The organism is Nonomuraea sp. NBC_00507 (assembly GCF_036013525.1).
Lineage (GTDB): Bacteria > Actinomycetota > Actinomycetes > Streptosporangiales > Streptosporangiaceae > Nonomuraea.
Map to the genome: position 1 here is coordinate 11,496,425 of NZ_CP107853.1, position 454,380 is coordinate 11,950,804.

General features: G+C 69.1%; 426 protein-coding genes, 1 tRNA gene, 2 pseudogenes and 2 riboswitches (2 of these 431 only partly in view). Of the genes and pseudogenes, 187 read left to right on the forward strand and 242 right to left on the reverse strand.

Going from position 1 to position 454,380, the window contains the following annotated elements:
• The 3 genes from OHA25_RS54710 to OHA25_RS54720 form a co-directional block, all read right to left on the reverse strand.
• On the reverse strand, positions 1–576 hold the 5' portion of the coding sequence (locus tag OHA25_RS54710; protein ID WP_327584733.1) for a chitinase. The gene continues 993 nt to the left of window position 1, outside the view; only the first 576 of its 1,569 coding nucleotides appear in the window; the start codon lies at positions 574–576; the stop codon falls past the left edge of the window.
• Between the two features lie 255 nt (positions 577–831).
• Positions 832–2,658, reverse strand: coding sequence for a M14 family zinc carboxypeptidase (locus OHA25_RS54715; protein ID WP_327584734.1), 1,827 nt, complete (start codon positions 2,656–2,658; stop codon positions 832–834).
• A 291-nt stretch (positions 2,659–2,949) separates the two neighbouring features.
• The gene (locus tag OHA25_RS54720) at positions 2,950–5,316 is read right to left on the reverse strand and encodes an ATP-binding protein (RefSeq protein ID WP_327584735.1); all 2,367 of its coding nucleotides are present in this window, start codon (positions 5,314–5,316) and stop codon (positions 2,950–2,952) included.
• Between the two features lie 436 nt (positions 5,317–5,752).
• Here OHA25_RS54720 and OHA25_RS54725 point away from each other — a divergent pair, with 436 nt between their 5' ends.
• Positions 5,753–6,331, forward strand: a complete 579-nt coding sequence (locus tag OHA25_RS54725) for a fascin domain-containing protein (protein ID WP_327584736.1) — start codon at positions 5,753–5,755, stop codon at positions 6,329–6,331.
• An 86-nt stretch (positions 6,332–6,417) separates the two neighbouring features.
• Here OHA25_RS54725 and OHA25_RS54730 read toward each other — a convergent pair whose 3' ends face one another.
• The 4 genes from OHA25_RS54730 to OHA25_RS54745 all read right to left on the reverse strand — a co-directional run bounded on the left by OHA25_RS54730 (position 6,418) and on the right by OHA25_RS54745 (position 10,795).
• On the reverse strand, positions 6,418–7,809 hold the full coding sequence (locus OHA25_RS54730) for a cellulase family glycosylhydrolase (RefSeq protein ID WP_327584737.1): 1,392 nt from the start codon (positions 7,807–7,809) through the stop codon (positions 6,418–6,420).
• Between the two features lie 103 nt (positions 7,810–7,912).
• On the reverse strand, positions 7,913–8,512 hold the full coding sequence (locus tag OHA25_RS54735) for a hypothetical protein (protein WP_327584738.1): 600 nt from the start codon (positions 8,510–8,512) through the stop codon (positions 7,913–7,915).
• The gene (locus tag OHA25_RS54740; protein WP_327584739.1) at positions 8,509–9,900 is read right to left on the reverse strand and encodes a selenium-binding protein SBP56-related protein; all 1,392 of its coding nucleotides are present in this window, start codon (positions 9,898–9,900) and stop codon (positions 8,509–8,511) included. The genes OHA25_RS54735 and OHA25_RS54740 overlap by 4 nt, the downstream gene beginning before the upstream one ends.
• A gap of 31 nt (positions 9,901–9,931) precedes the next feature.
• Positions 9,932–10,795, reverse strand: a complete 864-nt coding sequence (locus OHA25_RS54745) for a TIGR03619 family F420-dependent LLM class oxidoreductase (protein WP_327584740.1) — start codon at positions 10,793–10,795, stop codon at positions 9,932–9,934.
• 90 nt (positions 10,796–10,885) lie between these two features.
• Here OHA25_RS54745 and OHA25_RS54750 point away from each other — a divergent pair, with 90 nt between their 5' ends.
• The 3 genes from OHA25_RS54750 to OHA25_RS54760 all read left to right on the forward strand — a co-directional run bounded on the left by OHA25_RS54750 (position 10,886) and on the right by OHA25_RS54760 (position 13,588).
• Positions 10,886–12,079: a serine hydrolase domain-containing protein gene (locus OHA25_RS54750; RefSeq protein ID WP_327584741.1), complete on the forward strand. Its 1,194-nt coding sequence runs from the start codon at positions 10,886–10,888 to the stop codon at positions 12,077–12,079.
• Between the two features lie 4 nt (positions 12,080–12,083).
• Positions 12,084–12,731, forward strand: coding sequence for a leucine efflux protein LeuE (gene leuE, locus OHA25_RS54755; protein ID WP_327584742.1), 648 nt, complete (start codon positions 12,084–12,086; stop codon positions 12,729–12,731).
• 215 nt (positions 12,732–12,946) lie between these two features.
• Positions 12,947–13,588 (forward strand): VC0807 family protein, encoded by a 642-nt coding sequence (locus OHA25_RS54760; protein WP_327584743.1) that lies wholly within the window; start codon positions 12,947–12,949, stop codon positions 13,586–13,588.
• Here the strand turns inward: OHA25_RS54760 and OHA25_RS54765 are convergent.
• A complete protein-coding gene (locus OHA25_RS54765) occupies positions 13,548–14,744 on the reverse strand; it encodes a sensor histidine kinase (RefSeq protein ID WP_327584744.1) in 1,197 nt (398 codons plus the stop codon). The two genes, OHA25_RS54760 and OHA25_RS54765, sit on opposite strands and share 41 nt — an antisense overlap.
• A 391-nt stretch (positions 14,745–15,135) precedes the next feature.
• Here OHA25_RS54765 and OHA25_RS54770 point away from each other — a divergent pair, with 391 nt between their 5' ends.
• From OHA25_RS54770 to OHA25_RS54805, 8 genes are all read left to right on the forward strand, one after another.
• The gene (locus OHA25_RS54770) at positions 15,136–15,753 is read left to right on the forward strand and encodes a DedA family protein (RefSeq protein WP_327584745.1); all 618 of its coding nucleotides are present in this window, start codon (positions 15,136–15,138) and stop codon (positions 15,751–15,753) included.
• Between the two features lie 36 nt (positions 15,754–15,789).
• The gene (locus tag OHA25_RS54775; protein ID WP_327584746.1) at positions 15,790–16,602 is read left to right on the forward strand and encodes a DMT family transporter; all 813 of its coding nucleotides are present in this window, start codon (positions 15,790–15,792) and stop codon (positions 16,600–16,602) included.
• 96 nt (positions 16,603–16,698) lie between these two features.
• The gene (locus OHA25_RS54780; RefSeq protein WP_327584747.1) at positions 16,699–17,904 is read left to right on the forward strand and encodes a glycosyltransferase; all 1,206 of its coding nucleotides are present in this window, start codon (positions 16,699–16,701) and stop codon (positions 17,902–17,904) included.
• Complete coding sequence (locus OHA25_RS54785) at positions 17,901–18,581, forward strand: DUF998 domain-containing protein (protein WP_327584748.1); 681 nt, start codon at positions 17,901–17,903, stop codon at positions 18,579–18,581. Before OHA25_RS54780 ends, OHA25_RS54785 begins: the two co-directional genes overlap by 4 nt.
• Before the next feature lie 57 nt (positions 18,582–18,638).
• Positions 18,639–19,445 (forward strand): cytochrome P450, encoded by an 807-nt coding sequence (locus tag OHA25_RS54790; protein ID WP_327584749.1) that lies wholly within the window; start codon positions 18,639–18,641, stop codon positions 19,443–19,445.
• Positions 19,442–20,188 (forward strand): isocitrate lyase/PEP mutase family protein, encoded by a 747-nt coding sequence (locus OHA25_RS54795; RefSeq protein WP_327584750.1) that lies wholly within the window; start codon positions 19,442–19,444, stop codon positions 20,186–20,188. Before OHA25_RS54790 ends, OHA25_RS54795 begins: the two co-directional genes overlap by 4 nt.
• A 16-nt stretch (positions 20,189–20,204) precedes the next feature.
• Positions 20,205–23,024, forward strand: coding sequence for a BTAD domain-containing putative transcriptional regulator (locus tag OHA25_RS54800; RefSeq protein ID WP_327584751.1), 2,820 nt, complete (start codon positions 20,205–20,207; stop codon positions 23,022–23,024).
• A gap of 34 nt (positions 23,025–23,058) precedes the next feature.
• Positions 23,059–24,564: a DHA2 family efflux MFS transporter permease subunit gene (locus OHA25_RS54805; RefSeq protein ID WP_327584752.1), complete on the forward strand. Its 1,506-nt coding sequence runs from the start codon at positions 23,059–23,061 to the stop codon at positions 24,562–24,564.
• A gap of 1 nt (position 24,565) precedes the next feature.
• Here OHA25_RS54805 and OHA25_RS54810 read toward each other — a convergent pair whose 3' ends face one another.
• The 7 genes from OHA25_RS54810 to OHA25_RS54840 are packed head-to-tail and all read right to left on the reverse strand — an operon-like array spanning position 24,566 to position 32,292.
• Positions 24,566–25,465 carry a serine hydrolase gene (locus tag OHA25_RS54810; protein WP_327591188.1) on the reverse strand — a complete coding sequence of 300 codons (900 nt, stop codon included), beginning with the start codon at positions 25,463–25,465 and terminating at the stop codon, positions 24,566–24,568.
• Positions 25,466–25,524: 59 nt separating this feature from the next.
• Positions 25,525–26,919 (reverse strand): NAD(P)/FAD-dependent oxidoreductase, encoded by a 1,395-nt coding sequence (locus OHA25_RS54815; protein WP_327584753.1) that lies wholly within the window; start codon positions 26,917–26,919, stop codon positions 25,525–25,527.
• 25 nt (positions 26,920–26,944) lie between these two features.
• Positions 26,945–27,730: an ABC transporter permease gene (locus OHA25_RS54820; RefSeq protein WP_327584754.1), complete on the reverse strand. Its 786-nt coding sequence runs from the start codon at positions 27,728–27,730 to the stop codon at positions 26,945–26,947.
• Positions 27,727–28,578, reverse strand: a complete 852-nt coding sequence (locus OHA25_RS54825) for an ABC transporter permease (protein ID WP_305918182.1) — start codon at positions 28,576–28,578, stop codon at positions 27,727–27,729. Before OHA25_RS54825 ends, OHA25_RS54820 begins: the two co-directional genes overlap by 4 nt.
• Before the next feature lie 3 nt (positions 28,579–28,581).
• On the reverse strand, positions 28,582–29,778 hold the full coding sequence (locus OHA25_RS54830) for a polyamine ABC transporter substrate-binding protein (RefSeq protein WP_327584755.1): 1,197 nt from the start codon (positions 29,776–29,778) through the stop codon (positions 28,582–28,584).
• Positions 29,779–29,787: 9 nt separating this feature from the next.
• Positions 29,788–30,852: an ABC transporter ATP-binding protein gene (locus OHA25_RS54835; RefSeq protein ID WP_327584756.1), complete on the reverse strand. Its 1,065-nt coding sequence runs from the start codon at positions 30,850–30,852 to the stop codon at positions 29,788–29,790.
• Between the two features lie 6 nt (positions 30,853–30,858).
• Entirely contained in the window at positions 30,859–32,292 is a 1,434-nt protein-coding gene (locus OHA25_RS54840; protein ID WP_327584757.1) for a gamma-aminobutyraldehyde dehydrogenase, read from the reverse strand.
• Positions 32,293–32,561: 269 nt separating this feature from the next.
• On the opposite strand from OHA25_RS54840, the gene OHA25_RS54845 reads away from it, so the two are divergent.
• The gene (locus OHA25_RS54845; protein WP_327584758.1) at positions 32,562–33,053 is read left to right on the forward strand and encodes an Lrp/AsnC family transcriptional regulator; all 492 of its coding nucleotides are present in this window, start codon (positions 32,562–32,564) and stop codon (positions 33,051–33,053) included.
• On the opposite strand, the gene OHA25_RS54850 is transcribed toward OHA25_RS54845, so the two are convergent.
• The 11 genes from OHA25_RS54850 to OHA25_RS54900 all read right to left on the reverse strand — a co-directional run bounded on the left by OHA25_RS54850 (position 33,050) and on the right by OHA25_RS54900 (position 46,336).
• Positions 33,050–33,688: a cyclase family protein gene (locus OHA25_RS54850; protein WP_327584759.1), complete on the reverse strand. Its 639-nt coding sequence runs from the start codon at positions 33,686–33,688 to the stop codon at positions 33,050–33,052. The genes OHA25_RS54845 and OHA25_RS54850 overlap by 4 nt on opposite strands.
• Positions 33,688–35,199, reverse strand: coding sequence for a purine-cytosine permease family protein (locus tag OHA25_RS54855; RefSeq protein WP_327584760.1), 1,512 nt, complete (start codon positions 35,197–35,199; stop codon positions 33,688–33,690). The genes OHA25_RS54850 and OHA25_RS54855 overlap by 1 nt, the downstream gene beginning before the upstream one ends.
• Positions 35,196–36,134, reverse strand: a complete 939-nt coding sequence (speB, locus tag OHA25_RS54860) for an agmatinase (RefSeq protein WP_327584761.1) — start codon at positions 36,132–36,134, stop codon at positions 35,196–35,198. Before speB ends, OHA25_RS54855 begins: the two co-directional genes overlap by 4 nt.
• 162 nt (positions 36,135–36,296) lie before the next feature.
• Positions 36,297–39,035, reverse strand: a complete 2,739-nt coding sequence (locus OHA25_RS54865) for a glycoside hydrolase family 38 C-terminal domain-containing protein (RefSeq protein ID WP_327584762.1) — start codon at positions 39,033–39,035, stop codon at positions 36,297–36,299.
• Positions 39,032–40,105, reverse strand: a complete 1,074-nt coding sequence (locus OHA25_RS54870; protein ID WP_327584763.1) for a Gfo/Idh/MocA family protein — start codon at positions 40,103–40,105, stop codon at positions 39,032–39,034. The genes OHA25_RS54865 and OHA25_RS54870 overlap by 4 nt, the downstream gene beginning before the upstream one ends.
• The gene (locus OHA25_RS54875; protein ID WP_327584764.1) at positions 40,102–41,001 is read right to left on the reverse strand and encodes a TIM barrel protein; all 900 of its coding nucleotides are present in this window, start codon (positions 40,999–41,001) and stop codon (positions 40,102–40,104) included. Before OHA25_RS54875 ends, OHA25_RS54870 begins: the two co-directional genes overlap by 4 nt.
• On the reverse strand, positions 40,992–42,170 hold the full coding sequence (locus OHA25_RS54880) for a CehA/McbA family metallohydrolase (RefSeq protein ID WP_327584765.1): 1,179 nt from the start codon (positions 42,168–42,170) through the stop codon (positions 40,992–40,994). Before OHA25_RS54880 ends, OHA25_RS54875 begins: the two co-directional genes overlap by 10 nt.
• Entirely contained in the window at positions 42,167–43,231 is a 1,065-nt protein-coding gene (locus OHA25_RS54885; protein ID WP_327584766.1) for an ABC transporter ATP-binding protein, read from the reverse strand. The genes OHA25_RS54880 and OHA25_RS54885 overlap by 4 nt, the downstream gene beginning before the upstream one ends.
• Positions 43,232–44,053 carry a carbohydrate ABC transporter permease gene (locus tag OHA25_RS54890; RefSeq protein WP_327584767.1) on the reverse strand — a complete coding sequence of 274 codons (822 nt, stop codon included), beginning with the start codon at positions 44,051–44,053 and terminating at the stop codon, positions 43,232–43,234.
• Entirely contained in the window at positions 44,050–44,985 is a 936-nt protein-coding gene (locus tag OHA25_RS54895; protein WP_305918195.1) for a carbohydrate ABC transporter permease, read from the reverse strand. Before OHA25_RS54895 ends, OHA25_RS54890 begins: the two co-directional genes overlap by 4 nt.
• On the reverse strand, positions 44,957–46,336 hold the full coding sequence (locus OHA25_RS54900) for an extracellular solute-binding protein (RefSeq protein WP_327584768.1): 1,380 nt from the start codon (positions 46,334–46,336) through the stop codon (positions 44,957–44,959). Before OHA25_RS54900 ends, OHA25_RS54895 begins: the two co-directional genes overlap by 29 nt.
• Positions 46,337–46,592: 256 nt before the next feature.
• Here OHA25_RS54900 and iolD point away from each other — a divergent pair, with 256 nt between their 5' ends.
• Positions 46,593–48,452, forward strand: coding sequence for a 3D-(3,5/4)-trihydroxycyclohexane-1,2-dione acylhydrolase (decyclizing) (iolD, locus tag OHA25_RS54905; RefSeq protein ID WP_327584769.1), 1,860 nt, complete (start codon positions 46,593–46,595; stop codon positions 48,450–48,452).
• A 46-nt stretch (positions 48,453–48,498) separates the two neighbouring features.
• A complete protein-coding gene (locus OHA25_RS54910) occupies positions 48,499–49,146 on the forward strand; it encodes an HAD-IA family hydrolase (protein WP_327584770.1) in 648 nt (215 codons plus the stop codon).
• On the opposite strand, the gene OHA25_RS54915 is transcribed toward OHA25_RS54910, so the two are convergent.
• Positions 49,143–49,691 (reverse strand): DivIVA domain-containing protein, encoded by a 549-nt coding sequence (locus tag OHA25_RS54915; RefSeq protein ID WP_327584771.1) that lies wholly within the window; start codon positions 49,689–49,691, stop codon positions 49,143–49,145. The two genes, OHA25_RS54910 and OHA25_RS54915, sit on opposite strands and share 4 nt — an antisense overlap.
• A 63-nt stretch (positions 49,692–49,754) precedes the next feature.
• On the opposite strand from OHA25_RS54915, the gene OHA25_RS54920 reads away from it, so the two are divergent.
• Both OHA25_RS54920 and OHA25_RS54925 read left to right on the forward strand, forming a co-directional pair.
• A complete protein-coding gene (locus OHA25_RS54920) occupies positions 49,755–50,510 on the forward strand; it encodes an ABC transporter ATP-binding protein (protein WP_327584772.1) in 756 nt (251 codons plus the stop codon).
• A complete protein-coding gene (locus tag OHA25_RS54925) occupies positions 50,507–51,178 on the forward strand; it encodes a hypothetical protein (protein ID WP_327584773.1) in 672 nt (223 codons plus the stop codon). The genes OHA25_RS54920 and OHA25_RS54925 overlap by 4 nt, the downstream gene beginning before the upstream one ends.
• 1 nt (position 51,179) lies before the next feature.
• On the opposite strand, the gene rlmN is transcribed toward OHA25_RS54925, so the two are convergent.
• The gene (gene rlmN / locus OHA25_RS54930) at positions 51,180–52,280 is read right to left on the reverse strand and encodes a 23S rRNA (adenine(2503)-C(2))-methyltransferase RlmN (RefSeq protein WP_327584774.1); all 1,101 of its coding nucleotides are present in this window, start codon (positions 52,278–52,280) and stop codon (positions 51,180–51,182) included.
• A gap of 117 nt (positions 52,281–52,397) precedes the next feature.
• On the opposite strand from rlmN, the gene OHA25_RS54935 reads away from it, so the two are divergent.
• A complete protein-coding gene (locus OHA25_RS54935; RefSeq protein WP_305918203.1) occupies positions 52,398–53,420 on the forward strand; it encodes a suppressor of fused domain protein in 1,023 nt (340 codons plus the stop codon).
• On the opposite strand, the gene OHA25_RS54940 is transcribed toward OHA25_RS54935, so the two are convergent.
• The 6 genes from OHA25_RS54940 to OHA25_RS54965 form a co-directional block, all read right to left on the reverse strand.
• Complete coding sequence (locus OHA25_RS54940; RefSeq protein ID WP_327584775.1) at positions 53,417–54,256, reverse strand: phosphatidate cytidylyltransferase; 840 nt, start codon at positions 54,254–54,256, stop codon at positions 53,417–53,419. The genes OHA25_RS54935 and OHA25_RS54940 overlap by 4 nt on opposite strands.
• A gap of 80 nt (positions 54,257–54,336) precedes the next feature.
• Complete coding sequence (frr, locus tag OHA25_RS54945) at positions 54,337–54,894, reverse strand: ribosome recycling factor (RefSeq protein WP_305918205.1); 558 nt, start codon at positions 54,892–54,894, stop codon at positions 54,337–54,339.
• 46 nt (positions 54,895–54,940) lie between these two features.
• Positions 54,941–55,639, reverse strand: a complete 699-nt coding sequence (pyrH, locus tag OHA25_RS54950) for a UMP kinase (RefSeq protein ID WP_241563775.1) — start codon at positions 55,637–55,639, stop codon at positions 54,941–54,943.
• 146 nt (positions 55,640–55,785) lie between these two features.
• Positions 55,786–56,619 carry a translation elongation factor Ts gene (tsf, locus tag OHA25_RS54955; RefSeq protein WP_327584776.1) on the reverse strand — a complete coding sequence of 278 codons (834 nt, stop codon included), beginning with the start codon at positions 56,617–56,619 and terminating at the stop codon, positions 55,786–55,788.
• A 530-nt stretch (positions 56,620–57,149) separates the two neighbouring features.
• A complete protein-coding gene (gene rpsB / locus OHA25_RS54960; protein ID WP_327584777.1) occupies positions 57,150–58,139 on the reverse strand; it encodes a 30S ribosomal protein S2 in 990 nt (329 codons plus the stop codon).
• Between the two features lie 497 nt (positions 58,140–58,636).
• A complete protein-coding gene (locus OHA25_RS54965; protein WP_327584778.1) occupies positions 58,637–59,251 on the reverse strand; it encodes an ArsR/SmtB family transcription factor in 615 nt (204 codons plus the stop codon).
• Between the two features lie 69 nt (positions 59,252–59,320).
• On the opposite strand from OHA25_RS54965, the gene OHA25_RS54970 reads away from it, so the two are divergent.
• A complete protein-coding gene (locus tag OHA25_RS54970) occupies positions 59,321–60,619 on the forward strand; it encodes an MFS transporter (protein WP_327584779.1) in 1,299 nt (432 codons plus the stop codon).
• A gap of 98 nt (positions 60,620–60,717) precedes the next feature.
• Complete coding sequence (locus OHA25_RS54975) at positions 60,718–61,632, forward strand: M23 family metallopeptidase (protein ID WP_327584780.1); 915 nt, start codon at positions 60,718–60,720, stop codon at positions 61,630–61,632.
• 82 nt (positions 61,633–61,714) lie between these two features.
• Here the strand turns inward: OHA25_RS54975 and OHA25_RS54980 are convergent, their stop codons facing one another.
• On the reverse strand, positions 61,715–62,581 hold the full coding sequence (locus OHA25_RS54980) for a tyrosine recombinase XerC (protein ID WP_442942249.1): 867 nt from the start codon (positions 62,579–62,581) through the stop codon (positions 61,715–61,717).
• A gap of 500 nt (positions 62,582–63,081) precedes the next feature.
• Positions 63,082–64,359 (reverse strand): DNA-processing protein DprA, encoded by a 1,278-nt coding sequence (dprA, locus tag OHA25_RS54985; RefSeq protein WP_327591189.1) that lies wholly within the window; start codon positions 64,357–64,359, stop codon positions 63,082–63,084.
• Between the two features lie 75 nt (positions 64,360–64,434).
• Here dprA and OHA25_RS54990 point away from each other — a divergent pair, with 75 nt between their 5' ends.
• Positions 64,435–64,848, forward strand: a complete 414-nt coding sequence (locus tag OHA25_RS54990; RefSeq protein ID WP_327584782.1) for a hypothetical protein — start codon at positions 64,435–64,437, stop codon at positions 64,846–64,848.
• Positions 64,849–65,275: 427 nt separating this feature from the next.
• Here the strand turns inward: OHA25_RS54990 and OHA25_RS54995 are convergent, their stop codons facing one another.
• From OHA25_RS54995 to OHA25_RS55070, 16 genes are all read right to left on the reverse strand, one after another.
• A complete protein-coding gene (locus OHA25_RS54995; RefSeq protein WP_327584783.1) occupies positions 65,276–66,814 on the reverse strand; it encodes a YifB family Mg chelatase-like AAA ATPase in 1,539 nt (512 codons plus the stop codon).
• Positions 66,815–67,174, reverse strand: a complete 360-nt coding sequence (locus OHA25_RS55000) for a YraN family protein (protein WP_327584784.1) — start codon at positions 67,172–67,174, stop codon at positions 66,815–66,817.
• A 1,042-nt stretch (positions 67,175–68,216) separates the two neighbouring features.
• Positions 68,217–68,540 (reverse strand): DUF2469 domain-containing protein, encoded by a 324-nt coding sequence (locus OHA25_RS55005; RefSeq protein ID WP_026215037.1) that lies wholly within the window; start codon positions 68,538–68,540, stop codon positions 68,217–68,219.
• Between the two features lie 39 nt (positions 68,541–68,579).
• A complete protein-coding gene (locus tag OHA25_RS55010) occupies positions 68,580–69,248 on the reverse strand; it encodes a ribonuclease HII (RefSeq protein WP_305918217.1) in 669 nt (222 codons plus the stop codon).
• 52 nt (positions 69,249–69,300) lie between these two features.
• Entirely contained in the window at positions 69,301–69,894 is a 594-nt protein-coding gene (lepB, locus tag OHA25_RS55015; protein ID WP_327584785.1) for a signal peptidase I, read from the reverse strand.
• Positions 69,894–70,760, reverse strand: a complete 867-nt coding sequence (lepB, locus tag OHA25_RS55020; RefSeq protein ID WP_327584786.1) for a signal peptidase I — start codon at positions 70,758–70,760, stop codon at positions 69,894–69,896. The genes lepB (OHA25_RS55015) and lepB (OHA25_RS55020) overlap by 1 nt, the downstream gene beginning before the upstream one ends.
• A 144-nt stretch (positions 70,761–70,904) precedes the next feature.
• Positions 70,905–71,267, reverse strand: a complete 363-nt coding sequence (rplS, locus tag OHA25_RS55025) for a 50S ribosomal protein L19 (protein ID WP_305918220.1) — start codon at positions 71,265–71,267, stop codon at positions 70,905–70,907.
• Positions 71,268–71,404: 137 nt separating this feature from the next.
• The gene (gene trmD / locus OHA25_RS55030; protein WP_327584787.1) at positions 71,405–72,184 is read right to left on the reverse strand and encodes a tRNA (guanosine(37)-N1)-methyltransferase TrmD; all 780 of its coding nucleotides are present in this window, start codon (positions 72,182–72,184) and stop codon (positions 71,405–71,407) included.
• Entirely contained in the window at positions 72,184–72,684 is a 501-nt protein-coding gene (rimM, locus tag OHA25_RS55035; RefSeq protein WP_327584788.1) for a ribosome maturation factor RimM, read from the reverse strand. The genes trmD and rimM overlap by 1 nt, the downstream gene beginning before the upstream one ends.
• A gap of 70 nt (positions 72,685–72,754) precedes the next feature.
• Complete coding sequence (locus tag OHA25_RS55040) at positions 72,755–73,000, reverse strand: RNA-binding protein (protein ID WP_043634919.1); 246 nt, start codon at positions 72,998–73,000, stop codon at positions 72,755–72,757.
• 1 nt (position 73,001) lies between these two features.
• A complete protein-coding gene (gene rpsP, locus OHA25_RS55045) occupies positions 73,002–73,442 on the reverse strand; it encodes a 30S ribosomal protein S16 (RefSeq protein ID WP_138667078.1) in 441 nt (146 codons plus the stop codon).
• Positions 73,443–73,660: 218 nt separating this feature from the next.
• Positions 73,661–75,208: a signal recognition particle protein gene (gene ffh, locus OHA25_RS55050; RefSeq protein ID WP_327584789.1), complete on the reverse strand. Its 1,548-nt coding sequence runs from the start codon at positions 75,206–75,208 to the stop codon at positions 73,661–73,663.
• A gap of 57 nt (positions 75,209–75,265) precedes the next feature.
• Complete coding sequence (locus OHA25_RS55055; RefSeq protein ID WP_305918519.1) at positions 75,266–75,826, reverse strand: GTP-binding protein; 561 nt, start codon at positions 75,824–75,826, stop codon at positions 75,266–75,268.
• 7 nt (positions 75,827–75,833) lie between these two features.
• The gene (locus OHA25_RS55060) at positions 75,834–76,250 is read right to left on the reverse strand and encodes a DUF742 domain-containing protein (RefSeq protein WP_371825804.1); all 417 of its coding nucleotides are present in this window, start codon (positions 76,248–76,250) and stop codon (positions 75,834–75,836) included.
• Between the two features lie 5 nt (positions 76,251–76,255).
• Complete coding sequence (locus OHA25_RS55065; RefSeq protein WP_305918225.1) at positions 76,256–76,678, reverse strand: roadblock/LC7 domain-containing protein; 423 nt, start codon at positions 76,676–76,678, stop codon at positions 76,256–76,258.
• Between the two features lie 141 nt (positions 76,679–76,819).
• On the reverse strand, positions 76,820–79,654 hold the full coding sequence (locus tag OHA25_RS55070; RefSeq protein WP_327584790.1) for a sensor histidine kinase: 2,835 nt from the start codon (positions 79,652–79,654) through the stop codon (positions 76,820–76,822).
• Positions 79,655–80,087: 433 nt separating this feature from the next.
• Here OHA25_RS55070 and OHA25_RS55075 point away from each other — a divergent pair, with 433 nt between their 5' ends.
• The 4 genes from OHA25_RS55075 to OHA25_RS55090 are packed head-to-tail and all read left to right on the forward strand — an operon-like array spanning position 80,088 to position 83,660.
• Positions 80,088–81,077 (forward strand): ABC transporter substrate-binding protein, encoded by a 990-nt coding sequence (locus tag OHA25_RS55075; protein ID WP_327584791.1) that lies wholly within the window; start codon positions 80,088–80,090, stop codon positions 81,075–81,077.
• A complete protein-coding gene (locus tag OHA25_RS55080; protein WP_327584792.1) occupies positions 81,074–81,850 on the forward strand; it encodes an ABC transporter permease in 777 nt (258 codons plus the stop codon). Before OHA25_RS55075 ends, OHA25_RS55080 begins: the two co-directional genes overlap by 4 nt.
• Entirely contained in the window at positions 81,847–82,638 is a 792-nt protein-coding gene (locus OHA25_RS55085) for an ABC transporter permease (protein ID WP_327584793.1), read from the forward strand. The genes OHA25_RS55080 and OHA25_RS55085 overlap by 4 nt, the downstream gene beginning before the upstream one ends.
• A gap of 17 nt (positions 82,639–82,655) precedes the next feature.
• Positions 82,656–83,660 (forward strand): methyltransferase, encoded by a 1,005-nt coding sequence (locus OHA25_RS55090; RefSeq protein ID WP_327584794.1) that lies wholly within the window; start codon positions 82,656–82,658, stop codon positions 83,658–83,660.
• 48 nt (positions 83,661–83,708) lie between these two features.
• On the opposite strand, the gene OHA25_RS55095 is transcribed toward OHA25_RS55090, so the two are convergent.
• The 4 genes from OHA25_RS55095 to OHA25_RS55110 form a co-directional block, all read right to left on the reverse strand.
• Positions 83,709–84,296: a GTP-binding protein gene (locus OHA25_RS55095; RefSeq protein WP_327584795.1), complete on the reverse strand. Its 588-nt coding sequence runs from the start codon at positions 84,294–84,296 to the stop codon at positions 83,709–83,711.
• Entirely contained in the window at positions 84,277–84,624 is a 348-nt protein-coding gene (locus tag OHA25_RS55100) for a DUF742 domain-containing protein (protein ID WP_305918521.1), read from the reverse strand. Before OHA25_RS55100 ends, OHA25_RS55095 begins: the two co-directional genes overlap by 20 nt.
• A 73-nt stretch (positions 84,625–84,697) precedes the next feature.
• A complete protein-coding gene (locus tag OHA25_RS55105; protein ID WP_020546542.1) occupies positions 84,698–85,120 on the reverse strand; it encodes a roadblock/LC7 domain-containing protein in 423 nt (140 codons plus the stop codon).
• Entirely contained in the window at positions 85,117–88,041 is a 2,925-nt protein-coding gene (locus OHA25_RS55110; RefSeq protein WP_327584796.1) for a sensor histidine kinase, read from the reverse strand. Before OHA25_RS55110 ends, OHA25_RS55105 begins: the two co-directional genes overlap by 4 nt.
• Positions 88,042–88,559: 518 nt before the next feature.
• Here OHA25_RS55110 and OHA25_RS55115 point away from each other — a divergent pair.
• From OHA25_RS55115 to OHA25_RS55135, 5 genes are all read left to right on the forward strand, one after another.
• Positions 88,560–89,558, forward strand: coding sequence for an ABC transporter substrate-binding protein (locus OHA25_RS55115; RefSeq protein WP_327584797.1), 999 nt, complete (start codon positions 88,560–88,562; stop codon positions 89,556–89,558).
• Complete coding sequence (locus OHA25_RS55120) at positions 89,555–90,370, forward strand: ABC transporter permease (RefSeq protein WP_305918234.1); 816 nt, start codon at positions 89,555–89,557, stop codon at positions 90,368–90,370. Before OHA25_RS55115 ends, OHA25_RS55120 begins: the two co-directional genes overlap by 4 nt.
• On the forward strand, positions 90,367–91,215 hold the full coding sequence (locus OHA25_RS55125; protein ID WP_327584798.1) for an ABC transporter permease: 849 nt from the start codon (positions 90,367–90,369) through the stop codon (positions 91,213–91,215). The genes OHA25_RS55120 and OHA25_RS55125 overlap by 4 nt, the downstream gene beginning before the upstream one ends.
• 99 nt (positions 91,216–91,314) lie before the next feature.
• The gene (locus OHA25_RS55130) at positions 91,315–92,088 is read left to right on the forward strand and encodes an ABC transporter ATP-binding protein (protein ID WP_327584799.1); all 774 of its coding nucleotides are present in this window, start codon (positions 91,315–91,317) and stop codon (positions 92,086–92,088) included.
• Between the two features lie 11 nt (positions 92,089–92,099).
• The gene (locus tag OHA25_RS55135) at positions 92,100–92,828 is read left to right on the forward strand and encodes an SAM-dependent methyltransferase (protein ID WP_327584800.1); all 729 of its coding nucleotides are present in this window, start codon (positions 92,100–92,102) and stop codon (positions 92,826–92,828) included.
• A gap of 5 nt (positions 92,829–92,833) precedes the next feature.
• On the opposite strand, the gene OHA25_RS55140 is transcribed toward OHA25_RS55135, so the two are convergent.
• Positions 92,834–93,154, reverse strand: a complete 321-nt coding sequence (locus OHA25_RS55140; protein ID WP_305918238.1) for a tetratricopeptide repeat protein — start codon at positions 93,152–93,154, stop codon at positions 92,834–92,836.
• A gap of 1 nt (position 93,155) precedes the next feature.
• Positions 93,156–94,145 (reverse strand): pirin family protein, encoded by a 990-nt coding sequence (locus tag OHA25_RS55145; RefSeq protein ID WP_327584801.1) that lies wholly within the window; start codon positions 94,143–94,145, stop codon positions 93,156–93,158.
• Between the two features lie 116 nt (positions 94,146–94,261).
• Here OHA25_RS55145 and OHA25_RS55150 point away from each other — a divergent pair, with 116 nt between their 5' ends.
• Complete coding sequence (locus OHA25_RS55150) at positions 94,262–94,894, forward strand: TetR/AcrR family transcriptional regulator (RefSeq protein WP_327584802.1); 633 nt, start codon at positions 94,262–94,264, stop codon at positions 94,892–94,894.
• 34 nt (positions 94,895–94,928) lie between these two features.
• Positions 94,929–95,339, forward strand: coding sequence for an acyl-CoA thioesterase (locus OHA25_RS55155; protein ID WP_327584803.1), 411 nt, complete (start codon positions 94,929–94,931; stop codon positions 95,337–95,339).
• Here OHA25_RS55155 and OHA25_RS55160 read toward each other — a convergent pair.
• Positions 95,336–96,127 carry an SDR family oxidoreductase gene (locus tag OHA25_RS55160; RefSeq protein ID WP_327584804.1) on the reverse strand — a complete coding sequence of 264 codons (792 nt, stop codon included), beginning with the start codon at positions 96,125–96,127 and terminating at the stop codon, positions 95,336–95,338. The genes OHA25_RS55155 and OHA25_RS55160 overlap by 4 nt on opposite strands.
• 287 nt (positions 96,128–96,414) lie before the next feature.
• On the opposite strand from OHA25_RS55160, the gene OHA25_RS55165 reads away from it, so the two are divergent.
• Both OHA25_RS55165 and OHA25_RS55170 read left to right on the forward strand, forming a co-directional pair.
• Positions 96,415–100,218, forward strand: coding sequence for a Pls/PosA family non-ribosomal peptide synthetase (locus OHA25_RS55165; RefSeq protein WP_327584805.1), 3,804 nt, complete (start codon positions 96,415–96,417; stop codon positions 100,216–100,218).
• On the forward strand, positions 100,215–101,501 hold the full coding sequence (locus OHA25_RS55170) for a M1 family metallopeptidase (protein ID WP_327591190.1): 1,287 nt from the start codon (positions 100,215–100,217) through the stop codon (positions 101,499–101,501). The genes OHA25_RS55165 and OHA25_RS55170 overlap by 4 nt, the downstream gene beginning before the upstream one ends.
• A gap of 51 nt (positions 101,502–101,552) precedes the next feature.
• Here the strand turns inward: OHA25_RS55170 and OHA25_RS55175 are convergent, their stop codons facing one another.
• From OHA25_RS55175 to OHA25_RS55200, 6 genes are all read right to left on the reverse strand, one after another.
• A complete protein-coding gene (locus OHA25_RS55175) occupies positions 101,553–102,131 on the reverse strand; it encodes a GTP-binding protein (protein WP_305918244.1) in 579 nt (192 codons plus the stop codon).
• Entirely contained in the window at positions 102,112–102,438 is a 327-nt protein-coding gene (locus tag OHA25_RS55180; RefSeq protein WP_049565056.1) for a DUF742 domain-containing protein, read from the reverse strand. Before OHA25_RS55180 ends, OHA25_RS55175 begins: the two co-directional genes overlap by 20 nt.
• A gap of 102 nt (positions 102,439–102,540) precedes the next feature.
• Positions 102,541–102,963: a roadblock/LC7 domain-containing protein gene (locus tag OHA25_RS55185; RefSeq protein ID WP_090935862.1), complete on the reverse strand. Its 423-nt coding sequence runs from the start codon at positions 102,961–102,963 to the stop codon at positions 102,541–102,543.
• The gene (locus OHA25_RS55190) at positions 102,960–106,196 is read right to left on the reverse strand and encodes a nitrate- and nitrite sensing domain-containing protein (RefSeq protein ID WP_327584806.1); all 3,237 of its coding nucleotides are present in this window, start codon (positions 106,194–106,196) and stop codon (positions 102,960–102,962) included. The genes OHA25_RS55185 and OHA25_RS55190 overlap by 4 nt, the downstream gene beginning before the upstream one ends.
• Positions 106,197–106,448: 252 nt before the next feature.
• Positions 106,449–107,846 (reverse strand): aminobutyraldehyde dehydrogenase, encoded by a 1,398-nt coding sequence (locus OHA25_RS55195; RefSeq protein WP_327584807.1) that lies wholly within the window; start codon positions 107,844–107,846, stop codon positions 106,449–106,451.
• A gap of 14 nt (positions 107,847–107,860) precedes the next feature.
• Positions 107,861–109,204, reverse strand: a complete 1,344-nt coding sequence (locus OHA25_RS55200; RefSeq protein WP_327584808.1) for a glycosyltransferase — start codon at positions 109,202–109,204, stop codon at positions 107,861–107,863.
• Between the two features lie 126 nt (positions 109,205–109,330).
• Between OHA25_RS55200 and OHA25_RS55205 the strand changes: the two genes are divergently transcribed.
• Entirely contained in the window at positions 109,331–109,936 is a 606-nt protein-coding gene (locus tag OHA25_RS55205) for a TetR/AcrR family transcriptional regulator (protein ID WP_305918248.1), read from the forward strand.
• Positions 109,937–109,941: 5 nt separating this feature from the next.
• On the opposite strand, the gene OHA25_RS55210 is transcribed toward OHA25_RS55205, so the two are convergent.
• From OHA25_RS55210 to OHA25_RS55225, 4 genes are read right to left on the reverse strand one after another with little or no spacing between them, the layout of a single operon-like run.
• Positions 109,942–110,991 carry an ABC transporter ATP-binding protein gene (locus OHA25_RS55210; protein ID WP_327584809.1) on the reverse strand — a complete coding sequence of 350 codons (1,050 nt, stop codon included), beginning with the start codon at positions 110,989–110,991 and terminating at the stop codon, positions 109,942–109,944.
• On the reverse strand, positions 110,978–111,760 hold the full coding sequence (locus OHA25_RS55215; RefSeq protein WP_327584810.1) for an ABC transporter permease: 783 nt from the start codon (positions 111,758–111,760) through the stop codon (positions 110,978–110,980). The genes OHA25_RS55210 and OHA25_RS55215 overlap by 14 nt, the downstream gene beginning before the upstream one ends.
• The gene (locus tag OHA25_RS55220; protein ID WP_327584811.1) at positions 111,753–112,619 is read right to left on the reverse strand and encodes an ABC transporter permease; all 867 of its coding nucleotides are present in this window, start codon (positions 112,617–112,619) and stop codon (positions 111,753–111,755) included. Before OHA25_RS55220 ends, OHA25_RS55215 begins: the two co-directional genes overlap by 8 nt.
• A 5-nt stretch (positions 112,620–112,624) precedes the next feature.
• Entirely contained in the window at positions 112,625–113,743 is a 1,119-nt protein-coding gene (locus tag OHA25_RS55225; RefSeq protein WP_327584812.1) for a polyamine ABC transporter substrate-binding protein, read from the reverse strand.
• 237 nt (positions 113,744–113,980) lie between these two features.
• Here OHA25_RS55225 and OHA25_RS55230 point away from each other — a divergent pair, with 237 nt between their 5' ends.
• Both OHA25_RS55230 and OHA25_RS55235 read left to right on the forward strand, forming a co-directional pair.
• Entirely contained in the window at positions 113,981–115,045 is a 1,065-nt protein-coding gene (locus OHA25_RS55230; protein WP_327584813.1) for a hypothetical protein, read from the forward strand.
• Entirely contained in the window at positions 115,042–116,001 is a 960-nt protein-coding gene (locus tag OHA25_RS55235) for an SIS domain-containing protein (RefSeq protein ID WP_327584814.1), read from the forward strand. The genes OHA25_RS55230 and OHA25_RS55235 overlap by 4 nt, the downstream gene beginning before the upstream one ends.
• Here the strand turns inward: OHA25_RS55235 and OHA25_RS55240 are convergent.
• The 4 genes from OHA25_RS55240 to OHA25_RS55255 all read right to left on the reverse strand — a co-directional run bounded on the left by OHA25_RS55240 (position 115,995) and on the right by OHA25_RS55255 (position 120,158).
• Entirely contained in the window at positions 115,995–116,561 is a 567-nt protein-coding gene (locus OHA25_RS55240) for a GTP-binding protein (RefSeq protein WP_327584815.1), read from the reverse strand. The two genes, OHA25_RS55235 and OHA25_RS55240, sit on opposite strands and share 7 nt — an antisense overlap.
• On the reverse strand, positions 116,542–116,856 hold the full coding sequence (locus tag OHA25_RS55245; protein ID WP_327591191.1) for a DUF742 domain-containing protein: 315 nt from the start codon (positions 116,854–116,856) through the stop codon (positions 116,542–116,544). Before OHA25_RS55245 ends, OHA25_RS55240 begins: the two co-directional genes overlap by 20 nt.
• A gap of 135 nt (positions 116,857–116,991) precedes the next feature.
• On the reverse strand, positions 116,992–117,411 hold the full coding sequence (locus tag OHA25_RS55250) for a roadblock/LC7 domain-containing protein (protein WP_442942003.1): 420 nt from the start codon (positions 117,409–117,411) through the stop codon (positions 116,992–116,994).
• Positions 117,408–120,158: a nitrate- and nitrite sensing domain-containing protein gene (locus tag OHA25_RS55255; protein ID WP_327584816.1), complete on the reverse strand. Its 2,751-nt coding sequence runs from the start codon at positions 120,156–120,158 to the stop codon at positions 117,408–117,410. The genes OHA25_RS55250 and OHA25_RS55255 overlap by 4 nt, the downstream gene beginning before the upstream one ends.
• Positions 120,159–120,500: 342 nt before the next feature.
• On the opposite strand from OHA25_RS55255, the gene OHA25_RS55260 reads away from it, so the two are divergent.
• The 4 genes from OHA25_RS55260 (at position 120,501) to OHA25_RS55275 (ending at position 125,455) form a co-directional block, all read left to right on the forward strand.
• Positions 120,501–121,556, forward strand: coding sequence for a quaternary amine ABC transporter ATP-binding protein (locus tag OHA25_RS55260; protein ID WP_327584817.1), 1,056 nt, complete (start codon positions 120,501–120,503; stop codon positions 121,554–121,556).
• Positions 121,553–123,469 (forward strand): ABC transporter permease, encoded by a 1,917-nt coding sequence (locus OHA25_RS55265; protein ID WP_327584818.1) that lies wholly within the window; start codon positions 121,553–121,555, stop codon positions 123,467–123,469. Before OHA25_RS55260 ends, OHA25_RS55265 begins: the two co-directional genes overlap by 4 nt.
• Positions 123,466–124,434, forward strand: a complete 969-nt coding sequence (locus OHA25_RS55270; protein ID WP_327584819.1) for an ABC transporter substrate-binding protein — start codon at positions 123,466–123,468, stop codon at positions 124,432–124,434. Before OHA25_RS55265 ends, OHA25_RS55270 begins: the two co-directional genes overlap by 4 nt.
• Before the next feature lie 85 nt (positions 124,435–124,519).
• Positions 124,520–125,455 (forward strand): ABC transporter substrate-binding protein, encoded by a 936-nt coding sequence (locus OHA25_RS55275; RefSeq protein ID WP_327584820.1) that lies wholly within the window; start codon positions 124,520–124,522, stop codon positions 125,453–125,455.
• A 39-nt stretch (positions 125,456–125,494) separates the two neighbouring features.
• On the opposite strand, the gene OHA25_RS55280 is transcribed toward OHA25_RS55275, so the two are convergent.
• The 8 genes from OHA25_RS55280 to OHA25_RS55315 form a co-directional block, all read right to left on the reverse strand.
• Positions 125,495–126,271 (reverse strand): TetR/AcrR family transcriptional regulator, encoded by a 777-nt coding sequence (locus tag OHA25_RS55280; RefSeq protein ID WP_327584821.1) that lies wholly within the window; start codon positions 126,269–126,271, stop codon positions 125,495–125,497.
• Between the two features lie 179 nt (positions 126,272–126,450).
• Complete coding sequence (locus OHA25_RS55285; protein WP_327584822.1) at positions 126,451–126,981, reverse strand: GTP-binding protein; 531 nt, start codon at positions 126,979–126,981, stop codon at positions 126,451–126,453.
• Between the two features lie 28 nt (positions 126,982–127,009).
• On the reverse strand, positions 127,010–127,372 hold the full coding sequence (locus OHA25_RS55290; protein ID WP_138665684.1) for a DUF742 domain-containing protein: 363 nt from the start codon (positions 127,370–127,372) through the stop codon (positions 127,010–127,012).
• Between the two features lie 26 nt (positions 127,373–127,398).
• Positions 127,399–127,821 carry a roadblock/LC7 domain-containing protein gene (locus OHA25_RS55295; protein ID WP_305918264.1) on the reverse strand — a complete coding sequence of 141 codons (423 nt, stop codon included), beginning with the start codon at positions 127,819–127,821 and terminating at the stop codon, positions 127,399–127,401.
• A 21-nt stretch (positions 127,822–127,842) separates the two neighbouring features.
• Positions 127,843–130,665 carry a sensor histidine kinase gene (locus OHA25_RS55300; protein WP_327584823.1) on the reverse strand — a complete coding sequence of 941 codons (2,823 nt, stop codon included), beginning with the start codon at positions 130,663–130,665 and terminating at the stop codon, positions 127,843–127,845.
• A 132-nt stretch (positions 130,666–130,797) separates the two neighbouring features.
• Entirely contained in the window at positions 130,798–133,023 is a 2,226-nt protein-coding gene (locus tag OHA25_RS55305; RefSeq protein WP_327584824.1) for a [protein-PII] uridylyltransferase, read from the reverse strand.
• Positions 133,024–133,111: 88 nt separating this feature from the next.
• Positions 133,112–133,450 carry a P-II family nitrogen regulator gene (locus tag OHA25_RS55310; protein WP_103955876.1) on the reverse strand — a complete coding sequence of 113 codons (339 nt, stop codon included), beginning with the start codon at positions 133,448–133,450 and terminating at the stop codon, positions 133,112–133,114.
• Positions 133,447–134,799 carry an ammonium transporter gene (locus OHA25_RS55315; RefSeq protein ID WP_327584825.1) on the reverse strand — a complete coding sequence of 451 codons (1,353 nt, stop codon included), beginning with the start codon at positions 134,797–134,799 and terminating at the stop codon, positions 133,447–133,449. The genes OHA25_RS55310 and OHA25_RS55315 overlap by 4 nt, the downstream gene beginning before the upstream one ends.
• Positions 134,800–135,005: 206 nt before the next feature.
• Between OHA25_RS55315 and OHA25_RS55320 the strand changes: the two genes are divergently transcribed.
• Complete coding sequence (locus OHA25_RS55320) at positions 135,006–135,932, forward strand: ABC transporter substrate-binding protein (RefSeq protein WP_327584826.1); 927 nt, start codon at positions 135,006–135,008, stop codon at positions 135,930–135,932.
• 43 nt (positions 135,933–135,975) lie between these two features.
• Here the strand turns inward: OHA25_RS55320 and OHA25_RS55325 are convergent, their stop codons facing one another.
• Together OHA25_RS55325 and OHA25_RS55330 are read right to left on the reverse strand one after the other, a co-directional pair.
• Positions 135,976–136,737 carry an MOSC domain-containing protein gene (locus OHA25_RS55325; protein WP_327584827.1) on the reverse strand — a complete coding sequence of 254 codons (762 nt, stop codon included), beginning with the start codon at positions 136,735–136,737 and terminating at the stop codon, positions 135,976–135,978.
• Positions 136,738–136,747: 10 nt separating this feature from the next.
• Positions 136,748–137,557: an alpha/beta fold hydrolase gene (locus OHA25_RS55330; RefSeq protein ID WP_327584828.1), complete on the reverse strand. Its 810-nt coding sequence runs from the start codon at positions 137,555–137,557 to the stop codon at positions 136,748–136,750.
• A gap of 82 nt (positions 137,558–137,639) precedes the next feature.
• Between OHA25_RS55330 and OHA25_RS55335 the strand changes: the two genes are divergently transcribed.
• On the forward strand, positions 137,640–138,215 hold the full coding sequence (locus OHA25_RS55335) for a TetR/AcrR family transcriptional regulator (RefSeq protein WP_327584829.1): 576 nt from the start codon (positions 137,640–137,642) through the stop codon (positions 138,213–138,215).
• Positions 138,216–138,587: 372 nt separating this feature from the next.
• Here the strand turns inward: OHA25_RS55335 and OHA25_RS55340 are convergent, their stop codons facing one another.
• The 5 genes from OHA25_RS55340 to OHA25_RS55360 form a co-directional block, all read right to left on the reverse strand.
• The gene (locus OHA25_RS55340; protein WP_305918272.1) at positions 138,588–139,529 is read right to left on the reverse strand and encodes a sigma-70 family RNA polymerase sigma factor; all 942 of its coding nucleotides are present in this window, start codon (positions 139,527–139,529) and stop codon (positions 138,588–138,590) included.
• Positions 139,530–139,596: 67 nt separating this feature from the next.
• Positions 139,597–140,781 carry an imidazolonepropionase gene (gene hutI, locus OHA25_RS55345; protein ID WP_327584830.1) on the reverse strand — a complete coding sequence of 395 codons (1,185 nt, stop codon included), beginning with the start codon at positions 140,779–140,781 and terminating at the stop codon, positions 139,597–139,599.
• The gene (locus OHA25_RS55350; RefSeq protein ID WP_327584831.1) at positions 140,778–142,103 is read right to left on the reverse strand and encodes a formimidoylglutamate deiminase; all 1,326 of its coding nucleotides are present in this window, start codon (positions 142,101–142,103) and stop codon (positions 140,778–140,780) included. The genes hutI and OHA25_RS55350 overlap by 4 nt, the downstream gene beginning before the upstream one ends.
• The gene (locus OHA25_RS55355; RefSeq protein WP_327584832.1) at positions 142,094–143,257 is read right to left on the reverse strand and encodes an allantoate amidohydrolase; all 1,164 of its coding nucleotides are present in this window, start codon (positions 143,255–143,257) and stop codon (positions 142,094–142,096) included. The genes OHA25_RS55350 and OHA25_RS55355 overlap by 10 nt, the downstream gene beginning before the upstream one ends.
• An 84-nt stretch (positions 143,258–143,341) precedes the next feature.
• Positions 143,342–144,028 carry an SDR family oxidoreductase gene (locus OHA25_RS55360; protein ID WP_327584833.1) on the reverse strand — a complete coding sequence of 229 codons (687 nt, stop codon included), beginning with the start codon at positions 144,026–144,028 and terminating at the stop codon, positions 143,342–143,344.
• Positions 144,029–144,084: 56 nt separating this feature from the next.
• On the opposite strand from OHA25_RS55360, the gene OHA25_RS55365 reads away from it, so the two are divergent.
• The 3 genes from OHA25_RS55365 to OHA25_RS55375 are packed head-to-tail and all read left to right on the forward strand — an operon-like array spanning position 144,085 to position 146,334.
• Positions 144,085–144,615: a PadR family transcriptional regulator gene (locus OHA25_RS55365; protein WP_327584834.1), complete on the forward strand. Its 531-nt coding sequence runs from the start codon at positions 144,085–144,087 to the stop codon at positions 144,613–144,615.
• A 19-nt stretch (positions 144,616–144,634) separates the two neighbouring features.
• On the forward strand, positions 144,635–145,588 hold the full coding sequence (locus OHA25_RS55370) for an ATP-binding cassette domain-containing protein (protein WP_327584835.1): 954 nt from the start codon (positions 144,635–144,637) through the stop codon (positions 145,586–145,588).
• Positions 145,585–146,334, forward strand: a complete 750-nt coding sequence (locus tag OHA25_RS55375) for an ABC transporter permease (protein WP_327584836.1) — start codon at positions 145,585–145,587, stop codon at positions 146,332–146,334. The genes OHA25_RS55370 and OHA25_RS55375 overlap by 4 nt, the downstream gene beginning before the upstream one ends.
• Here the strand turns inward: OHA25_RS55375 and OHA25_RS55380 are convergent.
• From OHA25_RS55380 to OHA25_RS55390, 3 genes are all read right to left on the reverse strand, one after another.
• Positions 146,314–147,147, reverse strand: coding sequence for a MurR/RpiR family transcriptional regulator (locus OHA25_RS55380; RefSeq protein ID WP_327584837.1), 834 nt, complete (start codon positions 147,145–147,147; stop codon positions 146,314–146,316). The genes OHA25_RS55375 and OHA25_RS55380 overlap by 21 nt on opposite strands.
• A 156-nt stretch (positions 147,148–147,303) precedes the next feature.
• Positions 147,304–148,953: a urocanate hydratase gene (gene hutU, locus OHA25_RS55385; protein ID WP_327584838.1), complete on the reverse strand. Its 1,650-nt coding sequence runs from the start codon at positions 148,951–148,953 to the stop codon at positions 147,304–147,306.
• Positions 148,954–149,006: 53 nt separating this feature from the next.
• On the reverse strand, positions 149,007–150,716 hold the full coding sequence (locus OHA25_RS55390) for an ABC transporter ATP-binding protein (protein ID WP_327584839.1): 1,710 nt from the start codon (positions 150,714–150,716) through the stop codon (positions 149,007–149,009).
• A gap of 219 nt (positions 150,717–150,935) precedes the next feature.
• Here OHA25_RS55390 and OHA25_RS55395 point away from each other — a divergent pair, with 219 nt between their 5' ends.
• From OHA25_RS55395 to OHA25_RS55415, 5 genes are all read left to right on the forward strand, one after another.
• Positions 150,936–152,312: a DUF4331 domain-containing protein gene (locus OHA25_RS55395; RefSeq protein WP_327584840.1), complete on the forward strand. Its 1,377-nt coding sequence runs from the start codon at positions 150,936–150,938 to the stop codon at positions 152,310–152,312.
• A gap of 151 nt (positions 152,313–152,463) precedes the next feature.
• Positions 152,464–153,666, forward strand: a complete 1,203-nt coding sequence (locus OHA25_RS55400) for a tetratricopeptide repeat protein (RefSeq protein WP_327584841.1) — start codon at positions 152,464–152,466, stop codon at positions 153,664–153,666.
• Positions 153,663–155,216 carry a nickel/cobalt transporter gene (locus OHA25_RS55405; protein ID WP_327584842.1) on the forward strand — a complete coding sequence of 518 codons (1,554 nt, stop codon included), beginning with the start codon at positions 153,663–153,665 and terminating at the stop codon, positions 155,214–155,216. Before OHA25_RS55400 ends, OHA25_RS55405 begins: the two co-directional genes overlap by 4 nt.
• A gap of 61 nt (positions 155,217–155,277) precedes the next feature.
• Positions 155,278–155,853, forward strand: coding sequence for a PadR family transcriptional regulator (locus OHA25_RS55410; protein WP_327584843.1), 576 nt, complete (start codon positions 155,278–155,280; stop codon positions 155,851–155,853).
• A complete protein-coding gene (locus tag OHA25_RS55415; protein WP_327584844.1) occupies positions 155,850–156,647 on the forward strand; it encodes an SGNH/GDSL hydrolase family protein in 798 nt (265 codons plus the stop codon). Before OHA25_RS55410 ends, OHA25_RS55415 begins: the two co-directional genes overlap by 4 nt.
• Here OHA25_RS55415 and OHA25_RS55420 read toward each other — a convergent pair.
• The 3 genes from OHA25_RS55420 to OHA25_RS55430 form a co-directional block, all read right to left on the reverse strand.
• Positions 156,620–157,306: a nucleotidyl transferase AbiEii/AbiGii toxin family protein gene (locus OHA25_RS55420; RefSeq protein ID WP_327584845.1), complete on the reverse strand. Its 687-nt coding sequence runs from the start codon at positions 157,304–157,306 to the stop codon at positions 156,620–156,622. The two genes, OHA25_RS55415 and OHA25_RS55420, sit on opposite strands and share 28 nt — an antisense overlap.
• Positions 157,307–157,531: 225 nt before the next feature.
• Positions 157,532–158,287 carry a hypothetical protein gene (locus OHA25_RS55425; RefSeq protein ID WP_305918290.1) on the reverse strand — a complete coding sequence of 252 codons (756 nt, stop codon included), beginning with the start codon at positions 158,285–158,287 and terminating at the stop codon, positions 157,532–157,534.
• A gap of 40 nt (positions 158,288–158,327) precedes the next feature.
• A complete protein-coding gene (locus OHA25_RS55430; protein WP_327584846.1) occupies positions 158,328–159,032 on the reverse strand; it encodes a FadR/GntR family transcriptional regulator in 705 nt (234 codons plus the stop codon).
• A gap of 123 nt (positions 159,033–159,155) precedes the next feature.
• Here OHA25_RS55430 and OHA25_RS55435 point away from each other — a divergent pair, with 123 nt between their 5' ends.
• The 4 genes from OHA25_RS55435 to OHA25_RS55450 are packed head-to-tail and all read left to right on the forward strand — an operon-like array spanning position 159,156 to position 163,332.
• A complete protein-coding gene (locus OHA25_RS55435) occupies positions 159,156–160,517 on the forward strand; it encodes a glutamine synthetase family protein (protein WP_327584847.1) in 1,362 nt (453 codons plus the stop codon).
• Between the two features lie 2 nt (positions 160,518–160,519).
• The gene (locus OHA25_RS55440; protein ID WP_327584848.1) at positions 160,520–161,860 is read left to right on the forward strand and encodes an aldehyde dehydrogenase family protein; all 1,341 of its coding nucleotides are present in this window, start codon (positions 160,520–160,522) and stop codon (positions 161,858–161,860) included.
• 5 nt (positions 161,861–161,865) lie between these two features.
• On the forward strand, positions 161,866–162,630 hold the full coding sequence (locus OHA25_RS55445) for a 3-oxoacyl-ACP reductase (RefSeq protein ID WP_327584849.1): 765 nt from the start codon (positions 161,866–161,868) through the stop codon (positions 162,628–162,630).
• A 9-nt stretch (positions 162,631–162,639) separates the two neighbouring features.
• On the forward strand, positions 162,640–163,332 hold the full coding sequence (locus tag OHA25_RS55450; RefSeq protein ID WP_327584850.1) for a gamma-glutamyl-gamma-aminobutyrate hydrolase family protein: 693 nt from the start codon (positions 162,640–162,642) through the stop codon (positions 163,330–163,332).
• On the opposite strand, the gene OHA25_RS55455 is transcribed toward OHA25_RS55450, so the two are convergent.
• On the reverse strand, positions 163,329–164,162 hold the full coding sequence (locus tag OHA25_RS55455) for a hypothetical protein (protein WP_327584851.1): 834 nt from the start codon (positions 164,160–164,162) through the stop codon (positions 163,329–163,331). The two genes, OHA25_RS55450 and OHA25_RS55455, sit on opposite strands and share 4 nt — an antisense overlap.
• Before the next feature lie 93 nt (positions 164,163–164,255).
• Positions 164,256–164,353: riboswitch (glycine riboswitch) on the forward strand.
• Positions 164,354–164,449, forward strand: a riboswitch (glycine riboswitch).
• A 34-nt stretch (positions 164,450–164,483) separates the two neighbouring features.
• Between OHA25_RS55455 and gcvT the strand changes: the two genes are divergently transcribed.
• From gcvT to OHA25_RS55470, 3 genes are read left to right on the forward strand one after another with little or no spacing between them, the layout of a single operon-like run.
• Entirely contained in the window at positions 164,484–165,569 is a 1,086-nt protein-coding gene (gene gcvT, locus OHA25_RS55460; protein ID WP_327584852.1) for a glycine cleavage system aminomethyltransferase GcvT, read from the forward strand.
• Positions 165,566–165,955, forward strand: a complete 390-nt coding sequence (gene gcvH, locus OHA25_RS55465) for a glycine cleavage system protein GcvH (RefSeq protein ID WP_305918297.1) — start codon at positions 165,566–165,568, stop codon at positions 165,953–165,955. The genes gcvT and gcvH overlap by 4 nt, the downstream gene beginning before the upstream one ends.
• A gap of 57 nt (positions 165,956–166,012) precedes the next feature.
• Positions 166,013–167,389, forward strand: a complete 1,377-nt coding sequence (locus tag OHA25_RS55470) for an L-serine ammonia-lyase (protein WP_327584853.1) — start codon at positions 166,013–166,015, stop codon at positions 167,387–167,389.
• A 24-nt stretch (positions 167,390–167,413) separates the two neighbouring features.
• Here OHA25_RS55470 and OHA25_RS55475 read toward each other — a convergent pair whose 3' ends face one another.
• On the reverse strand, positions 167,414–168,013 hold the full coding sequence (locus OHA25_RS55475; protein ID WP_327584854.1) for a hypothetical protein: 600 nt from the start codon (positions 168,011–168,013) through the stop codon (positions 167,414–167,416).
• Between the two features lie 103 nt (positions 168,014–168,116).
• On the reverse strand, positions 168,117–168,284 hold the full coding sequence (locus tag OHA25_RS55480) for a hypothetical protein (RefSeq protein WP_327584855.1): 168 nt from the start codon (positions 168,282–168,284) through the stop codon (positions 168,117–168,119).
• Positions 168,285–169,524: 1,240 nt separating this feature from the next.
• Here OHA25_RS55480 and OHA25_RS55485 point away from each other — a divergent pair.
• Together OHA25_RS55485 and OHA25_RS55490 are read left to right on the forward strand one after the other, a co-directional pair.
• Positions 169,525–170,232, forward strand: coding sequence for a toxin glutamine deamidase domain-containing protein (locus tag OHA25_RS55485; RefSeq protein ID WP_327584856.1), 708 nt, complete (start codon positions 169,525–169,527; stop codon positions 170,230–170,232).
• Positions 170,229–170,498, forward strand: a complete 270-nt coding sequence (locus OHA25_RS55490) for a hypothetical protein (protein WP_305918302.1) — start codon at positions 170,229–170,231, stop codon at positions 170,496–170,498. Before OHA25_RS55485 ends, OHA25_RS55490 begins: the two co-directional genes overlap by 4 nt.
• A 156-nt stretch (positions 170,499–170,654) precedes the next feature.
• Here the strand turns inward: OHA25_RS55490 and OHA25_RS55495 are convergent, their stop codons facing one another.
• From OHA25_RS55495 to OHA25_RS55510, 4 genes are all read right to left on the reverse strand, one after another.
• Entirely contained in the window at positions 170,655–173,144 is a 2,490-nt protein-coding gene (locus tag OHA25_RS55495; protein ID WP_327584857.1) for an ABC transporter permease, read from the reverse strand.
• Position 173,145: 1 nt separating this feature from the next.
• Complete coding sequence (locus tag OHA25_RS55500) at positions 173,146–173,886, reverse strand: ABC transporter ATP-binding protein (protein WP_327584858.1); 741 nt, start codon at positions 173,884–173,886, stop codon at positions 173,146–173,148.
• Positions 173,887–173,995: 109 nt separating this feature from the next.
• Complete coding sequence (locus OHA25_RS55505) at positions 173,996–174,646, reverse strand: response regulator transcription factor (protein ID WP_327584859.1); 651 nt, start codon at positions 174,644–174,646, stop codon at positions 173,996–173,998.
• Positions 174,647–174,660: 14 nt separating this feature from the next.
• Complete coding sequence (locus OHA25_RS55510; RefSeq protein ID WP_327584860.1) at positions 174,661–175,905, reverse strand: sensor histidine kinase; 1,245 nt, start codon at positions 175,903–175,905, stop codon at positions 174,661–174,663.
• Between the two features lie 91 nt (positions 175,906–175,996).
• On the opposite strand from OHA25_RS55510, the gene OHA25_RS55515 reads away from it, so the two are divergent.
• Both OHA25_RS55515 and OHA25_RS55520 read left to right on the forward strand, forming a co-directional pair.
• Complete coding sequence (locus OHA25_RS55515) at positions 175,997–176,527, forward strand: hypothetical protein (RefSeq protein ID WP_327584861.1); 531 nt, start codon at positions 175,997–175,999, stop codon at positions 176,525–176,527.
• Positions 176,528–177,031: 504 nt separating this feature from the next.
• The gene (locus tag OHA25_RS55520; protein ID WP_327584862.1) at positions 177,032–177,613 is read left to right on the forward strand and encodes an HNH endonuclease signature motif containing protein; all 582 of its coding nucleotides are present in this window, start codon (positions 177,032–177,034) and stop codon (positions 177,611–177,613) included.
• Positions 177,614–177,616: 3 nt separating this feature from the next.
• Here the strand turns inward: OHA25_RS55520 and OHA25_RS55525 are convergent.
• Positions 177,617–177,699, reverse strand: a tRNA-Leu gene (locus OHA25_RS55525).
• Between the two features lie 117 nt (positions 177,700–177,816).
• Positions 177,817–178,305, reverse strand: a complete 489-nt coding sequence (bcp, locus tag OHA25_RS55530; RefSeq protein WP_327584863.1) for a thioredoxin-dependent thiol peroxidase — start codon at positions 178,303–178,305, stop codon at positions 177,817–177,819.
• A gap of 158 nt (positions 178,306–178,463) precedes the next feature.
• Here bcp and OHA25_RS55535 point away from each other — a divergent pair, with 158 nt between their 5' ends.
• Positions 178,464–178,796 carry a DUF3618 domain-containing protein gene (locus tag OHA25_RS55535; RefSeq protein ID WP_327584864.1) on the forward strand — a complete coding sequence of 111 codons (333 nt, stop codon included), beginning with the start codon at positions 178,464–178,466 and terminating at the stop codon, positions 178,794–178,796.
• A gap of 75 nt (positions 178,797–178,871) precedes the next feature.
• On the opposite strand, the gene OHA25_RS55540 is transcribed toward OHA25_RS55535, so the two are convergent.
• Positions 178,872–180,065, reverse strand: coding sequence for an amino acid deaminase/aldolase (locus OHA25_RS55540; protein WP_327584865.1), 1,194 nt, complete (start codon positions 180,063–180,065; stop codon positions 178,872–178,874).
• 136 nt (positions 180,066–180,201) lie between these two features.
• Between OHA25_RS55540 and OHA25_RS55545 the strand changes: the two genes are divergently transcribed.
• The gene (locus tag OHA25_RS55545) at positions 180,202–180,801 is read left to right on the forward strand and encodes a DUF6286 domain-containing protein (RefSeq protein WP_327584866.1); all 600 of its coding nucleotides are present in this window, start codon (positions 180,202–180,204) and stop codon (positions 180,799–180,801) included.
• The gene (locus tag OHA25_RS55550; RefSeq protein WP_327584867.1) at positions 180,801–181,328 is read left to right on the forward strand and encodes a hypothetical protein; all 528 of its coding nucleotides are present in this window, start codon (positions 180,801–180,803) and stop codon (positions 181,326–181,328) included. The genes OHA25_RS55545 and OHA25_RS55550 overlap by 1 nt, the downstream gene beginning before the upstream one ends.
• On the opposite strand, the gene OHA25_RS55555 is transcribed toward OHA25_RS55550, so the two are convergent.
• From OHA25_RS55555 to rph, 3 genes are read right to left on the reverse strand one after another with little or no spacing between them, the layout of a single operon-like run.
• Complete coding sequence (locus OHA25_RS55555) at positions 181,309–182,895, reverse strand: molybdopterin-dependent oxidoreductase (protein ID WP_327584868.1); 1,587 nt, start codon at positions 182,893–182,895, stop codon at positions 181,309–181,311. The genes OHA25_RS55550 and OHA25_RS55555 overlap by 20 nt on opposite strands.
• 35 nt (positions 182,896–182,930) lie before the next feature.
• Complete coding sequence (locus OHA25_RS55560; protein ID WP_327584869.1) at positions 182,931–183,524, reverse strand: XTP/dITP diphosphatase; 594 nt, start codon at positions 183,522–183,524, stop codon at positions 182,931–182,933.
• Positions 183,521–184,240: a ribonuclease PH gene (gene rph, locus OHA25_RS55565; RefSeq protein WP_327591193.1), complete on the reverse strand. Its 720-nt coding sequence runs from the start codon at positions 184,238–184,240 to the stop codon at positions 183,521–183,523. The genes OHA25_RS55560 and rph overlap by 4 nt, the downstream gene beginning before the upstream one ends.
• 68 nt (positions 184,241–184,308) lie before the next feature.
• Here rph and OHA25_RS55570 point away from each other — a divergent pair, with 68 nt between their 5' ends.
• Positions 184,309–185,547: an MFS transporter gene (locus OHA25_RS55570; RefSeq protein ID WP_327591194.1), complete on the forward strand. Its 1,239-nt coding sequence runs from the start codon at positions 184,309–184,311 to the stop codon at positions 185,545–185,547.
• Here the strand turns inward: OHA25_RS55570 and OHA25_RS55575 are convergent.
• The 3 genes from OHA25_RS55575 to OHA25_RS55585 all read right to left on the reverse strand — a co-directional run bounded on the left by OHA25_RS55575 (position 185,532) and on the right by OHA25_RS55585 (position 187,991).
• Positions 185,532–186,284 carry an MBL fold metallo-hydrolase gene (locus tag OHA25_RS55575; RefSeq protein ID WP_327584870.1) on the reverse strand — a complete coding sequence of 251 codons (753 nt, stop codon included), beginning with the start codon at positions 186,282–186,284 and terminating at the stop codon, positions 185,532–185,534. The genes OHA25_RS55570 and OHA25_RS55575 overlap by 16 nt on opposite strands.
• Positions 186,281–187,105 carry a glutamate racemase gene (gene murI, locus OHA25_RS55580; protein WP_327584871.1) on the reverse strand — a complete coding sequence of 275 codons (825 nt, stop codon included), beginning with the start codon at positions 187,103–187,105 and terminating at the stop codon, positions 186,281–186,283. The genes OHA25_RS55575 and murI overlap by 4 nt, the downstream gene beginning before the upstream one ends.
• 94 nt (positions 187,106–187,199) lie before the next feature.
• On the reverse strand, positions 187,200–187,991 hold the full coding sequence (locus OHA25_RS55585) for a thioesterase family protein (RefSeq protein ID WP_327584872.1): 792 nt from the start codon (positions 187,989–187,991) through the stop codon (positions 187,200–187,202).
• Between the two features lie 109 nt (positions 187,992–188,100).
• On the opposite strand from OHA25_RS55585, the gene OHA25_RS55590 reads away from it, so the two are divergent.
• Together OHA25_RS55590 and OHA25_RS55595 are read left to right on the forward strand one after the other, a co-directional pair.
• Positions 188,101–188,427 carry a hypothetical protein gene (locus tag OHA25_RS55590; RefSeq protein ID WP_327584873.1) on the forward strand — a complete coding sequence of 109 codons (327 nt, stop codon included), beginning with the start codon at positions 188,101–188,103 and terminating at the stop codon, positions 188,425–188,427.
• A gap of 85 nt (positions 188,428–188,512) precedes the next feature.
• Positions 188,513–190,357, forward strand: coding sequence for a DUF3352 domain-containing protein (locus OHA25_RS55595; RefSeq protein ID WP_327591195.1), 1,845 nt, complete (start codon positions 188,513–188,515; stop codon positions 190,355–190,357).
• Positions 190,358–190,415: 58 nt separating this feature from the next.
• Here OHA25_RS55595 and OHA25_RS55600 read toward each other — a convergent pair whose 3' ends face one another.
• The 5 genes from OHA25_RS55600 to clpS form a co-directional block, all read right to left on the reverse strand.
• Positions 190,416–191,363, reverse strand: a complete 948-nt coding sequence (locus OHA25_RS55600) for a PLP-dependent cysteine synthase family protein (protein WP_327584874.1) — start codon at positions 191,361–191,363, stop codon at positions 190,416–190,418.
• A 1-nt stretch (position 191,364) separates the two neighbouring features.
• On the reverse strand, positions 191,365–191,637 hold the full coding sequence (locus OHA25_RS55605; protein WP_327584875.1) for a MoaD/ThiS family protein: 273 nt from the start codon (positions 191,635–191,637) through the stop codon (positions 191,365–191,367).
• A gap of 154 nt (positions 191,638–191,791) precedes the next feature.
• The gene (locus OHA25_RS55610) at positions 191,792–192,193 is read right to left on the reverse strand and encodes a M67 family metallopeptidase (protein ID WP_305918321.1); all 402 of its coding nucleotides are present in this window, start codon (positions 192,191–192,193) and stop codon (positions 191,792–191,794) included.
• A gap of 9 nt (positions 192,194–192,202) precedes the next feature.
• Positions 192,203–192,727, reverse strand: coding sequence for a DUF2017 domain-containing protein (locus OHA25_RS55615; protein ID WP_305918322.1), 525 nt, complete (start codon positions 192,725–192,727; stop codon positions 192,203–192,205).
• A gap of 19 nt (positions 192,728–192,746) precedes the next feature.
• A complete protein-coding gene (gene clpS, locus OHA25_RS55620) occupies positions 192,747–193,040 on the reverse strand; it encodes an ATP-dependent Clp protease adapter ClpS (RefSeq protein ID WP_305918323.1) in 294 nt (97 codons plus the stop codon).
• 46 nt (positions 193,041–193,086) lie between these two features.
• Here clpS and OHA25_RS55625 point away from each other — a divergent pair, with 46 nt between their 5' ends.
• The 5 genes from OHA25_RS55625 to OHA25_RS55645 all read left to right on the forward strand — a co-directional run bounded on the left by OHA25_RS55625 (position 193,087) and on the right by OHA25_RS55645 (position 197,110).
• A complete protein-coding gene (locus OHA25_RS55625) occupies positions 193,087–194,370 on the forward strand; it encodes a nicotinate phosphoribosyltransferase (protein WP_327584876.1) in 1,284 nt (427 codons plus the stop codon).
• Positions 194,371–194,384: 14 nt separating this feature from the next.
• Positions 194,385–194,954 carry an isochorismatase family protein gene (locus OHA25_RS55630; protein WP_327584877.1) on the forward strand — a complete coding sequence of 190 codons (570 nt, stop codon included), beginning with the start codon at positions 194,385–194,387 and terminating at the stop codon, positions 194,952–194,954.
• A gap of 120 nt (positions 194,955–195,074) precedes the next feature.
• Entirely contained in the window at positions 195,075–195,572 is a 498-nt protein-coding gene (locus OHA25_RS55635; RefSeq protein WP_327584878.1) for a hypothetical protein, read from the forward strand.
• A 21-nt stretch (positions 195,573–195,593) separates the two neighbouring features.
• The gene (locus tag OHA25_RS55640) at positions 195,594–196,415 is read left to right on the forward strand and encodes an alpha/beta fold hydrolase (RefSeq protein WP_327584879.1); all 822 of its coding nucleotides are present in this window, start codon (positions 195,594–195,596) and stop codon (positions 196,413–196,415) included.
• A 38-nt stretch (positions 196,416–196,453) separates the two neighbouring features.
• The gene (locus tag OHA25_RS55645) at positions 196,454–197,110 is read left to right on the forward strand and encodes a class I SAM-dependent methyltransferase (protein WP_327584880.1); all 657 of its coding nucleotides are present in this window, start codon (positions 196,454–196,456) and stop codon (positions 197,108–197,110) included.
• 4 nt (positions 197,111–197,114) lie between these two features.
• Here OHA25_RS55645 and OHA25_RS55650 read toward each other — a convergent pair whose 3' ends face one another.
• Complete coding sequence (locus tag OHA25_RS55650; RefSeq protein WP_327584881.1) at positions 197,115–197,492, reverse strand: STAS domain-containing protein; 378 nt, start codon at positions 197,490–197,492, stop codon at positions 197,115–197,117.
• A 171-nt stretch (positions 197,493–197,663) separates the two neighbouring features.
• The gene (locus OHA25_RS55655; RefSeq protein ID WP_327584882.1) at positions 197,664–197,882 is read right to left on the reverse strand and encodes a hypothetical protein; all 219 of its coding nucleotides are present in this window, start codon (positions 197,880–197,882) and stop codon (positions 197,664–197,666) included.
• 281 nt (positions 197,883–198,163) lie between these two features.
• Between OHA25_RS55655 and OHA25_RS55660 the strand changes: the two genes are divergently transcribed.
• From OHA25_RS55660 to OHA25_RS55670, 3 genes are read left to right on the forward strand one after another with little or no spacing between them, the layout of a single operon-like run.
• Positions 198,164–199,270 carry a helix-turn-helix domain-containing protein gene (locus OHA25_RS55660; RefSeq protein ID WP_327584883.1) on the forward strand — a complete coding sequence of 369 codons (1,107 nt, stop codon included), beginning with the start codon at positions 198,164–198,166 and terminating at the stop codon, positions 199,268–199,270.
• A 49-nt stretch (positions 199,271–199,319) separates the two neighbouring features.
• Positions 199,320–200,423, forward strand: coding sequence for a hypothetical protein (locus OHA25_RS55665; RefSeq protein WP_327584884.1), 1,104 nt, complete (start codon positions 199,320–199,322; stop codon positions 200,421–200,423).
• A 44-nt stretch (positions 200,424–200,467) separates the two neighbouring features.
• The gene (locus tag OHA25_RS55670; RefSeq protein WP_327584885.1) at positions 200,468–200,983 is read left to right on the forward strand and encodes a GNAT family N-acetyltransferase; all 516 of its coding nucleotides are present in this window, start codon (positions 200,468–200,470) and stop codon (positions 200,981–200,983) included.
• Between the two features lie 62 nt (positions 200,984–201,045).
• On the opposite strand, the gene OHA25_RS55675 is transcribed toward OHA25_RS55670, so the two are convergent.
• The 6 genes from OHA25_RS55675 to OHA25_RS55700 all read right to left on the reverse strand — a co-directional run bounded on the left by OHA25_RS55675 (position 201,046) and on the right by OHA25_RS55700 (position 208,246).
• On the reverse strand, positions 201,046–202,800 hold the full coding sequence (locus OHA25_RS55675) for a DEAD/DEAH box helicase (protein WP_327584886.1): 1,755 nt from the start codon (positions 202,798–202,800) through the stop codon (positions 201,046–201,048).
• Between the two features lie 115 nt (positions 202,801–202,915).
• Positions 202,916–203,899 (reverse strand): hypothetical protein, encoded by a 984-nt coding sequence (locus OHA25_RS55680; RefSeq protein ID WP_327584887.1) that lies wholly within the window; start codon positions 203,897–203,899, stop codon positions 202,916–202,918.
• Positions 203,900–203,982: 83 nt separating this feature from the next.
• Positions 203,983–205,368: an MFS transporter gene (locus tag OHA25_RS55685; protein WP_327584888.1), complete on the reverse strand. Its 1,386-nt coding sequence runs from the start codon at positions 205,366–205,368 to the stop codon at positions 203,983–203,985.
• A 26-nt stretch (positions 205,369–205,394) separates the two neighbouring features.
• The gene (locus OHA25_RS55690; protein WP_327584889.1) at positions 205,395–206,273 is read right to left on the reverse strand and encodes a zinc metalloprotease; all 879 of its coding nucleotides are present in this window, start codon (positions 206,271–206,273) and stop codon (positions 205,395–205,397) included.
• A 78-nt stretch (positions 206,274–206,351) separates the two neighbouring features.
• Positions 206,352–206,612: a DUF3039 domain-containing protein gene (locus OHA25_RS55695; protein ID WP_327584890.1), complete on the reverse strand. Its 261-nt coding sequence runs from the start codon at positions 206,610–206,612 to the stop codon at positions 206,352–206,354.
• Positions 206,613–206,695: 83 nt separating this feature from the next.
• Positions 206,696–208,246, reverse strand: a complete 1,551-nt coding sequence (locus OHA25_RS55700) for an MFS transporter (protein WP_327584891.1) — start codon at positions 208,244–208,246, stop codon at positions 206,696–206,698.
• A 201-nt stretch (positions 208,247–208,447) separates the two neighbouring features.
• Between OHA25_RS55700 and OHA25_RS55705 the strand changes: the two genes are divergently transcribed.
• Complete coding sequence (locus OHA25_RS55705; RefSeq protein WP_327584892.1) at positions 208,448–209,068, forward strand: TetR/AcrR family transcriptional regulator; 621 nt, start codon at positions 208,448–208,450, stop codon at positions 209,066–209,068.
• Here the strand turns inward: OHA25_RS55705 and OHA25_RS55710 are convergent.
• On the reverse strand, positions 209,065–209,643 hold the full coding sequence (locus tag OHA25_RS55710) for a YqgE/AlgH family protein (protein WP_327584893.1): 579 nt from the start codon (positions 209,641–209,643) through the stop codon (positions 209,065–209,067). The two genes, OHA25_RS55705 and OHA25_RS55710, sit on opposite strands and share 4 nt — an antisense overlap.
• A gap of 118 nt (positions 209,644–209,761) precedes the next feature.
• Entirely contained in the window at positions 209,762–210,373 is a 612-nt protein-coding gene (locus OHA25_RS55715) for a TetR/AcrR family transcriptional regulator (protein ID WP_327584894.1), read from the reverse strand.
• 235 nt (positions 210,374–210,608) lie between these two features.
• On the opposite strand from OHA25_RS55715, the gene OHA25_RS55720 reads away from it, so the two are divergent.
• The 3 genes from OHA25_RS55720 (at position 210,609) to OHA25_RS55730 (ending at position 214,497) form a co-directional block, all read left to right on the forward strand.
• The gene (locus OHA25_RS55720) at positions 210,609–211,367 is read left to right on the forward strand and encodes an IclR family transcriptional regulator (protein WP_442942251.1); all 759 of its coding nucleotides are present in this window, start codon (positions 210,609–210,611) and stop codon (positions 211,365–211,367) included.
• Between the two features lie 87 nt (positions 211,368–211,454).
• A complete protein-coding gene (gene glpK / locus OHA25_RS55725; protein WP_305918344.1) occupies positions 211,455–212,921 on the forward strand; it encodes a glycerol kinase GlpK in 1,467 nt (488 codons plus the stop codon).
• Positions 212,922–212,931: 10 nt separating this feature from the next.
• A complete protein-coding gene (locus OHA25_RS55730; RefSeq protein WP_327584896.1) occupies positions 212,932–214,497 on the forward strand; it encodes a glycerol-3-phosphate dehydrogenase/oxidase in 1,566 nt (521 codons plus the stop codon).
• A 107-nt stretch (positions 214,498–214,604) separates the two neighbouring features.
• On the opposite strand, the gene OHA25_RS55735 is transcribed toward OHA25_RS55730, so the two are convergent.
• Entirely contained in the window at positions 214,605–214,727 is a 123-nt protein-coding gene (locus OHA25_RS55735; protein ID WP_305918346.1) for a hypothetical protein, read from the reverse strand.
• A 325-nt stretch (positions 214,728–215,052) separates the two neighbouring features.
• Here OHA25_RS55735 and OHA25_RS55740 point away from each other — a divergent pair, with 325 nt between their 5' ends.
• A complete protein-coding gene (locus tag OHA25_RS55740; RefSeq protein ID WP_327584897.1) occupies positions 215,053–215,541 on the forward strand; it encodes a hypothetical protein in 489 nt (162 codons plus the stop codon).
• Between the two features lie 62 nt (positions 215,542–215,603).
• Here the strand turns inward: OHA25_RS55740 and OHA25_RS55745 are convergent, their stop codons facing one another.
• Genes OHA25_RS55745 through OHA25_RS55755 form a run of 3 tightly spaced genes read right to left on the reverse strand, consistent with a single transcriptional unit; the run spans position 215,604 to position 217,811 of the window.
• Positions 215,604–216,086: a DUF6463 family protein gene (locus OHA25_RS55745; RefSeq protein WP_327584898.1), complete on the reverse strand. Its 483-nt coding sequence runs from the start codon at positions 216,084–216,086 to the stop codon at positions 215,604–215,606.
• A 55-nt stretch (positions 216,087–216,141) separates the two neighbouring features.
• Positions 216,142–216,588, reverse strand: a complete 447-nt coding sequence (locus tag OHA25_RS55750; RefSeq protein ID WP_327584899.1) for a DUF2867 domain-containing protein — start codon at positions 216,586–216,588, stop codon at positions 216,142–216,144.
• Positions 216,585–217,811, reverse strand: a complete 1,227-nt coding sequence (locus tag OHA25_RS55755; RefSeq protein ID WP_327584900.1) for an MBL fold metallo-hydrolase — start codon at positions 217,809–217,811, stop codon at positions 216,585–216,587. Before OHA25_RS55755 ends, OHA25_RS55750 begins: the two co-directional genes overlap by 4 nt.
• 90 nt (positions 217,812–217,901) lie before the next feature.
• On the opposite strand from OHA25_RS55755, the gene OHA25_RS55760 reads away from it, so the two are divergent.
• Positions 217,902–218,468 (forward strand): TetR/AcrR family transcriptional regulator, encoded by a 567-nt coding sequence (locus tag OHA25_RS55760; RefSeq protein ID WP_327584901.1) that lies wholly within the window; start codon positions 217,902–217,904, stop codon positions 218,466–218,468.
• A 414-nt stretch (positions 218,469–218,882) separates the two neighbouring features.
• On the opposite strand, the gene OHA25_RS55765 is transcribed toward OHA25_RS55760, so the two are convergent.
• Genes OHA25_RS55765 through OHA25_RS55780 form a run of 4 tightly spaced genes read right to left on the reverse strand, consistent with a single transcriptional unit; the run spans position 218,883 to position 222,455 of the window.
• Positions 218,883–220,292, reverse strand: coding sequence for an NAD-dependent malic enzyme (locus OHA25_RS55765; protein ID WP_327584902.1), 1,410 nt, complete (start codon positions 220,290–220,292; stop codon positions 218,883–218,885).
• 56 nt (positions 220,293–220,348) lie between these two features.
• On the reverse strand, positions 220,349–220,978 hold the full coding sequence (locus OHA25_RS55770) for a cytidylate kinase-like family protein (protein WP_327584903.1): 630 nt from the start codon (positions 220,976–220,978) through the stop codon (positions 220,349–220,351).
• 9 nt (positions 220,979–220,987) lie between these two features.
• On the reverse strand, positions 220,988–221,920 hold the full coding sequence (locus tag OHA25_RS55775; RefSeq protein ID WP_327584904.1) for a tetratricopeptide repeat protein: 933 nt from the start codon (positions 221,918–221,920) through the stop codon (positions 220,988–220,990).
• Positions 221,904–222,455, reverse strand: coding sequence for a MarR family winged helix-turn-helix transcriptional regulator (locus OHA25_RS55780; RefSeq protein ID WP_327584905.1), 552 nt, complete (start codon positions 222,453–222,455; stop codon positions 221,904–221,906). Before OHA25_RS55780 ends, OHA25_RS55775 begins: the two co-directional genes overlap by 17 nt.
• A 230-nt stretch (positions 222,456–222,685) precedes the next feature.
• Between OHA25_RS55780 and OHA25_RS55785 the strand changes: the two genes are divergently transcribed.
• The 3 genes from OHA25_RS55785 (at position 222,686) to OHA25_RS55795 (ending at position 225,806) form a co-directional block, all read left to right on the forward strand.
• The gene (locus OHA25_RS55785) at positions 222,686–224,770 is read left to right on the forward strand and encodes a hypothetical protein (RefSeq protein ID WP_327584906.1); all 2,085 of its coding nucleotides are present in this window, start codon (positions 222,686–222,688) and stop codon (positions 224,768–224,770) included.
• A gap of 28 nt (positions 224,771–224,798) precedes the next feature.
• Positions 224,799–225,470: a DUF4230 domain-containing protein gene (locus OHA25_RS55790; RefSeq protein ID WP_305918353.1), complete on the forward strand. Its 672-nt coding sequence runs from the start codon at positions 224,799–224,801 to the stop codon at positions 225,468–225,470.
• A gap of 183 nt (positions 225,471–225,653) precedes the next feature.
• Positions 225,654–225,806: a hypothetical protein gene (locus OHA25_RS55795; RefSeq protein ID WP_305918354.1), complete on the forward strand. Its 153-nt coding sequence runs from the start codon at positions 225,654–225,656 to the stop codon at positions 225,804–225,806.
• 152 nt (positions 225,807–225,958) lie between these two features.
• Here the strand turns inward: OHA25_RS55795 and OHA25_RS55800 are convergent, their stop codons facing one another.
• The 5 genes from OHA25_RS55800 to OHA25_RS55820 form a co-directional block, all read right to left on the reverse strand.
• Positions 225,959–226,315 (reverse strand): zinc-binding dehydrogenase, encoded by a 357-nt coding sequence (locus OHA25_RS55800; protein ID WP_327584907.1) that lies wholly within the window; start codon positions 226,313–226,315, stop codon positions 225,959–225,961.
• Between the two features lie 16 nt (positions 226,316–226,331).
• Positions 226,332–226,712: a quinone oxidoreductase family protein gene (locus OHA25_RS55805; protein ID WP_327584908.1), complete on the reverse strand. Its 381-nt coding sequence runs from the start codon at positions 226,710–226,712 to the stop codon at positions 226,332–226,334.
• Between the two features lies 1 nt (position 226,713).
• Entirely contained in the window at positions 226,714–226,944 is a 231-nt protein-coding gene (locus OHA25_RS55810; RefSeq protein ID WP_327584909.1) for a helix-turn-helix transcriptional regulator, read from the reverse strand.
• Positions 226,938–227,366, reverse strand: a complete 429-nt coding sequence (locus OHA25_RS55815) for a hypothetical protein (RefSeq protein ID WP_327584910.1) — start codon at positions 227,364–227,366, stop codon at positions 226,938–226,940. The genes OHA25_RS55810 and OHA25_RS55815 overlap by 7 nt, the downstream gene beginning before the upstream one ends.
• A gap of 88 nt (positions 227,367–227,454) precedes the next feature.
• Positions 227,455–228,642: an acetyl-CoA C-acetyltransferase gene (locus tag OHA25_RS55820; protein WP_327584911.1), complete on the reverse strand. Its 1,188-nt coding sequence runs from the start codon at positions 228,640–228,642 to the stop codon at positions 227,455–227,457.
• A gap of 86 nt (positions 228,643–228,728) precedes the next feature.
• Here OHA25_RS55820 and mce point away from each other — a divergent pair, with 86 nt between their 5' ends.
• The 3 genes from mce (at position 228,729) to OHA25_RS55835 (ending at position 231,970) form a co-directional block, all read left to right on the forward strand.
• Positions 228,729–229,154 (forward strand): methylmalonyl-CoA epimerase, encoded by a 426-nt coding sequence (gene mce / locus OHA25_RS55825; RefSeq protein WP_327584912.1) that lies wholly within the window; start codon positions 228,729–228,731, stop codon positions 229,152–229,154.
• 189 nt (positions 229,155–229,343) lie between these two features.
• Positions 229,344–230,645, forward strand: a complete 1,302-nt coding sequence (locus tag OHA25_RS55830; RefSeq protein ID WP_327584913.1) for a DivIVA domain-containing protein — start codon at positions 229,344–229,346, stop codon at positions 230,643–230,645.
• A gap of 134 nt (positions 230,646–230,779) precedes the next feature.
• Positions 230,780–231,970 carry an AI-2E family transporter gene (locus OHA25_RS55835; RefSeq protein WP_327584914.1) on the forward strand — a complete coding sequence of 397 codons (1,191 nt, stop codon included), beginning with the start codon at positions 230,780–230,782 and terminating at the stop codon, positions 231,968–231,970.
• 20 nt (positions 231,971–231,990) lie between these two features.
• Here OHA25_RS55835 and OHA25_RS55840 read toward each other — a convergent pair whose 3' ends face one another.
• The 6 genes from OHA25_RS55840 to OHA25_RS55865 form a co-directional block, all read right to left on the reverse strand.
• Positions 231,991–232,779, reverse strand: a complete 789-nt coding sequence (locus OHA25_RS55840) for an alpha/beta fold hydrolase (RefSeq protein ID WP_327584915.1) — start codon at positions 232,777–232,779, stop codon at positions 231,991–231,993.
• A gap of 92 nt (positions 232,780–232,871) precedes the next feature.
• Positions 232,872–233,630, reverse strand: coding sequence for an SDR family NAD(P)-dependent oxidoreductase (locus tag OHA25_RS55845; protein ID WP_327584916.1), 759 nt, complete (start codon positions 233,628–233,630; stop codon positions 232,872–232,874).
• A 101-nt stretch (positions 233,631–233,731) separates the two neighbouring features.
• Positions 233,732–239,989: an RHS repeat domain-containing protein gene (locus tag OHA25_RS55850; RefSeq protein ID WP_327584917.1), complete on the reverse strand. Its 6,258-nt coding sequence runs from the start codon at positions 239,987–239,989 to the stop codon at positions 233,732–233,734.
• A 33-nt stretch (positions 239,990–240,022) separates the two neighbouring features.
• Positions 240,023–243,277: a LamG-like jellyroll fold domain-containing protein gene (locus OHA25_RS55855; RefSeq protein ID WP_327584918.1), complete on the reverse strand. Its 3,255-nt coding sequence runs from the start codon at positions 243,275–243,277 to the stop codon at positions 240,023–240,025.
• 171 nt (positions 243,278–243,448) lie between these two features.
• Positions 243,449–244,153, reverse strand: a complete 705-nt coding sequence (locus OHA25_RS55860; RefSeq protein WP_327584919.1) for an alpha/beta hydrolase — start codon at positions 244,151–244,153, stop codon at positions 243,449–243,451.
• Positions 244,154–244,169: 16 nt separating this feature from the next.
• A complete protein-coding gene (locus tag OHA25_RS55865) occupies positions 244,170–244,460 on the reverse strand; it encodes an ATP/GTP-binding protein (protein WP_327584920.1) in 291 nt (96 codons plus the stop codon).
• Between the two features lie 68 nt (positions 244,461–244,528).
• Between OHA25_RS55865 and nucS the strand changes: the two genes are divergently transcribed.
• From nucS to OHA25_RS55880, 3 genes are all read left to right on the forward strand, one after another.
• A complete protein-coding gene (gene nucS / locus OHA25_RS55870) occupies positions 244,529–245,191 on the forward strand; it encodes an endonuclease NucS (RefSeq protein WP_327584921.1) in 663 nt (220 codons plus the stop codon).
• A 177-nt stretch (positions 245,192–245,368) separates the two neighbouring features.
• Positions 245,369–246,841, forward strand: a complete 1,473-nt coding sequence (locus tag OHA25_RS55875) for an aldehyde dehydrogenase family protein (RefSeq protein ID WP_327584922.1) — start codon at positions 245,369–245,371, stop codon at positions 246,839–246,841.
• A 145-nt stretch (positions 246,842–246,986) separates the two neighbouring features.
• Positions 246,987–247,541: a TetR/AcrR family transcriptional regulator gene (locus tag OHA25_RS55880; protein WP_327584923.1), complete on the forward strand. Its 555-nt coding sequence runs from the start codon at positions 246,987–246,989 to the stop codon at positions 247,539–247,541.
• A 160-nt stretch (positions 247,542–247,701) separates the two neighbouring features.
• On the opposite strand, the gene OHA25_RS55885 is transcribed toward OHA25_RS55880, so the two are convergent.
• The 4 genes from OHA25_RS55885 to OHA25_RS55900 form a co-directional block, all read right to left on the reverse strand.
• On the reverse strand, positions 247,702–248,019 hold the full coding sequence (locus OHA25_RS55885; RefSeq protein ID WP_327584924.1) for an STAS domain-containing protein: 318 nt from the start codon (positions 248,017–248,019) through the stop codon (positions 247,702–247,704).
• An 81-nt stretch (positions 248,020–248,100) separates the two neighbouring features.
• Positions 248,101–249,267, reverse strand: a complete 1,167-nt coding sequence (locus tag OHA25_RS55890; protein ID WP_327584925.1) for a sensor histidine kinase — start codon at positions 249,265–249,267, stop codon at positions 248,101–248,103.
• Positions 249,268–250,377: an ABC transporter permease gene (locus OHA25_RS55895; protein WP_327584926.1), complete on the reverse strand. Its 1,110-nt coding sequence runs from the start codon at positions 250,375–250,377 to the stop codon at positions 249,268–249,270.
• Complete coding sequence (locus tag OHA25_RS55900; protein ID WP_327584927.1) at positions 250,374–251,270, reverse strand: ABC transporter ATP-binding protein; 897 nt, start codon at positions 251,268–251,270, stop codon at positions 250,374–250,376. The genes OHA25_RS55895 and OHA25_RS55900 overlap by 4 nt, the downstream gene beginning before the upstream one ends.
• A 130-nt stretch (positions 251,271–251,400) precedes the next feature.
• Here OHA25_RS55900 and OHA25_RS55905 point away from each other — a divergent pair, with 130 nt between their 5' ends.
• Entirely contained in the window at positions 251,401–251,991 is a 591-nt protein-coding gene (locus OHA25_RS55905; RefSeq protein ID WP_327584928.1) for a cob(I)yrinic acid a,c-diamide adenosyltransferase, read from the forward strand.
• Here OHA25_RS55905 and OHA25_RS55910 read toward each other — a convergent pair.
• From OHA25_RS55910 to rpmE, 19 genes are all read right to left on the reverse strand, one after another.
• A complete protein-coding gene (locus OHA25_RS55910; RefSeq protein ID WP_305918376.1) occupies positions 251,988–252,368 on the reverse strand; it encodes a DUF2550 domain-containing protein in 381 nt (126 codons plus the stop codon). The two genes, OHA25_RS55905 and OHA25_RS55910, sit on opposite strands and share 4 nt — an antisense overlap.
• A gap of 23 nt (positions 252,369–252,391) precedes the next feature.
• A complete protein-coding gene (locus tag OHA25_RS55915) occupies positions 252,392–252,793 on the reverse strand; it encodes a F0F1 ATP synthase subunit epsilon (protein ID WP_138666580.1) in 402 nt (133 codons plus the stop codon).
• Between the two features lie 67 nt (positions 252,794–252,860).
• Positions 252,861–254,309 (reverse strand): F0F1 ATP synthase subunit beta, encoded by a 1,449-nt coding sequence (atpD, locus tag OHA25_RS55920; RefSeq protein ID WP_327584929.1) that lies wholly within the window; start codon positions 254,307–254,309, stop codon positions 252,861–252,863.
• Between the two features lies 1 nt (position 254,310).
• Positions 254,311–255,213: a F0F1 ATP synthase subunit gamma gene (locus OHA25_RS55925; RefSeq protein WP_327584930.1), complete on the reverse strand. Its 903-nt coding sequence runs from the start codon at positions 255,211–255,213 to the stop codon at positions 254,311–254,313.
• Between the two features lie 3 nt (positions 255,214–255,216).
• A complete protein-coding gene (atpA, locus tag OHA25_RS55930) occupies positions 255,217–256,866 on the reverse strand; it encodes a F0F1 ATP synthase subunit alpha (RefSeq protein WP_327584931.1) in 1,650 nt (549 codons plus the stop codon).
• A gap of 24 nt (positions 256,867–256,890) precedes the next feature.
• A complete protein-coding gene (locus OHA25_RS55935) occupies positions 256,891–257,700 on the reverse strand; it encodes a F0F1 ATP synthase subunit delta (protein WP_327584932.1) in 810 nt (269 codons plus the stop codon).
• On the reverse strand, positions 257,700–258,251 hold the full coding sequence (locus OHA25_RS55940; protein ID WP_442942009.1) for a F0F1 ATP synthase subunit B: 552 nt from the start codon (positions 258,249–258,251) through the stop codon (positions 257,700–257,702). The genes OHA25_RS55935 and OHA25_RS55940 overlap by 1 nt, the downstream gene beginning before the upstream one ends.
• Positions 258,252–258,288: 37 nt before the next feature.
• Complete coding sequence (atpE, locus tag OHA25_RS55945; RefSeq protein WP_327584934.1) at positions 258,289–258,522, reverse strand: ATP synthase F0 subunit C; 234 nt, start codon at positions 258,520–258,522, stop codon at positions 258,289–258,291.
• 71 nt (positions 258,523–258,593) lie between these two features.
• Entirely contained in the window at positions 258,594–259,391 is a 798-nt protein-coding gene (gene atpB / locus OHA25_RS55950) for a F0F1 ATP synthase subunit A (protein WP_327584935.1), read from the reverse strand.
• Between the two features lie 66 nt (positions 259,392–259,457).
• The gene (locus OHA25_RS55955; protein WP_305918384.1) at positions 259,458–259,673 is read right to left on the reverse strand and encodes an AtpZ/AtpI family protein; all 216 of its coding nucleotides are present in this window, start codon (positions 259,671–259,673) and stop codon (positions 259,458–259,460) included.
• Between the two features lie 65 nt (positions 259,674–259,738).
• Positions 259,739–260,161 carry a hypothetical protein gene (locus OHA25_RS55960; protein ID WP_327584936.1) on the reverse strand — a complete coding sequence of 141 codons (423 nt, stop codon included), beginning with the start codon at positions 260,159–260,161 and terminating at the stop codon, positions 259,739–259,741.
• 131 nt (positions 260,162–260,292) lie between these two features.
• The gene (locus OHA25_RS55965) at positions 260,293–261,579 is read right to left on the reverse strand and encodes a glycosyltransferase family 4 protein (protein ID WP_305918386.1); all 1,287 of its coding nucleotides are present in this window, start codon (positions 261,577–261,579) and stop codon (positions 260,293–260,295) included.
• Positions 261,580–261,636: 57 nt separating this feature from the next.
• On the reverse strand, positions 261,637–262,902 hold the full coding sequence (gene glyA / locus OHA25_RS55970; RefSeq protein WP_327584937.1) for a serine hydroxymethyltransferase: 1,266 nt from the start codon (positions 262,900–262,902) through the stop codon (positions 261,637–261,639).
• Between the two features lie 45 nt (positions 262,903–262,947).
• Positions 262,948–263,322, reverse strand: a complete 375-nt coding sequence (locus OHA25_RS55975) for a hypothetical protein (RefSeq protein ID WP_327584938.1) — start codon at positions 263,320–263,322, stop codon at positions 262,948–262,950.
• Positions 263,322–265,580 carry a hypothetical protein gene (locus tag OHA25_RS55980; protein WP_327584939.1) on the reverse strand — a complete coding sequence of 753 codons (2,259 nt, stop codon included), beginning with the start codon at positions 265,578–265,580 and terminating at the stop codon, positions 263,322–263,324. The genes OHA25_RS55975 and OHA25_RS55980 overlap by 1 nt, the downstream gene beginning before the upstream one ends.
• Positions 265,581–265,690: 110 nt before the next feature.
• Positions 265,691–266,338 (reverse strand): L-threonylcarbamoyladenylate synthase, encoded by a 648-nt coding sequence (locus tag OHA25_RS55985; protein WP_305918390.1) that lies wholly within the window; start codon positions 266,336–266,338, stop codon positions 265,691–265,693.
• Between the two features lie 10 nt (positions 266,339–266,348).
• Positions 266,349–267,203 carry a peptide chain release factor N(5)-glutamine methyltransferase gene (gene prmC, locus OHA25_RS55990; RefSeq protein WP_305918391.1) on the reverse strand — a complete coding sequence of 285 codons (855 nt, stop codon included), beginning with the start codon at positions 267,201–267,203 and terminating at the stop codon, positions 266,349–266,351.
• Positions 267,200–268,252, reverse strand: coding sequence for a peptide chain release factor 1 (gene prfA / locus OHA25_RS55995; protein ID WP_305918392.1), 1,053 nt, complete (start codon positions 268,250–268,252; stop codon positions 267,200–267,202). Before prfA ends, prmC begins: the two co-directional genes overlap by 4 nt.
• A gap of 84 nt (positions 268,253–268,336) precedes the next feature.
• Complete coding sequence (rpmE, locus tag OHA25_RS56000; RefSeq protein WP_327584940.1) at positions 268,337–268,555, reverse strand: 50S ribosomal protein L31; 219 nt, start codon at positions 268,553–268,555, stop codon at positions 268,337–268,339.
• A 199-nt stretch (positions 268,556–268,754) separates the two neighbouring features.
• Here rpmE and OHA25_RS56005 point away from each other — a divergent pair, with 199 nt between their 5' ends.
• Positions 268,755–269,777, forward strand: a complete 1,023-nt coding sequence (locus OHA25_RS56005; protein ID WP_327584941.1) for a hypothetical protein — start codon at positions 268,755–268,757, stop codon at positions 269,775–269,777.
• Here OHA25_RS56005 and OHA25_RS56010 read toward each other — a convergent pair whose 3' ends face one another.
• The 5 genes from OHA25_RS56010 to thrC form a co-directional block, all read right to left on the reverse strand.
• Positions 269,778–270,413: a response regulator transcription factor gene (locus OHA25_RS56010; RefSeq protein WP_327584942.1), complete on the reverse strand. Its 636-nt coding sequence runs from the start codon at positions 270,411–270,413 to the stop codon at positions 269,778–269,780.
• 10 nt (positions 270,414–270,423) lie between these two features.
• The gene (locus OHA25_RS56015; protein ID WP_327584943.1) at positions 270,424–271,686 is read right to left on the reverse strand and encodes a sensor histidine kinase; all 1,263 of its coding nucleotides are present in this window, start codon (positions 271,684–271,686) and stop codon (positions 270,424–270,426) included.
• Between the two features lie 172 nt (positions 271,687–271,858).
• Complete coding sequence (gene rho, locus OHA25_RS56020) at positions 271,859–273,952, reverse strand: transcription termination factor Rho (protein WP_327584944.1); 2,094 nt, start codon at positions 273,950–273,952, stop codon at positions 271,859–271,861.
• Between the two features lie 457 nt (positions 273,953–274,409).
• Positions 274,410–275,315, reverse strand: a complete 906-nt coding sequence (gene thrB / locus OHA25_RS56025; RefSeq protein ID WP_327584945.1) for a homoserine kinase — start codon at positions 275,313–275,315, stop codon at positions 274,410–274,412.
• Between the two features lie 25 nt (positions 275,316–275,340).
• Positions 275,341–276,399, reverse strand: coding sequence for a threonine synthase (gene thrC, locus OHA25_RS56030; RefSeq protein ID WP_327584946.1), 1,059 nt, complete (start codon positions 276,397–276,399; stop codon positions 275,341–275,343).
• Positions 276,400–276,558: 159 nt separating this feature from the next.
• Between thrC and OHA25_RS56035 the strand changes: the two genes are divergently transcribed.
• A complete protein-coding gene (locus OHA25_RS56035) occupies positions 276,559–278,031 on the forward strand; it encodes a glycosyltransferase (protein ID WP_327584947.1) in 1,473 nt (490 codons plus the stop codon).
• A gap of 20 nt (positions 278,032–278,051) precedes the next feature.
• On the opposite strand, the gene OHA25_RS56040 is transcribed toward OHA25_RS56035, so the two are convergent.
• Positions 278,052–279,752, reverse strand: coding sequence for a glycosyltransferase family 2 protein (locus OHA25_RS56040; protein ID WP_327584948.1), 1,701 nt, complete (start codon positions 279,750–279,752; stop codon positions 278,052–278,054).
• Positions 279,753–279,771: 19 nt separating this feature from the next.
• Complete coding sequence (locus OHA25_RS56045; protein ID WP_327584949.1) at positions 279,772–280,854, reverse strand: glycosyltransferase family 2 protein; 1,083 nt, start codon at positions 280,852–280,854, stop codon at positions 279,772–279,774.
• Positions 280,855–281,111: 257 nt separating this feature from the next.
• On the opposite strand from OHA25_RS56045, the gene OHA25_RS56050 reads away from it, so the two are divergent.
• Genes OHA25_RS56050 through OHA25_RS56065 form a run of 4 tightly spaced genes read left to right on the forward strand, consistent with a single transcriptional unit; the run spans position 281,112 to position 287,381 of the window.
• On the forward strand, positions 281,112–281,552 hold the full coding sequence (locus OHA25_RS56050; RefSeq protein WP_327584950.1) for a hypothetical protein: 441 nt from the start codon (positions 281,112–281,114) through the stop codon (positions 281,550–281,552).
• Positions 281,549–283,057: a glycosyltransferase gene (locus OHA25_RS56055; RefSeq protein ID WP_327584951.1), complete on the forward strand. Its 1,509-nt coding sequence runs from the start codon at positions 281,549–281,551 to the stop codon at positions 283,055–283,057. Before OHA25_RS56050 ends, OHA25_RS56055 begins: the two co-directional genes overlap by 4 nt.
• The gene (locus OHA25_RS56060; protein WP_327584952.1) at positions 283,054–285,714 is read left to right on the forward strand and encodes a glycosyltransferase; all 2,661 of its coding nucleotides are present in this window, start codon (positions 283,054–283,056) and stop codon (positions 285,712–285,714) included. The genes OHA25_RS56055 and OHA25_RS56060 overlap by 4 nt, the downstream gene beginning before the upstream one ends.
• Positions 285,711–287,381, forward strand: a complete 1,671-nt coding sequence (locus OHA25_RS56065; RefSeq protein WP_327584953.1) for a glycosyltransferase — start codon at positions 285,711–285,713, stop codon at positions 287,379–287,381. The genes OHA25_RS56060 and OHA25_RS56065 overlap by 4 nt, the downstream gene beginning before the upstream one ends.
• 107 nt (positions 287,382–287,488) lie before the next feature.
• On the opposite strand, the gene OHA25_RS56070 is transcribed toward OHA25_RS56065, so the two are convergent.
• The 4 genes from OHA25_RS56070 to OHA25_RS56085 form a co-directional block, all read right to left on the reverse strand.
• Entirely contained in the window at positions 287,489–288,778 is a 1,290-nt protein-coding gene (locus OHA25_RS56070; RefSeq protein ID WP_327584954.1) for a homoserine dehydrogenase, read from the reverse strand.
• Positions 288,775–290,157 (reverse strand): diaminopimelate decarboxylase, encoded by a 1,383-nt coding sequence (gene lysA, locus OHA25_RS56075; RefSeq protein ID WP_327584955.1) that lies wholly within the window; start codon positions 290,155–290,157, stop codon positions 288,775–288,777. Before lysA ends, OHA25_RS56070 begins: the two co-directional genes overlap by 4 nt.
• A 125-nt stretch (positions 290,158–290,282) precedes the next feature.
• A complete protein-coding gene (locus tag OHA25_RS56080; RefSeq protein WP_327584956.1) occupies positions 290,283–290,906 on the reverse strand; it encodes an anticodon-binding protein in 624 nt (207 codons plus the stop codon).
• Between the two features lie 10 nt (positions 290,907–290,916).
• A complete protein-coding gene (locus tag OHA25_RS56085) occupies positions 290,917–292,761 on the reverse strand; it encodes a hypothetical protein (protein WP_327584957.1) in 1,845 nt (614 codons plus the stop codon).
• 136 nt (positions 292,762–292,897) lie between these two features.
• Between OHA25_RS56085 and OHA25_RS56090 the strand changes: the two genes are divergently transcribed.
• Together OHA25_RS56090 and treS are read left to right on the forward strand one after the other, a co-directional pair.
• Entirely contained in the window at positions 292,898–294,532 is a 1,635-nt protein-coding gene (locus tag OHA25_RS56090; RefSeq protein WP_327584958.1) for an asparagine synthetase B family protein, read from the forward strand.
• A 282-nt stretch (positions 294,533–294,814) separates the two neighbouring features.
• Positions 294,815–296,530: a maltose alpha-D-glucosyltransferase gene (gene treS, locus OHA25_RS56095; protein WP_305918412.1), complete on the forward strand. Its 1,716-nt coding sequence runs from the start codon at positions 294,815–294,817 to the stop codon at positions 296,528–296,530.
• On the opposite strand, the gene OHA25_RS56100 is transcribed toward treS, so the two are convergent.
• The 3 genes from OHA25_RS56100 to OHA25_RS56110 form a co-directional block, all read right to left on the reverse strand.
• The gene (locus tag OHA25_RS56100; RefSeq protein WP_327584959.1) at positions 296,517–298,784 is read right to left on the reverse strand and encodes an ABC transporter permease; all 2,268 of its coding nucleotides are present in this window, start codon (positions 298,782–298,784) and stop codon (positions 296,517–296,519) included. The genes treS and OHA25_RS56100 overlap by 14 nt on opposite strands.
• Positions 298,785–298,863: 79 nt before the next feature.
• Positions 298,864–299,592 carry an ABC transporter ATP-binding protein gene (locus OHA25_RS56105; protein ID WP_327584960.1) on the reverse strand — a complete coding sequence of 243 codons (729 nt, stop codon included), beginning with the start codon at positions 299,590–299,592 and terminating at the stop codon, positions 298,864–298,866.
• A complete protein-coding gene (locus OHA25_RS56110; RefSeq protein WP_327584961.1) occupies positions 299,589–300,095 on the reverse strand; it encodes a PadR family transcriptional regulator in 507 nt (168 codons plus the stop codon). The genes OHA25_RS56105 and OHA25_RS56110 overlap by 4 nt, the downstream gene beginning before the upstream one ends.
• A 127-nt stretch (positions 300,096–300,222) precedes the next feature.
• On the opposite strand from OHA25_RS56110, the gene OHA25_RS56115 reads away from it, so the two are divergent.
• The 6 genes from OHA25_RS56115 (at position 300,223) to OHA25_RS56140 (ending at position 307,275) form a co-directional block, all read left to right on the forward strand.
• Entirely contained in the window at positions 300,223–301,473 is a 1,251-nt protein-coding gene (locus OHA25_RS56115; RefSeq protein WP_327584962.1) for an ABC transporter substrate-binding protein, read from the forward strand.
• Between the two features lie 7 nt (positions 301,474–301,480).
• Complete coding sequence (locus tag OHA25_RS56120) at positions 301,481–302,803, forward strand: ABC transporter substrate-binding protein (RefSeq protein ID WP_327584963.1); 1,323 nt, start codon at positions 301,481–301,483, stop codon at positions 302,801–302,803.
• Between the two features lie 12 nt (positions 302,804–302,815).
• Positions 302,816–304,192 carry an ABC transporter permease gene (locus tag OHA25_RS56125; RefSeq protein ID WP_327584964.1) on the forward strand — a complete coding sequence of 459 codons (1,377 nt, stop codon included), beginning with the start codon at positions 302,816–302,818 and terminating at the stop codon, positions 304,190–304,192.
• Positions 304,189–305,088, forward strand: coding sequence for a carbohydrate ABC transporter permease (locus tag OHA25_RS56130; protein ID WP_327584965.1), 900 nt, complete (start codon positions 304,189–304,191; stop codon positions 305,086–305,088). The genes OHA25_RS56125 and OHA25_RS56130 overlap by 4 nt, the downstream gene beginning before the upstream one ends.
• A gap of 65 nt (positions 305,089–305,153) precedes the next feature.
• Positions 305,154–306,527 (forward strand): M1 family metallopeptidase, encoded by a 1,374-nt coding sequence (locus OHA25_RS56135; protein WP_327584966.1) that lies wholly within the window; start codon positions 305,154–305,156, stop codon positions 306,525–306,527.
• Positions 306,528–306,597: 70 nt separating this feature from the next.
• The gene (locus OHA25_RS56140) at positions 306,598–307,275 is read left to right on the forward strand and encodes a uracil-DNA glycosylase (RefSeq protein ID WP_305918421.1); all 678 of its coding nucleotides are present in this window, start codon (positions 306,598–306,600) and stop codon (positions 307,273–307,275) included.
• A 1-nt stretch (position 307,276) separates the two neighbouring features.
• Here OHA25_RS56140 and OHA25_RS56145 read toward each other — a convergent pair whose 3' ends face one another.
• The 5 genes from OHA25_RS56145 to OHA25_RS56165 form a co-directional block, all read right to left on the reverse strand.
• Positions 307,277–308,872, reverse strand: a complete 1,596-nt coding sequence (locus tag OHA25_RS56145; RefSeq protein WP_327584967.1) for an FAD-dependent monooxygenase — start codon at positions 308,870–308,872, stop codon at positions 307,277–307,279.
• A gap of 131 nt (positions 308,873–309,003) precedes the next feature.
• Positions 309,004–309,297: an MTH1187 family thiamine-binding protein gene (locus tag OHA25_RS56150; protein ID WP_327584968.1), complete on the reverse strand. Its 294-nt coding sequence runs from the start codon at positions 309,295–309,297 to the stop codon at positions 309,004–309,006.
• 105 nt (positions 309,298–309,402) lie between these two features.
• Positions 309,403–309,720: a hypothetical protein gene (locus OHA25_RS56155; protein WP_305918424.1), complete on the reverse strand. Its 318-nt coding sequence runs from the start codon at positions 309,718–309,720 to the stop codon at positions 309,403–309,405.
• Positions 309,721–309,758: 38 nt separating this feature from the next.
• A complete protein-coding gene (locus OHA25_RS56160; protein ID WP_327584969.1) occupies positions 309,759–310,334 on the reverse strand; it encodes a hypothetical protein in 576 nt (191 codons plus the stop codon).
• Positions 310,335–310,394: 60 nt separating this feature from the next.
• Positions 310,395–310,703 (reverse strand): MscL family protein, encoded by a 309-nt coding sequence (locus OHA25_RS56165; RefSeq protein ID WP_327584970.1) that lies wholly within the window; start codon positions 310,701–310,703, stop codon positions 310,395–310,397.
• A gap of 184 nt (positions 310,704–310,887) precedes the next feature.
• Here OHA25_RS56165 and glgX point away from each other — a divergent pair, with 184 nt between their 5' ends.
• The 3 genes from glgX to treZ are packed head-to-tail and all read left to right on the forward strand — an operon-like array spanning position 310,888 to position 316,814.
• On the forward strand, positions 310,888–312,981 hold the full coding sequence (gene glgX, locus OHA25_RS56170) for a glycogen debranching protein GlgX (RefSeq protein ID WP_327584971.1): 2,094 nt from the start codon (positions 310,888–310,890) through the stop codon (positions 312,979–312,981).
• Positions 312,974–315,109: a malto-oligosyltrehalose synthase gene (gene treY, locus OHA25_RS56175; RefSeq protein ID WP_327584972.1), complete on the forward strand. Its 2,136-nt coding sequence runs from the start codon at positions 312,974–312,976 to the stop codon at positions 315,107–315,109. The genes glgX and treY overlap by 8 nt, the downstream gene beginning before the upstream one ends.
• Positions 315,099–316,814: a malto-oligosyltrehalose trehalohydrolase gene (treZ, locus tag OHA25_RS56180; RefSeq protein ID WP_327584973.1), complete on the forward strand. Its 1,716-nt coding sequence runs from the start codon at positions 315,099–315,101 to the stop codon at positions 316,812–316,814. Before treY ends, treZ begins: the two co-directional genes overlap by 11 nt.
• Before the next feature lie 15 nt (positions 316,815–316,829).
• On the opposite strand, the gene OHA25_RS56185 is transcribed toward treZ, so the two are convergent.
• Entirely contained in the window at positions 316,830–317,462 is a 633-nt protein-coding gene (locus OHA25_RS56185) for a phosphotransferase family protein (RefSeq protein ID WP_327584974.1), read from the reverse strand.
• A gap of 394 nt (positions 317,463–317,856) precedes the next feature.
• Between OHA25_RS56185 and OHA25_RS56190 the strand changes: the two genes are divergently transcribed.
• Complete coding sequence (locus OHA25_RS56190; RefSeq protein ID WP_327584975.1) at positions 317,857–318,840, forward strand: hypothetical protein; 984 nt, start codon at positions 317,857–317,859, stop codon at positions 318,838–318,840.
• A 67-nt stretch (positions 318,841–318,907) separates the two neighbouring features.
• Positions 318,908–319,909, forward strand: a complete 1,002-nt coding sequence (gene pip, locus OHA25_RS56195) for a prolyl aminopeptidase (protein ID WP_327584976.1) — start codon at positions 318,908–318,910, stop codon at positions 319,907–319,909.
• Between the two features lie 6 nt (positions 319,910–319,915).
• On the opposite strand, the gene OHA25_RS56200 is transcribed toward pip, so the two are convergent.
• Positions 319,916–320,218 (reverse strand): hypothetical protein, encoded by a 303-nt coding sequence (locus OHA25_RS56200; RefSeq protein WP_327584977.1) that lies wholly within the window; start codon positions 320,216–320,218, stop codon positions 319,916–319,918.
• A gap of 78 nt (positions 320,219–320,296) precedes the next feature.
• Between OHA25_RS56200 and OHA25_RS56205 the strand changes: the two genes are divergently transcribed.
• Positions 320,297–321,091 (forward strand): universal stress protein, encoded by a 795-nt coding sequence (locus OHA25_RS56205; RefSeq protein WP_327584978.1) that lies wholly within the window; start codon positions 320,297–320,299, stop codon positions 321,089–321,091.
• Positions 321,092–321,173: 82 nt separating this feature from the next.
• On the opposite strand, the gene OHA25_RS56210 is transcribed toward OHA25_RS56205, so the two are convergent.
• Together OHA25_RS56210 and OHA25_RS56215 are read right to left on the reverse strand one after the other, a co-directional pair.
• Positions 321,174–322,289 carry a glycosyltransferase gene (locus tag OHA25_RS56210; protein ID WP_327584979.1) on the reverse strand — a complete coding sequence of 372 codons (1,116 nt, stop codon included), beginning with the start codon at positions 322,287–322,289 and terminating at the stop codon, positions 321,174–321,176.
• Positions 322,286–323,239: a glucosyl-3-phosphoglycerate synthase gene (locus tag OHA25_RS56215; protein ID WP_327584980.1), complete on the reverse strand. Its 954-nt coding sequence runs from the start codon at positions 323,237–323,239 to the stop codon at positions 322,286–322,288. The genes OHA25_RS56210 and OHA25_RS56215 overlap by 4 nt, the downstream gene beginning before the upstream one ends.
• 129 nt (positions 323,240–323,368) lie before the next feature.
• Here OHA25_RS56215 and OHA25_RS56220 point away from each other — a divergent pair, with 129 nt between their 5' ends.
• Together OHA25_RS56220 and OHA25_RS56225 are read left to right on the forward strand one after the other, a co-directional pair.
• Positions 323,369–324,310 carry a Gfo/Idh/MocA family protein gene (locus tag OHA25_RS56220; RefSeq protein ID WP_327584981.1) on the forward strand — a complete coding sequence of 314 codons (942 nt, stop codon included), beginning with the start codon at positions 323,369–323,371 and terminating at the stop codon, positions 324,308–324,310.
• Positions 324,303–325,406, forward strand: a complete 1,104-nt coding sequence (locus OHA25_RS56225; RefSeq protein ID WP_305918437.1) for a zinc-binding dehydrogenase — start codon at positions 324,303–324,305, stop codon at positions 325,404–325,406. The genes OHA25_RS56220 and OHA25_RS56225 overlap by 8 nt, the downstream gene beginning before the upstream one ends.
• A gap of 9 nt (positions 325,407–325,415) precedes the next feature.
• On the opposite strand, the pseudogene OHA25_RS61730 reads toward OHA25_RS56225, so the two are convergent.
• The 3 genes and pseudogenes from OHA25_RS61730 to OHA25_RS56235 all read right to left on the reverse strand — a co-directional run.
• Positions 325,416–326,660 (reverse strand): annotated as a pseudogene (locus OHA25_RS61730) (MGH1-like glycoside hydrolase domain-containing protein); the annotation flags it as partial.
• Positions 326,591–327,376, reverse strand: a complete 786-nt coding sequence (locus tag OHA25_RS56230) for a sugar phosphate isomerase/epimerase family protein (RefSeq protein WP_305918438.1) — start codon at positions 327,374–327,376, stop codon at positions 326,591–326,593. The pseudogene OHA25_RS61730 and the gene OHA25_RS56230, both read right to left, overlap by 70 nt.
• A gap of 3 nt (positions 327,377–327,379) precedes the next feature.
• Positions 327,380–328,408, reverse strand: coding sequence for a zinc-binding dehydrogenase (locus tag OHA25_RS56235; RefSeq protein WP_327584982.1), 1,029 nt, complete (start codon positions 328,406–328,408; stop codon positions 327,380–327,382).
• Between the two features lie 588 nt (positions 328,409–328,996).
• On the opposite strand from OHA25_RS56235, the gene OHA25_RS56240 reads away from it, so the two are divergent.
• From OHA25_RS56240 to OHA25_RS56255, 4 genes are read left to right on the forward strand one after another with little or no spacing between them, the layout of a single operon-like run.
• Complete coding sequence (locus OHA25_RS56240) at positions 328,997–330,370, forward strand: ABC transporter substrate-binding protein (RefSeq protein ID WP_327584983.1); 1,374 nt, start codon at positions 328,997–328,999, stop codon at positions 330,368–330,370.
• Complete coding sequence (locus tag OHA25_RS56245) at positions 330,367–331,323, forward strand: carbohydrate ABC transporter permease (protein WP_327584984.1); 957 nt, start codon at positions 330,367–330,369, stop codon at positions 331,321–331,323. Before OHA25_RS56240 ends, OHA25_RS56245 begins: the two co-directional genes overlap by 4 nt.
• Positions 331,310–332,155, forward strand: a complete 846-nt coding sequence (locus tag OHA25_RS56250) for a carbohydrate ABC transporter permease (protein ID WP_327584985.1) — start codon at positions 331,310–331,312, stop codon at positions 332,153–332,155. Before OHA25_RS56245 ends, OHA25_RS56250 begins: the two co-directional genes overlap by 14 nt.
• A 3-nt stretch (positions 332,156–332,158) precedes the next feature.
• Positions 332,159–333,307, forward strand: coding sequence for an ROK family transcriptional regulator (locus OHA25_RS56255; RefSeq protein ID WP_327584986.1), 1,149 nt, complete (start codon positions 332,159–332,161; stop codon positions 333,305–333,307).
• 4 nt (positions 333,308–333,311) lie between these two features.
• Here OHA25_RS56255 and OHA25_RS56260 read toward each other — a convergent pair whose 3' ends face one another.
• Positions 333,312–334,064, reverse strand: a complete 753-nt coding sequence (locus OHA25_RS56260; protein WP_327584987.1) for a helical backbone metal receptor — start codon at positions 334,062–334,064, stop codon at positions 333,312–333,314.
• 98 nt (positions 334,065–334,162) lie between these two features.
• Here OHA25_RS56260 and OHA25_RS56265 point away from each other — a divergent pair, with 98 nt between their 5' ends.
• Positions 334,163–334,957, forward strand: a complete 795-nt coding sequence (locus tag OHA25_RS56265) for an SAM-dependent methyltransferase (protein WP_327584988.1) — start codon at positions 334,163–334,165, stop codon at positions 334,955–334,957.
• Between the two features lie 3 nt (positions 334,958–334,960).
• Positions 334,961–335,848 (forward strand): TIGR03619 family F420-dependent LLM class oxidoreductase, encoded by an 888-nt coding sequence (locus OHA25_RS56270; protein WP_327584989.1) that lies wholly within the window; start codon positions 334,961–334,963, stop codon positions 335,846–335,848.
• Between the two features lie 14 nt (positions 335,849–335,862).
• Here the strand turns inward: OHA25_RS56270 and tpx are convergent, their stop codons facing one another.
• Together tpx and icmF are read right to left on the reverse strand one after the other, a co-directional pair.
• Entirely contained in the window at positions 335,863–336,363 is a 501-nt protein-coding gene (tpx, locus tag OHA25_RS56275) for a thiol peroxidase (RefSeq protein ID WP_327584990.1), read from the reverse strand.
• Positions 336,364–336,485: 122 nt separating this feature from the next.
• On the reverse strand, positions 336,486–339,659 hold the full coding sequence (gene icmF / locus OHA25_RS56280) for a fused isobutyryl-CoA mutase/GTPase IcmF (RefSeq protein ID WP_327584991.1): 3,174 nt from the start codon (positions 339,657–339,659) through the stop codon (positions 336,486–336,488).
• Positions 339,660–339,764: 105 nt separating this feature from the next.
• Here icmF and OHA25_RS56285 point away from each other — a divergent pair, with 105 nt between their 5' ends.
• Positions 339,765–340,817 carry a glucose 1-dehydrogenase gene (locus tag OHA25_RS56285; RefSeq protein ID WP_327584992.1) on the forward strand — a complete coding sequence of 351 codons (1,053 nt, stop codon included), beginning with the start codon at positions 339,765–339,767 and terminating at the stop codon, positions 340,815–340,817.
• Between the two features lie 48 nt (positions 340,818–340,865).
• On the opposite strand, the gene OHA25_RS56290 is transcribed toward OHA25_RS56285, so the two are convergent.
• Both OHA25_RS56290 and OHA25_RS56295 read right to left on the reverse strand, forming a co-directional pair.
• Positions 340,866–341,819, reverse strand: a complete 954-nt coding sequence (locus OHA25_RS56290; protein ID WP_327591196.1) for a CHAP domain-containing protein — start codon at positions 341,817–341,819, stop codon at positions 340,866–340,868.
• Between the two features lie 133 nt (positions 341,820–341,952).
• Complete coding sequence (locus tag OHA25_RS56295) at positions 341,953–342,723, reverse strand: PP2C family protein-serine/threonine phosphatase (RefSeq protein ID WP_305918459.1); 771 nt, start codon at positions 342,721–342,723, stop codon at positions 341,953–341,955.
• Positions 342,724–342,799: 76 nt separating this feature from the next.
• Here OHA25_RS56295 and OHA25_RS56300 point away from each other — a divergent pair, with 76 nt between their 5' ends.
• The 9 genes from OHA25_RS56300 to OHA25_RS56340 all read left to right on the forward strand — a co-directional run bounded on the left by OHA25_RS56300 (position 342,800) and on the right by OHA25_RS56340 (position 353,349).
• Positions 342,800–344,653 carry an HsdM family class I SAM-dependent methyltransferase gene (locus OHA25_RS56300; protein WP_327584993.1) on the forward strand — a complete coding sequence of 618 codons (1,854 nt, stop codon included), beginning with the start codon at positions 342,800–342,802 and terminating at the stop codon, positions 344,651–344,653.
• A gap of 38 nt (positions 344,654–344,691) precedes the next feature.
• Positions 344,692–345,582, forward strand: coding sequence for a serine/threonine-protein kinase (locus OHA25_RS56305; protein WP_327584994.1), 891 nt, complete (start codon positions 344,692–344,694; stop codon positions 345,580–345,582).
• A gap of 171 nt (positions 345,583–345,753) precedes the next feature.
• The gene (locus OHA25_RS56310; protein WP_305918462.1) at positions 345,754–347,037 is read left to right on the forward strand and encodes an ABC transporter substrate-binding protein; all 1,284 of its coding nucleotides are present in this window, start codon (positions 345,754–345,756) and stop codon (positions 347,035–347,037) included.
• Entirely contained in the window at positions 347,034–347,996 is a 963-nt protein-coding gene (locus OHA25_RS56315) for a carbohydrate ABC transporter permease (RefSeq protein WP_327584995.1), read from the forward strand. Before OHA25_RS56310 ends, OHA25_RS56315 begins: the two co-directional genes overlap by 4 nt.
• Entirely contained in the window at positions 347,993–348,796 is an 804-nt protein-coding gene (locus OHA25_RS56320) for a carbohydrate ABC transporter permease (protein ID WP_305918464.1), read from the forward strand. The genes OHA25_RS56315 and OHA25_RS56320 overlap by 4 nt, the downstream gene beginning before the upstream one ends.
• Positions 348,793–350,154, forward strand: a complete 1,362-nt coding sequence (locus OHA25_RS56325) for a GH1 family beta-glucosidase (RefSeq protein ID WP_327584996.1) — start codon at positions 348,793–348,795, stop codon at positions 350,152–350,154. The genes OHA25_RS56320 and OHA25_RS56325 overlap by 4 nt, the downstream gene beginning before the upstream one ends.
• A 21-nt stretch (positions 350,155–350,175) precedes the next feature.
• Entirely contained in the window at positions 350,176–351,171 is a 996-nt protein-coding gene (locus tag OHA25_RS56330) for a LacI family DNA-binding transcriptional regulator (protein WP_327584997.1), read from the forward strand.
• A gap of 70 nt (positions 351,172–351,241) precedes the next feature.
• A complete protein-coding gene (locus OHA25_RS56335; protein ID WP_327584998.1) occupies positions 351,242–352,486 on the forward strand; it encodes a phospholipase D-like domain-containing protein in 1,245 nt (414 codons plus the stop codon).
• On the forward strand, positions 352,483–353,349 hold the full coding sequence (locus OHA25_RS56340) for a phosphotransferase family protein (protein WP_327584999.1): 867 nt from the start codon (positions 352,483–352,485) through the stop codon (positions 353,347–353,349). Before OHA25_RS56335 ends, OHA25_RS56340 begins: the two co-directional genes overlap by 4 nt.
• On the opposite strand, the gene OHA25_RS56345 is transcribed toward OHA25_RS56340, so the two are convergent.
• Positions 353,350–354,111 carry an SDR family NAD(P)-dependent oxidoreductase gene (locus OHA25_RS56345; RefSeq protein ID WP_327585000.1) on the reverse strand — a complete coding sequence of 254 codons (762 nt, stop codon included), beginning with the start codon at positions 354,109–354,111 and terminating at the stop codon, positions 353,350–353,352.
• Between the two features lie 61 nt (positions 354,112–354,172).
• On the opposite strand from OHA25_RS56345, the gene OHA25_RS56350 reads away from it, so the two are divergent.
• Complete coding sequence (locus OHA25_RS56350; protein WP_327585001.1) at positions 354,173–355,051, forward strand: LysR family transcriptional regulator; 879 nt, start codon at positions 354,173–354,175, stop codon at positions 355,049–355,051.
• Here OHA25_RS56350 and OHA25_RS56355 read toward each other — a convergent pair.
• From OHA25_RS56355 to OHA25_RS56375, 5 genes are all read right to left on the reverse strand, one after another.
• On the reverse strand, positions 355,048–356,571 hold the full coding sequence (locus OHA25_RS56355) for a glycoside hydrolase family 13 protein (RefSeq protein ID WP_327585002.1): 1,524 nt from the start codon (positions 356,569–356,571) through the stop codon (positions 355,048–355,050). The genes OHA25_RS56350 and OHA25_RS56355 overlap by 4 nt on opposite strands.
• A gap of 4 nt (positions 356,572–356,575) precedes the next feature.
• Positions 356,576–357,502, reverse strand: a complete 927-nt coding sequence (locus tag OHA25_RS56360; RefSeq protein WP_327585003.1) for a carbohydrate ABC transporter permease — start codon at positions 357,500–357,502, stop codon at positions 356,576–356,578.
• A complete protein-coding gene (locus tag OHA25_RS56365) occupies positions 357,499–358,365 on the reverse strand; it encodes a carbohydrate ABC transporter permease (protein ID WP_327585004.1) in 867 nt (288 codons plus the stop codon). The genes OHA25_RS56360 and OHA25_RS56365 overlap by 4 nt, the downstream gene beginning before the upstream one ends.
• Positions 358,366–358,370: 5 nt before the next feature.
• Positions 358,371–359,714 carry an ABC transporter substrate-binding protein gene (locus tag OHA25_RS56370; RefSeq protein ID WP_327585005.1) on the reverse strand — a complete coding sequence of 448 codons (1,344 nt, stop codon included), beginning with the start codon at positions 359,712–359,714 and terminating at the stop codon, positions 358,371–358,373.
• 116 nt (positions 359,715–359,830) lie between these two features.
• Complete coding sequence (locus OHA25_RS56375) at positions 359,831–360,820, reverse strand: LacI family DNA-binding transcriptional regulator (protein WP_327585006.1); 990 nt, start codon at positions 360,818–360,820, stop codon at positions 359,831–359,833.
• Between the two features lie 280 nt (positions 360,821–361,100).
• Between OHA25_RS56375 and OHA25_RS56380 the strand changes: the two genes are divergently transcribed.
• The 3 genes from OHA25_RS56380 (at position 361,101) to OHA25_RS56390 (ending at position 368,005) form a co-directional block, all read left to right on the forward strand.
• Positions 361,101–364,334, forward strand: a complete 3,234-nt coding sequence (locus OHA25_RS56380) for a discoidin domain-containing protein (protein ID WP_327585007.1) — start codon at positions 361,101–361,103, stop codon at positions 364,332–364,334.
• A gap of 165 nt (positions 364,335–364,499) precedes the next feature.
• Positions 364,500–365,345 carry an FAD binding domain-containing protein gene (locus tag OHA25_RS56385; protein WP_327585008.1) on the forward strand — a complete coding sequence of 282 codons (846 nt, stop codon included), beginning with the start codon at positions 364,500–364,502 and terminating at the stop codon, positions 365,343–365,345.
• Between the two features lie 5 nt (positions 365,346–365,350).
• Positions 365,351–368,005: a molybdopterin-dependent oxidoreductase gene (locus OHA25_RS56390; protein ID WP_327585009.1), complete on the forward strand. Its 2,655-nt coding sequence runs from the start codon at positions 365,351–365,353 to the stop codon at positions 368,003–368,005.
• A gap of 14 nt (positions 368,006–368,019) precedes the next feature.
• On the opposite strand, the gene OHA25_RS56395 is transcribed toward OHA25_RS56390, so the two are convergent.
• Positions 368,020–368,892: a sugar kinase gene (locus OHA25_RS56395; protein WP_327585010.1), complete on the reverse strand. Its 873-nt coding sequence runs from the start codon at positions 368,890–368,892 to the stop codon at positions 368,020–368,022.
• Between the two features lie 191 nt (positions 368,893–369,083).
• On the opposite strand from OHA25_RS56395, the gene OHA25_RS56400 reads away from it, so the two are divergent.
• The 4 genes from OHA25_RS56400 (at position 369,084) to OHA25_RS56415 (ending at position 371,642) form a co-directional block, all read left to right on the forward strand.
• Positions 369,084–369,821, forward strand: coding sequence for a hypothetical protein (locus OHA25_RS56400; RefSeq protein WP_305918480.1), 738 nt, complete (start codon positions 369,084–369,086; stop codon positions 369,819–369,821).
• Between the two features lie 144 nt (positions 369,822–369,965).
• Complete coding sequence (locus tag OHA25_RS56405) at positions 369,966–370,640, forward strand: DUF4344 domain-containing metallopeptidase (RefSeq protein WP_327585011.1); 675 nt, start codon at positions 369,966–369,968, stop codon at positions 370,638–370,640.
• Positions 370,641–370,669: 29 nt separating this feature from the next.
• Positions 370,670–371,374 carry a maleylpyruvate isomerase N-terminal domain-containing protein gene (locus OHA25_RS56410; protein ID WP_327585012.1) on the forward strand — a complete coding sequence of 235 codons (705 nt, stop codon included), beginning with the start codon at positions 370,670–370,672 and terminating at the stop codon, positions 371,372–371,374.
• A gap of 13 nt (positions 371,375–371,387) precedes the next feature.
• On the forward strand, positions 371,388–371,642 hold the full coding sequence (locus tag OHA25_RS56415) for a DUF6343 family protein (protein ID WP_305918483.1): 255 nt from the start codon (positions 371,388–371,390) through the stop codon (positions 371,640–371,642).
• Here OHA25_RS56415 and OHA25_RS56420 read toward each other — a convergent pair.
• The 4 genes from OHA25_RS56420 to OHA25_RS56435 all read right to left on the reverse strand — a co-directional run bounded on the left by OHA25_RS56420 (position 371,616) and on the right by OHA25_RS56435 (position 373,625).
• On the reverse strand, positions 371,616–371,855 hold the full coding sequence (locus OHA25_RS56420) for a DUF3040 domain-containing protein (RefSeq protein WP_305918484.1): 240 nt from the start codon (positions 371,853–371,855) through the stop codon (positions 371,616–371,618). The genes OHA25_RS56415 and OHA25_RS56420 overlap by 27 nt on opposite strands.
• A gap of 74 nt (positions 371,856–371,929) precedes the next feature.
• Positions 371,930–372,085, reverse strand: coding sequence for a hypothetical protein (locus tag OHA25_RS56425; protein WP_327585013.1), 156 nt, complete (start codon positions 372,083–372,085; stop codon positions 371,930–371,932).
• A 53-nt stretch (positions 372,086–372,138) separates the two neighbouring features.
• Positions 372,139–372,384 (reverse strand): type B 50S ribosomal protein L31, encoded by a 246-nt coding sequence (locus OHA25_RS56430; RefSeq protein ID WP_327585014.1) that lies wholly within the window; start codon positions 372,382–372,384, stop codon positions 372,139–372,141.
• Positions 372,385–372,440: 56 nt separating this feature from the next.
• Entirely contained in the window at positions 372,441–373,625 is a 1,185-nt protein-coding gene (locus OHA25_RS56435; protein WP_327585015.1) for an MFS transporter, read from the reverse strand.
• 81 nt (positions 373,626–373,706) lie between these two features.
• Between OHA25_RS56435 and OHA25_RS56440 the strand changes: the two genes are divergently transcribed.
• Both OHA25_RS56440 and recQ read left to right on the forward strand, forming a co-directional pair.
• Complete coding sequence (locus OHA25_RS56440; protein ID WP_327585016.1) at positions 373,707–374,465, forward strand: SDR family NAD(P)-dependent oxidoreductase; 759 nt, start codon at positions 373,707–373,709, stop codon at positions 374,463–374,465.
• Positions 374,466–374,603: 138 nt separating this feature from the next.
• The gene (gene recQ / locus OHA25_RS56445) at positions 374,604–376,421 is read left to right on the forward strand and encodes a DNA helicase RecQ (protein WP_327585017.1); all 1,818 of its coding nucleotides are present in this window, start codon (positions 374,604–374,606) and stop codon (positions 376,419–376,421) included.
• A 179-nt stretch (positions 376,422–376,600) separates the two neighbouring features.
• Here recQ and OHA25_RS56450 read toward each other — a convergent pair whose 3' ends face one another.
• Entirely contained in the window at positions 376,601–377,212 is a 612-nt protein-coding gene (locus OHA25_RS56450) for a TIGR03086 family metal-binding protein (RefSeq protein WP_327585018.1), read from the reverse strand.
• A gap of 164 nt (positions 377,213–377,376) precedes the next feature.
• On the opposite strand from OHA25_RS56450, the gene OHA25_RS56455 reads away from it, so the two are divergent.
• The 5 genes from OHA25_RS56455 (at position 377,377) to OHA25_RS56470 (ending at position 379,426) form a co-directional block, all read left to right on the forward strand.
• Positions 377,377–377,811: a hypothetical protein gene (locus OHA25_RS56455; RefSeq protein ID WP_327585019.1), complete on the forward strand. Its 435-nt coding sequence runs from the start codon at positions 377,377–377,379 to the stop codon at positions 377,809–377,811.
• 18 nt (positions 377,812–377,829) lie between these two features.
• A complete protein-coding gene (locus tag OHA25_RS56460; RefSeq protein ID WP_327585020.1) occupies positions 377,830–378,072 on the forward strand; it encodes a hypothetical protein in 243 nt (80 codons plus the stop codon).
• 503 nt (positions 378,073–378,575) lie between these two features.
• On the forward strand, positions 378,576–378,770 hold the full coding sequence (locus tag OHA25_RS61735; protein ID WP_442942011.1) for a helix-turn-helix domain-containing protein: 195 nt from the start codon (positions 378,576–378,578) through the stop codon (positions 378,768–378,770).
• A 35-nt stretch (positions 378,771–378,805) separates the two neighbouring features.
• Positions 378,806–378,976: a hypothetical protein gene (locus OHA25_RS56465; RefSeq protein ID WP_327585021.1), complete on the forward strand. Its 171-nt coding sequence runs from the start codon at positions 378,806–378,808 to the stop codon at positions 378,974–378,976.
• 252 nt (positions 378,977–379,228) lie between these two features.
• Positions 379,229–379,426 (forward strand): helix-turn-helix domain-containing protein, encoded by a 198-nt coding sequence (locus tag OHA25_RS56470; RefSeq protein ID WP_327585022.1) that lies wholly within the window; start codon positions 379,229–379,231, stop codon positions 379,424–379,426.
• A gap of 60 nt (positions 379,427–379,486) precedes the next feature.
• Here the strand turns inward: OHA25_RS56470 and OHA25_RS56475 are convergent, their stop codons facing one another.
• Positions 379,487–380,416, reverse strand: coding sequence for a helix-turn-helix domain-containing protein (locus OHA25_RS56475; RefSeq protein ID WP_327585023.1), 930 nt, complete (start codon positions 380,414–380,416; stop codon positions 379,487–379,489).
• 1,024 nt (positions 380,417–381,440) lie between these two features.
• Positions 381,441–382,025: a hypothetical protein gene (locus OHA25_RS56480; RefSeq protein WP_327585024.1), complete on the reverse strand. Its 585-nt coding sequence runs from the start codon at positions 382,023–382,025 to the stop codon at positions 381,441–381,443.
• A 678-nt stretch (positions 382,026–382,703) separates the two neighbouring features.
• Between OHA25_RS56480 and OHA25_RS56485 the strand changes: the two genes are divergently transcribed.
• Both OHA25_RS56485 and OHA25_RS56490 read left to right on the forward strand, forming a co-directional pair.
• A complete protein-coding gene (locus tag OHA25_RS56485; protein ID WP_327585025.1) occupies positions 382,704–383,219 on the forward strand; it encodes a hypothetical protein in 516 nt (171 codons plus the stop codon).
• Positions 383,216–383,761 carry a bifunctional DNA primase/polymerase gene (locus OHA25_RS56490; protein WP_327585026.1) on the forward strand — a complete coding sequence of 182 codons (546 nt, stop codon included), beginning with the start codon at positions 383,216–383,218 and terminating at the stop codon, positions 383,759–383,761. The genes OHA25_RS56485 and OHA25_RS56490 overlap by 4 nt, the downstream gene beginning before the upstream one ends.
• 122 nt (positions 383,762–383,883) lie before the next feature.
• Here the strand turns inward: OHA25_RS56490 and OHA25_RS56495 are convergent, their stop codons facing one another.
• Positions 383,884–385,095: a pentapeptide repeat-containing protein gene (locus OHA25_RS56495; protein WP_327585027.1), complete on the reverse strand. Its 1,212-nt coding sequence runs from the start codon at positions 385,093–385,095 to the stop codon at positions 383,884–383,886.
• A gap of 458 nt (positions 385,096–385,553) precedes the next feature.
• Here OHA25_RS56495 and OHA25_RS56500 point away from each other — a divergent pair, with 458 nt between their 5' ends.
• The 6 genes from OHA25_RS56500 to OHA25_RS56525 all read left to right on the forward strand — a co-directional run bounded on the left by OHA25_RS56500 (position 385,554) and on the right by OHA25_RS56525 (position 389,259).
• Positions 385,554–385,793 carry a hypothetical protein gene (locus OHA25_RS56500; RefSeq protein ID WP_327585028.1) on the forward strand — a complete coding sequence of 80 codons (240 nt, stop codon included), beginning with the start codon at positions 385,554–385,556 and terminating at the stop codon, positions 385,791–385,793.
• Positions 385,786–386,286 carry a DUF6879 family protein gene (locus tag OHA25_RS56505; RefSeq protein WP_327585029.1) on the forward strand — a complete coding sequence of 167 codons (501 nt, stop codon included), beginning with the start codon at positions 385,786–385,788 and terminating at the stop codon, positions 386,284–386,286. Before OHA25_RS56500 ends, OHA25_RS56505 begins: the two co-directional genes overlap by 8 nt.
• 14 nt (positions 386,287–386,300) lie before the next feature.
• A complete protein-coding gene (locus OHA25_RS56510) occupies positions 386,301–387,155 on the forward strand; it encodes a helix-turn-helix domain-containing protein (protein ID WP_327585030.1) in 855 nt (284 codons plus the stop codon).
• Between the two features lie 63 nt (positions 387,156–387,218).
• Positions 387,219–387,620, forward strand: a complete 402-nt coding sequence (locus OHA25_RS56515; protein WP_327585031.1) for a hypothetical protein — start codon at positions 387,219–387,221, stop codon at positions 387,618–387,620.
• Positions 387,617–387,811, forward strand: a complete 195-nt coding sequence (locus OHA25_RS56520; protein ID WP_327585032.1) for a hypothetical protein — start codon at positions 387,617–387,619, stop codon at positions 387,809–387,811. The genes OHA25_RS56515 and OHA25_RS56520 overlap by 4 nt, the downstream gene beginning before the upstream one ends.
• Positions 387,812–388,296: 485 nt before the next feature.
• A complete protein-coding gene (locus OHA25_RS56525; RefSeq protein WP_327585033.1) occupies positions 388,297–389,259 on the forward strand; it encodes a hypothetical protein in 963 nt (320 codons plus the stop codon).
• A 1,123-nt stretch (positions 389,260–390,382) separates the two neighbouring features.
• On the opposite strand, the gene OHA25_RS56530 is transcribed toward OHA25_RS56525, so the two are convergent.
• Complete coding sequence (locus OHA25_RS56530; protein ID WP_327585034.1) at positions 390,383–390,772, reverse strand: hypothetical protein; 390 nt, start codon at positions 390,770–390,772, stop codon at positions 390,383–390,385.
• A gap of 31 nt (positions 390,773–390,803) precedes the next feature.
• Between OHA25_RS56530 and OHA25_RS56535 the strand changes: the two are divergent.
• Positions 390,804–390,932 (forward strand): annotated as a pseudogene (locus OHA25_RS56535) (alpha-ketoglutarate-dependent dioxygenase AlkB); the annotation flags it as partial.
• On the opposite strand, the gene OHA25_RS56540 reads toward OHA25_RS56535, so the two are convergent.
• The 3 genes from OHA25_RS56540 to OHA25_RS56550 are packed head-to-tail and all read right to left on the reverse strand — an operon-like array spanning position 390,916 to position 393,927.
• Entirely contained in the window at positions 390,916–391,605 is a 690-nt protein-coding gene (locus tag OHA25_RS56540; protein WP_327585035.1) for a helix-turn-helix domain-containing protein, read from the reverse strand. The pseudogene OHA25_RS56535 and the gene OHA25_RS56540 overlap by 17 nt on opposite strands.
• A 9-nt stretch (positions 391,606–391,614) precedes the next feature.
• Complete coding sequence (locus OHA25_RS56545) at positions 391,615–392,658, reverse strand: alpha/beta hydrolase (RefSeq protein ID WP_327585036.1); 1,044 nt, start codon at positions 392,656–392,658, stop codon at positions 391,615–391,617.
• Between the two features lie 18 nt (positions 392,659–392,676).
• Positions 392,677–393,927 carry a metal-dependent hydrolase family protein gene (locus OHA25_RS56550; RefSeq protein WP_327585037.1) on the reverse strand — a complete coding sequence of 417 codons (1,251 nt, stop codon included), beginning with the start codon at positions 393,925–393,927 and terminating at the stop codon, positions 392,677–392,679.
• Between the two features lie 126 nt (positions 393,928–394,053).
• On the opposite strand from OHA25_RS56550, the gene OHA25_RS56555 reads away from it, so the two are divergent.
• Positions 394,054–394,500 (forward strand): SRPBCC family protein, encoded by a 447-nt coding sequence (locus OHA25_RS56555; RefSeq protein ID WP_327585038.1) that lies wholly within the window; start codon positions 394,054–394,056, stop codon positions 394,498–394,500.
• Here OHA25_RS56555 and OHA25_RS56560 read toward each other — a convergent pair.
• Positions 394,469–397,618, reverse strand: coding sequence for a BTAD domain-containing putative transcriptional regulator (locus OHA25_RS56560; RefSeq protein WP_327585039.1), 3,150 nt, complete (start codon positions 397,616–397,618; stop codon positions 394,469–394,471). The two genes, OHA25_RS56555 and OHA25_RS56560, sit on opposite strands and share 32 nt — an antisense overlap.
• Before the next feature lie 541 nt (positions 397,619–398,159).
• Here OHA25_RS56560 and OHA25_RS56565 point away from each other — a divergent pair.
• Positions 398,160–398,312, forward strand: coding sequence for a hypothetical protein (locus OHA25_RS56565; RefSeq protein ID WP_327585040.1), 153 nt, complete (start codon positions 398,160–398,162; stop codon positions 398,310–398,312).
• Between the two features lie 21 nt (positions 398,313–398,333).
• Here OHA25_RS56565 and OHA25_RS56570 read toward each other — a convergent pair whose 3' ends face one another.
• Positions 398,334–398,696: a nucleotide pyrophosphohydrolase gene (locus OHA25_RS56570; RefSeq protein WP_327585041.1), complete on the reverse strand. Its 363-nt coding sequence runs from the start codon at positions 398,694–398,696 to the stop codon at positions 398,334–398,336.
• Positions 398,697–398,803: 107 nt separating this feature from the next.
• Between OHA25_RS56570 and OHA25_RS56575 the strand changes: the two genes are divergently transcribed.
• Positions 398,804–400,381: a serine/threonine-protein kinase gene (locus OHA25_RS56575; RefSeq protein WP_327585042.1), complete on the forward strand. Its 1,578-nt coding sequence runs from the start codon at positions 398,804–398,806 to the stop codon at positions 400,379–400,381.
• Positions 400,382–400,468: 87 nt separating this feature from the next.
• Here the strand turns inward: OHA25_RS56575 and OHA25_RS56580 are convergent, their stop codons facing one another.
• The 4 genes from OHA25_RS56580 to OHA25_RS56595 form a co-directional block, all read right to left on the reverse strand.
• Positions 400,469–401,026: a GrpB family protein gene (locus tag OHA25_RS56580; protein WP_327585043.1), complete on the reverse strand. Its 558-nt coding sequence runs from the start codon at positions 401,024–401,026 to the stop codon at positions 400,469–400,471.
• Positions 401,027–401,459: 433 nt separating this feature from the next.
• The gene (locus OHA25_RS56585) at positions 401,460–401,675 is read right to left on the reverse strand and encodes a DUF397 domain-containing protein (protein WP_327585044.1); all 216 of its coding nucleotides are present in this window, start codon (positions 401,673–401,675) and stop codon (positions 401,460–401,462) included.
• The gene (locus tag OHA25_RS56590; RefSeq protein WP_327585045.1) at positions 401,660–401,944 is read right to left on the reverse strand and encodes a Scr1 family TA system antitoxin-like transcriptional regulator; all 285 of its coding nucleotides are present in this window, start codon (positions 401,942–401,944) and stop codon (positions 401,660–401,662) included. Before OHA25_RS56590 ends, OHA25_RS56585 begins: the two co-directional genes overlap by 16 nt.
• Positions 401,945–402,208: 264 nt before the next feature.
• On the reverse strand, positions 402,209–403,219 hold the full coding sequence (locus OHA25_RS56595; protein ID WP_305918500.1) for a LacI family DNA-binding transcriptional regulator: 1,011 nt from the start codon (positions 403,217–403,219) through the stop codon (positions 402,209–402,211).
• A 146-nt stretch (positions 403,220–403,365) separates the two neighbouring features.
• Here OHA25_RS56595 and OHA25_RS56600 point away from each other — a divergent pair, with 146 nt between their 5' ends.
• The 13 genes from OHA25_RS56600 to OHA25_RS56660 all read left to right on the forward strand — a co-directional run bounded on the left by OHA25_RS56600 (position 403,366) and on the right by OHA25_RS56660 (position 417,393).
• Entirely contained in the window at positions 403,366–404,652 is a 1,287-nt protein-coding gene (locus OHA25_RS56600) for an extracellular solute-binding protein (RefSeq protein WP_327585046.1), read from the forward strand.
• A complete protein-coding gene (locus OHA25_RS56605; RefSeq protein ID WP_305918502.1) occupies positions 404,649–405,608 on the forward strand; it encodes a carbohydrate ABC transporter permease in 960 nt (319 codons plus the stop codon). Before OHA25_RS56600 ends, OHA25_RS56605 begins: the two co-directional genes overlap by 4 nt.
• A complete protein-coding gene (locus OHA25_RS56610) occupies positions 405,605–406,447 on the forward strand; it encodes a carbohydrate ABC transporter permease (protein ID WP_327585047.1) in 843 nt (280 codons plus the stop codon). Before OHA25_RS56605 ends, OHA25_RS56610 begins: the two co-directional genes overlap by 4 nt.
• A gap of 9 nt (positions 406,448–406,456) precedes the next feature.
• The gene (locus OHA25_RS56615; RefSeq protein WP_327585048.1) at positions 406,457–407,824 is read left to right on the forward strand and encodes a glycoside hydrolase family 5 protein; all 1,368 of its coding nucleotides are present in this window, start codon (positions 406,457–406,459) and stop codon (positions 407,822–407,824) included.
• 103 nt (positions 407,825–407,927) lie between these two features.
• Positions 407,928–408,761 carry an iron uptake transporter permease EfeU gene (gene efeU / locus OHA25_RS56620; RefSeq protein ID WP_327585049.1) on the forward strand — a complete coding sequence of 278 codons (834 nt, stop codon included), beginning with the start codon at positions 407,928–407,930 and terminating at the stop codon, positions 408,759–408,761.
• A gap of 11 nt (positions 408,762–408,772) precedes the next feature.
• Positions 408,773–409,912 (forward strand): iron uptake system protein EfeO, encoded by a 1,140-nt coding sequence (gene efeO, locus OHA25_RS56625; protein WP_305918506.1) that lies wholly within the window; start codon positions 408,773–408,775, stop codon positions 409,910–409,912.
• A gap of 16 nt (positions 409,913–409,928) precedes the next feature.
• Positions 409,929–411,305 (forward strand): iron uptake transporter deferrochelatase/peroxidase subunit, encoded by a 1,377-nt coding sequence (efeB, locus tag OHA25_RS56630; RefSeq protein ID WP_327585050.1) that lies wholly within the window; start codon positions 409,929–409,931, stop codon positions 411,303–411,305.
• A gap of 62 nt (positions 411,306–411,367) precedes the next feature.
• The gene (locus tag OHA25_RS56635; protein WP_327585051.1) at positions 411,368–412,345 is read left to right on the forward strand and encodes an STM4015 family protein; all 978 of its coding nucleotides are present in this window, start codon (positions 411,368–411,370) and stop codon (positions 412,343–412,345) included.
• 20 nt (positions 412,346–412,365) lie between these two features.
• Positions 412,366–413,328 (forward strand): STM4015 family protein, encoded by a 963-nt coding sequence (locus tag OHA25_RS56640; protein WP_327585052.1) that lies wholly within the window; start codon positions 412,366–412,368, stop codon positions 413,326–413,328.
• A 1-nt stretch (position 413,329) separates the two neighbouring features.
• The gene (locus tag OHA25_RS56645) at positions 413,330–414,421 is read left to right on the forward strand and encodes an STM4014 family protein (protein ID WP_327585053.1); all 1,092 of its coding nucleotides are present in this window, start codon (positions 413,330–413,332) and stop codon (positions 414,419–414,421) included.
• Between the two features lie 68 nt (positions 414,422–414,489).
• Positions 414,490–415,275: an STM4013/SEN3800 family hydrolase gene (locus OHA25_RS56650; protein WP_327591197.1), complete on the forward strand. Its 786-nt coding sequence runs from the start codon at positions 414,490–414,492 to the stop codon at positions 415,273–415,275.
• Positions 415,262–416,530, forward strand: a complete 1,269-nt coding sequence (locus OHA25_RS56655) for an STM4012 family radical SAM protein (RefSeq protein WP_327585054.1) — start codon at positions 415,262–415,264, stop codon at positions 416,528–416,530. The genes OHA25_RS56650 and OHA25_RS56655 overlap by 14 nt, the downstream gene beginning before the upstream one ends.
• On the forward strand, positions 416,524–417,393 hold the full coding sequence (locus OHA25_RS56660; RefSeq protein WP_327585055.1) for an STM4011 family radical SAM protein: 870 nt from the start codon (positions 416,524–416,526) through the stop codon (positions 417,391–417,393). The genes OHA25_RS56655 and OHA25_RS56660 overlap by 7 nt, the downstream gene beginning before the upstream one ends.
• Positions 417,394–417,425: 32 nt before the next feature.
• On the opposite strand, the gene OHA25_RS56665 is transcribed toward OHA25_RS56660, so the two are convergent.
• The 5 genes from OHA25_RS56665 to OHA25_RS56685 form a co-directional block, all read right to left on the reverse strand.
• A complete protein-coding gene (locus OHA25_RS56665) occupies positions 417,426–417,788 on the reverse strand; it encodes a M15 family metallopeptidase (RefSeq protein WP_327585056.1) in 363 nt (120 codons plus the stop codon).
• Positions 417,789–417,927: 139 nt separating this feature from the next.
• Entirely contained in the window at positions 417,928–419,196 is a 1,269-nt protein-coding gene (locus tag OHA25_RS56670; RefSeq protein ID WP_327585057.1) for an FG-GAP repeat domain-containing protein, read from the reverse strand.
• A gap of 226 nt (positions 419,197–419,422) precedes the next feature.
• Positions 419,423–420,856: an FG-GAP-like repeat-containing protein gene (locus OHA25_RS56675; RefSeq protein WP_327585058.1), complete on the reverse strand. Its 1,434-nt coding sequence runs from the start codon at positions 420,854–420,856 to the stop codon at positions 419,423–419,425.
• A gap of 508 nt (positions 420,857–421,364) precedes the next feature.
• Positions 421,365–422,435 carry a DUF6745 domain-containing protein gene (locus tag OHA25_RS56680; protein WP_327585059.1) on the reverse strand — a complete coding sequence of 357 codons (1,071 nt, stop codon included), beginning with the start codon at positions 422,433–422,435 and terminating at the stop codon, positions 421,365–421,367.
• Complete coding sequence (locus OHA25_RS56685) at positions 422,435–422,731, reverse strand: hypothetical protein (protein WP_327585060.1); 297 nt, start codon at positions 422,729–422,731, stop codon at positions 422,435–422,437. The genes OHA25_RS56680 and OHA25_RS56685 overlap by 1 nt, the downstream gene beginning before the upstream one ends.
• A 409-nt stretch (positions 422,732–423,140) precedes the next feature.
• On the opposite strand from OHA25_RS56685, the gene OHA25_RS56690 reads away from it, so the two are divergent.
• Positions 423,141–423,386, forward strand: coding sequence for a hypothetical protein (locus tag OHA25_RS56690; protein WP_327585061.1), 246 nt, complete (start codon positions 423,141–423,143; stop codon positions 423,384–423,386).
• A gap of 141 nt (positions 423,387–423,527) precedes the next feature.
• Here the strand turns inward: OHA25_RS56690 and OHA25_RS56695 are convergent, their stop codons facing one another.
• Positions 423,528–424,064: a CGNR zinc finger domain-containing protein gene (locus OHA25_RS56695; RefSeq protein ID WP_327585062.1), complete on the reverse strand. Its 537-nt coding sequence runs from the start codon at positions 424,062–424,064 to the stop codon at positions 423,528–423,530.
• 28 nt (positions 424,065–424,092) lie between these two features.
• On the opposite strand from OHA25_RS56695, the gene OHA25_RS56700 reads away from it, so the two are divergent.
• Positions 424,093–424,971, forward strand: a complete 879-nt coding sequence (locus OHA25_RS56700) for an arginase family protein (protein ID WP_327585063.1) — start codon at positions 424,093–424,095, stop codon at positions 424,969–424,971.
• Here the strand turns inward: OHA25_RS56700 and OHA25_RS56705 are convergent.
• Positions 424,968–426,509, reverse strand: coding sequence for a DUF4434 domain-containing protein (locus OHA25_RS56705; protein ID WP_327585064.1), 1,542 nt, complete (start codon positions 426,507–426,509; stop codon positions 424,968–424,970). The genes OHA25_RS56700 and OHA25_RS56705 overlap by 4 nt on opposite strands.
• A gap of 101 nt (positions 426,510–426,610) precedes the next feature.
• Here OHA25_RS56705 and OHA25_RS56710 point away from each other — a divergent pair, with 101 nt between their 5' ends.
• A complete protein-coding gene (locus tag OHA25_RS56710) occupies positions 426,611–427,390 on the forward strand; it encodes an SDR family NAD(P)-dependent oxidoreductase (protein ID WP_327585065.1) in 780 nt (259 codons plus the stop codon).
• 9 nt (positions 427,391–427,399) lie between these two features.
• Here OHA25_RS56710 and OHA25_RS56715 read toward each other — a convergent pair whose 3' ends face one another.
• Positions 427,400–428,542: an FAD-dependent oxidoreductase gene (locus tag OHA25_RS56715; RefSeq protein WP_327585066.1), complete on the reverse strand. Its 1,143-nt coding sequence runs from the start codon at positions 428,540–428,542 to the stop codon at positions 427,400–427,402.
• 267 nt (positions 428,543–428,809) lie between these two features.
• On the opposite strand from OHA25_RS56715, the gene OHA25_RS56720 reads away from it, so the two are divergent.
• From OHA25_RS56720 to OHA25_RS56745, 6 genes are read left to right on the forward strand one after another with little or no spacing between them, the layout of a single operon-like run.
• Complete coding sequence (locus tag OHA25_RS56720) at positions 428,810–429,904, forward strand: ABC transporter ATP-binding protein (RefSeq protein ID WP_327585067.1); 1,095 nt, start codon at positions 428,810–428,812, stop codon at positions 429,902–429,904.
• Positions 429,897–430,985 carry an ABC transporter ATP-binding protein gene (locus OHA25_RS56725; RefSeq protein ID WP_327585068.1) on the forward strand — a complete coding sequence of 363 codons (1,089 nt, stop codon included), beginning with the start codon at positions 429,897–429,899 and terminating at the stop codon, positions 430,983–430,985. The genes OHA25_RS56720 and OHA25_RS56725 overlap by 8 nt, the downstream gene beginning before the upstream one ends.
• Positions 430,982–431,917 carry a carbohydrate ABC transporter permease gene (locus OHA25_RS56730; RefSeq protein WP_305924632.1) on the forward strand — a complete coding sequence of 312 codons (936 nt, stop codon included), beginning with the start codon at positions 430,982–430,984 and terminating at the stop codon, positions 431,915–431,917. Before OHA25_RS56725 ends, OHA25_RS56730 begins: the two co-directional genes overlap by 4 nt.
• Positions 431,918–431,922: 5 nt before the next feature.
• Positions 431,923–432,744 carry a carbohydrate ABC transporter permease gene (locus tag OHA25_RS56735; protein WP_305924631.1) on the forward strand — a complete coding sequence of 274 codons (822 nt, stop codon included), beginning with the start codon at positions 431,923–431,925 and terminating at the stop codon, positions 432,742–432,744.
• Between the two features lie 3 nt (positions 432,745–432,747).
• A complete protein-coding gene (locus tag OHA25_RS56740) occupies positions 432,748–433,023 on the forward strand; it encodes a DUF2160 domain-containing protein (protein ID WP_327585069.1) in 276 nt (91 codons plus the stop codon).
• Between the two features lie 18 nt (positions 433,024–433,041).
• Positions 433,042–434,811, forward strand: a complete 1,770-nt coding sequence (locus tag OHA25_RS56745; RefSeq protein WP_327585070.1) for an ABC transporter substrate-binding protein — start codon at positions 433,042–433,044, stop codon at positions 434,809–434,811.
• Between the two features lie 53 nt (positions 434,812–434,864).
• Here the strand turns inward: OHA25_RS56745 and OHA25_RS56750 are convergent, their stop codons facing one another.
• From OHA25_RS56750 to OHA25_RS56775, 6 genes are all read right to left on the reverse strand, one after another.
• Positions 434,865–436,049, reverse strand: coding sequence for a dienelactone hydrolase family protein (locus OHA25_RS56750; RefSeq protein ID WP_327585071.1), 1,185 nt, complete (start codon positions 436,047–436,049; stop codon positions 434,865–434,867).
• Complete coding sequence (locus OHA25_RS56755; RefSeq protein WP_327585072.1) at positions 436,039–437,319, reverse strand: Gfo/Idh/MocA family protein; 1,281 nt, start codon at positions 437,317–437,319, stop codon at positions 436,039–436,041. Before OHA25_RS56755 ends, OHA25_RS56750 begins: the two co-directional genes overlap by 11 nt.
• Before the next feature lie 9 nt (positions 437,320–437,328).
• The gene (locus OHA25_RS56760) at positions 437,329–438,615 is read right to left on the reverse strand and encodes an extracellular solute-binding protein (protein ID WP_327585073.1); all 1,287 of its coding nucleotides are present in this window, start codon (positions 438,613–438,615) and stop codon (positions 437,329–437,331) included.
• Positions 438,616–438,657: 42 nt separating this feature from the next.
• Positions 438,658–439,524, reverse strand: coding sequence for a carbohydrate ABC transporter permease (locus OHA25_RS56765; RefSeq protein WP_327585074.1), 867 nt, complete (start codon positions 439,522–439,524; stop codon positions 438,658–438,660).
• Entirely contained in the window at positions 439,508–440,470 is a 963-nt protein-coding gene (locus OHA25_RS56770) for a carbohydrate ABC transporter permease (RefSeq protein ID WP_327585075.1), read from the reverse strand. Before OHA25_RS56770 ends, OHA25_RS56765 begins: the two co-directional genes overlap by 17 nt.
• Before the next feature lie 196 nt (positions 440,471–440,666).
• Positions 440,667–441,620 (reverse strand): LacI family DNA-binding transcriptional regulator, encoded by a 954-nt coding sequence (locus tag OHA25_RS56775; RefSeq protein WP_327585076.1) that lies wholly within the window; start codon positions 441,618–441,620, stop codon positions 440,667–440,669.
• Between the two features lie 191 nt (positions 441,621–441,811).
• On the opposite strand from OHA25_RS56775, the gene OHA25_RS56780 reads away from it, so the two are divergent.
• The 7 genes from OHA25_RS56780 to OHA25_RS56810 all read left to right on the forward strand — a co-directional run bounded on the left by OHA25_RS56780 (position 441,812) and on the right by OHA25_RS56810 (position 449,998).
• Positions 441,812–442,702, forward strand: coding sequence for an NAD-dependent epimerase/dehydratase family protein (locus OHA25_RS56780; protein WP_327585077.1), 891 nt, complete (start codon positions 441,812–441,814; stop codon positions 442,700–442,702).
• Positions 442,699–443,571, forward strand: coding sequence for a 5-dehydro-4-deoxyglucarate dehydratase (locus OHA25_RS56785; RefSeq protein WP_327585078.1), 873 nt, complete (start codon positions 442,699–442,701; stop codon positions 443,569–443,571). The genes OHA25_RS56780 and OHA25_RS56785 overlap by 4 nt, the downstream gene beginning before the upstream one ends.
• On the forward strand, positions 443,568–444,626 hold the full coding sequence (locus tag OHA25_RS56790) for a mandelate racemase/muconate lactonizing enzyme family protein (protein ID WP_327585079.1): 1,059 nt from the start codon (positions 443,568–443,570) through the stop codon (positions 444,624–444,626). Before OHA25_RS56785 ends, OHA25_RS56790 begins: the two co-directional genes overlap by 4 nt.
• Positions 444,623–446,533 (forward strand): DUF6807 family protein, encoded by a 1,911-nt coding sequence (locus tag OHA25_RS56795; RefSeq protein WP_327585080.1) that lies wholly within the window; start codon positions 444,623–444,625, stop codon positions 446,531–446,533. Before OHA25_RS56790 ends, OHA25_RS56795 begins: the two co-directional genes overlap by 4 nt.
• A 119-nt stretch (positions 446,534–446,652) precedes the next feature.
• Complete coding sequence (locus OHA25_RS56800; RefSeq protein ID WP_327585081.1) at positions 446,653–447,648, forward strand: acyltransferase family protein; 996 nt, start codon at positions 446,653–446,655, stop codon at positions 447,646–447,648.
• 17 nt (positions 447,649–447,665) lie between these two features.
• On the forward strand, positions 447,666–448,889 hold the full coding sequence (locus OHA25_RS56805) for an acyl-CoA dehydrogenase family protein (protein ID WP_327585082.1): 1,224 nt from the start codon (positions 447,666–447,668) through the stop codon (positions 448,887–448,889).
• 140 nt (positions 448,890–449,029) lie between these two features.
• Entirely contained in the window at positions 449,030–449,998 is a 969-nt protein-coding gene (locus OHA25_RS56810) for an NAD(P)-dependent alcohol dehydrogenase (protein ID WP_327585083.1), read from the forward strand.
• Here OHA25_RS56810 and OHA25_RS56815 read toward each other — a convergent pair.
• From OHA25_RS56815 to OHA25_RS56835, 5 genes are all read right to left on the reverse strand, one after another.
• Positions 449,950–450,765 (reverse strand): polyphosphate polymerase domain-containing protein, encoded by an 816-nt coding sequence (locus OHA25_RS56815; RefSeq protein ID WP_327585084.1) that lies wholly within the window; start codon positions 450,763–450,765, stop codon positions 449,950–449,952. The two genes, OHA25_RS56810 and OHA25_RS56815, sit on opposite strands and share 49 nt — an antisense overlap.
• The gene (locus tag OHA25_RS56820) at positions 450,762–451,319 is read right to left on the reverse strand and encodes a DUF4956 domain-containing protein (protein ID WP_327585085.1); all 558 of its coding nucleotides are present in this window, start codon (positions 451,317–451,319) and stop codon (positions 450,762–450,764) included. Before OHA25_RS56820 ends, OHA25_RS56815 begins: the two co-directional genes overlap by 4 nt.
• Positions 451,320–451,389: 70 nt before the next feature.
• Positions 451,390–452,052, reverse strand: coding sequence for a response regulator transcription factor (locus OHA25_RS56825; RefSeq protein ID WP_327585086.1), 663 nt, complete (start codon positions 452,050–452,052; stop codon positions 451,390–451,392).
• Positions 452,049–453,431 (reverse strand): sensor histidine kinase, encoded by a 1,383-nt coding sequence (locus OHA25_RS56830; RefSeq protein ID WP_327585087.1) that lies wholly within the window; start codon positions 453,429–453,431, stop codon positions 452,049–452,051. Before OHA25_RS56830 ends, OHA25_RS56825 begins: the two co-directional genes overlap by 4 nt.
• 12 nt (positions 453,432–453,443) lie before the next feature.
• Positions 453,444–453,797, reverse strand: coding sequence for a hypothetical protein (locus OHA25_RS56835; RefSeq protein ID WP_327585088.1), 354 nt, complete (start codon positions 453,795–453,797; stop codon positions 453,444–453,446).
• 124 nt (positions 453,798–453,921) lie between these two features.
• Between OHA25_RS56835 and OHA25_RS56840 the strand changes: the two genes are divergently transcribed.
• Positions 453,922–454,380, forward strand: the 5' portion of a protein-coding gene (locus tag OHA25_RS56840) for an SDR family oxidoreductase (protein ID WP_327585089.1). 327 nt of this gene lie beyond the right edge of the window; 459 of the gene's 786 nt are visible here — the first part of the coding sequence; it begins with the start codon at positions 453,922–453,924; its stop codon lies off the right edge, out of view.

A 454,380-nucleotide genomic window follows, 5' to 3' on the forward strand; every position in this document is an offset into this window, starting at 1 on the left:
GGTCTCGCAGGCGCCGAGGCCGGAGATCGTGGCCGTCGTGCCGGTGATAGTGGCCTTGACGGCGGCACCCTCATAGACGCGATAGCCGGTCACCGTGCCCGAGGACGCGCCCCAGGTCAGGGTGATGGCGCCCGCGGTCGCGGTGGCGCTCGCCGCCCCCGGTGCGCCCGGGACGCCCGGTGTGGTGGTGCCGCCGCAGGAGGCGCCGTTCAGTGTGCAGCCGGTGATGCCGGGGAAGTTGCCCGGGCTGCCGTTGAAGCCGAAGCTCGCGCTGGCGCCGGCGGCCAGCGTCCCCGCCCAGCTCGGGTTGGTGAACGTGTAGTGCTGACCGTTGCGGGTCATGACCGCGTCCCACGCGGACGGGATCGAGTAGCCGGCCGGGACGTCGAACTGCACGTTCCAGCCGTTCATCGCGGTAGTGGTGCCATTGGTGACGGTGACCTTGCCCTCGAAGCCCGAGCCCCAGTCGGAGACCTTGACGAAGGTCGCGGTGGCGGTGGCCGCCTGGGCGGGCGGCGCGGCGAGCAGGCTCAGGGCGAAGGTCGCGAACGCCACGAGGATCGCGCGGTGTTTCACGGGTTTTTTCCTTTGGGGAGTGACGTGCCGCACGGCTCGTGCCGGGGGGTGAGAGCGCGAGCCGTACGGCACGGGCAGAGGCCCAGGGTTAGGGCTTTGCGGGGGTTGTAAGAGTTTGTCCAGGTGAAGATTACTTTTAGGAAAGTTTCCTAAGAGTTATCGCGATCGTAGCTTTGACACCCCGCCCTTACAAGACCCAAAAACACGGCTCCGCCGTACGGGACGGCGATCCCGTACGGCGGAGCGCGGTGTGTTCTACGGCTGCTGGGTGATCCTGACGTCGTCGACGCCGGCCTCGACCAGGGAGGCCCCTGAGGCGTCGGCGGCGTCGATGAGGATGCGGACCGTCTGGCCCGCGAAGGCGTTCAGGCTCGCGGTGGCCGTGGCCCAGGAGCCGTTGCGGTTGGAGGCCGCGCCGGCCTGCTGGAACACGGTGGCCGTGGTGGTGCCCACGACGCGGACCCTGAGATAGTCGGCGCTGGAGGAGTTCGAGCCGTGCGCCAGATACCACGACAGGGACAGGTTGAGCGCGCCGGTGGACGGCAGGGTGATCGGCGGTGACTGGATCGAGGTGACGCCGCCGTCGATGTCGTAGGCGCCTGCCGAAGAGCCGGCCAGCCGGCCGGTCACCAGATCATTCGCGCCGCTGACCGTCGTGCCCAGTTGCTTGGCGCCCGACGACGTGGTGGCCTCGGGGTCACCGCGCTCCCACTGGCCGAGGGTCGCGGTGTCGGTGCCGCCCGGGTTGACGGTCCAGCCCGTGGCCGTCTCGAACGTGTCGGAGTAGACGGTCACCGGCGGGTTGCCGGTGCCGCAGTACTGGGCCTCCTTGCCGATGATCCGGTAGACGCAGTCGGAGTATTCGAGGAAGCGCAGCACGGCCTCCCTGTTGCGGGTGGTCTGGGGGACGATCGCCTCGTCGGGCGGGTAGAAGCCGGGACTGGAGCCGGTCGGGTACATCTCGAACGTGAAGCTGAAGATCTTGTAGACGCCCCACATCCAGTCGTCGATGGTGCCGTCGGTGATGTAGAGGTCGCTGGCCTGCTCCGGTGTGTAGCCGTTGGTGGAGGCCATGTTCTGGCCGAGCGTGGCGTGCGCGTCCCGGTCGTCCTGGGTCAGGCCCGGCGCGGTGTCGTTGAAGGTGTAGCCGTAGGGCCACAGGATGAGCTCGCTGTAGGTGTGCCAGTCGATGTGCGACTTGATCTGCTGCACGCCGCCGACGACGCGGCTGCGTACCCAGTTGGCCGCCGCCCTGACCTCGGGCGCCGACTCCGCGCTCGCGCCGCGGTAGGTGTCGCTGGACGTCGAGCCGGAGGAGCCGCCGCAGCAGCCCCAGTTGTAGGCCCAGTTGCGGTTCATGTCGGTGCCGACGGCCGTCGAGCCGGAATTGGGCTGGCGGTTCTTGCGCCAGGAACGGTAGGAGCCGGTGGCGATGTCGTACTCGCCGCCGTCCGGGTTCATGTCGGGCATGATCCAGATTTCCCTGGAGTTGACCAGGTTCGTGATCCTGGAGTCGCTGCCGTAGTTGTCGGCGAGCAGGTGCATGATGTACAGCGCCATCTCGACCGTCAGGTGCTCGCGCGCGTGCTGGTGGGCGGTGAAGAGCACCTCGGGCTCGGCCTCGTCGGCGCCCACGTTGTCGCTGATCTTGATGAGCCGCAGTGCCCTGCCCTCGTAGGAGGTGCCGTACGTCGTCTGGCTGACGATGTTCGGGTGGGCCGCGACCAGGGCATTGATGTTCGCGGTCATTTCCGCGTAGTTGTGGTAGGCGGAGTCCGCCGGCGGGAAGTCAAACGCGTCGACGGACGGGGGTGTCGGGCGCGGGACCTCCGCAACCCGGTAGCCGAGCCGCTTGATGGCGGCGACCTCGGCTTCCGTGGCCGTGACCAGGACCGAGTCCGCGGTCACCTCCTCGATGGCGGCGCCGGTGGCGGCGACGGAGCTGCGCTGCTGGGCCGTGGCCGGGCCCTGCACGCGGTACTGCTTGTTGGGCGGTGGCTCGGCGGAGGCGCCCGCTCCTGTCATGCCGGTGAGGCAGATCAGGCCTAGGGCCGCCAGCAGGATGACTAATCGGCGTTTCACCACGTCCTCCTCAGACGCTCGGGACTCGGATGTTGACCGGCGCCTGAACTGAGAGTGAAGATGCGGCGATCGCCGGGAAAGGCCCAATTTTCCGGACGTCCGGATCTCTGCAAGGTGTTGCCAGGTGAATACCGGCGCGGCCGGTGCACCGGATACGGCCCTACCTCACGGGCCGCAGAGCGCCTGAGACGCCATCCCGACCCTCCGCTCGGGTCCGTGCGACGAGCCCTACCGTAGCTGTGCGTGATGCTTCGGGATCAGCACGCGAAGATTGATCGGCCACGCCGACTACTACGCATCCGACGGCCCTTCCGCCACTGACGCTTGGCAGAGACAGCGCGCGATCTTCACGCGCAGCGGATCCGTGGCGGGGAGGTTGAGTTCGTCGGCGATGACGAGGGCTTGGGACCAGGCGTCGCGGGCGGCGGCCGGGTGCCCGGCGGCGTGGTGGTTGTCGCCGATGTAGGCCAGGCCGATGGCCGTGCTGTGTCTGTCGCCCGTCCGGCGGAACAGGATGAGGGCCTGGTGGTAGCAGTCGATGGCTTGTTGATGCTCGCCAAGTTGGTGGTGGATGTATCCGATGCTGTCCCAGATGTGGGCTTGGCCGTTGAGGTCGAGGGTCTTCCTGGCCAGGTCGAGGGCTCGCCGGCAGTGTATGAGAGCCTCGGTATGGTCGCCGAGCTGAGCGTGGAACCAGCCGACGTTATTGAGGGCGGCGGATTGCCCTCCCTGATCGTCGATGGCCGCATAGTGCTCGAGACTGTTGGAGGAGTGGTCAAGCGCCTCGCGATGGCGGTGTTGGGCCCCCAGGACGCGGGCGAGGGCTTGATGGGTGCGGGCCTGGCCGATGTGGCTGCCAAGCTGTCCGAACACATTCAGCGCGAGGTGGAAGTGGCGGACGGCCTCGGCGCGGTCGAGAGCGGCATGGGCGAGGCCGAGGCCGAAGCGTGCGTTGGCTTGTCCGGCTCGGTCGCTGTGGCGTTGTGCCGCGCTCAGGGCGACGGTGTGGACGGTGGCCAGCAGCGGCCAGTGTCCCTGCCGGTCGAGGGACGTGGTGAGCGTCGAGGCGAGCTGCCAGGTATGGGTGTCGAATCCGGTCGGGGTGTGTTCGACGATGGTGAGGAGAACGGGATGCTCGGCAGCGAACCAGGCCAGAGCCTGTTCATAGTCGGTGAGTGTCTCCAGGACGGTGCCCGGAGCCGGCGGGTCGAGAATGATCATGCTCTGCTTGCGGTTCAGGAGAGAGCTGGCCGTGTCGGCGGTGTGCAGGTAGTGGTCGAGCATCCGGTGCGTCGCCGCGCGCCGGGCATCGTCGCTCTCGTCGGTGGCGGCCAGCTCCGCGGCGTAGGCGCGGAGCAGGTCGTGGAGGGAGTAGCGGCCCGGGAGGAGCTCGTTGATCAGGTGTACACGGGCGAGTTCGGCCAGCAGGGCACGGGCGCGTGCCGGCGGCAGGCCGGCCAGGCTGGCCGCCGCCGGCAGGACGATGTCCCCCTCCGGGTGCAGGCCGAGGAGCCGGAAGAGACGGGCGGCCGCCTCACCCAGCGCTCGGTAGGAGCAGGCGAAGACGGCTCGGATCTCGGTGACCGGGTCGCCGCCGTCGAAGGTGTCCAAGCAGCCGGCGCTTTCTTCCAGCTCACGGCCTAGCGCGGCGAGCGGTAGATGGGGTTGGGCGGCAGCGCGGGCCGCCACGATGGCCAGCGCCAACGGCAGCCCGGCACACCGCTCGATGATCGATGCCACGGCGGTGGGCTCGGCGGCCACCCGGTGCGCGCCCAGGCGATCCGTCAGCATATTGCGGGCTTCGGGAGCGGTGAGCAGATCGACCATGAGCAGGTTCGCGCCCTCCACCGCGGCCAGGCTGGTGAGCCGATCGCGGCTGGTGATCAGTGCCAGGCAACCGGGCGCCCCAGGCAGAAGCGGGCGGACCTGCGAGGCATCGCGGGCGTTGTCCAGCATCACTAGTACCCGGCGGCCGTTCAGCAGGCTGCGGTACAGGCCCGTCTGTGCCTCCAGGCTCGGCGGAATGCCGGCCGGAGCGCCGATGGCGTCCAGGAACCCTCGGATGGCCTGTGCCGGGCTCACCGCGGATCCGGTGGGGTCGAAGCCGCGGAGGTTCACATACAGCTGCCCGTCGGGGAACCGCTGCGCGGCGCGGTGCGCCCAGTGCACCGCCAGTGTGGTCTTGCCGACTCCGGCGGTGCCGGAGACCGCGCAGACCACGGCACCGGCCGGGTTCGCCTCGGCCAGGACTGCGTCCAGATGGGCTAGCTCACGCTCACGGTCGGTGAAGCCCGCCACGTCCGGCGGCAACTGTGCCGGCCGCGGGGCGCCGACCAGCGGCCCGCTGGTGCGGGCGCCCAGCAGTCGGGGAGATTCCCGTTCATCGGCGAGGCGGTCGATCAGGGTTCCAGTCACCTGTGCACGCCCAGACAACAAACTCGGCCGCGGCCGTTTGACCGCCTCGGCGGTCTCCCGGTTGGTGGCACGCAACGCGGCCGTTCGCGTCAGCAACTCGCGGTAGGCCTCATCCCATGCCTGCCGGTCACCCAGGTCACCACGGAGCGGCAGGCCGTGTTCCATGGCGATCCGAATGCAGGTGTCGACAAAGACCTCGAAGTGGTCCTGCTCGGGACGTGCCGGCCGGGTCCGGCTGGTCATCCCGGCGATGGTGCTGCGCTTCAACCGCGGCGGCGGCTGGCCCGTCCTCCGCCGCGGTGTGGCGGCACTGGCGACGCCCAGGCCTCGGACCGAGACGCCCGCCGCATCCCTGAGCGCCCGCAGCCGCTCGGAAAACTCCGGTCGCGGATCCAATCCATCACCCATCTGAGTGCCCCGCCCGCCCCTCGAGCACCGGCCTGGCCGGCATCGAGTGTCCGGCGCGCCGGACACTCGCCCACGAGCGAAGCATAGAGCGCTACCTGTGCGTTGTTGAGGGGCCCTGGATGATGCGTCCGGAGATATCGCCGGACAGCCGGCCGTCGTGGTCAAGTGGCATCCACGGGCCGCTCACAGCAATCGAGATGCGGCGAAATCGGGGATATGCCGCGTCCGGGATCCACCTTCCAGGGCAACACTCAGAACACGGGGGAAGAGTATGAGCATCAAGAACACGTTCGGCCGAGCTGCGGGCATGATGGCCGCCGCCGTCGGGATCGTCGGGCTGAGCCTGCCCAGCGTGGCGTCGGCGAGCACCGCCCAGCCTGCGGCGGCCACGGCGGAATGGCGCCTGCCCCGGGCAGGGGACACCTGCGCCTTCCGAACCGTCAAGACCGGCAACTACCTGACGGCGGTCGGCGGCGGCGGGCGCACGACAGACGTGCTCCACACCGACGCGACACAGATCAGGGCCTGGGAGAAATTCACGCTCATCGATTCGGGCGACAGAGCAGGCAAGAGAATCCGCTACGGGATCAGGACCAGCACCGGGCACTACCTGACCGCCATGGGGGGAGGCGGCCGCATCACGGACGTGATGCATTCGAATGCGACAAAATTACGAGCCTGGGAGAAATTCACCCTCGTTCCCGCGGGGCGGGGCATGTACGCGATCCGCACGATCAACGAGCACTACCTCACGGCCGTGAGCGGAGGCGGCCGCATCACCGACACCATCCACTCGGACGCAACGACGGTGCGCGAATGGGAGAAGTTCCGGATCATCTGCAGCAGGTAGTCGTCAGGCCGCCTATGGCCCATCGCCGAGCGCTCTGTACCGGGAGTGTGCCAGAGGCCCCCACCGCATGGTGGGGGCCTCTGGAGTCAGAAGTCGTCAGGGGTGCGGATGCGGTCGCGGACCCAGACGCCGGCCGGCTTGAGGCGGGAGGTGCCGGCGAACGGGCCGCTCGGGCAGGTGCCCTCGGTGAAGACGGCGCCTGAGCGGAAGTCGTCCGAGAAGTTCCAGTTCACCCAGCTGATCTTCTTCTGCGCCATCAGATCCAGGTACTGCTGCGCCCGGGTGAAGTTGTTCGATCCGTCTCCGGAGGCGGTCTGGGTGCCGAACTCCGTGACGAACATCGGGATCCGGTCGGCCGCCCGGGACAGCGCGTTGAGGTATTCGGTGCCGTGGGAGGCGGCGTAGAAGTGGAAGGTGTACATGATGTTGGTCGCGTTCACCGGGTTGTTGATCACCTCGGTCTCAGTGGCGCCATCGGAGACGCCCAGGGACGACCAGGCGCGGGTGCCGATCAGGATGGGGGTCTCCGGGTCGTACTGCCTGATCACCGGGATGAGCTGGTGCGCGTAGTTCCTGATCGTGGACCAGGAGACGCCGTTGGGCTCGTTGGCGATCTCGTAGAGCAGGTTGTTCTTGCCGTTGTGCCGCTGGGCGATCTCGGTGAAGAACGTCCTGGCGCGCGACAGGTTGTAGTTCGGGTCACCCGGGGTGAGCATGTGCCAGTCGACGATGGCGTACATGCCGCGCGCGGTCGCCTGCTCGATCAGGTTGTGCACCCGGTCGGTGAAGAGCCGCGGGTTGGTCTCGTAGCCGTCCTCCTGGATGTACATGGAGATGCGCAGCACGTCGGCCTTCCAGTCGCCGGCCAGGGCGTCCAGTGAGGCGGTGTTGAGGCACTGGTAATACCACTGCAGGCCGTGCGAGCTCATGCCGCGGAGCTGGATCTCCTTGCCGTTCTGGTTGCAGAGCTTGATGCCGCACACCCGCAACTGCCCGTTGGCCTGCACGGGCGTGCCGCCGCTCGACGGGGTGCCGACCACCAGGCGGTCCAGGTTCGGGCCGCCGTTCACGGTGGTGGCGGTGGCGCGGACGGTGTTGGCGCCGGCGTTCAGCGTCGCGGTGAGCGTGGTCTCCTGCCAGGTGGCCCAGGCGCCGGTGCCCGGGAAGTCCCGGTTGGTCGTGGCGCCGTTCACGGCGATGGCCATCGGGCGGTTGGTGGTGGTGCCGTTGGCGTACCGGAAGGTCAGGGTGGCGGGGCCGGCGGTGGCGGCGGTGACGGTGAACTCGACGTACGAGCCGGTGGCGTTGGCGTAGTTGACGAAGCCGGTGCCGCTGTAACCGGCGTGGTTCGACTCGACCGCGCCCTGGGAGATCGTGGCGTTCTCGGCCTCGTACGTGGTCGCCGCCCGGGCGGGGGCCGCGTGTAAGCAGGCGATGACGAGCGCGGCCAGCGTGGCGAGCCGCAGGGATCGAAGCATGGGCGAGCGCTCCCCTTGTTGATTAGGAAACTTTACTAACAAGCAAGGGGAGCGTAGATCCGCACATGGTCAACCGACAAGACCCAAATTTTGACCGGCCTGGTCAAGCCTGCAGAACGGTGATGATCCCGGCGGCCACGAGCGCCACCGCCCACATGCGGTCCACGTTGAACCAGGCGCGTCGGAGCACGCTGAGCCCGGCGATCTCGTAAACGATCAGTGCGACCGTCCCGGCGACCAGGAACATGGCAAGGGTGTGCAGGGCCGCCACCCCCAGCCCTCCCGACATGGCATGACCGGCGTGGCCCTCGGCGTGCAACCCGGTGAGTACGGGCAGCAACATCAACCCGGCCCCGTGCGCGGACGACATGAGGAATGACCACCCGGCCAGCTGCCACAACGACAACCGCATGCCCACCCACCGGAAGTGCCGCTTGGACAGCAGGCGCCACAGGCCGAAGGCCACCAGCGCCACGCCGCCGCCGATCGACAGCACGGCGCCGGTGACCAGGGAGCCGGTGGCCGCCACGACGAGCGCCACCAGGGCCACCGAGCCCAGATGCCCCAGCGCGATCATCGGGATCGACTGCAGGAGCCGGTCCCTGCTGCGCTCCTGCAGGCCGCGGGCGACGGCGAAGAGCCAGCCCATGGCCGGGTTCAGGCCGTGGAAGGCCCCGAGAAGCAGCACCGCAGTAGCGGTCACGGATAGCAGTAGGAGTCGGAGGAGGCGTCCCCACCCTGCAGGCGTACCTGGTGGGGGCGTAGGCCGCGGAAATCGTCACCGTGCGGGAAGAAGCGGGTGTCGAAGGCGAACCCGTCGGTGTCGATCTTGGCCATCCAGGCGCCGACGCCGTCCGGATAGAACTGGTCGTCCCAGGCGCCGTACAGGGAGTTGGTGAGGTAGACGCGGCGGCCGTCGCGGCTGACCTCGACCATCTGCGGGCCGCCGCGCAGGCCGAGCCCGGGCTCGGCCGGGTGCGGGACCTGGCCGACGATGCCGCCGATCCGTAGCGATCCCAGCTCCACCGGCTGGTACGGATCCGACACGTCGTACTGCTTGATCTCGCCGGTGCCCCAGCACGAGACGTAGAGCCGCTGGTCGTCCACCGAGAGCGCGATGTCGGTCACGAGCGGGGGCACCGCGCCGAACGGCTGCAGCAGCGGCGGCAGGCTGCCGGCGTCGGCCGGTTCCGCGGGGATGGAGATGACCTTGCGGACCTGCCATCGGCCGTCCTCATGGAACCAGAGCCACACGGAGGCCGACAGGTCCTCGACGCTGACGGCCACGCCGACGAAGCCGTACAGGCGGGTCGGGTCGTGGGCGGGGCGCAACTCCAGCGGCATCTGGTGCTGGTCGCCGAGGTCGACCTCCTGGACGTGGGTCCGCTTGCGGAGGTCCCAGAAGTGCAGCTTATGGCCGTATTTCCGGCCGAGCAGCAGTTCCCCGACCAGCCCGTCCTCGATCATGGACGGTGTCCCCCACTCCGAGGACACCAGCACGTCGTGGTTGATGTGCCACCAGAAGTCGTAGGCCAGGTACTGCGGCCCCCGCTCCAGCTCCCACTGCCCGATCACCTCGAAGGTGGTGTGATCGAGCACCGCGATGCCGCCCGGCCCGTCCTGCCCGTTCGCGCCGCCGAGCGCCGACACGTACAGGCCCTCGGGGCCGCAGTGCACGGTGTGCGGACGCGAGTAACCCGCGCGGTGAGCGAGGATCTCCGGTTCGACGACCTTGACCAGCTCCGGGCTGATCCGGTCCTTGGTGTCGTAGATGTGGATACGCGAGGAACGGAGCCCGGGCACGACCAGGTAACGCCGCTCGACGTGCGGATGCGGCGCATTGGGGCACAGGGCGCTGCTGCACGCGTTCCAGCCGAAGTGGTGCAGCTCGTCACCGGTGTTCGGCAGGTCCGTCCAGCCCGCGACCGTGCCGTAGCCGGGTGAGGAGGGATCGGTGTCGATGACGGCCAGCGCGTCCGGCCGCTGGGCGGTGCGGTCGAAGGCGGCGACGTAGGCCAGTTGCTCGGGCGGTGCGCCGGCCGCGTCCCTCGGCGAGGGGTAGAACGTGGGATCGGGAGTCCAGAGTGTCATTACTCCAGGTATAGACCGATTCCCGACCCGGTCAATGGGTATTGAGCTGCTGGATGCGGCCGACCATCTCGTCCGGGTCCCCGTCGAAGGGATGCCAGAACACGTGGTCCACACCCAGCGCCCGGGCCTCGGCCAGGTCCTCGGCCACCTGCTCCGGCGAGCCGGTCAGCGGCATCCGCTCGTCCAGCGGCCGATCCGTGATCACCCCATTGACCTGGGCGACCAGCGGCCCCTGGCCGCCCTTGCGGTACGTCTCGACGGACTGCCTGAGCTGGTCCCAGGCGAACACCACCACCGTCAGCCCCAGCCCGAGCCTGGCCGCCCGCTCGATGGCGGCCGGTGCCGCCGCCCCCGCCAGCAGCGTCAGCCCGGTGGGCTTGGGGGCGATCTCCGACTCAGGGATGGTGTAGAAGCGGCCGTCGAAACGTACCGGGTCAGGCCCCCAGCAGGCGCGCATGGCGGCGAGGTGTTCCTCGAAACCGGCGCCGCGCCGTCTGGCGGGGATCCCCGTCGCGTCGAACTCCTGCTGCATCCACCCCTGCCCCAGGCCGATCACGGCGCGCCCGCCGCTGAGCCTGTCGAGCGTCGCCAGGCGCTTGGCCAGCACGACCGGGCTGTGGAACAGCGCGTCCACGACGCTCGTGCCGAGCCTGATCGTGCTGGTCTTGGCCGCGACGTACGCCAGCGTCTCCAGCGGGTCGTACACCAGCGCATTGTTGTCGGGCAGCGGCATGGACTGGTCGGTGCCGGCGAACACCGCCTCGGCCGGCCGCAGGAGCCGCTCGAACGCCCACACCGCGCCCAGCCCCGCCCGCTCCGCCGCCAGCGCCACCCTGACGATCGCCTCCGGGTCCGCCTGCCGCCCCGACGTAGGGAGGCCGATTCCGAGATCCATCTGTGGCTCCTCTCTGCTCGCTGGATTGACCGTGATGACAACGAGAAGTCATCGGTTTACAGGGGCTCCCTTTCGTGATGCATTCGGGCCATGAGCGTGCAAGGCACTTGTGATCCAGGGTTCTCCCAGGTCGCGGAGGAGTTCGAGGCCAACCTCGCCACCCGCGGCGAGGTGGGCGCGTCGGTGTGCGTGATCGTGGACGGCGACGTCGTCGTCGACCTGTGGGGCGGGCAGGCGGCGCCCGGCCGCCCCTGGGAACGCGACACCATCGGGCACGTCTGGTCGTGCACCAAGGGCGCGACCGCCTTGTGCGCCCACATCCTGGCCGGGCGCGGCGAGCTCGACCTGAACGCGCCGGTCGTGCGCTACTGGCCCGAGTACGGCGCCAAGGGCAAGGAGGCGACGCTCGTCCGTCATCTGCTCGCCCACCGGGCGGGACTGCCCGCGTTCCGGGAGCCGCTGCCTCCGGGCGCCTTCTACGACTGGAAGCTGATGGCCGACCGGCTCGCGGAGGAGGAGCCGTTCTGGGTGCCGGGCACCGCACACGGGTATCACGCGCTGACGTTCGGCTATCTCGTCGGCGAGGTCGTCCGGCGGGTGAGCGGGCGCTCGCTCGGCACGTTCTTCCGCGAGGAGGTGGCCGAGCCGCTCGGGCTGGAGTTCTGGCTCGGGCTGCCTGAAGAGCAGGAAGGCAGGGTCGCACCGACGATCCCCGCCGACCCTCCGGAGGTGCCGCCCACGTTCTACGTCAGGGCCTTCACCGATCCCACCTCGGTCCCGGCGCTGCTGCTGGCCCACGAGGGCGGCTTCATGGCGCCCGGGGAGTCGGACAGCCGGGCGGCGCACGCGGCCGAGCTCGGGGCCGTCGGCGGGATCACGAACGCGCGGAACCTGGCGGGCCTGTACCGGCCGCTGTCGCTCGGCGGGGGCGAGCTCGTCAGCCGCGAGCAGCTCCAGATCATGGCGCTGACCGAGTCGGCGGGCACGGACGCGGTGCTGGCCGTGCCGATCCGCTTCTCCCTGGGATTCATGAAGGCCGCGGACAACCGATATCTGCCGGGGTCCGACAGCGAGGGCGCGCTGTTGTCGGCGACCGCGTTCGGGCACGCGGGGATGGGGGGATCCGTCGGGTTCTGCGATCCACCGGCCCGGCTGGCCTTCGGCTACACGATGAACAAGCAGGGCGCGGGGCTCGGGATTAATCCGCGGGGGCAGGCCATGGTGGACGCGACCTATCGGACGCTGGGCTATCGCCAGCTCCAAGGAGGCGTTTGGTACATATAGTTCCATGTTCTTCGGCATCACGGACTTCTGGGCCTATGTGATCGGCGCCTTTCTGATCATCCTCCTGCCCGGCCCGAACTCCCTCTACGTCCTCAGCTTCGCCGCCCAGCACGGCGTGCGGCAGGGCTACCGTGCCGCGGCAGGCGTCTTCGTCGGCGACGCGGTGCTGATGGTCCTGTCCGCCGCCGGCGCCGCGTCCCTCCTGCGCTCGAACCCGGTGCTGTTCACGATCGTCAAGTACGCGGGCGCCGGCTACCTGGCCTGGATCGGCTTCCAGATGATCAGGGGCGCCTGGCGGTCGCGCCGTGCCCTGGCGGCCGAGGAGGCGCCGGCGCCGGTGGAGCATCAGCCGCGCCCGTTCCGCAAGGCCCTCATGATCAGCCTGCTGAACCCGAAGGCGATTCTGTTCTTCATCTCCTTCTTCGTCCAGTTCGTGGACCCTGCGTACGCGACGCCGGCGCTGTCGTTCCTGATCCTCGGCGCGGTGATCCAGGTCTTCAGTTTTCTCTACCTGACGTCGCTGATCTTCGGCGGAACGTTCCTGGCCGCTCAGTTCCGCCGGCGCCGACGGCTCAGCGCCGGTCTGACCTCGTGCGTCGGGGCCGTCTTCGTGGGATTCGGCGCGAAGTTGGCCACCGCTTCACTCGGCTGAAAGCGTGGTTCAAGGCTCTGCTGATTTCGTAGGAAACAGATGGAACGTGCACAAAGAGGCGGTCGCACTCCTGCGGCTCGGGTACGGTAGGCCACCGGCGTGCTTCCCGGGGACGCAGGGGTCGCCGCATCGGTTAGCGCGTGCGGTCCATCCGGATAGCCTGGTCCCTCGAAGCCCGGGTAGTCGCTGATCGTCGGCCTATCTGCGGAGCAGCCTTGAATCATCCCCCTGTCGCCCTCCCCCGCCTCACCGCCCTCGCCCGGCAGGCGGCCCCCCGGCTGCTCGAAGGCGTCGTGGCCCCGCTGGCGGTCTTCTACTTGGCCATGGTCGTTCTCGGATTCAAGTGGGCGCTCGTCGCGACCGTCGCCTGGGTCTACCTGGGCGTGGCGTGGCGGCTGGTCAGGCGGGTCAAGGTGCCCGCGACGATGTGGCTGGCCTCGTTCGCGATCACGATCCGGGCGCTGGTGTCGTTCTGGACGGGCACCTGGATGTGGTTCTTCATCCAGCCGGAGATGGGCACGATCTGCATCAGCATGGCCTTCCTGGCTTCCGTGCGGCTGAACAAGCCGCTCGTGCAGAAGCTCACGCTCGACTACATCCATCTGCCGTCGGCGGTGCTCAAGCACGAGCGGATCCGCCGGTTCTTCGCCAGGATCACGTTGTTGTGGGCGTTCGTGCTGCTGATGAACTCGACGTTGAGCATCGCCCTGGCCGTCTATGAGTCGCTGGCCGGATCACTGGGCGCCTTCATGATCCTGCGAACCTCAGCGGTGGCCGTGATCAGCGGTCTGGCGATCGCCTTCTCGATCTTCGCCTTCAAGCGGGTGCTGCACCGGCTGCACGTGGCCCACGCCTGACCGCTCCCTCCTCCCCCGTACGGGGAAGCTCGACGGCCAGCTCGAAGCCGCCCGCGACGGGCCCGGCGGTCAGCGTGCCGCCCACCAGCCGTACGCGTTCCCGCAGCCCCGCCAACCCCAGACCGCCGGGCCGCGCGCTGGGCCGGGAGCGGGGCGGCCCGTTACGCACGCTCACGCGGTGGGGTGCGACCGTGACCCGCACGGCGGCCCCGGGGGCGTGCTTGGCGGCGTTGGTGAGCCCTTCCTGGACCACGGCGCGCGCCAGGCCGGGCACCGGCTCGCCGTCCAGGTCGAGGGTGATCGCCATGCCCGAGTCCCTGGCCCGCCGCACCAGCTCGGCCACGTCCTCGTCCACGGGCGACAGCGGCGAGGCGTCGGCGTCCTCGCGCAGCAGCCCGATGATCTGCCGCAGTCGCTCCGTGGCGTCCGCCGCCGCCACCCGCAGCTCCCCGGCCGCCCTGGCCTGACCGGGATCGAGCCCGGGAGCCAGCTCCAGACCGGCGGCCCGGACCGCGATGAGGGCCAGATCGTGGCCGAGCGAGTCGTGCATGTCTCTGGCGATCCTGGCCCGCTCCCGCAGCCGCGCCTGCGCCTCGGCGGACAGCCTGGCCTGCCGCCGCTGCTGCAGCAACCGCCGTCGCAGCAGTCCCAGGAGGTAGGGCACGAGGTAGGTGCCGAGCACGCCGGTGACCATGGACACCCACAGGGCCAGATCGCCGCCCATGGCCAGCACCACGCCGATGCCGACGGCCGTGATCAGGCCGAACGCCGCGAGCGCCGGCCACGTCCTGATCAGCCGCCGGCCCGTGAGGTAGGCGTACCACATGATGAACGGCGAGGTGGGCAGCAGCGGGAGGATCTTCACATTGCGTCTGGGCATCAACCAGCTCAGGTCCACGGTGGCGAACCCATCGCTGAACCGCCACGGCCCGAGTGGCAGCAGCAGCACCAGCGCGGCCAGCGGCCAGCGCCGTCCGACCAGCACCGCCACGGCGGCGAGCGCGAGCCGGGGCGCGGTCACCATGCCGAAGGCGGCCGGATCCTTGAGCGGATCGGGTCCCATGGCGGCGATGAAGATGCCGAGGACGACCCAGAGCAGCAGGTCGTAGACCACCTGGCGGCGGCTCTCCCGGCGCAGCGAGCGCAGACGGTTCACGGCACCGACGTTATCCCCGCGTGGTGGATGCCGGACCTCCTCCAAAGGCAGGAGGCGGCCCTGACGAAAGTCAGGGTAGAGCGGAGCGCACCGTCGAGGTATGGCTAGCCCCACCCCGAAAGCGCCTACCTCCACTCCTGCGTTCAGCTGCCCGAACGGGTTGGATCGATGGTGTCACCCGGAGGTCGCGTCACCGACCCCGACCAAAGTCGGGGGTGGTGCCTGCCGATCGTCCGATGTGCCATGACCTGCGGAGTTTCTACCTTCAAGGGGTACCGGCCCTGACCCGCATAGGGGACAGGTCCGCGTTCGACCCGGGGCATCCCCGATGTCCCGGACCGTCGCACACAGAGACGCTGTGTGAGTGCCCTAAGGATCGGAGTACACGCTCATGTCGCACGCCATTCTCGACCTGATCCATCAGGCGATGTCGTCACCGTGGTTATACGCGGCGCTGTTCGGCCTGGCCCTGCTCGACGGGTTCTTCCCGATCGTGCCGGCCGAGACGTCGGTGATCACGGCGGGGGTCTTCGCCGCGTCCGGGGAGACGAACCTGGCCCTGGTGATGGTGGTCGCGGCACTCGGCGCGTTCGCGGGTGATCACATCTCTTATCTGATCGGCAACAAGTCCGGCGGCAGGCTCAGGAACAAGAAGGCGTTCATCTGGGCCCGCGACGCCCTGGCGGAGCGGGGCGGGCTCGTCCTGGTCGTGGCCAGGTACATCCCCGGAGGGCGCACCGCGACCACGCTGACCATGGGCGCGGTCCGCCATCCGCTGCGCTCGTTCACGTTCTTCGACGCGATCGCGGCGAGCTCGTGGGCGGTGTACTCCGGCCTGATCGGGTTCTTCGGCGGGATGGCGTTCGAGAACGACCCGATCAAGGGTCTGCTGCTCGGCCTGGGCATCGCGGTGTCCATCACCGGGGTCGTGGAGCTCGTGAGATGGCTCAGGAAGCGACGCGCCATCCAAGCTTCTCCAGAACGACTTCCAGCGGACACGTCCGTTTGACACAACCTGGCAACCATCCGTCTGAAAGGAGTGCTGATGACTGTGCTGGCCGCGGCGATCGCCCTGGTCGGTTCGCTGTTCTTCGCGCTCGGAGCCGCCCTGCAGCAGTTCGAGGCCGCCGGCTCGGCCAAGCCGGGACTGCTCGCCCTGCTGCGGAGGCCGCGCTGGCTGTTCGGCGGCGCCTCCATCGTGGTGGGTGGCGGCCTGCACATCGTCGCGCTCGGACTCGGCCCGCTGACCATCGTCCAGCCGATGGGCGTGGCCAGCCTGCTGTTCGCCCTTCCCATCGCCGCCACCCTGCACGGGCGCAAGCCCTCCCGCCAGGAGCTGGGTGCGGCGGCGGTGGTGGCGGGCGGGCTGATCGTCCTGGTCCTGATGATCCCCGAGTCGGAGGGGCCCACCCGCCTCGACCCCAACGGCGTGCTCACTCTGCTGGGGGTGGCCGGCGTCGCGGCGGTGCTGCTGTGGGCCGGCTCCCAGGTGGTCTCGCCCGCGGCCCGGGCGGCACTGCTGGCGACCAGCTCAGGCGTGCTGTACGGCGCCACGGCCACGCTCATGCGGGTGCTCGTGGACGGCACGTGGAACTGGTGGTACCTGCTGGCGTTGCCCGTGCCGCTGCTGCTGGCACTGGTGATGTTGCAGCGGGCCTACGCCGTCGGCCACTTCGGCGTCTCCTTCGCCTCGCTGCAGATCGCCGACCCGCTGACCGCGGTGGCGTTCGGCGCGCTGCTGCTCGGCGAGCCGCTGCCGACCGGGATCGCGCCGATCGCAGCTGCCGCGCTCACCGCCGCGGGCACCGTCGCCCTGGCCCGGACCAGCCCCTTGGAGGCCCGCAACGAGCTCGCCTGATCCCATGCTCGCCTGCTTCGTTTCTTTCGGCCCCGTTCGTCTTCCGGCCCTCCCCCAGCCGGGTTCTCGTGTGAATTTGGAGTCACCGTCATGGCCATGCCCCTACACAGCGTTACCGCCCGTGCCGATCTTGCCCCCGCGCCCGAACGCCCCCGCCGTGTGCTGATCTCGACCGACACCTACCCGCCCGACGTGAACGGCGCGGCGTACTTCACCCACCGCCTGGCCACGGGCCTGGCAGCGCGCGGCAACGACGTGCACGTGGTCTGCCAGTCCGACGTCGGCCCGGCCAGCGCCGAGGTCGTGGACGGTGTGATCGTGCACCGGCTGCGCTCGGCCCCGATCCTGCTCCACCCCACCATGCGGTTCACCGTGCCGACCCGGCTCGACCGGCTGGTCGCCGACATCAAGCCCGACGTGCTGCACACCCAGGGTCACTTCGTGGTCGGCCGGGCCGCCATCGCCGCCGCCCGCCGCGTGGGCGTGCCCGTCGTGGCCACCAACCACTTCATGCCCGACAACCTCTTCCAGTTCGTGCACCTCCCGGACCGGCTGCGGGTGAAGGCGGGGCAGCTCGCCTGGCGCGACTTCAACCGGATCTTCAACCGGGCCGATCACATCACCACGCCCACCCCGCTGGCCGCCAAGCTCCTGGCCGACCAGGGGTTCGCGCGTACCGTCGAGCCGGTGTCCTGCGGGATCGACCTGGGCAGGTTCCACCCGCACACCGAGCCCAAGGCGTGGGCGCGCAAGCTGTTCGACCTGCCCGACCGGCACACGATCCTGTTCGTCGGCCGGCTGGACGAGGAGAAGCGCCTCGACGAGCTGGTGCGCGCGCTGCCCCTGGTGCTCAACGAGACCGACGCCCAAGTGGCGCTCGTCGGCAAGGGCAACCAGCGCGGCGAGCTGGAGAAGCTGGCCAGGCGCATCGGCGTGGCCGACCGGGTGTTCTTCCTCGGCTTCGTGCCCGACGAGAGCATGCCGCAGGCGTACGCGGCGGCCGACGTGTTCGCCATGCCGGGCATCGCCGAGCTGCAGAGCATCGCCACGCTGGAGGCCATGGCCACGGGCCTGCCCGTGGTGGCCGCGGACGCGATGGCGCTGCCGCACCTGGTGGACGACAACGGGTTCCTGTTCCAGCCGGGCGACGTGGTGGGGCTGGCCAGGCACCTGACCGGCATCCTGGCCGACGACGATCTGCGGGCCAGGCTCGGCAAGGCCAGCAGGGAGCTGGCGCTCACCCACGACGACCAGTCGTCGCTGGCCCGGTTCGAGACGATCTACGACGAGGTGGCGCGATGACCCCACGGCAGAGCGTCTGGGGCACCTTACTCGGCACGGTGGTGTCGGCGTGCGCGCTCGCGTACGCACAGGTCGCCCTGCCCGCTCAGCCGCTGCTCAGCGACTACGCGCTCGTTAACGGCGGGCTCGTGCCGGTGCTGATCGGGATGCTGGCGCTGGCGGGGGCGTGCCTGTGTCTCGCGTACGGGCTGGCGGGGGCCGACCCGGCGCGTACGGCGGCCACCCGGGTCCTGCTGCTGGCCGGGGCCGCAGGCCTGATGATGAGCGCGATCTTCCCGACGGATCCCGGCAGCTCGCAGGTCGGCTCGCTCTCCGGCGAGATCCACCGCTGGTCGGCGGCGGTGGTGTTCACCTCGCTGCCGGTCGCCGGCTGGACCCTGGTGAGGGGCCGGGCGGCGATGCCCCTCTGGAACGCGGTCCGGGCCATGAGCGTGGCCTCCGCGCTGACGCTGGCGGCGTACCTGGCGGCACACCCCGCCACCATCACCTCGCCGCTGATCAACGGTGTGGCCTACTACGGGCCGCTCGAACGCGCCGTGGTGCTGGCCGAGATGGTGCTCATCATGGTGATGGCGCTGGCATCCGCCGCCGAACGGCCGGCGATGGCCAACCGGACCGCGCCGGCGAAGCCCACCTCCGAGACGGCCGGGCCCGAGGAGGAGCGGATCGCCGCCTGACCGCGGGCGAGCATACTTCGACGCCCGTCGAAAGAACCTCCTCCTAACGTGGGTACCATGCTCATCACCCGCCATGCCGAAGCCCGGACGGTCCTCGATGACCCCAGATATGTGCCGCCTCCCGTGTCCCAGGACGGCCGGGAGGGGACGCTCGCGTGGCTGCGGGCGCACGTGTCGCGGTTCAGCACCGGCGACTCGCACGCCCTGCGGCGCCGCGCGGTCGTCGAGCGGCTGGCCGCGCTGGACCCCGCCGAGCTCCGATCCGCGGCCAGGGCCATGACCCTGGAGCGTGGCGGCGCGTGGCGGGGCGTGCCGACGCAGGTCCTCGGGGCCGCGCTCGGTGTCAAGGACACCGCCGCCGTCCCGGCCGCGGCGAGCGGCTATCTGTCGGGCGAGGAGAGCCCGGAGGCCGATGCCGCCGTCGCCACCCTGCTCGACCAGGCCGACCTGCCGGCCGTCACGCTGCTGCTGCAGGCGTACGCCGCCACGGAGGGACTCATCGAGAACGCGCTCAGGCACGCCTCCTGCGACGCCGCACGCCCGGCCGCCCAGCCGAGCCCGCCCTCGTCCGCCGCGCCGCACAGCACCTGGACCAGCGTCGATGTCGAGGCCCTGCTGCACGAGACGCTCCGGCATGATCCGCCGCTCAAGGCCAGCCGCCGGCTGGACACCCGCACCGGTGGTGAGGTGACGATCGACCTGGTGGCCGCCAACCGGGACCCCGGCGTGTTCACCGATCCCGACCGGTTCGACCCGACGCGAGGCCCGGCCCCGCACCTGACGTTCGGCCACGGCCTCCGCCCGTGCCCGGCCCCCGGCCACGCGCTCGCCCTGGCCGCCGGCGTCCTGGAGGGACTGCTGTGACTGCTGTGAATTTCCGCGACCTGCACCGTCCCGGCGACCCGCTGCTGCTGCCCAACGCTTGGGACTACGGCTCGGCCGCCGTCCTGGCCGCGCAGGGGTTCCCGGCGATCGGCACGACCAGCCTCGGCGTGGCCGCCGTGTACGGCAAGCCGGACGCGGCCGGCGCCACCCGCGCCGAGACGATCGAGCTGGCGGAGTCGATCAAGAACCTCGGCGTCCTGGTCACGGTGGACATCGAGGGCGGCTTCAGCGACGACCCGGCCGAGGTGTCCGACCTGGTGGCGAGCCTGGGCGCGCTCGGCGTGGCCGGCGTCAACCTGGAGGACGGCCGCCCCGACGGCACGTTGCGCCCGATCGGCCTGCATCAGCGCATCATCGAAGCGGCCAAGGGCCACGGCGTGTTCGTCAACGCCCGTACCGACACGTGCTGGCTGCGGACCGGCGACACCCGTGAGCGGGTCCGGGCGTACGGCCACGCCGACGGGATCTTCGTACCGGGGCTGAGCGATCTCGGCGAGATCGCGGAGGTGGCGGCGAGCACGCCGCTGCCGCTCAACGTGCTCTACCAGCCGGGCGGCCCCACGACGGCCCAGCTCGCCGCGGCCGGCGTCGCCAGGGTGAGCACCGGGTCCCTGCTGTACCGGGCGGCTATCCAGGGCGCGCTGGCGACGGTGCTCGGCATCCGCGGTGAGCCGGCACCCCCGATGCCGACCTATGCGGAGATGACCGCGTTCTTGCCGTAGCCGCGATAATCGACGCATGCGCTTCCAGATCCTCGGGCCCACCACCGCGCTGGGCGAGGACGGCGAACCCGTCGCGCTCGGCGGGCCCCGGGTGCGGGCCCTGCTCACGCTGCTCGCCCTGCACGCCGGGCGCATCGTCGGCGCGGAGCAGCTCGTGGACGGCATGTATGGTCCGCGTCCCCCCGAGGGCGTGGCCAACGCGCTGCAGTCGCAGGTGTCCAGGCTGCGGCGGGCGCTGGGCAAGGACGTGGTGGAGTTCCACCCGGCCGGATACCGGCTGGTCGCCGACCCGCAGGACGTGGACGCGCGGCGGTTCGAGCAGCTCGCGCAGGCGGGCAGGCAGGCGCTGGAGGGCGGCGACCCGGTACGGGCGGCCGCGCTGCTGCGCGAGGCACTGGAACTGTGGCGGGGCGCTCCACTGACCGACGCCCCTTACGCCGAGGCCGCCGCGACCGCACTGGAGGAGCTGCGGCTGGCCGCCACGGAAGATCGCGTCCAGGCCGATCTCGACCTGGGCAGGCACCGGGAGCTGGTCGCCGAGCTGAGCCAGCTCATCGCCGCCCATCCGCTGCGCGAGCGACCGCGGGCCCAGCTCATGCGCGCCCTGTACGGCAGCGGCCGGCAGGCCGAGGCGCTGACCGTCTACGACGAGGCCAGGAAGATCCTGGACGAGGAGCTGGGCGTCGAGCCCGGGGCGGAGCTGGCCGCCGCGCACCTGGCCGTGCTGCGGGCCGATCCGGCACTCGGCGCCCCCGCGGCCAGGACGGCCACCCAGCGGCAGGGGCTGCGGGCCCAGCTCACCAGCTTCGTCGGCCGCACCGAGGAGCTGACGCTCGTCGGCGAGAGGTTACAGGGCAGCCGGCTCGTCACCTTGATCGGTCCGGGTGGCGCGGGCAAGACCAGACTCGCGATCGAAGCGGCCGAGCAGGAGCCGGGCGACGTCTGCTTCGTGCCGCTCGCGCCGGTCGCCGACGACGCGGACGTGCCCAGGGCCGTGCTGGCCGCACTCGACATCCGCGACTCCCTCCTGCACACGCCCGACCGTCCAGCCGTGGACCCGGTCACCCGGCTGCTCACCGTGCTCGCCGACCGCAAGCTGCTGCTCGTCCTGGACAACTGTGAGCACCTCATCGCGGCCACCGCCGAGCTGACCGACCTGCTGCTCGCCTCGTGCCCCGGGCTGCGGGTGCTGGCGACCGGGCGGGAGGCGCTCGGCATCACCGGCGAGTCCATCCTGCCCGTGGCGCCGCTGCGGCTGCCGCCGCCCGAGGTGGACGACCCGCTGGACTACCCGGCCGTCCGGCTGTTCGCCGACCGGGCCGCCGCCGTCCAGCCCGGCTTCGCCGTACACGCGGACAACGCCGCGCAGGTGGTGCGCATCTGCCGGGCGCTCGACGGGCTGCCGCTGGCCATCGAGCTGGCCGCGGCGCGGCTGCGTACGTTGTCGGTGTCCGACGTGGCGGCCCGGCTGGACGACCGGTTCAGGCTGTTGACGCGCGGCAGCCGGGCGGCGCTGCCCCGGCACCAGACGCTGCGCGCGGTCGTGGCGTGGAGCTGGGACCTGCTGGACGAGAGCGAGCAGCGGCTGGCCAGGCGGCTGAGCGTGTTCGTGGGCGGCGCGCGGCCGGAGGCGGCCGAGCGGGTGTGCGGGCTGCCGGAGGAGGTGCTGTTCTCACTGGCGGAGAAGTCGCTGGTGGAGGTGGTCGGCGGGCGTTACCGGATGCTGGAGACGATCCGGGCGTACTGCGCGGAGCACCTGGCCGAATCCGGCGAAGTGGACACGATGCGTGACGCCCACGCCGCTTACTACCTGGACCTGGTCGAGGCCGCCGACGCGCGGCTGCGGACCCGCGAGCAGATGGAGTGGCTGGCCCGGCTGGACGAGGAGAGCGACGACGTCAACGCGGCGGTGCGCTGGGCGACCGAGTCGGGGCAGGTGGAGACGGCGCTGCGGCTGGTGGCCCACGCCGCCTGCTACTGGTACCTGCGCGGCGACCGCGTCACGAGCGCCGCTCTCGCGAGCGCGCTGGTGACCCGGCTCGCCTCCACCTGTCCCAAGGGTCTGGACGAGGAGTACGTCATGTGCGTGCTCGTCGCCGCCTGGCGGGGAGGGATGGAGGACGAGCTGCGTGACCTGGTGGCGGTGGCCAGAGGCCTGCTGGAATGGAATCATCTGCCGGCGCGGGTCGAGTTCCTCATGATGATGTTGTCGATGTACACCGGGCCGCCCGACGACTTCCAAATGGCCTACGAGGAGATCACGCTTAACTCTCGCACGCTCCCGCCCTGGCAGGCGGCGCTGGGCTGCACCGGCGCGGCGTTCGTGCTGCAGAGCCTCGGCCGGATGGAGGAGGCGGTGGCCCATTTCCATCTGGGCCTGGCCGCGTTCAAGGCGATCGGCGAGCGCTGGGGCACCGTGCTGGCGCTGTCCGGGCTCGGCCAGCTTTACCAGGAGCAGCGTGACCACTCGACGGCGTACGCGCTGGCCGACGAGGCACTCACGATTGCCCGCGAGCTGAGCGCCAAGACCGAGATCGCCGAGGCTCTGTGCCGACGCGGCGACGCCCTGCAGGGACTGGGCGACCCGGCGCGGGCACGGGACGACTACGGGCTCGCGGCAGATCTGTCGCGGATGAACGGGTCCGTGGAGACCATCGCGTGGGCCCATCTCGGCCTGGGCGAGGTGGCGCTGGCCCGCGGGGATCTGGCGGAGGCGCGGGCCGTGCTGACCCAGGCCCGCGACGAATGCCCGGAGGACTGGTACAGCGCCGCGGAGACCCGCGTCCGCATCGACGCCGCGCTGAGCGAGGTCAGCAGGATGGTCAGCGAACGGTAGGCGGGCGGTCAGGCGCCCGGCGGACAGTGGCGCCATGAGAAGCAAATGGTCGTGCCTGGCGATCGCGTGCCTGGCCACCCTCCTGCTGTCGCTCGACCTCACCGTCCTGCACCTGGCCCTGCCGAGGCTGGTGACCGACCTCGGCGCGAGCTCCACGCAGCTGCTCTGGATCGGCGACGTCTACGGTTTCGCGCTCGCCGGCCTGCTCATCACCATGGGCAACCTCGGCGACCGCATCGGCCGCAAGCGCCTGCTGCTGATCGGCGCGGCGGCGTTCGGCGCGGCCTCGGTGGTGACCGCGTACGCGCCCAACGCCGAGCTGCTGATCGCGGCCAGAGCCCTGCTCGGCGTGGCCGGCGCCACGATCATGCCCTCCACCCTGTCGATCGTCAGGAACGTGTTCACCGAGCCCGGCGAGCGCACGACGGCCGTCGGGATCTGGAGCGGCATGAGCGCCGCGGGCTTTGCCGTGGGCCCCGTGGTCGGCGGGCTGCTGCTCGACCACTTCTGGTGGGGCTCGGTGTTCCTGATCAACGTGCCGATCATGCTGCTGGTGCTGGCCGGCGGCATCCTGGTGTTGCCCGAGTCCCGCAACCCGGACGCGGGCCGGCTGGACCTCCTCAGCGTCGTCCTGTCGTTCGCCGGCGTGGTGTCGGTCGTCTACGCGATCAAGGAGGCCGCCCACAAGGGCATCGAGCACGCCGACGTGCTCGTGGCGGGCGTGGGCGGGGTGGCGCTGCTGGCCCTGTTCGCGTGGCGGCAGACGCGGCTGGCCGAGCCGCTGATCGACGTGCGGCTCTTCGCCCGCAGGGCGTTCACCGCGTCCATCGTCACGAACCTGCTGGCGATCTTCGCGATGTCCGCCATGATGTTGATGTTCGCCTGGTATCTGCAGCTCGTGCTCGGCTGGTCGCCGCTGCAGGCGGGGCTGGCCCAGCTGCCAGGCGGCCTCAGCGGCGCCATCGGCGGGGTGCTGGCCGCCCAGCTGATCCCCCGCATCGGCAGGAACGGCGTGGTCGCCCTGGGCCTGGCCATGAACGCGGGCGCGTTCCTCTACTACAGCACGCTCGGCACCGAGCTGAACTACCTGGCGCTGCTGCCCGTCATGGTGATCGGCGGCATCGGCATCGGGTTCGCCTTCACCGTCAACAACGACAATGTGCTGGCCACCGCACCCAGGCAGCGTGCGGGGGCCGCGGCCGCGGTGTCGGAGACGGCGTTCGAGCTGGGCGGGGCGCTCGGCATCGCGATCCTGGGCACCGTGCTGAACAGCGCCTACCGCGCCAACCTGGAGTTGCCTGCCGGGGTTCCCGGCGAGGGCGCCAGGGAGTCGATCGCCGGGGCGGTGGGCACGGCCGCGCAGCTGCCTGCCGAGCAGGCCGGACAGCTCATGCGGGCCGCGCAGACGGCGTTCATCGAGGGGCTGCAGGTCACCGCGCTGGTCACGGCGGCACTGCTGGCCGTGGTCGCGCTGCTGGCGCTGGTGGGGCTGCGCGGCGTGCCGAAGGAGATCCCCGAGGAGGTCCTGGCCCGCGCGTGACTCAGAGAACGGGTTTGGTTGGGCAGGGCCGGGTGGTGGTCGGGATGAGGGCGTCGAGGCGGGTGCCGATCCTCCTGGCCACCCCTTCGATGGTCTCGATGCCCGTGCCCTCCCCTGGCTGCCCGTCCGTCTGCACCGACAGCAGCAGGTCCCGGCCGGCTCCCACGACGCGGCCGTAGCTGGTGACGGCCCACGTGTTGTTCCTGAACGGCCGCGGCGTCCACCCGTTCTTCAGCGCCACCCGGTCCCCGGGGCGGGCGGCGGCGCTGACGCCCCATGCCTGGTCCTTCTGGACCCGCTGCATCAGCCCGAGCACCAGCCGCCGATCGGCCTTGCTCAGTCCTTTGCCCCCGCGGATCAGCGCCTTCAGCAGGCGGATGCGGTCGGCCGGGCTGGTGGTGGTGCCGCCCCAGAAGTGGCTCGGCCCCGGCGTGGTCTCCCGCATGCCCACCCGGCCGTAGAAGGCGCTCAGGGCGCCGCCTCCGCCTGCCCGCGACCACAACGCGTCCGCGGCGCCGTTGTCGCTCTCCCTGATCATGCGGTCGGCCAGATCGCGCTCGCCCTCGTCCAGCCCGCCGGAGCGGGCGGCCAGCAGCGCCGCCAGGATGTCGACCTTGGCACCACTCGCGGTGATCATGTCGTGCTGGTGCGCTCCTTGCCCCAGCGTGATCCCGGTGACGAGGTCCTGCGCCGCGAAGACGACCCGCCCCGGGCGGTGGCTCAGATACCGGGAGATGTCACGGAGGAGCCGGGCGCGGGCGGCGGCACCCGCCCGCACATCCGGAAATTTCAGCACACAGCGTGCCACCTTGACTGGAGCCCTCGCGACGGCGGGCACCGTCGGCGCCCGCTGGGCCCCGCACGCCGCCACCAGCGCCAGCCCGGCGCCGGCCAGCCACATCACACGCACACGCAAACCCCCGAGCTCTCATCGGGGGTCGGCAGTCTCCTGCCCTCAGGTCACGAGTCGAATCCCAGCCCCATCCGGTCGAGCGCGCGCAACCACAGATTGCGCTTGCCCTGGTGCTGGTCGGCCTGGGCGATCGACCACCGGGTGAACTGGATGACCCCTGACCGCACCGGCTCGGGCGGGAACGGGATCGGCTTCTCCTTGACCATCCGCAGCTCGGTCCGCTCGGTACGCTCGCCCGCCAGCAGGTCGAGCATGACGTTCGCGCCGAAGCGCGTGGCCCCGACGCCCATGCCGGTGTAGCCGACGGCGTAGACCAGCCGCCCGCCGTGCGCCTGGCCGTAGAAGGCGCTGAACCGGCTGCAGGTGTCGATCACGCCGCCCCACCGGTGGGTGAAGCGCACCTCGGCGAGCTGGGGGAAGGTGTCGTAGAAGTGCCGCGCGAGCGTGACGAACGTCTCGTCGCGCTGGTCGTACTCCGGTTTTACCAGGCCGCCGTTGTAGTAGACGGCGTCGTAGCCGCCCCACAGGATGCGGTTGTCGTCGGTGAGCCGGTAGTAGTGGAACCGGTTGGCGGAGTCGCCGACGCCCTGCCGGTTGCGCCAGCCCACCTGGGCGAGCTGCGCGCCGGTCAGCGGCTCGGTCATGAGCGCGTAGTCGTACACCGGGACCACGAAGTGCTTGAGCCGCCGCAGCAGCGGCGGGAACACGCCGGTGCCCAGCGCGACCTTCGGCGCGGTGACAGCGCCGTACCGGGTGCTCAGCGTGATCTTCGTGCCGTCGTCGTGCAGCGAGCGGACCGGGCTGCGCTCGTGCACGCGGACGCCGAGCCGCAGGCACGCCTCCCGCAGCCCCCACGCCAGCCGCGCCGGGTCCAGCATGGCGCAGCCGCTGCGCTCCCAGAGCCCGCCCAGGTAGGTCGGCGAGTCGACCTCGGCCCGCACCTGGTCCTGGTCGAGCGGCAGGTAGTCGAGCCCCAGCTCCGAGATCAGGTCCAGGTGCTCGTTGAGGCCGTCGAGCTGCCACGGCTCGGTGGCCACGTGCAGCTCGCCGGTGCGCTCGAAGGAGCAGTCGATGCCGTGACGCTCCAGCGTGCCCTCGATCTCGTCGAGGTTGTCCACCCCCATGCGTTCCAGCCGGTCGATCTCGTCCGGCCACCGCTCCAGCCCGTTGGCCAGGCCGTGGGTGAGCGTCGCCATGCAGAACCCGCCGTTGCGGCCGGTGGCCGCCCAGCCGATCCTGCGGCCTTCGAGCAGGACCACGTCCAGCGACGGGTCGCGTTCCTTGGCCATCAGGGCGGTCCAGAGCCCTGAGAAGCCGCCGCCTACCACGACGAGGTCGGCGCTGGTGTTCTGGTCGAGCCGCGGTTGCGGCTCGGGTCTGGCCGGGCTGTCCAGCCAGTACGGCTTGCGCTCCGCGTCAGCAAGCGCCTTCAGCGGATCCACAAATCCCACATCCCTACGGAAAATCTCAGGTACGGCGCCTCGCCGCGACCGCGTTACCGATCGCGATCAGCACCCCGATGCCGAAGATCAGCGTACCCATGACGTTGACCTGCGGTGGGATTCCCGTCTTCACCGCGCCGACGATCCACAGCGGGAACGTGATGGTCGAGCCGTTGACGAAGCTCGTGACCACGTAGTCGTCGATGGACAGCGCGAACGACAACATGGCCCCGGCGAGCACGCCGGGCATGATCGCCGGCAGCGTCACCTGCCGGAACGTCCCCCACGCCGTGGCCCCGAGATCCCTGGCGGCCTCCTCCAGCGACGGGTCAAGCGTGACGATGCGCGCCCGCACGGTCACCACCACGAACGACAGCGAGAACAACACATGCGCCATGATGATCGTGTTCGCGTCGCGCGGCACGTTCCCCGAGACGAAGAGCGACAGCAGCGACGCGCCCATGACCAGCTCGGGCGTGGAGATCGCGGCGAAGATGAGGAAGTTCGTGACCCCCTTGCCGCGGAAGCGATGCCGGCCCAGCGCCAGCCCCAGCATGGTGCCGATCACCACCGTGATGATCGTGCTGACGGCGGCGATGACCAGCGAGTTCCGCAACGCCACGGTCAGGTCGGAGATGTCGAAGAGCTCGCCGTACCAGCGCAGTGTGAAGCCCTGCCACGTGGTGTTGGACTTGCTCTTCTTGTCGTTGAACCCGAAGAGGATCATCACGGCGATCGGCGACGACAGCCAGACGATGACCAGCCACGTGTAGACGTGGAGCAGCTTGTCCCCGAGCCGCGTCCCCCTCATCGGGCCGCCGCCTCGAGGACGTTCTCGGTGCCGAGCGCCCTGGCGTAGATGAAGATGCCCACGAGCAGCACCGCCATCAACGTGAACGACAGCGCCGAAGCGGTCGGGTAGTTCAGGTTGGTCAGGTATTCGGTCTGGATGATGTTGCCGATCATCGTGTTGGAGGTGCCGCCGAGGATGGCCGCGTTGATCGGGTCTGCCGTGGCGGGCACAAAGGTCATCAACACCCCGGCGAACACCCCCGGCAGCGACAGCGGCAGCACCACCCGCCGGAACGCCCCCGTGCGGGTGGCGTACAGGTCCTGTGCCGCCTCCACGACCCGCGGGTCCACGCGTTCGAGCGACACGTAGATCGGCAGGATCATGAACGGCAGGAAGTTGTACGTCAGCCCACCCACCACCGCGAACGTCGTGGCCAGCACGTGGAAGTCGTCGGGCAGCAGCCCCCAGTCCTTCAGCGTGCCGAACAGGATGCCGTTGTCGGCCAGCAGGAAGTTCCACGAGATCGTCCGCAGCACGAACGACACGAAGAACGGCAGCAGGATCAGGAACAGGTAGACGGACTTGCGCCGGCCGCCCTTGAACGCGATCCAGTACGCCACCGGATATCCGATGACCAGCATGGCCGCCGTCGCCATCGCGCCGTAGAAGAGCGAGCGGACCAGTTGGGTGCTGTACCTGCCGATGGCGTCGCCGTAGTTGGAGAAGCTGAACGTCATGGCGAAGCCGTCGATGGCGTTGCCGGTCTGCAACGACACCGACGCCATCGCCACCATGGGCACGACCAGGAAGATCGCCAGCCACATCCAGCTCGGCAACGCCAGCAGGTAGGGGGTGAGCCGCCGCATCCGCTACGCCTGCGTGATGGACTGGAAGATCGGGTTGAAGACCTGCTGCGTCTGGCTGGTCAGCGGCGTGTAGCCGCGCAGCTTGGCATAGTCGGCCTCGGTCGGGAACATGAGCGGGCTGTCGACCATGTCCTCCAGCGCCTTCTTGTCCTCGCCCTTGGCCGTCTTGGCCTTCTCCCTGAGCAGGTCCTGCACCGCCGGGACCGGGGTCACGTACTGGATGAACTCATCCAGCTCGGCGGCCACGGCCGGCTGGTAGAGGTAGTCCATGAGCATGAGCGCGTCCACCGGGTTGGCGGCGCCCTTGGGGATGAGCATGTTGTCGGTCCAGATCGTGCCGCCCTCCTCGGGCACCACGAACTTGACGGGCTCACCGGCGAGCTGGCGCTGGAAGACGTCGCCCGACCAGGCCATGGTCAGCCAGACGTCGCCCTTGGACACGGCGTCAATGTAGCTCTGATCGTAATATTTCCGGACAAGTCCGGCGTCGCGCTGCTCCTTGAGCTTGTCCCCGGCCTTGCGCCAGTCCGCCTCGGTCGACTTCTCCGGGTCGATGCCCAGCGCGAACATCCCGAAGTTCCCGATCTCCTGGGCGTCGGCCATCATGCCCACCCGCCCCTTGTACTTGGGATCGAACAACGACTGGATGCTGGTGATGTCTTCCTTGACGTGCTCGGTGTTGTACGCGATCCCGGTCACACCGGACGTGTACGGAATCGTGTACTTGTTGCCCGGATCGTAGGACCGTTCCTTGTACTTCTGGCCCGCGTTGGCCGCGAAGTTCGGCAGCTTGGAGTGGTCGAGCGGCAGCACGTAGCCCAACTGGAGCATGTTCTGGAGCTGGATGCCGTTGGTCATGACGATGATGTCGTAGCCCAGCGACTGCCCGGCGCGCAGCACGGGCTCGGACTTGCCGAAGAACTCGGCGTTCTCCTGGATGACCTCTTTGTACTCGTACGAGATGCCGGTGGCCTGCTGGAACTTCTTCAGCGGGGCCTGGTCCTCGGGCATGTACTCGGGCCAGTTGGCGAAGACGACCTTGCCATGCTTGGTCTGCTTGGACCAGAAGTCCTGGACGGCGTCGGCCTTGGGCGGTGCGGCCTTCTGCCCCTGCACGCCGCAGGCGGCGAGGGCGAGCCCGGCGGCGGAGAAGCCGGCGATTCTGAAGGCGTCACGACGGGTGCGGAGACGGGGGTTCATGAGGTGCTATCAACTTCCAATCACGTACGAGTGCTGCGCCTGCCACGACAGCCACACGGAGTCGCCCCGCTCCGCCGTGGCCGTGGCGTCATGCGCGTTTTGCTGGAACACGGTGATCTCGGCCCCGTCAGCGAGACTCACCGCGTAGCTGTTGTAAGTGCCCAGGTAGACGACCTCGGCCACGGTGCCGCGGACGGAGCTCACGCCGTTCACGGGCTGCTCCGTGCCGATGGTGATTTTCTCCGGTCGCACGGTCACCGACACGTCGCCTTCACGGCCGGGCACCAGCACCCGCCCGCCGGCGATCTTCAGCTCGCCACCGGTGGCCGTCCCCGCCAGCAGGTTGGAGGTGCCGATGAAGCCGGCCACGAACGAGGTCGCGGGCCGCTCGTAGATCTCGCGTGGCCCGGCGAGCTGCTCGACCAGGCCGTCGTTCATGACGGCGATGCGGTCGCTCATGGTGAGCGCCTCGTTCTGGTCGTGCGTGACGTACACGAACGTGATGCCGACCTCACGCTGGATGCGCTTGAGCTCGATCTGCATGGCCTGGCGCAGCTTGAGGTCGAGCGCCCCAAGCGGCTCGTCCAGCAGCAGCGCCCGCGGCCGGTTGACCAAAGCCCTGGCCAGTGCCACCCGCTGCTGCTGGCCGCCGGACATCTCGCGCGGCCGGCGCTTCTCCCGGCCGGTCAGGTCGACGATCTCCAGCATCTCGCCGACCCGCTGCTTGATCTCCTCCTGCGGCGTCTTGCGCTGCTTGAGGCCGAAGGCCACGTTGTCCCAGACGCTCATGTGCGGGAAGAGCGCGTAGGACTGGAAGACCATGTTGACGTCGCGCTTGTTCGGCGGGACGTTCGTGACGTCCTGGCCGAGCAGCTTCACCAGGCCCTTCGATGGGGCCTCGAAGCCGGCGATCATCCGCATGGTCGTGGTCTTGCCGCAGCCGGACGGGCCGAGGAGGGAGAAGAACTCCCCCTCGGCGATGTCCAGCGAGACACCCTTGACCGCCTGGACCACCTCGCCGTGCGAGAGGTATTCCTTGACGACGTTCTCTAGCTCAATGGCACTGGTGGTCATCGTGGCCTATTCACCGATGTAGTGCATGACGTGCTTGACCCTGGTGTAGTCGTGCAGGCCGAAGACCGACAGGTCCTTGCCGTAGCCGGAGTGCTTGAAGCCGCCGTGCGGCATCTCCGACACGAACGGGATGTGGGTGTTGACCCAGACCACGCCGAAGTCCAGCCGGTTCGACATGCGCATCGCGCGGCCGTGGTCGGAGGTCCAGACCGAGCCGCTCAGGCCGTACTTGACGTCGTTGGCCTTGGCGAGGGCGTCGGCCTCGTCGGCGAACGTCTGCACGGTGATCACGGGCCCGAAGACCTCGTTCTGCACCATCTCGTCGTCCTGCTTGAGCCCGTCCACGATGGTCGGGGCGAAGAAGAAGCCCTTGTCGCCGACCCGCTGACCGCCGGTGAGGACCTTTGCGTGGGCGGGGACCCGCTCGATGAAGCCCTGGACCTTGGCCAGCTGGTTCTCGTTGTTGAGCGGCCCGTACAACGCGTCCTCGTTGTCCAGGTCGCCGGTCACGGTGCCGGCGGCGGCCTCGGTCAGCGCGGCCACGAACTCGTCGTGCACGCTCTCGTGCACGAGCACCCGGCAGGCGGCGGTGCAGTCCTGGCCGGCGTTGTAGAGGCCGGCGATGGCGATGTCGGCGGCGGCCTTGCGCAGGTCCTTGACGTCCTCGAAGACCACGACCGGCGCCTTGCCGCCGAGCTCCAGGTGCACCCGCTTGAGGTCGTCGGCGGCGCTCTTGGCCACCGACATGCCGGCACCGACCGAACCGGTGATCGCGACCATGGAGGCCGTCGGGTGGCTCACCACGAGCGCTCCGGTCTCGCGGTCGCCGGTGACGACGTTGAAGACACCCGCGGGCAGCACCTCACCGAGGATCTCGGCCAGCTTCAGCGTCGAGGCCGGGGTGGTGTCGGAGGGCTTGAGCACGACCGTGTTGCCGGCCGCGAGTGCCGGGGCGATCTTCCACACCGCCATCATCATCGGGTAGTTCCACGGCGTGACCTGCCCGATCACGCCGATCGGCTCATGCCTGATGACGCTGGTGTGCTCGGCGAGGAACTCGCCGGCCGTGGGGCCCTCGAGCGTGCGGGCCGCACCCGCGAAGAAACGGAAGTGGTCGGACGCCACCGGCGTCTCGTCCTCGGCCATGCGGGCGCGCGGCTTGCCGGTGTTGCGGCACTCGGCCTCGTTGATCTCGTCGGCCCGCGCGTCGATCGCGTCGGCGACCTTGAGCAGCAGGTTGGCCCGCTCCCCTGGCGTGGTCCTGCCCCACGACTCGAACGCGGCGGCCGCGGCGGCGAAGGCGGCGTCGACATCCTCGGGGCCCGAGACGGGAGCCTGTACATAGGCCTCGCCCGTGCACGGGTCGATGATGTCGGAGAAGCGGCCGCTCTTGGCGTCCACGAACTCACCGTTGATGTAGTTCTGCAGACGGGTGGTCATGTGCCCTCCTTCGTCGGTCCCATGACCATGGTCGCTGTGTTTACTGATGCCCTCGACAAGCTCGGTCATGGCTGACCTCCTCGTGAGTGGGCTGAGATGCCGCGACTCTTACAGAGTGAAAGCATCCGGACAAGGGATTTCGTGGTGAAGATATCAAATTGCTACGAATTCGCTTGACAGACTGCCTGGAACTGACAACATGTCGCACCAGGACGGCAACCAAGCGGGAACGCCCCCGAAACGCCGGACCGCTAGGAGGACTCCTCTCGATGACCACCCCGCCCCGCGTACGCCGCGACAACCCGAGCGCTGCCCCCGTCGTGCTCGACGATCTGTCCAAACAGATCATCGAGCAACTCCAGCGTGACGGGCGCATGCCGTACGCGGCCATCGGCAAGGCGGTCGGCCTGTCCGAAGCCGCGGTACGCCAGCGCGTGCAGCGCCTCCAGGACGCCGGCGTCATGCAGATCGTCGCGGTCACCGACCCCCTCACGCTGGGCTTCCCCCGGCAGGCGATGATCGGGGTCAACATCGAGGGCGACCTGGAGTCGGTGGCGGACGAACTGGCGGCCATCGAGGAGATCGACTACGTGGTCCTCACGGCCGGTTCCTTCGACGTCATCGTCGAGGTGGTGTGCGAGGGCGACGGGCACCTGCTGGAGATCCTCAGCAAGATCCGCGCCATTCCCGCCGTGCGGGCCACGGAGTCGTTCGTGTACTTGAAGCTGCGTAAGCAGACCTACTCCTGGGGCACCCGCTAACCGACCCTCACGACGGCCCGGACGGGCGCCCCGTCCGCTCCCGCGAGCCGGATCGGCAGCAGGGAAACCTCGATCGGACTGCCGCGTGCCTGCGCGTCCAGGAGCCGCTCCAGACCGGTCAGGTTCTCGGCGATGACGGCGTGCGCGCCGCACAACACCCGGTGCGCCGGGAAGTCCTCAGCCGGCGTGGGATCCACGCTCAGCGCGTCGATCCCCACCGTCCTCACCCCGCGCTCGACGAGCAGCGCCGCGGCCTCCTCGGTGAGGAACGGATGCCCCTGATAGGCGTCCGTCCCCCAGTACGCCGACCACCCGGTGGCGACGAGCACGATCGGACCCTCGACGTTCTGGAAGGCCGCCGCCCCGATCGGCGAGCGCGGGGCGAGGCCGGTGGCATCCACCACGACGGCGGGCCCGTAGAAGCGCTCCAGCGGCAGGTCGTCCAGCGTGGGCAGCGAGTCGTCGACGTGGAAGGGGGCATCCACATGGGTGCCCGATTGGGAGCCCAGGTGCAGCTCCAGCACGTTGACCCCGTCCCGCGCCACGGTGAGCGCCGGGCCGACGGAGACCTCGGGATCGCCCGGATAGACGGGCATCCCCTCCTCGATCGGGACAGACAGGTCGACGAGCTCCATCACGTCACCGGCTCGGTCGCCGCGTCCACGATGGGCAGCACCGGCGTGTCGGCCACGCGGACCAGGCGCGGCCCCTCCGGGCCGTAGACTTCACGCGGCTCGGGGAAGGCGGCCAGCAGCACCAGGTAGAGCAGTCCCGCCACGGCCAGGCCGACCGGCAGCGAGACGTCCACCCCGCCCGCCAGGTCGCCGAGCGGCCCGACGAACTGGCCGGGCAGGTTCACGAACATCAGCGCCAGACCCGCGGACACCAGCCATGCCGACAGCCCGCGCCAGTTCCAGCCGTGCGCGAACCAGTAGCGGCCGCCGCGCTGGCGCCGGTTGAAGACCTGGAGCGCCTCGGGGTCGTACCAGCCACGCCGAGTCACATACCCCAGCATCATGATCACCATCCAGGGCGCCGTGCACGTGATGATCAGGGTCGCGAACGTCGAGATGCTCTGGGTGAGGTTCGCGGCGAACCGCCCGACGAAGATGAACACGATCGACAGCGTGCCGATGAACACGGTCGCCTGCACGCGCGAGAACCGGGGGAAGACGCTGGAGAAGTCGAGCCCGGTGCCGTAGAGGGAAGTGGTTCCCGTGGACATGCCACCGATGAGCGCGATGAGACAGACCGGCACGAAATACCAGCCCGGCGAGACCGCCAGCAGGCCGCCGACGTAGTTGGGCGCGGCCGGGTCCACGTATTCGGCGGCCTTGGTCGCGATGATCGACGCCGTCGCCAGGCCGAAGAAGAACGGCAGGATGGTGGCGATCTGCGACAGGAACGCGGCGGCCATGACCCGCGAGCGCGGCGTGTTCGCCGGGATGTAGCGGGACCAGTCACCGAGAAACGCGCCGAACGACACGGGATTCGACAACACGATCAACGCCGCGCCGATGAACGACGGCAAGAACAGCGGATCGCCCACCGGGAGCGTGCCGGGATAGGACGGGTCGAAGTCGCCGGCGAAGGCGAAGACCCCCAGCACGAACAGCAGCGACGCCGCCGCAACTGCGATCTTGTTGACGAACAGCATGAACCTGAAGCCGTACACGCAGACGACGAGCACGAGCACCGCGAAGATCCCGTACGCGACGCCATAGGACACGTCGGTGTCGGGCAGCCCGGCCAGCCAGTGCGCGCCACCCACCAAAGCGTCCCCCGACGACCACACCGAGATCGAGAAGAACGCGATCGCGGTGAGCAGCGACAGGAACGAGCCCACGATCCGCCCGTGCACGCCCAGGTGGGCCGACGAGGAGACGGCGTTGTTGGTCCCGTTGAGCGGCCCGAACAACGACAGCGGCGCCAGGATCAGGGCCCCCACCACCAGCCCGAGCACGGTGGCCGCCAGCCCCTGCCAGAACGACAGGCCGAACAAAATGGGGAAGGCCCCGAGCACGCAGGTGGCGAAGGTGTTCGCACCGCCGAACGCCACCCTGAACAGATCAAGCGGGCGCGCGGTGCGGTCGGCGTCGGGGATGCGCTCGACCCCGTAGGTCTCGATCTCGGTGATGCCGCTCATGTCTGCTTCTTCTCCTGCATCGCTAGCAAACTGATGAGGTCGTACGCCACGTGGGAGGCGGCGATGGAGGTGATCTCCGCATGGTCGTAGGCCGGCGCCACCTCGACCACATCAGCCCCGACCAGGTCGCAACCGGCCAGGCCACGCAGGATCTCCAACAGTTCCCGGCTGGTGAGCCCGCCCGCCTCAGGGGTGCCCGTGCCGGGGGCGTGCGCGGGATCGAGCACGTCGATGTCGACGGAGACGTACAGCGGCCGCTCGCCGACCCGCTGCCGCAACGCGTCGATCACCTCGTCCAGCCCGCGCCGCAGCACATCGGCCGCGGTCACAATCCCGAACCCGAGCCGCCGATCCTCCTGGAGATCCTTCTTGCCGTACAACGGCCCCCGGATCCCGACGTGACTGACGGCCTCGGTGTCGAGCAGCCCTTCCTCCACGGCCCGCCGGAACGGCGTCCCGTGCGTGTACTCAGCCCCGAAGTAGGTGTCCCACGTGTCGAGATGCGCATCGAAGTGCAGCAACGCAACCGGCCCGTGCTTCCTGGCAGCGGCCCGCAGCAGCGGCAACGCGATCGTGTGATCCCCGCCGATGGTGACGAGCTTCGCATCGATCCCCTCGGCCGCCCCCTCGATCGCCTCAATGGCGGCACCGATGTCGAACGGATTGGCCGCGATGTCCCCAGCGTCGGCCACCTGCACGTGCTCGAACGGCGAGACGTCAAGCGCCGGATGGTACGGCCGCAGCAACCGGGAGGCCTCCCTGACCGCCGCCGGCCCGAACCTGGCGCCAGGCCGGTAGGACACGCCGGCGTCGAAGGGCACCCCCACGACAGCGACGTCCGCCCGCTCCACTTGGTCGAGGCGGGGCAGGCGGGCGAAGGTGGCGGGCCCCGCAAAGCGCGGGACCTTGGAGGAGTCGACGGGGCCGATAGTCATGTCGGCCAGTGTTCGTCATGCTTCTGACCTGGGGCAATTGGAGGTCACCTAAAGTATGACGGTGTGTGTTGTGGCTGACCACAAGGCGGCAAGGCGTGTTGAGGGGTGTGCCTGTGCGGACTCGACGACGATCGCTCGCCGTAGCCAGGCACGTTGATTTACCTAGAGTTGACGAATTTGGATGGTCGCGATTTCCCAAGCCTTCAGAGGAAGCCGCACCTCACCGCCTTCGACGTGCACTGATTCGCCCGGACGCCCTCGCAGATCAGCATGTCGGGCTTGCAGAAGGTTGCCCGAAATTACGGCTTCCGTGTCGTTGGGAGTCAGAGCGACCACGCGGAGTTCCCGCCACTCATCACGCATCCTCAGCGAGGTCATCACCACGCCGTCCCCCGTCACCGACAGCCCGGCCGCAGGCTCCGGCAGCGGAAGGGCACGATCGCCGCCCCCCGGCACCACCACCAGATCATGGCGGAAGGCCTCCGCGTGCGGCACCACGTCGCCCCAGGACTCCTGGTACGGCATCAGCGCCAGGCTCACCGACCGGACGCCCCGCGACTGCGCCGCCGGGGTCGGCAGCTGAGGACCGGCCGGTTCGGGGCGGAGGGCGTTGCGGTTGCGGGACAGGTAGCCGACCGAGCGCAACAAGGTCAGCGCCAGCTCCCCGTCCACCAGCTCGTACTCGGTCACGTGCTCCAGCAGCGCCGCCACCCCGCCGGCCGCCACCCACGACGAGGCGGGGAAGGTGGGCAGGGGCGTCTCACCGCAGCCGCCCTCGGCGGTCAGGCCGCGGGTGACGACGGCGAACTGGCCCTCGGCGTGCGACTCGGTGGCCGCGGCAGGCAACGGGATGTGCAGGCGGACCCGGTGGTCGGCGCAGCGGTTGTCGAAGGTGACGTGCAGGCGGACGAACGGCTCGCCGGCCCGGAGCTCGACCCGGGTCGTGAGGAGGATCTCCTCGGTACGGGTCGTCCGCGAGCCGGCCGGGGCCTCGGGCGCGCCGTCGAGGGCGTCGCCGGCGGCCGGCCACGCGTACGTGCGCCGCACGTCCACCGCCGCCACCAGCGGCCCCGACCAGACCAGCTCCACCTCGACCGACAACGGCTCGGACACGATCAGGTCGGCCAGCGGAGGCGCGTGGTTGTAGGTGTCGCCGACGTCGCCGCCGTCCACGATGCGGCCCGCGCCGGTCACGGTCGTGCCGTCCTGGCCGACCAGGGTCAGCGTGCCGTCACGGTTGATCGTGACCCGCAGCAGCCCGTTGTCCAGCACCTCCTCGTCCCCGCGCACCGGCAGGGTCGCGGAGTCCGAGCCCATCCAGCAGGACCGGTGGTGCTCGACGTTGGGCAGCCTGCCGGACGGCACCGGCGGGTTGAACACCTGCTCGTGCGGCCGGGTCCGGAGGCTGGTGTGGCCCAGCGGCGGCGCCTCCACCATGGCCGCGACCGTACGCCTGGGCTCGGCGACGATGCGCACGCGGGTCACGCCCTCGAGCGCGTCGCGCAGGTCGGCCACATCGATGACGACCGAGCTCTCGCGCGCCACCGTGAACGTCAGAGTGCCGCCCTTGACCGCCCAGCCGGTGATGTGCTGCCCGTACAGCTCGGTCCCGTGGATGAACGTCAGCGCCGTCGCGGGGTCCATTTCCGCGTCGAGCAGCAGCGTGGGCGCGTAGTCGAGCGGCTGCACCGGCACCGGCGCGCCCGAGGGGTCCACGAGTGGGTCGGTGCCGGCCACGTCCACGATCACGATGCCGCTGCGTACGCCGGGCGTGGGGTTGACGACGAGCACGCCGTCCGATGGCAAGGCGGCCGCCAGCCGGGCGGTCACCATGTCGCGGACGGCCTGCCCGAGGTGCTCGGCCTCGGCGATGCGGGCGGCCACCTGCTGGGCGGTCTCGTCCACGCCGCACCCGGTCACCGAGTCGTGCCCGCTGGCGTCCACCAGCCGCCACCACGCCATGTCGAGGAAGCGCCCCGGCCATTCGCCGCCCCAGAGCGCGGCCAGCGGCTCGGCGTACCGCTCCACCATGCGCTCGGCGCGGCCCATGGCCTGCTTGAGGTGGGGGCGGATGGAGATGACGCCGGGGAGGATGTTGGCCCGGGCGTGGGAGCGCAGCTCCCCGTCCACGCGCGGCAGCCCGTCTACTTCACCTGGATATTTCCCGATATAGCCGGACAGAGTGTCCATGCGAGCGCCGATCGCCTTCACCATCTCCGGCAGGCCGCGCACCGGCGCGGAGTGGTCGGTGCCGTACATGGCCAGCAGCGCCCCCTCGGGCCCGTGCCACTCCCGCATCGTCGTGACGAACTCGGCCGCCCGCCCGGTCAGGCCCTCGGCGTCGGAGAAGAGGTGGGCGCCGTTGCCGTACCCGCCCACCGGCAGGTATTGGGTCCGCAGCGCCGTGCCGTCCGGGGCGACCCAGGCGAAGGCGTCGGTGGTGACGGAGGACGGCACGCCGCGGTAAACGCAGGCGTGCAACAGCCCGGCCTTGCGCAGGATCTGCGGCATCTGCGCCGTGTGCCCGAACATGTCGGGCAGGTAGCCGACCGGCATGGACCCACCGAGCTTGTCGGCCCGGTCCATGCCGAGCTCGAGGTTGCGGACGATGGTCTCGCCCGAGCACAGGAACTCGTCCAGCAGGATCTGCCACGGCCCGATCGCCAGCCGCCCCGACTCGACCAGCGCGGCGATGCGGTCGCGGTTCTCCGGCCGCACCTCCAGGTAGTCGTCCACGCAGGCCAGCTGCCCGTCAAGGGTGAAGTGGTAGCCGGGCTCGCGCTCCATCGTGTCGAGCACCTCGTCCAGCAGCGCCACCAGGCGCAGCCGGAAACGCTGGAACGGCTCGTACCACTCCCGGTCCCAGTGCGTATGCGGTACGACGACGATCTCATTGCTCACGCGGCCTCCCCTCCCAGGGGCAGATCATGTTGTACGGCGTAGCGGGCGGCGATCCGCTGGGCCGTCACGATGTCCTCCAGAGCGCCGCCCGCGTCGGTGAGGGGCGGCTTGCCATCGTTCACGAAAGCATGGAAGGCGGCCAGTTGTACTTCGAACGCCTCGGTCACGTCCCGCCATTCGGTCCGGCTCTCCCCGCCGGACACGACGGTGAGCGTCGTCGGTGCGTTCATCAGGTAGGGCGAGGGGAAGACCAGCTCCAGCGAGCCCTTGTCGTGGTGGATGGTCACGCTCTCGCGGTAGGCGGGGTAGTCCTCCAGGTAGTGCCAGCGGATGGAGAACCGGCCCTGGGCGGGCAGCGGGCCCGAGATCTCGATGGAGCCGGGCGGGGGACCCCAGGTCTCGACGTACGAAATTTCGGTTGGGGACCCGGTAAAGCGCCGGAGGAGCGACAAGTCGTGACATATCGAGCCGAGTGCTACCCCGTACAAACTCTGCACCTGCGACGAGTCCCCCACCGCTCGCGACACGAGCGTGCTCTCGGCGGCCCGCAGCGAGGCCAGCAGCCCGGCGTCCACATCCCGCGCCTGCGCCAGGTTCGCGAACGCCAGTTGCGACTCCCCGCTCGGATGCAGCACCGTCACCTCGACCGCCCTGATGACACCGGGTCCGCCCAGCTCGGCCAGCAGTTCCTCGGCCCGGCGCACGGCGGGATCGTACTGCTTCATGTAGCCGACCATCAGCCGTCCCTCGGGCAACGCCGCCACCTCGGCCCGGGTCAGCGCCAGCGGCTTCTCGCACAGCACGGCGTGGCCGGCGGCCAGCGCCCGGCGCACGGCCTCGCCGTGGGAGCCGGAGGCCAGCACGAGCACGGCGTCGAAACCGCCGGCGGCGAGCATGTCCTCCAGCGCCGTGTACCGCCGGGCAGCGCCGAGCCGGTCTCCGACGGCGCCCGCGAGCGTAGGCGACAGGTCGCACACGGCCGTCACCTCGAACAGGTCGCGGCGCCTGGACAGCAACGGCACGTACACCGCCTGCGTCACCGCGCCGCACCCGAACAGTGCGATTCTCACAATCCCAGCTCCTCCAGCTTCCTGCGGTTGGCGGCCTGGTCGGCGATGTTCTGGGCGACGGTGCGGCGGCCGGGCAGCGTGTCCTGCTCGATGACGATCCACCCCGCATACCCGATCTCGCCGAGGGTCCGCACCACGGCAGGCAGGTCCAGCTCGCCCTCGCCGAGCGAGGCGAATCCGCCACGGCCCATGAGCTCGCGCAGGTCGGCCCCGTCTGCCAGGGCCTGGGCGAGGATCTTGGTGTCACCGTCCTTGATGTGCACGTGCTCCACCCGGCCGACCCACGCGCGCAACGCCGCCACCGGGTCTCCCCCGGCCAGCAACAGGTGCCCGGTGTCGAGGCAGAGCCGCACGTCGGTCAGCTCGAGCAGCCGCTCCACGTCCTCGGACGTCTCCACGTACGTGCCCAGGTGGTGATGGAAGGCCGGTTCGAAGCCGCGGTCGCGGCAGCGGTCCACGGCCTCCTGCACGCGGGCGGCGTAGGCAGGCCACTCGGACGCCGGCAACCCTGGAACGCTCCCGCCGGGGCGGGCGAACCGCTCCGGCGAGCCCGAGCAGGCCAGCGTGGGCCGCGGACCCATCCCCTCGGGCGCCGGCGGCGCTGCGGCGAAGACGTCCAGCGCGGCCTCCAGCGCGGGCAGCCCCCGCGCGTATGCCTCGGCGTCGCCGTACCGCAGGTCCACCCAGCCGCCCGCGAGCAGCAACCCGCTCCCTGCCAGCCGGTCGGCCAGCTCGGAGCCGGTGCCCAGGTAACCGATGGGCCCGGAGTCGATGCCCTCGTACCCGGCATCGGAGAGCGCGCGCACCATCGCGTCGGGGCTGAGCGGCGGCGGCGCGTCGGTCAGCTCGAACACCCCGAAGCTCACGGGAGCATTGGCGACCTTTATCACTCGCATAGCGCCATCACCTCGTTCTCGTGGGTTTCCAGCCGGTGCCGCCCTACACCTGCGGGGATCAGCGCGCGATCGTCGCGGATCAGCTGTCTGCCGCCGTCCGGGCGCACCAGGACCAGGCCGCCCGCGTCCAGGGCCAGCAGCTCGTCGCCCAGCCTGAGCAGCAGCGGCGCGTCGGGTCCCGCCGAGACGGCGGTGCGGCCGGCCCGCACGCCGTCCAGCACCGTGCTCGTGTCCTCGGCCAGCACCCAGGTCGTGGGCGCGCCGGGCAGGCCGTCGGAGCCGTGGCTGTGGAAGTCGCTGCCGCCGATCGCGATCACGTCGTCCCGCCAGGCGTCCGCCCAGGCCAGCGGCGCGCCCCAGCGCCGGTCCCACCAGCCGGAGCTCCACACCTCGGCGAGCCGGGGCCGGCGGCTGATCGGCAGCAGCCAGGCGCAGTCGCCGCCGAGCGGGTGGTTGACGGAGATCAGGCCGCCCGCACGCTCGGCGTGCTCGACCCAGGAGTCGGCGGGCTGCCGGAAGTCCACCCAGCCGACGTCGCCGAACACGTTCGCGTGGCCGCGGTCGGTGGTGACCTCCTGGCCGGGGATGAGCGTGATCTCGCGGTCGATCTTGGCCAGCCAGGGGTGGTGGCTGACGGTGTTGTGGTCGGTGACGGCCAGGAAGTCGAGCCCCCGCCCGTGGGCCAGCTCGGCGAGCTCGGCGAGGATCAGGTTGCCGTCGCTGTGGACGGTGTGGGCGTGGAAGTCCCCGGCGAACCACTGCATGCCGTCGATATCCGGAATCTCCCGGCGGGGCGGCCTCTCCCCGTGCGGCGGCTCCTCGACGACCGGCTCCGGAGGGACAGCGGACTCCGTGGAGATGTCCAGCGTGTAGTCGAGCCCCTGGAGCGGGATGCGGTGCAGCCGCACCCACACGCGCCAGGTCCCAGCCTCCACAGCACCGGGCAGGTAACCGGGAGTCGCCCAGTCGGCGGTGATCGTGTATTCGTCGCGCGCCCCGCCCGACCAGCCGCGGAACCCGTCCGGCGAGCCACACCCGAGGTCCAGCACTCCCTGCGACCGGTCGTAGGACAGCCGCACCGTCACGGCGGCGGTCCCCGCGGGCACCTCGAACGGCACCTCCCGCAGTGTGAGCTCCAGCCGGTCCTCCAGGCTCCAGTGACCCCTCACACCAGCTCTCCGTCCCGGTAGACGAGGGCCCGGTCGCGCCGCGGAACGGCGTAGCCGTCCTCGCCAAGCGCCGGCTCGCTGCCCTCCGGCACGACGGCCTGCACGGTCACGTCGTTGACGTCGAGGGTCACCAGATGGGAGGCGCCGAGGTTCTCCACGATGGCCACCTTCCCGCCGAGCGCGCCCTCCGCTGGCTCGGCCGAGTAGGACATGTACTCGGGTCGCACGCCGTACACGATCTTCTCCCCGTCGCTCAGCCGCCCCTCGGCCGAGGCCGGGACGGCCACCTTGCACCCTGCCACGTCCAGCCTGTCACCTCGTACGGCGCCGTCCAGCAGGTTCATGGGCGTGGAGCCGATGAATCCGGCCACGAACGTGTTGGCGGGCCGCTGGAACACCTCGGCCGGCGTGCCGATCTGCCGGATGTGCCCCGATTCCATCACCGCCATCCGGTCGGCCATGGCCAGCGCCTCGGCCTGGTCATGGGTGACGAAGACGGTGGTGACGCCGAGCTCCCGCTGGAGCTTCTTGAGGAACGTCCGCGCCTCCAGCCGCAACCGGGCGTCCAGGTTGGACAGCGGCTCGTCGAACAGGAACGCCTGCGCCTGCGTGGCCATCACCCGCGCCAGCGCGACCCGCTGCTGCTGCCCGCCGGACAGCTGGCCGGGACGCCGGTCCATGAGGTGCTCGAGCCCGAGCCGCGCCGCGACCTCGACCGCCTTGTCGCGGCGCGCCGCCTTGGCGACCTTCTTGATGCGCAGCGGGTAGGCGATGTTGTCCGTGACGTCCATGTGCGGGAACAACGCGTAGTCCTGGAAGACCATCGCGACGTCCCGGCCGCCCGGCTGCACCCCGGTCACGTCGCGCTCGCCGATGACCACGACGCCGCCGGTGGCGGCCTCCAGCCCGGCGATGGTCCGCAAGAGCGTGGTCTTTCCGCAGCCGGAGGGGCCGAGCAGGGCGAAGAACTCGCCGTCGGGGATGACCAGGTCGAGCGCGTCGAGGGCTTTCACCCCACCGGGATAGATCTTGGTCAGCCCGCGTAGTTCGATGGCGGCCATTTAACGCTTGATCCCTCCGTGGAAGCGGAAGCCGTATTTCTTGCTGACGAACAGGTACATGAGCACCACGGGGACCGAGTACAGCAGCCCGAACGTGGACAACATCCGCAGGTTGGCCTGGCCGCCCTCGGTATACAGCGTGTACGTGATCACGGCCGCCGGCTGCTTCTCGACATCGCTCAGCAGCAGGTACGGCATCAGGAAATTTCCCCACACGTTGGCCACGGCCCAGACCCCGATGGTCGCCAGCCCCGGCCGTACCAAGGGCACCACCACGTGCCGCACGATCTGCAGCGGCGACGCCCCGAACACCCGCGCCGACTCCTCATAGGACTTCGGCGTCGAGTCCATGAAGTCCTTCAGCATGAAGATCGCCGCCGGCAGCAGCCCGCCCGTCAGGATGAGGATCAGCCCGAAGTGCGAGTCGATGAGGTTGAGCTCCACCGCCAGCTGGAACAGCGGCACCATGGCCGCCGTCCCGGTGATGATCGACGACAGCAGCAACAACGCGTACAGCAGCGCGTCGCGCCCCGGCAGCCGCACCCGGCTCAGCGCGTACGCGGCCAGCGCCGCCATCGCCACCACCAGCACCGCCGTGCCGGCCGACAACACCAGCGAGTTGTACAGCGACGGCAACGCGTACGGATGCTCCACGACCGCCTGGAAGTTCTCCCAGGTGAAGTCGGGCACCGCCACCTCATACGTCGGATCGGAGGTGAACGGGGCGCTCGCCAGCCAGAGCAGCGGGATCGTGAAGAACGCCAGCAGCACCGCGATCAGCGTGTAGAAGCCGATCCGGCCGGCCACGAACCGCGCCGTCATTTCCTGCTCCGCAGCAACCGCAGGTAGAACACCGCCACCACCAGATTGATCAGCAGGATGACCGTGGAGACCGCCGCCCCGTAACCCAGCTCGCCGCTCTGCAGCGCGACCTTGTACACGTGCGCCGCCAGGATCTCCGACCTCCCGTCCGGCCCGCCCGCCGTGATCAGGAAGGGGGTGAAGTCATTGAACGTCCACAGGCTGATCAGCAGCAGGTTCGTCAGGATGTGGCCTCGGATGTGCGGGAACACCACGTCCCTGAGCTGCTGCCAGCCGGAGGCGCCGGCCAGGCGGGCGCTCTCCAGGTGCGAGGGCGGCACGTTGCCGAGCGCGGCGCCGTACAACATCATCGAGAACGCGGTGCCACGCCACGTGTTGAAGACGATGATCGACAACATCGGGTGATCGAGCAGCCAGGCGGAGCCGGGCAGGCCGAGCAGCGCGTTGAGCGTGCCGCCGTCGCGGTCGAGCAGCGCCACCCACAGGAACGACACCACCGCGCTGGGCAGGATCCAGGCCAGGATGACCAGGCCCTCGACCAGCCGCTTGAGCGGCCCCTGCCGGTCGCGCAGCAACCAGGCGATGGTGAAACCGAGCCCGACCTGCCCGATGACGGCCGACCCCAGCACGAACTGCACGGTCAGCCACGTGGAGTTCCAGAACGCCGGGTTGGACACCGCGTCGATGAAGTTGGCCGGCCCCACGAACTGCGGCTCGGCCGCGGCGATCCCGGTCAGCCGGTAGTTGGTCAGCCCCAGGTAGAGCACCCAGAGCGCGGGGAAGACGAGGAAGGCCGCGACGAGCAGCAGCGCGGGGGCCACGAAGATCCCGGCCCTGAGCCGGCCCAGACCCGCCGCGTCCGAGCTGTAGGAGCGGCGGGCGGGGGCTTCCTCGTCAACGAGGTCAGGGGGCGATGATGTTGCCTGCGCCACCGACGATTCCTTCGAGCGTCTTCTGGTACGCGGTCGCCGCCTGGTCGGGCGCGGTGCCGCCGACGACCGCGGCGGTGGACTCCTGTAGCGCCACCGACACCTGCGGGTAGACCGCGACCGGCGGCCGGAAGGCCGTCAGCGGCAGCACCTTGTCCGAGATGAAGGTCAGCAGCGGCTCACCGGCGAGGATCTCCTTGTTGACGTCCGTACGCGGCGTGATGCGCACGTTGCCGTCCTTCGTCTCCTCCTTCAGCGCCTCCGGCGAGAGCGTGAAGGCCAGCAGCTCGAAGGCCTCCTTCGGATGCTTGGTGTTGGGGTTGACCGTGCGCAGGGCGCCGCCGGACATGCTGACGAAGTCCTGGCCGCGGATGCCCTTGCCAGGCTCCATGGCCGGGATCAGCGCGTAGCCGACGCTCTGGTCGCGATCGTCCATCGGGGCCACGCCATCCTTGGGGTTGATGACGCCGCGCCAGAAGTAGTCGCCTTCCATCAGGATGCCGATCTTGCCCTCGGCGAACTGCTGGAACGACTTGTCGCGGCCCTTGGCCTCCTGCTGCAGCTTGGGGTCGCCGAGGCCGCCGCCGTAGATCTTCTGGTAGAAGCCGAGCGCGTCCTTGAGCGGCTGGGAGGCGCCGGTCCACTTGCCGTCCTTCTGCACCTCACCGCCCGCGCCGGCGAGCAGCGGCAGCACGCCCTGCATCGAGGTGGCCTCGCCCATCGCCGTCCCGGCGTTGACCTGGATCGGCACCGGCACGCCCGCAGACTTCAGCTTGGTCCCGGCGTCGAGGATCTCCTGCCAGCTCTTCGGCTGCCAGTCGGCCGGGAGACCGGCCTTCTGGAAGAGCGTCTTGTTGAAGTAGAGCACGCGGCCGTCGGTGCCGATCGGCAGCGCGTACTTCTTGCCGTTGTACGTGGCCAGCCCCTGCACGGACTCGGGAATCTGCGCCCAGCCGTCCCAGGCGTCGGCCTCGGCGCCGACCACGTCCGCCAGCGGCTTGATGTAGCCGGCCTCGGCGAACTCACCGGCCCAGATGCCGTCGATGTCGATCACGTCCGCGCCCTTGCCCGACTTGAGGTCCAGGGAGAGCTTGGTCTTGTACTGCTCGTCGTCGACGCCGCTGGGGACGAACTTGACCTTGACGTCCTTGCCCTTCGCCTTCTGGGCCGCCTCGAACTTGGGGATCACCCAGTTGGCGATGAAGTCCGCCGCGGCGGCGTTCTTGCCGCCCGCGATGGCGTTCTGGGCGATGGTCAACTCGATGGTGCCACCGCCACCGCCGGATGACTGGCCGCAGGCGGCTAATCCGATCCCGGCCACGGCGAGGACCGCGGCGACTTTACGCAATGCCATGCAAACCCTCCGACAGATCAGGTAAGGAGGTAAGCCATGGGCCAATATGTCATGACATTCATATGACGTAAAGACCTGCACATATTGCCGGGGAGATGCACCGCATATTGCGTCTTCGACCGGACAGTGGCCATCTAACAACCGAACACTGGACGATGTGAAGAGCTGACGCGTGCGACGATCCTCGCCACGCCTGGATCCGTTCGTCGTGGGACGACCAGCTCATCGACCCTAGACTGCCGTTCGGGAGGACTTCATGACGACCCGGTTGACCGTGGCGCAGGCCGTCGTACGTTTCCTGGCCCACCAGTGGAGCGAGCGCGACAGCGTGCAGCGCAGGTTCTTCGGCGGCTGCACGGGCATCTTCGGGCACGGCAACGTCGCGGGTCTGGGCCAGGCACTGGCCACCTCGACGGAAAACCTGCCCTACCATTTGAGCCGCAACGAGCAGGCCATGGTCCACACGGCCGCCGCCTACGCCCGGGCCAGCAACCGGCTGGCCACCTTGGCCTGCACGACGTCGATCGGCCCCGGCGCCACCAACATGATCACCGGCGCGGCCGGCGCCACCATCAACCGGCTCCCGGTGCTTCTCCTGCCCGGCGACATCTTCTCCACCCGCGTGGCCGGTCCGGTGCTCCAGGAGCTGGAGGACCAGCGCTCGTACGACATCTCGGTCAACGACTGCTTCAAGCCGGTCTCCCGCTACTGGGACCGGATCAACCGCCCCGAGCAGCTGCCGTCCGCGCTGCTGGCGGCCATGCGTGTGCTCACCGACCCGGCCGAGACCGGCGCGGTGACGATCGCGCTTCCGCAGGACGTGCAGGCCGAGGCGTACGACTGGCCGGAGGAGCTGTTCGCCGACCGCGTCTGGCACATCCCCAGGCCCCGCCCCGAGCGTGCCGCCGTGTCCCGGGCCGCCCAGCTGGTCAAGTCGGCCGCGCGCCCCCTGATCGTCGCGGGCGGCGGCACCATCTACAGCGACGCCACGGAGCAGCTGCGGCTCTTCGCCGAGACGTACGGCATCCCGGTGGCCGAGACGCAGGCGGGCAAGGGCGCACTCCCCTACGGGCACCCGCTCGCCGTGGGCGCCATCGGCGCCACCGGCACGACCGCGGCCAATGCGCTGGCCCGCGAAGCCGACCTGATCATCGGCGTCGGCACCCGCTACAGCGACTTCACCACCGCCTCCCGGACGATCTTCGCCCCCGGCACGCGCTTCCTCAACATCAACATCACCGGCTTCGACGCCGCCAAGCTGTCGGGCCTGCAGCTGGTGGCCGACGCCCGGGAGGGGCTCGCGGAGCTGGCCGAGGCGGTCGCGGGCTGGCGCGGAGTGCCGGACGACTACCGTGAGCGGGCCGCCGGGCTGACCCGGGCGTGGGACGCGGCCGTGGAGGCGGCGTACGCGCTGGAGGGTTCCCCGCCGCCGCAGTCGGCGGTGATCGGCGCCGTCAACACGGCCGCGAGCGACGATGGCGTGGTGGTGTGCGCGGCCGGCTCGATGCCCGGCGACCTGCACAAACTCTGGCGGCCGAGCGGCCCGGGCAACTACCACGTCGAATACGGCTACTCCTGCATGGGCTACGAGATCGCGGGCGGGCTGGGCGTCAAGATGGCGGCCCCGGAGCGTGAGGTGTTCGTGCTGGTGGGCGACGGCTCCTACCTGATGATGGCCCAGGAACTCGTCACGGCGATCTCCGAAGGCATCAAGCTGATCGTCGTCCTGGTGGACAACTCCGGCTTCGCCTCCATCGGCCACCTGTCGGAGAGCGTCGGCGCGCAGCGGCTCGGCACTTCCTACGCCTACCGCGGCGGCGGCCGGTTCGACGGCGGCCCGCTGCCGGTGGACCTGGCCGCGAACGCCGCCAGCCTGGGCGCGTCGGTGTTGCGCGCGGAGTCGGTCGCCGACCTGCGCAAGGCGCTCGACACGGCGCGCTCAGCGTCGGAGACCACGGTCATTTACGTCCGCACCGACCGCATGGCGGACGACGCGCCGTCCTCCGAGGCGTGGTGGGACGTGCCCGTGGCGCAGGTGGGCACGCCGGACGCCCTGCGGGAGGCGTACGAGGCGAACAAGCGCTCCCAGCACCCGCACCTCACTCCACCGGTTTGAGCTCCAACTCGCGAGTCGACGGGCCGTACAGAGCATGATGTGACTTATGAAATGGGTAACGTTCGACTGCTTTGGCACTCTTGTCGACTGGCGGCACGGCCTGCTCACCAGCGCCGAGCTGATCGCGCCCGGCCAGGGGGCGCGCCTGCTGGAGGCGTACAACCGGCACGAGCACGCCGTGCAGGTCGAGTCGCCGACGCTCCGCTATCGCCACGTCATGGCCGAGACGCTCCGCCGGGCCTGCGCGGAGGAGAAGGTGGAGCTGAACGAGGACGACGCCACCGTGCCGGCCGCGACGATCCCCTACTGGCCGGTGTTCCCGGAGGTGGGCGCCGAACTGTCGGCGCTGCGCGCGGCCGGCTGGAATCTGGCGCTGCTCACCAACTGCGACCGCGACCTGATCGCCGAAACGCTGCGGCGGCTGCCGGTGCCGTTCGAGGCGGTGGTGACGTCGGAGGACGCGGGGGCGTACAAACCTGACAACGCCCACTTCGATCTGTTCAAACGCGCGCACCAGCCGTCTACCTGGGTGCACGTGGCGGGGAGCTATTTCCACGACATGGTGCCCGCCCACCGGCTCGGCATCCGCCGCGTGTGGATCAACCGGCTGGGCGAGCGCGCCCCGGACGAGACGATCATCCAGAAGGTCCTGCCCGACCTGCACGGCGTGCTCACCGCCGTCCAGGACGGTTAGCGGCGCTGCTCCAGCACATCCGCGATGCTCGCGAGGAACGAGTCCACATCCGCGATCAAGTAGCCGGATCTGAACAGCACGGTCGAGAACTTCGCCTCGCGCACCTCCTTCGCCGTCACGGGGAAGTCGGTGGTGCCGCGTAAGGTGGCCACGATGCGGTCGAGGAAGGCGTCGACCTCGTCCTCGTTGTAGCCGCTGCCCATCCGGCCCGGGCGGAAGGCCACCCGCTCGACGCGTGCCGCCTGACCCTCGAACCACTCCTCGCGCAGCATCTCGCCGGTGGGCTCGGCCATGGCCAGCCGTACGGGCCGCTTGGCCTGGGTCTCCAGCGCCACCACGAACGCTTCCAGGGCGAAGTCGACCGCGGTCTCGTGATAGCCGCCGCGCTTGGCGCGGAAGGTGGCCGTACGCACCTCGTCGGCGGTGACGGGCTCAAAGGTGTGCGAGCCTCTGCCCAGGGTCGCCTCGATCCGCCCGATCAAGGCGTCGACCTCCACGGGGTCGTAGCCTGAACGCATACCCATGACGCGCGGAAAGCGGTTCAAGCCCACACTCCTCTTGAATCGTGCTGGGGGTACCTCCATTGTGGGGCCTCTTTTATGCCCAGCATGCGACCCGGCATATACCGTTACACCACCATGCGTCTGTCCGAGGTCTTCTTCCGCTACCGCAGGCGTGATGATTTCGTCATCCAGGATGCCGACGCGCAGCTCGCGCCCGGTGACGTGATCGAGCTGAGCGGCGTCAACGGGGCCGGCAAGTCGACCCTGCTCCGGCTGCTGGCCGGGCTCGCCGTGCCGACGAAGGGCACCATCACCGGGCGTCCGGACGTCGTCGGCTTCGCGCCCGACCGCTTCCCCGCCGACCAGCCGTTCACCGTCACGGCCTACTTGCGTCACATGTCCCGCGTACGCCGCGGCGCCCGCTGGGAGCCGTGGACCGAACGGCTCAACATGGAGCACCTTCTGGCCGTGCCCCTGGGCGAGCTGTCGAAGGGCAGTGCGCACAAGGTCGGCCTGGTCCAGGCGCTGATGGCCGAGCCCGGGCTGCTGATCATGGACGAGCCGTTCGCCGGGCTCGACGCCGACGCCCGCGAGGCACTGCCCTCGATCGCCGCCGATCTCGCGGCGCGCGGCGCCATCGTCATCGTCAGCGACCACCAGGGCGGCCTGCGCGCCTTACCCGGCCTGCGTCATTGGTCGCTGCTCGACGGCCACCTCAAGGAGAGCACCACCACCGCCACCCTCGTCCAGGAGAAGAGCGCGACCGTGGCGGTCACGCTGCCCGCCGCCGACCTCCCCCGTTTCCTTGCCAGGATGCGCGACGAGGGCTACCAGGCCCGCGAGATCGAGGAGAGCGGATGATCATCGCCCTGGCCACCTTCCGCCTGGCGGCCTACATCCGCTCCCACCGCGTCTACCAGGCCCTCCTGCTCGCCCTGGCCATGCTGGCGATCCTGCACGGCAGCCGCGCGCCACGCGGGCAGGAGGCGAGCGTGCTCACCGACGGCGCCGTACTGATCATCCCCATCCTGGCCTGGGCCGCGAGGAGCCTCCTCGACACCGAGCCCGACCGGCAACGCGAGATGTCCGCGGTCGCGGCAGGCGGCCGGGGCCGGGAACTAGCGGCGGGGCTCGTGGCGGCGTTCGCGACGTGTGCCGTCTTCGCCGGAATGGGCCTGGCGGCGGCCCTCCTGCTCGGCGTGAGCGGCGCCCCGGAGCCCGGCCTGCTGAGCGCCGCTCTCGCCGTGCACGCCCTGGCGGCCTTGACCGGGATCGCGCTGGGCGCGCTGACCAGCCGCGCCATCCTTCCCTCACCGGCTCTGTCGATCATGAGCCTGGTGCTCGGGTTCCTGCTGATGTTGTTGCTGAGCGCCTCGCCGCTCTACTGGCTCACGGTCCCGGTCGTGCGCTGGATGCGGGCGGCGAACGACGGCGATCTGGTCTCCCGGCTCCCCGAGCTGGCCGCCGTCTCACTCGCCTGGTGCCTGCTCGCCCTCGCGTTCTACGTCTGGCGACGTCTGAAGGGCTGACCTACTCGGCGGCGGCGAGCTGCCCGCAGGCCCCGTCGATCTCGCGCCCCCGCGTGTCTCGCACGGTGACCGGCACGCCGTGGAACTGTAGCCGCCGGACGAACGCCCGCTCGTCCTCCGGCCGCGACGCCGTCCACTTGGACCCGGGCGTCGGGTTGAGCGGGATCAGGTTGACGTGCACCAGTTTGTTCTTGACGAGCTTGCCCAGCAGGTCGGCCCGCCACTCCTGGTCGTTGATGTCCTTGATCAGCGCGTATTCGATCGAGACCCGCCGCTTGGTCGTGGCCGCGTACGCCCACGCGGCGTCGAGCACCTCCGACACCTTCCACCGCGTGTTGATCGGCACCAGCGTGTCACGCAGCTCGTCATCGGGCGCGTGCAGCGACAGCGCCAGCGTGACCGGCAAGCCTTCGTCGGCGAGCTTGCCGATGGCCGGCACCAGGCCGACCGTGGAGACCGTGACGCCGCGGGCGGAGATGCCCAGCCCGTGCGGCGCCGGCTCGACCAGGCGGCGGACGGCGCCGATCACCTGCTTGTAGTTGGCCAGGGGCTCGCCCATGCCCATGAACACGACGTTGCTCACCCGCGCCGGCCCGCCCGGCACCTCGCCGGCCGCCAGCGCCCGTGCGCCCGCCACGACCTGCTCGACGATCTCGGCGGTGGACATGTTGCGGGTCAGGCCCGCCTGGCCGGTGGCGCAGAACGGGCAGTTCATGCCGCAGCCGGCCTGCGACGACACGCACATCGTGACCCGGTCGGGGTAACGCATGAGCACCGACTCGACCAGCGCGCCGTCGAACAGCCGCCACAGCGTCTTACGCGTGGTCCCGCCGTCGGTGGCCAGCTCCCTGACCGAGGTGAGCAGGGTCGGCAGCAGCGCGCCGAGCTTCTCCCTGGAGGCGGCGGGCAGGTCGGTCATCGCGCCGACGTCGGCGGTGAGGCGCTCGAAGTAGTGGCGTGAGAGCTGGTCGGCGCGGAAGGCCTTCTCACCCAGCTCGGTCACCGCGGCCCGCCGATCGGCCATCGACAGGTCGGCCAGGTGCCGTGCGGGCTTGGCCCGTCGCGGCGCGATGAAGGTGAGCTGACCAGGGGGCTGGGACACGTTTCTGCCTTTGCTTCAAGAGTTCCGACCAGGGTAGTGAACGCTGGGATCAGAGGTGGAATTCCTCCGTCGCTACGGGTCGCGTCATGGTCTCCGCCGGATCTACAGTGCTCACGTATGGCGATTTTCCGGGCGGCATCAGGCGAGGGTGGCGCCGAGGTCGTCCTCGCCGCCGGCAACCCGTACGGCAGCCGGACGCTCGTGGTCGAGCGGGACGAGGACTCCTCGGTAGCTTACCTGTGCTCACCCGGCGGAACGGTCCACGGCGCCGTCTGGCTCGCCAACCACCGCCCGGCCCCCGCTGTCGTGGACCTGGCCAGGATCAACGCCGGACTGCCGCCGCTGATGCCCAGGCACAACACCCTGCACCCGGACGGCCGCCGGCCGCTCGGCCAGCTCACCGCGCTGTGGTTCGAGGAAGGCGACGGGGTCGCCCTTTACGAGGACGACGTCCTGCTGGCGGTCATCCCCGGCTGGGCGGACATGAGCAGGGGCATGCCCGGCTACGCGCGGGACGCGGTGGGCGAGTCGCCGTTCGCGTGGGCGCTGGCGGAGGCGCTCGAAGGGCTGGAGCCTCGGATCACCAACGCCAAGTCCTACTGGCGCTGGCGGCACAGCGAGGGGTCGTGGCCGTCGTTCCAGCAGTTCGTCATGGGACATCTGGACCGGGTGCTGGGGCCGGCGGGCAGGTATTGGGACGCCAGCGGCGAGCGGCTGCCGACCGTCGGGATCACCGAGCGCCCGCCGCACCGGAAACGCGGCTTCAGCGTGCTGTCCACGGTGGGGATGAGCTGCCAGCGGATGCCGACGGTCGAGCAGTGGATCGACAAACCCGGCGCGTACGCCAGGATCGAGCTGGCCGTGGCCACCCGCGAGGACCCACGGGACGCGGCGCTGCTGCTGGTGTGGTTGTCGCAGTATCCGTGGCACTCGGTCACCTGGCTGGGCCACGGGCACACCGCGAAGTGGTATCACGAGCCGTCGACGTTCCCGCTGGGGCCGCAGTACTCAGGTGTGCTGATGCAGGCCGACGCCCCCCACATGCCCGACATGTCAGGATTCGCCTTCGGCGGCGAGGCCGTACGGTGGCTCTGGCTGACCCCCGTCACCAGGGAGGTGCTCGAAGCCCAGCACCGCTAGAAGAACAGCGTCATCAGCACCCAGACCGGCACCAGCGTCGTCACCAGCGAGTCGAGCCGGTCCATCAGACCGCCGTGGCCGGGCAGGATCGTGCCCAGGTCCTTGATGCCGAGATCCCGCTTGATCATCGACTCGATGAGGTCGCCCACGGTCGCCAGCAGCGCGGCCAGCGCGCCGATCAGCGCCCCCTGCCAGAGCGCGCCGCCGAGCAGCCACGTCACCAGCCACGCCCCGACCGCCGTGCACGCCACAAGCGACCCGGCGAAGCCCTCCCAGGTCTTCTTCGGGCTGATGGCGGTCATCTGGTGCCTGCCGAACAACACGCCCGCGACGTAGCCGCCGATGTCGCTGGCCACGGTCACCGCGAGGAAGATCACCACGCGGTGGTCGCCGTCGTCCGCCCGCAGCAGCAGGGGCACGAACGCCGCCAGCAGCGCGGGATAGAACAGCGTGAACACCGACGACGTCGCGTCGCGCACGTAGCCTTCCGTGCCGTCGCTGAACATCCGCCAGATCAGCAGCACCAACGCGAATATCACGAACGTGGCGAGCAACCAGACCGGCCCGCCCCAGTACGCCGCCGCCTGCGTCGCCACCAGGCCGCCGAGCACGGGCACGGCCGGCACGTTGATGTCCCGGGTGGCGAACGCCCTGGTCAGCTCCACCACGCCGACACCCACGGCGCCCACGACCACCAGGAGGAACAGCTCCTTGATCGTGTAGAGGGAGCCGAGCGCCAGCGCGCCCAGCACCACGCCGACGGCGATCGCGGCAGGCAGGTTCCGTCCGCTACGGCCGCCGCCGCTCGGACTGGTGCCAGCCGTAGGTTCTTCCACAGAGTTCTCCATGAGACACGGCCCCCGCCGCCTCGGGCGAGGGCCGTAGATGCCGGACCCGCTGTCCGCGGGTGCGCCGCTCAGACCTCGAGCAGCTCGGCTTCCTTGTGCTTGAGCAGCTCGTCGATCTTGGCGACGTGCTTCTGAGTGAGGTCGTCGAGCTCCTTCTCGGCCCGCCTGACCTCGTCCTCACCCGCGTCGCCGTCCTTGATCATCTTGTCGAGGATCTCCTTGGCGGAACGGCGGATGTTGCGGATGGAGACCTTCGCGTGCTCGCCCTTGTTCCTGGCGACCTTGATGTATTCCCTGCGGCGCTCCTCGGACAGCTCCGGGAACGTCACGCGGATCACCTGACCGTCGTCCGTCGGGTTGACACCGAGGTCGGAGTCGCGGATGGCCTTCTCGATCGCGCCCATCGAGCTCTTGTCATAGGGCTGGATCAGCACCATGCGTGCCTCGGGCACGTGGAACGACGCCAGCTGCTGGATCGGCGTCGGCGTGCCGTAATATTCGGCACTGATCTTGTTGAACATCGATGGCGTGACGCGGCCCGTCCGGATGGTCGCGAAGTCCTCCTTCGCGACCGAGACGGCCTTGTCCATCTTTTCCTCGGCTTCGAGGAGGGTTTCGTCGATCACAGCGGCTCCCTGTCGTCTACTAGCTGCCGGTGTCGGGCTCACTCCGTCATTTGCCTGCGGGACTCACCAGCGTGCCGATTTTCTCACCGCGTACGGCTCGCAGGATGTTGCCCTCGCCCATCAGGTCGAAGACCACGATCGGCAGATCGTTGTCCTTGCACAGGCTGATCGCGGTGGCGTCCATGACCGCGAGGTCGCGCAGCAGCACCTCGCCGTAGTCGAGATGGTCAAACCTGACCGCGTCAGGATTCTTCCGTGGATCGGAGTCATAGATGCCGTCCACCTGCGTGCCCTTGAGCAGCGCCTCGGCGCCGATCTCCAGGGCGCGCTGGGACGCCGCGGTGTCGGTGGAGAAGAACGGCGAGCCGAGGCCGGCGCCGAAGATGACCACACGCCCCTTCTCGAGATGCCTGATCGCGCGGCGCGGCAGGAACGGCTCGGCCACCTGCTGCATGGTGATCGCGGTCTGCACGCGGGTCTCGACGCCCCGGCGCTCCAGGAAGTCCTGCAGGGCCAGGCAGTTGATGACCGTGCCGAGCATGCCCATGTAGTCGGCCCTGGCCCGGTCGATGCCGCCCTGCGACAGGGTGGCGCCGCGGAACATGTTGCCCCCGCCGACCACGACGGCGACCTGCACGCCCTCGCGTACCGCCTCGGCGATCGAGTCGGCCAGGTGATCGACGACACCCGGGTCGATGCCGAGCGGCTCGCTGCCGGCGAAGGCCTCGCCCGACAGCTTCAGCATCACCCGCTTCCACCTCAGGTGATTGAGCGGAATTGGCAATGAGGAAGCCGCCGCCCGTGTGGATTCGTGGGCTGACTCCCGGTGGTCCTGCACGGCGGCGGCCTCCTTCATTCGGTGAATCGTGGGGCTGGTGGCTTGCCTAAAGCCTAAGCCTGGCCGACCTTGAAACGGACAAAGGCGAGGACCTCGACGCCGTTCTCCTCGGCGTACTTGCCGACGCTCTTCTTGTTGTCCTTCACGAACGCCTGCTGGAGCAGCGTGAAGTCCTTGTACCAGCCGTTGACCCGGCCCTCGACGATCTTGCCGATCGCCGCCTCGGGCTTGCCCTCCTCGCGGGTCATCTCCTCGAAGAGCTTGCGCTCCTTGTCGACGACCTCGGCCGGCACCGAGTCGGCCTTGAGGTATTGCGGGGCCATGGCGGCGGCGTGCTGCGCGATGTCCTTGGCGACATCGGCGTTCGGCTTGTCCAGCTGGACCAGCACACCAACGGCCGGGGGCAGCGCGGGGTCGGTCCTGTGCATGTAAGCACCGATGTAGCCGCCCTCGAGCACCGCGAAGCGGCGGATCTCGATCTTCTCGCCGAGCGCGACGTTGGCCACGTCCAGGTGCTCCTTGACGGACTTGCCATCGAAGGAGGACTCCAGCAGCGCGGCCACGTCGGCGGGCTTGGTCTCCAGGACGTGCGCGACGACCTGGCCGGCCAGCTCCTGGAAGCGTTCGCCCTTGGCCACGAAGTCGGTTTCGCAGTTGAGCTCGAGCAGCGCGGCGGAGGAGTCGCCGTCCTGCTTGAGCGCGACGAGGCCGTTGGAGGCGGTGCGGGCCTCACGCTTGCCCACGTCCTTGGCGCCCTTGAGGCGCAGCAGCTCGATGGCGCGGTCGAAGTCGCCCTCGGACTCCTCGAGCGCCTTCTTGCAGTCCATCATGCCGGCAGCGGTGATCTCGCGAAGCCGCTTGACGTCGGCCATGTTCACGGAAGCCATTGCTCTTATTCCTTGTGGGATTTCGTCGTCGTGGGATTCGTCGTCGTGGATCGGGTGGGCGCCGGGGATCCGGTTGCCCACCCTTGGTCGTGCACGGCAGGCGCGTGCCGTCCTACAAGCCTTGCCTTGCCTTGCTCCGGCCCGGGCCGGCTCCGCCGCTGCTCCGCTGGCCATACTGCCCAGCCTCGCCGCGACCTACCACCTGAGCCCGGCCACCACCATCGGCCATGGCCTCCGGCGATCGGCCTCAGCAGACCGCCTGATCAGGATGGCGCGGGTCCGGCTCGCCGATCGCAGCTCAGCCGTTTGCCCAGTCAGGACACGTGCCTTGCGCATCGCCCAGCCGATGGGTGATTCGCCGTTATTCAGATGTCAGCTTGCCTTGCTTGCACTCAGCTTGCCCTCACCCGAGCACGTGGCGCCTTGCTTGCCCTCACCCGAGCCGTGGCGACGACCGCGGCCGCAACCCTGACCTTTGGTTCACACCATCAGTTCAGGACTGCCGCCCGCGGTCCTCACCGTCGCTCGGATCAGGCCTGCTGCTCGGTCTCGCCCTCGGCGGCGGCCTCGGCCGGAGCGGCCTCCTCGGCAGCGGCCTCAGCCGGAGCAGCCTCTTCCGGAGCAGCCTCAGCCTCAGCCGGAGCAGCCTCTTCCGCGGCAACCTCGGCCGGAGCAGCCTCTTCCGCAGCAGCCTCGGCCGCAGCAGCCTCGGCCGGAGCGGCCTCGGCGGCGGCCTCGTCAGCCGTGGTGCCCTGCTCGATGAGCTCGCGCTCCCACTCGGCCAGCGGCTCGGCGGCGGCCGGCTTCTCGTCGCCGCGGGCGGCGCCGGAGCGGGCCATCAGACCGGCCGCGACACCGTCGGCCACGACCCTGGTGAGCAGGCCGACGGCGCGGATGGCGTCGTCGTTGCCCGGGATCGGGTAGTCGACCTCGTCGGGGTCGCAGTTGGTGTCGAGGATCGCGACGACAGGGATGCCAAGCTTCTTGGCCTCACTGATCGCGATGTGCTCCTTCTTGGTGTCGACGATCCACACCGCGCTGGGCACGCGGCCCATGTCGCGGATGCCGCCGAGCGTGCGCTCGAGCTTGTCCTTCTCACGACGGCGCATGAGGAGCTCCTTCTTGGTGAGCCCCGAGGCCGCGACGTTGTCGAAGTCGAGCTCCTCGAGCTCCTTCAGACGCTGAAGCCTCTTGTGCACGGTGGAGAAGTTGGTGAGCATGCCGCCCAGCCAGCGCTGGTTGACGTAGGGCATGCCGACCCTCGAGGCCTGCTCGGAGATGGCCTCCTGAGCCTGCTTCTTGGTGCCGATGAACAGAATCGTGCCGCCGTGGGCGACGGTCTCCTTCACGAAGTCGTACGCACGATCGATGAAGGAGAGCGACTTCTGCAGGTCGATGATGTAGATGCCGTTGCGCTCGGTGAAGATGAAGCGCTTCATCTTCGGGTTCCAGCGCCGGGTCTGGTGACCGAAGTGAACGCCGCTCTCGAGCAGCTGTCGCATGGTGACGACGGGGGCCATTTGCTGGTCCTCCAGGTCTGGGCGCCCTGCGGATGGGCGCGGTTCTCGGTTGTGCCGCGGCAACACGTCGGCTGCCGCCCTGATGCCCCGAACCCGCTCCAGCCGGGCCGTGGGCCCGGACCGATGGCGCGGTCCGCAGTGGGGCATGCGAAGTCGGCCTGTGGTGACAGGCCACCGAAAAGTCTACCTCCCACAACGCCCCTGGCTGACCGTCTGCGGTCAAACGGACATTCCCACCCCATGCCCCTCGATCTCAGATCACATCGACCAACCCTGGCGCCCACCCGGCCTCAAGGTCCGGCCACATCGGCAGGCACCGGAAATCAACACGCCTCAAGCCCGGACCACATCGCCAGGCACCGCAGATCAACACGCCTCAAACGCGGACCACATCGCCAGGCACCGGAGATCAACGCGCCTCAAGGCCCGGACCACGTCGGCGCACATTGGCGACCAGTCGGCCTCAAGCCCGGACCGCATCTGCCGGGCCCAACGCGTCAGCGCGCGTCATGATCCTCGGTGGGCAGGCCGGGAACCGGCCGCTTCGCGACCGGGAACAGATTGACCTGCACCTCGGCGATCCTGGCCCCGCTCGGCGCGTCCGCCTCCTCGCGGCCGCGGGCCGCGTACGGCTCGATGAGCTTCTGGATCGCCTCGTTGAGGCGCACCATCTCCTCCGCGTCCACCCTGATCAGGCTCCGATTGAACCTGGTCGCGTCGCGCCACTCATCCGGCTCCTGGTCGATGCCGGCCAGCGCCCGATCGGCCTCCTCGTTCGCCTCGCGCCGGAACGCCTGCATCAACGACAGCTTGGCATCCCGGACGTCCGGCTGGTCGCCAGGCTGGACACCGACGTGGATCGACCGATTGACCGGCCGCCACACCCGCTCCCTGCCGTCCCCTCGGGGCGGCGCGTCCTCGACGAAGCCGTACTTGGCCAGCATCCGCAGGTGGTAGCTGGCCGCGCTGGGCGTGATGCCCGCGATCTCCGCCACTTCCGTGGCGGTGGCGCTGCCCTCGACCCCGAGCCTGTTCAGGATCATCAGCCGCGCCGGGTGGGCCAGCGCTCGCATCGCCTTGGGATCACTGAGCACGTCACTGTCCCGGGTCATGCGCCAACGGTACCCGGACAAGGTCTGAAGTATTGCCTTCAGAACTATGAAGGGATACTTTCATAAATTATGAAGCAATCCCTTCACAATTCTCCTTCTCCCCCCGCCGACCCGCCACCCCTCCGCAGGCAACGCGACTACCGCCTCCTGTGGACCGCCCGTACGATCTCCATCACCGGCTCCGAGGTCTCCAAGCTGGCCATCCCCCTGACGGCGGTGACCCTGCTGACCGCCTCCCCGACCCACATGGGAATGCTGACCGCGGCCGCCTCGGTGCCCGCCCTCCTGTTCGCCCTCCAGTCGGGCGCCATCGCCGACCGGCTCAGGCGGCACCGCCCGCTCATGATCGCTTGCGAGCTCGTCTCCTGCGTGGCGGCCGCCACGGTCCCCCTGGCCTGGCTCCTCGGCCTCCTGAACGTGGCATGGCTGATCATCGTGGCCCTGGTGATCGGCACGGCCGGAGTGCTCTTCAAGGCGGCGAACTTCCCGCACCTGGCAGCCGTGGTGCCGCCCGCCCAGCACACGGAGGCGATGGCCGGCTTCCACGCCTCCTACTCGGTCGCCTCTGTCGGCGGCCCCAGCCTGGCCGGCTTGCTGGTCCAGCTCCTCACGGCCCCGCTGGCCGTACTGGCGGAGGCACTGTCCTTCCTGACCTCGGCCCTGCTGCTGCGCGCCATCCGCACTCCGGAGCGGAACGAGCCCGCCCCTTCCCGGGGTATGTGGCGCGATGTCACGACGGGCTTACGAGCCGCACTCACCCACCCGGTGCTCCGCGCCCTGCTGGCGGCGGGCGTCACGATCAACTTCTTCGCGATGGCGTACACGGCCGTTTACATGCTCTACATGGTGAACACGTTGGGCATCCCCAAGGGCATGATCGGCGCCCTCATCGCTCTCAACGGCGTGGGCGGCCTCCTGGGCGCCTGGATCACGGCCCGCCTCGCGAAGCGCTACGGCGAGAACCGCATCCTGCTCGCGGCGGTCATCTTCTTCCCCATGGAGATCCTGGCGGTGGGCCTGCTGACCGGCCCTCTATGGTGGAAGCTCTCCCTGCTGGCCGTCACCGGAACGATCACAGGCGGCATCGTGGTGGCCTTCGCCACGTGCATGGGCGCGATCATCCTCCGCGAGACATCCCCGGAGCTGCGGGGCCGGGTGAACGCCACCACGACGTTCGCCGTCCAAGGTGTCCTGGCCCTCGGCGGCCTGGCCGGCGGCATCGCAGCCGACGTCCTCGGCCTGCGCCCGGTCATCTTCCTCTGCGCCGCCGGCATAGCCCTGAGCACCCTGTGGATCTGGACCTCCCCGCTACGCCCCCGCCGCCGCCCACCAGCCCCAGCCGCCCCGGATCCCCGGACTTGTTCATGACCATGAAACCTGGCCCCTAGATCTGACTGACCGACGGAGTATCCACAGAACGGCGCTCGGCCCAATACCGCCCCAGCCGTCTCGAACACACTCCCGCCATGAAATCCCACGCCGCCGCCGTGCTGGCCACCATCCTCGCCACCGCGCTCTTCCCCCTCACCGCTCCCCCAGCAAGCGCGTCACCTCCGACGTGGCGCTGGCCTCTGGACGGACACCCCAGGATCCTCCGCCGCTTCACCCCGCCTCCCGAGCCCTGGCTCGCCGGACACCGCGGCATAGACCTGGCCGCCCCCGCCGCCACCCCAGTCCTGGCAGCAGGCGAAGGCACCGTCCGCTTCGCCGGCCCCGTAGCGGGCAAGGGCGTGGTCACCATCGACCATGAAGGCGGCCTACGCACGACATACCTGCCGGTCGCCGCTTCGGTGAAACGCGGCCAGCCCGTCACCCCAGGAACCGAGCTAGGCGTCATCGAGCCCTCAGGTGATCACTGCCAGGAGTCATGCCTGCACTGGGGCCTCCTCCGCGAGACCCGCTACCTGAATCCCCTGATCTTGCTGGGCCACGGCCCCATCCGCCTCCTTCCCTTCTGGCCTCCACGTCTTCCATCGGCGACGACGCCACCGCCACCACAGATGGACCAACCGCCACTGCCAGCACGAACGGAAGCCAAGACACGTCCAACCTCGACCACGACCACGACCACGACCACGACCACAGCCTTCACCGCATCACGCCAGTCGTCGTCACACACCCCCACCCCGCCCAGCCCTCTAAACGGCTATGACCTGAGCAGCGCGACCTCGGCCCACCCGGCACCCACCATCACCGTGGCCGTGGCCGCCGCACTGCTGGGAACGGCCTACCTGATCACCGCCCTCCACCGACGCCGCCGACGACGCCGTACGCCAGCCAGCGATCAAAACCCGAGAAAGGGCCAACACCGCAAACGCCGCCACAGCCGCCACGCCAGAAGAGCCCGCGATCAACGCTCCTCACCCGCACCACCACTATGACCAGCGCGCTCCCCACAACGGACGGCGTCCGCAAGCGCAACCCCAGGGAAGGAACACCGGCGAAATGGACGATGAAAGGGGGTCATGCCCTCGGATGAGCTTGCCTGTACGCGGCCCGCAAGCGCTCGATCGAGACGTGCGTATAGATCTGCGTGCTGTTCAGGGACGCATGGCCGAGCAACTCCTGAACACTACGCAGATCCGCACCGCCCTCCAGCAGATGGGTCGCGGCAGTGTGCCGCAATCCGTGCGGCCCCATGTCCGGAGCCCCGTCCACCGCCGCCAGCCGCGCATGCACCACCCGCCGAACGGTCCCCGCATCGATGCGCCCTCCCCGCACCCCAAGGAAGAGCGCCGGCCCTGACCCCGCCCGGACCCACAGCGGCCGCCCGTAAATGCACCACCTGTCCAACGCCCGGAGGGCAGGCAATCCGAATGGCACCGAACGCTCCTTGCGCCCTTTGCCCAACACCCTGATGACGTGCCGATCCCGGTCCACGTCGTCGACATCGAGCGCGCACAGCTCGCTCACTCGCACGCCGGTGGCATACAGCATCTCAAGGAGAGCCTGATCCCGCAGTTCCTTGGGTTCCACCGTCACAGGCTCGGCCAGGACGGCCTGAGCCTGCTCCTGATCGAGCACGGAAGGCAAGGAGCGAGGCGCCTTGGCGCTTCCGAGGAGCAGCCCGGGGTCCACCGGCAACCAGCCCCGACGATGGCAGTAGGCGGTAAACGTACGAGCGCAGGCCGCCCTGCGCGCCAGCGTGGCCCGCGCTCTCCCCGCCCCATGCTGCTCGGCCAGCCACTCCCTGAGCACCCCGATGTCCAGGTCCTCGATCGGCCCGTCCAAGTGATCGAGCAGAGAGTTGACATCTGCCAGGTAGGCCCGGACGGTATGCGGCGAAACATCGCGCTCGAACCGCAGGTACCGGCCGAACTCGGCCACCACCTCGTCCCTGCCCACTCCCGGCCTCCCCTTCAACGCCACCTAGAAAACGATCGTCCCACCGTCACCCAACCCCAAACACCACCTCGAGAACAACCACGCAGTGACGCTCCCATCTACGCAATCACCGCCCAACCCCCGCGGACCCCCTGGCAAGGAGTGAAGAGCGCGCACTTCCCGCAGGCATGCAGCCGGCTCATCCGCACAGCCCAGTTGGAGTATGTGGTGATAGTGGCGCTCATGCGCGGTCATGATGGGCGATTCGCCTGGCCATGCCTGCACGTCGCGGGCCGAAAATGGTGCGGGCCACCGCACGATCCTCCGAGGGCTTGCACCGAGATCGAAGGAACATCAAGCGATGGCCGCAGACCCCAGTCTGTCGCCAGGCCCGGCCACCGGGGAAGCAAAACGAAAACCAGTGACCCCCACTTGTTGGCTTGTTGGAGGAAACCGCGTAAATCCGCCTCCTCACTCAGGGCAAGCCCGATCTTCCATTCGGGTCGTCATGCTCCCGCCCCTTGAGAACCGTCTGCCAGGGCGGGAAGGCCATCCTCGTGGCGTGCGAGATCGTCGTCGTCCGGGAACGGTGGTTCCTGGGTTGGATCCGCGTCCTCCGCAAGCCGCGGCGGCTCCAGGACAGTGGCTTCCGATACCTTGCGATACGCGGATCCTTGTTTGCGGAGACGCCAGCCGTCAGGGGAGCGCTCGATGTAGCCTGCCGCGGCCAGACCGCCCAGCGCGCTCAGGGTGGCGTCCAGGCCCAGCCCCGCCGCGACCGCTATGGAGGCCGGGCCGGCCCCGCCTCGCTTGGGGATCGCGTCGAGGACTCTTCTCGCTGACTCGTTGAGCCTGTCTCTCGGGACCGCTGGGGCCCGGATCTGCGGGGCCAGGTCGTCGCCTATCACGCCGACGAGTTCGATCATCTCCTCTGCTGAGGTGACGCATACCGCCTTGCGCTCGCGAAGGAGTCTGTGGCATCCGGCTGACATGCGTGATGTGACAGGGCCGGGTACGGCGGCCAGGTGCCTGTGGAGTGTCAGGGTGTGGGCGGCGGTGTTGAGAGCGCCGCTGCGCAGGGCGGCCTCCACCACGACGGTGCCCCTCGACAGGGCGGCTATCAGGCGGTTCCTGATGAGGAAACGCGCCCGGGTCGGATGCACTCCCGGCGGGCATTCGCTCACCACCACACCCTGATCTTTGACGGCCGCGAACAGGGTGTCGTGGCTGGTCGGGTAGCAGAAGTCCACGCCGCAGGCCAGGACGACGACTGTCGGCGAATCGGCGACCAGAGCTCCTCGATGGGCCGCGGCATCCACCCCGTAGGCGCCACCGGACACGACAGTCCAGCCGGACTCGCTGAGGCCGACGCCGAATTCGGCCGCGATGTGCACGCCGTAGGCGGTCGCGGATCGGGCGCCAACCACGGCCACGGATTTGAGGCAGGAGAAGCGGAGATCCGCCGTGCCGTGCAGCCATAGTCCGAGGGGACGACTGGGACCGAGGTGGTCCAATTGAGTGGGCCATTCCGGGCTGCCGGGAATGACCAGACGGGCGCCAGTTTTCTCCCCGGTTTCGAGATCGGCGGCGGGGTTCGCGGCAGCCAGCCGCGCATGCCAAGCATTCAGACGTGCCGTCAAGTTGGTGGGACGCTCCTGCCGGGCCTCCTGGACTGTGAAGTCCCCCGGAAGCGTGCGGGCGCGGATCGCCTGCGCCGTACCTACGGCTCCATACTGCGCCACGAGGCGACCCATGATCGTGTCACCGACGTCCGCTGCCCGCATGAGGGCGGCTCTTGCCTCGTACTCGACCGCCTGAGGATGCTCGGCCACCTCAAGAGATTCGACAACAGGCCGAGGGTGTCCGACCCGCTCCAGATCATCACCGTCGTCGCCCGGCAGGCTCTCCCTTACCTCGAAACGTTGGAGGGCCTCACGATGTTGGACGGCCGCACCATTCTGGGCGACTTCGCGCTGCTGGCTGGCGTCATGACCCTGGGCGACTTCAAGACCCTGAGCGACCTCGCGATCCTGGGCGACCTCATGCCCCTGAGCGACCTCGCGATCGTGAGTGACCTCGCCATCCTGAGCGACCTCACCCTGAGCGGTCTCACGACCCTGAGCACGACCCTGAGCGGTCTCATGACGCTGGGCGGTCTCCCGACCCTGAGCGGTCTCATGACGCTGGGCGGCCCCACCATCGAGAGGCTCCTGATCGACTCCGTTGCGATCACTTATGTCAGCCTCGGCACCGATCGCCGAGGCGGTTCGTAGCGCGACTGACGGCACAGCTGGCGGCCCGGCAAGCGGCCAAGCATGCAGCACGGCAGACGCCCTAGCAGAGGGCCCAGGAAGCGGCACGACAGACGGCACGGCAGACGGCACGGCAGACGGCACGGCAGACGGCACGACTGGCACCCCAGCAGACGGCACGACTGGCACCCCAACTGAGGGCACGGCTGGCGCCCGGGCTGGCGTCCCGGCTGAGGGCGAGGCTGACGGCGCTGCTGGCCTCTCAGCTGGTGGTGGTTGTTGGGGCGTGTGGGTGGTGGCCCAAAACGGGTGGTCGGGCGGTGGCGGTGAGGGTGCAAGCGGAGGGCTCTGTTCATCCCATTCGTGGCGTGAGGTCGTTGGTGGTGTCATGACCCTTTCCTGGGCTTGGTGGGTGCGGGGTCGGGGGTTGTGGAGGTGGTGGCGCGCATTACGACGTCACACCTAGCCAGAAGTGGAGGGCGGCAGTGGTTTCGTCTTCCTCGGGACGGTCCTTGTCGGACAGGTCGGCGAGAGTCCAGGACACGCGGACCGCGCGGTCCAGGCCGCGGGCGGTGAGGGTGCCCGAGTCGAGGCAGGACGTCATGGGCTTCATAGCCTCGGGGGACGGGCGGTAGTCGGTGTGGAGGACGGATGAGGGGATTTCGGCATTTGTTCGCCATGGAGTGCCGGCCAGGCGTTTGGCAGCTCGCTCGCGGGCCACGAGCACGCGCTCGGCCACCCTTGCGCTGGATTCCGCGAACTGGCGGTCTGCCATGAGCTCGCGCTTGGAGGCGCGCGCCACGGTGACCTTCATGTCCACACGGTCGAGCAGGGGACCGGAGAGCCTGCCGAGATAGCGGCGCCTGACCGTGGGAGAACATTTGCAGCCTTCCCCCTGGTCCTCTGCCTGGGCGCACGGGCAGGGGTTCGCGGCCAGGACGAGCATGAACCTGGCCGGGAACGTGACCGAGCCCGCCGCTCTGGATACGGTCACACGGCCGGACTCCAGCGGCTGCCGCAGCGCGTCCAGCACGTGACGGGGGAATTCGGGGGCTTCGTCCATGAACAAGACGCCGCGGTGGGCGAGCGAGACCGCCCCCGGGCGCACGATCGTGCTGCCGCCGCCGATGATGGCGGCAGCGGTCGCCGTGTGGTGCGGGCTGACGAACGGCGGCCTGCTCATCATGGGCGCGTTGGCCGGCAGGACACCGGCGACCGAATGGATCGCCGTGACCTCCAGAGCATGGTCGAGCTCCAGGTCGGGCAGGAGGGTCGGAAGGCGCTCCGCCAGCATGGTCTTGCCCGTGCCGGGCGGGCCCAGCATCCAGAGGTTGTGTCCGCCCGCCGCGCACACCTCCAGGGCCCTGCGGGCGACTGGCTGGCCCACGACGTCCGCCAGGTCGATCGTGCGCTCCGTGGTGGTGGAGGGCAGCTCGACCTGCTCCTCGACGACCTGATGTTCTGGTGGTTCGTCTCCCCTCCGCAGCCACTCCACCAGCTGGCGCAGAGTCGCCACCGGAACCACCTTCACGTCGGGGACCAGGGCCGCCTCCGCCGAGTTGGCGGACGGCACGATGACCGTGGCATCTCCGTGCTTGGCCGCGCCGAGAATGGAGGGCAGCACCCCGCGTACGGGTCTGATGCGGCCATCCAGGCCGAGCTCCCCCAGGAAGAACGGCTCCGCCACCCGCTCGGCAGGAACCACCCCGGCCGCGCCCAGGATCGCCACCGCTATGGCGAGGTCGAACTGGGATCCGCGTTTGGGGAGGCTGGCAGGGAAGAGGCTGACGATGATGCGGGCGTCGGGCCACGGGTATGTGCTGTTGACCACCGCGGATCTGACCCGGTCGCGAGCCTCGCTCAGTGCCATGTCCGGCAGGCCGATGAGATGGATGCCCGCCAGGCCGTTGCCCACGTCGGCCTCGACCTCGACGGTACGGCCCGTCACGCCCACGAGGGCGACGCTGCGGGTGCGGGCCACGGCCATCTAGAACGCCCCCCGCACGTGGCGAAGGGCGAAGTTGCCCGCGAACCGCTCCAAGGCGATCACATCCACGCGGACGGCCTCGAACGTGCGGGACTGCGTGGTCAGCCACTTGGCCGCGAGCACCCGAAGTCTGTCCAGCTTGGCAGGGCTCACCGACTCCAGGGCCGTGCCGTGGGACCTGCTCGATCGGGTCTTGACCTCGACGACGACCAGGTTGGGGCCTTCTTCGGCGATGATGTCGATCTCGCCATAGCGGCAGCGCCAGTTGCGTTCGATGATCTCCATGCCCTTGGCCTTCAGATAGATCACGGCAAGTTCCTCGCCTTGCTTGCCAAGCTCGAGATCGTTCTTCGTGGCCATGTGCCACCTCCGTCAGGTCGGGTCAGGTCGGCGTCGATCCGGTCCGGTACGGGACCGACCTTGGCGGATGCGGGGTGGTGGCCGTTGGGCCGAGCGGGATTCTGGGGATTACGGGCCGTGAGTCGCTGCGCCTTGTGGATAAGTGCGCTGATCGGCGATAGACCAGTGGGCCGCACACCCTTGGGGGCCGCACATGGGCATCCGCATAAACCGTTGCGCCGAGAAGACGGTCGGGCCCCGGCAGGCATGCGCATCGGGTGACAGACGGCCTCTCGCAGGCGGTTGGTCAGCCGAGGCGGGCTTGGGCGAGATGGATGGAAAGCGCGGGTGCTTCCAGACGCAGCTGGCGACCTGAGATGAGCTGCGAGGGTGGCCGCCCGAGTGGCCGCGCGAGTGGCCGCGCCATTGACTGCGCGAGTGGCTGCGCGGATGGCTGCGCGAGTGGATGCGCGGTGGCTGCGGGGGTGGCTGCGCGAGCAGACCGCGCGGATGGACCGTACGGATGGACCGCGCCGCTGACGTGCCTGGATGATATGCGTGAATGGGCCAGGGCCGCTGAGCTGCGCGGATGGGCCAGCGCCGCTGAGCTGCGCGATGGGCTACGCCCCTGAGCTGCGCCCCTGAGCTGCGCCCCTGAGCTGCGCCCCTGAGCTGCGCGGATGGGCTGCGCGGATGGGCTGCGCGGATGGGCTGCGCGGATGGGCTGCGCGGATGGGCTGCGCGGATGGGCTGCGCGGATGGGCTGCGCGGATGGGCTGCGCGGATGGGCTGCGCGGATGGGCTGCGCGGATGGGCTGCGCGGATGGGCTGCGCGGATGGGCTGCGCGGATGGGCTGCGCGGATGGGCTACGCCCCTGAGCTGCGCTGGTGGCTGGCTGATCGCCGAGATCCGGAGCAATCCCGCATCAGCCGTCAGCGAGCTGACCCCTGGCGGCCTCGCCTCCGACCGGCTAACCGGAGGCGAGCGGATTGACCGGCCCACCTCCAGCCGGCCCACATCCCCGCCCCGACCAGCCAACAGCGCCAGTCACGACCGACCGGACTACCCCGAGAACCCTTCCTTAGGCATCTCCAGATCGGCCTTCGCCAACTCCTCCACGTTTACATCCTTAAACGTGACCACCCGCACGTTCTTCACGAACCGCGCCGGCCGATACATGTCCCACACCCAAGCGTCCTGCATCTTCACATCGAAGAAGACGTCGCCGTTCTCCGCGGTACGGACGTCGAGGTCGACCGAGTTGGTCAGATAGAAGCGCCGCTCTGTCTCCACGACGTATGTGAACAAACCGACGACATCACGGTATTCGCGGTAAAGCTGCAGCTCCATCTCGGTTTCGTACTTTTCGAGATCCTCTGCGCTCATCGCGGTCCTCCTGTCGTACCGGTCCCCCGGTTTGCCTGCTCAGGCAACCCCGGCCCCCATTTCATTCTCACCCATCTCCCTGGCCACCGTGACGAAGGAGTAACGGTGGTCGGCACATGGGCCGTGCGTTTCCAGCGCCAGCCGGTGCCCCGGTGTGACGTATCCCTTGTGCTCGGCGAAGCCGTACTGCGGAAAGCGTTCGTCGAGCGCCACCATCAGGCGGTCCCTGGTCACCTTGGCCACGATGGACGCGGCCGCCACGCAAGCGGCCACCTGATCCCCCTTCCACACGGCGAGCGACGGCGCGGGCAGCCCGGGCACCGGGAAGCCGTCCGTCAGGATGTACTCCGGGTCACAAGGCAACTGTGCGACAGCTCGCCGCATTCCTGAAACGTTGCACTTGTGAAGACCTTTGGCGTCGATCTCCCCCGGCGGGATCACCACTATGCCTACATGGGAGACACGCGTGATCCGATCGTAAAGGGTTTCGCGCACCGCCGGCGTGAGCAGCTTCGAGTCGGCGAGGCCGGCGATCTCCCTGCGCAGGATCACGGCCGCGACCACGAGCGGTCCTGCGCAGGCGCCGCGGCCTGCCTCGTCGACGCCGGCGATCGGGGTGAGGCCGCGGCGGGCCAGCGCCCGCTCATAGGCGTAGAGCCCGGAATCGCGCCGGACGACGCTCGGTCGAGGGCGGAACGCAACTGTCATGACAGAGGCAGCGTACGCCCCATTCGCCGCGGCCCGCGACCGAAAGCCCCCTCTACTTGACCTTGTCGAAAATGTCGGGCCGGGAGAAGAGATGGCCGCGATTGAGCGGCCAGTAGCGCACCACCGCGGTGCCGACCACCGCGTCTTCCGAGATGAAGCCGCCACCGGGCTCCTCCATGTGGGACCGGGAGTCGGCCGAGGCGGTGCGGTGGTCACCCATCAGCCACAACTTTCCCGCGGGCACCGTGACGTTGAACTTATCGCCAGAGGCGAAATCGCCGGGGTAGAGGTAGGAGGTCTCGTCCAGCGGCGTGCCGTTGACCGTGATGCGCTTCTTGGCGTCGCAGCAGACCACCTTGTCGCCACCGACGCCGATGACGCGCTTGATGGTGTCCTCGCCGTTCCAGCCCTTGAACACCACGATGTCGCCGCGCTCCGGCTTGCCCGCGAGCTTGTTGACGAACACGCGGTCGTTGATCAGCAGGGTGTTCTCCATCGACTCGGACGGGATGTAGAACGAGCCCACCACGAACGCCTGCAGCAACAACGCGATGCCGACGCCCATGACCAGCAGCAGCACCGTCTCGCGGAAACTGCCCTTCTTCTTCTCTTTCCCCACGCCCTCCGCCTTCTTGGTGACGGCCATCAACGCCTCCTCCGCAGCCAGCGCCGACGAACCAGGACCAAGGGTACGGCCAGCCCAAACCCGGCGACGAGCGGGATCGACCCACCGAGCGCCTGGAGCGCGGGCTGTGCGAACGTGGCCGGGATGTCGATCGTGCTCGCCCGGTCGAACGGCCAGACGATCACGAACGCCCGCCCGATGACCTGACCTTCAGGTATGGAACCGCCACCCGGGTCTCCGGTATGTGAACGCGAGTCGAGCGAGACCGAGCGGTGGTCCCCCATGACCCACAGCCGCCCTTGCGGCACCGTGACGTCGAAGAACTTGTCGGAGGGCACGTTACCGGGGTAGAGGTAGCTCTCCTCGTCGATGGGCGTGCCGTTGACCGTGATGCGTCCCTTGGAGTCGCAACACCGGACGTGGTCGCCACCGATGCCGATGACCCGCTTGATGTAGTCCTTCTCACCGGGCACGAGGCCGAACGCCGTGCCCACCCACCGGAAGAATCCCGCGACCGCGTTGGACGGCTCCTCCAGTTGGAATTCGCCGTCCCAGGAATCGACGCCGGAGAACACCACCACGTCGCCGCGCTCGATGTCGCGCGTGTGGTAGACGAGCTTGTTGACCAGGACCCTGTCGTTCTTCAGGAGGGTGTTCTCCATCGACTCCGACGGGATGTAGAAGGCCTGGACCACAAACGTCTTGATGATCAGTGCCAGCACCAGGGCGACAACGACAAGAACAGGAAGCTCTTTCCAGAACGACCCCTTCTTCTCCTTATCCTGTTTTTCGCCCTTGGCCGGCTTCTGAGTCTCTTCGGCGACCACGTCCACCTCGTCCTCGACAGGGCGGCGCGCCGCGCCGTGCTCCTGGCTCTCGCTAGTCATCGCTGACGAGCCTAGATGATGATTCGGCTCGGCAAGCCTCGACCGACGTTACACCGAGCACGAGTCGCTCCACATAAAGGAAACGGCCCTGTAAAGCCGAATGGCCCGCCCCCTGAGGGCGGGCCATTCGGGAAAGACCAGGGCTTACTTGGCGGCCGTCGTCTCGCGCTTCTCGCGGATGCGGGCGGCCTTGCCGCGCAGGTCGCGCATGTAGTAGAGCTTGGCCCTGCGCACGTCGCCGCGGGTCAGGAGCACGACCTTCTCGATGACCGGGCTGTGCACGGGGAAGGTGCGCTCGACGCCGACGCCGTAGCTGACCTTGCGGACCGTGAAGGTCTCGCGGGCGCCGCTGCCCTGCCGGCGCAGCACGAAGCCCTTGAAGACCTGGATACGGGAGCGGTTGCCTTCGACGACTCGTACGTGAACCTCGAGCGTGTCACCGGGGCGGAATCCCGGCACGTCGCTGCGCAGGGTCGCCTTCTCGAGCTCCTGGATCTTCGTGTGCATGAGAGCTGTCCTCAAGTCCTCGTAAGCACGCGGAGGTCCACCCGGCCGGGGCTCGCGGCGGACGCGCCTGCTGATGTGATGAACCCGGGATCGTTTCCCGGGCATGACAGACCAACCAATGGAAGGTTGGCAGCGATTCAGTTTGCCATATCTTCCGGCCGTACGCGAAACGAGAGCTCCTCCAGGAGCTTCCTGTCGTGCTTGTCGAGCGTGCCGGGGTCGAGCGCCGCCGCCAGCTCGGGCCGGTTTCGTACGGTGCGGCGCAGCGCCTCGTCCCGTCGCCACCTGGCCACCTTCCCATGGTGCCCGGACAGCAACACGGCAGGCACCTCGTGGCCCCGCCAGACGGGCGGCTTGGTGTAGACGGGGCCCTCGACCAGGTTACGCATGGACCCGGGCGCGAAGGAGTCGTCCACGGCCGACTGGGCGTTGCCCAGCACGCCGGGCAGCAGCCTGCCGATGGCCTCCACCATGACCAGCACCGCGACCTCGCCTCCGGCCAGCACGTAGTCACCGATGCTGACCTCGTCCACGCGCAGCCGCGTGCCGTATTCAGCCATGACCCGCGCGTCGATGCCCTCGTAGCGCCCGCACGCGAACAGCAGCCACGGCTCCGCCGCCAGCTCCTGCGCGAGCTCCTGGGTGAACGGCCGCCCGCTCGGCGTCGGCACGATCATCCGCGGCGCGCCGTCCCCGATCACCGCGTCGATGGCCTCGCCCCACACCTCGGGCTTCATGACCATGCCGGGACCACCGCCGTACGGCGTGTCGTCGACGGTCTTGTGCACGTCGTGGGTCCAGTCGCGCAACTGGTGCACGCGTACGTCCAGGGTGCCGCGATCACGTGCCTTGCCGATCAGCGACACGTCCAGGGGCGCGAAGTATTCAGGAAAGATCGAGATGATGTCGAGCCGCATCACAGCAGGCCCTCCGGCGGATCGACGACCAGCCGCCCGCCTTCGAGGTCCACCTCCGGCACCAGGGCCTTCACGAACGGGATGAGCGCCTCGTCGGCACCCTTCCTGCGGACGACCAGCAGGTCCTGCCCGTGGTGCAGGACGTCGGTGACCTCGCCCACCGGATCGCCGGCGACGGTCTCCACCGCCAGGCCGATGAGCTGGTGGTCGTGGAACTCGTCGGGGTCGTCGGACGGCTCCACGTCGGCCGAGTCGATGACCAGCATGGTGCCCCGCAGCTCCTCGGCCACGTCCCGGTCGGTGACGCCGTCGAACGCGATCAGCAGGATGTCCTTGTGCCAGCGCCGGCCGATGATGACGAGCGGCCCCCGATCGGCGGGGTCGGTCGCGATGGACGTGCCGACGACGAAGCGCCGCTCGGGTTCGTCGGTAAGCACCTCCACGGTCACCTCACCGCGTACCCCGTGCGGACGACCTATCCGGCCGACGACCAGCTGCACGTGTTGTGCCCTTTCTTAACGCAAGCGCCCCCATCGGCCGGAGAGCCGATGAGGGCGCGGAAACCTGACGCTAACGGACTGCTTCGTGCAGATCGAGCAGGTCGACCCGCACGTATTTCCCGTCGGCCAGGGCGTTCACGACCGTACGCAGCGCCTTGGCGGTGCGCCCGCCGCGTCCGATGACCTTGCCCAGGTCCTCGGGGTGCACCCGGACCTCCAGGACGCGCCCGCTGCGAATGCGGCGTGCGCGGACCCGGACATCGTCAGGATGTTCGACGATGCCCTTCACGAGGTGCTCGAGAGCCTCCTCGAGCACGTCAGGCCTCGCCCTCGGTCGGGGTCTCGACGGGGGCCTCGGCCTCTTCCTTCTTCTTGGCCCTCTTCGGCGTGGTGGCGGCCGTGCCGGTGTCGCCACCGGACAGCGCCTCCTTGGCCGCGGCCTCGTAGATGGCGTGACGGTCAGGCTTGGGCTCGGCCACCTTCAGCGGTGCCGGGGCGGGCTCGCCCTTGAACTTCTGCCAGTCACCGGTGAGCTTGAGCAGCTTGAGCACCGGCTCGGTCGGCTGCGCGCCGACCCCGAGCCAGTAAGCCGCACGCTCGGCGTTGACCTCGATGCGCGAAGGGTCGTCCTTCGGGTGGTACAGGCCGATCTCCTCGATCGCCCGGCCGTCACGCTTGGTGCGGCTGTCGGCGACGACGATACGGTATTGCGCGTTGCGGATCATGCCGAGCCGCTTGAGCTTGATCTTGACTGCCACGGGTGTGGTCTCTCCTGCATTCGAGCGTGGGTGAGCGGCGCTTCGCCGAGTGGGGCACGGCTGGTCGACACTCCAGGGACAGACGCGGCCGGCGGGAGGTTAGAGGGCGCCCACCTGGTCACGGTGTTCCAACATGTCATTGTGCCAGATCGACGGCACTGCCTACGACCTCATCGGGAAGGGCGCCGCAAAGCGCCGGCAACAATAGCCCAGGGTGATTACTGCTGGCCCGGGAGCTTGAACTTGGAGGGGTCGAAGCCCGGCGGCAGGTCCATCCCCGGAGGCAGCTTGCCGTGCAGGTTTCCCAGCATCCCGCCCTGCTTGGGCGGCGCCGGAGCATCGCCGGACGACGCCTTCTCCAGCGCCGCCTTGCGCGGGTCACCGCTGACCCGCCGCCCCTTCTTGTTCTTCTTCTGCGCCTTGGCCGCCTTGCCACGCCCACCCGGCATGCCCGGGATGCCCATCCCGCCGGCCATCCGCTTCATCATCTTCTGCGCCTCGAAGAAGCGGGTGACCAGGTTGTTGACCGCGGTGACCGTGACGCCGGAGCCGGCGGCGATGCGCGCCCGGCGCGAGCCATTGATGATCTTGGGGTCCTGGCGCTCGCCCGGCGTCATCGAACGGATGATCGCGGCGATGCGGTCGAGATCGCGGTCGTCGATCGAGTTGAGCTGGTCGCGCATCTGCCCCATGCCGGGCATCATGCCGAGCAGGTTTTTGATCGGCCCCATTTTCTGGACCATCATCATCTGCTCGAGGAAGTCCTCGAGCGTGAAGCTCTCGCCCGACGTGAGCTTGCCGGCCATCTTGGCGGCCTGCTCCTCGTCGAACGTCTTCTGTGCCTGCTCGATCAGGGTGAGGATGTCACCCATGTCCAGGATTCGGGAGGCCATCCGGTCCGGGTGGAAGGCGTCGAAGTCCTCGAGCTTCTCACCCGTCGAGGCGAACATGATCGGCCGGCCGGTGATGTGCCGGACCGACAGCGCGGCGCCGCCTCGGGCGTCGCCGTCGAGCTTGGTCAGCACGACGCCGTCGAAGCCGACGCCCTCCATGAACGCCTGGGCCGTGGTGACGGCGTCCTGGCCGATCATGGCGTCCACGACGAACAGGACCTCGTCGGGCTGGACCACGTCGCGGATGTCGGCGGCCTGCTTCATCATCTCCTGGTCGATGCCCAGGCGGCCTGCGGTGTCGATGATGACGATGTCGTGATTGAGGCGCTTCGCCTCGTCGATCGACGTGCGGGCGACCCCGATCGGGTCGCCGACGCCGTTGCCCGGCTCGGGCGCGTAGACGGCGACCTGCGCCCGCTCGCCCACGACCTGGAGCTGCTGGACGGCATTGGGGCGCTGCAGGTCGGCGGCCACCAGCATCGGCGCGTGGCCCTGCTCGCGCAGCCACCTGGCCAGCTTGCCGGCCAGGGTGGTCTTGCCCGCGCCCTGGAGGCCCGCGAGCATGATGACGGTCGGCGGCGTCTTGGCGAAGCGGAGCCTGCGGGTCTCCCCGCCGAGGATCTCGATCAGCTCGTCATTGACGATCTTGACGACCTGCTGCGCCGGATTGAGCGCCTGGGAGACCTCGGTGCCGCGGGCGCGCTCCTTGACCTGGGCGACGAACGCCTTCACCACCGGCAGCGCGACATCGGCCTCCAACAGGGCGATGCGGATTTCGCGGGTGGTGGCGTCGATGTCGGCATCGGACAGCCGGCCCTTGGCTCGGAGGGAGGAGAAGACCGATGTCAGCCGGTCGGAAAGCGTCTCGAACACGTGGTTGGCCAGTCCTCGAAGCGAATGAACGTCGGAGACTCCAGCCTATCCGCTCTCCTAGCCGCTCCAGCCTGGCACGGCCATGCGAACCGTGAGCGCGTGCTCGACGAGGTTGATCAGAGCACCTTTGACCGAGTCCTTCGAACGCGCGTCGAGCCGCACCATCGGGATGTGCGGCGCCAACGTCAAAGCGTCACGCACCTCGGCGTCGCTGTGCAGATACTGGCCGTCCCAGCCGTTCACCCCCACGATGAACGGCAGCTGCGCCTCTTCGAAGTAGTCGATGGCAGGAAAACTGTCGGCCAGGCGGCGGGTGTCCACCAGCACGACGGCGCCGATCGCCCCCCGCACCAGGTCGTCCCACATGAACCAGAACCGGTGCTGTCCAGGCGTGCCGAACAAGTACAGGATCAGGTCACTGTCCAGCGAGACGCGGCCGAAGTCCATCGCCACGGTCGTCGTCGACTTCAACGGCGTCATGCCCAGGTCGTCGATGCCGGCGGAAGCGTCGGTCATGACGGCCTCCGTGGTCAACGGCATGATCTCCGACACCGCGCCGACGAACGTCGTCTTGCCCACGCCGAAGCCCCCAGCCACGACGATCTTCGTCGAGGTCAGGCCGGGGCTAGAGCCTGCGAAGTCCACTGAGCACCCTTTCCAGCAGGTTGACGTCCGGTCTACCCGCTTCCAGCTGCGGCTGATGCACTCGGAGGAGGCCTTCCGCCGCCATGTCCGCGATCAGGACCCGCACCACGCCGAGCGGGATCCGCAACAGCGCCGAGACCTCCGCCACCGACCGGACCTGCAGGCAGAGCTGGCTGATCGCCTTGTATTCGGGCGTGATGTGCGAGAACTCCCGATGCTCGGCGGTCGCCGAGGACACCAGCGCCTCCATCGCCAGCTTCACCTTGGGCGCGGTTCGCCCGCCCGTGACGGCGTAGGGACGCACCGGCGAGGCGGGCTCGGAGCTGGAGGGCGGAGGCTGCGGGGGCTCCCAGCCGCCGCTGTTCCACCCGCCGCTGTTCCACGATGGGTTCGTCACTCACATCACCTGGTCTGGCTGGCGCGCAGCTCCGCGCGCACAGCCGGAGTCAGCACCTGACCGGCGCGATCAACCATCAATGTCATCTGGTACGCCACCAAACCCATGTCGCAGTCCGGTGCCGCCAGCACCGCCAGGCAGGAGCCGTCGCTGATCGCCATGATCAGCATCAGGCCCCGCTGCATCTCCACAATCGTCTGGTTGACCGCACCGCCTTCGAACACCCTGGCGGCCCCTTGCGTCAGGCTCACCAGGCCCGAGGCGATGGCGGCCAACTGGTCGGCCCGGTCAGCCGGGAAACCCGACGAAGCCGCGAGCGGCAGCCCGTCGGACGAGACGACCACCGCGTGCGCGACCCCGGGAACCGTACTGACGAAGTCGGTGATTAACCAGTCCACTCCGCGAGCCGCGTGGCTCAGGTCGTTCATTGGCCCTCCTGCGTCGGTCGCATGAACGACAGTCGGCTGTGTTTGATCGGCCGCTCGCTTCGCTCACTCATGCGCCCTCCTGCGTCGGTCGCATGAGCGAGCAAGCTCGGCTGTGTTTGATGGTTCGCTCGCTTCGCTCGCTCATGCGCCCTCGTCCCTGCTGTTATTCCTGGGGCCGGACCCGTACGCCCTGCCCTCGCTGATGTCGTCACGTGCCGCCCGGAAGCCTTGCTGGAAGCTCGAAAGGCGGCTGCGCACCCGGTCGGGCGAGACCGTCGGCATGGGCGCGACGCCCTTCGGCGCCGAGACGGCCTCGGCGGAGCCGGGCACCAGGTTGGCCTTGGGCACCCGCTTGGGCAGCCCGGCCGCGGTGGCCCCGTCGCGTGCCGGCTCGACCACGGCCTCGGCGGCGCTCCAACCGGCGTCGGCCTTGGCCGAACCCCAGGTCGCGTCGTTGTCTACGCCGTGCTCGAACCAGGCGGACTCGACCGAGGCGAAGATCGGCAGATACTCGTCCCCGGACGAGGCGGGCTCGACCGCCGGCATGGGGCCGGTCGCCGCGGACTCGGTCTCGGGGAAGTGCTGGCGCTGCGTGGCGGGGGCGGGCTGCTCGGGACCGCGCGTCCACGGGCTGGGCCCCTCGGGTGGCAGAGCGCCCCGCCGGGGCAGGGCCGTGGTCTCTCCCGTGACCGGCCCCCGCGAGGAGACCCACACGTCCGAGGAGGGAGCCGAGTTGTTCGCCATCCAGTTGTCGCCGGTCGCCGGCCATTGGGGTGCCGATGACCAGGAGCCGCTCGACGCCGGCTCCGCCGACGGGTACGACGGGAAGGACGGATGCCCGGGCCCGGGCTGGTAGCCGCCCGGCTGCCACGGCCCGGCGGCCGAGGGCTGCGGCGCGTGGAAGGCCTGCTCACGAGCGACGCCCGCGCCGGCGGTCGCGGGTGTGGATCCGGCCGTCGTGGGGGTCTGCGCACCGAGCAGGGACTCGGGGATGAGCACCATCGCGGTCAGCCCGCCGGAGCCGTGCGGGCGCAGCTGCACCCGGATGCCGTGGCGGTGCGCCAGCCTGGCGACCACGAACAGGCCCATGCGGCGCGAGACCGAGACGTCGACGGTGGGCGCGTCGATCAGCCGCTCGTTGGCCTGGACCAGTTCCTCGGCGGTCATGCCGATGCCGGAGTCGCTGATGGCGAGCATGATGCCGCCGCCGTCGATCCTGCTGCCCGAGACGGGGACGCGGGCTTCGCGGGGCGAGAACGACAGGGCGTTCTCGATCAGCTCGGCGAGCAGGTGGATGACGTCGTTGACGGCCTGGCCGGCGATGGAGATGCCCTCGGGCACCTCCAGCACGACGCGATCGTAGTTCTCGACCTCCGACAGTGAGGCGCGGGCGACGTCCACGAGTTTGACAGGCTGGCTCCAGCGGCGCGGCGGCTCCTGGCCGGCGAGGACCAGCAGGTTCTCGCTGTTGCGCCGCATGCGGGTGGCCAGGTGGTCGAGCTTGAACAGGTTCCCGAGCCGCTGCTCGTCCTGCTCGCCTTGCTCCAGCCCGTCGATCAGGGTGATCTGCCGCTCGACCAGCGTCTGGCTGCGCCGCGACAGGTTCACGAACATCGCGTTGACGTTGCTCCGCAGCTTGGACTCCTCGCCCGCCAGGCGGACGGCCTCGCGGTGCACCTCGTCGAAGGCGCGGGCCACTTCACCGATCTCGTCCTTGGAGTTGATCTCGATGGGCGGGACGTTCAGCCGTTCAGGGTCGACGTCGGTGTTGCGCAGCTGGCGGACGAGGTCGGGCAGGGTCTGGCCGGCGATCTTGAGTGCGTCGCCGCGCAGGCGGCGGAGCGGACGTACCAGCGAGCCCGCCATGATGGCGGTGATGGCGAGGACCAGGAGCAGCAGGGCGGCCACGATCGAGATGTTGATCGCGGCGAGCTGCCGGTCGCCGCCGGCGAGGTCGGCGCTCCGGGTGGCCACCTGGTCCCCGAGCGACTTCTGGACCTGGTGGAGCCGGTCGACGGTCTCGCCGATGGCCTCGAACCAGAGGTCCACGTCCTTGTTGGTGGAGGGGTCGAGCCTGCGCAGGTATTGCTCCCTGGCGCTGCTCGACAGGGCACCGGCGGCGTTGTTGTGCAGCAGCACGGCGCGGGCGATGAAGAGCTCGGCGCGGGCGATCTTCGCGCTGGCGACGGTCTCGTCGAACGCCTGCCGCTGATCCAGCGAGGCGACAGCCAGGAAGGAGTCCCGCTCGCTGACCCGCCGGGCGGTGGCGTCGACGAACGCCTGGAACTCGGTCTCGAGGAAGGACCCTCGGATGATGCCGGCCATCAGGAGCGCGCGCTGCTTGGAGCCCTCATCCTCGGCTCGGGCGATGGCGCGCAGGGCGGCGCTGGTGGAGATCAGCTGCTCGTCCGTCGCGCCCTGGGCGACCTCGTCGTAGAGCTGGAGCATCTCGGTGATGGTCTCGGAGTACTTCTCCATCGTCGGCAGGGGCGGCAGCTGCGAGTCGGTCCCCGCCACCGTCTGGCGCAGCGAGCCCAACTGGCCGAGCCGGACCCTGATGCGCTCGAGGTTCCTTCGGCCGATGTCGGACAGGGACGGCTCGACGGTCTGCGCGGCCGCCAGGACGCGCTTGACGTTGACGTCGACGACCTCCTGCTGGTCGCTGTAGCGGTCCTTGTCGGCCGCCGACCGGGAGGCGGCGTAGCGGGCGGCCAGGTCGCGCTCGAGGCCGAGGTCGCGCGAGAGCTCGCCGAATTGGCCGACCACCTTGCCGACCTCGCCGATGACCTGGTACTGCTCCGCGCTGCCGATCGAAGTGGTGACGCGCAGGCCGCCGAAGACAACGGCCACGATCGTGGGAACGGCGATGAGGGCGATGAGGCGCGTGCGGACACGCCAGTTGCGCAGCGCGAGCGGGCTCCCCGCCTTGGGCAGGGTCACCTCCGGCACCTCGCCGCCCGCCGGCTGCTCGGGCACGTCCGGAGCCCTACCACGACCGGGGTCGGTCGTTGTTGTCCTCACTGGTGGCAACCTCTCGCCATGGCCTGCTTAGGGGGTCTCAGCGGCTTCGTCCCAGGGACGAGTGATCGCAGGCAAGTTCGAGGCCCAATTTGAGCACAAACCTCATACTTCAGCCAACGCCTCGACGGTATTCAACCGTTCCAAAGTACACATTGTTCACGTCGCAAGCCTTCGACCACGGAGCGCAACCACACCCCCGAGTCAGACATATAGCAACAAAGCGCCCTTTGTCCATATATTTACATCTATAGTCGTTTACCGTCATCTTCGATCGATAAAACTCCCATACGCGGCGCACCGCTGCCGATCGGAGTCCCCCTTCCGGTACGCTTCACGCCCGGTAACCTGTGCCGTCTCCAGAACTTCCCCCTGGTAGGAGAACCCCCCGATGACACGCAAACTGCGCTGCAGCGCCGTCGCACTCGGCGTCGCAGTCGCCCTAGTGCTTGCCGGCTGTAGCGGCTCCGACAGTTCCACGACCGCGTCGACCGGCGCCAACGGCTTGGAGAAGACCACCATCAAGGTCGGGGCGATCCCGATCCCTGACTCCGTATCGCTCTATATCGCGGTGAACAAGGGCTACTTCAAGCAGGAGGGCCTGACGGTCGAGCCGGTGGTCATCACCGGTGGCGCGGCCGCGATGCCGCAGCTCCTGAGCGGCGCTCTCGACGCCACGCTCCAGAACTACGTGTCGGGGTTGGTGGCCGTCAGCAAGGGCCAGAAGATCAAGCTCGTCGCGGAGGCCTCCCAGGGCGCCCCGAACACGTTCAACATCATGGTCCCGAAGGACTCGCCCATCAAGACGGTGGCGGACCTGAAGGGCAAGACCGTCGCGGTCAACACTCTCGGCAACATCGCCACGCTCGCCGTGGAGACGCAGCTCAAGGTGGCTGGGCTCACCAAGGACGACGTCAAGTACAAGGAAGTCCCCTTCCCTGAGATGGGCAACGCGCTCAACACCGGCCTGGCCGACGCGGCCTGGATGGTCGAGCCCTTCATCACCTCCACCCAGAGCACGCTCGGCTTCCGCAAGCTGGCCGACACGATGACCGGCCAGACCGAGAACTTCCCCATCTCCGGCTGGTCGGTCACTGAGGAATGGGCGCAGAAGTATCCGAAGACGCTGGCCGCGTTCCAGCGGGCGGTCGCCAAGGCGCTGAAGGATGTCTCGACCGACCGTAAGGAGCTCGAGACGGCTCTGCCGACGTACACGAAGATCGACGCGAAGACCGCGTCCGTGATCACGCCGCTGAGCTACCCGACCGAGCTGACCGCGAACCGCCTGCAGAAGGTCGCCGACCTCCTGCTCGAATACAAATACATCACGAGCCCGATCGACGTGAAGTCCGTCATCATCCCGGCCCCCGCGGCCGGATGACCAGTGCTCGAGTGCTCCGCGGCGCCGCCGGCGCCGCGGGGCTCCTTGCCGTCGGGGAACTGCTCATCCGCTTCGTCGTGAGCGACGACGTGGTCTTCCCCGCCCCCTCGACCATCCTGTACGAAGCCGTGCTCCTCCTGGTCAGCCCCGACTTCCTGACGGGACTCGGCACGACCCTGACCAACTGGGCGCTCGGCCTGCTGATCGCGATCGGGATCTCCGTCCCCCTGGGCGTGCTGCTCGGCGCGCTGCCGCCGGTGGAGCGGGCCATCAGGCCCGTGCTGGAGTTCATGCGCCCGATCCCCTCCGTCGCGATCATCCCGCTCGCCATCCTGCTGATCCCGGTGGACGGGCTGATGAAGATCTCGGTCATCGTGTACGCCTGCATGTGGCCGATCCTGATCAACACCCTCTACGGCATGCAGGACGTGGACCCGCTGGCCAAGGAGTCCCTGCGCAGCTTCGGCTTCGGCCCGCTGGCCGTGCTCGCCAGGGTGAGCCTGCCCAGCGCCGCCCCGTTCGTCGCGACGGGGGTCAGGATCGCCGCGGGCATCGCGCTGATCCTGGCGGTCAGCGCCGAGCTGCTGGCGGGCGGCACCGCCGGCATCGGCGTCTTCGTGGTCCAGGCCGGCAGTGGCAACCGTACGGACCTCATGATGGCGGCGACGTTCTGGGCCGGGATATTCGGCGTGATCGCGAACCTGGCGCTCCTGGCCGGGGAGCGCCGCCTGTTCCACTGGCACCGCATGCGGACAGGAGCGCAGGAGTCGTGAAAACCCTCGTGAAGGCCGGCGCCAGGTTCTGGGTCATCCCCGTGGTGCTCGTCGCCTGGGAGTTCATCGCGCGTGGGCTGGAGGACATCGACTTCCCCCCGCCGACGACGATCGTCGTCCGCATGTACGAGCTGTGGTTCTCCGGGCCCGTCACGCGGATCTTCCTGACCGACGACGCGGTGGAGAACCTGCTGCCGAGCCTCGGCCGCATGTTGAGCGGCTGGATCCTGGCCGCCGTGCTCGGCGTCGTGCTCGGCGTGCTGCTCGGGCGCTCACGGACGGCGACCGACTACGTGGACCCGCTGATCGAGTTCGGCCGGGCCATCCCGCCGCCGCTGCTGCTGCCGCTGTTCCTGGTGCTGTTCAAGGCCGGGCTGACCATGCAGCTGGCCGCGATCGTGTTCGGCGTCATCTGGCCCGTGCTGCTCAACTCCATCGACGGGGTCAGGGCCGTGGACCGCACGTACACGGAGACGGCCAGAGTCTTCAACCTGTCGAAGGCGCAGTACCTCCGGGTGGTGCTCCTCCCGGCCGCTTCGCCGAAGATCTTCGCCGGGCTGCGGCTGAGCCTGTCGCTCGCGCTGATCCTCATGGTCATCTCCGAGCTGTTCGGCAGCACCGACGGCATCGGCTACCAGCTGCTGGTGGCCCAGCGCAGCTTCGACGGCGCGGGCGTGTGGGCGACGATCGCCCTGCTCGGGGTGCTGGGCTACCTGGCGAACTCCCTGTTCGTACTGGCCGAGCGGCGCCTGCTCGTCTGGCACCGGCAGGCCAACCGCAACGCGTGATCCCGCTGGAAGGATTCATGCCGCATTCCGACGACCTCCTCTGGGGAGCCGTAAGCGATCTCTCCCGTTTCGCGGCCCTGCTGACCATGGCCGAGCTGGGCCTGGCCGACCACCTGGCGCACGGCCCGCTCGACGGCGAGGAGCTGGCCAGGCGCTGCGGCGCGCACGCGCCTTCGCTGCGCCGGGTGCTGCGCGAGCTGGCGAGCCAGGACCTGATTCGTCCCGCCGGTCCTGACACGTACGACCTCACCGAGCGAGGCGTCGCCCTGCGGTCCGACGCGCCGGACTCGGTCCGATCCTCGATCCGCATGCTCGGCGAGGAGGGCTTCTGGTACGCGCTGGGCATGCTCCCCGCCACGGTGCGCGACGGCAGCTCGGCCTTCGTGAAGCGCTACGGCCACCTCTACGACCACCTGGCCAAGAACCCGTCGTCGAGCGGCCTGTTCGACGACTACATGAGGCGCCGGGCCGTCCCCCTCACCGAGGGCCTGGCCAAACGCTACGCCTTCCCCGCCACCGCGACCATGGTCGACGTGGCCGGCGGCAAGGGCCACATCCTGGCCACGGTCCTGCACGCCAACCCGCAGATGCGGGGCATCCTGTTCGATCTGGAGCACGTGACCGCCCACGCCGCGCGCACGCTGGCCGCGGCGGGCCTGTCGGACCGGGCGGAGGTCGTCGCGGGTGACTTCTTCGCCTCGGTCCCGGCCGGCGGCGACGTCTACCTGCTGGCCAGTGTGCTGCACAACTGGGACGACGAGGACGCCGTCAAGATCCTGCGCAACGTCCGCCAGGCCATGAACCCGGGCGGTCGCGTCCTGGTCCTCGAGGTGGTGTTGCCCGACGACGAGGCGCCGCATCTGGGCAAGGACATCGACCTGCGGATGCTGGCGATCTTCAACGGGGGCGCGGAGCGCAGCCGCGACGAATACGCGGCGCTGCTCGGCCGGGCGGATCTGGCGATCGGCGAGGTCATCGAGATGGGCTCCGGGGCGAGCCTCATCGAGGCCGGTCCCCGCTGAGCGAGGGCCTCCGGCGTGATCGTCAGGGTGTCCTGGCGCCGCCGGGGGCTAACCGCCCCAGCCCGGCACGGCCATCCGCACGGTGAGCGCGTGCTCGACGAGGTTGATCAACGTGCTCTTCACCGAGTCCTTCTTGCGGGCGTCGAGCCGCACCAGCGGGATGTGCGGCGCCAGGGTCAGGGCATCGCGCACCTCGGTGTCGCTGTGCGGATATTGGCCGTCCCAGCCGTTGACGCCCACGATGAACGGCAGCTGCGCTTCTTCGAAATAGTCGATCGCCGGAAAACTGTCGGCAAGACGGCGGGTGTCCACCAGTACGACGGCGCCGATCGCGCCGCGCACCAGGTCGTCCCACATGAACCAGAACCGGTGCTGTCCAGGCGTGCCGAACAGATAAAGGATCAGGTCACGATCGAGGGAGACCCGGCCGAAGTCCATCGCGACGGTGGTGGTCGACTTCAGCGGCGTCATGCCGAGGTCGTCGATCCCCGCCGAGGCGTCGGTCATCACCGCCTCCGTCGTCAACGGCATGATCTCCGACACCGCACCGACGAACGTCGTCTTGCCCACCCCGAAACCTCCAGCCACCACGATCTTCGTCGAGGTGAGGCCGGGGCTAGAGCCTGCGAAGTCCACTGAGCACCCTTTCGAGCAGATTAACGTCGGGCCGTCCGGCGTCCAGCTGTGGCTGGTGCACGCGGACCAGGCCTTCGGCCGCCATGTCAGCGATCAGCACGCGTGCCACGCCGAGGGGGATCCGCAGCAGGGCCGACACCTCCGCCACGGACCGGACCTGCCGGCACAGTTGACTGATCGCCTGGTACTCCGGCGTGATATGCGAGAACTCCCGGTGCTCGGCCGTGGCCGAGGACACCAGAGCCTCCATCGCCAGTTTGACCCGCGGCGCCGTCCGTCCACCTGTCACCGCGTACGGACGGACGGGCGAAGCGGGGTCAGGGTTCAGCTGCGACTGGGCCTGTGGCTCTGGCGGGGACGCCCATTCGCGGCTGGTCCATCGTGGGTCTGTCACGTGTACATCACCTGGTCTGGCTGGCACGCAGCTCCGCGCGCACAGCCGGAGTCAGCACCTGACCGGCGCGGTCGACCATCAGTGTCATCTGGTACGCCACCAGACCCATGTCGCAGTCCGGGGCGGCCAGCACCGCCAGGCACGAGCCGTCACTGATCGACATGATCAGCATGAGCCCGCGCTGCATCTCCACGATCGTCTGATTGACCGCACCGCCCTCGAACACCCTGGCCGCCCCCTGCGTCAGGCTCACCAGCCCCGACGCGATGGCGGCCAGCTGATCAGCCCGGTCGGCCGGGAAACCCGACGAGGCCGCCAGTGGCAACCCGTCAGATGAGACGACCACCGCATGCGCGACACCCGGGACCGTACTGACGAAATCGGTGATCAGCCAGTCGACCCCGCGTGCCGCATGGCTCAAATCGTTCATGCTCCCTCCTCCCTGTCGTCGTTCCGCGGGCCAGAGGTGAACGCCGCCCTGCCCTCGTGGATGTCATCGCGTGCCGCACGGAAGCCCTGCTGGAAGCTGGAGAGCCGGTTGCGCACCCGGTCCGGGGACACCGACGGCATCGGCGTGACGCCCTTCGGCGCCGACGAGGTGTCGGCCGAGCCGGGCACCAGGTTGGCCTTGGGCACCCGCTTGGGCAGCCCCGCCGCCGTCGATTCACCACGCGCCGGCTCCACAACCGCCTCCGCAGCGCTCCAGCCCTCGTCCGCCTTGGTGGAGCTCCAGCTCTTGTCCCGCCCGAACCAGGCGGACTCCACGGCGGCGAAGATCGGCAGGTAGTCGTCGCCCGCGGACGCGGGCGGGACGGACGGCATGGGGCCGGTGGCCGCCGGTTCGCCGTCGGTGAACTCGAACCCCGGCCGCTGCGGCGGCATCGTGTCTCCGCCGCTCCAGCCGGGCACGGACCGCTTGGGGAGGCTGCTGCCGTTCCAGCCCGCGTTGCGCGGCGGGGACCAGACGTCGGAGCTGTCGTAGCCGCCGGCGCCGCGCGGCTCGGCGGACCAGGCCCCGGCGTCGGGCTGCCACTGGGTCGGCGGGGCCGGCCAGCCGCCCGGCCCGGCGTTCGACGGGAAGGAGGGGTGGCCTGGGCCCATCTGGTAGGCGGACTCCGGCCAGTCCGTGGCGGGCGGCGCGGGATGCGGTCCCGAGTACGGCTCCTCCCTGCCGCCCCCCGCGCCGGAGAAGGCGAGCGGAGGGTCGCCCGCCAAGGCAGGCGGCCGGCCGAACGCGGGCGGCTGGTCACCGCCCGCAGCGGGCGACTGTGCGAACGGCGAAGGCGGGTCACCGGGGAAGACGGCCGGCGGGTTGTAGGACGGCGGCTGGTTGCCGCTGTAGGACGGCTGGCCGGGGAAGGTCGGCGCCTGGGAGCCGAGCATGTTCTCCGGGATGAGCACCATCGCGGTCAGCCCACCGGAGCTGTGCGGGCGCAGCTGCACCCGGATGCCGTGGCGGTGCGCCAGCCTGGCGACCACGAACAGGCCCATCCGGCGCGAGACCGACACATCGACGCTCGGCGCGTCGGTCAGCCGCTCGTTGGACTGGACCAGCTCCTCCTGCGTCATGCCGATGCCGGAGTCGGTGATCGACAACATCACGCCGCCGCCGTCGATCCTGCTGCCTGACACCGTCACCCGGGTCTCGCGCGGCGAGAACGACAACGCGTTCTCCACCAGCTCGGCGAGCAGGTGGATGACGTCGTTGACGGCCTGTCCCGCCACCGAGACGCCGTCGGGCACCTGCAGCACGACGCGCTCGTAGTTCTCGACCTCCGACAGCGAGGCCCGCGCCACGTCGACCAGCTTCACCGGCTGGCTCCACCGGCGCGGCGGGTCCTGGCCGGCCAGGACCAGCAGGTTCTCGCTGTTGCGCCGCATGCGGGTGGCCAGGTGGTCGAGCTTGAACAGGTTCCCGAGCCGCTGCTCGTCCTGTTCGCCCTGCTCCAAGCCGTCGATCAGGGTGATCTGCCGCTCGACCAGCGTCTGGCTGCGCCGCGACAGGTTCACGAACATCGCGTTGACGTTGCTGCGCAGCCGCGCCTCCTCGCCGGCCAGCCGCACGGCCTCGCGGTGCACCTCGTCGAACGCCCGCGCCACCTCGCCGATCTCGTCATGGGTGTTCACGCCGATCGGGACGACCGGGCCGACCGTGCCCTCGCCGCTCTCACGCAGCTGCTGCACGGTCTCGGGCAGGCGATGCCCGGCGATGTCGAGTGCCTCGTGGCGCAGCTTGCGCAGCGGCCTGATGAGCGAGCGGGCGATGAGCGAGATGATCGCGACCACCACGAGCAGCAGGACCAGGATGAGCCCCCCGGAGATCAGCGCCGAGCGGTTGGCGCCTTCCTCCAGGGTCCGGGCCCGCAGGATCACCGAGGACGCCAGTTCCTTCTCCACGCTGCGCAGTGCGTCGATCTTGCCGGTGCTGACCTCGAACCATGTGGCCACGTCCTTGTTGGCCGGCACGCCGATGCTCAGCTCCTTGCCCTCGGCCGACTGCGCCATGGCACGCAATCGGAACAGGTCCGTCTGGTCCACGTCCCGGCCGACCACGGTGTTGCGGTAGAGCTCCAGCTGCTCGAGGTTGGCCAGGGTGCCGAAGAGCGTCTCCTCACTCTCCTCGCGCGACTTGGCGTCGGTGAGCGCGTCGAACTCGCCGCTGTCGAAGCCCTTCTTGTCCAGCGCGCTGGCCAGGATGCCGCGTTGCTTGGACGCCTGCTCCTTGGCGCGGGCGATCGCGGCCGTCGAGCTGGCGCTGTCGGAGACCTGGTCGTCGACCGCTACCTGGCCGACCTGGTCGTGGAACTGCAGAAGGGCCGCGATGATCTGCGAGTACTTCTGGATCATCGGCAGCGGCTGGATCTTCCCGTTGACGGCCGTGTCGCGCAGCGTCGGGATCTCCTCCAGACGCCGCAGCACCGGCCGCACGGCCTCGGCGTGGGTGTCGGTGATCGCCTGCGCCCGGTTCTTGGCCTCCTCGATGAGCGCGTTCACCCGGCTGTAGGTGGTGCGGAGCTGGGCCTCGCGGTTCTCGGGGCGGCCTTGGGCGATCCAGAGGGCGCTCTCGTCACGTTCGAAGGACAGCTCGTGGGTGACCGCCCCGAGCTGCTCGCTGACCTCGGCGACCTCTCGAAGGGTCTGGTAGGTGCTGGCGTCGTTGAGCGAGGTGATCACGTTCAGCCCGCCGAGGCCCACGGCCACGGCCGTGGGAACGACGATCAGCGCGATGAGGCGCGACCGCACGTGCCAGTTGCCCAGCCCGAACCTGCCAGACGACGATGCGGCAGGCCGTCGCTTCTGGTGCGCGCGCGGCTCGCGGTCGGCGGAAGCTTCAGCGCTCTGCGTTCTCACTTGCCTTCGCTACCTCTCGCCCCGGGAGGGGAATTCTCGGTGACCATGCAGGTAAATGCACGTGGGGCAATATGTACGTCGAGATAAGCGCCATTTGAGCACACGGGTTAGCTAGGGCCAACCACCAATAGTGCCCCGATGAGGTGTTTATCCCTGATTGTCCGAAAAATTGGACTGAATCGGTAGACCACCATCTATCTGGGAAAACACCCAATATCAAGCGTCCCAAGAGCCACTTCAGCCCCAGAGAACGCAGAGCGAGATCTGTCCCAGCAGTAACGGAGGTCCCGTCGACACCACCTTTCCCAAAATGGACAAACACTCAGTTTCTTACATCTCGTCAAAATTTCACGATATAGCGACAAACGGGCATTGCAACCACAAGTGTTATCTTCGCCATAATGACCACCAATTTGGTGCTACGGTCAATCCCTGTTGTGCGTCAGGCACACAACCCCGGCAGCAGAAACCGCCCGGTCCCCCTCACCCCCCGGCTCCATCTGAAGGGAGTCCCTGACATGAGGCTTGGCCATCCCGCCAGGGCCGCCATCATCGGATTAGCTTTGACACTCGGCGCCGTCGCGTGCAGCACGGGCGGCTCCCCTACTGCCAGCGCGCCACCATCCGCCACCGCCGGTGGCCTGGAGAAGACGAAGATCAAGATCGCCACACTGCCGGCGATCGACAGCGCGGCCATCTACGTCGCCATCGACCAGAAGCTCTTCGAGAAGGAGGGGCTGGAGGTCACCCCGCAGGTCGTCCAGGCCGCGCCCGAGGCCATCCCCATGTTGCTGAACGGCGAGATCGACGCCATGTTCGGCAACTACGTGTCCATGTTCGCCGCCCACGACAAGGGTTCGCTCAAGCTGCGGATCCTGGCCGAGGGCTCGCGGGCCGCCCCTGACTCGCTGAGCATCATGGCCCTGCCCGACTCGCCCATCAAGACGGCCAAGGACCTCGAAGGCAAGACGATCAACGTGAACGTCCTGCGGAACTTCCAGGAGCTGGCCCTCACCCAGGTGCTCAAGGCCAACAACGTCGACCCCGCCTCGATCAAGTACGTCCCGGTGACGTTCCAGAACATCATGACCTCGTGGAAAGGCGGCCAGATCGACGCCGCCTACCTGGGCGAGCCCATGGTCACGGCGGCCACGGCCTCGATGGGCGCACGCAAGATCCTCGACCCGGCCTCCGGCCCCGCGGCCGAGTTCCCGATCTCCGGATACGTCAGCACCCAGGAGTGGTACGACAAGAACCCGAAGGTCGCGGCGGCGTTCCAGCGGGCCATCCACAACGCGGCCAAGCTGATGGAGAACAACCGCGAGGCGGTGGCCAAGGTGCTGCCGACCTTCACCCAGATCGACGCGGCCACCGCGGCCACCGTCACGTTCCCGTACTTCTCCAGCAACGACAACCCGGTCCGGCTGCAACGCGTGGCCGACTGGATGCTGGAGGCCAAGTGGCTCGGCAAGGCGATCGAGGTCAAGTCCCTCATGTCGCCGACGACCTCCGGGTGAGCGCTCAGACCTTGGCCCGCGCCCGCCCGGCCGGGACCGCCACAAGGTGGTCGCGCCGGGCGGCCGGAGCCCTCGCCTTCGCCGCGCTGATCGAGCTGCTCAGCCGGACCGGCCTGGTCTCCTCCGAGTACCTGCCGCCCGTCACGGAGATCGCCGGGCGGGGCATGGCGCTCGTGTTCGACCCGGCCTTCCGCGGGCACGCCCTGACGAGCCTGCTCGCCTGGGCCATGGGGCTCGGCATCGCGGCGTTGATCGCCGTTCCGCTGGGCCTGCTGCTCGGCAGCGTGCCGATCATCGACGCCGCGTCCCGCTCGGTCGTGGAGTTCCTGCGGCCGATCCCGTCCGTCGCGCTGATCCCGCTGGTGGCGCTCATGATCGGCACAGGTCTGCAGCTGCGCGTCACGCTCGTGGTCTACGCCTCGCTGTGGCCCATCCTCTACAACACGATGTACGGCCTGCGCGGCGTGGACCCGCTGGCCAAGGAATCGCTCAGGTCGTACGGCTTCGGCCCGTTGTCCGTGCTCCTGCGGGTCTCGCTGCCGTCGTCGGCACCCTTCATCATGACCGGTTTCCGGCTGGCCACCGGGGTGGCGCTGATCCTGACCGTGAGCACCGAGATCGTGGCCGGCCGGGGTGAGGGCATCGGCGTGTTCATCTTCTTCGCCGGCATCGCCATGCCCGCGCGGATGACCGACATCCTGGCCGGGGCGTGCTGGGTGGGGCTGTTCGGGGTCGCGGTGAACGCGTTGCTGGTCGCGGCCGAGCGGCTGGCGTTCCGCTGGCATCACGCGCGGTTGGGAGAGCCGGGATGAAAGCCACGGCAGAGGTCGCCACGTTCGCGACCAGGACCACGTTCGCGCGACGCAAGGGCGTGCGGACGGCGGCGTTCCGCTGGCTGGTGCTCGTCGTGCTGATCGTGGTCTGGGAGACCGCCACCAGGGCGGCGGGCAGCCCGTTCTTCCCGGCGCCCAGCATGATCGTGGCGCGGATGCACACGATGTGGTTCTCCGGGCCGCCCGCCACGGTGTTCCTGACCGACGCGGCCATCGAGAACATCCTGCCGAGCCTCGGCCGGATGACCGCCGGGTTCATCGGCGGCGCGCTGGCCGGCGTCGTGCTCGGGCTGGCGGTGGGGCTGTCCGCGCGGGTGTACGACTATCTCGACGGGGTGCTGCAGTTCCTGCGGGCGATCCCGCCTCCCGCGCTGGTCAGCGTGTTCCTGGTGTTCGGGTTCGGGCTGCGGATGCAGCTGGCGTTCATCATGTTCAGCATCCTGTGGCCGGTGCTGCTCAACACCGCCGACGGCGCCCGCTCGGTGGAGCCCATGCACCTGCAGACGTGCCAGGTGTTCCGGCTGACGCGGGCCCAGCGGCTGCGCCTGGTGATCCTGCCGTCGGCGTTGCCCAAGATGTTCGCCGGGCTGCGGCTGGCCCTGTCGCTGTCCTTGATCGTCATGGTGTTCTCCGAACTGCTGCCGGGCACCACGAACGGCATCGGATTCCAGATCACCTTCGCCAAGGACCAGACCGACCCCTTGTCCATGTGGGCCGGGATCGTGCTGCTCGGGGTGCTCGGCTACCTCCTGAACGAACTGTTCCTCATCGTGGAGCGCCGGGTGCTCGGCTGGCACCACTCCGCCCAGCGACTCACGGAGTAGGATCAGCGCCCTGAACAGGTTTACCTGACCGACATGTCCAGCTTTCCCTGCTCCGCTACAGTCTTGTGCTGATGCCGGTCCCGCCCCCCAAGGAACTCCATGCTCGAGATAGACAACCTCTCCCACGTCTACGGCGGCGGTAGCCCGAACGCGCACCACGCCATCGAAGGCCTCAACCTGAGCGTCGCCGCGGGCGAGCTGCTGTGCATCGTCGGGCCGTCGGGCTGCGGGAAGTCGACGCTGCTGCGGTCGATCGCCGGCCTGATCACGCCGACGGGCGGCGAGGTCAAGGTCGAGGGCAATCTCGTGCGCCAGACGCCGGACAACCTGGCCGTGGTCTTCCAGGACTACAGCCGCTCGTTGTTCCCGTGGATGTCGGTGGCCGACAACGTGGCCCTGCCGCTGCGCCGCAGGCGCATGGACAAGAAGGCGCGCCGCGAGGCCGCCCTGGAGGCGCTGGAGTCGGTGGGGCTGTCGGGCGCGGAGCGCAAATACCCGTTCCAGCTGTCGGGCGGCATGCAGCAGCGGGTGGCGATCGCGCGGGCGCTGGCGTACCGGCCGTCGTTGTTGCTCATGGACGAGCCGTTCGGCTCGGTGGACGCACAGACCAGGGAGGACCTGGAAGACCTGGTGCTCAAGGTGCGCGGCCACCACCAGATGACGATCGTGCTCATCACGCACGACATCGACGAGAGCGTCTACGTCGGCGACCGCGTGGTGGTGTTGTCCAAGGCCCCCGCGCACGTGGTCGGCGACCTCAAGGTGGACCTGCCTGGGCCCCGCGACCAGATCTCCACCCGCGAGCACCCCGACTTCGTGCACCTGCGCGCCGAGGTCGGCCGCCTGGTCCGCGGCCACGCGGCCGCCGTCTGAGAAGGGGCCGCATGGACCGGCAGCTGATCAGCGCCATCGCTCACCGCGACCATCCGATCGCCACCCCCATCACGGACGACAACCTCGACCGGTTGCTGCGCCGGGCGGAGCTGCCGGACGGCGCCCGCATCCTCGACCTCGGCTGCGGCGAGGCCGCGTGGTCGCTGCGGGCGCTCGAGCTCGTCCCATCGGCCGTCGCCGACGGCGTGGACCTCTCTCCGCACGCCATTTCCGCCGCCGAAAGCGCCGCCGCCGCCCGTGGCCTGACCGACCGGCTGTCACTGCATCTGACGCCCGCCGCGGACTTCCCCGCCACCGACCCGTACGACCTGGTGCTCTGTGTAGGCTCCACCCACGCCTTCGGCGGGCTGAAGGAGACCATGGACGCCGTGTCCCGCTTCGTCCGTCCCGGCGGGCTGGCGCTGGTCGGCGAGGGATTCTGGGAGCGCACTCCCGATCCCGCCCTCGCCGAGGCCATCGGCACGTTCCCGGACCTGGCGGGCACGATCGCGGCGGCCGAGTCCGGCGGCTGGCTGACCGTCTACGGCCATGTGAGCGACGTGGCCGAATGGGACGAGTACGAGCTGTCGTGGACCGGCACCCTGGCCCGCTGGGCCGCCGCCAACCCCGGCCCCGACGGCGAGCAGGCCATGGCCGCCATGAGACAGCACCGTGACATGTGGCTCACCGGTTACCGTGGCGTGCTCGGCTTCGTCTCCCTCCTGCTGCAGCGCGTGTAGGCGGGTCACTCTCCGGTCATCGCGGCATGCAGCCGCAGGTACGGCTCCGCGTCCTTCGGCCTGTTCTGGCGCTGCAGCGTCCGGCCGAGCAGCAGGCAGGCGTACCCCTCGGCCGGGTCGCGCTCCAGGACCAGCCGGAGCTCGGCTTCGGCCCGGCCGAGCTGGGCCGAGTGGTAGTAGGCGCGGGCCAGCAGCAGCCGGCTCGCCAGGTTCTCCGGGGCCGCCTCGACCACCCCGGCCAGGATGCGAGCGGCCCCGATGTAGTCCTCCGCGGCGAAGAACAGGCGGCCGCGCTCGTACTCCTCGGCCAGGTTCTCGATCACCATGTCACTCCTTTCCCGGGACGGGCCCCTCGGCGTGCGGAACGCGCTCGGCGGGGACGACGCCCAGGCGGCCGGCCTGGTAGTCCTCCATCGCCTGAACGATCTCGGCGCGGGTGTTCATCACGAAGGGGCCGTAGTGCACGACCGGCTCCCGGATCGGCTGCCCGCCGAGCAGCAGCACCTCCAGGTTGGGCTCGGCCTGGGGCTGGGTGGTGTCGGCGGCGACGGTGAGCGCCCCGCCCTGGCCGAAGACGGCCAGTTGTCCCTTGCGTACCGGCCGGCGTTCGTCCCCGGCGTAGCCCTGCCCGGCCAGCACGTACGCGAGCGCGTTGAAGCCGGGGTTCCACGGCAGCTCCAGCCGCGCTCCTGGGCTCACGGTCGCGTGCACCATCGTGATCGGGGTGAACGTGACGCCGGGACCGGCGTGCCCGTCCAGCTCACCGGCGATCACCCGCAGCAGCGAGCCGCCGTCGGCCGAGGCGAGCAGCGCCGTCTGGCGACCGCGGATGTCCTGGTAGCGGGGCAGGTGGAACTTGTGGGCGCGGGGCAGGTTGACCCACAGCTGAACACCGTGGAACAGCCCGCCCGACACCACCAGGTGCTCCGGGGGCTTCTCGATGTGCAGCAGCCCGGAGCCCGCGGTCATCCACTGCGTGTCGCCGTCGGTGATCGTGCCACCGCCGCCGTTGGAGTCCTGGTGCTCGAAGATGCCGTCCATGATGTAGGTGACGGTCTCGAAGCCGCGGTGCGGGTGCCAGGGGGTGCCCTTGGGCTCGCCGGGGGCGTACTCGACTTCGCCCATCTGGTCCATGTGAATGAACGGGTCCAGCGTTGACTGCGGCACGCCGGCGAAGGCGCGCCGCACCGGGAAGCCCTCGCCCTCGAACCCGCTGGGCGCGGTCGTCACCGACCGCACGGGGCGGCGTGCGACCGCGGTCGGATCGGGGACGGCGACGCGCGGCAGCGTCAGGGTGTCGGCGGTGATGGCGGGCATGACCCCTCCTGGCTGTTGAACATTCAATTACATCTGCCCGCCTCAACGCGGGTGCACGGCCCGGCATTCCCGGCTCAACTTTACGACCGATCGGTCGTTCATATAGTCTGGGCCGCATGACGCAAGACGGCCGGCTGCTGCGGGGGATGCGCAGCCGCGAGACGATCCTCCAGCAGGCGGTGGGGCTGGCCTCGGTCGAAGGCCTGGCCGGGCTCTCCTTGGGGCGGCTGGCGACGACGACCGGCATCAGCAAGTCCGGACTTTTCGCGCACTGGCGCGACAAGGAGCAACTGCAGCTTGATGCGGTGGAATGGGCCACCCGCCAATGGACCGAGCAGGTGGTCGAGCCCGCCCTGCGCGCCCCCGCGGGCGTACGGCGCCTGTTCGCGCTGCACGAGGCACGGCTGGCGTTCTACGGCGACGGCGTGCTGCCCGGCGGGTGTTTCTTCTTCGCCGTGCAGGCCGAGTTCGACGACCGGCCCGGCCCCGTTCACGACCGCCTCGCGCGGGCCATGCGCGAGTGGCAGGAGTTCATCAGGCGGCTGGTGGCCGGCGCCGTGGAGCTGGGCGAGCTGGCCGAGAGCGTGGATCCGGCCCAGCTCGCCTACGAGATCGACGCACTCGGCGAGATGGTCATCATCCATTCCCGGCTGCTCGACGGGCCGGCCGTTCTCGCTCATGCCCGCCGCGCCGTGCTCCAGCGGCTGCGCACCCTCTCCCCTCACCCTGAGCTGCTCCCGAAGGATTGACATGATGGAATACGGCGTTTGTGAGCCTGTCCAGGTGCATTTCGATGACCTCGACGCGATGGGCCTGCTGCACAACTCCCGGTATGCCTTGCTGGTCGAGCGGGCGATCAGCGCCTACTGGCACCGGCTCGGCTGGGCCCCCGACGCCGCCGCGTCGGCGTTCAAGGACGTGTTCCTGGCCGTGCGGGAGTTCAAGGTGACCTACAACGTGCCTATCGCGGGGGTGGGCGAGCCGCTGGTGCACTTCTGGATCGATCGTCTTGGCCGTACGAGCGGGGTGTACGGCTTCCGCGTGCTGTCGGCGGACCGCTCGGTGGTGCACGCGGAGGGCTATCGCGTCAACGTCAACCTGGATCCCTCCACCTTCCGGCCGGCGCCGTTCAGCGACGAGCTCCGCACCGCGGCCGCGCCTCTGCTGCTCCCCGCAGTGCCGGTCCCCTCTTAGCGGCCTCGGCGCTTCTGCTCGGCCAGGAAGTCCTCCCATGTCCGGCGGCCGACGGCGCGCTCCGGGGCAAGGTTGGCGCCGGCTCGGAACGCGGCCGCGGCCTTGCCCGGGCTCCGGACCGGCAGGATCAGCCGGCGTTTGCCGGTGGCCTTCACGTAGTCGCGGGCCAGCTCCTCCATCCTGTACACGCGCGGCCCGGCGATGTCGGGCACGAGCCCGGCGGGCTCGTCCAGGGCGAGCTCGACCAGCCGGGCCGCCACCTCGCCTGCGTCGACCGGCTGGAACCTGGCACCGCCCCACGTCATCAGCACCGGCAGCTTGGCCATCGTCCCCAGCGTCGTCCAGACCCAGTCGTGGAACTGGGTGGCGCGCAGCGTGGTCCACGGCAGTCCGGACGCGGCGATGACCTGCTCGGCCTCCCGCTTGGCCGCGAAGTAGCCGAACATGGCGCGGTCGATGCCGCTGACGACCGGGACCCGGTCGGCGCCGACGACCGAGATGTACACCACATGCGGGGCGCCCGCCCGCGACGCCGCCTGCACCAGGTTGCGGGCCTTGACCTCATCGCCCTTGGCGCTTCCCGCGCAGTGCACGATCGTCTCGACGCCGTCCACCGCGGCCTGCAGCCCCTCACCGGTGGACATGTCGCCGGTCACGTACTCGATGCCGTTCTCGGGCTCGTGGCCGCCCCGGCTGAGCACCCTTACCTCGCAACCGGCCTTCCGCAGCAGCGGCACCACCAGGCGCCCCAGCGTGCCCGTCCCGCCGGTGACCAGAATCGGTGACATGATGTCTTCCTTCCTTTCGTGGGTCTCTACTGCGCTGACCCGCGGCGAGGGAGGAATGTGACGCGGCGCGTGGAACACCAGTCCGGCGCAGGTCGCGGAATAGCAGCGGATACAGCGGTCGTTGGGCACGGGGGTGGCGCGATCGCCACGAAAGTGGCGGATGATGTGGATGCGCGGCAGATGCCTCCTGGGCAGGCGCCACCGACCGCCTGACTCAGGGAGCAGCATTGTCTCGTCACTCGGCCGATTTACGCCCTAGGACCGCGTCCGCCGTCTATCCCGCCGGCATGCTCGCGCCGCCACCGCGCACGTTGCTCGACATCCTCGACGAGACGACGCGCCGTCATCCGGAGGCGCCCGCGCTGGACGACGGCACCGTGCGCCTCGACTACCGCTCGTTGCGCGCCGAGGTGGACCGGGTCGCGGCCGAGCTCGCGGACGCCGGGGTCGGCCGCGGCGCCAGAGTCGGCGTGCGCATCGCCTCGGGAACCGCCGAGTTGTACGTCTCCATCCTCGCCGTGCTCGCGGTCGGCGCCGCGTACGTGCCCGTCGACGCCGACGATCCGGACGAGCGCGCCGAACTGGTCTTCGCCGAAGCCGGGGTCGACGCCGTTCTCTCCGGCAAGCTGACGATGCACGGCGGCGCGGGGACCGCTGCGCCACTGTCCGGGGGCGTGGGGAGGGCTGCGGAGGCGCCGCTCCCGGACGACGACGCGTGGATCATCTTCACGTCCGGGTCCACCGGCAGGCCGAAGGGGGTCGCGGTGACGCACCGGTCCGCGGCCGCTTTCGCCGACGCCGAAGCGGGACTCTTCCTGCCGGAGCGGCCGCTGGGCCCCGGCGATCGGGTGCTGGCCGGGCTCTCCGTGGCCTTCGACGCGTCGTGCGAGGAGATGTGGCTGGCCTGGCGACACGGCGCCTGCCTCGTGCCCGCGCCGCGAGCCCTCGTACGCACCGGGATGGACCTGGGCCCCTGGCTGGCCGCCCAGCGCGTGACAGCGGTCTCGACCGTGCCGACGCTGGCCGCGCTCTGGCCCGTCGAGCACCTCGCCGGGATCCGGCTGCTCATCTTCGGCGGCGAGGCATGCCCTCCCGAGCTGGCCGAGCGGCTCGCCGTACCGGGGCGGGAGGTGTGGAACACCTACGGGCCCACCGAGGCGACGGTGGTGGCCTCCGCGGCGCGACTCACCGGCGAGGGTCCCGTGCGCATCGGGCTGCCCCTCGACGGGTGGGACCTGGCGGTGATCGGCGACTCGGGTGAGCCGGTGGCCATGGGTGAGACCGGCGAACTCGTCATCGGGGGCGTGGGGCTGGCCCGTTACCTGGACCCGGTGAAAGACGCCGAGAAGTACGCGTCGCTGCCGTCGCTGGGCTGGGAACGCGCCTACCGCAGCGGTGATCTCGTCCGGGCCGAGCCCGAGGGCCTCGTCTTCGTCGGCCGGGCCGACGACCAGGTGAAGCTCGGCGGGCGCAGGATCGAGCTGGGCGAGGTGGACGCCGCGTTGCAAGCGTTGCCTGGCGTCACCGGCGCGGCCGCCGCGGTCCGCACCGCGGGCGGCGGCCACCAGGTGCTCGTGGGGTATGTCGTCACAGGACCCGGCTTCGACGCAGGTGAGGCGCGCGAGCTGCTCGCCGGCTCGCTCCCCGCCGCCCTGGTGCCGCGCCTGGCGCCGGTCGACTCGCTCCCGACGAGGACCTCCGGCAAGATCGATCGTGACGCGCTGCCCTGGCCGCTGACCGAGCCGTCCGCGCCCGCGGCCGTGTGGAGCCCGGCCGAGGCGCTGCTCGCGGAGCGGTGGACCGGCATCCTCGGCGTCGCGCCGGACGGACCGGATGCGGACTTCTTCGCCGACGGCGGCACCAGCCTGGCCGCGGCCCGGCTGGTGTCCGTGCTGCGCCCCGACTATCCGGATGTGGCGGTGGGCGACGTGTACGCACAGCCGACGCTCGCCGGGCTGGCGCGGCTCCTGATCGCGAGAGGCGAGCGGGAGCCGGCGCGGCCGCCCGTGTCGCCCATGCCCCGGCGGGCCGCTCTCGTGCAGTCGTTGCTCATGGTTCCGCTGCTCACGGCCGGCGCGATGCGGTGGATCGTGCTGCTGGCGGCGCTCAACAACCTGCTCGCGCCGCCGTGGGCACCGGCCCTGTCCTGGTGGTGGGTCGCCCTGGGCGCGCTGGCGTTCGTCACCCCCATGGGGCGGATGGGCCTGTCCGCGGGGCTGGCCCGGCTGTTGCTGCGCGGCGTACGGCCGGGCAGCCACCCACGCGGTGGGGGCGTGCATCTGAGACTGTGGTTCGCCGAGCAGTTCGCGGCCAGGCTCGGCGTCCCCGACCTGGCCAGCGCCCCCTGGATGACGTGGTACGCCCGGATGCTCGGCGCCAAGGTCGGCGCGGAGTCCGATCTGCACTCGCCTCCGCCCGTCACAGGACTGCTCAGGCTGGGCCGGGGCGCGTCGGTCGAGCAGGAGGTCGACCTCAGCGGCCACTGGTACGACGGCGACCTGCTGCACATCGGCGAGATCCGGATCGGCGCGGGCGCCACCGTCGGGTCCCGCTCGACGCTGCTGCCCGGTGCGAGGATCGGGAAGAACTCCAGGATCGCCCCGGGATCGGCGGTCGCCGGCACCGTGCCCGCAGGCGAGCTCTGGGCAGGCGTGCCGGCGTTCCGGCAGGGCAAGTCACGCAAACCAGGAGAGCGAGCCGTCCGGACCCGCTTCTGGGCGACGTTGTACAGTCTGACCGCCATCGCGCTCAGCCTGCTCCCGGCGGTCGCTGCCGGGGCCGGCCTCGCTGTTCTGGCGGCGTTCGCCGGGGACGCGCGCACGCTCGGCGAGGCTCTCGCCTCCGCCCTGGCCGGCGTGCCGCTGGCGACGATCACCGGCATGGCGGCCTTCGCCCTGGTCACGCTGGTCAGCGTGCGGCTGCTCGGGCTGCGCCTGCGTCCGGGGAACCACCCGGTGCACAGCCGCCAGGCGTGGCAGGCCTGGGCGACGGGACGGCTGATGGCCGCGGCACGCGTCTGGCTCTTCCCGTTGTACGCGAGCGTCCTGACCCCCGCGTGGCTGCGGGCCCTCGGCATGAAGGTGGGCCGCGGCGTCGAACTGTCCACGGTCCTCGCGCTGCCGACGATGACGTCGGTCGGCGACGGCGCCTTCCTGGCGGACGACACGATGCTCGCCCCGTACGAGCTGGACGGCGGCTGGATGCGCATCGCCTCCGCGCGCATCGGCAAGCGCGCCTTCCTCGGCAATTCCGGAATGACCGCACCGGGGCGCAAGGTGCCCAAGGACGGCCTGGTCGGGGTGCTGTCGGCAGCGCCGAAGAAGGCAAAATCCGGCTCGTCGTACGTGGGCATGCCGCCCATCGAGCTGCGCCGCACCGCCGAAGAGGCCGACCGGAGCCGGACCTACGACCCGCCCGCGCGGTTCAAGGCCGCCAGGGCCCTCGTCGAGGGGTTCCGCGTGGTGCCCGCGATGTGCGCGGTCGCGCTCGCCGTCCTGGTCGCAGCCGCCTTCGAAGGGCTCGCGGCCCGGTACGGCTTCGCCGTGACGGCCGCCCTGGCCGGTGTCGTCATGCTGGCCGCCGGGGTGGTCGCGGCAGCGGTCGCGACGGCCGCCAAGTGGGCGCTGGTCGGCCGGATCCGGACTGGGAACCAGCCGCTGTGGAGCTCGTTCGTGTGGCGTAACGAGCTGGCGGACAACTTCGTCGAGGTGCTGGCGGCGCCCTGGTTCGCGCAGCCGTGGCTGGGCACTGCGCCGCTGAACGTGTGGCTGCGCTCACTTGGGGCACGGATCGGGCATGGAGTCACCTGTGACACGTACTGGCTTCCCGAAGCGGATCTGGTGACGCTTGGCGACGGGGCCTGCGTCAACCGGGGCTGTGTCCTGCAGACGCATCTCTTCCATGACCGGGTCATGAGCATGGACACGGTGACGCTCGAGGCCGGCGCGACGCTGGGACCGCACGGCGTGGTGCTGCCGGCCGCGCGGGTGGGCTCCGACACCACGATCGGTCCCGCCTCGCTGGTCATGCGCGGTGAGACCGTGCCGAGCCGGGCCAGGTGGTTCGGCAACCCCATCTCGGCGTGGCGATGACGTCGTATTTCCCAGGGCACGGCGACCACCGGTACGGCGTCACGCACTACGACCTGACGCTGAAGTACCGGGTCCCGGCCAACCGGCTCGACGGCACGGCAAGGCTGACGGTGTCCGCCGCCGAGCCCCTTACCGCCCTCGACCTGGACCTCGGCAAGTTCCGGGTGTCGAGCGTCACGGTGGACGGCGGCTCGGCCCGATATTCGCCCGGCAAGGGCAAACTGCGCGTGACCTTGCCGCGTCCGCTGCCGGCGGGAGCGCGGGCCGAGGTCGAGGTGCGTTACTCCGGCAGCCCCGTGCCGGTGCCGAGCCCCTGGGGCGGCCTCGGCTGGGAGGAGCTGACCGACGGCGCGCTCGTGGCCGGCCAGCCGATTGGCGCGCCTTCCTGGTTCCCGTGCAACGACCGGCCCGGCGACAAGGCGTCCTACCGGATCTCTGTGACCACCGCGTCGCCGTACCAGGCCATCGCGAACGGCGTGCTGGTCGAGCGGCGCCGCGCGGCCGGGAACACGACGTGGACCTACGACCAGAGCGAGCCCATGGCGAGCTATCTGGCGAGCGTGCAGATCGGGCGCTACCAGCTCGCCGAGGTCGCCGGAACCCGGCTGGCCCACCCGGCGCGCCTCGCCACCCGCGTGCGGCGGGACTTCGGCCGGCAAGGCGAGATGATGGCGCTGTTCACCGACCTGTTCGGGCCCTATCCGTTCAGCGGCTACACCGTCGTGGTGGCCGACGACGACCTGGACATCCCGGTCGAGGCCCAGGGCATGTCGATCTTCGGCAGGAACCATGTCGACGGCATGCGCGGGTCCGAGCGCCTGATCGCGCACGAGCTGGCGCACCAGTGGTTCGGCAACAGCCTCACCGTGGCCTGCTGGCGCGACATCTGGCTGCAGGAGGGATTCGCCGCCTACGCCGAGTGGCTCTGGTCGGAGGCGTCCGGCGGCCCCTCCGCCGACGAGCACGCCCAGCGCTGGCACCACAGGCTCGCGCTGCTCCCCCAGGACTTCGCCCTGGCCGACCCCGGCCCGGCCATGCTGTTCGACGACCGCGTCTACAAGCGGGGCGCGCTGACCCTGCACGCGTTGCGCCGGGCCCTGGGCGACCAGGTCTTCTTCACGGTCCTGCGCGCCTGGACGGCGGAGCGGCGGCACGGGAGCGTCACCACCATGGGGTTCGCCGCCCACGTCCACCGGCACGCCTCACGGCCGGTGGGACCGCTGCTGTCCGCCTGGCTGTACGACAAGCCGCTCCCGCCCATGAACCCGCTGCCGCGCTGGTGAACCCGTGGGTGCCGCCGTGGAACCTACGACCGGGCGGCACCCGGGAAACGTCTATACGGGCGTGTGCATGTGGCGGGTCAGGGCGTGCTCCACCAACGTGATCAAGGTCGCTTTGACGGACTCTCGTTGCCGGGCGTCCAGGCGGACGATGGGGATGTGGCCGCCGACCGACATGGCCTCGCGGATATCCTCCTCGCCGTGCGCGAACTGGCCGTCCCAGCCGTTGACACCGATCACGAACGGCAGTTTCGCCTCTTCGAAGTAGTCGATGGCCGGGAAGCTGTCGGCCAGGCGGCGGGTGTCCACCAGCACGACCGCGCCGATCGCGCCCTTGACCAGGTCGTCCCACATGAACCAGAACCGGTGCTGTCCAGGCGTGCCGAACAGGTAAAGGATCAGTTCACGGTCCAGCGAGACGCGGCCGAAGTCCATGGCGACGGTCGTGGTCGTCTTGTTCGGCGTGAGCGAGACGTCATCGACGTGAGCGGAGGCGTCCGTCATGACCGCCTCCGTGGTGAGCGGGAGGATCTCCGACACCGCACCCACGAACGTCGTCTTGCCCACGCCGAAACCCCCGGCCACGACGATCTTCGTCGAGGTCAGGCCGGGGCTAGAGCCTGCGAAGTCCACTGAGCACCCTTTCGAGCAAGTTGAGGTCCGGCTTTCCCGCGTCCAGCGCAGGCTGGTGCACGCGGATCAGGCCCTCCGACGCCATGTCGGCGATCAGCACCCGGACCACACCAAGGGGCTGGCGTAAAAGGGCGGAGATCTCAGCAACCGACCGGACGTTCCGAGTCAGTTGGATGATCGCCTGATACTCCGGACTCAGTAGGGAAATGTCTTGGTATTCCGACGTCACGGAGGACACCAGTGCCTCCATGGCGAACTTCATCCGCGGGGCCGTGCGCCCCCCGGTCACGGCATACGGCCGTACCAGGGAGCTCGGCTTCTGCGGACGGGGAGCCGCCGGATGCGGCGGAGTGCTATCACCAGCCCAACCCTGACCTGTCACTATGATCTCCGTTCACACACCCCCGCGCTAGCGGGGGCGGGCCGCTTGCAGCTCAGCGCGTACGGCCGGAGTCAGCACCTGCCCCGCACGCTCGACCAGCAGGGTCATCTGGTACGCCACCAGGCCCATGTCACAGTCGGGCGCGGCCAGGACCGCCAAGCAGGATCCATCGCTGATGGACATGATCATCAATAGCCCGCGCTGCATCTCGATGACGGTCTGCGTCACCATGCCGCCTTCGAAGACCCGCGCGGCGCCCTGGGTCAGGCTGATCACGCCCGAGGCGACCGCCGCGAGCTGATCGGCCCGGTCCTTGGGAAACCCCTCGGAGAAGGCCAGCGGCAGGCCGTCAGACGAGACCACGACCGTGTGCGCGACACCTGGCACATTGTTCACGAAATCCGTGATCAGCCAGCTAATGCCACGCGCTCCCTGGCTCATCTCTCTCATTTGTCCTCCTCATTTTCTTCACCGCGGGTGAACGCTCGGCCTTGCCGGACACCCTGCTGGAAGCTGGAGAGCCGGTTACGCAGTCGCTCTGGCGAGATCTGCGGCGCCGGCGACGTGGGCTGGGGCTCGGCGAGGCTGGCCGTACCGGGGACCAGGTTGGCCTTGGGGACGCGGCGCGGCAGGCCCGAGGCCGTGGTGCCGCCCTGCGCGGGCTGGGCGGCCGCCTGCGCGGCCTGGAAGCCGGAGTCCGCGGGCGAGGACCAGGACCCGCCTGCACCGGACTGGCCGGGCTTGCGCTGGGGCAGCGGCGTCGTCCCCGGAGACGCGGGCGCGTCGGAGGGGATGGCCGGGTGCACGGCGGTGGTCTCGGACTCTTCCTCGAACGAGGGCCCGGCCTGCGCGTGCTGATCGGCCGGGAACGGCGGCTCGGAGCGCGGCCTCAGCTGCTCGGGATCCGGCCGGCGGAACCAGTCGGAGCCAACCGACGAGAAGATCGGCAGGAACTCCTCGCCGTGCTCCTCCATGGGCGAGTTGCGCACGACCGGCAGCGGGCCGGTCATGTCCTGGGAGGAGTAGCGGCCGGGCCCGAACGGATCGTAGTCGCCGTGCCCATTCTGCTGGAACCTGTCGGCAGGCTGGGGCTGCTCACCGAACGGGGCGCGGTAGTCATCGCCGTACTGCGGCCGCGGCAAGTCCTCCGACTCGAACATCGACCTGCGCGGCATCGGGTCGGCGAAGGACGACCACGGGGCCGGCTCCTGCTGGTCCTTCGGCGGCTCAGTGGCGAACGAGGGCCAGCGAGGCTCCTCCTCCGGCAAGGGCGGTGGCTGCTCGGCAAACGACGGCCACCGGTTCTCCGCGAACGAATGAGGCTGCGCGGGCGCCGGCGGCGCCTCTTCCGCGAACGACGGCCAGCGCGGCTCCTCGGACCAGCGCTGTTCCTCCTGCGGCCGGACAACAGGCGGTTCCTCGGCGAACGACGGCCAGCGCGGCTCGTCGGCCACGCCTCCCGGCGCCCCACCGGGCATCCCACCTGCCTGCTGCTCACCGAACGCCGCAGGCTGCTGCCCGCCGAACCCGGGCTGCTCACCGAACGCCGCAGGCTGCTGTTCACCGAACCCGGGCTGCTCACCGAACGCCGGGGGCTGGTCGCCGAAGGACGGCCAGGAGCCGGTCCCCGGCGCGGGCACCGAGCCCGGCCACTCCGTGTCCACCACTTGGAAGGACGGATCGGCGGAAGGCGTCGAGTGCCGCGGTCCCGATCCGTTCGTCGACGGCTGCCCGAACATGCTCGGGTCGAACGACGTGAACGCCTCGTACTGCCCGCCCTGCTGCGGCACCCCGGCCGCGCTGGTGATCAGCATGTCGGGCAGCATGACCAGCGCGCTCAGGCCACCGGTCTCCCGCATGCTGAGCTGGACCCTGATGCCGTGCCGCAGCGCCAGCCGGCCGACCACGAACAGGCCCATGCGCCGTGACACCGACACGTCCACCACCGGCGGGTTGGCCAGGCGCCAGTTGGCCTCGGCCAGCTCCTCCTGGCTCATGCCGATGCCCAGGTCGTTGATGGTGACCAGCACGCCGCCCTCGGCAGGCGTGCTGGTGACCGCGACCTTGCTCTCGCGCGGGGAGAACGAGATCGCGTTCTCGATCAGCTCGGCCAGCAGGTGGACGGCGTCGGTGACGGCCGGACCGACGATCAGCGTGCCGGACGGGATCTGGATCTGGACGCGTTCGTAGTTCTCGACCTCCGACAGCGAGGCGCGGGCGATGTCGACCAGCGGCACCGGCTCGCTCCACTTGCGCGCGGCCTCCTGGCCGGCGAGGACCAGGAGGTTCTCGCTGTTGCGGCGCATGCGGGTGGCCAGGTGGTCGAGGCGGAAGAGGTTCGCGAGCCGCTGCTCGTCCTCTTCACCCTGCTCCAGGCCCTCGATGAGCTGCAGCTGCCGCTCGACGAGCGTCTGGCTGCGGCGGGAGAGGTTGACGAACATGGCGTTGACGTTGGCGCGCAGCTTGGCCTCGTCGCCGGCCAGCCGGATCGCCTCGCGGTGGACCTCGTCGAACGCCCGCGCCACTTCACCGATCTCGTCGCGGGTGTTGACGCCGACCGACGGTACCTCGGGCACGCGTGCGCCCTCACCCTGCTCGCGCAGGACGCGGACGGTCTCGGGCAGCCGGGTGGTGGCCACTTGGAGCGCCTCGGCCCGCAGTCGCCGCAGCGGGCGGACCAGCGAGCCGGCCACGCGGGTGGTGATGATCAGGACGAGCAGCAGCAGGATGAGGATCATCGCACCGGAGATGATCGCGTTGCGCTGCTCGGTGTTGCTCAGGTCGCTGGTGGTGGTCACGATCTTCGTGGCCAGGGCGTCCTCGACCTTGCGCATGGCGTTGGCGGTCAGGGTGGTGCTGTCGTACCAGAAGTTCAGGTCCCTGCCGGTGGTGACGTCGAGGTCCCTGATCCGGTTGTACTCGCGCACCTGGGCCAGTGCGCGCTGCCGCATGGCGTCGGCGCGGTCGATCTGCAGGCCTCTGACACCCTGCTGGTAGGCCCGCAGGTCCGCGGCATCGGCCACTTGCTCGAAGGCCGCCTGCTCGGACTGCTGCCGGTTCCAGGAGCCCAGGAAGTCGGTGAGGGCCTCGTTGTCCAGCTCGCGCTCGACGAGCGCGACGATCAGGATGATCTGCTGGCGCGAGACCTCCTCCTTCATGCCCTGCAGCGAGCCGAGCGCGGCCACGTCCCGCTGGAGGAGGTCGTCGTTGACGCCGTCTCCCAGGCCGTCCTGGACCGACGAGAAGATGCCGATCATGGTGCTGTACGTGCCGATGGCGGCGCGCGCAGGCACGTTGCCCACCATGGAGTCACGCAAGCTGTCGAGGCCGTCGAGCCAGCGCTTCAGGCTCACGACCCCTTCCTGGACGCGGGTGGAGTGCGTCTCGTCGATGTTCGACGCGGCGGTCAGCACCTGCGCCTTGATCTTGTCCGTGGCCTCGCGCTGGGTCTTGAGCTGGACGAAGCGCCCTGCCCTGTCACGGTCGGCGACGTACCACGCGGTGAGCGTGCGTTCCTTGCCGAGCTCGTGGTTGAGCGCGCCGATGCGCTGGACCAGCTCGGCGACCTGAGTCAGGCGCCGGTATTCGGCGCTGGTCCCGATCGCGTTGGCCAGCTGGACACCCGCGAGCAGCACACCCACGACCGTCGGGATGAGGATGAGGGCGACCAGCCTGGAGCGCACACGCCAGTTAGCCAGCCGGAACCTTCCGCCTGTGTACTCCCCTGACCGCGTGTGCCTGGGGTCTTTCGTCCTCACTGACTCTCGCAACCTCTCACCGGTACGTGCTCGAAAGAAATCAGTCACGCGTGGGGCGCATGGGATTACGTCCGGCTGGGTAATTGGAACACAACCCGTACCAGATCGGCCAACCGAACATATCCCATCAAACGTGCCCGTAGCAGCACTTCAAGGCACATAGTGCTGCACGTGATTTCAGGCGGGCCGGAACGAGTCTCGTCCGGCCGGTGCCGCGTGCTTGACCATCAGGTGCCGCGTCACCGAATACTCCAGCACCGCCTCCTGGCTCATGTCCTTGCCGAACCCGCTGCCCTTCACCCCGCCGTGCGGCGCCTCGCTGGCGATGGGAAGATGGTCGTTCACCCAGGTCACGCCCACATCCAGCCGGTGCGAGACGCGCATCGCGCGGGACACGTCGCGCGACCACACCGATGACGCCAAACCGTACCTGGTGTCGTTGGCCAGCCGGACCGCCTCATCCTCGCCGTCGAACGGCAACACGACCAGGACCGGCCCGAACAGCTCTCCTTGGACGATCTCACTTTCCTGTGCGACATCGGTCACAAGTGTGGGCGGATAAAAAAAACCGGGCCCGTCGAGCGAGACGCCGCCGTGCAGCACCCGCCCGCCCGAGCGGGCGACGAACCCGTGCACCCGCTCCCGGTGGGCGGCCGAGATCAACGGGCCGATGTCGGTGGCCGGGTCCCAGGGGTCACCGACGGAAATTTCAGCAAGTGTTGCCCGGAGCGCCTCGACCGCGTCACCGTAGATCTCCTTGGCGACGTAGACGCGGGTCGCGGCCGTGCAGTCCTGCCCGGTGTTGTACGTCGCCCCCATCGCCACGCCGCGGGCCATCTCCGCCACGTCGGCGTCCTCGAAGACCAGCGCCGGCGCCTTGCCGCCGAGCTCCAGGTGCACCCGCTTGAGCGTGGCCGCGGCGCCGGACATCACGGCCCGGCCGGTCTCCGTGGAGCCCGTGACGCTGACCATGTCCACGCCCGGGTCGGTGACCAGTGCCTGGCCGGCCTCGGCGGCGCCGGTGACCGCCTGGACCAGCCCTTCGGGCGCGCCCGCCTTGGCGAACAGCTCGGCGAGACGCAACGTCGTCCGCGGCGTCTGCGGGGCCGGCTTGATCACCACCGCGTTGCCCGCGGCCACCGCCGGACCGACCTTCCAGACCGCCATGACGAACGGGAAGTTCCACGGCGCGATCGACCCCACCACCCCGACGGGACGGCGCAGCATGACCGAGGTGTAGCCGGGGCTGAACACCCCGGCGCCCGAGCCGTCGAGCGAGCGGGCGGCGCCGGCGAAAAAGCGCAGGTTGTCCACGGCGAAGGGCAGCTCGCCGTCCCTGAACACCGCCGCCGGCTTGCCGGTCTCCTCGACCTCGAGCCTGGTCAGCTCCTCGGCGTCGGCCTCCACGAGGTCGGCCAGCCGTAGCAGCAGCCGCGCGCGCTCGGCGGGCGTGGTCTGCGACCACTCCTCGTACGCGGCACGCGCGGCCCGTACGGCCGACGCCACGCCCTCCACCGGCGTGTCCGGAATTTCGGCACACGGGAGCCCAGTGGCGGGGTTGATCAATTCACGCATGGAAGGTCAAATCCTTACTGGCCGAGCTGCTCGATCAGGTCGGCGGCCTTGCGCAGGCCGTCGCGACGCCGGATCTCCTCGCCCGCCGCGGCGAGCCGCGCCCGCAGCTCCGCGTCGCCGAGCAGCCGCGCGATCGCCCCGGTCAGCTCCTCGTCGGTGAAGGCGTAGGTCGAAAGCCTGACACCATAGCCCAATTCATCGACCCGCTGGGCGTTGTCGTACTGGTCCCAGAAGAGCGGCAGCAGGATCATCGGCTTGCCGAAGTGCAGCGCCTCGGTGGTCGTGTTGTTGCCGCCATGGGTGATGACCAGGTCGCACTGTGGAATGATCTTAGTCTGCGGGAGGAACTCCGCGCCCCACATGTTGTCGGCGAGCTTGATCTCCTCGTGCAGCGGGCCCTTGGAGACGATGTACTGGTGCGAGGTGGTGGCCAGCACGTCGATCACCCGCTGCATGAGCTCCACGTCGGAGGAGCCGAGCGAGCCGAGCGAGAAGTAGATCAGCGAGCCCTCGTGCTTATGGTCGCGCCCGCTTCGCTCCTCGTTGGCTCCTTCGTCGCTCTCTCGTCGCGAGCTCCTGCGCTCGGGGCGCTGGAAGGGCAGCGTGAACTCCTCGTCCGTCTCACGGACCGAGGAGTCGAGCCGGTGCCAGGCCGGGCCGAGCGGGCGAGCGTCGGTGTAGTCGAGGATCTCCGGATAGACGTAGAGGTTCAGGTCGCCCTGGTGGATGAAGTCGAGGTCGGGCAGCGGCTCGGTGCCCTGCTCGACGCACCACTCGTTGAAGGCGCTCCACAGCTCGCGGTGCGTGCGGTCGTACTCGGCGCGGAAGGCGTCCCACTCGGCGCGGTCGTCCGCGGGCAGGCCGGAGAAGACCGGCGCGATGTCCTCCCCGCGCACCTCCAGCGGGTTGCAGGAGACGATGCGGACGAACTTCTTGCCCGCCGTGAGCAGCGCCGGGAACGTGATCACGTTGTCCTCGACGATGATGTCCGGGTTCACCCGCTCGATGATGACCTTGAGCTTCGGCTCGCAGTATTTCACGCCGTCGATCAGCTCAGCCCAGATGGGCGCGGTGACGGTCTCGAGCTGCTCCTTCGTGCTCTTGCGGTATTCGGGCGCGGTCTCGCGGATGAAGTCCTTCCAGAACTGCCCCGGGTCCTGCTCCTCGGCGTTCTCGGGCGGCGGCGCGAGGTCGACCAGGTCTTCCTCGAAGCCGAGCGCCTCCAGCTTGCCCTTCCACGACGCCTCCGCGGCGAAGACGACGCGGTGGCCGCGGCGGCGCAGGATGTCGCCGATGCCGATGGAGTTGTTGGTCGGGCCGTACGCGCTTTCCGGCATGAACAGGATCGTGAGAGACATCGACACTCCGGGGGATCTTCAGCGAGTTGAAGGAGAATTCAAAAACGTATCTAGCGTGAAGGTCAAGTTAAGGGCACTATGGTCACGGCTAACTGAACGGTAACCGAAGACGTGAAGGTGGTGGGGGTGGCCAAGCGCAAGAGCCGGAGCGACCGCCGTCTCGACTTGATCGAGGCCGCGCGCAAGGCCATCGTCCGCCACGGCATCGATGGTGTACAGCTCTCGCACGTCGCCGAGGAGGCCGGGCTGACCTCCGGAGCCGTCCTCTACCACTACCCCAACCTCAGTGACCTGCTGGTCGAGGCGCAGCACGCGGGGATGGAGCGCTTCTACGAGCAGCGGATGCGCCGACTGGCCGACTTCACCGACCCGGCCGAGAAGCTGGTCGTCACGATCAGGTCGGGGTTGCCGACCGGACCGCTCGACCCGGACGTGCGCCTGCTCAACGAGCTGGGCGGGGCCGCGGGCCGCAACTGGGTCTACGGCGTCCTGCTCTCCTCGCTCTACGACCGCCAGGTGTCGATGTACCAGGCGATCCTTGACACGGGGGCCGCGCTCGGCGTGTTCCGGCTGAGCTCGGACTCCCTGACGATCGCGCGCAATCTGGTGGCCCTGGAGGACGCGTACGGTTACCGCATCACGGCGAGGCACCCGGTGATCGGACCGGATGAGGCGGCGGAGCTGATCCTGTCGTACGCCCGTGCGGCCACGGGCAACGACCTGGCACTCTGATGGGTTCATTGATCCACCGCCACGATCACGGCGTCCTGGGCGTTCCAGCGCACCTTGACCTTGGCGCCCGTCTGCACCGAGCTCGCCCCCTGCACGGCCACCAGCACCGGCTTGGGATGCCCCGGCACGTCCACGGAGATGTGCGACACGCCGCCGTAGAAGCTGACGTCCAGGACGCTGCCCGCCAGGCCCCTGACCGCGCTCTCGTCGGCGAGCTCGACCTTTTCGGGACGTACCGCCAGCAGAGCCGGTGAGCCGGCTGTGAGCTCCGTGAGCGGCGCACCGGGCAACATGCCGAACGCGTCGCTCTTGAGCGCCTCCATGCCGCTCGCGGCGCCGCGGAAGAGGTTGTTGGCGCCGACGAAGTCGGCCACGAACGGCGAGCGCGGCCGCTCGTAGAGCGCGACCGGCTCGTCCACCTGGCGCACCTTGCCGCTGTCGAAGACCGCGATGCGGTCGGCCAGCGACATGGCCTCCTCCTGGTCGTGGGTGACGACCACGAACGTGATGCCGACCTCGTGCTGCAGCCGCTTGAGCTCCAGCTGCATGTCGGCGCGGACCTTCTTGTCCAGGGCCGACAGGGGCTCGTCGAGCAGCAGCAGGCGGGGCCGCTTGACAATGGAGCGGGCCAGCGCCACCCGCTGCCGCTGCCCGCCGGACAGCTGAGCGGGCTTGCGGTTCGCGTGCTGGGAAAGGCCGACCGTCTCCAGCACCTCGCCGACACGCTGCTTGATCTCCTGGCGGGGCAGCCGCTCGCGCTCCAGCCCGTACGCCACGTTCTTGGCGACGGTCATGTGCGGAAACAGCGCGTACGACTGGAACATGAGGCTGATCGGCCGCCTGTTGGGCGCCTTGGCCAGCAGGTCGTCCCCGTCGAGCGTCACCTTGCCCGCGTCCGGCGTCTCGAACCCGGCGACGATGCGCAGCAGGGTCGTCTTGCCGCACCCGGAGGGCCCCAGGAGGGCGAAGAACTCGCCCTGCTCGATCTGGAGCGAGACCTCGTCGAGCGCGGTGACGTTCCCGAACGCGCGGCTGACGCCGTCAATCTTGAGCACGTGACTTCTCCCCGATCTTGGTCATCCGCTGCCCGGCGATCACCGCCGTAAAGCTCACCAGGAGCAGGATCGCGGCCAGCGCGTTGATCTTCGGGGTCACCCCGAAACGAAGCATGGAGTAGATGACGATCGGCAGCGTCGGCTCGGCGTTCCCGATCGTGAAGAAGGCGATCACGAACTCGTCCAGCGACAACGTGAACGCCAGCAGCGCGCCCGCGACAATGCCGGGCGCCAGCTGCGGCAGCGTGATCCGCATGAATGTGACCACCGGCCCGGCCCCCAGGTCGCGCGAGGCCTCCTCCAGCGAGGCGTCGGCGCCCGCGAGCCTGGTCCGCACCACCGCCGCCACGAACGCCATGGAGAAGAGCGCGTGCGCGAGCGTCACCGAATACAGGCCCAGCGTGAGCTGGATCATCCCGTAGAAGACCAGCAGCCCGATCGCCAGCACGAGGTCGGGCAGCACGGCGGGCGTGAGCACGATCGCGTCGAGGGTCTTGGACCTGGTGTATCTGGCCAGCCCGACGGCCAGCAGCGTACCCAGCACCGTGGCGATCGCGGTCGAGCCGGTGGCCACGATCAACGTGTTGACCAGGCCGGTCGCGATCCGCTCGTCGGCGGCCAGCTCGCCGTACCACTTGAGGCTGAACCCCTCGTAGGTGTACGCCGACCTGCCCGCGTTGAACGACATGACCACCAGCACGGCGATCGGCAGGTAGAGGAAGACATACGTGGCCCAGAACGGGACGTACAGGAGCTTTGACCTACGCACGGCGGGCCGCCCATGCCTGCGCGATCAGCAGCACGATCAGCACCGCGATGAGCGCCAGCGCCAGCGTCGAGCCGAACGGCCAGTCGCGCGCCTTCAGGAACTGGTCGCGGATGAGGTTGCCCACCATGATCGACTTGTTGCCGCCCAGAATCTCGGGGATGACGAAGTTGCCGAAGCTGGGCACGAACACGAACAGGCACCCGGTCAGCACGCCCGGCACCGTGAGCGGCAGTGTGACCTTCCTGAAGGTGGTGAACCCGGAAGCCCCGAGGTTCGCCGACGCCTCCCGCAGTTGCGGGTCGAGCCGCTCGATCGCCGAGTACAGCGGGAGCACCATCAGCGGCAGGTAGGAGTAGAGCAGCCCGGTGACGATCGCGCCCTGGTTGTAGAGCAGCTCGTACGGCCCCAGCCCGAGTGCCTTCAGCCCGCTGTTGACCAACCCGGGGCCGCTGAGCAGCATGATCCAGGCGTAGACCCGGATGATGAAGTTCGTCCAGAACGGCAGCACGATGGCGACCAGCGCGATCGTCTTCCACTTGGGCGGCAGCTGAGCGATCACGTACGCCGTCGGATAGCCGATGAGCAGCGCGATCAGCGTCGTCAGGCCGGCGATCTTCAGCGAGTTGCCGACCACGCCCAAGTAGAGCGGGTCGATCAGGCGGGTGAAGTTCTCGGTCGTGAACTCGTACACGACGCCGCCGAAGCGCCCGCGCTGGAACACCGTGTAGCTCAGCACCAGCGCCAGCGGCGCCAGCAGCAACACCACCAGGTAGGTCAGCCCGGGCGAAAGGAAAACGAACGCGCCCAGCCGGCGGCCCCTGGAGCGGGGCGCCGGCCGGGCCTTTGCCTCTGACTTCACCGCAATTACGACTGCGCCGTGACTTCGGTCGACAGGCGGGTGTACTTGGTCGACGCCTGCCCCAGGTCGATGATCGCCTCACCGTTGAGCAGCTCGGCGGGCTTGATGCCGAGCAGCGAGCCCGCGGGGACCTGCACCTTGTCCATGGCGGCCTTGTTGGGGACCTTGTAGTTGATGTTCGCGGCGGCCCAGCTGTGGATCTCGGGGTCGAGGATGTAGTTGATCAGGGCGTGCGCCGCCTCCTTGTTCTTGGAGGTCTTCATGATCACCATCGTGTCCACCCAGAGGTCGCTGCCCTCCTTCGGCACCACGAACTTGATGTTCTTCTCCGAGGTCGGGCACCAGCCGTCCCACGCCTCGACCATGACGGCCTCGCCGGACTTCAGCTTGTCGCCGAACGTGGTGTCGTCGTAGCCGAGCAGGTGCGGCTTGGCCGAGAGCAGCAGCTCCTTGGCCTTGGCGATCTCGTCGTCCTTGTCGGTGTTGACCGAATAGCCGAGCGACTTGAGCGCGGGCAGGGCCAGCCAGCGCTCGGTGGTCATCATCGTGACCTTCTTGTCGGCCCAGGCGGGCGGCTTGAGAAGATCGTTCCAGCTCGTCACCGGGGTCTTCGCCAGGTCGGTGCGGTAGCAGATGCCCGTCGTGCCCCAGGTGTAGGGCACGGAGTACTTGTTGCCCTTGTCGTAGGAGAGCTGGGTGGCCTCCGGATAGAGGTTGGCCAGGTTGGGGATCAGCTCGGCGTGGATCGGCTCCAGCAGGCCCTGCTCGTTGAGCGCCTGGGCGTACTGGCCGGACACGAACGCCACGTCGACGCCGCTGTCACCGGGGGCGGTGAGCTTGGTCATCGCCTCCTCGTTCGTGGCATGCAGGCCGATCTTCATGTCCTTGACCTTGAGCTTCTCCTTGACCTTCTCGGGAAGCTCCTTGGGCGTGTAGCCATCCCAGACCGTCACCTGGAGCGTCTGCTGCGACAGATCCGCGTTGGGCTTGAGCTGGTCGGCCGTCGCCGCGGTCGTGCCTTGTGGACTGGTCGACGACTCACCGCCGCACGCCGCGACGGCGAGCGCGAGGCCGGCCGCCGCGACGGCGGCCGGAAGACGACGGGTGAACCGGATTCGGGACACGGCCGCTACTCCTTCTGAATGTGCGATGTACGAGGGGTCGCGCGACCTTACCGGACACAGCAGACCAGAGCAGGAGTGTTGCAGCAGAAATCAACATGAGCAAGACTTTTCCCCACATTGCTACCAGGAAGTTTGCTCTTCGTGTTGAATTGGTATTCAATTCGCCAGAGATTGATCTCTCTCGGTGAGAAACCCCTTACCGCCCGAGACCGCGGGTTCACCGCGGCTGTTTTGGCGGTGTTGGAGGATGAGGCGCCGCCGCCGTTCGCCGTGCGCCGCTTCCTTCCGTTGCCCACCCTCTCGTACGAGCGCGGAGATCTCCACACTGGGGTCCCGGCAGAGCGTGACTTCGGCGCTCACGTGGACCAGACGAACTACTCGGTCGTGGTGGAGGAGAAGGTCGTCGTCAAGTGGCTGACCCCGCCGGTGCCGCTGCCCCATCCCGCCCCTGAGATCTTCGCCCACCTCGTTGAGGCGGGCTTCAACGACACCGCCCCGCCCTACGCAGCTCTGACCGGGCCGGTGGACGGGCGCGAGTGCCTGCTGGCCCTGGTCACCGGCTATCTCCCCGAGGCGAGGGACGGCTGGGAATGGTGCGTGGACGAAGCCGAGGCAGGCACGACCGTCTTCGCCGCCGACCTCGGCCGTCTCGCCGCCGATCTCCACCTCGCCCTCGCCACCCTGCCGCACGCCCCCACCTCGCCGCACCGGCCCGCCGCCGGTGCGGCGAGCGGCCGGACGGCCGCCAGGGCGGAGGCGGCGCTGGACGAGGCGCTGGACGTCACGGACGGCGAGGACGGGCGCTGGCTGGCCACGCGCACCGGGCACCTCAGACGCGAGCTGGCCCGCCTGCACCAGCCCATCACCACCCCACGCATCAGGATCCACGGCGACCTCCACGTGGGCCAGATACTCAAATGGCGAGACGGCTACGCGGTCATCGACTTCGACGGCAACCCCACCGTCACGGACGCGGACCCGCATCAACCCGCCGCCAGGGACGTGGCCCAGCTGACGACGAGCCTGGAGCACGTGGCCCAGGTGGCGATCAAGAGACGCGGCCTGCCACCCGAAGAAGCGGCGTCGTGGGCGGCCAAGGCCCGCGCGATCATGCTGACGGCCTACAAGGCCCGCCTGTCCGCGCGGAACCGCCCGGACCTCCTGGACGAGACCCTGATCCGCCCGTTCGAGGTGGAGCAGGAGTGCCGCGAGCTGATCTACGCCGCCCGTCACCTCCCCCGATGGCGCTACGCCGCCATGGGCGTCCTCCACACCTGGTACCCCGAGGAGAACATCTCGTGAATTCTGAGCTCTACCTTTCCGACCTGGAGTCCAAGCCGGAGTCCCTCACGGCCCTGGCTGACGTCCTGACCAGGGAAGACCCCTTCGAGAAGCTCCCGCAGAGCACCACAAGGGTGCTGTTCCTCGGCATGGGCAGCTCCCGCTACGCCGCCGGTGTGGCGGCCCTGCGCCTGCGCGCCGCCGGCGTCGACGCGTATGCCGACTACGCCTCGGCGGCGGCCACGTACCCGCCTTCGAAGGACACGCTGGTGATCCCGATCTCGGCGACCGGCGGCAGCAGGGAGACCCTGGACGCCACCGAACGCTACGCCCAGGGCCCGGCGTTCGTGGCGGCCCTCACGAACGCGCCCGATTCGCCCCTGGCCGGACGAGCCGACCTCGTCATCCCGATGCACGCGGGCGAGGAGCGCGGCGGCGTGGCCTGCCGCACGTTCCAGCACACCCTGGCGCTCCTGCTGGCCCTGGAGACGAGGCTGACGGGAGCGGGCCGCGACGTGCCCACCCTGATCAAGAAGAGCGCGGAGGCCACGGCGGACCTCCTGGATCGCCGCGACGAGTGGCTGCCCCTGGCCATGGAGCTGCTGGACGGCCCCCACGGCGTCTACACGATCGCCCCGGCCGAGCGCCTGTCGTCGGCCGAGCAGTCGGCGCTGATGTTCAGGGAGGGCCCACGCCGTCCGGCCGACGCCGGTGAGACGGGCGACTGGGCGCACGTGGACGTGTACCTCACCAAGACCCTCGACTACCGCGCCCTGCTCTTCCCGGGCTCCCGCTACGACGCTCAGGCCATGGACTGGGTACGGGAGCGCGGGTCCACCGTGATCACCGTGGGCGCCGACGTGCCGGCCGCCGCGGCGGCCGTCCGCTACGCGCACGATGACGACCCGGACGTGGCGCTGCTGACCGAGACGCTGGTGGCCGAGCTGGTGGCCGCTTACTGGTGGAACGCTCAGTGAGCCCGCACGGTGACCGCGTGCTCCACGAGGGTGATGAGCGTGCGCTTGACCGCCTGCCGGTCCCTGGCGTCCGTCCGGACGATCGGCACATGGGCTGAGAGCGTCAGCGCCTCCCGCACCTCGCTCTCGATGTGCGGGAACTCGCCGTTCCAGCCGTTGAGCCCGACCACGAACGGCATCCCCGACTCCTCGAAGTAGTCGACGGCGGGGAAGCTGTCGGCCAGCCGCATCGAGTCCACGAGCACCACGGCTCCGATGGCCCCGCGGACGAGATCGTCCCACATGAACCAGAACCGGTGCTGTCCAGGCGTGCCGAACAGGTAGAGAATCAGGTCGCTGTCGAGCGTGAGCCGGCCGAAGTCCATGGCCACGGTGGTGGTGGTCTTGCCGGGCGTGTGCTCGAGGTCGTCGATGCCCTCGGACGCCTCGGTCATCACCGCTTCGGTGGTCAACGGCATGATCTCGGAAACCGCGCCCACGAATGTGGTCTTCCCCACACCGAACCCGCCTGCCACGACGATCTTCGTGGAGGTGAGCCGGCTAGAGCCTGCGAAGTCCACTTAAAACCCTTTCGAGCAGGCCCCTGTCCGGCAGTCCTGCCTCCAACTGCGGCTGGTACACCTTGACCAGCCCGTCCGCCTCCATGTCGGCGACCAGCACCCGCGCGACGCCGAGCGGGACGCTCAGCAGCGCGGAGATCTCCGCCACGGACCTGACCTGACGGCACAGCTCGCTGATCGCACGGTATTCGCGGGCGTAGGTCGGGCCGAGCTGCGCCGAGGTGGCCGACGATACCAGTGCCTCCATGGCGAGGTTGCTGCGCGGAGCGGTCCTGCCGCCCGTCACGGCGTACATCCGGACCAGCGAGCTGCGCTCGGCCTCCGGCTCCCCGTTATGCCACGATGCCACGTCTGCTCCTCACTGCGTTCATCTGGCCTCGCCCCGCGAGGCGGTCCTGTGATGGGATGTCCTCGCTTCGCTGCGGATCCCTCACCGGCGACCGCTGGACAGCTCCGCCCGCACGGCCGGCGTCAGCACCTGTCCCGCCCGCTCGACCAGGATCGTCATCTGGTACGCCACCAGCCCCATGTCGCAGTCGGGCGCGGCCAGCACCGCCAAGGAAGATCCGTCGCTGATCGACATCACCAGCAGCAACCCGCGGTCCATCTCGACGAGGGTCTGGGTGACACTTCCGCCTTCGAAGACCCTCGCGGAGCCCTGGGTGAGGCTGACGAGCCCGGCGGCGATGGCGGCCAATTGGTCGGCGCGGTCCTTGGGGAAGCCTCGGGAGAACGCCATGGGCAGCCCGTCAGCGGAGACGACCACAGCGTGCGCGACGCCGGGGACCTCGTCGACGAAGCTGCTGACCAGCCAGTTCATGTCCCTGGCGGCTTGGCTCAGCTCCTTCATGAGTCCTCCTCGAGCTCTGAGCGACCCTTGCGCACACCCTGCTGGTAGCTGGCCAGCCTGTTGCGCAGGCGATCAGGAGACAGCGGAGGAGCGGAAGCGGGGGGCGGCTTCGGGTTTGCGGTGCCCGGTACCAGATTCGCTCTCGGCGTCCGCTTCGGCAAGCCCGAGTTCGTAGTCCCGCCCTGAGCCGGCTCCTCGGCCGCACCGGCCGCCTGCCAGCCCTGGTCGGCGGGCGACGACCAGGCAGGGTCCCGGCGGTCGGCGGTGGGCGCCGACTTGGTGAACCAGCTGCTGTCCTCCACGGACGCGAAGATCGGCAGGAACTCGTCCTTGGATGACGCCGGTGTGGCGAACGAGGGATACGTCGCGGGCGGCGTGGTCACGTCCGGCGGCGGCTCCACGGTGGCCGAGCCGGAGCTCGTGTGCGGCGAGCTGAACCACGACGACGGCTCCGGCGCGGGCGGCGCGACGTCGAACGACGGGTGTCCGGGCCCGTAGGGCGGCATGGCCGGCTGCCCCTGCCGCGGCACCTCCACGTCCCGCTGGAACCCTGAGCCGAACGGCTCGGACGCGAACGACTGGGAACCGAACGGCTCGGACGCGAAGGACTGGGAGCCGAACGGCTCCGACGCGAACGGCTGCTGCTCCGACGTGAACGGCTCCGACCCGAACGACGGGGAGCCGAACGACGACTGAGACCCGAACGGCTGCCGGGCCGGCGGCTGCATGGTGTGCGGCTGGGCGGCGGGCGACTGGGCGGCGGACGGCTGCATGGCGGGCATCGTGCCGGGCACGTCGGTGAGCAGCATCGGCGGGATGAGCACCATGGCCGTCAACCCGCCGATGTCCTGGCGACGCAGCTGGACCCGGATGTTGTGCCGCAGCGCCAACCGGCCGACCACGAACAACCCCATGCGGCGCGACACCGACACATCCACCACCGGCGGGTTGGCCAGCCGCCAGTTCGCCTCGCCCAGCTCTTCCTGGCTCATGCCGATGCCGTTGTCGGTGACCGACAACATCAGCGAGCCGCCGTCGATGCGGCTGCTGGAGATGATGACCTTGGTGTCCCGCGAGGAGAACGAGACCGCGTTCTCGATGAGCTCCGCCAGGAGGTGCACCGCGTCGGTGACGGCCTGCCCGGCGATGGCGACGTCCGACTGCACCTGGATGCTGACCCGGTCGTAGCTCTCGACCTCGCCGAGCGCGGCACGCACGATGTCCATCAGCTCGACAGGCTCGCTCCACTTGCGCGCGGCCTCCTGCCCGGCGAGGACCAGCAGGTTCTCGCTGTTGCGGCGCATGCGGGTGGCCAGGTGGTCGAGCTTGAACAGGTCGCCGAGCCGGGCGTCGTCACGCTCGCCCCGCTCCAGCTTCTCGATCAGCGTCAGCTGCCGCTCGACCAGCGTCTGGCTGCGCCGCGACAGGTTCACGAACATGGCGTTGACGTTGGCGCGCAGCCGCGCCTCGTCGCCGGCCAGCCGCACGGCCTCGCGGTGCACCTCGTCGAAGGCGCGGGCGAGCTCGCCGACCTCGTCCTTGGAGAAGATCCCGATGGGCGGCACCTCGGCGTCGACCGCGCCGTCGCGGGACTCGCGCACGTGCTGGACGAAGGCGGGCAGCCGCTTGCCGGCGATCTCCAGGGCCTCGCCGCGCAGCCGGCGCAGCGGCCGCACGAGCGACCTGGCCACCCCGGTGGTGATCAGCAACACGGCCACCATCAGCGCGAGCACGGCGCCCGCGGTCACGAACGCGCGCTGCCTCTCGTCCGCGCTGAGCGCCTCGCTGCGGGCCACGATGCCCTGGGCCTGGCGGTCCTCGACCTTGCGCATGGAGTCGACGACGACGTCCGACGCCTCGTACCACTCCTTGGCGTCGTCGCGCTTGCCCAGGTCGAGCCCGCGGAGCGGGAGCCCGTTCGTGGCCCTGATCAGCACCAGCTCGCGCAGGAACAACATGCGCTCGGCGGTGTTGCCGTTGACGGTCTCGTCGAAGAAGCGGCGCTCCTCGGCGGTGGCCTCAGCGGCGAAGCCCTTGCGCTCGTTGGTCTCCTTGGACTGCTCGCCGAGGAAGCGCTTGAGCTGGTCCTGATCGAACGCGCCCTCCACCAGCACGACCGTGACCAGCGCCTGCTGGTAGGAGACGCTCTCCTTGGCCCGGGCCAGCGCGTCGAGCATGCGGGTCTGGCGGAAGAGCTCGTCGTCGGCGCTGCCCTTGATCAGCTCGTTGTGCACGGACAGCAGGTCGTTGATCACCGTCGTGTAGAGCTCGACGGCGGGCCCGGGCAGCAGGTTGGCGTCCAGCGCCTGCTTGCGCAGGGCCGTCAGGTCGTCGAGGCGGTTGAGCAGCTGCTCGAGCTGGTCCTCGGTACGGCCCGTGACCTCGCTCGTCAGCCGCCTGGCGATGCCCCGCACGTCCGTGGCCGCCGAGTCCACCTCGGTCATCTGGGCCCGCACGTCGGCCAGCCCGTCCGTGGGCCGGTTGCGCGCGATGTACCAGGCGGTCCTGGCGCGTTCGCCGGAGACGGCGTGGGTGAGGGCGCCCAGTTCCTGCGACAGCTGGGCGAACTGGTTCGTCCGTGCGAAGTCACCGGCCGCGGCTGTCGAGGCGAGCACCTGGATGCCGCCCAGCAGCACGGCTGCGGCCGTCGGAATCAGGATCAGGGCGACGAGCCGTGCGCGGACACGCCAATTTCGCAGGCGCCAGTTACCCTCGCTGGCTTGCCTCTGGCCCAGCTCTGTACTCACCGAACGCACCTCGCCCGGGATCGGCATATTTGTTGGGGTGCTGTGTCCACTGAGGAAATCAGCAAGTGCCGGTAATTGGAACACATCACACGCAGGGGAGGCTACCCGAACATAACTTGGCAAAATTGAAGTTCTGTGACTGAAGGGACAAACCTGGAACTCCATCTACGGACCCGAGAAGTGAGAAATAAACCAATAACTCACCTCATGTCAACATATGGGTGATTTGAACGTTTCAACCCGCATAACACGCCGGAGGCACCCCGGTCTCCGGACGGTCACAACATTGAGATTGACGTTATTCACCACATATGTTGAGCCCCGGCAAACGAGGAGGCGAGTGTGGGGGATTCTCCCGACAGCGCGGCAATCACTGTTGAGGGCCTTTGGAAGATCTTCGGGTCCAGGGCGCAAAAGGTGCTGGACAGCGAGGACCGGCGTCTCGAGCCTGCCGCGCTACGCGAGAAGACCGGCTGCACCGCCGCCGTCAGGGACGTGAGCTTCGAGGTGCGTCCCGGCGAGGTCTTCGTGGTCATGGGCCTGTCGGGCAGTGGCAAGTCCACCCTCGTACGCTGCCTCACCCGGCTCATCGAGCCCAGTGCGGGCGAGATCAGGATCGGCGGCGAGGACATCGGCCGCGCCTCCCCCGCCCGGCTCCGGGAGATCCGCCGCCATCAGGTCAGCATGGTCTTCCAGCACTTCGGCCTGCTGCCGCACCGCAAGGTGATCGACAACGTGGCGTACGGCCTGGAGATCCAGGGCACGCCCAAGGCGGTCAGGCACGCGCGGGCCGGGGAGATCCTGACGCTCGTCGGCCTCGACGGGTACGCCGACGCCTACCCGGACCAGCTCTCCGGCGGCATGCAGCAGCGCGTCGGCCTGGCCAGGGCCCTGGCCGTCGACCCGCAGGTGATGTTGTTCGACGAGCCGTTCAGCGCGCTCGACCCGCTGATCAGGCGGGACATGCAGGCCGAGGTGATCCGCCTGCACCGCGAGGTCGGCAAGACGATGGTGTTCATCACCCACGACCTGTCCGAGGCGCTCAAGCTGGGCGAGCGGATCGCGATCATGCGGGCCGGCTCGATCGTGCAGCTCGGCACCGCGGAGGAGCTGGTGGGCGCGCCCGCCGACGACTACGTGTCCGACTTCGTCCGCGACGTGCCCAGGAGCCATGTGCTGACGTTGCGCTGGATCTGCCGCGACCCCGAGCCCGGCGAGCCGTTGGACGGGCCGGAGCTGCCGGTCACCACGGTCATCAAGGACGCGATCGGCCTGGCTTCCGCCTCGGGCCGCCCGATCAAGGTGGTGGACGGCGACGACCTGGTGGGGGTCGTGGACCGCGTGGACCTGCTGACCTTCCTCTCGGGGCAGGACGTCCCGGTCACGGCGGGCGCATGAGCACGACCACCGCTGTCAGCGCGCCGTCCAGGGTGAAGCTGCCCCGATGGGCCGCACCGGCCGGGGCCGCCGTCCTGTTCGCGGCGGCGTACCTGGTCTTCCGCGGCACGGGGACGCTGCCGCACGACCAGGAGGCGCCGCAGTTCCTGGCCATCACCGAGCTGCGCGAGTGGATCGACGACCACCGCAACGACAATCCGCTGTTCCTGTACTTCCTCAACTACATCAGGCTCTTCGTCGGCGGGCTCTACGACCTGTTCCAGACCACCCTGTACGCTCTCGGCTGGCCCGGCATCACCGGCGTCATGGGCGCGCTGGCCTGGCTGGCCGGCGGCTGGCGCATCGCCTTGCTCGCGGTCGCGGGGGTGAGCGCGTTCGGCTTCCTGGGCCTTTGGGAGTCCAGCGTGGACACGCTGGCCCTGGTCGCGGCCGCGGTCCTGATGTCGCTGGCGATCGGGATCCCGATCGGTGTCTGGGCCGGGCTGTCGGACCGAGGGCGGCGGGCGATCACGCCGGTGCTGGACGTCATGCAGATCATGCCGACGTTCGCGTACCTGGCGCCGCTGGCGTTGTTCTTCCACATCGGCGCGCCGGCCGGGGCCATCGCGACGATGATCTACGCGATCCCACCGGCGATCCGCATCACCGCGCTGGCCATCTCGGAGGTCTCCCCCACCGCCGTCGAGGCGTCCGCGTCGCTGGGCGCCACCCGCCGGCAGACGCTCTTCAAGGTCTACCTGCCGCTGGCCAGGTCCACGATGGCGCTGGCGATCAACCAGACGATCATGATGGCCCTGTCCATGGTCGTCATCGCGAACCTGATCTCCGCACCCGGCCTGGGCGGCGACATCATCCGCGGCCTGTCACGGGCGCAGGTCGGCATCATGCTCCCAGCCGGCGTGGCCATCGTGATCATGGCCGTGGTGCTCGACCGGATGATGACGGCGGTCTCCCGGCGCGGTCCGCATGCCACGCTCGGCAGGGCCGATCTCATCGCGGCCGGCGTGCTGGGCGTCGGGGGGCTCGCGCTCATCCCCCTGCTCCCGCGCATGTGGCCGGAGAGCTGGACGCTCAACGTGGTCGCCGAGGTCAACGACGCCGTCCTCTGGGCCGAGACCACGTGGTATCCCGTCACGACGTTCATCAAGGACCTCACCACCGAGGGCCTGCTCAACCCGCTGGAGAGGCTGCTCACCTCGGCCCCGTGGTGGCTGGTCGCGCTCGCCGTGCTGGCCGTCGCCTGGCGGGTCAGCGGTGTGCGGCGGGCGCTGACCGCGCTCGGCTGCCTGCTGGCGATCGCGTTGCTCGGCACGTGGGAGCACGCCATGCAGACGATGACCACGGTCGCCGTGGCGGTGCTGCTCACGCTCCTCATCGGCCTGCTGCTCGGGGTGGCCGCGGCCCGCTCGCCACGCTACTCGGCCGTGCAGCGACCCCTGCTCGACGCCGCCCAGACCATGCCGGCCTTCGTCTACCTGCTGCCGGCCTTGGCGTTGTTCGAGACCACCAGGTTCACCGCCATCTTCGCCTCGATCATCTACGCGGTGCCGCCCGTGGTGCGCCTGGTCGAGGACGGCATCAAGGCCGTGCCCGCCACGGTCGTCGAGGCGGCGACCTCGGCCGGCTCGACGCCCGGCCAGCTGCTGTGGAAGGTGCAGCTGCCGATGGCCAGGCAGGCCATCCTGCTCGCCGCCAACCAGGGCATCGTGATGACGCTGGCCATGGTCGTTGTCGGCGGCCTAGTAGGCGCCGGGGCGCTCGGCTACGACGTGGTCCTCGGCTTCTCGCAGCGGACCGACTTCGGTCTCGGATTCGTGGCCGGCATCGCGACGGTGCTGCTCGGAGTCATGCTCGACCGCATCACGCAGGGCGCCGACAGGCGCCCTTCCCCCCGAAAGAGGAAGCTCACATGAAGATACGCCTGCTCGCAGGCCTCCTCGTCCTTGGACTCGCCGCCACCGCCTGTGGTGGGGCCACGGTCGAGAGCTCTCCCAGCTCCACCGCCGCGCCGCAGGGCGGCGCCAGCAGTGCCGCGGGGACCGTCAAGATCGCGATCAACCCGTGGGTCGGGTACGAGGCCAGCGCGAACGTGGTCGCGTACCTGCTGAAGAACGAGCTCGGCTACAACGTCGAGCTGCCCGAGATCAAGGAGCAGCTGGCCTGGGAGGGCTTCGGGACCGGCGACGTCGACGTCATCATCGAGAACTGGGGCCACCCGGACCTGAAGAAGCAGTTCATCGAGGAGAAGAAGGTCGCGGTCGAGGCGGGCTCCACCGGCAACAAGGGCGTCATCGGCTGGTACATCCCGAAATGGATGGCCGAAAAGTACCCCGACATCACCGACTACAAGAACCTCAACAAGTACGCCGAGCTGTTCAAGACCTCCGAGTCCGGTGACAAGGGCCAGCTGCTGTTCGGCGACCCGTCCTACGTCAGCAACGAGGAAGCCCTGATCAAGAACCTCAAGCTGAACTTCAAGGTCGTGGTCGGCGGCAGCGAGGCGGCCCTGATCAAGGGCGCCCAGCAGGCGCAGGCGCAGAAGAAGCCGCTGCTGTTCTACTTCTGGGACCCGCACTGGCTGTTCAGCAAGACCGAGCTGGTCCGGGTCAACCTGCCCGCCTACACCGAGGGTTGCGACGCCGACCCCAAGAAGGTCGCCTGCGACTACCCGGAGATGGACCTCGACAAGATCGTGAGCAAGAAGTTCGCCGACACCGGCGGCAAGGCCTACGACCTCGTCAAGAACTTCAGCTGGACCAACGAGGACCAGAACGCCGTCGCCGACGACATGACCAACAACGGCATGACCGGCGAGCAGGCCGCCAAGAAGTGGGTGGAGGCCAACACCGCCAAGTGGCAGGCCTGGATCCCCAAGTGACCCCCTCGTGCGATCTCAGAGGTCGGCATGAGATCGCCCTGTCACGCCGCGGCCCCCACGGGGGCCGCGGCCGTGGAGACTTCCCATGCGCTTGAAGACGTTCGTCGGGCCGCTGGTCGCGGCCCTGCTCCTGACCGCCTGCACCGGCGAGGAGCCTGTAACCTCCGCCGGGTCCAAGGGGACCGTCAACCTCGACATTCACGCCTGGGTCGGGTACGAGGCGCAGGCCGCCGTGCTCGCCTACCTGCTGGAGCGCGAGCTGGGCTACAAGGTGAACAAGCGGAAGGAGAAGGAAGACCAGTCCTGGCGGGATTTCGAATCCGGCAAGGTCGATGTGATCATCGAAAACTGGGGCCATCCGGACCTGAAGAAGGAGTACATCGAGGAGAAGAAGGTGGCCCTGTCGGCCGGTCTCACCGGGAACAAGGGGGTGATCGGCTGGTACGTCCCCGAGTGGATGGTCAAGAAATATCCCGACATTACGGACTACCGAAACCTCGATAAGTACGCACACCTCTTCCGGACCGAGAAGACCGGAAACGCCGGGCAAATCCTGGATGGCGATCCGACGTTCGTCACCAATGACGAGGCTCTCGTGAAGAACCTCGGGCTGAATTACAAGGTCGTCTACTCCGGCAGCGAGGATGCGTTGATCAAGGCGGCGCAGAATGCCACCCGGAACCGGACGCCCCTTTTGATGTATTTCTACGAGCCGCAATGGCTGTTCACCAAGGTCAAACTCGTGAAGATCGCGCTCCCCCCGTACGCCGTGGGTTGCGACGCGGACGCGCGGAAGGTGGCCTGCGACTACCCGCCGTACCTGCTCGACAAGATCGTCAGTAAGCGGTTCGCGGAGAACGGCGGCAAGGCGTACGAGCTGGTCCGCAACTTCACCTGGACCAACGACGACCAGAACGCGGTCGCCGGCGCCATGATCAACGAGAAGCTGACCGCCGAAGAGGCCGCGGCCCGGTGGGTGGCGGAGAACAAGATCGTGTGGAAGGACTGGATCCCCCGCTGAGGTCCGGCTTGCGTGCCGCACGCCCTCGGCGACGACCTCTCAGGGCGAAGTAAGCCTTGCCCGCTGGCTGACCAGGGCCTCGATGCCGTCGAGCACGCGCTGCAGGCCGAACTCGAAGGCGTGCTCCGGGCTGTAGGCCGCGTTGAGCGCCTCGCCGGCCGCCTGGCCCACCCTGGCGGCCGTGGGGAAGCGCCCGGGGTCGGCGATCAGGCTGAGGAAGGGCGCGTGCGCGGCCCACCATTGCTCGTCGGTCATCCCCGTCTGGCTCTCGGCCTGCGCGGCGTCCACCGCCCCTCTGGCCGCCCCGTGCACGAAGCCGGTGATCAGCGTGATCACCGAGTCCATCTCCAGGTCTGTCAGGCCGATGCCGTCCACGGCACGCAACTCGTAGTCGTATTTCGCGGTGGCGTTCGGCCCGAGCACCGGCCGGGTTGCCGCGATCTGCAGCAGCCACGGGTGCCGCAGGTAGAGCGCCCAGTTCTCTCTGGCGATCTGCTCCAGCCTGCCCCGCCAGCCGCCCGGTGCATCCTCCGGCCTGGCGGTCTCGCCGTAGACCGTGTCGAGCATGACGTCGAACAGCTCCGGCTTGCCGGGCACGTACGTGTAGAGCGACATCGTGCCCACGCCCAGCCGCTCGGCCACGCGGCGCATGGACAGCGCCTGCAGTCCCTCAGCGTCGGCCACGTCGATGGCCGCGCGCACGATCCGCTCCACGCTCAGCTCAGGCCTGCCCTTGCGGCTGGTCCGCTCACTGGTCCGCCAGAGCAGCGCCAGGCTGCGGGCGGGATCGCCCTTCCCCGAATACTCCACGGTCACCCTCGTACGGTACAACGTACGGTTACCGGCCGAACGACGTACCCAACGAGAGAATGCGCGGACAACGGCGAGCCCAGCGGGCCGCAGGCACGCGGTGCGGCGGCCAGCCCGAGGGGGTTCCCAAAAAGCCTCTAAAACCAGATGCCGCGGCTCACGCACGCCGCCCCACGAACGCGGGCTTAGTGCACCGGCGCCGCGCGAAGGCGGACGACGTGCTCGACCAGCGCGATCAGCGTCGCCTTCACCGACTCGCGGTCACGGGCGTCGGTACGCACCACCGGCACGTGCGATGGGAGCGCGAGCGCCTCCCTGACCTCGTTGTCGGAGTGCAGGAAGTGGCCGTCCCAGCCGTTGATGCCGATCACGAAGGGCAGCTTGGCCTCTTCGAAGTAGTCGATCGCGGGGAAACTGTCGGCCAGACGCCGGGTGTCGGTCAGCACGACCGCCCCGATCGCGCCCTTCACCAGGTCGTCCCACATGAACCAGAACCGGTGCTGCCCGGGCGTGCCGAACAGGTAGAGGATCAGGTCGCGGTCGAGCGAGACCCGGCCGAAGTCCATGGCCACGGTCGTGGTCTGCTTGTTCGGGGTCATCCCGAGGTCGTCGATGCCCGCGGACGCGTCGGTCATGACCGCTTCCGTGGTGAGCGGGAGGATCTCCGACACCGCCCCCACGAACGTCGTCTTGCCCACGCCGAACCCCCCGGCCACGACGATCTTCGTCGACGTAAGCCCGGGGCTAGAGCCTGCGTAGTCCACTGAGCACCCTTTCGAGCATGTTGAGGTCTGGCTGTCCCTGGCTGAGGCGTGGCTGGTGCAGGCGGACAAGCCCTTCGTCGGACATGTCCGCCACGAGCACCCGGGCCACGCCCAGCGGGACGCGGAGCAGGGCCGAGATCTCGGCGACCGACCGGAACGTTCTGCACAGCTGCATGATGGCCTCCTGCTCGGGGGTGAGCAGGACCATCTCTTCGTCCGGGATCGACATGGACGAGATCAACGTCTCCATGGCGAGGTGATAGCGCGGCTCGGAACGGCCGCCTGTCACCGCGTAGGGACGGAACAGGGGCTCTTCTTCCCCGATTCCGTCAGTGCCGTACACGGCCCTCTCCCATCAGTTCCATCACATCACCGCGACCTGGCGGCCTGAAGTTCGGCGCGCAGGGACGGCGTGAGCGCTTGTCCCGCTCTGTCTACCAGCAGCGTCATCTGGTACGCCACCAACCCCATGTCACAATCAGGACCCGCCAGCACCGTCAGCACCGAGCCGTCGCTGATCGCCATGACCAGCAGCAGCCCGCGCTGCATCTCGACGACGGTCTGCGTCACCGCACCGCCCTCGAACACCCTGGACGCGCCCACGGTCAGGCTCAGCAGGCCGGCCGAAACGGCGGCCAGCTGGTCGGCCCGATCCGGTGGGAAGCCCTCCGAGGCGGCCAGGGACAGGCCGTCTGCGGAGACCACGACGGCATGCGCGACTCCGGGCGTGTTGCGAACGAAGTCGGTGATCAGCCAGTCGAACCTGTGCGCCTCATGGCTAAGGGTTGTCACGCATCCTCCCCGACGGGACGCTTACTCACTCTGTTCCTCCTGTCCACGAAGTTCCTGGCGACCGCGGCGCACACCCTGTTGGTAGCTGGCCAGCCGGCTGCGTATCCGGTCCGCTGAGACCGGCTGCGCAGGCGCCTGCCGCTGCTGCGGCTGTTGGGCCGGCGCGGGTGGCTGGCTCGCCGTACCCGGCACCAGGTTGGCCTTGGGGGTGCGCTTCGGCAGCCCGGCGGCGGTCGTGCCGCCGAGGCTGGGCTCGCTGGCTGCGGCCGCCGCCCGCCATCCGGCGTCTGCGGCCGTTCGCCACGCTTCCTCCCCAGAGGGTACGGGTTGCGCGGGAGTGGCCCCGACCTCGCCCGCGGGCTTCGGCTGCTCGCCGGGCGGCCTGCGGAACCAGGCGGACTCCACCGATGCGAAGATCGGCAGGTATTCCTCCTGCTCCGGCTCCATCGGCGACACCTCGACCGACGGCGTCGGGTCGGGCTTCCGCACGTCGTTCGTCGCGTACGACTGCGGCGTCTGGAACGCGCCATTACCAGATGGGTGCGACCCCGGGCTGGGGTACGACGAGAAGGTCCCGGAGTCGAACGAGGGCGGCTGCCTGCGGTAGGAGCCCCCATCGGTGTCGGCGGTGAACCCGGATATCCCGCTACGGCCGGGGTCCGCGCCGAAGGAGTCGAACGCGGGCTTCGGCGTTCCGGGCGCGCTGTCGTACGGACCGGGTCTGGCTGGTCCGCGGTCGACGGAGTCGAAGCTGCCGAACGACCGGAACATGCCGTTCTGCGGCGCCTGCGGGCCTGGCGTGCCGAACGCCGGGGTGGGCGCGGTCCCGCCACCGAACGCGGGGCGCTGCGGCAGCGGCTGCTGCATGCCGTCGGCGATCAGCGTGGGCGGCAGCAGCACCATGGCGATCAGGCCGGCGCCCTCGCCCTTCCTGAGCTGCACCCTGATGCCGTGGCGCAGCGCCAGGCGGCCGACCACGAACAGGCCCATGCGCCGCGACACCGACACATCCACCACCGGCGGCTCGGCCAGGCGGCGGTTGGCCTCGGCGAGCTCCTCCTCGGTCATGCTGATGCCGGTGTCGCTCACCGACAGCAGCGCGCCGCCGCCCTCGATGAGGCTGCTGGTGACCATGACCTGGGAGGTGTTCGGCGAGAACTGGATGGCGTTCTCGACCAGCTCGGCGACCAGGTGGACCAGGTCGTTCGCGCAGCTGCCGAGCACCGACGTGGTGCGGTGGACCCGGACCTGGACGCGCTCGTAGCCCTCGACCTCCGACAGCGCGGCGCGGACGACGTCGACCAGCTTGGCCGGCTGGCTGCGCCGGCGGGTGGCCTCGTGGCCGGCGAGGACCAGGAGGTTCTCGGAGTTGCGGCGCATGCGGGTGGCCAGGTGGTCCAGCTTGAACAGGTCGGCCAGCCTGGCGCCCTCCTGCTCGCCCTTCTCCAGGCCGTCGATCAGTGAGATCTGCCGCTCGACCAGCGTCTGGGTGCGGCGCGAGAGGTTGACGAACATCGAGCTGATGTTGCCGCGGAGCTCGGCCTCCTCGCCCGCCAGGCGCACGGCCTGCCGGTGCACCTGGTCGAAGGCGCGCGCCACTTCACCGATCTCGTCGTTGCCCTCGACCTCGATCGGCCGTACGTCGGTGACGCCCGCGTCGCCGTTAACCCGCAGCTGGCGCACCACGTCGGGCAGGCGGAAGCCGGCGATCTCCAGGGCCTCGGAACGCAGCCGGCGCAGCGGGGTGACCATGGACCGGGCGATGGCCACGGTGAACAGCAGGACCAGCACCAGCAGCGCGACGATCAGCACACCCGCGATGATCGCGTTGCGGATCTCGGACTCGCGCAGCTCCTGGCTCCGCAGGTTCACCTGGCCGGCCAGATCCCGCTCGATGTTGTGCAGGACGTCGATGACGACGCCGTTGTTCTCGAACCACTCCTGGCGGCTGGCCCTGGCGGAGATCAGGTTGTCCGTGATCCGGACGCCGGGCGCCCGGCCGCTGGCCAGCGTGATCGCGCGGGACTTGGTGAGCTGGACGCCGACGTACTCGGGCCTGGAGGTCAGCGTCTTGGACAGCTGCAGGCCGGTCTCGACGCCGGCCTCGGTGCCGACGGTCGAGATGTCGTCCAGCTGGCGGGCGTTGGAGGCGATGAACTGCTCGACGGTCTTGGAGTCCACCGAGTTGGGGGCGTAGGAGGCCTGGAGCAGCAGGACCCGCTGCCGGGAGACCTCTTCTTTCGCCCGCGCGAGCGCGCTCAAGGCGCGGAACTGGCCCACGATCTGGGAGTCCTCGGACATGAGGCTCAGCTCATCGTGCAGGTTGAGCAGGCTGTCGGTGAGGAAGTCGTACTGGATGGTGCGGGTCTGGCCCTCGGCCCTGATCCGCGTCAGCCGGGTCAGGTCGCCCCGCGCCTGCTCGGCCGCCTTGACCACGCGCGGGCCGTAGGAGTCGTCGATCGAGTCGATGTCGGTGCGGACGGTCGCGACGAGCTTGTCGACGGCGGCCTTGCGCTCGGCGAGCGGCTGGGCGAGCGTCTTGCGCATCGCACGGCTGGCGCCGATCCAGCCGCCGGTGTCACGCTCCAGGCCGATCGCCTGGACCAGGTCGCGGATGCGCCCCGACTGCTCGGCGGCGGTGGCGGTGCGGTCGTAGTCGGCGATGCTCTGGACTGAGGCCGCCACGTCCGCGCCGCCCAGCACGACGGCGGCGATGGTGGGAACCAGGATGAGCGCGGTCAGACGCCACCGCACGCGCCAGTTGCGCAGGCGAAGCCGTGGCAGCGACCGCTTCCCGCGGTCCCGCTTCGCGGCGACGCCGCTGTCGGAGTTCCCCGTAGTCACTGCTTCCGCTACCCCTCACATCGTCCCGTTGGCAACGGGCCTCAAGCCGTCCACAAGGTATCCGAGCAACCGACTTAACCGTCAATTCCGACACAATCGTTACATTTGTGACCGGCAGTCGTGTGCTCTTGGTTATCGCAGCGCGGCAAGCACTTGATCGCGGACTTGCGCCCTCTGCGCATCGTCGCTGAGGGGGCGACCGGCGCGATCGACAACGTAGAAGACGTCAACCGCCTCCGCGCCGAGAGTCTCTACGCGAGCGGCTCTCACGTCAAGACCGCACTCCCCGAACGCCCGTCCAATACGCCACAGCAGCCCCGGCCTGTCATGGGCCCTGACTTCCACGACGGTGGCCGTCGCGGAGGCGTCGTCGACCAGTGTCACCCGAGGTGGGGCCACAGGTACGCGGGGCGGTCGCACCGCACGCGAACGGCGGGCCAGCCGCTGCTCGATGTCAAGACGGCCGGCAAGGACGAGACGGAGATCGGACTCCAGCGTGGCGGGGTCGGGCGGGGTGCCATATTCCGGGATGACGGAGAACTCGATCACCGCTGTGGAGCCCGCGGACGCGGACGAGGCGGAGCGCACGATGAGCCGGTGCGCGGACAACACGCCGGCGGCGCTCCAGAGCAGCCCCACGCGGTCAGGGGCCACGACCGTGACCGACCCCCCGTTGACGCGTACGGCGCCGCCGCCGTGCCTGGCCAGCGCGGTCTGGTCCGGCGACAGGGTGGGCGGCTTGGGCGGCGGCGAGCCTGCCAGCACGGACCTCACCCGGCGCACGAGGTCGGCGACCAGCCCGGCCTTCCAGCTGTTCCAGGCGGCGGGCCCGGTCGCGTGGCCGTCGGCGACGGCCAGCGCGGCCAGCAGGTCGAGCACTTCCCGTGAGCCGACGGTGCCGGCGACCTTCTCGATCGTGACGGGGTCGTCGAGGTCCCTGCGGGTGGCGGTCTCGGGCAGCAGCAGGTGGTGGCGTACGACCGTGGCCAGGGTGTCCACGTCGGACGCGGGCAGGCCGATGCGGGTGGCGATGTCGCGGACGACGACCTCGCCGGTCGCCGAGTGGTCGCCCGGCCAGCCCTTGCCGATGTCGTGCAGCAGCGCCGCGATCAGCAGCAGGTCGGGACGGGAGACCTCGCGGGTGTGGCTGGCGGCGTTCGCGGCGGCCTCGATGAGGTGCCGGTCGACGGTGAAGCGGTGGATCGGATGGCGCTGCGGGCGATGGCGGACCCGCTCCCAGTCAGGAAGCAACTTGACAAGGATGCCCGCTTGATCGAGCTCCTCCCACACGGGCACGGCAGCGCGGCCGGCGCCGAGGATCGACACCAGCGCGTCACGGGCCTCCTCGGGCCACGGCACCGGCATGGGAGGCGACTGAGCTGCGAGAACGGACACAGTAGCGGGGGCGAGCGGCAATCCGGAGTCCGCCGCGGCGGCCGCCGCGCGCAGCACCAGGACGGGGTCCTTGCGGGGGTCGATCCCCCGGGCGAGCACCACTTCGCCGCCGTGCTCGACCACGCCGTCCGCCAGCGGGCGACGGCCTCGGGGAGCGGGGCCTGACAGGAGTCTGTCAACGGTGCGCCAGGTGCCGTCGAAAGCATGAGAGATCGTGCGACCCGCCTCGGCGAGCCTGCGCATGAGCGCCTCGGCGTCCAGCAGGCCGAGCAGCCCGGCCACGGCGTCCTGCTCCTGCAGGACGAGCCGGTCGGTGCCGCGGGCGGTGACGATGTGCAGCGCGTGCCGCACGTCGAGGATGAACTCGTAGGCCTCCCGCGCCCGGGGACCCGGCGCGGAGGCGACCCAGGCCGCCGCCACGGCCTGCATGGCCTGGACGTCACGGAGACCGCCGCGGCCGTCCTTGAGGTCGGGCTCGAGGAGGAAAGCGAGCTCGCCGCTGGCCTTGGCCCGCTGGTCGGCCGCGTCACGCAGCTCGCCCAGCCTGCGCCGGGAGTCGGCCCGCCACTCGGCGAGCACCGCCTCCCTGGCCTTCTTGGTCAGCTCGGGGTCGCCGGCCACGTGCCTGGCCTGGATGAGGCCGAGCACGGCCTTCAGGTCCTGCCTGGCGACGGCCACGGCCTCTTCGACCGTGCGTACGGAGTGATCCAGATTGACCGCGGAGTCCCAGACCGGATACCAGATCCGGTCGGCGATCCTGGCCACGTCGGGCCGCCCGTTGTGCAGCAGGACCAGGTCGAGGTCGCTGCCGGGGGCCAGCTCGCCCCTTCCCAGGCTCCCGACGGCGACCAACGAGACGTGGTCGCCGTCGCTCGCCGTGCGGAAGAGATCCTTGAGCCATCGGTCGGTGTCCACGGTCCGCTCTTTGCGGGCCGCGGCGTACGAACGGGCCTCTCCCCTCACTCCTGCGCCCCCTTGCCGAGCTCCGCCCGGACGCCGTTGTCCGGGCTTCGCCGCACATCAATGATGGAAACCCTGCCGTGCTCCCAGGTCACAGAGCCTCCGGGCCCCTCTCTCCCGTGCGTACGCGGATGACGGTGTCCACGGGCACGGACCAGACCTTGCCGTCACCGATCTTGCCGGTGTGCGCGGCCTTGACGATGACGTCGATCACGTCCTCGGAGTCATCCTCTTCGGCGAGGACTTCCAGCCGGACCTTCGGCACGAGGTCGACCTGGTATTCGGCGCCGCGGTAGACCTCGGTGTGGCCGCGCTGCCGGCCGTAGCCGCTCGCCTCGCTGACCGTCATTCCCTTGATGCCGAACTGTTCCAGTGCGGCTTTCACGTCATCTAGCTTGAAGGGCTTGATGATCGCCGTGATGAGCCTCATGCGTCCACCTTCTTAGGAGCGGGGGCGGGGCCGTTGGAGGACGTCACGCCCGAGGCGTGGAAGGTGCCGATGTCGTAGCCGGTCTCGGCGTGGGTGGTGATGTCGACACCGGTGACCTCGGCGTCTTCCGCGATGCGGAAGCCCATCGTCTTGTCGATGATCTTACCGAGGATCCAGGAGATCACGAAGGAGTAGAGGCCGACCGCGACCGGGCCGAGCACCTGGAGGCCGAGCTGGCTGATCTGCCCGCCCTCGATCAGGATGCCCTTGTTCTGGCCGGGCAGGAACGGGTAGGCCGCGAAGAAGCCCAGCGAGATGGCGCCGATCAGACCGCCGACCAGGTGCACGCCGACCACGTCGAGGGAGTCGTCGTAGCCGAGCTTGTACTTCAGGCCCACGGCGTAGGCGCAGATCACACCGGCGAGCAGGCCGATGACCACGGCCGCCCACGGGTCGACGAAACCACAGGCCGGGGTGATGGCGACCAGACCGGCCACCGCACCGGAGGCGACGCCGAGCGTGGTCGCGTGACCGTCGCGCAGCTTCTCCACCAGCATCCAGGCGCCGGCCGCGACGGCGGTGGCGACCTGGGTGTTCATGAACGCCAGACCGGCGGTCTGGTCGGGAGCGAGCTCGGAGCCGGCGTTGAAGCCGAACCAGCCGAACCACAGCAGACCGGTGCCGAGCAGCACCAGCGTCAGGTTGTGGGGCCGCATGGGCTCCTTCTGCCAGCCCTTGCGCTTGCCCAGGACGAGCGCGAGCGCGAGCGCCGCGGCACCGGCGTTGATGTGGACGACCGTACCGCCGGCGAAGTCCTCGATGCCGAGCACGGCGAGCCAGCCGCCGCCCCAGACCCAGTGAGCGACGGGGAAGTAGACCAGGGTGGCCCACAGCAGGGAGAACACCACCCACGCGCCGAACTTGGCCCGGTCGGCGATCGCGCCGCTGATCAGCGCCACGGTGATGATGGCGAAGGTCAGCTGGAAGGCGGAGAAGACCATGAGGGGGAAGTTGTCGGCCGCCGCGGCTTCGGCGGTGACGTTGCCGCCCTCGAAAATGAGACCCTCGTAGACGGCGTTGAAGACCCCGCTCAACCCGAGGAAGTCCAACCCTCCGATGATCTTGTTGGCGACGCCGGAGCCATCGCCGACGGGGTCGAACGCGAGGGAGTAACCATAGAGGACCCAAGCGACCGTGACGACGATGATGCTGACGAACGACATCATCATCATGTTCAGGACGCTCTTGGCCCTGGTCATGCCCCCGTAGAAGAACGCGAGGCCCGGAGTCATCAGCAGCACCAGGGCGGTGCATACCAGCATCCAGGCGGTAGTGCCGCTGTCGATCATCGAAGCGACCCTCCTTACGTGTGACGTGTTGCCACAGCGTGTTCTCCCGGAGTTTCGTGGCGCGACCAGGCTTGTTTCACATTCGTGAATCTCGCCGGACGGGTGTTTCAGGTACGTTTCGGACGTCTCACAGATCCCATTCCTGCACGGCAATTTCCGGCATGAGATACTTAGGGTTGCCTAACCTAAATGATCAAGGAATGCTCATGCGTCTCCGCCTGGCCGTCGCCGCCATGCTCCCCCTGCTCGCCCTCGCCGCGTGCGGAACCTCCATCTCCTCCCAGGAGACGGGCCCCACCAGGACCGTCAAGCACGCCATGGGCGAGACGAAGGTGCCGATGACCCCGCAGCGGGTCGTGGTCCTCGACACGGACAAGCTCGACACCATGGTCACGCTCGGCCTGGCGCCCGTGGGCGCGGCGCAGGCCCAGGAGAACCAGAAGTGGCCTGCCTACCTGGGCTCGGCCCTGTCCGCCACCAAGGCGGTGGGCACTCTCCAGGCCCCGAACATCGAGGCCATCATCGCGCTCAAGCCGGACCTCATCCTCGGCTCCAAGTTCCGGCAGGCCGCCTTCTACGACAAGCTCAGCAAGATCGCGCCCACCGTGTTCACCGAGAAGGTCGGCGTCACCTGGAAGGAGAACTTCCTGCTCGACGCCGAGGCGCTGGGCAAGAAGGACCAGGCCACGCAGTCGCTGTCCGCCTATGAGACGCGGGCCAAGGAGGTCGGCGCGAAGTTCTCGAAGCTGGAGGTCGGCATCGTGCGGTTCATGCCGACCGAAATCCGGGTCTACGGCCCCGAGTCGTTCAGCGGCATCGTCGTGGGTGACGCCGGGATCCCCAGGCCCGCGGCGCAGCAGCTCGCCGACCAGCAGGACAAGCGTTTCGGCAAGCTGAGCCAGGAGAACATCGCCAAGGCCGAAGCCGACGCGATCTTCTACAGCGCGTACGGCGAGGCCGCCGCCAAGTCGCAGGCCACGGTGACCGGCGGGCCGCTGTGGAAGAACCTGGAGGCGGTCAAGTCGGGCAACGCCCACAACGTGGACGACGAGATCTGGATGCTCGGCATCGGCGTCACGGCCGCCGGCAAGATCCTCGACGACCTGGACAAGTACCTCGCGCCCCTGGCCTGAGCCAGACGAGCCTGGGCCGGGCGCGACGCACCGCCGGCCCGGCTCAGCCGAGACGCACCGGATCGCCCTTCCTGATCCGGCCGGGCCGCAGCACGCGCGCGTAGACCCCCGCGCACGGCTGCGGTCCCATATCGAACACCGGCACCCTGTTGTGCCTGGCCACCGTCCGCAGTGCCTCGACATCCCGCCCCAGCGCCCCGTGCGCCAGCGTCGGCACGGCACAACGCGGGCTGGCCACGATGACCTCCAGCACCACGTCGCCACCGACGTGCAGCTCCCGGCCCACCCAGTCGTTCTCGGGGAAGCCCGCCGAGCCTGTCGCGATGATCAGGTTGGGGCGGTAGCGGAGGGCCTCGACGTGCCCGCGCGGACTGAGCGCGCCGATCCGCTCCACGGACGAGGTCGAGATCAGGTGCACCGGCGCGAAGTCGAAGAACGTGCCGCCGGGCGAGGCGGCCCCGAGCGTGCCGACGGTGTGCGGCACCTCCGCCTCAATGCCCTCGGCCAGCACCCGTTCGGGAACGGAGCGCTCGAACTCGGCACCCTCCGGCGGCACGTCGATCAGCCGCACCGCGCGCCCCAGCAGCCGGGACAACTCCGCGTCGTCGGGGACGCGTGCCCCTTCGATGGTCAGCAGATCCCGCCAGAGCCGCGGGTTCTTCGCACTGGCGATCTTCCCGGTGGCGACATCGAGCACCGCCCGCGCGCGATCACCGGCCAGCCCGCGCTCGGTCACCTCACTCTCCGCGATCTCCTCACCCAGCATCGATTTGACGGGATAACGACGCAGCGTCTCTACATGCACGCAAGGCAGCCTATGACTCCTGAGCCGCCCAGAAGCGCCGCACATGCGGCACCAGCTCGGCGGCCCGCTCGTCGGGGAAGAACAACCGGCCGCCTTCGATCTCGACGATCTCTCTGACGCCGGGGATCGTGTCGCGCAACCAGCGGGCCCAGCTCACGTCGAAGAAGACGTCGCCCGTGCCCCACACCACGAGCGTCGGCACGGTCAGCACGGTGAGCTGCGGTTCGATGGCGATCATGTCCTTGGCGTCGAGGGAGGCCAGCATGCGCTCGAAGGCCCGGCCGCCGTCCGCCTTGGCGAAGATCGGCCGGAGATACGCCTCCACCAGCGCGGCGGGGTCGTCGATCCGCTCGTAACCTTCGCCGAAGGCGGTCTGGGCCACCAGCTCCGGCTGGTCGAGCACGGCGGCGGTGAGCTCGGCCAACTCGCCCCTTCGCGCCAGCTCGACGGTGGGTTCGAACGCCTTCGGCGGGGTGTTGGTGTGCACGTCGCAGTTGGTGAGGGTGAGCGTGCGGAGTCGCTCGCGGTGCCGTACCGCGAAGATCTGGGCGACGGCGCCGCCGGTGTCGTTGGCGACGAGATCCACGTTGGTGAGGCCGAGCTCTTCGCACAGCTCTTCCACCGCCTCGGCGAGCGCGGGGATCGACAGGTCCTCGCGCGGAGCGCTGCCACCGTGCAGCGGCAGGTCGATGGCGACGCAGCGGCGCTCGTCGCGGAGCTCGGCGATCATGTTGCGCCACAGGTACGAGCTGGTCCCGACGCCGTGCACGAACAGCGCCACGGGTCCCTGCCCGACGTCCACGTAGTTGATGCCGTCCACAGCTGACCTCCAGATCAGATTACAAACCGACTGTCGGTCTATGAAATTACCGACTGACAGTCGGTTTGTCTACAGTGAGTCCATGAACCTCAAGGCGGAGCGCGGCGCGGCAACCCGCGACAAGGTCCTGGCCATCGCCACGCGGCTGTTCGCCAAGCGGGGCTACGACGACACCTCGATCGAGACAGTCCTGCAGGAGACGGGACTGAGCAGAGGGGCGCTCTACCACCACTACGCGGGCAAGGACGTCTTGTTCGAGGCGGTGCTCGAGGCCACGGAGTCGGCCGTGCAGGTAAAGATCATGGAGGCGGTGAACGGCATCACCGACCCTGCCGCCGCACTGAGGGCCGGGGTCCTGGCCTGGATCAGGCTCGCCGGGGACCCGGTCATCAAGCAGATCGTCCTCATCGACGCGCCTGCGGTGCTGGGGTGGGAGCGGTGGCGGGCCATGGAGGAGCGCTACTCGTTCGGCATGCTGAAAGCGGCATTGAAGGGCACGAAGGCGGTGCCGGCGGAGTTTCTGGACCTGCACGCGCACATGCTGCTGGCCGCCATCAACGAGAGCGTCCTGCTGGTGGCGCGGGGCGGCGACCACGCGGCCGCCGAGGCGGCCGTCGAAGAATTCCTCCGCCGGCTCCTCCACCCCACCGGCGGCTGAGCACGGCGACAGGCGCCGGTCCCCACCGCGCTACGCCCCGCCGGCGCGGCGCACACCAGCCTCCGCCGTCGCATGCGGTGGCAGCACATGATGCGGCCACTCCGAAGCGCGGGTGTGTAGGCCCCAGCCGGCGGGCAGCAGGCCCCAGCTGGCGGGCAGCCGAGCCCGTGAGCAACCGACCCCATGGGCGGCCGAGCGCATGGGCGGCCGAGCGCATGGGCGGCCGAGCCGGTCGGCGGGCGGGGCCGTGGGCGGGCCGGAGGCGTCAGGCACGGAGCGGCGTCGGGTATCGGGGCGCAGGGCCCGGTGCCGGAAAATACGCAGCCGCCGGTCCCGGGAGCGGAGCCGGCGGCTTTGGGAAGGATGGGTGGGTCAGGCGGCGGCCGTGGCCATCTTGCGGAGGCGGGCCAAGGCGTCGCGTTCGATGCGCCGGGCCCGGTCGCGACCGATGCCGTAGCGCTCCCCGACCTCGGTCAAGGTGTGCTCACGCCCGTCCACCAGCCCATAGCGCCACCGCAACATCTCGCTGGTCGGCCCCTCGAGCCCGGTCAGCCACAGCTCCAGCCGCTCCCGCTCCAGGATGTCGATCGCCTGCTGCTCGGGATCGGCCCACGTGTCGTCCGCGATCATGTCGCCGAGTTCGGTCTCGTCCTCGTCGCCCACCCCCAGCTGGAGTGAGACGGGATCGGAGGCCCAGCGCCGCAGCTCACGCACCCGTTCGATGGGCAGCTCGAGGATCTCGGCAAGATCGTCATCGGTCGGCTCGGCGTCGAACTCGGCCAGCATGTCCCTGCGTACGCGCATCAGCCGGGTCATCTGCTCCCCGGCGTGCGTCGGCAGCCGCACAGGCCGCGCCTGCTCGTGGATGGCCCGCCCCACCGACTGCCTGATCCACCACGTCGCGTAGGTGGAGAACTTGTATCCGCGCTGGTAGTCGAACTTCTCCACCGCCCGCACCAGGCCAAGGTTCCCCTCCTGGACGAGGTCGATGAGCGGCATCCCCCGGCCCGAGTATTTCCTGGCCACCGCCACCACCAGCCGGAGGTTGGCCTGGATGAACTCGTCCTTCGCCCGCTGACCCGAGATGGCCAGGCGCTCCAGCTCCTCGTCGGCCGCATCCCCGATGCGCGGCTCCGAGCCCCCGCTGTCGAGCAACTGCTCGGCGAAGAGTCCCGCTTCGATCCGCTTGGCGAGCTCCACCTCTTCCTCCGCTGTAAGCAACGGGACCCGGCCGATCTCCGCCAGGTATGTCCCCAGCAGATCTCGATCCGCGACGTGCTGCTCCTGCGTGCGACTCCCCGTAGGCCTTGCCATCCCCAGGCACCTCGTTCCGCAGCTGCGTTCTATATCCGGCCAACGTCCGGCCAGATGCAAAGATTCCCTAAAGCACTACGTCCGAGGGAGGGTTCTGGATGTCCTCCTCAAGGAGGAGACCGCCCTGAAGCACCTGGTGAACGAGGGGAACGCCGGGCCGATAGGCCAGATGCACGTATGAGGGGGCGTCGAGCACGACCAGGTCCGCGCGGGCTCCGGGCCGCAGCCACCCTACGTCCGTGCGCCGCAACGCGCGCGCCCCGCCGTACGTGGCCGCCCTGATCGCCTCCAGCGGCGTCATGCGCATCTCGCGCACGGCCAGCGCCACGCAGAACGCCATCGACGAGGTGTAGGAGGACCCCGGATTGCAGTCGGTGGCCAGCGCCACGGTGACCCCGGCGTCGATCAGCCGTCTGGCGTCCGGATACGGCGACCTGGTCGAGAACTCGGCCCCCGGCAACAACGTCGCCACCGTCTCCGAGGACGCCAGCGCGTCCACGTCCGCGGGCGTCAGGTGCGTGCAGTGGTCGGCCGAGGCGGCCCCCAGCTCGCAGGCGATCCGCACACCCGGCCCTTCGCCGAGCTGGTTGGCGTGCACCCGCACCCCGAGCCCCGCCTTCATCCCGGCGCTGAGGATCTCCCGCGTCTGGTCGCCGTCGAACGCCCCGCGCTCGCAGAACACGTCCACCCACTTGGCGTACGGCGCGCACGCCTCCAGCATCTCCCCGGCCACGAGCCGCACGTAGGAGTCGGCGTCCATGTCCGCGGGCACCACGTGCGCCCCCAGGAAAGTGGTCTCGCCGGTCAGGCCGGTGGCGATCTCCAGGGAGCGCCGCTCGTCCTCGACGGTCAGCCCGTAACCGCTCTTGATCTCCACGGTGGTGGTGCCCTGGGCGCGCATCTCGGTCACGAGGGCACGGGCGCGGGCGGCCAGTTCGGCGTCGCCGGCCTGCCGGGTGGCGGCGACCGTGGTCCTGATGCCGCCCCCGGTGTAGGGCTCGCCGGACATCCGGGCCCGGAACTCCGCCGTGCGGTCGCCGGCGAAGATCAGGTGAGCGTGGCTGTCGACGAAGCCGGGGATGACGGCGCGCCCTCGCACGTCCAGTCGCTTGTCGGCGTCGGGGGCCCGCGCGGCGGGACCCACCCAGGTCACCAGGCCGTCGGCCAAGACCAGCGCCGCGTCGGGGATCTCCTCCCGCTCCGGGTCTCCGGTGTACAACAGCCCGATGCCGTCGATGAGGGTCGTGGTCATCGCAGCGCTCCGATCGCCTCGGCCAGCAGGGATCCGACGTCGCCCAGCACGTGCCTGCCGTCCTCGACGACGCGCCGCCCGCCGGACACCACCGAGTGCACGTCGGCCGCCGTGGCCGCGAACACCACGGCCTCCGCTCCTCTCGCGCCCGCCGTGCGCACGGAGTCGAGGCGCACCGACACCAGGTCGGCCCGGGCGCCGGGCACGAGCATGCCCGCGTCGGGGAAGCCGAGCGAGGTGTGGCCGGCGGTCGTGGCCGCGGCGAGCAGGTCGGCGGCGGACCAGTGGCCGCGTTTCCCGCTGGCCAGCCGCTCGTCCAGCTCGACCGCCCTGGCCTCTTCGAACAGGTCGATCACGGCATGGCTGTCGGAGCCGAGCGTGATCGGCGCGCCCCGGTCGGCGAGGGTCCTGGCGGGGCCGATGCCGTCGGCGAGGTCGCGTTCGGTGGTGGGACACATGCAGACGTGCGTGCCCGAGTGGGCGAGCAGCTCGACGTCCACGTCGGTCAGATGGGTGGCGTGCACGGCGGTCGAGCGCGGTCCCAGCGCCTCGTGCTCGTGCAGGAGCTGGACGGGTGTGGCGGCGTACATCTCGACGCAGGCCGCGTTCTCCGCGCGCTGCTCGGAGACGTGCACGTGCAGGGGCGCCGCGTACCGGTGGGAGAACTCGGCGACGACCGGCATCTGCTCGGGCCGCACCGCCCGCACCGAGTGGATGGCCGCGCCGATCTCCACGTCACCCTGGCCTTCGTAGGAGGCGGCCAGGTCATCGGCCCTGACGGCCCAGCGCTCGGCGTCACCGTCGCCGAAGCGGACCTGCGCGCCGACCAGCGGCGCGCCCATGCCGCCGGACAGGTAGCAGGTGTCGAGCAGCGTGATGCGCAGCCCGGCGTCGCGAGCGGCCTGGACGAGCACGTGGCCCATGGCGTTGGGGTCGTCGTACGGCTTGCCGCCCGGCGCGTGGTGCAGGTAGTGGAACTCGCCCACACAGGTCACCCCGGCCAGCGCCATCTCGGCGTACACGGCCGTGGCCAGGCGCAGGTAGCTGTCGGGGTCGAGCCGGGCGGCCACCTCGTACATCCGATCGCGCCAGGTCCAGAAGTCGCCCTTGCCCTCCTGCGCGGCGCCTCTGAGCGCGCGGTGGAACGCGTGCGAGTGGGCGTTGGCCAGGCCCGGAATGGTGATCCCGGCCAGCCGTTCGGCGTCGGCGGGCGGCGGGCCCTGGCCGATCCGCGCGATCCTGTCCCCCTCGACCACCACGATCACGTCGTCCCCGACGCCGTCGGGCAGCCAGGCCTGCTCGCACCAGTAGGTCAGCGACACAGATCCTCCAGCACGTCCGCCAGTGCCACGACTCCCGCCTCGCAGTCTGCCTGCTCGGCGTGCTCATCGGGGGAATGGGACACGCCGGTGGGGTTTCTGACGAACAACATCCCGGCCGGCACGCCCGCCGCGGCCATGATCCCGGCGTCGTGCCCGGCGCCGGTCGGCAGGATCGGCGCGGGCGCGTCGCCGCCCGCCAGCCGGGCCAGCCGGTCCCTGAGCTCCGCGTCGAAGCCGGCCACCGGCGTCCATGATTCTTCCCGCACATCCAGCCCTTCCGCCAGCTCGGCCACCAGCTCACGCACGTCCCGTTCGTCCGCCCCGCGGGCGTCCAGCCAGGCGGAGACCAGGCCGGGGACGGCGTTGGCGTTGCCGGGCGAGACGCGCACCTTGCCGACCGTGGCCACCACGCCGTGCCGCTCGGCGCCCGCGCGGGCGGCCAGCACCATGCGGGCGAACGGCAGCATCGGGTCGTCGCGGTCGGCCAGCCTGGTGGTGCCCGCGTGGTCGGCCCGGCCGTGGAAGTCGAACCGCCAGCGCCCGTGCGGCCAGATCGCGCTCGCCACGCCCACCGGCCGTCCCTGGTCGACGAGCCCGCGGCCCTGCTCGACGTGGAGCTCCACGAACGTGCCGACGGTGGCCAGCGTCTCGTCGTCCCGCCCGATCCCGTGCGGCTTCCGCCCGGCTCTGGCCATGACGTCGGCCAGGGTGTCGCCGTCGTCGTCGGTCAGCGCGAGCGCCCTGTCCGGCTGGATCGCGCCCGTCAGCAGCCGCGACCCCATGCACGGCACGCCGAATCTGGCGCCTTCCTCGTCGGTGAAGCAGACCACGCCCACGGGCCGCCCCGGAGTCACACCGCGGCTCTTCAGCAGGTCGAGGGCGGCGAAGGCGGAGACGAGGCCGAGTGGACCGTCGTACGCGCCGCCCTGCCGCACGGAGTCGAGGTGGCTGCCGGTCACCACGCCGGGCCGGCCGGCCGGGTCGCCCCACCAGGCCCATAGGTTGCCGTTGCGGTCCTCACGCAGGTCGAGGCCCCGTCGCGCGGCCTCCCCCGCGAACCACTCCCGTAGCTCCATGTCAGCCTCCGACCAGGCGTCCCTGACGTAGCCGCCGGTCGCCGGGTCCCGTCCTATACGCGCGAGTGGTTCAAGCATGGACCCACTGTAGTGAATGGATCCATTCAGCGTTCTCGTGCCGAGCCGATGGCTCGGAGAGCTGAATGGATGTCCCCACTTCGTTCAGCTGACCGGCCCCGCCGCCGGTCGCAGGGTCAGCTCGGTGAGGTGGGCGTCGGGGCCGGCCGTGACGGCGGCCAGCACGGCCCGCGCCACGCTCTCCGCCCGCAGGTATTTGCCGGGCTCGAACGGGCCGCCCTCGTATCTGCGCACCTCGTGCTGCATGTCGGTGGCGACCCGGCCCGGGTAGACGGTGGTCACCCTGAGGTCGGCCTCCTCCAGCCGCAGCGCGTCGGCGAAGGCCTTCAGGGCGAACTTGCTGGCCGCGTAGGCGGCCCAGTTGGGGTTCGCCCGCTGGCCGGAGCCCGAGTTGACGCACACGACGTGGCCGCGGGCCGCGCCGAGCGCGGGCAGCAGCAGCCTGGTGAGCTCGGCCACCGCGACGACGTTCACCTCCATGGTGCGGCGCCAGACCTCGGCGGGCAGGTCCGCGATCCTGCCGAGCTCGGCGATGCCCGCGGAGTGCACCAGCACGTCGAGCCGCTCGATGCCCGCGACGTCCGCCTGCGTGATCTCGGTCAGCTCCACCGGCCATGGCCGCGCGTCGGGCAGCTCCGCCGCCACCTCGGCGAGCGCGCTCTCGTCCCGCCCGCCCAGAATGACGTGATGCGTGGGCCCCAGCGCCCTCGCGACGGCCGCGCCGATGCCCCGGGAAGCGCCGGTGACCAGCGCCGTAGGTCGTTCAGTCATGAGAGTCAGCATATTGATGTTGACGGTTACTCAAATTTGAGTACAAACTTGAACCCATGTCATCGATGCGCGTTCTGATCCTGGGCGTCCTCCTCAACGGCCCCATGAATGGCTACGGGGTCCGCAGGCGCCTGGAGGGGATGAGCGCCGACGTCTGGGCCAGCGTCGCCTACGGCTCGATCTACCACGGACTCGGCAAGATGGCCGACGAGGGCCTGCTGGAGCTCGTCGAGGCGGGCAAAGGCGGCAAGGGCGTCTACGCGATCACGCAGGCGGGCCACGAGGAGTTCCAGCGACTGCTGCTGAAGGCCTGGCACGAGGTCAGACCCATCATCGACCCGTTCCAGGTGGCGCTGACGTTCATGGACAAGCTGGAAAAGCAGGAGCTTTTGAGCGCTCTGCATGGCAGGATGGCGCAGCTCAAGATGGGCGTCGACACGATGGGCCACATCATGGACCTCAAGCACCACCACGGCGCCCCTGGCCACATCCGCGAAAACCTGCTGCTGACACGGGCCATGCTCCAGGCCCAGCTCGACTGGATCGAGAAGGCGATTCCGCGCGTCGAGGCAGACGAACTGCCGTGAATTTCATCCAAGGATTCTCATGATCGTTGAGGCGCACGACTTAAAGAAGACGTTCACCACCAGGAGCCGCAAGGGCCCGCAGACCGTCGAGGCGGTGCGCGGCGTCGACCTGCGTATCGAGAAAGGCGAGATCTTCGGCGTGCTCGGGCCCAACGGCGCCGGCAAGACCACCACGATCAGGATGCTGGCCACGCTGATCACCCCCGACGCGGGCACGGCCGTGATCGCCGGGCACGACCTGCTCAAGGAGCCCGCCGCCGTCAGGAGCCGGCTGGGCTACGTGAGCCAGGCCGGCGGGGTCGAGGACACGACCAGCGCCAGGGCCCAGGTCATGATGGCCGCCAAGATCCACGCCGTGGCCGATCCGAAGCAGGCGACGGCCGAGGTGCTGGAGCGCTTCGATCTCACCGAGATCGCCGACCGCCCCGGCCGTACGCTGTCCGGCGGCCAGAAGCGGCGGGTCGCCATCGCGATCGGCCTGGTGCACAACCCGCCGCTGCTCTTCCTCGACGAGCCCACCACCGGCCTGGACCCACAGAACCGGGCCAACCTGTGGGACCGCATCGAGCAGCTCCGCGAGTCGGGCACCAGCGTGCTGCTCAGCACCCACTACCTGGACGAGGCCGACGCGCTGTGCGACCGGCTGGTGATCGTCGACCACGGCCTGGTCGTGGCCGAGGGCACCCCGGCCGCGCTCAAGCGCGAGGTCTCCGGCGACGTGATCACGCTCAGGGTCGACGATCCCGCGCGGGCGGCCGAGACGCTCGGGCCGCTCGCCCGGGAGACCCGGCTCGACGAGGACCTGCTGCGCGTCTACGTGGACGACGGCGAGCACACGCTGCCCGCGCTGCTGCGCGCGCTGGAAGAGCAGGGCGTGAAGCTGAGCTCGATCGCGCTCGACCGCTCCACGCTCGACGACGTGTTCCTGGCCAAGACCGGCCGATCCCTGCGCGACACCGGAGCCGCCGCATGATCCGCCACACCGCCCTGTTCACCGGCTACGAGCTGAAGAAGTCGTTCAGCAATCCGATCTGGCCGCTGTTCGGCATCCTGCAGCCGGTGCTCTATCTGGTGATGTTCGCTCCCCTGTTGAAGACCATGACGCCCGGCGGCACGACGGTCGACGCCCTGCGCATGTTCACCCCGGCGGCGATGATGATGATCGCCGTCTTCGGGTCGATGTTCTCCGGGTTCGGGCTGATCGCCGAGCTGCGCGGCGGCTCGATCGAACGCTACGCCGTCAGCCCCGCGTGGCGACCGGCCATCGTGCTCGGGCGGGTGGCCAAGGACATGGTCCAGCTGGTCCTCCAGGCGATCCTGGTGCTCATCGTGGCGATCGCGATGGGCGTGCGCATCGGGGCCGTCGAGCTGGTGCTCGTGCTGTTGCTCATGGCCGCGACCGGCCTGTTCGCCTCCAGCCTGTCGCAAGGGCTGGCGCTGACCATCCGGGACGAGAACGGCATGTCGCAGACGCTCAACCTGTTCATGCTGCCGATCATGCTGCTGGCCGGGCTGTTCGTGCCCATCTCGTTCGCGCCCGAATGGATGAAGGCGATCGCGCCGGTCAATCCGCTCTACCACGCGGTGGAGGCGGGGCGGGCGCTGTTCGCCGGGCAGCTGTCCGACTCCTCGATCCCGATCGCGTTCGCGCTGTTCATCGTGCTGGCGGTGGTGACCACGATCTGGTCGATGCGGTCGCTAGGCAAGATCGCCGGGTAGGAACGCGCCGGTCTCGTCGGTCATCCGCTCGTACTCGTCGAGCCGGGCCTGCGTACGCAGCGGCGCCGCGTCCGCCATGGCCTCCACCAGGGCCATGGCGAGAGCCAGCGGCGCCGCATGCGAGTCGAACACGAGCCGGTCGCCGACCGGCGCGTCCAGCACCACCTCGGCCGGGAAATCCGGCTTGTCGGTGATCGCCGCCACCCTCAGCCCGAGCTTTTCCGCGTAGTCCAGGGCCTGCACCGCTTCCGTGGGATATCGCGGCAACACCACGGCCACCAGCCACTCCGCCCCGGCTCGCCGCGCCGCGTGCAACCCGTCGGTCAGCTCCGAACCGCCGTGGGTGAGCAGCCGCACGTCGGGGTGGATGCGGCGGGCGTAGTAGGCGAACGTCGTGGCCAGCCCGCAGGAGACCCGCAGTCCCAGCACGGGCAGGGGCTCGGTGGCGGCCAGGTGCTCACCCAGCTCCTTGAGCGGGAACGCCGTCAGGCGCTCCCGCACCACGGCCAGGTTGCGGATCTCAGAGTCGATGGCGCCGCGCAGCAGGCTCTCCTGCGGCTCGGGCACCCCGCCGCCCAGCACGAGCGGCCGCAGCGCCTGGCGTAGCTCCGGATATCCGGCGAAACCCAGCACCATGGCGAATCTGGTCACCGACGGCTGGCTGACCCCGGCCCGCTCGGCGAGCTCGACACTGGACAGGAAGATCGCCTCGTCCAGGTGCTCGCCGAGGTAGTGCGCGATTCTGCGCTGCACGGGCGACAACCTCCGGCCATCCAGCAGCACACCCAGCCCACCGTGATATCCGTCGCCCACGCCACCTCCAACGTCGTCTGCCCCGCATTCTCATCCCACACCCATGCACCGACTGTGCCTTACTTCGGCTGAGGCCCCGCCTGCGCGCCACGCCCTCCCAGCGCCGCCGCGGCGAGACGACGTGCAGTGCGGTTCGGCGCAACCGGGACGGGGGCGTCAGGACTCTCGCATCGGGATGCGGACACCACGCGCGTCGGCGACCTCGGCGGCCTCCTCGTAGCCGGCGTCCACATGCCGCATGACCCCCGTCCCAGGGTCATTGGTGAGGACCCGGTTCAGCTTCTCCCCGGCCAGCGCCGTGCCGTCGGCCACCGTCACCTGGCCGGCGTGGATGGACCGCCCGATCCCGACCCCGCCCCCATGGTGAATCGACACCCACGCCGCCCCCGAGGCCGTGTTGAGCAGGGCGTTCAGGAGCGGCCAGTCCGCGATCGCGTCCGACCCGTCCGCCATGGCCTCCGTCTCCCGGTACGGCGACGCGACGGACCCGCTGTCCAGATGGTCGCGCCCGATCACGACGGGCGCCTGAAGCTCTCCCGAGGCCACCATGTCGTTGAAGCGCTCCCCGGCCACGTTGCGCTCGCCGTATCCCAGCCAGCAGATGCGCGCGGGCAACCCCTGGAAGTGCACCTTCTCCCCGGCTTTCCTGATCCATCGCGCGAGCGGCTCGTTCTCGGGGAAGAGCTCCAGGATGGCCCGGTCGGTGGCGGCGATGTCGGCGGGGTCGCCGCTGAGCGCCGCCCACCGGAACGGCCCCTTGCCCTCGCAGAACAGCGGCCTGATGTACGCGGGCACGAACCCGGGAAAGTCGAAGGCCCGCCCGTAGCCGGCCAGCCGCGCCTCGCCCCTGATCGAGTTGCCGTAGTCGAAGACCTCGGCCCCCGAGTCCTTGAACCCGACCATGGCCTCCACGTGCCGCGCCATCGAGGCCCGAGCCCGCTCGGTGAACCCCGCGGGATCTTTCTCCCGCGACGCCGCCATGTCCTCGAAGGCGATGCCGAGCGGCAGGTACATCAGGGGATCATGGGCGGAGGTCTGGTCGGTCACGATGTCGATCTCGGCTCCGCGGGCCAGCAACGCGGGCACGAGCTCCGCGGCGTTCCCCACGACCCCGATCGACAGCGGCCGCCGCGCGTCGCGGGCCTCGTACGCCAGCCGCAGCGCCTCATCCAGCGAGGCGGCCTCCACGTCGAGGTAGCGGTGCTCGATGCGGCGGGTGACCGAGCGCGGGTCGCAGTCGACGCAGATGGCCACGCCGCCGTTCATGGTGACGGCCAGCGGCTGGGCGCCGCCCATCCCGCCCAGTCCCGCCGTCAGCGTGATGGTGCCGGCCAGCGTCCCGCCGAACCGCTTCGCGGCGACGGCCGCGAACGTCTCGTACGTGCCCTGCAGGATGCCCTGCGTGCCGATGTAGATCCACGACCCGGCGGTCATCTGCCCGTACATGGTGAGCCCGGCCGCCTCCAGCCGCCGGAACTCCTCCCAGTTGGCCCAGTCGGGCACCAGGTTGGAGTTGGCGATCAGCACGCGTGGCGCCCATTCGTGCGTGCGGAACACGCCGACCGGCCGCCCCGACTGCACGAGGAGCGTCTCGTCGCCCTCGAGCGTCGTGAGCGTCCTGACCAGCGCGTCGTAGGACGCCCAGTCACGCGCCGCCTTCCCCGAGCCGCCGTAGACGACCAGCTGCTCGGGATGCTCGGCGACCTCCGGGTCCAGATTGTTCTGGAGCATCCGGAGCGCCGCCTCCTGCGGCCACCCCTTGGCGGTGATCGTGGTGCCTCGCGGCGCGCGCACGGTGCGGCTCATGGTGACCCTCCTGAATGAAGGCATTCATCTATGTCACCCGCAGACTACAACGACTACCCGACGAGGAACTGGGTGGCGGCCAGCTCGCGGTAGAGCTCGTCCGCGCCCACCAGCTCGGCATGCGTGCCGACGGCCCGTACGCCGCCGCTCTCCATGACCACGATCCGGTCGGCGTTCGTCACCGTGGACAGCCGGTGGGCGATGACCAGCACGGTCGTCTCCGTGGCGACCTCGGCGATGACCTCGCGCAGCCGCATCTCGTTGACCGCGTCGAGCTGCGAGGTGGCCTCGTCGAGCAGCAGCAGCCTGGGCTTGCGCAGCAGCGCCCGGGCGATGGCGACCCGCTGCCGCTCGCCGCCGGACAGCAGCACGCCGCGGTGCCCGACCGCGGTCTCCAGCCCTTCGGGCAGCCTCGCCACGAGGTCGTCGAGCCGGGTGCGGGCGAGGGCGCGGCGCAACTCCTTCTCGGTGGCGTCCTGAGCGGCGAAGAGCAGGTTCTCCCGCAGGGTGCCGGCCAGCACGGGGGCGTCCTGCTCGACGTACCCGAGCGCGGCGCGCAGCTCGCCCAGCGGCCAGTCGCGGATGTCCCGCCCGCCGATCTCGATCTTCCCGTCCTGGTGGTCGTAGAACCGTTCGAGCAGGCCGAACACCGTGGACTTGCCTGCTCCCGACGGCCCCACCAGCGCGGTGAGCCCGCCGGGCGGCACCTCGAAGCTGACCCCGTCGTGCACGACCGGCCGGTCCTCGCCGTACCGGAACACGACGTTCTGGAACGTCACCCCCACCGGCTCAGCACCACTCGCGACCACCACAGGCTCGGCGGGCTCGGCCGGCAGCTCCTCGATCTCCTTGATGCGCTTCAGCGCGGCCAGCCCCTGCTGGAGCTGGACCCCGCCCTGCACGAGCTGCCCGATCGGCGGCACCAGGTAGAACAGGTACAGCAGGAACGCGATCAGCGACGACACCTCCAGCGCGCCGGAGGCGACCCTGGCCCCGCCGACGGCCAGCACGGCGAGGAACGCGATCTGCACCGCCATCCACGTCGCCACCCCGGCCAGCGACGTCCACCCGGCGACCTGCAGCCCCCGGTCGCGGGCCCGCACCGCCGCGTCGCCGACCACGGCGATCTCCCGCTCCTCCGCGCCGCTCGCCTTGACGGTCCGGTACGCCTGCAGCGCCCGGTCCAGCACCGCTCCCATCTCGCCCACGGCCTCCTGGGCCTGCGACTGCGCCCGCTGGATCTTCGGCATGATGAGCGCGACGAGCCCGCCGATCACCACGATCACGAGCAGCGTGATCAGCAGCAGCACGCCGTCCATCGCCACCATCAAGGCGATGGCTCCGACCAGCATGAACGCCGCACTGACCGACTCGACGATGCCGTTGGTCAGCACCGCGCGCAGCAGCGTCGTGTCACCGGTCACCCGCGACAGGAGATCGCCGGGCTTGAGCCGGTCCACGTCGGCGACCTTGAGCCGGAGCATCCGGTCGACGAGCCTGCGCCGGGCGCCGAGCACGATGCCCTCGCCGGTGCGCTCCATCAGATAACTGCCGGCGGCTGACACGACGGCGCCGATCAACACCGCCGCGGTTAAGCCCAGCAGCGGCCCGGCCATGGACCCGCCTTGGCCGAAGGCGTCCACGACGTACTTGGCCAGCAGCGGCATCGCGAGCCCCGCCGCCGATCCGATCAAGCCCAGCAAGCCGCCCACGAGCAGGACCTTCCGGTGCGGGCGCACGTAGGCGAGCAGTTCCTTGATCACCACATCTCCTCTCACGACACATCTCGATGAGCTCCAACGAACGGGATGACGAAATCCACACCGGTCAACCTAAATTGACGACCTAAGTATGTCAACTTTGGTTGACCCTCCTCCTTGAGGAGGAGACCGACATCCGGATGCGGCCCACGGACGAATAGGGCGTCGAGGAACCCGGCCGGAACCTCGTACCAACCGATCAGCCCTTCGAAAGGACCGAAAATGGAGCTCCGGATCAACCGGCGCGCTCTTGTCGGACTTGGCCTCGCCGCAGCGGTTGCCGCGTCGTCGTTGGCCGTGCTCCGTACCGACTCCGGCATGGCTTCCTCGCACCGCGAGGCCCCCATGACCGCGGGTCTGCCGCAGATCGACAACACCGACGTGTACGCGTTCGTCAGCCCGGACAAGGCCGACACGGTGACCCTGCTGGCCAACTGGAACGGATTCCAGGAGCCCAACGGCGGCCCCAACTTCTACCCGTGGGACACCCGCGCGCGCTACAACATCAAGATCGACAACGACGGTGACGCCAAGACCGACATCACCTACCAGTGGACGTTCCGCGACGAGGACAAGCGCGGCAACAGCACGTTCCTGTACAACAACGGCCCCGTCACCTCGCTGAACGACCCCAACCTGCTCTTCCGCCAGCGCTACACGCTCAAGCGCATCACGCCGGGCGGCACCCAGACGCTGGTCTCCGACGGCATCGCCGCGCCGAGCAACGTCGGCCCGGCCTCCATGCCCGACTACGGCACCCTGCGCACCCAGTCCATCAAGGACCTGCCGAACGGCGGCAAGACGTTCGCCGGCCAGTCGGACGAGGCGTTCTTCCTGGACCTGCGCGTGTTCGACCTGCTCTACGGCGGCAACCTGTCCGAGGTCGGCCAGGACACCACCAGGGGCTACAACGTCAACACGATCGGCCTCCAGGTGCCGCAGAAGGACCTCGCGCTCAAGGGCGACCCCAAGCGCAACCCGGTGATCGGCATCTGCTCGACGACCGACAAGTTCAACGGCAGCAGGTACGTCCAGGTCTCGCGCCTGTGCAACCCGCTGGTGAACGAGGTCGTCGCGCCCGCCGGGCTCAAGGACGCCTACAACGCCCTGGACCCGTCGAAGGACGCCGACGTGTCAGCCCTGGTCAAGCGGGTCACCGACCCCGAGGTGGCCAGGCTGCTCGAGGCCATCTACGGCATCAAGGCGCCCGCGACCCCGCGCAACGACCTGGTCGAGATCTTCCTGACCGGCATCGCCAAGCAGAACGGCCCCATCAAGGCCGACCTGAACTCGCAGGTGCTCAACAAGGACGCCGGCAAGCTGCGTCCCTCCGAGCAGTTGCGGCTCAACATGTCGATCCCGCCCTCGAAGGACCCGAACAGGCTCGGCGTCCTGGCCGGTGACCTGCAGGGCTTCCCGAACGGCCGCCGTCTCGGCGACGACGTCGTGGACATCGAGCTGCAGGCCGTGGCCGGCGCCGCGCAGTCCGGCAAGCTCGTGCCCGGCCTGACGGACAAGGTGGACAAGAACGACAAGCCGTTCGGGCAGTCGTTCCCGTACATCCCGCTGCCCAGCAACGTCGCTGTGAACCAGCGCTAGACCCCGACCGGCCGGCTTCCCTCTCCAAACCGGCCGGTCCACCCCGGCGGCAGACCCCCGTCTCCCATCGTCTGCCGCCACAGAGAGGGCCGGCCGGCCGTGTTCCCCGTCACGGCCGGCCGTCCCGACACCCAACTCTGGAGCCTTCGACATGCGCACCCTCGCGATATTCGCCGGATTCGCCCTCATCGGGGCAATGATCTTTACGATCGTCTCCTTCTCCACCACGCCCGCGACCGAGCCCGCGGCGGCGGCCAAGCCCCTCACCGAGACCCTCCAGGAACGGCTCAGGCGCCTGCCCGGCGACTACCGCGGCTGGGCAGAGCTCGGCGCCCAGTACGTGGACCAGGCCAGGATCATCGGCGACCCGTCGTACTACACCAAGGCCGAGGGCGCGCTCGACACCGCCGCCAAGCTGAAGCCCGGCGACGACACGGTGCTGGCGGGCCAGGCCGCCCTGGCGGCCGGCCGCCACGAGTTCGCCGAAGCGGCACGGCTGGCCGAGCGGGCCCTCGACGCCAACCCGTACTCCGCCATGGCCTACGGTGTGCTGGCCGACGCCAAGACCCAGCTCGGGGACCTGCGCGGCGCCGAACGGGCCGTGGCCAAGATGCTGGACCTGCGCCCGGGGGTGGCGGCGTTCGCCCGCGCCTCCTACGCCGCGGAGCTGCGCGGCGACGTGGACGGGGCCCGCAGGTACCTGGACTACGCACACAAGGACGCCTGGCTCCCGGCCGACCTCGCCTACGCCCGCTACTACCTGGGCGAGCTGGCGCTGCACGAAGGCGACCTGGTCACCGCCGACGACTGGTACACCAAGGCACTCCAGGCCTACCCCGCCTACACGCCGGCCCTGGCCGGCCAGGCCAAGGCGGCGGCGCTCGGCGGCCGTCTGACCGAGGCACTCGACATCTACGAGCGGGTCGTCGAACGGCTCCCGCTCCCCCAATACCTCATCGAGCAGGGCGAGACCCAGCTCAAGGCCGGTGGGCGCCCCGACTGGACGTTGCTCAAGGCGCAGCGGCAACTGTTCGAGTCCGCAGCCGTGCAGGACTTCCTGACGTGGGCGGAGTTCGAGGCCGACCACGGGGATCCGGCTCTGGCCGTGAAGTATGCCAGGACCGAGTACGACCGCAACCAGAACCCCGTCTCCGCCGACGTCCTCGCCTGGTCCCTGTACAAGGCGGGCAAGCCGGAGGAGGCACTGCCGTACGCGAAGAAGGCCACCTCGACCGGCTGGCGCAACCCGCTGATCCGCTACCACCGCGCCAAGATCGAGCAGGCTCTGGGCCTGCCTGCGCGGGTGGACCCCGGATTCGATCCGTCACTCTCCGCCCTCGCGAGGTTCTCATGAGACCGGTCCGGCTCGGCCTGCTGTCCGGGGCGGCGGCCCTGCTGCTGTCCCTGTGCGCGGGCGTCCTGCTGCCCGCCTCGGCCCAGGCTGCGTCGTCGCTGCACCCGCTCGGCAAGTTCACCGCCAACCACTACAACGGCCTGCGGATCACCCCGTCCGAGGTACGCAACCTCGCCGTCGTGGACCTGGCCGAGTTGCCGACCCTCCAGGCCAAGCCGCAGGTCAACGCCGGGTACGCGGCCCGCCGCTGCGCCGCGCTCGCGGCCGCCCAACGTCTCGTGGTCGCCGGGAAGGCAGTGCCGTGGCGGGTGGCGAGCTCGGAGTTCGCCTACGCCCCCGGCGAGGGGGGTCTCCAGACCAGCCGCCTGACCTGCCGGCTCGTCGCCGCGGTCCGCGCCTCGGGAGACGTGGAGTTCACCGACGGGTTCGAGCAGGACAGGATCGGCTGGCGGGAGATCACCGCCGTCGGCGACGGGGTGCGACTGTCGCGTTCGTCGGTGCCCGCCGTGAGCGTGAGCCGGGAGCTGCGGGCGTACCCGGACGACCTGCTCGACCAGCGCACCGCCACGCTGACCGCGTCCGACGTGCCCGGGTCCGGCACCCTGTCCGACGTGCCCGGGTCCGGCACCATGTCCGGCCTGGGCACCGGCCTGTCGTCCCCTGGCGGCTCTTCCGGCGGCGCCGGCGTACCGGGCGGGATCGGGATCGGCGGGCCCATCGGTGACGCGCTGAGCGCCCTGGACCGGACGTTCACCGAGCTGGTCGGGTCGGACTCGCTGACGGTGCCGCTCGGGCTGCTGGCCGTCGGGCTGGCCGTGGTGCTGGGCGCCGGGCACGCGCTGATCCCCGGGCACGGCAAGACCATCATGGCCGCGTACCTGGCCGGGCGGCGCGGCCGGCCACGCGACGCGCTCGTCGTGGGGGCTACGGTGACGGCCACACACACGGTCGGGGTGCTGGTGGTGGGGTTGCTGCTGACCGTGTTCACGGCGCTGGCCGGGGAGTCGGTGCTGTCCTGGCTGGGCGTGGCCAGCGGCGTCTTGATCGCCGTCATCGGCCTCCGCCTCCTCCTGAACGCCCGCCGCGGCTCCCTCCACGGCCACGGGCGCGGGCATGGGCACGGGCACGGCCACGGCCACGGGCATGGACACGGGCACGACCACGAAAGCGACGATGACGGCAGCGGCAGCGGCAGCGGCAGCAACGACTCTGGCAATGCCGGCAGGGCCAGGCGCGCCGGACTTGTCGGACTCGGCGTGGCAGGCGGCCTCGTCCCCAGCCCCTCAGCCCTGATCGTCCTCCTCGGCGCGATCGCCCTCGGCCGCACCTGGTTCGGCGTAGCGCTGGTGACCGCCTACGGTGTCGGCATGGCGGCGACGCTGACCATCACGGGCCTGCTCCTGGTCAAACTGGTGGACCGCCTGGAACAACGCGCCTCCACCGGCCGCCGCCTGGCCGCCAGGGTGTCCGGCCTGGCCCCGCTCGGCACGGCCGCGATGGTCGTCCTCCTGGGCACGGGCCTCGCCCTCCGCTCGGCGATCGCCCTCTAGCACGACCGCCCACGCCACACCTATAGTCATGTCCATGACTACTCATGGGCATGACTAGTCCATGGCCCTCCGACACGCGGTCCTGGCGGCCCTGCTCGACGGCGAATACAGCGGCTACCAACTCACCAAGATCTTCGATGTCGGCGTCTCCAACTTCTGGTACGCCGCCCCGCAGCAGCTCTACGCCGAGCTGACCAAGCTCGAGGCCGACGCCCTGGTGTCCGGCCGGGAGGTCGTCCAGCAGGGCCGCCCCAACAAGCGGGTGTTCAAGGTCACCGAAGCCGGCGTCGACGAGCTGGCGGCCTTCGCCGCGGCCCCGGCCAAGCCCTTGTTGATCCGTGAAGACCTGGCCGTCAAGGTCCACGCTGTTGACGTGCTCGACCCCGCGCCGGTGATCGAACAGCTCCAGGAACGGGCCGAGCAGGCCGCGGTCAAGATGGCGTTCTTCGAGCAGACCCTGGTACGCCTGCGCGGCGACCTGGATGAGGAGACGTTCCTGCGCGAGGGGGACCGCATCGGCCCCTACCTGTCCTGCCTGGCCGGATGCCGGCTGGAGCGGGAGATGCGCGACTGGTGCCTGCAGACCGCGCGGACGCTGAGCGAGCGCGCCGCCCACGCCGGAAGGAAGACCCCATGATCTACAGCCGATACGTCGCTCTCGGCGACAGCCAGACCGAGGGCCTGGGCGACGGCGACGACGTCCGCGGCCACCGCGGCTGGGCCGACCGCTTCGCCGAGCAGCTGGCCTGCGCCAATCCCGACCTGCTCTACGCCAACCTCGCCGTCCGCGGCCGCCAGGCCGCCCAGATCCGGGACGAGCAGTTGCCGGCCGCTCTGGAGCTTCGCCCCGACCTGGCCACGGTCATGGCGGGCATGAACGACATCATCCGCCCCGGCTTCGACGCCGCTCAGGTGGCCGCTGTACTGGAGGACATGTTCGTGGCTCTGACCGGCGCGGGAGCTCGGGTGGTCACGGTGACGTTCCCCGACATCGGCGCGATCGCGCCGCTGGCCAGACCGCTCCGGCCCAGGGTGCTCGACCTCAATGCCCGCATCAGGGACGCCGCCGCACGCCACGGCGTCACGCTCGTGGACACGTTCCGGCTCGCCTACGTCACCGACGCGCGGATGTGGAGCGTCGACCGGCTGCATGCCAGTCCGGAGGGCCACGCCCGCTTCGCCGCCGGAGTCGCGCACGCCTTGGAGCTGCCGGGCAGTGACGACACGTGGACGGCTCCGCTCCCGGCGCTGGCCGCGCCATCGCCCTGGCGCGCGGCGGCGGTAGAGGCGCGGTGGCTGGCCACGTTCCTGGGGCCGTGGCTCGCCCGCCGTTTGCGCGGCCGCTCCTCAGGCGACGGCCGCACGGCCAAGCGTCCCCTGCTCACACCGGTGATCGTCGGCGATCAGTCGATCTCGGGCACGTCGGGATAGTCGTAGTCCGCATCGCCGTCGTCGGCCCGCCGAAGCTTGATGTCCTCGAGCCATGCCTGAGCGAAGCGCCGGACCTGTCTGATCTGCTCTTCGCCAAGTCCATAGGCTTCGAACTCCTCGCTCCCCATGAGATCGACGAACTCCAGCCGCATGGCCAGCTCAGAGGGCGAGAAATGATCGTTGTGCGGCTTGGCCAGGCTCTCCAGCGCGCGGAACGAGTAGAGATGGCTCACGGACTCGACGTCGATGACGTCGCGGGCGTAGCTGCGCTCGTGCAAGGCCCGCATCTTGAGCCCGATCGCGTCTTCCACACTCAGCACTCGCACCGTGCCGCACGTGACCGGAGGCTGTTGGAGGGCTTCCCGCAGCAGGTCGAATTCGCAACGCTCACTGGTCGCCGTGTCCTCGATCATCAAACGGCCCATCCGCGGTGTCACCTCGATGATCGACGTCTGCAGCGCCGCGGCGTGGAACGCGCCCGTGACGCCGCTGACCACATCGGTCAGCCCTATCTCCGTGGCGAAATCGAGGTTTCGGCTCAGCCGGTCCGTGAAACCATGGGCCCGCATCGCATAGCCACCCGCGAGCGCCAACGCATAGCGCTCGCACACCGGCGACACCACGTCGAGCAGCCGCTCCTGGAAGGGCAGAAAGCGCATCAGCCGGACGTCTTCCTCCGGAGGAGCTTGTTCTCCCAGGCCTGACGGTATCCCGGACCAAGCCCCTTTCTCAGCACCGGCCAGTCGGCGACGAGATGGTCAGTCCCGACCACACCAGGTGCTGCGGCAAGGCCACGACACCCCTCGGCAGGGCCCTGGAGGTCGTCCAAGGAGTCAGGGATCTTGTCCTCCAGCCCTTCGTACCGAGAAGGAAGCGGCATGACGTCAAGTATGCCGACGACCACGCCGCGTGGAAGGCAGATCATGACGCCCGGAGAGAAACTCCTGGAAGGCGATCTTGACCCCGATCACCGGCCGCCGCCACCTCTCCTCACGGTGGATGGCCCTGGCCATCTTGCGCGGCGACTTCTTGGCAAAGAACCAGTGCGCCCACGGCGACCCGGGCCGCGCCAGACGTATCGCCCCCACCAGGAGCATCGGCGGCACGAACAACCCTGCCATCCCGGTCCAGATCTTGCCCTTGAGCAGCGTGATCACCGCCAGCGCCGAGTTCGCGACGATCAACGCGGTGGGATTGACCCACGTGCCGTAGTCCCATATCAACGGGCGCAGGCCGATGAGGAGCAGGCCGGTGACGGCGATGGCGATGAAGACCGCGTCGACCGACGTCCGCCCTTCCTCCTCCCAGTACACGTCGTGCAGGTGCAGGATCAACGCGAACTCGTCCAGCACCAGCGCCGAGCCGACGCCGAACACGCAGGCCGCGAGCACGTATCCCGTCTGGGACGCGGGCGAGACGATGAACCCCGTCACCCCGCCGATCAACATCAGGATGACGCCGAACACGACGTGGTGGATGTGCATCTCCCCCACGTTCACGTTGCGGAACCAGCCCACCTTCGCCCTGATCAGGCGCACATTGATGCGGGTGGCGATGAACGCCACGATGAGCGTGACGAAGTAACAGAACAGCGGCAGCCGTCCCGTGTCGACGATGTTGTAGCGAAACCAATCCCCCATGACTTGTAAACGATGGTACGAGCCCCTTGCCGGTATCGCGTCAGGAGAGGAACCCTCGCAACAGCGCGGCCGTGCCTTCCAGGTGTTCGGTCATCGCCCGACGCGCCGCCTCGGGGTCGCCGGCGAGGATGGCGTCCACGATGGCCTGGTGCTGCCGGGCGGCGTGGTCCAGGTTGACCTGGAGCATCGGGATGGCGTTCAGCAGGTCGCTCACCCGCGACCGCGCGTCGGCGCAGGTGGTGGCCAGCAGGGTCGAGCCGGTCAACTCGGCGATGGACAGGTGGAAGGCCGTGTCGAGACGGCGGTAGTCCGTCAGCGAGGCCTCGTTCAGCTCCGACAACCTGCGGAGCAGCACGGCCCGCTTCTCGCCGGTCAGCTCGGAGGTGGCCAGGACCTGGGCCGCCCCGCACTCGACGGCCAGCCGGAACGTCAGGGCGTCGGAAAGGTCGTCCATGCCCATCTCCGCCAGGACCTGCCGCAGGTCGCCCGCGTCCGGTTTGGGCGGCTCGTACGTGACGAAGGCCCCTCCATACCGTCCCCGCCGCACGTCCAGGTAGCCCGCGTCCGACAGGGCACGGATCGCCTCGCGAAGGGTCACCCTGCTGATGCCGAGCTGGACGGCCAGCTCACGCTCGGGGGGAAGCTTGTCGCCCGGCGCCACCACGCCCAGCTTGATGGCCTGGAGCAGCCGTTCCACGGTCTCCTCGAAGGCGTTGCCCGCCCTGACCGGGCGCAACACCGTCATCAAACGCGCCGACTCGTCCAACGTGGCCTCAGGTCTTGACAAGCGATCCCGGCATGCACATCAATGGTCTGAGACTAGCCCAATCACCGGAAAGCGCGCCATGCCAGATGGGAGCGACGTCACGTGAGCAGCGAAGGGTTCCTGACCGCCGACGAGCTGCGTGACGAGGTGGCGGCCGGGCGGATCGACACCGTTCTGCTGGCGATCGCCGACATGCAGGGCCGGTTGCAGGGCAAGAGGTTGTCGGCGCGCTACTTTCTCGAAGAGGTGCTGCACCACGGCTCCGAGGGCTGCAACTACCTCCTCGCGGTGGACGTGGACATGAACACCGTCTCGGGCTACGCGATGTCGTCCTGGGAGCGCGGATACGGCGACTTCGTGATGAAGCCCGACCTGGCCACGCTGCGCCGGGTGCCGTGGCAGGAGGGGACCGCGATGCTGATGGCGGACCTGGCGTGGGAGGACGGCGGCGACGTGACCGCCTCGCCCCGCCAGATCCTGCGCAAGCAGCTGACCCGCCTGGCCGAGCGCGGCCTGGCCGCGTATGTGGGCACCGAGCTGGAGTTCGTCGTCTACGAGGACAGCTACGAGGACGCCTGGAAGCGCGCCTATCGCGACATGTCGCCCGCGAACCTCTACAACGTCGACTACTCCCTCCTCGGCACCGCCCGCATCGAGCCGCTCCTGCGCCGCATCAGGCGGGGCATGGAAGGCGCCGGCCTGTACGTCGAGTCCGCCAAGGGCGAATGCAACCTGGGCCAGCACGAGATCGCCTTCCGCTACGACGAGGCGCTCAAGACCTGCGACAACCACGCCATCTACAAGAACGGCGCCAAGGAGATCGCCGCCCAGGAGGGCAAGTCGATCACCTTCATGGCCAAGCCGAACCAGCGCGAGGGCAACTCCTGCCACATCCACATCTCGCTGCGCACCGTGGACGGCGACCCGGTGATGGCGGGCGAAGGGCCGTTCGGGCTGTCGCCGCTCGGCGCCCGCTTCATCGCCGGCCAGCAGGCCTGCCTACGCGAGCTCACCCTCCTGTACGCCCCCAACATCAACTCCTACAAGCGCTACGTGCCCGGCAGCTTCGCCCCAACCGCCGTCAAATGGGGCGTCGACAACCGCACCTGCGCGCTGCGCCTCGTCGGCCACGGCCAGTCGCTGCGCGTGGAGAACCGGGTGCCGGGCGGCGACGTCAACCCGTACCTGGCGGTGTCCGCGCTGATCGCGGCCGGGCTCTACGGGATCGACAACGAGCTGCCGCTGGAGGACCCCTTCGAGGGCAACGCCTACGCCTCGGGGGCCGAGACCGTGCCGCACACGCTGCGCGACGCGCTGGCCCTGTTCGAGGGGTCGAAGCTGGCCCGGGTGGCGTTCGGCGAGGACGTGGTCGAGCACTACGCGAACAACGCGCGGGTGGAGCTGGCCGCGTTCGACGCGGCGGTGACGGATTGGGAGATGTTCCGTGGGTTCGAACGGATGTGAGCATGAAGATCGTTAATCCGGCGACCGAGGACGTGCTCGCCGAGGTCGAATTGGCCGACGCGGCCGAGGTCGACCGGGCGGTGGAGCGTGCCAGGAAGGCGTACCCGGCCTGGCGCGACGTGGCCCCCGGCGACCGGGCGCGGCTGCTGCGGCGCTTCGCCGACCTGGTGGGCGAGCACGGCGAGGAGCTGGCGGGGCTGGAGCTGGCCAACGCCGGGCACCCGATCGGGAGCGCCCGCTGGGAAGCCGGCGCCGTACGCGACGTCCTGCACTTCTACGCCGCCGCCCCCGAACGCAACCACGGCAAGCAGATCCCGGTGCCGGGCGGTGTGGACATCACGTTCCAGGAGCCCCTGGGCGTCGTGGGCGTCATCGTGCCGTGGAACTTCCCCATGCTGATCATGTCGTGGGGCGTGGCCCCCGCGCTGGCGGCCGGTAACACCGTGATCGTCAAGCCGGCGGAATGGACTCCGCTGTCGGCGCTGAGGCTGGCGGAGCTGGCCTTGGCGGCGGGCCTCCCCGAGGGGGTGCTCCAGGTTCTGCCTGGGGCAGGGGAGGTCGCGGGGGCCCGGCTGGTCGAGCACCCGGACGTGGCCAAGATCGTGTTCACCGGCTCCACCGAGGTGGGCAAGGAGATCGCCGCCAAAGCGGCCGCGCAGGTGAAGCGGGTGACGCTGGAACTGGGCGGCAAATCCGCGAATATCATCTTCGCGGACGCGGACCTCGAGAAGGCCGCGAAGGCGGCTCCTTACGCTGTCTTCGACAACGCGGGGCAGGACTGCTGCGCCCGTTCCCGGCTGCTCGTCCAGGCCGACGTGTACGACGACTTCATGGCCCTGCTCGCGCCCGCCGTTCAGGCCGTCAAGGTCGGCGACCCGCTCGACGAGAGCACCGAGATGGGCCCACTCATCAGCGCCGAGCACCTGGAACGCGTCCGCGGCTTCGTCCAGGACCCCTACCTCCAGGGAACGTGCCCGCAGGGCAAGGGCTTCTGGTTCCCGGCGACCGTGCTGACCCCCGACGTCACCGACCGGACGTTCAACGAGGAGATCTTCGGGCCCGTGGTGTCGGTGGCGCCGTTCAAGGACGAGGCCGACGCCGTCAGGATCGCCAACGACACTCCGTACGGACTGAGCGGCTCCATCTGGACCCGGGACGTCGGGCGGGCGCTCCGGGTGGCCAGGGCGGTCGAGTCGGGCGCGCTCTCGGTGAACTCCAACTCCTCGGTCCGCTACTGGACCCCCTTCGGCGGCTTCAAGCAGTCCGGACTCGGCAGGGAACTCGGCCCGGACGCCCTGGCGGCGTTCACCGAGACCAAGAACGTCTTCATCTCCTGGGAGTGAAACAAGTGCAGCGGTTGCAGGATCGGGTGGCGGTCATCACCGGCGCGGGCAGCGGCATCGGGCTCGCCACGGCCCGCAGGTTCGCCGAGGAGGGCGCCAAGGTCGTCTGCGTGGACGTCGACGAGGAGGCGGGCGGCAAGGCCGCCAACGAGGTCGGCGGCCTCTTCATCAAGGCCGACGTGACCAGCGAGGACGACGTCGTCAGGATGTTCCAGACGGCGTACGACACCTACGGCAGCGTCGACATCGCCTTCAACAACGCCGGCATCTCGCCGCCCGACGACGACTCGATCCTGGAGACCGGCATCGACGCCTGGCGCCGCGTCCAGGAGGTCAACCTGACCAGCGTCTACCTGTGCTGTAAGCACGTCCTCCCGTACATGCGGCGGCAGGGCAAGGGCTCGATCATCAACACGGCGTCGTTCGTGGCCGTCATGGGGTCGGCGACGTCACAGATCTCCTACACCGCCTCCAAGGGCGGCGTGCTGGCGATGTCGCGGGAGCTGGGCGTGCAGTTCGCCAGGGAGGGCATCAGGGTGAACGCCCTGTGCCCCGGCCCGGTCAACACACCGTTGCTACGGGAGTTGTTCGCCAAGGACCCGGAGCGGGCGCAGCGGCGGCTGGTGCACGTACCCGTGGGGCGCTTCGCCGAGGCGACGGAGATCGCGGCGGCGGTGGCGTTCCTGGCCAGCGACGACGCGTCGTTCATCACGGCCAGCGAGTTCCTGGTGGACGGCGGCATCTCCGGCGCCTACGTGACGCCGCTCTAGGAGGAAATCGTGCGTCCGGTCATCGGGATCACCTGTTACGTCGAGCCGGCGAAGTTCACGGTGTGGGCGGACATGACCGTCGCGCTGCTGCCGTACATGTACGTGGAGCAGGTCGTCCGCGCCGGCGGGCAGCCGGTCGTGCTGCCGCCGGCCGGCGATCCCGCGCCTGTCGTGGGGCGGCTCGACGGGCTCATCCTGGCGGGCGGGGGCGACATCGACCCGGCCCGCTACAGCCAGGAGCCGGGGGAAAAGGTCGGCTATGTTCGCAAATTTCGGGATGAGGCCGAGTTTGCGGTGCTGAATGCCGCTCTCGAGGCCGGCCTGCCGTACCTGGGGATCTGCCGCGGCCTCCAAGTGCTCAACGTCGCCCTCGGCGGCACCCTGCACCAGCACCTCCCCGACGTGGTCGGGCACGACGGGCACTCCCCCGCGCCCGGCCGCTTCGGCCCGCTGCCCGTCGTCCCCGTGCCGGGCACACGCCTGGCCAAGGCGCTGGGCACGGAGCCGGTGACGGTCCCGCACTACCACCACCAGGCCATCGACCGCCTCGCCCCGGGCCTCACGGTGTCCGCCACCGCCGAGGACGGCACGATCGAGGCGGTCGAGATGGACACGGAGTCGTTCACGATGGCCGTGCAGTGGCACCCGGAGGCGGCCGAGGACTGCGCGATCTTCGAAACCTTCGTGGCCGCCTGCCGCTAACCGACGGGCTTGAGCACGCTGTCGAGGACGACGACGCCCGCGCCGTACTTCTGGTCGAACGTGCGGCGCAGGTCGTCGGAGGCGAGCCAGGTCTCCACCTCGACCCGGTTGCGAGTGACGCTGGGCGCGGAGGAGATGAGGGCGTCGCCCAGCTCCTTCTCGACCTCCCGCTGGATCGCGTGCAACTCGGCCTCGGTACGCTCCGCGCCGCTGACGCACAACGCGCCGCCCCAGACCTCGCGGATCCACGCCTCGCGCCCGGCCAGGTCGCCGGTGAACCTGAGATTGAGCACCTGCCCCCGCGCGTAGGCGTCGAGTTCCTCCGACGGGTCAGGCGTCGGCCCGATGGGTTCGATCCAGGCGCCCGCGAACTCCTTGGCCGTCCCCGCCCGCTTCATCGCCTTCTCCAGGGTCGCCTCCGTGGCCTTGGCGGGATCGACGGGCCGCCAGCCGCCCTCGGGCGCGGGGCACGGAGTGGTGAAGTCGGTCGTCGGAGGCTCCTCATACACGGGCGAGCCGGGCGGCTCCGTGAGGGTCAGCCGGGCGCCGTCCCAAGTGCCGACGACCCGGTACGAACCCCATTTCACGCCGCCCTGCGACTCGTGCCCGACCTTGCTCCAGTCCCAGCCGACCACGTCGGGGCCACCGCACTGCGGCGGGAAGGACTCGGCCACCGCCCAACACAGCTGAGGCCCGTGCCCGTGGCCTTCGAGCACCGTCAGGCTGGCCTCGTACCGAGGGGGCGGCGCCGGGGACGCGGCGCTCTCGGCGCCGCAGGACGTGATGGTCAGGGCCGCCGCGAGTCCGATGGCCGCCATTCGCCGGTTCATGCCCCTTCAACGTCATCACCGCCCGAGCGGTTCACGGGCGCCCGAACGCGACAAGACCCCCGTAACGGCACTAGGCTTACGGGACATCACCCACGAAACCGTGCGGGAGAGCACCCTGACAGCCGGTCAGGGTCCCTGAAGGAGCAAGCCCTCCCCGCGAACCTCTCAAGGCAAAGGACCGCACGGACGAGGTGTCCTCTGGAAAGCAGGCCTGTGGGCCTCGCCGAAGGTGAAAGTCCGGCAAAACCCGGGCGAAGCTCTCAGGCATCGATGACAGAGGGGGAGGATGCTGGCATCCGATCCTGTCCTGAGGTGCGATAAATGTCCCGACCGACACCGCTACGAGACGTTCACGAGAGCCTCGGCGCCACGCTGACCGACTTCGCGGGGTGGCTCATGCCCCTCCGGTACGGCAGCGAGTCCGCGGAGCACAACGCCGTCCGGCAGGCGGCGGGGCTGTTCGACCTGTCGCACATGGGCGAGATCTTCCTGACGGGCCCGCAGGCCGGCCAGGCCCTGGACTATGCGCTGGTCGGGCATCTGTCAGCGCTGGAGCCCGGGCGGGCCAGATACACCATGATCGTGAACGAGCGTGGCGGGGTGCTCGACGACCTCATCGTCTACCGGCTCGGGGACGAAGAGTTCATGGTGGTGGCAAACGCCTCAAACTACGAAAAAGTCGGAAATGAGCTGAAAGAGCGTACGAAGGCGTACAACGCCGTCGTGGACGACCGCTCCGACCAGTACGCGCTCATCGCCGTCCAGGGCCCGCGGGCGCAGGAGATCCTCGCCACGCTCACCGACGCCGACCTCGGCGGCCTCAAGTACTACGCGGGCCTGCCCGGCGTGGTGGACGGCCGGCAGGCGCTGATCGCCCGCACCGGTTACACCGGCGAGGACGGCTTCGAGCTCTTCGTCGCGAACGAGGATGCCGCGCCGCTGTGGCACGCCCTCATGGCGGCCGGCGAGCCGTACGGGCTCAAGCCCGCGGGCCTGTCCAGCCGCGACACGCTCCGCCTCGAGGCGGGCATGCCGCTGTACGGCAACGAGCTCAGCGCCGAGCTCACCCCGTTCGACGCGGGGCTCGGCAGAGTGGTGAAATTCGACAAGCCCGGCGACTTCGTCGGCAGGACGGCGCTCGAGGCGGTCAAGGACGACCCGCCGCGGCGCCGCCTCGTCGGCCTGGTCGCGCGGGGACGCCGGGTGCCGCGCCACGGTTACCCGGTGACCAAAGACGGCGCCGTCGTCGGCGAGGTCACCAGCGGTGCGCCTTCCCAGACTCTGGGCAAGCCCATTGCTATGGCTTACGTGGACACCGGCATCGAAGAAGGCCTGGCCGTGGACATCCGGGGCAGTCAAGAACCTATGGACCTGGTAGAGCTGCCCTTTTACAGGAGGAAGAAGTGAGCAACATCCCTGACGAGCTGAGCTACACCAAGGAGCACGAGTGGGTGGCCGGGCTCGATGACGGGCTGACCGTGACCGTCGGCATCACGGCTTTCGCCGCCGACGCCCTCGGTGACGTGGTCTACGTGCAGCTCCCCGAGGTCGGTTCGACCGTAGAGGGCGGCGACTCCGTCGGCGAGGTGGAGTCGACCAAGTCCGTGAGCGAGATCTACACGCCCGTCGCCGGCGAGATCGTCGAGATCAACCAGGCCGTCGTGGACGACCCGTCGGTCGTCAACAGCGACCCGTACGGCGAGGGCTGGATGTTCCGCGTCCGCATGGAAGGCGACGCGGAGGACCTGCTGTCCGCCGAGGAGTACAAGGCGCTCACCTCAGGCGAGTCCTGACCCATTTCGCCGGGGCCCGTTCAGCGGGCCCCGGCCTTGCATGAAAGGCGCCCATCAATGGCGATCAGCGTCTTCGACCTGTTCAAGATCGGTATCGGCCCGTCGAGCTCGCACACGGGCGGCCCGATGGCGGCCGCGCACAAGTTCGCCCGCGGCCTGGACGAGGACGGCCTGCTGCCGCGCGTGGCGCGCGTCCAGGCCATCCTGTACGGCTCACTCGGCCTCACCGGCAAGGGCCACGGCAGCGACAAGGCCGTCCTGCTGGGCCTGTCGGGCGAGAAGCCCGAACTCGTGGACGTGGACACCATCGACGACCGCCTGACCGCGATGCGCGCCTCCGGCACCGTCAACCTCTACGGCACCCACGAAATCCCCTTCGTCGTCGGCGAGGACCTGATCTTCGAACGCAAGATCTCCCTCCCCGAGCACCCGAACGGCATGCGCTTCACCGCCTACACCGCGGACGGCGACACGCTGCGGGAAAAGGTCTACTTCTCGGTCGGCGGCGGCTTCGTCGTGGACGAGAACGCCACCGGCGCCGACCGCATCAAGCCCGACGACACCGTGCTTCCCTACCCCTTCACCACCGGGGAAGAGCTCCTCAAACACTGCTCGAACACGGGCCTGTCGATCTCCGCCCTGATGCTGGAGAACGAGAAGGCCTTCGGCCGCACCGAGGAAGAGATCCGCGCCGGAATCCTCAACCTGTGGAACGTCATGTCGGACTGCGTCCGCCGCGGCATCTCCAAGGAAGGCGTCCTGCCCGGCGGTCTCAAGGTCAAGCGCCGCGCCAACCAGCTCTACCGCCGCCTGCAGACCGAGCCCCCCGAGAAGGACCCGCTCCAGGCCATGGACTGGGTGACGCTCTTCGCCCTGGCGGTCAACGAGGAGAACGCCGCCGGCGGCCGCATCGTCACCGCCCCCACCAACGGCGCCGCCGGCATCATCCCGGCCGTCCTGACGTACTACACCCGCTTCGTCCCCCACGCCGACGACGACGGCGTAGTCCGCTTCCTCCTCACCGCCGCCGCCATCGGCGTCCTCTTCAAGGAGAACGCCTCGATCTCCGGGGCCGAGGTGGGCTGTCAGGGCGAGGTCGGCTCGGCCTGCTCGATGGCCTCCGCCGCCCTCACGGAGGTCATGGGCGGCACGCCGGAGCAGGTGGAGAACGCCGCCGAGATCGGCATCGAACACAACCTGGGCCTGACCTGCGACCCGATCGGCGGCCTGGTCCAGATCCCGTGCATCGAACGCAACGCGGTCGCCTCCAACAAGGCGATCACGGCGGCGAGAATCGCCTTGCGCGGCGACGGGAAGCACTTTGTGGCCCTGGACAAGGCCATCAAGACGATGAGGGACACCGGCCGGGACATGCTGGACAAGTACAAGGAGACGTCGCGAGGCGGCCTAGCCGTCAACGTCATCGAGTGCTGACCTGACCGACCACAGTACAAAGCGTCAGGCACCAACCCCCCAGGGGCGGTCCTCCCATAGGTCCGCGGCGAACAGTGCGTGGGCGATCCGGCGGGGATCGAGCCGGACGACCACCTCGCCGCCCTCGGACTCTGCGAGCTCAGCGGCAGCCAGCCCTATCAAGGCGAACTCACCCGCCAGCGACCTCATGAGCCACTTCTCGAAATCCTCGGCCTGCAGCTCTTCGACCTCATCCCGAAGCCACGCTGCGCGAGCTCTGCCGATCAACTCCGCAGGAAGGCGAACCGTCACGGGCTGCAGTTGCTCGCTCAGCCGGCGACCTATCTCCGCCAGGTGGCGGCTGTCCGTCCGGAATCGCTCCTCTGCTGTGGACCCGTCCATGCAGACCTCGTCCTTCTTCTTGAAGCGGTTGTCTGTGATCAACTTACGCACCGTGGTGTTCTTCGATGCCTTCGCCGCCTCCAACGCCTCCTCAACCGTTATCTCCAGTACTCGCTCGGCATGGCCGACTTGATGCTCTCGACGAAGCCGCCCGCCCTGGAGAGTGGAAACCGTGAGCACTATGTCCGAGATCGCACATTTCACGAAGATGACTGCCAGGCCAGAACCGGACAACTCCCCCACATCATGGCCACCCGACGCATTCGCCATCAGCGCGTTCGGCCAATGCGGACACATCAACATCGCGCACGCCCGCAGGAGTTCCGACCATCCGCTGGACCGGGCTCTATGCCTCGTGGTCAATAAGCGCCTTCTCCCACCTGAAAGCGGCGACAGCCTGCTCGTCTCCATCGACAAGTCGCTCGTAGTAGAGGTGGTCCATCGCCCACTCCCGGAAGGCGATCAACGATGATCCGACGTCCGGGGTGAGCGGACCGGGCGGAACGTAGCTCACCACCCACCTAGAGGAGGGCGTGCCGTCAGTGACCTCGAAAAGCGGAAGGCGTCAGGCGTGAGGCCCCACATGTCGTCTAGCATTCCTGAACCAGTGAACCGTACGAACGACCTTCCCGTCCGCGTCGCGAAGCACATACTCCATCTTCATCCAGCGCAAACGCTCCAGCGTGCCCCGCCCGAAACCGTCAAGCGATTCTTGAGGCGACAAGTTCATGGCGAGCCAGCCGCCACGATTCAGCATGAAACCTTCACGCGTTCATGGCCGTCCGGAGGCCGTACTGGTTTAGGCGTCAGATTACGCCGCACTCAAGGAGAAGCTGCAGCGGCTCCAAGATGAGGAGGACCAACGGGTTATCCGGGAGGGTATTGCGCGCATCGAGCGCGGCGAGCCCGATCCCGAAGGTACGGTCGTCATCTCCGCCGGCTCACGCGAAAAGCTGGAAGCCAAGCTGGCCGAATCGCTGGGACTGCATTGCGCTGCCAGACGCCCACATCCCTGCGGCATACGAGATCCACACCTCGGCCCTGACGGTGAAGTTCACGATCTACGACGACGAGGTCGACTAGACAGCGGGAGCCAACCGTCAGCGCAATCGTGTACTGACGTCGCGATTGGACCTGTTTGTACAGGTACGGCGGGTGGTTCAAGCGGCGAATCTTCCCGACTTCGCCTCCTGTGAGTGACGGCTCCTCTACGATCGGTCATCGATGATGACAGGAGGCAAGCCGTGTTCCGCGAGCGCAAGCCGAGTGTCCGGCGGGTCCTTCCAGAGGGGCAGTACAACCCAGAGGTCGGGGAGGGAGTGCGGTGGCTCGACTACGAGCGGGCCGCTGAGATGGACGCCGCGTCCATGCCCGAGGGCGGGGCTTTCCAGGGCGCGACCACCTTAGAGCCTTGCGACGTGCCGGAGCTTGTGGACGTGCCGGAGCCTGTGGACGTGCCTCGCACGGATCGGCCTGGGGATGCGCCACCCGTTGTCGACCTGGGTCCGGCGGCCCTGGGTGAATGCCGTGTGTTGCCCGACGCTGAGTCCGGCATGGCGCCTGCGGCCGACGCCCGAGCCACACCACCTCCGGCCGACTCGCCCGCTGCGCCTCCGGCCAACTCTGGAGGCACCCATCCGGGCAACTCGCGAGCCACGTCTCTGGCCGAATCCCAGGTCTTGCCTCACCCTGCCGGGTCCCTCCCTGCACCTCCCGCCGGGCCGTGTGCGGCGCTCCCTGGTGAATCCCGTGCGATGCCGTTGAGCAGCGGCGACGGCGTCGTCGCGACCTCCGGTCGGCGGTCCGACATTCTGGACGCGCCTGCCGAGCGGATCGTGGACGGCGACTGGTTCGAGCGGCCGCACCGGCCGCCCAGGCTCGCCGAGAGCCGCCCGTACGGTGTGCGGGGTGGGCTCGCACACCCGGATCCACAGGTCGAGCGGGACCTGATCGAGGCGCTGCCGCTGGGCACCCGCTTCCCCGACCCCCGCGGCACCTGGATCCGGCTCATCAACGGCGGCGGACCGGCCGATGACCCGTTCCGGGCCTCCAACGCGGCCGACTGCGCGCTGGCCGTTCTGTCCACCTGGCACGGGGAGCCCACCACGGCAGCCCCCAGGCTGCCCGAGTACGACAGGATCGGACGCCCGCTGCTGACCGGTGAGCACGACAGCCGGGCCAGGATCGAGCGGTGGGTGGGGCAGCGGCTGGAGTACGCGGGGCAGGGGCGGCACGCGTACCCGATGATCGCGCGGCGGCTGGCCGGGGCCGGGCACGGGGCCTGTGCCGTCATCGTGGTGCGTTGGCCGGGAGGTGGCACCCACGTCTGGAATGCGGTCAACGCGGACGGTGAGGTGATCTGGATCGACGCGCAGCGGGGGCACATGTCCGTCGAGCCGCCTTACACGACGGTGACCGGGGTGTTCTGCGTGATACTCGACCGCCAGGGGCGGCCGCGATGAATCTGGAGCAGGCTCGGGCTCTGGCTGAGGAGTACTTCAACGGGGTCCGGCCGCTGGGCGAGGCGCTGCCCGTGGGGATTTTCGGGTTCCACGACGGCTACGTCGCTTGGGTGCGGGAGCTCGATCCCGACGATCCCGGCACGTTGCCGGAGACGGTCGGCGGCGGGTGCATCGTGATCGACCGGGCCACGGGAGAGGTGGTCGCCCGGCCGCTGCTCGACCCGGAGACGGTCGCCGAGTTGTGGCCCGGTCCCGTCCCCAGATAAAGGAACCAGATAAGGAAAGGGCCGGGCGCCGCCCCCATGAGACGCCCGACCCTTGGCGTGCGGGCTGCCGGGAACGAGACACCGGGGCAGCCCGCACCGCGTGTTCCCTCTATCCGCGTTTTTCGGATTTATTCGCATTACGGGCTCTTCGTCCGATCAGCCGGTGGCGAGCGCGCCCACGATCGAGGCGCGGGCCGCACGGCGGGCCGGGAGCACAGCGGCCACCACACCCGCCACCCCCGACAACACCACGAACAGCGCGATCTGCGGCACAGGCACCGACAACACGGCCCCGTCCAGCATCGCCATCACGGCGGCCCATCCGAACACGCCACCCAGCACGACCCCGACCAACGCCCCGATCAGCCCCAGCACCAGCGCCTCGATGAACAACATCCGGCGCAACTGCGGCCGGGTCAGCCCGAGCGCCCGCAGCAGCGCGGACTCCCTGGTGCGTTCATGGACCGACAACGACAGGGTGTTCGCGATCCCCAGCAGCGAGATCAGGATCGCCAGCCCCAGCAAGCCAGTAACGATCATGAGCAGCATGTCCAGCGTCTCTTCGAACTGGCCGCGTATCTCGGTCGAGCTCGCCAACTGGACGGTCGGGTGGGCGGCGACGGCCGCCTCCACCACCGCGCGCGCCCGCTCAGCCGGCACGCCGTCGCGGATGTTGATCATCACACTGGAGTCGGGCAGCCGGTCGAAGTACGTGTCGAACGGCTGCTCGGCAACGGTGAGGGCGGGCAGCGTCGAGTTCTCGCCCTTCAACACGGCGACCACGCGCAACGGCACGGTCCCCGCCAGGTCGGTCCTGGCGTGTACGGTGCCGCCGACCGTCACGCCCAGCTCCTCGGCCGCGTAGTCGAGCAGCGCCACCTCACCGGTGGACATCCCGGTCGTGGACCCGGCGACGACCTCGGGGGTGACGGTCCCGTGGTAGGTGCCGATGTCGTAGCGCCGGTCCCCTACCTTGATCGGAGTCCTGCGGACCTGCAGCACGGAGGCCAGCTCCGGCTTGCCGCGCAGCTCCTCCGCCACCGACCGGGGCACACCGGCCTCCCGCCCCTGAGTGGCCAGCATGTAGTCGACGGGGAACTGCTCGTCGAGCTTGCTCCACACGCTTACCCGGGTGGAGGCGCTGAGCACCGACAGCAGCGTCATGAGCGTGACGCCAATGGTCAGCGCGACGGTCGTGGTGGCGGCCCGCGAGGGGTTGCGCGCGGAATTGTCCAGCGCCAGCCGTCCCGGCACGCCGAACAACCGGGCCGGGATCCAGCCCACCGCCGCGCTCAGCGGCTTGACCAGCACCGGCCCGAGGATCAGCACGGCGAGGAAGGTCAGAGCGCCGCCGGCCATCACGACGAACAGGGTGGGCGGCTCGCCAGGCTGCATCCCCCATACGCCGAAGCCGGTCGTCCCCATCCCGGCCAGCAGGAACAGCGCCGCGAAGAGCCAGCGCAGCACCCCGGTGCGGTACGTCTGCTCCTCCACCTGCGTGCGCAGCGCCGCGACCGGCGGCACGCGGGTGGCCGAACGGGCAGGCAGGAGCGCCGCGCACACCGTGACCACCAGGCCGACGGCCAGGCCGATGGCGATCGTGGCCGGCGCCAGCGTGACGGCCGCGTCGGTGGGCAGCGGAGCGTCGAGCGCGCCGAGGACCGCGAGCGTGAGAACGGCCAGGCCGTACCCGATGACCAGGCCGGACGCGGAGGCGATCAGTCCGACCGCCACCGACTCCAGCAGGATCGAGCCGAACACCTGCCTCCGCGTGGCCCCGATGCACCGCAGCAGCGCCATCTCCCTGGTCCGCTGCGCGACGAGGATGCCGAACGTGTTGTAGATCACCAGCGCCGCCACCATCATCGCCACCGCGCCGAACAGCAGCAGCCCCACGGTCAGCGTCCGCATCTCGAACCCGGCCGCACTGGCCAGGTCGGCGGCCAGCTCATCGCCGGTCTTGACCACGGCGGCGCCGCCGACGGCCGCCGCCACGAGCTGCTTCAGCCTGGCGGACGGGCCCGCGACATCGATCTCGCGGTACCCTTTCGCGCCGGTCATCCGCTGCGCGGTGGCCGGGGTGAAGCCGACCACGCCGGTGTAGGCGAGCTCCTGGTCCACGCCGGGATCGAGCAGACCGACCAGCTTGAACCGGTGCTGACTCTGCGAGCCGTCGAGCACGGTGATCGTGTCGCCAATCTGGAGTTTCTGGGCCTTGGCGGTGTTCTCGTCGAGGACGGCCGCCTGGTCGTCGGTGCCAGGGCTCGAGCCTGAGACGATCGCGGTGCGATCCAGCGGCCCACGCACGATCGAGACGGCGGAGGTGGGCACGCTGCCCACGACCTTGCCGTCCTTGCCGAGCAGCGGCGCGGGCTCCCGGATCAGGCCCTGCGCCTCGGTGACGCCTTCGACGGCGCGTACCCGCTCCAAGATCTTCTCGGACAACACGCCGCCGGGGTCCTTCGGCAGGACGGCCACATCGACCTTGGCGGCGTCGGCCGTGACCCGCTGGGAGAAGCCGGCCTGGATGGTGTCGTTCAGCACGAACGTGCCCGCGATGAACCCCACCCCCAGCATGATCGCCAGAGAGGTGAGCAACAACCGGAGCCGGTGCGCGCGCAGCCCGGCCAGTGCCGTCTTCAGCACCTCACCCCTCCAGTTTCACGAGCGTGTCCAGCACGGACTGCGGCGTCGGCGCGGCGAGCTCGGTGACGAGCTCGCCGTCGTGGAGAAAGACCACGCGGTCGGCGTACGCGGCCGCCACCGGATCGTGCGTGACCATGACGATGGTCTGGCTCAGCTCGCGTACGGACGTGCGCAGGAAGGACAGGATCTCGGCGCCGCTACGCGAGTCCAGGTTGCCCGTCGGCTCGTCGGCGAAGATCACCTGAGGCTTGCTGATCAGCGCTCTGGCCACGGCCACGCGCTGCTGCTGGCCGCCGGACAACTCGGTCGGCCGGTGCGCCAGCCGGTCGCGCAGCCCGACCGTGTCGATCACGCGGTCGAACAGCGCCTGGTCGGCCTGGCGGGCGGAGATGTCGAGCGGCAGGCGGATGTTCTGCTCCGCGGTCAGCGTGGGCAGCAGGTTGAACGCCTGGAAGACGAAGCCGATCCGCTCGCGGCGCAGCAGCGTGAGCTGCCGGTCGGTCAGCCCGGTCAGCTCCACGTCACCGATGCGCACGGTGCCGGAGGTGGCGGTGTCGAGGCCCGCCAGGCAGTGCATGAGCGTGGACTTGCCGGAGCCCGACGGGCCCATGATCGCGGTGAACGCCCCGGTCGCGAAGGTCACGTCGACCCCCCGCAGGGCATACACCTCGGCGTCGCCGTGACCGTACACCTTGGTCAGATTCGTGGCCACCACGGCAGGCGGGGCCTGGGTGAGCGTCACATTCACTCCTTGTCGCGGACCAGAACAACGCGAACCACGCTAGGAGTGGAAATTTCTTGATCCATGGGTCCTGAGGAGGGACTTCTTGTAGGACTCCAGACGACCCGGGTCAGACTTTCGGTCGATGGGACGGCGTGATCAGGCCGCTCTCGTACGCATACACGACCACTTGTGCCCGGTCCCGCAGGCCCAGCTTGGCGAGCACCCGCCCCAGATGCGTCTTCACCGTCGCCTCCGCGACCTCCAGGCGGCCCGCGATCTCCATGTTGGACAGGCCGCGCGCCACCATGAGCAGGACCTCCCTCTCACGGGGCGTGAGGTCGACCGTCCTGGCCGGCTCCCCCGACGGCAGCTGCCCGGCGAACCGGTCCAGCATGCGCCGCAAGGTAGGCGGCGCCACCACGGCGTCGCCCGCGTGCACGTGCCTGATGGCGCTGACCAGGTCGTCCGGCGGCACGTCCTTCAGCAGGAAGCCGGCCGCGCCTGCCTTGACCGCCGCGAACGCGTACTCGTCCAGGTCGAACGTGGTCAGGATCAGCACCTTCGGCCCGTCGATCCGGCTGGTCGCCTCGACGCCGTCCATGGTGGGCATGCGCACGTCCATGAGCACGACGTCCACCTCGATGGTCTTCAGCAGCTCCAGGGCCGCCGCCCCGTCGCCGGCCTCGGCCACCACCTCGATGTCCGGCTGTGCTCCGAGCACCATCCTGAAGCCGGCGCGCAACAGCTCCTGATCGTCGACCAGCATCACACGTATCACCAGGCCGCCTCCTCCTACGCCGCTTTCACCATGGGCAACCTGGCCAGCACCTCGAAGCCGCCGCCAGAGCGCGGGCCCGCCGACATCGCGCCGCCGTACATGCCGACCCGTTCGCGCATGCCGATCAGCCCGTGGCCGTCGGAGCTGTGCGGGGCGGCGGCTCCCCTGCCGTCGTCGGTCACGCGGACGACCAGGTCGGGGGCGCCGTACTCGATCTCCACGACCGCCTGGACGTCCGGGCCGCCGTGTTTGAGCGCGTTCGTGAGGGCTTCCTGGACGATGCGGTAGATCGCGAGCTGCTGGCCCTCGGGGAGCTCTCTGGGCGCGCCGGAGACCCGCAGCCTGGCGGGCACGGCCGAGCCGCGTATCAGCTCCTCCAGCTGGGCCAGTCCCGGCTGCGGGGTGTAGTCGGTGTCTCCGTGCTCGTTCTCGCGCAGCACGCCGACCAGCCTGCGCATCTCCGCGAGCGCCGCCCGGCCGGTCTTGGAGATGGTCCTGACGGCCTGGCGAGCCTGCTCGGGGTCGCTGTCCAGGGCGAAGCCCGCGCCGTCGGCCTGCACCACCATGACGCTGACGTTGTGGGCCACGACGTCGTGCAGCTCCCTGGCGATCCTGGCGCGCTCGGCCGCGGCGGCCATCCTGGCCTGCTGGTCCCGCTCGCGTTCGGCCCGCTCAGCGCGTTCCTCCAGGCCCTCCAGGTAGCGGCGGCGGGTGTTGGCGTACAGGCCGGTCAGCCAGATCGTGACCACGAAGATCGAGCCGCTGAAGAACATCCCGAACGTCGGCGCGTCCCAGCTGACCAGCGCCATGAACATCCCCAGCTCCGCCACCAGGCCGGCGGCCAGCGCCCAGCGGAACGAGCACCGGTAGGCCACCGCCCACAGCGCGACCAGCACCGAGAGGTTGGCCGGCAGCAGGTCGATGTCCGCTAACCACTGGCCGAAGCAGACCAGCGAGATGGCCGCGAACGCCGCGAGCGGCCAGCCCGGCCACAGCAGCGGCACCAGCAGCAGTGCCGACAACCCCACGTAGCCCGCCACGCCGGGATATTGGAGGCCGTCCAGCGACGCATTGGTCACGAACGGCGCTCCGAGGATCGCGCACAGCGCGGCGAGAGGCGCGACCCGGAGGGCGCCTGCCAGCTTCTCATGGCGTCTGGACCACGCCCGTACCCTGCCGAACACATCCTCACGATATGTAAGCCGGGCCCGCCATCGCTCCACCTCCAGGCGGAAGTACGAGTACGACCCAGGTCGCACACCAGCGAAGGTCTTACGCGGGTCTTACGGCGGTTTGGGCATTCTCTATACCGGGAGCGCCCCTCCAGCGGGCGAGTAAAGGGAGATCGTGATGGCGAATCATGATCGCGACGCTGGGTCGCGCGGTGAAGAGGAAGCACCGCGCGACCCTGCCCGGGAGGAGCCTGCGGCCCCCTCGAACGAGCGCGACACGGACGTGTACCCCAACCAGCAGCCCAACCTGAAGTACGGAGAGATCCCCCCGGGCCCCCAGGTGAGCCAGGACGACACGGCGGCCGCGCACACCATGCCCGGCTCGACCGGCTGGGATTCGTCGCGGCGCCCCGACGCCTCTTTCCGTGACTATCTCCGGCAGAAGCCGACCCAGATTGTCGGCGCCGGTCTGATCGGCCTGATCGTGGGCGCCCTGTTCGGCGGCACCGCGGTGGCGGTGGTGAGCAATCTGGGCGACCGGCACGACCGTCATGGCGTGTACATGCAATATCCCGACTGGGGACCGCGACGCCTCGTGATCCCGAATCGGCTCGGTGAGTTCTGCCAGGACACCGGGGACGAGACCGTCTGCGAGGCGCCGTTTGACCAGAGAATCCGGCCCAACACCGAGCCGACCAGCACCGGCTAGTCCGACTAAATCGCCTATTTCACGAAATACGAACAGCTCGAAGCGCAGGTCATTCCGCAAATTGTCGGTCGACCTTCCTACGCTGTATCCATGCGGAACGCCGATCTCTCTGCGGAAGAGCTGGCTCGAGTCGCGAGTCAGGCCAGGTCGATGACGGAGCTCCTGTCTCTGCTCGGCTTGAACAACTCTGGGGGCCGCCGTGCCGCACTCAAACGGAAAATTGCCGAACTAGGCATCGATACCAGTCATTTCCGGCGCGCATAATACAGCAAATACACACCCGAGATCCTGTCCGCTGCGGTGGCCGCTTCTACAAGTGTCAACGGGGTTCTCGAGCACTTGGGAATCCCGCGCAGTGGTGGGGCGCATTCACATATCAGCCGCCGCATCAAGGCTCTCGGCCTCGATATCTCGCATTTCTCACACGTTCATGGGCATTGGCCGACACCTCATCAACAGTTCGATCGCGGCACTCTAGAAAAAGCGGCGGACGGCGCAAGGAGCATGCGGGACATTCTGCGGCGTCTTGGCATACCCGAGTCCGGGAGGTCGCGAGAAGAGATCCGCCGTCAACTTCAGGCGTTCGGACTGCCCGAACCCTCCGGGTTCAAGCGCGTCCTGCTCAACGAGGCGGATGTCAGATCGGCCGCCGAGGCGTCGCGCTCAGTCGTGACGATGATGCGTCTCCTCAAGCTGCCGGTCACCGAAACGAACCGGCGACGTGTCCTGCGCTATCTCGCCCGTTACGGCATCGACACATCCCACTTCGGACGCACGCTCACCAGTTCTTTCCTGAGCACACCGCGCCGCGATCCGCGCGCCCTTCTGGTGGTACGGCTTCCCGGCGCAGGCCGCACCCCAGGACGCGTCCTGCGACGTGCACTAAGCGATATCGGTGTGCCCCCTGCCTGCGCGAAGTGCGGACTCGGTGACATGCGGCAGGGAGCACCGCTGACACTGGAGGTCGACCACATCAACGGCAATCCGCTCGACAACCGCCAGGAAAACCTACGCCTGCTCTGCCCGAACTGCCACTCGCAAACGGCGACATTTGCCGGGCGAAACAGAGGCCGCCGAAGTGCGTAGAGGTGCGGGCGGGGGGACTCGAACCCCCACAGTGTTTCCACCAACAGGACCTAAACCTGCCGCGTATGCCATTTCGCCACGCCCGCGCCGTCCCGCCCAAAGCAGGCCTCACATAGTTTAGCGCTCCATGCGGGGCACAGGCGCCTCTGTGATGACGACACGGTTCCCTTAGGACGCTCGTCAACGGTGTCCCGCGGCCAGGGTCAGGCCAGGCCCAGCTTCTTCTTCAGCGAAGCCACGTGCCCCGTGGCCTTCACGTTGTAGAGGGCCTGCTCGACCTTCCCCTCCCCATCGATGACGAACGTCGAGCGAATGACGCCCACGACCTCCTTGCCGTACAACTTCTTCGTGCCGTACGCCCCGTACGCCTGATGGACGGCCAGGTCGGGGTCCGACAGCAGGGGAAAGGTCAGGGCATCGCGCTCGGCGAACTTGGCGAGTTTCGCCGGCTTGTCCTTCGACACGCCGAGCACCACGAAACCCTCGTCCGTCAACTGGGCCAGGTTGTCGCGGAAATCGCAGGCCTGCTTGGTGCAGCCGGGCGTCATCGCGGCAGGGTAGAAATAAAGGATCACCCGCTTGCCGCGGTAGGCGTCGAGCGAGACGGTGCCGCCGTCGGCAGTGGGGAGCATGAACTCGGGCGCGGCGTCGCCGGGCGCGAGCTTGGTTGCGGTCTGCTGGGTATCGGTCACGGGGCCCTCCTCAGTTCCTCCCGCAAACCTACCGGTTACCGGCCCTGTCGCCGTGCCGTGCGGTGTGGGGACCTGACAGACTGATCAGGACCAGAACGGACGGAGCTCGCACGGCACGCGGAGCGGGCGCGACCCCTCATACGGTCGAAAGGAGAGCCATGGCTGACACCGATCCCGACGAGCTGGAGCGGCGGATCGCGCGCACGCGCGCGGAGTTGGCTCAGACGGTCGACGCCATTGCCGACCGGGTGAGCCCCAAGCGGGTCGCCGAGCGTACGGTCGCCGACGTCAAGAGCAGGGCCGGGCATTTCGTGGCGTCCGTGGGCGATGCCCTGGGGGTGACGCAGAAGCCGGTCGAATACGCCGACACCGCCGAAGGGGTGTGGGAGGAGGAGCGGCCCAACCTGGCTCCGGTGCTGATCGGGGTGGGTGCGGCGTTGGTCGTGGGGGCCGCCATCGTGCTCTGGCGCCGCCGGCGCCGGCTCCGCTGACCAGACGGCTCCGCTGACCAGACGGTACGGCGCCCCTGACCTGACGGCGCCGCTCTTGGGAGGAAGGGCCGGGCTTCAGAGGAACGTCTGGCCTTCGCCCCTGTACGTGGGCGCCGACTCCACGAGCGTGTCACCGTCCACGAAGTGCAGGGTGTCGAAGCGCTCGCACAGCTCGCCCGCCTTGGCGTGCCTGAACCACACCCTGTCCCCGATCCGCAGATCCTGCGCCGCCTGGCCGAGCAGCGGCGTCTGCACCTCGCCCGCGCCCTCGTCGGGTGTATACCGCAGGCCGGCGGGCAGGTACGGCTGCGGCAGCCGGCTCGGCCCCGCCGCCCCGGAGGCCACGTAGCCGCCACCGAGCACCGTCACCGTGTCCGGGCCAGGCCGGCGCACCACCGGCAGCGCGAACAATGCGGCGGGGTGGCCCGTGAAGCGCCGGTAGAAGTCGAACAAGCGGGGATGGAACAGGCCGGAGCCGGCGGCGACCTCGGTGATCGCCTTCTCGCGTACGGTCCGCTCAATCGAGCCGGTGCCGCCGCCGTTGACGAACTCGAGGTCGGTAACCTGGCGGACGGCGTTCACGATGCGGCCGCGCCTCATGACGAGGTCCCTGGCCGACTGTGCCTGCATGAGGCGGATGGCGCGGGCGTACAAGGCTTTCCCCGGCGGGGCGTCGCCGACGCCGGCGATCTGAGCCTCGTACGCCAGCAGCCCGGTCAGCCGGAAGCCCGGTCGTTTGGCGACGATGGCGGCCAGGTCGGCGGCCTGCTCGGATTCGCGGATGGGTGATCGCAGCGCGCCCGCCCGAAATTTCCCACCGAAGGCGACATATCCGGCATCAAGGTCGATGCACACCCGGATCTCGGCGCGCGGTCGCGCCGACGCCACGGCCGTCTCGATGAAGTCCAGGTGAGCCGCGGAGTCGATGGTCACCGTGATGTGCCTGGCCGCCTGCGCATCCCCGGCCAGCGCCGCCAGCGCGTGCCGGTCGGCCGTCGGGTAGGCCACCAGGATGTCGGTGAAGCCGTGACCGGCCAGCCATAGCGCCTCGGGCAGCGTGAAGGCCATGATGCCGCGGAAGCCATCCATGGCCAGGACACGTTCGAGCACGGCGCGGCTGCGTACCGACTTGCTGGCCACCCGGATCGGCTTGCCGCCCGCCCGCCGTACGAGATCCGCCGCGTTGGCGCGCATGGCCGCCAGATCGAGGATCGCGAAGGGCGGCTCCAGAGCCGCTGTGGCGCGGTCGTAACGCTGGCGCTCGTCCATATGAGCAGGGTAACGGCATATGGGGCAAATGAATATGAGCCTAATTCATGTTCATCCGCTTCCCCGTAATGTTCGGGCAAATCGGCGGCGAGGGGCGGTCCAGGCCGTGCATGCCCCATGTACGTCTGTCGTTGTGATGACCACGCTTCAGCGGCAACGGCCCAGCGCCCCGGCGACCACGCAACCCACGGGGCTGCGCAGGGCGAGCCGGGCGCTCAGGCCGGCGCGTACCCTCCCGGGCGCCGTCGTCTCGCTCGCGCTGGCGGCCGGGCTGGGAGCGACCGCGGCGGAGGTGGTGTCGGCGCTGCTCGGGCACCCCCTCGGCTGGGTACCCGTGAACGAGCTCGTCGAGCTCGCCGGCGACACCACGTGGCCAGAGGCGGCCACGGCCGCACTGGCGACAGCGGGGGCGGGCGCGCTGATGGTGTTGCTCGCGATCGTGCCCGGTCGCTACAAGCTGGTGCCGGTGCAGACCTCCGATCCGCTGATCGTCATCGGCATCACCCGCTCCGGCCTGCGCCGTACCCTGCGCGCGGCCGCCCAGCAGGTGGCCGAGGTCGACAAGGCGCGGGTACGGCTGCGCAGAGGCACCATCGAGGTCACCGTCGTGACCCGGGCGGAGAGTTCAGGCTCGATGCTCAGGCAGGTCGGCACCGCGGTCGGCGATCGGCTGGCCGGCGTGGGCACGCTCGGCGCCGGCCAGGTCGTCGTCCGCCTGCGCAGGAAGGGCGGGTAATGCGCCAGTATCTCGGCAACCGCATCGGGCTGGGCATCGTCGGGGGCACGCTGCTGGGCCTGGGCGCCTACGCCTGGCTCCGCGGCCAGGACCGCCTCCTCGACCTCCCGCCGAACACCAAGATCCTCCCGCCTCAGGCGTACCGCGCCCTGGCCGCCGAGCCCTGGCTGCTGTGGGCGCTGGCGCTGGCCCTGCTTCTGCTGTCCCTGGCCGCCCTCCGCTGGCTGCTGCTCTGCCTGGGCTGGGGCCGCCGCGGCACCCGCAACGGCACCGGCACGGCCATGCTGTACGTCGGGCTCAAGGCCGTCGAGGGGGTGGGCCGGGCATGGGTGCGGGTCGGCCAGGACGGCATGCGCATCGCCCTGTCGTGCCCCGCCACAGCCGATGTCGGGGCGGTGGCGAGCAAGCTGGACCAGGACATCGTCGGCAAGATCCGACGCGAGCTCCATGACGACGACGCCCCCACCCTCGTACGGCTGCACGTGCGCCGACAGCGGTCCGCCGGCGCTAGGCCACCAGCACTGTGAGTGTGTGCCAGCCGGTCGCGCCGTCGGGGGCGGGCGGGGCCTGCTGCTCGGTCTGGGTATGTCCGGCGGCGTCGGTCGCCCGTACCTGGATCGTGTGCCGGCCAGGCGTGGCGTCCCAGTCGAGTGACCACTGCCGCCAGGTGTCGGGGCCGGGGACCTCGGCCAGCCGCGCCTGACGCCATTCGCCGCCGTCGACCCGCACCTCCACGGCGTCGATCCCCGTGTGCTGGGCCCACGCCACACCTGCGATCGTGGTACGCCCCGCCTTCAGCGAGGCCCCCGACGTGGGCACGTCGATGCGCGACTGGGTCTTGACGGGGCCCGTGGCCGACCACCCGCGGGGAGTCCAGTACGCCTGGTCCCTGTCGAACCGGGTCACCTTGAGGTCCACCACCCACTTGGTGGCCGACACGTACCCGTACAGTCCGGGCACCACCTGCCGCACGGGGAAGCCGTGGGCCACGGGGAGGGCCTCGCCGTTCATCGCCACCGCGAACAGCGCGTCGCGGCCGTCCATGACCACGTCGACCGGGGTGCCGCAGGTGAAGCCGTCGGCAGAGGTCGACAGCAGCATGTCGGCGTTCGCCTGCAGGCCGGCCTGCCGCAGCACCTCGGCCATGCGGACGCCGAGCCAGCGGGCGTTGCCGACGAGGTCGCCGCCGACCTCATTGGAGACGCAGGTGAGCGTGACGTCGGCCTCGGTGAGCGGCATCTTGAGAAGGTCGGCGTAGGTGATCTCGATGGGGCGGTCGACCATGCCGTGGATGCGGAGCGTCCAGTCGTTCGGATCGACTTGGGGGACGATCAAGGCGGTGTCGATCCTATAGAAATCCTGATTTTTCGTGATAAAGGGAGACAAACCGCTGATGCGGAAGTCCGCGCCTGCGGGGATGGGCTTGGCCGGAGTCGCCGGGGTGGGGAGCGCCAAGCGCACCCGGGCGGCGCTCACCGTCCGCCGATCGCCGACCTGCCACCCGAGCAGGGCGGACGCGCCGGCGACCACCGCGCCACCGGCAACCCCGGTCAGCAGCCGCCGCCGATCGAACGCCGGCTCCGCCCCCGTCCGTGGTTCCTCATCCGTGGCGCCGTGATCGGTGACGTCGGCCGCCTGGTGGCCGCGTTCGCCTGCCGCCCGTCGTACCAGCCACGAGAGCGCCCACGCACCGGCCGCCACTCCCACCACGGTCGGCAGCGCGTCCAGGCCCCCGGCGCTGTCCGGCCGGGTCACGACCGCGAGCACCCCGACCACCCCGAACACGGCCAGCCCCGCGAAGCCGTAGGCGAGCCGCCGCAGGGCCAGCACTCCGATGGCGGCGGCGACCCCCGCGAGCACCACCAGCACCCCGCCGACGAGCACCGGTTTGTCGTAGAAACCGAACGTCTCTTTCGCGAACTCCACGACCGGGGCCGGCGATAGATCGATCGTGGCGTCGGCCACCGCGAGGACGGGAAACGCCTCCGGTCTGACGAACCCCGCCACGAGCAAGGCCGTCCCCAGGGCCACTCCCCCGGACACCCATCCCACCAAGGCTCCCGCCCAGGCGGGCGCCATCGAATTCCTCTGCACAATGCGACGCTACGCCGCCTGGCGCCGCCGGGTTCTTACACGACGGTTACGAGGTCACGCACGATCGGCGCCAGCGCACGGAAGGCCCGCCCCCGGTGGCTGATGGCGTCCTTCTCCTCGGCGGACATCTCGGCCGTGGTGCGGTCGTGGCCGTCGGGTAGAAAGATCGGGTCGTAGCCGAACCCGTTGGACCCGCGCGGCGTGGTGACGAGACGGCCCTGCAGCGTGCCCTCGACCACGCGGGACTCGCCGGACGGCAGAGCCAGCGCGGCGGCGCAGGCGAAGAAGGCGGTCAGCCGGTCCGCCGGCACGTCGGAGAGCTGCGCGAGCAGCAGGTCGAGATTGGCCTGATCGTCACCGTGCCGCCCCGACCAGCGGGCGGAGAAGACGCCGGGCATGCCGTTGAGCACGTCGACGCACAGCCCGGAGTCGTCGGCGACCGCCGGCAAGCCGGAGCCCTGGGCGACGGCGTGCGCCTTGAGCAGGGCGTTTTCCTCGAACGTCACCCCGGTCTCGGCGACCTCACCGATCGAGGGGAACTCCTCGAGCCCCACGATGTCGAACCCGGACAGGATGCGCCGCAGCTCGGCGATCTTGCCCGCGTTGCGGGTGGCCAGCACGATCCTCATGACCCCAGCGCCTCCCGCTGGATCAGCGTGAGCTCCTCGCAGCCGACCACGGCGAGGTCCAGCAACTGGTCGAGCGCGCCCCGGTCGAACGGGGAACCCTCGGCGGTGCCCTGCACCTCCACGAAGCTGCCCTCCCCCGTCATGACGACGTTCATGTCGGTCTCGGCGGCGACGTCCTCGGTGTAGCAGAGGTCGAGCATCGGCACCGCGCCGACCACTCCGACCGAGACCGCCGAGACCGAGCCGATCAGCGGGTCCCCCGGGCACATGCGCCGCTCGCGCATCCAGGCGACCGCGTCGGCCAGCGCCACGTAGGCGCCGGTGATCGCGGCGGTCCTGGTGCCGCCGTCGGCCTGCAGGACGTCGCAGTCAAGCAGAATGGAGTTTTCCCCCAACGCCTTGTAATCGACGCAAGCGCGCAGCGAACGCCCGATCAACCGCGAAATCTCGTGAGTGCGTCCGCCGATTTTGCCGCGGACCGATTCGCGATCGTTACGAGTATTGGTCGCTCGCGGGAGCATGGCATATTCGGCCGTAACCCAGCCCTGGCCGCTGCCTCTCCGCCAGCGCGGCACGCTGTCCTGGACCGAAGCCGCGCACAACACCTTGGTGCCGCCGAATTCGACCAGCACCGAGCCTTCGGCATGGGCGAGCCAATGCCGGGTGATGGTGATCGGGCGAAGCTGGTCAGGGTTGCGGCCATCCTGTCTAGACATGCAGATCACCCTATCTCCGAGCCACAACGCTCTTGACCAAATGTGTCCGACACATGGATCCTTACGCAATGACAACGGGGGTGTTGCGAAACCCTGACTTCCTTCGCTTCCTCAGCTCGCATGTCGCCAACGAAGTTGGCGCGAATGTCTCCCGCGTGGCTCTCCCGCTGGTCGCGGTGTTCGTGCTGCACGCGGGTCCCGCGGAGGTCGGCCTGCTCGCCTCGCTGCAGACGGCCGCCTATCTGCTGATCGGCCTGCCCACGGGGGTGTGGGTCGACAGGATGCGCCGCCGCCGCGTGATGGTGATCTCCGACCTGTCCAGGTTCGTGCTGCTCGGAAGCATTCCGGTGGCGGCCGAGCTGGGCGTGCTGACCATCGAGATGATGTTCGCGGTGGCGCTGCTCGCGGGCACGGCCCAGGTCTTCAACGACGTGGCGGACCAGACATATTTGCCCAAGCTGGTCAACAACCAGCAGCTCACCGACGGCAACGCGAAGCTGGAGGCCGTGCGCTCCGGAGCAGTCCTGGCCGGGCCCGCCCTGGGGGGCGCGCTCGTGCAACTGCTCGGCGCATCGCGCACGATGGTCGCCACCGCGCTGGCCTCGCTCGCGTCGGTGCTCGTGCTGTCCTCGATCAAGGCGCCGGACAAGCGGCCCGCGCACGCCGAGCACCCGCCCATGCTGCGCGGGATCGGCGAGGGGCTTGCCTACGTTTGGAACGATCGCTTGCTGCGCATGTTCGTGGCGTCGTCGACGATCGGCAACCTCTGCGTCAGCGCGGTGCTGGGCCTGTCGGTGTTGTTCCTGGCCGAGGAGGTCGGGCTGGCGCCCGGCGTCATCGGCGTGCTGCTCATGTCGGGCGGGCTCGGCGGCCTGATCGGCGGCTTGAGCGGGGGCTGGTTGTCCAGGAAGTACGGCACGGCCCGCATGACCTGGCTGGCCGTCACGGTGGGCGCGCCTTTCAGCCTGCTGCTGCCGATGACTCAGGCCGACTGGCGGGTGATGTGCTTCGCGATCACCTCGATCATGTTGTCGTGGAGCGCTGCCCTGTCGAACGTGGGACAGATCACCTACCGGCAGACGGTGACCCCCGAGCACCTGCTGGGCCGGGTCAACGCCTCGGTGAGGTTCATGGTGTGGGGCGCCATGCCGCTGGGCGCGCTGCTCGGCGGCCTCGTCGCCCAGCAGATCGGCGTACGTCAAACGCTCTGGGTGTTCCTGGCGGGCAGGGTGCTGACGTTCGTGCCGCTGCTGTTCTCCCCGCTGCCCCGCCTGCGTGACTTCGACGAGGTTCAGGCGAGGTCGTAGACCGCGCCGCTGCGGGCCAGCTCGAACGGACCGTCGTAGCCGCCTCTGGAGGCGTCGTCGAGCACGGTGGCCTGGTCGTTCCAGGGGACGAGGTGGGTGAGCACGAGCCGGCCGACGTCGGCCTTGGCGGCGTGCTCGGCGGCCTGGCGGCCGGTCAGGTGCAGGTCAGCGGGCAGGCCCGGCTGCTCGACGAACGACGCCTCGCACAGCAGCAGATCCGCGCCCGCGGCCAGCTTCACCAGTTCGTCGCACTCGCCGGTGTCGCCGGAGTAGGTCACGGCCTTGCCGCCGGCCGCGACGCGGAAACCGTAAGCCTCGACCGGGTGGTTGACCAGGCCCGCGGTGAGGGTGAACGGTCCGATCTCGAACGAGCCGGGTTCGAGCGGCACGAAGTCGAACGCGGTCTCCAGGCCGGGCTCGTCCGGCATGCCGTACGCGGCCGACAGCCGGGCGGGGGCGGCGGCGGGCGCGTAGACGGGCACGGCCGGATACGGCGCCGCCGGCCCGTACGTCCGCGCCACGTGGTAACCGCAGATGTCCAGGCAATGGTCGGCGTGCAGATGGGTCAGGCAGATCGCGTCCACCTCGTACAGGCCGATGTGGCGTTGCAGCGCGCCCAGCGACCCGCTGCCGAGGTCGAGCAACATCCTGAAGCCCTCCTTCTCGAGGAGGTAGCAGGACGCTGGGCTGTCGGGCCCGGGAAAGCTGCCTGAGCATCCGACGATGGTCACCTTCATGTGGGCCTCCCGTTAAAGGTAGTACCCCCCACTGGTGCGACTTCGACCGCATCGATCTCCGGGCCCAGGAAGCGTCGCCCGAGCCGGGCGAAGAGCAGAGAGTCGCCGGTGGCGCGGAAGCGGTGCCGGGGGGTGGCCTCGCTTCCGGCCGCCAGTTCGCGGTCGTGCAGGATCCGGTAGACGTCCTTGGCCGTCTCGTCCGCGCTGGAGACCAGCGTGACCTCGTCACCGGCGACGTAGGAGATCGCGCCGGTGAGCAGGGGATAGTGGGTGCAGCCGAGGATGAGAGTGTCGCACCCGGCGGCCCTGACGGGCTCCAGGTAGTCGCGCACGACCTCGATGAGCTCGTCGCTCATCGTCTCGCCTCGTTCGACGTAGTCCACCAGGCGTGGGGCGGCCACGCCGGTGAGCTGGACGTCGGGAGCCGCGGTGAAGGCGTCGTGATAGGCCATGGACTCGATGGTGGCCCGGGTGGCGATCACGCCGACTTTCCCGTTGCGGGTGGCGCGCACCGCCCGCCTGGTGGCGGGCTGGATCACCTCGACGACCGGCACGTCGTAGCGCTCGCGGGCGTCACGCAGCACGGCGGCGCTGGCGCTGTTGCACGCGATCACGAGCATCTTGACGTCGTGCTCGACGAGGTGGTCCATCACCTCCAGGGCGTAGGCGCGGACCTCCGCGATGCGTTTCGGCCCGTACGGCTGACGGGCCGTGTCGGCCACGTAAGTGATCGATTCGTGGGGCAACTGGTCGAGGATCGCTCGGGCGACCGTCAAGCCGCCGACCCCGCTGTCGAAGATCCCAATACTCGTGTCCGGCACGCTTCAGAGGGTAAGCGACCTGCCCTCTGAAGACTGCGTAAGAATCCTCACAGGTGCGACACGTGGGGCTTGAAGGGGTGTTGCGTTGCTCACATCAGCCCCTGCCGACGCGTGCGAGCTGACGCGCCTGGGCCACCAGGCGACCGGCGGAGTCGCGCACCTCGACCTCCTCGTCGAACCAGCCGTCGAAGATCAGCCGGCCGCTGCCGAGCAGGGTCAGCCAGCCGGGCGCGGGCAGCGCGCGCAGGTGCCAGGTGAGGTCCACGGTCGGCGCCCAGCCGCGCGCGCCCGCCGAGAACACCACGGGCGGCAACGCGTCCACGGCCAGCGCCAGCACGTACGGGTCCGGGTCCTGCGGCTCGGCCATCCTGAAGTACGCCCGCGACTCGGGCCTGCCGGTGGGGTTGCCGGTCAGCCAGCCGATCGTGGGCGGGTCGAAGAGCAGCTCCATCTGGGCGCTCAGGGTCATGCCCGATTCCGGCTTGGGGTCGGGGAGCTTGAGGCAGTCCTCGAGGGCCGGCATGTCATGCGCTGATTTTTCGGCATAAATCGGCTCAACGTCGTTCAACGTGGCCGTCGTGATCAGGCTCTCGATCTGCGCCACGCCATCCTGGACGAGCGTGGCCCGGGCGAAGGCGGCCGTCCTGCCCGCCTTCAGCGGCTCCACCTTGACCTGGGCGGGGCCGGGCGCCGGCGCTTTGAGGAACTGCGCGGTCGTGCTCACCGGATGGTCGAACGGCGAGGCGTCCACCGCCGCGCGCAGGATCACCGCCATGAGGTAGCCGCCGTTGAGCGGGCCGCCGATGGCGTATCCGGGGTCGATGCACACGTCGTAGGTGCCGTCGTCGACCCTGATCGCCTGCGTGGCCTCGTCGAACTTGGTCATCCGCTCCCGCCTCAGCCTGGAACTATATTCTAGTAGCCCCATACTCTACGACATGCGTCTGTCAGCGCGCCTACCTGCGAAAACATGGTCGGGCTGAGAGAGTTTGATCATGGCAGTTGTCACCGAACTCATAGGTCAGTCCGTCTGGGACTGCCACGGGGTGTGGGTCGGTCACGTCGTCGACATCCGCATGATCAAGCACAAGGGCGAGCTCCAGCAGAGCCACACCGTCAACGGACTTGTCGTGTCCAGCCGGCGCGCGCCGCTCCTGCTCGGGCTCACCCGCAACCTCCACGGGCGCGTCCCCTGGCTCTCCCGGGTCCTGGCACGCGTGATCTACGCGGGATGCACGTTCGTGCCGTGGTCGAGCGTCGCCGACTACGCGAGCGGCGAGGTGCATATCGATGTGCTCAGAAAGGAGCTCCCCAGAGTCTGATTTCGACTTCAGCACATTGCAAGCGGCTGACAAGCAACATCAGATAACTTCTCTGTGGTTAAAAGTCCACATTGTGAGTTGAGTGATGTCTGCGAATAATCCCCCTTACGGCCAGGATCCTGACCGGACTACGGCGTACAACTGGAACCAGGGGCAGCCGTACCCTCCGCAGCAGCCTTACCCCCAGCAGCAGTCCTATGGTGAACAGGGGGCTTATGGGCAGCAGGGCTATGACCAGCAGGGCGCCTACGGTCAGCAGGGCAACCCTGGCCAGCAGCCCTACGGCCAGCAGCAGCCGGCCTATGGACAGCAGGCGTACGGTCAGCAGGCTTACGGGCAGCAACAGCCGCCGTACGGGCAGCAGGCCCAGGGTGGCTGGCAGCAGGAGCAGATGCCGCAGGGCGGCTGGCAGCAGGAGCAGAGCTGGCAGCAGGGCCAGTACGCGCAGGCGGGATGGCAGCAGCAGGGGCCTGAAGGCTTCGGCCCGCCCGGGCCGGCCAAGAAGAGCCGCAAGGGCTGGCTGATCGCGGGCGCCGCGACCCTCGCGGTGGTCCTGCTCGGCGGCGGCGCGGTGTGGGCCGTGGGCGCCATCGGCGGCGGCGGCACGCAGCCGAACGACGTCCTGCCCGCCAACTCCATCGCCTACGCCCGCCTCGACCTGGACCCGGCCGCGAACCAGAAGCTGGCGCTGTTCGAGCTCGCCAGGAAGTTCACGGTCACCAAGGACTCCTTCACCGGCGAGGACCCGCGTAAGGCGCTGTTCGACACCATCAACAAGGACTCCGACAGCAAGATCGACTTTGCCAAGGACGTCGACCCGTGGCTGGGCAGCAGGATCGGCTTCGCCGCCGTCCCCTCCGGCAAGCAGGAGCCCGACTTCGCGGTGGCCGTCCAGGTCAAGGACCAGGAGCAGGCCAAGGCCGGCATCGCCAAGCTGATGGACGGCGACAAGTACGGCATCTCCTTCCGCGACGACTACGCGCTCCTCACCGCCAACCAGGGGCTGGCCGACAAGTACGCCCAGGCCGAGGGCAGCCTGGCTGACAACGCGGAGTTCAGCGAGGACATGGGTGCGGTCGGCGAGCAGGGCGTGCTGTCCTTCTGGGCCGACATGGGCGGCCTGATCGACTTGGCCAAGAAGGAGCTCCCCGCCGACCAGCGGGCGGCGATCGACAAGATCAAGGACGCCAGGTTCGCCGGCGCCCTGCGCTTCGACAGCGCGTACGTCGAGCTCGCCGGTACGGTGCGCGGCGGGACGGGCATGCTGCCCCAGGGCGACCTGCCCAAGGCCAACCTGGGCACCCTGCCCGCCACCACGGCCGGCGCGCTGTCGATCTCCGGCCTGGACCAGGTCGTCACCAAGCAGTGGTCCGAGATCGAGAAGCAGGCCTCGGCGACCGGGGCCGCGGAGATCAAGCAGCTCATCGAGCAGGCCAAGACCCAGTTCGGCCTGGAGCTGCCGGCTGACCTCGCCACGGTCTTCGGCAAGAACTTCACGCTCGCGGTGGACAGCGAGGGCCTGAACAGCGACCAGATCAAGGGCGGCGTGCGCATCGCCACCGACCCGGCCAAGGCGCAGGCCATCCTCGACAAGATCCAGCAGGCGATGACCTCCAGCGGGCAGCCCGCTCCTCAGATCGCCAAGGTCGCCGGGGACGGCGTCTTCACGGTGGCGACGACCGAGGAGTACGCCAAGAAGCTGGCCGAGGAGGGCACGCTGGGCGACTCGGAGACGTTCCAGACCGCGATCCCGAACGCGGGCGAGGCCACGTCGGCGGTCTTCGTCGACCTCGACAAGCTGGAGAGCCTCTACCTCAAGAACATGCAGGGCGACGAGAAGGCCAACCTGCAGGTGCTGAGGGCCATCGGCATCAGCGGCACCCAGACCGACACCGAGGCGACGTTCTCGATGCGGGTCCTGTTCAACTAAGGGCGTAACGAAAGGGCGGCCGGTCCCCTGACCGGCCGCCCTTTCGTGTTCCAGACGCTCAGGCCCAGAGCTGGCCTTCGAGGCGTTCTTCCGCCTCGTCCAGGGTGCCCTCGTAGGCGCCCGTGGACAGGTATTTCCAGCCGCCGTCGGCCACCACGAACACGACGTCGGCACGCTCTCCCGCCTTGACCGCCTTCGCGGCCACCCCGAGCGCCGCGTGCAGCGCGGCCCCGGTCGAGACGCCGGCGAAGATGCCCTCAGAGGCCAGCAGCTCGCGGGTGCGCCGCAGCGCGTCCGCGGAGCCGACCGAGAATCGGGTGGTCAGCACGGACTCGTCGTAGAGCTCGGGGATGAACCCCTCGTCCACGTTACGCAGCCCGTAGACCAGCTCGCCGTAACGCGGCTCGGCGGCGACGATCTGCACGTCCGGCACCCGCTCGCGCAGGAACCGGCCGACTCCCATCAACGTCCCCGTCGTGCCGAGCCCGGCCACGAAGTGAGTGACGGTCGGCAGGTCCTCGAGGATCTCGGGGCCTGTGGTCTCGTAGTGCGAGCGCCAGTTGGCCGGGTTTCCGTATTGGTAGAGCATCACCCAGGAGGGGTTTTTCGCCGCCAGGTCCTTGGCCACGCGCACGGCCTCGTTCGAGCCGCCGGCCGCCGGGGAGGAGATGATCTCGGCACCCCACATGCGCAGCAGCTGGCGCCGCTCCTCGGAGGTGTTCTCCGGCATGACGCAGATCAGCTTGTAGCCCTTGAGCTTGGCCGACATGGCGAGCGAGATGCCGGTGTTGCCGCTGGTGGGCTCCAGGATCGTGCAGCCGGGCGTGAGCAGGCCGTCCTTCTCGGCCTGCTCGACCATCCACAGCGCGGGCCGGTCCTTGATCGAGCCGGTCGGGTTGCGGTCCTCCAGCTTCGCCCAGATCCGTACATCGGCGGACGGCGACAACCTCGGCAGGCCGACGAGCGGCGTGCGACCCACCGAGTCGATCAGCGATTCGAAACGCATGTCACCCGCCGGCGACGGCAGGAAGAACGGTCACCGTGTCACCGTCGGACACCGGCGTGCCGAGGCCGCCCAGGAAGCGCACGTCCTCGTCGTTGAGGTAGACGTTGACGAAGCGGCGCAGACCGCCCTGGTCGACCAGGCGGTCCTTGATGCCCGGGTGGCGGGACTCCAGATTGGTGATCAGCTCGTCAAGAGTGGCGCCCTCGGCGTTCACGGCCTTCGCACCGTCGGTGTAGTTGCGCAGAATGGTCGGGATGCGAACCTCGATGGCCATCGCGGTCAGTCTCCTCATGTCATGTCGTCGTCCCATCGGCAGACAACGCCGACGGCTGAAAGGGGATTCCAGGCTCAGTGACGTCAGTTGCGACAGTCATAGACGACGACAGCCGGAGTATGCGCGAAGAGGAAGCTCTGCACCGGCCGGACCATCATGGGAGAAACCTTACCTCTTCCTCGGTAATCACTCCGTCGAGGATCCGGTAGGAGCGGAACTCCGCCTTGTTGTCATCCCTGGTGGAGACCAGGACGTAGTGCGCGTTGGGCTCGGAGGCGTAGGACACGTCGGTGCGTGACGGGTAGGCCTCGGTGGCGGTGTGGGAGTGGTAGATCACGACGGGTTCCTCGTCGCGGTCGTCCATCTCGCGCCACACGCGCAACTGCTCCATCGAGTCGAAGCGGTAGAAGGTGGGCGAACGCTCGGCGTTCGCCATGGGGACGAACCGCTCGGGAACGCCGTTCTTGCCCGCGATCACACCGCACGCCTCGTCGGGGTGGTCGGCCCGGGCGTGGGCGACGATCTTGTCCGCCAGTTCCTGCGAGATCGAGAGCATGCCCGGAAATTACCAGAGCGCTCGGACCAGGCTGTCCTGGAGGTAGGTCAACCAGTCATAGGTGACATAGGCCGGGTATCTAGGGTCGTCCTCGGACATCATGGCGATCTCATCGTGGATCTCCTCGGTCACCTCCAGCTTGGTGCCGAGGGTGAGCCGGATGTCGTTGAGCGCCCGCAGCCACGCCTGGGCCTGCTCGGGTGTCAGGTCGAAGCGCCCGGACGCGGCGCTGTCGAGCACGGTCTGCGCGTCGGCCCGTTTGCCGTCGCGCAGCGTGGCCTCGGTGTAGCGGCGGAACTCGGCCGCCTCTTTGTCGTCTTCATACGCCGACGGGAACAGGCGCGCCAGCACCGGGTCCGACGGAGCCTCGGTCGAGCCGATGCCCAGCGCCCGCTCCAGCGGATCGTCGCTCGTCTCCCCCGGCGTCACGAGGCCGAGCGTCATCGACACGAGCGAGCGCAGCAGCGAGACCTCCGCGGCCTCGAACCGCGCGACGACTCCGCCACCTTTGCCCGGCGAGAACCCCGAACTCACCCGCACCTCTTCACGTGCATCACTTGACCGAATCCGGCTGGAGCGTCGCCCACAGGCCGTAGGAGTGGAGAATCTGCACATCGCGTTCCATCTCTTCGCGCGTGCCGCTGGACACGACCGCCTTACCCTTGTGGTGTACGTCCAGCATGAGTTTCTCGGCCTTCTCCTTGGTGTAGCCGAAGACCGTTTGGAAGACGTAGGTCACGTAGGACATGAGGTTGACGGGGTCGTTCCAGACGATGGTTACCCATGGCAGATCGGGCCGGACGTCCGATGACGGACGCTCGACGGTGATTGGAGCGGTGCTACCCACATCCCCGAGTCTGCCCTATCTGGGCCGTAGTCTTCGAGTCGTGACAATGACCATGAGCACTGCGTTGCTCACAGATCACTATGAGCTGACGATGCTGCAGGCCGCGCTGCGAAGCGGGGCGGCCCACAGACGCGCGGTCTTCGAGGTGTTCGCCCGACACCTGCCGGGCGGGCGGCGCTACGGGGTTGTCGCTGGGACGGGACGTGTCCTGGACGAGCTCGAACACTTCCGTTTTGGTGACAATGAACTCACCTATCTGCAGGCGCGCCAGGTCGTGGACGACGCCACTCTGGCGTTTCTGGCCGATTACCGGTTTTCGGGCAACATCTACGGCTACCGCGAGGGTGACCTCTATTTCCCCGCCTCTCCCATCATGGTCGTGGAGGGCACCTTCGCCGAGGCCGTGGTGCTGGAGACGCTGATCCTGTCGATCCTCAATCACGACTGCGCGATCGCCTCCGCCGCCTCCCGCATGACCAACGCCGCGGGCAAGCGCCCGATCATCGAGATGGGCTCGCGGCGGACGCACGAGAGCGCGGCGGTGGCCGCCGCCCGGGCCGCGTACATCGCCGGGTTCGCCTCGACCTCCAACCTGATGGCCGGGCAGAAGTACGGCATCCCCACGGCCGGCACGGCGGCGCACGCCTTCACGCTGCTGCACGACTCCGAGCGGGCGGCGTTCGAAGCCCAGATCGCCTCACTCGGGCCGGAGACGACCCTGCTGGTGGACACCTACGACGTGCCGGAGGCGGTCCGCACGGCGGTGGAGCTGGCCGGGCCCAAGCTCGGCGCGGTCCGCATCGACTCCGGCGACCTGGCCGCCGCGGCGCAGGAGGTGCGCGAGCAACTCGACGCGCTCGGCGCCTTCAACACCCGCATCCTGGTCACCTCGGACCTGGACGAATACGCCATCGCCGCGCTCGCCGCCGCCCCGGTGGACGGGTACGGGGTGGGCACCTCGCTGGTGACCGGGTCGGGGGTGCCCACGGCGGCACTGGTGTACAAGCTGGTGGCGCGGGAGACGGCCGCGGGCAAGCTGGAGCCTGTGGCCAAGCGCTCGGTGGGCAAGCCGTCGCGGGGCGGGCGCAAGGAGGCGTACCGGGTGCTGGACTCCTCCGGCCATGCCGAGACCGAGCTGATCACCACTGGGGGCGTGGTCCCCGAGGGCGGCATTCCCCTGCTGCACGAGCTGGTGCGCGAGGGCGAGGTCGTCGGCGCGGAGCCCCTGTCCGCCGCCCGCGAACGCCACGCGCAGGCCGTCGCCACACTCCCGCTGGAGGCCCTCCACCTGGGCCGGGGGTACGCGGCGGTCCCCACGGAGTTCGCCTGACGTATCGTGCCACTATGGGCACCGCATTGATCATCGTCGATGTGCAGAACGACTTCTGCGAGGGTGGCAGCCTTCCCGTGGCCGGCGGGTCCGCGGTGGCGGCGGCGATCACCCGCCACGTGGCCGACCACGGCTACGACCATGTGGTCGCCACCCGCGACTACCACGTCTCCCCCGGCGACCACTTCTCGGAGTCGCCCGACTACCTCTCGAGCTGGCCGGCCCACTGTGTGGCCGGCACGCCGGGGGCGGACTTCCATCCGTCGTTCGACGTGTCGGCGGTGGAGGAGGTCTTCAGCAAGGGGACCAACGCGGCGGCGTACAGCGGGTTCGAGGGCGCGTCCGGCGACGGGGTGTCGCTCGTGGACTGGCTCAGGGAGCGCGGGGTGCGCGAGGTGGACGTCGTGGGCATCGCCACCGACCACTGCGTGCGCGCCACGGCCCTGGACGCGGTCAAGCACGGCCTTGCGGTGCGCGTCCTGCTTGACCTCACGGCCGGTGTCTCGCGCGCCACGACGGAGGCGGCGATGGAGGAGCTGAAGAATGCGGGCGCCACCTTGCGGGGAGCGCCTGCCGTGGGCTGACCCCCACCGTCCATCACGCTGCGCAACGCTGAGGTGATGTGATATCAAGAGGGACGGACGCTCTCCGCAGTCGTGCCAACACGGAGCGTGACTCGTCTTCCTCGTCGTGGGAGGTTCTTCATGCTGGCCCTCTCCTTAGGAGCGGCCTGGCTGCTCCTCGGCCCGCTCAGCCTGTGGCTCCTCATCAAGGGCAGCGCCGCCGAGCGCATGCGCGCGATCGTCATGCTGGCGCTGCTGGAAGGCAGCACGATCGTGATGAGCCAGCTCGCTCAGGATTCCATCCCTGAGCACTCCGTGGTGTCCCACGACGTGTCACCGGCACCTGTCTGCGACGAACGCACCCCTGCCCCGCGATCCGCCAGGGTCGGCAGGGCGCTCGTGCTGGCCTGGCCCGCCGTCCGCCGCGAATGTGAGACGGTCGAGGTCACCGTCCGCACCAAGGGGAGGCGGCTGCTGGTCTGGGTGCGTACCGCCCCGGGTCCGGGCGATCGCCGGACCGCCCTTCCCGTACGCGTCAAAGGCGACACGGCCCGCGTAACAGTCCCGTTGCCTGAAAAATCAGGCCATATCCCGGTTGATGGCCGCAGCGGCCGCCGGATCCCGGCACCGATGACATAGCCATCTGGATGGAGCACTGCCATGCCGTACATCACCGCGGCCGACCGCACCGAGATCTTCTACAAGGACTGGGGCTCCGGCCAGCCGGTCGTCTTCAGCCACGGCTGGCCGCTCAACGCCGACGCCTGGGACAGCCAGTTGCGTCTGGTGGCCGAGAACGGCTACCGCGCCATCGCCCATGACCGCCGCGGCCACGGACGCTCCACACAGGCGTGGAGCGGCAACGACATGGACACCTACGCCGACGACCTGTTCAGCCTCCTGGAGACGCTGGACCTGCGCGGCGCGATCCTGGTCGGCCACTCGACGGGCGGCGGCGAGGTGGCGCGCTTCCTCGGCCGCCACGGCAGCACCCGCGTCTCCAAGGCCGTGCTCCTGGGCGCCGTGCCGCCACTGATGCTCAAGACGGACGCCAATCCGGGAGGCGTGCCCATCGAGGTCTTCGACGACATCCGCGCGGGCGTGCTGGCCGACCGCTCGCAGTTCTACAAGGACCTCAGCGCCCCCTTCTACGGCGCCAACCGGCCCGGCTCGACCGTCTCGCAGGGCACGCGGGAGGCGTTCTGGCTGATGAGCATGCAGTGCGGGCTGAAGGGCGCCTACGACTGCGTCAAGCAGTTCTCGGAGACGGACTTCACCGAGGACCTGCGGCGCATCGACGTGCCGACGCTGATCGCGCACGGCGACGACGACCAGATCGTGCCCATCGCGAACGCCGCCATCAAATCGGCCGAGCTGGTCAAGGACGCCACGCTGCAGGTGTACGAAGGGGCTCCGCACGGCCTGACGGGCTCGTTCAACGACGCCTTCAACGCCGACCTGCTGGCCTTCATCCAAAGCTGATCGATTGGGGCTGATCGATTCGGCTAGGGTGGTCCGCCGTGACCGAACCGGACTTCCTGCGCGCCACCCGGGCGTCCTATGACGCCATGGCCGTCGACTACGCCGACTTCTTCCGTGACTCGCTGGCGGGCATGCCGCTGGACCGGGCGATGTTCGCCGCGTTCGCCGAGCTCGTACGGGACTCCGGGCCCGTGGCGGACGTCGGCTCCGGTCCGGGGTGGGTCACGGCGCACCTGCACGAGCTGGGGCTGGACGTCTTCGGTGTGGACCTGTCGCCGGAGATGGTGGCACTGGCCGGGCGCACATATCCCAGCCTGCGGTTCGAGGAGGGCTCGATGCTCGCCCTGGATCTGCCCGACGGGAAGCTGGGCGGTCTGGTGGCCTACTACTCGATCATTCACGTTCCGCTGGAGCGCGTGCCCGAGGTGTTCGCCGAGTTCCACCGGGTGCTGGCTCCAGGGGGTCACATGCTGGTGGCGTTCCAGGTCGGGGACGAGCCGGTGCACCGTACGGACGGGTTCGGCCACCCGATCTCGCTGGACTTCCACCGCCGGCAGCCGGACCAGATCGCCGAGCTGCTCTGCGCGGCGGGCTTCGACGTGGATGCCCGTCTGCTCCGCGAGCCCCGGCCGGGCACCGCCTACGAGTTGACGCCGCAGGCCATGCTCCTGGCCCGCAAGCCTCTCGGTCTCTAGGGGTTCAGGGCGCGGCCACGGCCAGCCGCAGGGCGTCGTCGAACTTCGCGAAGACCTCGAACGCGTGCCGCAGCCCGGTGATCGACAGCACCCTGGCCATGACCCCATGAACCCCGCCGAGCAGCAGCCTGGTCCCCCGGGCCTCACAGCGCTGCATGACGCTGACGAGCTCGCTCATCCCCATGGAGTCGCAGAACGCCACCCCGCCGAGGTCCAGGATCAGGAAGGGCTGCGGGGGCAGCTCCCAGATGCGTTGCAGGTGCTCGCGCAGCACGGGCACCGCGTTGACGTCGAGCTCGCCCTCGAGCCTCATGATGATGGCGTTTCTTGAGAGGCCTGAAGTCACACTGAGCGTCGGCTTCCGGTTGGCCTCAGATGACATTGGCGAAGTCCTTTGCACATCTCAAGACGAGCCAAGAGAGGTTGTTGCCGCTTCCACCAAGCTTCTAACAGAAGGCCACTGCTCTGTGTCCAAATGCATAGGCCGCGGCGGAAGCGGCCAGGCCGGACGCGCGCAGCGCCGGGGGGCGAAGCGCCGCGCGGGAGGGCGTACTCAGACCGCGAGGGTCAGGTACGCGAGAACCAGGACGGTGAGGATCACTACCAGGACGCTCGTGCCGCTGACCACCATGATGATGCGCGTCCGCCGGGCCATCCAGCGGATCGCGGCCACCGCCAGGGTGATCATGGTCGCCAGGATGAGGAGCGACCAGGTCTTGGTGTCGGTCGGAGGGGGCATTGCCACTGAGAGGTACAGAGCTAGATCTGTCATAAAGGTTTCCCTGGTGCGATGCGCTGTGACAGGAACCTTGCCTGCGTTCAGAAGACTTCAGCATCCTTAACTGAAGTTTGTCTCTCTTTATGATTCCCTCGCTGAACCCAGGCCATTCGCACACTGCTACCAGAGATGCGTGGCTAGACTAAGGGCTCTTGTGCGCCCGATTCTCGCTAGTAGACCGTTCCGTTACGGCCTAGCTGCGAATTCTCCATCGACTCGGGCAGCCGAATGGGCGTTTACTAGAATTTTGTGAAGTTCACACGAATGAGGCCGACATGAGCGGTGACGACGTCGCGGGGACGGCGCTTGCGCACCGTCTGCGTGAGCTCCGCGAAAGCCACTGGCCTGATGTGCATGTCACGCAGGCCCAGCTGCGCGAGGCGTTCAAGATCAGTGTGCCGCTGATCTCCTCCTGGGAGTCGAGCTCGGTGATCAAGATCCCGCCGTTGCATCGGCTGGAGAAGTACGCCAGGTTCTTCGCGACCAAACGATCCGTCGACAACGGCAGGGCCCGCCTGTTCGACGAATCCGAGCTGACCCCGGACGAACGCGAGGAGCACAAGAAGTTGCTCGCCGAGCTGACCAAGCTCCGCCAGCGGGCGCTGCGGCAGCAGAGCGCCGGCGAGGTCTTCGAGCCGGACCTGGCCGAGGGCGCCCGCCGCCGGGGCCCGTGGCACTTCCCCAGAGGCGAGCCGATCACGATCATCTGCTCACAGATCCCCGAAGAGGACCGCGCCAGGATCCCCAAGGCGGACCCCGACAACGCCGATTACGTCGCGCTCTACCGATACTCGGATCTGGACTCGTTATTCGAGTTGTGGGGTCACGTGCGCAGCGTCAACCCGCACAGCCGGGGGGTCGTGCGCACCATGGCCGATCTCCAATCCGACGACCTGACCACCCATGTCGTGCTCCTGGGCGGCGTGGACTACAACGCGGTCACCGAGTACACGCTCACGCGCATCGAGCTCCCGGTGCGGCAGATCCCCGACTGGGCGGGCGAGAAGGGACCCTATTTCGAAGTCGAGAGGGACGGGGACACGCAGCGGTATTATCCGGTCACGGTGGGTTCTGGCGATAGCCTGCGACTACAGGAGGACGTCGCCTTCTTCTACCGCGGCGTTAACCCCTTCAACGTCGAACGCACTTTGACCATATGCAACGGGATATACGCCAGAGGCGTGTACGGGGCGGTCCGGGCGCTGACCGACGCTCGATTCCACGACAGGAACGCCGGCTATCTGGAGTCGCGTTTCGGCGACGCGGAGTCGTACAGCATTCTGATGCGGGTCGGGGTTCAGGGCAGGGCCGTGATCACGCCTGACTGGACCATCGACGCGTTCCGGTTACACGAATGGCCGGAGCCCACCCATGGAGACTGAAATAGCAACGGTCAGGACGCAGCATCACCACGGCTCCCACAGACATCTGGTGGACGTGTACGGCGAGGGTCTCGCCGGCGCGAAGCCGGGAACCGTCGATGCCATCGTCGTCCCCACGATCCGGCATCCGACGTGGCTGAAACACGTCATTCGGCTGGCGAGCACGCTCGGCTGTCCCCTGGTGACGCTGCACAGCCGCCGCAAATGGAGCAAGCCGGAGCTCGCGGCCTTGTTGATGCCGAGTGACGTGCAGTTCATCGCGATCGACATCGGCAGTCCGGCCTCGCTCAACCTGCCGGACTTCCGGACGACGACGCTGCTGAAGAACACGCCGTTCGTCCGGGCGACCGACCTGAGCGCGAAGCGCAACATCGGGCTTCTGCTGGCCCGGCTGATGAGCTGGGAACGCATCGTCTTCCTGGATGACGACATCGAGGTAGGCAGTCATGAGGAGGTCGCGCGCGCGGCGGGTCTGCTCGACAAATACGACGCGGTGGGCATGCATATCGGTGGCTACCCGGATAATTCAGTGGTGTGCCACGCTCACCGGCTGGCCGGAGGAGATCAGGACTCGTTCGTGGGCGGCGGTGCCCTCGCCGTCGAGACGACGCGCAATCCGTCGTTCTTCCCCAACATTTACAACGAGGACTGGTTCTATCTCCTGGGTGAGACCTCGCTACGTCGGCTGGCGGTGACCGGGCAGGTGACGCAGCGCGAGTACGACCCTTTTGACCGTCCCATTCGCGCACGGGACCAAGAGCTCGGCGACGTGCTGGCGGAGGGCGTCTACTGGCTGCTGGACGGAGAGAAGAAGACGGGTTGGGCGGGCGCGACCGACCCGGCGTACTGGACCGGCTTCCTCGCCCAGCGCAAGGCGTTCATCAGCGACGTGCTGCGCCGAGTCAGGCGGCTCCCGGCGGGCTCGCTGAAGAACCGCCAGGCCATGGAGGCGTCGCTCGAAGCCGCGCTCGGCCGCCATCACCGCATCGATGAGGTGCTCTGCGTCTCTTATATCGAAGCCTGGAGGGAAGACCGCCGCCGATGGGCCGAGCACTTCGCCGGGACCCCGCAGCTGGACTCGACCGCTGACGCGATGAAATGGCTCGTGAAAGACAGTGAGCCGCAATTGCGCTGGTGGACATCCATGGCCTAGGCGCTGTTGATTCACCAGAGTGTCAACAGGGAATCTGTCCGTCCGTGGGGGCACCAGATATACGCAAAGCCGACCATACCGATCTCCGCAGGATAGTCCGGTCGCTCGGGCAGAAGACGTATTTCAGCGACCGGCTGGCCAGGCAAGAGGCCGGGCACGGGTTCCTCCTCGTCGCCTGGGAGCGGAACCTTGCGGTGGGCGACGTCTACGTGTGGCTGGCCCCCGCCGAGGAGCCGGAGTTACGCGCCCACTTACCGGGTGTCGCGTTGCTCACCCACCTGGAGGTCGTCGCCGGGCGCCGTAACGAGGGCATCGGGACGCAACTGCTGTGGGCGGCCGAGGACCGGCTCTTCGCCACCGGCCACGAACAGGTCGCCCTCGGCGTCCGGCTGGACAACCTCGCCGCGCGGCGGCTGTATCACCGCCGAGGGTATGTCGAATGGCCGCATGGGCAGGTGGCCACGACGGAGGTCGTGTATCACCCGGACGGCACGTACGAACGGCGGCCGGAGATGTGCCGCATCATGGTCAGGCAACTCGGCCGCAACCGCTTCCGCTGACGCGCCGGAAGCCGGGCCGATCGCCCTGCGGGCAGGGCGATCGGCGCAAGTGCGCGAACCGGCTAACGGCGCTGGGTGGCCCAGCGGCGGATCATGTCGATCCGCTCTTGGATCTGCTCGGCCGTGGCCTGAGCGATCGGGGGGCCGCCGCAGGAGCGTCGCAGCTCCGCATGGATGACCCCATGCGGCTGCCCCGTGCGATGGTTCCAGGCGCCCACCAGGCCGTTGAGCTCCCGCCGCAGCTCGGCGATCTGCTCGTGCGGCGCCAGGGTCTCGCGCGGCTGCTCCTCCGGCTGCTGCTTGCGCTTGGCGGCCTGCTGGTCCGACTGCCGTTTGCGCAGAAGGGTCGCCACCTGGTCGGGCTCCAGCAGCCCGGGCAGGCCGATGAAGTCCTCCTCCTCGGCGGAGCCGACCTCCGCGCCCGTGCCGAACTCGCCGCCGTCGAACAACACCCGATCGAACGTGGCCGACGTCTCCATCGTCTCGAACGGCAGCTCGTCGCCAAGGACGTCCGGGTTGTCCTTCTTGCGGTTGGCATCCTCCAGGAGGCTGTCGTCGAGACCGTCCTCCGGAGGCCGCTTGTTGAGCACGTGGTCGCGCTCCACCTCCATCTCGTTGGCCAGCCCCATGAGCGTGGGCACCGAGGGGAGGAAGACCGAGGCCATCTCGCCGCGCTTGCGGGCACGCACGAAACGCCCCACCGCCTGGGCGAAGAAGAGCGGGGTCGAGGTCGAGGTGGCGTAGACGCCGACGCACAGGCGGGGGATGTCGACGCCTTCCGACACCATGCGCACGGCGACCAGCCAGCGGTCCTGCGACGCGCCGAACTCCTTGATCTTCTTCGACGCGCCGGGGTCGTCGGAGAGGACCACGGTGGCGCCCTCGCCGGTGATGTTGCGCAGGTGGCGGGCGTAGGCGCGGGCGGTCTCGTGATCGGTGGCGATGACCAGGCCGCCCGCGTCGGGCACGCCCCTGCGCACCTCGGTGAGGCGGCGGTCGGCGGCCTGCATGACCTGGCGGATCCAGTCGCCCTTGGGGTCGAGCGCGGCCCGCCACGCCTGCGAGAGCTGGTCCTTGGTGAGCGGCGTGCCGAGGGTCGCGGCGAGCTCGTCACCGGCGCGCGTGCGCCACTTCATCTCGCCGGAGTAGGCCAGGAAGATGACCGGCCGCACGACCCCGTCGTCGAGGGCGGGCCCGTAGCCGTAGGAGTAGTCGGCGACGCTGCGTTTGAGGCCTTCCCCGTCCTCCTCGTAGGCGACGAACGGGATGGGGTTGTCGTCGGACCTGAACGGCGTCCCCGTGAGCTGGAGCCGGCGCGTCGCGGGCTCGAACGCCTCCTTCACGCCGTCGCCCCACGACTTGGCGTCGCCCGCGTGGTGGATCTCGTCGAAGATGATCAGCGTCTTACGCGCCTCGGTGCGCGCCCTGTGCAGGGCCGGGTGCATGGCGACCTGCGCGTACGTCACCGCGACGCCGGTGTAGTCGCGTGACGTCGTGCCCTGGCTGTTCTTGAACTCCGGATCGATGCCGATGCCGACCTTCCCGGCGGCGTCGGCCCACTGGCGCTTGAGGTGCTCGGTCGGGGTCACGATGGTGATCGCCCTGATCACCCCGCGGCTGAGCAACTCGCTGGCGATGCGCAGGGCGTAGGTCGTCTTGCCCGCGCCCGGCGTCGCCACGGTGAGGAAGTCACGTGGCTCCCGCCTGAAGTAGAGGTCGAACGCCTCTTGCTGCCAGGCACGCAGCTTTTGGGCGGTGCCCCATGCGGCGCGGTCTGGATAGGAAGGCGAAAGGTGGGACGCGGCGAAGGTGCTCACCGCATCACCTCTGGGGTTCGTGTGCTTCGCTCTCTCACAGTGACCCAAGACTAATCGGGCCCACCGACAAGACGTGCCGTGAGCCGAGGATTCTGGCCAAGGTCTTCCTCACGTGCTAGGCGGCTTGTCCAAGGCTGTTCATGACCGCGTCGAGGGCCTGTCTGCGTGCGGTTTCCTCGGGTTGGAGCAGCCCGACGAGCAGGACGGCCTTGTCGCCGCGAGTGACCAGCATCACTCTCATGAAGGCGGGCCGGTTGACCACATCCTGATATTCCGCCCGTAGCGCCCGGGTGTGGCCCCCGGGGATCTCCTTGTCCTCGACGATGTTCACGCGGTCGCCCTTGAGCAGGAGTCTGGAGTACAGCTCCGCCGCCTGGGCCGTGGCCTCCTCGGCGTTCTCCAGGCGTCCGGGCACCGGCCTGGCCATGACCAGGCCCCCGTTCCCGTCCCTGACGACCGACGTGAACCCTGTCACCGGCGGCACCGCGCCAACGCTCCACCCCTGCGGCAACGTCGCCGTCACCCCGGCCAGCGTGTCGCTCAGCGTGCTCGTCTCCGCCGGCGGCTCGGTGATCCGCAACACCACTGCGGTCGCCCCCGTCACCAGCCCCGCCCCGGCTAACAGCGCCGCGAGCGCGCCCGCCCACCGTCGCCACACGCGCGTGCCGGCGCGCCGGCGCGTCCCGGGGTCCACCGGGGTGCCGTAGAGCCGGGCGGACGGCGGCAGCGTGTCCCAGGGCGGCGCGGACAACGGCCCTCCGCCTTCCGCGCCCCGCCCCCAATCGTCACGTTCCAGGCCCCGTCCCCAACTGCTGCCCGTGGGCGGCTCCGAGCTTCCACCGGAGGGCCAGTCCGGACCGGAGTCGTACCCGGGGTCGCGTTCGGTGGCCCTGCGGATGCGGGGGTTCCACGGCTCGCCGAGGTCCTCGCTCTCCCCCGCGTCCAGGTCGAGCGGGTGCCGCTTCCGGGGACGCGGCTCCTCGTCGCGCGGGCTCCGGCGCGCCGGAGCCCCGCCCCACTCGGGCTCCGTGTCCTCTGGAGGAGTACGGCGATGCCTGGCCCCCGGCTGAGGCGGCCAGACACGGTGATCACCCTCCATGACACCTCCTTGTCCCGCTGTCCTATCACTCCTCGCCACGAGGATCCGGTGAACCGTGATCGATGTGACGGAAGATGCGGAATTCAGCGGATGCGCCCGGCAAGCAGCGTGGCGGCCAGCCCGATGGCCGCCATGAAGAGGCAGATGACGACGAACCCCGTGGCGATCTCGGCGGAGGTGTGCCCGATGAGGTTGACCAGCGCCCCGCCGACCCCGATCGCCAGCGCGGACCCCAGCATGTCCGTCACCGACAGCGCCGCCGAGTTCGCCCCCTGCTCGTTCTCCGGCGACTGCTTGAGCGTCGTGACGCTGATCGTGGCCATGCCGAGCCCCATCCCGAACCCGGCCACGATCCACGCGGGCACCGCGACCCACCCGGTCATCCCCGGCAGGACGGACAGCACGGACAACAGGATGCCTCCGGTCACGCCCATCGCCCCGAGCCTGATCCTCCGGTGCGGTGCCACGTCCCGCCGGCTCTGCAGGTAGGAACCCGCCGACCAGCCGAGCGCCCCCGTGGTCAGCGCGATCCCCGCCTCCCTCGCGTCGAACCCTCTCACTTCCTGCAGCGCCAGCGGGATGAAGGAGTTCACCCCGAAGAAGGCGGCGGAGAAGAACCCGCGCATCAGCACGGTCATGGGCAGCCCTCGGGCGAACCGCAGCGCGCCGGGCGGCAGCAGCCGGTAGAGACCGTAGATCAGCAGCCCCAGCCCGGCCAGCGTCTCAAGAGCGCCCGACACCGGAGCGAGGTGGAGCCGGTCCACCCCGTGCAGCAACGCCGCCGCCCCGCCGGCCGTCGCGGCCGCGGCCAGCGTCATCGCCAGCGGCCGCGAACGCGGACCGTCCCCGGGCGCGTCGTCGGAAGAGGCCGGTCTGCGCAACGCGGGAACGAGCATCAGCAGCGCGGGCACGATCAGCGGGATGATCCCGTAGAAGACATACCGCCAGCCCCATTGCCCCGCCACGGATCCCGCGACGGCCGGGCCGACCATGGAGGGCACGACCCAGGCGGCCGAGACCGCGGCGAACGCCTTGGGCCGCATCTCGGCCGGATAGACCCGCGCGATCATCACGAACAGCGCCACGATCGAGGCCCCCGCGCCCAGCCCCTGGACGGCCCGCGCCGCCAGGAACATCATCGCTGACTGCGCGGCCCCCGCCAGCCCCATACCGGCCACGAACAGCATCAACCCCGCCACGAACGGCATCGGGTAACCGCGACGGTCCGCCCAGAGCCCGGCCACCACGTTCGCGAACAAGCTGGAGATCAGGAAGGCGGAGAAGCTCAGGCCGTAAAGGTCCAACGCGTCCAGCTCATGGGCCACGTCCGGCATGACCACCCCGACCGACATGCCCTCGAAGGCGACGAGCGTGACGACGAGCAGGATGCCGAGGGTGGCGGTGCGGTAGGCCGGGCCGAGGATCCGGGGAGGTTGGTGGGGAGCGTCGAGTGCTTTCGGTCCTGTCACCCCAACATCGTAATTTGTCGCACAATCTAAAGATCTGAGGTGTGACGGTACGCCGCCCACATCTGATGCATCCTGTTCGCCTGCCCCCGCGTGAACTCCGCCATGCACCGGTCGTGGGCGTAGTCCATGAAGTTCCGCGTGGGATCCAGCCCGGCCTGCGCGCAGGTGTCCTTGTTCGCCGGGCATTCTTCGGTCGGCTTGGCCTCCGCCGGGGTGTCGTCGATGCCGTCGCCGGGCTCCCGGCAGCCGTTCTCGAAGGTGTGGAACAGGCCGAGCCAGTGCCCGATCTCGTGGACGCCGGTGAAGCCCCGGTTGTAGTTGGTCATCGTCCCGCCGGGCAGTCCGCGCCAGTCGATCACGACGCCGTCGAGCCGGGGCGCGTCGGCGTACCAGTAGGGGTAGCTGGCGAAGCCCAGCATCTGCTCACTGAGCTGGGCGATATAGAGGTTGAGCGTGCCTGCCGAGCCCTGGTGCAGCGCATTCTTCATCGCCTGCTCGTGGCCCACGGGATCGGCGAACCAGGCGGGGTTGGCCTTGACGGAGATGCCGTCGAGCCGGAAGCGCACGCCGGTGTCCACGCCGCCGAAGGCGCCGCCGTACGCGGAGTTGAGCACCGCGATCTGGCTCCTGATCGCCCGGTCGGAGACCTTGCGTACACCGCGGGTGAGGACGTGCACGCGGGTGGGCACGGTGATCGTCGTGGGCGGTGTAACCCCGGCCAGCCGCCGGGCGAGCTCGGCCAGGACCTTGGCCACGTCTCCGGGATGGGGCGAGCGCGGCCCCGGCGTGCTCGGGCGAGGAGATCCGGCGCAGACGGCGGCCCGGGCGGTGCCGAGCTGAAGCGGTGGCGCGATGCCCACCGTGAGCAGGCATGCCAACGAGACGGCGGTCGCGCGCCGGGCCATGCGGTACCCCCATGACGGTATGAGCTGGTCTGGCTACAGACCGTAGCTCTACCTGGGAGGATTACCGCTCAGCAACACTCACTGTTTGTTGTCGCCCTGGTCGCCGCCGCCCACAGGCAGACCTTCGTAGATCTCCTTGCACTCCGGGCATACCGGATATTTCTTGGGGTCACGGCTGGGGACCCAGACCTTGCCGCACAGGGCGCGGATGGGCGTGCCCGTCACCATGCTCTCGGTGATCTTGTGCTTGTCCGCGTAGTGCGCGAACCGCTCATGATCACCGTCGCCGTGCGACGTCTGCGGCGTGGTTTTCTGCTCTGGGAGGATCTTCGTGCTCACCTCACCGAGTTTATGCCCCGCCGCAACCGCCCCCCCCACATGGCAGTACGGCCCCCGCCGCGTGGCGAAGGCCGTACCGGTAATCAACCCATGTGGACCGGCTGGCCCTCGGCCTTGCGGCCCGCCTTCACGAAGAGGGTCAGAGCGGCGGTGAGCACCGCGATGCCGGTGCTGACGAGGAAGGCCACGGACATACCGTCCATGAACGAGTTGTGCACGGCGTCCACGATGGGCTGTCCCAGCCCGGGCGGCGCCGACCCGAACGCGGCCGCCTTCTCCAGCCCTGCCAGCTGTGCGGCCGGGATCGCCTGGGCCGCAGGGCCGAGGTGGCCGGGCAGCGTGGCGGAGATCTGGGCGGCCATCACGGCGCCCAGGACCGCGGTGCCGAGCGAGCCACCGACCTGCATGGCCGACTGCTGCACCCCGCCGGCCACGCCGGTCAGCTCCACGGGAGCGTTGCCGACGATGATCTCCGTGGCGCCCACGAACACCGGAGACATGCCGAAGGCCAGCAGCAGGAACGGGATGCCGCTCTCGATGAACGACGCGTCGATGCTGAGCCTGGACATGAGGAACATCGAGGAGGCGGTGATCAGCAGACCGGCCGCCATCGTGAGCCTCGGCCCGAACCTGCCGAGCGCCATACCCGCCAGCGGCGAGGCGAAGATCATGCCGGCGCTCATCGGCAACATGCGCAGGCCGGCCTCCAGCGGGGACAGGCCGTGCACGCCCTGGAAGAAGAAGCCCAGGAAGAACATCGCGCCGAACATGGCGAAGGCGACCATCATCATCAGCACGGTGCCGATGGAGATCGAGGCGTTCCTGAACAGCGACAGCGGCACCAGCGGCTGGCGGGCCTTGCTCTGCCAGAAGATGAACGCCCCGATGAGCGCCGCGAACACGGCCACGAAGGTCAGGGTCGTGCTGTCGCCCCAGCCCCACTCGGGGGCCTTGATGATCGTCCAGACCAGCGAGAACATCGCGCCGGACAGCAGCAGCACGCCCAGCCAGTCGATCCTGGCCAGCGTCTGAGCCCGGTTGTCCTTGATCAGGAGAATGCCCATGATCAGGGCGACGACGCCGACGGGCGCGTTGATGAAGAAGACGGTCTGCCAGCTCGCCTGCTCGACCAGCACGCCGCCCACAATGGGCCCGGCGGCGCTGGACAGGCCGATGATCGCGCCCCAGGCCCCCATCGCCTGGTTCAGCTTCTCACCGGGGAACGCGGTGCGCAGCAACGCCAGTGCGGCGGGCTGGAGCAGTGCGCCGAACAGGCCTTGCAGCACCCGCAGGCCGATCAACGCGCCGACGGGCGTGACGCCGGGAATGACGTCGGCCAGTTCGGCGCTGAAGCCGATGCCCACCGAGGAGAGCGCGAAGCCCCCCACGCCGATGAGGAAGACCCGCTTGTGTCCGAACAGGTCGCCCAGCTTGCCCGCAGTGATCAGGAAGACCGCCAGGGCCAGCAGATAACCGCTGGTGACCCACTGCAGGTCGGACAGCGAGGCCTTGAGGTCGGCCTGGATGGACGGGTTGGCGATGCCCACGACCGTGCCGTCGAGCATCACCATGATGACACCCAGGCTGACGGCCAGCAGCACCAGCCACGGGTTGCCCCCTGTCCCCGTCTTCACAGAGCCAGGCGATGGCGGTGCCTCGACCGCCTTCGCGTTCGCCATGAAGTCCCCCTCAGTACACGTACGCCCACATCAGGGCATAGATCTCGTAAGCCTCGGGTAATCTATGTCAGTCGATGACAGATGACAAATGACTTTTAATCGGCGGCCGATGACTTATGGCATACTGTGACAGCAAGGTTCGAAGGAGTGACTGCTGTGGGTCTTCGGGAACGCAAGAAGGAGAAGACACGCCTGGCGATCTTGGACGCCGCGCTCGACCTATTCCTCGAACAAGGATACGAGTCGACCACGGTGGAGCAGATCGCGGGGGTCGTCGACGTCTCCCCCCGCACCTTCTTCCGTTACTTCACCAGCAAAGATCACCTGGTGCTGTGGTTCCACGACCACGGTGAGGAGATCATGCTGGAGACCCTGGAGTCCCGCCCTCAGGACGAGCCCCCGTTCAACGCCCTCATGCACGCGCTGCGCGCGGTGCTGAGCGACATGCAGGGCTCAACGCCGGACGAGTCCGCGAGGTTCCTGAAACTACGCCGGATCCTGGACGAGAATCCGCGTCTGATCGGCCAGTCGGTGGCCAGGGCCGCACAGACCGAGCGGCGTCTGGCGGAGCTGGTGGCGGCGCGCCGGGGCGCCGATCCCGACACCGACCAGCTGTCCCACCTGATCGTGGCGTTCGCCATGTCCACCTTGCGCGTGGGGTTCGAGTGCCCGCGCCGCGTAGGGACGTTGTCGGAGATCACCGGCCGCATGGGCGAGACGATCGAGCTGGCCGAGCGCTCGCTCCAGCCGGGCTGGGACCTTCAGCGGCCCGGCTAGTTCATCGTGGGGTCGTCCGGGCACGTGGCCACGAAGGCCAGCTCGCCGGGCTGCCTGCGCAGCACGTGCCGCCAGAGCGAGCCGGGATCGGCGTGGAAGGTGTCGCCGGCCTCGGAGTCGACGACGTACCAAGCACCCTCGGCGATCTCGCTCTCCAGCTGACCCGAGGACCAGCCCGCGTAGCCGGCGAAGATACGCATCTGCGCGATCTCGCCCTGCAGGATCTCGGGCGGGGCGTCCAGGTCCACCGTGCCGAGCCGGGACACGGCCGGGGTGCCCGCGTGCAGCCTGCGCCAGCCGAGCGGCTCTTCCCCGCTCGGGACCGCCGCCAGCGCCAACGCGCTGTCGGTCTGTACGGGCCCGCCTTCGAAGAGCACCGGCGGCCCGGTGACCAGCGGGTCCCACACGGGGAGGACCTGGGTCACCGAGATGTCGCTCGGTCTGTTGAGCACCACACCCAGAGTCCCGCCGTCATGGTCGTGTTCGAGGACCAGCACGACGCTACGCCGAAAGTTGGGGTCGTCGAGAAGCGGGGTCGCCACCAACAAACCGCCGACGTAGATCGCTTCCGCCATACATCCATCATGAAGGGTCGAAGGGGGTTCGCGCTGCCCCAGTGCGCTCATGTTACCGTACGCGGTCAATTGGCCACCTGAGGTTGCGGCGTCGGCCGTCGATGGTTTCGTCCCGCCCCTATGCGATGAACGCCCCGGCCCGGGCGGCGGCCAGCGTCCGCTGGACCGACCGTTCGGCGACCTCCGGGGTCACCGGCTCCCGCGTGACGACCAGGCGGTAGTAGAGCGGGGCCGAGACCGCCCGGATCACCTCCATGGCGTCGGTCCCCCTGGGGAGCTCGCCCCGCCGGACCGCCAACTCCACGGCGCCGGCCCATTCTTCGATGCGGCGCAGGTAGAAGGCCCGCAAGGCGCCGGCCGCCTGGGGGTTGCTGGTGGCAGCGGCGATCATCGCCTGGAACGTGGCCCCGAGCCGCCCGTCGTTGACCGCCTCGCACACGGCGAGGGCGTTGGCCCGCAGGTCGGTCTCGACCGAGCCGGTGTCGGCGTGCGGCGTGGACTGGTCGGCCAGCTCGATCATGAGGTCGGTGACCAGGCCCGCCGGGCTCCCCCAGCGCCGGTAGACCGTCGTCTTGCCGACGCCCGCCCTGGCCGCCACCTGATCCATGGTGAGGCCGTGGAAGCCGTGCTCGACCAGCTCGTCCTGGGTGGCCTCGAGCACGGCAGCGCGCACGCGCGCAGTGCGGCCGCCTGGCCGCACGGTTCCCGCCGAGCGGGAAAGTTGTTCCATCAAGTCTCCTCGTTGGACGGCATGCCCAACTAACGGGACGGCTATCCCGTTAGTTGCAATGCGTGGGCGGCGTGGGCTGTTCCTGAGCTTTCGCCGCCGGCCGCGTCGTTCGCGGGGCTGTCTGCGCGCTGTGGCTCGAAGGAAGCGTTTGCCGCCGGCGCAATTCTAGGGCCGAGCGGCCGGAAAAATGAGGGCGAATGACTCGTTCGGCAATACCGAACCGCACTGCGCTAGTCTGCCGGTTGTGGGAGAGACGATTCAGTCGGTCGAACGGGCCGCCGCGATCCTGCGGCTGCTCGCCTCCGGTCCCCGCCAGCTCGGGGTGGCCGAGCTGGCCAGGGCGCTGGGCCTGCCGAAGGGCACGCTGCACGGCATCCTGCGCACGCTGGTCCGGGTCGGCTTCGTCGAGCAGGACCAGACCACGGGGAAATACCGCCTCGGGGCCACGCTGCTCCATCTGGGCAGCAGCTACCTCGACGTCAACGAGCTGCGCACCCGAGCCATCAACTGGGCCGACGCACTGGCCGGGCGGAGCAGGGAGAGCGCCTGGATCGGCACCCTGCATGAGGGCCACGTCCTGGTGATCCATCACGTGTTCCGGCCCGATGACAGCATGCAGACTCTGCAGGTGGGCACATATCTACCGACTCACGCCAGCGCGCTGGGCAAGGTCCTGCTCGCCTACGACCCGTACGGCGAGGCCTTCGCAGCGCCGCTGCAGCCGCACACCAAGAAGACCATCGTCGACCCCGGTCTCCTGGAGACGGAGCTCGAGCTGATCAGGACGCGCGGCTGGGCGGCCGAGATGGAGGAGCTGACCGAGGGCGAGGTGGCCATCGCCGCGCCCATCAAGGACTCGCGCGGCATCGTGGTGGGCGCCATCGGCATCCGCGGCGCGGTCGAGCGGCTGGCGCCGGAGGGGGGCTTGCACATGGACTACGTCTCATACGTCCGCGACGCGGCCCGCGCGATCACCCGCGATCTCACCCGCTGAGCAAAACAGTTGAACGCCCTCGGGCGACCGAATAATATTTCTCCTGTCGTTCGACATTGTCGAACCCGATCTTGCGAGGAACCGCCAGTGCCTCGACCGCATTACGTCGCCGCCATCGACCAGGGCACCACGTCCAGCCGCTGCATCGTCTTCGACCAGGCCGGCAACATCATCTCCGTCGCCCAGCGCGAGCACCGCCAGATCTTCCCCAAGCCCGGCTGGGTCGAGCACGACGCGGCCGAGATCTGGCAGGCCGTGCAAGGGGTGCTGGAAGAGGCCGTCGGCGGCCTGGACGGCCAGATCGCCGCGCTCGGCATCACCAACCAGCGCGAGACCACCGTGTTGTGGGACCGGGCGACGGGACAGCCGGTGTGCCCGGCCATCGTCTGGCAGGACACGCGCACGGCGCCGCTGACCCATGCGCTGGCCGCGCACGAGCAGCTGTTCAAGGAGAAGGCCGGGCTGCCGCTGGCGACCTACTTCTCCGGTCCGAAGATCCGCTGGCTGCTCGACGAGCACCCAGGGCTGCGGGAGCGGGCCGAGCGCGGCGAGGTGCTGTTCGGCACGATGGACAGCTGGCTGCTGTGGAACCTCACCGGCCGGCACCTCACCGACGTCACCAACGCCAGCCGTACGATGCTGATGAACATCCACACGCTGGCCTGGGACGACGAGCTCCTGGCCGCGCTGGGGGTGCCACGCGCGATGTTGCCGGAGATCCGCCCGTCCGCCGAGGTCTACGGCCGCACGCCGGGCGGCTTCCCGGTGGCCTCGGCGCTCGGCGACCAGCAGGCGGCGTTGTTCGGGCAGACCTGCTTCGCGCCCGGCGAGACCAAGAGCACCTATGGCTCCGGCAGCTTCCTGCTGATGAACACCGGCCACGAGCCGGTCGTCTCCAAGCACGGCCTGCTGACCACGGTCGGCTACCAGATCGGCGACACCCCGGCCACCTACGCGTTGGAGGGCGCGATCGCGGTCACCGGCTCCCTCGTGCAGTGGCTGCGTGACAACCTCGGCCTGATCTCCAGCGCCGCCGAGATCGAGACGCTGGCCAAGACGGTGGACGACAACGGTGGCTGCTATTTCGTGCCGGCGTTCTCGGGGTTGTTCGCGCCGCACTGGCGCTCCGACGCGCGCGGCGTGATCGCGGGGCTGACGGGGTTCGTCACCAAGGGGCACATCGCGCGGGCCGTGCTGGAGGCCACCGCGTGGCAGACCCGCGAGGTCGTGGACGCGATGAACGGCGACTCGGGCCTGGACCTGACGTCGCTGCGCGCCGACGGCGGCATGACCGCCAACAACCTGCTCATGCAGACGCTCGCGGACGTGCTGGCGGTGCCGGTGATCCGGCCCATGGTGTCCGAGACCACCGCGCTGGGCGCCGCCTACGCGGCGGGCCTCGCGACCGGCTACTGGCCGGACATCGACAGCCTGCGCGCCAACTGGCACAAGGCCGCCGAGTGGCGACCGGCGATCGACGAGGCCGGCCGCGATCGGGAATACCGCAACTGGAAAAAGGCCGTGGCCCGCACCCTCGACTGGGTGGAGCAGTAGGAGTATGGCAATGATGATCGCGATGGGGACCGAGCGCGCGCGGATCCGCGAGGAACTGTCCAGCGCCACCTTCGACCTGCTCGTGATCGGGGGCGGCATCCTGGGCACGTCGGTGACCTGGATGGCGGCCCAGGCCGGGCTCCGGGTGGCGATGGTGGACGCGGGCGACTTCGCCGGCGCCACCTCCAGCGCCTCCTCCAAACTCGTCCACGGCGGCCTGCGTTACCTGCAGACCGGCAACGTCCGGCTGGTCGCGGAAAACCACCGCGAGCGGCGTGCCCTGGCCGGCGACATCGCGCCCCACCTGGTCAAGCCGCTGACGTTCCTGGTGCCCATCTACAAGGGCGGGCCGCACGGGGCCGCCAAGCTGGGCGCGGGGGTGTTCCTCTACTCGGCGCTGTCGGTGTTCGGCGACGGCATGGGCAAGGTGATCACGCCGCAGCAGGCGGTCTCCAAGGTGCCCGCGCTGCGCACCGAGGGCCTGCGGGCCGCCGCCGTCTACGGCGACCACCAGATGAACGACAGCCGGGTCGCGGTCATGACCGTGCGGGCCGCGGTGGACGCCGGCGCGATCGTGCTCAACCACGCGGAGGTCGTGGACCTGCGTAAGACCGGCGGCACCGTGGCCGGCGCCGAGTTGCGCGACCGGCTCGACGGCACCGAGTTCGGGGTGTCCGCGCGGCTCGTCCTGAACGCCACCGGGCCGTGGGTGGACCACCTGCGGCGGATGGAGGACCCGGACGCGGCCCCGAGCATCCGGCTCTCCAAGGGCGCCCACCTCGTCCTGCGCCGCCACGAGCCGTGGAAGGCCGCGCTGACCACGCCGATCGACAAATACCGGGTGTCGTTCGCCATCCCGTGGGAGGACCATCTGCTGCTCGGCACGACCGACGAGGCCTACGAGGGCGACCCCGCCGAGGTGCGGCCCACCGAGGCCGACATCGCGCAGATCCTCGACGAGGCCGGGCATTCCGTACGCGAGGAGCAGCTCAAGCGCGAGGACATCACCTACGCCTTCGCGGGGCTGCGCGTGCTCCCCGGCGGCCCTGGCCAGGTGGCGTCAGCCAAGCGGGAGACCGTGCTGAGCAGGGGCAAGGGCGGCATGCTCTCGGTCGCGGGCGGCAAGTGGACGACCTACCGGCACATCGGCAGGCACGTGCTCGACACGCTCGCCCACCTGCCGGGGCGGCCGCTGGGCGACGACCTGGCCGACATCCTGCCCGCCGTGCCGCTGCCCGGGCTGGCCAGCCCGGACGCGGTCGCGATGCGGCTGTGGACGGACCGGGAGCGGGGGGGCCGCATGGATCCGCTGGTGGCCAGACACCTGGCCTCGCACTACGGGTCGATCGCGTTCGACCTGGTCAGGCTCATCCGCGAGACACCCGCACTGGGCGAGCGCATCCACCCGGACGGGCCTGACATCTGGGCCCAAGCGGTCTTCGCGCGCGACCACGAGTGGGCGGCCACGGTGGACGACGTCGTACGCCGCCGCACGACGCTCACCGTACGCGGCCTCGACACACCCGAGGTACGCACCAAGATCGCGCAGCTGCTCGGACAGGCACTGAAGCCCTAGACCCGCACCCCTGCTGGAGGACGCGAGGGCATGCCCGCGCCGGGGCTGGTCGGTGAGATCGGGGGACCTGCGCGGGGGGTGGGCTGTGAGACCCGGGGGGTGCGTCGCTAGCCGTCCAGCCAGGCATCGATGAGTCGCTCGGCCGTGGTCCACGCCCAGTCCCACAGCTCTGCTGGGGACTGACCGAGGGACGCGGTCACCAGCAGCCCGCCGAGGATCAGTACCATCACGATGAAGGCGCCCTTCGGCCCATGGTTACTCGCCGCCTTCCCGCTGCTCCTCTCACGTCTCTCGCGGCGGTGCCGGTCCGCATCGTCTTGCGCCCACTCCTTAAGGAAATCCTCGAACCGGCGTTGACCCCAACTGCCACTCATCCGCTCCCCTTCCCTCGGGTGACGCCATGGTTGTCACCCACTGCTTGTGTGACGCTACGGACCGTCAAATTGTTCGCGGCCCGTCACGGCCGATGAGAGCGGCCCGTACGCATCCGCCTGGAACAGCGAGAGCACGACTCCTGACGCATACGCGGGGAAGGGGGTAGGCATGTGCACTCCCATGAACGAAGCCCTGATCCGCCACTTCCGCGACCTGCGCGACGGCAGCCACGGCCAGGCCATCTCGCGGGAGGACAAAGAGAGCGTGTTCGTCACGGCCATCGAGCTGCTCGATCCGGTGGCGAAGACGGCGCTGGAGGAGCTCAACGCCGACCTGCTGCTCGGCACGGGCGAGGTGGTGGCCAGCGGGGTCACCCGATCGAAGGAGGGCGGGCTCAACGCCATGTGGTCGCTGACGTGGCCCGAACAGCGCGCCTGCCACGCCCAGCCCATCGCGGTCGTCGCCCACTACGGCGCCGGATTCCACCACCCGCACCTACGGGGCAACACCGTCGGTGACTGGCCGATGAATATCTTCGACACCGCGGACGCCCAGGCGCAGATCGACACGCTCCGGGTGATCGCCGCCGGCGACGCCCACAACCTGGTCTTCCAGGAAAGCTACCGTCTCATGCCCGCCATCGCCCACCGAGCCGACGCGCCCTCCTGACAGCCACCCACGCCGGAGCGCACCCTCACTCCCGCATGCCTGCAGGAGCTCACTCGCCGGCGTCATCTGCTACGACGCCGACTTTCCCCCACCGATGCGCCAGACCGCCGGATCTCGGGCCTCTCCCGCCCATCCTTCTTTCGCGCCGCGAGGATCATGAGCACTCCGGAGACGCTTCCGGCGAAGAACGGGGACGGCACGAGAAGGACGCCGCCAATCAGACACCACGCCGCAAGGCCCCAGCCGACTCCGGCGGGCACGGCCACCCCGCGTCCAGCGAGGTGCCATGTCAGGCACCCCAGAAGGATCAGGGGCACGGCGAAGCTTCCCGGAGCGGCCCAGAAGGCGAGCTTGTTCTGAAGGGACGCCAGCGTCTGAACGGTCCCTCCGCCGGTGAGTTCGAGCGGGACTGCTGCCCATATCCCTCGACCCACCCAACCGGCGATGTCCTCCGAGGCGACGAGCGCCAGCAACGATAGGTGCCCGATTCCCAGCACGAGCATGATCCCGCTCGCCCAGCGGAGCATTCGCTTTCTGGAGTTCATCGTGACGTTCCTTTCTCGTGGTCGCGGTCGAGCCAGGCTCGTTCCCATCGCCGGGTCAGGGATCGCCATTCGCCCCCCCCCGGACCCAGCCCAGGTGCATCACGGTGTGCACGGTCTTGTTGGCCAGCTCGCGGGCGGCTTCCGTGTCGAGCTCGTAGACCGGAGTGAGCGGCAGGTTCGGGCTGTCCGGGCCGCGGGGAGCGTCGCGGAGGTCGCCGGGCAGGCGGTCGTGGAGCGAGGCGACCCGGTGGCCGATGCCCGCAGAGGGCTTGTCCCAGCCGAGTCGAGCGCCGATCTTCCACCGGAGGGCGAACAGGAACCTCGCCGGCCCTGTCTGCGTCGCGAGTCCGCCGCCTGCTCGCATGGCGGCAAGCATCGCGGGGAAGTCGTCGGGACCGGCTCCGGGGGTGTGGAACGACCACACGTCTTCGACCGCGAAATCGCTGGTGAGTGCGTGGATGCGCCACGGGAGGGACGTGTGCGCGGTCTTCTGCAGCCTCACGAGAGCCCCTTGTCCGCCATCTTGGCCATCAGCGTCATCTGATCCAGCTCGGGCGTGGCGGCGGGGTCAGTTCGCGGTAGCGGCGGTGGAGATTGACCACGATCCGCTCGGCGTCCAGCCAGGTTGCGTACTCCGAGGTCCACCGCCTCGATCGCCTCCTGGAAGGTCAGGCCGCGGGCGTGGGCGGCGTCGGCCTGCTCGATCACGTGGGTGAGGTAGCCGCGCACCGCGCGGATCCCGTCGGGGTCGGTGACCGGGCCGTGGCCGGGGACGATCGTGCCGGCGCCGGTGGCGATCATCTTGTCGCACGCGGTGATCCAGTTGGCGATCGGGCCGCTCCACACGATCGGGGTGCAGCCGACGAACAGCAGGTCGCCCGCGAAGAGCACGCCCGCGTCCGGTACGTGCACGACCGAGTCGGCTGCGGTGTGGGCGGGGCCGAGGTTCATCACCCGGACCTCGCGACCGCCGAGGTCCAGGGTGAGCTCGCCGTCGTAGGTCAGGTCGGGCAGCCGCAGGCGGATGCCGCTGAAGTCGAAGGCGCCGAAGCGTTCGCGGAAGTAGGGGGTCGCCGGGCCGATGTCGACGACCTGGGTGGCGGTCAGCATCTCCGGGGGCATCTCGTGCCGCATCTCGGCGCAGGTGGCCTCCGCGGCGATGATCTGGACCTGCTCGCCGAGCAGTTGGTTGCCGTGGGTGTGGTCGCCGTTGGAGTGGGTGAGGACGGCGTGGGTGAGCGGGTGCCGGCCGGTGACCTTCCGCATGGCGTCGAGCATCTCGGCCGTCATCGGCAGGTCGAACAGGGTGTCCGCCAGGAGGGACGCGCCCTCGCCCGCGATCAGTCCCGCGTTGCTCCAGCCGTACCCGCCATCGGGCAGCAGCCAGGCCCACACGTCCGCGCCGACCTCGTGCAGGCCGCGGGTGTAGGGCAGCTTGGACGGGGCGCGGTTGACGCGCGGGCGCGGCGGCCGCCTGTCGGGGTTGTGCCGGGGCTTGAGCGGGTACGGCGGAGCGGACGCGCGCACGGACTGGCGGGTACGGCCCAGCCGTTCGACCGTCAGCTCGACCACGTCGCCGTCCCGCAGCCACCCGGGGAAGGCGGACGGATCGGCGAGCGACAGGTGCTCGATCAGGCTGACGCCAGGCGCGACGGGATGGATCCGATCGTCGCCGATCACTCCGACGCGGTCTCCGGCGTCCGTCGCGTAGGTCACCCAACGCATGGCGAACCCCCTTCCTTCTATGTTGGCCAACATAGGCTATACCGATTGACATTCGCTCTGTCGCTTGGCATACCTGATTAGATGGACCGCATGGCCACGCGACGTATCGAGAGGACTCAAGAGAGCCGCAGGCTGCTGGTGACGGCTGCCGCCGAGCTGTTCGCCGAGAAGGGATACCGGCAGACGAGCTTCATCGACATCGCCGACAAGGCAGGCATCAGCCGCGGCTCCATCCCCTGGCACTTCGGCAACAAGCTGGGTCTGCTGGAAGCGGTGGTCGACGACCAGCTCCAGGCCGTGCTGACCGCTTTCCCTCAGACCGCCGGGGACCGCCCCGGTGATCCGCTCGACCAGGTCACAGGCTTCATCCGCCTGCCTGTCACGCGCTTGTTCATCACGCTCCTCGCCGAGGCCGTGGAAGTCGACTCGCCGATCCGTGAGCACTACGCGCGGCTCCACGCGGCACTCCGGCAGGCGGTACAGGCCCGCATACCGGAACAGGCCCTACCTCCGGGAACGACCCCGGAGGCGTTCACGGTCTTGCTGGTGGGAGCCGTCATCGGCGTTCACGCTCAGTGGCGGGTCGCTCCCGAGGCGGTGGACCTGGAGGCCGTCCGCGCCACGATCCGCGCCCTGCTACCGGTGAGCCTCGGATGACCTCCGGACGCGGCGAGCTCAGCTGTCCTCCGATACTCGCCATCTTGCTCGGCCGGCGTCTGCTGGCAGGCCTTACTGACGATCGTTCGCACCGCTGGGGCGGCGGATCCGCACCCGTAGCTGAGCGCGGTCACAAGGTGATCGCCAGCGCCCTTCCGGGCTTCGATGACCCTCTCACGGCCACTGAGCCGTGTGCGAGTCGGAGGCGCACATGCCGTGCAGAGAGCGTGTCGGCACCGGGTAACGGTGAGGCCCCGGCGCACGGCGCCCAAGGTGTGAACCACGGAGCCTGGTCAACCTCGGGCTCGCGTAACGGCGGGCGACTTGTGAAGGGTCAGAGGCCGTTTCCTGGAGGGCCACCAGCCGACGTACGGCGGGTGGTCAGCCACGGCACCGCGTAAAAGAAAATGGTGGTTATGCCTCGGTGAAGCCGCGCACGCGCCCTCCGGCGGATTCACGCACGGCCGCCGCGACCGCGCCCGCGACATCCGGGTGGAACACGCTGGGGACGATGTAGTTGGGCCCCAGCTCCTCCGGCGTAACGACCGCGGCCAGCGCACGGGCCGCCGCCAGCAGCATCTCCTGTGTCACCCCACCGGCCTGCGCGTCCAGCAGCCCGCGGAACACACCGGGGAAGGCCAGCACGTTGTTGATCTGGTTGGGGTAGTCGGACCGCCCGGTCGCCACCACGGCCGCGTGCTCGCGCGCGTCGTCGGGCGACACCTCGGGCTCCGGGTTGGCCAGCGCGAACACCACCGCGTCGCCGGCCATCGTCGCGATGTCGTCCCCGGTGAGGATCCCCGGCGCGGACACCCCGACGAACACGTCGGCCCCCTTGACCGCCCCCCGCAGGTCCCCGGCGTATCCCTCGGCGTTGGTGTGCTCGGCGATCCAGCGCAGCGACTCGTCGAGGTCGTCGCGCCCCTTGTGCACGGCGCCCAGGTAGTCGCACACGATCACGTTGCGCGCCCCCGCCGCCAGCAGCAGCCGCAGCACGGCGTTTCCGGCCGCGCCGGCGCCGGCCATGGTGATCTTGACACCCTCGATGCTCTTGTTGACGACGCGCAGCGCGTTGGTCAACGCCGCCAGCACGCAGATCGCAGTCCCGTGCTGGTCGTCGTGGAAGACGGGGATGTCGAGCAGCTCGCGCAGCCGCCGCTCCACCTCGAAGCAGCGCGGCGCGCCGATGTCCTCCAGGTTGATGCCGCCGAACCCGGGCGCGATCACCTGGACGGTCCTGACGATCTCGTCCACGTCCTGCGTGTCCAGGCAGATCGGCCAGGCGTCGATGCCCGCGAACCGTTTGAACAGCGCCGCCTTGCCCTCCATGACCGGCAGCGCCGCCTCGGGCCCGATGTTGCCCAGGCCCAGCACGGCCGAACCGTCCGTGACGACGGCCACGGTGTTGCGCTTGATGGTCAGACGCCGCGCGTCCTCCTTGTTGCGCGCGATCGCCATCGACACGCGTGCCACGCCCGGCGTGTAGGCCATCGACAGCTCGTCGCGGTTACGCAGCGGCACCTTCGACACCATCTCGATCTTGCCGCCGAGGTGCATGAGGAACGTGCGGTCGGACACCTTGTGAATGACCACGCCCTCGACGGCCTCGAGCTGGTCGACGATGGCCTGGGCGTGGTCGGTGTCCCTGGCGGCGCAGGTCACGTCGATGCGGAGCTTCTCGTGGCCGGCGGTGGTGACGTCGAGGGCGGTCACCACGCCCCCGGCGGTCTCTACGGCATGGGTGAGCTGGCTGACGGCCTTGCCGCCTGCGGGCACCTCGAGCCGCACGGTGATGGAATAGGACACACTCGGGACGGTCGCCACGTCAATCGCTCCTTCGGGACTGACCAAGAAGTCCTCCCATGTTAGGGGGAGTTAGGTCAATCCAATGCCTCGGCAGCGGTGACGATCAGGTCGACGCAGGTCGGAACGGGGATCGTGGTGCTGTCCACGACCAGATGATATTGACACGCGTCCGCTGGATCCGTGCGGTAGAAGTGGCGCCAATAGGCCATTCTGGCCCGGTCGTTGTCCTCGATGATCCGGCGCGCCTCGCGCTCGCTGACCTCGCCCAGCGTGGCCGTCTGCCGGATCCTGCGTTTGACCGGGGCGTCGAGCCTGACGTGCAGCGCACCGGGGTGCTCGGCGAGGACCACGGCGCCGGCCCGGCCCAGGAAGACGCCGCCCTGCGTGCGGGCGGTCTCCCTCATCATGCGCTCGGTACGGCGCACGAACTCCTCGGGTGCGAGCGGCATCACGCCCGGAACATACATGTCCACGCCGCCGAAGGTGACCGTCGGCAGCCGCATCGCCCCGGACAGGAGCCTGCCGAGGCCGTGCTCAGCCCGGTCGTCGTGCGCGAGCGCCTCCTCCAGCGTGCAGCCGAGCTCCTGGGCGACGGCACTGGGAATGGCCCGGTCGACGAAAGGTACGCCGAGGCGCTCGGCCACGGCCGGACCGATCTGGCTCCCGGCCGTGCCGTATGTCGCCGATATAGTGACGACCCTCATATCCCCAGGTTAGAACAGAGCGCTCGCCAAAGCTCTACGTGCTTTCGCCAAAGATGGGTCGTCGGCGGGCAACGCGTCGAACAGGCCGAGCAAATGACGCCTCGCCTTGTCCCGCTCGTCGCCCGACGTGCGCTTGACCACGGCGATGACGCGCTCGAACGCCTCGTCCACCGAGCCCGACAACATCTCGAAGTCGGCGGCGAGCAGCTGCGCGTCGAGGTCGGCGGGGTCCTGCAGGCGCCGCTGGACGTCGGCGGGGTCGGCGGCCTCCGTGCGCTTGATCAGGCTGACGCCGGCCAGACCCATCTTGGCGTCCTCGTCGCCGGGCGCGCGGGCCAGCAGCCGCTGGTAGGCCGCCGCCGCCGCGTCCAGGTCGCCGCTCTCGATCGCCTGCTCGGCGGCGGCCAGGTCGGGGTCGGAGGGAGGGCCCTCCGGCGCCTCCTGCTCTTCGGCCGCGGGCGGCCGGGCGCCGGGGTTGGCCTCGTAGAACTGCTCGACCGCGCCCATCAGCTCATCGAGCCAGCGGCGCACCTCCTGCTCGGGCAGCACCTGCTGGAAGCCGGTCACGGCCTGCCCCTGGAAGATGGCCAGCACGGTCGGCACGGCCTGCACGCGCAGCGCCTGGGCGATCTGCGGGCTGGCGTCCACGTTGACCCTGGCCAGCACGGCCCGGCCGGCCAGGTCGCCGACGACCTTCTCCAGCACCGGGCTCAGCTGGGCGCTGCCGGGCGCCCTGGGAGACCAGAGGTCGAGGACGACCGGCAGCCTCATGGACCGGTCGATGACGTCGGTCGTGAACGTCTCCTCGGTCACTTCGACGATCGAGGCCGCCGCACCCGTCTGGGGACCTGCCTCCCGCCGGGCCTGCGCCTCCAGTGCCTGCTTGCGCGCGCCCAGATCTATCGCTCCGTAGAGCGACCCGGGCCTAGAGAAGTCCGCCATGCTCTTCATCTTGCCGCATGGATGGGCCTGCGAAGTCACCCGCCGCGACCCTGAGCGTACGCAACTGGTCGAACATCTGGTGGAGTTCGTTCTCGGCGTACATGCCGAGGCCGAATTCGGCGGCCATCAGGTCACGGGTGGCCAGCCGTACGACGTCCCTGCCCGCGGCGGTGATCTCGGCCAGCACGCCGCGTCCGTCCCGAGGGTTGGGCAGGCGGCAGACGAATCCGGATTTCTCCAGCCTGTCCACGGTGTTCGTGACGCTGGTGGGGTGGACCATGAGCCGTTCGCCGATCTTCGACAGCGGGAGCGCGCCTGTCCTGCTGAACGTCAACAGGACCAGCGCCTCGTATCGGGCGAACGTCAGGTCATAAGGCTTCAGCAGCGAGTCAAGTTGCGACAGCAGGATCTGATGCGCTCTCATGATCGACGTCACGGCCGCCATGGCGGCGGAGGGCCCGAAGTGCGCGCGCCAGCTCTCCGCAGCGCGGTCGATGGGGTCGAACGGCAGGTTGAGCGGCTTCGGCTGTGACACAACGCTACGGTAGCGCGCCGGTCGTCCCGGTTTCGTCCGGCTACCTGGAGCGACAGGCCTCCCCCGTTGACCAAGAATCCGGACGTCAATCATCACGCTCAGTTATGGTGCTCGTACGTATGGTGACGCGGAAGCCAAGTTCATCAGCCTGTGGGGACCGGCCGGACTGATCGTTTCCGCCTTGCCGAGGGGCACGGGGGGTTGCTTGATGAAGTGCAACGGGACAACGGGTGCGTGAGCACGCGGGCGTTTCGCGAGAGGAGCTGAAGCAGAGCGCGGCCGTGACGGTTGCCGTGCTCCTGGCTGTCGGCTTGGTCGCGGCGTGGAACGTCCTCATTCCAGGCGTGGACGCGTGGGAGAACATCGTGGCCGCGGTGATCGGCTCGCTCCGGTTGACCGGGCCCGTGGCCGCGGCGTTCGCCGCGTGGGTGGCATTGCGCAAGCGCCGGGCGTTGCGCGGCCGCTCCCTCACGACATGGCGGGCGCTGAAGGCGCCGCTGGCGATCGTGGTGGTGGTGCTGGGGTCTTTCGGGGCGACCGTGCTGGTGCTGGCGATCAAGACGGTGCTGACCGACCAGGCGGGACGGCTGAGCCTGTCGGGGCTGGGCATGGGCATGGCGGGGCTGGCGTTGTACTCGGTGATCGGGTGGGTGGCCGGCTGGGTGCTGCCCAGGACGTTCACGCCACCGCTGGCCGGGCTCGGCTGCTACGGCGCGTTCTCGTGGCTGGCCGACGACCGGGGCTGGGCGGACAAGCTGGCGCCCGGCACCGGGGAGCCGTACGACCTGTTCCAGGGACTGAGCGGGGCGCCGTTCTTCGACCAGACGATCTGGCTGCTGGGCATCACGGCGGCGCTGCTGCTCGGCTGGGCGGCGCTGGTGACCAGGCAGGCGCTGGTGCTGGCGTGCGCGCTGCTGGCGGTGCTCGCGGCGGGGATGGGCGTGTCGCGCGTGCTGACGCAGACCAAGCCGGCCGCGGCGGAGGACATCGCGTACAGCTGCCAGGAGTGGCCGATCACGGTGTGCGTGCATCCGGGGATGCGGGCGGGGCTGACGGAGCTGGGGGCGGCGTTCACGCAGATCGCCTCGCGGCTGGCCGGAACGCCGGCGGCGTTCACGCGGGTGGAGCAGCGGCCGCTGGACGACGCGCTGAAGCCGTCCAGCGGGCTCGCGCCGATCCACGTGCCCGATCTTTCCGCGGGGTTCGCGGAGGAGGCGGCGTACGAGTACATCGAGTCGCTGGCCGCCAAGTGCCCGGGGACGGTGGCGAACGGCTACCGGGAGATCGTGATGGCCTGGTTGCGGGGGGAACCGCTGCCCGGAGGGCCGCTGCCGGAGCACCAGTACGCGGCGTCGTGGTTCTCGTGGCTGAGCGAGCACCAGAGGCGGGAGTGGCTGCGGATGTTCTACAGCGACTTCCAGAACTGCGGGCTGTCGAGCACGCACTTCGGCGGCGGGCCGGCGCGGCCCCAGGTCGCGTCGCCGTCGTCGATGCAGCCGGTGCCGGAGTCCACCCACGTGTATCCGGTGTATCCGGACCCCGAGGGCACGGTGGTGGAGCGCACGGTGCCCGGCCCCGGCACCGCGGTGAGGTGGGTGCCGCCCCATTCCTCCTCCCCATGGGCGCCCGGGCAGCCGTACGCGAACGGTGGGCCGCCGCCTGGGCAGGTCACCGCGACCGGCGGCGCGGCGCGACCGTCCCGTCCGTCCACGTCGCTCGGCGTCACGCCCGTGGCGGCCGGATGGGCGACACCGGGCGCGCCGACCGCCGGGTGGGCATCGAGCCCGTCACACGGCGGGCAGGGCGGCACGTCACGCGGACAAGGCGGCAGCCCGCACGCCGGGCAGGCCGGTGGCCCGCACACCGGACAGAGCGGCAGCCCGCACACCGGACAGAGCGGCGGCCCGCACGGCGGGCAGGGCGGCCCGCAGACCGGGCAGAGTGGCCCGCACATCGGACAGGGTGGCGGCCCGCACGGCGGGCCTGATGGTGGCGGTCGGGTGCTGAGCGGGCTGGCCGGTGGGCCCCAGGGCGGCGGACCTGATGGCCCGGCGCTGAGCGGAGCGGCTGGCGGGTGGCAGGGCCGCAGGTGGCAGACCGGCGGCGCGCAGACCGGCGCGTCGCACACCGGCGCGTCGCAGGCCGCCGCGTCGCAGGCCGCCGCGTCGCAGGCCGGCGGGTGGCAGGCCGGCGGGTGGCAGGCCGGCGGATCGTGGACGGCGTTCGAGGCCGGGTGGGCGCCCGGCATGTCCGGGGCCGGGTGGGGACCCGCCGTCGTGGCGGAATCGGAGATGTCACCAAACGGCTGGCACTGATGATCGGCCAGCGGGTAGGCATGCGGACATGACGACTTCCCGTACGACGTCGCCCGAGGTCATTCCCGGGCGGCGCCGCAGGTGGCGATATGTGGCCGGATTCCTGGTCCTGGCGGTTCTGCTCGTGGTGGCCGGCCGCCTGGCCTGGACCTGGCTCAACCCGATGGGCGAGCAGACCATCGACCGCAGCCAGCCGGTGCTGCTGCAGTCGATCAAAGATCTGAGCCGGTTCGAGGCCGCGACGGGGAACTTCCAGGTGGTCGTGGACCTGGAGAAGGACGCGAACTTCCTGCCCGACGCGATCAAGGGCACCCGGACGTTGTTCGTCGGGGCGGGCGGCGTCGACGCGTACGTGGACTTCTCCGCGATGGCGACGAACGCGGTGACGGTCTCGCCGGACCGCACCGAGGCGACCGTACGGCTCCCGCGCGCCCAGCTGGAGAAGCCCAACCTGGACAACAGCCGCTCGTACGTGTTCGCACAGCAACGCGGCCTGTTCGACCGCGTCCAGGACTTCCTGTCGGGCTCCCCCGGAGACCAGCGCGAACTTTACCTGCTCGCCGAGAAGAAGATCTCCGAGGCCGCGGTGGCGAGCGACCTGCGGACGAGGGCCGACACCAACACCAAGGCGATGCTCTCGGGCCTGCTCAAGTCGCTCGGCTTCACGAAGGTCACGGTCAAGTTCACCGACGAACCCTAGGACGGGCCGGCCACCCCTAGGCCGTTCTCACGGCCGCCTTAGGTCCCTGTGCGCGCGTCTAAGTACCTCCCTAGCGCCCTTACGTCCGGAGATAGGGCATACGCCTGATGTGCCGGTGAGGGCCTTAGGAGGAGTTTTAAGAGTGCAGACGAAAGACAACGCACACAACACAGGAGCACTCGGATGAACCCCGAACTCGAATACACGATCATGCAGCACCGCGCCTCCGAACTTCGCCGGGCGGCCGCCGAGCACCGGCGCGTCCAGGAGGCCATGAAGGGCCCGCGGTCCGAGCGTCGTCACCGCTCGGTCTTCGGCAAGCTCCTCGCCTCATGACCGCCCACAAGCAGCCCGGCCGCATCCTCCCTCGCGGCCGGGCTGAACAACCCCCGTAAGGGGGCGCTCGACGACGTCGAGCACGCGTTACGGGGCCCCGGTCCATTCCTGGTCGGACCGGGGCATCGCGCTGTTCAGACTCCAGAGCACCGTCACACGGTGATGACCAGCTTGCCGCGCGCGTGACCCCTCGCGAGCTCGCGGACGGCCTCAGACGCCTCGCTCAGCGGGAACGTCTTGTCCACCACCGGTGTGATCTTGCCCTGCTCCGCCAGCTCGGCCAGCCTCTCGAGCAGCTCCGGCTTGGGGAAGGCGAAGACGACCAGCGGCCGCCGGCGGGTGAACGGGCCTAGCAGGACCGTACGGAGCTGCCGGTCCATCCCGGCCAGCCACCGGCCGCCCTCCTCCCCGCCGACGATGACGAACGTGCCGCGCGGGGTCAGCGCCTGCGCCGATCGACCGGACGAGCTCCACCTTGGACGTGCTGCACACGCCGGTGACCTCCGCACCGAAGGCCTTGGCCAGCTACATCGCGAACGTCCCCACGCCCCCACCGGCGCCGATGACCAGGACCCGCTGCCCAGGACGCACCTTCCCGGCATCGCGCAGCGCCATCAACGCGGTCATTCCGGACGTCGGCAGCGCCGCGGCCCGCTCGAACGTCAGGTTCTCCGGAATCGGCGCAAGCCTGTCCTGCGGCGTGCGGGCGAACTCGGCGAAGGCGCCGTCGCACGTGCCGAACACCCGGTCGCCGGGCTTGAACCTGGTGACGGCGGCGCCGACCGCCTCGATCTCCCCGGCGTGGACGCGTAACACCACCTCGTCATCGCCGGGCGCCGGCTTCTCCACGTCCCCGAGCCGGAGGACGTCGGCCGGGCCGTATGCGTCGCGGATGACGGCCTTCATGTCATCTCTCCAGTTCAGCGTTCGGATACTGGAACACGTCGTCGAGCGGTACGCCGAACACGTGCGCGATCTGGAAGGCCATCTCGAGGGACGGCGAGTAGCGGCCCTGTTCGATGGCGATGATGGTCTGCCTGGTCACCCCGACCCGATCGGCCAGCTCCGCCTGCGTCATCTCGCCGTGCGCGAACCGCAGCGCACGGATCGAGTTCGTGACCTTCGTGGGCTTCACCATGACGGGATCCCCCGCCGGTAGGCGACGATCTTGACGATCGAGCCGAGCACGGCCTGCAGGACGAACGCCAGGTAGAGCGTGTTGGCGATCCAGAAGTGGTCCCACTCGGCCATCGCCATCACGAGCGCCGCGATGCTTCCGGCGACAACGAACGACTGGCCGGCGTACTCGCCGTACCGGTAGATCTCCCGGTCGCGCTGGTCCTTCTTGCCGACGTCACTGGGCGCGACCATGCTGACCACGATGACCAGCAGGATCGACGCCACGATCGCGCCACCGATGCTCCACAACAACGGGGCCGCATAGGGCACTTCGGTGAGGGGAGTGGTGCGCGCCCGGCCCAGGATGATCGCGAGGTAAGCCCCGTAGCCGCAGACCGAGACCACCAGCATGACCCACGCGCGTCTCTCTTCGGATGCCATACTTGGAATGTAAAGCAATACGGACACGATGTCTAGAATTTTTTACATCCGTGAGGTCGCGTAGGTGCTGGACGCCGAACTCGGTGTCTCAGGACTTGGGGACGGTGATGAGGAGGGCGTCGCCCTGACCGCCGCCGCCGCACAGACCCGCCGCGCCCAGGCCGCCGCCCCGGCGCTTCAGCTCGTACGCCAGCGTCAGCACGATCCGCGCACCCGACGCGCCGATCGGATGACCCAGCGCGATGCCGCCGCCGTTGACGTTGACCTTCTCCAGCGGCACGCCCAGCTCCTTGGCCGACTGCAGGACCACGCTCGCGAACGCCTCGTTGATCTCGATCAGGTCCAGGTCCTCCGCCGTCACGCCCTGCTTGGCCATGGCCTGCTTGATGGCGTTGGCCGGCTGCGACTGGAGGGAGGCGTCCGGGCCTGCCACGTTGCCGTGCCTGCCGATCTCCGCCAGCCACTCCAGGCCGAGCTCCTCGGCCTTCGACTTGGACATGACGACCACGGCGCAGGCGCCGTCGGAGATCTGGGAGGCCGAGCCCGCCGTGATCGTGCCGTCGGCGGCGAAGGCCGGGCGGAGCTTGGCGAGCGTCTCGGCCGTGGTGTCCCCGCGTACGCCCTCGTCCTCCTTGACGACCACGGGCTCCCCGCGCCGCTGCGGGATCTCCACCGGGACGATCTCGTCGTCGAAGAGACCGTTCTTGATCGCGGCGGCGGCGAGCTGATGAGAACGGGCCGACAGGGCGTCCTGATCCTCGCGGCCGATGCCGAGCCTGGCGTTGTAGCGCTCGGTCGACTCCCCCATCGCGCACTGGTCGAACGCGCAGAACAGGCCGTCGTGGGCCATCGAGTCGATCACCTCGGCGCCGCCGTACTTGACGCCCTTGCGCAGCCCGGGCAGCAGGTGGGGGGCGTTGGTCATGGACTCCATGCCGCCGGCCACCACGATGTCGAACTCGCCCGCGCGGATGAGCTGGTCGGCCAGGGCGATCGCGTCCAGGCCCGACAGGCAGACCTTGTTGATCGTGATCGAGGGCACGGTCATGGGGATGCCGGCTTTGACGGCGGCCTGGCGAGAGGGGATCTGGCCGGCGCCGGCCTGCAGGACCTGGCCCATGATGACGTACTCGACGGCCTCCGGCGCCACTCCGGCCCGCTCCAGGGCGGCCTTGATGGCGATGCCGCCCAGCTCGACGGCCGACTGGCCGGACAGCGCGCCGAGCAGCTTGCCGACGGGCGTGCGCGCTCCGGCGACGATGACGGACCTGGACATGACAACGGCCTCCTGTGCTCGCGCGTCGGCTTCTTTGACACGATACCCACGAGGAGAATGACCCTGGCTATGGAGGCGGACCACACATGTTCATGCGGATCGACCACATCGGGATCGCCTGCCGCGACCTGGAGGAGAAGATCGCGTTCTTCTCCGAGACCTTCGAGCTCACCGTGGTGGCCAGGGAGGTCAACGAGGAGCAAGGAGTGAAGGAGGCCATGCTGCACATCGCCGACGGCGAAGGCGGGGGCTCCTACATTCAGCTTCTAGAGCCTCTCTCCGAAGACTCCCCTGTGGGAAAATTCCTCGCCAAGCGGGGCGAGGGAGTCCATCACGTCGCTTTCGGTGTACGTGACGTCACAGAAACCATGGATAAGATCCACGAGAAGGGTGTGAGGCTGCTGGACGAGCATCCCCGGCACGGGTCGATGGGCTCGCAGATCGCCTTCCTGCATCCCAAGGATGTGGGGGGAATGCTGACGGAGTTGGTCCAGGCCGCCAAGCGCCCGTAAGTGCAGAAAAACGTTCATATGTAACTAGTCACGCAGAAAGTTGGACGGGGCTTCGCAGGCAGCACCAGCGGAGTACGCTTGACCTTCCCGGACATGGAGCCTGCCGCGAGGCACAGGTTCCTGGCTCGGATGCCCCGAACCCCCCGTCCGGCCCGTGTAGCCGTCTCGACAACCCAGGATCGAGCCTCCATGCAGTCCGACATCGACGCCCAGCTCAATAATTTCTTCGAAGACGCCCCAGCCCGCGAGTTCGACGTGGTGCTTCGTGGTTACGACCGGCATCAGGTCCACGATCATCTCAAGACTCTCGACCAAGAGCTGCGCCAGGCCCGCGAGCAACTCACCAGCCTGCAGCGCGATCTGTCCGACTCCCAGCGTCAGCTGCAGGAGCAGGAGCGCCCGACCTACTCCGGCCTCGGCGCCCGCATCGAGCAGCTGCTCCGCCTGGCCGAGGAGCAGGCCACGGAGCTGGTGCAGGCCGCCAGGTCCGAGGCCAACGAGATCAAGGCCGCCGCCAAGGTCGAGGCCGCCGACCTGCGTGCCGCCGCCGAGGCCGAGGCTGCCGAGAAGCGCGCCCAGGCCACACGCGAGACCGACGAGATGCGCACCGCCGCCGACCGGGACGCCGAGGAGATCCGCTCGACCGCCCGCCGGGAGGCGGACGAGCTGACCAACACCACCGAGCGCGAGGCCGCCAAGCTGCGGGCCACGGCCGACCACGAGGTGGCGGAGAAGCGGGCCGACGCCGAGCGGGAGATCGCCAAGCTCCGCACGACCACCGAGCGCGAGGTCGCCCAGCTGCGGGCCTCCACCAAGCGCGAGCGCGACGAGGTCCTGACCACCGCCAAGCGGCAGGCCGACGAGATGCGCGCGCAGGCTCAGCGGGTGCTGGAGGAGTCGGAGGCCAAGCGGGCGCAGGACGAGGCGGAGTTCGAGATCCAGCTCGCCGCCCGCCGGGAGGAGGCCGAGCGCCAGGAGGCCGAGCGCCACGCCACCGCCCAGGCCCACACACAGAAGCTGGTCGCCGAGGCCGAGCAGCGGGCCGCCACGGCCGAGTCGCGGGCCACGAAGGCCACCCAGCAGGCCGAGCAGACGCGCCGCGAGGCCGACCTGCACGCCAAGCAGCTCGTCGCCAACGCCCGCAAGAGCGCCGAGACCATCGTGGCCGACGCCAAGTCGAGCGCCGAGACGATCGTCACCGAGGCGAAGACCGAGGCCGACCGCACCCGCACGGCGATGCAGCGCCAGGTCGACGAGCTCACCCGCCAGCGCGACAGCATCACCAGCCACCTCGCCCAGCTGCGCCAGCTGCTCGGTGGCGCCGCCCTGCCGGGCATGGACCCCGAGCCCGCGGTCGCGGCGGCCCCGCCGAAGCCCGCGATCGCCGCGCCTGCGCCCGCGCCCGTGGTCGAGGCACCGGCCCCTGCGCCGGCGCCGGCTCCCAAGGTCGAGGCCAGGTCCGAGGATGACGCGGAGTGGTGGCAGGAGTAGTCATTCGCTTCACGGGGGCTGAGTGACGGCGGGAGAAGAGCCTGGCGATTCGATGGTCGCTAGGCTCTCTCTTTGTCTTTGATGTCGGGGTCCGTACCCGTCATGCTTTGTCGCCGACGTTCCGGGGAGTCCTGTTGTCCACAGAAGCCGAGTCCACGGCCGCTGCCGAGCGGGACGCGCCCGAGGCGGAGCGGGACGCGCCCGAGGCGGAGCGGGACGCGCCCGAGGCGGAGAGCGTCCCCAAGGAGACCTCGGAGGGTCAGGAGGACCTGACCGCGCAGCCGTACGGGATCCCCGGCAAGCCGCTGGCGCGCGGCCCGTTCCTGTTCGGGCTGGTCGGCGGGCTCGGGGTGCTGACGGCGATCGCGATCGGCCAGATGGTCGTCAACTCGCTGAGCACGATCATCCTCGTCGTGGTGGCGATGTTCCTGGCCGTCGGCCTCAACCCGGCCGTGGAGGCGCTGCAGCGCAAGGGCCTGGCCAGGCGGGGCGCGATCTCGATCGTGTTCGCCGGCGTCATCGTGGCGTTCGCGCTGTTCGGGCTGGCAGTGGTGCCGCCGGTGAGCCAGGAGCTGACGGAATTCGTCGCGGCGGTGCCCGGATACCTCAACGAGCTGCAGAACCATCCGACGCTGCGGCAGCTCGACGCCGAGTACAAGATCATCTCGCAGCTCACGACGTTCGTCACGGGCACGCTGGGGCCGTCGCTGGCCAGCGGGATCATGGGCGCGGGGCTGGTGGTGCTGGACAGCGTGTTCACGACCGTGACGTTGCTGGTCCTCATGCTCTACTTCCTCGGCTCGCTGCACACGATCAAGGACTACCTGCTCAAGCTGGTGCCGTCCTCGCGCCGGGTACGCACCCGCGCGATCAGCGAGCAGATCCTCACCGGCATCGGCGGCTACGTCGCGGGCAACGTGCTGATCTCGGTCATCGCGGGCGTGCTCACGTGGATCTTCCTGTCCATCGCCGACGTCAAGTACGCGCTCGCGCTCGCCCTGGTCGTCGCGCTGACGGACCTGATCCCGCTGGTGGGGGCCACGATCGGCGCGGTGCTCGTGACCGCCGTGGCACTGCTGCAGTCGCTGCCCGCGGGCATCGCCTGTGCGATCTTCTTCGTGGTCTACCAGCAGGTCGAGAACTACCTCATCTACCCCAGGGTGATGAAACGCTCGGTGGACGTGACGCCGGCCGTGACGGTGATCGCCGCGTTGTTCGGCGGCGCACTGCTGGGAATCGTCGGCGCGTTGCTGGCCATCCCGGTGGCCGCGGCGATCGCGCTGATCATCCGCGAAGTCGTCATTCCACGCCAGTCACAGGCCTGAGCGCGTCTCAGGCCCTGGGCTCACAGCCGTACGCCGCCCAGCTCCGTCCTGAGGAATTCGGTCACCGCCGCGTTGAACGCCTCCGGCTGCTCGACCGCGCTCAGATGACCGGCCTTGGGGATGACTTCCAGGCGGCCGTTGCCGGGCACGGCCCGTGCCATCGCCTCGGCGTCGGCGGGCGGCGACAGCTCGTCCTCCTCACCCACGAGGATCAGCAGGGGGACCTTGAGCGCGCCCAGCGTGTCGAACGAGTCGGGCCGCGCCGCCATGGCTCGCTGCGCCCAGGCGACGGCGCCCGGCGGCGCGGACTGCACCAGCCCTTTGACGCGCCCGAACACCATGGCGCGCCGCTCCTTGGTCGTGGGCCCGATGAGCGTCGGCAGCACGTCGCTGACCAGCACGTCGCTCCCGTCGGACAGCACGGCCTGCGCGATGCGCTCCCTGTTGTCCCTCGCCGGAGCCGGATCGGAGCTCGCCTTGGTGTCGGCCAGGATGGCGCCGAGCAACCGGTCGGGGTGCCGCCGGCAGAACGCCATGGTCACGTAGCCGCCCATGGACAGCCCGCCGACCACCGCCCTGTCGATGCCCTCCTCGTCCAGCAGCCTGGCGACGTCGTCGGCCATGAGGTCGAGCGACGGCTCGTCCTCACCCAGCCGCGACCCGCCGAAACCGCGCAGGTCGGGGGTGATGACCCGGCAGACCGTGGCCAGCCCTTCCCGCTGGGCCAGCCACATCGCCGACGACAGCGGGAACGCGTGAAGCAGCACAACCGGGAGTCCGGTCCCGGCCGATCTCGTGTAGAGCTGCACGGATCACACGGTAGCCGGGTTCGCGGCCGCGAGCACTCAATGTCATATGCCGATATACCCCCATAACGCGGACCGCTTTAGCGAGGGGGCGGTCAGATGGCGGTGGCGCCGCCGTCGATGAACAGGACCTGGCCCGTCATGTACGCCGACGCCGCACTGGCCAGGAAGACCGCCGGCTGGGCCATCTCCTCCACGGACCCCCAGCGCCGCATCGGCACGGAGCCGACCGTGGCCGCACTGGCCGCCTCGTCCTCCCAGAGATTGCGGTTGAGCTCCGTGGCCGTCCAGCCGGGGCACAGGGCGTTCACCCGTACGCCGGCTTGCGCCCATTCCACGGCGAGCGTCTTGGTGAGCGCCACCAGCCCCGCTTTGGCGGCGGCGTAGGGGGCGAGGAAGGGCGCGCCGAGCGCGGCCACCGACGCCACGTTGATGACCGACGCGCCGCCCCGCTCCAGCAGGTGCGGTGCGGCCGCGTGGCAGACGACCATGGCGGAGTCCAGGTTGAGCCGCATGAGCTTGTCCCAGCCGGACAACCGCAGGTCCTTGAACTCGACCATGAAGTTCGAGCCGCCGGCGTTGTTGACCAGGATGTCGAGGCGGCCGAGCGCGTCGACGGCAGCCGCCACGGCGCCGGTGGCGGCGTCGCGGTCGGTGAGGTCGGCGGGGATGACGACGGCCCGCCGGCCCAGCGCCTCGATCTCCTTGCCGACCTCGGCGAGGCTCTCGGCGGACCGGGACACGAGCGCGACGTCGGCTCCTGCCTCGGCGTAGGCGAGTGCGATGGCCCGCCCGATCCCCTTCGACGCCCCGGTGACCAGGGCCTGCTTCCCACTCAGATCGAACGCGCCCACGCCGCCGCCTCTCCTCAGTATCCCGGCCAGAACCGAACAAAATTCTAACCCGATGAGGCGGTGCCGGTGCGAGGGCCCCACGCCCCCGCACCGGCACGTGCTCAGAAGAAGAACCCGAAGAAGTCGTCCAGGCCGCTCTTGTCGAACCAGCGGGTGACGCCGGCACCCGTCTCGGCGATCGTGCCCGTCCGCGTGCTCTCCGGTTCGATCTTCTCCGGACGGAAGATCTGCTTCTCACCCTGGCCGGAGCCACCGGGCCGCAGCCGCGGCGGCGGACCGTCCGGGTACATCCGGCCGTCCCGGTAGACCGTGTAGGACTGGGTCGGCTGAATGGTGCCGTCGTTGCGGTAGACCTGCCCAGGGCGTGGCTGCATCGGCTGCCTGCTGTCCCTGGGCGGGGTCTGCCGCTGGGTGGCCCGGTGGCTCGTCGGCCGCTGCGCCGGACGCTGCCGCGCCCGCTGGATCCCGCTGGGGATCCGGCCGGCCCGCCTGTTGCGCGCCCTGGCCGCCTGGGCGGCCCGCCTGGCCGCCCGTGCGTCGGCGGCCTTCCTTCTCGCCTCTCTTCTCGCCGCCGCCGCGGCCCGCCGCTGAGCTCTGGCCGTGGCCGCCTTCCTGGCCCTTTCCGCCGCCTTTCTCCTGGCCTCCGCTTGGAGGCGCCTTCTGGCCGCCGCGGCGGCACGCTTACGCGCCGCTTCCGCGGCCCGCTTCCTGGCCGCCTCCGCCGCCCGCCTCCTGGCCTCGGCGGCAGCGCGCCGCCGGGCCGCCGCGATCGCGGCCCGCCTGGCCGCCGCCCGGGCCGCCGCGATGGCCGCCCGCCTGGCGGCGGCCATCGCCAGCCTCCTGGCGATGATCTGGGCCGCGATCCTCGCCGCGATGGCGGCGGCGAACCAGAACAGCTGCCCGTCGGGGTCGGTCATGGTGACGGGGCTGTTGTTGGCGTAGGCGTAGGCGTTGAGCTGCTGTGGCTCCGACTCCTCGATCACGGGGTCGACCGACAGGAACCGGCCGTGCTTGGGGTCGTACTCGCGGGCGCCGAGGTGGACGAGCCCGGTCGTCGGGTCCTGCGTGCCTCCGACGAACGCGCGCTGCCCGGGCCAGAACGCCGGTGGCGAACCCCGGTTCTCACCGAAGGGGGTCAGCCTGCGTACGGCCAGCTCGCCGGTCCCGGCGTTCACCGCCGCCTGGGCCGTGCCCTGGTGGTCGCCGGCCAGGAAGTACACCTGGTTGTCCGGCGTGCGTACCGCGATGGCCTGGTCGTTGATGGTGTAGTAGCGGGTCTGCTCGACGGCGTCCTTGGCGACGTCGAAGCGCAGCTCCATGTCGTCGATGTAGAGCGTGGCATCGGCCGGCGTCTTGCGGATCAACCGGTCGCCGTCCGCGCTGTAGACGAACGACGTCGTCTTGCCCGCCTCCGTCACCGACTCCAGGTTGCCCTCGGCGTCCCAGACCAGGCTCTGGTCCGAGGTGCCGATCTTGCGCCTGGTGGTGTTGCCTGCCGCGTCGTACGCGAACAGGTCCTGCCCGACGCTCTGCAGCGCGTGCGGCTGCTTGGCGCCCGGCGCGGGGTAGGTGTAGTCGCGGACGGTCTGGCCCGCGCCGCCCCAGGCGTGCCTGGTCTCCTTGATCCGGTTGCCGGTGGAGTCGTAGGCGTAGCCGACCGCGTATGGGGCCACGCCGCCGATCTTGTCCGACTGCGGGCTGCCGCTCGCGCAGTCGTCGGTGGCCGTCCAGGCCGAGGTCAGGCGGCGCAGGTGGTCGTAGGTGAAGCACTGCGTGTCCTGGCCGCTCGCCCTGTCAGCGATCTTGGTGATGTTGCCGACGGCGTCGTAGGTGTAGGCAAGGTCGAGGTCGGTCGCGGCGGCGGCCTCCCGGTCCAGCCGCATGCTGGTCAGCCGGCGGGTGGTCTCGTCGTGGGTGTAGGTGAGCCAGGTCTTCCTGCCGCCGGTGCCCAGCTCGTACTGCAGGGTCTCGCCGAGCTTGGAGTAGCGGGTCGCGGTCACGTACGACGACAGGCCGGTGACCTTGGTCGGCTGGCTCTGCTCGTCGTAGGTGTAGACGACCGACTCCTCGGCCAGGCCGCCACCCGCCGGGAAGCTGACCGACTGGACCTGGTCGTCGAGCGTGTAACGGGTGTTGAGGATGTACGAGCCGGCCAGCTTGCCCTCCCGCTCGGGGATGGTGACCGTCTGGCGCAGCGTGCGGTAGTGCGAGTCGATGGCGTTGATCTCGGCCTTGTACGCCTGCCCGCCCACATAGCGGATGCTGGCGTTCATGTGGCCCTTGGCCAGCCCGTCGTACTTCCACTCGGCCAGCAGCGGGCCGGTCGCGGAGCCGTCACGCAGTTCCTTCTTGCGGCCCAGCTCGTCGTAGACGTACCACAGGGTCCTGCCGCGCGCGTCGGTGGTGCTGACCAGCTCGTCCGCGTCGTTGTAGGTCATGGTGGTGACGCCCTTGTCGGGGTCCTCCGCCTTGATCTGCCGGCCGCGCAGGTCGTAGTGGTGGCGCCACACGTTGCCGGCGTGGTCGGTCACCGTGGACAGCCGTCCGGCGTGGTCGTAGGTGTACTTGGTGGACTCGTACTCGCCGGTCGGGGTGGCGCCCTTGTACTGGCGCAGCTCGATGAGCCGGTCCTCGGCGTCCCCGATGCGGGTGGTGGCGGTGCCGCCGGGCGGCGGCGTCACGTGGATCCGGTCGCCTTCCTGCACCGTGCTGACCCGGTACTTCTCCACGCCCTTCGCCTTGAGGATCTGAGCGTTGACGTCCCCGGTGCCGTCGAAGGCCGACACGACTTGGGTGGGCACGTCGGCGTCGGCGACCGCGAGCAGGTCGGTGGAGGGGGCGCCGGTCGCGAAGTAGCCGGTGTTGGCCTTGCTCTGCTGGCCATGCGAGTTGTGGAAGGTGTCGGTGATCGTGCGCCCGTCGCGCAGCGCCGGGTCCTGCGTCTGGTCGTCCCTGGGCGCGGGCTCCTGGGTCTGGCGCTCGCGCATCAGGCCGTCGTACAGCTCGTGGCTGGCGGAGTAGGTGCCGTCGGCGTTCAGCGTCTTGGTGGTGACGACGCTGGGGCCGTCGGTGCGGATCACGTAGGAATACTCGGTGCTGGGCGACTGGTTGGCGGCCTTGCTGCGGTCCGGCTGCCAGACCTTGGTCAGGCGGCCGAGCGCGTCGTACTCCAGGTCGATGCGGCGGTTGTTCGCGTCGACCTCGGCGACCGGCTCGCCCCAGGCCGGATTGACCAGGGTGCGCTCGAGGTGGCCGAGCTGGTTGGTCTGCGTGATCTCGGTCGGCGGCGCCCCCGCGGCGGGGGTGTAGGTGGTGGTGGACTTGGTGCCGACCGCGTCGGTCTCGCTGGTCTCGCGGCCGTAGGCGTCATACGTGTGGGTGCTGTCGATGATCGTCGCGCCGTCCCCGGAGACGAGCTGCTGGACCGAGGTCACGTCACCCTTGCTCGGGGCCTGGCCGAACGCCTGGCCGTCGTACCCGACCTTCTCGTCGGAGATCACCTCACCGGCGGCCAGCGTGGACACGGCGGTGCCGCAGCTCGCTGACACTTTCTGGATGCGGCTGGTGTAGTCGAGCATCCAGCTGGCGTCGTTGCGTGCGTAGGTGTAGCGGACGCACTGGTCGTCGTCGGCTGTGGCCAGGTCGCCCTTCTCCTCGACCTGGGTGAGCAGGCCCTTGGCGTCGTACGCGCGCTCCTCGCCGGTACGCCGCCACGTGCCGCCGGCCATCGCGGTCCGGGTCACCATGGACTTCGGCTCGACCAGGTGCGCGACCTTGGTCACGCCCCCTTGCGTGGACTCGGCGGTCTTCAGCGACCACGGCTGCTCGACGGTCGCGGTCAGGATGGCGCCGCCGTCCCCGTCGTAGGTGATCTCTTCGCGCTCGAGCCCGGAGTACTGGTCGAGGTCGTCCACCGTGCCGCCCTCGGAGTCGGCCACCTGCGCGGTGCGCTTGGAGCCGTCGGCCTGCTTGTCGCCGTGCATGCCGCGGAAGTAGCGGAACTCGGTGAGCGTGCGCTTGGTGTCCTGCCCGTCGCCCTCGCGGACCCGCACCCGGCCGAAGCCCCGGAAGTCCGACCACGTGCGATGCTCGGGCTTGACGAGGATGTTGTCGGCGTAGTGCCAGGCGGCGCCGTCCAGGTACTCGTAGCTGGTGACCACGCCCGGCGAGCCCGCGACGCGGTCCACCTCGATGGTCTGCGCGACCACGTACTTGTGGAACCAGTCGGTGACCTCCGGCTCGGCCGGCGGCGACCAGCGCTGCGGGAAGCACAGCCGGTTGTTCTTGTCGGCCGTCGGCACGTCGCCCGGCTTGCAGTCGGCGGGGGCGTAGTTCACGCGCAGCTCGCCGCCGGACTCGTTGTTGACGGCCTGGACGCGCCACTTGACCAGCGGAGCGCGACCCTCGTTGGCGTCCACCCGGTTGGGCAGCTGGACGCCGGCGAACGTGACCTTGGGCAGCGTGATCGTGCCGCCCACGTGGCCGGTCTGCTGGACCGAGGCCAGCCACAGCGAGGGGCTGAGGCCGTCGCCCGTCGCGGGGAACTGGTGGGTCAGTGTCCAGGAGTCCACCGGGTTGTACACGCCGGAGCCGTTGTTGATCTGCGTGGTGACCTTGGTCAGCCGCTTGCGCGTGAAGAACGTCGGCGCCAGCCGGTCGGTGCACGTCACGCCGGCGTTGCAGATCTGGTCGAACGGCACGTCCGGCCAGTGGCTCGCGGTCTCCTTCTTGAGCTGGTCGGGGGCGCAGGTGATGGTGCCGCTGGGCAGGCAGCGCTCGGCCACCTCGAACACCACTCGGGCCGCCGGGGCCTTGGTGAACAGCTCGTTCTGCAGGTAGCCGTAGTCGATGCGGGTCAGGTAGGCGCCGCGTACGTACGAGGTGCCCAGCTCGGGCTTCATGTTGCGGCCGTAGTAGTTGGTCTCGCGCTCGTACCAGTAGGTAGTGGCGTTGCCGTGGGTGTCGACGGAGTAGTCGAGGTTCCACCGGTAGGCCTGCTGGCACCAGGCGTTGGCCGGGGTGCTGTTGTAGCAGGGCTCGCCGCTGTTGTTGCCGAACACCGGCGCCGTCTGGACCGACTTGGTCTCCGGCTTGCCGCTCGCCCAGCCGGGCAGGCGGTTCAGGCCGAAGGTGTACTGGGTGCCGTCGGCGGTGGTGACGCGCCAGTACTCGCCGTTGTTGTCGCCGTTGGCGGCGCCGGTGAGGTATTCGATCCTGGTGCCGTCGTCGCGTTTCGGACGCCACTGCTTGGTCGTGGCGTCCTTGATCAGCTCGATGGCCGAGTTGCCGAGCGACAGGGTGGCGTTGTCCTGGTCCCAGCACAGGTCGCCGGTCTTCTTTCCGTCGATCATGCAGGACTTGTAGCGGCGCTCGATGTAGCCGCTGGGGTTGAGCTCGAAGCCTTCACCGGCCCAGGACGCCTGGTTGTTGGTGGAGACGGTGCGGCCGTCCACGCTCTGGGAGGAGTAGCCGAGGGAGATCTCCGGCTCGTCACCGCCCAGCGCAGGTGGCGTACGCAGGTCGTAGCCCCAGGTGAAGTCGCCGGTCTGGGTGCCGACGCTCCAGTCGGCGGAGGGGGCCAGCGAGGTGGCCGAGTGGTCGCCGGAGGGGCCGGAGGCGGCGGCCGTCAGGGCGTAGACGGTGCCGGTCTCGACCTCGGCGGTCAGCGTGCCGTTCTTGGGGTTGTTCTCGCTCTTCACCGGCTCCGGCTGCGGGCAGTCCACGGTGGCGGTGGCGGCCTTGAGCCCGCACTCCGCCAGCTTGACCATCCGGAGGCGGGCGCCGTAGTCGCCGCCGTAGGCGTAGCGGAAGCCGGAGTAATCGATCTCCAGGCGGGTCGTCGCCGCCGCCTTGGCCGCCGCGACGCCCTGGCCAGGCGACACGCGCATCGCCAGGCCGAGCCGGTCGGTGTCGAGCAGCTCCACGCTCACCGGGTCGGCCGCGGCCTCGCCCTTCTGCGGGGCCAGCCGGACGGGGAAGCCGTCCGCCAGAGTGGTGGCGGAGGCGCCGCCCAGCTCCGCCTTCCGCTGCTTGGGCCAGGTGATGCCTGGTGGCGCCTTCCACGCCTGTTTCTGCACGGGATCGGCGATCGGCGGCAGGACCGGCACCTTCGTGCCCTTGACGGGGGCTTCTTTCTGCGTCGAGGGGGCCGGGCGGGCGGCGGCCGAGGCGGGCATGGCGTACGCCAGGGGCACCACCAGGACGATCGAGAGGACGGCCGCCAGCCGGCGCGGCCAGGGGGATTCTGGCTTGGCTTCCCGGAATCGGTTCCAGGAGGAGTCGGGAAGGTCGGGTTCGTCGGGTTGTTGAGGTCGGTTCCAACGGGATTCGGGCAGCTCTAACTCACTCGGCAGGTCCATGAACCTCTCCCAGTCGGAGGTGCTGGTCGGGTATTACTGGGCTGCTAGCTGGGCGATCTGCTCGGCGCTCAACACGCCGTCGTACGCGCGCACGTCGTCGACGGTCCCCGGCCAGTAGCCGGTGAAGACGCCCGCGGCCTTGGTCCGGCCGAGTTGCAGCGGGCCGGTGGCGTTCCATGCGCTCAGGTGATCGGTGACGGTGGTGGTGGACAGGCGGCCGTTGACGTAGATCCGGAGTTCGCCGGCCAGCGCGTCGTACACGCCGGCGACGTGGGTCCACTCCAGGGGGTTGGGGATGGCATCGGAGCGGGTGCGCACGAGGGCCGCGGTGTCGGTGTCGGCGGCGGCCATGCCGAGCATCCACCGGCCCTGTTCCTTGTCGAAGCCCAGTTGGAAGCCCGCGGCCCGGCTGCCCGGCTGGGAGACGGCCGCCGTGTCGCGGGTGGGCAGGTAGTCGAGCTGGGTCCAGGCCGTGACGGTGAAGCCGTTCCTGGTGTTGATCGCGGAAGCGGTCGTCTGGGCGTGGCCGCTGACGCCGTCGAGCGCGAGGGCGCCGTCCAGCCAGCCGGACGTCCACGAGGCGGCTCCGGACAGCGTCGCGGCGGTCGCCCGGCCCGAGGAATCGCCCGCCGACGCGCCGGACTCCTCGTCCAGCGTCCAGTGGCCGACCAGCGTGGCAGCGCTGTTGACCAGATCGGCGACCTCGTCGGCGAACATGGCGCGGCCGTAGACCCGCACCTCGTCGACGTCCCCGGGCCAGTAGTCCGAAGCCGCCCCGTTGACCTTCCCGCGGCCGATCGTCAGGGGGCCGGTGGCATTCCACGGTTGCGCGATGGCGGCCGTGCCTTCGGGCCTGCCGTTCACGTAGAGCGAGATCTGGCCCGCCGCCGAGTCGTAGACGCCGGCCAGGTGGGTCCATTCGTTCAGCCTCGGCGCGGCCGCAGAGAGGGCGCGCACGGTGGCGGCATTGTCGGCGTCCGTGCCTGCCCTGGTGAGCGCCCAGCGGTCGTCGGTCTTCGAGTACTGAAGGGCGAAGGCGCCTGTACGCGTGCCTTCCTGGGTGACGAGCGTGGCCGTGCCCGCATTGGAGGTCAGGCGGGCCCAGGCGGTGACGGTGAAGTTGCGGCTCGTGTCGGTGATGGGGCCGGCGGTCTGGGCGTAGGCGTTGGCCAGCTTGAGTCCCGCGCCGATCCTGCCGGTCGTCCACGTGGCGCCATACAGCGTGACGGGGTGGGCGTTCGCGGCGTCGCCCGCCACGGTGCCCTGGCCCTCGTCCATCCTCCAGTGGCCGCTCGGGGCGCGGCCGGCGTTGACGTTGAAGACGTAGGTGCGGATCGGGCCGACCTGGCCGGCGCGGTCCCTGCTGCGTACCGACAGGACGTTGGGGCCGTCGTGGCGCGGTGTGAGCTGGACGGTCACGGTGCCGTCCGGGCCGGGTGCGACCTCGGTGCCGGGCGTCGCGTCGAGCCCGTAGACGTAGGCGGCCACGTCGGTCACGCCGTTCGGGGCGAACGTGAAGGAGCCCGCCAAGCCCACGCCGTCGCTCCAGGTGTTCTCCGCGTACTGAGGCGAACTGATCGCCGGCTCCCTGCCCGGGGCGGTGGCGTCCACGGCGGCCTCGCACCACGGGCCCCACGCACTGTCGGCCTTACCGTCCTGCGCGCGCACCCGCCAGCGGATCAACGCACCGTCGGCGTACGCGCCCTGCGGGACGGTCGCCGAGAACGCGGTGCCGCTCGATCCCACAGCCGTGACGTACTCGCCCAGCTTCGCCCCGGCGGCCGACCACCACTCGAAGTGGCCCTTGACCGAGTTGTCGGCGTCCTTCAGCCTGGCCCAGAGCTTCGGCGTGGCGGTGCTGATGACCGGCCGCACGTCACCCGAGCCGCAGGCGCCACCCGGGTCGGACCAGACGTCGGCGGCGACCGGGGCGGTGGGGATGGAGTTGTACTCGATGACCAGGCTCGGGTTGTTCCTGAACTTCTTCCAGGCCCAGTAGTCGGTCTCGCTGGTGGCATAGAGACCGATGGTCATGGTTGGCCATTTCTTTGCGGCGGCGTCGGCGGCCCACGACGTGACGTCGAACTCCACACCGCCGGGCAGGCAGGACGAGCTGTAGCCCTTGGCCACGTTCACCGTGGAGAGCAACCTGCTCTTGGTCGGCGGGTTGTTCCAGGTGGTGCTCTTGCTGATCGCGCTCGTCCCCCAGGCCTCCACCTTGCGGGCGCTGCAGGAGTACGACCAGGTCTCGTACGTGCGCAGCGTGGCCTTGATGATCTGCTTGCCGTGAATGGTGGAGCCGGTGGCCATCTGGAAGAACGAGCGGTTCGTCTGGGTGGAGCTGATGTGACCGACGCGGGCGACGTCGCTGGAGTTGAGGTAATTGGAGTTGGGCCAGTTGCTCCAGACCGCCGTCCACGAGCCGCGCGCGGCCGAGAAGTACGGGTCCAGATAGACCGGGAACTTGGTCTTCTGGTCAGCCAGCATCTTCTGGTCAGGCTTGAGCCGCAGCTGCCTGCCCGCGAGCTCCACACCCATCCTGGCCTCCCGCGCCTCCGGGGAGCGGCCTTCCTTGAGCACCTGTGGGCTGGTGATGCCCTCGGAATCCCACATCTTCGGGGTGGGCGCGATGAAGATCGTCCCTCCGCCCTCGTCGACGGCCTCCAGGTTGCCGGCCTTGTCCGTCTTCACCGAAAGGCCCTGGCTGGCGAACGGGTAGGTCAGCTCGGTCAGTCTCGCCGCCGCGGCCCGCGACTTGACCACCAGGACATGCGAGAAGCCGTCCACGTCGGCCGTCACCTGGAGGTCCACGCCCGGCATGACCTCGGCGTAGGTGGCGGTGTCACCGCTCAGCGTCGGCGCGGGCAGTGTGCCCGGCCAGCCGAGCTCCAGAGCCTTGGCGCCGTGTGACAGGCGGGCGAGCGGGGCGGTCCCGCCACCCGAGAACGTCAGCCCGACCGCCGCGGCGACCGGCTCCACCGCCCCGTCCGGGCGCCGGCGGAGCGTGGTGTCGACAGCGGTCCACCGGCCGTTCTGGCGGACGCGTACCGGGCGGACGTGCTGCTCCAGGGTGTAGGTTCCGTCTGGCTTGGCGAAGACCTGGCGGGTCTCGCTGGTCAGCGCCGCCACCTCGACGGGCCGGTTGTCCCGCCGGGCCAGAGCCGCCGCGTCCCGCTCCGGCGAGACGACAGCGGCCGGCGGCGTGTCCGCGGCGGCGACCGGTCCTAAGGGGATCATCACGATCGGGAACGCCAACGCCGCCGCACTCAGAACACGCACAACCCGCATCTGTCCTCGCCCATGGTGAGCTGGGGTTACGCGCGGGACGAAGGACCGCCCGGCGTCTCCACGATCTTCGGTTGACGATCGGATTGTGACTCTGGTCACGACAGCGGTCCAGAGTTTTGCGCATTCTGCTCAAAAAATCCTTCAACGCCCCGATTTAGGTGGAAATATCCGTCACACCGTCGTCGGGAGCGGCCACGCCGCCGGATTGACGCGCTTGACGATCTCGTTCAGCGCGATCCGCACGTACGGCTCCCCCACCCACAGGTGCTTGGCCCCGTCCACCCCGACGACCTCGGCCTGCGGCACCCGCGCGAACCGCCTGCGGGCCTCCTCAGGCCGCAGGTAGTCGTCGAACTCCGGAACCAGTGCCGTCAGGGGCCGCCCGAACCGCGCCCACGCGTCCAGATCGTCGTCGGTGGCCCTGTGCAGCGGCGGCGACAGCAGGATCGCGCCCTCGACCAGCGGGTCGTGGGCCCACTTGAGCGTCAGCTCGGTCCCGAACGACCAGCCGACCACCCAGACGTGCGGCAGGTCGTGGTATTCGGCGTATTCCAGCGCCGCCGCGACGTCGAACCGCTCCCCCTCACCACCGTCGAACGTGCCCTCCGAGGTGCCGCGCTCCGACGAGGTGCCCCGGGTGTTGAAGCGCAACACGGCGAGGTCGGCGAGCGCCGGCAGGCGGTTGGAGGCCTTCTTGTAGACGTGGCTGTCCATGAAGCCGCCGTGAGTGGGCAGCGGGTGCAGGGTCACCAGCGTCGCCACGGGCGGCCGGTCCTCCGGCAGGGCCAGCTCACCGACCAGGGTCAGGCCGTCACCCGTGTGCAACTCGATCGGCTCACGCCTGGCCGGCAGCACGCTCGCCGCACGAATTTCCACCTCTTGGGGGTCCCTTTCAGTAGCGACTGCGGCCGGGGCCGCGGTCCAGTCTCTTGCGCCAGCATGCCTGATGCCAGTGGCGGCGCTCCTCGTCGCCTCCCGCCCAGGTGGGCCAGGCCACGAGGTGCGGCTGGCCACGGCGGATCTCCTGGTCACAGCCGGGACAGCGGTAGTCCTTGGTCGAGGAGGCGCCGTTGAGCATGCGGACCTTCCACTCGCCGTCCGGCCATTCCTCCACCTTGTCCAGGCCGGTCGGGAAGCCGAAAGGGCGGGAGGACTCCCTGCGGCGGGCCCGTCGGGGGCTCATCCTGTGCCGTATGCAGACCGTTCGAACGCCATGCGTCCAGTTTTCCAGAGCCGCTAAGGTGGGTCGTCATGCGGCTGGTCATCGCGCGATGCAGCGTGGATTATGTGGGACGGCTCACGGCACACTTGCCGATGGCGCCGAGGCTCGTTCTGATCAAGGCGGACGGCAGCGTGAGCATCCACGCCGACGACCGCGCCTTCAAGCCGCTCAACTGGATGAACCCGCCGTGCAAGCTCAAGGAGGACGGCGACACCTGGACGGTCACCCACGGCAAGACCGGCGAGAAGCTGGTCCTGACCATGGCCGAGATCCTCCACGACTCCAGCCACGAGCTGGGCGTCGACCCGGGGCTGATCAAGGACGGCGTGGAGGCGCACCTGCAGGAGCTGCTCGCCGAGCACATCACGACGCTGGGCGAGGGATATTCGCTGATCCGGCGGGAGTACATGACGGCGATCGGGCCGGTGGACATCCTCTGCCGCGACGCGCTGGGCGCGACCGTGGCAGTGGAGATCAAGCGCCGTGGGGAGATCGACGGCGTGGAGCAGCTCACCCGATATCTCGAGCTTCTCAACCGGGACCCGCTGCTCGCCCCCGTCCGCGGCATCTTCGCCGCCCAGGAGATCAAACCCCAGGCGAAGGTGCTCGCTGTCGATCGCGGCATCGACTGCGTCACGCTCGACTACGACACCCTCCGCGGCATCGAACCCTCAAACCCGACCCTTTTTTGATCTTTTACGCGGTGCCGTGGTTTGCCACCCGCCGTAAGTCGGCTGGTGGCCCTCCAGGAAACGGCCTCTGACCCTTCAGTGGTGACTCGCCGTTACGCGAGCCCATGGTCACCGGGGTGCGGGGTTCACCTTGACCCGGAACTAGTAAGCATGGGCTTACCCGTCTATCGTGGCGCCATGGGCACGCTCACGTTCGACTCACTCGATCCGGCGACCGGCGCGGTCGTCGGCAGCCACCCCAACCAGGGGCCTGACGCCGTCCACGAGGCCGTCGGACGGGCCGATGAGGCGGCGGCCTGGTGGGCCGGGCTGGGTCATGAGGAGCGCCGACGCCGTCTGCTCGACTACAAGGCCGTGGTCACCCAGCATCTGCGAGAACTCGCCACGCTCGTGCACCAGGAGACCGGAAAGCCGGTGGGCGACGCCACGCTGGAGATCGTGCTGGCGATCACTCATATCGACTGGGCGGCCCGCAACGCGCGGAAGGTGCTCGGCCGCCGCAGGGTCGCCACCGGGATGATCGGGCTCAACCTGGCCGCCACGCTCGAATACCTGCCGCTGGGCGTGGTCGCCGTGATCGGCCCGTGGAACTACCCGGTCTTCACCCCCATGGGCTCCATCGCGTACGCGCTCGCGGCGGGCAACGCGGTCGTTTTCAAGCCGAGCGAGCTGACACCCGGCGTGGGCGTGCGGCTGGCGGAGTTCTTCGCCGAGTCGGTGCCCGAGCACCCGGTGTTCCAGACCGTCACCGGGCTGGGTGAGACGGGCGCGGCGCTGGCGGGCGATCCGCGGGTGCGGAAAGTGGCGTTCACCGGCTCGACCGCCACGGCCAAGCGGGTCATGGCGGCCTGCGCCGAGAACCTCACCCCGATCGTGGCCGAGTGCGGCGGCAAGGACGCGTTCATCGTGGACGCCGACGCCGACGTGGCAAGGGCCGCGGACGCCTGCCTGTGGGGCGCGATGTCCAACGCCGGGCAGACGTGCGTGGGCGTGGAACGCGTTTACGTGGTGGACGCGGTCTATGAAAGTTTCATGCGCGAGTTGTCCGGCCGAGTGGCGAAGGTGCGGGCCGGCGAGGACTACGGGCCGATCACGATGCCGGGCCAGGTGGACATCATCAAGCGGCACATCGACGACGCCGCCAAGTCGGGCAAGGTCGTCGCGGGCGGCCCCGCCTCCGTGCGTGCCCCGTACGTGGACCCGGTGATCGTCGAGGACGTGCCCGAGGACTCCCCCGCGGTCCGCGAGGAGACGTTCGGGCCGACGATCACCGTCCGCCGCACCCGCGACGCCCACGAGGCGCTGCAGCTGGCCAACGCCTCCGCTTACGGCCTGGGTGGGACGGTCTTCTCGAAGAACGTGCGCCGGGCTATGGAGCTGGCCCGCATGATGCGGAGCGGGATGACGGCCATCAACTCGGTCATCTCCTTCGCCGGCGTCCCGGCCCTGCCGTTCGGCGGCGTGGGCGATTCGGGGTTCGGGCGGATTCATGGAGCCGACGGTCTGCGCGAGTTCGCCAGGCCCAAAGCGATCTCCCGGCAGCGGTTCGCGATGCCCGGAATGAACCTGACATCGTTCGCGAGAGGGCCCGCCGAGCTTGACCGGCTGATCAGGCTCGTCGCGTTCTTGCACGGCCGACGTAAAAGATAATCTTCTTACCCTTTCCCAAAACGGATCGATCCGTCCATAATTGTGTGCTCTGGGGGCCACGATCATGTTGGACGGGTGGAGAGTGAACCGGTCTTACCGGGGAATGTCGGCTGAGCAAAGGCTGGCGGACAGACGGGAGCGGCTGATGACGGCCGCCTACACGCTATACGCGAAGCCGGGTTTCGCGGCGACGACCATCGAAAGGCTGTGTGCGGAGGCGCGGATCTCCAACCGCGCCTTCTACGAATGTTTCGGCAGCCAGGAGGAGTTGCTTCAGGCGGTCCACGAGCGGTGCGTGGAGGAAAGCCTGGCCGTTGTGACCAAAGCGGTGCAGGAAGCGCCGGACACGCTCGACGGAAGGGTCACGGCGGGGATTCGCGCCTATATCGAGTTCATCGCGGCCGACCGGCGCCGGGCCCTCATCATGCACGTGGAGGTGCGCAGGTCAGGAGACATTCTAACGACGTCGCGCCAGCGGGCCGTAGAAGGTTTCGCCCGGCTCGTACAGGAGGCCTCGGCCGATTTTCCCTCGGCCGAGCCGCTGAATCGGCGACTCGTCGCGCTCGGCGTCGTTGGCGCGTTACAAGAGTTGCTCATCGAATGGCTGCTCACCGACGACCAGCCTCCGGTCGACGAACTCGTGGACACGGCCGTGCACATCTTCATCCGGAGCTTGAGCACCCCCGACACAGCCGGTTGATGCGCCGGGCGTTATGTGTCATACACGCAGCGGATAAATCTGCTTTCGATGTTGTTTTCAGTGTCATAGCTCACAGATGCGTGCCACCCGTAATCTACATTTTGTCTAAGTCGGGAAAGAGCGGGCAACGGCTGATCGTCGCCCGCCCCGATATGTCATCTCAGGCCACCGCGGCCGCCGGAGCCTCCACATGCAGCACCCGATTCAGCCGGGTCACCGCCAGGATCCGCATGATCCGCGGTGGCACCCCCCGAAGAACAAGGCGACGTTGCACGCTCAGCGCGCGCCGATGCGCTCCCACAAGCACCCCGAGACCGGTCGCGTCGATCATCTCCAGCTTGGAGAGATCCAGGATCAGGTCACCGTCACCGGAGTCGAGGGCCTGGTGCAGCCGCTCGCGCACCCCCGCCGACGTGCCGGCGTCGAGCCTGGCCCCGATCCGCACCACCTGGGCCCTCGGATTGCCACGGACGCGCATGCCACCTCCTCATTCACACACACAGCGTGACCACACCCCCGCGTGATTCACCCGCCGAGGTAAGCTCCCTGCATGAGACCTCTACCCACGCAGCGGCAATGACACGACCGCCGTGAGCTGGAACTCTCCGTCGCCCGTCGGGTGGGCGGCCAGCTTGCCGCCCACGGCGGCCACCCGCTCCCCCATGCCCGTCAGGCCGGTCCCCAGGTCATCGGCCTGCCGCCGGGCCACGCCGTCGTTGCGTACGCGCAGCTCCGCCTCGTCCTCGGTGAAGCGGATGGTGATGTCGCAGAACGTCGCGGTGCTGTGCTTGAGCACGTTCGTGGCCGCCTCGCGGACCACGTAGGCGAAGATGGGGGCCACACCGTCGGGCAGATCGCGGTAGGGCAGGTGCACCTCGCAGCGGACACCGGCCGCTTCGAGCACGCCCTTCACGCTGTTCAGCTCGGCGGCCAGGTCGAGGACGCGGTAGCCGCGTACGGCCTCGCGCAGCTCGCGGAGCGCCTTCCTGGTCAACGCGTTGATCTCGGCCAGCTCGGCCTTGGCCGCCGCCGGTTCGGCGTCGGACAGGCGCACGGCCAGCTCGGTCTTGACCGCGATGGCCGACAGCTGATGCCCCACGAGATCGTGCAGGTCCCTGGCGAAGCGCAGTCGCTCCTCGGCCAGCGCGAGCCGCGTGTGCGCCTCACGGCCCTCATGGGCCTGCACGGCCAGCCTCCAGATCCACACCCACATCCGGCCGGACGGCGGCAGGATCACGCACCAGATCCCGTACAGCAGAACGTAGTAGATCAGTGTCCCGAGGACAGGAACGTCGAGGGCCATGACGCTCACCCCCGTCGCCACGCCGAGCATGCCCAGCGCGACGCACGCCACGAGCGTCCCGAGCGACTGGAGGAGGACCGTCCGTCTGGAGACGCCGAGCGTCGCGAGATACAGCCAGCACATGGGCGCGAACCCGAAGCCGAACGGGTCGGCTCCGCCCACGCCGGCCGCGATCAACGCGAGGACCGCCGCCCACGCCACCTGCTCGGTGGGATAGCGGCGGTCCAGCACGGCGTCGATGATGCGCCGGCCCAGCCACGTGAAGCAGACCGTGGCGATCAGCGCGGGCACGAGACGCCACCACTGGAGCTTCCCTTCGCCGACGCCGGCGAGGACCCCGGCCGCGATGAGGACCCACATGAGGGCGAGGCCCAGAACCAGCGTCACCCAGGTGAGGCGCCGTGCCCGCGCGATCTCGTCCATCTACCGGGCGCGCAATACGTCGCCGAGCTTCACCCGGGCGCCCGTCCGCAGCACGGCCCGCTCGTACACCTTGGCGCCGAAGGCCAGCACCGCCACCACCGCCACGAGCATGCCGGCCATGGAGAGCCCCACCTGCCACAGCGGCACCTCGGTCGCCGCCATCCGCACCGGCATGACCATCGAGGAGAACGGCGGCACGTACGACACGACCGTGGCCAGCGTGCCGGTGGGCTCGTTGGTGGCGTAGAAGGCCACGAAGTACGTCACCATGATCAGCATGGTCAGCGGCGTCATCACGGAGTTGACCTCCTCCTGACGCGAGACCAGCGAGGCGAACGCGGCCGCCAGCGTGGCGAAGAAGGCATACCCGAGCACGAACCAGACCAGCACCCCGGCCACCAGCCCTGGGACGCCGGGCGGGAAGTCGGAGGCGACCCCGGAGATGGTGGCCGCGCCGAGGCCGACGGCCAGGATCGTGACCAGGTTGATCAGGCCGAGCGCGCCCAGCCCGAGGATCTTGCCGCCGAGCAGCTGCCACGGCCGCAGCGTGGAGAGCAGGATCTCCACGATCCTGCTGCCCTTCTCCTCCACCACGCCCATGGCGACCATCATGGCCTGGCCGATGAGCATCATGAAGAGCACGATCACGAGCACGACCGCGATCCCGGTGCGCGCGGACTGGTAGCGGGTGTCGGCGCCCACGGACTCCATCTGCAGCGGCGGGATCGACACGCCGACCGAGCCGAGCCGCACCTCGCGGTTGACGCTCTGCATGAGCACGACGACCTCGTCATCGATCTCGCCGTCCGAGAGCACCTTCGTGCCGTTGACCAGCACCGCGTCCACGTCCCCGTCGAGCACGGCACGCTTGGCCGCCGCCTCGTCCGGGAACGTGCGCCACTCGAACTTCGCCTCCGGCGCGGCCGCCTGCAGCGGCAGCTGCTGGGAGTTGACGGTGCCGAGGGCGTAGGAGTCGGGGCGGTCCAGCACCTTCGGCGCGAAGGACACCGCCGCCACCAGCACGGCCGTGATGATGAGGCCGATGACGAACGCCTTCGTGCGGATTTGCGTCACGACCTCGCGGCGGGCGACCAGCATCAGTCCGTTCACGCCACGGCCTCCTTGAAGATCTCGGTGAGAGTCGGCTGCTCGACGCCGAAGTGCTCGACGTGCCCGGCCTTGACGGCGCGGCGCAGGATCTCCTGGTCGTCGCCGTCCGCTGTATGCAGGATGTGCCGGTCGCCGTTCACAGTTACCGTGCCCGGCAGGCCGTCCGCCCAGCCAGGGGTGGGGTCGCGGACGACCACGCGCAGCGTTCTGCCCTCGGCGGCCCGCAGGTCGCCCACCGTGCCGGTGGCGACCATCCGGCCGGCCGAGACGATGCCGACCGAGTCGCACAGCCGCTCGACGAGCTCCAGCTGGTGGCTGGAGAAGATCACCGGCACGCCTCCTCTGCACCGCTCCTGTAAGGCCGTGGCCAGCGCGTCCACCGCGATCGGGTCGAGCCCGGAGAACGGCTCGTCCAGCACCAGCACCTCGGGGTCGTGCACCAGCGCCACGGCCAGCTGCACGCGCTGCTGGTTGCCCAGCGAGAGCGCTTGCACGGCGTCGTTCCTGCGCTCGGCCACCCCGAGCCGCTCCAGCAGGTCGTCGGTGGCTTTCTTGGCGGCCTCCGCGCTCAGGCCGTGCAGGCGCCCGAAATACTCGATCTGCTCGGCCACCCGCATCTTCTGGTACAGGCCGCGCTCCTCCGGCATGTAGCCGAAGCGCCGCCGCCCGTCGTAGTCGAGCGGCTTCCCCTGCCAGCTCACCGCGCCGGAGTCGGCCTGGAGCACGCCCATGACGATGCGCATCGTCGTCGTCTTGCCTGCGCCGTTCGCGCCGACGAACCCGAACATCTCTCCCGGCCGCACGGCGAAGCTGATCCCATCCAGGGCGACCTTGCCGCCGGGGGCGTCGGGGCCGCCCGCGAAGCGCTTGCGCAGCTCGCTGATCTCGAGCATCAGGTCCTCTCCTTCGTCATGGATCCATCGTGGCGTTTGCGCGGTTCGCCCTGGTAGTCGCGGAAATCACGGGCCGGATGTGGATCTGGCGTCCGATCCGGATGACATTTGTCATGAGTACGCTGATGCCATGACGCGCGCCGACAAGGACAAGCCGGTGGTCCTCTCCCGCATCTACACCCGCACCGGCGACGACGGCACCACCGCGCTGAGCGACATGAGCCGCGCTTCGAAGACCGATCCACGGCTGGCCGCCTACGCCGACGTGGAGGAGGCCAACGCCCACCTGGGCGTTGCGATGTCGCACGGGACGCTGCCCGCCGATCTGGTGGAGGTCCTGGTCCGGATCCAGAACGAGCTGTTCGACCTGGGGGCCGACCTGGCCACGCCGGTCGTCGACGACCCGGAGTTTCCGCCGTTGCGGGTGGAGCAGCCGTACATCGACCGGCTGGAAGAGCAGTGTGACCGCTTCAACACCGACCTCAAGCCGCTGCGCAGCTTTATCCTGCCCGGCGGGGATCCGGCCACCGCGGCGCTGCACGTCGCGCGGGTCACCGTCCGCAGGGCCGAGCGTTCGGCCTGGGCGGCGCTGCAGGAGCACGACGACATGAACGTGCTGACGGCGAAATACCTCAACCGCCTGTCGGACCTGCTGTTCATCGCGTGCCGAGTGGCGCACGCGGGCAACGAGATCCTCTGGAAGCCCGGAGGGACGCGCTAAGCCACATCCAAATACGCGCTGGGCGGTGCGGACTCCAGCCAGGCCAGGAAGCCCGTCAGCGCGTCCGCGCTCATCGCGAGCGACACATCCTGCGTGCTCCCGCCGAAGTCCACCGCATAGAGCCCGTCGCCGAGCTCGCGACGGGCGGATACAACAAGGCCGCGCCTCGCAATCGCGTGGCGCGGCCTCAGTCGGACGCCCAGGAGGGGAATCCAATGGAGCTCCCCGTCGGCATAGCGAGCCACCCCGCTGCGCCAGGCGCGGCCCCCTACCCGAAGGCGACAGGGTACGCTCCCGCGCGAGCGGACCAGCATGAGAGCGCGCAACACCACGAGGGCGGCGAGCAGCACCAGGAAAGTCACAACCGTTGCTACCATGCCGCCCCCTGAAACGTGTTCTGCTATACCTCTTCGCCTGCGGCGCGCAGCCGGGCCCTGGCCCGCTTGGCCTCGATGGCCGCGTCGGCGTCTTCCTGGTTGGCCTCGATCGAGGCCTGGGCCCGGTCGAGAGCGTCGCGTGCAGCCGCGACGTCGACCTCGGAACCGAGCTCGGCCACCTCGGCGAGCACGGACACCTCATTGTCGGCCACGGAGATGAATCCACCATGAACGGCCGCCACGAGGTCGCCCTCGCCCTCCCGCTTCACGCGCAGCACGCCGCCCTCGACGAGGACGCCGAGAACAGGTGCGTGTTGCGGCATAATACCGATCTCGCCGTCCACGGTCTTGGCAATCACCATGTCGGCCTCGCCCGACCAGATCTCACGCTCGGGTGAGACAACCCCTACGCGTAGCTTCGCCACTTTGTGTAGGTCCTTTCCGATCAGGTGATGGCGCGGCTTCGCAGGCCGCGCCATCACCATGGGGCGATTAGCGACGCTCGAGTTCCTTGGCCTTCGCGATGGCCTGCTCGATGCCACCGACCATGAAGAACGCCTGCTCGGGCAGGTGGTCGTACTCACCCGCGCAGAGGCCCTTGAAGGAGGCGATGGTCTCGTCGAGCGGCACGGTCTCGCCCGGCTGGCCGGTGAAGGCCTCGGCCGCGTACATCGGGTGCGACAGGAAGCGCTCGATGCGGCGGGCCCGCTGGACGGTGACCTTGTCCTCCTCGGAGAGCTCGTCGATACCGAGGATCGCGATGATGTCCTGGAGCTCGCGGTACTTCTGCAGGATCCGCTTGGTCTCCTGGGCCACCCGGTAGTGCTCCTCGCCCACGATCTGCGGGTCGAGGATCCGGGAGGAGGAGTCGAGCGGGTCCACCGCCGGGTAGATGCCCTTCTCCGAGATCGGCCGGGACAGAACGGTCTGCGCGTCGAGGTGCGCGAACGCGTTGTGCGGAGCCGGGTCGGTGATGTCGTCGGCGGGCACGTAGATCGCCTGCATGGAGGTGATCGAGTGACCACGCGTCGAGGTGATGCGCTCTTGGAGCACACCCATCTCGTCGGCCAGCGTGGGCTGGTAGCCCACGGCGGACGGCATACGGCCGAGCAGCGTGGAGACCTCGGAACCGGCCTGCGTGAAGCGGAAGATGTTGTCGATGAACAGCAGCACGTCCTGCTTCTGCACATCCCGGAAGTATTCCGCCATCGTCAGCGCCGACAGCGCGACCCGCAGACGGGTGCCCGGCGGCTCGTCCATCTGGCCGAAGACGAGGGCGGTGTCCTTGAGGACGTTCGCCTCCTCCATCTCCAGCCAGAGGTCGTTACCCTCACGGGTGCGCTCGCCCACGCCGGCGAAGCACGAGGTGCCACCGAAGTTACGGGCGACGCGGCGGATCATCTCCTGGATCAGAACGGTCTTGCCGACGCCGGCGCCGCCGAACAGTCCGATCTTCCCACCCTGCACGTAGGGGGTGAGCAGGTCGATGACCTTGATGCCGGTGACCAGCAGCTCGGTGCGGGACTCGAGCTGGTCGAAGGCCGGGGACGGCCGGTGGATGCCCCAGCGCTCGTCGATCTTGAGCGATGCGGTCGGCACGTCGAGCGTCTCGCCCAGCGCATTCCACACGTGGCCCTTGACGACGTCGCCGACCGGCACCGAGATCGGGCCGCCCGTGTCGGTCACGGCCTGGCCGCGGACCAGGCCGTCGGTGGGCTGCATGGAGATGGCCCGGACGAGGTTGTCACCCAGGTGCTGGGCGACCTCGAGCGTCAGGGTCTTGGTCTCGCCGCCGAGGGTCACCTCGACCTTGAGCGCGTTATAGATGTCGGGCATCGCATCGACGGGGAACTCCGCGTCGACGACGGCGCCAGTGACGCGTGCCACGCGGCCGATGCCGGCCGCCGCGGCCTCTACAGTTTCAACAGCCTCTGCAGTCATTTCACTCTTTCCCCGCTGCGGCGTCAGCCAGCGCGTTGGCGCCACCGACGATCTCGCTGATTTCCTGGGTGATCTCGGCCTGGCGAGCCTGGTTCATCTGCTGGGTGAGCACCCGCATCAGCTCGTTGGCGTTGTCGGTCGCGGACTTCATCGCGCGCCGCCGCGCGGCCTCCTCGGAGGCCGCCGACTGCAGCAGCGCCGTGAAGATGCGCGACTCCACGTAGCGCGGCAGCAGCGACTCCAGCACGTCGCCCGCGGTCGGCTCGAACTCGAAGTACGGCGGGATCGCGGTGGTCTCCGTCGCCTCGGTCTCCTCGACCTCCAGTGGCAGGACCCGCTTGACCACGACGTTCTGCGTGAGCATCGAGACGAACTCGGTCGAGACGATGTGGATCTCGTCGATCCCGTTCTCTTCCTTGAACGAGTCGATCAGCGTGGTCGCGATCTCCTTGGCATCCGCGTAAGCCGGCTTGCGCGAGAACCCGACCCAGCTGCCGCCCATCTCCCGCTGGCGGAAGGTGTGCCAGGTGACACCCTTGCGCCCCGTGACGAACGGCAGCACGGTCAGCCCTCGGCTCTCCAGCAACCCCCGCAGAGCCTCGGCTTCGCGCAGCACGTTGGCGTTGAAGCCGCCGCAGAACCCGCTGTCGCTGGTGACGATGAGGACGCCCGCCTTGGCGGGGTTCTCCTTCGCCACGGTCAGCGGATGGTCGACGCTGGCCGCATTGCTGACGACGCCGGTGACGGCGCGAGTGATCTCACGCTCGTACGGCAGCGCCGCCTGCATCCGCTGCTGCGCCCTCACGATCCGTGAAGAGGCGATGAGCTCCTGGGCGCGCGTGATCTTCGCGGTCGACTTGACCGAGCTGATCCGCCGCCGCAGCAGCCTTAGCTGGGCACCCATGTCCTACTTCTTCTCCGCCGGACGGACGACCTTCTTGATCTTCTCCTGGCCGACCTCGCCGGCCTCGAGCGGCGCCACCGGCTCGTCCTTGACCAGCAGCTCGCCCGAGGAGGTGGTGAAGCCCTTCTTGAACTCCGTGATGGCGTCCTTGAGAGCGGTCACCGTGTCGTCGGGCAGCTCCTTGGTCTCCCGGATGGTGTCGAGGATGCCCTTGTGCGAGGACTGCAGGTAGTCGAGGAACTCCGTCTCGAACCGGCGGACGTCCTCGACCGGCACCTCGTCGAGCTCGCCGGTGGTGCCGGACCACACCGACACAACCTGCTTCTCGACCGCGAACGGGGAGTACTGCGGCTGCTTGAGCAGCTCGACCAGGCGCTGGCCGCGGTCGAGCTGAGCGCGCGAGGCAGCGTCGAGGTCGGAGGCGAACGCGGCGAACGCCTCCAGGTCGCGATACTGGGACAGCGACAGCTTCAGCGTGCCCGCGACCTTGCGCATCGCCTTGACCTGCGCCGAGCCACCGACTCGGGAGACCGAGATACCGACGTTGATCGCCGGGCGCACGCCCGCGTTGAACAGGTCGGTCTCGAGGAAGCACTGCCCGTCGGTGATGGAGATGACGTTGGTCGGGATGAACGCCGACACGTCGTTGCCCTTGGTCTCGATGACCGGCAGCCCCGTCATCGAGCCGCCGCCCATGTCGTCCGACAGCTTGGCGCAGCGCTCCAGCAGCCTGGAGTGGAGGTAGAAGACGTCGCCGGGGAAGGCCTCGCGGCCCGGCGGGCGACGCAGCAGCAGGGACACGGCGCGGTAGGCGTCGGCCTGCTTGGTCAGGTCGTCGAAAATGATCAGAACGTGCTTGCCCTGATACATCCAGTGCTGGCCGATGGCCGAGCCGGTGTAGGGGGCAAGGTATTTGTAGCCGGCCGGGTCGGAGGCCGGGGCGGCGACGATGGTGGTGTAATCCATCGCGCCTGTCTCCTCGAGGCGGGCCTTGACCTGCGCGATCGTGGAGCCCTTCTGGCCGATGGCGACGTAGACGCAGCGGACCTGCTGCTCGGGGTCGCCGGAGGCCCAGGCCTCGCGCTGGTTGAGGATGGTGTCCACGGCGATCGCGGTCTTGCCGGTGCCACGGTCACCGATGATCAGCTGGCGCTGGCCGCGGCCGATCGGCGTCATGGCGTCGATCGCCTTGATGCCGGTCTGCAGCGGCTGCTTCACCGGCTGCCGCTGGACGACCGAGGGGGCCTGGAGCTCGAGGGCACGCGTGCCCTCGGACTCGATGGCGCCCTTGCCGTCGAGCGGGTTGCCGAGGGGGTCGACCACGCGGCCGAGGAAGTTGTCGCCGACGGGCACGGACAGGACCTCGCCCGTCCTGCGGACCGTCTGGCCCTCCTCGATGCCGCTGAACTCGCCCAGGACCACGACACCGATCTCGCGGGTGTCGAGGTTAAGTGCCAGGCCGCGCGTGCCGTTCTCGAACTCGAGCAGCTCGTTCGCCATCGCCGAGGGAAGGCCGGAGACATGGGCAATGCCGTCGCCGGCGTCGACGACGGTCCCGATCTCCTCGCGCGCGGCGCCTTCCGGTTCGTACGCCTGGACGAAGCGCTCAAGCGCGTCCCGGATCTCGTCCGGCCGGATCGTAAGCTCCGCCATCTCTACTCTGTCTCCCTATTCGCCTTAGCCGGCCAACCGGCGGCGGACTTCTTCGATTCGTCCCACAATGGTGGTGTCGATGATCTCGTCGCCGATGCGGACCGAGAACCCACCGAGCACTCGCTTGTCCACCTCGACATTCAGGTGCACGTCGCGGCCGTATGAGGTGCGCAGCCACGCCGTCAGGCGGCGCTTCTGCCCCTCGGTCAGCTCGACGGCGCTGCGCACCACCGCCACAAGGCGCTGGCGCTGCGCGGACACGAGCTGACCGACCTCTTCCAGGCCTGTTTCCAGGCTACGCCCTCGCGGGTGCGCAACCAGCTGCGAGATGAGGCGCAGGCTGGTCGGAGCGACCTTGTCACCGAGCAGGTCGCGCAGCAGCTGGCGCTTGCCCTCCTCGGGCGCCGCCGGATCGGTCAGCGCGAGACGCAGGTCGGCATTGGCGGCGACGATGCGGCCGAAGCGGAAGAGCTCGTCCTCCACCTCGTCGAGCCTGGACTGGCTCTCGGCCTCCGCCGCCGCGGCGACGATGCCGAGCCGTTCGAGCACGTCGGGCAGGTCACCCGCGCGCGACCACTTGGCCGAGACCGCGGCCTCGACGGTGTCCAGCGTGGCCTGGGCGACCTTGCCGGTGAGCAGCGCGCCCACCGTGCCCGCCTTCTGCTCGGCGAACCTGGCAGGGTCGGACAGGGCCCGGCGCAGGCCGTGCTCACGGTCGAGCAGATCCGCGACCGCGAACAGCTCGTCGGAGAGCGCACCGAGGTCGGCACTGCCGGCGACCGCGTTGAACCGCTCCTCGACCTCGGCCAGCGACGTCCTGCTCAAACCACGCATCAGCGCACCGCCTGCGCGCTGCCGGCTTCCAGCTCGTCGAGGAACCGGTCCACGATGCGGCTCTGGCGGACCTCGTCCGTCAGAGACTCGCCGACGATGCGGCCGGCCAGGTCGGTCGACAGGCGGCCGATCTCGGCGCGGAGCTGCGCGAACGCCGCCTGGCGATCGGCCTCGATCTGCGCGTGCGCGGCCTCGACGAGGCGGCGGGCCTCGGCCTGCGCCTCCTCACGGAGCTCGGCCTTGATCTGCGCGGCCTGCTCGCGAGCCTCCTCGCGCAGCCTGGCCGCGTCCCGACGGGCCTCCTCCAGCCGCTCGGCGTACTGCTGCTGCAGGGCCTGGGCCTCGGCCTGGGCTTCCTCAGCCCTCTTGATGCCGCCCTCGATCGCGTCGGTCCGCTCGGCCAGCGTCTTCTGGATACGCGGGATGAGCATCCTGCCAACGACGAAGAAGACGACGGCGAACGAGAAGATACCGACGACGAGCTCGTACGTGTGCGGGATGAGCGGGTTGGAGGCGTGCTCTTCCGGCGCGGCGAGGAGCGTAGCTGCCATGTACCTCATGAGTGCAGCCTTTCGTCAGAAGGGCGATCTAGCGGATGCCCGCGAAAATGAACGGCGCAACCAGACCGATCAGGGCGAGGGCCTCGGTAAGAACGAAGCCGAGGAGCATGTTCTGGCGGATCAGGCCGTAGGCCTCGGGCTGGCGCGCAATGGCCTGCACGCCCTGACCGAAGATGATGCCGACGCCGATGCCGGGGCCGATGGCGGCGAGACCGTAACCGATGGCGGTGACGTTGCCGGAGACCTCAGCGAGAATGCCCATTGCTGTTATTCCTTTACTGGACGGCCGGCGACTCGGGTGTCACCGGTCATGGATATTCCGGTATGTGGTTCTCAGTGCTCCGCGTGCAGCGAGCCGCCGATGTACATCGCGGCCAGCATCGCGAACAGGAAGGCCTGCAGGAACTGGATGAACATCTCGAAGCCGGTGAGGATGATGGTCATGACCACGCCGACGACACCCACGGGTGCTCCCAGCGGCGAGAGCTGCTCGAAGAGGAACCAGAAGCCGACCATGCTGAAGAACGCCAGCAGCATGTGGCCGGCGAACATGTTGGCGAACAGTCGGACCGCGTGCGTGAACGGCGCGATGATCAGGTTGGACAGGAACTCGATCGGCGACAGCAGCACGTAGATCGGCTTCGGCAGCCCCGGCGGGAACATCATGTTCTTGAAGTAGCCCCACGGGCCCTGGTGCTTCATGCCCAGGTAGACCTTGAGCACGTAGATCGAGATCGCGAGCACGGCAGGGAAAGCGATGTGCGAGGCCACGGGGAACTGGAGCACCGGGATGACGCCCATGAGGTTCCAGACCAGGACCATGAAGAAGAGCGTCACCAGCAGGCCCATCCACCGGTCGGCGTCCTTGCCCAGGAAGGGCCGGGCGACCTGGTCGCGGACGAACATGTAGCCGTACTCGACGACGTTCTGCACACCCCTTGGGACGACCTTGGGGTTGGCGAAGGCTGCCCAGCACAGGCCGATCACGAACACCGCGCTCAGCAGCGCGAGCAGAACCGGCTTCGTGAACCATTCGACCCCGGGGATGATGGGCGGCAGGTTGAACAGCTCTTCAGGCGTAGGCGCCCCGAACTGGTCGGCTGGTGGAGCGAGGAGCGTCAGCGCACTCACGCGGCGTTCCCTTCAACGTCGTAGTAGTTCACAAGGGTTTCCTCAGCGAAGCGATCGCTGCGTCGGCTAGCGACCGAACTTCCGGTAGACCAGATAGCCACCGAGCACGACCCCCAGGACGACGCCTATGGGGAAGAACGCGGACATGTCCAACCAGCGGTCCAGCAACCAGCCGAGACCGCCGTAGAAGACCATCCCCGCGAGCAGATAGCTGGGGACCGACCACATGGCATCGGCGAAGTCGCGACCGTCTTCTTCCGGTCGGCGTTCCTGTGCGCTCATCGCGGCCCTGACGATAGCAGGCGAGTAGAGGACTAGTCATATCGGACCCTGCCCGTACACCAGCCTCATGAGTCGCCCTTTCCGGGGACTCGGGCCTCAGGGTCGACGTAAAGCATCTTGGTCTTCATGAAGGCGCGCACTTCGAAGCCGGTCCACACGAGCGTGCAGATCACGACCGACCAGGCGAACGCCAGCGTGTTCCAGACCGTGGTGTCGCGGAACGCGGTCAGCACGATCATGATGACGACGACCTTGACGAGATAGCTCACCATCGCCGCGATCGCCATCATCTGGGGAGACACCCGTGCGGCATAGGACACCGCTACCACACTGATGCTGAAGAAAACCCCGACCAGCAAGGTACCGAGCGCGGCGCCCAGAGCTCCCTTGCCACCTGCCATCAGGAGCGAGACAACCACGGCGACCACCCCGACCGTCAGGGTCGGAATCGCGGCGCTCTTGAGTACGCGCACGTCGTTGGCCTGCATTGGTGCTCCATCAGCGTGTTATCAAGCGAGCGTTTGCTACCCCCAGAGCATCTGCCTCTGAAGGCCCCTGCTCGTGAAAGATATCACAAGCTCACGGAAGACCGCTTTTACCTGCCGTTTCTAGTTCGCGATCAAGAACGACTAGGAAAGGCTGGAATGACCGGATTTCCCTCGGCCGACGCACGTTCGCGCGAAGGGCCGTCCCCCGGCGGCATCCGTCGTCTGACCTCGGGCTCCGGCGGAATCGGCGGCATGGGCCCGGTGGGCGGGCCGTCGTCGTCGGGCTGCTTGCCGCGCGAGGCGGCGTGCGCACCGCCTCTGCCCCGCCAGCGCGGCAGGGCCATCAGCACGAGCACGGCCAGGGCCAGCAGGATGACCACGGGGAACAACAGCACCGGCACGCCGATCGTGGACATGCCCACGATGCCGAAGGCGAACAGGAACGCCCACGCGTACATGATCAGCACGGACCTGCGGTGCGAGTGGCCGATGTCCATGAGCCGGTGGTGCAGGTGACCGCGGTCGGGCGCGAACGGCGACAGGCCGCGCGAGGTGCGCCGCACCACAGCGGTGATCAGGTCGACCAGCGGCAGGATCAGCACGGCGGCCGGCAGGAGCAGCGGCAGCAGCACCGGCACCTTGTTCATGCCTTCGATGATCCCCGGGTCGACCGGCGTCACGGTGACGATGGAGGAGGCGAGCACGAGCCCGATCAGCATGGCCCCGGTGTCGCCCATGAAGATCTTCGCCGGGTGGAAGTTGTGCGGCAGGAACCCCAGGCAGGTGCCGATGAGGATGGCCGCGATGGCCGCCGTGGTGGTGATGCGCCCGCCGCTGATGTTCTCGGCGAGGAAGATCGAGTAGGCCCAGGTGGCCATGCCGGCGATGCAGACGATCCCGGCCGCCAGGCCGTCGAGCCCGTCGACGAAGTTGACCGCGTTGATGGTCACGACCACGACCATGATGGTGATCACGGTGCTGAGGGTGTAGTCGAGGCTGGTGGAGCCGCCCCAGTCCTGCGGCAACGGGATGTAGAGCAGCCGCAGGTCGAAGAAGACCAGCACCCCTGCCGCCGCGATCTGCCCGCCGAGCTTGATGAAGGCGTCCATGCCCCACCAGTCGTCCAGGAACCCGGTGATCGTGATCAGCCCGCCGGCCACGATCAGCGCCGTCACCGCGTCGGCCTCGGTGTGCGTCAGCGCTTTGCCCGTGTGCGTGAGCTGACTGGCCACCAGCAGGCCCACGACCAGGCCGCCGTACATCGCCAGACCGCCCAGTCTGGGCGTCGGCGTGGTGTGCACGTCACGCGCGCGAACCTCCGGCATGGCGCCGATGCGGATGGCGAAGCGGCGCACCAGCGGAACCAGCAGATAGGTCACGGCTGCCGAGATGAGCGCCATGAACAGGTATTCGCGCACGGACCTAGTTTCCCGGATGCTCCGGCCGACTGTGACCGGAAAACGACACAGACCAGCTTAATATTCGCTGAGATATGGCCGATGGATGGCCAGAAGCGCCGCAATTCTTTCCCTGACCTCCCCCGCGCTCCCCGGATGGCGCACGGCCCTGGTCACCAGCGTCCCCACCTCCTTGAGCTCCTGGGGCCCCATCCCCTGCGTAGTGACACACGGTGTGCCCACCCGGATACCTGACGTAATGGACGCCGGTTCCGGATCGTAGGGGATCACGTTGCGGTTGAGCGTGATCCCCGCCGCCGCGCACCGCTGCTCCGCTTCGGCGCCTGACACTCCCACGTCACGCAGGTCGATCAGCGCCAGGTGCGTGTCCGTGCCGCCGGAGACGGCCCGCATCCCCTCCCCGGTCAGCGACTCGGCCAGGGCCCGGGCGTTCACGATCACTTTGTTGACGTAGTCGGCGAACTCCGGCCGCATCGCCTCCCCGAACGCCACCGCCTTGGCCGCCACCGCGTGCATCAGCGGCCCGCCCTGGACGAACGGGAACACCGCCCGGTCGATCTTCTTGGCCAGCTCTTCCGTGCACAGGATGGCCCCGCCACGCGGCCCCCGCAGCGCCTTGTGGGTGGTGAACGTCACGACATCCGCGTACGGCACCGCCGAGGGGATCGCGCCGCCCGCCATCAGCCCGATCGGGTGCGCCACGTCGGCCATCAGCCACGCCCCCACCTCGTCGGCGATGCCGCGGAAGGTCCCGTAGTCGATCAGTCTGGGGTACGACGTCGCCCCGCACACGATCAGCTTCGGCTGGTGCCGCAGCGCCAGATCCCTGACCTCGTCGTAGTCGATGAGTTCGGTGTCGCGGCGCACGCCGTACGACACGACGTCGAACCATTTTCCCGAAAAGTTCACCTTCGAGCCGTGGGTGAGGTGGCCGCCGTGCGGCAGCGCCATGGCCAGCATGGTGTCGCCGGGCTGCAGGAGCGCGGCGTAGGCGGCCAGGTTGGCGGAGGCGCCCGAGTGCGGCTGGACGTTGGCGTGCTCGGCGTTGAAGAGTTTCTTCGCGCGTTGGATCGCCAGCCGCTCGGCCCGGTCGACGACCTCGCAGCCGCCGTAGTAGCGGCGGCCTGGGTAGCCCTCGGCGTACTTGTTGGTGAGCGTGGAACCCAGGGCGGCCAGGACGGCGGGCGAGGTGAAGTTCTCGCTCGCGATCAGCTGGAGCCCGCCACGCACGCGCTCGAGCTCGTCGAGCAGCACCTGCGCGAGCTCGGGATCCTGCTTCTGCAGCAGCCCGAAATCCGGGCCGTAATAGGGTGGCGTACCCATTTCCCCAATGTACGCCCTGATGTCCGGTTCGCCCACAAGGTGGGGTTACCCGGGGTAGCGCGGCATGACTGCCGAGGACGGCAGCCACTGTGGAGTGTCCGCCGCGCGGTCACTGATCGCCGTCAGCACCGCATGGCGGTAGGCCGCCAGCCTGGTGCGCCATTCGCGGATGTCCTGGACGTAGCGCTCGCCCACCGGGGCGTCCCACGTCTGGGGGCTCCTGGCGAGGCTGTAGGCCTTGTCGAGGGCCGTTTTGAGCGCATTCAGCTGGGGCATGACGGCGTTCCATGCATCGACCAGCCGCTCGTACTCGGGGTTGTACCGATGGGCGCCCGGCGGGGTCGCCAGCGATCCGGTGGTCTCTTCCGGAGGTCGGGACTTGTTGGTCCAGGCCTCGGGGGCAGGAGGATCGACGTACATCAGGAGCTCCTTTCCGGCGTGCCGGGATCGACCGCGCCCGGCGGGCCGTCCGGGCGGATGTCCTCAGGCGCCCACTCGCCCTTGCCGTACTCGCCGGGCGGGATCTGCACAGAGGGCATCTCCTGCGGCTGGATGTCGCGGTGGTTCTCGATCACCGTCCTCAGGGCTTCGAGGTTGGGTGGGGGGACGTCTATGGAGACCACGTCGCTGCCGTCGCTCGCCCACGCCTCGACCCCCGACCGGCTCTCGCCCTCGCCGCCTGCCTCGGCAACGGCCGCCACGCCGTGCCCACCCGCCGACGTCACACCGTCGGCGTCGGCGCGCCGGTCACCGTAGGCGTCGGCCACCGCGCCACCGTGCACGCCATCCGGCCCACCGCTGTAGATGCCGTCCGGCGTGGTGCCGTGAGTGCCGCTCGGCGTGGTGCCACCGGCATCGGGCCGCATGTCCGGTGTCGTGGTGCGGGGCTCATCGGCTGTCCCCGCGCCGGGGGCGTCGCCGGCGGCTCCCGTGTTCGCGCCGGCATCGCCGGCGGGTGGCGTGGGCGGGATCCGTACGCCGGTGTCGCTGTCCGACGGGGTGTCGCCCGGCGTCGCGCCGGTGCCACCGGGCGTCGTCCCGGTGCCGCCTGGCGTGCCATCGGCGTCCCCTGGCCGTGTGCCCGTGTCTCTGGGCGTGGTGTCCTTGCCGTCGGGCGTGGTGTCCTTGCCATCAGGCGTGGTGCCCCTGCCATCAGGCGTGGTGTCCTTACCGTCAGGCGTGGTGCCCGTGGCGGAGTCGCAGGCATCGTCGGCTTGCGAGGCCGAGGAGGGATCATCGATCGGCGTGATGCCCACCGAACCGTACCCGTCCGCCGGATAGGCGCCCGTCGTGCCGCCGCCGCCTGTGCCGGCCGGACCGGAGCCGCCTGCGCCCGATGTGGCCGTCGGGCCGGTGCCGTCCGAGGCAGATGACGTCGGCGGGAGGGTCACCTGGTCGCCCGCGGCCGTGGTCGGCCCGCCCGGGGCGATGGAGCCCGGGTCGCCGTCCGGGCGGATGTCGCGTTCGGCCCACTGGCCCTTGCCGTACTCACCCGCCGGAACCTCCACCCCCGGCATGTCCAGGGGTGGGATGTCGCGGTGGTTCTCGATCACCGTCTTCAGCGCGTCCAGGTTGGGCGGGGTGGCGTCGGCGGAGACGACGTCGCTGCCGTCGTTGGCCCAGGCGTTGACGTTCGAGGCGGCGGTGGCGTCGGCCGGCATCTTCGGCATTTCGGCCGGCTGGACCTTGTCGGTGTTCTCCAACAGGTCTTCTATCTGCTCGGCCGTGGGCGGGTCGAGGGGGATCTGCAGGACCTTGACGCCGTCCACCACCACGACCTGCGGCTTGGTGGCATCGGTGTCGTCGGGGTGGTCCTTGGCCGGGGTGTCCGCCGCGGCACCGGTGTCCGTCCCACCGCCGTCCGCCTCGGCCCCACGCTCGCGCCGACTGTCCAGATCGTCATCCTTGGGCTGATCGGCGGGCTGTTCACCGGTACTTCCACCAGTGCCGGCGTCCCCACCAGTGCCGGTGTCCTTGCCCGTCCCCGTGTCCTTGCCGATCCCAGTGTCGTCGGCGTCGTCGCACGTCTTCCCGTCGGAGCCGGTCTCCCCGTCCGAGCCCGTCCTGCCGTCGGTATCGGTCTTGCCGTCCGAGCCCGTCTTACCGTCGGTATCGGTCTTGCCGTCCGAACCCGTCTTACCGTCGGCATCGGTCTTGCCGTCCGAACCCGTCTTACCGTCGGCATCGGTCTTGCCGTCCGAACCCGTCTTACCGTCGGCATCGGTCTTGCCGTCCGAACCCGTCCTACCGTCGGTATCCGTCTTTCCGTCCGACCCGGTTCTGGGTTCCTCGCCCGTTTTGACGTCGTCGTCCTTGGGGGTCACCTCGTCGGGCTTCTCACCGGCGCGCGGATTGTCGTACCTGTCCTGCTCCCCGCGCACGTCCTTGGGCTCGTCGTCGTCCGTGGCCCCGCCCCCGGACCGAGGTGCGTCCCCTGTCCCCCGCGGCTCGTCGACCCGTTTCTCCAGGACCTCGAGCCGCTTGTTCACATCCCTGACCATCTCCTCGGCCGCGTCGGCGATCTGGACGGGACGGTGCGTGGTCTGGGCGGACAGCCCGGCCCGGCTCAACTCGAGCCTGACCCGATCCTCGGCCGTACGCATCTGCGTGGCCGCGTGTTTCACCTCGGACAGCAGATCACGGACCAGCTTGGGATCCATGCCATCGAACTTGCCCATGAACCACTCCCCGGACCTATAGCCGCTCCGGGCCTCACCGTAATCTTGGGAGGAGCGCGGCCGCAGCCGGGATAAGCAGACGGTATACGTCGGCCTGCCAGGTCAACCGATCAGTCGTCAGTGGCGACGTAGCCGATGATGCCGCGGAGCTTCTCCACCGGGATCGCGCCGCGGCGCAACATTCTGGGCACGGCCGTGGTCAGGTCGAGGATGGTGGACGGCGTGTTGTCGGTGGTCTTGCCGCCGTCGAGGTAGACCGCGATCGACTCACCGAGCTGCTCCTCGGCCTCCTCCGCCGTGGTGGCGGCCGGGGCGCCGGAGCGGTTGGCGCTGGAGACCGCCATGGGCCCGGTCTCCTTGAGCAGCTCGAGCGCGACCGAGTCGAGCGGCATGCGTACGGCCACCGTGCCCTTGGTGTCCCCCAGGTCCCAGGAAAGGGCCCTGTTGGCCTTGCAGACGAGCGTGAGCGGCCCAGGCCAGAAGGCGTCTATCAGGTCCTGGCCATAGGCTCCCATGTCGTCTATGAGCGCTGTGGCGGCTCTGACGGTGCCGACGAGAACGGGCGGCGGCATGTCACGGCCGCGCCCCTTCGCGTCCAGCAGCGCGGTCACCGCCGACGGCGTGAACGCGTCGGCGCCGATGCCGTAGACGGTGTCGGTCGGCAGCACCACGAGCTCGCCCCTGCGCACGGCAGCGGCGGCCTCCTGCAGGCCCTCGGCCCGCTGCTCGGGGTCTGAGCAGTCAAAACGTCTTCCCACGGCAAGAATCCTATTCCTGGCCCAGCCTTGCGGTGACGAAACGATCTCTTCTCGTGAGGTCTTGGCGTAGTCGCACGTCGCGCCAGCCGTTGTCCTCGGGGAAGGTCAGATAGACGGCCCTGCCCTGCTCGTCGGCGTGCTCGACGGCGACCCAGCCACCGGGTCGCAGCAGGCGGCGGGCGGTGCGCTCGACCGCGCGGACCTCGCCGAGCCCGTCGTCGCCGGAGCCGTAGAGTGCCCGCGTGGGGTCGTAGTCGCGCACCTCGGGGTCGCGCGGGATCCCGCCGGGCGGGATGTAGGGCGGGTTGGAGATCACCAGGTCCACCTTGCCGTTGAGCTCGGGCAGCGCCTCGGCGAGATCCTCGGGGTGCAGATGCGTACGGCCCTGGCCGTGCTCGGAGATGTTGCGCTTGGCCCACGTGTACGCCGCGGGGTCGACCTCCACGGCGTGGACCTCGGCCAGCGCCACCTCCTGGGCGATCGAGAGCGCGATCGCGCCGGACCCGGTGCCGAGGTCGACCACGAGCGGAGCGGTGACGTCCATCTCGCGCAGCGTCTCGATCGCCCAGCCGGCCATCACCTCGGTCTCGGGCCGCGGCACGAACACGCCGGGCCCGACCGAAAGCTCCAGATAGCGGAAGTAGGCGTGCCCGGTGATGTGCTGCAGCGGCTCCCGGGCCGCGCGCCTGGCCACGCCCTCCCAGAACAACGCGTCGAAGTCGCCGTCCTTGACCGTGTGGAGCTCGCTCCTGCGCACGCCGTGGACGAAGGCCGCGATCTCCTCCGCGTCGGTGCGCGGTGAGGGCACGCCGGCCTCGGCCAGCCGCGCGGTGGCGAGGGCGATCTCGTCCAGCAGAAATGTCATGAGTGTTGTGCGAGCTTCTCCGCCATCTCGGCGTCGATGAGGGCCTGCGTCACGGCGTTGAGCTCGCCGTCGAGAACCTGGTCGAGGTTGTACGCCTTGAAGCCGACACGGTGGTCGGAAATGCGGTTTTCCGGAAAGTTGTAGGTGCGGACGCGCTCCGATCTGTCGACCGTGCGCACCTGGGACTTGCGCTCCGCCTGCGCGGCGGCGTCGGCCTCCTCCTGCGCCATGACCAGTAGCCGGGCCCGCAGGATGCGCAGCGCCGACTCCTTGTTCTGCAGCTGGCTCTTCTCGTTCTGGCAGGAGACGACCACGCCGGTGGGCAGGTGGGTGATGCGGACCGCGGAGTCGGTGGTGTTGACGCTCTGGCCGCCGGGGCCGCTGGAGCGGTAGACGTCGATGCGCAGGTCGTTGGGGTCGATCTGGACGTCGACGTCCTCCGCCTCCGGGTAGACGAGCACGCCCGCGGCGCTGGTGTGGATGCGGCCCTGTGACTCGGTGACCGGCACCCGCTGCACGCGGTGCACGCCGCCTTCGAACTTGAGCCTGGACCACACGCCTTCGTCGCCCTTGGCCTTGATGCCGACCGTGACATCCTTGTATCCGCCCAGGTCGGACGGCTGGGAGTCGATGACCTCGGTCTTCCAGCCGAGACGCTCGGCGTAGCGCAGGTACATCCGCAGCAGGTCGCCCGCGAACAGCGCGGACTCCTCGCCGCCCTCGCCCGCCTTGATCTCCATGATGATGTCCTTGTCATCGTTGGGATCACGCGGGATGAGCAGGTGTTTGAGCCGCTCCTCCAGCTGGGGGACGCGCCCTTCGAGCTCGGCGGCCTCCGCCGCGAACGACTCGTCCTCGCCGGCCAGCTCCTTGGCGGCGGTCAGGTCCTCGCGGACGGACTCCAGCTCGCGGTAGGTGCCGACGATCGGCGTGAGCTGGGAGTAGCGCCTGCCGAGGGTGCGGGCCTTGCTCTGGTCAGCGTGCACGGCGGGGTCGGCGAGCTGCAGCTCCAGCTCGGAATACTCCTTGAGCAACTCGTCGAGGTTCACCGTGCGTCCTTCAGTCGTTTCGGGTTCTTCACCAACAACGCCGACCCGGCGCTCGCGCGAGCGTCCGGGCCGGCGTGAGTGAAGCTAGTTGCCCGTGGCCTTCTTGCCGAAGCGCTTCTCGAAGCGCGCCACCCGGCCGCCGGTGTCGAGGATCTTCTGCTTGCCGGTGTAGAACGGGTGGCAGGCAGAGCACACGTCGGCGTGGATCACACCGTTCTTGGCGGTGCTGCGCGTGGTGAACGTGTTGCCGCAGGAGCAGGTCACCTGCGTCACGTTGTAGTCAGGGTGGATGTCGGGCTTCATCGCTGTCCTTTCGGGGCGCGGCCGCCGGGTCGCCTTTATGCATGGCGGGAACCGGAACCGCAAAACGGTCAGCTACCAGTGTGCCAGATCGTCCAACCATCCCAGGCCATCGGACATTCCCCGCGATCTACGCAGCAGAGGTCCGAATGTCACATTAGGCTCCCTGCCACCATCCCTCACTTTGGTAAGGATCCCAGGCATGAAGAGAAGGGTGCGATCGCTGCTCGCGATCGCCATGGGGGCCGCCGTTCTCCTCGCGGGCACCGGTGTGAGCGCCGCCGCCACGATGGCCGACGACTTCACGGGGGACGCCTCCGCGAGCGCGTCCATCCCGCTCCAGAACGACGTCGAAGGCGTCGTGACGCTCACGCTCAAGGGGCCGTCCGAGGTCTCCGGCGTCACCGGCTCCATCGAACCGCCGGGCAAGGCGGCGAAGACGGTGACGTTCGACTTCAGGACGGGCGACACCGCGGCGACGCAGAAGATCACCGGCAAGTGGCCGATCAGCAAGGACGACCCGGCCGGCGAGTGGAAACTGAGCGTCGTCGTCACCCGCGGCACCGGCGCCAACACCACGCCGTTCGTGGTCAAGGTCTCCGGCAAGCAGGGGATCACCGGCGCGAAGGTCAGCCCGAACCCCGTCCAGCTCGTCAAGGGCAAGGACGTCCAGGTCTCGGTCGAGGCGTCGGTGAAGGACGCGACCACGGTGTCGGCCAAGCTCGTCAGCGACGCGGGCGGCGAGTTCTACGACCTGGGCGACCTGGCCAAGGAGGCGGACGGCCGCTACCGCGGGAGCACGTACTTCGCCGACGACAGCACCCCCGGCGACTGGACCCTCGAGGTGTACGCGCACAAGGGCGGGGAGACGCTCAAGGGCGTGGCGGCGTTCACGGTCGTGGCGCCCGAGGGCGGCGCGTCCAAGAAGGCCAAGTCGCGGGTCACGATCGCCGCGCCGAACAAGGTGACCAAGGGCAAGACGTTCAAGGTGTACGGCAAGGTCTACCGCGGCACGAAGGCGTACAAGGGCAAGATCGTGGAGGTGTACTTCAAGGCCAAGGGCACCAAGACGTACAAGCTCATGGGCTTCGCCAAGGCCACCTCGACCGGCAAGTACGCCAAGACGTACACGGCGAAGAAGGACGGCTACTTCCGGGTCAGGGTGCCCGGCACGAAAACGACGCGGAGCTCGCTGTCGCCGCAGGAGTTCGTGGACGTCAGGTAACTAGCGGCCGAGATAGGTCAGCACGGCCAGCACACGCCGATGGTCCTCGGGCGCCGGCCCGAGGGCCAGCTTGGCGAAGATGCCGGAAATATGCTTCTCGACCGCGCCTTCGGTGACGACGAGGCGGGCGGCGATGGCGGTGTTGGAGCGGCCCTCGGCCATCAGGGCGAGGACCTCGCGCTCGCGAGGGGAGAGCGTGTCGAGCGGGGCGCCGCGCCGCTGGCGGCTGAGCAGCTGCACGACCACCTCGGGGTCGATGACCGTGCCGCCCGCCGCCACCTGCCGCACCGCCTCCAGGAACTCGGCCACGTCGGCCACCCGCTCCTTCAGCAGGTAGCCGACGGCCCTGCCGATGAGGTCGCCCGCGTAGCGCTCCTCGACATACTGCGACAGGACCAGGATGGGGAAGTCCGGGCGGGCCTGGCGGACCCGCAGCGCCGCCCGCAGGCCCTCGTCGGTGTGCGTGGGCGGCATGCGCACGTCGACGATCGCCAGGTCGGGGTCGTGCTCCAGCACCGCCGCCTCCAGCGCGAGCCCGTCGGAGACGCTCGCCACGGTCTCGATGCCGCCGTCGGCGAGCAACCGGGCCAGCCCTTCCCTCAGGAGTACGGAATCCTCGGCGATGACCACGCGCATGGCCACATGACTACCACTCGCAGGGCAGCTCCGCACGCACGATCGTGGGCCCGCCGATGGGGCTGTGCACCACGAGCACGCCGTCGATGGTGGCCGCCCGGTCGGCCAGTCCCGACAGCCCGCCGCCGGGGGTGACGACGGCGCCGCCGACCCCGTTGTCCCACACGTCGACGATCACTCCGCGACGGTCCCTGAACACCGACACCGACGCCTCCGTCGCGGCCGCGTGCTTGGCCATGTTGGCCAGCGCCTCCGCGACGATGAAGTACGCGATGCTCTCCACCGCGGCCGGCGGCCGCTCCTCCAGCTCGACCGACACGTCCACGCGGATGGGCGCTCGCGCGGCCAGCCCGGACAGGGCCGCGTCCAGCCCGCGATCGCTCAGGATGGCCGGATGGATGCCCCTGGCCAGGTTGCGCAGCTCGGCGATGGCGGCCTTGGTGCCCGCGTGCGCCTGCGCGATGAGCATCCTGGCCTCCTCGGGCTCGGCGTCGAACTTGGCCTGCGCCCGTCCCAGGTCCACCGCGACGGACAGCAGCCGCTGCTGCGCGCCGTCGTGCAGATCGCGCTCGATCCTGCGCCGCTCCGTCTCCGCCGCGTCGATGCCCCGGGCGCGGCTGGCCCGCAGCCGCTCCTCCTCGCTGCCGCCGAGCAGCACCACGGCAAGGGTCCCGTGCAGCCAGGCCATCCCCCGAACGAGGTACGCGGTCAGCACGAGCAGCACGACGCCGAAGAACGTGGCCACCCAGGCGGCCGTCCATTCCTCGATGAAGTAATCGCCTGCCCCCATCGCCTCATCCACCGCCAGGATGAAGGGCGCGAGCAGCAAACCGCCCGTGGCGATCCACAACGCGGCCGACGCCACCGCCTCCACCAGCCCGAGCGGCAGCAGCATCAGCAGGTAGCCCAGGTCCTTCCAGGTCGCCGGATCCGTCACCAGCCAGTGGATGTGCGCGCCCAGCCCGCGCTCGGGACGGCTCCGGTACGGGTCGGGAATCCTGACCCCCAGCGCCGCCCCCAGTATCCTGCGCTCCAGCATCGCCCCGCCGCGCCACATCAGCATGGTCGCCATCGCGAGGGGCACGCCGACCCAGAGGACCGTGAGCGAGAGCGAGGTCGGCACCGCCAGCGATAACACGATGAACCAGCCGAGCCCGAACGCCACGCTGACCAGCAAGTACGGTGCCGCACGCCACGTCATCGGATCGACCAGGACCCCCAGCGGGCCCTTCGGCCCGAACGGCACGCGGTCTTTCAACGCCAGCGATCGCATGCCCCAAGCCTGCCCGCCGGAGCGGCGCGCGTGAATGTGGCTGCCGTCCGGCCCGAGGTAAGGCTACCCCCACCTCCGCCACACCAGCACCCCATACCCGTCCGCCCGCTCCGTACCAATGGAAAAGGGGCGGCAGGGAGAACCCCTGCCGCCCCTTTTCCTACAGGAGCCGCTAGTCGCGGTCGTTGCCCACCGTGGTCTTCTGGACCTGGAGGAGGAACTCCGCGTTGGACTTGGTGTCCTTCATCCGCTCCAGGAGCAGCTCAAGAGCCTGCTGCATGTCCAGCGCGTGCAGCACGCGCCGCAGCTTCCAGACGACCTGGAGCTCTTCCCTGACCATGAGGATCTCTTCCTTACGGGTGCCGGACGCGTCCACGTCCACCGCGGGGAAGATTCGCTTGTCAGCCAGGGACCGGTTGAGCTTGAGCTCCATGTTGCCGGTGCCCTTGAACTCCTCGAAGATGACCTCGTCCATCTTGGACCCGGTCTCGACCAGGGCCGTGGCGAGGATCGTCAGCGAGCCGCCGTTTTCGATGTTGCGGGCGGCGCCGAAGAAGCGCTTGGGCGGGTAGAGCGCCGTGGAGTCGACACCACCCGACAGGATGCGACCGGACGCCGGGGCCGCCAGGTTGTAGGCGCGGCCGAGGCGGGTGATCGAGTCGAGCAGGACGACCACGTCGTGACCCAGCTCCACCAGGCGCTTGGCCCGCTCGATGGCGAGCTCGGCGACCGTGGTGTGGTCTTCGGCGGGACGGTCGAAGGTCGAGTGGATGACCTCGCCCTTGACCGACCGCTGCATGTCGGTGACCTCTTCAGGCCGCTCGTCCACGAGCACGACCATCAGGTGGCACTCGGGGTTGTTGCGGGTGATCGCGTTGGCGATGGCCTGCAGCACCATCGTCTTACCGGCCTTGGGCGGCGAGACGATGAGGCCACGCTGGCCCTTGCCGATCGGCGACACGAGGTCGATGATCCGCGTGGTCAGGATGTTGTGCTCGGTCTCCAGGCGCAGGCGCTCCTGCGGATAGAGCGGCGTCAGCTTGTTGAAGTCCGGCCGGTTGCGGGCCTGCTCCGGGTCCATGCCGTTGACGGTGTCGAGGCGGACCAGGGCGTTGAACTTCTCGCGCCGCTCGCCGTCGCGGGGCTGCCGGACGGCGCCGGTGATGACGTCGCCCTTGCGCAGGCCGTTGCGGCGGATCTGGGCGAGCGAGACGTAAACGTCGTTGCTGCCCGGCAGGTAGCCGCTGGTCCTGACGAACGCGTAGTTGTCGAGGATGTCCAGTATGCCGGCGATCGGGATGAGCACGTCGTCGTCGCTGACGACGGGCTCGCCGCTCTCGAAGCGGTCACGGCCTCGGCCGCGGTTGCGCTCCCTGAAGCGGCCTCTGCGACCGCGCCCGCCGCGCTCGTCCTCGTCGCCGCCACCGCGCTGGTCGCCACGCTGATCGCCACGCTGATCGCCACGCTGATCGCCACGCTGGTCGCCACGCTGGTCACTGCGCAGGTCGCCACGCTGGTCGCCACGCTGGTCGCCACGCTGGTCACCGCGCTGGTCACCGCGCTGGTCACCGCGCTGGTCACCGCGCAGGTCACCGCGCAGGTCGCCACGCTGGTCGCCACGCTGGTCGCCGCGGCCACCCGCGTCGGCGACGCGCTGGTCGCCGCGGCTGATGCTCTCCGCACGACCGCCTTCACCGCGGTCGCTGCCGGAGCGCTCGCCGCGCTCACGACGCTCGCCGCGGGTGCGGCGCTCCCTGCGGCTCTCGCCACGCTCGCCGCGACCTTCGCCCTGCGCGGCCTCAACGGCCTGGGGCTGCTGCTCCACGACCGGCTCGGCCGGTGCGACGACAGGTTCGGGCGCCGCGGCCACGGGCTCCGGCGCGGCCACAACGGGCTGCGGGGCGGGCTCTTCGGCGGTCTTGGCGCGGGAACGTTCCCTGCGCGCACGGGTGGGGCGCTCGGCGGCCGGGGCCGCCTCCGGCGTGGCCGCAGGCGCCTCGGCGGCGGCCGCGGGAGCCGGCGTGCCTTCTCCTGCGCCGCCACCCTGCTTCTCCTGGATGGCCGCGATGAGCTGGCTCTTCCGCATGCGCCCGGTCCCGCTGATGCCCAGCTCCGCCGCTATTTTCTGCAGCTCGGGCAGCACCTTGGCGGACAGGCCGGTGCCGGAGCGACGCGCACGCGGCTTGGCCGGAGCGCGAGTGGGGGTGTCGCCGGACGCCGGCTCTGCGCCTGATGCGTCGGAGAGGAGTTCGGTGGTGTCGCTCAACTAAAAGGTCCTTCCCAGGGGTCGGGCGCCGGTTTTGTTCTGCCGGGCGTCCCGGAGGTGCTTGCGATCCGGCGGGACAGACCGGGTCGGGGTGCACTTTGCGATCTTCGGCTGTCGCTGGAGACGGCCGCCACTCTTGGGGAGGGGCTGGTCCACGCCGCCAATGGGCCGTGGCGCGTGGCTGACACCCCCCAGATTGCTGTCGCCAACCAGATGTCGATGTGAATCGAACGCGCAGATCCCCGTCGTCGCCGCCTCGTTCAAGACCAACCGGGTGTGGGCCAACCGGAGGCTATTGATTTCGGGGAGACAGCCGCGCCGCCCACGTCTCGCGACGTGAAGCGAGATGCAGCGATGTGTGGCTGACAAGCACGCACCCACCAAGGGGGCATCTGGTGCGGCTACCAGCCTAACATCACCAGCGCACACGGCTATTCCCTGAAGGTCTAAAGAGGCATCAGCGTGTCTCGGGGAACTGAACGTTCGCACCAACCGGGTCGACGTCCATTAGCTGGATGTGCCAGTCATTACCCACTTCTGGCGCGATCAAATCCTGCGTATCCGATGTCGAAAACGCAAGAACCGTGGGACCCGCTCCCGAAACGACCGCGGGCACGCCCACTGCACGGAGACGTTCTATCAGATCGGCGCTCGCCTGCATCGCAGGCGCGCGGTAATGCTGATGGAGTCGATCTTCCGTGGCGGCGAGCAAGAGCCGTCGCTCCGGACGCTGGGTCAACGCGGCTATCAGCAACGCGGCCCTGCCGGCGTTGAAGGAGGCGTCCTTGTGGGGCACGTCCTTCGGCAGCAACCCCCGCGCGGTCTCCGTGGCCAGTCGCGCCGACGGAATCAGGGCGACAGGGCGGATCAGCTCATCGGGAGTTAGTTTCACCATACGTGGTGACCCGGTGTGGTCAAACCATGCCACGGTCAATCCGCCGGCCAGGCACGGCGCCACGTTGTCCGGGTGCCCCTCGATCTCGGTGGCCAGCGCGAACACCTCGTCGTCGGGGAATTCGGCCCCCGACAGCGCGCGGGCGGCCAGGATCCCGGCGCAGACGGCCGCGGAGGACGAGCCCAGTCCCCGGGCGTGCGGGATGCTGTTGCGGCAGCGCAGGCGGATGCCTTCCGGCTGCGCGACCCCCATGCGGGCGAACGTCTCGCGCATCGTCTTGACGATCAAGTGCCCCTCGCCGAGATCGACGTCCCCCGCGCCCTCACCCTCCACGGCGACGTGCACGCCAGGCTCGTCGGTGAGTGCCGCCTCGACCTCGTCGTACAGGCTCAGTGCCAGGCCGAGCGCGTCGAATCCCGGGCCCAGGTTCGCCGAGGTCGCGGGCACGCGGATGTCAACGGTCCTCATTCACGCAACTCCCTGTCCGCCCTCGTCAGGCGAGGTTGAGCGCCGCCGCGGCGGCGTGGACGTCGATGGGGATTACCACCGGCGCCGGTGCCCCCGAGATCGCCCAGTCCGGGTCCTTGAGCCCGTTGCCGGTGACCGTGCAGACGATGCGCTGCCCCGGCTCGACCAGCCCCTGCGCGTGCGCCTGCAGGAGACCCGCGACGCTGGCCGCCGAGGCCAGCTCCACGAACACGCCCTCCTCCTGCGCGAGCAGCTTGTACGCGGCCGCGATCTGCCGGTCGGTCACCGACTGGATCGCCCCGCCGGACTCGTCCCGGGCCGCCGTGGCCAGCCCCCAGGACGCCGGGTTGCCGATGCGGATCGCGGTGGCGATCGTGTGCGGGTGCGACACCGGCGCGCCCTCGACGATCGGCGCCGCACCGCTGGCCTGGAACCCGAACATGCGAGGCCGCTTGGTCGCCACGCCGTCGGCGAAATATTCCTGGTAGCCCATCCAGTAGGCGGAGATGTTGCCCGCGTTGCCCACGGGGATGCAGTGAATGTCAGGGGCGTCGCCCAGGGTGTCCACGATCTCGAACGCGGCCGTCTTCTGTCCCTGCAGCCGGAACGGGTTGACCGAGTTGACCAGCGCGATCGGATAGCTGGAGGACAACTTGCGGGTCATCTCCAGGCAGTCGTCGAACGACCCCTCGACCTGCAGCAGCGTGGCGCCGTGCACGAGCGCCTGGGCCAGCTTGCCCATGGCGATCTTCCCCCGGGGCACCAGAACGGCGCACGTCAGCCCTGCGCGAACGGCATAGGCCGCGGCCGAGGCCGACGTGTTGCCGGTCGAGGCGCAGATGACCGCCTTGGCCCCCTCTTCGACCGCTTTGCTGATGGCCATGGTCATGCCACGGTCCTTGAAGCTGCCGGTCGGGTTGGCCCCCTCGACCTTCAGGTAGACGTCGCACCCCGTCAGCGCCGACACGCGGTGCGCGGGTACCAGCGGCGTGCCGCCCTCAAGCAGCGTGATGACAGGCGTCTTCGGCGTGACGGGAAGACGTTCGCGGTATTCCTCGATGAGGCCACGCCACGACCTGCTCATTGATGACTCCCTACCTGCGGTGTTGGGCACCGAGTGTACGGGGTGCCGGCGGCCGGCACGGATCCGCGTCCACCGGTCGGACGTACCGGTTAGACAGGGCCACTATTCAGGACATTCTCAGCATCTCCCGATAAGGTGCTAGCCCAGGGGGTCACCATCATGAACGCGCGTCCTGCTCTGAGGCAGAACGACTATTCACCGCTGGCAACGCCGCCGCTCGGCGCCTGGTCGCCCGCCCTTTCCGTGAGCGTCGTTGTACCCGCGCACGGCGGGCAGGACAAGCTCGACCTGGTGCTGGCCGCGCTGGCGGCGCAGACGTACCCGGACCACCTGATGGAGGTCCTCGTCGTCGACGACGGCAGCCGGCCACCTATTCGGCTGCCCGAAATCCGGCCGGTCAACACCCGCATCGTTCCCGTGCGGGACGGCTGGGGCATCTCCAGCGCCGTCAACACCGGCGCCAACGCCGCCGACGGCGAGATCATCCAGCGGCTCGACTCCGACATGGTGGCCTGCCGCGAGCACATCGAGGCCCTGGCCCGCTGGCACCACGTGACGGACTATCTGGTCTCGATCGGCATGAAGAGGTTCGTGGAGATGCCGCCGGTCACGCCGGAGGAGGTCTTCCAGGCGGGACACCTGGGAGAGCTGTTCGACCTGGACGGGGCCGCGCCCAGTTCCACCGAGGCGACGATCGCCAAGACCGACGGGCTGCGCAAGAGCCGCAATCCGTACCACGTGTGCACGGGGCCCACCCTCGCGCTTCCCCGGGAGGTCTTCCACGCCGTGGGCGGGCTCGACCCGACCGTGCTGCGGGGCGGGGACACCGAGTTCGCCTACCGGCTGGCCATGCACGGCGTCGTGTTCGTACCCGACCTGGACGCGCAGGCCGTGCACCTGGGGCTGCCCGCGCAGCACCGTGACCGGGAGCGGGCCGTGCGGGCCGTGGAGCCGTATCTGGCGCACCGGATCCCGCTGCGCAGGGACCTGCGCAAGGATCGGGGGCGGCGGTGGCTGGTGCCGTACGTAGAGATCGTGCTCGACGTCACCGACACCTCCGAGTCCGTGGTGCGGCAGGCGGTGGCGGCGGCGCTGGACGGCAAGCTCCAGGACGTCGTGGTGACGCTGGTGGGACCCTGGTCGCGGCTGGAGTCCGGGCGGCGGTCGGTGTTGTCGGATCCGTGCTTCGAGCTGCGGCTGATGCGTGACCTGTTCGCGCACGACGAACGCATCCGCCTGATCGACGAGGCCGCCCCCACGCCTGCGCCGACGCCGTTCCGCTATCGCGGGCCGGTGGAGGTGCCGCTGCACAAGGTGACGCTGGAGCGCATGATCGAGTCGGTCCAGAAGGATCTCGCGGGCGTCCTGATCGTGGATCTCCCCGAGGGGCGGACCGCGCGTCTGGAGCGTACGTCGGCGTTGGGCCGCGCCCTGTTGCTCGCCGGCCCTGGCGCCGATCTGGACGCCGTCATCGACACCACCCACGGGGTGCGCCATGAGCCCCCGGACCGCTACTGGCCCGCGCCCAAGCAGCCGGACCCGGTCACCATCCCGGCCCCGATGGCGGTGTCCGCGGAACCGGCGGAAAAGACCCTCCTGCGCCGCCTGAAGTCAGCCCTCCGCCCCAACTGACCCCCACGCCCACCGGCGGGTCAGGTGCGAAGGCGTCTGCCCAAGGTGCGTTTCATCGTGGAGACCAGGCCGCGCAGGCTTTTCTGAGTGCGGGTGGCGGCGGAGAGCTGGCGGCGCAGTGCGCCGACCTCGCGGCGAAGCTCCACGGCCGTCTTGCGCCAGCGCCCGGCCTCCTCTCTCCACTTGGCCACCTGCTCGCGCAGCCGCTCGGCCTCTTTGGCCAGCCGGGCGGCCTCCGCGGCCAGCCGGGCGGCGTCGGCCTGGGCCTCCACCCGGGCCCGGTACGCGCTCCGCCGCCCGAGCGGCGAGGCCGCCTCGGTGGTGAACCCGTACGTCTCGGCCTCGACCCAGGCCACGCCGGACACCGCGTCCACCACGTCGTCCAGGTCCTCCCCCGGCTCGGCCACGATGCGGGCCCTGGCGAAGGCGGACAGACGTTCCAGGCGGCCCGCGACGACGCCTTGCGACGACTCGTCGAGCAGCACGTTCACCAGGCCGAGGCCTTCGTCGCGGGCGAGGTCGAGCAGGCGCGCCAGACTGTCCTCGCCGGGGATCCAGCCGACCGGCAGCCGCAGCACGAACGGCACAGCCGGGTCGACGTCCTCCGCGGCGGACAGGCGTACCCGGCCCTCGTGCCGGTAGTGACCGCGGACCAGCACCAGGTCGAGGTCCGGATCGCGGAGCGGGGCGCGGCGCTCGTGTTGGAGATCGTCCCAAGGGCCGAGGAGGAGTACGGAAATGTCAGGCGTGGTGCCGGCGAGCAGGGCGTCAACCGTCGCCCGTACCGAGTCGTAGCCTGCCGTGCCGTCCACCACGACCGTGACGTACGGGACCTTCCACTGCCGGCCGGGATGCCCCCGCAGCCAGCGGTAGGCCGGGATGCGGTCGGCCACCAACGCGTGGCTCACCCGGTCGATCGGCTGCTTGTCGCGCATCCGCATCGTCGGTCCGAGGTGGTAGGCGCGGGCCGCCGGCTCCGGCACGAAGACCGCGCCCGCCTGACTCAGCCGGTAGCCCATCTCGGTGTCCTGGCCGAGGATCAGCTCTTCGTCCATCGGCCCCGCCGCCGCGACCAGCCGGGCGTTGACCGAGGTCGCCCCGCCCACATGCAGGCTGAACGGGCGCTGCGGGTTGTCGGTGAGCCCGTTCGTGCGCTCGACGAGGTCGACGATCCAGGCGTGCGGCTCGGCGGGCTCGAAGTGCTTGTCCAGATCGTCGGGCAGCCGGGCGGGCACCTCGGCGGAGGTGAACCTGATGTAGCCGGTGACGACCATGTACGGTGCCGCGTGGTGCCAGCGCATGTGCGCCTCGATCGCGCCGGGCGTGAGCACCACGTCGGAGTCGAGCCAGTGGATCACATCCCCCGTCGCCTCCGCCAGGCCGGCGTTGCGGGCGGCGGCCCTGCCCGGCTCCGCGCAGACGATCAACCGGGTGCGGGCGGGACGGGCCTCCGCCAGGCGCAGCGGCGGCGTGCTGCCGTTGTCGACGACGATGACCTGGGTGAGCTCGGCCGGGTAGGTCTGCCTGGCCAGCCCGGCCAGCACCAGGTCGAGCTTGTCCTGCCCGCCGTAGGCCGGAATGATCACGCTGACCGTGAGCTCCGGGATGAAGCCGTCCGGGGGCTGGAGCACGCGGTAGTCATTGCCGCGCACCCGGGCAAGGCGTCCGCGCCCCGGGCGGCTCCCGGCGGCCTGGGCCTCGAGCTCGCCGGGCGTGCTCATCGAACCTCCCTGAGCGGGGTCACGCGGCTTCCATCAGCAGGCTCGGGCGGAAGCCGCGCCACTGGTTGGCGGCCACCTTGAGGAAGTGGGCCAGCGGTAACCGCCACGTGTGCTCGTCGCTGAGCCCTCTTCGCAGGACATAACCCAGTCCGTGGGTGCGGTAAATACGCGTTCCCACCCGTTGAGCCGCCTTCAGGAACTCGAGATCGACAGCCCGAGAAATCCCCGGAAATCCGCCAATTTCCCGAAATTTTGCCAAAGGCACCATGATCGTGCCTCCGGCCACGTGATCGGACCATACCTCGCTCGGATAGCTCGCTCCGCTGGCGAACGTCGTCCGCCTGATCGTGGTCCGCAGCGGCTCGAGGTAGAAGAACTCGGCCGTCGTGCCCACCACGTCGGCCCCAGCGTAGGTCAGGGCCATGAAGAGATCGGCGAGGTGCCGGGGGCCGTACCAGTCGTCGTCGTCCCACTTGACCAGGTAGTCGCCGCTCGCCAGGGCCGCCGCCCGGTTGAGCACCTCCCCGAACGGCACGGAGGCCTCCGCCTCCACCCATTTCACCGGCAGCGCGCACCTCTCGACCGCCGCCCGCACCTGCTCGAATGCCACCCCATGCAGCCCCAGCAGCACCTCGGCTGTGACGCCGTGCTGACGCTCCATCTGCGCCAGTGCCGTGCCGACCAGGCCAGGTCGTTTGGTCGACATGACGATGCTGATCTCGGGCGCCGGGGTCGGGTGGGCTAAGCGGCGCAGGAGGACGCTGTGCTCCTCGCGCCGCAGGTCGGCCAGGCACCGCATGGAGCCGTCGGGGGCGTGGTCGAGCCAGGCCCGGTCGGTGAGGAGGTCGGCGAGATCATCGGGCACCCAGGAGACGGCACGGTCGGCCGTCAGCGGGATGCCCGCGGCGGCCAGGCGCAGCAGGCCGTCCAGCGCGAGCTCCGGCACCTCGGCCTCAGGCCACTCGATCTCCAGTCCGCGCAGCGCACGCAGGGCGGGCACGTCGGGCGGCGTGCCGTCGACCGCCCAGCCGTCGTCCGACCAGTGCAGGCGGGCCAGCCCCTTCTCCGGCGTACGCGCGAACCCGCAAGGGGTGACGGACATCGATGGGTGCTCCTCCACGGGGATCGGTCGGCGCCTACCTTACGCCGGTTTTACTGACCAGTAGACGCAGAGGGCACATTCGGCAGGACTGCCGTCGCAGGTCTAGGGGCCGATGATTCTCAGTCTTCCTCCAGGAACTTATGGCACGGTAGTGGCCGATGTTTATTAAGGTGTCAATAATCCCGACATGTCCGTGACGCCTCGGATGTCCTGAGGTGCGCGCCGACAAAGGCGTGATCTACGAAAGGTATGCGCGGATGCTTTCGCCCCGCCGACTGGCAGCGACCGGCGCACTCCTCTCGGCCCTGGTCGCCGGTGTGCTCGTGGTCCTCGTCCTCGCCGACCTGATCTCGCTGGGCGCGGCGGCAGCCGCGGCCGCGTTCCTGGTCGCGCTGGTGGCCCTCGCGTTCCTCGTGCTCATCGTGCGCAGGGTCGACGGCAAGGCCCACCGCATCGACCTGCGGATCAAGAAGTACGAGGCCGAGCTGGCCCGCACCACCACCGCGCTCAAGAACCTCGACACCAGGCTGGACCTGCTGGTGCGGGCCGTGGAGGATTCGGCGGCACGACGTGCCGACGACCTCGGCGCGATCCTGGCCTCGCTCGGCGAGGACCGGGTCAACGCCATGGTGCGGGCGCGTGAGCTGGAGGAACTGCGCGAAGAGGTCCGCGCGCTGGCCAAGGACGTCGCCGTATGACGAGCCGGGTCAGGCACAACGACTACGGCGTGCTGCGGCCGCCCGCGATCGGGGCGTGGCAGCCCTCGCTGACCGTCTCCGTGGTCATCCCCGCCTACAACTGCGCGGAGCCGCTGAGCCGCACGGTCGAGGCGCTGGCGCGGCAGACGTACCCGGCCGAGCTCGTCGAGGTGGTCGTCGCCGACGACGGCAGCGAGCCTCCGCTGGACGTGCCCGGAGTCCGGGTGGTCCGGGTGGCCGAGGGGTGGGGGCGCGGCGCGGCCCGGCAGACCGGGCAGCTCGCGGCCTCCGGGGCGGTGATCCACTGGCTGGACTCGGACATGTTGCTGGCCGAGGACCATCTCGAGGCGCACATGCGCTGGCACCACCTCATCGACTACGCCGTGGTGATCGGCGATACGCGGTTCGTGGAGACTCCGGGCGAGGAGGGCGTCCAGTCCGCGTACACGAGGAAGACGCTCGAGTCGACGCGGCGGCTCAAGGACGCCGGATCCAGCGCGTACCTGCAGCACACGGGCGCGTCCAGCTCCGTGCGCGCCGACCTGCTGCGCGCGGCCGGAGGCGTGGACACCGGGCTGAACATGGCCGAGGACACCGAGCTGGGCTACCGGCTGGCGCAGGCCGGGGCCGTGTTCATCCCCGACGCCGAGGCCAGGGCGTGGCACGTCGGGCCCTCCACCGTGATGTTGCGGGAGAAGGAGGTACACCGGCACAACTGGTCGTACCTGGGCGATCTGATCCCCGATCTCCGCTGGCTGCGTAACCACCCGCGCCGCCACTGGCTCGTGCCGTACCTGCGGGTGGTCGTGACGGCCACGACGTACGAGCAGACGCGGGCGAGCGTGGACTCGGCACTCGCCGGGACCCTGACGGACGCCGCCGTCACACTCGTCGGCCCTTGGGGCAAGCTGACCGGCGAACGCCGGGCCAACCTCGACGACCCCCTGCTCGACCTGCGTCTTCTGCACAATTTGTACGCGCACGAGCCGCGCGTCGTGTTCGCGGAGAGCGTACCCAGCTCCGCCGCCCCCTCACCCTTCCTGCTGCGTCTCCCGACCGGATGGGTGCTGGGCGCCGACACCCTGGCCAAGCTGGTACGGCACGCCGACAAGGACCTGCTCGGGCTCGTGAGCGTGGCGCTGACGGAAGGTCAGCACGGCGTCGTCGCGGCCCGGCTGGAGCGCACGGCCGCCTTCTCCCGAGCCGCCCTCTTCGACGGCCGGCCCGATGACCTGGTGGACGAGATGTACGGGTCCGAGTGGGTCAGCGGGAGCGAGTACGACTTCGCGACCGCGGAGGAGGCCGAGCCGCTGACCGGAGACGCGGCCAAGTGGCGGACGCTGGCGAGCCGGCGACAGGGGGAGATCAAGGCGCTGCAGGGCGAGGTGGCACGGCTGAAGGCCGAGGTCGAGCGGCTGTCGGCGGCCGCCACGCCCCAGCCTGCCGAAAGCGGTGGGCGAGGGCCGTTGAGCTCGCTGATCAGGCACCTGCGGAGCGCCGGATGATCCGGGAGTTGCTGGCGGAGCTGCGCGGGGCTCGTGTGTTCTTCGCCGGGATCGACGACGTCGACCCGATCTACGCCGCCGCGGCCGCCGCGGCGGGCCGCTCTGGCGCGGCAGGCGGGACTGGCGCGGCAGGCGGGTCTGGCGCGGCAGGCGGGTCCTTGGAGGGCGGCCGGAGTGTGGTCGTCGATCTCGACCGGGATCTACTGGAGCCGGCCGCTGTGCCCGAGCCGGTGCGGGAGGTCCTCGTGCTGGCCAGGACGCCGGCCGACTTGCGGCGCATCGCCACACTGCACAAGCTGCTGCCGCAGGCCGAGCGGGTGGTGGTGGCGATGCTCGACACGCCTGCCTCCCATCCCGCGCCCGTGCCGACGCCGACGCCCGCGCACCGGTGGCGGTCGCTGACCGATCTGCGGGTGTACCAGCCCAAGAACCGGGTCTGGGTGGTGGACGCCCGTTTCTCCGCGCCCACGCCCTCCGGTCGTACCGTGGCGGCCACAGCGCGGGCGTTCGCCGGGCACCGGCTGGACGTGATCGCCGCGCCCGCGGCCGCGATCGCGGGCGTCGGGGCGGCCGACTGGCGGCCGGGCGACCCGAACGCGACGCCTACCGAGATCACGGGGCCCGTCCCCGGGCGGGTCGGCGCGCCAGGCAGCGACATGGTCCTGCGCACGATCGGCGGCCCCGGCCACCGTTCCACCCCGCTCCCGTCGGCCGGACGCGCCGACGGGCCGCACGCCCATGGGCGGGGCACCACCGCACCAGTCGGCCAGGCGACCCGCACAGACGCCGTCGCACCGGCCGCGGGCACCAGCGGCCCCGCCCAGCCCAACGTGGCGACCACGCCGGCCGACGGCACGGTCGGGGCCGGAGGGGCCGAGGAGGAGCGCGCAGCCGGACGGGCTGCCGAGCAGGTGGAATCGGCCGGATCGGCTGAGGACTCTGCCCCTGTCCAGCACGCCGCAGACTCCAGCCTGAACGGGCACGGCCGCAGCACGGACACGCACGCCCCCGGCGCGGACACGGACGACCGCGGCGCGAACACGAACGGCCAGGCCCGCAGCACGGACACGGACGGCCGAAGCCCGGACACGGACAGCCAGGCCCGCGGCGCGAACACGCACGGCCAGGCCCGCGGCGCGGACACGGACGGCCAGGCCCGCGGCGCGGACACGGACGGCCAGGCCCGCGGCGCGGACACGGACGGCCAGGCCCGCGGCGCGGACACGGACGGCCAGGCCCGCGGCGCGGACACGGACGGCCAGGCCCGCGGCGCGGACACGGACGGCCGAGGCGCGGACACCGACGGGCGGGGCCGAGGCGCGGAGGCGGACGCGTGGGTGGAGGAGGCCGGGCTGGTCGAGTGGGCGGGGGATGAGACGCCCATCGAGCGGCCGACGATTCAGGCGGCCAGCTGGGAGCGCCTCGGCCGCCCCGGGATGGCCGATTCGCCGCTGGCCGATCCCGACGTGCTCGGCGAGCCCTCGATGATCCCCCCGGTGGACGAGCGCCTGGTCAACCCCATGGGTTTCGTGACGACCCCCTCCCGGGGCATGGCGTCCCTGGCCGAGCGGGACGGCCGCTGGTCCGTGGTGCTGGACGGGAAGGTCGTGACGTCGTTCGCGGAGTCCGGCGGCGTCACCGACACGGACGTGGCCAGGCTGCGCCAGATCCGCGGCGTCGAGGTGGACTGGCGGCACGCGCACAGCGGCCCGCTGACCGCCGTACGCGTCCTGGCCGGACTGTCCGCCGCCGGCGTGCCCCTGGCGGCGGCTACAGTGCCGCGCTGGGCCGGTGCGCTCGGGGAGGAGGTCATCGACCTCATCGGGCGCTGCCCGGACCTCAGCGACGAGCTCCGGCGGGAGGAGCACAGCATCCGCCTGCGCCGGGCAGCTCTGCGTACCCACGGGGTGGCCGCCAGGTGGGAGCAGCTCGGCGCGCCCGCCCCCGCTCCCCCGCTCACGTCGGTGCTGCTGACGACCCGCCGTACCGACATGGTCGCCTTCGCCCTCGACCAGATCGCCCGCCAGCGTGACGTGCAGCTCGAGGTGATCCTGGCCCTGCACGGGGTGCCGAAGGGCCATCCGGACGTGGCGCCCGCGATCGCGGCGTACGAGGGCCCGCTCACCGTGTACGAGGCCGACCACCAGGCAGTGTTCGGAAAGGTGCTGAACGAGGCGGCCGCGAGGGCGTCGGGCTCGTTCCTGCTGAAGATGGACGACGACGACTGGTACGGCCCCGACTTCCTGTCCGATCTGCTGCTGGCGCACTCGTATTCGGGCGCGCAGGTGGTCGGCACGGTGCCGGAGTTCGTCTACCTGTCCTCCATCGACGTCACCGTGCACCGCAAGCAGATCACCGAGCAGATCACCAGCTTCATCGCCGGCGGCACGATCCTGGTGGAGCGCTCGGCGTTCCAGGCGGTGGGCGGGTTCCGGCCGTTGCGGCGCTCGGTGGACACCCAGTTCCAGGAGGCGCTGCAGGCGGCCGGCGGCCAGATCTACCGGACCCACGGGCTGGGCTACATCCTGCGCAGGGGCCCGGCGGCCAATCACACGTGGCAGGAGCCGATCGGCACGTTCCTGCAGCGCAACAGGCGGCAGTGGCGCGGCTTCCGCCCGAACGCCCTCATGGAGCTGGACGGGAGCCTGCGCCCATGATTCCTCGGATCCCCCACAACGACTTCGGCGTGCTCGCCCCTCCCGCCCTGGGCGCGTGGGAGCCGGCACTGACCGTGACGGTCGTCATCCCCGCGCACGAGCGCCAGGAGACCCTGGACCTGACCCTGGCCGCCCTCGCGGCCCAGAGTTACCCCAAGCATCTCCTCGACGTCATCGTCGTGGACGACGGCAGCGTCACCCCGCTCCGCCTCCCCGACCTCGTCCCGGCGAAAACGAAGCTGATCTCCAGCCCGCCGGGCGGCTGGGGCCGGGCGTGGGCCGTGCAGGCCGGCCTGGATGCCGCGACCGGCGAGGTGGTGTTCGTCCTGGACGCCGACATGGTGCCGCACCGCCGGCACGTGGAGGCTCAGCTCCGCTGGCACCACCTGGCCCCGTACGTGGTGGCGCTCGGCTGGATCGACTTCACCGCGCCCGGCGCGTTCCCCTCGCCCGAGCAGGTACGCGCGGCCGTGGAGTCCGGCGCGGAGGACGCCCTCTTCCCGCTGTCCGCCCACCGGCACGACTGGGCCGAGAAGATCATTCACGATTACGACGGCCTCCGTAGCGCGCCCAACTCGCTGGCGACCCGCATCCACGTGGGAGCCACGGTGTCGTACCCGGCGGCGCTGCTGCGCTCGATCGGCGGCATGGACACGGCGCTCGTCCTGGCGGAGGACACGGAGCTCGGCTACCGCCTCACCCAGGCGGGCGCGGTCTTCGTCCCCGACCCGGAGTCCCGGGCCTGGCACATCGGTCTGCCCACGGCGATGCGCGACTTCGCGGCGCTGAAGCGCTACAACGACCCGTACGTCGCCGACCGCGTCCCCTACCGCCGCTACCTGCGCACGGACTCCGGCCGGCAGTGGCGGGTGCAGTATGTGGACGCCACGGTGCCGTCAGGCTCGTACGAGGACGTCCGGGCCACCGTCGACGCCCTGCTGGCGTCCTCGATCCCCGACGTGGGGGTCACGATCATCGGGCCGTGGCAATCCCTGACCGGGGACCGCCGCTCCCCGCTTCAGGACCCGGACCTCGACCTGCGCCTCGTCCACGCCACCTTCGAGCACGACCCGCGCGTCAGCCTGGCGGCGTCCCCGGCCGTCACCGGCGCCCCGTTCCGCCTCCAGGTGCCCGCCGGCTGGGTCGCGTCGGAGGACACGCTGGAGCGCCTGGTCGCGTACATGGAGGAGCAGGACTCGGGCAGGCTCTACATCGCCCTGGAGGAGACCGCGGAGGGTGTGACCGTGGCCCGTCTGGACCGCACGGCCGCCCTGTCGAGGTCCGCCCTGGTGGTCACCGGGGACGACGACGAGGACGACCTGATCGACGCCCTGTTCGGCGTGGAATGGGTGGACGGCGAGACCTGGGGCTTCAAACGCCGCCCGGCCGTCTACCCGCCGCGCAGGAAGCCGGTCTCTCCGGTGGCCAAGCTCACGGCCGCGTACGAGAAGGAGATCGCCCTCTACCGCAAGCGGGTGGCCGCCCTCCGCGTCGAGATCGGGCACCTGAAGCGGGAAGCAGGCAAGAACGGCAGGGACGCGGCTCGCTGGCGCGAGAAAGCCGAGGACTGGCGCCGCGAGGCGGTCCGTCTGGCCCGCGAACAGAACCGCACCGTGCTCAGACGAGCCGTCCGCCGCGTCCGCAACCTGGCCTTCCCGGACGCCTAGAGGGCTCGCGGCCTCCGCGCTTCGGGCTCACGGAGCGGGAAGCGGCCTGCTCGACCGCCCGGACGCCCTCGTCGCTCGTGACGAGGGCGGCGAGCAGGTGAGCAACTCTAGTCGTCGCCCTCTACGCGCATCACGCTGGCGATGGCGCGGACGATGTCCAGCTCCCGCAGCCCCTCCATCGTCGCCGACAGCGCCGCGTCGGTGGCGCGGTGGGTGACGATGACCAGCTGGGCGTCGTCCCCATGCCCCTCCTGACGCACGGTCTGGATCGACACGTCGTGCTTGGCGAACAACTCCGCGACGCGCGCCAGCACACCGGGCTTGTCGGCCACATCGAGCGCCACGTGGCAGCGCGTGACGGTCTCGCCCATGGGGTGCACGGCCAGGTCGGCGTACGTCGACTCCTCGGGCCCGCGGGTGCCGGCCAGGCGGTTGCGGCCGACGGCCACGATGTCGCCGAGCACGGCGGAGGCCGTGGGCGCGCCGCCGGCGCCCTTGCCGTAGAACATCAGCTGACCCGCCGACTCCGCCTCCACGAAGACCGCGTTGTACGCCTCCCGCACCCCGGCCAGCGGATGCGTCCGGGGGATCATGGCCGGGTGCACCCGGACCCCGAACGAGCGGCCGTCGTCGGAGCGGGCGCAGATGGCCAGCAGCTTGATCACGTAGCCCATGGCCTTGGCCGAGGCCACGTCGGTGGCGGTGATCTCGGTGATGCCCTCCCGGTGCACATCGGCGGCCGGCACGCGGCTGTGGAAGGCGAGACCGGCGAGGATGGCGGCCTTGGCGGCGGCGTCGAAGCCCTCGACGTCGGCCGTCGGGTCGGCCTCGGCGTAGCCGAGGGTCTGCGCCTCCTCCAGGGCGTCGGTGAACGACGCGCCCGTGGAGTCCATCTTGTCGAGGATGTAGTTGGTGGTGCCGTTGACGATGCCCAGCACCCGCTTGACGTGGTCGCCGGCGAGGGACTCGCGCAGCGGCCGCAGCAGCGGGATGGCCCCGGCGACGCTGGCCTCGAAGTAGAGGTCGCCGTTGCCCTTCCTAGCGGCCTCGTGCAGGGTGGTGCCGTCCTCGGCCAGCAGGGCCTTGTTGGCGGTCACCACGGACTTGCCCTTGGACAGGGCGGAGACGATCAGCGAGCGGGCGGGCTCGATGCCCCCGATGACCTCGACGACGATGTCCACGTCGTCGCGGGCGACCAGCGCCTCGGCGTCGGTGGTGAACAGCGCCGGGTCCACGTCCACGTCGCGTTTGCGGCCGAGGCGGCGCACGGCGACCCCGGCCAGCTCCAGTGGCGCCCCGACGCGTGCCGCCAGGTCGCCGGCCTGCTCGTGCATGAGCCTGATCACCTGCGAGCCGACGACGCCGCAGCCCAGCAGAGCCACTTTCAGCGGTTTCACAGCTGCCCCCTCAGAAGGTCGTCCTCGGTCTCACCCTGCACGATCACCCGCGCGGCGCCGCCGGAGACGGCCACCACGGCGGGCTTGAGCAGGTAGTTGTAGTTGCTGGCCAGCGATCGGCAGTAGGCGCCGGTCGCGGCCACGGCGATCAGGTCGCCCGGCGCGAGGTCGGCGGGGAAGTGGCAGTCGCGCACGATGATGTCGCCGCTCTCGCAGTGCTTGCCGACGAGGCGGCTGAGCATGGGCTCGGCGGTGCCCTCACGGCTGGCCAGCACGGTGGTGTATTCGGCGCCGTAGAGCGCGGTGCGGACGTTGTCGCTCATGCCGCCGTCGACGCTGACGTAGGTGCGCAGCCCCTCGACGTCCTTGACGGTGCCGACCTCGTAGAGCGTGATGCCGCCTGGGCCGACGATGCCGCGGCCGGGCTCGACGGTCAGCCGGGGCACGGGCAGGCCCGCCTCCACGCACACCTTGCTGACGATCTCGCGCAGCCCGTCGGCGAGCTCCTTGATGTCGGGCGCCTCGTCGCCTTCGACGTAGGCGATGCCGTAGCCGCCGCCGAGGTCCAGCTCGGGCAGGACCACGCCGTGCTCGTCCTTGATCTGCACGAGCAGCGCGGCCAGCCGCCGCGCGGCCACCTCGAATCCGCCCGTGTCGACGATCTGGGACCCGATGTGCGAGTGCAGGCCGACGAGCTCGAGCTGCGGGAGCGCGAGGATGCGGTGCACGGCCTCCGCCGCGGTCCCGGCGTTGAGCGACAGGCCGAACTTCTGGTCGTCGTGCGCCGTCGCGATGAACTCGTGCGTGTGCGCCTCGACTCCGGTGGTCACCCGGATCATCACCTTGGGCCGCTTGCCCTGCTGCTCGGCGAGGTAGCCGAGCCTGGCGATCTCGTCGAAGGAGTCGACCACGATGTGCCCGACCCCGGCCTCCAGCGCCCTGGACAGCTCGGCGACGGACTTGTTGTTGCCGTGCATGGTGATCCGCTCGGGCGGGAAGCCCACGCTGAGGGCCACCGCCAGCTCGCCGCCGCTGGCCACGTCGAGCCCGAGGCCCTCCTCGTCCAGCCAGCGGACGATCTCCTTGCACAGGAACGCCTTGCCGGCGTAATGCACCTCCGAGCCGGCGAACGCCGTGGCGTAGTCGCGCATGCGCGAGCGCACGTCGTCCTCGTCGAGGACGTAGAGCGGGGTGCCGTGGTCGCGGGCCAGGTCGCGGACGTCCACACCGCCGACCGTGAGCGTGCCATCGGTCCGGGTCGACGTTCGCGGCCAGATCGCGGGGTCGATCCGGTTGAGGTCGGCGGGCGCGTGCGGCGGGCGCTCGTGGGGCAGCATCTCGGCATACCGGTCCCCGGCGGGATGGACGAATCGGCTCACCCGATCGAGGCTATCGGAACCGCACCTACGCCATGACCCGCTGCCCACGTATCGAGACGCGATCAAGGGGTGATAGAGGAGATTTTTACGATTTTTCGCCGTTTAGCCGGATATTTTGCAAAACGTCATAGCCGGTCCGGGCCCATCACCACTCCCCCGACGGCCTCCGCCAGCCGCACCCGCGCCGTGTGCACCGCCGTGACCGGCTCGTCCCCGCGGGGCACGGCGGGCGCGTGCTCGTGAGCGTCGTGGAAGGCCAGCGCCAACCGCACCAGGTAGGTCTCCCACCCCGGATCCCTGCTGACCACCCGTCCGGGCAGCTCGGCCAGCACCCGCAACACCTGCCGATCGTACGGGTCGTCGAGCGCCTCGGGCCGGAACCCGGCCTCCGGCACCCCGAGCTCCTTGGCCCACCGCCGCACGGCGCGGGCCCGCACATGCGCGTACCGCACCACGAACCCCGGGTTGTCCCAGGTGCGCGGAAAGTCCGGCCACGCCGGCTCGGGGATCTCGACGGGCTCCATCGACTCCAGCAGCTCGCCGGGCACCGCGACGGTGATCCGCAGGAACCCGTTGCCCCGCACCTCCACGTCCGCGACCCCGGGCACCGCTCGCACCCGCTCGGCGAGCGCTTCGGCGGGTGCCCGCCGCCGCAGGGCCGCGGCGGAGAGGTAAACCGCCTCCCGCTCCCACGAACCGTCGGGCACGGGCGGCTCCCCCAGCGCGCCGGCCAGCTCCCGTACGGTCACACCGACGACTCTAGATGAGCGCGTGCGGCTCGGCGGAGCCGTATTCGACCAGGTGGGCGGCGCCCAGCAGCCAGCGGTCCTCGTCGCGCACCCGGACGTAGCCGAACCTGTCGGCGGAGAACACCTTGATCCCGTCCGTACGGCACTGCCGCATGAGGACCTCGTCCCAGTCGTCCGTCAGGTCGGCGAACCCCAGCTCACGCAGCGCGTTGCGGCGGGCCAGGAGGGTCGCGCCGGCGATCTCCGGGAGGTAGGCGTATTCGGCGTCGGGCTGCTTGAGCAGCGTGGCCTGCGGCTTGCGCAGGTGGGCGTAGAAGGCGCCCTTGCCGACGATGTCCGCAGTGCTGAACAGGAAGGCCCGGCGCAGGTCGGACAGGTAGTGCGGCCCGTACACGTCGCGCGGGTCCATGACCGCCACCAGGTCGGCCTCGCACAGGTCGAGCCCGGCGTTGAGCATCGCGCCCTCGCTCATCGAGGGATGCGGGCGGCGGTAGATCACGTCCAGATCCGGCAGCACGTCGCGGGCGCGCAGCTCCGCCTCGGGCGGGCCGATGACGATCACCTGGGCCACGCCCGACTGCTTGGCGACCTGCGCGAGACCGTGCTCCATCAGGAAGGGGTCCATGATCGGCAGCAGCACGGAGGTGTTGAGCGTGGCGCGGGCGCTGGGCAGGCCGATCGCCTCCAGCATCTCGTCGATCCGCTCGGTCATCGTGCCCATCTGATAAGCCCGCCGCAACGCCACGTGCGCCCGCCGCGAGTCCGGCTCGGTGCCGATGGACGTGCCGCAGGCGGCGATCTCGGCCAGCCGCCACTGCGGGGTGCCCGGCGGGCAGTCCGCCGCGGCCGGCCAGCGGTAGGAGGTCAGCACATCGGGGTAGGTCAGGTGGCCGGGCAGCAGCTGGTCGAGCGTGAGCACCCGGTCGATCCGCCCGCCCGCCAGCGGCAGCGGGTTGTGGATCCTGGGCTGGATCCCGAACTGCAGCCGCGGCCAGGCCACCGCCAGGTCGTTCGTGAACCGGTGCTCGAACAGCTGGGCGGTCGCGGCGTAGTCACCCACGTCGCCCTGCGTGTGCCAGAAGACGGTGCGGATGCCGCGCTCGGCGCACCAGGCCAGCAGCACCTTGATGCCCTCGCCCGGCTCGCCGATGATCTCCTGGGCCCACGGCCCCTGCGTGACCGACTCCACGACGAGCAGGTGGGGCACCTCGAGCGGGAGCACCCGGGCGAAGTCACGCGGCGTGAAGCCGGTGGTCTGGCGCCACTCGTAGCGCAGCAGCGCCTCGGCGTGCGGGTCGGCGATCACCGCGGCCGTCAGGTGCGGCCGCGTATTGGGACCGGTCGGCACCCGGAACGGCTTGAGCTTGAACGAGGCGCCCCCGAGCGTCCGGGTCGAGGTCGTGGCCTGGAACGCGGCCCCCGGGCGCTCCTCGGTCTGCTTGAGGGGCGCGGGCGGCTTGCGCTTGGGCGCGGTGGGCCGCTTGACCGGCTTGGCGGCCCCGCGAAGGCCCCTGGCCAGCCGCACCGGGTTGCTCTTGCCGCTCTTGATGGCGTCGCCGAGGCGGTTCCAGCGAGCGACCTTGATCGAGGACAGCTTCCAGTTGGCCACCTCGGCCTGGAACCGCTGCTCGGCCAGCTCCTTACGGAGCTTGTCCGCGGCGGCCTGCTCGGCCGCGAGCCGTTCCTCGGTCTCGCTCAGCCGCTCGGCCAGCGCCTTGGCCTCCTCGACGCTCCGCTCGGCCGCGGCCAGCCGGCCCTGGGCGGCGTCGAGCAGCCTGGCCAGCTCGGCCGCGCGCTCGGCCTGGGCGATGGCATCCCGCAGCGCCCGACGCGTGCTCTCAAGCTCAGTGCTCACCGGTCCTCCTTCGTCGGCCCGGCGACAGCTCGCTGCGTCTGATTGTGCGCTCGCTCCGCTCGCAAACCATCCCTCCGCTCCCTCAGCCCGGCAAAGGATACTCTTTTGGCGAAGCGTCTCGAAGGGATGAGATCCGGTGCAGTTCAACGTGCGACCCTATGTCTGCGGCGCTCTCGGCCGGATCGACACCGCCATACTCGGCAAGCTGACCGCCGCCGGCCCGCGCGTGCGCCCGGCGCTCCAGACGGCCGACGCGGCGTTGTTCAGCTCCACGCCGCTGCCGCCCTACCACCGCGTCGGCGACTCCTACGCGTTCGCGTGGGGCGAGCGCAGGCCGGCCGCGATCGAGGAGTGGATCGCGGTCGCGGAGACGTACGAGACCCCCGGCCTGATCGGCGACGCCGACAAGGTCACGTTGCACACGGGCGCGCTGGGGCTGGTGGACGTCTACTACGTCCGTCAGGGCGACGCGGTCTACTTCTCGTCGCTGATCCAGCCGCTGCTCAGCCTGGTGCCGATCGCGATCGACTGGGCGGCTTGGGCCTCGATCATCCAGGTGACGTTCCCGCTGGGCGAGGCGACCCCGTACACCGAGGTCAAACGGCTGCCCGGGGCGAGTGCGCTGGTGTGGGAGCACGGCCGGGTGGCCACCGAGCGGCGGCTGCCGCGCTGGCTGCGCACGGAGCCGTACGAGTCGTGGATCAGCCCGCGCGAGATCGTCGAGCTGCTGGATCGCGTCTACGAGGACTACGACGGGCGCAAGCTGCTCGTGCCGGTCAGCGGCGGCTACGACTCCCGGCTGCTGGCGAGCGTGGCCAAGGCCAGGGGTGCGGACGTCGAGTCGTGGACGACGAGCCCGGACGACGGCACCGACACCGACATCGCCTTCGCCAGGGCGATCACCAAGGAGCTCGGCATCCCGCACCGGGTGATCACTCAGGACGCCGCCGACTACCCGCGGGACGCGATGGAGGTGGCCCGCAGGCTCGAATACCTGACGCCGCACCACGCCTGGTACGCACCCTTCGCCAAGGAGGTGCACGGCGCGGGCCGGATCCTGGTCGACGGCCTGGCCGGCGGCCCGCTGCTGAAGAACTTCATGGTCAGCGGGGCCGCGCTGGAGGCCAGGACCCAGGCTGAGCGCTCGGCGGCGGTGCTGGGCTCGTTGTCGCTCGGCGCGCCCTCACAGCCGTTCCTGTCCAAGGCGGCCGCGGAGTGGATGGAGGAGGCCGTGCGCGAGCAGTTCGCGGCCGCCACCTCCATGCTCCACGGCCACCGGGCCGAGCTGCCGCTGTCGGTGCTGCACACCAGGACGGTGCGCGGCATCGCGCGCTCCGCGGTCAATCTGGTCGGCCCCGAGGCGTCGTTCGCGGCGCCGTTCATCCATCCGGACTTCTTCGACGCCGCGCTGTCGGTCGGGGTGGCGCGCAAGGACAAGGGCCGGTTCTACCGTGAGGTGCTGCACGCGGCCCATCCGCGGGTGGCCGCGCTGCCGTCCACGAACGTCGTCAAGCAGCCGCTCCAGCGGGCGCCGTTGCGGTCCACCGCGGCGCCTGCCCGAAATTATGCGCACAGCATGCTCGAGACTGTGGTCAACCGGGTTCCCGGGCTGGTGTCGGAGGAGCTGCACGAGCTGATCGCGGGCGGTCCTGACGCGCTGACCAGGTTCAACGGCTGGAATGACCGCTTCTGGGTTCGGGGATTGGTACTCTTCGGACTCTGGCTGAGCGACTTCGAGAACGACCTCACAGATCTGACGACACCGTTCTGAATGAACCGTGGGTAACAGGGCGATTACGTACGGATCTCGCGGGTATTAAACGTCGCACAGCAGAAGCGGGTTCCGGAAAGCCAACGGGCTGGTAGTGTTCGGCCCGTAAGCGCCGCACAAACGGGGCACCGGATCACAAATCCGGTCCCGTTCTAGGGCATGGAGTTCGCAGGGATGACGACTCCAGGCGGCGCGGTCACCAGACAAAAACGCCGGGGCAACCGGTGACTTCGTCCTGCCCACATCTCTTCCTGTGAGCGACATATGATCAACGCATCCCCAATGCCGGAGCCGATCTCCGAGGCGTTCGTCTCGGAAGACCCGGCCTGGTACAAGCGGGCGGTGTTCTACGAGGTTCTCGTCCGGGGGTTCAAGGACTCCAACGGCGACGGCACCGGCGACCTGCGCGGGCTGATCGAGAAGCTGGGCTACTTGGAGTGGCTGGGCGTCGACTGCCTGTGGTTGCTGCCGCTGTACGAGTCACCGCTGCGCGACGGCGGCTACGACATCTCGGACTACATGAAGATCCTTCCGGACTTCGGGGATCTTGGCGATTTCGTCCAGCTGATCGAGAGGGCCCACGAGCGGGGGCTGCGGATCATCACCGACCTCGTGATGAACCACACCAGCGACAGACATCCCTGGTTCCAGGCGTCCCGGCACGACCCCGAGGGTCCGTACGGCGACTTCTACGTGTGGTCGGACCACCCCGGCGGCTATCCCGACGCGCCGATCATCTTCATCGGCGCCGAGGAGTCCAACTGGACCTACGACCCCGTGCGCAAGCAGTACTACTGGCACCGTTTCTTCCACCACCAGCCGGACCTGAACTATGACAACCCGGCGGTGCAGGAGGCCATGCTGGAGGTGCTGCGGTTCTGGCTGGACCTGGGCATCGACGGGTTCCGGCTGGACGCGGTCCCCTACCTGTTCGAGCGGGAGGGCACCGCGTGCTCCGGGCTGCCGGAGACGCACTCCTACCTGAAGAAGATCCGCGCCGAGGTGGACCGGCTCTACCCGGACCGGGTGCTGCTGGCCGAGGCCAACGGCTGGCCTGAGGACGTCGTGGAGTATTTCGGCGACCCCACCACGGGCGGCGACGAATGCCACATGGCCTTCCACTTCCCGCTCATGCCGCGCATCTACATGGCGGTCAAGAAGGAGACCCGCGAGCCGATCTCCGAGATCATGTCGCGCACGCCGAAGCTGCCGGAGCACGCCCAGTGGGGCATCTTCCTGCGTAACCACGACGAGCTCACGCTCGAGACGGTAACCGAGGAAGAGCGCGACTACATGCACAACGAGTACGCCAAGGACCCGCGTATGCGGGCCTACCTCGGAATCCGCCGGCGCCTGGCCCCGCTGCTGGACAACGACAGGGACCGGATCGAGCTGTTCACCGCGCTGCTGCTGTCGCTGCCGGGCTCGCCGATCATCTACTACGGCGACGAGATCGGCATGGGCGACAACATCTGGCTGGAGGACCGGGACGCGGTCCGCACGCCGATGCAGTGGAGCCCCGACCGCAACGCGGGCTTCTCCACGGCCGACCCCGGGCGGCTCTACCTGCCGGCCGTCATGGACCCGATCTACGGCTACCAGGCGGTCAACGTGGAGGCCCAGCAGCGGCATGAGGGCTCGTTGCTCCAGTTCACCCGCAAGATGCTGGAGATCCGGCGCAGGCACCCGGTGTTCGGGGTCGGGGCGTACACGGAAATGTGGTCGTCGACCCCGGCCGTGCTCACGTACGTCCGCGAGGACCGCGACGACGTGATGTTGTGCGTGAACAACCTGTCGAAGTTCCCGCAGCCGGTGGAGCTGGACCTGCGCAGGTTCGAGGGCCTGATTCCGGTGGAGGCGCGCGGCGGGGTGCCGTTCCCGCCGATCGGCGAGCTGCCCTACCTGCTGACGCTGCCCGGCCACGGCTTCTACTGGTTCGCGCTCAAGCGCGCGGAGGCCGTCATGGGGGCCGTCGCCCCGTCCGTCAGCGCGAGGTGACCGGCACCTGGGCACGGGCCGCGCGGCGCGCGGGAATGAGCGCGACCGCGAGGGCCGTGCCCACGGCCGCCACGACGGCGACCGCCAGTGTCAGGGCCGACGGCGCGCGGCCGATGCCCGCGCCCACGCCGCTGGTGTGGCCCTGCAGGTCGATCAGCCCCTTCACCACGGACATGCCCGCCGCGGCGCCCGCGCCGACGCCGAGCACGACCAGCAGGCCGGTGCCCATCACCAGCGTGGCCATGACCTGACGCGGCGTCAGCCCCATGGCCTTCAGCACGGCCAGGTCGAAGGCGTGGTCGCGCAGGCCGAGGGCGCTGGCGGTGAGCAGGTTGGCCAGGCCGATCAAGGTGAGCACGGCGATCAGCGCCACGATCACCACCCTGATGATCGACAGCCGGTCGGCCGGGTTGACCGCGGCCTGCACGTCCAGGCTCTCGGCCGACTCGGCCAGCAACCTGCCGCGCACCTCGCCCTGGTCGGCGCCGGGCTTCAGGGCGAGCGCGTAGAACTCGGGCGGCACCGCGTCCTTGGCCGCCAGGCTGTCGAGCCCCACCGAGAGCACCTCGCCGTCCAGGTCGGGCTCGACGGTCCTGCCGACGATCCTGACGATCAGCGGCGTGCCGCCCACGGTCAGCCGCACCCGGTCGCCGATCTTGACACCCAGCAGGTCGAGCAGCCCCTGTCCGGCCACGGCCTCCCCCTGGCGGCCGTACATGCGGCCTTCGACCACGGGGAACGGGTAGGGCGTCGTGGAGCTGCCGATGGCCCGCACTCTGACCGAGCGGGCCTCGCCCGGCGCCAGGGCGTTGACGTCGGTGCCCGGATAGACCGCGGCCACGGCCCTGTCCTGCTCGGCGATGCGCTTGGCGTCGGCCGGCTCCAGCTTGCCCGCCCTGACGTACAGAGAAGCGTGCTGGCCCACCTGCTCCGGATGGTCGGCGAAGTCGTCCAGCGTGGCCCACACGCCCAGTCCGATCGTGGTCATCATCATCGGCACGGCCAGCCCGAACGCCGTCAGGAAGGCCGGCGTCCGCCGGGTGAAGGCGTCCCTGGTGCCGAGGACGAGGGCGGGCGGCAGGCGTACGAGGAGGGCGAGCCTGGCCAGCCGGGACAAGTGGCCCCGCGGCGGCGCGGCCGGCGCGGCGGGGATCGGCGGCGTGCGCCCGCCGCGCCAGGCGGGCAGGCCCACGGCGGCCAGCACCACCAGCGCCGTGCCACCGACGATGGCCAGCACGGGCACCGGCGCCACCGAGGTCGCGCCCAGAAGCAGCGCCATCACGCCCCAGCCCGCGACCGCGCCGAGCGCGACGCCGAGCAGGCCGAGCGCCCCGTGCTCGACCAGCAGCAGCAGCGCGACCTGCCCCCTGGTGAAGCCCATGGACTTGAGCGTGGCCAGGTCGCGCAGCTGGCCGAGCACCCGGCCGCCGGCCGCGTTGGCCAGCGCGAGCGCGGCCGCCACCAGCCCGACCACGCCGAACAGCGCCAGCAGCGTGCCGAGCAGCCGGTTGTCCAGCTCCATGGCGGCTCTGACCTCGCGCCAGGTGTAGACCCGTTGCAGCTCGTCCTCCAGCATGACGACCGCCCGCTGGGAGGCGACCTGGGTGGCGTCGGGGTCGGCCAGGCGCAGCCCGGTGACCCATTCGCTGCGGCCGAGCATGGGCTCGACCCTGTCGAGCATGGCGGGCAGCACGTAGGCCAGGCCGGGCGTCCACTGCGGGTAGAAGCCCTGCTCGGCGGAGTCGGCGATGCCGCTGACGTAGAGGGTGTGGCGCTCGCCGCTGAGCGCGATGACCGTGAAGGGCGCGCCGACCCTCAGCCGTAGCGAGGTCGCGAACGACCGCTCGACGACCACCCCGTCGGGCTGGGCGGCGTCCAGCCACTTGCCCTCGGCCACCAGCGGGTGCGCCACCTGCGGCGGCGTGGCGGGCATCGCGCGCAGCGCGGCCGGCTCCTTCTTGCCGTCCTGCGCCACGGTCACGGGCGCCGACCGGTAGGGGCCCGCGGTCTGGGTCACGCCGTCGATGCCGTTGAGGGCCACCCGCGGGCTGTCCTTGGTGTAGAGCCAGATGTGGGCCCCGTCGGTCTGGGCGAACAGGCTCCGCCACGGGTTCGTGCCGTCCTCGAGCAGGGTCGCCGCGGTGATCAGCGCGGCCACGATCCCGGCCACGGCCAGCACGGTCAGCACCGCCTGGCCCTTCCTGGCCCGCAGGTCGGCCCTGATCCACCGGCTTCCCGCCAGCGAGGCGCTCATGACGCGCTCCGCCGGCCACGTGCCGGCCCGGGTGCGCGCGGGGAAGGGACGGGTGCGAAGGCGGCGGGGCGGGGTGGGCTCATCGGAGGTCGATCACCTCGCCGGCCGTGCCGGTGCGCCTGCGGGCGATGCGGCCGTCGTCGACGATCTCCCCGTCGAACAGCGAAACCAGCCGGTCGGCCAGGCTCGCCACGCGGGCGTCGTGGGTGACCATGATGATCGTCTGGCCCTCTTTGTGCACATCGCTGAGCAGCCGCAGCACGTCGCGCGTGTTGCGGCTGTCGAGGTTGCCGGTCGGCTCGTCGGCCAGCAGCAGGCTGGGCTGGTTGGCCAGCGCCCTGGCCAGCGCCACCCGCTGCTGCTCGCCACCGGACAGCTGCGCGGGCGCGGCGTCGGCGCGGTCGGTGAGGTTGAGCGCGGCCAGCAGGCTCTCCCTGCGCTCGCGGGCGACCTTGGGTGAGGCCCCGGCCAGCAGCGCGGGCAGCTCGACGTTGTCGCCCACGGTCATGTTGGCGACGAGGTTGAAGAACTGGAAGACGAAGCCGATCTTCTTGCGCCGCAGCACCGCCCACGCGCTCTCCGAGAGCGTGTCGGCGCGCTTGCCGTCGAGCCAGATCTCCCCGCTGGTCCTGGTGTCGAGCCCGCCCAGCATGTGGACGAGCGTGGACTTGCCCGATCCGGAAGGCCCCATGATCGCGACGAACTCGCCCGGCTCCACCTGCAGGTCCACCCCGCGCACGGCAGGCACGGGCACCGCGCCATCCTGGTAGATCTTGACTAGATTGACCGTTTTCAGGACGGAGCTCATGCCAGATCCTCCTGGCACCGCTCCAGCCAGTCAAGGTCGGCCTGCAGGTGCAGCATGGCCCCCTCGATGAGCAGAATGGCCACCCGGTCCGTCGGCGGCGTGCGGGACAGCAGGTCGTTGAGGTCGCTCATGAGGCCGAGGTAGTGGCGGCGCTGCCGGTTGATCAGCGCCATCCGGTCGGCGATGCCGGTGAGCGGGGCGAGCACGAGCTTCATGAAGAACTCATCGCGTACCCTGGGCCCTTCGGTGGGCTCATCCACCCAGGTGGTGAGCACATCGCGGCCCTTGGCGGTCAGGTAGTAGACCTTCTTGTTGGGCCGGTTGGACTGCTCCACGTCCACGGCCCTGATCAGGCCGTCCTTTTCCAGCCTGCCGAGGGTCACGTAGATCTGCCCGATGTTCGGCGAGGGATAGGCGCTGCCGAAGGTCTGCTCAAGGGCCTGCTTGAGCTCATAGCCGTGGGCCGGCTCTTTGGCCAGGAGCGCGAGCAGGTGAAGCCGCACGCCTCACCTCCCGCTGTGTTACGAATGCGTTACGCGGTTATCCGTTGACCTTCAGATTACAGGTGTGCATAACATGAATGCATCTACCTAACACGTATGTAACCACTCTGAACACGGAGGAAACAGAGTGCCGCGCTCGCTTTCGCTCATACTGGCCGTCCTCCTGGCGGCCGGCGGCTGCGCGACGGCGGGCGAGGAGGGCGGCGGCGAAACGGATACGGGCGGAACCGGCCCCATCACGTTCGCCACCGGCCGCGACACCACGGCTTACCTGCAACCCCTGCTGGATCGCTGGAACCAGGCCCACCCGGCCGAGAAGGTGACGCTGCTGGAGCTGCCCGAGGCCGCCGACGAGCAACGCGCTCAGATGGTGGCCAACCTCCAGGCCCAGAGCAACCGCTACGACGTGCTGGGCCTCGACGTGGTGTGGACCGCCGAGTTCGCGGAGAACGGCTGGATCATCCCCCTGGAGCGCGGGTTGTTCCCGCTCGACAGGTTCCTGCCGCCGGTCGTGGAGACGGCGATCTACAAGGACAAGCTCTGGGCCGTCCCGTACACGAGTAACGCGGGACTGCTCTACTACCGGACCGACCTGGTCAAGAAGCCGCCGCGGACGTGGGCCGAGCTACGCGATCAGTCACGTGAAATTACGAAAAATCACAATATAGGAGGCTATGCCGGGCAGTTCTTGGCCTATGAAGGGCTCACCGTGAACTTCTCCGAGGCGGTGCAGTCGGCCGGCGGGCAGATTCTCAGCCACGATGGCACGGAGGTGACCCTCGACCCGGCCAAGGGCGAGACCGCGCTCGACTTCCTGCTCCAAGGCCTGCGCGAAGGCTGGATACCCAAGGGGTCGCTGAGCTTCAAAGAAGAGGAGTCGCGCCTGGCCTTCCAGGAGGGCGAGCTGGCCTTCGCCCGCAACTGGCCGCACGCCTACGGCCCCGCCAAGGCGACGCTGGGCGACAAGCTGGGCGTGACCCGGCTGCCCGGGCTCACCGGCCCCGGCTCCAGCACGCTGGGCGGCGCCAACCTGGCCATCAGCGCCTTCTCCAAGCACCAGCAGACCGCCCAGGAGTTCATCCGCTACTTCACCAGCCTGGAGAACGAGCGCCGCGTCCTCACCGAGGGATCCTTCCCTCCCGTGTGGACCGAGCTCTACGACGATCCCGACCTGATCAAGCGCTTCCCGTACCTGCCGGTGCTCAAGGAGAGCATCCTCGCCGCCAAGCCACGGCCGGTCAGCGCCAACTACAACCAGCTGAGCCTGGTGATCGCGAGCTCGGTCGCCAAGGCCCTCAGCACCCCCACCCCCGAGTCCGCCGACGACGTCGCGGTCTCCATGAAGTCCGAACTCGAAGAGATCATCAGAACCCAGTGAGGCAGCCATGCGAAAAGCCAGTGCAGCAGCGATCCTGGCCGGGCTCGCGCTAGCCGTCGCCGCCTGCGGTAACGCGCCGACGACGACGCAGCCCACCGCGTCCGAGTCCGCCCCGGCGACCGCCGGCGCCAAGACTCTCCAGGGCGTGAAGCTCGAAGTCGCCGCGAAGTGGACCGGCGCCGAGCAGAAGAACTTCGAGCAGGTGCTCAAGGCCTTCTCCGACAAGACCGGCGCCGAGGTCACCTACGCCTCCACCGGCGAGGACACCGGCGCCTTCCTCGGCCCGCGCATCCAGGCCGGCAGCCCGCCGGACGTGGCCATCCTGCCGCAGCCGGGTCTGGTGCAGCAGTACGTGGAGCAGAAGGCGCTCAAGCCGCTCACCGACGCCGTCACCGCCGAGATCGACGCCAACTACACGCCGTACTGGAAGGAGCTCGGCTCCGCCGGCGGCCAGGTCTACGGCGTGCTGATCAAGGCCGCGCACAAGTCGCTGGTCTGGTACCGGTCGCAGGCGTTCGACGACGCCGGCGTGCAGCCGGCGACGACCTGGGACGAACTCGTCAAGAACGGGCAGACCATCGCCGACTCCGGCACGCCGCCGTTCTCGCTCTGCGGGGCCTCCGGCTGGACGCTGACCGACCTCTTCGAGAACGTCTACCTGTCCACCGCGGGCCCGGAGAACTACGACAAGCTCTCCAAGCACGAGATCCCGTGGACCGACCCGACCGTGACGACCGCGCTGGAGAAGATCCAGCAGATCGTCGGCAAGCAGGAGTTCCTGGTCGACGGGACCTCTGGCACGATGCAGACCGACTTCCCCACCTGCGTGAGCAAGGTCTACAGCAACAAGAAGTCCGCCATGGTCATCGAGGCCGACTTCGTGGCCGTCGAGGCCGAGCAGTCCGGCGCCAAGGTGGGCGAGGAGGCGAAGTACTTCCCGTTCCCGAAGGCCGGTGACACCGCTCCCGTCATCCTCGGCGGCGACATCGCGGTGGCGATGAAGGACTCGCCCGGCGCCATGGCACTGCTGCAGTTCCTGGCCTCCAAGGAGGGCGGCGAGATTTGGGCCAAGCTGCCCGGGTACCTGTCGCCCAACAAGAACGTCTCTCCCGACAACTACCCGAACGAGCTGACCAAGCAGCTCGGGCAGACGATCATCTCGGCCGGCGACGCCGTTCGCTACGACATGTCCGACCTGGCGCCCAGCGCGTTCGGCGGCACCGATGGCAAGGGCGAGTGGAAGGTCCTGCAGGACTTCGTCCGCAAGCCGACCGACGTCAAGGGCGCCCAGGAGGCGCTCGAAGCCGAGGCCAAGAAGGCCTGGAAGTAAAGAGGTAAGGCCGTGACCGAACGGTTGGACGGCCCGAAGGTCCCGCCCGCGGAGATCGCGGGCGGGGCCGCCACCGGACCGGCTGAAACCCCCCGCACGAAACAACGCCTCGGCCCCTCGCCGGCGGTCGCCATCGCCTTCCTCCTCCCGGCGGCGCTGCTGCTGGGGATCTGGGTGGTCTACCCGATCGTCTACTCGATCTTCCGCAGCCTCTTCGACGCGAACGGCACCGGATTCGTCGGCCTGGGCAACTACACGACGATCTTCACCGACTCCGGCACGCTCACCACGATCCGTAACAACCTCATCTGGGTGGTCATCGCCCCGATCGTGGTCACCACGCTGGGCCTGATCTTCGCCGTGCTGACCGAGCGCATCAAATGGGCGACGGCGTTCAAGCTGATCGTGTTCATGCCGATGGCGGTCTCGCTGATGGCCGCCGGCGTGATCTTCCGCCTGGTGTACGAGGAGAACCCGGACAAGGGCCTGGCCAACGCGGTGCTGACGACCGTGCACGACACGTTCTCCTCCTCGCAGGGGTACCCGGAGGCCCGCCCGCGCGAGGGCGCCCAGTCCCCGGTCGCCGCCCAGAACGGCGCGGTCGTCACCAAGCAGCCCGTCCAGGCGGGCCAGCAGGTGCTGATCCCGATCGTCGGCGTCAAGCCGGCCGTCATGCCGGCCGACGCGCGGCCGGCCCCGGAATCGGCGAGCGGCAGCGGGATCTTGGGCATCGTCTGGTTCGACTTCACGCCGGGAGGCGGCGGCCAGAGCGGCGCGGTGGACACCGGCGAGAAGGGCCTGCCCGGCATGACCGTCGAGGCGGTGCAGAACGGCCAGGTCGTCGCGACCACCGCGACCGACGACCAGGGCGCGTTCCGCTTCGCGGACCTGCCTGCGGGCTCCTACACGATCCGCCTGCCGCAGTCGAACTTTGAGGCCTCCTACGGGGGGCTGACCTGGCTGGGCCCGACGCTGATCACTCCGGCGATCATCGGCGCGTTCGTCTGGGTGTGGGCCGGGTTCGCCATGGTCCTGCTCGCGGCCGGGCTGGCGGCCATTCCGAGGGACGCGCTGGAAGCGGCCCGCATCGACGGCGCCACGGAGTGGCAGGTGTTCCGCAAGATCACCGTGCCGCTGCTGTCGCCGGTGCTCCTCGTCGTCTTCGTGACGATGATCATCAATACTCTGAAGGTGTTCGACCTGGTGTTCATCATCGCGCCGGCCTCGGTCCAGCCGCAGGCGAACGTGGTCGCGCTGGAGATGTGGCGCGTGTCGTTCGGCGGCGGGAACAACCAGGGGCTGGGCAGCGCGCTCGCCATCCTCCTGCTGATTCTGGTCCTTCCCTTCATGATCATGAACATCCGCCGGTTCAGGAGGGAAGACACATGACGAGCGCGACTGCTACCGCCCCGCAGGGGCTGGAAACGGGTGCGCCGCGCAGGGGCGTGCTGAGCAAGATCGTGGATCGGATCGGCAGCGGCGCCGTCCAGCTCATCATGGTGGTGCTGGGCCTGTTCTGGCTGGTCCCGACGCTCGGCCTGCTGGTCGTCTCCATGCGGACCACGCCGGTCAACAACGCCGAGGGCTGGTGGACGGTCTTCACCAAGCCGGCCGAGCTGACCATCCAGAACTACCAAAACCTGCTGGGCAGCGGCTTCACGGCGTCCTTCTGGAACACCGTGCTGATCACGGTGCCGACCACGGTCCTGGTGATCGGCATCGCGGCGATGGCGGGATACGCGTTCGCGTGGATGGACTTCCCCGGGCGGGACGCGGCCTTCCTGGTCGTGGTCGGCCTGCTCATCGTGCCCATCCAGATCGCGCTGATCCCCGTCGCCACGCTCTACGGAAACGCCGGCATCTTCGGCTCGATCCCGGGCGTGGTGCTGTTCCACGTGGCGTTCGGGCTCCCGTTCGCGATCTTCCTGCTCCGCAACTTCTTCGTCGGCATCCCGGCGTCGCTGCTGGAGGCGGCGCGCATGGACGGGGCCTCGGAGTGGAAGATCTTCGCGTCGGTGGTGTTCCCGCTGGGCAAGCCCGCGATCGCCTCGCTGGGCATCTTCCAGTTCCTGTGGGTGTGGAACGACATGCTCATCGCGCTGGTCTTCGCCAACACCGAGAACCAGCCGATGACCAAGTATCTGCAGTCCCAGATGCGGCAGTTCGGGTCGAACGTTGACATCCTCTCGTCCGGCGCGTTCCTGTCGCTGATCATTCCGCTGATCATGTTCTTCGCGTTCCAGCGGTACTTCGTCCAGGGCATGATGGCCGGCTCGGTGAAGTGACGGCTTACGGGCGCCTGCACAGCGGGCGCCCGTAACGTCCGTTTTCGTCGTTCCGATGCATCGGCATGAAGCGTCTTCTCGCTCTCACCGCAGCAGCCTTCATCTCCCTTCCCCTCTCCCCCGCCCTCGCACACGACGCCGCACCCGGCGCGCCGGGTGCGGGTGACCCGTACTTTCCCGAGCAGGGGAACGGCGGCTACGATGCCGGCCATTACGACCTCTCGCTCGACTACGACCCGTCATCCGCACGCCTCATCGGCGTGGCCGGGATCACCGCCCGGGCCACGCAGGCGCTGAGCCGTTTCAATCTGGATCTCGTCAGCACCCTGGCGGTGCGGTCGGTGACGGTGGACGGCCGGCCTGCCGCCTTCACGCAGAGCGGCTCCGAGCTGGTGGTCACGCCCGCCAGGAGCCTCCCTTCAGGCCGCGGCTTCTCCGTCGTCGTCCGGTACGACGGCAAGGCCACGCACGTCATCGACCCCGACGGCTCGCTCGACGGGTGGATCAAGACGAGCGACGGCGTCTTCAACGCCAACGAGCCCCAGGGCGCCATGACCTGGTATCCAGGCAACCACCACATGACCGACAAGGCGACCTATCGGTTCACGGTGACCGTGCCGAGCACCCGGGTGGCGGTGGCCAACGGGGACCTGGTGGCGAAGTGGTCGAAGGGCGAGCGCACCACGTCCGTGTGGGACTCCCGTGAGCCGATGGCCAGCTACCTGGCCACGGTGTCGATCGGCAAGTTCGAGTTCGCCGACGCCAGGATCGGCGGGTACCGCGTCACCACCGCCGTGGACCCCAAGCTGGCCGGCGACGCGAAGGGCTTCCCCGAGCGGCACCCGCCGGTGCTCGACTACTTCAGCTCGATCTTCGGCCCGTACCCGTTCTCCTCGACCGGCGGCATCGTCGACCATGCCCCTGAGGTCGGCTACGCGCTGGAGACCCAGACGCGGCCCATCTACCCGCGGGTCCCCAGCGAGTCGCTGCTCGCGCACGAGCTGGCGCACCAATGGTTCGGCAACTCGGTGACGCCGACGTTGTGGCGTGACATCTGGCTCAACGAGGGCTTCGCCACCTACGCGGAGTGGCTCTGGGCGGACAAGCTCGGCACCCGTACCGTGCAGACCTCATTCGACGCGGCCTACGCGACGGCGGCCGAGGACGAGTTCTGGCAGAGCCCGCCCGCCGACCCGGGCGGCCCGGAGAACCTCTTCCACGACCCCGTCTACGACCGCGGCGCGATGACGCTGCACATGCTGCGGCGCGAGGTCGGTGACGCGGCGTTCTTCGCGATCCTGCGCGCGTGGGCGAGCGACTACAAGTACGGCAACGCCGACACGGCCGCCTTCATCGCCCTGTCCGAGCGGGTGTCCGGCAAGCAGCTCGACGCTCTCTTCGAGGCCTGGCTCTTCAAACCCGGCAAGCCGGCACTGTGATCATTCTGGTACGGCTTGAGAGCGACGTTTCGGCCTCAAGCCGTACCAGACCTAGATAAGCTCATCGGCCATGGCCGGTCGTCCACTGAACGAAGTCGTCGAAGCCGGATGGGCCACAGCGCTTGAGCCCGTCGCCGAGCAGATCTCCCTGATGGGCGAGTTCCTGCGCAAGGAGATCGCTGAGGGCAGGCAATACCTCCCCGCGGGGACCAACGTCCTGCGTGCGTTCAACCAGCCCTTCGACGAGGTCAAGGTGCTGATCGTGGGCCAGGACCCCTACCCGACGCCCGGCCACCCGGTCGGGCTGTCGTTCTCGGTGGCTGCGGACGTCCGGCCGCTGCCGGGCAGCCTGGTCAACATCTACAAGGAGATGGAGACCGACCTCGGCCTGCCGCGTCCCGCCAACGGCGACCTGACGCCGTGGGCGGAGCAGGGCGTGCTGCTGCTCAACAGGGTGCTCACCGTGATGCCCGGCAAGCCGGCCTCGCATCGGGGCAAGGGCTGGGAGCAGGTCACCGAGCAGGCCATCCGCGCGCTGGTGGCGCGGGCCAAGCCGATGGTGGCGATCCTGTGGGGCCGCGACGCTCGTAACCTCGCGCCGATGCTCGGCGACGTGCCGCGCATCGAGTCCGCCCATCCCTCCCCGTTGTCGGCGCGCAGCGGCTTCTTCGGCTCGCGGCCGTTCAGCCGGGCCAATGAGCTGCTCGCCCAGCAGGGCGCGGCGCCTGTGGAGTGGAAGCTGCCTTAGCTCAGCGGCTGAGGACGCGCCGCAGGACCCGTTCCAGCGTGGCGAGCGGGTCGGGGTCGGCGTCCGGGGAGCGCCAGGCCACATATCCGTCCGGCCGGACCAGGACGGCGCCGCCCCCGCTGACGCCGTACCTCTCCCGCCAGCAGCCCTCCGCGTCCTTCAGCTCGTCGCCGATCAGCAGCCGCGTGAGCTGCACCCCCAATCGCTCCTTGATCAGGCGTCCGGCGTCGATCCACGCCTGACCCCCTTCTTTGTCGGCCAGCAGGACGAAGCCGGAGCCGAACAGGTCGATGGTGGAGATGGGCTGGCCCTCCCAGTCGAGCACGACATGCGGGGCGCGGCTGCCTGGACGCCCGTGCGGCACACGGGGATCCTCCAGGATCGAGCCGTCGTCGCCGGGTTCGTCCAGAATCGCCGTGGAGTGGTAGCGGTATCCGATGAGGGCGCCGATCGGGTCCTCCAGGGGCTCGGGGTAACCGACACGGGCCGCGGGAGGCATGCGTACGCCGAGGTTGGCGAGCTGGGCATCGGCCGTCAGCGTGCCGATGGGACGGCGCTCGGCGTCGTAGGTGTCGAGGAACCCGGGACCGGCCTGCCCGGAGAGCACCAGCCAGAGCCGCCAGGCGATGTCGCAGCCGTCTTGGAGCGCCGTGCTGCCCCCCTGCCCGCCGGTAGGCGGCATGGTGTGGGCCGCGTCCCCGGCGAAGAACACCCGCCCGGCCCGGTAGGTGTCGGCCAGCACGTGCGCCATGGCGAAGGTCGTCTTGTCCAGGATGCGCACGTCCAGGTCGGGCCGGTCGACGGCGATGCGGATCAGCTCGACGCAGCGCTCGTCGGGGAAGTCGGCCTCGCTCTCGCCCTCCGCGAGGTTGACGCCGAGCACGTGCGCGCCCACGCCGGTGCCGGTCAGGATCACTCCGGTGAAGACCTCGTTCTGCAGGTACCACAAGGTGACCTCGCGGTCGCGGACCAGGCCGGACAGGTCGGCGTCGAACATGATCGAGCACGTCCGGCCCAGCTCCCCCTTGCCGGAGGCCGGCACGCCCAGGAGCCGGCGCAGCGGGCTCCGGTAGCCGTCGGCGGCCACGACGTAGTCGGCCCGCACCAGGCGCTCCTCACCGGCGGTGCGGATCAGCGCCGTCACCCCGGCCGCGTCCTGCTCCAGCGAACGCAACTCGGTGGAGAAACGCAGGTCGGCGCCAAGCTCCTCGGCCCTGTGGCGGAGCACGCGCTCGACCTCGGCCTGGGGCGCGCCGACCATCGCGGCGGGGGTGATGCCGGCCAGGAAGGCCAGCTCCTCGCGCTCGTCGCTCATGATCATGTGCGGGTCCGGGTCGGCCAGGCTCTTGCCGATCGCGATGCGCATGTTGTCACCGATGCCGGCCCAGATGCCGCTCAGGGCTTCTTCAACGCCGGGCACGGGGCGCAGCAGCTCGACGGCTCGCGGGCCGACGCCGAACGCCTTGGGCTGGACCGATGTGCTCGGATGCCGCTCGACCAGCATGACCGGCACGTCGCGCCAGGCCAGGAGCAGCGCCGCGCTCAGCCCCGCATACCCGCCGCCGACCACGAGGACCGGCACTCGCTCATGCTCCATTGCTCTCCCCCTTCGGGAACGCGTACTATCGCGTTTGGCGGTCAAGCACACGATATGTCGCGTCGATGGAGAGAGTCAAGATATATCTCGAGTTGGCTGAGGGGTCTCCCCCGGTTTGGTCAGCGGAAGGACTACTCCGACAGGTGGCGTTCCAAGGACTCGACCTTGGAGGTCATGCCGTCCGTGATCCCCTGCCGCACGTCGGCCTTGAGCACCAGGCTCACCCGGGGAGCGACCTCCGCCACCGCCTCCACGGCCCGCTTGACGACGTCCATGACCTCGTCCCACTCACCCTCGATCGTGGTGAACATCGCGTCCGTCCGGTTGGGCAGGCCGCTGGAGCGGACCACCTTGACGGCGCGGGCCACGGGCTCGGCGACGCCCTCGCCGACGCCCAGCGGGGTGATGGAGAAAGCGACGATCACGGTGTGCCCCTTGCGGCTATGGGTGCGGCTGGAAGGTTTCGATCTTAGCGAGCGACATGCGAAAAGCCACGACGCCTCCGAACGCCGTGGCCACCGCTGTGTCGGTCACACGTGGTCGTGCTCTTCTTCTTCCTCGCTGGGTCCCTCCGACGGCTCCACGCCGAGCACGGCCTCGCGGGGCTCGATCTCGGCGATGTGGTCGACCAGCGCCAGCACGTGGTCCGGCTCGATCAGCCACTGCAATGCCGAGGCGCCGGTGTCGTCGGCGTTGACGAGCTCGGCCTGCTCCGTACGCTCCTCCTCGGTGAGGTCCGCGTCGGGGTGCCGAATCTCGGCCAGCGCCGCCGCCTGCAGCGCGTCGATGTCGAGCACCTCGACGGTCAGCTCGACCGTGAGGCGCAGGAACTTCGGTTCATCACTCATGGCGACGATCGTAGTCGTGTCGCCGTGGCCAGAAGCGCTCAGGACGACCACGCGTGGCGGGCCAGGAACCCGCGCTCGCCGGTGGCGTACTCCTGGAACGCCTGCCGCACCTCCTCCAGCTCCGGCACCTCCGTGCGGATGAGCGTGCCCTCTTTGTACTCCAGCTCGTAGCCCGGTGAGACCTGCAGGAAGTGGCGCCCGAAGTTCACCAGGGCCACGAACGGGTTCTGCGGGGACAACGTGGCCAGCACGTCGTGCACCAGGCCGAGGTCGGGATCGTGCACGGTCATCCCGTCCCCGGTGTGCAGTTGCATGCCGTCGTAGACGCCCAGCGGCGCCACGTTGTGCACGAGGTCGCGTTGCGGGTCGTAGCAGACCAGGCCGTGCGCCCGCGCGATCGTGAACACCTGCGCGGACGTCTCGTCCATCGTGTCCAGATCCATCGTCACCAGCACGTGCCCCGGATAGACCGTGACCTCGCCGGGCAGCTCCTTGGCGACCTCGGGCACGTCCCCGGTCACCGGCTCGGTCCGCTTGACCGCCAGGTAGGCGGCGCGGGCCTGGTCCCTGCTGATCGGCACCGGCTCGTCCCAGACCATCAACTCAACGCTCATCGGTCCATCTTCTCCAACCCGCATCGCGACCGTGCGCCGCAGGGGCCGTTAAGCAGGTGACTACCTGGGTTTTTCCGACTCAGGCACCAGTTCGGAGGTGCAGTGGGCGCAGCGCCGGGCCTCGGCGGGGATGTCGCTGAGGCACTCCGGGCACTGCTTGGTCGTCGCCGCCTTGTCGCGGTCGAACAGTCTGATCAGCTTGGTCATCGGGGCCACGATCAGCCAGTAGACGATGGCCGAGATGAGCAGGAAGCTGATCAGGTGGTTGAGGAAGTCACCATACATGAACCGGCTGCCGTTGATCGTGAAGGAGTAGTCGGCGAAGTTCGGCTGCCTGCCGCGAAGTAAGAACTGCTTGAAACCGCTCATGACGCGCCACGTTGCCGGGAACCGGCCTCGCAAACTCCTGCCACGACGGCAGGACCGGCTCACCCTCGCTCAGCTGGAGTAACGACCTGGTGAGCGTGGGAAGGAAGAAGGAGGTTCGGCAATGCCCGGGTTGTCCGGCTGAGCGGGGGGACAGAACATGGGGAGAGACCGCAAGGGAGCCTCGATGATCGAGATCTGGCCGGGAGACCCCTATCCGCTCGGAGCCACCTATGACGGGGCCGGCACCAATTTCTCGCTCTACACCGAGGTCGCGGACGTGGTCGAGCTGTGCCTGTTCGACGAGGACAACGTGGAGTCGAGGGTGCCGCTCAGTGAGGTGGACGGCTTCATCTGGCATGGCTACCTGCCGGGCATCGGGCCTGGCCAGCGATATGGCTACCGGGTCCACGGGCCGTACGATCCGGCGCGCGGGATGCGGTGCAATCCGGCCAAGGTGCTGCTCGACCCCTACGCCATGGCCATCGAGGGCGGGGTGACCTGGAACGAGGCCGTGTACGGCTACCGCTTCGGCCACCCCGACACGCGCAACGACCTGGACTCGGCCCCGTACGTGCCGCGTTCAATCGTGATCAACCCATTCTTCGGCTGGGGCCACGACCGGCCGCCCGCCAGGCCGTACCACGACACCGTGATCTACGAGGCCCACGTGCGCGGGTTGTCGATCAGCCACCCCAAGATCCCCAAGCATCTGCGCGGCACGTACGCGGCCCTGCACCACCCCGAGATCCTCGACCACCTCACCAAGCTGGGCGTGACGGCGCTGGAGCTCATGCCGGTGCACCAGTTCGTCACCGACCACATCCTGGAGCAGCGCGGGCTGTCCAACTACTGGGGTTACAACTCGATCGGGTTCTTCGCGCCGCACAACCGCTACTCCAGCCAGGGGCAGCGCGGCGGGCAGGTGCTGGAATTCAAGGCCATGGTCAGGGGACTGCACGAGGCGGGCATCGAGGTGATCCTGGACGTCGTCTACAACCACACCGCCGAGGGCAACCATCTGGGGCCGACACTGGGCTTCCGGGGGATCGACAACATCAACTACTACCGGCTGGTCAGCAACGACAAGCGGTACTACGTGGACACCACCGGCACGGGCAACAGCCTGCTCATGCGCTCCCCGCACGTGCTCCAGATGATCATGGACTCGTTGCGGTACTGGGTCATCGAGATGCACGTGGACGGGTTCCGCTTCGACCTGGCCTCGACGCTGGCCAGGGAGCTGCACGAGGTGGACCGGCTGAGCGCGTTCTTCGACCTGGTGCAGCAGGATCCCGTGTTGTCGCAGGTCAAGCTCATCGCCGAGCCGTGGGACGTCGGCCCGGGCGGCTATCAGGTCGGCAACTTCCCGTCCCGGTGGACCGAGTGGAACGGGCGCTACCGCGACACCATCCGCGACCTGTGGCGCGGGCAGGCGGCCACGCTGCCGGAGTTCGGGTCACGCTTCACCGGCTCGAGCGATCTCTACCAGGACGACAGCCGCCGGCCCGCCGCCTCGATCAACTTCGTCACCTGCCACGACGGCTTCACCCTGCAGGACCTCGTCTCGTACAACAACAAGCACAACGAGGCCAACAAGGAGGGCAACCGCGACGGCACCGACGACAACAGGTCGTGGAACTGCGGCGAGGAGGGCCCGGCGGGCATCGCCATCGAATCGCTGCGCGAGCAGCAGAAACGCAACTTCCTCACCACGCTGTTCCTGTCCCAGGGCGTGCCGATGCTCTCCCACGGCGACGAGCTGGGCCGCACGCAGCGGGGCAACAACAACGGCTACTGCCAGAACAACGAGCTGACCTGGGTCGACTGGTCGGACGTGCGGGAAAACTGGCTGCTGCTGGAGTTCACGCAGAGCCTGGCGGCGCTGCGGAAGAAACATCCGGTGTTCCGCCGCAGGAGGTTCTTCTACGGCAAGCCGGTCCGTGGCCAGAACGACATCGCCTGGCTCACCCCCTCCGGTGAGGAGATGACCGACAGCGACTGGACCGTTGGATACGCCAAGTCGCTGGCCGTCTTCCTCAACGGCGAGGCCATCACCGAGCCGGACCGGCGCGGCCGGCCGATCCGGGACGACTCGTTCCTGCTGCTGTTCAACGCCCACTACGACACGATCAAGTTCACGATCCCCGAGGACTATGGCGAGATGTGGCACACCGAGATCGACACCGCCATGCCGATCATGCTCGACGCGCGGATGTGCCGCGGTGGCGAGGCGATCGCGGTGCCCGGCCGCAGCGTACGGGTGCTGCGCCGTGTCTAAGCCGGTTTCCACCTACCGGGTGCAGCTGACCCCGGACTTCGGCTTCGCCCAGGTGGCCGAGATCGCCGGCTACCTGCGCGATCTCGGCGTGAGCCACGTCTACCTGTCGCCGATCCTGCAGTCCACGCCCGAGTCGCGGCACGGCTACGACGTCACCGACCACTCCAGGATCAGGGAGGAGTTCGGCGGGGCGAGCGGGTTCAGGGAGATGGCGCAGCAGCTGGCCGCCCAGGACCTGGGCGTGGTGGTGGACATCGTGCCGAACCACATGAACACGATGAACGCCCAGTTCTGGTCGGTCTTAAAAAACGGGCCGGACTCGCCGTACGCGAAGTGGTTCGACATCGAATGGGTGGACGGGAAGGTGGCGCTGCCGGTCCTCGGGGACGACACGCCACCTGTGGTCGATGGCGACGTGCTGCGTTACCACGAGCACACCTTCCCCTATCCCGGGCACTACCGGCTGGTCGACTGGCGCGAGGGGCCGGGCTACCGGCGCTTCTTCGACGTGTCGACGTTGATCGGGCTGCGGGTGGAGGACCCGGCCGTGTTGTTCGCCACGCATGAGGTGATCTTCTGGCTGCTCGACGAGGGGCTGGTGGACGGGCTGCGCGTGGATCACCCGGACGGGCTCGCCGACCCGCGCGGCTACCTCGACCGGCTGCGGGCCCGGGCAGGCGAGACCTGGACGGTCGTCGAGAAGATCCTCATCGGCCCCGAGCTGCTTCCCACCGACTGGGCCTGCGACGGCACCACCGGCTACGACGTGCTCAACCGGGTCAACGGCCTCTTCGTCGACCCGGCGGGCAAGGAGCCGCTCGTCCGGCTCTTCACCGAGCTGACCGGGCAGCCCGCCGATTACCGTCCGGTGATGGCCCAAGCCAAGCGGGAGGTCCTGGAGCTGTTCTTCGGCGCCGAGGTCAACCGGCTGGCCAGGGCCACCGGGTGCGCTCCCGACGCGGTGCGAGAGCTGCTCGCCGCGATGCCGGTCTACCGTGCGTACGTGGTACCGGGCGAGCCGGCACCGCCCGAGTCCGTCGAGATCGTCGAGCTGGCCGCCGAGGCCTGCTCCCCCGCTGTGCAACCGCTCGTCCGCCAGGTCCTGTACGGCTCCGCCGAGTCCATCGTGCGTTTCCAGCAGTCGTGCGGCCCGGTCATGGCCAAGGGGGTCGAGGACACGGCGCTCTATCGGTGGTATCCGCTGGCCTGCCTCAACGAGGTCGGCGGAGAGCCGGACGCGTTCGGGGTTTCCGTGGAGGACTTCCACGACTACTGCGCCGAGCTGCGGCCGTACACGATGACCACGCTGTCCACCCACGACACCAAGCGGTCGGAGGACGTGCGGGCCCGGCTGTCGGTGTTGTCGGAGCTGCCGGAGGAGTGGGCCGCGGCGGTGGCGCAATGGTCGGCGACCGTGCGGTTCGATCCCCACCTGGACTATCTGGCCTGGCAGAATCTCATGGCGGCCTGGCCCATCTCGGCCGAGCGGTTCACGGACTACCTGCTCAAGGCGGCCCGCGAGGCAAAGACCGCCATTTCCTGGATAAATCCGGATCCGGCCTATGAGCGCGGGTTGCGGGAGTTCGCCGAGGCCGCCGTCCGGCTGCCGATCGGGGAGTTCACCGAGCGGATCGAGCCCTTCGCGATGTCCAACTCACTGGGCGCCAAGCTCGTGCAGCTCATGATGCCCGGAGTGCCCGACGTGTACCAGGGCAACGAGACGACCGACTTCTCACTCGTCGATCCGGACAACCGGCGGCCGGTGACGTACCCGCGCAAGCCCGAGACCTCGTGGGACGCGGCCAAGCTGCTGGTCACGACCCAGGCGCTGCGGCTGCGCCGGCGGCTCGGGGGCGCGGCGGCGTACCTGCCGATGCGCGCGGAGGGGGAGGCGGCGGAGCATGTGATCGCCTTCGGCCGGGGGGACGATCATCACCCGCGGGCCGTCGCCGTGGCCACCCGGCTCCCGGTGCGCCTGGCCAGGACCGGCTGGGGCGGCACGACGTTGACGTTGCCCGCGGGCACATGGCGGGACCTGCTCACCGGCGGCCTCCACACGGGCCGGATCCCTATCGCTCACCTGCTCGGTCAATACCCCGTCTCACTCCTGGAGAGACATGATCTTTGAGGTCTGGGCGCCGAACGCCACGTCAGTCGAGCTGATCGTCCTGGGCGACCGGCGCCCGATGTCCCGCGGGGCGGACGGATGGTGGTCGGCCGAGGTGGAGGAGGCCGGGCACGGCGCCAGGTACGCCTTCATGGTGGACGGCGAGGGCCCGTACCCCGATCCGCGGACACGGCGGCAGCCGGACGGCGTCTTCGGGCCGAGCGCCGTGTACGACCACGCCCGCTTCACCTGGTCCGACCACGAATGGAAGGGCCGGGACCTGCGCGGGGCCGTGATCTACGAGCTGCACATCGGGACGTTCACGACCGAGGGGACGTTCCAGGCGGCCGTCGAGCGGCTCGAGCACCTCGTCGAGCTCTGCGTGGACTTCGTGGAGATCATGCCGGTCGCGCCCGTTCCAGGGGGGCGGAACTGGGGGTACGACGGCGTGGACTTGTACGCCGTGAACGAGACCTATGGGGGCCCCGACGGGCTCAAGTCGTTCGTGGACGCCTGCCACCGGGCCGGGATCGGCGTGATCCTGGACGTCGTCTACAACCACCTCGGGCCGTCCGGGAACTTCCTGCACCCGTTCGGGCCGTACTTCGCCGGCTTCAAGGGGAGCTACTGGGGCGATGCCGTCAACCTGGACGGGCCCGGCTCCGACGAGGTGCGGCGATACTTCATCGGCAACGCGGTGCAGTGGCTGCGCGACTACCACATCGACGGGCTGCGGCTGGACGCCGTGCACGCGCTGCACGACCGGCGCGCCACTCACCTGCTGGCCGAGCTGGCGGTGGAGGTCGACGCGCTGGCCTGCGCGCTCGGCCGCCCGCTGACCCTGATCGCCGAGTCCGACCTCAACGACCCGCGCATGGTGCGACCTCTGGAGGCCGGCGGGCTGGGCATGACCGCGCAGTGGAACGACGACGTGCACCATGCCCTCCACTGCGCGGTGAGCGGCGAGCGCCACGGCTACTACGCGGACTTCGCCGGCCTGCCCGCGCTGGCCAAGACGCTGATGGGCGGCGTGCTGCACGACGGGTCGTACTCGAGCTTCCGCGGGCGCGCGCACGGTCGTTCCTTCGCGGGCGTGCCCGGGCACCGGCTGGTGGCCTGCCTGCAGAACCACGACCAGATCGGCAACCGGCCGGCCGGCGACCGGCTGCCGATCCCGGCGCTCAAGCTCGGGGCAGGGCTGCTGCTCACCTCGCCGTTCACGCCGATGTTGTTCATGGGGGAAGAGTGGGGGGCGCGCACGCCGTTCCTGTTCTTCTCCGACCACCTGGAGCCCGCGCTGCGCGAGAGCGAGGGAGAGCGGCGTGAGCGGGAGTTCGACGGGTTCGGGTACGTGTGGGAGGCGCCCGACCCGTCCGAGGAGGAGACGTTCCTGCGCTCGAAGCTGGACTGGAGCGAGGTGAAGGAGGAGGCGCACTGGTCGCTGCTGTGCTGGTACCGCGACCTGATCGCGCTGCGCAAGGCGCTTCCCGAGCTGTCGGATCCGCGGCTGGAGCGGGTGCGGGTGGAGGTGGATCCGCTCGGGACGTGGCTGATCATGTGGCGGGGGGCGCTGGCGGTCTGCGTGAACTTCGCGCAGGAGTCGGTGACGGTGCCGGTGCCGGCCGGGACAGTGCTACTGGCCTCGGACGAGCCTGTCACAGCGGGCGAGGACGGGCTGCGACTTCCTGGCCAGTCTCTGGCAATCTGCCGTCCCGTGCCTCCGTGACCGTCTCCGCGGCCGTCACCGCGGCCGGAGGCTGCGTGCCACGTCCAGCCATGCGGTCACCTCAGCGGCGGTGAAGTGCCGGATGGCCCAATCCACCATGCGCAGGCTCATGTGTGCCCAGCAGAGGAGGGCCACCGTGTCGGGCACGTCCACGTGCAGGTCAGGGGCGCGGTGGGCGAGGTCGAACCTGAGCGTGAACAGGTCGAAGTCCGCGTTGCCGCGGGTGGCGCCGTCCCAGTCGATCACACCGGTGACCGCACCCGTCGCGTCCACCAGCACGTTCTCCGGATGGAAGTCGGTGTGGACGAGGTCGTCACCCTCAAGGGTGTCAGGAAAGGCCCGGCCGATCTCCTCCACTTGATCGAGCAAGTGTCGTGTCCGGCTGTCGTAGGTGCGGAGCGATTCGTGCAAGCAGAAGCCCGGCCCGTCCTCGCGTAGATGGAGCCGGAGTCCTGGGATGTCGGAACGCCCGGCCAGGATGCCGCGGCACCGCCGATTGATCTCGATCATGGACTGCACGATCGCCGCTGTTGGGGTTGACGCGGCGGAGCCGGGGAGCAGCTCCTGGACGACCACCGGAGGCTGGACCAGTTCGTACCTCGGCGCGGGGATGCCCGCGGCCCGCGCCACTGCCAACAGGTGGCTCACATCGGGACCGCGGGTCAGCACCGATCGGTGGCCGTCAGGCCAGCGCACATAGGCCGCACCGACCTGGCCGCCGGGGCAAGGCCCCTCATAGACAAGAGGTATGGGGAGGTTACGCAGGTGCTGGTGAATGTCGAGGCGGGGCACTGGAGGGAGCGTCACAAGGTCCTCATGCGTCAGCTGTGGGCGCCTGGAGCGTCCATACGCTACCGGAGTGGCGCGCGTCGGCCCAAGAGCTGGTTCAGGTCAGCGCGGCGCGCACGTCATCCACAAGGGCGGCGCCTTCAGTCGCCCTTATCCACAGAATCCGGTTCGTCTTCACCGGCCCGGCCGCCATCTCCGATCCTGAGTGCCTCACCAACCCGACGGGATCCCATCACGATCACGGAGGCCACTCATGAAGATCATTCTCCCGTTGCCTCGCACGTTGACATCCCTGTTCGTCATCGCCATGGAGCATCTGCCGTTCGATCTCGGCTCGTTCGTGCCCTGGCGCGTCGGAGGACCGCATAAGAAGGCCGTGGTCAGCGCGATGGGCAGCCGATCCCTGACCGTGACCCACCATGCGACCCCGTGGAAACCATCCGGAGCCGCACTCACCGACGACGACCGACGCCGCCTCCGCCGCACGAAGCAGCACATCGTCGTGTCGGCTACAGCGCCGCCGCACAAGCTTCCCGTCCAGGTGCAGGCGGCACGAGCAGTCGCCCGGTCCCTGGCCCGCGAATGCGACGGCATCCTGATCGACCCTTTGCTCGGCTCCACCCTGCTCACCTGCGGCAGATGCGCCACCGAGCCGGCCGAGTTCGACCTCGGCGACGACTGGCTCGCCTGGGACGTCCAGGTCCACGACGACGCCACGTGCCCGCCCTGGGACCCGGCCGACACGGCCGTGTGCGGCTGCCTGCGCGTCACCTCGCGCGGCCTGCGCCGCTTCGCCCTGCCCGAGATCACCCTCGACGGCGCGGCCTGCGCCCACAACCTGTGCGCGACCAACCTCCTCCGCACGGTCGCCCACCGCCTGGTCACGGACCACCTGGCCTACGTCACCAGCCACCCGCACGCCACCGAGCGTCACCTCGACGATTTCCTTCGCATCCAGCCATCGGACCAGCCAGACGGGACCGGCCTGCCCTTCGGCGTGCACCTGACTCCCTACGACGCCGACACGGGCGAGCTGGGCCGCACCGGCAGCATCCGCCGCCTGAAGGTCGGCCCCGCCCCCGGCACGGGCCAGATCACCTGCCTCAAGGTCGGCCCACCGTCCGGGTTCACCGGCTCGCTCAACGACTGGCTCTGCGCCACCCAGGCCACCCACCACGCCACCCTGACCTCCGTCGACTGCCACTCCCCGGACCCGGCACAGGTCCTGGCGGCATAGAAGAGCTCAGCTGCCACGGCCTCAGGCATCGCGAGCCACCCACGCACATGAGGCAGGATCGGGAGGCATGAAAACCTTGTATCCGCCCATCGACCCGTACGACTCCGGCCTGCTCGATGTAGGCGATGGCAACCAGATCTACTGGGAGGTCTGCGGCAACCCCGACGGCAAGCCCGCCGTCATGCTCCACGGCGGGCCGGGCGGCGGGTGCACCGCCAATCACCGTCGCCAGTGGAATCCGGAGCTCTACCGCATCGTGCTGTTCGACCAGCGCAACTGTGGGCGGAGTCTGCCACACGCCAGTGACCCGGCCACCGACCTCACGGCCAACACCACGTGGCACCTGGTGGCGGACATGGAGCGGCTGCGCGAGCACTTGGGCATAGACCGATGGCAGGTGTTCGGGGGGTCGTGGGGCAGCGCGCTGGCGCTGGCGTACGCGCAGGCACATCCCGACCGGACGACCGAGCTCGTGTTGCGGGGAATCTTCACGTTGCGGCCGCAGGAGCTCCACTGGTTCTACCAGGAGGGGGCCTGCCATCTGTTTCCAGACCTGTGGGAGCGCTATGTCGCGCCGATCCCGGAGGCCGAGCGGGGCGATCTGATGGCGGCGTTCCGCAAGCGGCTGGAAGGAGAGGACGCGGACGCGAGGCTGGCCGCGGCCAAGGCGTGGGCGCAGTGGGAGGCGGGCACGATCACGTTGCTGCCGGATCCCGAGCTGGTCGCCGAGTTCGGGGAGGACAAGATGGCCGTCTGCTTCGCCCGGATCGAAAACCATTACTTCCACCACGGCGGCTGGTTCACGCCCGATCAGCTCATCAGGGAGGTCGACAAGATCCGGCACATTCCCGCCGTGATCGTGCAGGGCCGTTACGACGCGTGCACGCCGATGGCGACCGCGTGGGATCTGCACAAGGCGTGGCCGGAAGCGGAGTTCCACGTGGTGCACGACGCCGGGCACGCCTACATCGAGCCAGGCATCCTGGACCGGCTGATCGCGACGACGGACCGCTTCGCTGGGGTCCACGCGCATGGCGTACGGCGGCAGGCGGCCGATCCCCTGGCGTGACGAAGGTCAGGTAAGCAGCTGGTACGCCAGGGCGGCGTGCTGAGTCTCCAGCTCGGTCTGGGTGATGAGCCCGCGATCGAACGCCTCTGTGGTGGCATCGCGCTCGGCCACGTAGTACGCCGCCATGATCTCGCTGCGGAGCGGGGTGAAGCCGCGCGCCACGCAGTCGGCGAAAATGGTGACCTTCTTGTCGACGATGTCCGCAGCCACCGTGCAGGCCAGATCGTGCTCACGCAGCTGCTGAACCGCTTCACGAAGGGTGATCGGGCCCAGGGCCCCGTTGAAGTGGATGTCAAGAGTAATCTTCACTGTTTTGCGCCTCCGATGGTTTACAACGTTCGGATCGAGGCGGCGTATTCCCAGGTCAGAGCGGGTAAGAGGGCAGTCGTGATCGGTGAGCACGTGATCGTCGGCTATACCAGCGACGCGGGAGGACGGGAGGCTCTGGCCCTTGGCGCCGCGATCGCGCGGGTCACGGGTGGCGAGCTCACGGTCGCGACGATCTATCCGCCGGGCAGCCCGGGGCTGGCGGTCGAGGCGCAGGCCAACCTGGCGCACGCGGCCGAGGAGCTGGGTCCGACGCCGGCCGAGTACATCACGTACGAGAGCAGAGGCACCGGACGCGGGCTGTCGGTGCTGGCCAGCCGGATCAGGGCCGACCTCATCGTTGTCGGCTCGACGGACGGCGGGCAGCACGGCCGCATCGCCATCGGCGCCACCTCCGACCACCTGCTCCACCGGTCGTCGGAGGCGGTCATGCTGGCGCCCGACCAGTACGTGCCGTCCGACGTGCCCAGCCGCCTCACGCTGGCCTACGTGCACCGGCCGCAGTGTGACGCGGCGGTCGAGCGGATGGCGCAGGCGGCGCTGCGGCTGGGCGTGCCGCTCCGGCTGATCACCTTCGACCTGCGTACCGAGGATCAGGGCAAGCTCAGGGATGATCTCGCGTTGGCCGTTCGGCTGGCCTGGGAGAGCACGGGGATCGAGGCGGAGTCGGAGGTGGCCGAGGGGCACGACGTGGCCGCCGCGATGGCCGACGTCGAGTGGGTGCCCGGCGAGTTGCTGGTCTGTGCGGCGAGCGAGGACGCGCAGCCGCACCGGGTGTTTCTCGGCGAGCTGGCCATGAAGATGTTGCGGGCGTCGTCTTGCCCGGTCACCGTGCTGCCCCGGAGCTTCTCGTAAGCCGCGGCTGCCTGCCCGGCCTCCGTGAGCTGGTCTCGCCCCGGTCCCCGCGATCGCATCCGGCGGGGACCGATGGCGAAGATTACGGTCGTACGACCCTCTCGTACAGCTCCAGGTAACGCTCGGCCATGACCGACGGGGAGAAGCGGCGGCGGGCCTCGGCGCGGCACTCCTCGGGATCCAGCTCGTCCACCCGCAGCACCCACTCGGCCAGCTCCTCCTCGCTGTCGGCCAGGAAGCCGGTGCGGCCGTGGTCGATGATCTCGGGAAGGCAGCCGCGGCGCAGCCCGATGGGCGGCACCCCGAGGGCCAGCGCCTCGACGACGGCCGTGCCGCCGGGCTCGTCCCACTGGATGGGGAAGAGCGCGGCGCGGGCCGAGGCGTACAGGTAGTCCCTGGCCGGACCGCCCACCGCGCCGACCCACCTGACCAGCTCCTCGTCGAGGTAGCGGGACACCTGGTCGAGGTGGTAGCGCACGTCCGGGTGGCCGTACAGCGGGTGGTACGGGTTCTGCGCCACGACGTCCAGCTCGGCCGGGGTGTTGCGGCCGCTGACGGGTCCGGCCAGCACCAGCGGCAGACCCAGCTTCTGGCAGAGCCTGGCCGCCACATGCTGGCCCTTGAGCTGGCAGATCCGGCCCATCACCACGAAATGCTCCCCGCGCGCCGCCGGTACGTCACGGTCGGTGAGCGGCGTGGCCAGGTGGATCGCGCCGAGCGAGGCGGCGCGCAGGGCGTCGGGGGCGCGGGCGAGTTGTGACTCCGAGACGCCGTTGACGGCGATCGACGACGGGAACGCGCCGTAGAAGTCCGGATGTTTACGCAGGTCCCAGTGGAGGGTGTGGAGGACGGGAGGCCCGCCGAGGGCGGCCAGGATCGCCGGCCCGACCACCTCCAGGTGGTCGTGGACGAGGTCGATGTCGTCGCGGGCGCGCAGCTCGGCGACCAGCCGCGCCTGGTGCGCGTGCGCGATGCCCATGACCTGGTTGTACGGCTTCTGCAACTCCGTGAACTGCCCCTCGTCGTAGACGCTGATCAGCTCGTCCACGTCCAGCGTGCTCGTCCCCACGGAGGCCAGCACCACCTGGACGCCCCGCTCGCGCAGCGCGGGCACCAGCGTCGCCACCACGTTCTCGATCCCGCCGTAGCCAGGGGGCGGGACCGTGAGCCATGGCCCCGCGTTGATCAGGACTTTCATGCCACATCCTCCTCCAGGACGAGGGAGGCGAGCGGAGGTCGCTCCGCCACGGCCATGTCCACCAGGTCGGCGTCACCGTCGAGCCCGAACTGCAGCAACGTGTGCGCCGGGGGCTCCGACGCCATCACGCGGCCCTGACGTTCCAGCCGGGACCAGGCGGTGAGCAGGATCTGCCCGGCCATCCGGCCGAGCGCGGCCATCGACTGGTGGGTGTGCGTACGGTGGCCCAGGTCCACCTGCGCCATCGCGTCCAGCCCGATGAGCTCGTGCAGGTCGACGAGGAGCCCCAGCTCCACGCCGTACTCGGTGACGAACGGCACCTGTTCGAGCACCGCGCGCCGAGCGGCGTACTCTCCGCCGAGCGGCTGGCCGAATCCCGCGAGCTCGGGCCAGAACATGTTGATCAGCGGCCGAGCCACCAGCTCGGTGACGCGGCCGCCGCCGCCCCGCTGGACGATGCCGTCCGCGCCGGTGTACGGCCGCTCGTAGGTGGCCTTGACGAAGTGGGTGTCGGCGTCCACCAACAGCGGTCCCACCAGGCCGGATATGTAGTGCGCGCCGAAGCTGCGCAGGTCGGCGTCCACGAACACGACGAGGTCGCCGCTCGATTCGGCCAGTCCTTTCCACAGTGCTTCGCCCTTGCCCGTCAGCTGGGGCAGCTGCGGGAGCACCTCGTTCTGCGCGACCACGCGTGCGCCCGCCTCGCGGGCCCGTTCGGCGGTCGCGTCCGTGGAGTTCGAGTCGACCACGAGGATCTCGTCCACGAGCGGCGTGCGCTCGACGAGGTCGCGGCGGATGACAGTGACGATGTCGCCGACCGTGCTCTCCTCGTCGCGAGCAGGCAGGACGACGCTCACCGTGGTGGTTCCCTTGGCCAGTATTAAGGCGTCTACGGGCCACTCGGCTGCGGTGCTCGAGTGGGGGCCGTACCACTCCTGGACCCTGGACAAGGCTCGCACATCTGTTTCCATGCAGTCAGCCCCGTTCTCATGCGGTCACGACCTCTGCCCGATCTATACGTCCTTGAACATGTTTGTTTGGTCGCGACCGGATGTGGCATATGCGAGATTGTGTCCCCAATGACCCGCGTCGGCATCATAGGTGCCGGAAATGTCGCCGCTCGCCATGCAGACGTCCTGTCCGGATTCCCCGATGTCACGATCGCTGGAGTCGCCGACACGGATCCCCACAGGGCCGAGGCTCTGGCCTCGAAGCATGGTTCCCCCGCCTATGGCGGCCATGCAGACCTACTCAGTGCCGGCGGTCTGGATGCGGTCTATGTCTGTGTTCCTCCTTTCGCGCACGGTAACCCGGAACGCGATGTCTTGTCGTGTGATCTCCCTCTCTTTGTAGAAAAACCGCTATCACTAGATCTAGAAACCGCAGAATTTATCGCGTCCGAAATAGCGCGGAAATCCCTGCCGTCCGCGGTCGGCCACCACTGGCGCTACCTCGGCATCGTCGAGCAGGCCCACGACCTGCTCGACGGCCGCCCCGTACGCCTCGCGCTCGGCCACTGGCTCGACAAGATCCCCCCGGTCGCCTGGTGGCTCAACCGCAGCATGTCCGGCGGCCAGATCATCGAGCAGGCCGTCCACGTGCTGGACCTGGCCCGGGTTCTGGTGGGCGAGGTCGCGATGGTGCATGCCGTCCCCGAGGACAACACCCATGACGGCGAGGTGGACCGGGCCACGGCCGCGGTGATGCGCTTCGCCGGCGGCGCGGCCGGCCTGCTGGCCACCTCCTGCCTGCTCACCCAGAAGCACCGCGTGGGGCTGGAGATCTGCGCCGACGGCATCGCGCTGGAGCTGAGCGAGACGCGGCTGCTGGTCGACGGGCAGCGCGTCATCGAGGACGACGGGCAGGCCAAGACCCGGGTGGACCGGGAGTTCATCGACGCCGTCCAAGGCAAGGACGCGGACGTGCGCGTGCCGTACCGTGAGGCTCTGCGGACCCATCGCCTGGCGCTGGCGCTCGCCCGGTCCGCCGCGGAACGGAGGCCGGTGATGCTCGATGAGTAAAGTGCTCAGCATTGAGGCGCCCGGGGAGGTGGCGCTGGTCGAGGAGAAGCTGTCCGGCATCCACGAGGGCGGGTTCAGGGTGGCGACCACGCACAGCGGCGTGTCGGCCGGGACCGAGCTGACCTTCGTCAAGGGCACGAACCCCTCCCTGACCTCCACGTGGGACCACGCGCTCGGGTTGTTCACCGAGGGCACGCCCTCGGTCGCGTATCCGGTGCGCGGCATCGGCTACATGCAGGTCGGCCTGGTGGTGGAGACCCGTACACGGGCCGTGAGCGAGGGCGCGCTGGTGGCGATGTGCTACGGGCACCGCACGGACTATGTGGCGGATCCGATGGAGGACAGGTTCGTCGAGCTGCCCGACGACCTCGACCCGCTCCTCGGCATCTACGTCGCCCACATGGGCCCGATCTGCGCCAACGGCCTGCTGCACGCGGCACACGACCTGCACGGCCCCGCGGTGCGGCACCTGGGCGACGGCGTACGGGGCCGCCGGGTGGTGGTCGTGGGCGCGGGCGTGGTCGGCCTGCTGACCGCCTGCTTCGCCAGGGCCTGCGACGCGGCCGAGGTCGTGGTCGTGGACGAGACCCCGGCCAGGCTGGCGGTCGCCGAGGCGCTCGGCTCGCACGTGATGGCCGCCGACGACGACCCCGCTGTGGCGCTGAAGCGCCGCTGGCGGCACGGTCCGGGCGACCGGGGCGCCGACGTGGTGTTCCAGTGCCGCGGCCAGCCCCGGGCCCTGGCGCTCGCCCTGCGGCTGCTGCGGCCGCAGGGCACGCTGATCGACCTGGCCTTCTACACGCAGGGCGCGCAGGAGGTGCGGCTCGGCGAGGAGTTCCACCACAACGGGCTGACGGTGCGCTGCGCCCAGATCGGCAGGGTGCCGCGCGGGCTGGCGCACGCCTGGGACAGGGAGCGGCTCTCACACGAGACGATCAACCTGCTCAGGCGGCACGGCGGAGTGCTACGCCGGCACCTGATCACTGACGTGGTCGGCTTTCCCGAGGCTCCCCAGTTCCTCACCGATCTCGCCGCCGGCCGCCGCCACACCGTCCAGGCCGTGCTCTGCGACGACGTCGAGGAGGAGGGCGGCTGACCAGCTGAAGTCGTGGCAGCCGTGGCCGCGCAGGGTGAACGGGTCGAAGTACTCGCGGAAGCCGGAGCGCGCCACCATGGTGATCATTCCGTCGGCGAGCGGGCCGGCCAGGTCGGGGCGGCGGTCCTTGAGCCCCTGCCAGACCAGCCAGCAGAGGTTGATCCAGCTCGGGCCCCGCCAGTAGCGGACCGGGTCGAACTCCGGCGCCGACGGCGAGAAGCTGGGCAGCACTCCGTCCTTCAAGGCGAAGCGGTCCAGCGCGGTCGCGATCAGCGTGTCGGCGATCTCGCCCGGCAGTCCGGACAGCATGAGCGGCGTCAGCCCGGCGGCGCTGGCCGAGTGGATGAGGTGTCCGGTGTTCACGTCGCGGGGCTGGAAGAGCTCGCCGCCGTAGAGGTGCTCGATCATGGCCGCGGTGATGGCCTCCGCCTCGCGCTCGTGCGGCTCGGGGTCCAGGCCGCACACCTCGGCGATCTTGGCGAGCGTCTGCTCGGCCACGCCGTACGCGGTGTTGAACAGCGGGTCCTCGATGTGGAACGCGCCAGGCCGGCGGTAGCCGGAGTCGCGGTAGGCCTTGGCGAGGGCGACATAGCGCTCGTAGTCGCGGTCGGTCGGCCGCTCCTCGGCGCTGACGGTGTCGATGTCCCTGCGGACGAACCCGGTGGGGCGGTCCTGCACACCCTGGAGCGGCACGTCCCAGGCCGGGCTGTTGTCCATGCCCGACTCCCAGGGATGCACGATCGAGATCAGGCCCTCGGGCGAGCGCCTGGCCGTCCGCAGGAAGTCCTGCTGGGCCACCAGCCGCGGGTAGATCCGGCGCAGGAAGGCCGGGTCCGGCTCGGCCAGGTGCGTTTTCCACGCGGCCAGCGCGTGGACCGGCGGCTGAATGATGCCGGAGGTCGCGGTCCCTGACGGCGCGCGGGTCTGCCAGAAGTCGGGGCCCGGGAAGTAGGCCCCGTCGGGCACCTTCGGGTTGAAGACGATGTGCGGCACCCGCCCGTCACGCCACTGGGCGCCGAACAGGCTCAGCAGCTCCGACCTGGCCCTCCTCGGGGCCCAGTGGGCATGGCCGATCGCGATGAAGGCCGAGTCCCAGCTCCACTGATGGGGGTAGAGCCGGCGGGAGGGAACCGAGTAGCTGCCATCCCAGTTCGCCACCAGGACACGTATCGCCTCGCGCAGCATCAGAGGAACTTCCTGACGAAGGCCGCGGTCTCCGGCAGGACGATCTCCGGCTCGCCGCGCAGGCGGCATTCGAGCGCCAGGTAGCCGTCGTAGCCGAAGGCGTCGAGCGTGGCGAGCTGCGCGCCCCAGTCGAGGTGACCGGTGCCCGGCTGGTTCCTGTTGGACTCGCTGATCTGCATGTGCGCGAGGTAGGGGGCGGCCTCGGCCAGCGCGCGGCAGGGGTCGTCCTCCTCGATGTTCATGTGGTAGGTGTCGCCGACGACCCTGATCGAGTCCATGGCGCAGTAGGAGACCGCGTCGGCCAGCGTGTTGACCATGTGGTTCTCGTACCGGTTGAGCGGCTCCAGCATGATCAGCACGCCGTTGCGCTGTGCGTGCTCGCCCAGGATGCCCAGCGCCTCGGCCAGCACCTCGCGGTCCTCCTCGGGACTGCGCGGCGGCACGAACGGCGGCAGCCGCAGGGAGAACTGCCCCCACGAGGCCGGCGTCATGACGCCGATGCCGCCGAGCTCAGCAATCACCGTGAGCTGGGAGCGCAGCTGCTGGATGGCGTCCTTGCGCTTGGCCGGGTCGAAGTCGCCGATGAAGTGCGGCATGTCCACGCAGACCGTCGGCATGACGACGCCGTCGGCCAGGGCCCGCTTGAGCTCGGTGAGCCGGCCCGCGAAGTGGAAATCCCCCTTACCGCGCAGCTCGATGGCGTCGAACCCGGCGTCAACCGCGAACGCGAACTTCTCCTGCAGCGTGCGGCCGGGCAGAAGCTGCTCCTGTACGGCGAGCTTCACTGTTCACTCCTCGAATTGGAAGACGAGCTGGAGCACTTCGGACTGATGCTTGTCGATCAGGTCGAAAGCCTCGGCGGCCCGATCGACGGGCACGACGTGGCTGATGAGCTCGGTGACGTCGGCCTCGCCCCGGTGCACGAGCTCCATGAACGTGAGCTGCAGGCGCTCGACGTCCCACCGGTGCGCCAGCCACGAGGCGACCCCACCGATCTGGGAGGCGACGAGCTGGACCTGGTTGTGGTGGAACTCCTCGCCGAGCCGCAACCCGATGCCGTCGCCCTGGTAGAACCCGGCGGCCACGACCCGTCCGCCCTTGCGCACGGTCCTGATGGCCTCGTGCAGGCCGAGGTGGCTGCCGCTCAGCTCGATGACGGTGTCGGCGCCCTCCACGCGCTTGCGCATGAACTCGGCGACCGAGCCCGAGGCGACGTCGAACGTCTCGGCCGCGCCGAACTTCCTGGCCAGCTCGAGCCGGTCGGGGATGGCGTCGGCGGCGACCACCCTGGCGCCGCTGAGCACGGCCAGGCGAGTGGCGAGCAGCCCGATGACGCCCTGGCCGAAGATCGCGATCTGGTCACCCAGGTGCACGTCGGCGGCGTGCACCGCGTTGAGTGCGATGGCGCCCACGCGGGCGAAGACGCCGGTCAGCGGGTCGGCGCCGGGCGGCAGCACGTGGCCGACCAGCTTCTCCGCCGGCACGACGGCCTCGGCACGGTGGCCCCAGATGCCCCACACGAGAGCGCCGACAGGGGGATCGGCGACATCGGGCGCCGCCTCCACCACCTCGCCGACCTCCTGGTATCCCCAGCCGCTCAGCGGGTAGGCATGGGTCTGACCCTCGACGAACAGCCGGCGCTCGGTGTCCCACTTGCGGCTGAGATAAGGGTTCGTCCCGCGATAGGCGGTGAGTTCCGTGCCTGCCGAGACTCCGGAGTAGAGCGTTCTCACGCGTACGGAGCCCGGAACGAGATCGGCGGGCGACTCCAGGCCGACGCGGACTTGGCCTGGCTCTTCAAAGGTGATGACGCGCATTCCCCAACACTTACGCTTAATGATCAATCAAAAGACAAAGCTTTATTGCTTGTTTGCACACGATACTTGCGCCCGTAACACACTTAAGTCTACGTCTTCCCCCGGAGGCTGCTGTTGCAATTGGGGTTTCTGACCGCGTGTCTTGTGGAAAGTGACCTTACCGGCGTCGCTGGAGTGGGCCGTTCAGCAGGGCTTCGAGGCAGCGGAAGTGGCTGGTCGCCTCACTTCGGATGACGGACGTCACATTCAGGTAGATCGTTTTGACCGAGGCTGAATGTGCTCTAATCCAGGGCATCTTCGCCGAAACCAGACCAGCGCTTTTCTCGATCGCATCCTACGAGAAGTACCGACATGACCAGGAAGGTCCGGGCGTGGAGATCGTCATTGAGAACCGCCCGATGAAGAGCTGGCACCCCGATGGCCGCGACCGTACATTTCCGGACATAACCCACCTCTGACCACGGACACCACACCGTGTGGAGCGGAGGCACGGAGAGGGTACAGACCGGTCTCGGTATCGCCTCCCGCACGTTGCGCCATCTGATCCCGGGGTAAGGGCGGGCATATCCCCAACCAGAGGAGCGCGCCATGCCGAAGAAGGTAACCGCCGTCCTCTCCGTCGCACTGCTGACGGCCGCCACTCTGACGGCCTGCGGTGACGGCGGCGGCGAGCAGCCGACCGCAGCCAACAAGATCACGGTCTGGACCGAGGAGAACCTCGAGGACCGGATGGCCGTGCAGAAGCAGATCGTCACCGAGTTCACCCAGAAGACCGGCGTCCAGGTGGAGCTGGTCGCCATGGCCGAGGACCAGTTCAGCCAGGCGATCACGGCCGCCGCCGCCGCGGATGACCTGCCCGACGTGATCGGCGCGCTGCCCCTGTCCGCAGTCCGCGAGCTCGAGACCAACGAGCTGCTCGACACCGAGACGCCGGGCAGGGTCGTGGACCAGCTCGGCAGGGACTCCTTCTCCCCGCGGGCCCTGGAGCTCAACACCTCAGGAGGCCAGTTGCTCGCAGTGCCCAGCGACGGGTGGGCGCAGCTGATCCTCTACCGCAAGGACTTGTTCGACAAGGCCGGGCTGCAGCCGCCGGACACGTACGAGGCGCTGCAGGCGGCGGCTCAGAAGCTCAACACGGGCGGGGTCGCGGGCATCACGCTGGCGATCGCGCCGAAGGACTCGTTCACCGCGCAGAGCTTCGAGCACGTGGCGCAGGCGAACGGGTGCCAGCTGGTCGACAATTCCGGAAATGTCGCCCTGGACTCGCCGGCGTGCGTCCGGGCCTTCGAGTTCTACTCGAACCTGGCCAAGAACTACTCGGTCAAGGGCAAGCAGGACGTCGACACCACCCGGGCCACGTACTTCTCGGGCAAGGCGGCCATGATGATCTGGTCGTCGTTCATCCTGGACGAGATGGCGGGGCTGCGGAAGGACGCGCTGCCGAGCTGCCAGGAGTGCCGCGAGGACCCCGAGTGGCTGGCCAAGAACACTGGCGTGGTGACGGCGCTGAAGGGACCGGACGGGAGCGCACCCGCCCAGTACGGCGAGATCGTCTCGTGGGCGATCACCCGTGACGCGGCCAAGGACCCGGCGTCCAAGTTCGTCGCGTACATGATGAACGAGGGTTACGAGCGCTGGATCGGCATGGCGCCCGAGGGCAAGTTCCCCACCCGGACCACCTTCGCCGAGCAGTGGAACAAGCTGCCCGCCGGGGTCGACTCCAAGAAGCCGCTGGCCGACATCTACCCGGCCGACGTGCTGGAGTCCCTGCGCAAGAGCCCGGACACGTTCGCCCGCTGGGGCATCTCGCAGGGGCAGGGCAAGCTGGTCGGCGCCACCATGGGCGAGCTGCCGGTGCCCAAGGCGCTGAGCGGGGTCGTCGACGGATCTCTCACCCCCCAGGCCGCGGCCGCCCAGGCCAAGGCGGACGTGGAGACGATCAAGCGCGGGATCCGGCAGTGACGACGACGCGTGAGAGACCCGCGGCGGCGCCCGGTAGACCCAAAGGCCGCACGCTTCGGCAGCAGGAGGGCCGCGCCGGGCTCGTGCTGATCTCGCCGACGCTGATCATCACGCTGGTCGTGGTGGTGGTGCCGCTGCTGTGGGCGATCATGCTGGCGTTCCAGGACGCGCGGCTGATCAATATCCGGCGGGTGGGGATCTTCGGCAACTACACGCTGGAGAACTTCACGTACGTGATCTCCGAGCCGGGCTTCTGGACGTCCCTGGTCAACACCCTTGTCTACACGGTCGCGGGAACGGCGTTGTCGATCGTGATCGGGCTGGTGGCGGCGCTGGCGCTGCGGGACAGGTTCGCCGGCCGGACCCTGGTCAGGGCCTCGATCCTGATCCCGTACGTGGCGCCGGTCGTGGCGGTGGCGTTCCTGTGGGAGACGATGCTCAACCCGCAGTACGGCATCGTCAACACCTGGCTGCGCGAGCCCATCGCCTTCCTCACCCAGGCCAACGGCGAGTTCCTGGGCATCCAGGTGCCCGTGGCGCTGCTGACGGTGATCGCGTTCGAGGCCTGGCGGTATTTCCCGTTCGCGTTCCTGTTCATCCTGGCCAGGCTGCAGGCGCTGCCCGCCGAGCTGGACGAGGCCGCGGTGGTGGACGGGGCCACGCCCACCCAGCGCTTCCGGTACGTGATCCTGCCGCAGCTGTGGCGCATCATCGCGTTGCTGTCGGTGCTGCGGTTCGTGTTCACGTTCACCAAGTTCGACGACGTCTACCTGCTGACCGGCGGCGGGGCCGGCACCGAGGTGGTCAGCGTGCGGGTCTACAACTTCCTGACCGCCCGCGACGACATCGGCGCCTCGGCCGCGCAGGCGATCGTGCTGGCGGTCGTGCTCGTCGTGTTCCTCGTCGTCTACCTGCGATTCTTCGGCGGGGGTGAGCGCGATGAGCAGAGATAACGTCGAACGGGTCCTCCTCAGGTATCTGAAGCCGCTGGTGATCCTGGTGCTCTTCCTGGTCACCGCGTTTCCGTTCTTCTACATGGTGATGTTGTCGGTCCGCGACATCCAGGAGCTCATCCTGGATCCCGGCTCGCTCTGGCCGGCCAGCTTCACCCTCGACACCTACGTGAACGTCCTGACCAGGCAGGGCTTCCTGACGTTCATGCGGAACAGCGCGATCATCGCGGTCGCGTCCGTGGCGTTCACGCTGCTGATCTCGATCCCGGGCGCGTACGCAGTGGCGCGGCTGCGCTTCTTCGGGCGGCGGCAGGTGCACTTCCTGTTCCTGGCGGTGTACCTGTTCCCGGCGATCGTGCTGGCCATCCCGCTGTTCGTGCTCTTCACGATGCTCGGGCTCCGAGGATCCCTGATCGGCCTGATCCTCGTGTATATCGCGCAAACGGTGCCCGTCACGGTATACATGCTCCGCAACTACTTCGAGACCGTGCCGCAGAGTGTGGAGGAAGCGGCCGCGATCGACGGGTGCACGAGACTGTCGACCATCTGGCGGGTGGTGCTGCCGCTCTCCAAGCCCGCGCTGATGGCCACCGGCCTCTACGCCTTCATGATCGCATGGAACGAGTTCCTGTTCGCCCTGCTCTTCCTGGTGGAGCGGCGGGACAGCTGGACCGTTTCCCTGGGGCTTTCGCAGCTCGCGGGAAGCATCGAGATCCCGACGACGGTCCTGATGGCCGGGTCGGTGGTGCTCACGCTGCCGATCGTGATCGTGTTCTTCGCCAGCGAGCGCCTGCTGACGGAAGGGCTGACGGCAGGAGCCGAGAAGGGATGAACCATGCTGACGGCAGGGCAGATCCTCCAGCTCATCCGCAATGGCACCTGCCGTACACGCAAGGAACTCATCGAGTACACCGGCCTGTCCCGGTCGACGATCACTGACCGGGTGGACCGGCTCATCGACGCCGGATACATCCACGAGTCCGGCGTCGGGGCCTCCGGGGGCGGGCGACCGCCCTCGGTGCTCGAGGTGGACGCGACCAAGCGGCTGATGCTGGTCGCCGACCTGGGCGCCACGCACGTCCGGGCGGCGCTGACCGACCTGGCCGCCCGGCCGCTGACCGAGGAGAGCACCGAGATGCGCATCGACCGCGGGCCCGAGGCCGTGCTGTCGTGGGTACGGCAGGCCTTCCAGCGCCTGCTGGACCGGCACGGCCGGCCCGCCGCCGAGGTGTGCGGCATCGGGCTGGACCTGCCGGGCTCGGTGGATCACACCAACGGGCGGGTGATCAGGTCGTTCCTCATGCCGGGGTGGGACGACCACCCGGTGGGCGCGGCCATCGGGGCGGAGTACGACGTGCCGATCCTCGTGGAGAACGACGCCAACGCGATGGCCCTGGGCGAGTGGTGGTCGTCCTGGCGGGAGACCGACTCGCTGATCCTCATCAAGGTCTCGACCGGGATAGGCACCGGCATCATCCTCGGTGGCCAGATTTATCGCGGCGTCGAGGAAGCCGCCGGAAACATCGGTCATGTACGCATCCGCGAGAGCGACGACCGGGTCTGCACCTGCGGCTCGCGCGGCTGCGTCGCCTCGCTGGCCAGCGGCCACGCCCTCGCCATCGACCTGGGCCAGGAGTTCAGCCGCGACGTGGTCCGGCTCGTACAGGCCGGCGATCCCACAGCCATCGCCCGCACCCAGGAGGCGGGGCGGACCTTGGGCATCGTGCTGGCCACCGCTGTCAGCCTGCTCAACCCCGGCGTGCTGGTGCTGGCCGGGGACATGGCGGAGACCAGGGAGCACTACCTGACCGGGATCAGGGAGATCGTCTACCGGCGCAGCCTGCCGTACACGACCAGGAACCTGGAGATCGTCACCTCATCGCTCGGCGACCGGGCGGGCATCGTGGGCATGGCGGTCATCGTCATGGAGCACGTGCTCTCCCCCGCGTCCGTGGACGCCGCCCTGGCCGAGCCGGTCAGCTGACCCCTCAGCCGCCGAGGTCGCGGCGCAACCGCTCGGGCGCCTCGACGAGCGAGGGACCGTACCAGGTGAGCAGCCGCCCGCTGACCAGGGCGCACGTGCTGCCGGGGAAACACTCCGGGCCGTCGGTCGCGGAGAACGCGTAGGGCTCGTCCGGCAGGACCACGAGCTCGGGCCGGTGCTCCACCAGCTCCGGCAAGGGGATCTTGGGGTAACGGTCGGCGTGGCCTGCGTACAGGTTGTCGACGCCGAGGCGTTTCAGCACGTCCCCGGTGAAGGTGTCGCGGCCGACCACCATCCACGGACGCCGCCAGATGGGGATGATCGCCGTCCTTCTCCGGCCGTCCGCCGTGGCCGTCCGCCACGCCGCCTCGGCCGCGTCCAGCCAGGCCGGGCGGCCGGTGCGGCACGCGTACGTGAACATCCGGTCCAGCGAGACGAACGCCTCGTCCAGCGTTTCGATCTTGGTGACCCAGACGGCGATGCCGGCCGCGCGCAGGGCCTCGAGGTCGGCCAGGCGGTTCTCCTCGGCGTTGGCCAGGACCACGTCGGGCCGGAGCTTCCTGATCGCTTCCAGGTCGGGATTCTTGGTGCCCTTGACCCTGGCCACGTCGAGGTCGGCCGGGTGCGAGCACCAGTCGGTCGCTCCCACCAACGCCTCCGGCACGGTCGCCGCCACGGACTCGGTCAGCGACGGCACCAGGGACACGATCCGCCGCACCGTCTCCGGAACGGCCACCGCCCTACCGAGGTCATCCATATCCACACCCTAGATCTATGGATAAGAGCGGCCTGATGTCGGTATAGATCCGTAGAATCACCCGAAAGATCGTTACCACGTGATCGGGGGGGGATGCGATGGAGCGAGAGTCACGCGGCTTCGATCCGGACACGCCCAACGTTGCCCGGCTCTACGACTACTTTCTCGGGGGCAAGGACCACTTCCCTGTGGACAGGGAGGCGGCGGAGCAGATCTTGAGAGTGGCGCCGGAAGTGCGGGCCGCCGCCCGCGCGAACCGGGCGTTCCTCACCCGCGCCGTGCGTCACCTCGCCGCGGCCGGGGTGCGGCAGTTTCTCGACATCGGCACGGGGCTGCCGCGGCGGGAGAACGTGCACCAAATCGCCGGCGACGGCTCCCAGGTCGTCTACGCCGACGTGGACCCCGTGGTCATGGTGCACGCGCGGGCGTTGCTGGCCGGCCAGGGCGGCACGACGGTGGTCCAGGGCGACCTCCGCAAGCCCGGCGACATCCTGGACGATCCCGAGGTAGCGCGGGCGATCGACTTCGGCCGTCCCGTGGGCGTGCTGCTGGCCGCGGTCATGCATTTCGTCACCGACTCCGAGCGGCCGCAGGAGATCGTCGCGACCCTGCGCCAGGCCGTGGCGCCCGGCAGCTACCTCGTCCTGTCCCACGGCACCAGCGACGCCCGCGCCGCCGCCGTGCGCACGGCGACCGCGGTCTACCGGAGGGCCAGCGCGCCGCTCACGCTGCGCGGCAGGAAGCGGATCATGGAGCTCTTCGACGGGTTCGAGCTGGTGGACCCGGGCCTGGTCTGGTTGCCCGAGTGGCATCCCGAGCCAGGCGACACCGTCGACTTCACCGACGGGCCGCAGTCGTCACTGATCCTGTGCGGCGTGGGCCGGAAGGGCTGAGGCGTGGAGGTCGGGCTGGCGGTGCCGCAGTACGGCAGGTTCGCCGCGCTGCGCAGCGTGCTCGACGTGGCGCGGGCGGCCGAGGAGATGGGGTTCGCCGGGCTGTGGGCAGGCGACCGGCTGATGACGCCGCTGCGGCCGAAGGACCGCTATCCGGGCGGAGGCGGCATCCCGGAGGCGCATCGGGTGTTCCTGGACCCGTTCGCGGTGTTGTCGGTGGCCGCCTCGGCGACCTCCACCGTGCGGCTGGGCACCAGTGCGCTGAACGCCTGCTGGTATCCGCCGCCCGTCCTGGCCCGCTCCCTCGCCACGATCGACCACCTCAGCGGCGGCCGGCTCGCCGCCGGCCTCGGGCTCGGCTGGTCCTCCGACGAGTACGCCGCCAACGGCGTGCCGTGGAAGGACCGGGCCAAGCGATACGAGGCCACCCTGGACGCACTGGAGGCGATCTGGGGCACGGACCCGGTCTCGTTCGAGCACGAGTTGTGGACGGTCGTGCCCAGCCACATCGAGCCCAAGCCGGCCCACCGCCTGCCGCTCTACCTGGCCGGTTTCTCCGAGCCCGCGCTACGCCGCATCGGCCGCCGGGCCGACGGCTGGCTGACCGGCCCGCTGCCCATCCCCATGCTCACGGCGATGTGGCGGACGGTGTGCGAGAGCGCCGAGCAGGCCGGCCGCGACACCGGGACGCTGCGCATGGTCATGCGCTGTAACCCCGTCGTGACCGACCAGGGCCGCCCGCCGAGGAGCGGCACCGTGGCCGAGCTCGCGGCCTATCTGGCCACCGCGGCGGAGGCCGGGGTCCACGAGCTGATCCTGGACCTTCAGCTCACCGCCACGAGCGACCAGCACCTGCTGGAGCTGGCCGCGGACATCAGATCACGCCTGTAATCCTGCCTTGAGGCCTACCTGAGTGCCTTGAGCGCGCTGTCGTAGTCCGGCTCCTGCGCGATCTCCGGCACCAGCTCGGAGTAGATCACCTTGTTGTCGCCGTCGAGCACCACGACCGCCCGCGCGGCCAGCCCCGCCATCGGCCCGGACTCCAGCGCCACGCCGTAGTCGGTCAGGAACTCGCGGCCGCGCATGAGCGACAACATGGTCACGTTGTCGAGCCCCTCCGCGCCGCAGAACCGCTTCTGCGCGAACGGCAGGTCGGCGGACACGCAGAGCACCTCGACGCCGGGGTGCTCGGCGGCCACCTGGTTGAAGCGCCGCACCGAGGCCGCGCAGACGCCGGTGTCGACGCTCGGGAAGATGTTGAGCACCTTGGTCGCCTGGCCGAAGTCCTCCAGGGAGCGCTCCGCCAGATCGTTGCCCACCAGGCGGAACGCGGGCGCGCTGCCGCCGGCCTGCGGGAAGGTGCCGCCCACGGTGATGGGGTTGCCCCTGAGGGTGACGTCGGACATGAAAGCCTCCTCGTTAGCGATGTGCTCGACCCGAAGCCTATCCATGGCAGGATCACGCCCAGTCGTTGCGGGCGGCATGCCAGCCGAGCTGGGCGCGCGTGCGCACCCCCAGGTCCATCAGCTCAGACGTTGCGGCGATACTGGCCGCCCGCCTCGAAGAGCGCCTCGGTGATCTGGCCGAGCGAGCAGAAGCGCGCCGCCTCCATCAGCACCTCGAACGCGTTGCCGTCCGACATCGCCACCTCGCGCAACCGTGCCAGCTGTGCGGGGGTCTCCGAGAGGTTGCGCTCGTGGAAGGCCTGGAGCCGGTCGAGCTGCGAGCGCTTCTCCTCCTCGGTGCCCCTGGCCAGCTCCAGCGTGTGCGGCGCCGGTTCGTCGAGCTCCTTCGTGAACGTGTTCACGCCGATGATCGGCAGCGAGCCGTCGTGCTTGCGCATCTCGTACAGCATGGACTCGTCCTGAATCTTTCCGCGCTGGTAGCCGGTCTCCATCGCGCCCAGCACGCCGCCCCGGTCCGACAGGCGCTCGAACTCGGCGAGCACCGCCTCCTCCACCAGGTCCGTCAGCTCCTCGATGATGAACGAGCCCTGCAGCGGGTTCTCGTTCCTGGCCAGGCCCCATTCGCGGTTGATGATGAGCTGGATCGCCATGGCGCGGCGGACCGAGTCGGCCGTCGGGGTGGTGACGGCCTCGTCGAAGGCGTTGGTGTGCAGGCTGTTGCAGTTGTCGTAGATGGCGATCAGGGCCTGCAGGGTGGTGCGGATGTCGTTGAAGTTCATCTCCTGGGCGTGCAGGGACCGGCCCGAGGTCTGGATGTGGTACTTCAGCTTCTGCGATCGCTCGGCGGCGCCGTAGCGCTCCCGCATGGCCACCGCCCAGATGCGGCGGGCCACCCGCCCGAGCACGCTGTACTCGGGGTCCATACCGTTGGAGAAGAAAAACGACAGGTTCGGCGCGAAGTCGTCGATGTTCATGCCGCGGGCCAGATAGGCCTCCACGTAGGTGAACCCGTTGGCCAGGGTGAAGGCGAGCTGGCTGATCGGGTTCGCGCCGGCCTCGGCGATGTGGTAGCCGGAGATCGAGACCGAGTAGAAGTTGCGCACGCCGTTCTGGATGAACCACTCCTGGATGTCGGCCATCATCCGCAGGCTGAACTCGGTGGAGAAGATGCAGGTGTTCTGGCCCTGGTCCTCCTTGAGGATGTCGGCCTGGACGGTGCCGCGGACGGTGGCCAGTGTGCGGGCCCGGAGCTCCGCGGCCTCCTCGGGCGTGGGCTCCCGGCCGTCGTGCTCACCGCGGAAACGATCGAGCGCCTGGTCGATGGCGGTGTTGAGGTAGAAGGCCAGGATCGTGGGCGCGGGGCCGTTGATCGTCATGGACACCGACGTGTTGGGCGCCGACAGATCGAACCCGTCGTAGAGCACCTTCATGTCGTCGAGGGTCGCGATCGACACCCCGGAGGTGCCGACTTTTCCGTAAATGTCGGGACGGGGGTCGGGGTCGTGGCCGTACAACGTCACCGAGTCGAACGCCGTCGACAGCCGGGTCGCGGGCTGGCCCCGCGACAGCAGCTTGAAGCGGCGGTTGGTGCGGAACGGGTCGCCCTCGCCCGCGAACATCCTGGTCGGATCCTCGTCCTCACGCTTGAACGGGAACACGCCGGCCGTGAAAGGGAACGTTCCTGGAAGGTTCTCGCTCCGCAGGAAACGCAGCAGGTCACCGTGGTCGGTGTAGCGGGGCAGGGCCACGCGGGGCACGCGGTTGCCCGAGAGCGTCTCGCGCCAGAGCGGGGTGTGGATCTCGCGGTCGCGTACCTTCACGACCAGTTCGTCCGCGGTGTAACGCTCCTTGACGGCCGGCCAGGTGTCGATCAGGGTGCGGCACTCGTCGGTGAGCTCGCGGTCGGCTTGGGCGTGCAGGTCCTTGAGCCGGTCGTCGCTCATGAGCTGCTGGACGGCGGCCAGCTGCTGGCGACGGCGCGCCACCTCCGCCTGGGCCAGGGTCTCGGCGTGGTACGCGCGGACGGCCTCGGCGATCTCGGCCAGGTAGCGGGACCTGGCGGGCGGCACGATCGCCGCCGAGACCTGCGAGGTGCGCCCGGACACCTGCGGCAGCAGGCCGGGGCCCGCGTCCTCCAACAGGAGACCCTTGAGGTGGTGGTAGAGGGCCGTGACGCCGGCGTCGTTGTAGCGGGCGGCGATGGTGCCGAAGACGGGCATGTCCTCGGGCCTGGCGCCGAACGCCTCGCGGTTGCGTACGAGCTGGCGGCGCACGTCGCGCAGGGCGTCCTCCGCGCCGCGGCGCTCGTACTTGTTGATCACGACGGCCTCGGCGAAGTCCAGCATGTCGATCTTCTCGAGCTGGGAGGCCGCGCCGAACTCGGGGGTCATCACATAGATGGGCACGTCCACGTGGGGAACGATGCCGGCGTCGCCCTGGCCGATGCCCGGCGTCTCGACGATCACCAGGTCGTAGCCGGCCGCCCGGCAGGCGTTGATCACCTCATCGAGGCAGGCGGGCACCTCGTTGGCGGCGCCCCTGGTGGCGAGGGAGCGGAAGTAGACCTGGGGGCCCAGGCTGTTCATGCGGATGCGGTCGCCGAGCAGCGCCCCGCCGCCGCGCCTGCGGGTGGGGTCGATGGCGATGACGGCGATGCGCAGCTTGTCGTCGTTGTCGACGCGGAACCTGCGGACGAGCTCGTCGGTGAGCGAGGACTTGCCCGAGCCGCCCGTGCCCGTGATGCCCAGCACCGGCGCGCGCTTGTCCGCCGTCAGCCCTTCGATCGCCCGGCCGCTCTCGATGAGCGTGATCGCCCGGGCCAGCGCCGCCTGGTCGCCGGCGACCACCGCCTCCGCCGCGGGCGGGTCGCCCAGCTCGACGTCGCAGTCCTCGATCAGCTTGTTGATCATGCCGGGCAGGCCGTACCGCTGGCCGTCCTCGGGCGAGAAGATGCGGGTGACGCCGCGCTCGTGCAGCAGCTCGATCTCCTCGGGCACGATCACGCCCCCGCCGCCGCCGTAGACCTTCACGTGCCCCGCGCCGCGCTCACGCAGCAGCTCCACCAGGTAGGTGAAGAACTCGACGTGCCCGCCCTGGTAGGAGCTGATCGCCACACCCTGGACGTCCTCCTGGATGGCGGCCGTGACGATCTCCTCGACCGAGCGGTTGTGCCCGAGGTGGATCACCTCGGCGCCCTGCGACTGGAGAATGCGCCGCATGATGTTGATCGCCGCGTCGTGCCCGTCGAACAGGGCCGCGGCGGTCACGAAACGGACGGGGTGTACCGGGACGTGCACGCCTGATCACTCCTTCGTGAGGGCTCTCTCTTCGAAGATACTAGGACGTCCTACTATTTCCCAAGGACGTCCGGGGTAGGGGACCCGCCGAGGGGGTGACGCCGGATGCGTGCACTGACGTTTGCGCCAGGCCACAAGGGAACGCTCGACGTGCGAGACGTGCCCGATCCCGAGCTCGGCAAGGGCGAGTTGCTCGTCCAAGGGCTCGCGCTGGGCATCTGCGGGACCGACCGGGAGCTGGCGGATGCCGAGTACGGCTGGCCGCCGCCGGGCGAAGATCGAATGATCATCGGGCACGAGTCGCTCGGCCGGGTGCTGGAAGTGCCGGAAGGCTCCGCGTTCTCCCCCGGCGACCTGGTGGTCGGCGTCGTACGCCGGCCCGATCCCGTGCCGTGCGGGGCATGCCGGCGCGGCGAGTTCGACATGTGCCGCAACGGCCGCTACACCGAGCGCGGCATCAAGGAGATCGATGGGTACGCCAGCGAGCGCTGGACCATCGAGGCCGCGTACGCGGTGCGCCTGGACCCGTCGCTGGAGCGCGTCGGCATGCTGATGGAGCCGGCGTCGATCGTGGCCAAGGCGTGGGAGCAGATCGAGCGGATCGGCTCTCGAGCCTGGTTCGAACCGCGCACGCTGCTCGTGACCGGGGCGGGGCCGATCGGGCTGCTGGCCGCGCTGATAGGGCAGCAGAGGGGGCTGGAGGTGCACGTGCTCGACCGGGCTCCGGAAGGGCTCAAGTCGCAGCTGGTGAACGATCTGGGCGGGACGTACCACTCGGCGTCGTCGCTGGCGGCGTTCGCCTCTGATAAACCGGACATCATTATCGAGTGCACCGGGGTGGGGCAGCTCGTCATGAACGCCATGATCACCACCGCCCCGGCGGGCATCGTCTGCTTGTGCGGCCTCTCGCCCGGCGGCCGTACGCACCGGGTGGACGCCGGTGTCATCAACCGGGACATCGTGCTGGAGAACGACGTGGTCTTCGGCACCGTCAACGCCAACCAGCGGCACTACAGGGATGCGGCCGCGGCGCTGGCCAAGGCGGATCCTGGCTGGTTGGAGCGGCTCATCACGCGGCGGGTGCCGCTGGAGCACGCCCTGGACGCCTTCGAGCCCGGAGGAGACGACGTCAAGGTCGTCATCGACCTCGCCTCGTAGCCCGCGACGCTCCCATCGCCTCCCCGTGTAAGACCCCAGCCGGGTCGTTTAGGTGGGGTCGTAGGGCTTGCGCCGGGCGGGGGTGGAGTGCCGGCTGGCCGCATGGCCCGAGCCGGCCGTGACGCGGGCCTTGGTGGATCGGCCAGGTTGAGGGGACTGCGTGGTGGCGGCGCGTGTCTTGGCGGCGCCCGCCAGCGCCTTCGACGCTCCCACCGACGCCTTCTCGCGAGGCTCGTCCTCATCCGGCAGAGAGAGCATGCCGTGGGACGAGGGGCGGGTCGCCGGCTTCTCCGTGCGCCGGCCGGTTGGCGCGTTCCATGGCCGGAGCCAGGTGAGGCGGCGGTGAGTGCCGCGGCGGCGGCCGGTGACGCGTAAGGAGAGCACGATGGTCATGAGCACCATGGCGGCCAGCAGCGCGGGCGGCGTGCCTAACACGTCCAGTGGCGAACCCGGCGCGGGTTCGGCCCGCGGCGTCGAGATGAAGGGCCGCTCCGTGGTGCGGATCTCGTCGGGCCTCTCGGCGGCAGCGGCCTTGACCAGCCGTGGCACGCCGTACCCGACCACCTTGTCGGCCTCTCGGGTCTTGCGCTTGAGCCAGACGCGGTCGACGTTGGCCTCGATCGTGTGGATCTTCTTGCCCTCGACGCGCTCCACGACCCCGACGTGGTCGATGCCCTTGTAGCTCTTGCCGCCGCGCCAGTCGAAGAAGACAAGGGCGCCGGGCTCGGGCTGCTGTGTCCAGGCGCCCTGCTTGATGAACCAGGCGGCATGGGACGGCGTCCAGGCGAACTCGCCGACATATTGGGTCAGGCCCGCCTTGTCGGCCGCCCAGGCCAGGAACATGTCACACCACGGCGCATTGCGGTACTGGGTGTCTTGGACGCGATCCGCGTACCACTGGCCGAACTTGGTGAACTGGCCGCCTTTCTCCTTATAGCCGAGTTCCTGCCGTACCGTTTCCAGCAGCTCGTCAGCGATCGGGTCCAGGGTGACTCCTCCCAGAAAACCGGCAAATCACGATGGACTGTAATAGCGCCGTCAAGAAATTGCGCAGCTGACCGGGAAAGTGTCTTGAAATGAGTTGAAATATCGGCTAAGTGACTGGTGAGACAGCTGGGACTATCGACGACTCACGTTAGGAGCCGGCACCAACGCGATAGACCGACACGTCCCCCGCGCCCGGCGCGACCACGTCGGCCACGATCACGGTGACGTTGTCGGGTGACCCGCCTTCGTTGGCCAGATCGATGAGCCGCTGGACGGCCGCCGCCGGGTCTGCCACCGTGGTCAGCACCTCGTGCAGGACCTCGGGCCCGAGGACCGTCGTCAGCCCGTCGGAGCAGAGGAGGTAGCGATCATCAGGCTCGGCCTCGCGCAGCGCCATGTCAGGCTCGGCCCTGCCCTCGCTGCCCAGCACCCGCAACACCATCGAACGCCGGGGATGCACGGCGGCTTGATCCTCCGTGATCCGCCCTTCGTCCACCATCGACTGCACCAGTGTGTGATCCTTGGTCATCTGGTAGAGAGCACCATCACGCAACAGGTATCCGCGGGAGTCACCAAGATGAGCCAGGGCGAACCGGTAGCCGTCCCACAACATGGCGGTCACCGTGGTCCCCATCCCCCGGCGCGCGGGGTCGATGTCGGCCAGCTCGACCAACCGGCGCCCCGCCTCCTGCACGGCCCCCTCCAGCGCCACCTCCAGGTCGGCGCCGGTCTCGGGAAGCGTGGCATCCAGCTCGCGCATGACGGAGATGGCGGCCGAGCTCGCCAGCTCGCCGGCCGCGTGCCCGCCCATCCCGTCGGCCACCACGAGCAACCGGCCGCTCGCATAGCCGGAATCCTCGTTCTGCTCCCTGCGGCGGCCCACGTCTGACCCGGCGGCATAGCGGATGTTGTGCTTCATACCTTGCAGTAAATCATTGGTTGAAAGACTTCACAAGCAGATGCGCTGAAGACTCTTGTGAACTACTGTGGGCTCCATGAGCCACGACCCGACCGTCAACGCCGGGGACATCGCCCGGCTCGCCGGTGTCGGGCGGGCCGCGGTGAGCAACTGGCGCCGCCGCCACGACGACTTTCCCCAGCCCATCGGCGGCACCGCCAACCAGCCGCTGTTCTCACTGCGCCAGGTCGAGTCCTGGCTGCGCCGCTATGGGAAGTCCTACCAGGTCTCACTGGGAGATCGGGTGTGGCAACGCCTGAAAGCCACCGGCGATTTGCGGCTGGGCGAGTTGGTGGCCCAGGCAGGAGCCCTGCTGACCGGTCATCAAGGAGCCCTCGGCGACGGCCCCACGCAGGTTGGGGGCGCCTCTGAGGAGTCCGGTGGTGATCCGGCGCAGGCCGGCACCGGGCCGCGGCCGGCCGGTGTCAAGGGGGGTCTGGATCCCGAGTCGGCCGGGCTCGTGATGGAGCTGGCCGACCGGCACGACCCGCTGACCGCGTACGAGTTCCTGTGCGAGCGCTACCTCGAGGCCCACTCCCGGCAGCTCTCGGTCACCCGCGAGGACGTGGCCGAGCTGATGGTCCGGCTCGTGCGCGCGGAGGGCTCCACGGTCCTCGACCCCGCCTGCGGGGTCGGCACGCTGCTGCTGACCCCCGCCGGCCCGGCGCGTGTGCTGGGACAGGAGCTCAGCGAGACCTCGGCCGCCATCGCCGCCTCCAGGCTCAGGCTGCGCGGCATCGACGCCGAGATCGTGGCCGGCGACGCGATGCGCCACGACGGCTTCGCCGGTGAGCGGGCCGACGCGGTGGTGTGCGACCCGCCGTTCAATGAGCGGGCCTGGGGCTACGAGGAGCTGACCGGCGACCCGCGCTGGGAGTACGGCCTGCCGCCACGCGGCGAGCCCGAGCTGGCCTGGGTGCAACACTGCCTGACGCACGTCAAGCCCGGCGGCCTGGTCGCCATCCTGATGCCCCCGGCCGCCGCAAGCCGCAAGGCGGGCCGCCGCATCCGCGCCAACCTGCTGCGCGCCGGCGCGTTGCGTGCCGTCGTGGCGCTGCCGGGCTCGGACCTGTGGCTGCTGCGCCGTCCGGCCGCGGGCGAGCGGCCGCCGTCCGAAGTGCTCATCCTCGACGCCACCGCCGACCTCGGGAGCGTGGAGCCGGCCTGGCAGGCTTACCTGGAGGACCGTTCCGACCAGACCGTGCGCATCATCGACCTGCTGGCCGACGAGGTCGACATGACCCCGGCCCGGCACCAGCGCCGCGACGACGTCGGCCGGGCCTTCGCCGAGGCACGTGACCGCTTCCTGGCGGCCGCCGCCGTGCCACCCGACCTGAAAGTCCTGGAGCAGCAGCTGGACCAGCCCGCCACGACGCTGGGCGACCTGATCAAGGAGGGCCTGGTGACCACGTCGCAGGCCCCGCCCAAGATGACCGCCGACGGCGGCGACGTCCCGGTCCTGACGGCGGACGACGTGCTCAACGGCACGCCGCCGTCCGGCTCCACGACCACGCAGCAGGGCCTGATCACGATCCGCCCCGGCGACGTGGTGGCCTCCTACTCCAGCGTGCGTGTGATGACCGACGGCGGCGCGGTGCTGGGCGCGCACCTGACGCTCTACCGGGTGGACTCCCGCCGGCTGGATCCGGACTTCCTGGCCGGCTACCTGCGGGCGGCCGGCGGCCGGGCCACGACCGGCTCCAGCAGGTTCGACGTGCGCCGCACTCGCCTGCCGCGGCTGTCGCTGAAGGAGCAGAAGGCGTACGGCGAGGCCTTCCGCCAGCTCGCCGTGCTCGAAGACGCCATCCGCGAGACCTCGACGCTGGGGCAGACGCTGATCAGACTGGGTCTCGACGGCCTGGCCGACGGCCACCTGCACCCGCAGTCCTGACGGTGTAGTTTTTCCCGAAAGGCTGCGGGGAGGGGCGAATGGTCATCGGCGACCGCTATGAGCTCGACGACCTCCCTCTAGGTCAAGGTGGCATGGGCGCCGTCTACGCCGGCCATGACCGACACCTGGACCGCCGGGTGGCGGTGAAGCTGCTCAGGCTGCCCGGCGGCCCTGATCACGAGCTGGAGAGCCGGTTCATCCGTGAGGCCCGCATCCTGGCCAGGCTGGAGCATCCCGGCGCGCCCGTGCTTTACGACTTCGGCACCCACGAGCAGCGGCTCTACCAGGTGATGCAGTTCATCGAGGGTGTGACGGTGGCCGACGTGGTCAGCGAGCACGGCCCGCTGCCCGTGTCGTGGGCGGCCGCCATCGCGGCCCAGGCGTGCGCGGTGCTGTCGGCGGCGCACGCCCTGGCGATCTGCCATCGCGACCTCAAGCCGACGAACCTCATGCTCTGCCCGGACGGCAGCGTGAAGGTGCTGGACTTCGGCCTGGCCATGCTGCGGGACGCGGACGTCACCACGTTCACCAGGATCGGGCAGATCCTCGGGACGCCGGCGTACATGGCGCCCGAGCAGATCCAGCACGGCGTCGCCGAGCCACGCAGCGACCTCTACTCGCTCGGCTGCGTCCTGCACGAGATGCTGACGGGCCACCAGTTGTTCACCGGTCCGACCGACTACGTGGTCTTCGAGAAGCAGGTCAAGGAGCGCCCGCCGGCCGTTCCCGGCATTCCCGTCGAGCTGAGCGCACTGCTGGCGCAACTGCTGGAGAAGCAGCCGGGCGACCGGCCCGCGGACGCGAACGAGCTGTACCAGCGGCTCGACCCGTTCGCCGTCGAACTGCCCATGCTGCCCGGCTTCTTGACCAAGGCGCCGAGCCCCGGCCGCATGTACGCCCGCATGGCGGGCCGCGCCCTCAGCGGCTGAATCACGCCGCGCGTTCCTCGGCGCACGCCCGGGAACCCAGACGTGAACGCGCTCTCTCACGTAACACCGATCGTTATCTAGCTCCCTTGACAGAGCCACATGTGTGCCGGGAATCTCTTGAGAGAGCGCTCTCTCACCCAGAAACCTCAGACTCCTGCACAGGAGGGTTCCATGACCCCTCGGATCCGGCTCGCCGTGCCCCTGCTCGCCGCCGCCCTGCTCACGGCCGCGTGCGGCGGCGGAGGGAACACCGCCACCCAGACAAGCTCCAAGCCGGGAGAGAAGATCAAGCTGACTGTCGGCCTCTTCGGCGACTTCGGCTTCAAGCCGCTCTATGAGGAGTACAAGAAGACCCACCCCAACATCGAGATCGTCGAGAACGTCACCCAGTTCAACGACCACCACACCAACCTGGTCAAGCGGCTGGCCACGAACGCGGGCGCGGGGGACGTCGAGGCGGTCGAGGTCGGCTACATCAGCACGTTCACGGCACAGCCCGGCAAGTTCGTCGATCTCCAGCAGTACGGGCTCGACCAGCGCAAGGCCGACTACCTGGACTGGAAGTGGCAGCAGGGCCTGAGCAAGGACGGCACGCAGGTGCTCGGGCTCGGCACCGACGTCGGCGGACTGGCCATGTGCTACCGCAAGGACCTGTTCGACAAGGCTGGGCTGCCGACGGACCGGACCGAGGTGGCGGCGCTCTGGCCGACATGGGAGCAGTACATCGCGACCGGCAAGAAGTTCGCGGCGGCCGACGTGGCCGGCGCGAAGTTCGTGGACTCCCCCGGTGAGATCTTCCGCGCCATGGTCAACCAGGCGCCGATCGGCCTGTACGACGCCCAGGACAACATCATCGTGGCCTCCAACCCTGACGTGAAGAAGGCCTGGGACCTGTCCAACCAGCTCACTCAGGAGGGCCTGACCGCCAAGCTCGCGGCCTTCTCGCCGCCGTGGAACACCGGCTTCGCCAAGGGCTCGTTCGCCACGATCATCTGCCCGGCCTGGATGACCGGCTTCATCCAGGAGCAGGCCAAGGACGCCTCCGGCAAGTGGGACATCGCGACCGTACCCGGCGGCTCGGGCAACAGCGGCGGCTCGCACCTGATGGTGCCCAAGCAGAGCAAGCACCCGAAGGAGGCGGCCGAGCTGATCAACTTCCTGACCTCCAAGGAGAACCAGGCCAAGGTGTTCAAGGAGGAAGGAACGTTCCCGTCCATCCCGGCCCTGTACGACGACCCGTCGATCCAGAACTTCACCAAGCCGTTCTTCGGCGACGCCCCCATCGGCAAGATCTACTCCGAGGCCGCCAAGGCGCTCAAGCCACAGCACCTCGGTCCCAAGGAAGGCGACGTCCGCGTGGCCATCGGCAACGGGCTCGGCCGCGTCGAGCAGGGCAAGCAGACCCCGGACGAGGCGTGGGCGCAGGTGCTCGAGGACGTCAAGAAGATCAAATGAGCACCCTTCCCCTCGCTCTCACGCGACGGCGTAGGCGCAGCGTGCGGCACACCCTCGACGTGAGGGTGTCGCCGTACGCCTACGTGGCGCCGTTCTTCCTGCTGTTCTGCGCCTTCGGGCTGTTCCCGCTGGTCTACACGGCCTGGGTGAGCCTGCACGAGTGGACGCTGCTGTCGGAGACGCAGGAGTTCGTCGGCCTGGGCAACTTCTCGGCGCTGCTGGCCGACGCGTACTTCTGGAACGCCACCTTCAACACGCTGTCCATCGGCGTGCTGTCGACCGTGCCGCAGTTGGCGCTGGCCATCTGGCTGGCGCACCTGCTCAACCGGCGGCTGCGCTTCCAGACGTTGTTCCGCGTGTCGTTGCTGCTGCCGAACGTCACCAGCGTCGTGGCAGTCGTGGTGATCTTCAGCCAGCTGTTCGGTCGCGACTTCGGAATGATCAACTGGGTGCTGTCGTGGTTCGGCGTCGGGAACATCGACTGGGCGGCGGGCACCGCGACCTCGCACCTCGCCCTGTCCGTGATGATCATGTGGCGCTGGACCGGCTACAACGCGCTGATCTTCCTGGCCGCCATGCAGGCCGTCCCGCGCGAACTGTACGAGGCCGCCACGCTGGACGGCGCGAGCACCTTCAAGCAGCTGCGCAGCATCACGATCCCGATGATCCGGCCGACGATCGTCTTCGTCGTCATCGTCTCCACGATCGGCGCCATGCAGATCATCGCCGAGCCCATGTTGTTCGGGCAGAGCAGCGGCGGCGGGGGCGGCATCGCCACCGGCGGCCCCGACCGGCAGTTCCAGACACTCGCGTTGTTCGTCTACGAGCAGGGCTTCGCGAACTCGACGTTCGACTTCGGCTACGCCTCAGCCGCCTCGTGGCTGATGTTCCTGGCCGTGGTGGTCGTCGCCGGCATCAACTTCCTGATCACCCGCCGGGTGAAGGGCGGGCTGGTATGAGGTTGCGTTATCTGACCCTGACCGCCGTGGCGTTCTTCTCGGCCTTCCCGCTGTACTACAGCGTCGTGGTGGCCTCCAGGCACAACTCGGCGCTGGCCCAGGTGCCGCCGCCGCTGATCCCCGGCGGAAACTTCTTCGCCAACGTCTCCCGCGTCTTCGACACCGTCCCGTTCGGCCTCGCGCTGGTCAACTCCGTCATCGTGGCGGGGTCGATCTCGATCGCCGTGATGTTCTTCTCGACGCTGGCCGGGTTCGCCTTCGCCAAGCTGACGTTCAGGGGCAGGAACATCATGCTCGTGATCACGGTCGCCACCATGATGGTCCCGGCGCAGCTCGGCATCATCCCGCTCTACATGCTCATGGTGAAGCTGGAGTGGACCGGCACCAACTACGCGTTGATCGTGCCCGCGTTGGTCAACGCGTTCGGCGTGTTCTTCATGACGCAGTACCTGTCGCGCGCGCTGCCCACCGAGCTGCTGGAGGCCGGGCGGGTGGACGGATGCTCGACGTGGGGACTCTTCTGGCACGTCGTGTTGCCTGCCGCACGGCCCGCGGCGGCGGTGCTCGGCATGCTGACGTTCATGTCGGCCTGGAACGACTACTTCTGGCCGCTGGTCGTGCTGAACCCGGACAACCCCACGGTCCAAGTGGCCTTGTCGACGCTGGCCAGCGGGTACGTCAACGACTACGTGCTGGGGCTGGCCGGCACCGCGATCGGGACCCTCCCGCTCGTGGCCGTCTTCGCCCTGTTCGGCAAGCACATCATCGGCGGAATCATGCAAGGAGCGGTAAAGGGATGATCTTTCCCGAGGACTTCGTCTGGGGAGCCGCGACGGCCTCCTATCAGATCGAGGGGGCGGTCAAGGAGGACGGGCGGGGCCAGTCGATCTGGGACACCTTCTCCCACACCCCCGGGAACGTGGCCGATGGCGACACGGGTGACGTGGCGTGCGACCACTACCACCGCTACAAGGACGACATCGGGCTGATGCGCGAGCTGCGACTGGCGGCCTACCGGTTCTCGATCGCGTGGCCGCGCATCCAGCCCGACGGCGCGGGGTCGATCAACCCGCGCGGGCTGGCGTTCTACGACAAGCTCGTCGATGAGCTGCTTGCCGCCCAAATTACGCCCTATGTCACGCTTTATCACTGGGATCTTCCTCAAGCTCTCGAAGACCGTGGTGGTTGGACAAATCGGGATACGGCCTATCGGTTCGCCGACTACGCCGCGGTCGTGCACGACCGGCTCGGCGACCGCGTCCGCGACTGGGCCACGCTGAACGAGCCGTGGGTCGCGGCGTACCTCGGCTACGGCAACGGCGTGCACGCGCCGGGCCGCCGCGACCCGGCCGACGCCCTGCGCTCGGCGCATCACCTGCTGCTCGGCCACGGGCTCGCCGCGCGCCGGCTGCGCCCCGGCAGCGTCATGCTGGTGGTCAATTCCGCGCCGGTGCTGACGCCCGCCCAGGTCAACGACCCTTCTGCGGTGCCGAGCGAGGCGGACGCGGCCGCGGTCCACCGCATCCACGCGCTGCTGACCAGGCAGTTCCTGGACCCGGCCGTGCACGGCACGTACCCGCCTGAGGTCCTGGAGGCGGCGGCGCGCAACGGCGGCACCGGCCACATCCTGGACGGCGACCTGGCGCTCATCAACGCGCCGATCGACCTGATCGGCATCAACTACTACAACCCGTGCGTCGTCGAGTCCGGGCCCGGCCTGCCCGCCGACGCGGCCTGGCCCGGCTCTGAGGGCGTGCGCTTCGCCGCCGCGGACGCGCCGACGACCGCCATGGGCTGGCCGATCGTCCCCGACGGCCTGTCCCGGCTGCTGGTCCGGCTTTCCCGGGACTATCCCCAGATCGGCCTCATGGTCACGGAGAACGGCGCGGCCTTCGACGACGTCGTGGAGGACGGGCGGGTGCACGACGCGGACCGGCTGGCGTACCTGGACGGGCACCTGCGCGAGGTGTGGCGGGCCATCGAGGCGGGCGCGTATCTACGCGGCTATCTGGTCTGGTCGCTGCTGGACAACTTCGAGTGGGCCGAGGGGTACCGGCGGCGGTTCGGCATCGTGCACGTGGACTACGCGACGCAGACGAGGGTGCTCAAGGACAGCGCTCTGTGGTACCGCGACGTCATAGGCAGGAACGGCCTGTAGATTTTTCATGTGAATCCCCTCATGAGACGCCCGACCCTGGAGGCGGTCGCCGCCCGGGCGGGGGTCTCGCGTGCCACCGCCTCCCGCGTGGTCAACGGGCAGACGACGGTGGCGCCGGACATCCGCGACGCGGTGCTGCGCGCGATCGACGAGCTGGGCTACGTGCCCAACTCGGCGGCGCGCAGCCTGGTCACCCAGCGCACCGACTCCATCGCGCTGGTCATCAGTGAGCCCGGCACCAGGGTCTTCTCCGACGACCCGTGGTTCTCCATGGCGATCAGGTCGGCGTCGGTGGAGCTGGAGGAGGCCAACAAGCAGGTCGTGCTGATGCTGGCGTCCAACGCCAGGAGCCATGCCCGGGTGGAGCGCTACATCGCGGGCGGGCACGTGGACGGGGTCATGCTGATCTCCATGCACGGCGCCGACCCGCTGCCGTCGGCGCTGTCGCGCCTGCGCGTCCCCGTCGTCTCCTACGGGCGACCCGCCGTCCCCGTGAACATCCCCTACGTCGACAACGACAACCTGGGCGGCGCGGAGGCGGGCGTCAGGCACCTGGTGGAGCAGGGGCGGCGCAGGATCGCGACGATCGCGGGGCCCCAGGACATGATCGCCGGCCAGGACCGGCTGGCCGGCTACCGCAACGTGCTGCGTGACTCCGACCTCCGCTCGATCGTGGCGGTCGGCGACTTCACCCGCGAGTCGGGCGCGGTCGCGATGCGCCAGCTGCTCGGCGACGACCCGACGCTGGACGCCGTCTTCGTGGCCAACGACCTGATGGCGGTCGGCGCCCTGCAGTCGTTGCGCCAGGCGGGCCGCCGGGTGCCTGACGACGTGGCCGTGGTGGGCTTCGACGACATCGAGGCGGCGAAATACACCGAGCCGCCGCTGACGACGCTCAGACACCCGGTGATCGAGCAGGCGGCTGCCATGGTCCGGCTGCTGCTCGGCCTGTTCGAGGACGGCCCTGCGGACCCGGTGATCCTGCCGACGGAGCTGGTGATCCGCGAGTCGGCTTGACTCATTGACAAATCCGGCTGTTGACGCGATCTTGTCGGGGAGCGCTGCCTGCCCGAAGGGACACCCTCACATGCGCCGGATCGTTCTCGCGTTATGCCTGCTCACGGGCCTGCTGATCGGCACGCGGCCGGCGTCGGCCGACGTCACGGGGCCGCCCGTGCTCAACGCGCCGGTGTTCAACGACCCGACCGCCGACTCGGGCGCGGCCGGTGTCCCGAGCGCGCGGCAGTCGGCCGTCATGGACCAGCTGATCAGGCTGATCAAGGCGGTGCCGGCCGGCGGAGAGATCCGCTTCGTGATGCACGAGTTCGCCCCGGGGCACCGCTCCAGCGAGGTGGCCGACGCGCTGATCGCCGCGCACGGGCGGGGCGTTCAGGTGAAAGTGATCCTCGACAGCCTGGAGAACGGCGTCAACGACGCGGTGACCACCACGTTGCGTGCGGCGCTCGGCAGCTCGGAGTCCGCCGGGTCGTGGGTGATCCGCTGCGAATATCCTGACGAATCCGCCGTCGACCGCGGCTGCATCGCCAGGAACTACATGCACAGCAAGTTCGCGTTGTTCTCCAGCGTCGTGGTCAACGGCACTTCCCACGCCAACGTGGGCTTCCAGACCTCCTCGAACCTGTCCGACTGGTACCTGTACAACTCCTTCAACGACGCGTACACGTTCACGGACGCGACCGTCTACAACGCCTACCGCACGTACTTCGCGGATCTGCAGTCCGGCCGGCACAAGGCGGTGAACCCCGGCTACTACTGGACCACGCCCACGGGGACCGCCAACCGGGCCACGTTCATGCCCAGGCCGGTCACGGATCCTGACCCCATCGTCTCCATCCTGAAGCTGATCGAGTGCAGCTACCGCGACACCGACGGCGTCACCCGGCAGACCGACATCCGCATGGCGCTGACCGCGTTCAACAAGAACCGCGTGGCGATCGCGAACGAGCTGGTCCGGCTGCGCGGCGAAAACTGCTGGATCGACATCGTCTACTACGAGAACGCCGCCGGCGCCACGTCCAAGAACGTCGACGACACGATCCGGCAGACGCTCGCGAAGTCCGTCAACGGCAGGACCATCCAGGTCACCCCGTGCCGGTTCCGGGTGGGGACGCGGGACGTGGTGACGCACAACAAGGTCATGATGATCGACGGCTTCTACGACGACGACATCACACCCCGGGTCTACACCGGCAGCGCTAACTTCACGTACATGGAGAACTCTGACGACTCCTTCGTGCGGATCTCTGGCCGCGGCATCCACAGCCAGTACCTGTCGTGGTTCTACGGTCTCCGAACGGCCTGCCAGGCGTGATCTCCCGCAGCTCGGCCGTGGCCGCCGCCGTCGCCGTGGCCGCCGAGCACGGTGTGCGGGTGCGGGAGCCCGTGGTGCTCACGGACTCCTTCAACCTGCGGATCCATATGCGACCCGCGCCGATCGTGGCGCGGGTGCCGACGGTCACGGCACTCGGCCGGCCGAGGCCCGCGGACGTGCTGCGGCGCGAACTGGAGGTCGTCTCCTACCTGCGCGGGGTGGGTGCGCCGGTGGTGCCGCCGAGCGACCTGCTGCCGCCGGGGCCGCATGTGCGGGACGGGGTCGCGGTGTCCTTCTGGACCCATGTCGAGCACGACCCGGACTACGCGGTCACGCCGGAGCAGGCAGGGCGCGCCCTGGCCGGGCTCCACGAAGCCATGCGCCGCTTTCCCGGCCGGTTGCCGTACCTCGGGCCGGTGCTCGACGAGCCCGCGCGGCTGCTGGAACTGCTCGGCGGCAACGTCGAGGCGGACGTGCTGGCGCGGCTGCGGGAGGCGCACGCGGGGCTGGCGGCGCGGTTGGACGGCGATGCGGTGCAGGCCGTCCACGGAGACGCGCACCCGGGGAATCTGCTCGCCACCCCCCACGGGCTGCTGTGGAACGACTTCGAGGAGACCATGGCCGCGCCCGTCGCGTGGGATCTGGCGTGCCTGCTCCGCACGACCAGGCTCGACGGGCGAGCGGCCGTGCGGGCTTACGGCGCCGACCCCGACGACCCCGGCTTGCAGGCCTTCATGGCGGCGCGAGCGCTGCAGGGGACGCTGTGGATGCTGGTCAGGGCGCTGCGGTTCCCCTCGGAGGCCGGTACGGCACGCACGGCGCTGGAGGCCTGGCTACGGGACCCGAGCGGCGCCACCCGTTGATCAGACGGGGACCACACCGCCTTGAGGGCCGAGGAAGTAGCCGCCGGTGACGTCCAGGACGTGGCCGGTGATCCAGCGGGAGTCCTCCCCAGCGAGCAGGGCCACCGCGTCGGCGATGTCCTCAGGGCGGCCGATGCGGCCCAGGGCGGTGACGTCGGTCACCTGCCGCTCGGCCACGCCGTCGTGGTCGTCGCGGAGCCAGGCGTTCATGTCGGTCTCCGTGACGCCCGGCGAGACGGTGTTCACGGTGATGTTCCTGGCGCCGAGGATGGGAGCCAGGCTGAAGCCGAGGGTGTCGAGTGCGCCCTTGGTCATGGAGTAGACGAGGTCGGGCAGGGCGATGCGGACGACGGCCGAGGAGATGTTGATGATCCGGCCGCCGTCGTTCAGCAGCGGCAGGGAGCGTTCGATGATGAAGTACGGCGCCCGCACGTTCACGGCGAAGACCTGGTCGAAACGCTCCACCGTCACCGTGCCCAGGGTCCCGGCCAAGATGGCCGCGTTGTTCACCACGATGTCCAGGCGGTCTTCCCTGATCCCCTCGAACAAGGCGTCGACGCCGTCCTCGAAGGCGGCCCGCACCGCGTACGCCTCCCCGCCCGCTCGCTCGATCGCCACCACCGTCTCCTTGGCGAGGTCGTCGTTGCGTGCGTAATGGACGATCACGCGGGCGCCGTCGGCGGCGAGGCGTAGGGCGATGGCACGTCCGATTCCGCGCGAGGCCCCGGTTACCAGTGCGGTCTTTCCTGACAGATCACTCATGTCTTCATCGTGGGGCGCGACTCGCATACCCGTCCAAGACCGGCTGTTATAGCTTTTTGCTATGGATGCCCATATCCGGGATCTGCGGTATTTCGTGGCGGTCGCGGAGGAACTGAGCTTCACGCGGGCGGCCGCCGAGCGGCTGTTCATCTCGCAACCCTCGTTGAGCAGGCAGATCAGGCAGCTGGAGCTGTCCATGCGGGCGACGTTGTTCCAGCGCGACCGGCGTACGGTGGCGCTGACCGCCGCAGGAGCCGCGCTGCTGCCGCTGGCCCGCCAGATCATCGAGCAGTGGGAGGGCGCGCAGCGTGCGGTGGCGGCGGCACGCGAGGACCGGATCCTGGTGGTGGGGTTCCAGACGCGGATCGGGCGTGGGCTCGTGCCGTCCATCACGGCCGCCCTGCCCGAGTGGGATCTGCGCTTCCGCCAGGTGCCGTGGCGCGACCCCACCGTGGGCCTGGGCGACGGGCAGGTCGACGTGGCCGTCGCCTGGCTGCCCATGCCCGGCGGAGGGGACTACTCCTGGACCGTCGTGAGCACGGAGGACCGGTGGGTGGCGCTGCCTGCCGGGCACCGGCTCGCCTCCCATACCGTGGTCGAGTTCGCCGAGCTCGCCGGGGAGCTTTTCGTGGCGCTGCCGGTCTCGGCCGGGCCCATGCGGGACTTCTGGCTGGCCAACGATCAGCGCTCCGCGCCGGCCGTGGTGGGGGCGGAGGCGGAAACGGCCGAGGAGGCGTTCGAGCTCGTCGCTTCGGGGCGGGCCGTGGCGCTGGTGTCGGCAGGCAACGCGGAGCTGTACCGCCGGGACGACGTGGTCTGCCGGCCGGTCGCCGGGCTGCCGCCGAGCACGTTGGCCGTTGTCTGGCGGCGCGACGATCGGCGGCGGGCCGTGCGAGCGTTGGTGGAGAAATTCGTCAGTTGCATGTGCATGTCGCCTTAGCACCCGTCATCGCCGGTGAGCCAGACCGTGGTGTCACTGGGGAGGGCACCGTCCTCCAGCGGGCGGCTGGTCAGGACGACCTGGCCCGGCGGCAGGCGAACCGGGTCTGGACCCAGGTTGACGACACAGGTCAGGTCCGAGTCGCGGCGGAAGGCCAGGACCTGCTCGCCCATCGGGAGCCAGCTCATGGTCCCGTCCCCTGCCGACTCCCGGCGGATGCGCAACGCCGTGCGGTACAGGTTGAGCATCGAACCTAGGTCCGTACGCTGGGCCTCGGCCGTCAGCTTGCGCCAGCCCTCGGGTTGCGGGAGCCAGGGCGTGCCGGCGCCGAAGCCGAACGGCGGCTCCTCTCCCGACCAGGGCAGCGGGACCCGGCAGCCGTCCCGGCCGGGGTTGGTCCCGCCGGACCTGGTGTACATCGGGTCCTGGCGCAGCTCGTCCGGAAGGTCCTCCACCTCCGGTAGCCCCAGCTCCTCCCCCTGGTAGACGTAGACCGAGCCGGGCAGCGCCATCGACAACAACGCGGCCGCGCGGGCGCGGCGGTAGCCCAGCTCCAGATCGGACGGGGCGCCGTGGAGCCGACCGCCGTGGGCGAACGCGGTGTCGGCGCGCCCGTAGCGGGTGACCGGCCTGGTCACGTCGTGGTTGGACAACACCCAGGTCGGCGGGGCGCCGATGGGGGTGTGGGTGGCCAGGGTCAGGTCGATCACGCGGCGCAGCTCGGCCGCCTCCCACGGGCAGGACAGGAAGTCGAAGTTGAACGCCGTGTGCAGCTCGTCGGGATGCAGATAGCGGGCGAAACGCTCCTGGTCGGGGAGCCAGAGTTCGCCGATCAGGACCCGCTCGCCGTACTCGTCGGCCACCTCGCGCCACCGGCGGTAGACGTCGTGAACCTCGTCGAGGTCTTCGTACGCGCTGTCGGACTTGAACAGCAGGGCCGCCGAGTCGATGCGGAAGCCGTCTACACCGCGGTCGAACCAGAACCGCAGCACGTCCTCGAACTCCCGGTGCACGTCCGGGTTGGCCCAGTTGAAGTCCGGCTGTTCGGGGGCGAACAGATGCAGGTACCACTGCCCGTCGGGCACCCGCGTCCACGCCGAGCCGCCGAAGATCGATTGCCAGTCGTTCAGCGGCTCGTCGGCGAACCAGAACCGGTCTCTGGCCGCCGGGTTCGCCAGCGCCTCTTGGAAATAGGCGCTCTGCGTCGAGCTGTGATTCGGCACCACGTCGATGATGACCTTGATGTCGAGCTCGTGCGCCTCCTCGATGAATCGCTCGGCCTCGGCCAGCGTGCCGAAGACCGGCTCGATGTCCCGGTAGTCGGCCACGTCGTAGCCGCCGTCGGCCATCGGCGACGGATACCACGGGTTGAGCCAGATCGCATCGATCCCGAGGTCCTTCAGGTAGGGCAGGCGGGAGCGCAGGCCGGCGAGGTCGCCCACGCCGTCTCCGTTCCCGTCTGCGAAGCTCCGCAGGTAGACCTGGTAGATCGCGGCCCCCCGCCACCACGTTTGCGACATACGCTCATCCCTTGATGCTTCCGGCGGTCAGGCCCGCCATGATGTGCCGTTGGAAGACGAAGAAAACGATGATCATGGGGATACTGGCGATGACCAGACCGCCCATGACCTGGTTCTGGGTTACCGCCCCGGCCGTCTGCGACAGGCCCACGCTGATCGTCATCTTCTCGCTGTCGGTCATGACCAGCAGCGGCAGGACGAAATCCTTGAACGAGGTGACGATCGTGAAGATGGACACCACGCCGAGAATCGGCCTGGAGACCGGCAGCACGACCGACCGCAGGACCCTGAGCGGCCCCGCGCCGTCGATCTGCGCCGCCTCGATCAATTCCCGCGGTATGGAGTCGAAGAAGCGCTTGAGCAGGAAGATGTTGAAGCCGTTGGCCGCCGCGGGGAACCACAGCCCCCACGGATTGTTGAGCAATCCCAGGTCCACGATCGTCACATAGAGCGGGATGAGGATCACCATCGGCGGGATCATCAGCGTGGCCAGCATCGCGCCGAGGATGATGTTGCCGAACATGGGCCGCAGCTTCGACAACGCGTACGCGGCCGTGACGTCCACCGCCATGCAGAACAGCCAGGCTCCCAGCGAGTAGTAGGCGGTGTTCGCCAGCAGCGTGCCGATGTCGAACAGCTCCCACGCCTCGAAGAAGTTGCCGAACGCCGGATCCTCGGGGAAGAGCGTCGGCGGCATCTGGGCGATCTCCTCCGGCGTCTTCATGGCGCCGGTGACCATCCAGTAGAGCGGGAAGACGAAGGCCAGGGTGCACAGGACCACGACCGCGACCAGGACGAGCCAGTAGATCCGCCGTCCCCACCGGCTGTTGAGCTGGTGCGGTGAGACGATCGTGCGGAACTGGACGTGGATGGGCTTAGGCGCCCTCTTGCGGCGCCGCCCGGCCGCCACGCGGGTATCGATGGCGATCACGCCTTGTCCTCCCGTGTCGTACGGAGCTGGACGGCGGCGAAGACGAGCAGCGCGAGCATGAGGAGCATGCCGAGCGCCCCGGCCTGGCCGTAGTTCATCTGCGAGAAGGCGAACTGGTACATCAGATACGCCACGCTCACGGTCGCGTTCTCCGGGCCGCCGCCGGTGAGCATGTACGGCTCGATGAACACCTGCATGGTCGCCACGATCTGCAGCATGAGCATGAGCAGCAGAATCAGCCGCGTCTGCGGGATCGTGACATGCCTGACGCGCTTGAGTATCCCGGCCCCGTCGAGCTCGGCGGCCTCGTACAGCTCGGACGGGATGTTCTGCAGCGCGGCGAGATAGATCAGCGTTGCGCTGCCCATGTTCATCCAGGTCGAGACGAGGACGAGCGAGATCAGCGCGGTCGAGGAACTGTCCAGCCAGGCCAGCGGCGGCAGGTGGAGGAAGCCGAGTATCTGATTGAACAGCCCGGGCCCTGGATCGTAGAACCACTGGAACAACAGCACCGCCACGATCGGCGGCAGCATGACCGGCAGGTAGACCACGAACCTGAGGTAGGCCCGGGCGTGGCGCAGCTCGTTGAGCACGAGCGCGACGACGAACGGCACGGCGTAGCCGCACAGCAGCGCGAGCACCGTGAACTCCACGGTGTTCAGCCAGGCCTCGCCGAAGGCCGGGTCCTGGACTGCGGCCTTGAAGTTGTCCAGTCCGACCCAGGTCGGCGGGTTGATCAGGTCGGTCTTCTGGAAGCTCAGAATGAACTCCCTGACCATCGGATACCAGGCGAACACCGTGAAGCAGAGCAGCGCCGCGCAGAGGAATCCGTAGGCCGTCAGGTTGCGCCTCACGATTCCCATCAAGGTCAGCCCTTGGCCGCCAGCATCGTGTTGGCCTTGGTCTCGGCGTCGGCCAGCAACTGGTCGATGTCCGCGTCCTCGCGGCTCAGCACGCCGGACATGACCACGTCGAGGATGGCGTACAGCTCCTGGGCGTGCACGGGCTCGGCCTTCGGCGGGATGGCGGCCGCGGCCTGCACGTACGGCTCGTAGTTCGCGACCGGCAGCGAGGCGTTCTTGACCCGCTCTGCCTGGATGGCCTTGCCGGTGGCCGAGTCGCCATAGACGTCGTTGTCGGGCACGCCGACCGGGTTGCCGTTGGCCTTGCCACGGGCGAAGTCGAAGCGGCCCTTGCCGACGGTGTTGAAGCGGAAGTCGATCCACGCCATGCCCGCCTTGGCCTGCTCGGGCGTGGCCTTCGGGTTGATCATGTACGCCTCGCCGCCGCTCAGCGAAGCCTTGGCCTCGGGGAAGCCGGTGATGCCGTAGTCGGCGACGTTGCCCTTGAACTTGTTGACCACGTCGGTGACCACGTCCGGGGCGCCGAGCATCATGCCGACCTTCCCGCTACCCATCGCCATCATCAGCGACTCCCAGCCGACCAGGAGCTTGCTGCCCATGCTGTTGTCGGTCCAGCGCATGTCGTGCAAGTTCTGCAGCACGGCCTTGCCCTCGGGCGAGTTGAAGGCGGCCTTCTTGTCGTCCGGTGTGAGAATGCTTCCGCCGCGGCCGTAGATGGCCTGGGTGAAGTGCCAGCCGCCGGTGTTGCCGCCGGAGTACTCGCCGTAGCCGACGTGGCCGGGGCCGAGCGCGGCGATCTTCTTGGCCGCCTCGCGAACTTCGGCCCATGTCTTGGGCGGGGTGTTCGGGTCGAGGCCGGCCTTGGCGAACAGGGCACGGTTGTAGACCAGGCCGACGCTGTAGTGCACGTTGGGGACGCCGTAGATCTTGCCGTCCTTGGTGACCAGTTCGCGGACGTCGGGGCGCAGGTCGTTCCAGTTCTTGATCGTGCTGGTGTACGGGGTGATGTCCAGTGCCTGGCCTTGGGCGATGACATCGTTGTAGTTGGTGACGGGGATCACGAAGACGGTCTCCATCTGGCCGCCCGCCAGCTTGGGGCCGAATGTCTTGGGGTCGAAGCACGGCTGCTGATCCGTGCTCTTGACCGTCACGCCGGGGTGCGCCTTCATGAACTCGGCCACGTCCGCGTCCCAAGCCTGCCGCTCCTTGGGCGCGGATTTGGCGGGCTGGCAGGCCACCGTGATCGTCACGGAGTTCGAGGCCGATGACGAAGGCGCTTCGCTGGAGCCGCAAGCGGTGGCCGAGACGCCGAGCACGGATGCGAGTAAGAGGCCGGTGGATCTCCGCATGGTGTGACCCTTCTGATGCGAGGTGCCCACACCATAGGATCGTCGACCAAAGTGCGCAATATTTCGACGGACTATTGCAAGATAACGACTGCGTTACGCGTCTGGTCCGGCGTGCGTCAGGTGGCGGCTCGGGCCGTGGAGGCGCGGACTACCAGCTCGGGCTCGAACAGCAGCTCGTCCGCCGGCACCACCGCCTTGTCGATCTGGGCCACCAGCAGGTCCACCGCGGCCCTGCCCATCGCGTCGATGGGCTGGCGGACCGTGGTCAGCGGCGGATCAGTGCAGTTCATCAGCGCCGAGTCGTCGAAGCCGATGACCGAGATGTCGCCGGGCACGGTCAGCCCGGCGCGCCGGGCCGCACGCACGGTGCCGAGCGCGAGCAGGTCGCTGGCGCACACCACACCGCTCACCCCCCGCTTGACGAGCCTGGCCGCGGCCGCGTGCCCGCCTTCCAGCGAGAACATCGTGTGCTCGACCAGCCCCGGGTCGCCACCCTTGGCAAGGAACGTCTCCAGCTTGCGCCGTGACGGCATGTGGTCCTTCGGCCCGAGCACCATGCCGATCCGCTCGTGGCCGAGCGCACGCAGATGCGCGACGGCCATCTCGGCGGCGACGGCATCGTCGCACGACACTTGCGGGAAGTCGAGGTGCTGGACGGCCGCGTTGACCAGGACCGTGGGCAGCTTGCGCTCGTGCAGCAGCTCGTAGTGCCCGTGCGCGGCGTCGGCCTGCGCATAGAGCCCGCCGGCGAAGACCACGCCGCTGACCTGCTGCCCGAGCAGCAGGTCCACGTAGTCGGCCTCGGAGACACCGCCGACCGTGCGCGTGCAGAGCACCGAGGTGAATCCCTGCTGCGCGAGGGCGCCGCCGACCACTTCCGCGAAGGCAGGGAAGATCGGATTCTGCAGCTCGGGGAGCACCAGGCCGACCAGCCTGGCGCGATCGCCGCGCAGCTGGGTGGGTCGTTCGTAGCCGAGCACGTCGAGCGCGGTCAGCACGGCCTCGCGGGTCGCGTCGGAGACCCCGGGCTTGCCGTTGAGCACGCGACTCACGGTCGCCTCGCTCACCCCGACCTTCTTCGCCACCTCTGCGAGTCGTCGTGTCATGCGCAAACTATACGGCTTGGAACGCAAGCGCTTGCAACGGCTTGCGTGGAGCGAACGTCACGCCTTGCGGCCGTCCACAGCAGTCTTCCTGCTCCTTCCTGCTTCTTGACCAGCGGAGATGGACAGATGAAGACAGCGATAGTCGGTCAAAATCTTGCGAAATATCGTCGAAATATTGCGGCCATCTGCTCGACATCCTATGGTTCGGCCATCCGCCTCGTCCGAAGGGCCATCCCCCATGAGAGCTCTGTTAGCCGCCCTTTCGTTAGCCATCGGACTCATGACCGCGCCCTGGGCCGCACCTGCGCAGGCCGCGGCCGACACGAATCTCGCAGCCGGCAAGACGGCCACCGCGAGCAGCTTCAACGACGTCTACCCCGCCGCCAACGCCACGGACGGCAACCAGGCCACCTACTGGGAGTCGGCCAACAACGCCTTCCCGCAGTGGATACAGGTCGATCTCGGCGTCAGCGCGAGCGTCAACAAGCTCGTGCTCAAGCTCCCGTCCGGGTGGCCGAGCCGGACCCAGACGCTGACCGTCCAGGGCAGCACAAACGGCTCCGCCTTCAGCACGATCGTCGCATCGGCGACGTACACGTTCAACCCGACCGGCACGATCACGTTCGCCGCCGCGACCGCCCGCTACGTCCGGCTGCAGATCACCGCGAACAGCGGCTGGCCTGCCGGCCAGGTCTCGGAGTTCGAGGTGTGGGGCAGCGCTCCGGACGGCCCGCCGCCGGGCGGCGCCAACCTGGCCCTCGGCAAGCCCATCACCGAGTCCTCGCACACCCACACCTACGTGGCCACCAACGCCAACGACGACAACCTCCAGACCTACTGGGAGGGCGCCGCGTATCCCAACACGCTGACCGTGCAGCTCGGCAGCAACGCCGACCTGACCTCGATCACGCTCAAGCTCAACCCGGACCCCCTCTGGGCCAGGCGTACCCAGGCCATCCAGGTCCTCGGCCGTGAGCAGAGCGCCACCGGCTTCAGCAACCTCGTCTCCTCGGCCACGTACACGTTCGACCCGGCCACCGGGAACTCGGTGACGATCCCTGTGACCGCCAAGGTGGCGGACGTTCGGCTGCAGATCACCGCCAACTCCGGCGCGCCGGGCGGCCAGGTGGCCGAGTTCCAGATCTTCGGCACCTCGTCGGCCAATCCCGACCTCACCGTGAGCAACCTCGCGTCGTCCCCGGCCGCGCCGGTCGAGACCGACGCGGTCACGCTGTCGGCCACGGTCAGAAACGCCGGCACCGCGTCCTCCACCGCGACCTCCGTGAACTTCTACGCGGGCACCACCAAGGTCGGCAGCGCCAGTGTGGGAGTGCTGGCCGCAGGGGCGTCGGCCACCGTGTCCGCGAACATCGGCGCCAGGGACGCCGGGACCTACCAGCTCTCCGCCAAGGTCGACGAGGACAACCAGGTCATCGAGCTGAACGAGGCGAACAACACCGCCACCGGCACGCTGACCGTCAGGCCCGTCGACACGGCCGACCTGATCGCCTCCCCCGTCGCCTGGACGCCGGGCAACCCCGCCGCGGGCACCACGGTGACGTTCTCGGTGGCGATCAAGAACCAGGGCACTGTCGCGTCCAGCAGCGGCTCCCACGGCATCACGCTCACCGTCACGAACGATTCCGGCACCGTCGTCAGGACCCTGACCGGTTCGGCCGGCGGCGCCATCGCGCCCGGCGCCACCACGAGCCCGGTGAGCCTGGGCACGTGGACCGCGGCCAACGGCGAGTACACGGTGAAGACGGTGCTCGCCGACGACGCCAACGAGCTGCCGGTCAAGCACGCCAACAACACCAGCGAGCTGCCACTGTTCGTGGGGCGCGGCGCCAACATGCCGTACGACACCTACGAGGCCGAGGACGCCGCCATCGGCGGCGGCGCCACGCGCGTGGGCCCGAGCAGGGACATCGGCACGATCGCCGGCGAGGCCTCGGGGCGGCGCGCGGTGACGCTCAACCAGACCGGCGCGTACGTCGAGTTCACGACCCGGGCCGACACGAACACCCTGGTCACCCGTTTCTCGATGCCCGATGCCGCGGGTGGCGGCGGTCTCAACTCGAGCTTGAACGTCTACGTCGACGGCACGTTCCTCAAGGCTGTCGACCTGACCTCCCGCTACGCCTGGCTCTACGGCGCCGAGGCCAGCCCGAACAACTCGCCCAGTTCGGGGCCGCCCAGGCACATCTACGACGAGGCGAACGTGCTGCTCGGCACCACCGTGCGGGCCGGCAGCAAGATCAGGCTGCAGAAGGACGCGGCCAATGGCCAGACGTACGCGATCGACTTCGTGGACTTCGAGCAGGTGACCCCGATCGCGAATCCCGACCCCGCGACGTACGCCGTACCGACCGGTTTCACGCACCAGGACGTGCAGAACGCGCTCGACCGGGCCCGGATGGACGCCAACCTGGTCGGCGTCTACCTGCCGCAGGGTGACTACCAGACCTCGAGCAAGTTCCAGGTCTACGGCAAGGCCGTCAAGATCGTCGGCGCCGGGCCTTGGTTCACCAGATTCCACTCCCCGGCCGGGCAGGAGAACACCGACGTGGGCTTCCGCACGGAGGCCTCGGCCAACGGCTCGACGTTCGCGAACTTCGCCTACTTCGGCAACTACACCTCACGCATCGACGGCCCCGGCAAGGTCTTCGACTTTTCGAACGTGGCGAACATGACGATCGACAACGTCTGGGCCGAGCACCAGATCTGCCTGTACTGGGGCTCGAACACGGACAACATCACGATCAAGAACTCCCGGATCCGGAACGTGTTCGCCGACGGCCTGAACATGACCAACGGCAGCACCGGCAACCATGTCACCAACATCGAGACCAGGTCCACGGGTGACGACAGCTTCGCGCTGTTCTCCGCCACCGACAACAACCCCGGCGAGCAGACCGGCAACGTCTACGAGAACCTGACCTCGCTGCTCACCTGGCGGGCCGCGGGCGTGGCCGTGTACGGCGGCTACGACAACATGTTCAGGAACATCTACGTCGCGGACACGCTGACGTACCCGGGTGTCACGATCAGCTCGCTGGACTTCGGGATCCCCATGCACGGGTTCGGCGCCAGCCCGCCGACGACGTTCGAGAACATCTCGCTGGTCCGGGCCGGCGGGCACTTCTGGGGGCAGCAGACGTTCCCTGCGCTGTGGCTGTTCTCCTCGTCCAAGGTGTTCCAGGGCATCCGCGTCAACAACCTGGACATCGTGGATCCGACGTACAGCGGGATCATGTTCCAGACCGGCTACTCCGGCGGCGCGCCGCTGAACCCGATCAGGGACACGATCCTGACGAACGTGTCGATCAGCGGGGCGCAGAAGAGCGGCGACGCCTTCGACGCGAAGTCCGGGTTCGGCATTTGGGTGAACGAGATGCCCGAGCCGGGACAGGGCCCGGCCGTCGGATCGGCCACGATCAACAACCTGAGGTTCGCCGGCAACTACCAGAACATCAAGAACACGACGACGACCTTCACCCTGACCACGAACTAGAGCTCTGACCTGGCGGGCAAACCCCCGCCAGTCACTGACGCTGGTCACCGCGGCGGCGCTCAACTGCGCCCCGCGGTCCCAGGAGGTCCTCAGCGGCGGGGCCCCGGCCCAGAAAGCCATGTAGGCTAGTTAAAACGGACATAACCGGCAAACCGCCTACTAGCCGTGAACGTACCTACCATGGACCTCAACGGGATCACCTCGGTAGTCGACACACCCAGCCGTGCGTTGCAGGCGGCGTGGCAGCCGGGCGACGCGTGGCTCGGCGGCGGGACCTGGCTGTTCTCCGAGCCTCAGCCGCAGCTCAACCGGCTCATCGATCTCAAGGGCTTCGGTTGGGAGTCGCTGCGGGTCGAGGCGGACGGCCTGGAGATCGGCGCCACGTGCACCTTCGCGGAACTGTCCGGCGCAGGCATGCCCGCGGCGTGGACCGCGAGACCGCTGATCGACCAATGTCGCCAGGCCCTGCTGGGCTCCTTCAAGGTGTGGAACGAGGCCACCGTGGGCGGCAATCTCTGCATGTCGCTGCCCGCGGGCCCCATGATCTCACTGACCGCGGCCCTCGACGCGAGCTGCACGGTCTGGACGGCCGACGGGGGCGAACGGCGGGTGGCGGCGGTCGACTTCGTCACCGGACCCGGCCGCAACGTCCTGGGCCCGGGTGAAGTGCTGCGCTCGATCACCCTGCCGGAGTCCGCGCTGCGCTGCCGTACCGCCTTCCGCTGGATCTCCCTGGCCCCGCTGGGCCGCTCCGCGGCACTGCTCATCGGCAGGAGGTCGCCTGACGACGGCTCCTTCGTGTTGACGGTGACGGCCTCGACCGTCCGGCCGGTCCAGCTGTCCTTTCCGCGGACACCCGGTTCCGCGGAGCTCCTCGGCGCCCTCGAACACGAAATCCCGCCGGACTCCTACTACGACGACGTGCACGGAAGGCCGGAATGGCGCCGGCACATGACGCTCCGTTTCGCCGAGGAGATCCGGCAGGAACTGTCGGCGGACGCCGGGAGGTGACCCGGATGCGGATCGAGGTCAACGGTCAGGTCTTCACCGCTCAGCCTCGTCCTGGGCAGTGCCTGCGCACCCTGCTGAGGGAATTGGGCCACTTCGGCGTGAAGAAGGGCTGCGACGCGGGCGACTGCGGTGCGTGCACCGTGCACATCGACGGCCGGCCGGTACACAGTTGCCTGTTCCCCGCGTTCCGCGCGGCCGGGCACGAGTTGACGACGATCGAGGGGCTCTCCTCCGGCGCGCGACCGCATCCACTGCAGCGCGACTTCCTGGCGGCGCAGGGATTCCAGTGCGGCTTCTGCACCGCGGGAATGATCATGACGGTTGCCGCTCTCGATCCCGGCCAGCAGCAGGATCTCCCGCGGTCACTCAAAGGGAATCTGTGCCGGTGCAGCGGCTACCGCGCGATCGACGACGCCATCCATGGGATCGCTCATGCCGAGGACGCAACGGACCCGGGTGAATCCTGCGGACGGAATCTGGCGGCGCCGGCAGGTCCCGACATCGTGACGGGCGCGGCCCGCTTCACCTTGGACGTCGCCATGGAGGGCCTGCTGCACCTCAAACTGCTGCGCTCGCCACATGCGCACGCCCGGATCGTCGCGATCGACACGAGCGCCGCCCGCGCGGTTCCCGGCGTGCGGGCAGTGTTCACGCACGAGGACGCGCCGAAGCGGCTCTACTCGAGCGGGCGGCACGAGAACCCCGACGACGATCCCTCCGACACGCTGCTGTTCGACGACGTCGTCCGCTTCACCGGGCAGCGGGTCGCAGCCGTGGTGGCCGACAGTGTGGCGGCCGCCGAGGAGGGCTGTCGCCGGCTCGTCGTCGACTACGAGGTGCTGCCAGGTGTCTTCGACCCCGAAGAGGCGATGGCGCCCGGCTCCCCCCTCCTGCATGGCGACAAGAGCGCCGACCAGCACATCGCCCGTCCAGAGCGCAACATCGCGGCCGAAGTGCACGGTGACGTCGGCGACGTCGAAGCGGCGTTCGAGCAAGCCGACGCCATTCACGAGCACACCTACGTCAGCCATCGGGTCCAGCACGCGCACCTCGAGACGCACGCCTCGATCGCCTGGGTCGACGAGGCCGGTCGGCTGGTGGTACGCACGAGCAGCCAGGTGCCGTTCCTCACCAAGCGCGCACTGTGCGGCCTCTTCGATCTTCCGGAGGAGAAGGTGCGCGTGGTGTGCGGCCGGGTGGGCGGCGGGTTCGGGGCCAAACAGGAGATGCTGACCGAGGATGTCGTCGCTCTCGCGGCCCTGCGGACCGGACGGCCGGTGCAGCTGGAGTTCACACGCCAGGAGGAGTTCGAGGCCACCGTGACCCGGCATCCGGTCACCGTGGACGTCAAGGCCGGCGCGCGGAGCGACGGCACACTCACGGCGCTGCGACTGCGGGTCGTGGCCAACACCGGCGCGTACGGCAACCACGCGTGCATCGTGTTCCACGCTTGCAACGAGTCGATCGGTGTCTACCGTTGCGCGAACAAGAAGGTGGACGGATACGCCGTCTACACCAACACCGTCCCCGCCGGCGCCTTCCGCGGCTACGGGCTGAGCCAGGGGGTCTTCGCCGTCGAGTCGGCGATCGACGAACTCGCCCGTGCGATCGGCATGGACCCGGTCGCCTTCCGGGAACGCAACATCATCCGGCCCGGCGACGACATGGTGAGCTTCCACACCCCGTCGGCGGACGAGGCCAGGATCGGCAGCTACGGCCTGGACCAGTGCCTGACCCTGGTCGACGAGGCACTGAACCGCGGCAATGAGGCACAGCCGCCCGCGGAGGAGGGGTGGTCCGTGGGCAAGGGCGTCGCTCTGTCGATGATCGACACGATTCCACCGCGCGGACACCGGGCCGAGGCACGGATCCGGCTGTTGACCGACGGCGGATACCGGCTCGCGGTCGGCATGGCCGAGTTCGGGAACGGCACGACGACCGTGCACCAGCAGCTCGCCGCCGCCGTGCTCGGCACGACTGTCGACCGGATCCGGATCGAGCAGGCGGACACGGATCACGTCGGCCACGACACCGGCGCCTTCGGCTCGACCGGGACAACGGTCACGGGCCTGGCCGTCACACGCGCGGCAGAGGCGCTGCGTGACCGCATCGCCGCCGTCGGCGGGCAGCGGGCGGCGCAGGCCGCCGGCAAGGAGCTGCACGCGGTCGGCACTTCCGACGGCGCACCCTGTTCGGTGGCGTTCAATGTCCACGGCTTCCGGGTCGCGGTGTGTGCCGGGACCGGTGAGATCAGGATTCTGCAGAGCGTCCATGGGGCGGACGCCGGGCGCGTCATCAATCCGATGCAATGCCGTGGGCAGATCGAGGGCGGTGTCGCACAGGCCCTGGGCGCCGCACTGTACGAGTCGTTCGTCGTCGACGGGGCCGGCCACGTCACCACGGCGACCTTCCGCAACTACCACATCCCGTCCTTCGGCGACGTGCCGCGAACCGAGGTGTACTTCGCCGAGACCTTCGATGTCCTCGGCCCTCTGGGCGCCAAGTCGATGAGCGAGAGTCCGTTCAACCCGGTGGCTCCCGCGCTCGCCAACGCGGTCCGGGACGCCACCGGTATCCGCTTCGGAACGCTTCCCCTGGCCCGCGATCGCGTCCACGCGGCGACGGCCGCCGGCCTCGGAACCCGTGCGAACCCTCGGTGAACCTGAGGGCCGGCTTAGAGCTCGGCCCTGGTGGGCAGCCCCTGCCAGTCACTCACGCTGGTCACCGCGGCGGCGCTCAGCAGCGCACCGCGGTGCAGGCGCTCCTGCGGGATGAGGCCGTCCAGGGCGGCGCTGATGTAGCCCGCCGCGAAGGCCTCCCCCGCGCCCGCCGTGTCCACGATCGGCACCTGCCAGCCCTGTACGTCGTACCGCATACGATCCGCCCGCACGCTGGCCCCCTTCGCGCCGCGGTCCACGACGACCTCCCGCTCGGGCGTGAGGGCGGGCTTGACCAGGTCGAGCTCGTCCTGGCGGAGGAAGAGCAGGTGCGAGGCGCAGGCCAGCTCGCCGAGCACCTCCTCGGCCTCGCGTACCGACGGCCACAGGTCGGGGACGTACTCGACGGAGAAGGAGATCATCACCTCGGCGTTCCTTGCGGCGCTGATGGCGGTGCGCACGGCGTCGAGCGCGTCGATGCCGAGGCCGGCCGTAAGGCCGGTGACGTGCAACATCTTCGACGCGGCTATCCGGTCGACGGGCACGTTGCCGGGCGCGAGCCGCGATCCGGCCGAGCCGGTGCGGTAGTGGGTGACCTTGAGGTCGCGGGCCACGCGACTCTCCCTGAGCAGCAGCCCCGTGCGCAGCCCTTCGGACACCCGCATGTCCGCCACGTCCACGCCTTCGCCCTTGAGTACGGTGAGCGCTCTGGCACCGAGCTCGTCATCGCCGACCTTGCCCAGGTACGCGCACCGGTGACCGAGCCGGGCCAGCGCCACGGCCAGCGTGAACTCCGGCCCGCACACATCCAGCCTGGCCTCGCTCTCGTGGCGGACCCGGCCGCTGGAGACGACGCCGAGTGGCTCGCCAAGCGTGTAGACGTCGGTCATGGGCCAGACTGTAGTAGGTCAAGTCAACCCAAAACGGATTTTTCCGTATAAGACCTGGTTAAGCCCGTGATCAAATTTTTTCTGTAACTTTAGCCAACCTTTTCCCCATTCCGTGCCTCAAAGTAGTAAGGGAAGTCGGCCACCCCGGGGCCGGCTTCAACCGCGATACGGGGAGAGGAATCAGCACCCTCATGAGAAGAATCGCACTAGGTATCGTCTCCGCCCTGGTGGGCGGGGCCATGCTGGTGTCGGGGGCGGGGGCCGCCTCCGCCACCAAGACAGACACGCAGCTCAAGATCCGCGACATCACGCCGAACCCGGTCGTGGTGAAGGCCGGCGCGGAGACCACTGCTTACTTCGACATCGGGGCCAGCTCCGACGTCCAGAAGGTCGAGCTGAGCGTCGCTCCCGCCGACAACGGGTTCCGCACCATGCGGACCAAGGACGTCAAGGACCTCGAGGGCTGGCGCTTCGCGATCGGCTTCAACGAGAACGACCCTGACGGCAAGTGGAAGGCCACGGCTGTGGCCTTCGACAGCGCCGGTAAGGAGCTCGCCAAGGACGAGGCGTTCTTCGCGGTCGAGATCCACAAGGGCAAGGCCGACACGGCCATCTGGAACTTCCGTGCCGACCCGTACAAGGTCCGCAAGGGCAAGTCGATCTACTTCTCCGGTCGTCTCGTGGTTAACGACGACGGCTGGGAGGGCGTCCGCGGCGAGAAGGTGAACATCTACCACCGCGCCAACGGCTCCAGCGCCTGGAAGTGGGTCGCCTCCGACTGGACCGGTCGAGGCGGCAAGTTCTACGCCAAGGCCAAGGCGTACCGCAGCGGCACGTTCCGTGCCGTGTACGCGGGCGACGACGAGCTCGAGCCCGCCACGAGCCGCACGGACTACGTGAAGGTCTACGGCCCCTGGTGGCGTCGCTAATTTCAGCACGCTGAGGCCCGGTCCCCTCTCGGGGGCCGGGCCTTCGGCTTTGCCGGGATCCTTTACCTTCTGCCAGGTTTATCGATCATCCGATCGCCGCATGGACAGTCCCATTGCCCTGATCGACCTGGAAGGAGCCCCCGTATGCCGCATTCCCTCCTCGCCCTCGTCCTGACGAGCACGCTGGGAGCGGCCCCTTCGCCCGAGCTGACCGTGCGGTACGAGCCCGCCGGCTCGCCCCGCGCCGAGCACGCCAGACAGGTGCTGAAGGACAGTGGGGCGCTGAAGATCGGTATCAAGCTGCCCAAGCCGGTCGAGGTGGTCGCCCGCGACTGTGACGAGCCGTCGGCCACGTGGGACGGCGAGGACCGCCGGATCACGATCTGCTACTCCCTGGTCGGCAAGATCCGCCGCACGCTGACCGGGATCGCCCAGACCGAGGAGGCCGACGCCCGCACCACGAACCGCCGCGTCGACGGCGCGCTGACCGCGCTCTTCCACCATGAGCTCGGGCACGCTCAGGGCGCCATGAAGGGCCTGCCCGGCGGCGCGGGCCGGGCCGACCAGTTCGCCGCGCTGACGCTCGCCTCCGAGCCGCCCAAGCGCGTGGCGGCCGCCGCCGAGGCCCGCCACCTGCTCGCCGCGCACACCGGCCTGGACGACCTTTCGGGGCCGGAGGAGGCCGCCACGTTCGCCTGCCTGCTGTACGGCGCCGACCCCGCCAAGCACGCCCGCATCGCCCAGGGCGGCTGGGTTCCCGCCGAACGGGCCCCCACCTGCGCCGATGAGTACAACCGGGTCAAGTCGGCCATCGGATAAGCCGGCACATCGGGGGTAGCGTGCGAAGTATGGCTGAGGACCTGCTCAGAGACTTCGACCCGTTCGACATCTTCGACACCGAGGCCACCAGACTGGATCGGTTCTTCGACGGGCTCGACGAGAGCGGCTGGCTGCGGCCCTCCCGCTGTGCGGGCTGGTCGGTGCGCGACGTGCTGGCGCACCTGGCGGGCGAGGAGGAGTACAACCACGCGTGCCTGGACGGGACCGTGGACGGGCTGATGGACCGGCTGGCCGACGAGGGCGTGAACGGCTTCAACGACTTCAACGCGTGGTCCGTGCGGGAGCGCCGCGACCTGCCCGTCGACGAGGTGCTGGAGGAGTGGCGGATCAAGAACGGCGAGACCCGGCGGCGCATGCGGGAGCTCGGCCGCCACGCCCTCCTGGACACGATGGCGGGACCGTACCCCAACGGGTTGCAGGCCTTCCACTACGACTCCGAGTACGCCACCCACGCCGACGACGTCGGCGCGCCCGTGTCCGAGGACGAGGCCGACGACAGGACGTTCTGGCGGGTGGCGGTGGGGCGGTTCGTGCTGGCGGAGCAGGACGCCAAGGTGCAGGTCGAGCAGACGGCCGAGTACATGTGGGTGGCACTGGACGGCATCACCGCGACGCTGTCGTGCCCCGAGTTCGTGGAGGCCACGGTCGGGCGGCTGCCGGACTCGCACGGGCTCGACCCGCGCATCGCCGCGGCCCTGAGGTGCCTGGCGTGAGAGGAGTTCGGTCATGTGGCTGCGTAACCGCGAGGGCACGGAGCCAGTGAGCGCGCGCAGCCCGGTGCGTGCCCGGCGGATCCTGTCCTGGGTGGCACTGGTGTTCGGTGTCGTGGCGGCGGTGTTCTTCGTGACCCGCGCCATGAGCACGGGAGAGCAGGTCTGGCGCTGGGAGGCCGCGATCGCGGCCGCGGTGGCCGTCATCGCCGCCGTAGACCTGGCGGTGCTGCGGCACCGCCGTTCAGGTGGTCAGCACCGCGATAATTAGCAGCAGGATCACCAGAGCGCCGACTGCGAAGATCATCCAGACGTGGGCCAGCGCCCACATGCGCAACCGGTCACCGTACGCCTGCGGGAAGAGGTCCCCGCCCGCTTCGATCCTGTTGATGGCCTCGACACGCTTGGCCAGCTCGGGATCTTCTCGCTCGAGCGCGTACTCGATCTGAGCGAGAATACGGCGTTCCCTTCCAGAGAGACCCATGACACCACCACTGCTGCTCTCACGCCGGTGCAAGCCATGTACCCACGAGTAGGGCCAGCATGCCCACCGGCTCTCTAGTGGGGGAACGCCTTGGGCAGGCGGGGCCTGAGCCCGTCGAGATCTACCGCGAAATAGATGGCCATGAGTGGATTGATGAACAACTCGCTGCCACGCGTCCGCGCGGTGAAGCGCACGTCGCCGAACTCGCCGCGGACGGCGGCCGCGGGCATGCCCTGCGCGTCCAGCCAGCGGGCAAGGGCGCGCAGCGCGAGTGGAGCATGCGTCAGATTCTGCCGTAACGCTGCTTGAAGCGTTCGACGCGGCCGGCCGAGTCGAGGATGCGGCCCTTGCCGGTGTAGAAGGGATGGCTCGCCGACGACACGTCCACATCGACGACCGGGTAGGTCTTGCCGTCCTCCCACTCGATCGTCCTGTCGCTGGTCAGGGTCGAGCGGGTGAGGAAGGCGAAACCGGCGCTGGGGTCGCGGAAGACCACGGGACCGTACGCGGGGTGCAGGTTCTTCTTCATGCCCCGCTCAACCAGGCGACAACGGTTTTCATTCCCTGACAGGAAGGTCGCCTACCTCAGGCCGCTGACGGCGACCTGTCGTAGGCCACCAGGGCCAGGGCGCCGAGCACACACGCGGCTGCCACCGCAGCCATGACCGCCGGGTATCCGGCGACCTGTGCGATCCCGGCCGCAATCAACGGCGCGACCGCCTTGGCCACGGTGATCGGCAACGTGAGCGCCCCGCTCAGCGACGCGTACGCCGCGGTGCCGTACCGATCGGCGATCAACGCGGGCCGGGCGATCGTCGCCACCCCGAACCCCAGCCCGAACAGCACGACCGCCGCCACGGCCCCCACCGCGCTCCACCCGACCAGCGGCAGCAGCACCGCCGCCAACCCCTGCAGCCCGAACATCACCGCCGTGATCAGCGCCACCGGCCAGCGTGCCTGCAGCCCCGTGGTGACCAGCCGGCCCGTCACCGACAACACGCCCAGCAGTCCCGCCACGCTCGCCGCGAACACCGGCGGATGCCCCAGCGCGATCAAGTACGTGACCAGCAGCACCCCCATGACCCCCACCGCCCCGGTATGGGTCAGGAACCCGGCGGCCAGCAGCCAGAAGGGCCGCTCCCGTAGCGCGGCGCCGACGATCTCGCTTCGGTTCACGTGGGGTGGCGCCCGGTGGCCGCGCACCGCCAGCCCGTGCAGGGGCACGGCGGTCACCGCATACCCGACGGCGAGGATGACCAGCGCCTGCCGCCACCCATACCAGTCGACGAGGATCCCGGTCAGCGGCAGGAAGATGGTGGAGGCGAACCCCGCGACCACGGTGACCGCCAGCAGCGCCGCGGCCCGCCGCGCCGCGTCGAACCACGCCACGATCACCGCGAACGCGGCCTCGTACAGGACCATCGCCGACGCCACGCCCAGCACCCCGCAGACGAGGTACAACTGCGCCACCGACTGAACCTGCGACCACGCCAGCAGCGCGCCCGCGCCCAGCGCGGAGCCCACCGTCATCAGTCCGCGCCCACCGTGCCGGTCCAGCCAGCGTCCGATGACCGGCGCCACCACGCCCGACACCAGGACGGCCAGGGTGATCGCCCCGGTGAGCTGCGCGATCCCGGCTCCGAGGTCACGGGACATCGGCGGAATGAACACCGAGAACGCGTAATAGAGCACGCCGTATCCGGCGGTCTGGGTGATCGCGAGTGCGCCGATCATGCGCGCGGGCGACTTCGGACCGGAATCGGCGATCACGATACGGATCGTTCCCGTTCACCAGCCCGAAATACGGTGAGAAAGGTCACGCCACCGCCGGCCGAGCGCGACCATCGACGTATGAGTTCTTCCTATGTGGTCACCGGCGGCGGGCGCGGCATCGGCAAGGCCGTGGTCGAAAGGCTTCTCGGTGAGAAGAACACCGTGGTCGCCATCGAACGCGAGCCCGACGCGCTCGCCTGGGCCGGCTCCAGGGTGCTGCCCGTGATCGGCGACGCGGCCGACGAGGAGGTCGCCGCCTGGGCCGCCGACCTGGCTCAGGAGTCCGGCACGCTGAGAGGCTGGGTCAACAACGCCGCCGTGTTCCGGGACGCCTCCGTCCACACGTCGCCGATCGCCGAGGTCAGGGCGCTGATCGCGGCCAACCTGGACCTGGCGGTCGTGGGCTGCGCCACCGCCGTGCGCTGCTTCCTCGACACCGGCACCCCGGGCGCCATCGTCAACGTCACCTCCCACCAGGCCACCAGGGCGGTGCCGGGCAGCCTCCCTTACGCGACGGCCAAGGCCGCCACCGAGGGCTTGACCAGGGCGCTGGCCGTCGAGTACGGCAGGAGCGGCATCCGGGTCAACGCCGTCGCCCCTGGCTCGGTGGCCACCGAGCGTTACGAGGCCTTCCTGGCATCTCGCACCCCGCAGGAGGCAGCGGCCGTCGAAGAGCAGCTGGCCACGCTGCACCCCCTGGGCCGCGTGGCCACTCCGGCCGAGGTGGCCGCCGTCGTGGCCTACTTGCTGTCGGACGACGCCGCGTTCGTCAACGGCGCCACGGTTCCCGTGGACGGTGGCCGTACGGTGCTCGGGCTCGATCCCGAAGGCAAGTGACCGGGCCATGTCGCGTCCAGCGGCCTGCCGCAGGTAGCGTGCTCTGAATGCGGCCCATCCCACGCAGGCGCTTGTCCGCTCTCGATCGCCCTCCGCGAACTTACAATCCGCTCTCTCGCGAACACGTAAGGTAGCCGCATGGATACCCCCACCGAGGCTCTGCACCGCGTGTTCGGCTACGACTCGTTCCGGCCGGGACAGCAGGAGATCATTGATCATGTCGTGGCCGGCGGCGACGCGCTCGTCCTCATGCCGACCGGCGGCGGCAAATCGCTCTGCTATCAGATCCCGGCCCTGGTGCGCCCCGGCGTGGGCGTGGTCATCTCGCCCCTCATCGCGCTGATGCAGGACCAGGTCGACGCGCTGCGGGCGCTCGGCGTGCGGGCCGGGTTCCTCAACTCGACGCAGGACTTCGGCGAGCGCCAGCTGGTGGAGGCCGAGTTCCTGGCCGGCGAGCTCGACCTGCTCTACCTCGCCCCCGAGCGGCTGCGCGTGGAGGCCACCATGCGGCTGCTGGCCAAGGGCGACATCTCGGTGTTCGCCATCGACGAGGCACACTGCGTGTCGCAGTGGGGGCACGACTTCCGCCCCGACTACCTCGCGCTCTCGGAGCTGCGCGAGCGATGGCCGGAGGTGCCGCGCATCGCGCTGACCGCGACCGCCACTCCGGCCACCCACGCGGAGATCTCCTCCAGGCTCGGCCTCGACCAGGCCCGCCACTTCGTGGCCGGCTTCGACCGGCCCAACATCCACTACCGCATCACGCCCAAGAGCGAGCCCAAACGGCAGCTGCTGGAGTTCCTGCGCACCGAGCATCCCGACGAATCCGGCATCGTCTACTGCCTGTCCCGCTCCTCGGTCGAGAAGATCGCGGAGTTCCTGGTGGACAACGGCATCGCGGCGGTGCCCTACCACGCGGGGCTCGACGCCCGCACCCGGGCCGCGCACCAGGCCCGCTTCCTGCGGGAGGACGGGCTGATCGTGGTGGCCACGATCGCGTTCGGCATGGGCATCGACAAGCCGGACGTGCGCTTCGTGGCCCACCTCGACCTGCCCAAGTCGGTGGAGGGTTACTACCAGGAGACCGGGCGGGCGGGACGCGACGGGTTGCCGGCGACCGCGTGGATGGCCTACGGGCTGCACGACGTCGTCCAGCACCGGCGGATGGCCATGGAGGGGGACGACGCGCACCGCCGCCGCCAGGTCCTCCACCTGGACGCCATGCTGGCGCTGTGCGAGACCGTGGGGTGCCGGCGTGTGATGCTGCTCGACTACTTCGGGCAGAAGGGCTCCGAGCCGTGCGGCAACTGCGACACCTGCCAGACGGCGCCCGAGTCGTGGGACGGCACGGTCCCCGCCCAGAAGGTGCTCTCGGCGGTGCTGCGGCTGGCTCGTGAGCGGCGGCAGAAATTCGGGGTGGGGCAGGTGGTGGACATCCTGCTCGGCAAGAAGACCGCCAAGGTGCTGCAGCACGGGCACGACACGCTGAGCGTGTTCGGGGTGGGGGCCGACCTGGGCAACGCCGAGTGGCACGGGGTGGTGCGGCAGCTGCTGGCGCAGGGATTGCTGGCGGTGGAGCCGAACCACGGTGCGCTGGTGCTCACGGACGACAGCGCGGAGGTGCTGCGCGGGCAGCGCGAGGTCCTGCTGCGCCGCGACACCCTGCGCCCGGCCCGCGCCAAGGTGGCCGCGTCTCCCAAGGAGCGAGCTGCCGCCGCCGACCTTCCTGCGGAGGCCGCCCCCGTCTTCGAACGCCTCCGCGCGTGGCGCGCCGGCGTCGCGAAGGAGCAGGGGGTTCCGGCCTACGTCGTCTTCCACGACGCCACACTGCGCGAGATCGCCACCCTGTCGCCGTCGACGCTGGAGGAGCTGAGCACGGTCAACGGGGTCGGGGACAACAAACTGGCGAAATACGGAGAGCAGGTCCTCCAGACGCTGGCCGCCTCCGGCCCCTGACGCGGGGCGTGGTGATGGCGACGGCCGCACGAAGAACGGTCGTCGCCACCACGTCGGTCGGCCTGGCCGCGGCGGTCCGATGCCCCGCGCCGCCGATCGACCGGCCGGGACGCACACGATGATCGTACGGTGTCCGCGTGGGAAGTGCCGGACCAGGTTAGGCGTACTGACCGGTTTGGTTAGGTCCGGGGCGGCCAGTTCGGGTCGCGGCCGAGATAGGCGAGCAGGTGGTCCTGGGCCGGCGCGTACGCGGGGACGGGCACCTGGGCGGCGAAGCGGTCCGGACGGTCGGCCTGAGTGACGAAGAGCGGGACGAGGTCGAGCAGCTCCTCCGCCATGAGGGGCGGGATCGGGCGGTGCTCGCCGCAGGTTCTGGCCACGTCCCAGCCGTGCACGGCGATCTCGATCGCGCCGACGGCCGCCACCATCGGGGCCGTCAGGTGACGGTCGTGAACGGAGATCAGGTCGCTGGTGAGCGTGCCCGCCCACGTGCCGAGGACCTCGGTGGCGTCGTCTCTGAGGAGGAGAGCCGGGTTGCCCCCGTCCCCGGCGGGGCGCAGGCGGCCGGCTCTCCTGGCGTACGGGACGATGTGCCCGGTGGCGGCCTCGTTCAGGGCGCGGAGGGAGTCGTTCACGTGGTCGAGGAGCGCCTCCAGGTTCCAGCCTGCGCATGGGGTGGCACGGCACAGGGTGGCCGGGGTCACGACGCGGAGGCTGCCCAGCGTGTAGTTGATCGCCCGCTCCAGCAGCGCCACGCCCGCCGCCAGCGCCCGTCTCGGCTCCCCGTCCATATCGCCTCCTTGAAAGTGCAGACCCCGATGGAGGCGGAAAATCATCGCCCGTTTGGGACTTCTTCGGCCCTCGGCCATCGACTCGCCCGATCCTCGATTGCCGGCGATCGGTTCCGGCGGAACCTCCTTCGGACGTGCGGAGTACGTACGGGAGAGGAGGTTCGATGAGACGGATGGTGGTGACGGCGCTCCTGGCCGGGGTGGCGGTCGCCGGGTGTGGCGCCGGTGACGAACAGGGTGCCGGGTGCAACGGGACCTCGGTGTTCCTGGGGCAGGGCTTCCCTGAGGTGCGGGGGACGAGCGCGGACGCCGAGTTGTGGGGGTTGCTGTTCGCCAAGGCCCCGCCGCCGCTCCCCCACGGCGAGGAGATCAAGATCGTGTGGCGGATGACCGGCGAAGGGCCTTTGAAGGTCAAAGCCACGCTCCCGGACGGCACGCAGGCCAGGCTCGCGTGGGGGCCACAACAGCACGACGGGTCGACCTGGCAGCGGCCCGGCCAGGAGTGGGGCACCGGTTTCGTCTTCCCGAAACGCGGCTGCTGGAAGATCGAGCTGACCCGCACGCGCGGCTCCGGACACGCCTGGATCCCCGTGCGCTGAACCTCGTACGCTGAGGTGGTGATGATCCCGTTGCCGATGAGGGAGATCGCGCCCGGAGCGGTGCACCTGCCCGGCTGGCTCACGCTGGAGGAGCAGCAACGCCTGGTCCGGGCCTGCCGGGAATGGGCCAAGGGGCCGGTGCCGATCCGCCACACGGTGCTGCCCGGGGGCGGCGTCATGTCCGTGCAGACGGTGTGCGTGGGCTGGCACTGGCAGGTTACAACAAAAGACTACTCGATCAATAGGATCTATCCCGAGTAGTCGAGTACCCGAGCCGGAGTCCCCATGCTTCAAAGAGCCGTCCTGGCCGCGCCTAACGGTCTCAGAGGATTGCGCGCGAAGATCTACATCCGCGTGTCCTCTACCCGTGGCCGGAAGGAGCTCATCAGCCCCGAGCTCCAGGAGATCGCAGCCCGAGCCAAGGCCGAACAAGAGAGCATCCACGTTGTTGATGTCGTCTTCGACCTCGACCAGTCCGGACGCGACTTCGCGAAAGAATTTCGGAGAATCGCTGCCATGCCTCTTCTTCAGTTGTCACAGGCGTATAGGTTCTCGGTGCCACAACATCGACGTTATGGGCAGATAGCCAGCGAATGTTAGTTAGGCCCTAACTGTGAAATAAGAAATCTGGATCACAGCGTCAGCCTCTTCCATGTCCTAACTCGACTGTGCTATATGCAAACACCATACGCATCTCGGACATAGCCCGAGATACCCCTATCCGTAGGTCGGCGGAGGCGAGCTGTGGTCCATAGTGGAGCCTGATGGGTGCGAAACGACATGACGATGAGCCGCTCTGGAACGCACAGCAGGTTGCCGACTATCTCAACGTGACCAAGAGATGGGTCCGGCGGGAGGGACCGAGCTATGGTCTGCCGTTTTTCAAGGTCGGAGGCCAGTCAAGATACAGGCCAGCAGAGATACGGGCGTGGCTGGAGCAGCAGCGCGATAGGGGCTAGGACCTATGGCACGACGAAGACCTGAAATTCGAACCATGACAGATCCGGAGGAATTGGCGAAGTTCGAGCACCTCCGATACAAGGGCCCCTACATCCCCTACGAGGAGCGGTGGCGCCAGTTCAACCAGGTGCTGACCGTGGCGCTGGCGGAGGCTTGGCGTGAAGGACGGCTACGGACCGAGGAGACTGATGCCGAAAGAGACTGATGAAGACCTTGATGCTTGGATCGCTGAGGAGCTTGCCCGATCCCCTCAGTGGAGCGAAGAGAAATGGGAGAGGATCGGGCGGATCGTCGGGGTGAAGTTCGTCGAGCACGAGGTTGACGATGGCTAGGAGCGGCAAGTCCGCAGTATCGCCCTCGCGCTAGAACATCCGCATGGCCAAGGCTAGATCTCTATACCTGTCTATAGCCAGACCCGAGATCAGGCGAGCAGGAGGCGGGGTTCAAGATGGGCCCGATGCGTGCGACTCGATACGACGACAAGCCCCTTTGGAATGTTCAGCAGGTGGCCGCCTACCTGAACATCAGCAAGCGTTGGGTCTACCGGGATGGTCGGAGCTACGGCCTGCCGATTTTCATGATCGGTCGTCAGCTGAGAGCCCGGCCGGCTGACGTACGGGCATGGGTAGAGCAGCAACGACAGTACGGGCCGTAGCAGCAGATAGACATGAGCAAGCCCCCGAGCGTGCTGGCCGAGGGCTCTGTCGTTGTTGGCTTATGCCGCGTCGGTCTCTTCGGAGCCGTCCTCCGACTCGTCGTACTCGAAGCCGAGCTCGGTCAGCCATTCGTCCAGGATCTTAACGATGAAATCGGCCGGATAGTCGTGGCCGTACGTCTTCAGCGTCTCGTCCACGAGCTCGGCCGTGGCTTCTTCTCCCATGAGCCGGACGGCCTCGTGGATCGCCGCGTAGATCGACCAGGCCAGCTCCTTGTTCTCCGCGTACCACGTCGGCTGGATGTCCTCGCTGAGAACGGACTTCAGCCATGTGTGGTAGACGCGCAAGGTGGACTTCCGCTGCTCTTCCTTCTCGTCGTACTCCTCGGCGGCCTTGACCATGATCGGCGTACGGATCAGCCTGTACTCGTTCTTGCCGAGGGGATCCGGCCGACGCGACTCCAGGAGACTGGCCTCCTTGAGCTCGTCCAGGTAGGCCCTGATCTGCCGCTCCTTCACGCCCATGTACTTGGCCAAGGCGCTCTGAGAGGAGAAGACCCACTCGTGAGTCCGGCCGATCCTGTCGAGCATGAGCCAGAGCCGGAGAGCGCCGGACGAAATCGAGCGGGCCGTCATGGCGATGAAAACCTTGGAGTGGGCCTCACGGCTGACGACGTTGCGACCACGGTAGGTGTCGCCAGCGAACTCGACCTTGATGAGCTCGTAGCGGTTGCCTTCCTTGGTCCTGATGACCTTGATCAGGCCGAGCTTCCTCAGCGCCGAGACTTCCCGCTTGATGGTCGCTGCGCTCAGACCAGAGAGCTCGGCGATCTCCTCGTTCGTAAGAATCGGCCAGAACTTCTTCGTCCAGCGTGCATAGAGAACAGCCAGAACGCGAATCCCGTTGTGCGAAATCTTGTCCGACCAGATGAACGTTTCAGGGAGCTCTCCGAAATACGAATCGAGGCTCTGACCTGCTATCCTGTTCATAGATGAAGCCAATCCTTCGTCTCCCCGGCCCGGAGTGTTCCCAGCACTCGCGGGCCTTTTTCATGGCCGATTTTCCGACTAGATCAACGTTACCAGGATGTCCGTTTCAGGTATGAACGGCGACAACGCCTGAGATCGCCCTGAGTCCGAGAACAAGGATTGCGAGTTGGGATCTTTGTGAGATCCCTACAAAGGATAGTTACTATCGCAGGCCCAAAGTTTGTACGACGAGAAGCCGCAGGTCAGCCCCACATAGCTCAAATACTGCCGCTGGGTCGGCTCACACAGCACCGCTGGGATAGCTCACAGAGTTCCTGCTATAGAGAGAAGAGATATAGAGATAAGGATCTAGAAGACGTCGCGCGCTTCGCGCTCGACGAAGGAGGACAAAACACCGGAGGCCGAGGGACGAGGCCGGAGGATGTAGGGAGTAGGAAAAAATCGGGGAGATTTGATACCCGGCTACTTGTACGGCCTTCGGCCAGCAAGATGACCTCCAGGTCAATATGCTCGGCTTCCTACAAGGCCTCCGGCCCACCGAACCTTAACCGGCCGGGTAACGTTAATCGGCAGATTGAGGTTTCCCGGCTACCCTGCTCGGCCTCCGGCCGGATACTGAGCTCCTTCAACCAGTTCAGTCACTCCATCGGCCTCTGGCCGGATTCTTGGTCTCGGGCTATCAGGGTCTTCAGGATGTGAAGTCCCTTGCTTGGCCTCCGGCCGATTTCCAGGTCACGACCGACCTCAACATAATTGAGGGCGGGGATGTCCGGCCGGTCTCCGGCCAGCATGGGCCTAGAAGCTCCCAGGCCAAGAATCTCAGCCACTTTCAGGGCCGTCCTGGTACTCGGAGGCCCTTAGGCCCTCTCAGGCGTCTACGGCCGATCTGGGCATCTTACCCGACTAGGTAGCTTGCTCCTCAGCCTCCGGCCGGATCCTCTGGTCAATCCACTGATTACCCTGCCGGTTAACCTAGCTCTAGCTCGGACATCTTAACTTGCTGGTTAACTTGCTCTCCGGCCGATTACTTCTTCTGTGGAAGGATCAGCGGCGGATCGTCACCGTCATCGTCGCTGGCGTCCTTGTCCTTGAAGTGGAGTTCCCCGCGCTCCATAGCTCTCCGAATATCGCGGGAAAGTGCCGTTGCTAGGGGGTCCGCCAGACGTGACGGAAAAACGATACCCAGTGGCATGTCCTTCATGGCACTAGACGGCGCCGCGCTCAGGGCCTTGAGCAGTCTGGCTGAGTAGCGAAGTTCTCCCAATTTCTCGGCCTCTTCTGCGAGCTGGTGCGCTGCCTGACGACGTCGCATTTCGTCCGTGTCGCTGTCCGCGATCTGCTCCGAGAGGACCTCAACCTGGTGTTGCTGCTCCTCGGTCACTGCGTCGAAGTCCACTTGACCGCCTGGGTACGTCAGCGTCTTCAGTCGGTCGAGCAGGCGATCGAAGGCGTCTCGATGCTTGCGCATGATCAGCCACACGGCCAGAACCACGGCCACTGGCCACGCCACAGCACCTACAAGACCAGCGATGGCCTCGATCAGCTTCGCCCACTGCTCCATGCCTTCGATCATCTCGCTCGTAGAGATCGCTGGGATCGGCTTGCTCATATCGTGATGTCTTCGGTCTCCGGCCGGATCTCTGGTCAATCTACTGATTAACCTGCCGGTTAACCTGGTCAGCTCGGCCAGCATCTCAATCTCCGGATTAACTTGGTCTCGGCCTGGTGGGATTTAAGTTCAATCTCACGCTCGGACGCTGGCCGTGAGGTTCTTCAAGGACCCAACCATACGAAAGCGCAGCTTAGGATCATTTTCGGGAGGTCCCGAAGATGCTCAGGGACATGATGTCCCTCAGTCTGCTCCTGGTCCTTCGACTTCTTGTCGGAGGTGGCAAATAGCCTGGTCGATCCAATATCGAGGTGCACCTCTACATTGCCAGGTCCTCGGCCGAGCCAACCTTAGCGTCGGCACTAACGTTCCCGACTTCGGCATCTTAGTGTGCCGCACTAACATGCTCAGCTTAGTGTCGGCACTAACCTGCCGCTCATTCTCCAGGACCCCTGAACATTGAGCCGACCAGGGATATCCAAACTCCTCGGCGTTCAAATTACTGTTTGTCTTACGGTGTGTTCTATCCTGGAAGTACAACAGAAAAACGGAAGGGCGCACACGGAGCTCACTCGGCACACGAAACTGAATCTCATCTGGAACACGAAAGAGCGCCTCGGAGACCTACCTCCGAAGCGCTCGTCCTTCCTCCAAGCCAACTTCTTGGAGTTCCAGACAATGAGTCAGTTTGCCGTAGTCACCACCGAGACGTCCCGCGACGAGATCGTCAAGAACCTCGTTGAGGTGACCGAGTTGCCCGCGGCAATCGTCAAGCGCTTCGTGGTCAAGTTCAATGTCCGGGAAAACGACTGCTGGGAATGGCGGGCAGCAAGCAACGACCCCAAGTACGGCGGCCTTCCTTACGGTCGGTTCTACTTCGAGGGGAAGTTCTGGGTAGCTCACCGCTGGCTGTACGAGCAGGCAGTTGGAGTCGTTCCCGGCAACCTCGTCCTGGACCACTTCAAGGTCCCGTCCGGTGACTGCATCGGCGCTCGCTGCGTCAACCCGAACCACCTGGAGCCGGTCACTAACCGGGAGAACATCCTCAGGGGTTCCGGCCGAGGCGCTCAGAACGCCAAGAAGACGCACTGCGCCAAGGGCCACAAGTATGACCGTACGGACAAGCGCGGTTTCCGGATCTGCACCAAGTGCGCTCGCGAGTACGCGAAGAACTACCGGGCTGGTGCCAAGTGATCTCGCGCAACTTCTCGGAGGCGAAGCGCCAGCTCCTCAGGGCCGCCAAAGAATACGCGGCTCTCGGCTGGCCGGTCTTCGTCCAGAGCTACACGGAGGACGTGAGCTTCCTGGCCACGACGGACGAGGACGAGATCAGGACCATGTTCAAGGAGGTCTCGAAGCCGCTCCTGTGCATCCGTACCGGCGCGGCCTCGGGCCTGGCGGCAGTCGAGATCACGGCTCCGGCCGGACTCGTGACGGCTCACAAGCTCGACATGGCTGGCGTCCTGCCGGACACGCTCACGGCGCTGACTGGTGGTGGAGGCGGTTATCTCCTGTACCAGCACCCTCAGGACGGCCTCGTTCCGTCCGGCTCGAATCTCCTCGGCCCTGGTGTCCATCTCCACGGCGACGGCGCATACATCCAGGCTCCGCCGAGCCGGAACCGGAACAACGGCCAGCTCATCACTTGGCACGGCGACAAGGCGCACCGGCCGGCAACTCCTCTCAACCCCCGTCTTCTCACGACCGTTCGCGAGCGCCTCGTCCGCGCTGCCTGAGAGGAATCCCCGCATGATCAAGAAGATCGTCAACCTCTACCAGGAGGCCAAGGCCGAGCGTGCCGCACGCGTCGCCTGGATCGATGAGCAGGCCGAATTCCCGGCCTGATCGACGAATCCAACTAGGAAGGAAGAGAGCCCTCAGGGCCTTTGAGGGAACCATTGGTCCGAGTCGGCAGCTTCAATCCCTCCGGCGCTGGATTCGGTAGCCCTTTCGGCGGCACTGAGTAATCACGTGCATCGCGCAGATCGACCACAGTTCCTTGAAATTTTGCGAAATTGAAGTCAAACTCACAGCCAGAGAACTTGGCCCAATGGAAATCTATTTTTCCTCCCGAAAGCACCGAATGATTGAAAGCAACATGGCCACCAGAAAGCGTTGATCCATGGAAATGAATGTTGGACCCGCTGAACTCTGCTCCAGCAAAATTGATAGCTCCGCCAGAAATCTCCAAAGCCTCGAAACTTATACTACCTTCAGAGAAGACTGCGCCACGGAAGCTTACTTCTGATTCGGAAAATCTTGAGTCACCAAAATAGAGCTTGGCGCCACAGAATTCTGCAAGCGTGAAGCTAACGGTCCCACCTGAAAATTTGCACCCGGTAAAGCCGACCGATCCGCCCAAAAAGTTGGCGCGATAGAAAATTACCTGGCCACCAGAAAACTCGGCACCTGAGAAGTTGACGACGCCACCGTTGAAGACTGCGCCGGTGAAATCGAACTTACCATCGGAGAAGACGATCTCGGCAAAGTCTCCACCGTCGAAGAGCACCCCAGTAAGGTCGAAGTCATGTCCTTGCCAAGAGAAAGCGGCATTCTTGCGGAGATGGGCAGAGATCAGCCGAATCACGGTATGCCGAACCTCCCGCAACCCAGCGAAGGCCAGTCGCTCGGCTTCGGGTGCATCGTCGGATGGCTGCGGGCTGTATGGAATACGAAGGTACGCGCACAGTACGTCGATGCACGTCTGTCGAAGTTCTCGGGTAGGAGCGTCATCTGCCAGACCTGCGAGTGCGTGAGCACCAGCAAGCCTGACTGCTGCAGAGTCGTGCCCAAGTTGCCCGGCGGCAGAAGCGAAGCGCTCGTTGTGTAGTTTCGTGGCCTCTCGCCGTGCGGCGTCGGCTGCTCTGTCGTCAGCGAGTTCCGCCAACCACTGCGCGGATTCGGCTACTTTCTGTCTGCGGTAAGCCACCACCAAGGCAACCAACGCCCCGAGTCCAGCAACTACCGCAAACGCGATCTTCAACAGGTCGAACAGCGTGGTTGAGGTGAGCTGCTTCTCTGGCTTGAAGCCCTCCACACCCAGAAGCACGAGACCTCCGCCGATCACCACGGCCAACAGTGTGGTCGTGATCAGGATGGCTGCGAAAAGCGCCACGCCAATGGGTACTAGCCTTAGTCGCTCTGGAGGAGGCTTCGGTTCGGCCCTTTGAGCGGCCATTTGAGCGTCAATCTGCTCAAGTATGCCGGGCTTCTTCGGTTCCTTGGAGGGTTCAGTCACACTGAGTCATCTGCCTGGCGACCATCAATCGTTACTCCCCTGCATCAGAGAGTGGCTCTATGAGCTGACCGCAGCTATCTGGTCCACATGTTCGGGCAGGCTCCAGCCCACCGACGTGTGATGACCACACGAAACCCCCTTCCCATTTCGGGAAGGGGGCCCTTTTTGTCATGCTCTGTCCCACCATAGGGCCATGCAAAATGATCATGGGGCTTGACCCGCGCGAGGCAAGCCGTCAGTGTCGCAGTTGCCGTACAAGAACGTACATACTCGGAGACCAGGAGGCCGACATGGCGCTACGGTTCTACGGCAAGGGCGGCAGCGAGCAGGAAAGCTGCCCATCGGTACATGCGGACGACACGGACGGCAGTCTCGTCATCGTCGGCTGGCCAGTCGAGGACCCCGAAGTGCTCGCCCAAATCCAAGCGGTGAGCCACATCGAGCCTCACGAGCGGGCTTTCCGGGTTCCGAAGGAGCTGAAGAAGGCGCTATGGGAGGCATGCGGTGGCAATGATCCGCACTTTGACTGAGCTGTTCGCACAGACTCAGCACTCCGTCACGCATCTGGAGATGCGCGACACCTACGGCCAGACTCGTGGCTTCAAAGCCTGGCAGACAGGCGTCCCCCTGGAAGAGATCGCCCAGTTCGATTTCTGGAAGCCCTGGAACGATCTCGTTCACGGTCACGTGCAGCGTGGCGTGTCGTTCCGTAGGGCGCGGGTGGTCTCGGAGCCTGTCAGCGACTTCATCAGGTACGAGAACCTTGCCACGCCGTTCACCAACCTGTCGGCGGGCGAAGAGGTGCGTTGGCTTCCCCGCCGTCAGGCAAGGGACATCGCCATGCCTGGCTGCGACTTCTGGCAGTTCGATGACCACACGGTCTGCTGGGTCTTCCAGAGCGGCGATGGGGAGCCCACTGGGTACGAGCTCAGCGAGGATCCAGAAGAGATCGGGCTATGTTCTACGGCCTTCGAGGCCGTATGGAAGCGAGCCATCGACCATGAGCAGTACCGGCCAGCCTGACCTAGTCCCTACACGTGGCCACTTCACCGTCTTCTAGCGTCCAGCAAGCGCGCAAGGCCATCGCCGATCGACTGCGCGAGATCCTCCGCGATGCCGGCCTATCCAATCGGGCCTTTGCGCGGCTTGCTGGATGGCACGAGTCCAGAGTTTCCCGCCTCCTCATTGCCCGCACGCCGCCCACGGACGCCGACATTCGCCTGTGGTGCACTATCTGCGGTGTACCAGAGGAGATCCCGAATCTGATCGCGGCCAGCCGCAACGCTGAAAACGCCTACGTGGAATGGCGGCGGGTCCAGCGAAGCCAGAAGCGGATGCAAGAGCTTCGGCTGTCGCTGTACGAGGAAACCAGCCTTTTCCGCTTCTACTGCGCGACTGTCGTCCCCTGGCCCTTGCAGACCCCCGCCTACATGCGCGCGATCATCACGCGCTTCGACCAGTTCCATAACGCCTCAGCGAGCGACATCGAAGAGGCCGTTAAGTCGCGGGTGAAGCGGCGCCGGTATCTGAAGGTCGGTACCGGCCGACGTTGCGTGATGCTCGTCGAGGAGCAAGTTCTCCGCCACCGGTTCAAGGGCGATGACGATGTGATGCGCGAACAGCTCCGCTATCTACTGACCGGCATGAACCAGCCGAACCTGTCACTCGGCATCATTCCCCTGGGCACTCCCCGCCTTCAGAGGCCGACAGAGACGTTCTCGATCTACGACGAGGCGCGTGTGTACGTCGAGCTCGTGTCGGCAGCCGTCACGGTCACCCAGCCCCGGGAGATCGGCCTGTACGTGAAGTGCTTTACCGATTTGTCCGCAGATGTGGTATTTGGCGATGAAGCGCGGACGCTGATACAGGCTGCCATCGATGCCCTGGGCTGAATTGGCGTACAAACATGTACACACTCATTGAGCTTGGAAAACGGCCACTCCTACCGTCGAGGCATGGAGGTCACACATACCGCGTCCCCCGAAGACCTGCTAGGCCAGCCGATATCTGAGGGAGAGGCGGAAGCGCAGAACGCGGCCCTTGACCGGGTTCTCGACCTCATGACGGCTGTCGGCGTCCACGCTCAATTGATCAAGCGGCTAGTGATCGAGTGTGCGACGAAGCCCAGCGCATCCGCCGAGACGCTTTGGTATCCGCCACAACTTGTCATCTACGCGGACGCCGGTTGGCGGATCGCCACCGTGACCATAGGTGCCCGCTCTGGTAGCTACATGGTGGAGCTGGCGCGTGTGGGACCTGACAACGAGGCGCAGGCCGACACTGTCGAGGCCGTGCCGGCGCTTCTGCCATCACGTGTCGCTCACCTGGTAGCGCAACATGCGGGGGTTTCCGCATGACCACCGTTGACGAGCTGCAAGCGAAATACGACACATGGGAGATCATCACGGACCTGGCGAATGGCGTAGCCGCATGGCGTAGGACGCACCTCAGGCCCGCACAGCTCGGCCGCGACGGGGTCAATGTCATGTGCGCGTGGGATCTTGACGACCTGGCGCAAAAGCTTGCGGATCAGGAGGCGGCTCAATGAGCGCCGACCGTACGCGGTCTGTGATCCTTCCCGAAATCGTTTGGGTCGTCCGTTCCGCGAGCACCGAATACGGGATGATGGGAAGCATCAAGGCGTTCTCGATCCACGTTGACGGCAATCGCTATCGCCTCGATCCCCGCCTACCAGACCGTAAGGGCGCGTCCTACACATCCGAAGAATTCCGGTCCCCTGAGAAAGCACGGGAACGAGCGGAGGGTATCCGCGAGGAATGGCGGAATGATCTAGCTACCCCGTACGAGGGGCAGTTCAAACGAGCGTCATAGACGTCCTAGCCTTAAGGCTTCCCAGCGTTCCAGTCTCGGAGGATACTAGAGCTCTCGGCCGACGTGTCCAGTGATCGGGCACATGACCGAGCTCTGATCGTCCTCAGGAAGCTGGAGACGTACAGAGAAGTTCCTGAAGTACGTGAGCTTCTGTCCAACTATCCCTCAGACTCCAGATGATGACAATCAAGGAATCAGGAATTGCGTGCGATTGAAATCGAAGCATGGGTCAGACGAATCGTCGACCGCGTAGAGCGAGGATCCGTTGTTGAGGATGGTCGCGTAGAACTCAAAAGCATATGGCCAGATGACGCCAACAAGGCTGCCCGACGCATCGCTGGACACTGTAACGCCAGTGCTGGCGAGGCGGCTCTATGGATCATTGGCGTTGACGAGAAGTCGGGAGTCGCCGGAGTCAGTGGGCAAGATATGGCTGCATGGTGGGCCAAGGTCAAGTCAGAATTCGACAGCCAAGCCCCTGCCGTTCGCGACCTCATCGTAAACATCGAGGGAAAAGAAGTCATAGCGTTGGCCTTTGAGACCGACAGGGCCCCCTTTGTAGTCCGAAATCCTTCCTATGGGAAGTCCGGTGGCGGACCTGTCGAAAGGGAAGTTCCTTGGCGGGACGGCACATCGGTGAGAAGCGCCACACGAGCCGATCTGATTCGCCTCCTGCTGCCCACAACCGCGCTACCCACGATAGATGTGATTAGTGGCTACGGAAGCCTTAGCCAGTCACATGTACACGGCCGAACTCTGCACCTCACCCTGTACGTGTATGCGACACTGCCAATGGGGCAGACGGTAGTCTTGCCGAATCACCAGAGCAGGGCCTTTGCTCGCATTGATACAACATCCGAAACAATCGACCTAGACATCAATCTTTCTTTGATCAACAGGATCTCAAGATACAAACACACCGTCCACAACGGCGACGGGCAGGTAATCCTTGAAGGACCCGGCTTTTTTCACATAGAAGGTCGCGGCACCGCTACGCACCTTGACATCTTAGACGGCCTTGGCCCTGCCTACATGCACGCAACCATCCGTCCAGCGGGAACCGACCAGTCGATTGCAGTGGACTACACCATTCCCTTGAAATTTGCACTCGATGATCGTCGTGACCCGCCTGTAGAATGGGGCAGCCCGTCTTCAAATTGGTAGCCGTCCCTCGCATGTGATGCCAGTCATACGAGCAAGCCCCTCCGCTTACCGCGAAGGGGCTTGCTCGGGTTAGGACACCTGGCACCCGATCCGTTGTCTAAGGGCTCCTGCTCCTACCGTCTGACCGATGCCTACGTCTTCGCCTGCGGCGGGGAGTATGTTCCACCGCTGGGGGGTCGGGCTGGTCTTCCGCCTCGGGCGGATCCAGCTCCGGAACGTCTGAATTCGGCTGCTGCTGTGGATCTTGACCCAGTTGAATCGAGGCACCCCACAATGTCAGACGAGCGTCGCTCACCTTCTGTTTTTGATCGCGGGCAGAGGCCAGAATTTGGCGTGTCCACAGGACGGCGATCAATCGGTAGAAGATGAACGCGATCATCCCCCATGGACCCACATCCAAGAGCCAAGCTCCCCATGTGGTCCATGGCATAGTGGGTGAGCCTAGTCCAGGCCCTGATCGATCTTGGCGAGCGGCATCGGTTGCCCTCTCCCGGAGTCGTTATGGACAGAGTGAGAGGAATGTCAGGCTTTGCGACGAGGTTGGTTATCCCGGTGAGTCGGTGAGGCGACCTCGGTGAGTTCCGTCTGGCATCCACGAAGTCCTCCTCTCGACTCACTGCAGAGCCTGTCGCGGCCTGCCATTCCTATGACCTCCTGGGACCCGTCCTGTGCATCCCGCAGGCCCCTCTTGCGCTCCCTTTTGCGTGAGCCATTACTCGCGTTGTCCTTTAGCGCAAGAGGTCTTCCCCGAGTCCCGCAATGACTCGTGAGCGCTCGACCGTACCGCGCGCCCTTCCTGCGGCGCCCGGCACTCGCTGCCCCAAGTTTGCCATGCCGTTACCCTTGCTCGCGCACCGCGACACTCCCGTGTTTCTTGGTGTTCGAGCTCGTATCCCGCCGATAACGATCCAGCCTTTGGCGGTGCGCCACACTGGCCGTGGTCTCGTTTGGCAAGCTGAGATAACTAGATCAGGTAGCGGAACTTCGATCGAAGTAGCGGAGCCGCTACCGTGGGCGCTACCCCCATGGACCTGCGGAAACGTACAGAAGTAGCGGGGTAGCGACCGGCTCTCCGGCCTCCGATTTCGAGCTCTATCAGGGGTCGGAGACACCGACGTTGCCGCTACCTCGTGAGCTCGCGCTTCTCGATCGCCGCTTCGACGGCCAAGCGCTTGCAGCCCTTGAGGTTCCGGCCGTCTGCCTTGACGTCCTCACTGGCGACACCGAGGCCACGGAGCAGGGAGGACACGGACTCGGCCGTCACGTCGCCGTACACCTCCGGCCGGAAATCGGCCAGCAGAGCGGCAAGGGTCTGCCAGTGGACTCCAGGACGCTTGCCAGGCCAGACCCTCTGGACGTCGTACAGGATGTCGAGTCGAGGCTGACGGTGGTCCTCGCTGGCCGGAATGATCCCGTCCCTGATCTGGATAGCTCTGGCAAGGATCTTCTTGCCCTCAGCCTCGGAGGGGAAGAACGATCTGACGGCGGACGGCTCCGGCAGACCAGTGACCATGCCCCAACCAGCGTCGATCTCCGGCCGGAACGTGTTCGGCGGCCCGTCGCGCCTGGCCTACCACGGCGTGCCCAAGGTCTATCCGGGGACCGGCGACCCCGCCACCGGTCTGGCCTCCGGCCGGCTCAACATCACGATGCGCGTCACCGGCCTCCGGTGACATAGTCGAAGTCCTCGTCGGAGAGGTTGCGCCGCAGGGTGCGCAGCACCTTGGCGGCATCGTCGTACGGCCCCTCCATGTAGAAGGGTTTGCCGTCGCGCCCGAACGTGATCGCCGAGCCGCCCTCCCACTTGCCCAGCGCGTCGGCCGCCGGCGCGAAGTCGTCGTGCGGCTCGAAGCCGAGCGAGCGGGCGTAGTCCACCGACCCGTACACCAGGTGCCTGGCCAGCTCGATCGGCGCCTCCTGCCAGCCGGCGTATTCGCCGAAGAAGAACTCGCGGAAGCGCCGCAGCTCGCGGTCGTCCATCACGTCGGGGCCGATGGCGTTCTTCACGCCCAGGCAGAAGACATCGGCCAGGTAGCCGCAGACCGTCACCCTGTCCCAGGTGTGCCGCCGGGCGACCAGCACGCTCACCATGCCTTCCGTGCCCGCCTCCGGCGCCTCGTCGGCCCACCCGCGTGCCTCGTCGATGCCGAGCCCGGCGCTCCAGCCGACGTTGATCCAGCAGCCGACCACCTCGCGTTCGCCGGTTTCCGTGATCTCCGCGGCGATCTCTCGTACCAGCGGCGCCACGACGGACGGCGGCACCTTGAGCGCGCGGGCGATCTCCTTCGGGGAGCGGCCCTGGGCGCGTAGCTCGCGTACCTGCTTCTTCAATTCCGCTGTGTCCACCGGGGAAGCCTAACCCGCTGAGGGGGTCAGGCGGCGGGCGAGCCAGGCGAGGGCGAGCGGGTAGCGGTATTCGATGCCGCCGTGGCCGGCGTCGAAGAGCTCGAAATAGACCCGCTCGTCCGGTACGCCGGCCGCCTCGAGCGCCCGGCGGAACGCGACCGCGCCGAAGTCCAGGAAGTATTCGTCCTTGTTGCCGGCGTCCACCCAGATGGCCCGCATCGACCGCAACGCCTCGGCGTACTTCGGCTCGCGGGCCATCACGACGGGATCATGGTCCAGCCAGCGCCGCCAGACGTCCGGCACGATCGCGCCGGTGTCGTCGAACGGCAGGTGCACGGCCCCGTCCTCGTCGGCCGAGTACGCGGCCGCATAGGCGTACATCTCCAGCAGCTCCAGGTCGCCGTCCTTGGTGCCGGCCAGCCGGCCGCGGAAGTCGGCGAGGAACTTGACGTACGACCCGTCGTACATGTCCCGGAGCTTGCGCGCCAGCCCGGGGAACGACGGCAGCGCGCTGACCTCGAACAACGCGTCACCCGCGTGCGTGGCGAGGGCGCCGAACACGTCCGGCGCCAGCATGGCGGTCACCATGGCGCCGTACCCGCCGCTCGACTTGCCGGTGACCGCGCGATGATCGCGATCGGGGATCGTGCGGTAGTGCGTGTCCACCCACGGGACGACCTCGTCACGCAGGTAGGAGTGGTAGCGGCCGGTGGCGGGCGAGTCCACGTATTGGCTGCCGCCGAGGGCGGTCCACGCGTCCACGTACACGACGATCACCGGCGGCGCCTCGCCGTTCGCGAACACGGCGTCGGCCAGTTCCGGGTACGGCCGGCGGAACGGCGCCCGGTTCAGCCACATCGTGACGTGGCCGGTGTAGCCGAGCAGCACGTAGACGGAGGGGTAGCGGCGCTCGGGCGCGTCATCGTAGCCCGGTGGCACGTACACCAGCAGCGGCCGCTCGTGCGGGTCGCCCAGAGGGTTGTCACGCAGCAGGGCGCTGTCGATCACGTGGTGGTCGAGACGGCCGGCCAGCTCGGCGGACCAGGGCAGCATGGGATTTCCCTCCAGGGCTCAGCCGACGGACGAGGTCACCGTGTCCACGCCCGTCTGGGTGACGGCGCGTCCGGACACGAGGACGAGTGTGAGGTTACGCAGGTCGGCGATGCGCTCGAGCGGGTCACCGCGCACCGCGATGAGGTCGGCTCGCTTGCCGGCCTCCAGGGTGCCGGTCACCGCGCCGACCCCGCAGGCGTCGGCGGCCCGCGCGGTGGCCATCTCGACGATCTCCGCGGTGCCGAATCCGGCCTGCTCGAACACCTCCAGCCCGGCCACGTACGCATCGGTGTCGTTGGCCACGCCCGCCGCGGCGAATCCGGAGTCGGTGCCCGCGATGAGCCGCACCCCGGCCGCCCGCATGGCCACGACCCCGTCCAGCCAGGCGTCGAGCATCTCGGAGCCGAATTTGTCGCGCAGCCGCCAGACCACGCCGTGCACGGTCGGGCAGACGTACGTGCCGCCGGCCGCGACCAGGTCGGCCAGCTCGGGGTCGTAGCGGTGGCCGGAGGGGGTGAAGAACGAGCAGTGCTCGATGGTCGCCACGCCGGCCTCGACCGCGCTGCGGATCGCGGCGTGCGCGTGGGCGTGGGCGGCCACGCCCTTGCCGCGCGTGGCGGCCTCCTCGACGATCGCGCGGATGTGCTCGGTGCTGTATTGGCACACCCAGCTGGGTGGCGCGCCCGGTGTCATCTGGCCGCCCGAGACCATCACCTTCAGGCAGTCGGCGCCGGCGCGCAGGTTCTCCCTGGCGACGCGGCGGATGGCGGGCACGTCGTCGGCCTCGCCGCCCATGTACCAGCAGTGGCCGCCGGTGATCGTGATCGGCCTGGTCGCGGCCAGGAGGTGCGGGCCGACGGCCAGACCCTCCTCGATCGCGTCACGTAACGCCAGGTCGAGGAAGCCGCGCCCGCCGAGGTCGCGAGCCGTGGTGACGCCCGCCGAGATGAGCTTGCGCGCGTTCTCGGCCATGCGCAGCAGCAGGTGATGGTCGCTCTCGGCGCTGCGCCGCGTCACCGGGTCGACAGTGGCGTCGAACCCGAGGTGCACGTGCGCGTCGATCAGGCCGGGAAGCACCGTGTGGCCGGGCAGGTCGAGGACCTCGCCGGCGCTTCCTCGCGGTCCCACGGAGACGATCTCGCCGGCGTCACCGGCGCTGCCGCGCGGTCCCACGGAGACGATCTCGGCGCCGTCCACGGCGACCTCGCCGTCCTGGATCACCTCACCCGGACGCCCGGTGAGCACCCTGTCGGCGCGAATGATCCGCATGCACCCCAGCCTGCCACACGGGCTCCGGCCCCCGGCCCCCAGTCTTAAGGCCGTGGGAAGGCGATCGTAAGGGCGGCCCGGCACCTTGGGAGCGTCGACATTTCAGTTCTACGAGGGACGGCAGCGATGAGCCAGACCGCCGACCACGCCATCACGCGCGTGTTCGACGCGCCGCTCGGCCTGGTGTGGGCCGCGTGGACCGAGCCGGAGCGCTTCTCCCAATGGTTCGGGCCCCGGATGATGGCCACGCCGGTCGGCCGGCTGACCCTGGACGCCTGGCCCGGCGGGGTCTGGCGGGCCACGTTGGCCGGCGACGAGGGATTCGAGGTGACGGTGGACGGCACCTACCGCGAGGTGCGCAAGCCCGTGCGGCTGGTGTTCACGACCGGCGACCCGGACGATCCGGGCGACGGGCCCGCGTCCGTGGTGACGATTGACCTCGCGGACGTGGGCGGCAAGACCGAGATGCGCTTCCGCCAGCACGGTGTGCAGGTCGAGCCGACGGGCTGGATGGAGTTCTTCGACCGCCTGGCCGAGCACCTCACAGCAGCTTCGGAGCGTCCTCCAGCTTGAGCGCGGCGCCGTCGGCGTACGCGGCCGCGAACGCCTCCTCGCCGAGCGCGTCGCGTACCCGCGCCGAGATCCGCTCGATCTCGGACAGCTCCCACGGCCCCGCGGGCGTCTGATGATGCTCCCTGGCCGCGGCCGCCAGACCCAGCAACCTGGCGGCCTTCTCGGTCGCCCCCGAAGCCGAGGCCGCGGCCTCCACCACGGATACGGCAGACCTGGGGTCGCCGATCTTTTGGGAGGCCGCCAGCGCCTCCGCGTGCAGCGCCAGCGCCTCGGCCGGATCGCCGCGTCGCTCCGCCAGGTGGCCCAGCTCGAGGAGCACGTCCGGCAGGAACATGACGGGCTCGACCTCAGGGCCGCGTGGCACCCCTTCCAGCAGGCGGTGCAGGTGTTCCTCGGCCAGCTCCAGCCGCCCCGCCCGGCGCGCGGCGTAGGCCAGGCCCAGCTCCGCCTGCGTCTCGCCGTCCTTGTAGCCCTGGTCGGCGGCCAGCTTCATGGCCCGCTCGCTGATCTCGATGGCACGGTCGTAGTCGCCGCTCTGCATCGCGATCCAGCCGAGCCAGGCGGTGCGCGTGGCGACCTCGGGCCACAGGCCGAGGTCCTCCGCCATCCGCAGCCCCTCGCCGAACAGCCGGTTGGCCCGCTCGGTGTCATGGGCCATCTCGGCCACCGACGCCTGCCATTCCGTGGCCTGCAGCAGGCCCCAGCGGTCGCCGAGCTCGGTGAACAACTGGACGCTCTCCCCGGCGAGGCGTTCCAGCGCCTCGACGTCCCGCTGGGTGAAGGCGTCCATGGCCTGCCTGGCGAGCGCGACGGCCACGCCCCATCGGTCGCCGACCGCCCGGAACGTGGTCAGCGCCCGGCGCATCAGCTCCTGCCCCGTCGCCATGTCCCCGACGTGCAGGCTGAGGAACATCTCGGCCCTGGCCCGCTCGCCGGGATCCGCGACGGCCTCCAGCGCGGGCCCCCACGCGACCTGCTCGCCGAGCGTGACCGCGAACCCGGCGTGCCAGGCCGCCGCCCTGGCCCTGGGCGCGGAGGGCTCGGCCTCGACGGACAGGGCCGCCGCCAGCGACCGTCTGCCCTCGGCCAGCCTGCCGCGCAGGAACCAGTACCAGGTCAGCGCGTTCACCAGCCGCGCCGCACCGTCGGCGTCCTTCATGGCGATGGCCGTGTCGAGCGCGGTCCGCATGTTGGCCGCCTCGGCGTCCAGGCGCAGCAGCCAGTCCCGCTGCTCGTGCCCGTACAGCTTCGGCTCGGCCTGTTCGGCGAGCGCCAGGTAGTGACGCAGGTGCGCGAGGCGTACCCCGTCGAGCTCGCCCGCGTCGGACAACCGGGCGAGACTGTACGCCGACACCGACTCCAGCAAGCGGTACCTGACCCCCGAGGGGGTGTCCACCACGACCACGAGGGAGCGGTCGACGAGCCTGGCCAGCAGGTCGAGCACGTCGAGCCCCGGCTCCCCGCAGACGGACTCGGCCGCCTCCAGCGTGCACCCCTCGGCGTGCGCGGCCAGGCGGCGCAGGACGCGGCGCTCCTCGTCGGACAGCAGGTCCCAGCTCCAGTCGATCACCGCGGTCAGCGTCTGCTGGCGGGCCGGGGCGCCACGCTGCCCGGAGGCCAGCAGCCGGAACCTGTCGTCGAGCCTGGCCACCACGCCGTGCACGCCGAGCGCGCGCACTCGGGTCGCGGCCAGCTCCAGCGCCAGCGGGATGCCGTCCAGCCGCCGGCACAGCTGGGCGACGGCCTGCGCGTTGCCCGCGTCCAGCGCGAAGCCGCGGGCGGCAGCCGCGGCGCGGGTCACGAACAGCCGGACGGCCTCCGAACGCGCCATGACCGTCAGGTCGGCGCTCGCAGGCACGTCGAGCGGCGGCACGCTCCACAACACCTCACCGTCCACGGCCAGCGGCTCCCTGCTGGTGGCCAGGATCCGGAGCCCGGGGCAGGCCCGAAGGAGCAGCTCGGCCAGCTCGGCGACCTCCTCGACCACGTGCTCGCAGTTGTCGAGGACGAGCAGCATGCGGCGCTGCCTGAGCGCGCCGACGAGCTGCCCCGCCACGTCGGCGGCGTCGGCTCCTTCCCTGATGTCCAGCGCTGTCATGACCGCCTCCGCCGGGGCGCGCGCCGCCTGCTCCAGCCCTGCCTGAACCCCCTGATCGAGCTCGACCAGCCAGGCGCCGTCCGCGAAGGCGTCCAGCAGTTGGTTCGCCGCCGCCAGCGCGAGCCGGGTCTTGCCGACCCCGCCGCTGCCGGTGAGCGTCACCAGCCGCTCCTCCCCGACCAGCGCGCACACCTCGGCCAGGGCCTCGTCCCTGCCGATCAGCTTGCTGAGCGCGGCGGGCAGGTTCGTCAGCGGCCGGTCGGCGGGCACGCTGAGCGACGGATCCTGCCCGAGTATCGCCTGGTGGAGCGCGACCAGGTCAGGCCCGGGGTCGAGACCGAGCTCGTCGGCCAGCCGCTCGCGCAGCTCGCCGTAGCTCGCCAGCGCCTCGCTCTGGCGTCCCGCCCGGTACAGCGCCCGCATGTGCACGGCACGCAGCCGCTCCCTGAGCGGATGGCGGGCCACCAGGTCGCCGAGCTCCCCCACCAGCAACCCGTGCTCTCCCAGCTCCAGCCGCGCCTCGGCGTGCTGCTCCAGCGCCGACAGCCGCTGCTCCTCCAACCGGACGATGGCCGACCTGGTGTATTCCTCATCGGCGAAGTCGGCGTACGCCGGTCCCCGCCACAGGCCCAGCGCCTCGCCCAGCAGCTTGGCCCTCGTCCGCGGGCTGTCGGCGGCCTCGGCCTGCGTCAGCAGATGCGCGAAGCGTTCGGCGTCCAGGGCGCCGGGGTCGGGGCGCAGCAGGTAGCCGGGGGCGCGGGAGACCACGAGGTTTTTGGCCCCGGGCTCGGCGTCCTCGAGCGCCTTGCGTAGTTGCGAGACGCGTACCTGCAGCGCGCCCGCCGGGTTGCCCGGCGGCTCCTCACCCCACAGGTCGTCGACCAGCCGGTCCACGGACACCGGGTGACCTTCGTGGACGAGAAGGTCCACGAGCAGCGCCCGGACCTTGAGTCCGGGGATCGTGACGACCTCCCCGGCGTCGGTCCACACACCCAGCGGTCCCAGCACCCCAAAACGCATGCTCGTCACCCTATGCGCGGCCTTAAGTCCACGAAAAGAACATCGGAAGACCCGTACCGGACCGTGGAGGCAACGCTCGGCGCCACCGCCTCGCAGCAACTGTGGATCATGGACGTGTACTCGTTCTTTTTGGCCGGCTTTGGTGACCATGGGGACGCTGGGCGACAGGATCGGCCGACGAGAATCTATGGCTACCCGTAGAACTGTGGGTTCTCTGGGCCGATCGGTTGCGACTGAAGGTAATCGGACGGTAATTTTCAGTCACAGCCGGGCGCCTGACTGGTGCCCGGTCCCCGCCCCCAGTGGTGTCCACACCAACGGGACAGTGTCCGGCGGGGCGGTGGCCCAAGAGCCGCACTCCCTCCAGGAATGCGAAGTCAGGCCCCGACAACGCGGTTCTCAAGCCACGGTCCGCCCGGCTCGCCGGACGGACGCGGCATCGGCTTCCACCGGATCGCTTCCCGACTTCGGCCGGCAGGCGACGAGGCTACGCCGATGTCCGTTTTACTCATGTAAACACAGGGAGCCGAAGACGCTTCTCATGATCGGCGCGGCGTTCGGCGTCTCGTCCGTGCTGGCCCGCGCCACCTTCACCACCGGACTCACCACGGTGGCCGCGGTCGGCACGATCATCTTCGCCGCCCTGGCCGTCGCCACGATCGCGGTCCTGCGGCGGCACGACACCGCCGCGTGACCCTTGAGCCCATCGCCGGACTCAGTCATCCCGTGCCGAGGGCGGTGCTTTCCTGGCCGACCCCCGGAAGAGCTCGGCATCGTAGCGACGGTCGTTGTCGTCGAGTTTCGCCTTCGCCGCCTCCACCAGGTCCACGCCCAGCACGTCGGCCAGCCGTATCAGGTAAAGCGTCACATCGCCCAGTTCGGTGCGCATCCTGGCGAGCGCATCGGGATCCGGACTCCGCGACTCGTCGGCGGTGAGCCACTGGAACTCCGCCACCAGCTCCCCCACCTCACCCGCCAGCGCCATCACGAGGTTCTTGGGTGTGTGAAACTGCTCCCAGTCCCTGACCCGGGCGAACTCGCGCAACCGTACGGCAAGGTGCTCCAACTCCGTCGTCACGACGCACGACCTTACCCAGACCCGCCGACGTCGACCGCCCGGGCACTCCCGGCTCGGGCGGTTCAAACACAAGATCGATGGAAGTGGCAGCGTGTACGCTTCCGCGCGTGTCGGAATTATCGGTGCCTGGCTACGAAATCAAGGGCGTACTGGGGCAGGGCGGCTTCGGCGTCGTGTACCTCGCCCTGCAGTCGGCCGTGGGCCGTGAGGTCGCGCTCAAGGTCGACAACCGGGTCCTGCTGTCCGAGCGCGACCGGCGCCGTTTCCTCCGCGAGGTCACGGCGGCCGGTGCCCTGTCCGGCCACCCCCACGTCGTCCCCGTCTACGACGCCGGACTGCTGCCCGACGGGCGGCCGTACATGGTGCTGGAGCTGTGCCCCGGCGGCTCACTGGCCGGCCGCCGCCTCAGCCCTGCCGAGGCCCGCGACGTCGGCGTACGCATCGCCGACGCCCTGGCCGCCGCACACGCGCAAGGCGTCCTGCACCGCGACGTCAAGCCCGGCAACATCCTCGTCAATCGGTACGGCCAGGTGGCCCTGTCGGACTTCGGCCTGGCCACCATGCCCGCCTCCGGCCCCGAAGCGTCCGTGACCCGCGAGTCGCTGACCCCGTCCTACGCGCCGCCCGAAGCTTTCGAACTGGCCGAGCCGAGCCCGGCCGGTGACGTGTACGCCCTGGCGGCCACCATCTACGCCCTGCTGTCCGGCCGCCCGCCGCGCTTCCCGGAGAGCGGTGTGCCGAACCTGGCCATGATCCTGGCCCTGCACCGCCTCCCGGTCCCCGACATCCCCGGCGTACCACTCGAACTGACCGCCGTGCTGCGTCAGGCCCTGGCGAGCGACCCCCGCCAGCGCACGCCCAGCGCCGCCGCCTTCCGCGACGCCCTCGCCGCCGTCCCGCTGGGCCCGTCGTCAGGCCGCCACGCCGCCCCTCCGCCGGGCTCCCACGCCGCCGTGCCGTTCACACCCTCCGTACCATCGTCCGTCGACCGGCCGGTACCCCCGCAGACGCCGCTGGTCGCGCCCCAGCACACCAACCCGCCTCTGGGCAGCCAGCCGGACACCCGGCCACCCACACCCCATGGCATCAACAAGGCCCTGGTCGCGATCACCGCCGCCCTGACCCTGGTCATCGTGGTAGGCGGCGGAGCAGTCATCTACACGCAGATCTTCGAGCAGCCGGACGGGACCCCACAGGCCCAGCCCAGCAGCACGGCGGCCACGCAAAAGACCAAGAAGCCCGCGCAAGAGCCGGCCAGCGTCTTCACCGGCCTGGACACCTACACGGAGAACTGCCCGGCCGCCAGGGTGCGCGGCGCCGGCGCGGCTTGCGTACGGGAGTCGGAGTGCTGGGGCGGCATGGTCATCATCGTGGGCGATACGAAGGCCAGGCGGCTCGGCTGCGAGGAGACCCACTCATGGGAGACCTTCGCGGTCGCCCCCATCCCCAAGGACGCCGAGACCTATGTGCAGCAGGACCTTGCCAAACATCCGACGGTGAAGCGCGTCTGCAGCCGGGCTGTGCTGCTCGCCAGCAGGGTCGGCACGGCAAGGGCCATCGCCACCGCCCGGTGGTCGTCCGACGTCATGCCACCGTCTCAGGCTCAGTTCGAGGACGGGGTCCGCTTCTATCGTTGCGTCGGCAGGGTGAACGGCCAGGAACCCCGCAGGTCCTTCTTCCACTGACCTTCCACCGACGGAGATGACTCAACCGTTTCCACGGCAGCTGTGCTGCGGTGGCGGCCGTGCGGCCAGGACGCGGCCGGGGCGGAGCTATCCCCGCCACCCTGCCCGGCCGAGGATCTCATCGATCATCGGCCCTTTGGCCTCCGCGTAATAGTTGATGTCACGCCACTCCCGCTGCGCCAGCTCCCGCTTCGTCGCGGCGTAGAGCTCCCGATCCGTCTCGCTCGCCCGAAGCCGGTCCCGGAAAGCGAAGTACCGCCGCACCTCGACATGACCAGGCGGATAACAGTGCAGGTTCACCTGCTCATCGGGCTCGCCGGTGCGCAGGCAACGGTGCTCCGGCTCACGAACACGCAGGTCATAGCCCGCCGCCTGAAGATCAGGCAGGTACGCCGGCTCGTCATCCGGGTCGTCGATGCCGACGACGATGTCGATGATCGGCTTCGCGGCGAGGCCGGGCACTGAGGTGGAGCCGATGTGCTCGATCAGCCGCGCACGATCCCCCAGGATCGCCCGCAGCTCGGCGGCACGGCGTTCGAAGCGGGCCGGCCATCCGGGGTCGTAGTCGGCGAGGGTCACCTTCGTGGGACGCAGTCCGTGGACCAGCACGGCGGACAGCGTGGAGTCATCAAGCGCATCGGGCATCTTCACAGCCTTCCTGTGGGCAGCGGGCCAACGTACGTCGAAGTCCGAACCATGGTCAAGCTCGGCCGCGGAATCGTTCGGTGGCGTCGATGAGCCGGTGCAGCGTGGCCGGTTCGAAGGAGCTTCCGCGCCCCGGTGAACGGGTGGGAGGCCGAACGTGGCCACCAGGTCCGGGCCCCCACCAAAGACGACAATGCGGACAAGGCCCGTGTCCGTCACGGTGAGCACGCCAAGCCCGAAGGCGTGGTAGGTGCCGTCGCCATCCCGGTGGTAGGCGGCTGCGGCGGGCTGTCCGTTAGCGAGGGTAGGGATCATCCGCCAGTCCCCTGGGGACCCGATGACGTGGGCCAGGAAACGCAGGCACGTCACACGACCGGCTGCGGGAGGAGAGGGAGTCTCAGCATCGGTTCCGGGACTCCCTCTTGTTACCTGACTAGAAGTCGAACTCTCCAGCCTTCGCCCCGCTCGTAAACGCTGTCCACGCTGCCGCGGTCACCACGAAAGGGTGCATGTCGGGCCGCTCGGTGTCCCTGACGGCAACACGGCCGCCAGACAGCGGTGCCACCTCCAGGCATTCGCCGTTGTCGCCCGAGAACGAGGACTTCCGCCACTTGGCGCTCTCAAGTTCCTCGTTCAGCTCCAGTTCCATTCCTGCTCCAGCCTTTCTCGGATCTTTCGGATGGAATGACTTTGGGGAAGTGCCTCGGCGCGGCAGGTTTGATATCGAAGGGCAAGCGCCTCGACCTCTGCCGCTCCATCCCATACTTTCCCGGAAACCGGGCTGTCCACGAAGGCGGCGGTCGGCCCGCAGGTCGTGTGCGCGATCACGAAGCCTCCCAGGAGACCGGCCGTGACACGGGCACTGAACGGGAGGATCTGGATCGTGACGGGACTACGAGCCCGCGCGAAGCGCCCCATGGCGAAGACCTTGCGCGCCGGAGGCGCGCCAGGAAGGACAGTCCGAGCGATAGCGAGGTCCGCTCAGAGTGGGCTCCCGTCAGCCCACCGCGTAACCAGGCAAGGGGTGGGCGATGGCGCCGAAGGCGGGGGGTGCGCCGGAGGCGCCTGATCAAAGACGTCTGAGCTCCCATGGCGCGAAGCGCCTCCCCGCGAAGTCCTTTCGGGGTGGGGTCCCGGCAGCCCACCTGGTAATTGGGCAACGGGTGGGTGCGGGCGGGGGACCTACTCGTACCTGGCCGTGCTCTCCCGGACGATCAGTTCGGTGGCCAGTTCCACCCGCTTGGTCTCCGGCACCTCGCCCCGCCCCATCGCCAGCACCGTACGGGTGGCCAGCGCCGCCATCTCCTGCAGCGGTTGGCGCACCGTGGTCAGAGGCGGCCAGGCCGACTTGGCCAAGGGCAGGTCGTCGAAGCCGACCACGCTCAGGTCCTCGGGCACGCGCAGACCCCGCTGCCGGGCCGCCTCGAAGACGCCGAAGGCCATCAGGTCACTGCCGGCGAAGATGGCGGTCGGAGGGGATGGCAGGGACAGCAGGGCGTGGCCCTCGTCGTGGCCCGAGTCCACCAGGAACGTTCCGCGTCTTATCAACTCGGGGACGACGGGCACGCCGGCCGTTTCCAACGCCGCGCGGTAGCCGTCGATGCGGGCCTGGCTGCAGAGCATGTCGGCGGGGCCGCTGATCATGCCGATTCTGCGGTGGCCCAGCTCGAGGAGGTGCCGGGTGGCGGCCAGGCCGCCGTTCCAGTTCGTCGCCCCCACCGAGACCACGCCCGGGGCCGGCTCGCCTTCCGGGTCCACTACCGCGAACGGCAGGGAGCGGGCGCTCAGCTGGGACTGGATGCCGGTGGACAGGCGGGAGGCGACGATCACCACGCCGTCCGTCCTGCGGGCGGCCAGCCGTTCCAGCCAGTCCCGTCCCGGACCGGCGTGGGTGTGCAGGACCGAGATGACCACGCTGGCGCCGGCCTCGTGGGCGGCGCTCTCCGCGCCGCGGACGATCTCCATGGCCCAGGGTGACTCGATCTCGGCGAAGACCAGGTCGACCAAGCCGGCAGGGGTGTCGTCCTGGCTTACGCGGCGTTGGTAACCGTGTTCTTGGAGTAGTCGTTCGACCCGATGGCGGGTCGCCGGGGCGACCTCCGGGCGCCCGTTGATGACCTTGGAGACCGTGGGGATGGACACTCCGGCCTCTTCCGCGATCAGTGCGATCGTGACCCGCCTCTTCGCTGACACGATCGGGAGTGTAGCCGAAAGTTTCGGTTTGGCGTCGCTCGGGGCCGAGGTGTTGACGCTTTACGTGGCGTTTACTTAAGCTCCGGTCAAAGAAATTATCGGGGGTGTCACGAAACTTTCGCTGGTCACTTGAGGAAGGGACCCCTATGAAACGCAGTGTGGTGTTGATCGCGACCGCCGTGCTCGTAGCCGGTTGTGGTGGTGGCGGTGGGGGAACCGCGACCTCCCCGAGCCAGGGCGGCGGATCGCCGGCGAAGGTCACGCTCGAGTGGTGGCACCTCTCGACCGCCGAGCCCCTCAAGACGCAGTGGGCGCAGCGGGCCAAGGAATTCGAGGCCAAGAACCCGAACGTCACCATCAAGGCCACCGTTCTGGAGAACGACGCCTACAAGGCCAAGCTCACCACGCTCACCCAGTCGGGCAAGGCGCCCGACATCTTCGCCTCGTGGGGCGGCGGCGTGTTGAAGCAGCAGATCGACGCGGGGCTCGTCAAGGACATCACCGGCGACGTCGCCGACGTCCTGCCGAACTTCACGCCCGCGGCACTCAGCGCGTACCAGCTCGACGGTAAGACGTACGGACTGCCCACCGACATCGGCATGGTGGGTTTCTGGTACAACAAGAAACTTTTCGAGAAGGCAGGCATCACCGAGCCGCCGGCCACCTGGGCGGCGTTCCTCGAGGACGTCAAGAAGCTCAAGGCGGCGGGCGTCACCCCGATCGCCCTGGCCGGCAAGGAGAAGTGGCCCGGGCACTACTACTGGGCCTACCTCGCCATGCGCATCGCCGGACTCGACGCGCTCAAGCAGGCCGCGGTGGACAAGGACTTCACCAAGCCCGACTTCATCGCCGCGGGGCAGCAGGTGAAGGCACTGGCCGACCTGCAGCCGTTCCAGAAGGGCTTCCTCGGCGCGGCCTACTCGACCCCTGACGGTCAGTCGGCCACGGTGAGCAACGGCAAGGCCGCCATGGAGTTGATGGGTCAGTGGGCGCCGGCCGTTCAGAAGGACTCCGGCAAGGGTCTCGGCGACGACCTCGGTTTCTTCCCCTTCCCTGCCGTCGAGGGCGGCAAGGGCTCGGCCACGGACGCGTTCGGCGGAGGCGGCGGCCTGGTCGTGGGGGCGGACGCCCCCAAGGAGGCCCTGGACTTCGTGAAGTTCATGACCGAGATGGGCAACCACTCCAAGGCCGTGGAGGCCGGCGGCGTGCTGCCGGTGCTCAAGGGCGAGGAGAGCGCGGTCAAGGACCCGAACCTCAAGCAGGTGGCGACCATGCTGGCGAGCGCCGGCGGCTACCAGCTCTACCTCGACCAGGCGTACCCGCCGGCTGTCGGCCAGCAGGTCAATGACAGCGTGGCCGAACTGATCGCCGGCACCAAGACGCCGGAGGAAGTGGGCGCCGACATCACCGAAGTGGCCAAGAGCGAAGAATGACGATACTCACCCGAGGGCCGGAAGCGGTCAAGCTTCCGGTCCCCGCCCCTGCCGTCAAGAAACGCGGCAGGTGGCTGACGATCACCCTGTTCCTGCTGCCCGCATTCGTGCTGTTCCTCCTGCTGGTGGTGGCCCCGATCCTGGTGGCCGGCTACTCCAGCGCGTTCCGGTGGAACGGGTTCGGCGGGCTGCCGACCAACTTCATCGGCTTCGACAACTTCACCCGGTTGTTCGGCACCGAAATTTTCGCTCAGGACCTGTGGCACCTGCTGGTGCTGGTGCTGTTCTCGGTGTGCGTCCAGCTGCCGTTCTCGCTGGCCATCGCGATGCTGCTGAACCAGCGCATTCGCGGGCGGGCGCTCTATCGGGTGGTGTTCTTCGCGCCGTACGTGCTCTCCGAAGTGATCACCGGCGTGCTGTTCTCGCTGATCCTCTCGCCCGGGACCGGCATGGCGAACCGGCTGCTGTCGGTGTTCGGGATCGAGTCGGAGTGGCTGGCCGACCCCAACACCGTGATGCCTTCGCTGTTCCTGGTCATGACGTGGAAATATTTCGGCTTCCACATGATGATCTATCTGGCGGGCCGGCAGAACATCCCGAACGAGCTCATCGAGGCCGCCCAGATCGACGGCGCGAGCACCTGGAAGACGTTCAGGCACATCACGCTGCCGCTGCTCGGCCCGACGATCAGGATCAGCATCTTCCTGTCCGTCATCTACACCATTCAGCTGTTCGACCTCGTCTGGATCCTCACCGGGGGCGGTCCTTCGCACTCGTCCGAGACGATGGCCGTGACCATGATGGAGTACGGCTTCAAACGCTCCCAGGTCGGCTACGCCAGCGCGATCAGCGTCGTGATGTTCGTGCTCAGCCTCGTCTTCGCCCTCATTTACCAGCGTTTCGTGATGCGCCGCGACCTCGAGGGCGCCACCACCAACATCGGAGGCCGCCGATGATCCATCGGAAGAAGGCCCCCGCCAGGACCAACACGCTGCCCATGCACGCGATCGCGTGGGTCGTGGGCGCGTTCATCCTCATCCCAGTGATCTACGCGTTCCTCGGCGGGTTCAAGGCCAACAGCGAGTTGTCGGGCAACCCGTTCGGGCTGCCGGAGACGTGGGTGACCGCCAACTACACCGACGTGCTCGGCTCCGGCTCATTCTGGCTGCAGATGTGGAACAGCACGTTCATCGCGGTCGCGACGACCGTCCTGACGGTCGCGCTGGCGGCGCTGGCGGGATTCATCTTCGCCAGGTACGCCTTCCGCGGCAGGGAGCTGCTGTTCACCGTGTTCACGGCGGGGCTGATGTTCCCCTTCGCGGTGGCCATCCTGCCGATCTTCGTGCTGCTGCGCACGTTCGGCCTGCTGGACAACCCGCTCGGCGTCATCCTGACGCAGGCGGCGTTCGGCCTGCCGCTGACCATCATCATCCTGCGCGGCTTCTTCAGGAGCATCCCGGGCGAAATCGAGGAGGCGGCCATCATCGACGGCTGCACCCCCTTCGGGTTCTTCTGGCGGATCCTGCTGCCGATGGCCCGGCCCGCCATCGCCACCGTCTCCGTGCTGGCCATCGTGGGCAGCTGGAACAACTTCATGCTGCCGCTGGTGGTCTTCAGCGAGGAGGCCAGCTGGACGCTCCCGCTCGGCATCCAGCAGTTCCAGGGCCAGTACGCCTCCGACACCGCCCGCATCCTCGCCTACCTCGTCCTGGCCATGGTTCCGGCGCTCGGGTTCTACGCCCTCGCGGAACGCCACTTGGTCGGCGGGCTCACCGCCGGCGCCACGAAGGGATGACCTCTTTACATGCTTCACGTATCCGGATCCCATCTCGTCACGGACGACAACACGCCGGTACGGCTTCGCGGGGTGGGCCTCGGGGGCTGGATGAACATGGAGAACTTCATCACCGGCTACCCGGCCAACGAGAGCTCGATGCGGCAGGCCGTACGCTCCGTCCTCGGTGACGAGCGGGCGGAGTTGTTCTTCGACCGGCTGCTGACCTCCTTCTTCACCGAGCAGGACGCGGCGCTGCTGGCCGACCTGGGCATGAATTGCGTGCGCATCCCGGTCAACTACCACCACTGGGAGGCCGACGACCGGCCCTTCGAGATCGACCCGCGCGGCTTCCGCCACCTGGACCGCGTGATCGGGCTGCTCGGCGAGCACGGCATCTACAGCGTGATCGACCTGCACGCGCTGCCCGGCTCGCAGAACCAGCACTGGCACTCCGACAACCCGACGCACGTGGCCGCGTTCTGGCAGCATCGCCACTTCCAGGACCGGGCGGTGCACCTGTGGGAGGCACTCGCCGACCACTACCGCGACAATCACTGGGTGGCCGGCTACAACCCGGTCAACGAGCCGGGCGACGTGTCCGGCAAGGCGATCGGGCCTTTCTACGATCGCCTGGTGAAGGCCATCCGGGCCGCGGATCCGCGTCACATCCTGTTCCTGGACGGCAACACGTACTCCACCGATTTCTCGATATTTCGCGAGATGTACGAGAACACGGTGTTCGTCATGCACGACTATGCGCTGGCCGGGTTCGCCCACGGCGGCCCCTATCCCGGCTACACGCGCGGCGAGTGGTGCGACAAGGCAGAGCTGGAGAAGACCTTCGCCAAGCGCTCCCGCTTCCAGCGCGAGACCGGCACGCCGCTGTGGGTGGGCGAGTTCGGGCCCGTCTACACCGGGGACCCGGCGGTCGACACGCAGCGGCTCCAGATTCTCCGCGACCAGCTGGAGATCTACGACGGCCAGGACGTGGGGTGGTCGTTGTGGACGTACAAGGACGTGGGATTGCAGGGGCTGGTGCACGCCTTGGGGCCGTACGTGCACCGGTTCGGCGGCTTCATCGCCAAGAAGCATCGGCTGGGCGCGGACCGCTGGGGCTCCACGATGGAGGAGTCCGCGGACGTGCTCGCCCCGCTGCACCAGTTGATCGAGACCGAGTTCCCCGGCTGGGATCCGTACCCATGGGGTGCTCGCTACCAGAGCGACGACCTGATCAGGCACATCCTGATCGCGCAGGCGCTGCTGCCCGAGTACGCCGAGCTTTTCCGGGGCCTCGGCGACGACGAGCTGATCGCGCTGGCCGATTCGTTCCTGCTGGAGCAGTGCATACGCCGGGAGCCGCTGCTCGAACTCCTGGCTGACAACCTGGCACGGTGACGAGGCCCACACCGTCACGCCTATCGCTTTCGGGCGCGTTCTCAGAGTAAGCTTCGCCTGCCCTAATTAAGGTAAGGCTTACCTCTGTGATCCGGGAGTGACGGTGTTCGCCAGTTACCTCATAGGACTGCGCGAAGGGCTCGAGGCGACGCTCGTCGTCTCGGTCCTCGTCGCTTTTCTCGTCAAGAGCGACCGCAAGGACAAGCTCCCACAGGTATGGGCCGGCGTCGGCGTGGCCGTCGCGTTGTCCGTCGGGTTCGGGGCGCTGCTGACGTTCACGGCCGCGCGCCTGGAGTACACGAGTCAGGAGCTGTTCGAGGCGATCGCCTCGCTGCTGGCGGTCGTGTTCGTCACCTGGATGATCTTCTGGATGCGGCGTGCGGCCCGCGCGCTCTCCGGGGAGCTGCGGGGCAAGCTCTCCGAGGCGCTCAAGGTGGGCTCGTTCGCCGTGGTCGTCATGGCGTTCCTGGCCGTCGCCAGGGAAGGGCTGGAGACCGCGCTGCTCTTCTTCGCCTCCGCCCAGGGTGCGGCCACGTCCGCGACGCCGTTGATCGGCATCACGCTGGGGGTGATCACCGCCGTCCTCATCGGCTGGGGCCTCTACGTCAGCGCCATCAAGATCAACCTCACCAGGTTCTTCACCTGGACCGGGCTGCTGCTCATCCTGGTGGCCGCGGGCATTCTCAAGTACGGCGTGCACGACCTGCAGGAGGCCGGCGTACTGCCCGGCCTGAGCACCTACGCCTTCGACATCAGCGGCGTGCTCCCCGCCGACTCCTGGTATGGCGCCCTGCTGACGGGCATGTTGAACATCACCCCGCAGCCGAGCGTTGTGGAGGTCGTGGCCTGGGCCGCGTACCTCGTTCCCACCCTCTTCCTCTTCCTCCGACCGCAGCGGAGCAAGACCACCCCGGCTCCCGCGTCCTCCGCGGCCTGAACAGGAGCATCATGCGTACCGTCATTCAGCTCACCTTCGGCGCGCTCGCCCTGGCCGGTCTGACCGCCTGCGGCTCGGGCGCCGCTCCCGCTCCCGCCTCGTCGTCGGCTCCCGCCAAGCCCGGGAAGATCGCCGTGGCCGCCACCGACACCGAGTGCAAGGTCGCCGCGTCCGAGGTCGCGGCGGGCACCACGACGTTCGCGATCACCAACGGCGGCGCCAAGGTGACCGAGTTCTACGTCTACGCCCCGGGCGATCGGGTCATGGCCGAGGTCGAGAACATCGTCCCCGGGCTGACCAGGGAGCTCATCGCCGAGCTGCCTGCCGGGGCGTACGAGACCGCGTGCAAGCCCGGCATGGTCGGCAAGGGCATCCGCAACCCGCTCAAGGTGACGGGCGAGCACAAGAAGCTCACCGCGGACGCCAAGCTGGCCGAGGCCGTGGCCAGCTACAAGCGCTACGTCAAGTCGCAGAGTGACACGCTGCTGGTCAAGACGCAGGAGTTCGTGGACGCGGTCAAGGCCGGCAAGATCGACGAAGCCAAGGCGCTGTTCCCCGTGTCGCGGACGTACTGGGAGCGCATCGAGCCGGTCGCGGAGATCTTCGGCGACCTCGACCCCGCCATCGACGGCCGCGAGGCGGACCTGGCCGAGGGCGAGGAGTGGACTGGCTTCCACAAGATCGAGAAGGACCTGTGGATCCACAAGGACGTCAGCAAGTCCGGGCCGATGGCCGACAAGCTGATGGCCGACGTCAAGACCATCGTCGAGAAGGCGAACGCCGCCGAGCTGACCCCGCTCAACCTGGCCAACGGTGCCAAGGAACTGCTGGACGAGGTGGCCACCGGGAAGATCACCGGCGAGGAGGACATCTGGTCGCACACCGACCTGTGGGACTTCGCGGCCAACCTCCAGGGCTCCAAGGCGGCCGTGCAGTCGCTGCGGCCGGTGCTCGAGGAGCGGGCTCCTGACCTGGTCAAGACGCTGGATGAGCAGTTCGCGGCGGCGGAGGCGGCACTCGAGGTGCACCGCAAGGGTGACGGCTGGCAGTTGCACAACGAGTTGTCCAAGGCCGAGCTGAAGACGCTGTCGGACGCGATCAACGCGCTGGGCGAGCCGATCAGCAAGATCGCTCCCGTGGTCGCGAAGTAGCCGGAGGTAGGGCTCGATGTCAGAAGCCACAGAACCGGGACGTTCCCCGTCGGTGAGCCCCGAGGACGGCGGGCGCGTCCCGTCGGCGGCCTCGGACGGGGCGGGCACCCCGTCGGCGACCCCTGAGGACGGCGGGGCCGCCGGGCGGCGGGTCAGCCGCAGGGGCCTGTTCGGGCTGGGCGCGGCGGGTGCGGCGGTCGTCGGGGCCGGCGCGGTGGCGGCGAGCTCGCTGTTCGACGAACAGCCGGTCGCGCACGCCTCCTCGACCTCCGACCCGTACCCCTTCTATGGGCAGCACCAGGCGGGCATCGTCACGCCGGCCCAGGACCGGCTCCACTTCGTGGCGTTCGACGTCACCACCGAGAAGCGGGCCGAGCTGGTCGACCTGCTGCAGGAGTGGACGGCCGCGGCGGCGCGCCTGACGCAGGGCAAGGAGTCGGGCTCGTTCGGCGCGGTGGGCGGCGCGCCGGAGGCCGCGCCCGACGACACGGGCGAAGCCCTCGGGCTGCCGGCCTCGGGGCTGACCTTGACGATCGGTTTCGGACCGTCGCTCTTCGACGACCGCTTCGGCCTGGCGGCCAAGCGGCCCGCGGCGTTGGCCGACCTGCCGAAATTTCCGGGAGAGCAGCTCATTCCGGAAATCTCCGGCGGCGACATTTGCGTGCAGGCGTGCGCCCACGACCCCCAGGTCGCCGTGCACGCCATCCGCAACCTGGCCAGAATCGGCTTCGGCCGGGTCTCCGTCCGCTGGTCGCAACTCGGCTTCGGCCGTACGTCGTCGACCTCGCGGGCCCAGACCACGCCCCGCAACCTGATGGGCTTCAAAGACGGCACCAACAACATGAAGCTCGAGGACGCCGGCCTGCTACGCGACCAGCTGTGGGCGGCCGCGCAGGACGGCAGCGCCTGGATGGCCGGCGGCTCGTACATGGTCACCAGGAAGATCCGCATGATGATCGAGACCTGGGACCGCACCTCGCTCCTGGAGCAGGAGCAGATCATCGGCAGGGACAAGGGTGAGGGCGCGCCGCTGGGCAAGAAGGCCGAGTTCGACACCCTGGATTTCGCCGCCAAGGGCTCGGACGGCCAGCCGGTCATCGCGGCCGACGCCCACGTCCGTCTGGCCCATCCGAGCTTCCACGGCAACGCGCACCTGCTGCGGCGCGGCTACAACTTCGTGGACGGCTCCGACGGGCTCGGCCGCCTGGACGCGGGGTTGTTCTTCATCGCGTACCAGCGCGATCCACGCAAGCAGTTCGTGCCCGTGCAGCTGAAGCTGGCTAAGATCGACCCGCTGAACGAATACATCAAGCATGTTTCGAGCGGATTGTTCGCAGTCCCGCCCGGCGTCCGCGACGCGGGAGACTACTGGGGAAGAACGCTCTTCGAGTGAACGAAGGTGTCGGCGGGGTCTGGTAGGACAGGACAGTCAACCCCCCGACCGAGGACGTACCCATGATCGAGTACGACCAATATCTCGGCTATCAGCACCGCTATGCCGAACGCTACGCCGGGCTGCCGGTGGTTCAGATCCTCTCGTCCCCCGGTGAGCCGCCGCCCGACAGCGGCGCGGTCGCATGGCGGATCAGCGCGAGCTCGTGGCCCGACGACAGCTTTGACAACGTCGGCGACGCCTTCGACGCCTTCTTCGAGCGGGCCGACGCCGCCCGTGTCACCACCATCGTCATCGGCGAATGGCCGGACTGCTACACGCAGACCTCCGCCCCCATCGTCGAGCGGCTGGTCCGGGAGGCTCCCCGATTGCCGGCGCTGCGCGCACTCTTCTTCGGCGCGATCAGCAGCGACTACTCCGAGATCTCGTGGATCCAGCAGAGCGACGTCACGCCGGTCCTGGAGGCATACCCGCTGCTGGAGCGCTTCGAGGTGCGCGGCGGCACAGGGCTGCGCCTGAGCCCCGTCCGGCATGCGGCGCTGCGGATGTTGCGGGTCGAGACCGGCGGGCTCGACGGCTCGGTCGTGCGGGCCGTGGCCGGCAGTGACCTGCCGGCGCTCGATCACCTGGAGTTGTGGCTCGGCGTCGAGGAATACGGCGGCACCACGACGGTCGCCGACCTCAACCCGATCCTCCGGGGCGAGCGCCTGCCCGCGCTGCGCCACCTGGGGCTGCAGGACAGCGAGATCCAGGACGACATCGCCGCCGCCGTAGCGTCGGCGCCGGTCGTGGCCAGGCTGGAGACGCTCGCCCTGTCGATGGGCGTGCTCACCGACCAGGGTGCCGAGGCGCTGCTCACCGGCCAGCCCCTCACCCACCTGCGCCGGCTCGACCTGCACCACCACTACCTCGGCGACGAGATGATGCGGCGGGTGACCGAGGCCCTGCCCGGCGTGCAGGTCGACCTGTCCGATCAGGAGGAGCCCGACGAAGACGAGGACGACGACGAGATATGGCGCTACGTGGCGGTGGACGAGTGACGCACGACGGACCGACGACCATGATCCACTTCACTGAGCTGCCCAGCCACTACGAGCGCTACTACGAGGAATACGCCGGATTGCCCATCGCCCACGCGCCCTGGCAGGAGGAAGACGGCCCTCAGCCGGCGGGCGGCTCCGTGGCGTGGCGGCTCACTGGCAACGAATGGGACGACGACGCCCCTGACGAGATCGGCGAGACTCTCGACTGGCTCTTCGACCACGTCGACACCACACAGGTCACCGCCCTCGTCATCGGCCAGTGGGAAGATTGCTACGAGACCCCCGCCGACCACATCGTGGCCCGGCTGGCCGCCGAGGCGGCACGGTTGCCCGCGCTGCGCTCGATCTTCCTGGGTGCGATGTCTCCGGAGGAGTCCGAGATCTCGTGGATCCAGCAGGCGGACATCACGCCGCTTCTGGAGGCGTTCCCGAAGCTGGAACGTCTGGAAGTGCGGGGCGGAAGCAATCTCAGGCTCCATCCGGTGCGGCACGGATCGCTGCGGATGTTGCGGATGGAGACCGGCGGGCTCGGCGGCGACGTCGTCCGGGCAGTGGCCGGAAGCGACCTGCCCGCGCTGGAGCTGTTGGAGCTGTGGTTCGGTTCTGACCAGTACGGCGGGGATGCGACCGTCGGCGATCTCGCACCGATCATGAGCGGCGAACGGCTGCCCGCCCTGCGCCACCTGCGGCTGCAGAACGCCGAGTTCCAGGACGAGATCGCCGCCGCCGTGGGCGCCGCGCCCATCGTGGCCAGGCTGGAGTCGCTGAGCCTGTCGATGGGCTCGCTCACCGACGCCGGGGCCGAGTCGCTGCTGAGCGGCCAGCCGCTCACCCACCTGCGGTGGCTCAACCTCGACCACAACTACCTGTCGGCCACCATGATCGAGCGCCTGGCCAAGGCCCTTCCGGGAGTCGACGTCGTGCTCTCCGGTAACGAGAGCTTCGATCGTGCGTGGCGGTTCGTCGCGGTGAGCGAGTGACGTGCTGAGCGGTGTGCGCCTCGCCGTGGTGGGGATCCCCGGGCATCGGCGCGTGACGATGTTCCGCGACGCCGTGCTGGCCGCGGGGCTGGCTGAGCCATACGTGGTCTCCTGGCGGGACGTGCTGACCGGGCGGGAGCTCCACGTGCCCGAGGGGTCGCTGCTGCGGCTGGACTCGCCGGGCGAGGACGCCGAGACCGACGCGCTGCTGCGCGGGCCCGGGGATCCTGCGCGGGTCGGCGGAGGCGCGTCCTGGTACGCCGCCTTCACCGCCGGGCTGGAACGGGTCGCCGCGATCGGGGGCGTGCGCCTGCTCGGCGACGTCCGGGAGATCGCCGTGATGTTCGACAAACGGCGCTGCCACGCCGTGTTGTCGGCCGCGGGAGTGCCGGTCCCGCTGGCCTTCGCGATCTCCTCGTACGCCGAGCTGCGTGCGGAGATGACACGGAGGGGGTGGGCGCGGGTGTTCGTCAAGCCCGTGCACGGGTCGTCGGCGTCGGGCGTGATCGCGCTTCATGCGCGTGGTGACCGCGTCCAGGCCGTCACGTCGGCGGCCTGGGGGGCAGAGGGCGGGCTGTTCAACTCGCTGCGCGTGCGCACTTATACCTCCCATGACGAGGTGCGGCAGATCGTCGACCTCCTGGCCGGGGACGGGCTGCACGTGGAGCGGTGGTTCCCGAAGGCGTCGTTCGGCGGGAAGGTGTTCGACCTGCGGGTGGTGACCGTCGCCGGGGTTCCGACCCACGCGGTGGTGCGGATGAGCCGCACTCCCATGACGAACCTGCACCTCGGCGGGCAGCGTGGCGACCTCGAAGTGGTGCGGTCGCGGCCGGCGTTGTGGGAGCGGGTGCTGGAGGTCTGTTCACGGGTGGCCGCGTGTTTTCCCGGCAGCCCCGCCACGGGAGTGGATGTCATGGTGGGGGCGGATTGGCGCTCGGTGATGGTGGCGGAGGTGAACGCGTTCGGGGACCTGCTGCCTGGTTTGGGGGATATTTCAGGAAATGGGCGGGACACCTATGCCGAGCAGGTCCGGGCGATCCTGCCGGGGGCGATAACCCCCGACGCGACGATCGCGGCGGCGAGGGTCTTATGACCGGCACGCGGCAAGAGGCGGGCCCGCTCGACAGGACCACGGTGTCCTCCCGGACAGGCGCGCTCGACATGAACGCCATTGTGGGCAGCCACGACATCCTGTTGGTGACGCTCGACACGCTGCGCTACGACGTCGCCGCCGAGCTCGCGGCCGCCGGTCAGCTGACCGGCCTCCTGCCGCCGGGCGTGTGGTGGGAGCGCAGGCACAGCCCGGGAAGCTTCACCTACGCCGCGCACGCCGCCATGTTCGCCGGTTTCCTGCCGACGCCGGTGACGCCGGGGCCGCATCCGCGGTTGTTCGCGGCCACGTTCCCCGGGAGTGAGACCACGGCCGCGGGCACGTGGGTGTTCGACGCGCCCGACCTGCCCACGGGCCTGGCCCGAGCCGGTTACCACACGGTGTGCGTGGGCGGCGTGGGCTTCTTCAACAAGCTGACGCCGCTCGGGTCCGCGCTTCCGAGCCTGTTCGCCGAGAGCCATTGGGAGCCGGAGTTCGGCGTGACGAATCCGGCATCTCTGGAGCACCAGATCGACCGGGCCGCTGAGGTGCTGCGCCGCGTACGCGAGCGGGTCTTCCTGTTCGTCAACGTGTCAGCCCTGCACCAGCCCAACCATTTCTACCTGCCCGGCGCGACCGGCGACTCGCTGGAGAGCCACGCCGCGGCCCTGCGCTACGTGGACCGGCACATCGGGCGGCTCTACGGGCTGATGCGCCGCCCTTGCCTGGTGATCGTCTGCTCGGACCACGGCACGGCGTACGGCGAGGGCGGGCACACCGGCCACCGGGTCGGCCACGACGTGGTCTGGACGGTTCCGTATGCGCAGTTCGTACTGGAGGATCATGCGGCCGTATGAGGGCTATGTCTACGCCTATCCGCACAAGACCGCCTACCGGCCACTCGACCCGCGGCCGCCACTGAAGGAGGTGTGGGCGGGCGAACGGCCGGGTGCGCTCTACGTGCACATCCCGTTCTGCGAGATGCGGTGCGGCTTCTGCAACCTGTTCACGCGGACGGGCGCCCCGGAGGAGCTGGTCACGGCCTACCTCGACACGCTGGAACGCCAGGCGGTGCAGGTGCGGGACGCTCTGGAGGAGACCGGTTTCGCCACGGCCGCGTTCGGCGGCGGAACGCCGACCTACCTCAGCGCGGGCGAGCTGGTCCGGCTGTTCGACCTGACCGAGCGGACGATGGGCGTCGATCTCGCCCGGATCCCCTTGTCGGTGGAGACCTCCCCCGCCACCGCCACCCCGGACCGCCTGAGCGTACTGGTCGAGCGCGGGACCATGCGCGTGTCCATTGGTGTGCAGAGCTTCATCGACGCCGAGGCCCGCGCCGCCGTACGCCCGCAGAAGCGGGCCGAGGTGGAGACGGCGCTGGACACCATCCGGGCGGCGGGTGTGCCGGTGCTCAACATCGACCTGATCTACGGCATCGACGGGCAGACGGTGGACTCGTGGCTCGCCTCGATCGAGGCGGCACTGACGTGGCGGCCCGAGGAGCTCTACCTCTACCCCCTCTACGTCCGCCCGCTCACTGGGCTGAGCAAACAGGGGCGGGCCTGGGACGACCAGCGGCTGGAGCTCTACCGGGCGGGGCGCGACCGGCTGGCGGCGGCCGGATACGAGCAGGTCTCGATGCGCATGTTCCGCTTGCCCGGCGGCGCCGGGACGGCCACGGAATACTGCTGCCAGACCGACGGCATGGTGGGGCTCGGGTGCGGCGCAAGGTCGTACACGAGCCGGCTGCACTACTCGTTCGAGTACGCCGTGGAGGCGCGGCACGTGCGGTCGATCATCGACGACTACGTGGGACGGACGGAGTTCGGCGTGGCCAACGTGGGCTTCGAGCTGTCGCTCGACGAGCGCAAACGACGGCACCTCATCCAGTCGTTGTTGCAGGCAGAGGGCCTGTCGCGGGAGCTCTACCTGGACCGGTTCCGCACCGACGTCCTGGCCGACTTCCCGCTGGAAGGGTTCGCGGAGTGGCTGCGGGTGGATCCGGGCGCGGTGCGGCTGACGGCGGAGGGGCTGGCCTTCTCGGACGCGGTCGGGCCCGCGCTCTTCTCGCCGCAGGTGAGACGGCTCATGGACGAGTACGCCCCATGCTGACCATCCTCTACCGCGGCCCCCTGTCCAGCTGCGACTACGACTGTGCTTACTGCCCGTTCGCCAAACGGCGCGACGCCCCCGAGCAGTTGCGGGCCGACCGGGCGGCGCTGGAGCGGTTCGCGGGGTGGGTGACCGCGCAGCCGTTCGAGGTGTCGGTGCTGTTCACGCCGTGGGGCGAAGGGCTGGTCAGGTCGTGGTACAGGCGGGCGCTCGTCGAGCTCTCCTGGTTGCCGAACGTCACGAGAGTCGCCATTCAGACGAATCTCAGCTGCCGTACCGCATGGTTGTCCGAGGCGTCGGACCGGGCGGCCCTGTGGGTGACGTACCACCCGACGCAGGTCGCCTACGACCGGTTCCTCGGCAAGATCCGCTCGCTGCCGGTACGCCACAGCGTGGGCATCGTCGGCGACCCCGCGCACCTGACGCACGCGCGGCGGCTCAGGGCCGATCTGCCCCCGGAGACCTACCTCTGGGTCAACGCCGAGGAGGGCCGTCTCTACACCGACGCCGAGGCGGCCGACTGGTCGGAGATCGACCCCCTCTTCCACTACAGCCGGTTCGCGCACCCCAGTGCGGGCCTGCCGTGCCGCACCGGGGACGACGTGATCTCGGTCAGCGGCGACGGCACGGTCCGGCGCTGCCATTTCATCCCGGAGGTGCTGGGCAACCTGTACGACGGCTCGTACCGCGCGGCGTTGCGGCCCCGGCCGCCCTGCCCGGCTGCAGCTTGCGACTGCCATATCGGATATGTCCACCTAGAGCCGCTCGGGCTCTACGACGTCTTCGCCGGCGGCATCCTGGAGCGCATCCCGCACCCGAGTCACCGTGACGCCGCGAGCGTCAGGTCCTCCGCGATGCCGTAGCGGGCGTAGCGGGCCTGAGTGATGTACGCCCATTAGCGCTCTCCGAAGGACCAGTGCGACCACTCCGTGGGGTAGTTGACGAAGCCGGCCGAGGCCAGGGCGTTACCCAGGATGCGGCGGTTGCTCCTGGCTTCGGCGGAGATCGCGGTCGAGTCGGTGTAGCAGTTCTCGTCGCTCTCCGGCGTCGAGGAGCAGGGCGGCGAGTAGGGCCCGGACCTTGGCCAAACCCTATGGGCACAGCGATGCGGCTTACCAGAGGCGGTGCCGTACAACGCAAAGGACCCCGGGCTGTCCCGGGGTCCTTCTTGCGGCTGGTTGACGGTGGCGGGTTGGGCGGACAGCACGTCTGAGTCCAGCCGCCGGGATCCTCCGCGCCCCTGAGCCCTTCTGCTCACCGGACGAAGGGCTCTGCGCTGGAAGCAATTCGTCCACGCTTTGTGGCCCGAACTCCTCGGAGTGCCTTACCGAGGTTGGCCGCTCCCGCCCGTGTCGGCCGCCCGGGGTGGTAGGCGGCCGACACCGGCGGGGATGGGGTCAGGTCAGGATGCGGGTGCTGCCGGCCCAGCCGTGCCCGACTTCGCGTGGCACGCTTCCCGTATACGGCTGACCATCGTCACGCACGAAGTTGTTGCTGTAGAGCAGCATCTTGCCCGCGGCGTCCACAGCCAGCAGATCGGTGAACCCATCACCGGTCACATCAGCCGGAATGATCCTCGTCGAACTGCTCCAGCCATGCCCGACCTCACGCGGCGTGCCGCCCGTAAACGGCTGACCATCGTCACGCACGAAGTTGTTGCTGTAGAGCAGCATCTTGCCCGCGGCATCCACCGCCAGCAGATCGGTGAACCCATCACCAGTCACATCAGCCGGAATGATCCTCGTCGAACTGCTCCAGCCATGCCCGACCTCACGCGGCGCGCCGCCCGTAAACGGCTGACCATCGTCACGCACGAAGTTGTTGCTGTAGAGCAGCATCTTGCCCGCGGCATCCACCGCCAGCAGATCGGTGAACCCATCACCAGTGACATCAGCCGGAATGATCCTCGTCGAACTGCTCCAGCCATGCCCGACCTCACGCGGCGCGCCGCCCGTAAACGGCTGACCATCGTCACGCACGAAGTTGTTGCTGTAGAGCAGCATCTTGCCCGCGGCGTCCACCGCCAGCAGATCGGTGAACCCATCACCAGTGACATCAGCCGGAATGATCCTCGTCGAACTGCTCCAGCCATGCCCGACCTCACGCGGCGCGCTGCCCGTAAACGGCTGACCATCGTCACGCACGAAGTTGTTGCTGTAGAGCAGCATCTTGCCCGCGGCGTCCACCGCCAGCACGTCAGTGTACGAGTCACCCGTCACACTGTTGCCGGGTAGCTCCGCAGGTTCCGACATGGACCACACCGCGTTCGCTATGGCCACGCCGTCCGCTGTCGCGTCGAAGTACTTCCCGGGAAAGGCGGAGACCTGTACCTGCTGGCAGATCTGCCCAATGGGATCATTTCGCCAGTCGAACTGGAGCATCTTGCTGAGGAACTTGTTCGTCGCGTAGACCGGGTTCAGGATCTGCTCGACCGTTCCCCAGCCTTGCGAGGGACGCTGCTGGAAGAGCCCGACGCTGTCGTCGGCGCCGTAGGTCAGGTTGCGGATGGTGGATTCGACGATGGTGGTGGTGATGGCAATCTGTGCGGCCCGAACCGGCAGGCCTCGACTCTTGACGGTGGCGATGATGACGCGGGCGCAGGACACCCGGTAAGCCGTCATCGAGCCCTCCCAGTTGGGCAGTTGTCTGTTCAACTGCGTCGCCATACTGGCATCGGCCGAGGTGGTTCCATTTCTGTCGCATGGCACAGTGTCCGCGGCGTGCGCGGGAGCCGAAGACATCAGGGCGATGGGCACCGAGACGCACAGGGAGAGAAGTAATCCGGTCAGGGATCGGATGAGGGCATGTCGCATGGCTACTCCACGAGTGATGAAGAAGGGCCCGGTGTCGGCCGCCTGGGGTGGTGGGCGGCCGACACCGGCGGGGATGGGGTCAGGTCAGGATGCGGGTGCTGCCGGCCCAGCCGTGCCCGACTTCGCGCGGCGTGCCGCCCGTAAACGGCTGACCATCGTCACGCACGAAGTTGTTGCTGTAGAGCAGCATCTTGCCCGCGGCATCCACCGCCAGCAGATCGGTGAACCCATCACCGGTCACATCAGCCGGAATGATCCTCGTCGTACTACTCCAGCCATGCCCGACCTCACGCGGCGCGCCGCCCGTAAACGGCTGACCATCGTCACGCACGAAGTTGTTGCTGTAGAGCAGCATCTTGCCCGCGGCATCCACCGCCAGCAGATCGGTGAACCCATCACCAGTCACATCAGCCGGAATGATCCTCGTCGTACTACTCCAGCCATGCCCGACCTCACGCGGCGCGCCGCCCGTAAACGGCTGACCATCGTCACGCACGAAGTTGTTGCTGTAGAGCAGCATCTTGCCCGCGGCATCCACAGCCAGCAGATCGGTGAACCCATCACCAGTCACATCAGCCGGAATGATCCTCGTCGTACTACTCCAGCCATGCCCGACCTCACGCGGCGCGCTGCCCGTAAACGGCTGACCATCGTCACGCACGAAGTTGTTGCTGTAGAGCAGCATCTTGCCCGCGGCATCCACCGCCAGCAGGTCGGTGAACCCATCACCAGTCACATCAGCCGGAATGATCCTCGTCGAACTGCTCCAGCCATGCCCGACCTCACGCGGCGCGCTGCCCGTAAACGGCTGACCATCGTCACGCACGAAGTTGTTGCTGTAGAGCAGCATCTTGCCGCCGGCGTCCACAGCCAGCAGGTCAGCGTACGAGTCACCCGTCACACTGTTGCCGACCCTTGGCTCATCAACGGTCCCTCCGACGGGAGCGCTGTAGCCAACGATGTCGGTGTTGGAGCGGGAGTAGGAGTTGCTCTGGGTGCGGTCGCCGCTGTTGCCCTCGATCGTGTAGACGGTGCTCGCGTTCGCCGAGGTCACGATGCCGACGTGATCGATGTCGCCGCTCCGGTCCCAGTCGAAGACGATGGCGTCACCGGGCTGGGGTGAGTAGCCGCTGCCGAAGGCGTGCCACGTTCCGTGCTTGACGCCGTAGTCCTTGAACGACGACGCCCATCCCGTGAGGACGCCTCCGCTGCCCTCGGGCACATCGGCATACGGAACGCCGGCCCGTTGCCAGACGTACTTGGCGAAGTCGGCGCACCAGTCGCTGTCGCGCCACCGGACGCCGTCACTGCTCGGGCAGCCGTCGGCGGGCTTCCAGCTGCGGAAGTACCCGGTGTAGTAGTTGCAGCCGCTGCCCATCGGGGATTCGTGATTGCGCGTGGAGTCGCCGAGCTGGTCCTGCGCCACGGAGACGATGGCCGGGCGGGACACCGCCGAAGCCTGCGTCGCGGAGACCGCGACCACACTCAGGGCGACGACGGGCACCGCCAGCATCGAACGGAGGATGCGGGATAAGAACGCGGTGCGTTTCTTGGGAGGTTTCATGGTGCGAAGCCTGCGCCGGGCTTCTCCAAACTCGGTTCAAACCTGCTTGAACTTCTTTGCCCGCGTCCAGCCCGTGGAGACCGCCGCCTTGGCGCGGACCACATCCATCAGCCGCTCGGCAGCCATCATCCGCCCGGCGTCGACCTGCGGCCAGGCTCCGAGGACTACCGCATTGAGCTGCCCCGGCCAGCCGTCCCGAGGGGCGACTGTCGCATGGCCCGCTACCCAGCCGCCCCCAAGCGAGGCTGCCGCTTGGCCTGCGGTTCAGCCTTTCCGAGGGAGGCCGCCACCTCCCATCCCACACCTGGCCAGCCCTGAGGGCCGTGGCTCCACGGGGTGTCCGCCGGCTTTGCGGCTTTCCACCTCGACACCGCATTGGATGGCAGTTACAGAGATTTTCCATTGGCGTGTGCGACCCTGCCGTCCGGCCGAGTCGGCGCCGCGGAATTCTCCCCGGTCAGGTCTCGCGCTCGGGCCGGTAGTCCTCCTCCGCGATGCCGAACGTCCACGCGACCCCCTCGCGCGCCCGCTGCACCCACGGCGGCACCCGCAGGAAATAGGTGCGGCTGGTGCCGTCGGGCTCGGGCGTGGAGTTGACGACCTCCACCATGGTGATCGACTCGTCGCCGGGCAGGTCGATGCACCACAGGACACCGGTCTCGTCGCGATGTACAGGCCTGGCGCCGGACTCGGCAAGATAGCGGTCGTAACCGAAGTGCTCCAGCATCACGCGGCGCAGCTCGGCGTTGTCCTCGTTGCGGATCCGCTCGGGCGTGAGATCGCCCATCGACGCCCCGAACTCGGCGGGGACGGGCATGCCGTGCCAGGCGTGCAGGGCGAAGCCATCGGAGTAGGACATGGCAGGCCCGTCCGCGCGATGCAGTCGTGCGAGCTCGTCGAGGTGCAGCTCGACAGGCCGCTCCGTGATGATCGCCATCCGCTCGTACGGCCACCACCAGCCCGCGCACTCGGCCACCCGCTTCAGCCCGTCCAGGCCGTCGAACGCCGACAACCACGGGGCGTCGTGCTGCCCGAGCACGGCGTCCAACGTGACCTGCCGCAGCGCCTCGCCACCGAGGTCGGCCAGCCCTCGGCGGATGGCGGTGACCAACTGGTCGACCTGCGGCCACAGCCGTCCGCCCGTCTGGTCCCAGAGCGCCGCCCAACCGGTCGGCCCGAGCTCGGCGTAGAGCGCTGCCCTCGCGCGCTCCCACGGCTGCGTACGGACGACGTCCCGCACCGACCGCCCCGGCTCACCGACCGGCCGCAGTGCACCGAACAGCGCCTGAGCACGGTCGGCTCCGCCGGGCCCCCGCACCGCCGGCACCGCCTCCTCAAGGGCCTGGCGCCGGGCGTCGTCGCCGGTCAGCCATGCCGCCGCCACGGCCCCGGCCGCGGGCGAGCTCAGCACGAGAACGTGCTCAGGCTCCACGAGCCCTGCCTCGCGGTACGCCTGCCGGACGGCCGCCTCCGGGTCGCCTCCCGCGCCGGTCGCCCGAGCGACCCGCTCCCACGTCAGCGTCTCCATCAGTCGGCCACCACCCGGAAGGACCCCGGCACGTATTCGCGCTGCCTGATCACCCGATACCAGCCCTTGGGCAGCGAGATCGCGTCATGCTCCTCGTGCACCAGCCTTCCTCCCTCAGGGAGGTGCAGGAATCCACCGGAGAGCGTGCCGGGACCGGGGATCGCGTGACAGTGCCCGGTGGCCTCGCCATGGGCCAGCACCAGCCGCCCACGGGGGTCCCGCGGCTCGGGCCGCATGATGCGGGACGCGGACTCCTCCGGAATCGGCATGATCAGGATGTCGCCCTGTCGATACATCGACCAACCTCCATCGTTGGGGGGATGATCGCAAGCTATCGACCACGACCGACAATTCCTGAGTGGCCAGGCCTCCCGTCGCACGGTGATCGACCGGCATATCCCTACCGGCGGCGTCGTTGATCGGCCTGCCTAGGGTGTCCGGTCCCGGCCCGCGTAATCCATAGAGTGCGTTCTTCGTCGCCGATCAGCGAATCGAACGCGCCACGGCTGAGGCCGGGGAACATCGTCGCCCCGGCCTGCCATCAGAAATCCCCTTTCGGACGGGCCACCTCCGGACCATCACCGGGGAGGGCCCCGGCAATTCGCGAGCGAGCTCAGGATCGCTCCAGATCACCGCGGTGGAGCGCCAGGAGGTCAGCGACCGCGCGAACGGCAGCAGCTCTCCGGTGTCCGCGCCTGCGATCAGATGGCCGAGCAGGTCGCGTACACACGCATGACGCTCGGTGTCGGGAAGCCACGTGAGCCAAGGGAGCTCCTCGGCGAGGACCTCCTAGGCGAGTTCGCTGTTCCGGCGAGCCACTATGGCCAGTGCTCGGACGGCGATGCCCAAGCTGGCCGCACCTGCTTCAAATCGCTCGGCGCGCATCAGGATGATGTTCTCGTCATCGCGACGCTCGAGGATGACGTCGGCGTGATCCAGCGTGGGTGGTGAAAGGAGTCGCCTGGGACCGCAACGACAGCTTCCGCGAGTTCGTCGCGACCACGTCCATTGCGATGATCTTGTGGGGAGTCTGATCCCGAGCTTCCCCGGCACTCTCTGACCACAGCCTCTCAGGTCAGGTCTCGACCTCTTCTATCGGTGGCGGGCGCGGGAGGCGGCGGCGTGGGCCCGATTGGCGCAGCGGGTGGAGCAGAATTGGCGGCGGCCCGGGCGGCTGCGGTCGACGAAGGCGTCCTGGCACGGTCGGGCCGCGCACAGGCGCAGGCGTTCCCAGTCGCCTGACGCGGCGAGGTCGAGCAGGTCGGCGACGGAGCGGACGGCGAGGCGTTCGGCCAGTGCGGCGTCGGCAGGCGCGGTGAGACGGAGGCGGGGCAAGCCGTCCGCATCCTCCACGGCCGCCCGGACCGGCAGCTCAGCGGTCCACCGGGCCAGGGCTCGCGTCCGTTCGGGAGGGTCGCCCGCCAAGAGGACGGCGCGCAGCCGCTCCCGCACGGCCCGGACCGCGTCGAGATGCTCCGCGCCGATCCCGCTCTCCCCGCCCACGCCCAGCTCACGACAGAAGCGGCGCAGCTCGGGCAGGTCCGGCAGCCGTTCGGGATCGTCCAGGTATTCGTCCCAGGTGTTCGCCAGATCGATCGCCACGATCCCCGTCTCCGCGAACTGGCGCATCCGCCCTCCCCTTGCTACCGTCACGAGTATGACAATAATAACCACTGACAGAGATCTGATCGTCCTCGACGCGCCCTCCAACCTCGGCCTGCGTCCGCCCGCCCCCGGCGCCGTCCCCGGCTGCTACAAGGCCCCCTGGGCACTGCGGAACGCCGGCCTGGTCCGGCGGCTCGGCGCGGCCGACGCGGGTGCGGTCGTGCCGCCCCGTTACGTGGCCACGTGGAAACGCGGCGACGGCGTGCGTAACGGGCCCGCCATCGCCGCCTATGCGCGCACGCTCGCCGATCGGCTGGACGAGATCAATGGGTTTCCCGTACTGCTGGGCGGGGACTGCTCGATCGTCCTCGGCCCCGCCCTCGCGCTGCGCAGACGCGGACGCTACGGGCTGGCGTACGTGGACGCGCACGCCGACTTCCGGCACCTGGGCAACTCCCCGCACGTCGGCGCGGCGGCCGGGGAGGACCTCGCCCTGGTGACCGGCCGTGGTGACGACTACCTCACCGACATCGACGGCTTGCGGCCGTACGTCCGGGATGAGGATGTGATCGTGCTCGGGGTGCGGGACAAGGGGGATGTGCGGGACATCGCCGGCAGCGGAACCATCGCCTACCTCCCCGGCAGCGACATTGACCTCGGCAGGGCCAAGGAGGTGCTGGTCCGGGAGGAGCTCGACGGATTCTGGATTCATGTGGACGCCGACGTGCTCGATCCCTCCGTGTTGCCCGCCGTGGACTCCCCCACCCCGGGCGGACTCGACGCCGCTCAGCTCACCGACCTGCTGCGCGGCCTGGTCACCCTTCCGGGAGCCGTGGGACTGGAGGTGACCATTCTCGACCCGGACCTGGACGAGGACGGCAGCCAGGCCGCGTTGCTGGCGGACATTCTGGTAGCGGCCCTGGCTGCCTAGGGCATCACGTAGGGGGTCGTGCTGGTCTCGCCGGCCTCGTTCGTGGCGGTGACCGGCGTCGACGGGCTCGTCGGCAGGTATGGCGCCCAGGCGGACTCGAGCCGGCCCTGCCGGCCGTGCCACTCCTGCTCGATGACCTGCGAGCCGAAACGGAGCGTGCCGCCGCGCAGGTTGAAGCCCTCCACGAGAACCCCTGGCCGCCCGTTCATCTCCTTCGGGGTCACGTTCACGATGATCGGCTGTCGCCACTCGCGCACGATGTCGTCGGCCAGCGAAGGCGTGTCGTAGCGGGCCTGGCAGGTGAAGAAGGGCTCCCAGCCATAGGAGATGATCTTCTGTACGCCGGTCCCGGTCGCCATGACCTGCCGGTCCAGCCGGGCTTTGGAAGGGCGTCCGCGCAGCGGTAGTGGTTCGACTCGCCCGCACTCGCCGGCCACTTGCGTGGGCTCGAAGCCCTCCACGTTCACCCACAGCTCCACCCCCGGCGGCACCCGTCGCGCCGCCGCCTCGATGTAGTCGCGCGTGGAGCCGTAGTACGCCTGCGCGTAGGTCACCTCACCGACCATGGGCACCAGCCGCGCCTCGACCCGCGCATCCCGCTCGTTGAGCGCGTACACCGGCACCTTCCCGGTGCCCCGCCCATCCTGTACGGCGATGGCCATCGGCAGGCCCGCCCGCGTGCCGGCGATGTCGGCCATCCCCGGCTCCACCTGGTCCGGCGGGAATCCGCGGCCGCGACGCGCGTCGATGTACGGGCTGACCAGGATCTTCGTGCCGGGCAGCGCGGAGGCGACGGCCGCGTGCTGGGCGGCGTACAGCGCGATGATCGGGTCCTTGGCGGACCGCGTCCGCATGGCCAGCTCGAACGACTGATAGACACCGGCGAAGGCCGCCCCGAACCGCGCCCGGTAGTCCGCGAGCACCCGCGTGGTGAAGGCGTTCAGCGCGCCCAGGTGGGCGAGGTCGGGCTCCCACGGCTTGCCCGCCTGCTGCGGCGCGGCAGGCAGCCCGGGGAAGACCTTCATCCCGTACGCCGCCGCCTCCGTCATCAGATTCCCCAGCCCGTCGCCGTCGGTGGCGATCAGCACCAGGTCATGGGCGCGAGCGTCGCACGACGTCGCCAGCGACACCCGGTAGAAGATCCGCCCGTCGCTCTCGATCCGCCGGTCCAGGCCAGGACAGCGCAGCAGGCCCGGCCCGAACTCCTCGCTGGTGACGTAGGTGTAGACGTGCCGCACCCCCGGCACGTCGGCGCACGGCCGCCCGTCCACGACGCAGCCGGGCTCCGCACCCACGCTGAACCGCGGCCCGAACGTGACGAGCGTGTCCCCGCCGATCGCGTGGATCGCCTCGACCATCCGCCGCGTCACGCACGCATCGGCCCGCGGAATGACCCAGTAACCGGTGACCGCGTACGGCGCCACCACCCGCGTGTCCCGCGGCGGGCACTCCCCCGGCGCTTCCTCCACCGAATCGGACGGCACGACGAGGCCCACCATGAAGGCGACCGCCACGACCACCCACAGGATCCGGTGCACCCACGCCCCTTCCGCGCCGGCCTCCAGCCTACGCAGTCGGCCCCCCGCTGTGAGCCCGCGCACACTGATCGCGGACAATGGCGGACGGGGGGGAACACATCGTGCGCATAGATCTCAGCGGCAAGACCGCACTCGTCACCGGATCGACTCAGGGAATAGGGGCGGCCATCGCCACCGGGCTGGCCGAGGCCGGGGCCCGCGTCGGTGTCAACGGCAGGAGCGAGGCCTCCGTGGCGATGGCCATCGAGCTCATGAACGGCGAACCGGTGGCTGCGCCCGGCGACGTGTCCACCGACGAGGGGTGCGAGCAGGTCCTCAGCGTGCTGCCGCAGGTCGACATCCTGGTCAACAACCTCGGCATCTTCGGCGCCAAGCCGGCTCTGGAGATCAGCGACGACGAATGGCGGCGCTATTTCGAGGTGAACGTGCTGGCCGCGGTCCGGCTGACCCGCGCGTACCTGCCGGGCATGAAGGAGCGGGGCTGGGGGCGGATCCAGTACATCGCCAGCGACTCGGCCGTCGCCATCCCGGCCGAGATGATCCACTACGGCATGACGAAGACCGCGCTGCTGGCCGTGTCCAGGGGGTTCGCGAAGGAGGCCGCGGGGAGCGGGGTGACGGTCAACTCGGTGATCGCCGGGCCGACGCACACGGGCGGCGTAGAGGATTTCGTCTACCAGCTCGTCGGCAGGGACCTGCCGTGGGAGCAGGCGCAGCGGGCGTTCATGCGCGAGCACCGGCCCCAGTCGCTGCTCCAGCGGCTGATCGAGCCCGAGGAGATCGCGAACATGGTGGTCTATCTCAGCTCGCCGTTCGCCTCGGCCACCACGGGGGGCGCGGTGCGGGTGGACGGCGGGTACGTCGACGCCATCCTTCCTTAGCCGCCTTCCTTAGCCGCGGCGGTCCAGTCCTGACAGCTGCCAGGCCAGGCGGCGGCGCACCGCCGGGAGCCGGCCCACCAGGCCGAGCACCAGGTTCCGCAGAGGGCGGCGGGCCGCGCTCATGGTGGCCAGGGAGGTGAGGCGGCTCGCCAGAGCGACGACCTTCTCGGCGACCGGGCGGCGGGCGGCGGCGTAGGCGTCCAGCAGGTCGGGCGATCCGCCCCGCAGCACCTTCGACAACGCCTCGCCCGCCTTGACCGCGTCCTCGATGCCGAGGTTCATGCCCTGACCGCCGGCCGGCGAGTGCACGTGCGCCGCGTCCCCGACGAGCAGGATCCGTCCGCGCCGATAGGTGTCGGCGATGCGGTGGTGCACGCGGAAGCGCGAGCCCCAGATCACCTCGTCCACCACGGCGGGCACGGCCTTCGGCCCGCGCGTGTCGAGCAACCGCTGGACGAACGCCACGTCGGGATGCTGAGGCGCCTCCCCCACGGTGGCCACGATCCGGTACGTCCCGCCGGGCAGCGGCGCGACGACCACGAGCCCGTCGGGCGAGAAGTACAGGATGACCTCCTCGCGCGGGACCCCGCCGTGGAGCCGCACGTCGGCCAGGGTGAACGACTCGTCGTACGTGCCGCCGCCGAAGCCGATCCCGGCCTGCTCGCGGACGCCGCTGTGCATGCCGTCGGCGCCCACCAGGTAGGACGCGCGGAAGGCGCGCCCGTCGCCGAGGGTCGCCGTGACGCCGGAGTTGTCCTGGGCGACGGTGGTCACCCGGGCCGGCCGCAGGACCTTGACGCCCAGCTCTGTAAGCCGGGCCAGCAGGTAGGCCTCCGTGTCGGCCTGAGAGATCATCAGTGTGTAGGGGTAAGGGGTCGGCAGCCCGTCGAAGGGCACCGCCACCAGCAACCGGTCGCGGTCGCGGACCGTGAAGCGCGGCGTGTGCACCCCTCGCCCGACCAGGGCGGACGTGACACCGTACGGCTCCAGCAGCTCCAGCGTGCGCGAGTGCACGACGGCGGCCCTGGAGGTGTTCGCCCCCTCGGCCTGCGCGTCCACGATGACGACGTCGTGGCCCGACTGGGCCAGGACGATGGCGGCGGTGAGGCCCGCGGGGCCGGCTCCGACGACGAGCACATCGGTGTTTTCCATGTCTCCTCCTTCTGCCAACACCTGTTGACGTTAGATCAGGTGGCATGGAATGTCAACACTCGTTGGCCAACAGTCGTTGGCATACGGATGCCCCGGACAGCCCTATGCCCTGATGCCCCGATCTCCCCGCGCTCGGACGCCATGAGCAGGAAGGACGTCGTCACGGCGATAGGTCCGGCCATTCACTGTTATCTCGACGTCAAACCGTGATTTGCACAAAGTTTCAGATGATGTTAGATGGAAGTCAGGGAGAGAGGACCGGGGACCGTGACGCTGATTCTCGATGGCGTCTCCGTACGGCAACGCGGGGAGACCTGGCTCGACGACATTCATCTGGAATTACCTAACGGAATGACCACCCTCGTCGGTCCCATGACCGCGGGAAAGACGACATTGATGCGCGTCGCCGCCGGATTGCTGGCCCCGGATTCCGGCCGGGTCATGGTGCACGGAAAAGAGGTCACCGGCATTCCCGTGCGGAAAAGGTCGGTCGCCTTCGTCTATCAGCAATTCATCAACTATCCGTCGCTGACGGTCTATGAGAACATCGCCTCCCCGCTCCGCCTGGACTCCACATTCCGCAAGGACGGGATCGACCGGCGGGTGCGCGAGGTGGCCGAGCTCATGGGCATCGCCGGCCTGCTCGAGCGCCGGCCCGCGGAGCTCTCGGGCGGGCAGCAGCAGCGCACCGCCATCGCCCGCGCGCTGGCCCGCCCCGTGGACGTGCTGCTCCTCGACGAGCCCCTCGCCAACCTGGACTTCAAGCTCCGCGAGCAGCTGCGCGCCGACCTCAAGACCATGTTCGCCGACACCCCCGGCGTGGTCGTCTACTCCACGGCCGACCCCAACGAGGCGCTGACGTTCGCCGCCCGGACCGTGGTGCTGGGCGAGGGCAGGGTGCAGCACGTCGGGGACGTCGCGGACATGTACGCCCACCCGCCCACCCTGGCCGTGGCCGCCACGCTCAGCGATCCCCCGCTCAACCTGCTGCCCGGCGTGGTCCGCGACGGCCGGATCGAGGTGCTCGGCACGTCGTTCCCCGCGCCCCACGCGACCGCCACCGGCCACGACGTCATGCTCGGCATCCGCCCCCACCAGGTCCGGATCGCCCGCGACGGGCCCGGCGCGCTGGAGCTGCCCGCCGAGATCAGGCTCGCCGAGGTCACCGGCAGCGCCACGTTCCTGCACCTGCTGCTGCGGGGCGACCGGCACCTGGTCGCCCACCTGCCGGGCACCCAGCTGTTCACCCCCGGGGAGGCCACGGTCGCGTACGTGGACCCCGCGCACATCTTCGTCTTCGACGAGGCCGGCGGACGGTTGCTGGCCACCAGCGCCGCGGACCTCGGAGGCGTGCATGGCTGACATCCGCCTGGAAGGCGTGGGACACAGCTACGACGGCGGCGCGACGTGGGCGCTGAAGCCGATGACGTGGACGTGGTGCACCGCGCGGGCGTACGCGTTGCTGGGCCCCAGCGGGTGCGGCAAGACGACGCTGCTGAACATCATCTCCGGCCTGATCACCCCTACGGTGGGGCGGATCTTCTTCGACGACCGCGACGTCACCGACGTGCCGACGGCAGGCCGGAACATCGCGCAGGTCTTCCAGTTCCCGGTCCTGTACGAGGAGATGTCCGTTTACGACAACCTCGCCTTCCCCCTCCGCAACCGGAAATATCCGAAAAACGAGATCGACCAGCGCGTCCGCCAGGTCTCCCAGCTGCTCGGCCTGGACCACCTCCTGCGCCGCAGGTCACGCCGGCTGGACCCGGGCCGGCAGCAGATCGTCAGCCTGGGCCGCGGGCTGGTGCGTTCCCAGGTGGCGGCCGTGTTGCTGGACGAGCCGCTGACGGTGGTGGATCCGGCGCTGAAGTGGACGCTGCGCAGCAAGCTCAAGGAGATCCACCGCGACACCGGGCACACGCTGATCTACGTCACGCACGACCAGACGGAGGCGCTGACGTTCGCCGACGAGGTGGTCGTGCTCAACGAGGGGGCGATCGTGCAGGCGGGCGAGCCGGCGGAGCTGTTCCTTTCGCCGGCGCACGAGTTCGTCGGGCACTTCATCGGCTCACCGGGCATGAACATGGTGCCCGCCGAGATCGTCGGCGACGTCGTCCGCGTCGGGCAGGCCGCCGTGGGGTCGGTGGCGGACGGCCTCCCTCCGGGTCCGGTACGCATCGGGGTGCGGCCCGAGTTCGTCCGCATCAGCCGGGCTTCTCCCGGGGTGGCGGCCCAGGTGACCGGGATCGACCGCATGGGCGCGTACGACCTGGTGCACACCCGGGTGGGCGAGCACCCCGTCATCGCCAGGACCGAGGCGGGCTCCGGCTATCAGCCGGACGCACAGGCGTTCCTGCACTTCCCGTCGGATCGTACGTTCCTGTTCCGCGACCAGGTCAGGTGCGGCTTCCTCGCGCCGCTCGACGGAAGGAGCGCCACGTGACCGCGGGCAGCCAGGTGAGCGGCGAGGTCGTCACGACCGCGCCCGCCGAACCCCAGGAGACGCGCACGGACCTGAAGCGCAAGGACAACCGGGCCTGGTGGCTGGTGCTGCCGGTGGTCGTGTCGGTGGCGTTCACGGCGATCATCCCGCTGATGACCGTGGTCAACTTCTCGGTCCAGGACGTCTTCAGCCCCAGCGACCGTGTGTTCGTCGGACTGGACTGGTTCTACGAGGCCGTACGGCGGCCGGAGAACCGGGAGGCGTTCGTCAGGACGCTGCTGTTCTCGGCACAGGTGCTGCTGGTGGAGATCCCGCTCGGGGTGGCGATCGCGGTGGCGATGCCGCGCCGCGGGTTCTGGGCGTCGGCGGCGCTGGTGCTGGTCGCGTTGCCGCTGCTCATCCCGTGGAACGTGGTGGGCACGATCTGGCAGATCTTCGCCCGCGCCGACATCGGGCTCGGCGGCTGGACGATCAACAACGTGCTCGGCATCGGCTTCAACTACACCCTCGACTCCACCGACGCCTGGATCACGATCCTCGTCATGGACGTGTGGCACTGGACGCCGCTGGTGGCGCTGCTGGCGTACGCCGGGCTGCGGTCGATCCCCGAGCCGTACTTCCAGGCCGCGCAGATCGACGGCGCGTCAGGGTGGGCGACGTTCCGGCACATTCAGTTGCCCAGGCTGCGCGGGGTGCTGACGATCGCGATCCTGCTCAGGTTCATGGACAGCTTCATGATCTACACCGAGCCGTTCGTGGTGACGGGCGGCGGGCCGGGCAACGCGACCTCGTTCCTGAGCATCCTGCTGTCGAAGATGGCCGTCGGCCAGTTCGACGTGGGGCCCGCGGGCGCGTTCTCGCTGATCTACTTCTTGATCGTGCAGGTCCTCTGCTACGTCTTCTTCACCGTGCTGACCAGGTCGGGGAGGTGAGGCGGATGGCCAGGACCACCGGACGCCGGCTCCCGTGGGCACGCACGGTCTTCTGGCTGTACGTGGCCACGCTCATGCTGCCGCTGCTGTGGATGTTCGGCATGTCGATCCGCCCGAACGAGGACATCCTCGGCAGCTTCTCGCTCATCCCGCAGCGCGTGACCTTCGACAACTACGTCACGTTCTTCACGGACGTGTCATGGTATTCGAGCTATCTGAACTCCATCATCTACACGTCACTGAACGCGGTGATGTCGCTCATCGTGGCGCTGCCCGCGGCGTACGCGTTCTCACGTTTCCGTTTCGCCGGCGACAAGCACCTGTTCTTCTGGCTGCTGACGAACCGCATGGCGCCGCCCGCCGTCTTCCTGCTGCCATTTTTCCAGATTTATCAGAGCGTCGGGCTTTTCGACACCCATCTCGGGGTGGCCATCGCGCACATGCTCTTCAACGTCCCGCTCGCCGTGTGGATCCTCGAGGGATTCATGTCGGGAATCCCCCGGGAAATCGACGAGACCGCGGCGATCGACGGTTATTCGCTCCCTCGTTTCTTCATTCGCATATTCCTGCCGATGATCCGGTCCGCGATCGGCGTGACGTTGTTCTTCTGCTTCATGTTCAGCTGGGTCGAGCTGCTGATCGCCAGGACCATCACGTCGGTCGACGCGAAACCCATCGCCGCGACGATGACGCGGACGGTGAGCGCGGCCGGCGTGGACTGGGCGCTGCTGGCCACGGCGGGGGTGCTCACGATCGTCCCCGGCGCGATCGTCATCTGGTTCGTGCGTAATTACATAGCTAGGGGCTTCGCCCTGGGGAGGGTCTAGCGCATGCTCGAGTGGATGGTGTGGACCCTCCCCACGGCCCTGGTCTTCATCGGGCTCGCTCTCTTGCTCGTCGTCATGGCGGTCTGGGGCCGCGTCTCCCCGCCCGTGGCCAGGCGAGGTTTCCTGCGTATCGAGACCGACCGGGGCGACCGGCTGTACATCGGCTTGATCAGCGCCGCGGTCGTGCTGGCCGCCTGGATGGCCGTCACCGACCTGTCCATGTGGATCGCGCTGGGCTGCGCGCTGCTCGTGGTGGTCGTGATCGGGATATGGGGTTGACAGAAGGGAAGCCATGCAATGAGGCATCGGGCAGGCAGGTCCGCGGCCGTTGGTCTGGCCACGCTGATTCTGGTGATCGCCGGCTGCGCGCAGAGCACAGAGCGGCCGGCCAGCGACTTCAAGGAGGCCGACGGGAAGGCGGCGGCGCAACGCTGGGTGTCGGAGGAGTTCACGCCCAGCACGCTGGCCAAGGACCAGCAGCTCGCGGAGATGGACTGGTTCATGAAGGCCGCGGCGCCGTACCGGGGCATGCAGATCAACGTGGTGTCCGAGACGATCACCACGCACGAGTACGAGTCCCAGCAGCTCGCCAAGGCGTTCGCCGAGATCACCGGGATCAAGATCAAGCATGACCTGATCCAGGAAGGCGACGTCGTCGAGAAACTCCAGACCCAGATCCAGGGCGACCAGAACATCTACGACGCCTACGTCAACGACTCCGACCTCATCGGCACCCACTCGCGTGGCGACTACGTGATCCCGCTGTCGGACTACATGGCCGGCGAGGGCAAGAACGTCACCTCGCCCACGCTCGACCTGAACGACTTCATCGGCATCAGCTTCACCACCGGCCCGGACAAGAAGATCTATCAGCTGCCCGACCAGCAGTTCGCGAACCTCTACTGGTTCCGCTACGACTGGTTCACCGACCCGGAGATCAAGAAGCAGTTCAGGGACGCCTACGGGTACGACCTGGGCGTCCCGGTCAACTGGGCGGCTTATGAGGACATCGCCGACTTCTTCACCAACAAGGTCAACGGCAACGGGACCGTCGACGGCAAGAAGGTCTACGGCCACATGGACTACGGCAGGAAGGACCCGTCGCTGGGCTGGCGCTTCACCGACGCCTGGCTGTCCATGGCCGGCAACGGCGACCCCGGCATCCCCAACGGCCTGCCGGTGGACGACTGGGGCATCAGGGTGGAAAACTGCCGCCCGGTCGGCTCGTCGGTCACCCGCGGCGGCGACACGAACGGCCCCGCCTCGGTCTACGCGCTCACCAAATACGTGGACTGGCTGAAGAAGTACGCGCCCAAGGAAGCCGCCGGCATGAACTTCAGCGAGGCCGGTCCGGTGCCCGCGCAGGGCAACATCGCCCAGCAGATCTTCTGGTACACGTCGTTCACGGCCGATATGACCAAGGAAGGGCTGCCGGTCGTCAACAGCGACGGCACGCCCAAGTGGCGCATCGCGCCGAGCCCGCACGGCGCGTACTGGAAGGACGGCCACAAGCTCGGCTACCAGGACGCCGGCTCGTGGACGCTGCTGAAGAACACACCGCAGGACCGCAGGGCGGCGGCGTGGCTGTATGCGCAGTTCGTCACGTCGAAGACCGTGTCGCTGAAGAAGTCGATCGTCGGCCTGACGTTCATCAGGGACTCCGACGTCAAGAGCGAGTATTTCGCCCAGAACGCCAAGAAGTACGGCGGCCTGATCGAGTTCTACAACTCCCCGGCCCGCAAGCAGTGGACGCCGACCGGGACGAACGTTCCGGACTACCCCAAGCTCGCCCAGCTCTGGTGGCAGAACGTGGCCACGGCCGTGACCGGCGAGACCACGCCGCAGCAGTCGATGGACAACCTGGCCAAGCAGCAGGACGACATCCTGTCCCGGCTGGAGCGGCGCGGCTACGGCGGGAACTGCGCGCCCAAGCTCAACCCCGAACAATCGGCCCAGCACTGGTACGACCAGCCGGGCGCGCCCGCTCCGAAGCTGGCCGACGAGCGCGGCAAACCGGCCACGCTGGACTACGACAAGCTCATCGCGCAGTGGAAGGCGGGTGACTGACTGCTGCGATGGATCAGGGTGCCGCCGCCCGGGGCAGGCCGGGCGGCGGCAGGTCATCGGAGATGGCGGCCCAGCCAGTCGAAGGCCTGCTCCTGCCTGGGCACGTCGAAGCTGTGCGGCACGTCGGCGAACACCGCCTCGTACGCGCCGGTGTCCCCGTACCGCTCGCTGATCATGGCGTGGGCGCGGCGCATGCCCGGCTCCGGGAACAGCCGGTCGCGCATGGCGTACTGGACCATGAGCGGCTGGGGCGCGCGGGCGGCCACCAGATCGGGCCAGTCGCCGAGGCGCGGCAGGCCCGGCGGGTAGAACATCCAGGTGTGCTTGGCCACGTGCCCGTCCAGCATGTCCCGGTAGGACGAGACCATCGCCGCAACCACGACGGCGCTCATCTGGGGGTCGAAGGCGCCCAGGAGCGCTGCCCGCAGCCCGCCGCCGGACAGCCCGGCGCATCCGACGGGGCCGACGTCGGGGCGTGAGCGAAGGTAGGCCGCCGCCGCGAGGTCCTCGCCCGCCACCACGCCCGCGAAGGAGGTGCCGAGCACGGCACAGTGCTTGGCCACGATGTGCTCATGCGGCCCGGCGAGCCGGTCGTAACGGTCGGCCTCGCTGAGCGGCGCCTCGGCCGTGGCGGGGGCCGGCGCGGGGGCCGCTTCCGGGTCGAGGGGGAAGCGGCGGCTGCCCCAGGCGAACACGTCGTGCGCGAGCACGACGAACCCGCGCCTGGCCAGCTCGTTGGCGAAGGCGCGACCGCCGTAAATGGCCGCCCTGGCCCTGACCACCTCAGGCGACGGCTCTTCGGGACCGTCGGCGATCTTCTCCTTGCCGACCCATTTCATGCCGCCGTGGCAGTGCAGCGCCACCACCCCGGGCAGCGGCCCCACCGCATCCCTGGGACGCAGCAGGAACGCCCGCGTCCGCGGCCCGAACCCGACGGACCAAGAGAGCTCCTCGCCGACAAGATCGCCATCGACCCAGGTCCGTTCGACCCGCACGTCATCAGCGCGCAGGTCGAGCACCCCGAGGGCGTCGCGTGCCGCCACCCGCAGCTCGGGCCCCGGAAGATCCGGATAAGTCCCGAGCTGCGCCTCAGCGATCCCGGCCAGCTCACCGAACACGAGCCCGGTCCCGTCAGCAGGCACGGACCCGGCCGGTGCGGCGGACACGGACCCGGCCGGTGCGGCGGACACGGACCCGTGCGGTGCGGCAGGCACCGGCCCGGCCGGCTCAGCCGACACGGGTCCCGTCGTCCACCAAGCGGACGGGCGTGCCGGTCTGCGCAGCCATGGTGGCCGCGACGCCCGTCAGAACGCTGCGGATGCCGTCGCGGTAGCCGGCCTGCCGAGCCAGCGGGTCGTTGTCGGGACCGCGGAAGACGTCGTTGAGCAGCAGGCGGTCCCCACCGCCGTGCCCGCCGGCCCCGGTCTCGATGGGCACCTCTTCCGGCTTGCTCCAGTGCCGGTGCAGAGTGAGCCTCTCCCACGACCCGGCCGCGTGCTTCTTGCCGGCCGCGCTCGGGTCGATGGCGGCGTGCGGCGGCGTCCACTCCCGCTCGACCACGTCCAGCTCCAGCCGCCCGGCCGTGCCGTTGAAGGCCACCCGGTAACCCTCCCAGGGGGCGTGCGTGTGCAGGGAGTAGGTCATGATCGCCCGGTTGGTGTAGCGGACCAGCACGGACATGTTGTCGTCGATGTCCACGCCTTCGCCGAAGACGTCCTGGTCCCGGATATAGCCGTCCTCGTGCTCGGCGTCCAGGTAGAGCCGCTTGAGCCGGGGGTCGACGGAGATGTCGAGAATGAACGGGTCGGTGCCCAGCCCGGGAGCGCCCTGCCCTCGCGCGGGGCGCTCCTCCAGGCCGCGCTTCTTGGCGTTCTCGGCGCCGTAGAAGCGCAGGTCGGTCTGGGCGAAGACGAGCTCGGGGGCCGCCCCGAGCCACCAGTTGACCAGGTCGAAGTGGTGGGTGGACTTGTGCACGAGCAGCCCGCCCGAGCTGGCCCGGTTGCGGTGCCAGCGGCGGAAGTAGTCGGCGCCGTGGATGGTGTCGAGCGTCCACTCGAAGTGCACGGACGTCACCTCGCCGATCGCGCCCTCCATCAGCAGCCGGCGCACGGCCGAGTTACGCGGCGAGTACCGGTAGTTGAAAGTGACGATCAGCTTGCCGCTGCTGCGCTCGGCCGCCTCGGCGATGGCCGCGCAGCCCTCGGCGTCCACGGTGAGCGGTTTCTCCACAATGACGTCGCGACCGGCGTCGAGTGCCGCGCACACGTAGCGAGCGTGCGTGGCGTCGACGGTCGTGACGATGACCGCGTCGGCGAGCTCGAGCACCTTGTCGAACTCCGCGGGCGCGAAGCACGGCACCTCCTGGCCGATCCGCTCGACGTAATAGTCCATGCGGGTCCGGTTGGTGTCGCACAGGGCGACGATGGTGCCGGCGTCACGCCACTCCCCGAGCAGCGCGTCGACGTACATCTGCGCGCGGTGCCCGAGCCCGACGAACGCGTACTTCATGACTCTCCTTTAGCCTGCGATGGAGGCGTTGGCCTCCGTGATGAACTTCTGCGCGGCGTCGTCGGGAGTCATCCTGCCGAACAGGACCTCCTCCGAGTACCGCGTGAGGATGTCTTCCATGGCGCTGGCGCCCTTCGGCGGAGCGGCGGGCGGGTCGGCCAGCTCGCTCTTGACCTTGTCGAGGAAGTCCAGCGTCTTCTTGTCCGTGGCCGGCAGCTTGTCCTTGACCGCCGCCAGCACCTTGGAGCTGGCCGGCAGGCCGCGGTCGCTGAGGACGATCTGGCCCGCCTCCGGGTCGTTGACCATGAAGTCGATGAACTTGGCGGCCTCGGCCGCGCGCTCGGACTTCGACGAGGCGGTGTAGAACATCGCGGGCTGCAGGAACATGCCGCTGGTGGTGGCGCCCTCCGCCTTCGGCATCCGCAGCAGATCCACTTCCTTGCCCGACGCCTTGTTGATACCGCCGAGCTGGTTGCTCCACCACATGCCCATCGCGCCGGTGCCGGTGGCCAGCAGCGACTGGTCCACGCTCTGGGCGCCGATCTCGGCGGTCTTGGCGGCGTCAGGCGAGCCCTTGGTCTTGATCAGGTTCAGGTGGATGTTCCACCAGTCCTTGATGGTCTGGGGCGAGACGCCGATCTTGTTACCGTTGTAGAAGGGCTCACCCTTCTGCGCGGCGAAGATCTGGAGGAAGGCCGGGTTGAAGCTCTGCTGCGTGCCGTAGATCTTTCCGCCGCTCTTGTCGGTGATCTTCGCCGCCAAGTCGATGTACTCCTCCCAGGTCCACTTGGTGTCGTCGGGGAGCTTCTGCCCCGCGGCCTCCACCTCGGTCGGGCTTACGACGAGGGAGAAGGCGTTGACGCCGGTGGGGATGGCGAGCTGCTTGCCGTCGATGGCACCGGTGCCCAGCACCTTGGCGTCGATGTCGGCGGTGTTGACCTTGCTGGCCAGGTCGGCCAGCGTGCCGCGGTCGGCGTACTCGCGCAGGCCGCGGATCTCGAGGGTGATGACGTCGGGCGCGTCGCTGGCCGCGACCTTCGTGGACAGCGTCTCGTAATAGGCCGCGAAGTCGGAGAACTCGCCCTCGACGTCGATGTTCGGGTTCTTCGCCTCGAACTTCTTGATCGCCTCTTCGGTCATCTTCTGCCGAGCGTCGCTACCCCAATAGGAGAAGCGCAGCTTGATCTTGCCGTCGGCACTTTCGCCGCCGCCGCTGCCACTGCCGCAGGCCGCGGTGACCGCCAGCACAGCGGTGGCGAGCAATGCCGCCGACCACATCTTCTTGCCAGAGCTCACGGCTCTACCTCCTAGGGGTTTTTCTTATTGGGGGGTGAGGAACTACTTCAGTCCCGTGGTGGCCACACCACGGATCAGGTACTTCTGACCGGCCAGGAAAAAGCCGAAGATGGGACCGAGTGCGATGATCGACATGGCGAACATGGGGCCCCATGACGAGTCGCTGCTGGCGTCCAGGAAGGTGCGTAGCGCGACGGGGACAGTGAAGTTGTCCGGGTTGTTGAGGTAAAGGAGCTGGCTAAGGAAGTCGTTCCACGTCCAGATGAACGTGAAGATCGCGGTCGTGGCCAGCGCCGGCAGGCAGAGCGGCATGACGACTCTCATGAAGATGCGCCAATAGCCCGCTCCGTCGATCTCGGCCGCCTCGTCGAGCTCCCTGGGCAGGGTACGGATGAACTGCACCATGAGGAAGACGAAGAACGCGTCCGTCGCCAGCATCTTGGGCATGACCAGCGGCCAAATCGTATTGATGAGATCGAGTTCGGAGAACATGATGTACTGCGGCACGATCACCACATGGTGCGGCAGCATGATCGTGCCCAGCATGATCGCGAACCAGAACTTCTTCAGCGGGAAGTTCAGCCGGGCGAAGGCGTAGGCGGCCAGCGAGCAGGCCACCAGGTTCGCCACCACGGAAATGGCCGTGACGACCGCCGAGTTCCACAGGTAGTAGCCGAAGGGGTGCTTCAGCGCGACCCAGCCCTCGGTGTAGTTCTCGAGCGTGACCTGGCTGGGCCACAATCCCGGCTCCCGGAAGATCAACTCTTCCGGCTTGAGCGAGCTGGAGATCATCCACAGCAGCGGATAGAGCATGATCAGGCCGAAGCCGATCAGCAAGATGTGCTTGACCACCGGTCCGCCCTTGAGGGGGCGGAACAGCACCGGGACCGGCCTACTTGGTGTCGCCATAGAAGACCCAATACTTAGACGCGAGGAAGTTCACTCCGGTCAGGGCGGCGATGATGAGCAGCAGGACCCACGCCATCGCCGCGGCGTAGCCCATGTCGTAGCTCTTGAACCCCTTCAAATAGAGGTAGAGCGTGTAGAAGAGGGTGGAGTCGGCCGGGCCGCCCTTGCCGTTGCTCACGATGAACGCCTGTGTGAACGACTGGAACGATTTGATGACCTCCAGCACGAGGTTGAAGAAGATGATCGGCGTCAGCAGCGGCAGCGTGATCGAGCGGAACTGGCGGAGGGAGCCGGCGCCGTCCACCGCCGCCGCCTCGTAGTAGCTCCTAGGGATCTGCCGCAACCCGGCGAGGAAGATGATCATCGGGGCGCCGAACGTCCACACGTGCAGGAGGATCAGCGTGCCAAGAGCGGTATCGGGGTCGCCGACCCAGCCGGGCCCCTGGATCCCGAAGATCCCGAGCACCGCGTTGACCAGGCCATCGGCGCCGAAAACCTTGCGCCAGAGGATCGCGATCGCGACGCTGCCGCCCAGCAGCGATGGTAGGTAGAAGATCGAGCGGTAGAACGACAGGCCGCGTAGCCCCCGGTCGAGCACCAGGGCCAGCGCCAGCGCGAAGGTCAGTTGCATCGGGACCGACACGACCACGTAGATCGTGGTGACCTTCAGCGAGTTGAGGAACCTCGGGTCCTCGGTGAACATCGTGACGTAGTTGTCAAACCCGACCCACTTCGCCTCCTCCAGGAGGCTGTAGTCGGTGAAGGAGAGGTACAGCGAGGCGAAGATCGGGCCGATCGTGATGACGAGCAGGCCGACGAACCAGGGCGCCAGGAACAGATAGGCGGCCCGCGCCTCACGGCGGGAACGTTTTGTGGCGCGGTGACCACCCCGTGGGGGTTGGGTCGCCGCTCCCCGGGGCTTCACCGCCACCGAAACGTCAGTCATCACACGGACCTTCCGGCGAAATGTGGATGGATAGCGCTTTCCTATAGCCGTCGGGAAAGTTACGTCAACCCTTTGCAGGCGTTACATACCCGTTACCGATATATCGCCACAGCGTTTTCCCAGGTGACAGACTCGGCGGCCGAAGAAGTCAGACGAATTTGCATCGCGGATAGTACAACCGGTTGCAGCGGCCGGGCTATCGCGGCGCTGCGGTGGAGTCGCGGATGACGAGGCGGGTCTCCAGCGACGTGGTGGCGCTCACCTCCTGGATGAGCAGATCCACCGCCAGCCGCCCGGCCGCCGCGGTGGGCATGGCCACCGTGGTGAGCTTGGGGCGGTTGAGCCGCCCTGGCACGATGTCATCGATGCCCACGACACTGACGTCCTCAGGAACGCTCAGTCCGAGCTCGCAGAGCCCTTCGATGAGACCGATCGCCACCAGGTCGTTGTAGGCCAGCACACCGGTCACCTCCGCGTCCCGCACCCGCTTGGCGACGTCGAATCCGCCCCGCTCGGTCGGCGGGTTGGGGCCGATCACGACGAGCTCGATGCCGGCCACCTGCTCGGCGGCCGCCCGGATCTCCGCGCTCGTCCACGAGCCGGTCGGCCCCGACACCAGCGCCACACGGCGGTGCCCGAGCCCGGTCAGGTGCTCCACCGCCAGCCTGGCCCCGTGGCCGACGTCCATCAGCACCGTCGCGGCGCCACGCAGCCGCCGGTTGATCACCACGAACGGCACCCGCTCGGCCAGCCGCTCGAGCACCTTGTTGGACGAGCGCGGGCTGCACAGGATCAGCCCGTCCACCTGTTTGGAGAAGGCCTGCACCAGCTCCTCCTCCGCGGCCGGCTCCTCATCGGTGTCGGCCACGAACAGGTGGTAGTCGCGCTGCCGGGCGGCGGCGTGCGCGGCTTTGATCAAGGGAGGGAAGAACGGGTTGGCGATGTCGGCCACGATCAACCCGAGGTTGTGCGTGCGGCCGGTCGTGAGCGCCCGCGCCGCCCGGTTCGGGCGGTATCCAAGCTCCTCGGCCACCGTCAGCACCCTGGTGCGGGTGGCGGCGTTCACCATGTGCGGCGCGGAGAACGTCCTCGACACGGTGGACACGTGCACGCCGGACGCTCGGGCCACATCACGAATCGTCACTGTCACAGTCGCCCACCCTAACGCAACCGCTTGCAGCACCATGAGTACCCTGAAAGCGCTTGCCGGTCTACGGCATACCGAGCCTTACCCGGAATCCCCAGGTAGCGCTAGGGGAATGAAATCACCTCTTGACGCCCTGGGTCCGGGGACACAAAGGTTTAGTGCAACTGTTTGCAGTCTTGAAGGAGCCCCTCACGGTGAGCAGAGTCCTCATCACCGGAAGTGCAGGACGCCTCGGCCGCAGCGTGGTCAGCACGCTCGCGGCGGCCGGGCACGAGGTCATCGGCGTGGACAGCGCGCCGGGCACGCCGGCGGAGGCCGCGGCCACCCTACCTGCCGACCTCACGAACACGGGAGAGGCGTTCGAGGTGATCGCCAGATTCCGGCCGGAGTCGGTGATCCATTTGGCCGCCATCGCCACCCCGTTCAGCCAGCCGGAGTCGGTGATCTACCGGGTCAACACGCAGCTGGCGTTCAACGTCTGCGAGGCGTCGGTGGCCCTAGGCGTGCGGAACGTGGTGGTGGCCAGCAGCCCGACCGTGATCGGCTACGGCGCTCCGCGCGGGTGGGCGCCGGCGTACCTGCCGATCGACGAGGACCACCCGGTGCGGCCGTGGAACGCCTACAACCTGTCCAAGGTCGCGGCCGAGCAGACCATGAAGGCGTTCGCCGAGGCGGGGACGACGAAGCTGGCCGCGATCAGGCCGTGTTTCGTCATCCCTCCGGAGGAGTGGGCCGGCGCGCCCACGCAGTCGGGACACACCGTCACCGAGCGGCTGGACCGGCCGGAGCTGGGCGGGGTGTCGCTGTTCAACTACGTCGACTCCCGTGACGCCTCCGAGATGGTGGGCGTGCTCATCGAGGCGCTGCCCGAGCTGCCGAACGGCGAGGTGTTCTTCGTCGGCGCCGCGGACGCGCTGGCCAGGAAACCGCTGGCCGAGCTGCTCCCCCAGGTCATCCCGGGCACGGAGCCGTTCGCGGCGGGCCTCACCGGGACCTCCCCGGCCTTTTCGACGTCCAAGGCGGAGCGGTTGCTGGGCTGGCAGGCGAAGCGTAGTTGGCGTACCGAACTCAAGGAATCTCTATGAATCTCAGCGGTGTGCTGTTCTTTCCCGTGACCCCGTTCGCCGCCGACGGCACGCTCGCCGAGCAGGTGCTGGCCGAGCACATCCGGCAGGGCATGGCGCACGGTCCCGGCGGGGTGTTCGTGGCGTGCGGCACCGGCGAGTTCTCCGCGTTGTCGGAGGCCGAGCACGAGCGGGCGGTGCGGGTGGCGGCCGAGGTCGTGGACGGGCGCGTGCCGCTGTTCGCGGGAGCGGGCGGATCGCTCGGCGCGGCGCTGAACCAGGCGCGGGCGGCGCGGGAGGCGGGGGCCGACGGGTTGCTGCTCATGCCGCCTTACCTGGCGCAGGGGCCTGGGCGCGGATTCAAGGCGTATGTGGAGGCGGTGGCCGCGGAGCTGCCGGTGATCGTCTACCAGCGCGGCACCGTGGTGCTGGAGCCGGACGCCGCGGTGGAGCTGGCCGGGATCCCCGGAGTGATCGGGCTCAAGGACGGCCTCGGCGACATCGACCGGATGCAGCGGACCGTGCTGGCGATCCGGGAGACCTACCCGGACTTCCTGTTCTTCAACGGGCTGCCGACGGCCGAGCTGACCATGCCCGCGTATCGGGGCATCGGCGTGGAGCTTTACTCCAGCGCGGTGTTCGCGTTCGCGCCGGAGATCGCGCTGGCTTATCTGAACGGTGACGAGCGGCTGCTGACGGAGTTCTACGCCCCGCTCGTGCGGTTGCGCGGCAAGGTTCCGGGCTATCCGGTCGCCCTGGTCAAGGCCGGGGTACGGCTGCGCGGCCTGGACGTGGGCCCGGTCCGCCCGCCGCTGGTGGACGTGACCGACGAGCATCTGGAGGAGCTGGAGACGCTGATCAAGACGGGGCTGGAGCTGGCGACGTCATGACGATCGCGGACCTGCGTACCGAGCTGCGCACCGCCCCGCTGCCCCGGCCGTGGGGCCCGGACGTGCCCGCCAACCACGTGATCGTCACGCACGTCACGCTGAAGGACGGGCGCACCGGGACGGGGTTCTCGTGGACGCCGCAGATCGGCGCGCACGCCATACGGGCGCTGCTCGACCACGACCTGCGGGAGGCGCTCATCGGGCTGCCCGCGCACCCCGAAGTCGTGTGGGACCGGCTCTGGCGGCACCTGCGTGAAGCCGGACCCGGCGGGATCACCACGATCGCGCTGGCCGGCATCGACCTGGCGTTGTGGGATCTGCGCTGCGGCGAGGCCGGCCTGGCCGACGTGCTGGGCCGGCGGCGCGACGAGGTCCCGGTCTACGGCAGCGGCGTCAACCTGCACTACTCGCTGGAGGAGCTCCTCGAGCAGGTCAGGCGGTGGATGGCGGCCGGATACAAGGGTGTCAAGATCAAGGTGGGCCGTCCCGACCTGGCCGAGGACGTGGCACGGGTGGCCGCGGTACGCGAGGTGCTCGGGCCCGACCGGCTGCTGATGATCGACGCCAACCAGCGGTGGGACCTGCACCGGGCCCGGCGCGCTCTGGCCGCGCTGCGCGAGTTCGACCTGCACTGGATCGAGGAGCCGCTGCCTGCCGACGACGTGGCCGCCCACGTGGAGCTGCGCCGCTCCATCGACGTGCCGGTCGCGGTGGGCGAGAACGTCTACACGACGTACGGCTTCCGCGACCTGCTGGCGGCCGGCGCGTGCGACGTCGTGCAGCCGAACGTGGTGCGGGTCGGCGGCATCACGCCGTTCCTGCGCATCGTGGAGCTGGCCAGGACGTACGACGTGCCCGTCTACCCGCACCTGCTCCCGGACGTGTCCGGGCAGCTGGCCCTGGCGCTGCCACTGCCGATCATGGCGGAGGATGTGGAGGACGCGTCGTTCGCCGCGCTCGGGCTCCTGGAGGAGCCGTATCCGGTGGTCGTGTCGGACGGCATGCTGCGGGTGAGCGAGCACGAAGGGCTGGGACTGAGGTGGGCACGACGATGAAGGTCGTTCTGGCGGGGGCGAACGGGCACGGGCAGCACCATCTGCGCAACCTGCGCAGCCTCGCCGACAGAGGGCTGGTCGAGCTGGCCGGGATCTGCGACGTGCGGCCTGTGGAGGTCGACTTCGCCTCGCCCCTGCAGTCGTCCGATCTCGGCGCGCTGATCGAGAAGACCGGCGCGGAGATCACGATCATCTGCACGCCCATCCACACGCACGCCGACCTCGCGGTGACCGCCCTGCGCGCGGGCTCACACGTGCTGTTGGAGAAGCCGCCCGCGCCCAGCCCCGCCGAACATGGGCGCATCGCGGCGGCCGTGGCCGAGACCGGGCTGGCCTGCCAGGTCGGGTTCCAGTCGCTCGGGTCGGCGGCCGTGCCCGCGGTGCGTGAGCTGATCGCGAGTGGCGCACTCGGCCGGGTGCGCGGCATCGGCGGGGCCGGCGCGTGGGAACGCCCGTCGACGTACTTCACCCGCTCGGCCTGGTCGGGAAAGCGCCGCCTCAACGGCGTGGACGTGGTGGACGGCGCGCTGACCAACCCGTTCGCGCATGCCGTGGCGACCGCGCTGGCGCTGGTGGACGGCCCGATCGCGGAGATCGAGACCGAGCTCTACCACGCCAACCCGATCGAGTCGGACGACACGTCGTGCGTGCGGGTCCGGATGGACGACGGTCTCGTGGTCACGATCGCGGTGACGTTGTGCGCGTCCGAGCGACACGAGCCGTACCTGGTCGTGCACGGCGACCAGGGCCGCGCCACGCTCGTCTACACCCAGGACCAGCTCAAGGTCGAGCACGCGGACGGGTCGGTCACGACCACCGTGTACGAGCGCACCAACCTGCTGGAGAACCTCATCGATCATGTCCGTACGGGCGTGGACCTGCTGGTGCCGCTCTCCCGGACCGAGACGTTCACGCAGGTGCTCGACGCGGTGCGGCTGGCGCCGGAGCCGCTGCCGATCCCCGAGCGGCACCAGCTCCTCGCACGGGAGCCCGGCTCGGACGAGGTCGCCTACCGGTTCCTGCCCGGCATCGCGGACCTGACGGCCCGCAGCGCGGACGAGCTGGCCCTCTACTCGGAGCTGGGCGCGCCGTGGACGAAGGTGCGGCTCCTGGTCGCCGGCACGCCGGTGGCCGACTACGAGGTGCGACCGGACCTCCCGGCCACGGACTCGCCACGCCCGTACCTGCACGGGGTGCGGACCCTGGGCGGCGTCGAGGTCACCCAGGTCCGGCCCGAGGACCACGTACACCACCTCGGGGTCGGCGTGGCGATCTCCGACCTGGGCGGGGCGAACTTCTGGGGCGGCCGCACGTACGTGAAGGACCAGGGTCCGGCCTGGCTCGGCGATCATGGCAGCCAGCGGCACCGGGCGTTCTCACGGCTCGACGACGACGGCTTCACCGAGCAGCTGGAGTGGGCCGGCCCGGACGGGCGGCTCATGGCACGTGAGGAGCGGACGGTGGTCGTGCGACCGGTGGGCGAGGCATGGGCTCTGGACTTCACGTTCACGCTCACCAACCTCACCGGCGCGCCCGTGGAGATCAACAGCTCGGCCACCAAGGGCCGGGTGGGCGCGGGTTACGGCGGCTTCTTCTGGCGCGCGCCAGGGACCTCCACCGCCCGGACGACTCTGCCGGGTGACGAGCAGGCCGTGCACGGCAGCCGGGACCGGTGGATCGCCATGTCCGGCACGGACCCGGAGGGGCGGGACTGGACGCTGGTGTTCGTCCAGGACGACGGCGACGCGTGGTTCGTGCGGGTCGAGGAGTATCCGGGCGTCGGGCAGGCGCTGGCGTGGGACCGGCCGCTGGTCGTCGAGGACACGCTGACCCGGCGGGTGGTCACGATCGTCGCGGACGGGCGGCTCGACCACGTCCAGGTGGCCGAGCTGGCCGCCGAGGTTTAACCCGCGGTTTCCTGGCGGTTCCATGAGCCTGGCTAGGGTGCGTTGCCTGTGAGGGAGCGAAGCGAGCGAACCAATAAACACAGCAGTGCCGCGCTCACAGGGTCGCCGAAGGCGAGCCTGTGAGCGCGACCGTAATAGCCGAGCCTGTCACCGCCAGGGATCCGTTCTTCGACAACGCCAAATACCTGGCCATCCTGCTCGTCGTATGCGGTCACCTCATCGAGAACCAGCGGGACGCGCCCCTCGCGCACGCGCTCTACTTCTACGTGTACGTCTTCCACATGCCGCTGTTCATCGTGCTCACCGGCTACCTGTCGCGGAAGTTCACGTTCGGGGCGGGCAAGGCACGCAAGCTGATCTCCACGCTGGCGGTGCCATACGTGATCTTCGAGCTGGCGTACTCGCTGCCCCGGCTGTTCCTCTACGGGAAGTTCGAGCTGAGCCTGCTGGAGCCGTACTACCTGACCTGGTTCCTGATGTCGTTGTTCTTGTGGCGGCTGTCCACGCCGGTGTGGCAGCAGCTCAGGTGGCCGTTGCTGGTCGCGGTCGTGCTGTCACTGCTGACCGGGATGAGCAAGCTGCCCGACGAGCTGTCCATGAACCGCACGTTCGGCCTGCTGCCCTTCTATGTGCTGGGGCTGATGCTGAAGCCGGAGCACTTCCAGTGGCTGCGCAGGCCGTACATGAGGCTGGCCGGGGCCTGCGTGCTCGGCCTGGGGCTGGCGACGGCGCTGCTCGTGCACGCCGCCGTGCCGACGGAGTGGATCAGGTGGCGGCTGTCGAACACGGAGATCGGCGTGGACGACCTCACCGGCACGGCGATCAGGCTGGGGCTGCTGGTGGCGGGGGCGCTGCTGGTGGCGGCGTTCCTGGCGGTGACGCCGGCGCGGCACACGTGGTTCAGCGGGCTGGGCGCGGCCACCATGTACGCCTACCTGCTCCACGGTTTCGTCGTCAAAGCCACCGAGCGGTTCGAGCTGGGCCTGCTGCCGTCGATCGGGCTCGGCCTGGTCGCGGCCACGCTGCTGTGCACGCCGCCGGTGCGCAAGCTCTTCCACTGGGCGGTCGAGCCCCGTATGTCCTGGGCCTTCACCCCGCTGCGCAAACCCAGCTGAGAGAGTACTTTCGGGAAGTGGCCATCGATTTCACCCTCGCCCCCGAGCACGAGGAGATCCGCAAGCGGGTTCGCACCTTCATCCAAGGCACCGTCATCCCCGCGATGGAGGAGGTGAAGGAGCACGACCGCGACGCGTACCTGCGGACCCTCGCCCGGCTGCGCTCACAGGCGAAGGCCGAGGGCCTGTGGCTGCCGCACATGCCGAAGGAGTGGGGCGGCATGGGGCTCGGCCACGTGGAGCTGGCCATGGTGCAGTCGGAGGCGGCCAAGACCCGCGTCGGCCCGTGGGTGCTCAACTGCATGGCCCCCGACGAGGGCAACATGCACACGCTGCTGCACTGGGCGACGGACGAGCAGAAAGAGAAATACCTGCGCCCGCTGCTCGACGGCACGCAGATGTCCTGCTTCGCGATGACCGAGCCGGAGGTGGCGGGCTCCGACCCCACGCTGATCCGCACCGAAGCCGTACGCGACGGCGACGAATGGGTGGTCAACGGCCACAAATGGTTCATCTCCAATGCCCGGCGCGCCACCTTCGCCATCCTCATCGCCAGGACGGAGCCGGACGTGCCGGAGGGGTCGCGCGGCGCCACTACCGCCTTCCTCGTGGACCTGCCCAGCCCGGGCTGGAACGACGTGCGTGAGGTCGAGACCATGCACGGCTCGACCGGCCACAGCGAGATCCACATCCAGGACCTGCGCGTGCCCGACGACCAGATCCTGGGCGGACGGGGCAACGGCCACCGCCTGGGTCAGTATCGCCTCGGTCCGGCCAGACTCGCCCACTGCATGCGGTGGATCTCGCAGGCGGAGACCGCGCTGGACATGATGGTGGACCGCGCGCTCACCCGCTACAGCCACGGCTCCCTGCTGGCCGAGAAGCAGGGCATCCAGTGGATGATCGCCGATTCCACCATGGAGCTGTACCAGTGCAAGCTGATGGTGCTGCACGCCGCCTCCAAGATCGACAAGGGTGAGGATTTCCGCACCGAGGTGTCGATGGCCAAGCACTTCGTGGCCAACAGCCTCAACCGGATCGTGGACCGGGCGATCCAGGTGCACGGGGCGCTGGGATATTCGACGGACACGCCGCTGGCGAGCATGTTCCAGCACGCCCGCTGGGCCCGCTTCGCCGACGGGGCCGATGAGATCCACCAGATGCGCATCGCCGAACGCACGATCGCCGCCTATCGGGCGACCGGCTCGACGAGCGCCGCCACCGGCGACCTTCCTCTGTAGTCCTCCGCCCCTCCCGCCCCGGAACGACGTGCTCGCCTCCGGGGCTTTTTCATGCCATTGCCGGGCCAGGACGTGAATGTTACGGTGACACCTGTCAGAAATTTATTACACCAGACAGATCAAGATGAACAAGGAGTCTCATGAAGGCGATCCGCTTCTACGCCTACGGCCCGCCCAGCGTGCTCACTCTCCAGGACACCGGCCTGCCGGCGGTCGGGGACGACGACGTGCTGGTCCGCGTCCGAGCAGCCGCGGTCAACGCCGGCGACTGGCATTTCATGCGGGGCGCGCCCTACATCTTCCGCGCGGTGGCCGGCCTGACCCGCCCCAAGGCCAACGGCCTGGGCGCCGACTTCGCCGGGCACGTCGAGGCAGTGGGCGCGAATGTCACCGCGTTACAACCGGGCGACGAGGTGTTCGGCTGCGGCAAGGGAACACTCGCCGAATACGTCTCCGTCCGCCAGGACGCGGCGGTGCTGAGGAAGCCGGCCAACTTGACGTTCGAGCAGGCGGCGGCCGTGCCGACGGCGGCGGTCACCGCCCTGCTCGGCCTCCGCGACGTGGGACGGGTCCAGCCCGGGCACCGGGTGCTGGTCAACGGCGCCGCGGGCGGAGTGGGCACCTTCGCGGTGCAGATCGCCAAAGCTCTGGGCGCCGAGGTGACCGCCGTGTGCAGCACCGGCAACGTCGAGATGGTCCGCTCCATCGGCGCCGACCACGTCCTCGACTACACCAAAGAAGACTTCACCCGCGGCGGCCGGCGCTATGACCTCATCCTCGACAACGTCGGCAACCATCCCCTGTCGGCGATCAGACGCGTTCTGACCACCCGCGGGACGTTCATCCCCATCTCCGGCAGCGGCGGTCGCTGGGTCGGCCCCATAAACCGGATCATCGGGGGGAAGCTGATGTTCCTGTTCGGCGGCCAGAGGCTCGTGAACTACATGGCACGCCCGAGCAAGGACACGCTCACCGCCCTGCACGACCTCCTCGACGACAAGAAGATCACCCCGGTCATCGACCGGACGTACGCGCTGAACGAGGCGGCGGAGGCGATCCGCTACCTGGAAGAAGGACACGCCAGGGGCAAAGTCGTCATCACCGTCTGAACCGCCGGCTCGGGCTCGAGGTAGCGGTGCAACACCGGATGCCACCGGTTGGCGCGGCGGTCGCGGAGGGCGGCGACGGCGATGCAATATTTGCTCACACTCACCGGCCGCACCCCCATCCCCCATAACACCCGATCGACGGCCGCCTTGCCGTCCGCGGACTTCGACTCCAGCAGGACCAGGTCCCGGCGGGCGGGCACGACCCGGCCCGCACCGCGGCAGACCAGACCGGTGTCGCAGGTGAGCCGGGCCATTCCTGCCCGGTCCACCAGGGTCACCCTCTTGTAGTCGGTGGACAGGACCGGCCCCAGCGGGCGGGGCATGGTCAGGCGGAGCTCACGCACCAGGGTGTCGCTCACGAAGTCCAGCGCCTCCGCGGTGAGCGCGTGCGCCGGCGCGTCGTCGTAGGGGATGCGGTGTTTGTCGGTGCTGCCGCGTGCCCCGCTGAGCTTGAGCTCCAGCCACCGGCCGCCCCCGTCCAGGTACGTCCGCGTCCGGAGCTTGAACCGGCGGCGCCGGTCCTGCCGATGCTGCCGGAAGGTGACCAGGTCCGGCGTGTCGAAGTACGTCGAGGTGTAGCGGAACTGCCGCCGCCCGTCGATCCGCAACACCGCGAACCGGTCACCCAGCTCGGCGGCGAGCCTGACCATGGTCGCGGCCGGCACGATGTACTTGGAGTCCACCCGGCTCATCAGCTCCGGCACGTCCTCGAGCTCGATCGCCGCCGCCCCCGCGGCGACCCCGGCGAGCACCACGTCCGCGTTCACCGCACCCTCGCCTTCATGTCCGGCACCACGTAGCGCACGTCCACGACGGTCACGTCGCGTACGTAGTCCACCTGAGTGACCATGGCCTGCAGCACCCGGGCCCGCAGCCGGCTCTCCAGGTCGGCCTTCAGCAGCTCCGGGTCCGCGTGCACGACGTCCAGCGTCACGAGCTGCTGGCGGGTGCGGCCGAGCAGCCCGCGGTGGTCGGCGACGTACATCACCGCGAGCAGCACCCCGTTCAGGGTGAGAGCCGTCAGCGGCATCGCCGCCGCGATCCCGTTGACCAGCCCCAGCACGATCGCGACAAAGTAGTAGGCGATCTCCTGCTGGGTGATCTCGCTGGAGCGCAGCCGGATGATCGACAGCAGCCCGAACAGCCCGAATCCGACGGCGATGTCGACCCGCTGGACAAGCAGCAGCGACACCACCGCGAAGATGCCCACGTTCAACGCAATGTAGGCGAACAGCAGATCGCGCCTGTGGTGGCGCCGATAGTAGATGCCGTAGGCGAGCAAGATGATCGCCACGAGGTCCATCGCCAGTCCGGTGAACACGGTCCCTCCTCTTTCTGTCCTGTTGATGAACAGCCTGGAGGAGCCCGGTGAAGCGGATGTGAGGCGATGATTAGGCGACTCTCATGCGGTATCCGGTGCCGCGTACGGTCTCGATCCGGTCCGCGCCGATCTTGCGACGCAGGTACCGCACGTAGACGTCCACGACGTTCGAGCCGGGGTCGAAGTCGAACCCCCACACGTGGCTCAGCAGTTGCTCCCGGGTCAGCACCTGGTCCGGGTGCCGGCAGAAGATCTCCGCCAGCGCGAACTCCCTGGTGGACAGGTCCACCGCCCGATCCCCCACGTAAGCCCGCCTGGTCCGCAGATCCAGCGACAGATCCGACACGCGCAGCACGGTCACCTCGGGCGTGCGCTCGGCCCGCAGCCGCAGCCGCACGCGCGCCAGCAGTTCCTCGAAGGCGAAGGGCTTGGCGATGTAGTCGTCCGCGCCGCCCTCCAGCCCCGCCACGGTGTCGGTGACGCTGCCGCGGGCGGTCAGGATGATCACCGGGATGGTCACCTTGGACTCCCGCAACCGCCGCAACACCGTGAAGCCATCGCTCAACGGCAACCCGATGTCCAGGATGAGCAGGTCGAACCCGCCCGCGCACGCCAGGTCGTACGCCGCGAGCCCGTCCCCCACCACGGCGGTCACGAACCCGTTGGCCCGCAGCCCCTTCTCCACGAAGGAGGCGATCCTGGCCTCGTCCTCGGCGATCAGAATGCGGTTCACCGCACCTCCCACAGCGGGATGGACATGACAAAACAGGCCCCGCCGCCCGGGGCCTCGGTCACCTGTACCCAGCCCTCATGGGCCTCGGCGATGGATTTCACGATGGCCAGGCCGAGCCCGGACCCGTCATGGGCGCCGGTGCGGCCCGCCCCGCGGGTGAACCGGCCGAAGATGCGCTCCCGGTCGGCCGGCGCCACTCCGGGGCCGCTGTCGCGTACCCACAGCTCGGCCCGCCCGTCCCGGACGGCCGACCCCACGGCGATCAGGTCGCCGTCCTTCGTGTGCCGGAAAGCGTTGGCGACCAGCTGCATGAGCGCCTGCGTGAGCAGCTGGCGGTCGGCCGGCACGCGAGCCTCGGCCACCTCGTCCACCCGCCACTTCCGCTCGCCGAGCGCCCGCGCCTTGGCGACCACGCTGACCGTGAGGTCGGCCAGCTCGACGGTGTCCACGGCCAGGAAGCCCGGCTGCTCGGCCTTGGCGAGGGTGAGGAGGTCATCGACGATGCGGTTCATGCGCTCCAGCTCGTCGGTGACCAGGGCCAGCGTCTCAGCGCGGTCGGCCGGGTCGTCGCCCATGAGCTCGAGGTGGCCGCGGATGACGGTGATCGGCGTACGCAGCTCGTGCCCGGCGTCGTCGAGGAAGTTCCGCTGCGCCAAGAAGGCCCGTTCCAGCCGGTCCAGCATGTGGTTGAACGTGCCGGCGAGCGCGGCCACGTCGTCGTCACCCGGCACGTCCAATCTGCGGGTCAGGTCGGAGGAGTCGCTGATCTGCTCGGCCGTCTGGCTGACCAGCCGGACCGGCGCCAGCACCCGCCCGGCCACGAACCACCCGGCCGCCCCGGCCAGCGCCATCGCGGCCAGCGCGGACAACCCGAGCACCCGCACCGCCTCCACGATCTCACTACGGTGCCTGTCGTAGAAGATCGCCACCACGAGGTGGGCGGGGCGGGGGTCGGCGGTCACCCTGACCGGGATGACCGCGTAGCGGACCCTTCCCCCGGCGCTCTCGACATTCCCGCTGACCGTCCTGGTGGCCGCGGCCAGCCGCGCCACCAGGTCGTCGTCGGTGTCGAGACGCACGGGCGGCGGGATCGCCGTGATCCTGTGGGGCTGGCCGTCGACGATGCTGAAGAAGGTCTCATGCCGGTCCGGCGAGTTGATCGCGAGGTACCCCTCGAGCAGGACCTCGACGTCCGTGACGGCACGGTTGTTGTCCGCGTAGCTCCGCAGCTTGTCGACCTCGTTCTCGAGCTCGTGCCGCACCCGGTTGTCCAGGCCGGTCTGCAGGAAGGTCCAGGTCGCGAAGATCGAGACTGACAGGGCGAGGCCGACGACGACGAGCATCCAGCCCACGATCCGGGCACGGGCGCTCACTCGCATACGGCCTTCCCATCAGTCATCACCGTCATCGTCCCCGCCGTCGTCGCCGTCGTCATCGTCACCATCATCGCCGCCGGGCCTGGGAGACGGCGGTTTGACCGGCTCGGCCTTGGTCTTGCGCGGGGCAGGCCGCTTGCTCTCGGTCCGCTCGGACGTGCCGGCCGCATCGCCCGGCTGGCTCCGGCCAGGCGACGGGGATTGACTTCGATCAGCCGCCGGCGAGGCCGGGGCCGAAGGGGACGGCGTGACCACGACGGGCTCACCCAGGTCAGACCCTTGATCGGCCGCATTGACCAGTCCCACCGACAGCAGCCCGGCCACCGCCACACCCAGTCCGAGGAGCATCACCATCGCCCGCTGTTTCATGCCATCGACCTTGACGCCCTTCGAGGAGACCACGCTGAAGCCCAAATGAGAAAGCTCTCATCTGATCACGCTTTGTATAGAATATGGTTCTACATACCGGGCGGTCGGTTCAGGAGGAGCATCCATGCAGGTGCGGGACAAGGTCGTCGTGGTCACGGGTGCGGCGGGCGGGATCGGCCGGGCGCTGGCCCTGCGGTTCGCCGCGGAAGGCGCGGCGGGGGTGGTGGTCGCCGACCTCGACGAGGCGGGCGCGAGCGCGGTGGCCAAGGAGATCGGCGAGCGCGCGGTGCCCGCCCGGGTGGACGTGGCATCGGAGGCAGACGTCGCCGCCCTGGTGGACACCCCGTTCGGCCCCGTCGACCTGTTCTGCTCCAACGCCGGCATCATCGGCGGCCACGGCCTGGACGCCCCCGACCAGGAGTGGAGCGACCTGTACGCGATCAACGTCCTGGCCCACGTGTACGCCGCCCGCGCCGCCGTCCCCTCCATGATCGCCCGCGGCGGCGGCTACCTCCTGAACACCTGCTCCGCGGCCGGCCTGATCGGCTGCCCCGGAGACGCCCCGTACGCGGTCACGAAGGCG

Excerpts from the sequence above, each read along its gene's own strand:
- OHA25_RS56465 (WP_327585021.1), top strand. The coding sequence starts at position 378,806 with ATGACAGATCCGGAGGAATTGGCGAAGTTCGAGCACCTCCGATACAAG.
- OHA25_RS54820 (WP_327584754.1), bottom strand. The coding sequence starts at position 27,730 with ATGAGGGGGACGCGGCTCGGGGACAAGCTGCTCCACGTCTACACGTGG.
- glyA (WP_327584937.1), bottom strand. The coding sequence starts at position 262,902 with ATGGGTACGCCACCCTATTACGGCCCGGATTTCGGGCTGCTGCAGAAG.
- OHA25_RS54775 (WP_327584746.1), top strand. The coding sequence starts at position 15,790 with ATGACTGTGCTGGCCGCGGCGATCGCCCTGGTCGGTTCGCTGTTCTTC.
- OHA25_RS56405 (WP_327585011.1), top strand. The coding sequence starts at position 369,966 with ATGCCGCATTCCCTCCTCGCCCTCGTCCTGACGAGCACGCTGGGAGCG.
- OHA25_RS54920 (WP_327584772.1), top strand. The coding sequence starts at position 49,755 with ATGCGACCCGGCATATACCGTTACACCACCATGCGTCTGTCCGAGGTC.
- OHA25_RS55455 (WP_327584851.1), bottom strand. The coding sequence starts at position 164,162 with ATGAACCGGCGAATGGCGGCCATCGGACTCGCGGCGGCCCTGACCATC.
- OHA25_RS56635 (WP_327585051.1), top strand. The coding sequence starts at position 411,368 with ATGATCGAGTACGACCAATATCTCGGCTATCAGCACCGCTATGCCGAA.
- OHA25_RS55535 (WP_327584864.1), top strand. The coding sequence starts at position 178,464 with ATGGCTGACACCGATCCCGACGAGCTGGAGCGGCGGATCGCGCGCACG.
- OHA25_RS55850 (WP_327584917.1), bottom strand. The coding sequence starts at position 239,989 with ATGGACCTGCCGAGTGAGTTAGAGCTGCCCGAATCCCGTTGGAACCGA.
- OHA25_RS55805 (WP_327584908.1), bottom strand. The coding sequence starts at position 226,712 with ATGAAGGCCGTCATCCGCGACGCATACGGCCCGGCCGACGTCCTCCGG.
- OHA25_RS56315 (WP_327584995.1), top strand. The coding sequence starts at position 347,034 with ATGAGCACCCTTCCCCTCGCTCTCACGCGACGGCGTAGGCGCAGCGTG.
- OHA25_RS55575 (WP_327584870.1), bottom strand. The coding sequence starts at position 186,284 with ATGAAGGTGACCATCGTCGGATGCTCAGGCAGCTTTCCCGGGCCCGAC.
- rplS (WP_305918220.1), bottom strand. The coding sequence starts at position 71,267 with ATGCACACGAAGATCCAGGAGCTCGAGAAGGCGACCCTGCGCAGCGAC.
- OHA25_RS56735 (WP_305924631.1), top strand. The coding sequence starts at position 431,923 with ATGGCCAGGACCACCGGACGCCGGCTCCCGTGGGCACGCACGGTCTTC.
- OHA25_RS56740 (WP_327585069.1), top strand. The coding sequence starts at position 432,748 with ATGCTCGAGTGGATGGTGTGGACCCTCCCCACGGCCCTGGTCTTCATC.
- OHA25_RS55010 (WP_305918217.1), bottom strand. The coding sequence starts at position 69,248 with ATGACAGTTGCGTTCCGCCCTCGACCGAGCGTCGTCCGGCGCGATTCC.
- OHA25_RS55900 (WP_327584927.1), bottom strand. The coding sequence starts at position 251,270 with ATGCTCGAGATCAGCGAGCTGCGCAAGCGCTTCGCGGGCGGCCCCGAC.
- OHA25_RS54840 (WP_327584757.1), bottom strand. The coding sequence starts at position 32,292 with ATGACCACCCGTCTGCAGAACTACATCAACGGTGAGTTCGTGGACGCC.
- OHA25_RS56545 (WP_327585036.1), bottom strand. The coding sequence starts at position 392,658 with ATGCTGCCCTGGTCCGCCGAGCTGGCCGGCCGTCTCGACCACCACGTG.
- OHA25_RS55635 (WP_327584878.1), top strand. The coding sequence starts at position 195,075 with ATGCTGGCCCTCTCCTTAGGAGCGGCCTGGCTGCTCCTCGGCCCGCTC.
- OHA25_RS54935 (WP_305918203.1), top strand. The coding sequence starts at position 52,398 with ATGGCGATTTTCCGGGCGGCATCAGGCGAGGGTGGCGCCGAGGTCGTC.
- OHA25_RS56500 (WP_327585028.1), top strand. The coding sequence starts at position 385,554 with ATGGCGCTACGGTTCTACGGCAAGGGCGGCAGCGAGCAGGAAAGCTGC.
- OHA25_RS55520 (WP_327584862.1), top strand. The coding sequence starts at position 177,032 with ATGCGGGACATTCTGCGGCGTCTTGGCATACCCGAGTCCGGGAGGTCG.
- OHA25_RS56660 (WP_327585055.1), top strand. The coding sequence starts at position 416,524 with ATGCTGACCATCCTCTACCGCGGCCCCCTGTCCAGCTGCGACTACGAC.
- OHA25_RS56250 (WP_327584985.1), top strand. The coding sequence starts at position 331,310 with ATGAGCAGAGATAACGTCGAACGGGTCCTCCTCAGGTATCTGAAGCCG.
- OHA25_RS55270 (WP_327584819.1), top strand. The coding sequence starts at position 123,466 with ATGAAGATACGCCTGCTCGCAGGCCTCCTCGTCCTTGGACTCGCCGCC.
- OHA25_RS54885 (WP_327584766.1), bottom strand. The coding sequence starts at position 43,231 with ATGGCCGCCATCGAACTACGCGGGCTGACCAAGATCTATCCCGGTGGG.
- OHA25_RS55335 (WP_327584829.1), top strand. The coding sequence starts at position 137,640 with ATGAACCTCAAGGCGGAGCGCGGCGCGGCAACCCGCGACAAGGTCCTG.
- OHA25_RS56050 (WP_327584950.1), top strand. The coding sequence starts at position 281,112 with ATGCTTTCGCCCCGCCGACTGGCAGCGACCGGCGCACTCCTCTCGGCC.
- OHA25_RS56640 (WP_327585052.1), top strand. The coding sequence starts at position 412,366 with ATGATCCACTTCACTGAGCTGCCCAGCCACTACGAGCGCTACTACGAG.
- atpA (WP_327584931.1), bottom strand. The coding sequence starts at position 256,866 with ATGGCGGAGCTTACGATCCGGCCGGACGAGATCCGGGACGCGCTTGAG.
- OHA25_RS55080 (WP_327584792.1), top strand. The coding sequence starts at position 81,074 with ATGACCAGTGCTCGAGTGCTCCGCGGCGCCGCCGGCGCCGCGGGGCTC.
- OHA25_RS55265 (WP_327584818.1), top strand. The coding sequence starts at position 121,553 with ATGAGCACGACCACCGCTGTCAGCGCGCCGTCCAGGGTGAAGCTGCCC.
- OHA25_RS55975 (WP_327584938.1), bottom strand. The coding sequence starts at position 263,322 with ATGTACGTCGATCCTCCTGCCCCCGAGGCCTGGACCAACAAGTCCCGA.
- OHA25_RS55200 (WP_327584808.1), bottom strand. The coding sequence starts at position 109,204 with ATGTCTCTCACGATCCTGTTCATGCCGGAAAGCGCGTACGGCCCGACC.
- OHA25_RS56450 (WP_327585018.1), bottom strand. The coding sequence starts at position 377,212 with ATGGACGGGGAGCCGAGACGGGCGCTGGCGGCGGGCGTGGCGCTGCTG.
- OHA25_RS56335 (WP_327584998.1), top strand. The coding sequence starts at position 351,242 with ATGCGCCGGATCGTTCTCGCGTTATGCCTGCTCACGGGCCTGCTGATC.
- OHA25_RS56690 (WP_327585061.1), top strand. The coding sequence starts at position 423,141 with ATGGCCGAGCAGGTCGCGTACACACGCATGACGCTCGGTGTCGGGAAG.
- OHA25_RS55410 (WP_327584843.1), top strand. The coding sequence starts at position 155,278 with ATGGCCCTCCGACACGCGGTCCTGGCGGCCCTGCTCGACGGCGAATAC.
- OHA25_RS55830 (WP_327584913.1), top strand. The coding sequence starts at position 229,344 with ATGCAGTCCGACATCGACGCCCAGCTCAATAATTTCTTCGAAGACGCC.
- OHA25_RS55245 (WP_327591191.1), bottom strand. The coding sequence starts at position 116,856 with ATGTACGCCGTGACGGGCGGCAGGACCGCTCCGCGCAGCAACCTCGCC.
- OHA25_RS56330 (WP_327584997.1), top strand. The coding sequence starts at position 350,176 with ATGAGACGCCCGACCCTGGAGGCGGTCGCCGCCCGGGCGGGGGTCTCG.
- OHA25_RS56470 (WP_327585022.1), top strand. The coding sequence starts at position 379,229 with ATGCGTGCGACTCGATACGACGACAAGCCCCTTTGGAATGTTCAGCAG.
- OHA25_RS55640 (WP_327584879.1), top strand. The coding sequence starts at position 195,594 with ATGCCGTACATCACCGCGGCCGACCGCACCGAGATCTTCTACAAGGAC.
- OHA25_RS55680 (WP_327584887.1), bottom strand. The coding sequence starts at position 203,899 with ATGGAGGGTGATCACCGTGTCTGGCCGCCTCAGCCGGGGGCCAGGCAT.
- OHA25_RS55420 (WP_327584845.1), bottom strand. The coding sequence starts at position 157,306 with ATGCGCTTTCTGCCCTTCCAGGAGCGGCTGCTCGACGTGGTGTCGCCG.
- OHA25_RS55365 (WP_327584834.1), top strand. The coding sequence starts at position 144,085 with ATGTCATCGATGCGCGTTCTGATCCTGGGCGTCCTCCTCAACGGCCCC.
- OHA25_RS56350 (WP_327585001.1), top strand. The coding sequence starts at position 354,173 with ATGGATGCCCATATCCGGGATCTGCGGTATTTCGTGGCGGTCGCGGAG.
- OHA25_RS55470 (WP_327584853.1), top strand. The coding sequence starts at position 166,013 with ATGGCGATCAGCGTCTTCGACCTGTTCAAGATCGGTATCGGCCCGTCG.
- OHA25_RS55925 (WP_327584930.1), bottom strand. The coding sequence starts at position 255,213 with ATGGGTGCCCAGCTAAGGCTGCTGCGGCGGCGGATCAGCTCGGTCAAG.
- OHA25_RS55935 (WP_327584932.1), bottom strand. The coding sequence starts at position 257,700 with ATGCGTGGTTTGAGCAGGACGTCGCTGGCCGAGGTCGAGGAGCGGTTC.
- OHA25_RS54725 (WP_327584736.1), top strand. The coding sequence starts at position 5,753 with ATGAGCATCAAGAACACGTTCGGCCGAGCTGCGGGCATGATGGCCGCC.
- OHA25_RS55275 (WP_327584820.1), top strand. The coding sequence starts at position 124,520 with ATGCGCTTGAAGACGTTCGTCGGGCCGCTGGTCGCGGCCCTGCTCCTG.
- OHA25_RS56240 (WP_327584983.1), top strand. The coding sequence starts at position 328,997 with ATGCCGAAGAAGGTAACCGCCGTCCTCTCCGTCGCACTGCTGACGGCC.
- OHA25_RS55000 (WP_327584784.1), bottom strand. The coding sequence starts at position 67,174 with ATGGCCACGAAGAACGATCTCGAGCTTGGCAAGCAAGGCGAGGAACTT.
- OHA25_RS56225 (WP_305918437.1), top strand. The coding sequence starts at position 324,303 with ATGAGTAAAGTGCTCAGCATTGAGGCGCCCGGGGAGGTGGCGCTGGTC.
- OHA25_RS55125 (WP_327584798.1), top strand. The coding sequence starts at position 90,367 with ATGAAAGCCACGGCAGAGGTCGCCACGTTCGCGACCAGGACCACGTTC.
- OHA25_RS55105 (WP_020546542.1), bottom strand. The coding sequence starts at position 85,120 with ATGAACGATTTGAGCCATGCGGCACGCGGGGTCGACTGGCTGATCACC.
- OHA25_RS56395 (WP_327585010.1), bottom strand. The coding sequence starts at position 368,892 with ATGACCGACGTCTACACGCTTGGCGAGCCACTCGGCGTCGTCTCCAGC.
- OHA25_RS56765 (WP_327585074.1), bottom strand. The coding sequence starts at position 439,524 with ATGGCGACACCAAGTAGGCCGGTCCCGGTGCTGTTCCGCCCCCTCAAG.
- OHA25_RS55605 (WP_327584875.1), bottom strand. The coding sequence starts at position 191,637 with ATGGCCATCGAGGTTCGCATCCCGACCATTCTGCGCAACTACACCGAC.
- OHA25_RS56695 (WP_327585062.1), bottom strand. The coding sequence starts at position 424,064 with ATGCGCCAGTTCGCGGAGACGGGGATCGTGGCGATCGATCTGGCGAAC.
- efeB (WP_327585050.1), top strand. The coding sequence starts at position 409,929 with ATGTCAGAAGCCACAGAACCGGGACGTTCCCCGTCGGTGAGCCCCGAG.
- OHA25_RS55440 (WP_327584848.1), top strand. The coding sequence starts at position 160,520 with ATGAAGATCGTTAATCCGGCGACCGAGGACGTGCTCGCCGAGGTCGAA.
- OHA25_RS55715 (WP_327584894.1), bottom strand. The coding sequence starts at position 210,373 with ATGGAACAACTTTCCCGCTCGGCGGGAACCGTGCGGCCAGGCGGCCGC.
- OHA25_RS55485 (WP_327584856.1), top strand. The coding sequence starts at position 169,525 with ATGCCGTTGAGCAGCGGCGACGGCGTCGTCGCGACCTCCGGTCGGCGG.
- OHA25_RS55065 (WP_305918225.1), bottom strand. The coding sequence starts at position 76,678 with ATGAACGACCTGAGCCACGCGGCTCGCGGAGTGGACTGGTTAATCACC.
- OHA25_RS55755 (WP_327584900.1), bottom strand. The coding sequence starts at position 217,811 with ATGCGTTGGGTGACCTACGCGACGGACGCCGGAGACCGCGTCGGAGTG.
- OHA25_RS55370 (WP_327584835.1), top strand. The coding sequence starts at position 144,635 with ATGATCGTTGAGGCGCACGACTTAAAGAAGACGTTCACCACCAGGAGC.
- OHA25_RS56770 (WP_327585075.1), bottom strand. The coding sequence starts at position 440,470 with ATGACTGACGTTTCGGTGGCGGTGAAGCCCCGGGGAGCGGCGACCCAA.
- leuE (WP_327584742.1), top strand. The coding sequence starts at position 12,084 with ATGTTCTTCGGCATCACGGACTTCTGGGCCTATGTGATCGGCGCCTTT.
- OHA25_RS56745 (WP_327585070.1), top strand. The coding sequence starts at position 433,042 with ATGAGGCATCGGGCAGGCAGGTCCGCGGCCGTTGGTCTGGCCACGCTG.
- OHA25_RS55760 (WP_327584901.1), top strand. The coding sequence starts at position 217,902 with ATGGCCACGCGACGTATCGAGAGGACTCAAGAGAGCCGCAGGCTGCTG.
- dprA (WP_327591189.1), bottom strand. The coding sequence starts at position 64,359 with ATGCGGGCAGCGGACGTCGGTGACACGATCATGGGTCGCCTCGTGGCG.
- OHA25_RS56615 (WP_327585048.1), top strand. The coding sequence starts at position 406,457 with ATGCTTCACGTATCCGGATCCCATCTCGTCACGGACGACAACACGCCG.
- OHA25_RS55875 (WP_327584922.1), top strand. The coding sequence starts at position 245,369 with ATGGGCACGCTCACGTTCGACTCACTCGATCCGGCGACCGGCGCGGTC.
- OHA25_RS55600 (WP_327584874.1), bottom strand. The coding sequence starts at position 191,363 with ATGCGTTTCGAATCGCTGATCGACTCGGTGGGTCGCACGCCGCTCGTC.
- OHA25_RS55710 (WP_327584893.1), bottom strand. The coding sequence starts at position 209,643 with ATGGCGGAAGCGATCTACGTCGGCGGTTTGTTGGTGGCGACCCCGCTT.
- OHA25_RS55810 (WP_327584909.1), bottom strand. The coding sequence starts at position 226,944 with ATGGTGAAGCCCACGAAGGTCACGAACTCGATCCGTGCGCTGCGGTTC.
- OHA25_RS55905 (WP_327584928.1), top strand. The coding sequence starts at position 251,401 with ATGACGCGCGCCGACAAGGACAAGCCGGTGGTCCTCTCCCGCATCTAC.
- OHA25_RS55595 (WP_327591195.1), top strand. The coding sequence starts at position 188,513 with ATGTCTGCGAATAATCCCCCTTACGGCCAGGATCCTGACCGGACTACG.
- lepB (WP_327584786.1), bottom strand. The coding sequence starts at position 70,760 with ATGACTAGCGAGAGCCAGGAGCACGGCGCGGCGCGCCGCCCTGTCGAG.
- OHA25_RS56320 (WP_305918464.1), top strand. The coding sequence starts at position 347,993 with ATGAGGTTGCGTTATCTGACCCTGACCGCCGTGGCGTTCTTCTCGGCC.
- OHA25_RS56155 (WP_305918424.1), bottom strand. The coding sequence starts at position 309,720 with ATGAGTGATGAACCGAAGTTCCTGCGCCTCACGGTCGAGCTGACCGTC.
- OHA25_RS54720 (WP_327584735.1), bottom strand. The coding sequence starts at position 5,316 with ATGACCAGCCGGACCCGGCCGGCACGTCCCGAGCAGGACCACTTCGAG.
- OHA25_RS56045 (WP_327584949.1), bottom strand. The coding sequence starts at position 280,854 with ATGTCCGTCACCCCTTGCGGGTTCGCGCGTACGCCGGAGAAGGGGCTG.
- OHA25_RS56365 (WP_327585004.1), bottom strand. The coding sequence starts at position 358,365 with ATGGGAATCGTGAGGCGCAACCTGACGGCCTACGGATTCCTCTGCGCG.
- OHA25_RS56370 (WP_327585005.1), bottom strand. The coding sequence starts at position 359,714 with ATGCGGAGATCCACCGGCCTCTTACTCGCATCCGTGCTCGGCGTCTCG.
- OHA25_RS54745 (WP_327584740.1), bottom strand. The coding sequence starts at position 10,795 with ATGGATCTCGGAATCGGCCTCCCTACGTCGGGGCGGCAGGCGGACCCG.
- OHA25_RS54995 (WP_327584783.1), bottom strand. The coding sequence starts at position 66,814 with ATGGCCGTGGCCCGCACCCGCAGCGTCGCCCTCGTGGGCGTGACGGGC.
- OHA25_RS55090 (WP_327584794.1), top strand. The coding sequence starts at position 82,656 with ATGCCGCATTCCGACGACCTCCTCTGGGGAGCCGTAAGCGATCTCTCC.
- speB (WP_327584761.1), bottom strand. The coding sequence starts at position 36,134 with ATGACTATCGGCCCCGTCGACTCCTCCAAGGTCCCGCGCTTTGCGGGG.
- OHA25_RS55150 (WP_327584802.1), top strand. The coding sequence starts at position 94,262 with ATGACGCAAGACGGCCGGCTGCTGCGGGGGATGCGCAGCCGCGAGACG.
- OHA25_RS55650 (WP_327584881.1), bottom strand. The coding sequence starts at position 197,492 with ATGTCATCTGAGGCCAACCGGAAGCCGACGCTCAGTGTGACTTCAGGC.
- trmD (WP_327584787.1), bottom strand. The coding sequence starts at position 72,184 with ATGCGGCTCGACATCATCTCGATCTTTCCTGAATACTTCGCGCCCCTG.
- OHA25_RS56810 (WP_327585083.1), top strand. The coding sequence starts at position 449,030 with ATGAAGGCGATCCGCTTCTACGCCTACGGCCCGCCCAGCGTGCTCACT.
- OHA25_RS54830 (WP_327584755.1), bottom strand. The coding sequence starts at position 29,778 with ATGAACCCCCGTCTCCGCACCCGTCGTGACGCCTTCAGAATCGCCGGC.
- OHA25_RS56415 (WP_305918483.1), top strand. The coding sequence starts at position 371,388 with ATGTGGCTGCGTAACCGCGAGGGCACGGAGCCAGTGAGCGCGCGCAGC.
- OHA25_RS56790 (WP_327585079.1), top strand. The coding sequence starts at position 443,568 with ATGACGATCGCGGACCTGCGTACCGAGCTGCGCACCGCCCCGCTGCCC.
- OHA25_RS56475 (WP_327585023.1), bottom strand. The coding sequence starts at position 380,416 with ATGAACAGGATAGCAGGTCAGAGCCTCGATTCGTATTTCGGAGAGCTC.
- OHA25_RS55355 (WP_327584832.1), bottom strand. The coding sequence starts at position 143,257 with ATGCTTGAACCACTCGCGCGTATAGGACGGGACCCGGCGACCGGCGGC.
- OHA25_RS56120 (WP_327584963.1), top strand. The coding sequence starts at position 301,481 with ATGCGAAAAGCCAGTGCAGCAGCGATCCTGGCCGGGCTCGCGCTAGCC.
- OHA25_RS56485 (WP_327585025.1), top strand. The coding sequence starts at position 382,704 with ATGAGTCAGTTTGCCGTAGTCACCACCGAGACGTCCCGCGACGAGATC.
- OHA25_RS55185 (WP_090935862.1), bottom strand. The coding sequence starts at position 102,963 with ATGAGAGAGATGAGCCAGGGAGCGCGTGGCATTAGCTGGCTGATCACG.
- OHA25_RS55890 (WP_327584925.1), bottom strand. The coding sequence starts at position 249,267 with ATGGACGAGATCGCGCGGGCACGGCGCCTCACCTGGGTGACGCTGGTT.
- OHA25_RS56305 (WP_327584994.1), top strand. The coding sequence starts at position 344,692 with ATGGTCATCGGCGACCGCTATGAGCTCGACGACCTCCCTCTAGGTCAA.
- OHA25_RS56010 (WP_327584942.1), bottom strand. The coding sequence starts at position 270,413 with ATGCGCGTGGTCATCGCCGAGGATTCCGTACTCCTGAGGGAAGGGCTG.
- OHA25_RS54970 (WP_327584779.1), top strand. The coding sequence starts at position 59,321 with ATGAAGCAATCCCTTCACAATTCTCCTTCTCCCCCCGCCGACCCGCCA.
- OHA25_RS56590 (WP_327585045.1), bottom strand. The coding sequence starts at position 401,944 with ATGGGGCGCTTCGCGCGGGCTCGTAGTCCCGTCACGATCCAGATCCTC.
- OHA25_RS56265 (WP_327584988.1), top strand. The coding sequence starts at position 334,163 with ATGGAGCGAGAGTCACGCGGCTTCGATCCGGACACGCCCAACGTTGCC.
- atpD (WP_327584929.1), bottom strand. The coding sequence starts at position 254,309 with ATGACTGCAGAGGCTGTTGAAACTGTAGAGGCCGCGGCGGCCGGCATC.
- OHA25_RS56560 (WP_327585039.1), bottom strand. The coding sequence starts at position 397,618 with ATGCGTTTTGGGGTGCTGGGACCGCTGGGTGTGTGGACCGACGCCGGG.
- OHA25_RS56145 (WP_327584967.1), bottom strand. The coding sequence starts at position 308,872 with ATGGAGCATGAGCGAGTGCCGGTCCTCGTGGTCGGCGGCGGGTATGCG.
- OHA25_RS54730 (WP_327584737.1), bottom strand. The coding sequence starts at position 7,809 with ATGCTTCGATCCCTGCGGCTCGCCACGCTGGCCGCGCTCGTCATCGCC.
- OHA25_RS55160 (WP_327584804.1), bottom strand. The coding sequence starts at position 96,127 with ATGTCACCGATTCTGGTCACCGGCGGGACGGGCACGCTGGGGCGCCTG.
- OHA25_RS56140 (WP_305918421.1), top strand. The coding sequence starts at position 306,598 with ATGGCCGGTCGTCCACTGAACGAAGTCGTCGAAGCCGGATGGGCCACA.
- iolD (WP_327584769.1), top strand. The coding sequence starts at position 46,593 with ATGACGACCCGGTTGACCGTGGCGCAGGCCGTCGTACGTTTCCTGGCC.
- OHA25_RS56580 (WP_327585043.1), bottom strand. The coding sequence starts at position 401,026 with ATGCCCGATGCGCTTGATGACTCCACGCTGTCCGCCGTGCTGGTCCAC.
- OHA25_RS55815 (WP_327584910.1), bottom strand. The coding sequence starts at position 227,366 with ATGGCATCCGAAGAGAGACGCGCGTGGGTCATGCTGGTGGTCTCGGTC.
- thrC (WP_327584946.1), bottom strand. The coding sequence starts at position 276,399 with ATGAGCAGGTCGTGGCGTGGCCTCATCGAGGAATACCGCGAACGTCTT.
- OHA25_RS56605 (WP_305918502.1), top strand. The coding sequence starts at position 404,649 with ATGACGATACTCACCCGAGGGCCGGAAGCGGTCAAGCTTCCGGTCCCC.
- OHA25_RS55315 (WP_327584825.1), bottom strand. The coding sequence starts at position 134,799 with ATGATCGACAGCGGCACTACCGCCTGGATGCTGGTATGCACCGCCCTG.
- OHA25_RS56390 (WP_327585009.1), top strand. The coding sequence starts at position 365,351 with ATGCGGATCGAGGTCAACGGTCAGGTCTTCACCGCTCAGCCTCGTCCT.
- OHA25_RS55145 (WP_327584801.1), bottom strand. The coding sequence starts at position 94,145 with ATGCCCGCCATCACCGCCGACACCCTGACGCTGCCGCGCGTCGCCGTC.
- OHA25_RS55960 (WP_327584936.1), bottom strand. The coding sequence starts at position 260,161 with ATGCAGGCCAACGACGTGCGCGTACTCAAGAGCGCCGCGATTCCGACC.
- OHA25_RS56425 (WP_327585013.1), bottom strand. The coding sequence starts at position 372,085 with ATGCCCGCGGCCGCCGTCCGCGGCGAGTTCGGCGACGTGCGCTTCACC.
- OHA25_RS55980 (WP_327584939.1), bottom strand. The coding sequence starts at position 265,580 with ATGGGCAAGTTCGATGGCATGGATCCCAAGCTGGTCCGTGATCTGCTG.
- OHA25_RS56235 (WP_327584982.1), bottom strand. The coding sequence starts at position 328,408 with ATGCGCGTCATCACCTTTGAAGAGCCAGGCCAAGTCCGCGTCGGCCTG.
- OHA25_RS54825 (WP_305918182.1), bottom strand. The coding sequence starts at position 28,578 with ATGCGGCGGCTCACCCCCTACCTGCTGGCGTTGCCGAGCTGGATGTGG.
- OHA25_RS56550 (WP_327585037.1), bottom strand. The coding sequence starts at position 393,927 with ATGCGGATCATTCGCGCCGACAGGGTGCTCACCGGGCGTCCGGGTGAG.
- OHA25_RS56830 (WP_327585087.1), bottom strand. The coding sequence starts at position 453,431 with ATGCGAGTGAGCGCCCGTGCCCGGATCGTGGGCTGGATGCTCGTCGTC.
- OHA25_RS55360 (WP_327584833.1), bottom strand. The coding sequence starts at position 144,028 with ATGACTGAACGACCTACGGCGCTGGTCACCGGCGCTTCCCGGGGCATC.
- OHA25_RS54975 (WP_327584780.1), top strand. The coding sequence starts at position 60,718 with ATGAAATCCCACGCCGCCGCCGTGCTGGCCACCATCCTCGCCACCGCG.
- OHA25_RS55885 (WP_327584924.1), bottom strand. The coding sequence starts at position 248,019 with ATGCGCGTCCGTGGCAATCCGAGGGCCCAGGTGGTGCGGATCGGGGCC.
- OHA25_RS54875 (WP_327584764.1), bottom strand. The coding sequence starts at position 41,001 with ATGCGAGTGATAAAGGTCGCCAATGCTCCCGTGAGCTTCGGGGTGTTC.
- OHA25_RS56300 (WP_327584993.1), top strand. The coding sequence starts at position 342,800 with ATGAGCCACGACCCGACCGTCAACGCCGGGGACATCGCCCGGCTCGCC.
- OHA25_RS56325 (WP_327584996.1), top strand. The coding sequence starts at position 348,793 with ATGATCTTTCCCGAGGACTTCGTCTGGGGAGCCGCGACGGCCTCCTAT.
- OHA25_RS55415 (WP_327584844.1), top strand. The coding sequence starts at position 155,850 with ATGATCTACAGCCGATACGTCGCTCTCGGCGACAGCCAGACCGAGGGC.
- OHA25_RS55115 (WP_327584797.1), top strand. The coding sequence starts at position 88,560 with ATGAGGCTTGGCCATCCCGCCAGGGCCGCCATCATCGGATTAGCTTTG.
- OHA25_RS56670 (WP_327585057.1), bottom strand. The coding sequence starts at position 419,196 with ATGGCGACGCAGTTGAACAGACAACTGCCCAACTGGGAGGGCTCGATG.
- OHA25_RS56035 (WP_327584947.1), top strand. The coding sequence starts at position 276,559 with ATGAACGCGCGTCCTGCTCTGAGGCAGAACGACTATTCACCGCTGGCA.
- OHA25_RS55955 (WP_305918384.1), bottom strand. The coding sequence starts at position 259,673 with ATGAGCGCACAGGAACGCCGACCGGAAGAAGACGGTCGCGACTTCGCC.
- OHA25_RS56600 (WP_327585046.1), top strand. The coding sequence starts at position 403,366 with ATGAAACGCAGTGTGGTGTTGATCGCGACCGCCGTGCTCGTAGCCGGT.
- OHA25_RS54750 (WP_327584741.1), top strand. The coding sequence starts at position 10,886 with ATGAGCGTGCAAGGCACTTGTGATCCAGGGTTCTCCCAGGTCGCGGAG.
- OHA25_RS56585 (WP_327585044.1), bottom strand. The coding sequence starts at position 401,675 with ATGGAACTGGAGCTGAACGAGGAACTTGAGAGCGCCAAGTGGCGGAAG.
- OHA25_RS56285 (WP_327584992.1), top strand. The coding sequence starts at position 339,765 with ATGCGTGCACTGACGTTTGCGCCAGGCCACAAGGGAACGCTCGACGTG.
- OHA25_RS55490 (WP_305918302.1), top strand. The coding sequence starts at position 170,229 with ATGAATCTGGAGCAGGCTCGGGCTCTGGCTGAGGAGTACTTCAACGGG.
- hutI (WP_327584830.1), bottom strand. The coding sequence starts at position 140,781 with ATGACCACGACCCTCATCGACGGCATCGGGCTGTTGTACACCGGAGAC.
- OHA25_RS55550 (WP_327584867.1), top strand. The coding sequence starts at position 180,801 with ATGCGCCAGTATCTCGGCAACCGCATCGGGCTGGGCATCGTCGGGGGC.
- OHA25_RS55425 (WP_305918290.1), bottom strand. The coding sequence starts at position 158,287 with ATGGGGGATTGGTTTCGCTACAACATCGTCGACACGGGACGGCTGCCG.
- OHA25_RS56610 (WP_327585047.1), top strand. The coding sequence starts at position 405,605 with ATGATCCATCGGAAGAAGGCCCCCGCCAGGACCAACACGCTGCCCATG.
- OHA25_RS56650 (WP_327591197.1), top strand. The coding sequence starts at position 414,490 with ATGAACGCCATTGTGGGCAGCCACGACATCCTGTTGGTGACGCTCGAC.
- OHA25_RS56190 (WP_327584975.1), top strand. The coding sequence starts at position 317,857 with ATGAAGATCATTCTCCCGTTGCCTCGCACGTTGACATCCCTGTTCGTC.
- recQ (WP_327585017.1), top strand. The coding sequence starts at position 374,604 with ATGGATACCCCCACCGAGGCTCTGCACCGCGTGTTCGGCTACGACTCG.
- hutU (WP_327584838.1), bottom strand. The coding sequence starts at position 148,953 with ATGAGCCGCACCGTGCGCGCGCCGCGAGGCACCACGATCACCGCCAAG.
- OHA25_RS55740 (WP_327584897.1), top strand. The coding sequence starts at position 215,053 with ATGAACGAAGCCCTGATCCGCCACTTCCGCGACCTGCGCGACGGCAGC.
- OHA25_RS56160 (WP_327584969.1), bottom strand. The coding sequence starts at position 310,334 with ATGAGCGTTGAGTTGATGGTCTGGGACGAGCCGGTGCCGATCAGCAGG.
- OHA25_RS56410 (WP_327585012.1), top strand. The coding sequence starts at position 370,670 with ATGGCTGAGGACCTGCTCAGAGACTTCGACCCGTTCGACATCTTCGAC.
- glgX (WP_327584971.1), top strand. The coding sequence starts at position 310,888 with ATGATCGAGATCTGGCCGGGAGACCCCTATCCGCTCGGAGCCACCTAT.
- OHA25_RS54740 (WP_327584739.1), bottom strand. The coding sequence starts at position 9,900 with ATGACACTCTGGACTCCCGATCCCACGTTCTACCCCTCGCCGAGGGAC.
- treZ (WP_327584973.1), top strand. The coding sequence starts at position 315,099 with ATGATCTTTGAGGTCTGGGCGCCGAACGCCACGTCAGTCGAGCTGATC.
- gcvT (WP_327584852.1), top strand. The coding sequence starts at position 164,484 with ATGTCCCGACCGACACCGCTACGAGACGTTCACGAGAGCCTCGGCGCC.
- OHA25_RS56015 (WP_327584943.1), bottom strand. The coding sequence starts at position 271,686 with ATGCGATCGCTGGCGTTGAAAGACCGCGTGCCGTTCGGGCCGAAGGGC.
- OHA25_RS56100 (WP_327584959.1), bottom strand. The coding sequence starts at position 298,784 with ATGAGCGCCTCGCTGGCGGGAAGCCGGTGGATCAGGGCCGACCTGCGG.
- OHA25_RS55940 (WP_442942009.1), bottom strand. The coding sequence starts at position 258,251 with ATGGCAGCTACGCTCCTCGCCGCGCCGGAAGAGCACGCCTCCAACCCG.
- rph (WP_327591193.1), bottom strand. The coding sequence starts at position 184,240 with ATGTCTAGACAGGATGGCCGCAACCCTGACCAGCTTCGCCCGATCACC.
- OHA25_RS54925 (WP_327584773.1), top strand. The coding sequence starts at position 50,507 with ATGATCATCGCCCTGGCCACCTTCCGCCTGGCGGCCTACATCCGCTCC.
- OHA25_RS54780 (WP_327584747.1), top strand. The coding sequence starts at position 16,699 with ATGCCCCTACACAGCGTTACCGCCCGTGCCGATCTTGCCCCCGCGCCC.
- OHA25_RS54910 (WP_327584770.1), top strand. The coding sequence starts at position 48,499 with ATGAAATGGGTAACGTTCGACTGCTTTGGCACTCTTGTCGACTGGCGG.
- OHA25_RS56210 (WP_327584979.1), bottom strand. The coding sequence starts at position 322,289 with ATGAAAGTCCTGATCAACGCGGGGCCATGGCTCACGGTCCCGCCCCCT.
- OHA25_RS55880 (WP_327584923.1), top strand. The coding sequence starts at position 246,987 with ATGACGGCCGCCTACACGCTATACGCGAAGCCGGGTTTCGCGGCGACG.
- OHA25_RS55585 (WP_327584872.1), bottom strand. The coding sequence starts at position 187,991 with ATGACCAAGTTCGACGAGGCCACGCAGGCGATCAGGGTCGACGACGGC.
- OHA25_RS55730 (WP_327584896.1), top strand. The coding sequence starts at position 212,932 with ATGATGATCGCGATGGGGACCGAGCGCGCGCGGATCCGCGAGGAACTG.
- OHA25_RS56835 (WP_327585088.1), bottom strand. The coding sequence starts at position 453,797 with ATGAAACAGCGGGCGATGGTGATGCTCCTCGGACTGGGTGTGGCGGTG.
- OHA25_RS55340 (WP_305918272.1), bottom strand. The coding sequence starts at position 139,529 with ATGGCAAGGCCTACGGGGAGTCGCACGCAGGAGCAGCACGTCGCGGAT.
- OHA25_RS54810 (WP_327591188.1), bottom strand. The coding sequence starts at position 25,465 with ATGTGGCTGGCCGGCGCCGGGCTGGCGCTGGTGGCGGCGTGCGGGGCC.
- OHA25_RS55545 (WP_327584866.1), top strand. The coding sequence starts at position 180,202 with ATGACCACGCTTCAGCGGCAACGGCCCAGCGCCCCGGCGACCACGCAA.
- OHA25_RS61735 (WP_442942011.1), top strand. The coding sequence starts at position 378,576 with ATGGGTGCGAAACGACATGACGATGAGCCGCTCTGGAACGCACAGCAG.
- OHA25_RS55865 (WP_327584920.1), bottom strand. The coding sequence starts at position 244,460 with ATGAGCCCCCGACGGGCCCGCCGCAGGGAGTCCTCCCGCCCTTTCGGC.
- OHA25_RS56255 (WP_327584986.1), top strand. The coding sequence starts at position 332,159 with ATGCTGACGGCAGGGCAGATCCTCCAGCTCATCCGCAATGGCACCTGC.
- OHA25_RS54790 (WP_327584749.1), top strand. The coding sequence starts at position 18,639 with ATGCTCATCACCCGCCATGCCGAAGCCCGGACGGTCCTCGATGACCCC.
- efeO (WP_305918506.1), top strand. The coding sequence starts at position 408,773 with ATGCGTACCGTCATTCAGCTCACCTTCGGCGCGCTCGCCCTGGCCGGT.
- OHA25_RS55250 (WP_442942003.1), bottom strand. The coding sequence starts at position 117,411 with ATGAAGGAGCTGAGCCAAGCCGCCAGGGACATGAACTGGCTGGTCAGC.
- OHA25_RS55590 (WP_327584873.1), top strand. The coding sequence starts at position 188,101 with ATGGCAGTTGTCACCGAACTCATAGGTCAGTCCGTCTGGGACTGCCAC.
- OHA25_RS56130 (WP_327584965.1), top strand. The coding sequence starts at position 304,189 with ATGACGAGCGCGACTGCTACCGCCCCGCAGGGGCTGGAAACGGGTGCG.
- OHA25_RS56480 (WP_327585024.1), bottom strand. The coding sequence starts at position 382,025 with ATGAGCAAGCCGATCCCAGCGATCTCTACGAGCGAGATGATCGAAGGC.
- OHA25_RS56295 (WP_305918459.1), bottom strand. The coding sequence starts at position 342,723 with ATGAAGCACAACATCCGCTATGCCGCCGGGTCAGACGTGGGCCGCCGC.
- OHA25_RS54890 (WP_327584767.1), bottom strand. The coding sequence starts at position 44,053 with ATGACGGCGCGGTTCGTGGCCGGCCGGATCGGCTTCTACACGCTGATC.
- OHA25_RS54900 (WP_327584768.1), bottom strand. The coding sequence starts at position 46,336 with ATGGCATTGCGTAAAGTCGCCGCGGTCCTCGCCGTGGCCGGGATCGGA.
- OHA25_RS56520 (WP_327585032.1), top strand. The coding sequence starts at position 387,617 with ATGACCACCGTTGACGAGCTGCAAGCGAAATACGACACATGGGAGATC.
- OHA25_RS56755 (WP_327585072.1), bottom strand. The coding sequence starts at position 437,319 with ATGAAGTACGCGTTCGTCGGGCTCGGGCACCGCGCGCAGATGTACGTC.
- OHA25_RS55910 (WP_305918376.1), bottom strand. The coding sequence starts at position 252,368 with ATGGTAGCAACGGTTGTGACTTTCCTGGTGCTGCTCGCCGCCCTCGTG.
- OHA25_RS55775 (WP_327584904.1), bottom strand. The coding sequence starts at position 221,920 with ATGGCGGACTTCTCTAGGCCCGGGTCGCTCTACGGAGCGATAGATCTG.
- pyrH (WP_241563775.1), bottom strand. The coding sequence starts at position 55,639 with ATGCTGAAGCTGTCGGGCGAGGCCTTCGCCGGCAGCGAGCCGCTCGGC.
- OHA25_RS55770 (WP_327584903.1), bottom strand. The coding sequence starts at position 220,978 with ATGAGGGTCGTCACTATATCGGCGACATACGGCACGGCCGGGAGCCAG.
- OHA25_RS55745 (WP_327584898.1), bottom strand. The coding sequence starts at position 216,086 with ATGAACTCCAGAAAGCGAATGCTCCGCTGGGCGAGCGGGATCATGCTC.
- OHA25_RS55005 (WP_026215037.1), bottom strand. The coding sequence starts at position 68,540 with ATGAGCGCAGAGGATCTCGAAAAGTACGAAACCGAGATGGAGCTGCAG.
- OHA25_RS55130 (WP_327584799.1), top strand. The coding sequence starts at position 91,315 with ATGCTCGAGATAGACAACCTCTCCCACGTCTACGGCGGCGGTAGCCCG.
- treS (WP_305918412.1), top strand. The coding sequence starts at position 294,815 with ATGCCGGAGCCGATCTCCGAGGCGTTCGTCTCGGAAGACCCGGCCTGG.
- OHA25_RS56530 (WP_327585034.1), bottom strand. The coding sequence starts at position 390,772 with ATGGTCACTGGTCTGCCGGAGCCGTCCGCCGTCAGATCGTTCTTCCCC.
- OHA25_RS55395 (WP_327584840.1), top strand. The coding sequence starts at position 150,936 with ATGGAGCTCCGGATCAACCGGCGCGCTCTTGTCGGACTTGGCCTCGCC.
- OHA25_RS56065 (WP_327584953.1), top strand. The coding sequence starts at position 285,711 with ATGATTCCTCGGATCCCCCACAACGACTTCGGCGTGCTCGCCCCTCCC.
- tpx (WP_327584990.1), bottom strand. The coding sequence starts at position 336,363 with ATGTCCGACGTCACCCTCAGGGGCAACCCCATCACCGTGGGCGGCACC.
- OHA25_RS56785 (WP_327585078.1), top strand. The coding sequence starts at position 442,699 with ATGAATCTCAGCGGTGTGCTGTTCTTTCCCGTGACCCCGTTCGCCGCC.
- OHA25_RS56565 (WP_327585040.1), top strand. The coding sequence starts at position 398,160 with ATGATCGGCGCGGCGTTCGGCGTCTCGTCCGTGCTGGCCCGCGCCACC.
- OHA25_RS54845 (WP_327584758.1), top strand. The coding sequence starts at position 32,562 with ATGACCACCCCGCCCCGCGTACGCCGCGACAACCCGAGCGCTGCCCCC.
- OHA25_RS55690 (WP_327584889.1), bottom strand. The coding sequence starts at position 206,273 with ATGGCCCGGCGCGCGACCGCCGTCTCGTTGGCATGCCTGCTCACGGTG.
- OHA25_RS56400 (WP_305918480.1), top strand. The coding sequence starts at position 369,084 with ATGAGAAGAATCGCACTAGGTATCGTCTCCGCCCTGGTGGGCGGGGCC.
- OHA25_RS54850 (WP_327584759.1), bottom strand. The coding sequence starts at position 33,688 with ATGGAGCTCGTCGACCTGTCTGTCCCGATCGAGGAGGGGATGCCCGTC.
- OHA25_RS56375 (WP_327585006.1), bottom strand. The coding sequence starts at position 360,820 with ATGACACGACGACTCGCAGAGGTGGCGAAGAAGGTCGGGGTGAGCGAG.
- OHA25_RS56060 (WP_327584952.1), top strand. The coding sequence starts at position 283,054 with ATGATCCGGGAGTTGCTGGCGGAGCTGCGCGGGGCTCGTGTGTTCTTC.
- OHA25_RS56685 (WP_327585060.1), bottom strand. The coding sequence starts at position 422,731 with ATGTATCGACAGGGCGACATCCTGATCATGCCGATTCCGGAGGAGTCC.
- OHA25_RS54800 (WP_327584751.1), top strand. The coding sequence starts at position 20,205 with ATGCGCTTCCAGATCCTCGGGCCCACCACCGCGCTGGGCGAGGACGGC.
- OHA25_RS55540 (WP_327584865.1), bottom strand. The coding sequence starts at position 180,065 with ATGGACGAGCGCCAGCGTTACGACCGCGCCACAGCGGCTCTGGAGCCG.
- OHA25_RS55140 (WP_305918238.1), bottom strand. The coding sequence starts at position 93,154 with ATGGTGATCGAGAACCTGGCCGAGGAGTACGAGCGCGGCCGCCTGTTC.
- rpsB (WP_327584777.1), bottom strand. The coding sequence starts at position 58,139 with ATGGCCCCCGTCGTCACCATGCGACAGCTGCTCGAGAGCGGCGTTCAC.
- OHA25_RS55515 (WP_327584861.1), top strand. The coding sequence starts at position 175,997 with ATGGCGAATCATGATCGCGACGCTGGGTCGCGCGGTGAAGAGGAAGCA.
- OHA25_RS55195 (WP_327584807.1), bottom strand. The coding sequence starts at position 107,846 with ATGCGTGAATTGATCAACCCCGCCACTGGGCTCCCGTGTGCCGAAATT.
- OHA25_RS55135 (WP_327584800.1), top strand. The coding sequence starts at position 92,100 with ATGGACCGGCAGCTGATCAGCGCCATCGCTCACCGCGACCATCCGATC.
- OHA25_RS56555 (WP_327585038.1), top strand. The coding sequence starts at position 394,054 with ATGAGCCAGACCGCCGACCACGCCATCACGCGCGTGTTCGACGCGCCG.
- OHA25_RS55165 (WP_327584805.1), top strand. The coding sequence starts at position 96,415 with ATGCTCGCGCCGCCACCGCGCACGTTGCTCGACATCCTCGACGAGACG.
- OHA25_RS56440 (WP_327585016.1), top strand. The coding sequence starts at position 373,707 with ATGAGTTCTTCCTATGTGGTCACCGGCGGCGGGCGCGGCATCGGCAAG.
- OHA25_RS55610 (WP_305918321.1), bottom strand. The coding sequence starts at position 192,193 with ATGCTCTCGATCTCGCAGGAACTGGCGGACAAGATCGTCGCCCACGCC.
- OHA25_RS55855 (WP_327584918.1), bottom strand. The coding sequence starts at position 243,277 with ATGCGGGTTGTGCGTGTTCTGAGTGCGGCGGCGTTGGCGTTCCCGATC.
- OHA25_RS55405 (WP_327584842.1), top strand. The coding sequence starts at position 153,663 with ATGAGACCGGTCCGGCTCGGCCTGCTGTCCGGGGCGGCGGCCCTGCTG.
- atpE (WP_327584934.1), bottom strand. The coding sequence starts at position 258,522 with ATGGGCATTCTCGCTGAGGTCTCCGGCAACGTCACCGCCATCGGTTAC.
- OHA25_RS55660 (WP_327584883.1), top strand. The coding sequence starts at position 198,164 with ATGAGCGGTGACGACGTCGCGGGGACGGCGCTTGCGCACCGTCTGCGT.
- OHA25_RS54805 (WP_327584752.1), top strand. The coding sequence starts at position 23,059 with ATGAGAAGCAAATGGTCGTGCCTGGCGATCGCGTGCCTGGCCACCCTC.
- rpmE (WP_327584940.1), bottom strand. The coding sequence starts at position 268,555 with ATGAAGCCCGACATCCACCCTGACTACAACGTGACGCAGGTGACCTGC.
- mce (WP_327584912.1), top strand. The coding sequence starts at position 228,729 with ATGTTCATGCGGATCGACCACATCGGGATCGCCTGCCGCGACCTGGAG.
- OHA25_RS56795 (WP_327585080.1), top strand. The coding sequence starts at position 444,623 with ATGAAGGTCGTTCTGGCGGGGGCGAACGGGCACGGGCAGCACCATCTG.
- OHA25_RS55570 (WP_327591194.1), top strand. The coding sequence starts at position 184,309 with ATGACAACGGGGGTGTTGCGAAACCCTGACTTCCTTCGCTTCCTCAGC.
- OHA25_RS56345 (WP_327585000.1), bottom strand. The coding sequence starts at position 354,111 with ATGAGTGATCTGTCAGGAAAGACCGCACTGGTAACCGGGGCCTCGCGC.
- OHA25_RS56420 (WP_305918484.1), bottom strand. The coding sequence starts at position 371,855 with ATGGGTCTCTCTGGAAGGGAACGCCGTATTCTCGCTCAGATCGAGTAC.
- thrB (WP_327584945.1), bottom strand. The coding sequence starts at position 275,315 with ATGAGGACCGTTGACATCCGCGTGCCCGCGACCTCGGCGAACCTGGGC.
- OHA25_RS55430 (WP_327584846.1), bottom strand. The coding sequence starts at position 159,032 with ATGACGGTGTTGCGCCCGGTCAGGGCGGGCAACGCCTTCGAGGAGACC.
- OHA25_RS54770 (WP_327584745.1), top strand. The coding sequence starts at position 15,136 with ATGTCGCACGCCATTCTCGACCTGATCCATCAGGCGATGTCGTCACCG.
- OHA25_RS55820 (WP_327584911.1), bottom strand. The coding sequence starts at position 228,642 with ATGTCCAGGTCCGTCATCGTCGCCGGAGCGCGCACGCCCGTCGGCAAG.
- OHA25_RS56455 (WP_327585019.1), top strand. The coding sequence starts at position 377,377 with ATGAGACGGATGGTGGTGACGGCGCTCCTGGCCGGGGTGGCGGTCGCC.
- OHA25_RS56005 (WP_327584941.1), top strand. The coding sequence starts at position 268,755 with ATGAAGAGAAGGGTGCGATCGCTGCTCGCGATCGCCATGGGGGCCGCC.
- prmC (WP_305918391.1), bottom strand. The coding sequence starts at position 267,203 with ATGACATTTCTGCTGGACGAGATCGCCCTCGCCACCGCGCGGCTGGCC.
- OHA25_RS56515 (WP_327585031.1), top strand. The coding sequence starts at position 387,219 with ATGGAGGTCACACATACCGCGTCCCCCGAAGACCTGCTAGGCCAGCCG.
- OHA25_RS56165 (WP_327584970.1), bottom strand. The coding sequence starts at position 310,703 with ATGAGCGGTTTCAAGCAGTTCTTACTTCGCGGCAGGCAGCCGAACTTC.
- OHA25_RS55790 (WP_305918353.1), top strand. The coding sequence starts at position 224,799 with ATGACGACTTCCCGTACGACGTCGCCCGAGGTCATTCCCGGGCGGCGC.
- OHA25_RS55560 (WP_327584869.1), bottom strand. The coding sequence starts at position 183,524 with ATGAGGATCGTGCTGGCCACCCGCAACGCGGGCAAGATCGCCGAGCTG.
- OHA25_RS56040 (WP_327584948.1), bottom strand. The coding sequence starts at position 279,752 with ATGAGCACGCCCGGCGAGCTCGAGGCCCAGGCCGCCGGGAGCCGCCCG.
- OHA25_RS54965 (WP_327584778.1), bottom strand. The coding sequence starts at position 59,251 with ATGACCCGGGACAGTGACGTGCTCAGTGATCCCAAGGCGATGCGAGCG.
- OHA25_RS56680 (WP_327585059.1), bottom strand. The coding sequence starts at position 422,435 with ATGGAGACGCTGACGTGGGAGCGGGTCGCTCGGGCGACCGGCGCGGGA.
- nucS (WP_327584921.1), top strand. The coding sequence starts at position 244,529 with ATGCGGCTGGTCATCGCGCGATGCAGCGTGGATTATGTGGGACGGCTC.
- OHA25_RS56135 (WP_327584966.1), top strand. The coding sequence starts at position 305,154 with ATGAAGCGTCTTCTCGCTCTCACCGCAGCAGCCTTCATCTCCCTTCCC.
- tsf (WP_327584776.1), bottom strand. The coding sequence starts at position 56,619 with ATGGCTTCCGTGAACATGGCCGACGTCAAGCGGCTTCGCGAGATCACC.
- OHA25_RS55630 (WP_327584877.1), top strand. The coding sequence starts at position 194,385 with ATGGGCACCGCATTGATCATCGTCGATGTGCAGAACGACTTCTGCGAG.
- OHA25_RS55075 (WP_327584791.1), top strand. The coding sequence starts at position 80,088 with ATGACACGCAAACTGCGCTGCAGCGCCGTCGCACTCGGCGTCGCAGTC.
- OHA25_RS54855 (WP_327584760.1), bottom strand. The coding sequence starts at position 35,199 with ATGAGCGGCATCACCGAGATCGAGACCTACGGGGTCGAGCGCATCCCC.
- OHA25_RS55310 (WP_103955876.1), bottom strand. The coding sequence starts at position 133,450 with ATGAGGCTCATCACGGCGATCATCAAGCCCTTCAAGCTAGATGACGTG.
- OHA25_RS56715 (WP_327585066.1), bottom strand. The coding sequence starts at position 428,542 with ATGGAAAACACCGATGTGCTCGTCGTCGGAGCCGGCCCCGCGGGCCTC.
- OHA25_RS56380 (WP_327585007.1), top strand. The coding sequence starts at position 361,101 with ATGACCGCGCCCTGGGCCGCACCTGCGCAGGCCGCGGCCGACACGAAT.
- OHA25_RS55400 (WP_327584841.1), top strand. The coding sequence starts at position 152,464 with ATGCGCACCCTCGCGATATTCGCCGGATTCGCCCTCATCGGGGCAATG.
- OHA25_RS56055 (WP_327584951.1), top strand. The coding sequence starts at position 281,549 with ATGACGAGCCGGGTCAGGCACAACGACTACGGCGTGCTGCGGCCGCCC.
- OHA25_RS55795 (WP_305918354.1), top strand. The coding sequence starts at position 225,654 with ATGAACCCCGAACTCGAATACACGATCATGCAGCACCGCGCCTCCGAA.
- OHA25_RS55625 (WP_327584876.1), top strand. The coding sequence starts at position 193,087 with ATGACCATGAGCACTGCGTTGCTCACAGATCACTATGAGCTGACGATG.
- OHA25_RS55655 (WP_327584882.1), bottom strand. The coding sequence starts at position 197,882 with ATGACAGATCTAGCTCTGTACCTCTCAGTGGCAATGCCCCCTCCGACC.
- OHA25_RS56700 (WP_327585063.1), top strand. The coding sequence starts at position 424,093 with ATGACAATAATAACCACTGACAGAGATCTGATCGTCCTCGACGCGCCC.
- OHA25_RS55375 (WP_327584836.1), top strand. The coding sequence starts at position 145,585 with ATGATCCGCCACACCGCCCTGTTCACCGGCTACGAGCTGAAGAAGTCG.
- OHA25_RS55320 (WP_327584826.1), top strand. The coding sequence starts at position 135,006 with ATGCGTCTCCGCCTGGCCGTCGCCGCCATGCTCCCCCTGCTCGCCCTC.
- OHA25_RS56260 (WP_327584987.1), bottom strand. The coding sequence starts at position 334,064 with ATGGATGACCTCGGTAGGGCGGTGGCCGTTCCGGAGACGGTGCGGCGG.
- OHA25_RS56655 (WP_327585054.1), top strand. The coding sequence starts at position 415,262 with ATGCGGCCGTATGAGGGCTATGTCTACGCCTATCCGCACAAGACCGCC.
- lepB (WP_327584785.1), bottom strand. The coding sequence starts at position 69,894 with ATGGCCGTCACCAAGAAGGCGGAGGGCGTGGGGAAAGAGAAGAAGAAG.
- pip (WP_327584976.1), top strand. The coding sequence starts at position 318,908 with ATGAAAACCTTGTATCCGCCCATCGACCCGTACGACTCCGGCCTGCTC.
- OHA25_RS56355 (WP_327585002.1), bottom strand. The coding sequence starts at position 356,571 with ATGTCGCAAACGTGGTGGCGGGGGGCCGCGATCTACCAGGTCTACCTG.
- OHA25_RS56220 (WP_327584981.1), top strand. The coding sequence starts at position 323,369 with ATGACCCGCGTCGGCATCATAGGTGCCGGAAATGTCGCCGCTCGCCAT.
- OHA25_RS56675 (WP_327585058.1), bottom strand. The coding sequence starts at position 420,856 with ATGCTGGCGGTGCCCGTCGTCGCCCTGAGTGTGGTCGCGGTCTCCGCG.
- OHA25_RS55170 (WP_327591190.1), top strand. The coding sequence starts at position 100,215 with ATGACGTCGTATTTCCCAGGGCACGGCGACCACCGGTACGGCGTCACG.
- OHA25_RS56105 (WP_327584960.1), bottom strand. The coding sequence starts at position 299,592 with ATGAGCTCCGTCCTGAAAACGGTCAATCTAGTCAAGATCTACCAGGAT.
- OHA25_RS56310 (WP_305918462.1), top strand. The coding sequence starts at position 345,754 with ATGACCCCTCGGATCCGGCTCGCCGTGCCCCTGCTCGCCGCCGCCCTG.
- OHA25_RS54835 (WP_327584756.1), bottom strand. The coding sequence starts at position 30,852 with ATGACCACCAGTGCCATTGAGCTAGAGAACGTCGTCAAGGAATACCTC.
- OHA25_RS56725 (WP_327585068.1), top strand. The coding sequence starts at position 429,897 with ATGGCTGACATCCGCCTGGAAGGCGTGGGACACAGCTACGACGGCGGC.
- OHA25_RS54785 (WP_327584748.1), top strand. The coding sequence starts at position 17,901 with ATGACCCCACGGCAGAGCGTCTGGGGCACCTTACTCGGCACGGTGGTG.
- OHA25_RS56430 (WP_327585014.1), bottom strand. The coding sequence starts at position 372,384 with ATGAAGAAGAACCTGCACCCCGCGTACGGTCCCGTGGTCTTCCGCGAC.